Source organism: Buttiauxella sp. AC142 (genome assembly GCF_979253435.1).
Window position 1 is genome coordinate 3,625,126 of sequence record NZ_CEEDCH010000001.1, and the last position, 461,373, is coordinate 4,086,498.

At 50.3% G+C, this 461,373-nt stretch carries 409 protein-coding genes, 6 tRNA genes, 1 other RNA gene, 5 pseudogenes, 1 riboswitch and 1 other annotated feature (2 of these 423 cut by a window edge); of the genes and pseudogenes, 184 read left to right on the forward strand and 237 right to left on the reverse strand.

Annotated features, from left to right (window positions below):
• Window positions 1-29, forward strand: partial view of an oligogalacturonate lyase family protein gene (locus AC0IWZ_RS16865; RefSeq protein WP_034498122.1) — the 3' end only. 1,147 nt of this gene lie to the left of the window's left edge; 29 of the gene's 1,176 nt are visible here — the last part of the coding sequence; its start codon lies beyond the left edge, outside the window; the stop codon is at window positions 27-29.
• 168 nt (window positions 30-197) lie between these two features.
• Here AC0IWZ_RS16865 and AC0IWZ_RS16870 read toward each other — a convergent pair whose 3' ends face one another.
• The 12 genes from AC0IWZ_RS16870 to AC0IWZ_RS16925 form a co-directional block, all read right to left on the reverse strand.
• Entirely contained in the window at window positions 198-893 is a 696-nt protein-coding gene (locus AC0IWZ_RS16870) for an oligogalacturonate-specific porin KdgM family protein (RefSeq protein ID WP_034498124.1), read from the reverse strand.
• Between the two features lie 469 nt (window positions 894-1,362).
• Window positions 1,363-2,544, reverse strand: coding sequence for an acetyl-CoA C-acetyltransferase (locus AC0IWZ_RS16875; protein WP_034498126.1), 1,182 nt, complete (start codon window positions 2,542-2,544; stop codon window positions 1,363-1,365).
• Between the two features lie 38 nt (window positions 2,545-2,582).
• Entirely contained in the window at window positions 2,583-3,593 is a 1,011-nt protein-coding gene (locus AC0IWZ_RS16880) for a sensor domain-containing diguanylate cyclase (protein WP_471678875.1), read from the reverse strand.
• Between the two features lie 425 nt (window positions 3,594-4,018).
• Window positions 4,019-4,402: a hypothetical protein gene (locus AC0IWZ_RS16885; protein ID WP_471678873.1), complete on the reverse strand. Its 384-nt coding sequence runs from the start codon at window positions 4,400-4,402 to the stop codon at window positions 4,019-4,021.
• Window positions 4,386-4,907: a chemotaxis protein CheW gene (locus AC0IWZ_RS16890; RefSeq protein ID WP_034498131.1), complete on the reverse strand. Its 522-nt coding sequence runs from the start codon at window positions 4,905-4,907 to the stop codon at window positions 4,386-4,388. Before AC0IWZ_RS16890 ends, AC0IWZ_RS16885 begins: the two co-directional genes overlap by 17 nt.
• Window positions 4,904-6,592 carry a diguanylate cyclase gene (locus AC0IWZ_RS16895; protein WP_410374338.1) on the reverse strand — a complete coding sequence of 563 codons (1,689 nt, stop codon included), beginning with the start codon at window positions 6,590-6,592 and terminating at the stop codon, window positions 4,904-4,906. The genes AC0IWZ_RS16890 and AC0IWZ_RS16895 overlap by 4 nt, the downstream gene beginning before the upstream one ends.
• An 11-nt stretch (window positions 6,593-6,603) precedes the next feature.
• Window positions 6,604-6,966 carry a response regulator gene (locus AC0IWZ_RS16900; RefSeq protein ID WP_034498154.1) on the reverse strand — a complete coding sequence of 121 codons (363 nt, stop codon included), beginning with the start codon at window positions 6,964-6,966 and terminating at the stop codon, window positions 6,604-6,606.
• 20 nt (window positions 6,967-6,986) lie between these two features.
• Window positions 6,987-9,122 carry a hybrid sensor histidine kinase/response regulator gene (locus AC0IWZ_RS16905; protein WP_471678872.1) on the reverse strand — a complete coding sequence of 712 codons (2,136 nt, stop codon included), beginning with the start codon at window positions 9,120-9,122 and terminating at the stop codon, window positions 6,987-6,989.
• Between the two features lie 8 nt (window positions 9,123-9,130).
• Window positions 9,131-10,558: a CheR family methyltransferase gene (locus tag AC0IWZ_RS16910; protein ID WP_471678871.1), complete on the reverse strand. Its 1,428-nt coding sequence runs from the start codon at window positions 10,556-10,558 to the stop codon at window positions 9,131-9,133.
• The gene (locus AC0IWZ_RS16915) at window positions 10,555-11,622 is read right to left on the reverse strand and encodes a chemotaxis protein CheB (protein WP_410374336.1); all 1,068 of its coding nucleotides are present in this window, start codon (window positions 11,620-11,622) and stop codon (window positions 10,555-10,557) included. Before AC0IWZ_RS16915 ends, AC0IWZ_RS16910 begins: the two co-directional genes overlap by 4 nt.
• The gene (locus AC0IWZ_RS16920) at window positions 11,609-13,708 is read right to left on the reverse strand and encodes a methyl-accepting chemotaxis protein (RefSeq protein ID WP_034498138.1); all 2,100 of its coding nucleotides are present in this window, start codon (window positions 13,706-13,708) and stop codon (window positions 11,609-11,611) included. Before AC0IWZ_RS16920 ends, AC0IWZ_RS16915 begins: the two co-directional genes overlap by 14 nt.
• A 65-nt stretch (window positions 13,709-13,773) precedes the next feature.
• Window positions 13,774-15,966 carry a sensor domain-containing phosphodiesterase gene (locus AC0IWZ_RS16925; protein ID WP_471678870.1) on the reverse strand — a complete coding sequence of 731 codons (2,193 nt, stop codon included), beginning with the start codon at window positions 15,964-15,966 and terminating at the stop codon, window positions 13,774-13,776.
• 755 nt (window positions 15,967-16,721) lie between these two features.
• Here AC0IWZ_RS16925 and AC0IWZ_RS16930 point away from each other — a divergent pair.
• From AC0IWZ_RS16930 to lapD, 5 genes are all read left to right on the forward strand, one after another.
• The gene (locus AC0IWZ_RS16930) at window positions 16,722-18,917 is read left to right on the forward strand and encodes a putative bifunctional diguanylate cyclase/phosphodiesterase (RefSeq protein ID WP_471678868.1); all 2,196 of its coding nucleotides are present in this window, start codon (window positions 16,722-16,724) and stop codon (window positions 18,915-18,917) included.
• Entirely contained in the window at window positions 18,907-19,911 is a 1,005-nt protein-coding gene (locus AC0IWZ_RS16935) for a transporter substrate-binding domain-containing protein (protein ID WP_471678867.1), read from the forward strand. Before AC0IWZ_RS16930 ends, AC0IWZ_RS16935 begins: the two co-directional genes overlap by 11 nt.
• A gap of 1 nt (window position 19,912) precedes the next feature.
• Window positions 19,913-20,773 carry a transporter substrate-binding domain-containing protein gene (locus AC0IWZ_RS16940; protein ID WP_051873741.1) on the forward strand — a complete coding sequence of 287 codons (861 nt, stop codon included), beginning with the start codon at window positions 19,913-19,915 and terminating at the stop codon, window positions 20,771-20,773.
• 89 nt (window positions 20,774-20,862) lie between these two features.
• Window positions 20,863-21,501, forward strand: a complete 639-nt coding sequence (lapG, locus tag AC0IWZ_RS16945; protein ID WP_471678866.1) for a cysteine protease LapG — start codon at window positions 20,863-20,865, stop codon at window positions 21,499-21,501.
• Window positions 21,502-21,510: 9 nt separating this feature from the next.
• A complete protein-coding gene (lapD, locus tag AC0IWZ_RS16950) occupies window positions 21,511-23,451 on the forward strand; it encodes a cyclic di-GMP receptor LapD (RefSeq protein WP_471678865.1) in 1,941 nt (646 codons plus the stop codon).
• Window positions 23,452-23,534: 83 nt separating this feature from the next.
• Here the strand turns inward: lapD and AC0IWZ_RS16955 are convergent, their stop codons facing one another.
• The gene (locus tag AC0IWZ_RS16955) at window positions 23,535-23,885 is read right to left on the reverse strand and encodes a hypothetical protein (protein ID WP_034498144.1); all 351 of its coding nucleotides are present in this window, start codon (window positions 23,883-23,885) and stop codon (window positions 23,535-23,537) included.
• A 71-nt stretch (window positions 23,886-23,956) separates the two neighbouring features.
• Window positions 23,957-37,081: a retention module-containing protein gene (locus AC0IWZ_RS16960; RefSeq protein ID WP_471678864.1), complete on the reverse strand. Its 13,125-nt coding sequence runs from the start codon at window positions 37,079-37,081 to the stop codon at window positions 23,957-23,959.
• A gap of 401 nt (window positions 37,082-37,482) precedes the next feature.
• On the opposite strand from AC0IWZ_RS16960, the gene AC0IWZ_RS16965 reads away from it, so the two are divergent.
• From AC0IWZ_RS16965 to AC0IWZ_RS16975, 3 genes are all read left to right on the forward strand, one after another.
• Entirely contained in the window at window positions 37,483-38,826 is a 1,344-nt protein-coding gene (locus AC0IWZ_RS16965) for a TolC family outer membrane protein (protein WP_034498171.1), read from the forward strand.
• A gap of 150 nt (window positions 38,827-38,976) precedes the next feature.
• A complete protein-coding gene (locus tag AC0IWZ_RS16970; RefSeq protein WP_232062583.1) occupies window positions 38,977-41,148 on the forward strand; it encodes a type I secretion system permease/ATPase in 2,172 nt (723 codons plus the stop codon).
• Entirely contained in the window at window positions 41,135-42,508 is a 1,374-nt protein-coding gene (locus AC0IWZ_RS16975; protein WP_471678862.1) for an HlyD family type I secretion periplasmic adaptor subunit, read from the forward strand. The genes AC0IWZ_RS16970 and AC0IWZ_RS16975 overlap by 14 nt, the downstream gene beginning before the upstream one ends.
• Before the next feature lie 46 nt (window positions 42,509-42,554).
• On the opposite strand, the gene AC0IWZ_RS16980 is transcribed toward AC0IWZ_RS16975, so the two are convergent.
• Window positions 42,555-43,157, reverse strand: coding sequence for a helix-turn-helix domain-containing protein (locus AC0IWZ_RS16980; protein WP_034498177.1), 603 nt, complete (start codon window positions 43,155-43,157; stop codon window positions 42,555-42,557).
• 676 nt (window positions 43,158-43,833) lie between these two features.
• Between AC0IWZ_RS16980 and AC0IWZ_RS16985 the strand changes: the two genes are divergently transcribed.
• The 7 genes from AC0IWZ_RS16985 to AC0IWZ_RS17015 all read left to right on the forward strand — a co-directional run bounded on the left by AC0IWZ_RS16985 (window position 43,834) and on the right by AC0IWZ_RS17015 (window position 53,034).
• Entirely contained in the window at window positions 43,834-44,643 is an 810-nt protein-coding gene (locus tag AC0IWZ_RS16985; RefSeq protein WP_471678861.1) for a winged helix-turn-helix domain-containing protein, read from the forward strand.
• Complete coding sequence (locus AC0IWZ_RS16990) at window positions 44,640-45,158, forward strand: hypothetical protein (RefSeq protein WP_034498183.1); 519 nt, start codon at window positions 44,640-44,642, stop codon at window positions 45,156-45,158. The genes AC0IWZ_RS16985 and AC0IWZ_RS16990 overlap by 4 nt, the downstream gene beginning before the upstream one ends.
• Window positions 45,159-45,716: 558 nt before the next feature.
• A complete protein-coding gene (locus AC0IWZ_RS16995; protein WP_471678860.1) occupies window positions 45,717-47,822 on the forward strand; it encodes an EAL domain-containing protein in 2,106 nt (701 codons plus the stop codon).
• Between the two features lie 309 nt (window positions 47,823-48,131).
• Entirely contained in the window at window positions 48,132-49,292 is a 1,161-nt protein-coding gene (locus AC0IWZ_RS17000) for a sensor domain-containing diguanylate cyclase (protein ID WP_471680527.1), read from the forward strand.
• Window positions 49,293-49,396: 104 nt separating this feature from the next.
• Window positions 49,397-51,622 (forward strand): sensor domain-containing phosphodiesterase, encoded by a 2,226-nt coding sequence (locus AC0IWZ_RS17005; RefSeq protein WP_471678858.1) that lies wholly within the window; start codon window positions 49,397-49,399, stop codon window positions 51,620-51,622.
• Window positions 51,623-51,840: 218 nt separating this feature from the next.
• Complete coding sequence (locus AC0IWZ_RS17010; protein WP_471678857.1) at window positions 51,841-52,302, forward strand: tyrosine-type recombinase/integrase; 462 nt, start codon at window positions 51,841-51,843, stop codon at window positions 52,300-52,302.
• Between the two features lie 459 nt (window positions 52,303-52,761).
• On the forward strand, window positions 52,762-53,034 hold the full coding sequence (locus AC0IWZ_RS17015; RefSeq protein WP_425338985.1) for a hypothetical protein: 273 nt from the start codon (window positions 52,762-52,764) through the stop codon (window positions 53,032-53,034).
• 96 nt (window positions 53,035-53,130) lie between these two features.
• Here AC0IWZ_RS17015 and AC0IWZ_RS17020 read toward each other — a convergent pair whose 3' ends face one another.
• From AC0IWZ_RS17020 to xerD, 11 genes and pseudogenes are all read right to left on the reverse strand, one after another.
• Entirely contained in the window at window positions 53,131-53,628 is a 498-nt protein-coding gene (locus AC0IWZ_RS17020; RefSeq protein WP_471678856.1) for a hypothetical protein, read from the reverse strand.
• 20 nt (window positions 53,629-53,648) lie between these two features.
• Window positions 53,649-54,212, reverse strand: a complete 564-nt coding sequence (locus AC0IWZ_RS17025) for a hypothetical protein (protein WP_471680507.1) — start codon at window positions 54,210-54,212, stop codon at window positions 53,649-53,651.
• 544 nt (window positions 54,213-54,756) lie between these two features.
• Window positions 54,757-54,830, reverse strand: a tRNA-Gly gene (locus AC0IWZ_RS17030).
• A 134-nt stretch (window positions 54,831-54,964) separates the two neighbouring features.
• Window positions 54,965-55,132: a hypothetical protein gene (locus tag AC0IWZ_RS17035; protein WP_471678854.1), complete on the reverse strand. Its 168-nt coding sequence runs from the start codon at window positions 55,130-55,132 to the stop codon at window positions 54,965-54,967.
• 15 nt (window positions 55,133-55,147) lie between these two features.
• Window positions 55,148-55,375, reverse strand: a complete 228-nt coding sequence (locus AC0IWZ_RS17040) for a hypothetical protein (protein ID WP_471678853.1) — start codon at window positions 55,373-55,375, stop codon at window positions 55,148-55,150.
• A gap of 184 nt (window positions 55,376-55,559) precedes the next feature.
• A complete protein-coding gene (gene actS, locus AC0IWZ_RS17045) occupies window positions 55,560-56,321 on the reverse strand; it encodes an amidase activator ActS (protein ID WP_034498217.1) in 762 nt (253 codons plus the stop codon).
• Window positions 56,322-56,395: 74 nt separating this feature from the next.
• Entirely contained in the window at window positions 56,396-57,910 is a 1,515-nt protein-coding gene (gene lysS, locus AC0IWZ_RS17050; RefSeq protein ID WP_471678852.1) for a lysine--tRNA ligase, read from the reverse strand.
• A gap of 9 nt (window positions 57,911-57,919) precedes the next feature.
• A protein-coding gene (gene prfB / locus AC0IWZ_RS17055; protein ID WP_115627376.1) for a peptide chain release factor 2 occupies window positions 57,920-59,018 on the reverse strand; the annotation gives its coding sequence in 2 pieces (ribosomal slippage) (window positions 57,920-58,942 and window positions 58,944-59,018; 1,098 coding nt in all).
• Between the two features lie 96 nt (window positions 59,019-59,114).
• Complete coding sequence (gene recJ, locus AC0IWZ_RS17060; RefSeq protein ID WP_471678851.1) at window positions 59,115-60,848, reverse strand: single-stranded-DNA-specific exonuclease RecJ; 1,734 nt, start codon at window positions 60,846-60,848, stop codon at window positions 59,115-59,117.
• 7 nt (window positions 60,849-60,855) lie between these two features.
• Window positions 60,856-61,572 carry a bifunctional protein-disulfide isomerase/oxidoreductase DsbC gene (gene dsbC / locus AC0IWZ_RS17065; RefSeq protein ID WP_471678850.1) on the reverse strand — a complete coding sequence of 239 codons (717 nt, stop codon included), beginning with the start codon at window positions 61,570-61,572 and terminating at the stop codon, window positions 60,856-60,858.
• 24 nt (window positions 61,573-61,596) lie between these two features.
• Window positions 61,597-62,492, reverse strand: a pseudogene (xerD, locus tag AC0IWZ_RS17070) (site-specific tyrosine recombinase XerD).
• 113 nt (window positions 62,493-62,605) lie between these two features.
• Between xerD and fldB the strand changes: the two are divergent.
• Window positions 62,606-63,127 (forward strand): flavodoxin FldB, encoded by a 522-nt coding sequence (gene fldB / locus AC0IWZ_RS17075; RefSeq protein WP_115631760.1) that lies wholly within the window; start codon window positions 62,606-62,608, stop codon window positions 63,125-63,127.
• 7 nt (window positions 63,128-63,134) lie between these two features.
• Here the strand turns inward: fldB and AC0IWZ_RS17080 are convergent, their stop codons facing one another.
• Both AC0IWZ_RS17080 and sdhE read right to left on the reverse strand, forming a co-directional pair.
• Window positions 63,135-63,557, reverse strand: coding sequence for a protein YgfX (locus AC0IWZ_RS17080; protein WP_034498230.1), 423 nt, complete (start codon window positions 63,555-63,557; stop codon window positions 63,135-63,137).
• Window positions 63,538-63,804 carry an FAD assembly factor SdhE gene (sdhE, locus tag AC0IWZ_RS17085; protein WP_034498232.1) on the reverse strand — a complete coding sequence of 89 codons (267 nt, stop codon included), beginning with the start codon at window positions 63,802-63,804 and terminating at the stop codon, window positions 63,538-63,540. The genes AC0IWZ_RS17080 and sdhE overlap by 20 nt, the downstream gene beginning before the upstream one ends.
• A 246-nt stretch (window positions 63,805-64,050) precedes the next feature.
• Between sdhE and ygfZ the strand changes: the two genes are divergently transcribed.
• Window positions 64,051-65,037 (forward strand): tRNA-modifying protein YgfZ, encoded by a 987-nt coding sequence (gene ygfZ, locus AC0IWZ_RS17090; RefSeq protein ID WP_172893284.1) that lies wholly within the window; start codon window positions 64,051-64,053, stop codon window positions 65,035-65,037.
• A 40-nt stretch (window positions 65,038-65,077) separates the two neighbouring features.
• On the opposite strand, the gene trhA is transcribed toward ygfZ, so the two are convergent.
• Window positions 65,078-65,731: a PAQR family membrane homeostasis protein TrhA gene (gene trhA / locus AC0IWZ_RS17095; RefSeq protein ID WP_034498239.1), complete on the reverse strand. Its 654-nt coding sequence runs from the start codon at window positions 65,729-65,731 to the stop codon at window positions 65,078-65,080.
• A gap of 238 nt (window positions 65,732-65,969) precedes the next feature.
• Between trhA and AC0IWZ_RS17100 the strand changes: the two genes are divergently transcribed.
• Together AC0IWZ_RS17100 and AC0IWZ_RS17105 are read left to right on the forward strand one after the other, a co-directional pair.
• Complete coding sequence (locus tag AC0IWZ_RS17100) at window positions 65,970-66,698, forward strand: MurR/RpiR family transcriptional regulator (protein ID WP_034498249.1); 729 nt, start codon at window positions 65,970-65,972, stop codon at window positions 66,696-66,698.
• 165 nt (window positions 66,699-66,863) lie between these two features.
• Window positions 66,864-68,297 carry a 6-phospho-beta-glucosidase gene (locus AC0IWZ_RS17105; protein ID WP_471678849.1) on the forward strand — a complete coding sequence of 478 codons (1,434 nt, stop codon included), beginning with the start codon at window positions 66,864-66,866 and terminating at the stop codon, window positions 68,295-68,297.
• A gap of 42 nt (window positions 68,298-68,339) precedes the next feature.
• Here AC0IWZ_RS17105 and AC0IWZ_RS17110 read toward each other — a convergent pair whose 3' ends face one another.
• On the reverse strand, window positions 68,340-69,806 hold the full coding sequence (locus tag AC0IWZ_RS17110; RefSeq protein WP_034498260.1) for a sensor histidine kinase: 1,467 nt from the start codon (window positions 69,804-69,806) through the stop codon (window positions 68,340-68,342).
• A 3-nt stretch (window positions 69,807-69,809) separates the two neighbouring features.
• Window positions 69,810-70,520: a response regulator transcription factor gene (locus AC0IWZ_RS17115; RefSeq protein WP_034498272.1), complete on the reverse strand. Its 711-nt coding sequence runs from the start codon at window positions 70,518-70,520 to the stop codon at window positions 69,810-69,812.
• A gap of 143 nt (window positions 70,521-70,663) precedes the next feature.
• Between AC0IWZ_RS17115 and AC0IWZ_RS17120 the strand changes: the two genes are divergently transcribed.
• Genes AC0IWZ_RS17120 through AC0IWZ_RS17130 form a run of 3 tightly spaced genes read left to right on the forward strand, consistent with a single transcriptional unit; the run spans window position 70,664 to window position 72,405 of the window.
• Window positions 70,664-71,275 (forward strand): cytochrome b/b6 domain-containing protein, encoded by a 612-nt coding sequence (locus AC0IWZ_RS17120; RefSeq protein ID WP_471678848.1) that lies wholly within the window; start codon window positions 70,664-70,666, stop codon window positions 71,273-71,275.
• Between the two features lie 9 nt (window positions 71,276-71,284).
• Entirely contained in the window at window positions 71,285-72,073 is a 789-nt protein-coding gene (locus tag AC0IWZ_RS17125) for a molybdopterin-dependent oxidoreductase (RefSeq protein WP_471678847.1), read from the forward strand.
• Window positions 72,074-72,114: 41 nt separating this feature from the next.
• A complete protein-coding gene (locus tag AC0IWZ_RS17130) occupies window positions 72,115-72,405 on the forward strand; it encodes a pentapeptide MXKDX repeat protein (RefSeq protein WP_034498280.1) in 291 nt (96 codons plus the stop codon).
• Between the two features lie 62 nt (window positions 72,406-72,467).
• Here the strand turns inward: AC0IWZ_RS17130 and AC0IWZ_RS17135 are convergent, their stop codons facing one another.
• The 8 genes from AC0IWZ_RS17135 to AC0IWZ_RS17170 form a co-directional block, all read right to left on the reverse strand.
• Window positions 72,468-73,211, reverse strand: coding sequence for an SDR family oxidoreductase (locus AC0IWZ_RS17135; RefSeq protein WP_034498282.1), 744 nt, complete (start codon window positions 73,209-73,211; stop codon window positions 72,468-72,470).
• A 108-nt stretch (window positions 73,212-73,319) separates the two neighbouring features.
• On the reverse strand, window positions 73,320-76,193 hold the full coding sequence (gene gcvP / locus AC0IWZ_RS17140) for an aminomethyl-transferring glycine dehydrogenase (protein ID WP_471678846.1): 2,874 nt from the start codon (window positions 76,191-76,193) through the stop codon (window positions 73,320-73,322).
• Between the two features lie 64 nt (window positions 76,194-76,257).
• The gene (gene gcvH, locus AC0IWZ_RS17145; RefSeq protein ID WP_034498310.1) at window positions 76,258-76,647 is read right to left on the reverse strand and encodes a glycine cleavage system protein GcvH; all 390 of its coding nucleotides are present in this window, start codon (window positions 76,645-76,647) and stop codon (window positions 76,258-76,260) included.
• Between the two features lie 22 nt (window positions 76,648-76,669).
• Window positions 76,670-77,767, reverse strand: a complete 1,098-nt coding sequence (gene gcvT, locus AC0IWZ_RS17150; protein WP_471678845.1) for a glycine cleavage system aminomethyltransferase GcvT — start codon at window positions 77,765-77,767, stop codon at window positions 76,670-76,672.
• Window positions 77,768-78,188: 421 nt separating this feature from the next.
• A complete protein-coding gene (gene ubiI, locus AC0IWZ_RS17155) occupies window positions 78,189-79,391 on the reverse strand; it encodes an FAD-dependent 2-octaprenylphenol hydroxylase (protein ID WP_471678844.1) in 1,203 nt (400 codons plus the stop codon).
• Between the two features lie 24 nt (window positions 79,392-79,415).
• Window positions 79,416-80,594 carry a 2-octaprenyl-6-methoxyphenyl hydroxylase gene (gene ubiH / locus AC0IWZ_RS17160; RefSeq protein ID WP_471678842.1) on the reverse strand — a complete coding sequence of 393 codons (1,179 nt, stop codon included), beginning with the start codon at window positions 80,592-80,594 and terminating at the stop codon, window positions 79,416-79,418.
• On the reverse strand, window positions 80,591-81,907 hold the full coding sequence (gene pepP / locus AC0IWZ_RS17165; RefSeq protein WP_471678840.1) for a Xaa-Pro aminopeptidase: 1,317 nt from the start codon (window positions 81,905-81,907) through the stop codon (window positions 80,591-80,593). Before pepP ends, ubiH begins: the two co-directional genes overlap by 4 nt.
• Window positions 81,908-81,934: 27 nt before the next feature.
• Window positions 81,935-82,513, reverse strand: coding sequence for a YecA/YgfB family protein (locus AC0IWZ_RS17170; RefSeq protein ID WP_471678839.1), 579 nt, complete (start codon window positions 82,511-82,513; stop codon window positions 81,935-81,937).
• Between the two features lie 168 nt (window positions 82,514-82,681).
• On the opposite strand from AC0IWZ_RS17170, the gene zapA reads away from it, so the two are divergent.
• From zapA to AC0IWZ_RS17185, 3 genes are all read left to right on the forward strand, one after another.
• Window positions 82,682-83,011, forward strand: a complete 330-nt coding sequence (zapA, locus tag AC0IWZ_RS17175) for a cell division protein ZapA (protein WP_034498319.1) — start codon at window positions 82,682-82,684, stop codon at window positions 83,009-83,011.
• Between the two features lie 41 nt (window positions 83,012-83,052).
• Window positions 83,053-83,236: non-coding RNA, 6S RNA (gene ssrS / locus AC0IWZ_RS17180), on the forward strand.
• 26 nt (window positions 83,237-83,262) lie between these two features.
• Window positions 83,263-83,859, forward strand: coding sequence for a 5-formyltetrahydrofolate cyclo-ligase (locus AC0IWZ_RS17185; RefSeq protein WP_471678838.1), 597 nt, complete (start codon window positions 83,263-83,265; stop codon window positions 83,857-83,859).
• A 2-nt stretch (window positions 83,860-83,861) separates the two neighbouring features.
• Here AC0IWZ_RS17185 and AC0IWZ_RS17190 read toward each other — a convergent pair whose 3' ends face one another.
• The 3 genes from AC0IWZ_RS17190 to rpiA all read right to left on the reverse strand — a co-directional run bounded on the left by AC0IWZ_RS17190 (window position 83,862) and on the right by rpiA (window position 86,769).
• Window positions 83,862-84,473 (reverse strand): DUF2238 domain-containing protein, encoded by a 612-nt coding sequence (locus AC0IWZ_RS17190; protein WP_471678837.1) that lies wholly within the window; start codon window positions 84,471-84,473, stop codon window positions 83,862-83,864.
• 116 nt (window positions 84,474-84,589) lie between these two features.
• A complete protein-coding gene (serA, locus tag AC0IWZ_RS17195; protein ID WP_034498327.1) occupies window positions 84,590-85,828 on the reverse strand; it encodes a phosphoglycerate dehydrogenase in 1,239 nt (412 codons plus the stop codon).
• Window positions 85,829-86,109: 281 nt separating this feature from the next.
• Complete coding sequence (rpiA, locus tag AC0IWZ_RS17200) at window positions 86,110-86,769, reverse strand: ribose-5-phosphate isomerase RpiA (RefSeq protein WP_034498330.1); 660 nt, start codon at window positions 86,767-86,769, stop codon at window positions 86,110-86,112.
• A 165-nt stretch (window positions 86,770-86,934) separates the two neighbouring features.
• Between rpiA and argP the strand changes: the two genes are divergently transcribed.
• Entirely contained in the window at window positions 86,935-87,834 is a 900-nt protein-coding gene (gene argP, locus AC0IWZ_RS17205) for a DNA-binding transcriptional regulator ArgP (RefSeq protein ID WP_034498332.1), read from the forward strand.
• 87 nt (window positions 87,835-87,921) lie between these two features.
• Here argP and AC0IWZ_RS17210 read toward each other — a convergent pair whose 3' ends face one another.
• The 20 genes and pseudogenes from AC0IWZ_RS17210 to tkt all read right to left on the reverse strand — a co-directional run bounded on the left by AC0IWZ_RS17210 (window position 87,922) and on the right by tkt (window position 112,802).
• Window positions 87,922-88,656, reverse strand: a complete 735-nt coding sequence (locus tag AC0IWZ_RS17210) for an oxidative stress defense protein (protein ID WP_034498335.1) — start codon at window positions 88,654-88,656, stop codon at window positions 87,922-87,924.
• Window positions 88,657-88,760: 104 nt separating this feature from the next.
• Window positions 88,761-89,399 carry an arginine exporter ArgO gene (gene argO, locus AC0IWZ_RS17215; protein WP_034498337.1) on the reverse strand — a complete coding sequence of 213 codons (639 nt, stop codon included), beginning with the start codon at window positions 89,397-89,399 and terminating at the stop codon, window positions 88,761-88,763.
• Window positions 89,400-89,533: 134 nt separating this feature from the next.
• A pseudogene (mscS, locus tag AC0IWZ_RS17220) lies at window positions 89,534-90,393 on the reverse strand (small-conductance mechanosensitive channel MscS).
• Between the two features lie 159 nt (window positions 90,394-90,552).
• Entirely contained in the window at window positions 90,553-92,847 is a 2,295-nt protein-coding gene (pflB, locus tag AC0IWZ_RS17225; protein WP_471678836.1) for a formate C-acetyltransferase, read from the reverse strand.
• 30 nt (window positions 92,848-92,877) lie between these two features.
• Entirely contained in the window at window positions 92,878-94,086 is a 1,209-nt protein-coding gene (gene tdcD, locus AC0IWZ_RS17230) for a propionate kinase (RefSeq protein WP_471678835.1), read from the reverse strand.
• A gap of 41 nt (window positions 94,087-94,127) precedes the next feature.
• A complete protein-coding gene (tdcC, locus tag AC0IWZ_RS17235; protein WP_471678834.1) occupies window positions 94,128-95,459 on the reverse strand; it encodes a threonine/serine transporter TdcC in 1,332 nt (443 codons plus the stop codon).
• Window positions 95,460-95,483: 24 nt separating this feature from the next.
• Complete coding sequence (gene tdcB, locus AC0IWZ_RS17240; RefSeq protein WP_034498350.1) at window positions 95,484-96,473, reverse strand: bifunctional threonine ammonia-lyase/L-serine ammonia-lyase TdcB; 990 nt, start codon at window positions 96,471-96,473, stop codon at window positions 95,484-95,486.
• Window positions 96,474-96,568: 95 nt separating this feature from the next.
• Window positions 96,569-97,507, reverse strand: a complete 939-nt coding sequence (gene tdcA / locus AC0IWZ_RS17245; protein WP_034498353.1) for a transcriptional regulator TdcA — start codon at window positions 97,505-97,507, stop codon at window positions 96,569-96,571.
• A gap of 465 nt (window positions 97,508-97,972) precedes the next feature.
• A complete protein-coding gene (gene fbaA / locus AC0IWZ_RS17250) occupies window positions 97,973-99,052 on the reverse strand; it encodes a class II fructose-bisphosphate aldolase (protein WP_034498356.1) in 1,080 nt (359 codons plus the stop codon).
• A gap of 228 nt (window positions 99,053-99,280) precedes the next feature.
• A complete protein-coding gene (pgk, locus tag AC0IWZ_RS17255; RefSeq protein ID WP_034498359.1) occupies window positions 99,281-100,444 on the reverse strand; it encodes a phosphoglycerate kinase in 1,164 nt (387 codons plus the stop codon).
• 49 nt (window positions 100,445-100,493) lie between these two features.
• A complete protein-coding gene (epd, locus tag AC0IWZ_RS17260; RefSeq protein ID WP_115627344.1) occupies window positions 100,494-101,513 on the reverse strand; it encodes an erythrose-4-phosphate dehydrogenase in 1,020 nt (339 codons plus the stop codon).
• Window positions 101,514-101,829: 316 nt separating this feature from the next.
• Window positions 101,830-102,537, reverse strand: coding sequence for a nucleoside/nucleotide kinase family protein (locus tag AC0IWZ_RS17265; RefSeq protein WP_471678832.1), 708 nt, complete (start codon window positions 102,535-102,537; stop codon window positions 101,830-101,832).
• Entirely contained in the window at window positions 102,534-103,043 is a 510-nt protein-coding gene (locus AC0IWZ_RS17270) for an MltR family transcriptional regulator (protein ID WP_064513662.1), read from the reverse strand. The genes AC0IWZ_RS17265 and AC0IWZ_RS17270 overlap by 4 nt, the downstream gene beginning before the upstream one ends.
• 15 nt (window positions 103,044-103,058) lie before the next feature.
• Window positions 103,059-104,030 carry a class II fructose-bisphosphatase gene (gene glpX, locus AC0IWZ_RS17275; protein ID WP_471678831.1) on the reverse strand — a complete coding sequence of 324 codons (972 nt, stop codon included), beginning with the start codon at window positions 104,028-104,030 and terminating at the stop codon, window positions 103,059-103,061.
• 2 nt (window positions 104,031-104,032) lie between these two features.
• Window positions 104,033-105,307: a zinc-binding dehydrogenase gene (locus AC0IWZ_RS17280; RefSeq protein ID WP_471678830.1), complete on the reverse strand. Its 1,275-nt coding sequence runs from the start codon at window positions 105,305-105,307 to the stop codon at window positions 104,033-104,035.
• A gap of 14 nt (window positions 105,308-105,321) precedes the next feature.
• Entirely contained in the window at window positions 105,322-106,704 is a 1,383-nt protein-coding gene (locus AC0IWZ_RS17285; protein ID WP_471678829.1) for a PTS mannitol transporter subunit IIBC, read from the reverse strand.
• A gap of 22 nt (window positions 106,705-106,726) precedes the next feature.
• Window positions 106,727-107,170: a PTS mannitol transporter subunit IIA gene (cmtB, locus tag AC0IWZ_RS17290; protein ID WP_410373749.1), complete on the reverse strand. Its 444-nt coding sequence runs from the start codon at window positions 107,168-107,170 to the stop codon at window positions 106,727-106,729.
• A gap of 355 nt (window positions 107,171-107,525) precedes the next feature.
• Window positions 107,526-109,529, reverse strand: coding sequence for a TonB-dependent receptor domain-containing protein (locus tag AC0IWZ_RS17295; protein WP_471678828.1), 2,004 nt, complete (start codon window positions 109,527-109,529; stop codon window positions 107,526-107,528).
• Between the two features lie 92 nt (window positions 109,530-109,621).
• On the reverse strand, window positions 109,622-110,692 hold the full coding sequence (yncE, locus tag AC0IWZ_RS17300) for a 7-bladed beta-propeller protein YncE (RefSeq protein ID WP_471678827.1): 1,071 nt from the start codon (window positions 110,690-110,692) through the stop codon (window positions 109,622-109,624).
• A 118-nt stretch (window positions 110,693-110,810) separates the two neighbouring features.
• Complete coding sequence (gene tkt / locus AC0IWZ_RS17305) at window positions 110,811-112,802, reverse strand: transketolase (protein ID WP_034498368.1); 1,992 nt, start codon at window positions 112,800-112,802, stop codon at window positions 110,811-110,813.
• 265 nt (window positions 112,803-113,067) lie between these two features.
• On the opposite strand from tkt, the gene loiP reads away from it, so the two are divergent.
• Window positions 113,068-113,826, forward strand: coding sequence for a metalloprotease LoiP (gene loiP, locus AC0IWZ_RS17310; protein WP_034498370.1), 759 nt, complete (start codon window positions 113,068-113,070; stop codon window positions 113,824-113,826).
• 107 nt (window positions 113,827-113,933) lie between these two features.
• On the opposite strand, the gene speB is transcribed toward loiP, so the two are convergent.
• The 4 genes from speB to AC0IWZ_RS17330 form a co-directional block, all read right to left on the reverse strand.
• Window positions 113,934-114,854 (reverse strand): agmatinase, encoded by a 921-nt coding sequence (speB, locus tag AC0IWZ_RS17315; RefSeq protein ID WP_034457777.1) that lies wholly within the window; start codon window positions 114,852-114,854, stop codon window positions 113,934-113,936.
• A 165-nt stretch (window positions 114,855-115,019) separates the two neighbouring features.
• A complete protein-coding gene (gene speA, locus AC0IWZ_RS17320) occupies window positions 115,020-116,996 on the reverse strand; it encodes a biosynthetic arginine decarboxylase (RefSeq protein ID WP_471678826.1) in 1,977 nt (658 codons plus the stop codon).
• Window positions 116,989-117,135: an acid stress response protein YqgB gene (gene yqgB / locus AC0IWZ_RS17325; protein ID WP_147295624.1), complete on the reverse strand. Its 147-nt coding sequence runs from the start codon at window positions 117,133-117,135 to the stop codon at window positions 116,989-116,991. Before yqgB ends, speA begins: the two co-directional genes overlap by 8 nt.
• A 102-nt stretch (window positions 117,136-117,237) precedes the next feature.
• Window positions 117,238-117,408, reverse strand: coding sequence for a hypothetical protein (locus tag AC0IWZ_RS17330; RefSeq protein WP_425591311.1), 171 nt, complete (start codon window positions 117,406-117,408; stop codon window positions 117,238-117,240).
• Window positions 117,409-117,796: 388 nt separating this feature from the next.
• Here AC0IWZ_RS17330 and metK point away from each other — a divergent pair, with 388 nt between their 5' ends.
• The 8 genes from metK to ruvX all read left to right on the forward strand — a co-directional run bounded on the left by metK (window position 117,797) and on the right by ruvX (window position 124,946).
• A complete protein-coding gene (gene metK, locus AC0IWZ_RS17335) occupies window positions 117,797-118,951 on the forward strand; it encodes a methionine adenosyltransferase (RefSeq protein WP_034498374.1) in 1,155 nt (384 codons plus the stop codon).
• 405 nt (window positions 118,952-119,356) lie between these two features.
• Window positions 119,357-120,751 carry a sugar porter family MFS transporter gene (locus tag AC0IWZ_RS17340; RefSeq protein ID WP_034498377.1) on the forward strand — a complete coding sequence of 465 codons (1,395 nt, stop codon included), beginning with the start codon at window positions 119,357-119,359 and terminating at the stop codon, window positions 120,749-120,751.
• A gap of 71 nt (window positions 120,752-120,822) precedes the next feature.
• Window positions 120,823-121,338 (forward strand): SprT family zinc-dependent metalloprotease, encoded by a 516-nt coding sequence (locus tag AC0IWZ_RS17345; protein WP_072011209.1) that lies wholly within the window; start codon window positions 120,823-120,825, stop codon window positions 121,336-121,338.
• Between the two features lie 92 nt (window positions 121,339-121,430).
• A complete protein-coding gene (endA, locus tag AC0IWZ_RS17350) occupies window positions 121,431-122,138 on the forward strand; it encodes a deoxyribonuclease I (RefSeq protein WP_471678825.1) in 708 nt (235 codons plus the stop codon).
• A gap of 53 nt (window positions 122,139-122,191) precedes the next feature.
• Entirely contained in the window at window positions 122,192-122,923 is a 732-nt protein-coding gene (gene rsmE / locus AC0IWZ_RS17355) for a 16S rRNA (uracil(1498)-N(3))-methyltransferase (protein WP_471678824.1), read from the forward strand.
• 14 nt (window positions 122,924-122,937) lie between these two features.
• Window positions 122,938-123,885, forward strand: a complete 948-nt coding sequence (gene gshB, locus AC0IWZ_RS17360) for a glutathione synthase (protein WP_410373742.1) — start codon at window positions 122,938-122,940, stop codon at window positions 123,883-123,885.
• 78 nt (window positions 123,886-123,963) lie between these two features.
• Window positions 123,964-124,527, forward strand: a complete 564-nt coding sequence (locus AC0IWZ_RS17365) for a YqgE/AlgH family protein (RefSeq protein WP_034498384.1) — start codon at window positions 123,964-123,966, stop codon at window positions 124,525-124,527.
• A complete protein-coding gene (ruvX, locus tag AC0IWZ_RS17370) occupies window positions 124,527-124,946 on the forward strand; it encodes a Holliday junction resolvase RuvX (protein ID WP_410373741.1) in 420 nt (139 codons plus the stop codon). Before AC0IWZ_RS17365 ends, ruvX begins: the two co-directional genes overlap by 1 nt.
• Here the strand turns inward: ruvX and AC0IWZ_RS17375 are convergent.
• Both AC0IWZ_RS17375 and AC0IWZ_RS17380 read right to left on the reverse strand, forming a co-directional pair.
• Window positions 124,943-125,407 carry a type II toxin-antitoxin system HicB family antitoxin gene (locus tag AC0IWZ_RS17375; protein WP_410373740.1) on the reverse strand — a complete coding sequence of 155 codons (465 nt, stop codon included), beginning with the start codon at window positions 125,405-125,407 and terminating at the stop codon, window positions 124,943-124,945. The genes ruvX and AC0IWZ_RS17375 overlap by 4 nt on opposite strands.
• Window positions 125,408-125,513: 106 nt before the next feature.
• Window positions 125,514-126,512, reverse strand: a complete 999-nt coding sequence (locus AC0IWZ_RS17380) for a type IV pilus twitching motility protein PilT (RefSeq protein ID WP_471678823.1) — start codon at window positions 126,510-126,512, stop codon at window positions 125,514-125,516.
• A 15-nt stretch (window positions 126,513-126,527) separates the two neighbouring features.
• On the opposite strand from AC0IWZ_RS17380, the gene AC0IWZ_RS17385 reads away from it, so the two are divergent.
• Genes AC0IWZ_RS17385 through hemW form a run of 5 tightly spaced genes read left to right on the forward strand, consistent with a single transcriptional unit; the run spans window position 126,528 to window position 129,851 of the window.
• Window positions 126,528-127,232: a YggS family pyridoxal phosphate-dependent enzyme gene (locus AC0IWZ_RS17385; protein ID WP_471679116.1), complete on the forward strand. Its 705-nt coding sequence runs from the start codon at window positions 126,528-126,530 to the stop codon at window positions 127,230-127,232.
• Between the two features lie 26 nt (window positions 127,233-127,258).
• Window positions 127,259-127,813 carry a YggT family protein gene (locus AC0IWZ_RS17390; protein WP_034498393.1) on the forward strand — a complete coding sequence of 185 codons (555 nt, stop codon included), beginning with the start codon at window positions 127,259-127,261 and terminating at the stop codon, window positions 127,811-127,813.
• Window positions 127,810-128,100, forward strand: a complete 291-nt coding sequence (gene yggU, locus AC0IWZ_RS17395) for a DUF167 family protein YggU (RefSeq protein ID WP_034498396.1) — start codon at window positions 127,810-127,812, stop codon at window positions 128,098-128,100. Before AC0IWZ_RS17390 ends, yggU begins: the two co-directional genes overlap by 4 nt.
• A gap of 28 nt (window positions 128,101-128,128) precedes the next feature.
• A complete protein-coding gene (locus AC0IWZ_RS17400) occupies window positions 128,129-128,722 on the forward strand; it encodes an XTP/dITP diphosphatase (protein ID WP_034498398.1) in 594 nt (197 codons plus the stop codon).
• A complete protein-coding gene (gene hemW / locus AC0IWZ_RS17405; protein WP_034498400.1) occupies window positions 128,715-129,851 on the forward strand; it encodes a radical SAM family heme chaperone HemW in 1,137 nt (378 codons plus the stop codon). Before AC0IWZ_RS17400 ends, hemW begins: the two co-directional genes overlap by 8 nt.
• 96 nt (window positions 129,852-129,947) lie before the next feature.
• On the opposite strand, the gene AC0IWZ_RS17410 is transcribed toward hemW, so the two are convergent.
• Both AC0IWZ_RS17410 and sgrT read right to left on the reverse strand, forming a co-directional pair.
• Window positions 129,948-131,126, reverse strand: a complete 1,179-nt coding sequence (locus AC0IWZ_RS17410) for a sugar efflux transporter (protein ID WP_471678822.1) — start codon at window positions 131,124-131,126, stop codon at window positions 129,948-129,950.
• Window positions 131,127-131,373: 247 nt separating this feature from the next.
• The gene (gene sgrT, locus AC0IWZ_RS17415; RefSeq protein ID WP_072011208.1) at window positions 131,374-131,535 is read right to left on the reverse strand and encodes a glucose uptake inhibitor SgrT; all 162 of its coding nucleotides are present in this window, start codon (window positions 131,533-131,535) and stop codon (window positions 131,374-131,376) included.
• Between the two features lie 88 nt (window positions 131,536-131,623).
• On the opposite strand from sgrT, the gene sgrR reads away from it, so the two are divergent.
• From sgrR to thiQ, 4 genes are all read left to right on the forward strand, one after another.
• Window positions 131,624-133,282, forward strand: a complete 1,659-nt coding sequence (gene sgrR, locus AC0IWZ_RS17420) for an HTH-type transcriptional regulator SgrR (protein ID WP_471678821.1) — start codon at window positions 131,624-131,626, stop codon at window positions 133,280-133,282.
• A 36-nt stretch (window positions 133,283-133,318) separates the two neighbouring features.
• A riboswitch (TPP riboswitch) is annotated at window positions 133,319-133,418 on the forward strand.
• Window positions 133,419-133,454: 36 nt separating this feature from the next.
• The gene (thiB, locus tag AC0IWZ_RS17425) at window positions 133,455-134,438 is read left to right on the forward strand and encodes a thiamine ABC transporter substrate binding subunit (RefSeq protein WP_471678820.1); all 984 of its coding nucleotides are present in this window, start codon (window positions 133,455-133,457) and stop codon (window positions 134,436-134,438) included.
• On the forward strand, window positions 134,414-136,024 hold the full coding sequence (thiP, locus tag AC0IWZ_RS17430) for a thiamine/thiamine pyrophosphate ABC transporter permease ThiP (RefSeq protein ID WP_471678819.1): 1,611 nt from the start codon (window positions 134,414-134,416) through the stop codon (window positions 136,022-136,024). The genes thiB and thiP overlap by 25 nt, the downstream gene beginning before the upstream one ends.
• Window positions 136,008-136,712 (forward strand): thiamine ABC transporter ATP-binding protein ThiQ, encoded by a 705-nt coding sequence (gene thiQ, locus AC0IWZ_RS17435; protein WP_034498410.1) that lies wholly within the window; start codon window positions 136,008-136,010, stop codon window positions 136,710-136,712. The genes thiP and thiQ overlap by 17 nt, the downstream gene beginning before the upstream one ends.
• On the opposite strand, the gene AC0IWZ_RS17440 is transcribed toward thiQ, so the two are convergent.
• Together AC0IWZ_RS17440 and araC are read right to left on the reverse strand one after the other, a co-directional pair.
• Window positions 136,696-137,469: a DedA family protein gene (locus AC0IWZ_RS17440; RefSeq protein ID WP_034498412.1), complete on the reverse strand. Its 774-nt coding sequence runs from the start codon at window positions 137,467-137,469 to the stop codon at window positions 136,696-136,698. The genes thiQ and AC0IWZ_RS17440 overlap by 17 nt on opposite strands.
• A gap of 87 nt (window positions 137,470-137,556) precedes the next feature.
• Window positions 137,557-138,402 carry an arabinose operon transcriptional regulator AraC gene (araC, locus tag AC0IWZ_RS17445; protein WP_034498434.1) on the reverse strand — a complete coding sequence of 282 codons (846 nt, stop codon included), beginning with the start codon at window positions 138,400-138,402 and terminating at the stop codon, window positions 137,557-137,559.
• Between the two features lie 340 nt (window positions 138,403-138,742).
• On the opposite strand from araC, the gene araB reads away from it, so the two are divergent.
• The 7 genes from araB (at window position 138,743) to rluA (ending at window position 149,549) form a co-directional block, all read left to right on the forward strand.
• Window positions 138,743-140,449, forward strand: a complete 1,707-nt coding sequence (gene araB, locus AC0IWZ_RS17450) for a ribulokinase (RefSeq protein ID WP_471678818.1) — start codon at window positions 138,743-138,745, stop codon at window positions 140,447-140,449.
• Window positions 140,450-140,459: 10 nt separating this feature from the next.
• A complete protein-coding gene (gene araA / locus AC0IWZ_RS17455; protein WP_471678817.1) occupies window positions 140,460-141,962 on the forward strand; it encodes an L-arabinose isomerase in 1,503 nt (500 codons plus the stop codon).
• 114 nt (window positions 141,963-142,076) lie between these two features.
• Window positions 142,077-142,772, forward strand: a complete 696-nt coding sequence (araD, locus tag AC0IWZ_RS17460) for an L-ribulose-5-phosphate 4-epimerase (RefSeq protein WP_471678816.1) — start codon at window positions 142,077-142,079, stop codon at window positions 142,770-142,772.
• A gap of 53 nt (window positions 142,773-142,825) precedes the next feature.
• Complete coding sequence (locus AC0IWZ_RS17465; protein ID WP_471678815.1) at window positions 142,826-143,434, forward strand: YdcF family protein; 609 nt, start codon at window positions 142,826-142,828, stop codon at window positions 143,432-143,434.
• Window positions 143,435-143,478: 44 nt separating this feature from the next.
• Window positions 143,479-145,839: a DNA polymerase II gene (gene polB / locus AC0IWZ_RS17470; protein ID WP_471678814.1), complete on the forward strand. Its 2,361-nt coding sequence runs from the start codon at window positions 143,479-143,481 to the stop codon at window positions 145,837-145,839.
• Window positions 145,840-145,983: 144 nt separating this feature from the next.
• Window positions 145,984-148,890, forward strand: a complete 2,907-nt coding sequence (gene rapA, locus AC0IWZ_RS17475; RefSeq protein ID WP_034498427.1) for an RNA polymerase-associated protein RapA — start codon at window positions 145,984-145,986, stop codon at window positions 148,888-148,890.
• Window positions 148,890-149,549, forward strand: coding sequence for a bifunctional tRNA pseudouridine(32) synthase/23S rRNA pseudouridine(746) synthase RluA (rluA, locus tag AC0IWZ_RS17480; protein ID WP_471678813.1), 660 nt, complete (start codon window positions 148,890-148,892; stop codon window positions 149,547-149,549). Before rapA ends, rluA begins: the two co-directional genes overlap by 1 nt.
• Window positions 149,550-149,642: 93 nt before the next feature.
• Here the strand turns inward: rluA and djlA are convergent, their stop codons facing one another.
• Complete coding sequence (gene djlA / locus AC0IWZ_RS17485; protein WP_034498441.1) at window positions 149,643-150,449, reverse strand: co-chaperone DjlA; 807 nt, start codon at window positions 150,447-150,449, stop codon at window positions 149,643-149,645.
• A gap of 183 nt (window positions 150,450-150,632) precedes the next feature.
• On the opposite strand from djlA, the gene lptD reads away from it, so the two are divergent.
• The 10 genes from lptD to AC0IWZ_RS17535 all read left to right on the forward strand — a co-directional run bounded on the left by lptD (window position 150,633) and on the right by AC0IWZ_RS17535 (window position 161,886).
• Window positions 150,633-152,987, forward strand: coding sequence for an LPS assembly protein LptD (lptD, locus tag AC0IWZ_RS17490; protein WP_471678812.1), 2,355 nt, complete (start codon window positions 150,633-150,635; stop codon window positions 152,985-152,987).
• Window positions 152,988-153,041: 54 nt separating this feature from the next.
• Window positions 153,042-154,334, forward strand: a complete 1,293-nt coding sequence (gene surA, locus AC0IWZ_RS17495) for a peptidylprolyl isomerase SurA (protein WP_471678811.1) — start codon at window positions 153,042-153,044, stop codon at window positions 154,332-154,334.
• Window positions 154,327-155,316: a 4-hydroxythreonine-4-phosphate dehydrogenase PdxA gene (gene pdxA, locus AC0IWZ_RS17500; protein ID WP_471678810.1), complete on the forward strand. Its 990-nt coding sequence runs from the start codon at window positions 154,327-154,329 to the stop codon at window positions 155,314-155,316. Before surA ends, pdxA begins: the two co-directional genes overlap by 8 nt.
• Window positions 155,313-156,140 (forward strand): 16S rRNA (adenine(1518)-N(6)/adenine(1519)-N(6))-dimethyltransferase RsmA, encoded by an 828-nt coding sequence (gene rsmA, locus AC0IWZ_RS17505; protein ID WP_410373724.1) that lies wholly within the window; start codon window positions 155,313-155,315, stop codon window positions 156,138-156,140. The genes pdxA and rsmA overlap by 4 nt, the downstream gene beginning before the upstream one ends.
• 2 nt (window positions 156,141-156,142) lie before the next feature.
• Window positions 156,143-156,520, forward strand: coding sequence for a Co2+/Mg2+ efflux protein ApaG (apaG, locus tag AC0IWZ_RS17510; protein WP_034498452.1), 378 nt, complete (start codon window positions 156,143-156,145; stop codon window positions 156,518-156,520).
• A gap of 4 nt (window positions 156,521-156,524) precedes the next feature.
• Window positions 156,525-157,376 (forward strand): bis(5'-nucleosyl)-tetraphosphatase (symmetrical) ApaH, encoded by an 852-nt coding sequence (gene apaH / locus AC0IWZ_RS17515; protein WP_471678809.1) that lies wholly within the window; start codon window positions 156,525-156,527, stop codon window positions 157,374-157,376.
• A gap of 259 nt (window positions 157,377-157,635) precedes the next feature.
• Complete coding sequence (locus tag AC0IWZ_RS17520) at window positions 157,636-159,933, forward strand: type VI secretion system Vgr family protein (RefSeq protein ID WP_471678808.1); 2,298 nt, start codon at window positions 157,636-157,638, stop codon at window positions 159,931-159,933.
• A gap of 3 nt (window positions 159,934-159,936) precedes the next feature.
• Complete coding sequence (locus AC0IWZ_RS17525; RefSeq protein WP_471678807.1) at window positions 159,937-161,142, forward strand: hypothetical protein; 1,206 nt, start codon at window positions 159,937-159,939, stop codon at window positions 161,140-161,142.
• 63 nt (window positions 161,143-161,205) lie between these two features.
• Window positions 161,206-161,595: a hypothetical protein gene (locus tag AC0IWZ_RS17530; RefSeq protein ID WP_471678806.1), complete on the forward strand. Its 390-nt coding sequence runs from the start codon at window positions 161,206-161,208 to the stop codon at window positions 161,593-161,595.
• Between the two features lie 21 nt (window positions 161,596-161,616).
• Window positions 161,617-161,886 (forward strand): PAAR domain-containing protein, encoded by a 270-nt coding sequence (locus tag AC0IWZ_RS17535; RefSeq protein WP_471678805.1) that lies wholly within the window; start codon window positions 161,617-161,619, stop codon window positions 161,884-161,886.
• 82 nt (window positions 161,887-161,968) lie between these two features.
• On the opposite strand, the gene folA is transcribed toward AC0IWZ_RS17535, so the two are convergent.
• The gene (gene folA, locus AC0IWZ_RS17540; protein ID WP_034498456.1) at window positions 161,969-162,448 is read right to left on the reverse strand and encodes a type 3 dihydrofolate reductase; all 480 of its coding nucleotides are present in this window, start codon (window positions 162,446-162,448) and stop codon (window positions 161,969-161,971) included.
• Between the two features lie 283 nt (window positions 162,449-162,731).
• On the opposite strand from folA, the gene AC0IWZ_RS17545 reads away from it, so the two are divergent.
• On the forward strand, window positions 162,732-163,346 hold the full coding sequence (locus tag AC0IWZ_RS17545; protein ID WP_034498458.1) for a LysE family transporter: 615 nt from the start codon (window positions 162,732-162,734) through the stop codon (window positions 163,344-163,346).
• 96 nt (window positions 163,347-163,442) lie between these two features.
• Here AC0IWZ_RS17545 and kefC read toward each other — a convergent pair whose 3' ends face one another.
• The 7 genes from kefC to AC0IWZ_RS17580 form a co-directional block, all read right to left on the reverse strand.
• A complete protein-coding gene (kefC, locus tag AC0IWZ_RS17550) occupies window positions 163,443-165,299 on the reverse strand; it encodes a glutathione-regulated potassium-efflux system protein KefC (protein ID WP_172893228.1) in 1,857 nt (618 codons plus the stop codon).
• Window positions 165,292-165,822, reverse strand: a complete 531-nt coding sequence (gene kefF, locus AC0IWZ_RS17555) for a glutathione-regulated potassium-efflux system oxidoreductase KefF (protein ID WP_034498462.1) — start codon at window positions 165,820-165,822, stop codon at window positions 165,292-165,294. The genes kefC and kefF overlap by 8 nt, the downstream gene beginning before the upstream one ends.
• Window positions 165,823-165,926: 104 nt before the next feature.
• A complete protein-coding gene (locus tag AC0IWZ_RS17560) occupies window positions 165,927-166,160 on the reverse strand; it encodes a YgdI/YgdR family lipoprotein (RefSeq protein ID WP_034498465.1) in 234 nt (77 codons plus the stop codon).
• Window positions 166,161-166,323: 163 nt separating this feature from the next.
• Window positions 166,324-169,548 carry a carbamoyl-phosphate synthase large subunit gene (gene carB / locus AC0IWZ_RS17565; protein ID WP_034498467.1) on the reverse strand — a complete coding sequence of 1,075 codons (3,225 nt, stop codon included), beginning with the start codon at window positions 169,546-169,548 and terminating at the stop codon, window positions 166,324-166,326.
• Between the two features lie 19 nt (window positions 169,549-169,567).
• Window positions 169,568-170,728, reverse strand: coding sequence for a glutamine-hydrolyzing carbamoyl-phosphate synthase small subunit (gene carA / locus AC0IWZ_RS17570; RefSeq protein ID WP_034498469.1), 1,161 nt, complete (start codon window positions 170,726-170,728; stop codon window positions 169,568-169,570).
• A gap of 467 nt (window positions 170,729-171,195) precedes the next feature.
• Entirely contained in the window at window positions 171,196-172,017 is an 822-nt protein-coding gene (gene dapB / locus AC0IWZ_RS17575; protein ID WP_471678804.1) for a 4-hydroxy-tetrahydrodipicolinate reductase, read from the reverse strand.
• A gap of 150 nt (window positions 172,018-172,167) precedes the next feature.
• A complete protein-coding gene (locus AC0IWZ_RS17580) occupies window positions 172,168-173,235 on the reverse strand; it encodes a LacI family DNA-binding transcriptional regulator (protein ID WP_471678803.1) in 1,068 nt (355 codons plus the stop codon).
• A gap of 212 nt (window positions 173,236-173,447) precedes the next feature.
• Here AC0IWZ_RS17580 and AC0IWZ_RS17585 point away from each other — a divergent pair, with 212 nt between their 5' ends.
• The 5 genes from AC0IWZ_RS17585 to AC0IWZ_RS17605 are packed head-to-tail and all read left to right on the forward strand — an operon-like array spanning window position 173,448 to window position 179,389.
• Window positions 173,448-174,623 carry a Gfo/Idh/MocA family protein gene (locus AC0IWZ_RS17585; protein WP_471678802.1) on the forward strand — a complete coding sequence of 392 codons (1,176 nt, stop codon included), beginning with the start codon at window positions 173,448-173,450 and terminating at the stop codon, window positions 174,621-174,623.
• Between the two features lie 2 nt (window positions 174,624-174,625).
• Window positions 174,626-175,693 carry a Gfo/Idh/MocA family protein gene (locus AC0IWZ_RS17590; RefSeq protein WP_471678801.1) on the forward strand — a complete coding sequence of 356 codons (1,068 nt, stop codon included), beginning with the start codon at window positions 174,626-174,628 and terminating at the stop codon, window positions 175,691-175,693.
• Between the two features lie 2 nt (window positions 175,694-175,695).
• Window positions 175,696-176,712 (forward strand): Gfo/Idh/MocA family protein, encoded by a 1,017-nt coding sequence (locus AC0IWZ_RS17595; RefSeq protein ID WP_471678800.1) that lies wholly within the window; start codon window positions 175,696-175,698, stop codon window positions 176,710-176,712.
• A 48-nt stretch (window positions 176,713-176,760) separates the two neighbouring features.
• Window positions 176,761-178,302, forward strand: coding sequence for an MFS transporter (locus AC0IWZ_RS17600; RefSeq protein ID WP_471678799.1), 1,542 nt, complete (start codon window positions 176,761-176,763; stop codon window positions 178,300-178,302).
• A 10-nt stretch (window positions 178,303-178,312) separates the two neighbouring features.
• Window positions 178,313-179,389: a cellulase family glycosylhydrolase gene (locus AC0IWZ_RS17605; RefSeq protein ID WP_471678798.1), complete on the forward strand. Its 1,077-nt coding sequence runs from the start codon at window positions 178,313-178,315 to the stop codon at window positions 179,387-179,389.
• On the opposite strand, the gene AC0IWZ_RS17610 is transcribed toward AC0IWZ_RS17605, so the two are convergent.
• On the reverse strand, window positions 179,384-180,394 hold the full coding sequence (locus AC0IWZ_RS17610; protein ID WP_410373710.1) for a LacI family DNA-binding transcriptional regulator: 1,011 nt from the start codon (window positions 180,392-180,394) through the stop codon (window positions 179,384-179,386). The genes AC0IWZ_RS17605 and AC0IWZ_RS17610 overlap by 6 nt on opposite strands.
• A 199-nt stretch (window positions 180,395-180,593) precedes the next feature.
• Here AC0IWZ_RS17610 and AC0IWZ_RS17615 point away from each other — a divergent pair, with 199 nt between their 5' ends.
• Genes AC0IWZ_RS17615 through AC0IWZ_RS17635 form a run of 5 tightly spaced genes read left to right on the forward strand, consistent with a single transcriptional unit; the run spans window position 180,594 to window position 184,901 of the window.
• Window positions 180,594-182,342, forward strand: a complete 1,749-nt coding sequence (locus AC0IWZ_RS17615) for a class I mannose-6-phosphate isomerase (RefSeq protein ID WP_471678797.1) — start codon at window positions 180,594-180,596, stop codon at window positions 182,340-182,342.
• Between the two features lie 2 nt (window positions 182,343-182,344).
• Window positions 182,345-182,773 (forward strand): PTS sugar transporter subunit IIA, encoded by a 429-nt coding sequence (locus tag AC0IWZ_RS17620; protein ID WP_471678796.1) that lies wholly within the window; start codon window positions 182,345-182,347, stop codon window positions 182,771-182,773.
• A 9-nt stretch (window positions 182,774-182,782) separates the two neighbouring features.
• Complete coding sequence (locus AC0IWZ_RS17625) at window positions 182,783-183,277, forward strand: PTS sugar transporter subunit IIB (RefSeq protein WP_172893215.1); 495 nt, start codon at window positions 182,783-182,785, stop codon at window positions 183,275-183,277.
• An 11-nt stretch (window positions 183,278-183,288) separates the two neighbouring features.
• Window positions 183,289-184,086, forward strand: coding sequence for a PTS mannose/fructose/sorbose/N-acetylgalactosamine transporter subunit IIC (locus AC0IWZ_RS17630; RefSeq protein WP_034498512.1), 798 nt, complete (start codon window positions 183,289-183,291; stop codon window positions 184,084-184,086).
• The gene (locus AC0IWZ_RS17635) at window positions 184,086-184,901 is read left to right on the forward strand and encodes a PTS system mannose/fructose/sorbose family transporter subunit IID (RefSeq protein WP_034459364.1); all 816 of its coding nucleotides are present in this window, start codon (window positions 184,086-184,088) and stop codon (window positions 184,899-184,901) included. The genes AC0IWZ_RS17630 and AC0IWZ_RS17635 overlap by 1 nt, the downstream gene beginning before the upstream one ends.
• 94 nt (window positions 184,902-184,995) lie before the next feature.
• Here the strand turns inward: AC0IWZ_RS17635 and AC0IWZ_RS17640 are convergent, their stop codons facing one another.
• The 3 genes from AC0IWZ_RS17640 to rihC all read right to left on the reverse strand — a co-directional run bounded on the left by AC0IWZ_RS17640 (window position 184,996) and on the right by rihC (window position 187,355).
• Entirely contained in the window at window positions 184,996-185,778 is a 783-nt protein-coding gene (locus AC0IWZ_RS17640) for a glucose-6-phosphate isomerase family protein (RefSeq protein WP_034498515.1), read from the reverse strand.
• Window positions 185,771-186,334: a glucose-6-phosphate isomerase family protein gene (locus AC0IWZ_RS17645; protein ID WP_471678795.1), complete on the reverse strand. Its 564-nt coding sequence runs from the start codon at window positions 186,332-186,334 to the stop codon at window positions 185,771-185,773. The genes AC0IWZ_RS17640 and AC0IWZ_RS17645 overlap by 8 nt, the downstream gene beginning before the upstream one ends.
• A 103-nt stretch (window positions 186,335-186,437) precedes the next feature.
• Window positions 186,438-187,355 (reverse strand): ribonucleoside hydrolase RihC, encoded by a 918-nt coding sequence (gene rihC / locus AC0IWZ_RS17650; protein ID WP_471678794.1) that lies wholly within the window; start codon window positions 187,353-187,355, stop codon window positions 186,438-186,440.
• A 100-nt stretch (window positions 187,356-187,455) separates the two neighbouring features.
• On the opposite strand from rihC, the gene AC0IWZ_RS17655 reads away from it, so the two are divergent.
• The 8 genes from AC0IWZ_RS17655 to AC0IWZ_RS17690 all read left to right on the forward strand — a co-directional run bounded on the left by AC0IWZ_RS17655 (window position 187,456) and on the right by AC0IWZ_RS17690 (window position 196,190).
• On the forward strand, window positions 187,456-188,187 hold the full coding sequence (locus AC0IWZ_RS17655) for a FadR/GntR family transcriptional regulator (protein ID WP_471678793.1): 732 nt from the start codon (window positions 187,456-187,458) through the stop codon (window positions 188,185-188,187).
• A 97-nt stretch (window positions 188,188-188,284) separates the two neighbouring features.
• A complete protein-coding gene (locus tag AC0IWZ_RS17660) occupies window positions 188,285-189,187 on the forward strand; it encodes a 2-dehydro-3-deoxygalactonokinase (RefSeq protein WP_471678792.1) in 903 nt (300 codons plus the stop codon).
• Window positions 189,184-189,831, forward strand: coding sequence for a 2-dehydro-3-deoxy-6-phosphogalactonate aldolase (locus AC0IWZ_RS17665; protein WP_471678791.1), 648 nt, complete (start codon window positions 189,184-189,186; stop codon window positions 189,829-189,831). Before AC0IWZ_RS17660 ends, AC0IWZ_RS17665 begins: the two co-directional genes overlap by 4 nt.
• A gap of 104 nt (window positions 189,832-189,935) precedes the next feature.
• Window positions 189,936-191,351 carry a sugar porter family MFS transporter gene (locus AC0IWZ_RS17670; RefSeq protein ID WP_471678790.1) on the forward strand — a complete coding sequence of 472 codons (1,416 nt, stop codon included), beginning with the start codon at window positions 189,936-189,938 and terminating at the stop codon, window positions 191,349-191,351.
• A gap of 29 nt (window positions 191,352-191,380) precedes the next feature.
• Entirely contained in the window at window positions 191,381-192,781 is a 1,401-nt protein-coding gene (locus AC0IWZ_RS17675) for an MFS transporter (protein WP_471678789.1), read from the forward strand.
• Between the two features lie 21 nt (window positions 192,782-192,802).
• Entirely contained in the window at window positions 192,803-194,509 is a 1,707-nt protein-coding gene (gene ilvD, locus AC0IWZ_RS17680) for a dihydroxy-acid dehydratase (protein ID WP_471678788.1), read from the forward strand.
• Window positions 194,509-195,411 (forward strand): dihydrodipicolinate synthase family protein, encoded by a 903-nt coding sequence (locus AC0IWZ_RS17685; RefSeq protein ID WP_471678787.1) that lies wholly within the window; start codon window positions 194,509-194,511, stop codon window positions 195,409-195,411. Before ilvD ends, AC0IWZ_RS17685 begins: the two co-directional genes overlap by 1 nt.
• Window positions 195,408-196,190, forward strand: a complete 783-nt coding sequence (locus tag AC0IWZ_RS17690; RefSeq protein ID WP_410373698.1) for an SDR family NAD(P)-dependent oxidoreductase — start codon at window positions 195,408-195,410, stop codon at window positions 196,188-196,190. The genes AC0IWZ_RS17685 and AC0IWZ_RS17690 overlap by 4 nt, the downstream gene beginning before the upstream one ends.
• Before the next feature lie 70 nt (window positions 196,191-196,260).
• On the opposite strand, the gene ispH is transcribed toward AC0IWZ_RS17690, so the two are convergent.
• From ispH to ribF, 5 genes are read right to left on the reverse strand one after another with little or no spacing between them, the layout of a single operon-like run.
• A complete protein-coding gene (gene ispH / locus AC0IWZ_RS17695) occupies window positions 196,261-197,208 on the reverse strand; it encodes a 4-hydroxy-3-methylbut-2-enyl diphosphate reductase (protein ID WP_034498543.1) in 948 nt (315 codons plus the stop codon).
• Window positions 197,189-197,659 (reverse strand): FKBP-type peptidyl-prolyl cis-trans isomerase, encoded by a 471-nt coding sequence (gene fkpB, locus AC0IWZ_RS17700; RefSeq protein ID WP_034498546.1) that lies wholly within the window; start codon window positions 197,657-197,659, stop codon window positions 197,189-197,191. Before fkpB ends, ispH begins: the two co-directional genes overlap by 20 nt.
• A 3-nt stretch (window positions 197,660-197,662) precedes the next feature.
• Window positions 197,663-198,169: a signal peptidase II gene (gene lspA / locus AC0IWZ_RS17705; RefSeq protein WP_034498549.1), complete on the reverse strand. Its 507-nt coding sequence runs from the start codon at window positions 198,167-198,169 to the stop codon at window positions 197,663-197,665.
• Window positions 198,169-200,985 (reverse strand): isoleucine--tRNA ligase, encoded by a 2,817-nt coding sequence (gene ileS / locus AC0IWZ_RS17710; protein ID WP_471678786.1) that lies wholly within the window; start codon window positions 200,983-200,985, stop codon window positions 198,169-198,171. Before ileS ends, lspA begins: the two co-directional genes overlap by 1 nt.
• Before the next feature lie 28 nt (window positions 200,986-201,013).
• On the reverse strand, window positions 201,014-201,946 hold the full coding sequence (gene ribF / locus AC0IWZ_RS17715; protein WP_034498554.1) for a bifunctional riboflavin kinase/FAD synthetase: 933 nt from the start codon (window positions 201,944-201,946) through the stop codon (window positions 201,014-201,016).
• Window positions 201,947-202,272: 326 nt separating this feature from the next.
• Here ribF and rpsT point away from each other — a divergent pair, with 326 nt between their 5' ends.
• Window positions 202,273-202,536 carry a 30S ribosomal protein S20 gene (rpsT, locus tag AC0IWZ_RS17720; protein WP_034459390.1) on the forward strand — a complete coding sequence of 88 codons (264 nt, stop codon included), beginning with the start codon at window positions 202,273-202,275 and terminating at the stop codon, window positions 202,534-202,536.
• A 74-nt stretch (window positions 202,537-202,610) separates the two neighbouring features.
• Here rpsT and nhaR read toward each other — a convergent pair whose 3' ends face one another.
• The 5 genes from nhaR to AC0IWZ_RS17745 form a co-directional block, all read right to left on the reverse strand.
• Window positions 202,611-203,504 carry a transcriptional activator NhaR gene (gene nhaR / locus AC0IWZ_RS17725; protein ID WP_034498557.1) on the reverse strand — a complete coding sequence of 298 codons (894 nt, stop codon included), beginning with the start codon at window positions 203,502-203,504 and terminating at the stop codon, window positions 202,611-202,613.
• Between the two features lie 65 nt (window positions 203,505-203,569).
• On the reverse strand, window positions 203,570-204,748 hold the full coding sequence (gene nhaA, locus AC0IWZ_RS17730) for a Na+/H+ antiporter NhaA (RefSeq protein ID WP_034498560.1): 1,179 nt from the start codon (window positions 204,746-204,748) through the stop codon (window positions 203,570-203,572).
• A 220-nt stretch (window positions 204,749-204,968) separates the two neighbouring features.
• Window positions 204,969-206,108: a molecular chaperone DnaJ gene (gene dnaJ, locus AC0IWZ_RS17735; protein WP_034498562.1), complete on the reverse strand. Its 1,140-nt coding sequence runs from the start codon at window positions 206,106-206,108 to the stop codon at window positions 204,969-204,971.
• 85 nt (window positions 206,109-206,193) lie between these two features.
• On the reverse strand, window positions 206,194-208,113 hold the full coding sequence (gene dnaK / locus AC0IWZ_RS17740; RefSeq protein ID WP_115627268.1) for a molecular chaperone DnaK: 1,920 nt from the start codon (window positions 208,111-208,113) through the stop codon (window positions 206,194-206,196).
• Window positions 208,114-208,287, reverse strand: a complete 174-nt coding sequence (locus AC0IWZ_RS17745; RefSeq protein WP_156104907.1) for a hypothetical protein — start codon at window positions 208,285-208,287, stop codon at window positions 208,114-208,116. It lies immediately after the preceding gene.
• 123 nt (window positions 208,288-208,410) lie between these two features.
• Here AC0IWZ_RS17745 and satP point away from each other — a divergent pair, with 123 nt between their 5' ends.
• Window positions 208,411-208,980 (forward strand): acetate uptake transporter, encoded by a 570-nt coding sequence (gene satP / locus AC0IWZ_RS17750; RefSeq protein WP_034498568.1) that lies wholly within the window; start codon window positions 208,411-208,413, stop codon window positions 208,978-208,980.
• A 56-nt stretch (window positions 208,981-209,036) separates the two neighbouring features.
• On the opposite strand, the gene AC0IWZ_RS17755 is transcribed toward satP, so the two are convergent.
• The 3 genes from AC0IWZ_RS17755 to tal all read right to left on the reverse strand — a co-directional run bounded on the left by AC0IWZ_RS17755 (window position 209,037) and on the right by tal (window position 212,140).
• The gene (locus AC0IWZ_RS17755; protein WP_034498571.1) at window positions 209,037-210,362 is read right to left on the reverse strand and encodes an MFS transporter; all 1,326 of its coding nucleotides are present in this window, start codon (window positions 210,360-210,362) and stop codon (window positions 209,037-209,039) included.
• Between the two features lie 125 nt (window positions 210,363-210,487).
• The gene (gene mog, locus AC0IWZ_RS17760; protein WP_034498574.1) at window positions 210,488-211,075 is read right to left on the reverse strand and encodes a molybdopterin adenylyltransferase; all 588 of its coding nucleotides are present in this window, start codon (window positions 211,073-211,075) and stop codon (window positions 210,488-210,490) included.
• A gap of 111 nt (window positions 211,076-211,186) precedes the next feature.
• Entirely contained in the window at window positions 211,187-212,140 is a 954-nt protein-coding gene (gene tal, locus AC0IWZ_RS17765; protein ID WP_115627264.1) for a transaldolase, read from the reverse strand.
• Window positions 212,141-212,354: 214 nt separating this feature from the next.
• Here tal and AC0IWZ_RS17770 point away from each other — a divergent pair, with 214 nt between their 5' ends.
• Both AC0IWZ_RS17770 and yaaA read left to right on the forward strand, forming a co-directional pair.
• Window positions 212,355-213,800 (forward strand): alanine/glycine:cation symporter family protein, encoded by a 1,446-nt coding sequence (locus AC0IWZ_RS17770; protein ID WP_471678785.1) that lies wholly within the window; start codon window positions 212,355-212,357, stop codon window positions 213,798-213,800.
• Between the two features lie 69 nt (window positions 213,801-213,869).
• Complete coding sequence (yaaA, locus tag AC0IWZ_RS17775; RefSeq protein ID WP_471678784.1) at window positions 213,870-214,643, forward strand: peroxide stress protein YaaA; 774 nt, start codon at window positions 213,870-213,872, stop codon at window positions 214,641-214,643.
• 32 nt (window positions 214,644-214,675) lie between these two features.
• On the opposite strand, the gene AC0IWZ_RS17780 is transcribed toward yaaA, so the two are convergent.
• The 7 genes and pseudogenes from AC0IWZ_RS17780 to yjjY all read right to left on the reverse strand — a co-directional run bounded on the left by AC0IWZ_RS17780 (window position 214,676) and on the right by yjjY (window position 221,453).
• Entirely contained in the window at window positions 214,676-214,975 is a 300-nt protein-coding gene (locus AC0IWZ_RS17780; protein WP_034498583.1) for a DUF2502 domain-containing protein, read from the reverse strand.
• Between the two features lie 214 nt (window positions 214,976-215,189).
• On the reverse strand, window positions 215,190-216,476 hold the full coding sequence (gene thrC, locus AC0IWZ_RS17785) for a threonine synthase (RefSeq protein WP_034498587.1): 1,287 nt from the start codon (window positions 216,474-216,476) through the stop codon (window positions 215,190-215,192).
• Window positions 216,477-216,479: 3 nt separating this feature from the next.
• On the reverse strand, window positions 216,480-217,409 hold the full coding sequence (gene thrB, locus AC0IWZ_RS17790) for a homoserine kinase (RefSeq protein WP_471678783.1): 930 nt from the start codon (window positions 217,407-217,409) through the stop codon (window positions 216,480-216,482).
• A gap of 1 nt (window position 217,410) precedes the next feature.
• Complete coding sequence (thrA, locus tag AC0IWZ_RS17795; protein ID WP_471679452.1) at window positions 217,411-219,873, reverse strand: bifunctional aspartate kinase/homoserine dehydrogenase I; 2,463 nt, start codon at window positions 219,871-219,873, stop codon at window positions 217,411-217,413.
• Window positions 219,874-219,899: 26 nt separating this feature from the next.
• Window positions 219,900-220,017: a sequence feature (Thr leader region), on the reverse strand.
• Window positions 219,956-220,024 (reverse strand): thr operon leader peptide, encoded by a 69-nt coding sequence (gene thrL / locus AC0IWZ_RS17800; protein ID WP_072011210.1) that lies wholly within the window; start codon window positions 220,022-220,024, stop codon window positions 219,956-219,958. It overlaps the preceding feature by 62 nt.
• Before the next feature lie 184 nt (window positions 220,025-220,208).
• Window positions 220,209-220,910: a tRNA/rRNA methyltransferase gene (locus AC0IWZ_RS17805; RefSeq protein WP_115627256.1), complete on the reverse strand. Its 702-nt coding sequence runs from the start codon at window positions 220,908-220,910 to the stop codon at window positions 220,209-220,211.
• Window positions 220,911-221,310: 400 nt separating this feature from the next.
• Window positions 221,311-221,453: pseudogene (yjjY, locus tag AC0IWZ_RS17810) on the reverse strand (YjjY family protein).
• Window positions 221,454-221,549: 96 nt separating this feature from the next.
• On the opposite strand from yjjY, the gene arcA reads away from it, so the two are divergent.
• Window positions 221,550-222,266 (forward strand): two-component system response regulator ArcA, encoded by a 717-nt coding sequence (gene arcA, locus AC0IWZ_RS17815; protein ID WP_034459438.1) that lies wholly within the window; start codon window positions 221,550-221,552, stop codon window positions 222,264-222,266.
• A gap of 68 nt (window positions 222,267-222,334) precedes the next feature.
• Here the strand turns inward: arcA and creD are convergent, their stop codons facing one another.
• The 4 genes from creD to creA all read right to left on the reverse strand — a co-directional run bounded on the left by creD (window position 222,335) and on the right by creA (window position 226,388).
• A complete protein-coding gene (creD, locus tag AC0IWZ_RS17820; protein ID WP_471678781.1) occupies window positions 222,335-223,693 on the reverse strand; it encodes a cell envelope integrity protein CreD in 1,359 nt (452 codons plus the stop codon).
• Between the two features lie 88 nt (window positions 223,694-223,781).
• Window positions 223,782-225,209: a two-component system sensor histidine kinase CreC gene (gene creC, locus AC0IWZ_RS17825; protein ID WP_471678780.1), complete on the reverse strand. Its 1,428-nt coding sequence runs from the start codon at window positions 225,207-225,209 to the stop codon at window positions 223,782-223,784.
• Window positions 225,209-225,904, reverse strand: a complete 696-nt coding sequence (creB, locus tag AC0IWZ_RS17830) for a two-component system response regulator CreB (RefSeq protein WP_471678779.1) — start codon at window positions 225,902-225,904, stop codon at window positions 225,209-225,211. The genes creC and creB overlap by 1 nt, the downstream gene beginning before the upstream one ends.
• Before the next feature lie 13 nt (window positions 225,905-225,917).
• The gene (creA, locus tag AC0IWZ_RS17835; protein ID WP_034498604.1) at window positions 225,918-226,388 is read right to left on the reverse strand and encodes a protein CreA; all 471 of its coding nucleotides are present in this window, start codon (window positions 226,386-226,388) and stop codon (window positions 225,918-225,920) included.
• Between the two features lie 207 nt (window positions 226,389-226,595).
• Between creA and robA the strand changes: the two genes are divergently transcribed.
• On the forward strand, window positions 226,596-227,465 hold the full coding sequence (robA, locus tag AC0IWZ_RS17840; protein ID WP_034498607.1) for an MDR efflux pump AcrAB transcriptional activator RobA: 870 nt from the start codon (window positions 226,596-226,598) through the stop codon (window positions 227,463-227,465).
• On the opposite strand, the gene gpmB is transcribed toward robA, so the two are convergent.
• On the reverse strand, window positions 227,462-228,109 hold the full coding sequence (gene gpmB, locus AC0IWZ_RS17845; protein WP_034498609.1) for a 2,3-diphosphoglycerate-dependent phosphoglycerate mutase GpmB: 648 nt from the start codon (window positions 228,107-228,109) through the stop codon (window positions 227,462-227,464). The two genes, robA and gpmB, sit on opposite strands and share 4 nt — an antisense overlap.
• Window positions 228,110-228,160: 51 nt before the next feature.
• Here gpmB and yjjX point away from each other — a divergent pair, with 51 nt between their 5' ends.
• The gene (gene yjjX, locus AC0IWZ_RS17850; protein ID WP_034498703.1) at window positions 228,161-228,676 is read left to right on the forward strand and encodes an inosine/xanthosine triphosphatase; all 516 of its coding nucleotides are present in this window, start codon (window positions 228,161-228,163) and stop codon (window positions 228,674-228,676) included.
• Here yjjX and trpR read toward each other — a convergent pair.
• Window positions 228,673-229,002, reverse strand: a complete 330-nt coding sequence (trpR, locus tag AC0IWZ_RS17855; protein WP_115627251.1) for a trp operon repressor — start codon at window positions 229,000-229,002, stop codon at window positions 228,673-228,675. The genes yjjX and trpR overlap by 4 nt on opposite strands.
• Window positions 229,003-229,057: 55 nt before the next feature.
• A complete protein-coding gene (sltY, locus tag AC0IWZ_RS17860) occupies window positions 229,058-230,992 on the reverse strand; it encodes a murein transglycosylase (RefSeq protein ID WP_471678778.1) in 1,935 nt (644 codons plus the stop codon).
• 231 nt (window positions 230,993-231,223) lie between these two features.
• Between sltY and ettA the strand changes: the two genes are divergently transcribed.
• Window positions 231,224-232,891 (forward strand): energy-dependent translational throttle protein EttA, encoded by a 1,668-nt coding sequence (gene ettA, locus AC0IWZ_RS17865; RefSeq protein WP_410373689.1) that lies wholly within the window; start codon window positions 231,224-231,226, stop codon window positions 232,889-232,891.
• Window positions 232,892-232,985: 94 nt separating this feature from the next.
• On the opposite strand, the gene nadR is transcribed toward ettA, so the two are convergent.
• From nadR to serB, 3 genes are read right to left on the reverse strand one after another with little or no spacing between them, the layout of a single operon-like run.
• On the reverse strand, window positions 232,986-234,218 hold the full coding sequence (gene nadR, locus AC0IWZ_RS17870) for a multifunctional transcriptional regulator/nicotinamide-nucleotide adenylyltransferase/ribosylnicotinamide kinase NadR (RefSeq protein ID WP_410373688.1): 1,233 nt from the start codon (window positions 234,216-234,218) through the stop codon (window positions 232,986-232,988).
• A gap of 25 nt (window positions 234,219-234,243) precedes the next feature.
• The gene (radA, locus tag AC0IWZ_RS17875; protein ID WP_034498619.1) at window positions 234,244-235,626 is read right to left on the reverse strand and encodes a DNA repair protein RadA; all 1,383 of its coding nucleotides are present in this window, start codon (window positions 235,624-235,626) and stop codon (window positions 234,244-234,246) included.
• Complete coding sequence (gene serB / locus AC0IWZ_RS17880; RefSeq protein ID WP_034498620.1) at window positions 235,626-236,603, reverse strand: phosphoserine phosphatase; 978 nt, start codon at window positions 236,601-236,603, stop codon at window positions 235,626-235,628. Before serB ends, radA begins: the two co-directional genes overlap by 1 nt.
• A gap of 107 nt (window positions 236,604-236,710) precedes the next feature.
• Here serB and AC0IWZ_RS17885 point away from each other — a divergent pair, with 107 nt between their 5' ends.
• Window positions 236,711-237,379, forward strand: coding sequence for a YtjB family periplasmic protein (locus AC0IWZ_RS17885; RefSeq protein ID WP_471678777.1), 669 nt, complete (start codon window positions 236,711-236,713; stop codon window positions 237,377-237,379).
• Window positions 237,379-238,395, forward strand: coding sequence for a lipoate--protein ligase LplA (gene lplA, locus AC0IWZ_RS17890; RefSeq protein ID WP_034498623.1), 1,017 nt, complete (start codon window positions 237,379-237,381; stop codon window positions 238,393-238,395). The genes AC0IWZ_RS17885 and lplA overlap by 1 nt, the downstream gene beginning before the upstream one ends.
• Here the strand turns inward: lplA and yjjJ are convergent.
• The 14 genes and pseudogenes from yjjJ to AC0IWZ_RS17960 all read right to left on the reverse strand — a co-directional run bounded on the left by yjjJ (window position 238,392) and on the right by AC0IWZ_RS17960 (window position 252,252).
• Window positions 238,392-239,719, reverse strand: a pseudogene (gene yjjJ, locus AC0IWZ_RS17895) (type II toxin-antitoxin system HipA family toxin YjjJ). The gene lplA and the pseudogene yjjJ overlap by 4 nt on opposite strands.
• Window positions 239,720-239,869: 150 nt before the next feature.
• On the reverse strand, window positions 239,870-240,589 hold the full coding sequence (gene deoD, locus AC0IWZ_RS17900) for a purine-nucleoside phosphorylase (RefSeq protein ID WP_034459469.1): 720 nt from the start codon (window positions 240,587-240,589) through the stop codon (window positions 239,870-239,872).
• 59 nt (window positions 240,590-240,648) lie between these two features.
• Window positions 240,649-241,872 carry a phosphopentomutase gene (gene deoB, locus AC0IWZ_RS17905; protein WP_034498627.1) on the reverse strand — a complete coding sequence of 408 codons (1,224 nt, stop codon included), beginning with the start codon at window positions 241,870-241,872 and terminating at the stop codon, window positions 240,649-240,651.
• A gap of 73 nt (window positions 241,873-241,945) precedes the next feature.
• Window positions 241,946-243,265 (reverse strand): thymidine phosphorylase, encoded by a 1,320-nt coding sequence (gene deoA / locus AC0IWZ_RS17910; RefSeq protein ID WP_034498630.1) that lies wholly within the window; start codon window positions 243,263-243,265, stop codon window positions 241,946-241,948.
• Window positions 243,266-243,324: 59 nt separating this feature from the next.
• A complete protein-coding gene (gene deoC, locus AC0IWZ_RS17915; protein WP_471678775.1) occupies window positions 243,325-244,104 on the reverse strand; it encodes a deoxyribose-phosphate aldolase in 780 nt (259 codons plus the stop codon).
• A 237-nt stretch (window positions 244,105-244,341) separates the two neighbouring features.
• Entirely contained in the window at window positions 244,342-245,619 is a 1,278-nt protein-coding gene (locus AC0IWZ_RS17920) for a NupC/NupG family nucleoside CNT transporter (protein ID WP_034498634.1), read from the reverse strand.
• A 166-nt stretch (window positions 245,620-245,785) separates the two neighbouring features.
• Entirely contained in the window at window positions 245,786-246,565 is a 780-nt protein-coding gene (locus AC0IWZ_RS17925) for a TatD family hydrolase (protein ID WP_034498636.1), read from the reverse strand.
• Complete coding sequence (locus tag AC0IWZ_RS17930) at window positions 246,562-247,635, reverse strand: patatin-like phospholipase family protein (RefSeq protein ID WP_471678774.1); 1,074 nt, start codon at window positions 247,633-247,635, stop codon at window positions 246,562-246,564. Before AC0IWZ_RS17930 ends, AC0IWZ_RS17925 begins: the two co-directional genes overlap by 4 nt.
• Window positions 247,636-247,760: 125 nt before the next feature.
• Complete coding sequence (locus AC0IWZ_RS17935) at window positions 247,761-247,922, reverse strand: DUF1328 domain-containing protein (protein WP_064513877.1); 162 nt, start codon at window positions 247,920-247,922, stop codon at window positions 247,761-247,763.
• Between the two features lie 141 nt (window positions 247,923-248,063).
• The gene (gene osmY / locus AC0IWZ_RS17940) at window positions 248,064-248,681 is read right to left on the reverse strand and encodes a molecular chaperone OsmY (RefSeq protein WP_034498640.1); all 618 of its coding nucleotides are present in this window, start codon (window positions 248,679-248,681) and stop codon (window positions 248,064-248,066) included.
• Window positions 248,682-249,023: 342 nt separating this feature from the next.
• The gene (gene prfC / locus AC0IWZ_RS17945) at window positions 249,024-250,613 is read right to left on the reverse strand and encodes a peptide chain release factor 3 (RefSeq protein WP_034498707.1); all 1,590 of its coding nucleotides are present in this window, start codon (window positions 250,611-250,613) and stop codon (window positions 249,024-249,026) included.
• Between the two features lie 111 nt (window positions 250,614-250,724).
• Window positions 250,725-251,399 carry a pyrimidine 5'-nucleotidase gene (gene yjjG, locus AC0IWZ_RS17950; protein WP_034498642.1) on the reverse strand — a complete coding sequence of 225 codons (675 nt, stop codon included), beginning with the start codon at window positions 251,397-251,399 and terminating at the stop codon, window positions 250,725-250,727.
• 18 nt (window positions 251,400-251,417) lie between these two features.
• The gene (gene rimI / locus AC0IWZ_RS17955) at window positions 251,418-251,861 is read right to left on the reverse strand and encodes a ribosomal protein S18-alanine N-acetyltransferase (protein ID WP_034498644.1); all 444 of its coding nucleotides are present in this window, start codon (window positions 251,859-251,861) and stop codon (window positions 251,418-251,420) included.
• Window positions 251,830-252,252, reverse strand: coding sequence for a DNA polymerase III subunit psi (locus AC0IWZ_RS17960; RefSeq protein ID WP_471678773.1), 423 nt, complete (start codon window positions 252,250-252,252; stop codon window positions 251,830-251,832). The genes rimI and AC0IWZ_RS17960 overlap by 32 nt, the downstream gene beginning before the upstream one ends.
• A 107-nt stretch (window positions 252,253-252,359) precedes the next feature.
• On the opposite strand from AC0IWZ_RS17960, the gene rsmC reads away from it, so the two are divergent.
• The 4 genes from rsmC (at window position 252,360) to AC0IWZ_RS17980 (ending at window position 253,835) form a co-directional block, all read left to right on the forward strand.
• Entirely contained in the window at window positions 252,360-253,391 is a 1,032-nt protein-coding gene (gene rsmC, locus AC0IWZ_RS17965) for a 16S rRNA (guanine(1207)-N(2))-methyltransferase RsmC (RefSeq protein WP_034498648.1), read from the forward strand.
• Between the two features lie 120 nt (window positions 253,392-253,511).
• Window positions 253,512-253,598: transfer RNA gene (locus AC0IWZ_RS17970), tRNA-Leu, on the forward strand.
• A 29-nt stretch (window positions 253,599-253,627) separates the two neighbouring features.
• Window positions 253,628-253,714 (forward strand) — tRNA-Leu (locus tag AC0IWZ_RS17975).
• A gap of 34 nt (window positions 253,715-253,748) precedes the next feature.
• A tRNA-Leu gene (locus tag AC0IWZ_RS17980) sits at window positions 253,749-253,835 on the forward strand.
• 52 nt (window positions 253,836-253,887) lie between these two features.
• Here the strand turns inward: AC0IWZ_RS17980 and AC0IWZ_RS17985 are convergent.
• Window positions 253,888-254,127, reverse strand: coding sequence for a DUF1435 domain-containing protein (locus AC0IWZ_RS17985; protein ID WP_471679115.1), 240 nt, complete (start codon window positions 254,125-254,127; stop codon window positions 253,888-253,890).
• A 271-nt stretch (window positions 254,128-254,398) separates the two neighbouring features.
• On the opposite strand from AC0IWZ_RS17985, the gene AC0IWZ_RS17990 reads away from it, so the two are divergent.
• Window positions 254,399-255,463, forward strand: coding sequence for a GGDEF domain-containing protein (locus tag AC0IWZ_RS17990; RefSeq protein ID WP_034498652.1), 1,065 nt, complete (start codon window positions 254,399-254,401; stop codon window positions 255,461-255,463).
• A 117-nt stretch (window positions 255,464-255,580) separates the two neighbouring features.
• The gene (gene fhuF, locus AC0IWZ_RS17995; RefSeq protein WP_471678772.1) at window positions 255,581-256,372 is read left to right on the forward strand and encodes a siderophore-iron reductase FhuF; all 792 of its coding nucleotides are present in this window, start codon (window positions 255,581-255,583) and stop codon (window positions 256,370-256,372) included.
• Between the two features lie 50 nt (window positions 256,373-256,422).
• Here the strand turns inward: fhuF and AC0IWZ_RS18000 are convergent, their stop codons facing one another.
• A complete protein-coding gene (locus AC0IWZ_RS18000; RefSeq protein WP_034498658.1) occupies window positions 256,423-257,769 on the reverse strand; it encodes a PTS sugar transporter subunit IIC in 1,347 nt (448 codons plus the stop codon).
• Window positions 257,770-258,023: 254 nt separating this feature from the next.
• Here AC0IWZ_RS18000 and AC0IWZ_RS18005 point away from each other — a divergent pair, with 254 nt between their 5' ends.
• A complete protein-coding gene (locus AC0IWZ_RS18005) occupies window positions 258,024-258,482 on the forward strand; it encodes a YbaK/EbsC family protein (protein WP_034498661.1) in 459 nt (152 codons plus the stop codon).
• A gap of 49 nt (window positions 258,483-258,531) precedes the next feature.
• Here AC0IWZ_RS18005 and AC0IWZ_RS18010 read toward each other — a convergent pair whose 3' ends face one another.
• From AC0IWZ_RS18010 to pobA, 4 genes are all read right to left on the reverse strand, one after another.
• Window positions 258,532-259,137 carry a helix-turn-helix transcriptional regulator gene (locus AC0IWZ_RS18010; protein WP_471678771.1) on the reverse strand — a complete coding sequence of 202 codons (606 nt, stop codon included), beginning with the start codon at window positions 259,135-259,137 and terminating at the stop codon, window positions 258,532-258,534.
• Between the two features lie 120 nt (window positions 259,138-259,257).
• Window positions 259,258-259,908, reverse strand: a complete 651-nt coding sequence (locus tag AC0IWZ_RS18015) for a LuxR C-terminal-related transcriptional regulator (protein ID WP_471678770.1) — start codon at window positions 259,906-259,908, stop codon at window positions 259,258-259,260.
• Between the two features lie 183 nt (window positions 259,909-260,091).
• On the reverse strand, window positions 260,092-260,970 hold the full coding sequence (locus AC0IWZ_RS18020) for a helix-turn-helix domain-containing protein (RefSeq protein WP_034498666.1): 879 nt from the start codon (window positions 260,968-260,970) through the stop codon (window positions 260,092-260,094).
• Window positions 260,971-261,009: 39 nt separating this feature from the next.
• Window positions 261,010-262,194, reverse strand: a complete 1,185-nt coding sequence (pobA, locus tag AC0IWZ_RS18025; protein WP_034498669.1) for a 4-hydroxybenzoate 3-monooxygenase — start codon at window positions 262,192-262,194, stop codon at window positions 261,010-261,012.
• A 301-nt stretch (window positions 262,195-262,495) separates the two neighbouring features.
• Here pobA and AC0IWZ_RS18030 point away from each other — a divergent pair, with 301 nt between their 5' ends.
• The 4 genes from AC0IWZ_RS18030 to AC0IWZ_RS18045 all read left to right on the forward strand — a co-directional run bounded on the left by AC0IWZ_RS18030 (window position 262,496) and on the right by AC0IWZ_RS18045 (window position 265,102).
• Window positions 262,496-263,272, forward strand: a complete 777-nt coding sequence (locus tag AC0IWZ_RS18030) for a threonine/serine exporter family protein (RefSeq protein WP_034498672.1) — start codon at window positions 262,496-262,498, stop codon at window positions 263,270-263,272.
• Window positions 263,263-263,736 carry a threonine/serine exporter gene (locus AC0IWZ_RS18035; protein WP_034498674.1) on the forward strand — a complete coding sequence of 158 codons (474 nt, stop codon included), beginning with the start codon at window positions 263,263-263,265 and terminating at the stop codon, window positions 263,734-263,736. The genes AC0IWZ_RS18030 and AC0IWZ_RS18035 overlap by 10 nt, the downstream gene beginning before the upstream one ends.
• A 108-nt stretch (window positions 263,737-263,844) precedes the next feature.
• Window positions 263,845-264,486 (forward strand): TetR/AcrR family transcriptional regulator, encoded by a 642-nt coding sequence (locus AC0IWZ_RS18040; protein WP_471678769.1) that lies wholly within the window; start codon window positions 263,845-263,847, stop codon window positions 264,484-264,486.
• 115 nt (window positions 264,487-264,601) lie between these two features.
• Entirely contained in the window at window positions 264,602-265,102 is a 501-nt protein-coding gene (locus AC0IWZ_RS18045) for a YjjA family protein (RefSeq protein WP_410373679.1), read from the forward strand.
• A gap of 41 nt (window positions 265,103-265,143) precedes the next feature.
• On the opposite strand, the gene AC0IWZ_RS18050 is transcribed toward AC0IWZ_RS18045, so the two are convergent.
• From AC0IWZ_RS18050 to AC0IWZ_RS18060, 3 genes are all read right to left on the reverse strand, one after another.
• Window positions 265,144-266,115 (reverse strand): class I SAM-dependent methyltransferase, encoded by a 972-nt coding sequence (locus AC0IWZ_RS18050; RefSeq protein WP_345702279.1) that lies wholly within the window; start codon window positions 266,113-266,115, stop codon window positions 265,144-265,146.
• Window positions 266,116-266,233: 118 nt separating this feature from the next.
• Window positions 266,234-267,403 (reverse strand): M20 aminoacylase family protein, encoded by a 1,170-nt coding sequence (locus tag AC0IWZ_RS18055; RefSeq protein WP_471678768.1) that lies wholly within the window; start codon window positions 267,401-267,403, stop codon window positions 266,234-266,236.
• Between the two features lie 14 nt (window positions 267,404-267,417).
• Window positions 267,418-268,752 carry an MFS transporter gene (locus AC0IWZ_RS18060; protein ID WP_471678767.1) on the reverse strand — a complete coding sequence of 445 codons (1,335 nt, stop codon included), beginning with the start codon at window positions 268,750-268,752 and terminating at the stop codon, window positions 267,418-267,420.
• Between the two features lie 170 nt (window positions 268,753-268,922).
• Here AC0IWZ_RS18060 and AC0IWZ_RS18065 point away from each other — a divergent pair, with 170 nt between their 5' ends.
• Complete coding sequence (locus AC0IWZ_RS18065) at window positions 268,923-269,858, forward strand: LysR family transcriptional regulator (protein WP_115627222.1); 936 nt, start codon at window positions 268,923-268,925, stop codon at window positions 269,856-269,858.
• Window positions 269,859-269,905: 47 nt separating this feature from the next.
• On the opposite strand, the gene AC0IWZ_RS18070 is transcribed toward AC0IWZ_RS18065, so the two are convergent.
• Window positions 269,906-271,336 carry a 6-phospho-beta-glucosidase gene (locus AC0IWZ_RS18070; RefSeq protein ID WP_471678766.1) on the reverse strand — a complete coding sequence of 477 codons (1,431 nt, stop codon included), beginning with the start codon at window positions 271,334-271,336 and terminating at the stop codon, window positions 269,906-269,908.
• A 17-nt stretch (window positions 271,337-271,353) separates the two neighbouring features.
• A complete protein-coding gene (gene ascF / locus AC0IWZ_RS18075; protein ID WP_034498690.1) occupies window positions 271,354-272,811 on the reverse strand; it encodes a PTS cellobiose/arbutin/salicin transporter subunit IIBC in 1,458 nt (485 codons plus the stop codon).
• A gap of 357 nt (window positions 272,812-273,168) precedes the next feature.
• Between ascF and AC0IWZ_RS18080 the strand changes: the two genes are divergently transcribed.
• Entirely contained in the window at window positions 273,169-274,185 is a 1,017-nt protein-coding gene (locus AC0IWZ_RS18080; RefSeq protein ID WP_410373676.1) for a LacI family DNA-binding transcriptional regulator, read from the forward strand.
• Window positions 274,186-274,228: 43 nt separating this feature from the next.
• On the opposite strand, the gene AC0IWZ_RS18085 is transcribed toward AC0IWZ_RS18080, so the two are convergent.
• Both AC0IWZ_RS18085 and AC0IWZ_RS18090 read right to left on the reverse strand, forming a co-directional pair.
• A complete protein-coding gene (locus AC0IWZ_RS18085; protein ID WP_471678765.1) occupies window positions 274,229-275,260 on the reverse strand; it encodes an NADP-dependent oxidoreductase in 1,032 nt (343 codons plus the stop codon).
• Window positions 275,261-275,356: 96 nt separating this feature from the next.
• On the reverse strand, window positions 275,357-276,877 hold the full coding sequence (locus AC0IWZ_RS18090) for a methyl-accepting chemotaxis protein (protein ID WP_471678764.1): 1,521 nt from the start codon (window positions 276,875-276,877) through the stop codon (window positions 275,357-275,359).
• Window positions 276,878-277,170: 293 nt separating this feature from the next.
• On the opposite strand from AC0IWZ_RS18090, the gene proP reads away from it, so the two are divergent.
• The 8 genes from proP to AC0IWZ_RS18130 all read left to right on the forward strand — a co-directional run bounded on the left by proP (window position 277,171) and on the right by AC0IWZ_RS18130 (window position 287,590).
• Window positions 277,171-278,676: a glycine betaine/L-proline transporter ProP gene (gene proP, locus AC0IWZ_RS18095; RefSeq protein WP_034498723.1), complete on the forward strand. Its 1,506-nt coding sequence runs from the start codon at window positions 277,171-277,173 to the stop codon at window positions 278,674-278,676.
• A gap of 326 nt (window positions 278,677-279,002) precedes the next feature.
• Window positions 279,003-280,571 (forward strand): ABC transporter substrate-binding protein, encoded by a 1,569-nt coding sequence (locus AC0IWZ_RS18100; RefSeq protein ID WP_471680508.1) that lies wholly within the window; start codon window positions 279,003-279,005, stop codon window positions 280,569-280,571.
• A gap of 119 nt (window positions 280,572-280,690) precedes the next feature.
• On the forward strand, window positions 280,691-281,719 hold the full coding sequence (locus AC0IWZ_RS18105; protein WP_410373673.1) for an ABC transporter permease: 1,029 nt from the start codon (window positions 280,691-280,693) through the stop codon (window positions 281,717-281,719).
• Window positions 281,719-282,552, forward strand: coding sequence for an ABC transporter permease (locus AC0IWZ_RS18110; protein ID WP_034498731.1), 834 nt, complete (start codon window positions 281,719-281,721; stop codon window positions 282,550-282,552). Before AC0IWZ_RS18105 ends, AC0IWZ_RS18110 begins: the two co-directional genes overlap by 1 nt.
• Window positions 282,545-283,381: an ABC transporter ATP-binding protein gene (locus AC0IWZ_RS18115; protein WP_471678762.1), complete on the forward strand. Its 837-nt coding sequence runs from the start codon at window positions 282,545-282,547 to the stop codon at window positions 283,379-283,381. The genes AC0IWZ_RS18110 and AC0IWZ_RS18115 overlap by 8 nt, the downstream gene beginning before the upstream one ends.
• Complete coding sequence (locus tag AC0IWZ_RS18120) at window positions 283,368-284,090, forward strand: ABC transporter ATP-binding protein (protein ID WP_034498735.1); 723 nt, start codon at window positions 283,368-283,370, stop codon at window positions 284,088-284,090. The genes AC0IWZ_RS18115 and AC0IWZ_RS18120 overlap by 14 nt, the downstream gene beginning before the upstream one ends.
• A gap of 255 nt (window positions 284,091-284,345) precedes the next feature.
• The gene (gene ygjG / locus AC0IWZ_RS18125; protein ID WP_471678761.1) at window positions 284,346-285,743 is read left to right on the forward strand and encodes a putrescine aminotransferase; all 1,398 of its coding nucleotides are present in this window, start codon (window positions 284,346-284,348) and stop codon (window positions 285,741-285,743) included.
• A gap of 489 nt (window positions 285,744-286,232) precedes the next feature.
• A protein-coding gene (locus AC0IWZ_RS18130) for an IS3 family transposase (protein ID WP_471677313.1) occupies window positions 286,233-287,590 on the forward strand; the annotation gives its coding sequence in 2 pieces (ribosomal slippage) (window positions 286,233-286,683 and window positions 286,683-287,590; 1,359 coding nt in all).
• 144 nt (window positions 287,591-287,734) lie between these two features.
• Here the strand turns inward: AC0IWZ_RS18130 and lsrG are convergent.
• The 6 genes from lsrG to lsrA are packed head-to-tail and all read right to left on the reverse strand — an operon-like array spanning window position 287,735 to window position 293,459.
• On the reverse strand, window positions 287,735-288,025 hold the full coding sequence (gene lsrG, locus AC0IWZ_RS18135; RefSeq protein ID WP_034498737.1) for a (4S)-4-hydroxy-5-phosphonooxypentane-2,3-dione isomerase: 291 nt from the start codon (window positions 288,023-288,025) through the stop codon (window positions 287,735-287,737).
• Window positions 288,022-288,912 (reverse strand): 3-hydroxy-5-phosphonooxypentane-2,4-dione thiolase, encoded by an 891-nt coding sequence (gene lsrF, locus AC0IWZ_RS18140; protein WP_115627210.1) that lies wholly within the window; start codon window positions 288,910-288,912, stop codon window positions 288,022-288,024. The genes lsrG and lsrF overlap by 4 nt, the downstream gene beginning before the upstream one ends.
• A gap of 10 nt (window positions 288,913-288,922) precedes the next feature.
• Complete coding sequence (lsrB, locus tag AC0IWZ_RS18145) at window positions 288,923-289,942, reverse strand: autoinducer 2 ABC transporter substrate-binding protein LsrB (RefSeq protein WP_471678760.1); 1,020 nt, start codon at window positions 289,940-289,942, stop codon at window positions 288,923-288,925.
• Between the two features lie 2 nt (window positions 289,943-289,944).
• The gene (lsrD, locus tag AC0IWZ_RS18150) at window positions 289,945-290,949 is read right to left on the reverse strand and encodes an autoinducer 2 ABC transporter permease LsrD (protein WP_471678759.1); all 1,005 of its coding nucleotides are present in this window, start codon (window positions 290,947-290,949) and stop codon (window positions 289,945-289,947) included.
• Window positions 290,950-291,981 (reverse strand): autoinducer 2 ABC transporter permease LsrC, encoded by a 1,032-nt coding sequence (gene lsrC, locus AC0IWZ_RS18155; RefSeq protein ID WP_471678758.1) that lies wholly within the window; start codon window positions 291,979-291,981, stop codon window positions 290,950-290,952.
• The gene (gene lsrA / locus AC0IWZ_RS18160) at window positions 291,978-293,459 is read right to left on the reverse strand and encodes an autoinducer 2 ABC transporter ATP-binding protein LsrA (protein WP_471679114.1); all 1,482 of its coding nucleotides are present in this window, start codon (window positions 293,457-293,459) and stop codon (window positions 291,978-291,980) included. The genes lsrC and lsrA overlap by 4 nt, the downstream gene beginning before the upstream one ends.
• A 231-nt stretch (window positions 293,460-293,690) precedes the next feature.
• On the opposite strand from lsrA, the gene lsrR reads away from it, so the two are divergent.
• Together lsrR and lsrK are read left to right on the forward strand one after the other, a co-directional pair.
• On the forward strand, window positions 293,691-294,662 hold the full coding sequence (gene lsrR / locus AC0IWZ_RS18165; RefSeq protein ID WP_034498746.1) for a transcriptional regulator LsrR: 972 nt from the start codon (window positions 293,691-293,693) through the stop codon (window positions 294,660-294,662).
• 30 nt (window positions 294,663-294,692) lie between these two features.
• The gene (lsrK, locus tag AC0IWZ_RS18170; RefSeq protein WP_034498748.1) at window positions 294,693-296,282 is read left to right on the forward strand and encodes an autoinducer-2 kinase; all 1,590 of its coding nucleotides are present in this window, start codon (window positions 294,693-294,695) and stop codon (window positions 296,280-296,282) included.
• 74 nt (window positions 296,283-296,356) lie between these two features.
• Here the strand turns inward: lsrK and AC0IWZ_RS18175 are convergent, their stop codons facing one another.
• Window positions 296,357-297,742 carry a carbohydrate porin gene (locus tag AC0IWZ_RS18175; RefSeq protein ID WP_034498749.1) on the reverse strand — a complete coding sequence of 462 codons (1,386 nt, stop codon included), beginning with the start codon at window positions 297,740-297,742 and terminating at the stop codon, window positions 296,357-296,359.
• A gap of 449 nt (window positions 297,743-298,191) precedes the next feature.
• Here AC0IWZ_RS18175 and AC0IWZ_RS18180 point away from each other — a divergent pair, with 449 nt between their 5' ends.
• Window positions 298,192-300,210, forward strand: coding sequence for an oxidoreductase (locus AC0IWZ_RS18180; RefSeq protein WP_471678757.1), 2,019 nt, complete (start codon window positions 298,192-298,194; stop codon window positions 300,208-300,210).
• Window positions 300,211-300,317: 107 nt separating this feature from the next.
• Here AC0IWZ_RS18180 and rlmG read toward each other — a convergent pair whose 3' ends face one another.
• Window positions 300,318-301,454, reverse strand: a complete 1,137-nt coding sequence (gene rlmG / locus AC0IWZ_RS18185; protein WP_471678756.1) for a 23S rRNA (guanine(1835)-N(2))-methyltransferase RlmG — start codon at window positions 301,452-301,454, stop codon at window positions 300,318-300,320.
• A gap of 106 nt (window positions 301,455-301,560) precedes the next feature.
• On the opposite strand from rlmG, the gene AC0IWZ_RS18190 reads away from it, so the two are divergent.
• Window positions 301,561-302,061 (forward strand): M48 metallopeptidase family protein, encoded by a 501-nt coding sequence (locus tag AC0IWZ_RS18190; protein ID WP_471678755.1) that lies wholly within the window; start codon window positions 301,561-301,563, stop codon window positions 302,059-302,061.
• Window positions 302,062-302,116: 55 nt separating this feature from the next.
• On the opposite strand, the gene AC0IWZ_RS18195 is transcribed toward AC0IWZ_RS18190, so the two are convergent.
• Window positions 302,117-303,754 (reverse strand): glycerone kinase, encoded by a 1,638-nt coding sequence (locus AC0IWZ_RS18195; RefSeq protein ID WP_471678754.1) that lies wholly within the window; start codon window positions 303,752-303,754, stop codon window positions 302,117-302,119.
• A 135-nt stretch (window positions 303,755-303,889) separates the two neighbouring features.
• Here AC0IWZ_RS18195 and AC0IWZ_RS18200 point away from each other — a divergent pair, with 135 nt between their 5' ends.
• Complete coding sequence (locus AC0IWZ_RS18200) at window positions 303,890-305,392, forward strand: helicase HerA-like C-terminal domain-containing protein (RefSeq protein ID WP_034498756.1); 1,503 nt, start codon at window positions 303,890-303,892, stop codon at window positions 305,390-305,392.
• A 71-nt stretch (window positions 305,393-305,463) separates the two neighbouring features.
• Here the strand turns inward: AC0IWZ_RS18200 and lptG are convergent, their stop codons facing one another.
• Window positions 305,464-306,543: an LPS export ABC transporter permease LptG gene (lptG, locus tag AC0IWZ_RS18205; RefSeq protein ID WP_034498758.1), complete on the reverse strand. Its 1,080-nt coding sequence runs from the start codon at window positions 306,541-306,543 to the stop codon at window positions 305,464-305,466.
• Window positions 306,544-307,647, reverse strand: coding sequence for an LPS export ABC transporter permease LptF (gene lptF, locus AC0IWZ_RS18210; RefSeq protein ID WP_034498760.1), 1,104 nt, complete (start codon window positions 307,645-307,647; stop codon window positions 306,544-306,546).
• Between the two features lie 275 nt (window positions 307,648-307,922).
• On the opposite strand from lptF, the gene pepA reads away from it, so the two are divergent.
• The 3 genes from pepA (at window position 307,923) to AC0IWZ_RS18225 (ending at window position 312,819) form a co-directional block, all read left to right on the forward strand.
• Window positions 307,923-309,434, forward strand: a complete 1,512-nt coding sequence (gene pepA / locus AC0IWZ_RS18215) for a leucyl aminopeptidase (RefSeq protein ID WP_034498761.1) — start codon at window positions 307,923-307,925, stop codon at window positions 309,432-309,434.
• 64 nt (window positions 309,435-309,498) lie between these two features.
• Window positions 309,499-309,957: a DNA polymerase III subunit chi gene (locus AC0IWZ_RS18220; protein ID WP_034459595.1), complete on the forward strand. Its 459-nt coding sequence runs from the start codon at window positions 309,499-309,501 to the stop codon at window positions 309,955-309,957.
• A gap of 6 nt (window positions 309,958-309,963) precedes the next feature.
• Window positions 309,964-312,819, forward strand: a complete 2,856-nt coding sequence (locus tag AC0IWZ_RS18225) for a valine--tRNA ligase (RefSeq protein WP_471678753.1) — start codon at window positions 309,964-309,966, stop codon at window positions 312,817-312,819.
• A gap of 63 nt (window positions 312,820-312,882) precedes the next feature.
• Here the strand turns inward: AC0IWZ_RS18225 and AC0IWZ_RS18230 are convergent, their stop codons facing one another.
• Entirely contained in the window at window positions 312,883-314,076 is a 1,194-nt protein-coding gene (locus AC0IWZ_RS18230; RefSeq protein WP_410374010.1) for a YjgN family protein, read from the reverse strand.
• 198 nt (window positions 314,077-314,274) lie between these two features.
• Here AC0IWZ_RS18230 and AC0IWZ_RS18235 point away from each other — a divergent pair, with 198 nt between their 5' ends.
• The gene (locus AC0IWZ_RS18235) at window positions 314,275-314,778 is read left to right on the forward strand and encodes a GNAT family N-acetyltransferase (RefSeq protein WP_471678752.1); all 504 of its coding nucleotides are present in this window, start codon (window positions 314,275-314,277) and stop codon (window positions 314,776-314,778) included.
• Here the strand turns inward: AC0IWZ_RS18235 and miaE are convergent.
• Both miaE and rraB read right to left on the reverse strand, forming a co-directional pair.
• The gene (gene miaE / locus AC0IWZ_RS18240; protein ID WP_471678751.1) at window positions 314,775-315,533 is read right to left on the reverse strand and encodes a tRNA isopentenyl-2-thiomethyl-A-37 hydroxylase MiaE; all 759 of its coding nucleotides are present in this window, start codon (window positions 315,531-315,533) and stop codon (window positions 314,775-314,777) included. The two genes, AC0IWZ_RS18235 and miaE, sit on opposite strands and share 4 nt — an antisense overlap.
• Before the next feature lie 56 nt (window positions 315,534-315,589).
• Window positions 315,590-316,006 carry a ribonuclease E inhibitor RraB gene (gene rraB / locus AC0IWZ_RS18245; RefSeq protein WP_410374013.1) on the reverse strand — a complete coding sequence of 139 codons (417 nt, stop codon included), beginning with the start codon at window positions 316,004-316,006 and terminating at the stop codon, window positions 315,590-315,592.
• A 98-nt stretch (window positions 316,007-316,104) separates the two neighbouring features.
• Here rraB and argL point away from each other — a divergent pair, with 98 nt between their 5' ends.
• Window positions 316,105-316,173: a putative translational regulatory protein ArgL gene (argL, locus tag AC0IWZ_RS18250; RefSeq protein WP_410374052.1), complete on the forward strand. Its 69-nt coding sequence runs from the start codon at window positions 316,105-316,107 to the stop codon at window positions 316,171-316,173.
• The gene (gene argF / locus AC0IWZ_RS18255; RefSeq protein ID WP_471678750.1) at window positions 316,170-317,177 is read left to right on the forward strand and encodes an ornithine carbamoyltransferase; all 1,008 of its coding nucleotides are present in this window, start codon (window positions 316,170-316,172) and stop codon (window positions 317,175-317,177) included. The genes argL and argF overlap by 4 nt, the downstream gene beginning before the upstream one ends.
• Before the next feature lie 43 nt (window positions 317,178-317,220).
• Here the strand turns inward: argF and AC0IWZ_RS18260 are convergent, their stop codons facing one another.
• Window positions 317,221-317,673 (reverse strand): NanQ anomerase/TabA/YiaL family protein, encoded by a 453-nt coding sequence (locus AC0IWZ_RS18260; protein ID WP_064560959.1) that lies wholly within the window; start codon window positions 317,671-317,673, stop codon window positions 317,221-317,223.
• Between the two features lie 566 nt (window positions 317,674-318,239).
• On the opposite strand from AC0IWZ_RS18260, the gene speFL reads away from it, so the two are divergent.
• The 6 genes from speFL to ridA all read left to right on the forward strand — a co-directional run bounded on the left by speFL (window position 318,240) and on the right by ridA (window position 324,423).
• Window positions 318,240-318,344 carry a leader peptide SpeFL gene (gene speFL / locus AC0IWZ_RS18265; RefSeq protein WP_115627191.1) on the forward strand — a complete coding sequence of 35 codons (105 nt, stop codon included), beginning with the start codon at window positions 318,240-318,242 and terminating at the stop codon, window positions 318,342-318,344.
• A 326-nt stretch (window positions 318,345-318,670) separates the two neighbouring features.
• A complete protein-coding gene (gene speF, locus AC0IWZ_RS18270; protein WP_471678749.1) occupies window positions 318,671-320,833 on the forward strand; it encodes an ornithine decarboxylase SpeF in 2,163 nt (720 codons plus the stop codon).
• A gap of 121 nt (window positions 320,834-320,954) precedes the next feature.
• The gene (gene potE / locus AC0IWZ_RS18275; RefSeq protein ID WP_471678748.1) at window positions 320,955-322,271 is read left to right on the forward strand and encodes a putrescine-ornithine antiporter; all 1,317 of its coding nucleotides are present in this window, start codon (window positions 320,955-320,957) and stop codon (window positions 322,269-322,271) included.
• Window positions 322,272-322,554: 283 nt separating this feature from the next.
• The gene (pyrB, locus tag AC0IWZ_RS18280) at window positions 322,555-323,487 is read left to right on the forward strand and encodes an aspartate carbamoyltransferase (protein WP_471680510.1); all 933 of its coding nucleotides are present in this window, start codon (window positions 322,555-322,557) and stop codon (window positions 323,485-323,487) included.
• Window positions 323,488-323,504: 17 nt separating this feature from the next.
• Window positions 323,505-323,966 carry an aspartate carbamoyltransferase regulatory subunit gene (gene pyrI / locus AC0IWZ_RS18285; RefSeq protein WP_034498777.1) on the forward strand — a complete coding sequence of 154 codons (462 nt, stop codon included), beginning with the start codon at window positions 323,505-323,507 and terminating at the stop codon, window positions 323,964-323,966.
• Window positions 323,967-324,033: 67 nt separating this feature from the next.
• Window positions 324,034-324,423 (forward strand): 2-iminobutanoate/2-iminopropanoate deaminase, encoded by a 390-nt coding sequence (gene ridA / locus AC0IWZ_RS18290; RefSeq protein WP_034498778.1) that lies wholly within the window; start codon window positions 324,034-324,036, stop codon window positions 324,421-324,423.
• A gap of 54 nt (window positions 324,424-324,477) precedes the next feature.
• Here ridA and AC0IWZ_RS18295 read toward each other — a convergent pair.
• Window positions 324,478-326,854 (reverse strand): annotated as a pseudogene (locus tag AC0IWZ_RS18295) (beta-N-acetylhexosaminidase).
• Window positions 326,855-327,039: 185 nt separating this feature from the next.
• Window positions 327,040-329,754, reverse strand: a complete 2,715-nt coding sequence (gene mgtA, locus AC0IWZ_RS18300; RefSeq protein ID WP_471678747.1) for a magnesium-translocating P-type ATPase — start codon at window positions 329,752-329,754, stop codon at window positions 327,040-327,042.
• Window positions 329,755-330,137: 383 nt separating this feature from the next.
• Here mgtA and treR point away from each other — a divergent pair, with 383 nt between their 5' ends.
• From treR to treC, 3 genes are all read left to right on the forward strand, one after another.
• A complete protein-coding gene (gene treR, locus AC0IWZ_RS18305) occupies window positions 330,138-331,085 on the forward strand; it encodes a trehalose operon repressor TreR (protein ID WP_471678746.1) in 948 nt (315 codons plus the stop codon).
• 126 nt (window positions 331,086-331,211) lie between these two features.
• The gene (gene treB, locus AC0IWZ_RS18310) at window positions 331,212-332,630 is read left to right on the forward strand and encodes a PTS trehalose transporter subunit IIBC (RefSeq protein WP_410374017.1); all 1,419 of its coding nucleotides are present in this window, start codon (window positions 331,212-331,214) and stop codon (window positions 332,628-332,630) included.
• Window positions 332,631-332,728: 98 nt separating this feature from the next.
• Window positions 332,729-334,384 carry an alpha,alpha-phosphotrehalase gene (gene treC / locus AC0IWZ_RS18315; RefSeq protein ID WP_410374018.1) on the forward strand — a complete coding sequence of 552 codons (1,656 nt, stop codon included), beginning with the start codon at window positions 332,729-332,731 and terminating at the stop codon, window positions 334,382-334,384.
• Between the two features lie 55 nt (window positions 334,385-334,439).
• Here treC and AC0IWZ_RS18320 read toward each other — a convergent pair whose 3' ends face one another.
• Genes AC0IWZ_RS18320 through AC0IWZ_RS18330 form a run of 3 tightly spaced genes read right to left on the reverse strand, consistent with a single transcriptional unit; the run spans window position 334,440 to window position 338,052 of the window.
• On the reverse strand, window positions 334,440-335,099 hold the full coding sequence (locus tag AC0IWZ_RS18320; protein WP_410374019.1) for a hypothetical protein: 660 nt from the start codon (window positions 335,097-335,099) through the stop codon (window positions 334,440-334,442).
• A gap of 3 nt (window positions 335,100-335,102) precedes the next feature.
• Complete coding sequence (locus tag AC0IWZ_RS18325; protein WP_471678745.1) at window positions 335,103-335,663, reverse strand: M35 family metallo-endopeptidase; 561 nt, start codon at window positions 335,661-335,663, stop codon at window positions 335,103-335,105.
• A gap of 16 nt (window positions 335,664-335,679) precedes the next feature.
• Window positions 335,680-338,052 (reverse strand): type VI secretion system Vgr family protein, encoded by a 2,373-nt coding sequence (locus AC0IWZ_RS18330; RefSeq protein WP_471678744.1) that lies wholly within the window; start codon window positions 338,050-338,052, stop codon window positions 335,680-335,682.
• 525 nt (window positions 338,053-338,577) lie between these two features.
• On the opposite strand from AC0IWZ_RS18330, the gene nrdD reads away from it, so the two are divergent.
• The 3 genes from nrdD (at window position 338,578) to AC0IWZ_RS18345 (ending at window position 343,476) form a co-directional block, all read left to right on the forward strand.
• A complete protein-coding gene (gene nrdD, locus AC0IWZ_RS18335) occupies window positions 338,578-340,713 on the forward strand; it encodes an anaerobic ribonucleoside-triphosphate reductase (protein ID WP_034498791.1) in 2,136 nt (711 codons plus the stop codon).
• Complete coding sequence (nrdG, locus tag AC0IWZ_RS18340; protein WP_471678743.1) at window positions 340,713-341,177, forward strand: anaerobic ribonucleoside-triphosphate reductase-activating protein; 465 nt, start codon at window positions 340,713-340,715, stop codon at window positions 341,175-341,177. Before nrdD ends, nrdG begins: the two co-directional genes overlap by 1 nt.
• A 199-nt stretch (window positions 341,178-341,376) precedes the next feature.
• The gene (locus AC0IWZ_RS18345; RefSeq protein WP_471678742.1) at window positions 341,377-343,476 is read left to right on the forward strand and encodes a GmrSD restriction endonuclease domain-containing protein; all 2,100 of its coding nucleotides are present in this window, start codon (window positions 341,377-341,379) and stop codon (window positions 343,474-343,476) included.
• Between the two features lie 6 nt (window positions 343,477-343,482).
• On the opposite strand, the gene AC0IWZ_RS18350 is transcribed toward AC0IWZ_RS18345, so the two are convergent.
• Together AC0IWZ_RS18350 and AC0IWZ_RS18355 are read right to left on the reverse strand one after the other, a co-directional pair.
• Entirely contained in the window at window positions 343,483-344,118 is a 636-nt protein-coding gene (locus AC0IWZ_RS18350; protein ID WP_471678741.1) for an NAD(P)H-binding protein, read from the reverse strand.
• A 15-nt stretch (window positions 344,119-344,133) separates the two neighbouring features.
• On the reverse strand, window positions 344,134-344,577 hold the full coding sequence (locus tag AC0IWZ_RS18355) for a YhbP family protein (RefSeq protein WP_172893127.1): 444 nt from the start codon (window positions 344,575-344,577) through the stop codon (window positions 344,134-344,136).
• 53 nt (window positions 344,578-344,630) lie between these two features.
• Here AC0IWZ_RS18355 and AC0IWZ_RS18360 point away from each other — a divergent pair, with 53 nt between their 5' ends.
• Window positions 344,631-344,939 (forward strand): GIY-YIG nuclease family protein, encoded by a 309-nt coding sequence (locus AC0IWZ_RS18360; RefSeq protein WP_034498797.1) that lies wholly within the window; start codon window positions 344,631-344,633, stop codon window positions 344,937-344,939.
• On the opposite strand, the gene AC0IWZ_RS18365 is transcribed toward AC0IWZ_RS18360, so the two are convergent.
• Together AC0IWZ_RS18365 and ubiT are read right to left on the reverse strand one after the other, a co-directional pair.
• Window positions 344,923-345,429: a GNAT family N-acetyltransferase gene (locus AC0IWZ_RS18365; RefSeq protein WP_034498799.1), complete on the reverse strand. Its 507-nt coding sequence runs from the start codon at window positions 345,427-345,429 to the stop codon at window positions 344,923-344,925. The genes AC0IWZ_RS18360 and AC0IWZ_RS18365 overlap by 17 nt on opposite strands.
• Window positions 345,423-345,947 (reverse strand): ubiquinone anaerobic biosynthesis accessory factor UbiT, encoded by a 525-nt coding sequence (gene ubiT / locus AC0IWZ_RS18370; protein WP_034498800.1) that lies wholly within the window; start codon window positions 345,945-345,947, stop codon window positions 345,423-345,425. The genes AC0IWZ_RS18365 and ubiT overlap by 7 nt, the downstream gene beginning before the upstream one ends.
• A 248-nt stretch (window positions 345,948-346,195) precedes the next feature.
• On the opposite strand from ubiT, the gene ubiU reads away from it, so the two are divergent.
• The 3 genes from ubiU (at window position 346,196) to AC0IWZ_RS18385 (ending at window position 349,198) form a co-directional block, all read left to right on the forward strand.
• The gene (gene ubiU, locus AC0IWZ_RS18375; protein ID WP_410374024.1) at window positions 346,196-347,191 is read left to right on the forward strand and encodes a ubiquinone anaerobic biosynthesis protein UbiU; all 996 of its coding nucleotides are present in this window, start codon (window positions 346,196-346,198) and stop codon (window positions 347,189-347,191) included.
• An 8-nt stretch (window positions 347,192-347,199) separates the two neighbouring features.
• On the forward strand, window positions 347,200-348,084 hold the full coding sequence (locus AC0IWZ_RS18380) for a U32 family peptidase (protein ID WP_034498803.1): 885 nt from the start codon (window positions 347,200-347,202) through the stop codon (window positions 348,082-348,084).
• A gap of 103 nt (window positions 348,085-348,187) precedes the next feature.
• Window positions 348,188-349,198: a luciferase-like monooxygenase gene (locus AC0IWZ_RS18385; RefSeq protein WP_259267937.1), complete on the forward strand. Its 1,011-nt coding sequence runs from the start codon at window positions 348,188-348,190 to the stop codon at window positions 349,196-349,198.
• A gap of 32 nt (window positions 349,199-349,230) precedes the next feature.
• Here AC0IWZ_RS18385 and mtr read toward each other — a convergent pair whose 3' ends face one another.
• From mtr to rlmE, 18 genes are all read right to left on the reverse strand, one after another.
• The gene (mtr, locus tag AC0IWZ_RS18390) at window positions 349,231-350,475 is read right to left on the reverse strand and encodes a tryptophan permease (RefSeq protein ID WP_471678740.1); all 1,245 of its coding nucleotides are present in this window, start codon (window positions 350,473-350,475) and stop codon (window positions 349,231-349,233) included.
• A 159-nt stretch (window positions 350,476-350,634) separates the two neighbouring features.
• Window positions 350,635-352,626: a DEAD/DEAH family ATP-dependent RNA helicase gene (locus AC0IWZ_RS18395; protein ID WP_471678739.1), complete on the reverse strand. Its 1,992-nt coding sequence runs from the start codon at window positions 352,624-352,626 to the stop codon at window positions 350,635-350,637.
• The gene (gene yrbN, locus AC0IWZ_RS18400; RefSeq protein WP_110510645.1) at window positions 352,619-352,696 is read right to left on the reverse strand and encodes a protein YrbN; all 78 of its coding nucleotides are present in this window, start codon (window positions 352,694-352,696) and stop codon (window positions 352,619-352,621) included. The genes AC0IWZ_RS18395 and yrbN overlap by 8 nt, the downstream gene beginning before the upstream one ends.
• 110 nt (window positions 352,697-352,806) lie before the next feature.
• Window positions 352,807-353,691, reverse strand: coding sequence for a lipoprotein NlpI (gene nlpI / locus AC0IWZ_RS18405; protein ID WP_034498810.1), 885 nt, complete (start codon window positions 353,689-353,691; stop codon window positions 352,807-352,809).
• Window positions 353,692-353,808: 117 nt separating this feature from the next.
• Window positions 353,809-355,938, reverse strand: a complete 2,130-nt coding sequence (pnp, locus tag AC0IWZ_RS18410) for a polyribonucleotide nucleotidyltransferase (RefSeq protein WP_034498811.1) — start codon at window positions 355,936-355,938, stop codon at window positions 353,809-353,811.
• Between the two features lie 245 nt (window positions 355,939-356,183).
• Window positions 356,184-356,453, reverse strand: a complete 270-nt coding sequence (gene rpsO / locus AC0IWZ_RS18415) for a 30S ribosomal protein S15 (RefSeq protein WP_002434239.1) — start codon at window positions 356,451-356,453, stop codon at window positions 356,184-356,186.
• 153 nt (window positions 356,454-356,606) lie between these two features.
• The gene (truB, locus tag AC0IWZ_RS18420; protein WP_034498815.1) at window positions 356,607-357,551 is read right to left on the reverse strand and encodes a tRNA pseudouridine(55) synthase TruB; all 945 of its coding nucleotides are present in this window, start codon (window positions 357,549-357,551) and stop codon (window positions 356,607-356,609) included.
• A complete protein-coding gene (rbfA, locus tag AC0IWZ_RS18425) occupies window positions 357,551-357,955 on the reverse strand; it encodes a 30S ribosome-binding factor RbfA (RefSeq protein ID WP_034459684.1) in 405 nt (134 codons plus the stop codon). The genes truB and rbfA overlap by 1 nt, the downstream gene beginning before the upstream one ends.
• A gap of 68 nt (window positions 357,956-358,023) precedes the next feature.
• Complete coding sequence (gene infB, locus AC0IWZ_RS18430; protein WP_034498817.1) at window positions 358,024-360,708, reverse strand: translation initiation factor IF-2; 2,685 nt, start codon at window positions 360,706-360,708, stop codon at window positions 358,024-358,026.
• Between the two features lie 24 nt (window positions 360,709-360,732).
• Window positions 360,733-362,238: a transcription termination factor NusA gene (nusA, locus tag AC0IWZ_RS18435; protein ID WP_034498819.1), complete on the reverse strand. Its 1,506-nt coding sequence runs from the start codon at window positions 362,236-362,238 to the stop codon at window positions 360,733-360,735.
• A gap of 27 nt (window positions 362,239-362,265) precedes the next feature.
• Window positions 362,266-362,718, reverse strand: a complete 453-nt coding sequence (rimP, locus tag AC0IWZ_RS18440; RefSeq protein ID WP_034498954.1) for a ribosome maturation factor RimP — start codon at window positions 362,716-362,718, stop codon at window positions 362,266-362,268.
• A 210-nt stretch (window positions 362,719-362,928) separates the two neighbouring features.
• Window positions 362,929-363,005: transfer RNA gene (locus AC0IWZ_RS18445), tRNA-Met, on the reverse strand.
• A 60-nt stretch (window positions 363,006-363,065) separates the two neighbouring features.
• A tRNA-Leu gene (locus AC0IWZ_RS18450) sits at window positions 363,066-363,152 on the reverse strand.
• Window positions 363,153-363,197: 45 nt separating this feature from the next.
• Window positions 363,198-363,527: a preprotein translocase subunit SecG gene (gene secG / locus AC0IWZ_RS18455; protein ID WP_034498820.1), complete on the reverse strand. Its 330-nt coding sequence runs from the start codon at window positions 363,525-363,527 to the stop codon at window positions 363,198-363,200.
• Window positions 363,528-363,760: 233 nt separating this feature from the next.
• Entirely contained in the window at window positions 363,761-365,098 is a 1,338-nt protein-coding gene (gene glmM, locus AC0IWZ_RS18460; RefSeq protein ID WP_471678738.1) for a phosphoglucosamine mutase, read from the reverse strand.
• A complete protein-coding gene (gene folP, locus AC0IWZ_RS18465) occupies window positions 365,091-365,939 on the reverse strand; it encodes a dihydropteroate synthase (RefSeq protein ID WP_471678737.1) in 849 nt (282 codons plus the stop codon). The genes glmM and folP overlap by 8 nt, the downstream gene beginning before the upstream one ends.
• A 100-nt stretch (window positions 365,940-366,039) precedes the next feature.
• Window positions 366,040-367,977 carry an ATP-dependent zinc metalloprotease FtsH gene (gene ftsH, locus AC0IWZ_RS18470; RefSeq protein ID WP_034498824.1) on the reverse strand — a complete coding sequence of 646 codons (1,938 nt, stop codon included), beginning with the start codon at window positions 367,975-367,977 and terminating at the stop codon, window positions 366,040-366,042.
• Between the two features lie 56 nt (window positions 367,978-368,033).
• On the reverse strand, window positions 368,034-368,663 hold the full coding sequence (gene rlmE / locus AC0IWZ_RS18475) for a 23S rRNA (uridine(2552)-2'-O)-methyltransferase RlmE (RefSeq protein ID WP_034498825.1): 630 nt from the start codon (window positions 368,661-368,663) through the stop codon (window positions 368,034-368,036).
• Between the two features lie 126 nt (window positions 368,664-368,789).
• Between rlmE and yhbY the strand changes: the two genes are divergently transcribed.
• Complete coding sequence (gene yhbY, locus AC0IWZ_RS18480; RefSeq protein ID WP_034498826.1) at window positions 368,790-369,083, forward strand: ribosome assembly RNA-binding protein YhbY; 294 nt, start codon at window positions 368,790-368,792, stop codon at window positions 369,081-369,083.
• Window positions 369,084-369,189: 106 nt separating this feature from the next.
• Here the strand turns inward: yhbY and greA are convergent, their stop codons facing one another.
• Window positions 369,190-369,666, reverse strand: coding sequence for a transcription elongation factor GreA (greA, locus tag AC0IWZ_RS18485; RefSeq protein ID WP_034498827.1), 477 nt, complete (start codon window positions 369,664-369,666; stop codon window positions 369,190-369,192).
• 253 nt (window positions 369,667-369,919) lie between these two features.
• Between greA and dacB the strand changes: the two genes are divergently transcribed.
• Genes dacB through pmrB form a run of 3 tightly spaced genes read left to right on the forward strand, consistent with a single transcriptional unit; the run spans window position 369,920 to window position 373,074 of the window.
• Window positions 369,920-371,353, forward strand: coding sequence for a serine-type D-Ala-D-Ala carboxypeptidase (gene dacB / locus AC0IWZ_RS18490; RefSeq protein ID WP_471678736.1), 1,434 nt, complete (start codon window positions 369,920-369,922; stop codon window positions 371,351-371,353).
• 3 nt (window positions 371,354-371,356) lie between these two features.
• Entirely contained in the window at window positions 371,357-372,019 is a 663-nt protein-coding gene (pmrA, locus tag AC0IWZ_RS18495; RefSeq protein WP_034498830.1) for a two-component system response regulator PmrA, read from the forward strand.
• Entirely contained in the window at window positions 372,016-373,074 is a 1,059-nt protein-coding gene (gene pmrB, locus AC0IWZ_RS18500) for a two-component system sensor histidine kinase PmrB (protein ID WP_410374028.1), read from the forward strand. The genes pmrA and pmrB overlap by 4 nt, the downstream gene beginning before the upstream one ends.
• A 51-nt stretch (window positions 373,075-373,125) precedes the next feature.
• Here the strand turns inward: pmrB and cgtA are convergent, their stop codons facing one another.
• The 4 genes from cgtA to rplU form a co-directional block, all read right to left on the reverse strand.
• Window positions 373,126-374,298 carry an Obg family GTPase CgtA gene (cgtA, locus tag AC0IWZ_RS18505; RefSeq protein WP_034498833.1) on the reverse strand — a complete coding sequence of 391 codons (1,173 nt, stop codon included), beginning with the start codon at window positions 374,296-374,298 and terminating at the stop codon, window positions 373,126-373,128.
• Window positions 374,299-374,314: 16 nt separating this feature from the next.
• Window positions 374,315-375,280 (reverse strand): DMT family transporter, encoded by a 966-nt coding sequence (locus AC0IWZ_RS18510; RefSeq protein WP_034498835.1) that lies wholly within the window; start codon window positions 375,278-375,280, stop codon window positions 374,315-374,317.
• 118 nt (window positions 375,281-375,398) lie between these two features.
• Window positions 375,399-375,656 (reverse strand): 50S ribosomal protein L27, encoded by a 258-nt coding sequence (rpmA, locus tag AC0IWZ_RS18515; protein ID WP_024549632.1) that lies wholly within the window; start codon window positions 375,654-375,656, stop codon window positions 375,399-375,401.
• 18 nt (window positions 375,657-375,674) lie between these two features.
• Window positions 375,675-375,986 (reverse strand): 50S ribosomal protein L21, encoded by a 312-nt coding sequence (gene rplU / locus AC0IWZ_RS18520; protein WP_034498836.1) that lies wholly within the window; start codon window positions 375,984-375,986, stop codon window positions 375,675-375,677.
• 261 nt (window positions 375,987-376,247) lie between these two features.
• Between rplU and ispB the strand changes: the two genes are divergently transcribed.
• Complete coding sequence (gene ispB, locus AC0IWZ_RS18525) at window positions 376,248-377,219, forward strand: octaprenyl diphosphate synthase (RefSeq protein ID WP_034498838.1); 972 nt, start codon at window positions 376,248-376,250, stop codon at window positions 377,217-377,219.
• Window positions 377,220-377,443: 224 nt separating this feature from the next.
• Complete coding sequence (sfsB, locus tag AC0IWZ_RS18530; RefSeq protein ID WP_034498839.1) at window positions 377,444-377,707, forward strand: DNA-binding transcriptional regulator SfsB; 264 nt, start codon at window positions 377,444-377,446, stop codon at window positions 377,705-377,707.
• A gap of 48 nt (window positions 377,708-377,755) precedes the next feature.
• Here sfsB and murA read toward each other — a convergent pair whose 3' ends face one another.
• From murA to mlaF, 7 genes are all read right to left on the reverse strand, one after another.
• Window positions 377,756-379,027: a UDP-N-acetylglucosamine 1-carboxyvinyltransferase gene (murA, locus tag AC0IWZ_RS18535; RefSeq protein WP_471678735.1), complete on the reverse strand. Its 1,272-nt coding sequence runs from the start codon at window positions 379,025-379,027 to the stop codon at window positions 377,756-377,758.
• A gap of 53 nt (window positions 379,028-379,080) precedes the next feature.
• Entirely contained in the window at window positions 379,081-379,335 is a 255-nt protein-coding gene (gene ibaG, locus AC0IWZ_RS18540) for a BolA family iron metabolism protein IbaG (RefSeq protein WP_034459734.1), read from the reverse strand.
• 125 nt (window positions 379,336-379,460) lie between these two features.
• Complete coding sequence (gene mlaB, locus AC0IWZ_RS18545) at window positions 379,461-379,763, reverse strand: lipid asymmetry maintenance protein MlaB (RefSeq protein WP_034498843.1); 303 nt, start codon at window positions 379,761-379,763, stop codon at window positions 379,461-379,463.
• A complete protein-coding gene (mlaC, locus tag AC0IWZ_RS18550; protein ID WP_471678734.1) occupies window positions 379,763-380,392 on the reverse strand; it encodes a phospholipid-binding protein MlaC in 630 nt (209 codons plus the stop codon). The genes mlaB and mlaC overlap by 1 nt, the downstream gene beginning before the upstream one ends.
• An 18-nt stretch (window positions 380,393-380,410) precedes the next feature.
• A complete protein-coding gene (gene mlaD, locus AC0IWZ_RS18555; protein ID WP_034498847.1) occupies window positions 380,411-380,962 on the reverse strand; it encodes an outer membrane lipid asymmetry maintenance protein MlaD in 552 nt (183 codons plus the stop codon).
• A gap of 4 nt (window positions 380,963-380,966) precedes the next feature.
• On the reverse strand, window positions 380,967-381,749 hold the full coding sequence (mlaE, locus tag AC0IWZ_RS18560) for a lipid asymmetry maintenance ABC transporter permease subunit MlaE (RefSeq protein WP_034498957.1): 783 nt from the start codon (window positions 381,747-381,749) through the stop codon (window positions 380,967-380,969).
• 7 nt (window positions 381,750-381,756) lie between these two features.
• A complete protein-coding gene (gene mlaF / locus AC0IWZ_RS18565) occupies window positions 381,757-382,572 on the reverse strand; it encodes a phospholipid ABC transporter ATP-binding protein MlaF (RefSeq protein WP_034498848.1) in 816 nt (271 codons plus the stop codon).
• A gap of 230 nt (window positions 382,573-382,802) precedes the next feature.
• Here mlaF and AC0IWZ_RS18570 point away from each other — a divergent pair, with 230 nt between their 5' ends.
• From AC0IWZ_RS18570 to AC0IWZ_RS18650, 17 genes are all read left to right on the forward strand, one after another.
• Complete coding sequence (locus AC0IWZ_RS18570; RefSeq protein ID WP_471678733.1) at window positions 382,803-383,780, forward strand: calcium/sodium antiporter; 978 nt, start codon at window positions 382,803-382,805, stop codon at window positions 383,778-383,780.
• A gap of 15 nt (window positions 383,781-383,795) precedes the next feature.
• Window positions 383,796-384,782, forward strand: coding sequence for an arabinose-5-phosphate isomerase KdsD (gene kdsD, locus AC0IWZ_RS18575; RefSeq protein WP_259267941.1), 987 nt, complete (start codon window positions 383,796-383,798; stop codon window positions 384,780-384,782).
• A gap of 16 nt (window positions 384,783-384,798) precedes the next feature.
• Window positions 384,799-385,365, forward strand: a complete 567-nt coding sequence (kdsC, locus tag AC0IWZ_RS18580) for a 3-deoxy-manno-octulosonate-8-phosphatase KdsC (protein WP_115627150.1) — start codon at window positions 384,799-384,801, stop codon at window positions 385,363-385,365.
• The gene (gene lptC, locus AC0IWZ_RS18585; RefSeq protein ID WP_034498856.1) at window positions 385,362-385,937 is read left to right on the forward strand and encodes an LPS export ABC transporter periplasmic protein LptC; all 576 of its coding nucleotides are present in this window, start codon (window positions 385,362-385,364) and stop codon (window positions 385,935-385,937) included. Before kdsC ends, lptC begins: the two co-directional genes overlap by 4 nt.
• Window positions 385,906-386,469 (forward strand): lipopolysaccharide ABC transporter substrate-binding protein LptA, encoded by a 564-nt coding sequence (gene lptA, locus AC0IWZ_RS18590; RefSeq protein ID WP_034498858.1) that lies wholly within the window; start codon window positions 385,906-385,908, stop codon window positions 386,467-386,469. Before lptC ends, lptA begins: the two co-directional genes overlap by 32 nt.
• Window positions 386,470-386,475: 6 nt before the next feature.
• On the forward strand, window positions 386,476-387,201 hold the full coding sequence (lptB, locus tag AC0IWZ_RS18595; RefSeq protein ID WP_034498860.1) for an LPS export ABC transporter ATP-binding protein: 726 nt from the start codon (window positions 386,476-386,478) through the stop codon (window positions 387,199-387,201).
• Between the two features lie 48 nt (window positions 387,202-387,249).
• Window positions 387,250-388,683: an RNA polymerase factor sigma-54 gene (gene rpoN / locus AC0IWZ_RS18600; protein ID WP_471678732.1), complete on the forward strand. Its 1,434-nt coding sequence runs from the start codon at window positions 387,250-387,252 to the stop codon at window positions 388,681-388,683.
• Window positions 388,684-388,705: 22 nt separating this feature from the next.
• A complete protein-coding gene (gene hpf, locus AC0IWZ_RS18605; RefSeq protein ID WP_034498864.1) occupies window positions 388,706-388,993 on the forward strand; it encodes a ribosome hibernation promoting factor in 288 nt (95 codons plus the stop codon).
• Between the two features lie 82 nt (window positions 388,994-389,075).
• Window positions 389,076-389,567, forward strand: coding sequence for a PTS IIA-like nitrogen regulatory protein PtsN (gene ptsN / locus AC0IWZ_RS18610; protein ID WP_034498866.1), 492 nt, complete (start codon window positions 389,076-389,078; stop codon window positions 389,565-389,567).
• 53 nt (window positions 389,568-389,620) lie between these two features.
• Window positions 389,621-390,475 (forward strand): RNase adapter RapZ, encoded by an 855-nt coding sequence (rapZ, locus tag AC0IWZ_RS18615; protein WP_034498867.1) that lies wholly within the window; start codon window positions 389,621-389,623, stop codon window positions 390,473-390,475.
• Window positions 390,472-390,744: a PTS phosphocarrier protein NPr gene (npr, locus tag AC0IWZ_RS18620; protein WP_034498868.1), complete on the forward strand. Its 273-nt coding sequence runs from the start codon at window positions 390,472-390,474 to the stop codon at window positions 390,742-390,744. Before rapZ ends, npr begins: the two co-directional genes overlap by 4 nt.
• A gap of 314 nt (window positions 390,745-391,058) precedes the next feature.
• Window positions 391,059-393,080 carry a type VI secretion system tip protein TssI/VgrG gene (tssI, locus tag AC0IWZ_RS18625; RefSeq protein ID WP_471678731.1) on the forward strand — a complete coding sequence of 674 codons (2,022 nt, stop codon included), beginning with the start codon at window positions 391,059-391,061 and terminating at the stop codon, window positions 393,078-393,080.
• A 4-nt stretch (window positions 393,081-393,084) separates the two neighbouring features.
• A complete protein-coding gene (locus AC0IWZ_RS18630) occupies window positions 393,085-393,918 on the forward strand; it encodes a DUF4123 domain-containing protein (RefSeq protein WP_471678730.1) in 834 nt (277 codons plus the stop codon).
• 2 nt (window positions 393,919-393,920) lie between these two features.
• Window positions 393,921-394,424, forward strand: a complete 504-nt coding sequence (locus tag AC0IWZ_RS18635; protein ID WP_471678729.1) for a DUF3304 domain-containing protein — start codon at window positions 393,921-393,923, stop codon at window positions 394,422-394,424.
• A 35-nt stretch (window positions 394,425-394,459) separates the two neighbouring features.
• Window positions 394,460-394,975: a DUF3304 domain-containing protein gene (locus AC0IWZ_RS18640; RefSeq protein WP_471678728.1), complete on the forward strand. Its 516-nt coding sequence runs from the start codon at window positions 394,460-394,462 to the stop codon at window positions 394,973-394,975.
• Between the two features lie 10 nt (window positions 394,976-394,985).
• Window positions 394,986-396,824, forward strand: a complete 1,839-nt coding sequence (locus AC0IWZ_RS18645) for a DUF2235 domain-containing protein (protein ID WP_471678727.1) — start codon at window positions 394,986-394,988, stop codon at window positions 396,822-396,824.
• Between the two features lie 22 nt (window positions 396,825-396,846).
• Window positions 396,847-397,125: a PAAR domain-containing protein gene (locus AC0IWZ_RS18650; protein ID WP_471678726.1), complete on the forward strand. Its 279-nt coding sequence runs from the start codon at window positions 396,847-396,849 to the stop codon at window positions 397,123-397,125.
• A 9-nt stretch (window positions 397,126-397,134) separates the two neighbouring features.
• Here the strand turns inward: AC0IWZ_RS18650 and mtgA are convergent, their stop codons facing one another.
• From mtgA to mnmL, 4 genes are all read right to left on the reverse strand, one after another.
• Entirely contained in the window at window positions 397,135-397,863 is a 729-nt protein-coding gene (mtgA, locus tag AC0IWZ_RS18655) for a monofunctional biosynthetic peptidoglycan transglycosylase (RefSeq protein ID WP_410374036.1), read from the reverse strand.
• Entirely contained in the window at window positions 397,860-398,513 is a 654-nt protein-coding gene (gene elbB, locus AC0IWZ_RS18660; RefSeq protein ID WP_471678725.1) for an isoprenoid biosynthesis glyoxalase ElbB, read from the reverse strand. The genes mtgA and elbB overlap by 4 nt, the downstream gene beginning before the upstream one ends.
• Before the next feature lie 235 nt (window positions 398,514-398,748).
• Complete coding sequence (gene arcB / locus AC0IWZ_RS18665; RefSeq protein WP_471680512.1) at window positions 398,749-401,097, reverse strand: aerobic respiration two-component sensor histidine kinase ArcB; 2,349 nt, start codon at window positions 401,095-401,097, stop codon at window positions 398,749-398,751.
• 61 nt (window positions 401,098-401,158) lie between these two features.
• Window positions 401,159-402,091 carry a tRNA modification radical SAM protein MnmL/YtqA gene (gene mnmL / locus AC0IWZ_RS18670; RefSeq protein ID WP_034498876.1) on the reverse strand — a complete coding sequence of 311 codons (933 nt, stop codon included), beginning with the start codon at window positions 402,089-402,091 and terminating at the stop codon, window positions 401,159-401,161.
• Between the two features lie 680 nt (window positions 402,092-402,771).
• Between mnmL and gltB the strand changes: the two genes are divergently transcribed.
• Together gltB and AC0IWZ_RS18680 are read left to right on the forward strand one after the other, a co-directional pair.
• A complete protein-coding gene (gltB, locus tag AC0IWZ_RS18675; RefSeq protein ID WP_471678724.1) occupies window positions 402,772-407,229 on the forward strand; it encodes a glutamate synthase large subunit in 4,458 nt (1,485 codons plus the stop codon).
• Window positions 407,230-407,238: 9 nt separating this feature from the next.
• The gene (locus AC0IWZ_RS18680; RefSeq protein WP_034498877.1) at window positions 407,239-408,657 is read left to right on the forward strand and encodes a glutamate synthase small subunit; all 1,419 of its coding nucleotides are present in this window, start codon (window positions 407,239-407,241) and stop codon (window positions 408,655-408,657) included.
• 59 nt (window positions 408,658-408,716) lie between these two features.
• Here AC0IWZ_RS18680 and AC0IWZ_RS18685 read toward each other — a convergent pair whose 3' ends face one another.
• The 8 genes from AC0IWZ_RS18685 to zapE form a co-directional block, all read right to left on the reverse strand.
• The gene (locus AC0IWZ_RS18685) at window positions 408,717-410,210 is read right to left on the reverse strand and encodes a sialate:H+ symport family MFS transporter (RefSeq protein ID WP_471678723.1); all 1,494 of its coding nucleotides are present in this window, start codon (window positions 410,208-410,210) and stop codon (window positions 408,717-408,719) included.
• 90 nt (window positions 410,211-410,300) lie between these two features.
• Window positions 410,301-411,200, reverse strand: a complete 900-nt coding sequence (nanA, locus tag AC0IWZ_RS18690; protein ID WP_471678722.1) for an N-acetylneuraminate lyase — start codon at window positions 411,198-411,200, stop codon at window positions 410,301-410,303.
• Between the two features lie 180 nt (window positions 411,201-411,380).
• Complete coding sequence (locus tag AC0IWZ_RS18695; RefSeq protein ID WP_034498880.1) at window positions 411,381-412,163, reverse strand: transcriptional regulator NanR; 783 nt, start codon at window positions 412,161-412,163, stop codon at window positions 411,381-411,383.
• Window positions 412,164-412,348: 185 nt separating this feature from the next.
• Entirely contained in the window at window positions 412,349-412,846 is a 498-nt protein-coding gene (sspB, locus tag AC0IWZ_RS18700; RefSeq protein ID WP_034498881.1) for a ClpXP protease specificity-enhancing factor, read from the reverse strand.
• 3 nt (window positions 412,847-412,849) lie between these two features.
• Window positions 412,850-413,491: a stringent starvation protein SspA gene (gene sspA, locus AC0IWZ_RS18705; RefSeq protein WP_034498882.1), complete on the reverse strand. Its 642-nt coding sequence runs from the start codon at window positions 413,489-413,491 to the stop codon at window positions 412,850-412,852.
• A 334-nt stretch (window positions 413,492-413,825) separates the two neighbouring features.
• Entirely contained in the window at window positions 413,826-414,218 is a 393-nt protein-coding gene (gene rpsI / locus AC0IWZ_RS18710; protein ID WP_034459799.1) for a 30S ribosomal protein S9, read from the reverse strand.
• Window positions 414,219-414,232: 14 nt separating this feature from the next.
• On the reverse strand, window positions 414,233-414,661 hold the full coding sequence (gene rplM, locus AC0IWZ_RS18715) for a 50S ribosomal protein L13 (RefSeq protein WP_034459800.1): 429 nt from the start codon (window positions 414,659-414,661) through the stop codon (window positions 414,233-414,235).
• Window positions 414,662-414,909: 248 nt separating this feature from the next.
• The gene (gene zapE / locus AC0IWZ_RS18720; RefSeq protein WP_471678721.1) at window positions 414,910-416,028 is read right to left on the reverse strand and encodes a cell division protein ZapE; all 1,119 of its coding nucleotides are present in this window, start codon (window positions 416,026-416,028) and stop codon (window positions 414,910-414,912) included.
• 180 nt (window positions 416,029-416,208) lie between these two features.
• Here zapE and zapG point away from each other — a divergent pair, with 180 nt between their 5' ends.
• The 3 genes from zapG (at window position 416,209) to degS (ending at window position 419,318) form a co-directional block, all read left to right on the forward strand.
• Complete coding sequence (gene zapG, locus AC0IWZ_RS18725) at window positions 416,209-416,610, forward strand: Z-ring associated protein ZapG (protein ID WP_034498884.1); 402 nt, start codon at window positions 416,209-416,211, stop codon at window positions 416,608-416,610.
• A 183-nt stretch (window positions 416,611-416,793) separates the two neighbouring features.
• A complete protein-coding gene (gene degQ, locus AC0IWZ_RS18730; protein WP_034498885.1) occupies window positions 416,794-418,164 on the forward strand; it encodes a serine endoprotease DegQ in 1,371 nt (456 codons plus the stop codon).
• An 86-nt stretch (window positions 418,165-418,250) separates the two neighbouring features.
• Window positions 418,251-419,318, forward strand: a complete 1,068-nt coding sequence (degS, locus tag AC0IWZ_RS18735) for an outer membrane-stress sensor serine endopeptidase DegS (protein ID WP_034498886.1) — start codon at window positions 418,251-418,253, stop codon at window positions 419,316-419,318.
• A 70-nt stretch (window positions 419,319-419,388) separates the two neighbouring features.
• On the opposite strand, the gene mdh is transcribed toward degS, so the two are convergent.
• Window positions 419,389-420,327: a malate dehydrogenase gene (mdh, locus tag AC0IWZ_RS18740; protein WP_034498887.1), complete on the reverse strand. Its 939-nt coding sequence runs from the start codon at window positions 420,325-420,327 to the stop codon at window positions 419,389-419,391.
• 433 nt (window positions 420,328-420,760) lie between these two features.
• Here mdh and argR point away from each other — a divergent pair, with 433 nt between their 5' ends.
• From argR to yhcN (AC0IWZ_RS18755), 3 genes are all read left to right on the forward strand, one after another.
• Window positions 420,761-421,231 carry a transcriptional regulator ArgR gene (gene argR, locus AC0IWZ_RS18745; protein ID WP_034498888.1) on the forward strand — a complete coding sequence of 157 codons (471 nt, stop codon included), beginning with the start codon at window positions 420,761-420,763 and terminating at the stop codon, window positions 421,229-421,231.
• A 384-nt stretch (window positions 421,232-421,615) separates the two neighbouring features.
• On the forward strand, window positions 421,616-421,879 hold the full coding sequence (gene yhcN / locus AC0IWZ_RS18750; RefSeq protein WP_034498968.1) for a peroxide/acid stress response protein YhcN: 264 nt from the start codon (window positions 421,616-421,618) through the stop codon (window positions 421,877-421,879).
• A gap of 116 nt (window positions 421,880-421,995) precedes the next feature.
• A complete protein-coding gene (gene yhcN / locus AC0IWZ_RS18755) occupies window positions 421,996-422,262 on the forward strand; it encodes a peroxide/acid stress response protein YhcN (protein WP_034498889.1) in 267 nt (88 codons plus the stop codon).
• Window positions 422,263-422,330: 68 nt separating this feature from the next.
• Here the strand turns inward: yhcN (AC0IWZ_RS18755) and AC0IWZ_RS18760 are convergent, their stop codons facing one another.
• The 5 genes from AC0IWZ_RS18760 to aaeX form a co-directional block, all read right to left on the reverse strand.
• Window positions 422,331-422,603: a barstar family protein gene (locus AC0IWZ_RS18760; RefSeq protein ID WP_034498890.1), complete on the reverse strand. Its 273-nt coding sequence runs from the start codon at window positions 422,601-422,603 to the stop codon at window positions 422,331-422,333.
• A 33-nt stretch (window positions 422,604-422,636) separates the two neighbouring features.
• Entirely contained in the window at window positions 422,637-424,091 is a 1,455-nt protein-coding gene (locus AC0IWZ_RS18765) for an NAD-dependent succinate-semialdehyde dehydrogenase (protein ID WP_471678720.1), read from the reverse strand.
• Window positions 424,092-424,165: 74 nt separating this feature from the next.
• Window positions 424,166-426,127: a p-hydroxybenzoic acid efflux pump subunit AaeB gene (gene aaeB / locus AC0IWZ_RS18770; RefSeq protein WP_471678719.1), complete on the reverse strand. Its 1,962-nt coding sequence runs from the start codon at window positions 426,125-426,127 to the stop codon at window positions 424,166-424,168.
• A gap of 12 nt (window positions 426,128-426,139) precedes the next feature.
• Complete coding sequence (gene aaeA / locus AC0IWZ_RS18775; RefSeq protein ID WP_410374053.1) at window positions 426,140-427,051, reverse strand: p-hydroxybenzoic acid efflux pump subunit AaeA; 912 nt, start codon at window positions 427,049-427,051, stop codon at window positions 426,140-426,142.
• 28 nt (window positions 427,052-427,079) lie between these two features.
• On the reverse strand, window positions 427,080-427,283 hold the full coding sequence (aaeX, locus tag AC0IWZ_RS18780) for a p-hydroxybenzoic acid efflux pump operon protein AaeX (protein ID WP_034498893.1): 204 nt from the start codon (window positions 427,281-427,283) through the stop codon (window positions 427,080-427,082).
• A 159-nt stretch (window positions 427,284-427,442) separates the two neighbouring features.
• Between aaeX and aaeR the strand changes: the two genes are divergently transcribed.
• Window positions 427,443-428,384, forward strand: a complete 942-nt coding sequence (gene aaeR, locus AC0IWZ_RS18785) for an HTH-type transcriptional activator AaeR (protein WP_034498894.1) — start codon at window positions 427,443-427,445, stop codon at window positions 428,382-428,384.
• Window positions 428,385-428,452: 68 nt separating this feature from the next.
• On the opposite strand, the gene tldD is transcribed toward aaeR, so the two are convergent.
• The 8 genes from tldD to csrD all read right to left on the reverse strand — a co-directional run bounded on the left by tldD (window position 428,453) and on the right by csrD (window position 440,767).
• A complete protein-coding gene (gene tldD / locus AC0IWZ_RS18790; RefSeq protein ID WP_034498895.1) occupies window positions 428,453-429,898 on the reverse strand; it encodes a metalloprotease TldD in 1,446 nt (481 codons plus the stop codon).
• Between the two features lie 74 nt (window positions 429,899-429,972).
• Entirely contained in the window at window positions 429,973-433,773 is a 3,801-nt protein-coding gene (gene yhdP, locus AC0IWZ_RS18795) for an AsmA2 domain-containing protein YhdP (protein ID WP_471678718.1), read from the reverse strand.
• A gap of 59 nt (window positions 433,774-433,832) precedes the next feature.
• Complete coding sequence (gene rng, locus AC0IWZ_RS18800; protein ID WP_034498898.1) at window positions 433,833-435,302, reverse strand: ribonuclease G; 1,470 nt, start codon at window positions 435,300-435,302, stop codon at window positions 433,833-433,835.
• Window positions 435,292-435,885, reverse strand: a complete 594-nt coding sequence (locus tag AC0IWZ_RS18805) for a Maf family protein (RefSeq protein WP_410374045.1) — start codon at window positions 435,883-435,885, stop codon at window positions 435,292-435,294. The genes rng and AC0IWZ_RS18805 overlap by 11 nt, the downstream gene beginning before the upstream one ends.
• Before the next feature lie 8 nt (window positions 435,886-435,893).
• Window positions 435,894-436,382, reverse strand: a complete 489-nt coding sequence (gene mreD / locus AC0IWZ_RS18810) for a rod shape-determining protein MreD (RefSeq protein ID WP_034498903.1) — start codon at window positions 436,380-436,382, stop codon at window positions 435,894-435,896.
• Window positions 436,382-437,407: a rod shape-determining protein MreC gene (mreC, locus tag AC0IWZ_RS18815; protein WP_115627129.1), complete on the reverse strand. Its 1,026-nt coding sequence runs from the start codon at window positions 437,405-437,407 to the stop codon at window positions 436,382-436,384. Before mreC ends, mreD begins: the two co-directional genes overlap by 1 nt.
• Before the next feature lie 67 nt (window positions 437,408-437,474).
• Entirely contained in the window at window positions 437,475-438,518 is a 1,044-nt protein-coding gene (gene mreB, locus AC0IWZ_RS18820; RefSeq protein ID WP_034498906.1) for a rod shape-determining protein MreB, read from the reverse strand.
• A 308-nt stretch (window positions 438,519-438,826) separates the two neighbouring features.
• Window positions 438,827-440,767 carry an RNase E specificity factor CsrD gene (gene csrD, locus AC0IWZ_RS18825; RefSeq protein WP_410374046.1) on the reverse strand — a complete coding sequence of 647 codons (1,941 nt, stop codon included), beginning with the start codon at window positions 440,765-440,767 and terminating at the stop codon, window positions 438,827-438,829.
• Window positions 440,768-441,065: 298 nt separating this feature from the next.
• Between csrD and msrP the strand changes: the two genes are divergently transcribed.
• The 11 genes from msrP (at window position 441,066) to fis (ending at window position 450,475) form a co-directional block, all read left to right on the forward strand.
• Window positions 441,066-442,070, forward strand: a complete 1,005-nt coding sequence (gene msrP, locus AC0IWZ_RS18830; RefSeq protein WP_115627127.1) for a protein-methionine-sulfoxide reductase catalytic subunit MsrP — start codon at window positions 441,066-441,068, stop codon at window positions 442,068-442,070.
• 1 nt (window position 442,071) lies between these two features.
• Window positions 442,072-442,671, forward strand: a complete 600-nt coding sequence (gene msrQ, locus AC0IWZ_RS18835) for a protein-methionine-sulfoxide reductase heme-binding subunit MsrQ (protein WP_115627126.1) — start codon at window positions 442,072-442,074, stop codon at window positions 442,669-442,671.
• 232 nt (window positions 442,672-442,903) lie between these two features.
• Complete coding sequence (aroQ, locus tag AC0IWZ_RS18840; RefSeq protein ID WP_034498914.1) at window positions 442,904-443,356, forward strand: type II 3-dehydroquinate dehydratase; 453 nt, start codon at window positions 442,904-442,906, stop codon at window positions 443,354-443,356.
• A gap of 21 nt (window positions 443,357-443,377) precedes the next feature.
• Complete coding sequence (gene accB, locus AC0IWZ_RS18845; protein WP_034498916.1) at window positions 443,378-443,851, forward strand: acetyl-CoA carboxylase biotin carboxyl carrier protein; 474 nt, start codon at window positions 443,378-443,380, stop codon at window positions 443,849-443,851.
• A 10-nt stretch (window positions 443,852-443,861) separates the two neighbouring features.
• Window positions 443,862-445,208: an acetyl-CoA carboxylase biotin carboxylase subunit gene (gene accC / locus AC0IWZ_RS18850; RefSeq protein ID WP_034498918.1), complete on the forward strand. Its 1,347-nt coding sequence runs from the start codon at window positions 443,862-443,864 to the stop codon at window positions 445,206-445,208.
• Window positions 445,209-445,324: 116 nt separating this feature from the next.
• A complete protein-coding gene (locus AC0IWZ_RS18855) occupies window positions 445,325-445,567 on the forward strand; it encodes a YhdT family protein (protein WP_034498920.1) in 243 nt (80 codons plus the stop codon).
• Window positions 445,557-447,011, forward strand: coding sequence for a sodium/pantothenate symporter (panF, locus tag AC0IWZ_RS18860; RefSeq protein ID WP_471678717.1), 1,455 nt, complete (start codon window positions 445,557-445,559; stop codon window positions 447,009-447,011). The genes AC0IWZ_RS18855 and panF overlap by 11 nt, the downstream gene beginning before the upstream one ends.
• A gap of 11 nt (window positions 447,012-447,022) precedes the next feature.
• Window positions 447,023-447,904 (forward strand): 50S ribosomal protein L11 methyltransferase, encoded by an 882-nt coding sequence (prmA, locus tag AC0IWZ_RS18865; RefSeq protein WP_034498923.1) that lies wholly within the window; start codon window positions 447,023-447,025, stop codon window positions 447,902-447,904.
• Window positions 447,905-448,072: 168 nt separating this feature from the next.
• Complete coding sequence (locus tag AC0IWZ_RS18870; RefSeq protein ID WP_471678716.1) at window positions 448,073-448,813, forward strand: carbonic anhydrase; 741 nt, start codon at window positions 448,073-448,075, stop codon at window positions 448,811-448,813.
• 374 nt (window positions 448,814-449,187) lie between these two features.
• Window positions 449,188-450,153, forward strand: a complete 966-nt coding sequence (gene dusB / locus AC0IWZ_RS18875; RefSeq protein ID WP_034498926.1) for a tRNA dihydrouridine synthase DusB — start codon at window positions 449,188-449,190, stop codon at window positions 450,151-450,153.
• A gap of 25 nt (window positions 450,154-450,178) precedes the next feature.
• On the forward strand, window positions 450,179-450,475 hold the full coding sequence (gene fis / locus AC0IWZ_RS18880) for a DNA-binding transcriptional regulator Fis (RefSeq protein WP_003855228.1): 297 nt from the start codon (window positions 450,179-450,181) through the stop codon (window positions 450,473-450,475).
• Window positions 450,476-450,615: 140 nt separating this feature from the next.
• Here fis and AC0IWZ_RS18885 read toward each other — a convergent pair whose 3' ends face one another.
• The 6 genes from AC0IWZ_RS18885 to AC0IWZ_RS18910 all read right to left on the reverse strand — a co-directional run bounded on the left by AC0IWZ_RS18885 (window position 450,616) and on the right by AC0IWZ_RS18910 (window position 454,510).
• Window positions 450,616-451,188, reverse strand: coding sequence for a recombinase family protein (locus tag AC0IWZ_RS18885; RefSeq protein ID WP_471678715.1), 573 nt, complete (start codon window positions 451,186-451,188; stop codon window positions 450,616-450,618).
• Between the two features lie 159 nt (window positions 451,189-451,347).
• Window positions 451,348-451,755: a hypothetical protein gene (locus AC0IWZ_RS18890; RefSeq protein ID WP_471678714.1), complete on the reverse strand. Its 408-nt coding sequence runs from the start codon at window positions 451,753-451,755 to the stop codon at window positions 451,348-451,350.
• Window positions 451,755-452,363, reverse strand: a complete 609-nt coding sequence (locus tag AC0IWZ_RS18895) for a hypothetical protein (RefSeq protein ID WP_471678713.1) — start codon at window positions 452,361-452,363, stop codon at window positions 451,755-451,757. Before AC0IWZ_RS18895 ends, AC0IWZ_RS18890 begins: the two co-directional genes overlap by 1 nt.
• 17 nt (window positions 452,364-452,380) lie before the next feature.
• Entirely contained in the window at window positions 452,381-452,974 is a 594-nt protein-coding gene (locus AC0IWZ_RS18900; RefSeq protein WP_471678712.1) for a helix-turn-helix domain-containing protein, read from the reverse strand.
• 247 nt (window positions 452,975-453,221) lie between these two features.
• A complete protein-coding gene (locus AC0IWZ_RS18905) occupies window positions 453,222-454,238 on the reverse strand; it encodes a tyrosine-type recombinase/integrase (RefSeq protein WP_471680513.1) in 1,017 nt (338 codons plus the stop codon).
• 80 nt (window positions 454,239-454,318) lie between these two features.
• Window positions 454,319-454,510: a hypothetical protein gene (locus AC0IWZ_RS18910; RefSeq protein ID WP_471678710.1), complete on the reverse strand. Its 192-nt coding sequence runs from the start codon at window positions 454,508-454,510 to the stop codon at window positions 454,319-454,321.
• Between the two features lie 280 nt (window positions 454,511-454,790).
• Between AC0IWZ_RS18910 and AC0IWZ_RS18915 the strand changes: the two genes are divergently transcribed.
• A complete protein-coding gene (locus AC0IWZ_RS18915) occupies window positions 454,791-455,612 on the forward strand; it encodes a DUF4225 domain-containing protein (protein ID WP_471678709.1) in 822 nt (273 codons plus the stop codon).
• 12 nt (window positions 455,613-455,624) lie between these two features.
• Here AC0IWZ_RS18915 and AC0IWZ_RS18920 read toward each other — a convergent pair whose 3' ends face one another.
• From AC0IWZ_RS18920 to AC0IWZ_RS18945, 6 genes are all read right to left on the reverse strand, one after another.
• Complete coding sequence (locus tag AC0IWZ_RS18920; RefSeq protein ID WP_471678708.1) at window positions 455,625-455,942, reverse strand: hypothetical protein; 318 nt, start codon at window positions 455,940-455,942, stop codon at window positions 455,625-455,627.
• Between the two features lie 438 nt (window positions 455,943-456,380).
• A complete protein-coding gene (locus tag AC0IWZ_RS18925) occupies window positions 456,381-458,186 on the reverse strand; it encodes a DNA primase family protein (protein ID WP_471678707.1) in 1,806 nt (601 codons plus the stop codon).
• Entirely contained in the window at window positions 458,183-458,416 is a 234-nt protein-coding gene (locus AC0IWZ_RS18930) for a DUF4222 domain-containing protein (RefSeq protein WP_471678706.1), read from the reverse strand. The genes AC0IWZ_RS18925 and AC0IWZ_RS18930 overlap by 4 nt, the downstream gene beginning before the upstream one ends.
• Window positions 458,417-458,420: 4 nt before the next feature.
• Window positions 458,421-458,696, reverse strand: coding sequence for a hypothetical protein (locus AC0IWZ_RS18935; protein ID WP_471678705.1), 276 nt, complete (start codon window positions 458,694-458,696; stop codon window positions 458,421-458,423).
• A 97-nt stretch (window positions 458,697-458,793) separates the two neighbouring features.
• On the reverse strand, window positions 458,794-459,210 hold the full coding sequence (locus AC0IWZ_RS18940) for a hypothetical protein (protein WP_471680515.1): 417 nt from the start codon (window positions 459,208-459,210) through the stop codon (window positions 458,794-458,796).
• Window positions 459,203-459,406 (reverse strand): host cell division inhibitor Icd-like protein, encoded by a 204-nt coding sequence (locus AC0IWZ_RS18945; RefSeq protein WP_471678703.1) that lies wholly within the window; start codon window positions 459,404-459,406, stop codon window positions 459,203-459,205. Before AC0IWZ_RS18945 ends, AC0IWZ_RS18940 begins: the two co-directional genes overlap by 8 nt.
• A gap of 192 nt (window positions 459,407-459,598) precedes the next feature.
• Between AC0IWZ_RS18945 and AC0IWZ_RS18950 the strand changes: the two genes are divergently transcribed.
• The gene (locus tag AC0IWZ_RS18950; RefSeq protein ID WP_471678702.1) at window positions 459,599-459,787 is read left to right on the forward strand and encodes a YlcI/YnfO family protein; all 189 of its coding nucleotides are present in this window, start codon (window positions 459,599-459,601) and stop codon (window positions 459,785-459,787) included.
• Between the two features lie 297 nt (window positions 459,788-460,084).
• On the opposite strand, the gene AC0IWZ_RS18955 is transcribed toward AC0IWZ_RS18950, so the two are convergent.
• From AC0IWZ_RS18955 to AC0IWZ_RS18965, 3 genes are all read right to left on the reverse strand, one after another.
• The gene (locus AC0IWZ_RS18955) at window positions 460,085-460,996 is read right to left on the reverse strand and encodes an ORF6N domain-containing protein (RefSeq protein WP_471678701.1); all 912 of its coding nucleotides are present in this window, start codon (window positions 460,994-460,996) and stop codon (window positions 460,085-460,087) included.
• Between the two features lie 2 nt (window positions 460,997-460,998).
• Window positions 460,999-461,223, reverse strand: a complete 225-nt coding sequence (locus AC0IWZ_RS18960) for a helix-turn-helix transcriptional regulator (protein WP_471678700.1) — start codon at window positions 461,221-461,223, stop codon at window positions 460,999-461,001.
• 85 nt (window positions 461,224-461,308) lie between these two features.
• Window positions 461,309-461,373, reverse strand: partial view of a DUF6387 family protein gene (locus AC0IWZ_RS18965; protein ID WP_471678699.1) — the end only. Its footprint extends 694 nt past the window's final position; only the last 65 of its 759 coding nucleotides appear in the window; its start codon lies beyond the right edge, outside the window; it ends in the stop codon at window positions 461,309-461,311.

Sequence of the window (461,373 nt, forward strand, 5' to 3'; positions counted from 1 at the left end):
CTGCGAACCCAGAATTAATTCCCGCCTGATAGAAATATAGTGTGTCCTGTGTAGGCCTTGCCCTCTCATAAAGAGAGGGCTTTTTTTATATTATTTGTACTTCAATTAACACCCAACATAATTAAGATATAAAAAAGCCCCCGCAAAGGCGGAGGCTGTTTGAAAGGGTATTAATGAATGAAGTTATTAATGCACTATTAGAAGCTGTATGCCACACCGACACGTAAACGGGTCTGGCGATCGTCACGGTCATTCACACCGACGTTGCCGACTTCACCATATGGAGCCCAATTTTTATCCAGTTTGTAAGCTAACTTCACATTATATTCTTGAGAATAAGGTTTGTTATTATTACGTGCGTTACCTTCTTCACTACGCGCATAAACGTAGTTCAGCTCTGTACGCCAGTCACCCATCACAAAACCAGCCCACGCATCACCACGGTTCACTTTATCATCTTCTTTATTCGCGCTTGCCGGGTAACGGGTGTAGTCATAACGGTAGCGGACTGCGACATAGAAACCATTGTCGAAGCTATATTGTGCGCGCAAGTTTGGCTTATAAATAGTACGACTGTCGTTACTTTCAATATTAAAACCTGGTGTTAACGAGAAGTTTTTATTGGCTTTCCATTGCCAGCTAATCGCTTCTTCATGTCCATTACCGATGAAATCAGCAAATGGCTGATCGGTATTATCACCGCCTGATTTCCATTTCGCTTCAACAGAGAAACCAAAACCATTTGCAAAACGATGCGAAACTGAGACGCGGTCAGCGTTGGTTTTATCCGTCTTACCACCGTCAATGTATTCATGGCGTAAGTCGACGGTTACAGCCTGTGCTGCAAAAGAAGCACCAATCAACATTGCCAGACCCAGAGTTTTCTTCAACATGTTTCTAATCCCTCATTGAAATATCGTTTCATTATTATGAAACTGGATTTTATTTTTAAATGAACAATATTTTAGTGATCGGGATCGTAAATGTTTATGTCAAAATACACACATGGCAATATTCGTGACGACTATCAACAAAACAAACATCAAAGCCTGACATTTGACGACAGGCATCACATTAAAAGTGCCAAAAACACTTTTAAAAAAGCATTTCAACGATGTTTAAGTTTATTTACACAGCAATACAACCAGACTTAAATAAAATTAAATCGCCGGATTTCTTAATAATAAAATTAAGAAATGAATAAAAATATGTGACGCAGTTAAATAAAAATGGGTGAGAGTGTGATCTATATACAAGAAAAAAGCCTTCCGCTGGGAAGGCTTTAATTTACGCTGGTTAGTTTTGTCGGATGACGCTGCGCGTATCCAACCTACGCTTGCGCTTTAAGAATGATGGGTACTGTTAATCTCGTTCAATTGCCAGGGCAACACCCTGCCCGCCGCCAATACACAACGTCGCCAGTCCTTTTTTGGCGTCTCGCTTGATCATTTCATGCACCAGAGACACCAGGATTCGGCAGCCCGACGCACCGATTGGGTGCCCCAGGGCTAGCGCACCACCGTTAACATTCACTTTGCGCTCGTCCCATTCCAGCATTTTACCTACTGAAAGCGCCTGAGCCGCAAAGGCTTCGTTGGCTTCAATAAGATCAAGCTCTTCCAGCGTCCAGCCTGCTCGCTCAAGGCAACGCTGAGTCGCCGTCACTGGCGCAATCCCCATATAGGCGGGATCCACTCCAACGCTGGCGAAAGCCCGAATGCGTGCCAGAACCGGTAAATTCAGCTCTTCGGCTTTACTGGCACTCATCATTAACACCGCTGCGGCGCCGTCATTAATTGAAGAGGCATTTCCTGCTGTCACGCTTCCCTGAATATCGAAGGTTGGTCGTAATTGCGCCAGGGCTTCGGCACTGGCATCGGTACGTGGCTGTTCGTCAGTATCAACAATCACCAGTTTTCCGCTATTCGACTCAAACGCCACCGGGACGATTTCATCTTTAAAACGCCCGGCATCAATTGCCGCCCGCGCTTTGTGTTGTGATGCCAACGCGTAAGCATCCTGGCTTTCACGGCTAATACCGTATTCGCGAGCGAGGTTTTCAGCGGTGACGCCCATGTGGTAATCATTGAACGCGTCCCACAAGCCATCGTGAACCAGGCTGTCGATGAGTTGGGAATTGCCTAACCCCGCGCCGTTTCGGCTATCGGCCAAAACATGTGGCGCTCGGCTCATGTTTTCCTGCCCGCCCGCTATCACTACATCCGCCTCACCACATTGAATGGCCTGCGTCGCAAGATGCAGCGCTTTCAGGCCAGATCCGCACACGTCATTGATGGTGATGGCGGAAACAGACCAGGGTAAACCGCTGTTCAGTGCGGTCTGTCGCGCCGGATTTTGCCCGGCGCCTGCCGTCAAAACCTGCCCAAGAATAACTTCATCGACTTCCTGCTCGCTCACACCGCTGCGTTCAAGCAAGGCTTTCACTACTGCACTTCCCAGCTCCGAGGCGCTGCGCGGGGAAAGCGCCCCCTGAAAGCAGCCGATGGGCGTGCGTGCCGCTCCCACGATGACGACATCTTTCATTGTTTTCTCCGCAACGTTTGACTGCTAACCAGGAATGTTTAAAAGCCCCGACGATGCGCCTTTTCGACATACATCGCCGTATCGGCTTCACGCAAAGCCGTATCTTGGTCAGTCTCAGCCGGATTGACCGCGACGACACCGATACTCGGGCCTGCATAATTAATCACACTGGAATGTAGCTGAAACTCGCCGGTCAGCAAGTTCGAGAGGCGAATTTTGAATGCCTGCGCAGCATGTTGTGCTTCGTCAGTATTTGACGGCCCAAATCCCGCCACGATAAATTCATCACCGCCGACGCGTCCGATGATCTCGTCAGGGCGCGTTCCCTTTTGCAAACGCTGGCCTATCTCACACAAGAAGTCGTCCCCAGCTTCATGGCCATGGATATCGTTAATCTCTTTAAAATCATCCAGATCAGCAAATGCCAGCAGCACAAATCGGGCGTCGTCGCGGGCCTGTGAAAAGAGTTTGGGTAACTGTTCAAACACCGCGCGGCGGTTGGGCAAACCGGTCAGCTCATCCGTGTAACTGGCGGTCGTGAGCGCGGCATTGGCCTGCTGTAACTGCTGCAAAAGCTGTTCATTCTGAATCTGTTGCGCAATCAGCTGCGCAAAGAGTTGCAACACTTGCTCACTGCGGTCAGTCAAAATACGATGCTCAGAACTGGCCGCGCACAGCGTGCCATATAAAGATCCATCCGCGAGCGTCACCGGGGTGCTGACATACGTCGTGATCCCCAATGCTTTCGCCGCCTGCGAATCCCCCCAGACTTTTGCCACATCGCTGGTATAACGCTTGCCTTCATCCAATGCACGCTTGCAAAGCGTATCGCCCCACGGCACTGAAAGGCCTTCAGGAATCTGCATCTGGCGGGTATTTCGGGCAAAAAGAATGTGCTGAAAACTGCCATCCGGTTCAATACGAGTCAGGTAAGTGGACTCCATATTGGTCACCAATTCGAGCATCTCAAGCAACTGTCGGACAAGTCCTTCAAGCGTATATTCAGATTCTAACGCGGTGGAAATGCGCTCGATAAGATTGTCAGACATTTTTCGTTAACCCAGGGAGGCGATCTTAGATGTGCACTTTTAACATATTTTGGATGTGAGTTCCGCTGCCATTTATGGCATTTGAGGGGGCAACTATGGCGGTATGGTGATATTCCGTTCACCCGAAAGTTCTCAGATCCTATATAGATCAATGAACGGTGAACGACTTAGGGTGGCCACCGTCGCCACCCTAAGAACCCGGACTCCCGGCAAATCAATCGCCGCAAGCGGTAAACACCGTTTTTCACCCAACATTCGCGAACAACCCTGAACGTTGGGGGTAAGCTGGGGTTTACCGCGCAGCGGCAATTTAATCACCGGGCGATGGGGTCGCCAGGGGGATGTCGTTATCCACCTGGCACGTTCACCGTTCGCAGATTTATGTGGGATCGAATAACGTACAGGTGGACGGAAAACAACAAGACTTATAGATTCCCCAGGGACGCTCCCACAGGCCAACTCAATAACCCACTAAATCCCTCATCCCACACCAAAGCCCTGAGCGCCGGTAGCTGGCAGCACGGCTTTAATAATTCCGGCAAAGGATAAATATCTCCCGGCGATAACTGCACATTCTCCAGTTTCCCCCACAAATACCACCCCTGCTCCACATTGCTTGCTGGAACAATCAGATGCAGATGCATCCCTTCTTCGGGTTCGTCAGGCAACCCTAACCATTGGCTTAAGCGCGGAATGTCTTCGGCTTCATAAACAACCAATGAACAGCGCTGCACCTGAGTAGCAGGAATATAGAAGCGCTGGTTTCCCAGCGTGATGCGCACCGCCGCAAGACTAAGCCCTTGAGTCATAGCCGCTGGTTTCCAGGTAACGTGCGAAGACTAAATCCAGATCCAGTAACGCAAAATATTCGGAACCGACAGGCACAATGCCGACCACGATTTTCTGCATAGTGGCCGATAAGTTGTCCGCTGCCGGGTGAATCTGGCTCTCGGCAACTTCCAGCACATCAATTAACTTATCGACCAGAATACCGCTTTGCATTTTCTGGCCACGGCCAATCAGAATGGTGCGTTTACCCGCGTCCGTTGCAGGTGTGTCGAGCAGCTGATTAATATTAATCACAGATTCAACGCGTCCCCGGTAATTAATCACCCCTTCCAGAGAAGGCGGGCAACCAGGCACCCACGAAACCGGGCGTTCTGCCATAATTTCTTTGATTTGCGAGCCGTAAAACGCGAATTTCTTCTCCGCCAGTTTGAATAACACCAGGCTGCATTGCGGTTCATCAACGTTGGTGATTTCGCGGTTTTCGTCTTGATAGTGACTTAAAATGTGTTCCAGCTGCTCGCTCATGCGACGTCCTTATCATTGGCGAGGCAATAGCGATTGCGCCCATGCTGCTTCGCGCAATACAGAGCCTGGTCGGCACGCTCACGGATACTTTCTATTTTGTCGCCCGGCTGCCAGGAGGCAATGCCTGCGCTGAAGGTGTTGCTAAAGCGGGTCTGGTTCACCGAGAAGTGTATTTTTTCAAAGCCCTGACGCAGTCTTTCAACAACTGCCGCCGCTTGCTCTTTGGTGGTCGCAGGCATAATTATCGCGAACTCTTCCCCGCCGTAACGCCCGACAATATCCGTGCTGCGTAAGCGATGAGAAAACAGCTGCGAAATTCCCAAAATAACCTGATCGCCCGCCACGTGGCCGTAAGTGTCATTGATATTTTTGAAGTGATCCAAATCGACCATCACCAGGCTAAAGGGAATACCGCTGTAATTAGACTCGGTAATGGCGCTTTCAAGATAATGCGTGGTGGTCGAGTGGTTATACAGCCCGGTCAGGCTGTCCTGCGACATACGCGCCCGCAGGGTACGCATTCTTTCCGCACGAATCGACACCGCATTTATCAACTCCTGCGGGTCGGCCTGCTTGATAATAAAATCTTCAGCGCCAGTGCTCATCGCCCCGAACTGAGTCGTTTTATTGGTTTCGCTCGACAAATACGCAATCGGCAAACCGATATGCTGCGGGATTTGACGGATAAGTTTCGTCAACTCTTCGCCGCTGTAATCCGGCATGTGGAAATCCATCAGCACGATATCAATCGGATGGGTGTTCAGCACGTTCAGCAAATGAGGAATTTGTGTCAGAACATGCACTTCCATGCCAGCCATGCGCAGCATTTCAGCGTTGTATTGCGCGACTTCCGGCTCGTCATCAATCAACAAAACCTGATACGGCTTTTTCAGCGAAGGCTGCGTTAATCGATGCAGTTCCTGGACTAAATCGGTGGTGGAGGCGGGCTTAACATAATAGCCGTCGCACCCGGCTTTAATGGCATTGATGCGGGCATGGAAATGGCTGTGGCAGGAAAGATAAAGCACCGGGAACGGCGTGCCGACTTTCTTTTTTAAATCTGACATCGCCAGCGGGCCACCGTAGGCGTGTTCCGGGAAACTTACATCCATAATCACCACCGAAGGCGGCTGTGAGATAACGGCCTTGGTGAAATCAGCGGTGTTGGTAAACACATAACAAATAAAGCCAAAGCAGCGCAGTTGCGTCGCCAGCAGCTCGGCCTGTTCGCTTTCATCGTCACACAGGTAAACCGGCTTAATGGTGCGGTTAATCGCCACTTCGTCCTGGCTTGAAGCGGCTATCGGGAATTTCACAAGTGAATCCCCGCCGCGCCGTGCGCTTTCCGCCTGCTCTTCGGTTAAGGCGTAGAGCTGCTGAACCAGCTCTTTTAGCTTGTGGTAAAGCGAGTCGGGAAGCGTATTGCTCACCAACATATGCTCACCTTCCGCCGCAAGACTGGCTATTTTGGTGAAGCCAAACGAAGCGCTGGTGCCGTGGATGCTGTGCAGTAAAAGGTGTAATTGTTTATTGTCCGCATCCACAGGTGCAGCCGTCAACTTCGCCAGCAGAGCGTCCGCTTGTTTCAGCATTTCGGGAATGCGCTGCAAAAATCGCTGGCGTAAACGAGCGATTTTATCCTGCGCGGTGTTCATCGTATTTTGCGTCAATTGTTGATTCATCATGATTTTTTAATTTATTGAGCAGCTACGTCTGGGTTGAGAATTTCATTCACTACGGCCACTAATCTTTCTGCCATATTCTCGTCTTTCTTCACCCAGCAATCAGGGATGATAGTAATGTCGGTCATCTCGCTGGCGCTGAGTAAAATGAACGGTTTTTTCCAGCCGTTGGCACGCAGCATCTCTAACAAGTCCAGGCCGGTAATATCCGGCATATGGAAATCGCTTATGATCAGACTGATTTCGCTGTCTGAGTCCAGATTGGCTAACGCCGTCATCGCACTTTCGGCAATAATCACTTCATAACCGCTCATTTCCAGAAATACCGAAGCCAACTCCGCCGAAAACAAATCGTCATCTACTAATAAAACACGCATTTTTTTCTCACTTAGCGCCGTCAGCACAACAGCATCTTTAATGTTTCTATAAGACTATCTTGCTCAAAATCACCCTTGGCGATGTAAGCATCCGCGCCGACCTGAATGCCCCGGCGGCGGTCTTCTTCTTTTGCCCTGGAGGTGACGATAATTATCGGAATATGTTGATAATTTTCTTCAGCGCGAAGTGCTTTAGTCAGTGAGAATCCATCCATTACTGGCATTTCGACATCCGTCAGAACGGCGTCAAATTGCGTTAAGCGCGCTTTTTGTAAACCTGAGAATCCATCTTCAGCGAGCGTGACTTGATAACCGTGCGCTTCCAGCACGTTTTTCTCAATTTCACGGGTGTTCAGGGAGTCATCGACGATCAATACATGCCAGGAGTTTTGTCGTACTTCTGGTTTACGCGCAGCCGCCCTTGGCTGCCCCTGCTTTTGCGCCATTTCCATCAGCACCGGCACCTGCAAAACACTCACCAGTTGGTTATCCGCGGTGAGCACCATGCCGGAGACGAGAGCCTGGTGCTGCATATGTTTCGGCAGGGGTTTTATCATCATGTTGCGTTCGTCGAGCAGGTTATCCACCAGCATCGCCATCTTGCCGAACTGATTCTGAATAATGATCAGCAGCAAACTGGTCGCCACGGGCGTAGGGGTCTGGCTGCCGTGTCGGTCATTAATACGCAGGATCTCGGCGGCGGAAATCACCGGAATAAACTCGTTATGCAGAATGATGGCCGGGCGGTCAGCAATATCGCGAATCTCTTCGCGAGAACATTTCACCACTTCGACCACATATTGCGCCGCAAGGCCAAACAGGTGGTTTTGCTGTTCAAACTGCAAAATGCGCATCATCGCCAGTGAAATCGGCAGCCTGATAATAAAGGTGGTGCCCTGGCCTGGGCGGCTGTGAACCTGAAGCGTGCCTTGCAAATCGGTGACAATAGTTTTACGAACGATATCCAGCCCTACGCCGCGTCCCGAAAGCTCCGTGACAATTTTGCTGGTCGAAAAACCGGGGTGGAAAATCAGCTCGTTACATTCCAGCTCTGAAAGCTGGTCAACCACATCGGCGCTCACCAGGCCGCGAGCAACCGCCTTGGCACGAATCGCCGGGTAATCCAGGCCGCGCCCGTCATCTTCGACGCGCAACAAAATACCGCGTCCGTCTTGCTGCGTGGTCAATGTGATAGTGCCGCGCGCCGATTTCCCGGCAGCCAGCCGCTCTGGCGCTTCGCAAAGCCCGTGATCGACTGCGTTGCGCAGCAGATGCGTTAACGGCTCAGAAAGTCGGTCAATTAACTGCCGGTCAATTTCTACTTCGCCGCCCAGAATCCGGCAGTCCACCTGCTTATTGAGCGAAGCCGCAAGTTCGCGAACCTGCTGTGAAACAGGCTCGAACAGCATGGAAACCGGGAGCATGCGAATCGTGGTGGCGACGTCATACAGTTCGTACATCTGGAGATGCTGAACCTGGAAATCTTCTTTTAGCTGGCGGCTAAATTGCAGGATTTCCTGGCGGAGTTGGTCGGCATCCATATGTGCCAGGCGCGGCCCAATGTTCGACAGGCTTTGAACCTGCTGCTCCAGGCGGTCATGGCTGGCAACCACTTCGCCGAGAATATTAATCAGGTCATCGAGCTTTTCGAGTTTGACGCGCACCGAACCGGCTTGTTTGAGTCCGCTTTCTGCGATATCGAGCGCCACAACGGGTTTTTCCGCCGGTACGACTTTTGCCTGCACCGGTTCGTCGCCCATTTCGCCACGGCTGGCACGCGCCAGACGCTCGCATAATTGTGCGTCCGCCGGGGGCAAGTTGTTAGTGCCTTCGCTGGCGGTCAACTGGTCGAGTTGCCTGGAGATGTCATCCGTGGCCTGCAGAATCAGCGTGCCGAGGTTTTGGTCGGGTTCGAGTTTCTTATCGCGCAGCTCGCTTAAGATCTCTTCAAGCTGATGGGTGACATCGGCTATGCTTTGCAGTTTCAGCATACACGCGCCCCCTTTCAGGGTATGGGCTGCACGGAACATCTCACCGATTTGTGCATCAACATTTTCACCCGATGAGAGCGAAAACGCCCCTTCTTTCACGGTCTGCAAATGGCCGTTTGCTTCATCGATAAAGCGCAGCACAAATTTTTTAAGATCGATTGCCATACGGTTCTCTAAATCCCATCCTGACTGGTGAACTGCGCCAACTGATGTTCACAAAGAAAACGAAACGAATTACTCGGGAACGACAAGGGCAGCCGCAACGAACTGGCGTTGGCCGTCGTATTGTTCATTTCCGCGTTGAGTAATTGCAGTGTGATGCGGTAGGTTCGCTGCGCCGGGCGATGCAGTTCACTTTGCCGATACATTTCCGCCAGGTAGTAATGCGCGGGCCAATACCCTGGCTGTTGATAAACCACCTGTTTAAACCAGGCAATCGCCTGTTGTGTGTGGTGCTGCCACATCATGGCCAACCCCAGCAGCATCTTCGCTTCCGCTGACCATTCATCAAGTTCGAGGACGTGCTGCGCACTGAGCGCGGTTTGTTCGAACTCGCATTTTTCCAGCGCAATCGCGCCTTTAATCACCAACGCTTCCTGGTTATCAATATCGCTATCGAGCACCTGGCTAATCCACTCTTCTGCTTCGACAAAACGTTTGTCAGCCACACACGCGAGCGCCTTTTTAATCCAGCTATCGCACTGCTGCACGGAGGGAACCGGTGCGGCCACAAAAGGCGCCTGGGCCGGAATCACCGGAGTGATAATCCTGGGTGCGACGCTTGCCGCCGGAGGCTGGAGGCGCGATGTTTTCGGCTGGCAGAAATAGAAATGCCCGCTCTCTTGTTTGAGTTTTAAGATGCCAAAATTATTGGCTAGCGTTTCCGCATTACCAAAGAACAGCGCGCCATCGGGTTGCAGAATGTTCAGCAAATTAAAATGCAGCAGTCGCCGCGTTTCGACATCAAAGTAAATGGAGACGTTGCGCAGCAAGATAATGTCGAATTGGGGTTGGAGTTGTTCTTTGACAATATTCGAGCGATGGAACATCACTTTTTCGCGGATCACATCGTGTAACTGAAATTGATTCCCGTGGCGCGTGAAATACGTTTGCTGCAATAGCGGGTCAACGCCGCGAAACGAGTAGCTGGAATAACTCGCCGCGCGGGCTTTCTCGAGAATTTTAACGTCGATATCGCAGCCGTGAATTTCCACGCTTCTGGCAAATTTATCGTGATATTTCTGGTGGAGCTTTATTGCCAACGAGTAGGCTTCTTCGCCAGATGAACAGCCTGCACTCAGAATGCGTACCGGGCCGCCCTTCTGCTCAAGCATGCGCGGCACCAGCTTTTCACAGACGATATCCAACACTTCCGGCTCGCGGAAAAAGTAAGTTTCATTGATGGTGAGCAGACTTAACAGCTTGTCGAATTCGACGCTCGAGACGCAAAGTTTCTCGTAATATTCAGCGCTACTTTCTTTTCCCCGCTCGGAGATGCGCTGATGCAAAGCGGCATTCAGCAACCCTTCCATGCCGTTGTAAAAATGCAGGCCGACACGGTCTTTAATAAGATCTTTAAAGGCTGCAATATTGGGGATCATAAGCGTTTACCTTCAAAATACCGGGGATGGGTCATCGCCAGTAACGTCGCGGCGAGCTGCTCCAGCGGTAAGATTTTGTGGATAACGTTCTTATCAATGGCGAATTTATTCATACCAAACACCACCGACGTCACCTCGTCCTGAGCCAGCGTTTTACCGCCTTTGTGGAAAATCGCTTCGATTCCCCGGCAACCATCACTGCCCATGCCCGTCATAATGAGACCGACCGCTTTTTCACGATAAACCTCAGCCACGGACTCCAGCAGCAGGTTGCAGCTTGGGTGGTAAACATCGCTGGCCTGGCGTGCGACAGCCGCTAAACGATGGTTTTTTTTCACCACCAGATGCTGTTCAGGCGGCAGAATGTAGACCCGTCCTGCGGTTAAAACGTCATTCACTTGCGCCAGTTGCACTTGCAGCTCGGTAATGCCATCCAGCCATTGCACCATGCTGGTGGCGAAACCGTCGGCAATATGCTGCGCGATAATAATCGGGCATGGGAAAATGCCCGGTAGCGCCTGTAACAATTTGCTCAGTGCCTGCGGGCCGCCCGTGGAACAGGCAATCGCCAGCACAAACGGCCATTCGTGATGCTGCGGTTGAGCGATTTCAGGGATCGGCGCGGTTTTCACCGCCCCTTCTGCATGATGCCGTAGCCCCTGAATGTGGCGTATCACCTTCACTCCCACCAGCATTTCCACCTGACGATGTAACGCTTTCGTCGCCTGCACCGACTCGCCAGGGTTGCAGACCACCGCCAACGCGCCGCGGGTGATAAATTCCGCATCCCACTGCGCATCGGCGTAATAACGCATCACCATGATTGGAATGGCGCAAGTCGCCATAATCGTTTCCACGGTTTCGACATTTTCACGACCCGGCGCACCTAACGTCAGCACCAGAAGCTGCGGAGCCATCTTTTGCACCAGGCTCGCCGCTTGTTCGCGATGAACGGATTGCCCCACCACTTCGATGCTTTTATTAATCTCAAGCTGTCGAATCAAATCATTGCGCGACGAGCCGCCATGATCGACGATCAGCACGCGGATTTTAGGCCTGCACATCAGAGCCGTCCGTCAGTTTGAAAGACTGTGAGGCCTGATTTAGCTCATTGGAAAGCTGAGTCATATCCTGGCTGATAGACAGAATATCTTTAATCGATTGCGAGGTGTAATTACTGGCCACCACGATCTCACGCAGCGCCATAACCACCTGATTACTTGCCGTTTTCTGCTGCTGCGTAGAGAGTGAAATCTGCATGGCGGCGGTAGAAGTTTGCTCTGCGGTCGCAACGATATCATGCAGGCGATCGGCGCTGACTTTGCAGGCTTTAGTACCCGCTTTAATGCTGTTGCTGCCTTTCTCGGCATTGAGCACCAGGCGGTTAATCGAGTTCTGAATTTCGCTGATTTTGTTCTCAATCTCGAAAGTCGATTCCGTTACGGAGTCCGCCAGGCGACGGATTTCTGCGGCGACCACCGAGAAACGTTTACCCGATTCACCCGCACTTGCCGCTTCAAGGGCTGCGTTAAACGCGATGAGTTTGGTTTGGTCCGCAACGTTATTGATGATAATCATCACGCGGCTAATCTCTTTGGACTTGTTACCCAGCATCATGATTTCACGCATGCTTTGCTGGTTGTCACTGTCGATATCAGCCATACGAGTGAGCAGTTCGCCCATCGAATCAGAGCCTTTGTTGCAGTCATCAAGCGTGACATTGGCGATATCCACCACCGCACGAGAATGCTCGGCAATTTGCGTTGAGGAGGCCGAAAGTTCTTCCATCGTCGAGGTGATTTCTGCCACTGAAGATGAAGTTTCCACGCTGGTCGAGGCCTGGCCATCCACCGCTTCGGTGATATTTAAAGCCGCTTCATGAACGCGGCGGGCATGTGAAACCACTCCGCCCACCAACGCGTGCAACGACTGACGCATCTTTTCGTTCGCACTGAGCAAATCACCGATCTCATCGTTGTGATCGACCTGCACATTCACGGTCAGGTCGCCCTGAGCAATAGATTGCGAAATTCGCAGCACTTTATTTAAACGGCGTGAAATCAGAATACGGCTGGTGGCGGCAATCAAAATCAAAATCACCGGCATTAACAACACGCTGAACATCAGCAGGCTGTTGCGCACCAGATTGCTGCTGCGGGCAACATCGTCGACATAACTGGTGGTGGAAATAATCCAGTTAATGCCATCTATATATTCAAATACCGCAACACGTTTGCGCGGTGCCGCACCGTAACCGCTCACGGTTTCGTAATAAACCGTGCCATTTTTAAGCGCCATAATATCGGCATAACGCTTGTAGCCATGGGCGTCGGTAATGTTTTCTACATGCTGGTTAGCAAGGGTTGGGTGCGCCACCATCATGCCGGGGCTGAACCCCGCATCCAGCACGTACGCATAGCCGCCTTCGCCAATGTGAACCGCTAGTAACTCTTTAATAACCGGTTGCAGCGCCAGTTTAACGTCAAAGCCAATCGCAACAGCCCCCACCACCTGGCCGAATTTATCGGTAATAGGTTCGTAGTGGCTGATGAATTGTTTGCCATATATCGTCACCACACCTGAATAAGGTTTATTTTTAATCAGCCCCGCTAACGCCGGGTTGTCATGGCTCAGAACGGTGGATGTCGCTATTTTGCCTTCTTTGCCCTGGAGAGTGGTGGAGACACGAACAAATTGCTCGCCTTCACGAATAAAGGTCGAGGCAAATACGCTGGTTAATTCGGTAAAATGCGCATTAATACGCGTATCGCTTAATAAGGCTTTTAACTCTTCAGTCCCTAATGAACGCAGCGGCACCGGAGACATATTCTGGTAGTTATTAATATAAACGTTGCTGTAACGTTCAGCGTCTCGGGTAACTCGTTTATATTCAGTAATGATATTGTTATGGAAGATACGCGTATTTGAACGCAAAACTTCCAGGGCGTTATCCTGCAGCTGTTTAGCTAAATAAGATGACAACAGGAACGATGCGCCAATCAGCAGCACGGCGATGCAGGCAACCAGCATCAGCCCTAGCTTCATCGCCACCCCCACATGTAATTTATGCAGCCAGGATGTCAGAAAATTTTCGCTGCCCTTGGTTTCTTCCACATCTGAGGGGCGCTGTATTGTTAAAAATTTACGCATGGGTTTCCAGTTATCTAAATAATGTGAAATGAATGCTTAATTAAAGAATTTGTTTATGCGTGTCGTTATATCAACGTCAGCAACGGCACTGGCTTACCAATGTGATATCCCTGAAGCCAGTCAACATTCATATTTTCCAGGCAGCGTTGAATTTTTTCATTCTCAACATATTCAGCGACGACCTGCATATTTTTCATTTTTGCAACATGGCAAAATGACTCAACAATGTAATGACTGACTTCGTTATCGGTAATTTCACGAATAAACGAGCCGTCTATTTTCAGAATATCGGCGCTGACATCCATCAGGCGAGCATGGCTCGAAAAGCCCGTGCCGAAGTCATCAATCGCCACGCGGCAACCCAAGCTTTTGAGCGAGCGCACCGTATTTTGTGACTGTTCGGTATCTGACAGCGCATCCGCTTCTGTGATTTCAAAGATAATGCGATGCGGATCGACGCCGAACTCCGTCAGCAGTAACTGAACGTGATGAACGAAACTGGCGCGACACACAGTAACCGGAGCCAGATTGATAGAAAAACAGTGTTCCGGATGCAACTGCATGGTTTTCAGCGTATTTCTGATCACCCATAAGTCGATATCAGGCGCAAGCCCCGCTTCGGTTGCCACCGGTAAGAAACGATCCGGCGGAATAAACCGACCTTCTTCATCTAACATACGCAGCAGAATTTCGTGGTAACGCGGCTCGCCACAGGTGCTGACGATCGGCTGCGCCATTAATACAAATGCGTCGTTATCCAGCGTTTTCTGCAATACGGTACGAATATCAGTGCGCCCAACAATATAGCTTTCATGAATACGGCTGGACTGCGCCTCGAGGTTTTCCGGCTTACCGTTGACCAGCGAAAGCCCGGAAACAATGCCCAGTTTCCCGGTCAGGCTGTAGACATCGTTACAGAACTGCGTGGCCCGGCAATATCCCAGACCACTGCGAAACCCGAGCTGCTGATTGTTATGAGAATAGCGAAAGGTATTCGCCGATTTGTACAGAATGCTCAGTCTTCCCCAGCTAGGTTGCTCCAGCTTGAGCAGCAGACCATAGCCCGCGTGGTAATAGACTTTCTCATCAACATAGAGCTTAAGGCGCAGATGCTCGGCCAGTTTTTTCTGGTATCTGGCGCGAAAATGCAGCCCGTAGCGACGCGAAAAAAGCTCCATTTCCGGCACCTGAATCAGGCATACCGTAGAATCTGGGGACGCCTGAATATCCGCTTTCAATGCCCGCAAATTGGGCATATTGGTCATCGGGTCCGTCAGACCCATATTCAGCAATTGCTCAATGCGTAGGGTGTTGAAACGGGCAAGCACGCCCATGATCACGATGGTGAGCGTGAAGATAAAAATAGCCGTAGAGACCAGCACCTGATGCAACATGAAGTCATCATTGACTGCGATGTAATTCACATTATTCTTCGCCAGCACAATCATCATCACGGTCCAGACGGGAGCCGTGAAAATATAGCCAATGCGCACCGAGCTCCACAGCATCAGCGGGAATATCAGTACCAGGCTGTAGAAGGTGAAGAAGATATTGTCTTTGAAGGGAATATTCAGACAAACCATCAGGATGAGTAGCGATAAGGCCCATGCGGAAAAGCGAGTGTAACCGACGTTTTCTGATAGCTGGGCCAAAACTGACTTCTGGCAGACTGCGGCGTATTTCGGGCGGCAGATAATCCTTAATGCGGTGTAAAACAAAGGAATGCCCGTGATGCAGCCATTCATCACCCCCTGGATTCTGACCAGGGTTTCCGCGTTAAAAATGTAATCGCAGACCATTCCTGAACCCGTATGCGGCGTGGTCAGCAGGCAAATCACTTCACTAAAAAGCGTATTGAGCACCGCATTGCACAGACAGAGCCAGATAATTCGCTGGGTCGTGAGTGAAATCCGCCCAAAACTTGATGCACTGCGCCAGCCTGTATACCTGGTGTAGAAGAAGTAACTGATGAATGCGGCAATCAGGTAACCAAGCAGCTCGTAGGATTCGGTTGAAGAACGGAACAGCAGGGAAAATACAGAGAGAAGAATCAGGCCGGGTACGGCTCTGTAACCAAATAGCACCAATACCGCAGAGATAGCCGCCAGTTCCAGGTCATAAACCACCAGAACTCGTCCATCGACAATAAGGTGGCTACTGAGCAATTGGGCCAGTGAGTAAAGCAGGAACGGGAGAACCAGCGGGAAAACCCACCGTTTATTGGTATACGCTGTGCTGTTGCTGGCTGTAGAGTCCAAGTATTTAACCCGTTGCTTATGCTTAGTGTGCTATTTAGGTAGCATGGTGAGTATATTGATTAATGGAAAAATTCTTGCAGAAGACATAATGGAATAGAAAAAACGTTATAATTAATTAACATTTACAACGATATTAAGAAGATCCCGCACGTATTAAAATCAAAACAAATACGAACAATTAATTAACAAGCGCCATTGGTTATTTTAAATGATTTAAATTATTAACAAACAAGAAATCGCGCTGGCATTCTCAAATCCTTTTTAATTGTATTCATTTTGCACTCAAAAAAGAACTGCTACTTATAGGTAAAAATGGACATTAATTAATAATAAAAGCCTGTTCAACAACAAACAAAAAATACACATAACTTACTGATTACCATCGAAATAAAATCAATAAAGAATTGTATAATATTGCGTTAAAATGGTAATTGAAAGATAAAGTCGCTGTGTCACCAACGTCTTTATTTGATGAAAAGCTTAAAGAGAATCAATGAATCGCGAAATTAGCGTTTAATCACTATTTTTTGTGATTGACTTGGTTATCCAGGTTATCTATAGTCCCGCCGCGTGTTTTGCCTTTATTTATTTCCTCATCATTAATGTTACATAATAGTTTGTTATTGGTGACGCAACGTCTGACACTCTTCATAAAAAACTCACATAACAGCAACAGCCAGACAATATATTTCAATGCATTAATTTCAAATCATTAATGCATGAGCAATTCGTATTCATTAGGAAACCGACAATCTGTGGCTAAAAGTTTTTTCTCGCTTAAAAGCGTAAAAGGTTGGCACCATTCTATCGCCGGGAAAATAACCCAGTTTTTGCTGGCGGGTATCCTTATTGCTTTCGGGGCAGGTGCCTGCGCGGGTTGGGGTCTGATTGATAGCTTTTCGTACCAACAGTGGGTACATCAGGCTGAAGCGAATGCGCAAATCATTACCTATATTGTCCGCAATGTTTATACCAACGTCGCGGTGGGAACCAGTTCGACCGGCCAAATCACACGCATTGTGTCGGAGCACAAAATCGGCGACCCGGACTCAGTGATTCAAACCGGTTATAACCCTGTCGATGTATTAGCTCTGGCCGCGGTGCAAACCCGTAACCCGACGTGGCTTTTCCTTTATACGCCAGAAAAAGGCTTCCAGGGCATCAGCAATAATTCAGAATCAACAGAAGAAAAAATCAGCTTCAAAGGACAAAGAGCCACTGACGCCCTGGGGAATTACTACATTGGTTTTGCCTCGATTAACGGCCAGGATTGCTTTATCAGCGCCGTGCCTATTCTGACTCCATCAGGCGAAATTCTGGGTAGTTTAGTCAGCAGCATCGGCAATAAAAAACAGCTCTATGCCGCCTATGACGCGATGCTGAAGAAAACACTGATCATTCTGGCGCTAATTTTGTTAGGTACGCTGGCTCTGGTGACGCTGTTTATGCGCCGCCTGTTCCGCCCGGTACCGTTGCTCATCAACTCCCTGACCCGCATTGCCCACGAGCAAACCGACCTTATTACCCCTTATTTAGATCAGGATGACGAAATCGGCAAATTAGCAGCAGCGATTGAAAAACTCCGTATTGCGATGGTTGAACGCGATTACCTGCAAAGAATGCAGGATATGTCGCAAAAAATGGAGTACATGGCTCACCATGATTCGCTGACCGGCTTCCCGAACCGCGCTTCTTTTAGCCAGGCACTGGATAAATGCATTCGCGAAATGAATCAAAACGGGCAGTCTTTCAACTTGTTGCTGATCGATCTTGATAACTTTAAACCGGTCAACGACACCTTCGGCCACTCGGCGGGCGATGAAGTTCTGATCGGTGTCGCACAGCGCCTGTCATTGTTGCTCGGCCCGATGGACTTTGCTGCGCGGTTAGGCGGCGATGAATTTGCTATTTTGCAGAGTGTCCGGGAAGACAATTGCCAGGAAGCTGGAGCACTGTCGCAAAAAATCGTTCGTGCTTTGAGTATTCCGTTTACCTACGGCAGCCACTCTTTCGCCATCAGTTGTAGCGTGGGTATTGTCACCGCCCCTTCTCAGGGCAACAGCGCCACGACGCTGATGATCAATGCTGACCTGGCATTGTACGCATCAAAACATAGCGGGCGCGGTTGCTACCACTTCTTTGAAGACGGCATGATGATGAAGCACACCAACAGTGTGTTCGTGAATCAGGAAATCATTAACGGCATTGATAATAATGAGTTCGTGCTGCACTACCAGCCGATTATCGATCTGGAAAATGAAACGGTTTGTGGTTATGAATCGCTTATCCGTTGGAATCATCCTACTAAGGGACTGATATTCCCGGATTACTTCATTAATATTGCGGAAGAGTCCGGCCTGATTATTCGTTTGGGCGAATGGATTATCCGACAATCCTGTATGGCTGCGGCGAAGTGGCCTGAGTCCACTAAAGTCGCGGTGAATATTTCGGCCTATCAATTACATGGCCCTGGCCTGATAGACATTATTGTTGATGCGTTAAAACAAAGTGGCCTGGCGGCTAACCGCCTGGAAATTGAAGTCACTGAATCAGAAAAGCTGGATCAGTCTATTGCGTTGCCGGTATTCAGAAAAATTCGTGAAATGGGTATTTCTATTGCGATGGATGATTTGGGAACCGGATATGCGGCGTTGGATTACCTGCTTATTTATCCGTTCACTCGCATTAAAATCGCCCGTACCCTGATTATGAAACTGGAGCAAGAAAGTGCGAGCCAGTACCTGGTCGTGATGCTGATTCAATTTGCCCAGAAATATGGCATGAGCGTGACGGCAGAAGGGGTTGAAACGGAGCAGCAGCGGACTATTTTGCGCCGAATTTCTTGCCAGAATGTACAGGGTTACTATTACAGCCGCCCATTACCTGAGAAAGATCTGGAGCCAACGTTTGGCAATAAAGTCATCGCCGGGGAAATCTGCGATGTCTGTTAAAACCCTTTTTGCTGGGTTATTTCGTCGGTCGGATAAGTGTAACGCCATCCGACACTATTCACCGAAATGGTGGATGACGCGTACGCTTATCCACCCTACAAACCTGTCAGTCATCTGGTTTTTGGCACTATTTTTGCTCAGTAGTCCGGTATGCCACGCACATGGCGTACACAGTAAAAACACACTGGATAAGATAGCCGAGACAAAGACAATTACGCTGGGTTATCAGGATGATGCATTTCCCTTTTCATACATTGAGGGGCAGCGGCCGACGGGTTACTCCATTGATATATGCAATAAACTCGTTGATGCAATCAAAGTAAAACTGAAGCTGAAAGACCTTAAAGTTCGCTGGATAAAAAGCAGTACCGCGTCACAGTTCGTGCTCATTAAAAATCATGCTACTGATATCATGTGCATCCCTGGTTTTTATTCTGAATTGCGTCATCAAAAAGCCGAATTCTCATTCCCATTTTTCTTCTCCAGCACGCGTTTCATTACTCGCAAAAATAACCATACCGATACCATTGACGACTTAGCCGGGCACAGTGTCCTGGTTAAAAGCGGCACTATTTATGTCGAGCAAATCCACACCATCAATAGAGCGAACGATCTCAATTTAAATATTGAGCTTGATAACAATAACAAAGGTGCATTCCAGGAACTTCAAAGCGGTGAGTTACCGGCTTTGATTTCAAGTACGGCGATTCTGAAAGGTATGATCGCGATGTCCCCGACGCCTGATGAGTTTGAAATATCAGATCAGACGTTAAGCCCACCGATTCCCGCAGGCTTGTTGTTGCCGCTTGATGACAGTGAATTCAAAAATTTTCTCGATAACACGCTCAAAACACTTATTACCGGCAAAGATTTTCAGAAACTGTACCAACGATGGTTCCAGTCTCCTATTCCACCGAACGCTATTAATCTAAATATTCCAATGTCGGCGGAACTTAAAAAACTCACAACATCTACAACACTCTATGCGTACTAACATGAAAAAGTCATTTAACACCGGGCTCAAGGTTCTTCTGAGGGCGTTGGCATTGTTACCTCTGATAATGGCTCCCAATTATCTTAGGGCCGATGGCACTTCCGCCACGCTTGATCATATTAAAGAAAGTAATGCGTTAAACATTGGTTATCGTCAACTTGAGCCTTTCTCTTTTCGGGATGTGAGCGGCAAAGTGACCGGGTACACCATCTCCCTATGCAATATGATTGCTGATGAATTGCGTATTTCTCTGGGTAAAAAAAATCTCGCCGTTCATTACATTCCTACTCTATTTACCGAACGCGTGAACTCACTTAACTCTGGTAAAATAGATTTGGATTGCAGCGTTAACACCGATGCGCCAGAGCGGAAGAAAAGCGTCTCCTTCTCTGTTGATTATTTTGTCGCCCATATGCGTATTATTTCGCTGCGCCAGAATAATATCCATACGCTTGAAGACTTAAAAGGCCGTACCGTCAGCGTGCCACGCGGTTCTAAAGATTTGTTAGAGTTCAATCGAGTGAACCGTGAGAAACATCTGAGTATCTCGATAATCACTTCAGATACCGTGCAAGATGCGTTTGATATGATGGCGCAAAAACGTACTGCCGCGATCATTCTCGATGACATCCTGGCGTATCCTATTATCAATCAAAATGAGCATCCTGAAGATTTCTCTGTTTCCCAGGACGTTGTGGGTGAAAAAATGAAATATGCCATTATGATGAGGAAGGAAGACCCACAGTTTGTTGCTTTTGTAGATAAGACACTTGGGCGCATCTTTGAATCACCCGTCAATACTCAGTTGACTCACAAGTGGCTGACACAAAAAGTGATGCCGAAAAACCTACAGCGAAACTAAACAATTATTGGCTCTATTCGGATGTGTAATTGAACTCAGTCAGGTTATTTTTTCGCACCAGGTTATTAGCGCCTCTGATTTTTTCTGGTGTGCTGTTGTTACTATTGGCGGGAGGCTCTTTACGTGCAGCCTGGGATTTCACGACCATTCAACAACGTGCCGATCAACTCTATGGCCCGGCAACAAAGGATGGCGATCAGCGTATAAATGCATGGCAGCAACTGTTATTGAACCAACGGAGCCAAACTGAACTCGCGCAATTAAATGCGGTGAATCGTTTTTTTAACCAGCAATTGCATTACCGTGAAGATATTGAAATCTGGAATAGCACTGATTATTGGGCAACGCCCGTAGAATCGCTGCGCAAAGGCGAAGCAGATTGCGAAGATTATGCTATCGCTAAATATTTCACATTACGTCACTTAGGTGTTTCAGGAGAAAAGTTACGTATTACCTACGTTAAAGCATTACGTCTGAATCGGGCGCATATGGTATTAACCTGGTACTCGTCACCGGATGCGATTCCCATCGTTCTTGATAGTCTGACGGATAACATTTTACCTGCAACACAGCGCTCGGATTTATTGCCTGTTTATTCCTTTAATGATAGCGGGTTGTGGTTACCAGGAAGTCAGAATAATAAACGTGTCGGGGATAGTAAGCGTCTTTCTCGATGGCAGGATGTGTTGAAAAAAATGCGGGAAGAAGGATTCCCGATTGATGAATAGGATAAACCTGTGTCACTTTTCAAACAGCTTCTAATAGCTATCTTTCTATTTATGCTGATCATCTTCAGCGGTAGTTTTATTGTGAATCTCGAAAGTTCCCGGGAGCAATACAATAACCAGCTGCTTTCTCACGCGCAGGATGCCGCGACCGCATTGGGCCTTTCGCTCACCCCGCACGTTGACGATCCCGCGATGATCGAGTTAATGGTCAGTTCAATTTTCGATAGCGGCTACTACGATGCCATCCGTGTCATCGATCAGTCGAGCGGCAAAACGATTCTTGAGCGCAGCGCGTCGTTGTCTATTCCCGAAGTGCCGGGCTGGTTTGTCGCCCTGGTCAATGTGAAGCCGCAAGCCGGTGAAGCGACGATTATGCGGGGCTGGCAGCAGGCGGCGCGCGTCGAAGTCCTGAGTAACCCGGTGTTTGCTATCAAGCGCTTATGGGAAAGCACGCTGGCAAACCTGCTGTGGATGCTGGCCTGTTCCGTGGTTTGTATTCTGGCGGGTGCCGCACTTTTGCGCCGCCAGTTACGCCCGCTCAATTATATGGTCAAACAATCCCAGGCGATTACCCGCCGCGAATACCTCACTCAGCTCGACTTACCGAAAACGCCGGAGTTGCGCCGCGTTGTTGAGGCCATGAACCTGATGGTCGCTAAACTTAAATCACTGTTTGAAGATCAGGCCGAGCACAGCGAACGTCTGCACAATGAGGCCTATCTCGATAGCCAAACCGGTATCGCTAACCGTCGCGCTTTCGACTTGCAGATGCAGACCCGCTTAAGCGATGAAGAATCGGCATCTGGCTATTTGCTGTTATTGCGCATTCAGGATCTCGGTGGCCTGAACCAGCGTTTTGGCGGCCCGCATACCGATAACTTGCTGAAGCATGTTGCCGATATGATGAATGTCGTGAAGAACCAACATGCCAATGCCGACAGCATTCTTGCCCGTATTCGCGGTGGCGAATTTGCCCTGCTTTGCCCAGGCGTAACGCACAATGAAATGCTGACTTTGCAGAACTCGCTCAATCAGCAACTTGCCGCCTTCTACGCAACCGGCATGTCTGACATTAACCCGGTCGCGCATACGGGAATGGTGCCGTTTAGTTATGGGGATTCCCCGCAGTCGCTGATTGTTCAGGCCGACCGCGCATTGATGGAAGCCGAAACCCATACCACGCATCAGACCAACCTGTTCCCTGTGGTTCAAACTGATGCAGCCAATGAAGACCAGCATCTGTGGTTTACGCGTCTTGAGAATGCACTGAGCAAAGAGCAGTTCCAGTTATTCTTCCAGCCGGTTGTGGACTGCAAAAACATACAAAAAGTGATTCATTACAAAGTGCTGTCGCGCATCATTGATGAAAAAGGCAACAGTATTCCAGCCGGTCGTTTCCTGCCGTGGATCCACCGGTTTGGCTGGAGCCAACGCCTTGATCAGGTGATGTTGAATCTGACGTTGAAGCAGTTGAAAAACTATCCGGGTTATCTGGCGCTCAGCCTGTCAGGAAGTTCTCTGGCAAATGACGCCACTATCAAGCAGTTGCTTAACCCACTGAAGACGAACCCGCAGCTTGCCGGTCGTTTAATTCTGGAGCTGGATGAGAACCAACTGCCGGAACCTGAGCAAATGGAAGTGTTTATCAAGTCGCTGAATTACTTTGGCTGCCGCCTGGGTCTGCAACACTTCGGTAGCCGCTTCGATATGATTGGGCACCTGTCGCAATGGGGCCTGGCGTACCTGAAAATTGATTCCAGCTATATCCGCCACATTGATATTGAGAGCGATAAACGCTTGTTTATCGACGTGTTGCACAGTGCGACCCATAACATTGATTTGCCATTGATTGCCGAGCGTGTTGAAACCGAAGGGGAGCTGCGCGTGCTGCAAGAAGTGGGGATTTATGGCGCGATGGGGCAGTTGTTGGGTGAGCCAGCACCGTTCTGATTGATGAAAAATGGTGGATGACGCTGCCGCTTATCCACCCTACTCGTGTTTCGTAGATCGGATAAGCGGCAGCGTCATCCGACTCAGAAGATCCCTTGATCGTCGCTGTTCAATAAATCCTCTAACCCACCCAATCCCTGGCGCGCCTGCGCACGATTCATCAGCTTCACCTGCGCCATTGGCGGCAGGTCGGTGATCGTAATCACCCCTTTTTGAATCAGCAGGAAAATCAGGTCGTCCAGAACGCGGACCATTTCAAGGTCACTGCGTTGCAGTAATTCTTTATGTTGCAGGCTTTCATCCACCACGTTGCGGGCGTTATTCCAGGCGGTGATTTCAGGCGTCTGCGTGAAGACTTCACCTGTCATTCCGGTAAACGGCTCGTTCTCAACCCGTGTCAGTTGCCCTTCTTCATTACGTTGAACGTAATACATTTCCAGTACCTTTCTTTTATTGCCTGTGCGGCATGTGAAATCACCGCCCGGTGAAGGGCGGTGATTATCATTTAGTGTGAGTAATGTTCTGGCTTGGCGATTAAGTGATCCAGCGAGAAGTGCGATGAACCACCTGAGTCGTGCATCGTTCCAGCGTCACCCGCGTGCGGAGCACCCGGTAAGTGTGTCGCTGCAGACGCCAGGCCTTTGCCTTGGCCGTGATCATCACCACCTCTGATGTGGTGCGTAATGTCCGGGTTCTCGTGCAGTTCTTTCGCCAGGCTGCTGAGATCGTGTTTCGCTTCGTTGCTGTCATCTTTTCCGGTAAAGACTTTAGCGTCGTCACGGCCCGAATGAGCTTTGGCATCATGATTAAGATTGAAAGAAAGCGAATCATTGCTGTCATCGAACAGATTGCTTAAGCCGTGATCATGGCCGTGCGCTGCGTGATGCGCTTTGCCCGAAGTATCAACGTCATGCTTACCACGATGGGATAGATCATCCATTGTGAAATCTGACTGTTGATGGATAACGTTACTGTTGCCATGATCGTCGTGAGCAATCACTGAAACATTCACGCTATTTTTACCGACATTCAGTTCATGGGTATTAACCGGAACGTCATATGTCAGATGACCATTCTCTTCGTGCAGTACCACGTCATAATGCTTGTGGTTGATGGTGACATTGATATGTTCATTGTCATGCACATCGGCGCTGTCAATCTGGCCGGTAATATGAGTCAGATGGTGACGTGCTTCCTGCGAGTCGATGTGGTTATCGTCGGTGACATTATTGATAGTGATTTTGGCATCGGCATGGGTGTCCAACTGGATATGCTGGGTGGTCTCTTTAGTGATGACATTCCCTGCATGATCCTGAGTGGTCACCTTGGCTTTCAGGATATTGTCACCGTCGTTCAACCATTTTTTCTCAATATCAGTCTTATAAACTAACTGGCCATTGAGCAATTCAACATCAGCAGAGAAGGTGTGGTGATTGATTTCAAATTCCACATGATCCCCCTCTTTCACATCACCACCCACCAGGCCGGTGACAGAAATAGACTCAGGCGCGCTGGCATTGATCACGTGATTTGGTGTGACTGGATCGAGGGCGATCGTCGCATCAATTTTTGTATCAACGTAAACCGGATGGATGACTGGTGGAGTCGTTAAGTGATTACCTGCGTTATCAGTAACGCTGACGCTTACACTCAGATCGTTGTGGCCTTCCTGCACCCAATCCTTTTTAACATCAAACTCATAGCCAAGATGGTTCCCCATCATTTTTACTTCAGCCGTCGCGGTATGGCCATTAACTTCCAGTGTCACCGTATCGCCCGCTTTCGCATCGCCATCAACCTGGCCCGTCACAGAAATACGTTTCGATTCGAGCGCATTAATCGTGTTATCAGCTGTCAGCGAATTGACGGTAATCGTCGCATCAGCATGGGAGTCCAGCGTAACAACCTGGTTATAAGCAGGTATCAGTCTATTTCCAGCATCATCGGTTACCTGCACATTGACGGTGACGTTGTTATCACCTTCATGCAGCCAGGTTTTATCCATCCGAACGTCATAGCCAAGATGGTCGCCAACGGGAACAACTTTGGTCCGGATTTCATGGTTGTTAACGTTCAGCGTCACGATGTCACCATCACGAGCGTCCCCATCAACCATTCCTGTAACATGAATTTGCGCGGGTGCCTTGCCGTTAACCACATTTCCTACCGCCACTGGGTCGATATTAATCGACGCATCAATTGTGGTATCGAGCTTAATGTGATGAGTATCGGTGGAGGTTGCAGGGTTGCCAGCGTTGTCTTCCCCATTGATGGTGATAGTGACCGTGTTATCGCCTTCAATTAACGCATCGGTTGAAACCGGAATAGCAAAAGTCTTATGCACACCGTCATCAGCGACGACAACGTCTTTAATATCAACAGTGATATTCGTGCCGTTCAAATCGATGGTTATCTTGCCGTTGACAACATCACCCGTAATGACGCCATGCACAATAGTATTGGCATTGTGGGATTCATTAATATTCACTCGATTATCACCAGCAACAGTATCAATTTTCACCGTGTTTGCTGCATCGTGGTCGATGGTAATGGTGTTTGTTTCGGTGACGGTTAAGGTGTTGCCGACAGCATCGACGCCGGTCACTTTATAGGTAATCGTCTGATCGGCAAGCAGATCGGAAGTCGGGACCTCCAGTTTAAAGGTGTACCCATGTGTATCATCGCCATGGATGGTTACAGGGCGCTCATTACCATTAATGGTAAGAATAACAGTGCTACCGTCTTTCACATCGCCGGTTACTGTGCCGCTAATCTGCGTGGTTGAATGCTGACTTTCTTCGATGTTCAGGATGTTGTCTTTTGCCACCGGATCAAACGTCAGCTTCACATCGGCATGATCGTCAATGGTCACAACTCTGCTCTGACTTTGAGTAAAGTGGTTACCGGAGCTGTCTTCGCCATTTACCGTCACGACAATCGTTGGTTTATCGGTGTGCTGATATTGCGCTTCAGCTTTGAGATCGGCGGAGTCAACGTTCACCGTATAGACCAGCTTCCCGGTCACAGCATCCACTTCAACAAGCCCGCTCTTCACAACGCCATTGAGCATGATCGTAACTTTGTCACCGACCGCTGCATCGCCATCTACTGTGCCGGTGATCTTCGTGTGTTCTGCGCTGAGATCTTTCGCCGAAAGGATGTCATCACCGGACACGATATTCATTTTGATACCCGCATGGGCCTCGGTATCAACGGTAATATTCTGAGTCGCTTGGGCTACAAGGGTATTTTCATGCTCATCATGCCCAGTCACTGCTACGGTGATCGGTTTGCCGTCAACTAAATCACTGATTTGTACATCAACTTTGTAAGTCCCGTCTTGAGCCACTTCTACATCGCGATATTCATGGCCATTGGCGGTCAGCGTTACGTGATCGCCTGGCTGCACGTCACCCGATACCTTACCGGTGATTTGCGTGGTAGCCGCTGTGCTTTCATTCGAATTGATGATGTTATCGCCCGCGACAGTATTAATAGTGATACCAGCGCTAATGTCCGTATCAACAGTAATATTTTTACCGTCCGTTGCCGTAAATGTATTCCCCTGTTCGTCTTGCCCGGTCACGCTCACGGTGATGGTCGGGGTATGGCGCAGATCGTCAACGCTGACGTCTTTGCTAAAACGCATCACACCTTCGGAATCGGTAAACACCTGAGTGGTAACAGGATTTCCATTCACCATGATGGTGACGTTACTGCCGTCATGAATACCATCACCTTTGACAATGCCGCTGACGGTGGTCGTTCCCGCCCCCGCTTCGGCAATGTTGATCACATTATCGCCAGCAATATCATCGAGGTGAATTTCAGCCTTAGCCTCAGTATCTACGCTCAGTTCTTGAGATGCCGTAAACACTTGGTTGCCGTTGTGCGACGTGACGAGTGCTGTCACAGCCGGACTGTTCATCAGGCTTGCTGTATCAACCGGAATTTCATATCCGTACTCACCTGGGAGATTTGGCAATTCAACGACTTTACCGGTATAGGAATCTCTACCGATATGTAGCGTCACTTCATCACCAGGATGAACATCCCCTGAAACCGTACCGCGAATTAAGGTCTTGCCCGCTTCTGATTCGGCTTTATTGATCACATCATTACCCGCAACCGGGCTGATGGTGATTTCGGCATGTGGGGTTTGACCAGCGTTCGATGGATCTACATATGGCGGAAGCACAGAATGATCGTTTGAACCTGGTGCCAACATATGGTTCGTTGCAGTCTGAGTATTATCGTGGGAATCAGTCCCCGTAATTTTAACGACCACATATTCATTATTATCAGTACGATATATCTTCGTATCTTGCCCAGTCACTGCATCTTTCACATCATCAGCACGATAATACAGATAAGTAGAGCCATCATTATGGGTGCCGCTCAATACAGGAGTGGTATAGGTATGATGACCAAAAGTAATAGTAACCGTATCCCCTGCTTTCACATCCCCGCTAACCCCCCCTGTAACGAGCCAGTGATCGCCCAGGGTATCCATGGAAATGCCTATCTGCGCCTCAGCCCGTGTATCAATACCGACAGCATGATCCGTCGTTGCCAGCACGGTGTTCCCCGCCGCATCGTAGCCGGTTACTGATGCATGAAGAATCGGTTTATCGCCACCGGAAAGCAGATCTGTGGTACTCACATCAATGCTGTAACCCAGGCCGTGGCCCGTGCCTTCAGAAATGACTTTTCCGGTGTAATGCTGGTTGTTCACTTCCAGATCAACGGTGTCACCGATATGAACATCACCGGTGACTTTTCCAGTAATAGTGGTGTGTTCCTGATGAGCATCTACATTATTGATCCAGTCATCACCCGAAACAGAACCAATAGAAATCGTCGCGTTTGCGCTGTCATCCCTGGAGACATCGTGTGACGCGTAAACCGAAACGCTGTTGCCATGCGGATCGACAGCCGTAACGGTGGCATGAATATATGGATTGGCTAACAGCGCATCGGTTCTCACGTCTACGGAATAACCCAGGGCGTTATTGAGATGCGGCTGCGGTTCAACCGTCGCACGGTAATCAATTCCATTGACCCAAACATGGACGATATCGTCTTTCTGAACATCGCCACCGACGGTGCCGTTAATGTTGGTGGTTGGGTGCTTTTGATCAAGGTGATTAAGGATATCGTCGCCAGAAACCACGTTGATCGTCACTGATGCATTAGCATGATCATCAATAATGACGTCGTGATGGGCAGTAGCTACGGTGCTGTTTTGTGCCTGATCCGTGACGCTGATGCTGGCATGAATATGCGGATTGGCCTGAAGATCTGCCGTACTAACGGAAATATGGTACCCCATCTTTCCATTACCCTGATCTTCTACAAACCCTTGATAGTCATGACCATTGATGGTTAACGTCAGAGGATCGCCTGCATGCATTTCCCCTTTAACCGTGCCACTAACCAGAGTATGCCCCTGCTTGAGTTCATCGGCGTTCAGGGCGTTATCAGGCGTAACGGAATCAACCGTAATTTCAGCTTCAACTTTCAGATCAACAACAACAGTCCTGTCTGCTTCAGCGGTTGCCGTGTTGTTGGCATTATCGGTGGCGATCACGCTTGCCGTAAAGTGAGGGTCGACCATCAGGTCGTGGGTGCTCACCTGTTTGCTCCAGAGCAGGTGGCCCTGAGAATCTTTAGTGACTTTCGCCGTCAGCTCATTGCCATTAATCACCAGGTGAACAACGTCGCCTTCTTTCGCGTCGCCGCCGACGGTGCCTGAAACCGTGGTTAATTCATTTTCCGACTCTTTACCATTGATCATATCGTCCCCGGTGACAGGATCGATAGTGATGCTCGCCGTCGCTTCCAGATCAATATTGATAGGGTGGGTGATATCGATATGATCTGCGTTACCGGCGGCGTCGTGCGCCACAACATGGGCAATCGGGTCCGGGTCGGCCAGCAGATCTTTGGTCAACACATCCACGCTATAGCCTAAAGCGCCATGCTGATAAGGCAGCTTGATAACGGTAGTTTCATATGAGTGATGATTAACGGTAATGGTGACTCTATCGCCTTCATTAATCTCACCGCTCGTCGTGCCAGTCACCGTACCGGTGACTTTGGTGGTGTGCTCTTGTGATTCGTGGTGGTTAATAATGTTATCGCCGGTCACCTGCCCCACAGTGATAATGCCATCGGCGTGGTTATCAATATGAACAGTGTGTTCAGTGGTAACAGTAACAACGTTGTGAAGTTCGTCGTGAGAGGTGACGGAGGCGGTAAATTTCACATCGGCGTCGATTTTATTGCGGTCACTTAAATCGTCAGATTTATGATCAGCCTTTTGATGATTGTTGCCGAAAGCATAAGAATCAACATCGATCTTATAGCCTAAGTGACCGTTATCCAGAACAGTCACACTCCCTGGATAATCAGCCCCATTAATCGTAATCACTACGTGATCACCAACTTTAGCATCGCCACCCACGTCACCGGTGATCGTCACTTTAGGCTGTTCTAAGTCATTGTAGTTAAGCACGTCGTCAGCAGTGACTTTATCGATACTGATAGTGGCATCCGCATGGGTATCGACCGCAATATCATGCGTATGGGAAGTCGTGACGACGTTACCGATTTCATCCTGGCTGGTGATAGAAACTTCTACCGTGTCCAGTCCTTCATAAAGCCCGCCCGGTGGCACCGGCACTTCGTAATATAGATGACCATTTAAATCAGTGTGAACCACGCCTGGATAATCATGATGTGCAGGATTGCCGTGTTCATCAACGCCCGATACACGTACGGTTACTGGATCGCCATTTTTCGCATCATCACCCGTAACTGCACCACGAATAATGGTATTTTTCAGGGATTCAGCATGGCTGATCCAGTCTTCGCCCGACACCGTTTCGATGGTGAAATCGTTGACGGCAAAGTTATCAATATCAACCTTGTGATCGGTGGTGACGGTGACTTCGTTGCCCGCAGCATCATGCGAGGTGACGGAAGCGGTGAATGTCACCTCAGTGTCGATCTTATCGTGGTTATTGCCAAAGATTGAAGAATCCACAGGGATACGATAGCCAAGCTGCCCATGTCCGAGCTGCCCGTGGCCAAGATCGATAACTTCCCCATAGAAGTGTTGGTTATTAATCAGGATGTCTACAACATCATGAAGTTTGGCATCGCCGCCTACTGTGCCAGTGATAACCTGTTTCGCATGAACCAGTTCTGCATGGCTCAGAATATTGTCCGGAGTGACATTATAAATAGCGATGCTGGCATCAGCCTGGGTATCCATCGTGATGTTGGTGTTCGCAACCGATGTGACGTCATTCCCGGCTTTGTCAAAACTGGTCACCAGCACCTGCACGAAGTTATTACCTAAATGCAGTGTTCCGGCCGGTAAAGGGACTTCATAGCGCAGATGGCCATCAGCGTCCTTGACGACGTTACCTTCAAATTTCTGCTGGTTAACAAGAACTAAAACATGATCGCCTTCGCGCGCATCACCACCGACATCTCCGGTGATCATCGTAGGCGCAACGGATTCAACGGCGTTAACCGTGTTATCACCACCGGCAAGATTGTTATCAATGGATACGGTACTACTGGCAAAGTTATCAATATGAACAGTGTGTTCGGTCGTTTCCTTGACTTCGTTACCCAAGATGTCATGTGACGTCACGGACGCGTGGAAGGTGACAAATTTGTCGTCAAGCTCCACCTTAGGATCATGGAATTCCCAGGTCGGAACAGAGATTTTGTAGCCCAGAGAGCCATCACTCAGAACTTCGACCGTGCCCGAGTACGTGCGATTGTTGATCTCAATAACGACCTCATCATCTACACGAGCATCGCCGCCCACCTTGCCGGTGACGATTTGATCATGCGAAGCCAGTTCATCACGATTCAGTACATTGTCATCGGTCATTTGCTCAATTTTGATGGTCGCGTCTGCATGGGTATCCACCGCGACATAGTGAATGAGTGAATTTTCGACAACGTTCCCCGCTTTGTCGTGGCTGGTCACAGCCACTTTCACATCATTCTGACCTTCTTTCAGCGCCCCAACAGGAAGTGAAACTTCATAGTACAAATGCCCACTGGCATCAGCATGAACCTCCCCCGTGTAGTTATGATTATTCACATTAACCACTATCGGATCGTGCTCGCGCGCATCTTTGCCTGTGACATCGCCGCGAATAACGATCGGATTTTGGGATTCCGCATTACTGACCCAATCTTCGCCCGCAACGGTGTCGATAGTCAGGCCATTATTGGCGTGGTTATCGATATGCACAGTGTGGTCGGTGGTCACCGTCACCACGTTTCCGACATGGTCATGGGAAGTCACTGACGCGGTGAAGTCGACATTTTTGTCCACCTCGCCTTTGTTGTTGCTGAATGCGCGGGTATTAACATCAATGCGGTAACCCAGGTTACCGCCACCCAGATCAATCACTTCGCCAAGGAAATGCCGATCGTGAATGTTGATATCAACTTTATCGCCAATAGCGGCGTCACCGCCAACGGTGCCATGGATGGAAACGGTTGGATTAGCCAGTTCGCTGTGGTTCAGAACATTGTCTTTGGTGACACGATCAACTGTGATAGAGGCATCGGCGTGGTTATCAATATGAACTGAATGGTCAGCGCTCTGCACCACCACGTTGCCCGCGCCATCGTGGGATTTGATGGTAGCGCGGATGTTGACGTCACCGTCAATTTCGCCTTTGTTGCGGCTAAACGCCGCGGGGTCCACTTCGATGTTGTAGCCTAAATTACCGTTGCCGAAATCAACGACACTGCCGGTGAAATGATTGCCGCGAATTTCAAGATCAACCACATCACCCACGCGCGCGTCGCCGCCAACGTTACCGTGAACAAACTGCTTTTCGGCATTCAATTCGTCGTGATTGAGAATGTTATCTTTGGTGACTGCGTCAATGGTGAGAGTGGCATTGGCGTGGTTGTCGATTTTAACCAGGTGATCCTGAGTCGCGATCACTGCGTTGCCCGCATCATCATGAGAGGTAATGGTGGCGTGCACATTGACCGTACCGTCCACTTCACCTTTGTTGTTGCTGAAGACACGCGGATTGACCGGGATGTTATAGCCCAGTTTCCCGTTGCCAAGATCAATCACTTCACCTTTGAAATGATTGCCTTTAATTTCTATATCCACACGGTCGTGAAGTTTCGCATCGCCATCCACAACACCGTGAATAAACTGGGTTTTAGCCGCCAGCTCATCGTGATTCAGGATGTTATCTTTGGTGACCGGATCAATGGTGATCGTGGCGTTGGCGTGGTTGTCGATTTTTACCAGGCGATCCTGAGTCGCGATCACTTCGTTGCCCGCATCATCATGAGAGGTAATGGTAGCGTGCACATTGACCGAGCCGTCAACCTCACCTTTGTTGTTGCTGAAAACGCGCGGATCGACCGCAATGTTGTAACCCAGTTTCCCGTTGCCAAGATCAATCACTTCGCCGTTGAAATGATTGCCTTTAATTTCTATATCCACACGGTCGTGAAGTTTCGCATCGCCATCCACAACACCGTGAATAAACTGGGTTTTAGCCGCCAGCTCATCGTGATTCAGGACGTTATCTTTGGTGACTGCGTCAATGGAGATGTTGGCATCGGCATGGGTGTCGAGGACTACATTTTTATGCTCCACCGCAATCGCGGTGTTGCCCGCAGCATCGACGCCGGTGACCATCACCTGCACGTCATTGTTGCCTTCGTTGAGCGCCGCCGTCGGGACCGGGACTTCATAACGCAGCTGGCCGTTTTCATCAGTCACCACATCGCCACGGTATTCATGGCCGTTAACACTGACGACAACTTTATCGCCCGCCTGCGCATCGCCGCTCACCACACCGGAAATCAGGGTCGGCATCCGGGATTCAATGGCATTCACCACGTTGTCACCGGCCACGGTCTGGACGATCACATGGTTTTCGGCATGGGTGTCGAGCACCACATTTTTATGCTCAACCGCAATCGCGGTGTTGCCCGCAGCATCGACGCCGGTGACCATCACCTGCACGTCATTGTTGCCTTCGTTGAGCGCCGCCGTCGGGACCGGGACTTCATAACGCAACTGGCCGTTTTCATCGGTGACCACATCGCCACGGTATTCATGGCCGTTAACGCTGACGACGACTTTATCGCCCGCCTGCGCATCGCCGCTCACCACACCGGAAATCAGGGTCGGCATCCGGGATTCAATGGCATTCACCACGTTGTCGCCCGCCACGGTCTGGACGATCACATGGTTTTCGGCATGAGTGTCGAGCACCACATTTTTATGCTCCACCGCAATTGCGGTGTTACCCGAAGCATCGACGCCGGTGACCATCACCTGCACATCGTTGTTGCCTTCGTTCAGCGCCGCAGTCGGGACCGGGACTTCATAACGCAGCTGGCCGTTTTCGTCGATCACCACATCGCCACGGTATTCATGACCGTTAACGCTGACGACAACTTTATCGCCCGCCTGCGCATCGCCGCTCACCACACCGGAGATCAGGGTTGGCATGCGTGACTCGGCGGCATTCACCACGTTGTCGCCCGCCACGGTCTGGACGATCACATGGTTTTCGGCATGGGTGTCGAGGACTACATTTTTATGCTCCACCGCAATCGCCGTGTTACCAGCGGCATCCACGCCGGTGACCATCACCTGCACGTCGTTGTTGCCTTCATTCAGCGCCGCAGTCGGGACCGGGACTTCATAACGCAGCTGGCCGTTTTCATCGGTCACCACATCGCCACGGTATTCATGACCGTTGACGCTGACGACCACATGATCGCCCGCCTGCGCATCGCCGCTGACGACACCAGAAATCATGGTCGGCATGCGGGATTCGGCGCGGTTTATGGTGTTGTCGTCTGCCACGCTGTCGAGGGTCAGGGCGTTGTGCGCCTGGGTGTCGAGCACCACATTTTTATGCTCCACCGCAATGGCCGTGTTACCGGCAGCATCCACGCCGGTGACCATCACCTGCACATCGTTGTTGCCTTCGTTCAGCGCCGCCGTCGGGACCGGGACTTCATAACGCAACTGGCCGTTTTCATCGGTGACCACATCGCCACGGTATTCATGACCGTTGACGCTGACGACCACATGATCGCCCGCCTGCGCATCGCCGCTGACGACACCAGAAATCATGGTCGGCATCCGGGACTCGGCGGCATTCACCACGTTGTCACCCGCCACGGTCTGGACGATCACATGGTTTTCGGCATGAGTGTCGAGCACCACATTTTTATGCTCCACCGCAATTGCGGTGTTACCCGCAGCATCGACGCCGGTGACCATCACCTGCACATCGTTGTTGCCTTCGTTCAGCGCCGCAGTCGGCACTGGCACTTCATAACGCAGCTGGCCGTTTTCATCGGTGACCACATCGCCACGGTATTCATGGCCGTTGACGCTGACGACAACTTTATCGCCCGCCTGCGCATCCCCGCTCACCACACCAGAAATCAGGGTCGGCATCCGGGACTCGGCGGCATTCACCACGTTGTCACCCGCCACGGTCTGGACGATCACATGATTTTCGGCATGAGTGTCGAGCACCACATTTTTATGCTCCACCACAATGGCCGTGTTACCGGCAGCATCGACGCCGGTGACCATCACCTGCACATCGTTGTTGCCTTCGTTCAGCGCCGCAGTCGGCACTGGCACTTCATAACGCAGCTGGCCGTTTTCGTCGATCACCACATCGCCACGGTATTCATGACCGTTAACGCTGACGACAACTTTATCGCCCGCCTGCGCATCGCCGCTCACCACGCCGGAAATCAGGGGCGGCATCCGGGATTCAGCAGCATTCACCACGTTGTCACCCGCCACGGTCTGGACGATCACATGGTTTTCGGCATGGGTGTCGAGCACCACATTTTTATGCTCCACCGCAATCGCCGTGTTACCGGAAGCATCGACGCCGGTGACCATCACCTGCACGTCGTTGTTGCCTTCATTCAGCGCCGCAGTCGGGACCGGGACTTCATAACGCAACTGGCCGTTTTCATCGGTCACCACATCGCCACGGTATTCATGACCGTTAACGCTGACGACAACATGATCGCCCGCCTGCGCATCGCCGCTCACCACGCCGGAAATCAGGGTTGGCATGCGGGATTCATTGAGGTTCACGGTATCGTCACCGGCCACGGTTTCAATCGTCAGGACGTTATGCGCCTGCGTATCAAGCGTGACGTTGTGGTGCTCGACCGCAATCGCTTCGTTACCCGCCGCGTCGTGGCTGACCACCTCAACCTTAACGTCATTATTGCCTTCGTTAAGCTGGTTGGTCGGTACGGGGACGTTATAACGCAACTGGCCGTTTTCACTGACCACAACTCCGTGGTAATCACGGCCATTTACCGTCACCGTAATCGGGTCGCCTGCCTGCGCATCGCCACCCACTACGCCGGTAATCATCGTTGGCATACGGGATTCGATGGCATTCACCACGTCATCGCTAGCCACAGTCCCGATAGTGACCGAGTTATGAATATCCAAATCAATATCAACGTGGTGATCGGAAGAAGCCTGAGTGGTGTTCCCCGCTTCATCCGTTGAAGTCACCGTCGCGTGAATATTGGGGTCGGCCAGCAACCCTTGAGTAGAGACGTCAATCCGGTAACCCAGCGCGCCATTACCCAGGTCAATAACCTCACTGTTGTATTCATGCCCATTCACCGTCAGCGTAATTTTGTCGCCGAGTTTGGCATCGCCGCCGACAGAGCCGTGAACGGAGGTTTTCTCTTGATGAGATTCGGCGATGTTAATTACGTTATCAGCGGTGACGTCATCAATGGTGATAGTGTCGTGCAGATCGACAGTGTCAATCAGTGCATCGGCGGTGCTTTGCGCGGTGCGCCCGGAAACATCAGTGGCGGTGGCAACCACGGTAATTTCACCGTCTACAAGACCGCTTAAATCAGGCTGGATTGTCCAGTGTCCGTTAGAGACAGGAACATCGACGCTGATTGTGTTTTTTTGGCTATCTGTGAAGACCAGCGTGACGTGATTTTGGTTACTGGTGCCGCTGACGTTGGCGTGATTTATTTCTTCTTTGTTAATGAAGCCATCGTTACCGGCAAAATCTTCAATGTTAACCAGCGGGGGAAGTACAGGCGGGGAGCCGCCGTCGTTTAAACCATTCTCGGGGAGGTTTATTGCCCAGGTCGGTGCGCCGATACCTTGCGTGTTGAAACCGGCCGTTGGGTCGATGATTTGCCCGGTTAAATCCAGCTGCACGAGGGTGTGACCACCGCCACCGCCTTCAATCTGCACAGGGGGTTCATTGCCCGCTGCGGTCGCTTCTAAGGCTTGCGTCGGGTCGGTACCGTCGGCGATGGCCTGCTGTATGGATGCGACATCTTGCGTGTCATGCTCCACATTATTCACCGCGTTTAAGCCGTGTTCAGTCCAGTGGCTATTACGCCCGAGATCGAGTGTTTTACCGTCTGGCAGAGCCACACTTACCGCACCGCTGGCACCAGTGACAATTTCCTCGCCACTGTAGATTCGGTCACCTTCTTTCAAGAGACGCTGCGAGCCATCTGCTTCTACTACATAAACCTGGCCTATTACCGCCTTGATCACACCGAGTAAATTACTCACAGTACCCTCTCTTGAATATCATCTTTATTTTTATAAATGCCGCAATAAGTTAATTAACCAATAACATTATTCTTTCATTCGCAATACATTCACGGAATATAGAAAAATATCCATTAATGGACATCTCTAATTCAGAGATAATTTAAAATGTAGAAAAAAACACAGTTATTAGAACTCTATTACTGGAGGCTTGACTGAGCGTTAAATATAATCAAAAATGACGCAAAGTGAAACATCACATTACAAAACATTAAATTTCATTTCGAATGAAAGCCGCATTTATTGTGGACAGGCAAACACTTCAGCACTTGTTAATTAATATGATGTTTCGTGTTAAGAGATAATGGATATAAAGCGTGATATAGGGATATCATTACTATGCGTAATAAGGCATTCAGACAATGCAGAAGTTTTTCTTTTTTATAATTGGTTGTTTATCAATACAATCTGTTAACGCAGAAAGTTTACAAAATACTGTCAAACAAGCCTTATCAAATCATCCTGAAGTTAATGCCTCTGTTAATAGTCGTTATTCTGCTGAACAAGACTTACGCGCAGCTCGCGGCGGCTATCTGCCAACATTAAATCTGGATGCCGAAGCAGGCCAGAAGAATATTAATGATGCTACTACACGCGCAGGCGGCAGTAACAAAGGGATGAACCTTTCCCCGAACGATGCCACGATTAACCTTAATCAGAATGTCTTCGACGGGTTTGCGACGTCAAGCGAAGTAGATCGCCAGAAAGCCACGGTGGACTCTCGTGCTTTTAACGTCTTGAATGTTAGCGAAACAACCGCATTCGAAGTGGTTCAGTCCTATCTCGACGTATTGCAACGCCAGGAATATGTCCGTCTGGCAGAAGACGATTTGGCAAACCATGAACGCATCTATGACCAGATTCGTTTGCGTACCGATCAGGGTGTTGGCCGTTCTGGTGATTTAATGCAGGCAGAGGCCCGTCTTGCGCAGGCTCGCAACAATTTACTGACCGAGCAAACCAACCTCGAAGATGCAAATACGACGTTCTTGAGTGTCACCGGTGAAGCGCCAGAAAACCTCAGTCTGCCGGAAAACATTGATGCTTTGTTGCCAAAATCGCTTGAAGATGCGAAACGGATTATGGAATCCAACAGTCCGCTTCTGAAATCTGCAAATGCCGATATTGAAGCGGCTCGTCAGCAATATGAAGCATCTAAATCAACGTTTTACCCACGCGTTGACGTCGAACTTGCCCGTAGCGTCAGTAATGACACTGACACCACGCGTGCACATTCTGAAGAGTGGCAAGCGATGGTGAAAATGCATTACAACCTCTATCAGGGTGGCAGCGATAAAGCCGCAATGCAGTCTCGTGCCTATTTGCAAAAACAAGCGCAGGATGTTCGTAATAACACACTACGCCAGATGAATCAGGAAATTGGCCTGGCATGGTCGGCATTAAAAAGTGCCCGTGACCAATTACCCGCAGCCGCTGATTATGCCGACCGTAGTGTAAAAGTCCGTACCGCTTATCAGGATCAATTTAGTTTGGGTGAACGTACGCTGTTAGATTTATTAGACAGTGAAAATGAAGTTTTTTCATCCAAACGTCGTTTAGTGGAATTACGTTACCTGGAAATATCCAGCGGCTACCGTATTTTTGCCCGGACAGGTGAATTATTAAAATCGCTGAAAATTAACCCAACAGCCGCAGGCCAGCCAATAGATTCGGCAAGTAATAATACGCTGCCAGAACTTAATTAATCTCTCGGTGTAAATGGTGGATGACGCTACGCTTATCCACCCTACAAACACAAAACAGTTATTTCGTAGGTCGGATAAGCGCAGCGCCATCCGGCAGAAATTATTTCGTTCACCAGACATAACGCCTAAATGAATTCACAAGTTGAACAGATGAATACCCTGTCAGAAACGCCTCCTGTTGAGGAGTCGCATTATCATGACCCACGTAGCCGCCACGATGATCCTTTGCTCGACTGTCTGTTGGTGCTGTGCTCTTTGCATGGTAAATCTGCGAGCCGCTCAACATTAAGTAGTGGTTTGCCGCTGGAAAACGATCGTCTGACGTTAGCGATATTACCGCGCGCGGCAGCTCGCGCCGGTTTGAAAGCGCGGGTCATCAAACGCACGCTCGATAAAATTCCGGCAATGTCTCTGCCTGCGGTGGTTCTACTTCGTGATGGCGGCGCTGCCGTGTTACTGGGCTGGAATGCCGACGGCAAAGCACGCATTATGCCAAGCGAAAGTGAAGGTGGTGAAATCACTATTGACGCAAACGAGCTTGAGTCAATCTACGCAGGCCAGGTCATTTTCGCCCATCCGCGCCATGAGTTTGATTTGCAGTCGGAATCATTCCTGCCGCGTACCAAGTCCTGGTTTAAAGATACGCTCAAGCTGTCGCGCTATCTGTATATGGATGCGGTGCTGGCAAGTTTGCTGATTAACCTGATTGCGCTCGGAACGCCGCTGTTTACCATGAACGTGTATGACCGTGTGGTTCCTAACCACGCCACGGTGACGTTGTGGGTTCTGGCGGTTGGGATTTGCATGGCGTTCATTTTTGATTTGATATTAAAAATGCTGCGCGGTGTCTGTCTCGATATCGCAGGGAAAAAGAGTGACCTGATTATTTCCGCAACGCTTTTTGAGCGTATCACCGGCATGGAAATGAAAGCGCGCCCGGCACGCGTCGGCAGCTTTGCACAGAATATTCATGAGTTTCAGTCGCTGCGCGACTTCCTGTCTTCGCTGACGCTGACCACGCTTATCGACCTGCCGTTTACGCTGGTGCTGTTGCTGGTTATCGGGATTATCGGCGGCACTCTGGCGTGGATCCCACTGCTCACCTTCCCTATCGCATTGCTGATTAGCTGGGCATTACAAAAGCCAGTGAATGCGGCAGTGGCCAAAACCATGAGTCTGGCAAGCGAGCGCCAGGCATTGCTGATTGAAACCCTCAGCGGGCTGGATGCCATCAAAGTTAATAACGCCCAGAGCGAGCGCCAGTATCAGTGGGAACAAACGCTGGGTAGCCTGAGTCGCCTGGAATTGCGCGTGAAAACGCTGTCCAGTTTTGCCAGCAACCTGACCGGATGGTTCCAGCAAATGTCTGGCGTCATCATGATTATTGTCGGCGTGTATATGATTATCGGCGGCAAGCTAAGCATGGGTGGCCTGATTGCCTGCTACATGCTCAATAGCCGTGCGCTGATGCCGATGGGGCAATTGACCGGGTTGATTGCGCGTTATCAGCAAGCCCGTCTGACCATCAACAGTACCGAAAAAATGATGTCGATGCCGCAGGAACGTCGCGAGCACGAACATCCGCTCAAGCGTGAAAACTTCCGGGGCAGCATTGAGTTTAAAGACGTTGATTTTAGCTATCCCGAGCAGAAAAACCCTTCGCTGCAAAAAATTAATCTGACGATTAAGCCTGGCGAGCGCGTCGGGATTATTGGCCGTAGCGGCTCCGGTAAAAGCTCCATCAGCAAGCTAATTATCAATTTGTACCAGCCAACCGGCGGTAACATTTTGATCGACGACGTCGATGCGCGCCAGCTGGATGTGAATGATTTACGCCATAGCATTGGTTACGTTCCGCAGGATATTCAGCTATTTAACGGCACGCTGCGCGATAACCTGATTTCTGGCGCGCGTTATGTTGACGATGAAACCATGCTGCGTGCGGCGGAACTGGCGGGGGTTAACGAGTTCGCACGTATTCACCCGGACGGTTATAACCTGCAAGTGGGCGAGCGTGGAATGCAGTTGTCTGGCGGGCAACGCCAGGCCGTAGCGCTGGCTCGCGCGCTTCTGCTCGAACCTCCTGTTCTGCTGCTTGATGAACCAACCAGCGCTATGGACAACACCAGCGAAGACAGAATCAAACAGGGCCTGGTGCCGTTTGTTGCTGATAAAACCTTGCTACTGGTGACACATAAAGCGTCGATGCTGTCGTTGGTTGATCGCCTGATTATTGTTGATAAAGGACGCATTATTGCTGATGGCCCGAAAGCTATCGTGATGGATGCGCTGAAGAAGGGTCAAATCAATGCGTCTCGCTGAGTTATTTAAAGATTTCCGTCAGCAAGCCCGCCACTATTTTAAAGGTCGCGATGAGAACCAGGCGGAAAATATTAACGAGGTCAGTCATGCACTTATTGATGATTCACCGCGTGTTATCCGTCTGACGCTATGGACTATTTTGGCGTTGGTGGTGTTGGCGTTCATCTGGGCCGGATTTGCCCAGCTTGACGAGGTAACGCGTGGCGAAGGCAAGGCAATTCCCTCCTCCCGCCTGCAAAAAATTCAGAACCTGGAAGGCGGGATTGTCACTGAACTGTTTGTTCACGAAGGGCAAATTGTTGAAGCCGGAACCCCTCTGCTGCATCTGGACGACACGCGTTTTGCATCGAACGTCGGTGAAACGGAAGCAGACAAACTTGGCCTGCAGGCTAAAATTGACCGCCTGAGTGCTGAAGCGGAAGACAAAGATTTCATTATTTCGGATGAGATAATGAAAAAAGCGCCTGATGTCGCTCGTGGCGAACTCGACCTTTTCAACAGCCGCCGTCGACAGTTCCAGAATGAAATCGAAGGGCTTCAGGAACAGTTGGTGCAGAAGAGACAAGAGCTGCGCGATTTCCAGTCTAAGCAGTCGCAATACAAAAACAGCCTCAGCTTGTTACAGCAAGAGATCAAAATGTCTGAGCCACTGTTGGCGTCAGGTGCGATTTCTAAAGTCGAGATTTTGCGTTTACGCCGCACCGAAGTGGAAACCAAAGGTTTACTGGACTCTGTCGCGCTTTCCATTCCTAAATCTGCGTCCGAAACCAAAGAGATTGAGAATAAGATTGGTGAAAGCCGCAACCGCTTCCAGAGCGATGCACTTTCCCAGCTCAACGAAGCACGCACTAACCTGAGCAAAGCCGAAGCCACGGGCAAAGCCCTGGAAGACCGCGTTAATCGCACTATGGTGGTTTCACCTGTTCGCGGTATCGTTCAGCAAATAATGGTCAACACCATTGGCGGCGTGATTCAGCCGGGCAGTGATTTAGTCGAAATCGTTCCACTTGACGATAAGCTGCTGATTGAAGTGAAGATCCAACCACGTGATATTGCTTTCTTGCATCCAGGCCAGCATGCGATGGTGAAATTTACCGCTTACGATTACACCACTTACGGCGGACTGGACGGTGAACTGGTGCAGATTAGCCCTGATACCGTGACGGATAAAGAAGGCCACAGTTACTATATTGCCCGTCTGCGTACCGACAAGAACTACCTGGGAACAAAGGAGCAGCCAATGCTTATTATTCCAGGAATGGTCGCATCGGTAGATATATTGACGGGTAAGAAATCCATTCTGAGTTATCTGCTAAAACCGATTATCCGGGCAAAAGCAGAAGCCTTACGCGAAAGATAAAAAAAAGCCGCAACGAATAACGTTGCGGCTTTTTTCGTCGGTCAGATTAGCTACTGAACGAAGACAACTTCCCACGATTGAGCGTCAACTTACCTTCATTAACCAGTTCCTGTAGAACCTTATGAATAGCACTACGAGAAATATGGTTTCTGCTCAAAATGAAAGTATAAACTGACGTCTTTTCGCGGATCTCAGGCTCAAGAGACCATATATGTTTCACATGCTCAATCACGATTTCGCGAATGGTCTTGTGCGAACGCATATTTTCGCGCTGGAAATAACGTTGCAGATGATTGGTTAAAATATCAAATGCATGCATCCACAAACTTTTTCTGGTGAGCATTTCATTGGCATTAGCCGAACTCATTACCCACATCTCACAGTCGCTATCACAACGCAGATAATGAGACATGACATCATTACGCATCTGTGCCAGGCCGAGTATGGCGGGGGCCGTGAAACTCACCGTGACTAAATCGTTTTCAACCCGGTAAACAGAGACGGAACCTTTTTCAAGGTAAAATATGTTGCCATCCTTTCTCATTTCGATGCGCTGACGTTTCTTTCTCAATGAGAAATACGCGTTTTCAGATTTTTTTATCTCGTCTCCGATGAGCATTACAGATTCATCAAAATTAGGAGTGAACATCAGCTTCTCTTACTCGTGTTATGGGATTGAGATTATCTCCCGATGCAAGGCAAAAGGAGACAGCCCTAAGTGATGATACGTGCTACCAGCAACGTCTATCAATATAGGACATAACGACAAACATGTACTTATACGCCAGGCTTATCTAAATCGTAGGGTGGCAATTTGAAAAGAAACACACAATGAGTGCAATCGCGGTAAGTTAATACCGCAACAATATTATTATATTGAGAATGAATAAACCCGTAGCTCACTATTATTACCCACAGTCGAAATCACCTGTTGAGTAAAGGCGACAGAAATAGTCAGGTATTAAATAGAGCTGGAAAAACTTGCAGCACTGAGCAGCTGAACGCTGAAAATGACCGTTCGCTACCTCTCATGCCATTGCGTCAGCGAGTATATTTATTAATGGACATAAACGTAATTTTTTTAATCTTTCCACCGGGATCTTTCTCTTTGCAATTAAAAAAGAATCAGGGAAAACATATAAGATATTGATAATTATGGATTTAATGTGTTTAAGAAGAGTGATTAATTTGTTATACAATTTGTCTTTGCAGACTTCATTCGCAAGCAGAGGGTAAAGTCCCGAAAACACTGAGTTCTTCCATGCTTCATTATGCTTATAATGGCGTGTCAAAAAACTGCCTGAGTTAACGAGAGTACTGGCAACATGTCCGAAGCAGATAATTTATGTTATCTCATTGAAAATAAAATATTATTTAACCCTGAGAAGCAGAGCCTTGTGCATGCTGATAGCCATGAACAGATAAAACTCAAACCAACGGCATCTTTATGCCTGCTGTTGTTGCTCAGAAATCACGGCGAGATAGTCACGCAGAATGAACTGTTGGCCTTTGCGTGGGGAGAAAGTCACAGGCAAGTGAGCTTTAATGCTTTTTATCAAAGTATCCTTTCTTTGCGTAAGTCTTTCCTACAAATGAATGTGGATAAACAAATAATCACCACGATTCCACGTAAAGGATTGGTCATTCAGCAAGAAATAACCATAGAAAAAAAGTGTGTTCTCATTCCTGAAACAGTTACGGAACCTACGGCAGAGGTTGTTCCTCAGAGCACCCCTTTAGCAACTCAAGATGAAACGACCGCCATTTTAGTCGGCAAAACAAAACGTGCTTTGTTAACGCCGGTCGAAGGCATGATTATTATGTTAACCATGCTAATAATCGCGCTACTTATTTATCCACGGGTCATCGGCAAACAATATTTCTCTGGTTATGTTGTCTTAAACAAATATGCTGGCCAATGCCATTATTTCTTAAACGATGATGCCAGTGACCACACGCGGCATGAGGACTTTATCAAGCGACATCCCGAGATGTGTAATAATGATAAATACCTTTATATAACGGCTTACCCTGAGACGAAGAATATTTCTATCATCCTTTGTGCTACCCGCATGGAATTGTCACACGATAATGCCTGCCAGTCCGTCTATTATCCACGGTACGATAGCCAATGAAGATATTCGCAACGATTGCCTCTTTCAGAACTCAGACGCGCATCATTTTTTTAGCGTGTCTGGCTATTGCTACCAGCCTGGCGCTGTACCTCTATCATCCCCAGATAAACGAGAATCAGCACAGTCTGGTTTGCCGGGCAAACTTACAGATAGTCAGAGATAACGCAACATTTCGTGGAATCATCGATTTCAAAGCTGGCGAAGGGAAAGGCATTGCCCATATAAACGGTATTATTGATGCAGCCCCGCAAGAGTACACTGTTCAACGTACTATCCTTTTTACACACACTGATTATGGCCTAAGCCCGGTGTGGGTCTCCCGACAAATTGTCATTTCAAATCGGGAAACCGTACCCTCAGAATTGCTCATAAAATTCCTTCCTGACTTCTACCTGAAGAACTCCGGCGTGACCGATATTGATATTTTTACACTGAACAAGGACGCGGACCTGATCACCAGAGAGGGCATCCCTTACTTGTATTGCCAAAAATATCTGCTGCCTGAAGACGAATAATATTCGCTTAACAGCCTGATTGAGCTAAAGCTTAAGGAAAATTTACTTAAGCTTCATCTTTCCGATAAAAATGCTTCGAACTCCACTTCGCGCCGCATAACACCCTTTGTGCCAAAAAACACTTGTTTAATATACTGTTCAGACCAGATAACCACTACTAATGATATAAAATAAAATACACATAATGATAACTAAAAACATCATAAATATTAACAAGGCAATAGATAACACCGATCTGTATTTAATAAATTGATCACCAATACCTATCAATTACACCTATTAATTATTAGTTATTGATCGTCAATACCGATCTATGTTTGTATTTTATACATTAAGTATGGCGCTTACTCCGCTGACATCCAGGAATTCGACTCTGAAATTCGTTCATTTTTTTCGCTGACCTGATTTCCAGATAGTTATCTTTCTTATTATGAAGAAACATTAAAGTGTTTAGCCAATCATTCGATGAGATGTCTTTCAACAGCGCCTGAAAATAATCTTCCAGCAATCATTTACCCCAAAAAAAATAACCTGATGGTGGTTTTCACAATGGTACGTGTGTGGTTTCAGAACAATTTTATTTATCAGTTGAACACCAGCAAGGCATTATTTTTTAACAACAACATTGTTAAATCTATTGTCGCCAGTTCGTTAGCTATTGTTCCCTTTGCAATTATCCGTGCTTTACTCCTGGTATGCTCTGTTATATCGGGTTATGTCGGATGGCACAGTTTTGCTCTCTGGCTCGACCAATTACAACAAACGCTTATGGATTTCATGCCAATCCTGATGAATGCCTTTATGGCATTACACTGGGCAATTCGTAATCGGAGATCGGTCACTCACTTCCTGACTGTAAATATATGTAGCCTGCTATTTATAAGTCGCGCAATCAGTAACGACCGGCTATTTTTCCTTGATATCTCCATTCCTATTGCACTTTTCTCGGGTATTATTGTTAATTACTGTCTGGATAGATTTATAGGACAGGTCGATAAACAATTAGGTGCGCAGACTAAAAATATCAAAAACACAGTCCTGTTCTTCTTTTCCATATTCACCATTTCATTCTGCACTTTTGTGATGAGTTTTTTGGCACATCATCTGTTTTCACTGGTGCCAGGCTACATAGAAAATGCGCTGCAACACAGCTATCCGCAAACCTTCTCCACAGGGCTTCTGTATATCGTACTACGCTGTATTCCCTGGTTTTTTGGCTTGCACGGTTATTTTTTATTCTACGACATTGATGCCAACTTCCTGGCTGAAGCTCAGGCAAACATCGCGGCATGGCATGCCGGACACGCCGATCTCAATATATTAAGCCCGGAGTTTTACAATATCTGGTGCACCATCGGCGGAACGGGCAGCACCCTGAGCATGCTGCTATGCATCATCTTTACTAAGAATAGTTCACACCGCCATATCATCGGCCCGTCAGTCCCATTGGCAATCTTTAATATTAACGAGCCCCTGATTTTTGGCCTGCCCATCGTGATGAACCCAGTGCTGATTATCCCCTTCATTCTGGTGCCCGCGGTTTCATACATCATTGCTTATACAGCGACAGCATGGCATTTGGTACCGGCAATTTCAGTTGCCGTGAACTGGAGTGTGCCGCCAATTATTAGCACGTGGATAGGAACCAATGGTTCCATTGCCGCCATCATTCTGAACTTCATTATTATTGCCGTAGGCATGTTGATATATGCCCCGTTCTTGCAACGCTGGACTATCAGCAAGAAAAATAACCAACAGCAGCACTTATTCTTACCGCCGACAAATCTCGAGTTAATGCCTAACCATCGCAAACTCAAGGACGAAAAAGAGTATATGGAGGCGCTGGATCATGTGCATCAATTGCAATCTAGCGGGCACTTTATTCTCTATTTCCAGCCTCAGGTTCGGCTTTCAGACCGGCGGATCATTGGCATGGAAGCGCTTATTCGACATAAAGGTAACGACGGTAAAATATCTCCACCTGTCTTTTTACAATATTACGACCGCTTAAATGCCATGCCAGATATCGATTTTTGGGTAATGGAACAGGCCGTCAGCTATCTTCGTCAGCACTTGAGCCATTACACAGGGATGACACTATCGGTCAACGTATCGCCGCAAACCCTCGTCGATAAACGCCTGTTTAATGTTATTTCACGCATTTTGAACGAACCTTTGCCTGCTGGCTGGGAGCTTGAAATTGAGATCACCGAGTCGCAGGCCGTGAATGCACCTGAACAAGTTGCTGAGGTTCTCGCTCAACTGAAACTACGCGGGATAAAAATTGCTCTTGATGATTTTGGTGCCGGTTACTCAACGCTCAACTACCTGACTCGCTATCCACTCGACAAAATCAAGCTGGACCGCTCCCTGGTAATAGGATTAGGCAAAAAAGGCGGGCTGCAGTTTCTCAGACAAGTCACAAAATTGTGCCAGATTACCGAGTGTCATGTAGTGATTGAAGGTGTCGAAACAGAAGATGAACTACGTCAGATTCTGATTGAAGGTGTTGAAACAGAAGATGAAATGGCGCTGGTACGGTCTGCCGGAATTGAACTCGCTCAAGGATTTTTGTTCTGGCGCCCGTTGCCAATTGATGAAATATGCCAGGTGTTAGAGAAAAATAACGCATCGAAAGAAGCTCAGGACCAGGAACAACACTGATACGCATCAACCCTGTTCAAGGAGTGCAAAAAAGACAACTCGTAAACGGGTTGTCTTTTATTTCCTAAAATTAATAGAAATCTCTTGAAGATAATATGCACATCGTTATTATCCAACCGCAGCTCGATTATAATAAACACATGCCTACCAAGAGTAAATTTTAAGTTAAAGATGTTATTTAATTATGATATTTCATTAGTCCTACTCGCAGTAATTATTGCGTGCCTCACTTTTTATGTCTCTTTTTGGCTATGTAAAGCGGGTGCGCGCAAAAATCATTATTGCTGGCCTTTATGCAGTGGCCCAACGATGGGATGTGGCGTTTGGGTTTTGCATTACATGATAATGCAGGCTCATCATCATAGTCATGTTATCAATTATAACATTCATAAAACAATGGCTTCACTGTTAATAGCCATTATTGGATGCACACTGGGATTTGGTTGCTTTCTATTCAAAAAATTCCGTGGTAAACGCTATCTTCTTCCAGCGCTGTTATTTTCCTCAACAATTGCATCAATGCATTATCTGGGAGTGGCAGCAATCATCAATGCAGGCCACAGACATGCCAGCATCACGTATGTCACTCTATCGTTAGCCGTTATTTTTATTACCTCATTAATTATGTTGCGTTTAACTCACATGATGTTGGTAATGACGGGTAAAAATGATAGTTATGCCAATTTCTATCGACTCAGTGCAACGGTGACTCTTTGCCTCGGCGTCGCCATTATGCATTTTTTAGGCACCAGTGATTTAAATATGGCGCCTTCATTCAGAGCTTTAACAGCCATCAATCAGGAAGTTCACATAGAAAAAACCATTGCGATGATGTTAATCGTGCTTATTGTCATGATATTTATCATTTCTATATTTATTTGGTTTGTTAATTTCAAAGAACATTTAAGCAATGAGATTCTCAAGCGCGAGTTAATTGCTAAAAACTTGCAGCTGAAAAAAATGACGCAACACGATGCGCTGACTCAATTACCTAATCGCTTTTATCTGCAAAACCATTTGCACACTCTGTTTGAGCGTCAGGTAGAACCGCTGCACATTTTGTTTCTTGACCTGGATGGCTTTAAACGTGTGAATGATGTCTGGGGGCACGCCATTGGCGATGAGTTGCTGGTTAGCATTTCACAAACGCTCAGAATCGTTGTCAGTGATGAGGGTTTTGTTGCCAGAATTGGCGGTGATGAATTTATCATCGTGGTTTGCCAACGTGAGAAAGCAGCCGTTATTGAACTTGCTAAGAAAGTACTCGCCTCGGTTTCCGGTGTTTACACTCTCTCTGCAACCACCATTGATTTTTTGTCTGCCAGTATTGGCATTTCCATTTACCCCGAACACGGGCGCGATATTGCCACATTGTTGAAAAAGGCAGACACGGCAATGTATTACATAAAAAACAAGAGTAAAAACAATGTGATAATTTATGACGATACCGAGATGATATTACCAACATAAAGTATGAAATTAAAATAACCGAGTATAAATACTACTCACTCTTAAGCAATGGATGCTTGTTAATCATTCCAGAATCTGGAATTTGTGTATAAAAGCAGACATTGATGATGCAAATTTCTTCGTTGTACAACAAATACAAAGATAATTGGTGGGCACTTCCATTAATTCTCCCGTTCATACTCTATCCCATCACGCAGCGCCTGAGTACCTACGGTATTGTTGACGGGTTTGACATTCCTTTCATTTATTTCAATATGGCGCTGATGACGGTCCTTACCATGATGTATGGTGTAAAGGCCATTCCAGGAATCGCTCTTTGCATATTCTCCCGGGTGTATCCCGACAGGGGGTTTGAACCTGCACTGATGTCGATTTTGCATTATTTCACCTCGATCGTCATTAGCTGCGCCGGGTATTACTACTTCACCGGTAAGAAAGGTCTGGCAAGTTTCGGGCGTTATAACTTGACCTGGCAGCGTATATTTTGGTTAGTATTTATTAACACCACTCTCTTCTTAAATTATTTCCAGGCGGTGCTTTACCTGGGGTTATTTGGAGGGTATGACAAGATGATGTACGTAAACCCTTTCACTACACGTACATTAATTAATTATCACGCCATGCTGGTCGGAAATATGATCGGATTGCCAATGCTTTATCTGGTTATTCGCTCTATCCGAAATCCTTTCTATTTAATTAAGTATGGAAAAAAAGTTCGTCATCAGCTTGCAGAAGACTTGCGCGTTGTTGAGCTTATTTGTTTACTCGGTTCTCTAACGATGTTAACAGCGCTCATGATTTATGAAAGAAATCATACGCTAATGCTGATGAATTCAGTCTACACGCTGACATTATTGCTACCCGTAATGATATGGGCAACGTTGCGACTGGGACATGCCGCTGTTTCTATCGTATGGTGGGCGATCGTTATTGTTTTGTGCAAATATTATCAGAGCTACATACCCAGTGGTGGTGATTTCGATTTGCATCTAGCGATCGCGACCTCTTGCTTCTCTGCATTTTCAATAACCATCACATTAATGGCGATAAATATCTCTCGCCAGCGGGCTTTGAATGTAAAAACCAAAAGGTTAATGAGCATTGATCCTGTCGTTCACCTACCAAATTTGCTTGCCCTCGATGCCGATTTAAAACAGAACACTATCTCAATTTTGTGCCAACTCTATGCTCCGGATCTCGAGTTGCTAGGCCGCCATTATGGTCTGCTGATGCAGGTTCAATACAAACAGCAATTGGCTCAGTTTTTAAAACCCGTGCTAAAAGAAGATGAGCGAATTTATATTAGCTCAGGCCATGACTTAATCGTTCGTATGTCCCCATTGAATGCCGAAAAACGAATTGCCGAGCTTTATAACAAAGCCAAAAAATTCCGTTTCATTCGTGACGGCGTAAAACTGTACCCGCAAATCGGCTGTAGCTACTGCATCATTAATTACCCCGTCGGCCATCTGTATATGTTGATTGGCGAACTCCGCGCACTGGCAGAAATTTCGCTCACCACCAACCTGCCTGTCGATATGAGAAAACACAGCAGCCGCCAGGTGCAAAACCAGGTTAAAACCAAAGTTGATATGATGAATCAACTTCAGCACGCGCTCGAATTAGATCGATTCGTATTGATGGCTCAACCCATTGAGAGCAAAAATGGCGATCGATACCATGAGGTGCTGCTGCGGATGCGGGGTAACAATAACGAGATTATCTTCCCGGATACCTTCCTGCCGGTGGCACATGAATTTGGCATGTCTTCCAGCATTGATCTGTGGGTGTTAAACAACACGATGAAGTTTATGGATGAAAATCGTGACTCGCTGCCAAACCAACGCTTTGCCATAAACCTGACTCCTGCCTCTATCTGTCGCGCAGACATGGCAGCGCTGATTGAAAGACTGTTAATCCAGCATGGAATTGCTCCTGAGCAGATTGTCCTGGAAGTCACGGAAACAGATGAACTGACCAATAATGTGCAGGCAGAAAAAACGCTGGATGCGATGCACCGCCTGGGCTGCAAAATTGCCATTGATGATTTTGGCACCGGTTATGCCAGCTATGCTCGCCTGAAAAATATGCGTGCCGACATTCTCAAAATTGATGGCAGTTTTATACACAAAATCAATTCCAGCGAAATGGATTACAAGATTGTGCAGTCCATTTGCGAACTGGCGCGCATGAAGAATATGACCCTGGTGGCGGAGTTTGTTGAAACCGAAGAGATTCGCCATACGTTATTCCGCATGGGCGTAGATTATGTGCAGGGCTATTTGATTGGTAAACCCGCACCGATTGAGAGCATTCAGACAATAAATTGAGGTTTATTTAACAATTTAAAACAATACAGGGGAGCCTCAGCTCCCCAAAATCTATGACCGCTTATCCGGCGTTACTTTTTCATGTTGGTGGCCGTTGCACTTGCCACTACAATTCCAGGCATTGATGAATACCATTCATAATCCCTATCCTCCCCTCTGTGATTATCAATAAGCACAAACCCGTTAGCATACCCCTATTCGCAGATGTAGCGATCACTATGGCCTCTTTATGTTTACGTGTAGGGGATACGGTGAATTTGAAGTTCAGCCAATTTAAGGAAGGAAACACGCTGGAAGTGCTGGAGAGTAAGACGGGTAAAAAGAAGGAAATAATCATTCCTGCAAAGGTGTGGGAGATTGTTGAACGCCGCCGCCAGGCATTCCCGAAAGACGAATACGTTTTCACGTCACATAGCAACCGAGCATCAGGAAAAACCCCTGTAAGCCGTGAGCAAGTGAACCGTGAGATCAAACAGGCTGCGGAGAATGTGGGGATCAAAGGCACTGTAGGTTGTCATAGCTTCCGCAAGTTTTCTGCAACTGCGGTTTATGAGAAATCTAACGGGAATCTTGCCTTAACCATGAAGACGCTGAACCATTCCGATCCTAAAGTCACCATGAACTACCTGAAAATCGACGTTAAGAGCGTGGGCGCTGCCCTTGCAAACATTTGGGAGTGATGCACATCCCCCTTTAAACGTTTACTCTGCGGATTTCTGGCAACCTCAAGTTGCACAATTATCCATTAAGTTTAAGAAATCTGCACTCGATCATAAATTTCATTTTTTTTGCATCCCATTGACAATTGTCCCAGGCCTTATGTGACATGGGCTTAGCGAAATTCTACTTGTCAAAACCTTAAAACCTCCTCGAAATCAATACTTGTTCTCAAACAATTACTTATTAGAATACTCATCATATAGTGCAATGATTAGTCGTAACCACTATATGTAGTGCCTGACACTAAATTACAGGCATAAAAAAACCGGACTCACTTTATAAGTAAATCCGGCTTTAGAAGCATGACCACCATGAGTTTGCAGACTCATAACGACTGTTAGCCTCGCCTTCATTTTTGACGGTTTGATTGTGCCAGGCTTGGTTGGTCATGTAAACCCTTAGTATCAATCAATAGGTAAATGACCATGACCATTTGTTCTAAGCAGCACCGTTATGATTTTAAATTCAATAATTTACCGGATGATCAAGGCGGCGAAGGTCGTCATAAATGTTGTGGTTGTGCTTATGACCAAGGTTATCGAGCAGGATTCTCTCGCACCGGTCAGTTATGGGTAGATCTTTGCTCACTGCCAGAAAGCCAAGCAGGGACTGTGCGCCATAAAAGCCCACAGGCAGCTTTTGCTGATGGTTACCGCGATGGTGTGCGCGATTCTTATCGCAAAGCAGGTTAGTAAAATATTTAAAGAGGAGAGTTAGCTCTCCTCTTTTTCCTTATAATACATACCTTCAAAGAACCCTATATCGACACCCTCAAACGCGATTATAACTTAAAGATTAGAAGTATCGTTTGCTACCTTACTGTTTGGAATGTAGCGAACTACTGTTTGGGCCATAATCCCAGAAATGACCATCTGGCTTAACTCAACCGTGGTGTCAGGAAGTTTCCAGGTTGCTTTATTTGGATCCGAAAACTCAGGCTTACCATACTTCTGAGTTAATAGTTGATTTAAGGTTCCAAATTGACGAGCAACGATGCCTTCATTTTTCTTTTCGTGGCTGGATACATTCGTTTGGACAAGACGATCAGATGAATCGAAAAGGAAGGTGACTGAGTAAAGACCGCTACCGATTGATACGGTATCAATTCGTACCTTACCAACACTACCTTTAAATTTCTCTGGAGAGATGAGGTGCGCCCCATTGCCTTGAGCTGCAACCACTTCTGACGGATTCATATCCCATTTAGTATTTCCATAACCCACCCCCTTAGCAAAAGCGAGCACAGGTAAAGTTAGAATCACGAAAGCCATTAGTAATTTTTTCATTCCATCCCCACGAATTGAGTTTATTTATTGTGAACCAGTTTGCAACGATCCCATTGTTCAGTGCTTCTTGCGATGCGGTCACTAATTGCAAAGTTCATCAGCCACGAATCATAGGCGTACACTTTGCTTTTATCATCTGCCATCATCAACTTGCCGTTAGTTTTCAGCTTTGGCGAGAGCAGGTATGTACCGTTTAAACGGTTAGCTTTGAAGCTATCTACATACAACGTCACCTCGGCACTACCCAGCACACGTAAAGCGCCTGTTCTGCCATTCTGTATTGCTGCAATAGCATACTGACAGAGGTAAGTTTTCTCGGTTGAAGCCGTAGTTTTACCGTCAACCTTAGCTGATGGGGAATGTGAAGAGGATTTAGGGATTGAACTATGAAGAGAAGATGACGGGTAAGAGTAATTTTTAAAAGTAGAAGATGAACGCGAACTACCGCCACATGTTTTCCATGCTGCAATACATGAATTACCGCATGGTATACCTTTCTTGCAATTCTTCGCGTATGCAGAGAACGACAACCCAGCTAATAGAAATGTACCGATGGTTATCCTAACCAACGAAGACCAGCCCATAAACCACCCTTCTTTTAAGATTTTCCTTGGATGATACCATACTTAAATCAAGGCAATAGAAGCCAATAAGCCCCGTTGGTGGTAAGACAGCAAGCGGAGCGTAGCGACAGCATCAAGGTTATGTCAGACAACAAGCATTTATCAGGATAACCGTGTTCCCATAAAGGAGCGTGGCTGAGACGCTGGCAGAGCCTGCATTTCGTGTGCAGGTACGAACCACCATAGACCTGTTTATTCTCTGCAACGTCATCACGACGTATGGCATAAGAGATCATCGGGCTTAAATGCGCTTGCTGAAAGTTTATGAGAATCAATGCCCGGATCAGGCTTTTCCTTCACGTTGGATTATCGTGGTGTGAAGTTGGAACTGCCGCCGACGAATAGTTATACTCTCATTTCCATAGTAACTATCCGTGACAACTAACAGTGTACCCCCCGTTGGTACTTTGTCGTTCAATGGTAGAACGAACGAGGCAACTTATCTTTAGTAAGTTGTTGATAGCAAAACGAAATATAATGAAGTTTTGCCACAAGGGGAGAGATCTGGAGCGGGTGAAGGGAATCGAACCCTCGTATGCAGCTTGGGAAGCTGCCGTTCTACCATTGAACTACACCCGCTTTGAAGTGCGTAGGCATTATAGACGTTCAGCTTTTACTGGCAAGCGCCTTTTAAGTTATGTGATGGATTATTAAGCGATTGTTTTTATTAAGCAGGGGAAACTATTGGTTTCCCCTGTTTCATTAAGCCTGACTCAGCTCTTTTTCGGGAACACAAACAGCGCCACGATTGGAGAGACAACCATTAACGCAAATGCCCAAATGAAGCCCATGGTGAACCCTCCGGTTGCATCGATAGACCAGCCAATTAGCTGGCTATTTGCGGTAGCGATAACAAACGTGCATACCCAGAATGTCGACATGGTGTAGGTCACGGTTTACGTATTCGCGCCTTTTAACGTCTCTTTTGGAATCGAGAAGATAAAGGCAAACCAGTTCGCAAACACAAAACCGGTCAGGAACGAACAAACCAGAATCAGGATGTCATTGGTCGCGAACAGCATGATAAAAGTGGTAATCGCCATCACAATGCTGGTGCTAAATAGCCAGTTTTTATAATGATAGCCACGAGCTTTGCAGAACGGGTCCGCTATCGCTCCGAGCATAATCCCCACCTGGTTCACCGTCCCGCTCAGATGAGCGTGAGATTCAGGCGGCAGGTGCGCGTATTTCGCGTAGTACTAACGGCAGGAAGGTGAACCAAACCGCGCCGAGCACCAGGGTAATGCGTGACAGAGATCAAGCGCGAGGGGATTTATTAAAAGCCAGATTAATTCTGGCTTTTAATCATTAGCAGGAAGGTTTACTGCCCGCAGGAGGCAAATAACGCTGCGGATCAATAGCGGTCGCGCGATAGCGAATCTGGAAATGTAGATTCACAGAATCTGAACCGCTGCTGCCCATGGTGGCAATTTTCTGCCCGGCAGCCACTTTTTGGCTGGTGTTCACAAGCGTCGTTTCGTTGTGGGCGTAGGCGGTGATGTAATCTTCATTATGTTTAATCATCACCAGATTGCCGTAGCCACGAAGCTGGTTGCCGACATAAACCACGGTGCCAGCGGCAGAGGCGTAAATGGGTTGCCCGCGTTTGCCCGCGATATCAATGCCTTTGTTGCCGCCATCGCTATTGGAGAACGGCACGATCACTTTGCCCGTTGTCGGCCAGCGCCAGCATTTTGATCCCACAGGAGGTGCTGCCACTTTGGCAACGCTGCTGGTCGAAGATGAACGTGGTTTGGATGTTTTCGCCACCGCCGTTTTCTTCGAGGAAGAACCGGAGCTGCCTTTAACGCGAAGCTTTTGCCCGACTTCCAGGGTATAAGGCGCGGAAATGCCATTAAGACGCGCCAACTCGCCAACACTTGAGCCGGTCATGCGTGAAATTCGATAGAGTGTGTCGCCACGTTTAACGGTGTAAACCGGCCCACTATAGTTTCCTGCGGAGGCTTTAGAAGTGCTCGCTTTGTTTGATGAGCAAGCGACGAGAAACAGGCCCAGGAGCAGGACGATGGCGTTGAGTGACCATTTTCTGACTGTGCTTTCCTTGCGCAAACTAATCCTCGGAATACATTAACTGAAAAGAAGATGTTCCTCCCCGCAGTGACGCAGGGAGGAACGAGTACCACTTACTTAACCGGGCGCAGGGCCGGGAACAGGATAACGTCGCGGATGGTGTGGCTGTTTGTGAACAGCATAACCATACGGTCGATACCAATGCCCAGACCCGCTGTTGGCGGCAAGCCGTGCTCCAGAGCAGTCACGTAGTCTTCGTCGAAGAACATTGCTTCGTCGTCGCCTGCATCTTTTGCAGAAACCTGGTCTGCAAAGCGCTGAGCCTGATCTTCTGCATCGTTCAGCTCAGAGAAGCCGTTACCGATTTCACGGCCACCGATGAAGAACTCGAAGCGGTCAGTGATTTCTGGGTTTTCGTCGTTACGACGCGCCAGTGGAGAAACTTCTGCCGGGTATTCGGTGATGAAGGTCGGCTGAATCAGATGGCTTTCAGCCACTTCTTCAAAGATTTCTGTCACAACGCGGCCCAGGCCCCAGCTCTTCTCAACTTTGATGCCGATAGCCGCTGCGATTTCCAGAGCCTTAGCCATATCGTCCAGATCCGCAATATCGGTTTCCGGGCGGTATTTTTTAATAGCTTCGCGCATGGTCAGTTTTGCGAACGGCTGGTCGAAATCAAACACCTCTTCGCCATACTGAACTTGTGCTGTACCCAACACATCATGTGCCAGAGTACGGAACAGAGACTCGGTCAGCTCGATAAGGTCCTTGTAATCCGCATACGCCATATAGAGTTCCATCATGGTGAACTCTGGGTTATGACGCGGAGAAATGCCTTCGTTACGGAAGTTACGGTTGATTTCGAAGACGCGATCGAAGCCACCTACAACCAGACGTTTCAGATACAGTTCCGGCGCAATACGCAGGTACATATCGATGTCCAGCGCATTGTGGTGGGTGATGAACGGACGCGCAGAAGCACCACCAGGGATGACTTGCATCATTGGAGTTTCAACTTCCATAAAGCCACGGTTAACCATGAAGTTACGGACGCCAGCCATGATCTGAGAACGAATTTTAAAGGTCTTGCGGGATTCATCGTTGGAGATCAAATCCAAATAACGCTGTCGATAACGCGCTTCTTGATCCTGCAAACCGTGGAATTTGTCTGGCAGCGGACGCAATGCTTTGGTCAGCAGACGCAGCTCAGTACAGTGAATTGAAAGCTCACCGGTTTTGGTTTTGAACAGCTTGCCGCGAGCGCCCAGGATATCGCCAAGGTCCCATTTTTTGAACTGCTCGTTGTAGATGCCTTCTGGCAAATCATCACGGGCAACGTAAAGTTGAATGCGGCCACCGACATCTTGCAGAGTCACGAAAGACGCTTTACCCATAATACGGCGCGTCATCATACGGCCCGCAACGGCTACTTCGATGCCCAGCTCTTCCAGCTCTTCGTTCTCTTTCGCGTCGAAGTTAGAGTGCAGTTGGTCAGAGGTGTGATCGCGACGGAAATCATTTGGGAAAGCGATGCCCTGCTCACGCAGGCCAGCCAGCTTCTCGCGGCGTGCTTTCAGTTCATTGTTAAGATCAACCGCTTCGGTGCCCTGCTCTTGTTGTTCAGACATGTTGGTTCCTCATAACCCTGCTTTCAAACTTGCTTCGATAAATTTGTCCAGATCGCCATCCAGTACCGCCTGCGTGTTACGGGTTTCTACACCAGTACGCAAGTCTTTGATACGGGAGTCGTCCAGTACGTAAGAACGAATCTGGCTGCCCCAGCCGATATCCGATTTGTTGTCTTCCAGCGACTGCTTCTCAGCATTTTTCTTCTGCATTTCCAGCTCGTATAACTTCGCCTTCATCTGCTTCATCGCCTGATCTTTGTTCTTATGTTGCGAACGGTCGTTCTGGCACTGAGTCACGGTATTGGTCGGAAGGTGGGTAATACGTACCGCAGATTCTGTACGGTTAACGTGCTGACCACCAGCGCCCGATGCACGGTAAACGTCGATACGCAGATCCGCTGGATTGATTTCGATATCAATGTCGTCATCCACTTCTGGATACACGAAAGCGGAGCTAAAGGAGGTATGGCGACGGCCACCGGAATCGAATGGGCTTTTACGCACCAGGCGGTGCACGCCAGTTTCGGTACGCAACCAGCCAAAGGCATATTCACCCTGAATGCGAATAGTCACGGATTTAATCCCGGCGACTTCACCTTCAGACTCTTCAATGATTTCAGTTTTGAAGCCACGCGCTTCTGCCCAACGCAGATACATACGCATCAACATGCTGGCCCAGTCTTGCGCCTCGGTGCCGCCAGAACCTGCCTGAATGTCGATATAGCAATCCGCGCTGTCGTATTCGCCGGAGAACATGCGACGGAATTCCAGCTGCGCCAGTTTGGCTTCGAGTTGGTCTATCTCAACAATGGTTTCATTGAAGGTATCTTCGTCGTCGGCTTCGACGGCCAATTCCAGCAAGCCGTTAACATCTTCCAGCCCCTGAGTCATTTGGTCTAAGGTATCGACAATGGCTTCCAGTGCAGAACGCTCTTTACCTAACGCTTGCGCGCGCTCAGGTTCGTTCCACACATCAGGCTGTTCAAGCTCTGCGTTTACTTCTTCCAGGCGCTCTTTCTTGGCATCGTAGTCAAAGATACCCCCTAAGAACGTCGCTGCGCTCGGTGAGGTCCTGGATGCGGTTTTTTACCGGGTTAATTTCAAACATGGTCTGTATTATCTTATGTTGATGACAGAAGACGAAAATGCGGTCGTAAACCGGAAAGTTTACCGGAATTACGCCGCTTTTTATAGTTTTGGTTGGCTATATCGGCCAGATATGGTCGATTAAAAGCTGAACACTGCGGTTGCCGCGAAACTCGTTTACATCAAGCTTGAAAGCCAGTTCGACTTCGCGCACGCCGTTATCTGGCCAGTATGCGGTGTCGACGTTAAAGGCAATCCCGTCGATAAGCGGGCCGCCGCCGATAGGCTCCACCATGACTTTCAGATGGCGTTCACCCACCAGCCGTTGCTGCAATAAACGGAATTTACCGTCAAACAGCGGCTCGGGGAACATCTGCCCCCACGGCCCGGCATCACGCAATAGCTCGGCGGTTTCCAGCGTCATTTCTTGCGCAGTAATGGCACCATCAGACCAAACCACGCCTTGCAGCAGCGCGGGGTCAAGCCATTCGCCTACCAAATCGCCAAAGCGCTTACGGAACTCTTCAAATTTCGCTTCTTCCAGCGATAAACCCGCTGCCATCGCATGGCCGCCGAATTTCAGCATCAAGCCAGGATGCAGGGTATCAAGGCGCTCGAGTGCATCACGCATATGCAAACCTTGCACTGAACGCCCGGAGCCTTTCAGCGTGCCGTCACCCGCTGGCGCAAAGGCGATAACCGGGCGGTTAAAGCGCTCTTTAATACGAGATGCGAGGATACCGACTACGCCCTGATGCCATTCAGGGTGATACATTGCGAGGCCATACGGCAATTCATCGTTACTATGTTCAAGCTGCTGGCAGAGGGTCAGCGCTTCGGCCTGCATCCCCTGCTCTATTTCTTTGCGCGTCTGGTTTAGCGCGTCAAGTTCATTGGCAAGCATGCGCGCTTCGCCGATGTTTTCACTGAGCAGCAACGCAACGCCGATTGACATATCATCCAGCCGCCCCGCCGCATTCAGACGCGGCCCTAAAGCAAAACCTAAATCGCTGGCGGCCAGTTTTTGGGGTTCACGGTTCGCAACTTCAAGCAGCGCTTTGATGCCAGGACGGCATTTCCCCGCACGAATGCGGCTCAGCCCTTGCCAGGTCAAAATACGGTTATTGGTGTCGAGGGGAACCACATCCGCGACGGTGCCTAATGCAACCAAATCCAGCAATTCTGCCAGATTTGGAACCACCAAACCTTGCTGTTCAAACCAGCCGCATTCGCGTAAATGCGCTCGAAGCGCCAGCATCAGATAAAAAGCAACACCGACTCCTGCAAGGGATTTTGATGGAAACTCACAATCGACCAGATTCGGGTTGATGATGGCTTCTGCCGCTGGCAACTCTGGCCCCGGTAAGTGGTGGTCAGTCACCACCACAGGAATTCCCAGCGCATGAGCGCGTTCAACGCCGCTATGAGATGAGATGCCGTTATCGACGGTCAAAATCATTTGCGCGCCGCGCGCATGAGCTTGATCCACCACTTCAGGGCTTAAACCGTAACCATCTTCAAAACGGTTTGGAACGAGGTAACTGATATTTTGGCAACCAAGGCTGCGCAGCCCCAGCACGCTCAGCGCGGTGCTGGTTGCACCATCAGCATCAAAATCGCCGACCACGATAATGCGCAAACCCTCGCGGAATGCGTTGTGTAACAACTCAACGGCTTTATCCATGCCGTTGAGTTGCTGCCAGGGCAGCATGCCTTTCACACTACGTTCGAGGTCTTGCTCGCCCTGCACCCCGCGACTGGCATACAGGCGCTTTAAGAGTGGATGCAGTTGCTGAGGCAGCACGACAGATTCATCAACGGTACGACGGCGAAGTTGTGTTTGCTGTTTCACCCGTCAACTACCCGCCAATATTCGTAAGCTGCTGGTGGGCATCCAGCATTTGTTTCATCTCTTTCGGCCCTTGATAGCCAGGAATAACGGTGCCATTGCTCAGTACAATTGCCGGCGTTCCCTGGATACCAAACTGCACGCCGAGGTTGTAATGATTGGCGATGTTCATATCACACGTTCCACCTGTCACTGTTTCACCTTTCATCGCCGCATCGAAGGCTTTTTTAGGGTCTTTTGCGCACCAGATGCCTTTCATGTCGTTTTCTGTCTGGCTTTGCAGACCCTGACGTGGGAAGGCCAGATAACGCACGGTAATCCCCAACGCGTTGTAGTCTTTCATCTCTTCGTGCAACTTGTGGCAATAGCCGCAAGTGATGTCGGTAAACACAGTAATAACGTGTTTTTCCTGTGGCGCTTTATAGACGATCATCTCTTTTTCGAGCGCGTTCAGTTTACCCACCAGCAGTTTGTTGGTGACGTTAACAGGCTGCGCACCGCTGACATCGTACAGCGGCCCTTGAATGAAATGTTTACCGTCTTCAGTCACATACAGAACACCGCTATCGGTTAGTACCGTTTTCATGCCCGCAACAGGTGCTGGCTGAATGTCAGCGTTTTGCACACCTAACTTCGCAAGAGACAGCTTGATTGCTGCGTCGTCAGCATGAACAAAACCGGACACAGAGACCGCTAATAATGGGAGCAGCCACAAACGCTTTTTCATGATGATTCCTTTATCTTCTGCCACTCACGCACGTGGGTGGTGCTGTTGATGTAGCTTGCGTAACCGCTCAGTCGCTACATGCGTATAAATTTGTGTGGTGGACAAATCACTATGCCCAAGCAACATCTGTACGACTCGTAAATCTGCGCCATGGTTCAGTAAATGCGTCGCAAAAGCATGCCTGAGAACATGGGGGACAGCTTCTCGCTGTCGATTCCCGCCTGCACCGCGTAATGTTTGATGCGGTGCCAGAATGTCTGGCGCGTCATTTGTTGCGCGCGATTACTGGGGAAAACGGTATCAATCGACACGCCATTAAGCAGCCACGGCCGACCGTGTTCAAGGTAGTTTTCTACCCAATAAACTGCTTCCTCACCCATCGGCACCAGGCGCTCTTTGTTACCTTTACCAATAACTCGCACTACACCCTGACGCAGACTCATATCACTCATTGTCAGGCCGACTAATTCGGAAACACGCAGCCCGGTAGCATACAATAATTCGAGCATGGCTTTATCACGTAACTCGATAGGCTGGTCAATACAGGGTGCTTGTAGCAAGCGTTCGACCTGCGCTTCGCTTAAATCTTTCGGCAAACGCTGCGGTAATTTTGGCGATGACAGCATCACGCTGGGGTCGTCATCGCGAAGTTTTTCGCGGTAGAGATACTGAAACAACCGGCGCATCGCACTTAACATTCGTGCCGAGCTTGTTGCTTTATAGCCGCCTTCAAGACGCTCAGCAAATAGCGACTGCAAATCGCCCGTTTGGACATTCAGCAAATCTAAATCATGGCGTTCAAGCCACTCCGCCAGCATCTTCAGATCCCGGCGGTAGGAGTCTAATGTGTTCTGTGCCAGATTCCGCTCAAGCCAGAGCGCATCAAGAAATTGTTCGATTCGGGCCTGATCTTGTTCCACTGCTGCCTCACTTACTTGCCCCGCGTTTGGCGAATTGTGTCCATTATGCATGATGCACAATGGGATCTGATACAATTGCCAGTCTGCACGTTTTTAAAAGAGTTATTAACGCGATGAACATTGGCCTTTTTTATGGCTCCAGCACTTGTTACACCGAAATGGCTGCCGAAAAAATTCGTGACATCATTGGCCCGGAACTGGTGACACTTCACAATCTGAAAGATGATTCACCGGCCATGATGGAACAGTACGATGTGCTGATTCTCGGTATCCCAACCTGGGATTTCGGCGAATTACAGGAAGACTGGGAAGCCGTCTGGGATCAACTGGATAATCTGAATCTTGAAGGCAAACCGGTTGCGCTTTATGGCATGGGCGATCAACTTGGCTACGGCGAATGGTTCCTGGATGCGCTGGGTATGTTGCACGACAAACTTGCCCCACGCGGCGCTCAGTTTATTGGCTACTGGCCAACTGAAGGCTATGAATTTACTAGCCCAAAACCGGTGATTGCTGACGGACAGCTGTTTGTAGGCCTGGCACTTGATGAAACCAATCAATACGATTTAAGCGATGAGCGAATCGAAAACTGGTGTGATCAAATTCTTGTAGAAATGGCCGAGAAGTTTGCCTGAAAACCGCTCAGACTTGACCTCTGCCGCTGGCTTGCTGTTGCAGCATCAGGCGGCGCAAATCACGCCATTCACTTGTATCCATGCTGTCGGCAGACAACCATAGATGTTGACAGCGTTTACGCCCAACGCGGCGTAAGCGCAACATCATGCCGCTACGTAGCATCCAGGGTGAACCCACGATCTCCCATTCCTGATTTTGCCAACGCAGGTGGTAGTCGGTCAGGATTTTCATTTCCCCCTGGCAGGCATGTATACGGCGCTGGCTACGTACGCTGTCAAAAACCACCAGCGAAAGTAGTAGCATCCAGATTAGCGTGTAGCTCATCGGCCACGGCATCAGCAGCACAAACAGTGCGACCAGACCGTGGGCCAATAGAGAAAGCCATTGTGCACGCCAGGAGACGCGAAGATCAGATTGCCACAGGACCACGTTCTTTATTCCGTGTCTGAATCAGTGTCACCATCCGTTGCAGCTCTGTATCTGCCGGTTTGCCATGATTCATTAACCAATTGAACAGGTCTGGATCATCGCTTTCCAGCAAGCGAACAAACAATTGTTTATCCTCAGCGCTTAACGAGTCATATTCATATTCAAAGAATGGCATAATTGAAATATCCAGCTCGCGCATTCCCCGGCGGCACGCCCAATGAATTCGGGCTTTGTTATTGATATCCATGTGCTCTTTCCTGGTTATCTGATAAAGAAGGTACAAATCTTAGTGTAACGTGTTTTTATTGCACGCATTAACTGAATGTTACCGTTTGCGCACTTTCTCGAGAGAATAATTTGCAACGTGTTGTCGTTGCATTCACCTTGCGAGAATTCCCGTAAGCGCACAATTCGCATGATCAAACTGCTTGCATTGCCAAATGGCTCTTTTACCATTGAGCCATATCTCTGCTCAATAACCTGGGACATCTCTATGGCTTTCACTCCATTTCCTCCACGTCAGCCTACGGCCGCAGCCCGCCTGCCGCTAACTCTCATGACTCTTGATGATTGGGCTTTGGCAAACGTGACGGGCAAAGATGCAGAATCCTATCTGCAAGGCCAGGTCACTGCTGACGTTGCGCAGTTGACACCAAACCAGCACACACTTTGCGCCCACTGTGACGCGAAAGGGAAAATGTGGAGCAACCTGCGCCTGTTCCACCGCGGCGAAGGGTTTTCACTGATTGAGCGCCGTAATCTGCGCGACGCGCAGCTTGTTGAACTGAAAAAATACGCGGTGTTTTCCAAAGTCACTATCACACCTGATGACGAAAGCGTACTGCTGGGCGTGGCAGGTTTCCAGGCGCGCGCCGCTTTGGCAAATGTGTTCGCCGCACTGCCTGATGCAGAAAACCCGGTCGTTCAGGAAGATGCCACCACCCTTCTGTGGTTTAACCTCCCTGCCGAGCGTTTCATGCTGGTCACCGATGAGGCTACCGCGCAGGCGCTGGCTGAAAAGTTACACGGTGAAGCGCAGCGCAATGATAGCCAACAATGGCTGGCGCTAGAGATCGAAGCGGGTATTCCGGTCATTGATGCTCCAAATAGTGCGCAGTTCATTCCGCAGGCCACCAATATTCAGGCACTTGGCGGTATCAGCTTCAAAAAAGGCTGTTACACAGGCCAGGAAATGGTTGCCCGTGCGAAGTTCCGTGGCGCGAATAAACGTGCGCTGTGGTTCCTCGCAGGCAAAGCCAGCCGTCTGCCGGAAGCGGGGGAAGATCTCGAGCTGAAAATGGGCGAAAACTGGCGTCGTACTGGCACCGTGCTGGCTGCAAGTCAGCTTGATGATGGGCGCGTATTGGTGCAGGTGGTGATGAATAACGATCTGGAAGCCGACAGCGTGCTGCGTGTTCGTGATGATGTTGGCAGTGAGCTTGTTATTGAGCGACTGCCTTATTCATTAGAAGACGAGTAAAAGAACCCGCCGTCGCCCTGCTCAAGCGGGCGACGGTTGATTAATGGATGTATAAATAAATTGCAAGAAAGTGGCAAACGCTGCCGCCCAGTACAAATCCGTGCCAGATGGCGTGGTTGTACGGAATACGTTTGCAGACGTAGAAAATAACGCCTAACGAGTAAATTATACCGCCCGCAGCCAGCAACGTTACGCTGCCCGGCGCGAGTTTAATGATCATCTGGTAAATCACTACCAGCGATAGCCACCCCATCAGCAGATAAGTGACGAGCGACAAAACTTTGAAGCGATGCGCGATGGTTAATTTGAAGAGAATACCCGCCAGAGCCAGTCCCCAGATAACAATCATCAGCCCTCGGGCCAAAGGTGAATCAAGACCAACGAGTAAAAATGGGGTGTATGTCCCGGCAATCAGCAAATAGATTGCGCAGTGGTCAAATTTCTTCAGCCAGCGTTTGGCGCGTTGATGTGGAATGGCGTGATACAGCGTTGAAGCCAGAAACAGCAAAATCATGCTGCCGCCGTACAGACTATAACTGGTTATCGCCGTCACACTGGCGTTGCTATCCACCGCCTGGACCAGTAACAAAACCAACCCGACAATCCCGAACACCAGCCCGATACCGTGGCTAATACTGTTGGCAACTTCCTCTGCCAGTGAATATCCTTTCGCGATCAATGGTTTGTCAGCCATGTGGCAACTCCCGGTGAGACAAAAGAGTGAAAATACATCACAGCTAGCATAACTGAGAATAATTCCAGCTAACACCTGTACGCTAAAATAAATCTGTCAGAGTTGATAACCATACTCATACACCACAGACACATTTGCCTGGCTGATGAAGTCCCTGCGGGGGCGAAAGCTGAGGCGAAATATGGCACTATGTCGTTAGTTATCACTCTTGTGCGCACGAAAAAGGCTGGTTAATTTAATGTTCACTCATGCAGCAATTGCCAGGCTAAACGGCCTGGAAATGATGGTCTATAACTTTGTCATCAAAAACCGCGACAAAGTGATGTACATGACTATTCGCGAGTTAGCCGATGCGGCGGGCGTTTCCACCACCACGGTGCTGCGCTTTTGTCGCAAATTAAACTGTGAAGGTTATTCTGAATTTCGTGTGCGCTTTAAATTATATCTTGAGCAAAATGACGAGCAGTTAGTTAATTTTGGCCCAAGCGAAATCATCAGTTTTTTTAAAAGCACTAATAATGAAGAGTTTGATAATTTAATTGACCAGGCCGTTGATATTATTTGTTCATCAGAACGAATTATATTTGTTGGCGCAGGCACCTCTGGCGCATTAGCGAAATATGGCGCTCGCTTCTTCTCTAACGTCGGTAAATTTAGTAACCATATTGATGACCCTTATTTTCCTGTCACCAATGACATGGCGAAAAACGCGCTGGCGATTGTGCTTTCCGTTTCCGGTGAAACCGAAGAGATCCTGCGCTTCGCCAGCCAATTCAGCCTGCATAACTGCAAGGTGCTCTCCATCACCAGCCACGAAAACTCAGCTCTGGCAAGGCTCGCCGATTTTAATATTTCCTGGCATATTCCGCTTACTCGCGTCGGCGGGGTTTATGACATCACCACACAAATCCCTGTTATTTATATTTTAGAAACCATTGGCCGTAAACTGGCTAAAAAAATGGCATAAAAAAACAGGCTGTTTTTTCTATGTAACAAATCACATTACCGGTGATTTGTTATATCGTGACAATTAATTCTCGTTTGTTAGACTCCAGAACAGAGCTTATTAACGCACTGCCATTTTGTGATGTATCGCACATTATTTCTGGCCCTGACAGTGAGATTAAAAAATATGAAGAAACTGACTTTACCAAAAGACTTTTTATGGGGCGGCGCGGTTGCTGCGCACCAGGTTGAAGGTGGCTGGAACAAAGAAGGTAAAGGCCCAAGTATTTGTGATGTGTTGACCGGCGGCTCGCACGGTGTACCGCGTGAAATCACCCAGGAAGTTGTCCCTGGTAAATTTTATCCAAACCACGAAGCCATTGATTTCCATGGCCGTTATAAAGAAGACATCGCGCTGTTTGCCGAAATGGGCTTCAAATGCTTCCGCACCTCTATTGCCTGGACGCGTATCTTCCCAAAAGGGGATGAGCTGCAACCTAATGAAGAAGGTCTGAAGTTCTACGACGACATGTTCGACGAACTGCTGAAATACAACATCGAGCCGGTGATCACCCTTTCCCACTTCGAAATGCCGCACCACCTGGTGACCGAATACGGTGGCTGGGCTAACCGTAAAGTAGTCGATTTCTTTGTTCGTTTTGCCGAAGTAGTGTTTGAACGCTACAAGAGCAAAGTGAAGTACTGGATGACGTTTAACGAGATCAATAACCAGCGCAACTGGCGTGCGCCGCTGTTCGGTTACTGCTGCTCTGGCGTGGTTTACACCGAGCACGACAACCCAGAAGAAGTGATGTATCAGGTGCTGCATCATCAGTTTGTGGCAAGCGCCATGGCGGTGAAGATTGGTCATCGCATCAACCCTGAAATGCAAATCGGCTGCATGCTGGCGATGGTGCCGCTGTATCCGTTCTCCTGCAAACCAGAAGATCAAATGTACGCGCAGGAATCAATGCGTGAGCGTTATGTCTTTACCGACGTGCAACTGCGCGGCTACTACCCGTCTTATGTGTTAAACGAGTGGGAACGCCGCGAGTTCAACATCAAAATGGAAGCCGGCGACGAGCAAATCCTGCGTGAAGGCGTGTGTGATTATCTCGGTTTCAGCTACTACATGACCAATGCAGTGAAAGCAGAAGGCGGCACTGGCGATGCATTATCTGGCTTCCAGGGCAGCGTGCCGAACCCGTTTGTGAAAGCATCCGATTGGGGCTGGCAGATTGACCCGGTTGGCCTGCGTTACGCGCTGTGCGAACTGTATGAACGCTACCAGAAACCGCTGTTTATCGTCGAAAACGGCTTTGGTGCTTACGACACCGTCGAAGAAGACGGTTCAATCAATGATGATTACCGCATCGATTACCTGCGAGCGCACGTTTCAGAGATGATGAAAGCGGTCACGTACGACGGCGTGGATTTGATGGGTTACACCCCGTGGGGCTGCATTGACTGCGTTTCCTTCACCACCGGTCAGTACAACAAACGCTACGGTTTTATCTACGTGAACAAACACGACGATGGCACTGGCGATATGTCCCGTTCGCGCAAGAAGAGCTTTAACTGGTACAAAGAAGTGATTGCCAGCAACGGCGAAAAACTCTGATTGATTGGCTCACCAGAACGCCCCGTTTTCGGGGCGTTTTTTTCAGGTAGGTAATCCAAAACGGAAACACGCACCCGTTTCTGGCCTTTCCACCAGCGCAATATCGCTGCCATGAAGTTGCAACATCTGGCGCACAATCATCAGCCCTAAACCGCCGACTCTGACATGAGACTGGCTGACTATCGACGGGCGCACAAATAAACCTTCCTTGAGTTCCTGCGGAATTCCTGGGCCGTTATCGCTTATCTGCACCATTACTTTTTCGCCCTCTTTCCACAAGCGAACGGCAACGGTTCCCTGCTCCGGCGTATGACGAATCGCATTATCCAGCAGATTAGTCAGCACCCGCTCAATCATGCCTAAATCTGCATCGATCAGCGGCAAACCTGGCTGGATATCAGCGACCAGCTGTAATTGCCGTGTTTGGGTCATCAACTCAAATTTCTGGAAGACATCCTGCAATAATTCGCCGAGACAAAAGCGTTCTTTTTGTGGCTTTACAACGCCATATTCCAGACGCGCTAACTCAAACAATGATTGCGCAAGGGTGCGGACTTTCTGGCTTTGCGCTAAAGCGATTTCCAGATAACGTTTTTTCTCAGCTTCCGAAAGCGTCGCCGACATCACGGATAAGCTTTCAAGATAACCATGCATCGACGTCAGTGGCGTGCGTAAGTCATGGGAAATATTGGCAATGAATTCTCGACGCAGTTGGTCTTGCTGTGAAAGCCGATGCCACTGTTCTGAAATACGGCGCGCCATCGTGATAACACCCTGGCGCAGCAGGCTAATTTCATCGTTACTGTTCGATTTATCAAGCGGCAGTGCCGCCATGGCCTGCATCTCAGCCATGCCGCCCGTTTCCAGTGCGTTCACCTGGCGTGAAAGCGAACGCAGAGGCCGCGTTATCCAGCGAAATGCCAGGCCACCGACTATCAGACCTAATAATGCAATCAGGCTTATGGTCAGCAGTACTACTTTTGAAATGGTATTAAATCGCGCATCGTTTGCCAGGGCATTGTAATTTTCACCCAGCAAAATGATGTACAAGTAACCCTTAACCTCGCCGTTTTGCATCATTGGCGCGACGCTAAACACTTTTTTGCCGTCAGGGCTGCGCGGGTCGTCGCCGTAGAGTGGAAATTGCTGTTTATCGAGAGCGGCCTGAATCGGCTCCAAATCTACATGATGGCGTTTAATATGATTCGGTGGCGCCGCATCACCAATAATATTGCCTTTTTGATCAAGCAGATAAACCTCAACACTTGGGTTTACCGTCATCAGGTGGTCAAACAGACTGCGCACAGAATCATTGTTCAAGCCATCCTGACCAAGCAATGGATAGCTTTGGTTAATGTGCTCCGCGAGCGAACCAGAAAGTTGTTGTATTACCGCCTGGCTGTACTGTGTGCTGGTGCGAATTTGCAGCCACCCCAACAATGAACAAGAGGTGATAAGCAGCAACGCAAAAACCAGTGTCAGGCGCTGAGAAAGCGTGAGTTTTCGCATGGTTTACTCGTGTCGAGGTGCAATGAATTTATACCCTTTTCCCCACACCGTCAGAATGAATTCAGGCTCTGCGGGGTTATCTTCAATCTTGATACGTAAGCGGTTGATATGGGTGTTTACGGTGTGTTCGTAGCCTTCGTGCTGATAACCCCACACCTGGTTGAGCAGATTAAGGCGCGAAAAAACTTTGCCGGGGTGCTTGGCAAAAAACCACAGCAAATCAAACTCACGCGGTGTCAGCTCAACAGGCTGATTTCTCAGCCGCACATCACGGGCAAGGGGGTCGATAGTCAGCCGTTCAAAAGTGAGCGTTCCGGCATCCTGCATCAGGTTCTGGCTCATTGCTTCCTGGCGGCGAAATAGCGCTTTGACGCGTGCCACTAGCTCCAGCATTGAAAACGGTTTTGCCAGGTAGTCATCTGCGCCCAGTTCCAGCCCCAGAACCCGGTGCGTTTCGCTTGAACGCGCGCTGATCATCACAATCGGCGTGTAACGGGTCATGGTGCGGGCATAGCGACATATTTCCAGGCCATCAACACCGGGCAGCATCAGATCCAGAATCAGCGCATCCCATCCGCCCTGTTTTAGCAATTCCAGCCCTTGCGATCCATCTGCCGCATGGACAATTTCATAGCCTTCTTCCCGCAAATGCAGTTGCAGGAGTTCAGCAATATTTTCGTCATCCTCAACGATTAACAACTTTTTGGGCTTCATTGCTTCGCCTTATCTGCCTCTCTTAGAAGGAGTCTATACAACATTCGGCCGTGGAGTTATCACATTTAATTTAACTTTTCGTGAGACTTTGGCGAACAGATTTGAGCCACACTCATTTCAACGCAATAACCGGAAATAAAACGATGGATACGCCAACGTTTCAGGTTAAACCCACCATAGTGCATCCATTATGGCTAAGGCTTTGTCACTGGCTGAATGCCCTTGCCATGCTCATTATGGTGACCAGCGGCTGGCGAATTTATAACGCATCGCCACTGTTTAATTTCAGCTTTCCGAATGAGTTAACGCTCGGCGGTTGGTTAGGCGGCGCGTTGCAATGGCATTTTGCGGGGATGTGGTTATTTGGCATAAATGGCGTGATTTATTTGCTGATAAATATCTTCAGCGGACGCCTGAAACGCAAATTCTGGCCGCTTTCACCACGTGAATTAATCAGCGATTTTATTTCAGCATTGCGCGGGAAGCTCACTCATAACGATCTTAACCATTACAACACAGTGCAAAAAATGGCGTATTTATTCGTGATGATCGACGGGATCATTCTGGTGTGCTCCGGTTTTGTGGTGTGGAAATCTGTGCAGTTTCCATTGCTGCGTGAATTACTCGGAGGTTATGAAAGTGCGCGGTTGATTCATTTCTTTGCGATGTCCGGCATGGTGGGATTTATCGTCATCCATTTAATTATGGTCGCGCTGGTGCCGAAAACTTTACTCGCTATGTTGCGTGGGCGCTAAGGAAAAATAATGTCTAATAAAACGAAGCTTTTTTCGGATTCCGACAAAGCGGTCATTATTCAGGACGCCTCTGAACAAATTAATAAACAGCTATCATCTGAAGGCCGTCGCCGTTTTTTAAAGCAGGGTTTAACGCTTGGCGGTTTAATGATGCTGACCGGCTGCGATATCAGCAGTAATGAATCTGTCGAGTCTACATTAAGCGGTATTTCGCGCTTTAATGACAGGATCCAGGGCTGGCTATTTAATGCCAACGATCTGGCTCCGGTTTATCCCGAAAGCATGATGACGCATCCTTTCCCGTTTAACGCCTTTTATAGCGAGGATGAAGCGCCAACGATTAATGGCGATGATTATCGCCTGGAGCTTGCAGGCTTAGTGGCAGATAAGCGGCCATGGACGCTGGCACAATTGCACCAGATGGCGCAGGTCAGCCAGGTAACACGCCATATTTGCGTCGAAGGATGGAGCGCCATTGGCAAATGGGGAGGCGTGCCGTTTTCTCTATTTCTTAAAGGTATTGGTGCTGATTTAAATGCACGTTACGTGAGTTTTAAATGTGCCGACGATTACTACACCAGCATTGATATGGCGACGGCATTACATCCACAAACCATCATTGCATTGACTTATGACGGCGAAATATTACCACGTAAATATGGTTTCCCGATGAAATTAAGAATGCCAACCAAGTTGGGATATAAAAACCCAAAACACATTCAAGTTATAGAAGTCACGAATCGCTATCCCGGTGGATATTGGGAGGACCAGGGTTATAACTGGTTCGGCGGCAGCTAGTTTCTGACCATGTAGTTATTAAAACGACGAGGAAATACAAAATGAAAAAACTCTACACTGCTTTGATGTGCTCAGCATTATTCTTTGGCGTAACAGCAGCAAACGCGGCTGATAATATGGCTAAAGACAATATGTCTAAAGATAATATGGGAAAGATGTCCCATGATTGTTCTAAGGACAGCATGAAAAAAGACTGTATGAATAAAGATAATATGTCTAAGGACCACATGTCCAAAGACGGAATGAAGAAAGATGATATGTCTAAAGATGGAATGGCCAAGGATAGTATGTCCAAAGACAGCATGTCTAAAGGCGAAATGGACAAAAAATAAGACGTTAAGCTAACACCAGGATAATGGCAGTTCGCCTGTTACTTTAGGAGGCTGCCATTTTTTTATTTGCCACCCGCTAAATCGAGGAAACTGCCCGTCACATATGAGGCTTTTTCACTCAGTAACCAGACGATAGCTTCCGCCACTTCTTCCGGTTGCCCACCGCGTTTCATCGGCAAGAGATCTTTTACGCGGTCAACGCGTCCGGCTTCGCCGCCCGAAGCATGTATGTCGGTATAAATTAATCCAGGACGCACTCCATTAACGCGAATACCCTGGGCAGCAACTTCCAAAGAAAGCCCGATAGTTAGCGAATCCACAGCCCCTTTTGACGCTGCGTAATCAACATATTCCCCCGGCGCACCTAAACGTGATGCCGCCGACGAGACATTCACAATCGCCCCACCGTTTCCACCGTGACGCAATGCCATGCGTTTTACCGCTTCACGGCAGCAAAGAAAATAGCCCGTTACGTTGGTTGCCATCACGCGATTAATACGTTCAGCCGTGAGTTCTTCGACTGTAGATTGCTGGAACAAAATCCCGGCGTTGTTGACCAGTGCGGTCACAGGGCCGAACGCGTTGTCGATTTCCACAAACATTGCCATCACTTGCAGTTCATCGGCAATATCCGCTTTGATGGCGATCGCCTCGCCGCTATGGGCACGAATAATGCTCACCACTTCATCAGCGGCTTGTTTGTTTTGCAGATAATTAACCACGACTTTGTAGCCGGATTGCGCCAGCAGGATGGCGGTGGCTCGGCCGATTCCACGGCTGCCACCGGTGACTAATGCAACGGACATTTTACCTCCTGGAACCCCTCACCCCAACCCTCTCCCCCAGGAAAGGGAGAAAACCGGGCGATCCCCTCTCCCTCAGGGAGAGGGCCAGGGTGAGGGTTGTTTTAGAACTTACTGATATTCGCTCATCGGCACGCAAGAACAGAACAGATTGCGGTCGCCGAACACATCGTCCAGGCGTTTCACGGTTGGCCAGTATTTATTGCTATGGCCTGCCGGGAATACCGCCAGTTCGCGGGAGTACGGGTGCGTCCAGTCAGCAACGATTTCGTCCTGGGTGTGCGGGGCGTTAACCAGCGGGTTATCTTCCAGCGGCCATTCACCTCGTGCAACACGGTCGATTTCAGTGCGGATAGTCAGCATCGCGTCGATAAAGCGATCCAGTTCCAGTTTGCTTTCGGATTCTGTCGGCTCAACCATCAGCGTACCCGCCACCGGGAACGACATGGTCGGCGCATGGAAGCCGAAATCAATCAGGCGTTTAGCAATATCCAGCTCGCTAATTCCGGTCTCTTCTTTCAGAGGACGAATATCAAGAATACATTCGTGCGCCACATGCCCACTGCGCCCGGTATACAGAATCGGGAATGCAGATTTCAGTCGGGTCGCAATGTAGTTAGCATTCAGGATGGCTACCTGGCTGGCTTTTTTCAGCCCCTGTGCGCCCATCATGCGGATATACATCCAGCTGATTGGCAGAATCGATGCGCTGCCAAACGGTGCCGCAGAAACAGCGCCCTGCTGGGTCAGCATCTCTTCAATTTGCACTACGCTGTGGCCTGGAACAAACGGTGCCAGGTGAGCTTTCACACCGATTGGCCCCATGCCTGGGCCGCCACCGCCGTGAGGAATGCAGAAGGTTTTATGCAGGTTAAGGTGTGAAACATCGGCACCGATATAACCCGGTGAAGTGATTCCCACCTGTGCGTTCATGTTCGCGCCATCGAGGTAAACCTGGCCGCCGAACTGGTGAACAATCTGGCACACTTCGCGGATGGTTTCTTCGTATACGCCGTGGGTAGAAGGATAAGTCACCATGATACAAGACAGCGCATCGCCCGCTTGTTCGGCTTTAAGACGCAGATCGTGAAGATCGATGTTGCCTTGCTTATCGCACGCGACAACGACTACTTCCATGCCCGCCATTTGTGCTGACGCCGGGTTGGTACCGTGCGCAGAGCTTGGGATCAGGCACAGATTACGGCTGCCTTCGTTGCGGCTTTCATGGTAACGACGAATCGCCAGCAGGCCTGCGTATTCACCTTGCGCACCAGAGTTTGGCTGCATACAAAGCGCGTCGTAACCGGTCAGTTTCACCAGCCAGTCGGACAACTGGGAAATCATCTGATGATAACCTTCCGCCTGGTTTGCCGGGCAGAACGGGTGCAGTTCAGCGAATTCAGGCCAGGTGATTGGGATCATCTCAGCCGCAGCATTCAGCTTCATGGTGCAGGAGCCGAGCGGGATCATCGCCTGATTCAGCGCCAGATCTTTGCGTTCAAGCGAGTGCATGTAACGCATCATTTCGGTTTCGCTGTGGTAGCGATTAAACACTGGATGCGTCAGGATCGCGTCTTCACGCAGCATTCCTTTCGGAACAGACAGGCTATCGCCCGCCACGTTTTGGTCCAGTTTATCGATATCCAGACCGTGGTTATCGCCCAACAAGACATCGAACAGCGCCTGCACATCTTCACGCGTGGTTGATTCATCAAGCGTAATACCCACTGCGTTGAGAATGTCGCTGCGCAGATTTATTTCATTGGCTTCAGCACGCGACAGCACAGCGGCTTTATCAGCGACTTCAACGCACAGAGTATCGAACCAATGTTTGTGGCGCAGCACCAGCCCTTTTTGTTGCAGGCCAGCCGCCAGAATATCGGTCAGGCGATGAATGCGCCCTGCAATGCGTTTCAGGCCAGCCGGGCCGTGGAACACCGCATACAGGCTGGCGATGTTTGCCAGCAAAACCTGGGAAGTACAAATGTTGGAGTTCGCTTTTTCGCGGCGAATATGTTGCTCGCGAGTTTGCATCGCCATGCGCAGCGCGGTGCGGCCCGCGGCATCGCGGGAAACGCCGATAATACGGCCAGGCATAGAGCGTTTGAATTCGTCACGTGCGGCAAAGAATGCAGCATGCGGGCCACCGTAACCCATTGGCACGCCAAAACGCTGCGCGGAACCAAATACGATGTCAGCACCTTGTTTGCCAGGTGCAGTCAGTAGAACCAGCGTCATAAAGTCAGCGGCAACGCTCACGATGACTTTGCGGCTTTTCAGTTCGGTAATCAGAGCGCTGTAATCATGCACTTCACCCGTGGTGCCCACTTGTTGCAGCAGCACACCGAAGACATCCTGGTGATCGAGCACTTTCGCGGCATCATCGACAATCACGTCAAAACCGAAGGTTTCAGCGCGGGTACGCACCACGTCCAGCGTTTGCGGATGTACGTCGGCGGCAACAAAGAAACGGTTGGCGTTTTTCAGTTTGCTGACGCGCTTTGCCATAGCCATGGCTTCGGCTGCGGCAGTCGCTTCGTCCAGCAAGGATGCAGAAGCGATGTCCAGACCGGTCAGGTCCAGCGTCACTTGCTGGAAGTTCAGCAGTGCTTCAAGGCGGCCTTGTGAGACTTCCGGCTGATACGGCGTGTACGCGGTATACCAGCCTGGATTTTCCAGCATATTACGCAGGATCACCGGCGGAGTTTGCACCGCGGTATAACCCATGCCGATGTACGTTTTGAAACGCTTGTTACGGCTGGCGATGGTCTTTAATTCAGCCAGGGCCGCGAATTCAGTTGCAGCCTCACCCACCTGTGGTGGCTCGGCAAGCTGGATATCAGCCGGAACGATCGAAGCGATTAAGTCGTTTAACGAACGAGCGCCCACCGCCTCCAGCATTTCGTGTTGCTGCTGTGCGTCTGGTCCAATATGGCGGTCGATAAACGCTTCGTGATTTTCAAGCTGACGTAAAGACTGGGTCATGAGCGGTGATTCCTGAAACATACTAAACGGTTTCCCCTCTCCCCCAGGAGAGGGGACATAAAACTTATTCGTCTTCTAACAGAGCTTCGTACGCAGTCGCATCCAGCAAACCATCCAGTTCGGACTCGTCACTTGCTTTGATCTTAAAGATCCAACCCGCCGCGTACGGCTCGCTGTTGATAAGCTCTGGTGAGTCGCTCAGCTCGGTGTTGACTGCGATGATCTCACCGCTGATTGGCGCGTAAATATCAGAAGCGGCTTTTACAGATTCAGCAACGGCACAGTCATCGCCAGTGCTTACGGTTGTGCCCACTTCTGGAAGATCTACAAACACCATGTCACCCAGCAGTTCTTGCGCGTGCTCGGTAATACCCACGGTGTAAGTTCCGTCAGATTCTTTACGCAACCACTCGTGCTCTTTGCTGTATTTCAGTTCGTTTGGCACATTGCTCATTGTTTTTCTCCTGATTTCAAAATCACTGCGCGACAGCTTTACCGCCGCGAACAAAAATGGGTTTGGTTACTTTCACAGGCATTTCGCGGTTACGAATTTGCACAATCGCGGTTTCACCAATGCCTGCCGGCACGCGAGCCAGAGCGATGCTGTAACCGAGTGTTGGCGAGAAGGTTCCGCTGGTAATGACACCCTCGTGGATGTTGCCTGATTCGTCAGTAAAACGGACAGGCAGCTCATTACGTAATACGCCTTTTTCCGTCATGATCAAACCAACGAGTTGGTCGGTGCCTTTCTCACGCTGAGCTTCAAGCGCTTCGCGGCCAATAAAATCGCGTTCTTCAGGCTGCCAGGCGATAGTCCAACCCATATTGGCGGCAAGGGGTGAAACGCCTTCGTCCATTTCCTGGCTGTATAAGTTCATGCCTGATTCCAGACGCAGCGTATCGCGCGCGCCCAGCCCGCAAGGTTTGACGCCAATCTCGACCAGTTGCGCCCAAAACTCAGCGGCTTTTTCGTTGGGCATCGCGATTTCGTAACCTGCTTCACCGGTATAACCGGTTGTAGCAATAAACAAATCACCCGCCTGAACGCCAAAGAATGGCTTCATGCCAGCAACAGCAGCACGTTGTTCTGCGGTAAACAGCTGCGCGGCTTTGGCCTGTGCGTTTGGCCCCTGAACGGCAATCAGCGACAGATCATCACGCACGGTAACGGAAACGGAGAACGGCTCGGCATGTTGGTTAATCCAGGCCAGGTCTTTTTCGCGGGTCGCGGAATTCACCACCAGGCGGAAAAAGTCTTCGGTCTGGAAATAGATAATCAGGTCATCGATAACACCGCCGGAGGCGTTGAGCATTGCGGTGTAGAGGGCTTTACCCGGTTGGGTGAGTTTGGCAACGTCATTTGCCACTAAGTAACGCAGGAATTCGCGGGTACGGCTGCCTTTCAGGTCAACGATGGTCATGTGGGAAACATCAAACATCCCGGCATCGTTACGCACCGCGTGGTGCTCATCAATCTGCGAGCCATAGTGCAATGGCATCATCCAGCCATGGAAATCCACCATGCGCGCGCCGCAGAGATTGTGCTGTTCAAACAAAGGGGTCTTTTGAGTCATTTGTTCCTCTTTAACCATCTGGTTGAAAAGCGCTGTTCGCTTTTCTTTTCGTCAGACGAAACCCAGCATCGCCACCGATCCCGATAGCGACGCAAACGTTACCTTTTGCCTGAACTTACCATTGAATGAGGGAGTAAACCATAAGGTACAAACGGTCATTGCATTAGCTTATGACCAAAATGAGAGGCACATGATGCAGAGCATTCATCTGGAAAAATGCGAGGCACCGCGCATAAACAGGAAGTGTTTTAGTCAGAATTTAGCGTTAGCTAACATTTACCACCATTTCAGAAACAAATTCACTACATCGCTAAAAACGTGGGATGAGAAAAAGTAATCCGAAATTATGGGTGAGATTAGAATTTTTCAAATGAGAAGGGAATTTCCCTTTCCGATAAAAGGAAAGGGAAATGTGACGTAGTTATCTTAACCATTCTGGAAGATCGTGTAGGCCCATCGCCTGGCGAACCAATTGCGGTTTTACGCCCGGCAACGTATCAGCCAGTTTCAGGCCAATATCTCGTAGCAGTTTCTTCGCCGGATGAGTTCCGGCAAACAAGTCCCGGAAACCCTGCATGCTGGCGAGCATCATTGCGGCACTGTGTTTGCGGCTACGTTCGTAGCGGCGCAGATACAAATACTGCCCGATATCTTTGCCCTGGCTGTGCAAACGGCGCACTTCATCAATCAACTCAGCGGCGTCCATAAAGCCCAGGTTCACGCCCTGCCCGGCCAGCGGATGAATCGTATGTGCAGCATCGCCCACCAGCGCCAGACGGTGAGCGGCAAAATTACGCGCATAACGCCCCGTCAATGGGAACACCTGACGCTCGCTTTCAACATTGCACAAACCCAGGCGCATATCGAAGGCCACACTGAGCGCCTGGTTAAATTCTTCACTACTCGCCTGCTGCAAACGTTCGGCTTCCAGCGGTGGCAACGACCAGACAATGGAACATAAATGCGGGTCGCTTAACGGCAGAAATGCCAGAATACCCTCGCCATGAAACACCTGGCGGGCCACTGCCTGATGAGGTTCAGTCGTACGAATGGTGGCAACCAGAGCGTGGTGGCGATAATCCCAAAATGTCAGGGGGATATCAGCCTGTTTACGCACCCAGGAGTTTGCGCCATCCGCACCAATAACCAGGCGGGCAGTCAGCATTGCGCCATCTTTAAGGGTGATAAACGCTTCGTTTTCGCCCCATGCGACTTGTTGCAATTCGGCAGGAGCCATCAATGTGATGTCACTGCACTGTTCAGCCTGCTGCCATAAAGCATGGTGAATGACCGCATTTTCAATAATGTGGCCCAGGTGACTAAATCCAAAGGATTTATCATCAAAAGCGATATGCCCGAAGCTGTCTTGATCCCACACTTCCATGCCGTGATAGCAACTGGCACGTTGGGCGATAATTTTCGGCCACGCACCAAGATGAGTCAGCAGTTTTTCACTGGCGGCATTGATGGCTGAGACACGCAAAGCTGGCGCAGAATCCGCGGCCAGCGGCTGCGGGAGATGGTTCTCAAGCACTGCGACACGTAAGCCACTTCCTTGCAAACCACAGGCCACTGCCAGTCCGACCATGCCACCACCAACAATCGCCACATCAACGCTTTGCAATTTGACTCTCCTTAAAAACCTGTTTTAACGCGCAACCCAACCGAGAGTACGCTGTGCCAGCAAATCACGTGCCGGAGTTAAATGTTCCATTGCCATCAAACCAAGATTGCGCCCCACAACAAGCGGTGCCCAACGATTGGCGAACAACTGAACTAAACCATCGGTCACGCCAATGGTGGCATTTTTATCTTCCTGACGTCGCTGCTGATACTGGGCCAGCACCGCATAACTGCCAGGGTCCTGAGAGGCTTCGTGTGCTGCCGCTAAATCTTCAGCCAGTGACATCACATCGCGCAGGCCGAGGTTAAAGCCCTGCCCGGCAATCGGATGCAGAGTTTGCGCGGCATTGCCCACCAGCGCAACGCGGTGCGAAACCGGCTGCGAAGCGGTAGTCAACGCGAGGGGATATTGCGAACGCGCGCCAGCGTGAGTAATTCGCCCAAGCCGCCAGCCAAAGGCCCGTTGCAGCTCATTGCAGAATTTCTCGTCATTCCACTGTGCGATTTCAGCCTGAGCGTCTCGCGGCTGGCACCAAACCAGCGAACAGCGCCCATTCGACATCGGTAACATCGCCAACGGGCCATGCTCAGTGAAACGTTCGAACGCACGCCCGATATGCGGTTGCGATGTGGTGATGTTGGCGATAACCGCGACTTGCTGGTAATCCTGCTGCTGCCAGGTCATACCACATTGCGCAGCCAGTGGTGAGCGTGAACCATCAGCGGCTACCAGCAATTTGCCTTCGATCAGCTCGCCATTATCAAGCGTAACGCTGACGTTATCGGTTTCACGGGTAAACGAGGCCACGCGCTGCGGACAATGCAGCGTCACACCCGGCGCTTTGCGTAACAGCGCGAATAAACGCAAACCGATGTCATGCAGTTCGACGACTTGCCCTAACGCCGGGATTTGGTAATCCTGCGCTTCGAGAGTGACAAACCCCGCATGGCCGCGATCGCTGACATGAACAGTTGTAATCGGGGTCGCGCAGTCTTTAATGGCTGGCCACACGCCAATGCGTGTTAATTGCTGGCAAGTTCCCTGAGCAATCGCGATAGCGCGGGCATCAAAACCAGGATGCGCCGCCGATTCGGGCGCTGCCGCTTCAATCAAATGAACCGGCAGTTTTCCGTGGGTCAAATGCGATATCGCCAGCGCGAGAGTCGCGCCAGCCATACCGCCACCGACAATAATCACACTCATGACTGACGCGCCGCCGCCATTAATGCTTCGATATCATCTGCCGATTTCACCACACTTGCCGTCAGATTTTCGTTACCGTCGGCGGTGATCAGAATATCGTCTTCGATACGAATACCGATTCCACGGTATTGCGCAGGCACATCGGCATCAGGCGCAATATACAGACCCGGTTCAACGGTTATCACCATCCCCGGTTCAAGCACCCGTGAACGATCCTGCCCGTAAACGCCGACGTCATGCACATCCAGCCCCAGCCAATGGCTCAAACCATGCATAAAGAAGGGGCGATGGGCGTTCTCAGCAATCAGTTTATCTATTTCACCGTTGAGAATGCCGAGCTTCACAAGGCCAGTCACCATGATGCGTACGACTTGCGCGGTGACTTCCTGCATGGAAGTTCCTGGGCGATAAAGCTTAAGCGCGGTTTCGAGAGATTCGAGCACGATGTCGTAAATTTCACGCTGCGGTGCACTAAATTTGCCGTTGACCGGGAAGGTACGGGTGATATCGCCTGCATATCCTTTGTATTCGCAACCGGCGTCAATCAGCACCAAATCGCCGTCGCGCATTTGGCTCTCGTTTTCGGTGTAATGCAAAATGCAGGCGTTTTCGCCGCTGCCGACAATCGTGTTGTAAGACGGGAAGCGCGCACCGTGACGGTTAAATTCGTGAAGGATTTCGCCTTCAAGCTGATATTCAAACATATCCGGACGGCATTTTTCCATCGCACGGGTATGCGCCAGCGCGGTGATTTCCCCGGCGCGACGCAGCGCGATGATTTCTTCTTCTGATTTGAACAGGCGCTGCTCGTGAACCCATGGACGCCAGTCCGTCAGCGCGGCCGGAGCGGTGAGGTTCTGGCGAGAACCGCGGCGGAGTTTATCAAGTGCGGAAAAAACAATGCTATCGGCATAAGCGTATTCGCCCTGCGCGTGGTAAACCACATCCAGACCGTTCAACAATTGATGTAATTGTTCGCCGATTTCGGAGAACGCCAGCGCACGGTCAACGCCCAGTTTTTCTGGCGCGACTTCCTGCCCAAGACGGCGCCCGAACCAGATTTCTGCCGTCTTATCGCGTAAACGGTTAAACAGCACGCTGTGGTTGTGGGTTTCGTCGCTTTTAATCAGCACCAGCACGGCTTCAGGTTCGTTAAAACCGGTGAAATACCAGAAATCGCTGTTCTGGCGATACGGGTATTCGCTGTCTGCACTGCGTGTTACCTCGGGAGCGGCAAAGATGAGCGCGGCGCTCGCCGGTGCCATTTTGGCTAACAACGCCTGACGGCGCCGGAGAAATTCGTGCTGATTCATCACACCTCCTGAAGCTTAACTTTGTTATTAGTGTAGTGTTGGTTTCTGCACTTCCGGCGCAGTCGGAACCGGGCGAGTAAAGTTGTCGTGGCACAGTAGTGCAGCAACGCGCACGTACTCGATTATCTCTTCGAGAGACATTTCCAACTCTTCTTGATCTTCGTCTTCGTCGTAGCCCAGTTGCGCGATGTTACGCAAATCGTCGATTGCTTCACCGGTTTCGCCAGTGACTTTATCAAGCTTCGGTTGCGTCACACCGAGGCCCAGCAGGAAGTGGTTTACCCAACCCGCCAGCGCGTCGGCACGATGAAATACCGTCGCTTCATCGCCTTCAGGCAGATAAAGCTGGAACATAAAGCCGTCATCTTCCAGCGAATCACTGGTGGCGCCGTGCATCTGACGCAGGGTGTCGGCAAGATTTTGACCAAAGGCTAAGCCCTCGTTAGTCAAATCATGTAACAGCGGTTGCCAGGTGGTGTCTTTGTTGCCGCCGCACAGCATTCCGCTGATTAAGCCGTGCATTTCCGAGGCCGTGAGGCCTACGCCTTGCTCATTCAATAATTGGCCGACTAAGTCGTAGTCAGGCATAGTGTTCTGTATAGACATGCGCATTCGCCATCGTTGGCAGGGATAGTTCATGTTATGCTACCACCAGGGACCCCAAGGCACCAGAAAAGGGCTTGTATCTTCATTTCGGGATAGCTATAGTGACGCCCCTTTCGTAGCCTGGCATAGGTTAGCGAGAGGCAGGCGAGTTAACAGCAGGAAGGTGGCATGTCTGCACAACCAGTCGATATCCAAATTTTCGGTCGTTCATTGCGCGTGAATTGTCCGCCTGAACAACAGGATGCACTGAATCTTGCGGCTCAAGAGCTTGATCAGCGGTTGCAAGATTTAAAAGTTCGCACTAGAGTCACAAATACTGAGCAGTTAGTTTTTATCGCAGCACTGAATATTTGCTACGAGCTGGCTCAGGAAAAATCGAAAACCCGCGACTACGCTTCCAACATGGAAGAACGTATTCGGATGTTACAGCAGACCATCGAACAAGCGTTGCTTGAGCAAGGTCGCATAACTGAAAGACAGGGTCCAAATTTTGAATAACACTTCCCAGTTACCTATGGTAGAGTAACTTTGAAGACCAAATTTCTCTGAGATGTTTGCAAGCGGGCCAGTCCCCTGAGCCGATATTTCATACCACAAGAGTGTGGTGCTCCAGAGTCTGTGAGCATGCTCGGTCCGTCCGAGAAGCCTGATGATTCTGACGCTGCATTCACCTTGAACCAAGGGTTCAAGGGTTACAGCCTGCGGCGGCATCTCGGAGATTCCCTCTTCCTACCAAACCAGTCATCACCATGACAAAAATTCAGCTAATCCCATCGCTTCGGCAAGAAATCAGACAACACATTCGCCAACGTCGCCGACAACTCACGCCCATTGAACAACACCAATTCGCAGAACTTGCTGCCGAACGCATGCTCGCGTACGAACCTATTGTGAATGCTTCAACGGTTGCGGTGTTTTTGTCGTTTGATGGCGAGCTGGATACCACGCCGCTGATTCGCGCGTTGTGGAAAACGGGGAAAACCGTTTACCTGCCTGTTTTACATCCATTCAGTAAAGGCAATTTGTTGTTCCTGCGGTACGCGGAAAACAGCCATCTGGTGATGAATCGTCTGAAAATCCTTGAGCCTAAGCTTGATGTGCGCGATGTATTGCCACTGGATAAGCTCGATGTGTTGATAGCGCCATTAGTGGCGTTTGATGAGCAAGGGCAACGGCTGGGAATGGGCGGCGGTTTCTATGACCGCACGTTGCAAAACTGGCAGCGGCACGGTTTGTGGCCGGTTGGGCTGGCACATGATTGCCAGCACGTTCCGGCGTTACCCGCCGAAGAATGGGATATTCCCTTACCCGCCGTGGTCACGCCTTCGCGAATCTGGCAGTGGTAGCATCACGCTGCGCGCAGTTTAAGTAGCTGCTTTGTATGCCAATATTGCAGAATCAAAACCGTAGTCAACGCCCCAAGAAGCGCACAGAACATATCTGATTGCGTATCCCACACGTCTCCCTGCGTCCCTAAAAATTCATCCGCACCCTGCCCTAATGCCAGCGCGGCCGCCCATTCAATGAGTTCATACAGCGCACTAATGGCAAGCGCGACACAGCACACCAGGAATGCGACCATTTTGCGCCCACGCACATAACCGCCACGAATCAGGATTTCGCGCGCAGCCAGCGCCGGAACTAATCCCTGGAAAAAGTGGCCGAGTTTGTCATAGGGATTACGGCTTAAATTCAGCCATTCCTGAACCTCAAACCCAATCGGTACTTTGGCGTAGGTATACAAACCACCCACCATCAGAATGATGGCGTGCAGGAAAATCAAAAAATAGAGCAGCGGTGTCAGCGGGTAGCGCGAATAAGTCGCTAAAAGCAGAGGGACAATAATGATGACTGGAGTGACTTCCATCAGCCAGGTAACGCGGTCTGCGGTGCTGATGCCCGTGTAGATAAGAATCAACAGAAGTAAAAATGCGCCGGATTTTAATAACGTACTCGTCATGATGCTTCACCGTCTCGCTAAAAATGTCACTATCGGTGGAGTATAAGAAAAACACAACTGAGGGCGTGGAGTTTCAGATTAAAAGAGGAGTCCTGTTGGACTCCTCAAATTTGGAATTAGTACAACAGACGAGCGCGGATAGTACCTGGAATCGCCTTCATTGATTTCAACGCAGCTTCAGCCACATCTTCTTCTGCATCCACATCAATCACCACGTAACCCATATGCGGCGTAGTTTGCAGATACTGAGCGGCGATGTTGATACCTTGCTCGGCAAAAATCTGGTTCAGTGCGGTCAAGATACCTGGGCGGTTTTCGTGAATATGCAGCAAACGGCTGGTGCTACCACCGTGTAACGGCAGGGAAACTTCAGGGAAATTCACTGCTGACAGGGTAGAACCGTTGTCGGAATATTTCGCCAGTTTGCCAGCCACTTCCAGACCGATGTTTTCCTGCGCTTCCTGAGTTGAACCGCCGATGTGCGGCGTCAGGATCACGTTATCAAACTCACACAGCGGTGAAGTGAACGGATCGCTGTTGGTTGCAGGCTCGGTTGGGAACACGTCGATTGCCGCGCCTGCCAGATGTTTACGCGCCAGCGCATCGCACAATGCTGGGATATCCACGACCGTGCCACGCGCATCGTTGATCAGCAGCGCACCCGGTTTCATCAGCGCCAGCTCGTTGACACCAATCATATTTTTAGTTGAGGCATTTTCAGGAACATGCAGGCTGACCACGTCGCTCATGTTCAGCAAATCAGACAGATGCTGTACCTGAGTCGCGTTACCCAGCGGGAGCTTGTTTTCAATATCGTAGAAGAAGACATTCATGCCCAGCGCTTCAGCCAGAATCCCTAACTGAGTCCCGATATGGCCGTAACCAATGATGCCGAGCTTTTTGCCGCGCGCTTCGTAAGAACCGACCGCCAGCTTATTCCACACGCCACGGTGTGCTTTGGCGTTAGCTTCAGGCACGCCACGAATCAGTAATAACAGTTGGCCGATAACCAACTCAGCAACGGAACGCGTGTTAGAGAACGGGGCATTAAACACCGGCACACCGCGTTTAGCCGCAGCATCCAGATCGACCTGGTTAGTACCAATGCAGAAACAACCTACAGCAACCAGCTTCTCAGCCGCAGCCAAAATCTCTTCCGTTAAGTTAGTGCGGGAACGCAGACCAATGAAATGCGCATCACGGATCGACTCTTTCAGGGCATCGCTGTCCAGCGCACCTTTATGGTATTCGATGTTGGTATAGCCTGCCGCGCGGAGGTTATCCACGGCTTTCTGGTGTACACCTTCCACCAGCAGGAATTTAATCTTGTCTTTATCCAGTGATACTTTTGCCATTTCCCGACCCTATTTTTAGAACTGATGTTGTGCTGTGTGATAAGACACCCTTCTGCCAAAATATCAAAAAATACGGGCGGGGCAATATAAACGATTGCGCAGTCGTCAGTGCAAGAAAGGAATAAGCCACAGTGGGCAGCAGAAAATGCTGAGCTAAAGAAAGAACCAGGAATGAATCACAGGGAGTTGTTCAGAATGTGACATATGTCACCAAATTTGCCGTTAGATTATTTTGTCATTTTTTATTCAGTAATCGGGGCGCAAGAAGCGCCCCGGTCAGATCATTTCACTATGGTTTTCACGCCATCAGCCGTACCAATCAGTGCGACGTCCGCACCGCGGTTGGCAAACAGACCCACAGTCACCACGCCTGGCAAGCCGTTGATGGCATTTTCCAGCGCGACAGGGTCAACGATACTCAGGCCGTGAACATCCAGAATCAGGTTGCCGTTATCAGTCACTACACCCTGGCGATATTCCGGGCGGCCACCGAGTTTGACCAGCTCACGCGCCACACAGCTACGCGCCATAGGAATCACTTCAACCGGCAGCGGGAAGTTACCCAAAATACCCACTTGTTTGGACGCATCGGCGATACAGATAAACTTTTCCGCCACGGAAGCGATGATTTTTTCGCGGGTTAACGCAGCACCTCCGCCTTTGATCATTTGCATCTGGCCGTTGATCTCATCGGCGCCATCAACATAAATACCCAGAGAGTCAACTTCGTTGAGATCGTAAACAGTGATGCCAAGGCTTTTCAGTTTGGCGGTAGAAGCGTCGGAGCTAGAAACGGCACCATCAATTTGATGTTTGATCGTCCCGAGAGCATCAATAAAATGCGCGGCAGTGGAGCCAGTACCCACACCAACGATAGTGCCTGGTTGCACGTATTGTAATGCTGCCCAGCCGACTGCTTTTTTCAGTTCATCCTGCGTCATGGTTTTTGCCTGTGCTGTGAAAACTGACGCGCATTATAGTGCAAGCGCCTCGAGGTTGTCCCAGGGAATGGCAGAACTCGTCCGATCTTTGTGGATTTGGTCTGGATCGACTGCAAATTTATGTCATAGTGCTGAAATAACAAAAACAGGAGTTAGCAAACAACAATGAAACGCCCGGACTACAGAACGCTACAGGCGCTGGATGCAGTGATTCGTGAACGAGGATTTGAGCGCGCAGCACAAAAGCTCTGCATTACTCAATCAGCGGTTTCACAGCGTATCAAGCAACTGGAAAATATGTTCGGCCAGCCATTGTTAGTGCGCACGGTTCCACCGCGCCCAACCGAACAAGGGCAAAAGTTACTGGCATTATTACGCCAGGTTGAACTGCTGGAAGAAGAGTGGCTGGGGGATGAGCAAACCGGCTCCACGCCTCTGTTGTTGTCGCTTGCGGTGAACGCCGACAGTCTGGCAACCTGGTTGCTGCCAGCGCTCGCGCCTGTGCTTGCCGACTCCCCTATCCGCCTGAATCTTCAGGTTGAAGATGAAACCCGAACGCAAGAACGCCTGCGTCGCGGTGAAGTGGTCGGTGCGGTGTCCATTCAACCACAGCCGCTGCCAAGCTGCCTGGTCGACAGGCTCGGTGCGTTGGATTATCTGTTCGTCGGGTCGAAAGATTTTGCCGCTCGCTATTTCCCGAATGGCGTCACGCGTTCAGCACTGTTGAAAGCCCCGGCTGTCGCGTTTGACCATCTCGACGATATGCACCAGGCGTTTTTACAGCAGAATTTTGATTTGTCACCGGGCAGCGTGCCGTGCCATATCGTTAACTCGTCAGAAGCCTTCGTGCAACTCGCACGCCAGGGCACAACGTGCTGCATGATCCCGCATTTGCAAATTGAAAGAGAGATTAACAGCGGTGAGCTGATTGACCTGACGCCCGGCCTGATGCAACGCCGCATGTTGTACTGGCACCGCTTTGCACCGGAAAGCCGCATGATGCGCAATGTCACCGATGCGCTGCTGGAGTACGGGCATAGAGTTCTACGACAGGACGCTGAATAGAAAAAGGCCGCTAAATTTAGCGGCCTTTTTGTTTTGTCGGATGACGCTAACGCTTATCCAACCTACATTTTACGGTTTTGTTGCGACTTACTGGGCTGGCTGCTCGGTCTTAGCGCGTTCCAGCTCAAACACCACATCAACCTGGTCATCAAACTGAATAGTTTGCTGATCGTAGGTATCCTGGGCCGACACTGGCGCTGCGGCGTCTGCTTTCATCATCCGCACCATTGGCGCCGGCTGGTAATTAGAAACGTGGTAACGCACGCTATACACTGGCCCCAACTTGCTGTTAAAGCCTTCGGCTAACAGTTTCGCCTGGCGGGCAGCATCGTCGATGGCTGCTTTACGCGCTTTATCTTTATATTGCTCCGGGTTTGCAACACCCAGGGAAACAGAGCGAATTTCGTTAAGCCCCGCTTTCAATGCCCCATCAAGCAGCTCGTTCATTTTGTCGAGCTTGCGCAGAGTGACATCAACCTGACGCACGGCACGGTAGCCTTTCAGCTGCGTTTTGCCGTCTTTCAGGTATTCATATTCTGGTTGAGTGCGCAGGTTAGCGGCATTGATGTCTTTCTTCTCGACACCGCTTTGCTGCAGGAATGTCAGATATTGTGCCACACGGTCGTCAGCCTGTTTTTTTGCTGATGCCGCATCTTTGGCAGACACATTCACTTCGATAGCGAGTGTGGCAATGTCAGGAACCGCATCCACGCTTGCGGTGCCGGATGTCACGACATGTGGACCGTTGGGTAACTCATCGGCCAATGCCGGAACCGAACCAAATCCCACTAAAGCGGCTAATGCCAGGGTTTTAAACTTCACTGTAATTCCTCCATGCTACATTCCACTGTCATTACGTCCGTAAAATACACGGACGTCTGGCAGCAAGCTTAGCCTGGAATGGTAACTTGTCTATCGGATTAAGGCTAATTAGCCATAAGGGAAGCGATATGGCGAACCCCATCTGACGCAAGTTGCAGCGCGATAACCCACATCACCAAGCCGACGACGCCATTGATAATACGCTGGGCTTTCGCGGTGCGCAGGCGCGGTGCAAGCCATGCCGCCAGCAGTGCCAGGCCGTAAAACCAAAGGATAGACGCGCTCACGGTTCCTAATGCAAACCAGCGCTTCGGTTCGTCGGCGAGCTGCCCACCGAGACTCCCCAGCACCACAAAAGTATCCAGATACACATGCGGATTAAGCCAGGTCACCGCCAGCACGGTGGCGACAATTTTCCAGCGCCCTTGCTTCATCACTTCAGCGGAGGCCAACTCAACGCTGCTGCTCATCGCGGTGCGCAGCGCGCCCCAGCCGTACCACAGCAAAAACGCCACGCCGCCCCAGGTCACAATCGCCAGCAACCATGGCGACTGCATCAGAAGCGCGCTGCCACCAAAAATACCTCCGCAGATCAGTATCAAATCGCTAATCGCGCAAAGAGAAGCAATCATCAGATGGTATTGGCGGCGAATGCCCTGGTTCATCACAAAAGCATTTTGCGGTCCGAGTGGCAGGATTAACGCTGCACCCAATGTAAGGCCTTGAAAGAAATAAGATAACACGATGATTCACTCTTCAGTATTTAGCGACTGAGGAAGAGTGTAATAGGGAAAAATTATTAGCGGAAATGGATAATTTTAATGGTTTATAAGAATTACTAATAAAAAGAAGGCCAGCCGAAGCTGGCCCCGGACAATCATTCTTGTGCAGGTTCTTTCACACGTTTGAAGTTCACGTCCATTTGCGGATACGGGAAGCTGATCCCCTGCGCATCAAACTCGCGTTTAATGCGTTCCAGCACATCCCAATAAACGTTTTGCAGATCGCCACTGTTGCTCCAGGCGCGCACCACAAAGTTAATCGCGGAAGGCCCGAGTTCATTGAGCCGCACAGTAATATCGCGGTCTTTCAACACGCGTTCATCGCTAGTGATGATGTCGGTCAGGATTTGCTTAACTTTGTCGATGTCGGAGTCATATGCCACGCCAATAATAAACTCATTACGGCGCACCGGTTCACGGGAAAAGTTAATGATATTACCGGCGATAATTTTACCGTTTGGCACCACGACAATTTTGCCATCCAGCGTGCGCAGTGTGGTGGAGAAAATCTGCACATTAAGTACGGAACCTGCGATCCCCCCAGGTCAACGTATTCACCCGCGCGGAATGGGCGGAAAGTCACCAGCAACACGCCTGCGGCGAGGTTTGAAAGCGAACCTTGCAACGCGAGGCCAATGGCTAAACCTGCGGCACCGAGTACCGCGATAACGGACGCAGTTTGTACCCCCACGCGCCCCAGAGCGGCAATTAACGTAAAGGCGATGATGCCGTAACGCACCAGAGCGGAGAGAAAATCAGCGACGGTGGCATCAATATTTCGAGCGACCATCACACGGTTAATGGCGTTGGACACGATACGAGCCACGATCATCCCGACGATAATAATCGCAATCGCCGCCACAATGTTGACCGCATAGCTCAGCAGTAACGCCTGGTTGCGCACCAACCAGCCCCCGGCATTATTGATACTGTCTACTACGTTGAGATCTTCCATTCACGGTTCCTTGTCATTACTGAAATTGTGCACCCCGAAGGCACAACAGAACTTTAAAGGGTAAACAAAACAAGCGAATGTGCCAAGTTAGTCACAAGTTTGGTCAAAAAAAAACCCGCGCGCGGCGGGTTTAGGGGGAATGGCAAACCTACAGATTCATCAGATCGAGTGAATAAAGGTACGAGATATCACATCCTGTTGCTGCTCACGCGTCAGAGCATTAAAGCGCACCGCATAACCCGAAACGCGAATGGTGAGCGTCGGATAATTTTCCGGATGTTCGACGGCATCCAGTAACATTTCACGGTTCATCACGTTCACGTTCAAATGCTGCCCGCCCTCAGTTTTCACATCGTGATGGAAATAACCATCCAGCAAGCCCACCAGGTTTAACTGGCGTATCGCGTCATCACGTCCGAGCGCCGCAGGAACGATTGAGAAGGTGTATGAAATCCCGTCTTTCGCATAGCTGAACGGCAGTTTGGCAACCGAGGTTAATGAAGCAACAGCGCCTTTACGATCCCTTCCGTGCATCGGGTTAGCACCTGGCGCAAATGGCGTCCCCGCGCGGCGGCCATCCGGCGTGTTACCGGTTTTTTGTCCATAAACCACGTTTGAGGTGATCGTCAGGATCGACTGGGTCGGTACCGCGTTGCGATAAGTTGGCAGCGCCTGGATCTTCTTCATAAAGCGTTCAACAAGATCGCAGGCAATCGCGTCAACACGATCGTCATTATTGCCGTATTGCGGATACTCACCTTCAATCACGAAATCTACCGCCAGCCCGTTTTGGTCGCGCACCGGTTTCACCGTGGCGTACTTGATAGCGGAAAGTGAGTCCACCGCCACCGACAACCCGGCAATGCCACACGCCATCGTGCGATAAACATCTCTGTCGTGCAGCGCCATCAGCGAGGCTTCGTAGCTATATTTATCGTGCATATAATGGATGAGATTGAGCGCCGTAACATACTGCGCCGCCAGCCAATCCATAAAGTGATCGAGGCTGCTCATCACCTCTTCATAATCCAACACGTCATCGAGCAGCATCGGCATTTTCGGCCCGACCTGGATTTTGAGCTTTTCGTCCATCCCGCCATTGATGCAATACAGCAGCGTTTTTGCGAGGTTGGCTCGCGCACCAAAGAACTGCATCTGTTTGCCGATAACCATCGGACTGACGCAGCAGGCGATCGCATAGTCATCGCTGTCAAAATCACAGCGCATCAGGTCATCATTTTCATACTGCAACGATGATGTTTCGATGGACACTTTTGCCGCATAAACTTTGAAAGGTTTCGGCAACGCTTCCGACCAGAGAATAGTCAGATTCGGTTCTGGCGCTGGCCCCATGGTGTAAAGCGTGTTCAGGTAGCGATAGGCATTTTTGGTGACCAGCGTGCGCCCGTCTAAACCCATACCGCCGATAACTTCTGTCGCCCAGATTGGGTCACCGGAGAACAGCGAATCAAACTCTGGCGTGCGCAGGAAACGCACCATGCGGATCTTCATAATGAAGTGATCGACCAACTCTTGCGCCTGTAGCTCCGTCAACACACCGGCTTTAAGGTCGCGCTCGATATAAATATCAATAAACGAGGTGGTGCGCCCCAGGGACATCGCCCCACCATTTTGCGATTTCACTGCAGCCAGATAGGCAAAATAGAGCCACTGCAAGGCTTCTTGCGCATTGCGAGCCGGGCGAGAAATATCGAAGCCGTATTTTGCTGCCATCTCCTGAATTTGCAGCAGTGCGCGGCGATGCTCCGACAACTCTTCGCGCAGACGAATGACCGCTTCGAGGTTTTCACCGCGTTCAAGCTGGCCTTGTAAATCGGCAAACTGCAATTCACGTTCCCGCACCAGATAGGCGATGCCATACAGCGCGACACGGCGATAGTCGCCGATAATGCGTCCACGCCCGTAACCGTCCGGCAAACCGGTCAACACACCCGATTTACGGCAGCGCAGAATATCCGGTGAATAAACGTCAAACACGCCCTGATTATGGGTTTTACGCAAAGACGTAAACTGGTATTCAAAATCGGGATCCATTTCACGACCATAAGCTTCAAAAGAGCTTTTGATCATATTGATGCCGCCATAAGGATGCAGAGCACGTTTCAGCGGTTTATCCGTTTGCAAGCCGACAATCTTTTCGTGGTCTTTGAGAATATATCCCGGGGCATGTGCAGTGATGGTCGTCGCAATGTTAGTGTCGAAATCGACCGGTGCATGTGTGGCGTTTTCGATACGAATGCCATCCATGACCTTTTCCCACAGCGCCGTCGTCGCCGTGGTAGCTCCCGCTAAAAATGATTCATCACCTTCATACGGGGTGTAGTTATGTTGGATAAAATCCCGAACATTAATGTTGGTTTTCCATTCGTCGCCTGAAAATTGTTGCCAGGCATGGGAATAATTATCGTTGGTAATATCAACATCTACTTTCATTACATCATTCCTTTAAACCACATTATTAATTCAGGCATATTCCGCAAGATAACATTGTTTGCCTAATTGCAAAGCATCAAGCGCAATCATTTTCTCTTCGTTAGTGGGAATAACGGCACAAATTATTGATGAACTCTCACTGGAAATTATTCGCTGCCCTATTCGGTTAGGCTGGTTATTTTTATCAATATCCAGCTCAACACCAAATACGCGTAAACGTTCGGCAACCAGACGGCGAATAAGTATTGAGTTCTCGCCAATACCACCGGTAAAAATAACCCCGTCCAGACGATTTAATGCAGCAGCGTGCGCGCCAATCGTTCGGGCAATGCGATGAACAAACGTTCTGATAGCTAATTGCGCACGCATATCACCTTCATGCCAGGCTTTTTCCAGGGTACGTAAATCTGAAGACAAACCCGAAAGGCCTAACAGCCCAGACTCTTTATTCGCGACTTGCTCCAGGTCATCCATCGACTGCTCAGTCTGGCGGGCAAGCCAGGCCATGGCACCGAAATCAACATCGCCACAGCGCGTGCCCATAATCAGCCCTTCCAGCGGTGTCATACCCATCGAGGTATCAACACTTTCACCATTCTGGACCGCGCAGACCGAAGCGCCATTTCCTAAGTGAGCAATCACCAACCCCGAATTTACTGAGTTCAGGCCGGGTAACTCACCCGTTTGCTGAGAAACGTAGCGATGCGACGTGCCGTGGAATCCGTAACGGCGCACGCCGTACTCTTCAAAATAGCGATACGGTAAACCGTATAAATAGGCCTCTGGTTTCAGAGTTTGATGAAAGCTGGTATCGAATACCGCGACCTGCGGGACGTCCGGGAAGCGGGTTCGCGCAGATTCCACCCCGTGCAAATTGGCGTAATTATGCAGGGGGGCCAACGGTGAAACCTGGCGAATCTGTTCGATAACTTCATCGGTAATTAATACCGACTCGCTAAATAACGATCCGCCGTGAGCAATCCGGTGGCCTACAAATGCAACGCTATCAATTAAATCGCGCATTTCCAGTTCATGAGAGATTGCGGCGAGTGCTTCTTCATAATTCTGGCGAGCCAGAATAACTGGCTCCCCATCATTGACCGTAATAAAGGCTTTATCGGTATTAATACCTTCACAAATCCCGGACAACAGCACATCACATGTTTCTGCATCTAATACTGAAAACTTTACCGAAGAAGAACCACAATTAATCGTCAACACTACCGGGTAATCATTCATGTTTAAATCCCACTCATCCTGAGTCAATCTACCCAAAGTTATTAGATAAGTTTGTAGACAATATTAAGAATGGTCAGCAAACCAATGACGGTGACAAAAACATTCTCAGTTTTACCTTTATATTTCGCCAGAGCCGGAGTTTTACGAATGGCATACATCGGCAGTAGACAAAGTAAGGATGCAATAATCGGAGCACCCATCGCTTCAATTAAATCGAGGATGTTCGGGTTAGCGTAAGCCACAACCCAGGTTGATCCCATAATGAAGACCATGCTGATAAGGTTGAGTTTTCCGCCAGAAACTTTGGTTTTATCCCCTTTGTAGCCGAACTTCAGAACCAGACCGTTTAATCCTTCGAGGGTGCCAAGATAGTGGCCGAAGAAGGATTTGAAGATAGCTACCAGGGCAATAATGGATGCGCCGTATTCCAGTGTCGTGGCAAAGGTCGATTTGGTGCCAGACATCGAGGAAAAGTGGTTCGCCAGATACGAGAGCACTGGAATATTCTGTGCTTTAGCTTCAGCCATGTTCTGCGGGGAAAGCGTAAACAGGCAGCTAAAAGCGAAGAACATAACTACCGCAACCATCAACATGCTGGCGCGAGAAATGATTTTTGAACATTTGTCTTCGGTGTACTGCTTGCCAAAGTCCTGCTCGTACTCTTCGCGTTTGGAAACCACAAACGAGGAGACAATCGGCGAGAAGTTAAAGGAGAACACCATGATGGAAATACCCAGCCATACCGTGACCAGAATGCCATCACTGCCAGTGAACGAAATATCGCTGAGGCTCACTTGATCGATAACCGCCGAGTTCCAGTAAGGGATCAGCGAGACTGAAATCAGCACCAGGCAGGCAATGAACGGGAACACCAGATAGCTCATGACTTTGACCATCAGGTCTTTGCCAAAATAGATAACAAAAGCCATCAACAGCAGCAGGAACAGCGCCACTATTCCTCGGTTTAACGGCATGAGCTGGAGCTGGTTTTCCCAGAATGTCATGAAGGTATTGGTTATCGTGACACCGTAAATCCACAGCAGCGGGCAGATTGCGAAAAAGTACAGGAAGGTGATGACCACGCCGCCCGTTTTACCAAAATGCTCTTCAACCGTTTCTGTGATGTTTCCGGAAGGATTACTGCCGGAAAGGCACAGACGCGCCAGCGCACGGTGGCAGTAAAACGCAATCGGGAATGCCAGGAACAGCATAATCAGTATCGGAATTAAACCGCCATAACCTGCACGGATGGGGAAGAATAAAACTCCCGCACCGATAGCCGTTCCAAATAAACCAAGAGTCCAGGTAGTGTCAGATTTGCGCCATTGCGATTCCGCTTTTTGGCCAACAAGGGTTGCATCAGTATTACTCATAATAAAGTTCCTCGAGAGATTCTATCAAATATCTGCGGAGCCTGTAATTTGTGAGACGCGAGACAGGTCAATATTACCGCCGGAGATAATACTAACTGTTTTACGCCCTTTAATATAATGATCTAACTTACCGCTTAATAATGCAGCAGTCGCTAATGCACCTGCGCCTTCAGTGACAACTTTATTACGTTGAATAAGGGCTACCATACTGTTACGAATTTCGTCTTCACTGACTAATACAATATCAGTAACGAGCTTCTTCACAATTTCATAGGTTATTCTGCCAGGGCGAGAAACATCGCAACCGTCGGCTAATGTCCCGGTCGTACGATGGGCCATTAATTCGCCTTTATAAAACGAAGCAGCCATACCATGTACATTTTCTGCCTGCACGCCGATAATATTAATGGTCGGGTTTATGGATTTAATCGCCAGTGCAATACCCGCAATTAATCCGCCGCCGCCAATTGGCACAATGACGTTATCGACATCGTATAAATCTTCAAGGATTTCCAGGCCGATAGTTCCTTGCCCGGCAATCACTTTTTCATCGTCATAAGGTGGAATAAAGATGCGCCCTTCCATCTCAACAATTTCACTCACTTTAGCGATGGTGTCGTTGAAGTTATCGCCGTGCATCACGACTTGTGCAGAGTAGTCAGAGGTCGCCGCGACTTTGGACTTTGGCGCGCCATTAGGCATGACGACTTTACCATCAATGCCAAGAATGGCGCAGGAGAGTGAAACGCCCTGAGCGTGGTTGCCCGCAGAGCAAGCAACAACACCTTTTCTTTTTTCTTCTTCAGTTAAAGAACTGAGCTTATTAAATGCACCACGAATTTTAAATGAACCCGTGCGCTGCATATTTTCAAATTTTAGAAATATCTCACCTTTACAACATTCGCTGAGATAATTTGAGCGAGGCATTCCAGTTTTATAGATATATCCTGTGAGTCTTTTTTTCGCTTCAAGAACATCAATAATAGTAACGGGAAGTTCATAGTCGATATGCATGTTGACCTCAACATTTAAAAGCAAGAATGATTTATGGGGTGGCTTTATTAAGCCACCACTTTGAATGAGTAATTTTTATTGGTTACTTAATTAAACTAAGCAACTTCTGTTAATTTGTCAGATTGAAATTTAATTCGTAATGAATGTTTTTTGGCTAGCTCAACTAATGTGGCAGCAGATCTATTAATTCGATAATTCTTAGACCAAACAGCAGCGTATCGCGCGACAGGTAATTTATCCTCAACCGGGACTTTAATAAATTGGTTAGAGCCAAATGGGGAAATCATATCGCGCGGAATAACTGTCAGAAAACCTGCGTTGAGCACCAGATTATAAATGGTTACTACCGAGTCCGTTTTTACGATGTTTTCACTTTTGATATTGTTCTTTTGCAGTGTCGTCAGCAGTTCGCTGTAATATCCCATTTCCGTTTGTGGTAAAACCCATTGCTCATGACTTAATGCGCTGAGCGTGGTCGTCCCTTTAACTACCCGTGTTCGATTGGCAACCAGGACAAACTCTGACTCGAACAGTGGCTCAATGTGCAAATCTTGTAGCAACATTTCGTCGCTCAACGTGCCAATAGCAAAGTCCAGACGGCCATCGCGGATTGCAGGCAAGAAAGAAGAAAGTTGGGCTTCGAACATCGAAACCTGAGCCTGTGGGAAAAGCTCTTTAAACTCTTTCATCATGCCGGGTAAAAAAGTGAAGCCGATAAGCGATGGGTAGCCAAATGACACATCAACCACGCTATTTCCAACCATACGATTCATTTCACTACACATATTGCGCAATTCACGTGTGATGGATTCAGCGTGAGTCAGCAATACTTTGCCTGCTTCAGTTAATTTAACGCCGGTATTTTTTCTGATAATAAGCTCTAAACCAAAATACGATTCCATGTCGCTTATAATTTTACTGACAGCAGGCTGGGTCAGGCTCAGTTGTTTCGCCGCAGAACCAAATGATCCACTTCTCACCACTTCCTGAAAAACAAGCAGGTGTTGTGTTTTTGGTAAGATATTATTGTCCATTTAAATCTGCGCCTATTAACGTCCCATGCAGCAGATCATATCGAATTATGCATCAGTTGTAGTGTGCAGTGACTCACAATTACTAGACCGCTAATCGTATGCAAATCAAGCAAACAAATTTAACCCTTTTAAATCATAATGTTAAACATTGGTCATTTGCATTTTACATGACAGAGGTCAACCTTAGCAGGAGTAATAAAATAAAGTTATGGTGATAATAAAATCATATCTGTACAAATAACTCCCACTTTTATAGGCACTTATAATTAAATTAAAATAATCTTATAAAATTGCCGAAATAAATAGCGTTCAGAAAATACTCGCATCAGAAAATATCCTTTCTGCCATCAGTTTATTTAAAAGCAATATGCTGGCTTTTTAAGTCTGGGTTGCAGATAAAAATTTATTAAAGGTACAAAAAAGCCCGCACGAGGCGGGCTTGATTCAAGCATTTACTGCTTCAAATTACAGAACGTCTACTGCGTTCAGTTCTTTGAAAGCCTGCTCCAGACGGGTGATCATAGAAGTCTGTGCAGAACGCAGCCATACGCGTGGATCATAGTATTTCTTGTTCGGCTGGTCTTCGCCTTTAGGGTTGCCCAACTGGCCCTGCAGGTAAGCTTCGTTAGCTTTGTAGTAGCTCAGGATACCTTCCCAAGTTGCCCACTGGGTATCGGTATCGATGTTCATTTTGATAACACCGTAGCTCACGGAATCTTTGATTTCTTGAGCAGTTGAACCGGAACCGCCGTGGAACACGAAGTTCAGGGAGTTGTGCGGCAGGTTGTGTTTCTTAGAAACATAATCCTGAGAATCGCGCAGGATAGTCGGGGTAAGAACCACGTTACCTGGTTTGTAAACACCGTGCACGTTACCGAAGGAAGCCGCGATGGTGAAACGTGGGCTGATTTTGCTCAGTTCAGTGTACGCGTAATCAACGTCTTCTGGCTGAGTGTACAGAGCAGATGCGTCCATATGGCTGTTATCTACGCCATCTTCTTCGCCGCCGGTGCAACCCAGTTCGATTTCCAGAGTCATGCCCATTTTTGACATACGAGCCAGATATTTAGAGCTGATCTCGATGTTTTCTTCCAGAGACTCTTCAGACAGGTCGATCATGTGGGAAGAGAACAGTGGTTTGCCAGTTGCCGCGAAGTGTTTTTCGCCAGCGTCCAACAGGCCATCGATCCATGGCAGCAGTTTCTTAGCGCAATGGTCGGTGTGCAGGATAACTGGCACGCCGTAATGCTCAGCCATCTGGTGAACGTGGTGTGCGCCAGAGATTGCGCCCAGGATTGCAGCACCCTGAGGAACGTCAGTTTTCACGCCTTTACCCGCGATGAACGCAGCGCCGCCGTTAGAGAACTGAACGATGACTGGTGCTTTAACTTTCGCAGCAGTTTCCAGTACGGCGTTGATAGAGTCGGTGCCTACGCAGTTAACTGCTGGCAGAGCAAAGTTGTTTTCTTTTGCTACCTGGAAAACTTTCTGTACGTCATCACCAGTGATTACACCAGGTTTTACGAAATCAAAAATCTTAGACATGGTTGTTTGTCCTGTATCGTCGGCCGATTTGCCCGTCATCCTTCAAGCTGTAACTGCGTTGACTGCCTTCCCATCTCCCAGTCACTTAACGGAGTAAGCTCCTGGAAGCTGCTTAGTTGTCGCCTTGCTACAACTCGAATGATTTTGGGTAAATAAAGAAATATTAACCACCTACCATTCACTGTAAGCGGCAAAAATTCAACGGGCAGGAAACCCTGCCCGTAATCATTACTTCTTAGCGCGCTCTTCGAGCATCGCTACTGCTGGCAGAACTTTGCCTTCCACGAATTCGAGGAATGCGCCGCCACCAGTGGAGATGTAGGAGATCTTGTCAGCAATGCCGAACAGGTCGATTGCTGCCAGAGTGTCACCGCCGCCTGCGATAGAGAATGCTTCGCTGTCTGCGATTGCATTAGCAACGATTTCAGTCCCTTTGCGGAAGTTAGGGAATTCGAACACGCCAACCGGGCCGTTCCACAGAATGGTTTTTGCATTCTTCAGGATTTCAGCCAGTTGAGCTGCAGAAGCATCACCGATATCCAGAATCTGCTCGTCAGATTTAACGTCGTTTACAGATTTCAGAGTTGCAGTAGCAGTCTCAGAGAACTCAGTCGCTACGCGCACGTCTGCAGGAACCGGGATATCACAGATAGTCAGCAGGCGTTTAGCTTCGTCAACCAGGTCTGCTTCGTACAGGGATTTACCCACGTTGTGGCCTTGAGCAGCAACGAAGGTGTTCGCGATGCCACCGCCAACAATCAGCTGGTCAGCGATTTTAGACAGGGAATCAAGAACGGTCAGTTTGGTAGAAACTTTAGAACCGCCAACGATAGCAACCATTGGGCGAGCTGGTTCTTTCAGTGCTTTACCCAGTGCGCTCAGCTCTTCAGCCAGCAGCGGGCCAGCACAAGCGATGTCTGCAAATTTGCCAACGCCGTGAGTAGAAGCCTGTGCGCGGTGCGCGGTACCGAAAGCGTCCATTACGAATACGTCACACAGTGCAGCGTATTTTTTAGACAGGGTTTCGTCGTCTTTCTTTTCGCCTTTGTTGAAGCGAACGTTTTCCAGAACAACCAGTTCACCCGCTGCAACTTCAACGCCGTCGAGGTAATCTTTAGCCAGACGAACCGGAGCAGACAATTTGTCTTTCAGGTAGTTAACAACCGGCAGCAGAGAGAATTCTTCGTTGTACTCGCCTTCAGTCGGACGACCCAGGTGAGAAGTTACCATCACTTTAGCGCCTTGCTTCAGGGCCAGTTCGATAGTTGGCAAAGATGCACGGATACGTGCGTCAGATGTCACTTTCCCTTCTTTAACTGGTACGTTCAAATCTGCACGGATCAGAACACGCTTTCCAGCCAGATCCAGATCGGTCATCTTAATTACAGACATGGTGAATCCTCTCGTTGATTCTTAAAGTTTTGCGGACGCTTTATGCGCCTTACCTGAAACCACTTGCGGCCATGACTAACGTCGTGTCGAGCATTCGGTTAGCAAAGCCCCATTCGTTATCACACCAGACTAGAGTTTTAATCAGATGTTGCCCACTGACCCGGGTTTGCGTGCCGTCAACAATGGCACTGTGCGGATCGTGGTTAAAATCAGTCGAGACCAACGGTAATTCCGTATAGTCAACTATACCATGAAATGAATCCCGTGCTGCTTTTTGCAGCAACTTGTTGACTTCATTGGCATTAACTGCATTTTTCACCGTCACGCTTAAATCGATAGCCGTGACGTTAATGGTCGGAACACGTACCGCAATTGCTTCAAAACAGTCGTCAAATTGCGGGAAAATACGTGTGATACCAGCAGCAAGACGCGTATCAACAGGAATAATAGACTGGCTGGCTGCACGGGTGCGGCGCAAGTCCGGGTGATAGGCGTCGATAACTTGTTGATCATGCATGGCAGAATGAATCGTGGTGACGGTTCCCCACTCAATACCCCAGGCGTCATCAAGCAATTTGATAATGGGAATGATGCAGTTTGTGGTGCAGGAAGCATTGGAAACAATGCGATGTTCAGCAACCACACTTTCATGATTCACACCGTAAACAACGGTGGCGTCGAGGTCGTTACCGCCTGGATGGGAGAAGAGGACTTTTTTGGCACCGGCTGCCAGATGCGCTTCACCGTCTGCACGGGAGCCAAACACACCGGTACAATCCAGCACCACATCTACACCCAGTTCACGCCACGGTAAATTTTCGATTTCCGGTTCGTGCAAAATACGGATGGTGTCATCACCGACCCATAACTGGCTGCGTTCCTGACGCACGTCCCAGGCGAAGCGACCATGGCTGGTGTCGTATTTCAACAGATGCGCCATACCCGCAGCATCAGCCAGTTCATTGATTGCCACGACGGTAATTTCCGCACGGCGCCCGGATTCGTACAATGCACGTACCACGTTGCGCCCAATGCGACCGAAGCCATTAATTGCTATGCGTACGGTCATATCTCTCCTGCCAGAATCCCTGAGACTAAGTGGCTGACAGAGTAATCCAGCTATCGCCTGAGGGGAATCCTCGCACTATCGAAACTGCAATTGTTTGCTCAATTGTCGAACATTCATTCGACTGAAACGCTTCAGCCATGTTAAGCGATAAGCGGAATAAATGGAACGTTACCCCAGTACAGGCAACCGATCTTCTGACACAGGTCACATTTTTGATGGAATAACTGCAACGGCAAATGCGTAAAGGACGAATAATAACCAGACGGGATCAAGCATGATGTAAAAGGCCGGGCCGTTTTAAAGACCCGTGCCCCTATCAGCTTCGATGATAGCCGCCCTGATCGTCCATACGTAACGGCATGTCCGCGGGCTGGCTGTTTTCCAGCACACGCAATACATTCGGCCCGTCAGTCGCCTGGAAAAAGGCTTCGGCTTGTTCCCGAGTCAAACCCCCACGCACTTTTCTGCCAATCAAACGCTCTGAGAGCATGTCAGGCGCAGCTGAAATAAAGACTGAGTAATCGCAAAGTTCGCGTAGAGCTTGCCATTCTGGCTGATTGAGCAGCAACCAGTTTCCTTCGACCACCACAATCGGCGCTGTTACCGTAATCGCGTTTTCCACCGGATCGTGCAAATTACGATCGTACTGCGGCCAGTGGCTTTCGGGCTTATGCAAATCGCGCAACGCATCCGTCAGCTTCTGCACATTAAAGGTCTGCGGCGCACCTTTATGCTGTTTGAGGTTGGATGCCTGTAGATAATCGTTGTAGTGGTGGAATCCGTCCATCGGCAACGCCTGAATGGCAGTCAATCCAGAATCTTGCGCGCTCAAATATTCCCAAAATGCCACCAGCGTCGATTTTCCGGTTCCCGGCGGGGCCGCTAAAAACACCACCAGTCTGCGGCTTAACCGCTTTTGTTTTTCGGCTAACTGTTCAAGCAACGGCTTATGCAACGCATCGACTTCTTCGTCGTTAAAACGGGCATGCGTCTCTAATCCATTTATTATCAATGTGACATTCACCAGACTAGCTCCTTCAATAATGAAGTCACCGCCAGAGATAACGCCGTTTTCACCAGATTCCCATAACGCACTTCGGAATAAATAGAGAAGTCCGAATACTTCATGCTTTTAATTGCATTAAACAGCGTGGCGTTTTGGGTAATTGAATTAAGGTTCGCAATGAAATCGTAAGTAACATCATCATGAAACTGTATGGTTTCTTTGCTGTGCTGCACGAAATCACAAAACTGGCTAAAACAGGTAATATCGGCATACAGCCATTTATCCATTTTCCCCAGGGCGTAAATCAAGCGCAGCGCAACGTCGATATCATCAAGCGGCCCGCTTCTGGCAAGCAAAGGCTTAACGGCGTACTCGACTATCTCTTCATCATTATCAACAAATAACGAAGGCAGAAATTGCCTGATTCCTGAAAGCAAAATATCGTGAGCGACACTCATAAACGAGGCCAGTGAATTTTGCGCTTCCAGCCGCTCAAGCACATCATCTTCGTTCAACGTGGTCATCAATAGCTCAGTACATTAAAGGTGATGTAGGGAGTCTATAATATTACAGGTGCGCTCTATACCATTAATCAAGAGCGTTTGTGTGCGCACTACCTCACCTTCTTCACGCACACCTTGCAGAATATCGCCTCCCGTCACACCGGTTGCGGAAAATAAAACTTCATCACTTTGAACGATTTCATTCAGGCTATAAATACGGTTCACTTCGACGCCCATTTCAGCGCAGCGGCGGTGTTCAGAATCTGCAATCTGGCGATTCGCGGGAGACTCCCCTTTCGCCTGGCAAAAATCTAATAGCTCGATCTGCATTTCGCCCCCCAGCGCTTTCACTGCGCAGGCTGAAATAACGCCTTCCGGCGCACCGCCAATGCTGTACATCACGTCGTACTGGTTTTCCATCAAACACGTCATCACGCTGGCGGCAACATCGCCATCTGGCAGGGCAATCACTTTCACCCCAAGTCTTGTGGCTACCGCTATCGCATCCTGATGGCGCGGTTTATCAAGCGTGACCATTCGCAACCGTTCGAGCGGTTTACCCAGGGCTTTGGCAATATTGCACAGGTTATCTTCAAGCGTTGCCGCCAGGTTGATCACTCCTTTCGCCTTTTTGCCGACGACCAGCTTCTTCATATACATATCCGGTGCATGAAGCAGTGAACCTGCTGGCGCGCAGGCCATCACTGCTAGCGCGTTGTTTTGCCCCATCGCGACCATGCGTGTGCCTTCGATAGGGTCAACCGCAATGTCGATTTTAGGAGACTGGCCGTTGCCTAGCATTTCGCCGATATAGAGCATGGGCGCATGGTCGATTTCCCCTTCACCAATGACGATTTTCCCCTGCATCTCGATTTGATTCAGGGCATCGCGCATGGCCTGTACCGCGACACCATCAATACGATTCTTGTCGCCGCAACCAATCAGGGGCCAGGCAGCCAGCGCGGCCTGTTCTGTGGTGCGAAAAAAAGGATAAGCCAACGTTTTCATGCTTAAGCCTCCATGCCGGTATCGACGCCAAAATGCGCTAATAAATGTTTTTCAGCGGCTTCGTTCCACACGCCGTGAGTTTCGCTTACCAGCTCAGCCAGGCAGCGGAATAACGGATCTGTTTCACCCAGGCGTGCGAAATCAGTGATTGCAGTCAGTGGCATAGTCACGCCGTTGTAAATCAGCTTTTTACCGCCTGGGATGTCCGGCAGGTTCAACACGGTTTCAGGCACCGCATCTAAACCGCCAACATGCGTGACCATAAATGAAGGCTGCAACCGACCGCTGGCGGCAAGTTCGATGGCTTCCAGCATGTCGTCCGTGGAGCCGCCTGAAGTCCCAACGATATGCGTGCTACCGTAATGAACATTGTAGAAGTTGAACGGCACTTTAAAGTTTTTGTCAGTTGGCCCGGCAAAGAAGTTCAGGCAGCCATCATCAGCCAGCAGATCGTCGCCAAGCTCGATAACCGCGGGCACGGCGGCGTAGACAAAGACATCGTCGAAACCTGCGCCCCCAGTCATGTCGCGCAATGCAGCAGCAGGGTCATCCAGATTTTTGCTGTTCACATATACCAGTTCAATGCCCTTTTTTGCCGCCAACTCTACCGGCAATAGTTTTTGCGCCTGCTCCAGTCGGGCTTCATCAATATCGACTACGACGACTTTAGCAGGTTTAATATTTCCGTTAATCGCATAATCAATTGCGCCAATACCCATCGGCCCGGCACAGGCTAATAATGCCAGGTTACCGCCGGGTTTAATTCCCATACGATGTTCGTAAACATATTGCGTGGTGTGGTAGTTAGCTTTATAGGCACCAATAATGCAGCACATCGGTTCAGCTAAAGAGGCGGCGGCAAAATAGGAACCGCTATAAGGTAAAACACAGCCCATATCAATCGCCAGCTTAGGAATAATCATATAGGTGGCATTACCACCGAAATATTCATAGCTGTATCCTGCCGAATACCCGCTTGGCAAACCCATTGCCGGTTGCAGAACGTAACGCTGACCTTTCTTATATTTATCCCGTAGATTATTCCCGACTTCAACAATCACGCCAGCGCATTCATGCCCGGTAATAACCGGATGATTAATTAAATCATCCGGCACACGTTTGTGATCGCTTGCCAGTAACGCGGCTTTCCATGTTGATAAACAAACGCTGTCAGAAATAACACTCACTAATAATTCATCATCGGTAATCGCGGGTAATTCGAACTCACGGATACGCACATCCCGCTTACCATAAATGGCTGCAACTTTAGTTTTCATAAGAATCCTTATTATTAAGCCTTAGCGGTTAATTCAATAAATAACGCGTCAAGTTTAGGGTCGCCGATATAGTTATTAATCAGGATCAGCGGTTTGTTGGTTACCAGTTTTACGCGCCCTTCAAGACTTGCGTGAGTGACAATAATTTCTGCATTCTCAGGAACGTTTTCGATCGCGTAATGTTTCACTTCTGTTTCCATGCCATGCTTTTGCAGGCGCTTACGGAAGGTTGTCGCCCCCATAGCACTTGACCCCATTCCTGCGTCACAGACGAAAGCGACCAGTTTCACAGGTTTGGCACTCCACGCGCCTTCCTGTTTCATCGCCTTCATGGCGCTGGCTGTCTCATCAAAGTTGTCTTCTTTCTCGACTTCTTTGCTGCGGTCCATTTTCAGGATCAGCGAGGTGATAACAAATGACACGACAGTTGCAACGGTGACCCCAGCGATTGTGGCGAAGAAGGCTCCGCGCGGTGTCAGTGCCAGATAAGCAAAGATAGAACCCGGACTCGGCCCCGCGACCAGGCCACCACCCAGAAGGTTAAAGGTGTAGATCCCGGACATACCGCCTGCAATCATGGCAATCAGCGTCAATGGTTTCATCAACACATACGGGAAATAGAGTTCGTGAATGCCGCCGAGGAAGTGAATAATCATGGCGCCCGGTGCAGATTTTTTTGCCATTCCTTTGCCAAACACAGCAAATCCAAGCAGCAAGCCGAGTCCTGGTCCCGGGTTCGACGCCACCATAAAGAAGATAGATTTCCCGGTGTCCGACGCTTGTTGCATTCCTAACGGATAGTACACACCCTGATCGATAGCGTTATTCAGAAACAGAATTTTTGCCGGTTCATTAATCAATGATAAAAGCGGCAAATATCCCGTACTCACCAACGCTTCAATACATTCCTTCACGAAATTATTAGCCACCAGAACCGCCGGGCCGATAATTTCGAAAGCAAACAAGCACAACAACATCCCGGCAATACCCAATGAGAAGTTATTGATAACCATCTCAAAACCAGGTGGGATGCGCTTTTCCAGTTTGGTGTCGATGAATTTGATAATCCAACCGCCCAGCGGCCCCATGATCATCGCGCCAATAAACATCGGAATATCCGCGCCAACAATCACACCGATGGTGCCAATTCCGCCCATAACAGCGCCACGTTTGCCTCCCACTAAATGGCCGCCGGTTGAACCAATCATCACCGGAAGCAAATAGGTAATCATCGGGCCAACTATTTTGGCGAAATGCTCATTAGGCATCCAACCGGTTGGAATAAATAACGCAGTAATAAAACCCCACGCAATAAAAGCACCAATATTGGGGATAACCATAGCTGTAAGAAATCCGCCGAAAGCCTGGACTTTGGCACGAGCCGATTTATTTTTCATATTTATCCTGACGAGAGAATGATTACTCTTGAGTGATAATATCCATGAGTTGCTGTGCGGTATTCGCGTTTAGCAAAGCTTCAATTTTTTCTTCTTCGCAAAACATTTCACTTAATGCCTGAATCGCACCTATATGCTCATCAGAATCAGCTGCCGACAATCCTATTAGTAATTTTACGGGCTCTTTACTTTCGCCAAAATCCACACTGTTTTTTAATAGCGTGAGTGATAAACCCGTTTTTATTGCGCCACACTCCGGTCGGGCATGAGGCATTGCAACAAGCGGTGCCAGAATATAATACGGCCCCGTTTCTTCGGTGGTGGATTTTATTGCATCGATGTAAGAAGAGGTGACATATCCTTTCTGCAATAGTGCTTCCATTGAATAATCTATTGCCTGCTGCCAATCATTGGCAGAGTTTTTTATGGATATGGCAGCATCAGGGAAATAATCTATTAACCGCATACTGACTTCCTCGTTGTAGGGTGTTTTTATTTTCAATTAAAGTATGACGGTGGGAGAAATAAATCAAATGAGTGCTGGGATGGCGAGGATTTTTACGCGGAAATGATTTACTGAATTAATTCAAGTAATTAGATGAAAAGATTTCAATTAATTGATGTTGTCAATACGTATAATTTGATCTGATTCACATATGTATAACTCGAATTAATACAATATTTGTAATTGAGATCACATTAAAGGGCTTGATTGGGTTTGTTTTTGAGATATTACGCAGTGGGTTAAATCTGACAACCTCAAAAGAAAACAGCCAGTCGGTGGTATCGCCGACTGGCTGTTTTTAGTTAACGACCTTCAATTAAAACTCAATACGCGCCCCAAGATTATAGCGGCGACCTTCCACCAGGCCGTAATCACCCCATGGGCTGATACGCTGTGGATCAACATCAAACAGGTTGTAGACGCCCGCCATCAACTGAGTGTGTTTGTTCAACTGATAACGCGCTCCGAGATCAACCATCGTCCAGGCTTCGTAATCAATATGATCGCCCGTATCACGGTTGCTACTGCGGAAATTCGCTTTGCTCCAAAAATCCAACGCCTCAGTGGCCGACCAGGTCAGCGACACGTTTGCCATATGGCGCGGGTAATCATTGAGCGCGTAGCCTTTATTTACGCCTGTTTTCTGCTCGCTGTGGTTATAGGTGTAGTTGGCATTAGCTTTTACCGTTTCAGTCATCTGCCAGTCAGCATTCAACTCCAGTCCGTAGACATCCGCTTTGCCCACGTTGAAATACTTGCTGATGGAATCGGCCTGATAACCGTTCATCTGGCATTGATTCGTCGCCGTCGTTTCGCAAATTGTTTCTTCAGAGATTTTGTCTTTGAATTGGGTGTAGAAAATGGTGCCGTCTAACGCCAGTTTTTCTCCAGCCCAATACAGACCTAATTCGGAGTTAACGCTTTTCTCTGGTTTCAGGTCATCGTTACCCACGGTCAAATAAGGATATGGCGGCAATGAACCGCGTGGCGTCACGAAATTAGCAGACGTTTCGCGCAGCTCAGGTTTTTTATAGCCCGCCGATACGCCGCCTTTCAGCGCCCACGCATCGGTTATTGCCCAGTTACCGTAGAGTTTTGGCGTGATATGAGTGCCGAAATAATTATCGCGATCCAGACGCGCGGATGTGGTGAGCGTGAAGTCCCCAATATGCCAGCCGTCTTCAGCGAACAAAGCCCAACCATCACGGCTGATTTTTGTCACCGGCTCTACTCCCGGCGCTTCTTTACTCGAAACCGCAAACTGGTCGTTGAGTTCTTCACGCGTAAAGTTAGCCCCAACGGTGAGTTTGTGATTATCGAACGAGAAAGTGGTCTGGCTATTCGCAACATAGTTTTCGGTTTCGATGTACTGCGGTGCATCGCCGTCCAGATTGTATTTAGAGCGTCCCTTCTCATAGTTGAGGTAGTTACTCGTCGCGATCGTATCATCGGCATACCAACCGCTATGGCTGAGCGTGACCGCATCGCGATCAAAGGTCCACATCCAAGGCGCTTCATCACGATTTTTTTTCTGTTTACCCGTCACCACATTCAGGTCAAAAAGGTTGGTTTCGTTTGCCGCAAGACCGACGGTCATATCGAGAGATTTACGATCGTTTTTGCTGAAATAGTTATTCCGTTCGTCATCGCGGCGGTTTAACCAGTCGGCCGCGACGCTCACACCTAGCACGTCGGGCACAATTGGCCCCATGGCGAACAAATTCATTTGGTTGGTATTACCGAATGAGCTGTCTTCCTGGATGAAGGTATTGGCCGCCAGAGCCCCCGTCCAGTCTTGTAAACCATAAGGTTTTTTGGTGATAACGTTAACCACACCGCCAATCGCATCGGATCCATAAAGTGATGACATTGGCCCACGAATCACTTCGATGCGTTCGATAGCTTCCATCGGGGGCAAGAAGTTAACTTCAGAGCCGAGATCCTGGCCATACGGGCGCGCTTCACCGGTGTTTTGTTTCACACTGTTGACCATAAACGCGGTGTAACTTGAGTCCATACCGCGCATCATAATACTGCCGGATGACATATCGCTTGAACCTGAACCGACATTCACGCCGGGCAAATCCTGAATAGCCTCGGCGACATTACGGTTAGGCTTTTCATCAAGCTGTTTACGGTCAACAACTGAAATAGTCGCGGGGGCTTCTTTTTTCTGTTGAGAAAAACCCGATGCCGTCACGACCATTTGATCTTCAGACTCACTGAGCGTTGCGTTACTTTCTTCTGCGAGTGCCGGAAGCATTGTGCCTCCAGCGAGAACTACTATTCCTGCCAATGCCAAACGTTTATTGTTTCTCATTTTTTAATTACCTGAGATATTGAAAAATTGAAAATAGACTGCTGGCCCTGTGAATTCTCACCACAGGGCTGTATTGTTCTTTGTTATTAAAATTATATTTTGTTGAGATCGACTTTAATTATATAGTCCGGCTGCTTGCCCATCTCTTTTTCGCCTTGTTTCACACTGGCATACAGCGTGTTTCCATCCGCTGAAAGCGCAAGGCTATTGGGAAGCGCCGTTGTTGAAATGCTGGCTTTTACTTTATAGGTTTTGCTATCAACGATGCTGATCAGTTGTGCATTACGATGGGTAATGTAAATTTCATTACGTGCTGCGTTGTACATCACAGCGAGAGAGTTGATAACATCGATCTGATGAATGATTTTTCCATCTTTAAGCGAAACTACCAGTACATTCGGTAAATCTGGATCGGTAATAAAGGCACGTTCTTTATTCTCATCCACAGCAATATTTAAGAAGAAATGCTTTTTATGCGATTCGACTTGAGTGCGGGAAAGTATTTTATTATCGCTGGCATCAAGTGTAATTAACTCTCCGCTGCCGTTAACCGCATAAACTCTTCCCTTTTCTTCATCAATTGCCAACCCAGTTGGATATTCCCCCATATTTTCAATGGTGGTAATATGATGCTGTTTTTGTGTATCGATAACCCAAATAATTCCTTTTTGAGTCACACCCGATACATATAAACGCTGGCGTTTTTTATCAAGCACCATTTCGCGGGTGTGAATAATCTCTTTGGGATTGCTCAGGTCACTCAGTTGTACGGTCTTAATCTCTTTGCCGCTGCGGGTATCTATCAGCGTCACAGAGCCTTCGAGGGTGTTGCCAATATACAGAATGTGGTTTTCAGCATCGAGCACCGTAGCGAATGCGCGTCGCTCAGTGGTGATTTTTCCAGAGGCCTTAAGCGTATCCGGGTTAAGTTTGTAGATCAGACCATCAGTCTTATCTTTATCAAATGAAGGCGCAGAGGCGGCAAACAGAACGTTTTGAGAGGCGTCATATGCCAGCTCATACACACCATTTCCCATAGGGACGGTAAGAAAATCCTTTTCAGGTAGTGGTTTAGCGCTCACGCTCAGGGAGTTCATTAATAGTGCGACGGTTAAAGCAATGAAGCCCGATTTCTGGTATCCGTACAAAGTATGTCGATTCATTTACTTAGATTCACATTTATTTACGAATGTGAATGATAATAATTTTCAATTGCATTATCAACAACAGATAAAAAAAAGACCAGCAATCAACGTTTGCTGGCCTTAGTAGTATTACGTTTTACAGAACGGCTTTAGCCTGTTTCACAACGTTTTCAACAGTGAAGCCAAACTCTTCGAACAGCTGCTCAGCTGGAGCAGACTCACCGAAGGTGGTCATGCCCACTACCGCACCGTTCAGGCCAACGTATTTGTACCAGTAGTCAGCGATGCTGGCTTCGATAGCAACACGTGCAGCAACGGCTTTCGGCAGCACCGCTTCGCGGTAAGCTGGATCCTGCTTGTCGAACGCATCAGTAGACGGCATGGAAACCACACGCGCTTTGATGCCTTCAGCAGTCAGTTGATCCCATGCAGCCACAGCCAGTTCAACTTCAGAACCAGTTGCGATCAGAATCAGCTCAGGCGTGCCTGCGCAATCTTTCAGAACGTATGCGCCACGGGCAACGTCAGCCAGCTGCTGTTCAGTACGATCCTGCTGTGCCAGGTTCTGACGGGAGAAGATCAGCGCGGTCGGGCCGTCATGACGTTCTACAGCGTATTTCCACGCCACCGCAGATTCAACCTGGTCACATGGGCGCCATGTGCTCATGTTTGGCGTCACACGCAGGGCAGCAAGCTGCTCAACCGGCTGGTGAGTTGGGCCATCTTCGCCCAGACCGATTGAGTCGTGGGTGTAGACCATCACCTGGCGTTGCTTCATCAGCGCTGCCATACGCACCGCGTTACGGGCATATTCAACAAACATCAGGAAGGTAGAGGTGTACGGCAGGAAACCACCGTGCAGCGCGATACCGTTCGCAATCGCGGTCATACCGAATTCACGTACACCGTAATGGATGTAGTTACCGGCCAGATCTTCGTTGATGGCTTTAGAACCAGACCAGATAGTCAGGTTAGACGGTGCCAGGTCAGCAGAGCCGCCGAGGAATTCTGGCAGCAGATGGCCGAATGCTTCGATGGTGTTCTGAGATGCTTTACGGCTGGCAATTTTCGCCGGGTTAGCTTGCAGGTTCTTGATGAACTCCTGCGCTTTAGCAGCAAACTCAGCAGGCATGTCGCCTTTCATACGGCGGGTGAATTCAGCCGCTTCCTGTGGGAAGGCTTTAGCGTATGCCGCGAATTTCTCGTTCCATGCCGCTTCTTTCGCCTGGCCTGCTTCACGCGCGTCCCACTGAGCATAAATGTCAGACGGGATTTCGAATGGCGCGTGTTTCCAGCCCAGAGCTTCACGGGTCAGTGCGATTTCTGCGTCACCCAGCGGTGCACCGTGGGAATCGTGCGTACCGGCTTTGTTCGGAGAACCGAAACCGATGATGGTTTTGCACATCAGCAGTGAAGGTTTGTCGGTAACCGCTTTGGCTTCTTCAACAGCGCGTTTGATAGCGTCTGCATCATGGCCATCAACGCCGCGCACTACGTGCCAGCCGTAGGCTTCAAAGCGTTTCGCAGTATCGTCTGTGAACCAGCCTTCAACGTGGCCGTCGATGGAGATACCGTTGTCATCATAGAAGGCAACCAGTTTACCCAGACCCAGCGTACCCGCCAGCGAGCAAACTTCGTGGGAAATACCTTCCATCATGCAGCCATCACCCATAAAGGTGTAGGTGAAGTGGTCAACGATGTCATGACCAGGACGGTTGAACTGTGCTGCCATGGTACGTTCTGCAATTGCCATACCGACTGCGTTCGCAACACCCTGACCCAGCGGGCCAGTCGTGGTTTCAACACCAGCGGTGTAGCCCACTTCCGGGTGGCCCGGAGTTTTGGAATGCAGCTGACGGAAGTTTTTCAGCTCTTCGATTGGCAGGTCATAACCTGTGAGGTGCAACAGGCTGTAAATTAGCATTGAACCATGACCGTTAGACAGCACAAAACGGTCGCGGTCAGCCCACGCTGGGTTCTGCGGGTTATGGTTCAGGAAATCGCGCCACAGGACTTCGGCAATGTCGGCCATACCCATAGGGGCGCCCGGGTGACCGGATTTGGCTTTTTGTACTGCGTCCATGCTGAGTGCACGAATAGCATTGGCAAGCTCTTTACGAGAGGACATTTTGACTCCAGATCGGATGGTTGAAGGTCAGGCCTTGACTACTATACGTTATGGGCTACGCCCAAAAAATTGCCATCAATGTACCGCAAGCCGTGTGTCATGTACATGGAGCATCCTTTTGTCCGGTTAAGAAATCTCTGGAAGCTGCTCGCATGTTGCGCAAGTTGCTGCGCGAGTTTGGCTAACTTCTTTATACTGAAGCGACTAGCCAACGGTTTGTGGCTGAATGACCTCTGAGCAGTTATCACTAATAAAGGATATTGGCATGAAATTGCGCCCAATTTTACTGAGCCTGAGCGTTGCTGCCCTATTGAGCGGCTGCCAGAATATGGACTCTAACGGCCTGCTGGCTTCCGGTGCAGAAGCCTTTCAGGCGTACACATTAAGTGATGCGCAAGTTAAAGAGCTGAGTGACAAATCCTGTGCTGAACTCGACAGCAAAGCGAGCATCGCGCCCGCGAGCAGCGAGTATGCGCAACGCCTGAGCAAAATATCCGCCGCCCTGGGCGATAACATCAATGGCATGCCGGTGAACTATAAGGTTTATGTCACCAAAGACGTGAACGCCTTCGCGATGGCAAACGGCTGTATCCGCGTTTACAGCGGCCTGATGGATATGATGAACGATAACGAAGTCGAAGCGGTTATCGGCCACGAAATGGGCCACGTCGCGCTCGGTCATGTGAAGAAAGGGATGCAGGTCGCTCTGGGGACCAACGCAGCGCGTGTTGCAGCGGCCTCTGCGGGCGGCGTGATTGGCAGTTTGTCGCAGTCACAACTCGGCGATTTGGGCGAGAAACTGGTGAATGCGCAGTTCTCCCAGCGCCAGGAATCTGAAGCTGATGACTATTCATATGATTTGTTGAGAAAGCGCGGGATTAACCCAATCGGCCTGGCGACCAGTTTTGAGAAGCTGGCTAAAGAGGAAGAAGGCCGCCAAAGCTCAATGCTTGACGACCACCCTGCTTCCGCCGAACGTGCGCAACATATTCGCGACCGTATGGCTGCGGATGGATTGAAGTAAAATTACCCCTCATCCCGACCTTCTCCCCCAGGAGACGGAGAAAACCGTACAATCCCCTCTCCTTTGGGAGAGGGTTAGGGTGAGGGGGCAACACTCAATAAAGGCGATTATTCGCCTTTCTTCGCCGCCTGGATATACAACATCTCTAAAGCAAGTGTTGCTCCAGCCAAAGCAGTGATTTCGGACTGATCATACGCCGGAGACACTTCCACAACGTCCATGCCGACGATGTTCAAATCTTTCAAACCACGGACCAGTTTCAGTGCGCGGTCGGTCGTCAAACCACCGATAACCGGCGTACCGGTACCTGGCGCGAAAGCCGGGTCGATACAGTCGATATCAAAGGTCAGATAAACCGGCATATCGCCAACAATCTGCTTAACCTGTGCCAGCACGTCGTCAACAGTGCGGTCGTTAACCTGGCCTGCATCCAGCACGGTGAAACCGTTGTCTTTATCAAACTCGGTACGAATACCAATCTGCACAGAATGGTTTGGGTCAATCAAACCTTCTTTAGGTGCGGTGTAGAACATGGTGCCGTGGTCGAACTCGCAGCCATTTGCGTAGGTATCGGTGTGAGCATCGAAATGTACCAGCGCCATTTTACCGAAGTGCTTCGCATGGGCGCGCAACAGCGGCAGAGTCACGAAGTGGTCGCCACCGAAAGAGAGCATACGCTTACCCGCAGCCAGCAGTTTTTCTGCATGAGCTTGCAGACGTTCGCTCATGTCACGCGCATCACCGAAGGCGTAAACCAGGTCGCCGCAGTCAACAACGTTCAAACGTTCGCGCACGTCGAAGTTCCACGGGAAGCGGTTGCCTTCCCATGCCAGATTGGTAGACACCTGACGGATTGCCGCAGGGCCATGACGACCACCTGCACGGCCAGATGTTGCCGCATCAAAAGGAACGCCAGTGATAACCCAATCGGCATCGCTGTCGTATGGCATGAAATTCAGCGGAAAACGTAAAAAACCGAAGGCATTGGATACCAGGGAATTGTCGTACTGATGGCCTAAGGTGCTCATGGTTTGACCTCACGATGATGGTAATTATTAGCAAAAAAAAGTCCCCTCCGCGTCGTTAAACCCGACGAGGAAGGGACTGTATTCATTCAGACTGCTTGTTGGCGCGGATTATCGCCGAATGCAGCATTATTTGTACACTAATTACTCTAAATAAAGACGAGTAATTTACTCGTCTTCTAAATAAGTATAGCCATACAAACCCGCCTCGAACTCTTCGAGGAACTGCTGCTGTAAACCAGCATCCAGATCGGTCTGTTTCACCTGATCGCGGAAGTGCTTGAGCAGGGTTTTTGGATCAAGCTGAACGTATTCCAGCATGTCCGCAACGGTATCGCCTTCGTCAGACAACTCCACTTCTACGCTGCCGTCAGGGAAGACGAAAACGTCAACCGCTTCGGTATCGCCAAACAGGTTGTGCATATTGCCAAGGATTTCCTGGTATGCACCAACCATAAAGAAGCCCAGCAGCGGCGGGTTTTCCGCATCATATTCTGGCATCGGCATGGTGGTCGCAATACCGTCGCCGTCGATGTAGTGATCGATAGCACCGTCGGAATCACAGGTAATATCCAGCAGCACCGCACGGCGCTCAGGGATCTGATTCAACCCTTCAAGCGGCAGCACCGGGAACAACTGATCGATACCCCACGCATCCGGCATTGACTGGAACAGCGAGAAGTTGACGTAAATCTTATCCGCCATACGTTCTTGCAGTTCGTCGATGATCGGACGGTGCGCACGGTTGCTTGGATCAAGCAGGCGCTGAATTTCGTGGCACATGCTCAGGTAAAGCTGCTCAGCCCAGGCACGCTCTTGCAGCGAGAAACTGCCAGATGCATAACCGGTATGGATGTCGTGCAAGTCAATCTGGCTATCGTGCAGCCATTCACGCAGCGAGCGACGGTTGTTCGGCTCATGCATTTCGCCCCAGGTTTCCCACATGCTTTGCAGCGCACGGGAAGCATCTGCAGCCGGAGCCGTTGGCGTGGTGTATTCGTTGCGCTCAACACCGATGATGTTGGACACCAGCACGGTGTGGTGCGCGGTTACCGCACGGCCGGACTCGGTGATCACCGTTGGGTGTGGCAGGCCGTGTTCTTCACACGCATCACCAATCGCCCAGATAATATTGTTTGCGTATTCGTTCAGGCCATAGTTGACCGAACAATCTGACTGCGAACGCGTGCCTTCATAGTCCACGCCCAGACCGCCGCCAACATCGAAGCATTCGATGTTAACGCCCATCTTGTGCAGCTCAACGTAGAAACGCGCTGATTCACGCACGCCGGTGGCGATATCGCGAATGTTCGCCATTTGCGAACCGAGGTGGAAGTGCAGCAATTGCAGGCTGTCGATACGACCGGCTTCACGCAGCATATCAACCAGTTGTAGAACCTGTGTGGCTGCCAGGCCAAATTTCGATTTCTCGCCGCCAGAGGACTGCCATTTGCCAGAACCTTGCGATGCCAGACGCGCACGCACGCCAAGGCGCGGTACTACATTCAGGCGCTCAGCTTCTTCCAGCACAATGCGAATTTCAGACATCTTCTCGATGACCAGATAAACCTTGTGGCCCATCTTCTCGCCGATCAACGCCAGGCGGATGTATTCACGGTCTTTATAGCCATTACACACAATGACTGAACGCGTCATGCCCGCATGCGCCAGTACAGCCATCAGCTCTGCTTTGGAACCCGCTTCCAGGCCCAGCGGCTCACCGGAATGAATCAGCGATTCAATCACACGACGGTGCTGGTTTACCTTGATTGGGTAAACGAGGAAATAGTTGCCGTTATAACCATAGGATTCACGAGCACGTTTGAACGCAGCATTAATAGAACGCAGGCGGTGCTGCAAAATCTGCGGGAAGCAGAACAGTGCAGGCAAACGTTGCCCCTGTGCTTCACGGGCTTTTACGAGTTCAGCAAGATCAACACGCGCTTCCGGGACATCAGGGTCCGGGCAAACGGTGATATGACCGAGTTCATTGACGTCGTAATAGTTATTGCCCCACCAGGCAATATTGTAAGTACGCAGCATTTTGCTGGCTTCCTGGGAGCTCATGGCAACCTCCTGCATGGAGCGGTGTACATCCTGCTCGCCCACTGACGAACCCGAAACAGAAGAGATTTTGTCAGACATGGCGAACCTCAAATTTAAACGAATGTGCAAAACAGTTGACTACTATCGCAGGGGTATCCCGCAATAACAACCCATTAACAGCGCGTAGAAGCAGCATAAGACGCTGACAGACTAACTGTGCGACCGGTTTCTTTTTCATATCATTGTAAAACACGTAACCGAGCTTCGTAGAACGAGTCGGCGAAACCACGAGAATACTCTTATCGATGACAAGAGAGCCCTTGTTCAGAATCTCGCGGGTTTAAAAACCGGCCCGAGAATCCTGAGAAGCGCCGAGATGGGTATAACATCGGCAGGAATGAATACACGAAATGCAGTTTATGAGGGGCATATGTACGACCTGAGTGGCCGCCAGAGTTTGCGAATTACAACGGTTCATTAATCGAGTCACCTCCACGCATACCAGAAGCATGCGACAAGCCAAAGCTAAGAAATTTGCTCAACCCGGCTGGAAGTGGGCAACACAAAAATGTGTGCTTGTTGAATGAGCCGCGCGCGCCGCTTTATACCGACAACAGCCGGAAATTGCAAAACAAAAATCCCTGGTTTGCTGCGGGTGTCAGTAAAATTTGCCACTTAAGATTATCCGCACAAACTTGCGAGCGTAAAAATCACTGGTAATCTGATTAATGGATAACCTAGAATAGCCGTCCAGATGTTAATCCATCTATACCGATTAACTGTTAGACTGCCTGAAATGAAACCTGTGGTATAAGCTCGATTAACCAGTACATCGCACTGGGGTGAGCACCAATTAGCAGCAGTCTGCACTAACCTAATTCTCTTAGGGTGAATAAAACATGGCCAAACACCTCTTTACGTCCGAGTCTGTATCAGAAGGGCATCCCGATAAAATCGCTGACCAAATCTCCGATGCGGTCCTTGATGCGATCCTGGAGCAGGATCCAAAAGCACGCGTAGCTTGCGAGACTTACGTTAAAACCGGCATGGTTCTGGTTGGCGGTGAAATCACCACCAGCGCCTGGGTTGATATCGAAGAGATCACTCGTCAAACGATTCGTGAAATCGGCTACGTGCATTCTGATATGGGCTTTGATGCAAACTCTTGCGCAGTGCTGAGTGCTATCGGCAAACAATCCCCGGATATCAACCAGGGCGTTGACCGTACCGATCCACTGGAGCAAGGTGCTGGCGACCAGGGTCTGATGTTTGGTTATGCAACCAACGAAACAGAAGTGCTGATGCCAGCGCCAATCACTTACGCACACCGTCTGGTTCAACGCCAGGCAGAAGTTCGTAAGAATGGTTCACTGCCATGGCTGCGTCCGGATGCAAAAAGCCAAATCACGTTCCAGTACGACGACGGTAAAATCGTCGGTATTGATGCCGTGGTTCTGTCTACCCAGCACTCCGAAGATGTTCAGCTGAAAACGCTGCAAGAAGCGGTGATGGAAGAGATCATCAAGCCAGTTCTGCCAGCAGAATGGTTGAATGCGTCTACCAAATATCACATCAACCCAACAGGCCGTTTTGTTATCGGTGGCCCAATGGGTGACTGTGGTCTGACCGGTCGTAAAATTATCGTTGATACCTACGGCGGCATGGCTCGTCACGGTGGCGGCGCATTCTCCGGTAAAGATCCGTCTAAAGTTGACCGTTCTGCAGCGTATGCGGCACGTTATGTGGCGAAAAACATCGTTGCTGCTGGCCTTGCTGACCGCTGTGAAATCCAGGTTTCTTACGCCATCGGCGTGGCAGAACCGACTTCTATCATGGTTGAAACCTTCGGTACTGAGAAAATCTCTACCGAGCAACTGACCCTGCTGGTACGTGAGTTCTTCGACCTGCGTCCATACGGCCTGATTCAGATGCTGGATTTGCTGCACCCAATCTACAAAGAAACCGCGGCATACGGTCACTTTGGTCGTGAACATTTCCCTTGGGAAAAAACCGACAAAGCCGAATTGCTGCGTGATGCTGCTGGCCTGAAATAAAACCCGCCAGTTCATCATCAAACTTTAAAGGCCAGCGCTTAGCTGGCCTTTTTGTTTTTTACTCCCTGCACTCCTTAAATTCCTTTCCCGCAAAATCTCTCGTAACAAACAACACCTAGTGGAAACGGTTACACAGGCGTTAACAAGGCATTAATTAAGACAGTTCTGCATGACAACATTTTGTTGCTGCGCTAGTTACAAAACATTTCAGAATAGTCTTGCATGGAAAATTTCGGTTTTATTTTCTACACTCAATTCACTGTTTTGATTAAATAAATTACACATACAGTTCTTGACACTAGTGTAACCGATTACACTAACGTGAGTTGAATCACACAATTTCACGTCGCGTTAACCTAACCTTAATAGCGAGATATCCCGCAAATTATTCAACTGGAGAGCACTATGCCTGAAATAAAAAAACAAGGGCGCTCGAACAAAAGCATGACCTTTTTTGTCTGTTTTCTCGCAGCCCTGGCCGGTTTGTTATTTGGCCTTGATATTGGCGTGATTGCCGGTGCATTACCGTTTATCGCAAAAGACTTCCAGATAACTGCGCACCAGCAAGAGTGGGTCGTGAGTTCGATGATGTTTGGCGCTGCTGTCGGTGCCGTTGGCAGCGGTTGGCTCTCCTTCCGCATCGGGCGTAAATACAGCCTGATGATTGGTGCCGTGCTGTTCGTTGCGGGTTCTCTGTGTTCTGCTTTCGCGCCAAACACTGAGATCCTGATTCTCTCCCGCGTATTACTCGGCCTGGCAGTCGGTGTTGCGTCTTACACTGCGCCGCTTTACCTATCAGAAATTGCGCCAGAAAAAATCCGTGGCAGCATGATCTCGATGTACCAGCTGATGATTACCATCGGTATCCTCGGCGCTTACCTTTCTGATACAGCCTTCAGCTACAGCGGCTCATGGCGCTGGATGCTGGGCGTCATTACTATTCCAGCCCTGATTCTTCTGGTTGGTGTTTTCTTCCTGCCAGACAGCCCGCGCTGGTTCGCCGCTAAACGCCGTTTCCACGATGCCGAGCGCGTCCTGTTGCGTCTGCGTGATACCAGTGCCGAAGCAAAACGTGAACTTGAAGAAATTCGTGAAAGCCTGAAAGTAAAACAAAGCGGCTGGTCCCTGTTTAAAGACAACAGCAACTTCCGTCGCGCGGTGTTCCTCGGCATTCTGCTTCAGGTGATGCAACAATTCACCGGCATGAACGTCATCATGTACTACGCACCGAAAATCTTCGAAATTGCGGGCTTCACCAACACCACTCAGCAAATGTGGGGCACGGTTATCGTTGGGCTGATCAACGTGCTGGCGACCTTTATTGCTATCGGCCTGGTTGACCGTTGGGGCCGTAAACCAACGCTGGTTCTGGGCTTCATGGTGATGGCAGTTGGCATGGGGATTCTTGGCACAATGCTGCACGTGGGTATTCACTCCCAGGGCGCGCAATACTTTGCAATCGCCATGCTGCTGATGTTTATCGTTGGTTTTGCGATGAGCGCCGGTCCGCTGATTTGGGTGCTGTGCTCTGAAATCCAGCCGCTCAAAGGCCGCGATTTTGGTATCACTTGCTCCACCGCAACCAACTGGATTGCCAACATGATTGTGGGTGCAACCTTCCTGACCATGTTGAACACGCTGGGCAACGCGAATACCTTCTGGGTCTACGCCGCACTCAATCTGTTCTTCATCGTTCTCACACTGTGGCTGATTCCAGAAACCAAACACGTTTCCCTGGAACACATCGAGCGTAACCTGATGAAAGGTCGTCGCTTACGTGAGATTGGTGCTCAAAACTAAGCTTACCCCGCCCCTTTCCTGCATGGAGAGGGGCTTGCACCCTGCCCTTCCTCGCACTATTCTTGCCGGTTATGAAATCCCCGAGACTCCCAATCGCCATCCAACAGGCCGTTATGCGTTGCCTGCGGGAAAAGCTTCAGCAGGCAAATCTGCACTTAGCCCGTAACTACCCGGAACCGAAGCTGGTTTATCAGCAGCGCGGCACGGCTGCGGGTACTGCGTGGATGGACAGCTACGAAATCCGCCTCAACCCCGTATTGTTGATGGAAAACCAGCAAACCTTTATTGATGAAGTCGTACCGCACGAACTGGCTCATTTGTTGGTGTGGAAACACTTTGGCCGCGTCGCACCCCACGGCAAAGAGTGGAAGTGGATGATGGAAACGGTTCTGGGTGTGCCTGCCCGCCGGACACATAAGTTTGAAGTGCAATCCGTACGTAAAAATACCTTCCCCTATCGCTGCCGCTGCCAGCTCCATCAACTCACCGTCCGTCGCCATAATCGAGTGATGCGAGGCGAGGCAGAATACCGCTGCGTGCAATGCGGTGACCTGTTAAAAGCCGACGCTACAACTTCCTGTAATTAAAAGTATTAGCCGAATAATTTCCTGATTTAGCTTATTGAAACTGGATAAATCATCAGGTACGTTGCGAGCACGTTTTAGTAAGGATTCTGGAAATGTCTCGCAAAATTTCTTTGGCTGTTGCTGTTGTTGCAGCCTTCTGTACCTTTTCCGCTTTCAGCGCTGGTATCAATAATTTCTCTCAGGCCAAAGCTGCAGGCGTCAAAGTCAACGCCGATGCGCCAGGCGATTTCTATTGCGGATGCAAAATTAGCTGGGAAGGTAAAAAAGGGGTTCCTGACCTTGAGTCCTGCGGTTACAAAGTCCGTAAAAACGAAAATCGTGCGACACGCATCGAATGGGAACATGTTGTCCCTGCCTGGCAATTCGGCCACCAGCGCCAGTGCTGGCAAGATGGCGGACGTAAAAACTGCGCCAAAGATCCGGAATATCGCAAAATGGAAAGCGATATGCACAACCTGCAACCGGCTGTTGGGGAAGTGAATGCCGACCGTAATAACTTCATGTACAGCCAGTGGAATGGGGGTGAAGGTCAGTACGGGCAATGCGCCATGAAAGTCGATTTCAAAGATAAAATCGCCGAACCACCCGCCCGCGCCCGTGGTGCCATCGCCCGCACTTACTTCTATATGCGTGACCAATATCAGCTGAATCTTTCCCGCCAGCAAACCCAGTTATTTGAAGCCTGGAATAAACAATATCCGGTGACAGCCTGGGAATGTGAACGCGATGAACGTATTGCCAAAGTTCAGGGTAATCATAACCCTTATGTGCTGCGGGCTTGCCAGGCACAAAACAGCTAACCTACACTAGCGGGAATTGTTATCACTGTTCCCGCTTTTGGATATTAAAAACCATGCGTATACCCCGCATTCATCACCCTGAACTTCTCTCTGTCGGCCAGGACGTAGCACTTTGCGAAGATGCTGCCAACCATGTAGGCCGCGTCCTGCGCATGAGTGCCGGTCACGCGTTGCAATTATTCGATGGCAGTAATCAGACTTTTGAAGCTGAAATCGTGCAGGCAGATAAAAAAAGTGTGCGGGTGAAAGTCCTGAGCGCAAGCCTTGATAACCGTGAATCCCCTCTGCACTTACATCTTGGCCAGGTGATGTCGCGCGGCGAGAAGATGGAGTTCACCATTCAGAAAGCGGTGGAACTCGGAGTGAATGTGATTACACCTTTGTTTTCTGAACGCTGTGGCGTAAAACTGGATGCCGAGCGCCTGAATAAGAAGCTCGGACAATGGCAGAAAATTGCCATTGCGGCCTGCGAACAATGTGGCCGTAATAGCGTGCCAGAAGTTCGCCCGGCGATGGATCTGGAAAAGTGGTGTACCGAAGAAGATGACAGCCTGAAGCTGAATCTGCATCCTCGAGCCAGCGCCAGCATCAACACGTTGCCACAACCTGTAGAGCGCGTGCGCCTGTTGATTGGCCCGGAAGGCGGTTTAACGGCTGATGAAATTGCCATGACCGCACGTCATCAGTTTACTGATATTCTGTTGGGACCTCGCGTTCTGCGTACTGAGACTACCGCGCTCACCGCCATTACCGCGCTGCAAGTGCGCTTTGGCGATCTGGGCTAAAACGGAGAAAAACAATGATTAAGCTCGGCATCGTGATGGACCCCATCGCAAACATTAACATCAAGAAAGACTCAAGTTTTGCCATGCTGCTGGAAGCCCAGCGCCGTGGTTACGAACTGCATTACATGGAAATGGCCGATCTGTATTTGATCAACGGTGAAGCACACGCACGCACCCGCCTGGTCACGGTCGAGCAGAACTACGACAAATGGTACGAATTTGGCAGCGAGCAAGACATTCAGCTTGCCGATCTCGACGTCGTGTTGATGCGTAAAGATCCTCCGTTTGATACCGAATTTATTTACGCGACCTATATTCTTGAACGCGCCGAAGAACAAGGCACGTTGATCGTTAATAAGCCGCAGAGCCTGCGCGACTGTAACGAAAAACTGTTCACCGCCTGGTTTGCAGATTTAACTCCGGAAACGTTGGTCACGCGCAACAAAACGCAGCTTAAAGCGTTCTGGCAAAAACACGGCGACATCATCCTCAAGCCGTTAGATGGCATGGGTGGCGCTTCAATTTTCCGTGTTAAAGAAGGCGACCCTAACATTGGCGTTATCGCGGAAACGCTGACTGAACTGGGCAACCGCTACTGCATGGCGCAGAACTATCTGCCTGCGATTGTCGATGGTGACAAGCGCGTTCTGGTGGTGGATGGCGAACCTGTTCCGTATTGCCTGGCACGTATCCCACAAGGTGGCGAAACACGCGGTAATCTTGCCGCCGGTGGTCGCGGCGAACCGCGTCCGTTAACCGAAAGCGACTGGGAAATTGCCCGCCGCGTGGGTCCAACGCTAAAAGCTAAAGGGCTGATTTTCGTTGGCCTTGATATCATCGGCGATCGCCTGACTGAGATTAACGTCACCAGCCCAACGTGCATTCGTGAAATCGAAGCCGAATTCCCGGTTTCTATTACTGGCATGTTGTTCGATGCAATCGAGACACGTCTGGCAAAATAGTCCTGTGAGCGGGCTTAGCCCGCTCAGTAGTGATAAACTGACTGCTCGCTTTTTCAACCGGAACCAGAACCTCTGACAATGAATTTACAGCATCACTTTCTAATTGCCATGCCGGCGCTCCAGGACCCATTGTTTAAGCGTGCTGTCGTTTATATTTGCGAATACAACGAAGACGGCGCGATGGGAATAATCATTAATAAACCCCTCGAAAACCTCCAGGTTGACGGCGTTCTGGAAAAGCTGAAAATCGCACCAGAACCGCGTGACCCAGCCATTCGCCTTGATAAGCCCGTTTTTATTGGCGGCCCTTTGGCAGAAGACCGTGGCTTCATATTGCATTCGCCGCCAGACTGTTTTGCTTCCAGCATCCGTATATCTGATGAAACCGTGATCACCACTTCCCGCGATGTACTCGAAACCATCGGTACTGCGCAGCAACCCGCAGATGTCATTGTCGCGCTCGGTTACTCATCATGGGAAAAAGGGCAACTCGAACAAGAAATCCTGGATAACGACTGGCTGACAGCCCCCGCAGACGCATCCATTTTGTTCCATACGCCAATTTCAGAGCGTTGGCGCGAAGCGGCTAAATTAATCGGCATTGATATTCACAATATGCCAAGTGAAGCAGGACATGCTTAATGAGTAGCGGAACTTTATTAGCCTTTGATTTCGGTACTAAAAGCATCGGTGTTGCAGTGGGTCAGCGTATTACTGGCACCGCTCGCCCGCTCACAGCCATCAAAGCCCAGGACGGCACGCCAGACTGGAACGTGATCGAAAAAATCCTTAAAGAGTGGCAGCCGGATGAAGTCATTGTTGGCCTGCCGCTGAATATGGATGGCACCGAACAACCGCTCACCGCCCGCGCCCGGAAGTTTGCAAACCGCCTGCATGGCCGTTTTGGCGTTAAAGTCGCTTTGCAAGATGAACGCCTGAGCACCGTTGAAGCACGTGCCGGGCTGTTCGAACACGGTGGTTTCCGCGCGCTGAACAAAGGCAGCATTGACTCAGCCTCAGCGGTTATCATTCTTGAAAGCTGGTTTGACTATAATCCTTAGTCTTTTTTGCTGTCAGGCGTACCTGAGGACTCTTCAATCAGTTCATGCCTGGCTGCAACGGCCAGAAAATGGCTGCGATCCCGGTAACCCGAGGATGGCTGTTTTACGCGGTTATCAATACGCATAAGTAACGTATCCGGCAGCGTAATGTTGATCCTATGTTGTTTTCCTTCCAGAGCCGACAAATCCACATCCACCAGCAGCCACTGATTACAGTACACATATTCTGGATTTGCGGCATAAACAAATGGCCCGGCATCTTTAAGCTGGGTGATATCGACCCCGCGCTTGACCATTTCATCCGCAATTAACAATATGGCTTCTTTGACCATACCCGCGATTTCATCCTGGTTATCTGCCGCTGACACACAGCCGAAATCATCATTGCATAACGCCGGTACAACCAGACCGAACGCATCGTTCTCGTTTGCAGGCATCTCCACGCCAACTGAAAAAAACATAGGTAATCTCCGTGAATTGGGAATCAAATTCCCGCGTTAGTTCATCGCTTTCTCCTGACAAGAAAACAATACACACGAATACACACAGAAGCAATAATTTTAACCATCACTTTTCTTCCCCGTCAGCAATACGACCTTCTACACGCAGCATTGCCTCGCTGTGCGCGAAACTGCACATCCCATGTTGCTGCCCAGTTTGTATCTGGCCCGGTAGTTGATGCGTTTTCCCTTCACGGATAAGACTCGCCACAGCAGGCGTATTCACCAACAGCTCGTACACCGCAACCCTTCCCCCACGTCTGTCGGGCAATAATTTTTGTGCCAGCACCGCTTTTAAACTGCCCGCCAACTGGCTGCGTACCATGCTTTTTTCTTCCGCAGGAAAGACATCCACCAGACGCTCTACAGCTTGCGCAGCACCTCGGGTGTGGAGTGTTGCTAAAACTAAATGCCCTGTTTCGGCGGCTGTCAGCGCAAGACGTATGGTTTCGCTGTCACGCAATTCTCCCAGCAAAATGAAATCAGGATCTTCACGCAATGCCGCGCGCAAACCCGCTGCAAACGAATGACAATGCAACCCTGGTTCGCGCTGTTGAATCAAACAACGTTGTGAGTGATGGATAAATTCAATGGGATCTTCAAGGGTGAGAATATGTCCGTCTTTCTGAAGGTTGAGAAAATCGACCATGGCTGCAAGCGTGGTCGATTTCCCGCTCCCCGTTGCACCCGTCACCAGAATCAGTCCGTCGGGGGAATCGAGTAATTCAGGAATCAATGGCGGAACATTTAGCGCTTCCAGTTTTGGGGTTTGCGAAACCAGCAATCTTAAGGCAAGCGAATAACCCTGAAGCTGGCGAAAGGCATTAGCACGCAGCCGTGTGCCGTCTTTTAACGACACGGAAAAGTCCAGTTGCCCGGCTTCTTCAAGCTGTTCTCTTTGCGCGGGTGTGAGCCAAATATCCAACAACGTTTGCGGATCGGGTGCAATTTCTGGCAGAGGTTCAAGCCGCCCTTGCCTGCGCCAGCGAGCAGGAAGCTGCGTACACAGGTGTAGATCAGAGACATTATGCTTTACACTAAGGGCCACAATTTCTTCGATATCCATATCACTTTCCAACCTATGAACGAGATAGCGCACAATCTGGCACAGGTTCAGAACAAAATCTTCGCGGCAACTGAACGCTGCGGCCGTGCTCCAGAAGAAGTGACTTTGCTTGCAGTCAGCAAAACAAAGCCTGCGAGCGCCCTCGCAGAAGCGATTGCCGCAGGGCAACACGCGTTCGGCGAAAACTACGTGCAGGAAGGCGTGGATAAAATTCGTTACTTTGCCGATAACAGTGAAGCCACACTGGAATGGCACTTTATTGGCCCATTGCAGTCGAACAAAAGTCGCCAGGTTGCTGAACATTTTGACTGGTGCCACACCGTCGACCGTTTACGCATTGCAACCCGTTTAAGCGAGCAGCGTCCTGCCGAATTGCCGCCGCTTAACGTACTGATTCAAATCAATATCAGTGATGAACAAAGCAAGTCTGGTATTGCGCTCAGTGAGCTTGATGCGCTGGCAGCAGAAGTTGCTGCGCTGCCGGGTTTGGTGTTACGAGGTTTAATGGCAATTCCTGCCCCTGAACCTGATTACGAGCATCAGTTAGCGGTTTGCCAGAAAATGGCTGACGCTTTCGCATCGCTCAAAAGCCGTTTTTCAACGGTTGATACATTGTCCCTGGGCATGACCGATGACATGGACGCCGCGATTGCCGCAGGCAGCACCATGGTGCGCATTGGAACCGCTATTTTCGGCGCGCGGGATTATTCCGCTCGTTAATCACAAAATAATAATTGAGGAACGCCATGCTGACGTTGACTTTCCTGGTCAAGACGCTGATTGAACTGTATGTAATGGTGCTGCTAATTCGCATCTGGATGCAGTGGTCACGTTGTGATTTCTACAACCCTTTTGCACAATTTATCGTCAAGATTACCCAGCCGATTGTGGGGCCGCTGCGGCGTGTCATTCCGTCGATTGGGCCGATTGATACCTCTTCGTTGCTGGTGGCGTTTATTCTCACCACAATGAAGTATCCGATTCTGCTGCTTATTCAGGTGGGCGCGCTGTCGCTTGACCCAATGAATCTGTTGGTTGGCCTGTTATCACTGCTGAAATCCGCCGGTACGCTGGTGTTCTGGGTCATTATTATTCGCTCGCTGATGAGCTGGATTAGCCAGGGCCGTAGCCCGATTGAATACGTGTTGATGCAACTGACCGAGCCAATGATGGCGCCGATTCGCCGCGTAATCCCTGCTATGGGCGGTATCGACTTCTCAGCGATGGTCGTCATTTTGATTCTGTACGCGCTGAACTACCTCGGCATGGATTTGTTCCCGGGGCTTTGGTATTTGCTGTGAGTGCAGTGAGTCAAACTGAAGATGGGCTGGTTTTACGGCTATATATTCAGCCTAAAGCCAGCCGCGATAGCATTATCGGGCTGCATGGCGACGAGCTAAAAGTCGCCATCACCGCCCCACCGATAGACGGCAAAGCCAACGCCCATCTGGTAAAGTATCTGGCCAAGCAGTTCAAAGTCGCCAAAAGTCAGGTGCTTCTTGAGAAGGGCGAACTGGGTCGCCATAAGCAAATTAAAATTATTAACCCGCAACACATCCCGACGGAAGTCGCGGCATTGCTTGATTAATTACCTAATTTCACAGGATTTTCTCACTATGCAAAAAGTTGTCCTCGCGACCGGTAACGCCGGTAAAGTGCGTGAACTCGCCGATTTACTCGGTAATTTTGGTCTGGATGTGGTGGCTCAAACGGAATTAGGCGTGGAGTCGGCGGAAGAAACCGGGCTGACGTTTATCGAGAACGCCATTCTGAAAGCTCGCCATGCGGCGCACATTACGGGCCTGCCAGCGATTGCTGATGATTCCGGTCTGGCGGTTGACGTGCTGGGCGGCGCGCCTGGTATTTATTCTGCACGTTACGCAGGCCTTGAAGCATCCGACCAGCAAAACCTGGAAAAGCTACTGGCGACACTGAAAGATGTGCCTGATGAGCAACGCAAAGCGCGATTCCATTGCGTGCTGGTGTATATGCGCCACGCGGAAGACCCAACGCCGCTGGTTTGTCACGGGAGCTGGGAAGGCAAGATTACCCGCGAAGCCGCAGGCCAGGGTGGCTTTGGCTACGACCCTATTTTCTTTGTCCCGAGTGAAGGCAAAACTGCCGCTGAACTGACTCGCGACGAAAAACGCGCCATTTCCCACCGTGGGCAAGCGCTAAAACTGTTACTGGAAGCAATGAAAAATGGCTAATTTGCCACCTCTGAGTCTTTATATTCACATCCCGTGGTGCGTGCAGAAGTGCCCCTACTGTGACTTCAATTCCCACGCACTCAAAGGTGACGTGCCGCACGACGAGTACGTCGCTCACCTGTTGCGTGACCTGGATAACGACGCACCGCTGGCGCAAGGACGTGAAATAAAGACCATCTTTATTGGTGGCGGTACGCCGAGCCTGCTGTCAGGTGAGGCGATGCAAACGTTGCTGGATGGTGTGCGTGCGCGCCTGCCGCTGGCAGCTGATGCGGAAATTACCATGGAAGCGAATCCCGGAACGGTAGAAGCAGACCGCTTCGTGAGCTATCAACGTGCGGGTGTTAACCGCATTTCTATCGGCGTGCAGAGTTTTAGCGAGCCGAAGCTCAAGCGTCTGGGCCGTATCCATGATTCAGGCGAAGCGAAACGTGCTGCGAACCTGGCGAATGGATTAGGGCTGCGCAGCTTTAATCTGGACTTGATGCACGGCCTGCCGGATCAATCTCTGGAAGAAGCACTCGACGATTTACGCCAGGCGATTGAACTGAACCCGCCGCATCTCTCGTGGTATCAGCTGACGATTGAGCCGAATACTTTGTTCAGCTCCCGCCCGCCAAAACTGCCGGACGACGACGCGCTTTGGGATATCTTCGAGCAGGGCGACAAACTTCTGACCGCTGCGGGCTACCAGCAATATGAAACCTCGGCCTACGCGAAACCGGGTTATCAATGCCAGCACAACCTGAACTACTGGCGCTTTGGCGATTACCTTGGCATTGGCTGTGGCGCACATGGCAAGGTGACGTTTGAAGACGGACGTATTATGCGTACCGCGAAAACTCGCCACCCTCGCGGTTATATGGAAGGCAAATACCTCGACAAGCAGCACGATGTCGAACAAGCCGATAAGCCGTTCGAGTTCTTTATGAACCGTTTCCGTTTATTGGAAGCCGCACCGCGCAATGAATTCAGTCTGTATACCGGGCTTGATGAATCAGTGATTCGTGCGCAGCTAGACGAAGCGATTGCGAAGGATTATTTGGTTGAGACAGAAGATTTTTGGCAGATTACCGAGCACGGTAAACTGTTTTTGAATTCGCTGTTAGAGATTTTTCTGGCCGAATAATCAGGCATTGTCTGGCGGATGACGCTGCGCTTATCCGCCCTACGAAATGCAGTTGTAGGTCGGATAAGCGCAAGCGTCATCCGACATTATTTCAGCTTAAATGTTCTTCACCCGGCTGGTAAGAATCAACGCGAACACCGACAGCCCGGCAATTAACCAATATACCGAATAGTGCCCAAAACTTTCCGCCAGCGCGCCCTGTAAAACCCCTGCCAAAATCACGCCTGTCGAAATACTGTTGGTGAAAAGCGTGGTCGCCGAACCCGGCCTACCAGGCATTAAATCCTGGAACCACAACATGCCGATACCCGCGACAATCCCGATAAATATCGCGTTAAATAGCTGAAGCAGCAGTAAAGCAATACGGCTATGGAACAGAATCAGCCCGACGTAAAACATCACGCCAGCCGAGACAGCAATCACCATCATGCGACGTTTACCGAAGCGCTTCACGTAATAACCCGCCAGGATCATCGCCGGGATTTCCAGCCCTGCGGCAGTGCCCATCAAAAGCCCAGCCAACGATTCGGGCAGCCCTAAATCACTGCTGACCCACAACGGCATGTCGATGATATACATGGTGTTGCAGGTCCACATCAGCATTGAGGCAATAAATAACATGCGGACGTTTTTGTCTTTCCAGCCGCTGACCTGGGTAAGCGCCACATCTGCGGGCTGCTCAATCCTTGCGACCGAGGGAAGTGCGAAGAAGATTAGCGCCAGCGAAATAACAAAAATTCCCGCGGCAATAAGAAACATGGTGGTAAAGCCGTAATTTAACGCGAGCATAAACGACAGCGGCGGGCCAATAACCCAGGCAAGCGAGAGCTGCGCACGCATTATCGAGCTGAACATCACCACTTCACGCGCTGAGTTATCGGCATATTCACGGGCAAGGGCAAATATTTGTGGCATCGCGGTATTGGCAATAGACGCGAACATGACGCCAACGGTGATTAACGTCAGGTAATGACGGTTAAAAGCAAAAAGCACACAGTTTGCTACTGCCATCACGCAACAAACCATAATCAGTTTGCGACGGTCACCCTGATTATCTGAACGCTTCGCCAGCGCCAGGCTGACGAGGATCCCGGCTATCGCATTGACGGTATAAAACAGGCCGACCCAGAATGGGCGCACCTCGACTTCGCGACTTAAAAACAGGCTAAGAGTGGGCGCCTGGAGTGCCCCCGCAATCCCCATCATGAAAGCCACAATCATAAATGCGGCATATACCGGATTGAGGCGGCGTCCTTTGGTCAGAAACCAAATCATGCAGAAATTCCTTTTGTTCGAGCGCTCACTGGGTGTGCAAAACGTCAACTATACCCTAAATAATTCAAGTTGCAGGTAGGCGGCAAGGGAGCTTATCCCCAGGAGCTTACTTAAGTAAGTGACTGGGGTAAGTGAGTGCAGCCAACACCCCTGCAGCTTGAAGTATGACGGGTATAAAAAAGCCAGCAGTAACAATCTGCTGGCCAGGTGAACATCACCAATTCTCAGTCACACATGTATCAACGAGTCAGTACTTCACGGTCACGGAAGTTGTCACCTCCCACTGCATTAAGTCCTCAAGCATCCTAAGACGTTGCGATGCTGTCAGGCGAGCCAGCCATCCAGCAGAAACACTTTGGGTTGCGGTAAAATACTGTTGATAAAACTTAACCACTGGCGACCGTTTCATATGTACCTCCTCGCTTTCAACGTTGATGATTATTGGCGTAATATGAGGAAAGTTAAATTGATGAGTTTCTGACAGGAGTTCCTCTTTTATGAGTTCGAGTCGTCTGCAACAACAATTCATCCGCCTGTGGCAATATTTCGAAGGTAAACCGCAGGATACAACGTTGAATGACCTGGCCTCACTGCTGAATTGCTCCCGCCGCCATATGCGCACGCTACTCAGTGCGATGCAGGAAAAGGGCTGGCTGAGCTGGAAAGCGGAAGTCGGACGAGGCAAACGTTCGCAGCTCGAATTTCTCTACACGGGCCTCGCACTCCAGCAACAGCGGGCAGAGGATCTTCTCGAGCAGGACAGAATTGATCAACTGGTGCAGATCGTCGGGGATAAAGCCGCGGTGCGCCAGATGCTGATCTCCCACCTCGGACGCAGCTTCCGGCAGGGGCGACATATTCTGCGCGTTCTGTACTATCGCCCGCTGTTAAACCTGTTACCAGGCTCGGCTTTACGCCGTTCAGAAACGCATATTGCCCGGCAAATTTTCAGCGGCTTAATCCGCATAAATGAGGAAAATGGGGAACTGGAAGCGGATATAGCCCACCACTGGCAGCAAATATCCCCATTACACTGGCGTTTTTATTTGCGCCCTGGCATTCATTTCCACCATGGCCGCGAGCTGGATATGCTGGATGTCATGACCTCTTTGCAACGGATCAATGCGCTACCGCTCTATTCTCACATCACCCAGATTAGCTCCCCAACCGCCTGGACACTGGATATTACGCTCTCACAGCCAGATAACTGGCTGCCGTGGTTGCTTGGCAGTGTTAATGCGATGATTCTGCCGCGTGAGTGGCAAACGCTGGACAACTTTTCCCGCCAGCCAGTCGGCTCCGGCCCCTATTCGGTCGTGCGTAACAACACCAACCAACTGAAGATCCAGGCCTATGATGATTACTTTGGCTATCGCGCATTGATAGACGAAGTGAATTTCTGGGTGCTGCCGGAAATTGGCGAAGACGTCAGCTGTGCGGTGCAATTATCGGGAATGCCTGACAGCGAGAAAGCGGTTGAAAGTCGCCTGGAAGAAGGCTGTTACTACATTTTATTTGATAGACGCTCGCATTCCGGCAGCAATGAACAAGTGCGTCGCTGGTTGAGCCATGTGCTGGCACCTATTCACCTGCTTTATAGCGCGGGCGAACAAAACCAGCAGTATTGGTTCCCGGCATACGGCTTATTGCCACGCTGGCACCACACCCGACCGCAGCCGGTCGTCGAAAAACCCGCAGGGCTTGAGTCCGTAACACTGACGTTCTATCGCGACCACGTTGAGCACCGGGTTATCAGTAAAGTGATGGAACAATTGCTGGCACGCACAGGCGTAAAACTGGTGGTGCAAGAAGTCAGTTATGAAGAGTGGCATCAGGGCGATGCCGAAAGCGATATCTGGCTTAACAGCGCCAACTTCACCCTGCCGCTAGAATTTTCACTCTTTTCGCATCTTTATGAGGTGCCGCTCATTCAAAAATGTATTGCGATTGACTGGGAATCCGATACCCGTAAATGGCACAACAGTGAGCTTTCACTGCCCGAGTGGTGCCAGAAGCGCGTTGAGAATAATGACATTTTGCCGTTAATTCACCACTGGCTGCGCATCGAGGGGCAACGCAGCATGCGTGGCGTGAGGATGAACACGCTCGGCTGGTTTGACTTTAAATCGGCCTGGTTTGCACCCCCGGAACCTTAATACTTTCGATTCATTCACAGAATCATTACAATGCTCGCGTTCTCAACGGGGTGCTAAGACGAAAGTCTGGCTGAGATAATACCCGTCGAACCTGATCCGGATAATGCCGGCGAAGGGATTTGAGGCTCCATTCTCAAAGTCCTTTGCCACCCCTAATTCCAAGAGGTGCAAAGTGTTCAAAAAATTTCTGCCGTTGCTGGCACTCATCGCTGCCCCAGTTTTTGCCAAACCCCTGCTGACTGTTTACACCTACGACTCCTTTGCCGCCGATTGGGGTCCAGGTCCTGCGGTGAAAAAAGCCTTTGAAGCTGACTGCAATTGCGAGCTGAAATTTGTCGCACTCGAAGACGGCGTCTCTTTGCTAAATCGCCTGCGCATGGAAGGAAAGAACACCAAGGCTGATGTGGTGCTGGGCCTGGATAACAATTTGCTGGAAGCGGCTGCACAGACCAAACTGTTTGCCACCAGCAATGTTGATAGCAGCAAACTGAAAATCCCTGGCGGCTGGAACAACGACACGTTCGTGCCTTTCGACTACGGCTATTTCGCTTTCGTCTACGATAAAAACAAACTGAAAAACCCGCCAAAAAGCCTGAAAGAACTGGTCGAAAGCGACCAAAAATGGAAAGTGATTTACCAGGATCCGCGCACCAGCACGCCGGGTTTAGGCCTACTGTTATGGATGCAAAAAGTTTACGGCGACAAAACACCTGAAGCCTGGGCGAAACTGGCGAAGAAAACCGTCACCGTCACCAAAGGCTGGTCTGAAGCTTACGGTCTGTTCCTGAAAGGCGAAGGCGATTTGGTGATGAGTTACACCACCTCTCCGGCGTATCACATTATCGAAGAGAAAAAAGATAACTACGCAGCGGCGAATTTCAGCGAAGGTCATTATTTGCAGGTAGAAGTCGCTGGCCGTTTAGCTTCCAGCAAGCAGCCTGAACTGGCTGAGAAATTCATGAAATTTATTACCTCGCCAGGCTTCCAGAACACCATTCCAACCGGCAACTGGATGTACCCGGTAACGGACGTGAAATTGCCTGAAGGTTTTAACGGTCTGGTGAAACCGCAGACCACGCTGGAATTTAGCTCGCAAGACGTCTCTTCCCATCGCGCAAGTTGGATTAGTGAATGGCAACGCGCCGTCAGCCGCTGATCCCCGGCTGGCTGATTCCAGGGCTATGCGCCGCTACTCTCGTGGTAGCCGTAGCCCTCGCGGCTTTTCTGGCGCTGTGGTTTAACGCGCCGCAAACCGATATCCGTGCTCTGGTGCAGGATAGCTATTTGTGGCACGTGCTGCGTTTCTCGTTCTGGCAAGCATTCCTCTCCGCTGCCCTTTCGGTATTTCCGGCGATTTTCCTCGCCCGCGCACTTTACCGCCGCCATTTTCCGGGGCGGCTCGCGCTGTTACGTCTGTGTGCCATGACGCTCGTGTTGCCGGTGTTAGTGGCCGTGTTTGGTATTCTGACGGTGTATGGCCGCGAAGGTTGGCTGGCCTCATTGTGCGCCTGGCTGGGCATTGAATGGGTTTTCTCGCCGTATGGCCTTAAGGGCATTTTATTAGCTCACGTCTTTTTTAACCTGCCGATGGCGACGCGCCTGCTGCTTCAGGCGCTGGAAAATATCCCCAGCGAACAGCGCCAGGTCGCCGCGCAGTTGGGAATGCAGGGCTGGAACTTCTTCCGCTTTGTTGAATGGCCGTGGCTACGCCGCCAGATTCTTCCTGCCGCCGCACTCATTTTCATGCTTTGTTTCGCAAGTTTTGCCACCGTGCTTTCACTGGGCGGCGGGCCGCAGGCAACGACCATTGAGCTGGCTATCTTCCAGGCGCTGAGTTACGACTACGATCCTGCCCGTGCGGCGTTGCTCGCATTAGTACAAATGATTTGCTGCCTGGGTCTGGTGCTGATGAGCCAACGCCTCAGTAAAGCGATTCCGGTGGGTATCAGCCAGATGCAAGGCTGGCGCGACCCGCAGGATAACTTGCGCCGCAAACTGTGTGACGGGCTGCTTATCGTGCTCGCACTATTATTGTTATTACCGCCGCTGATAGCGGTCATCATTGATGGTATCAATAGCGGTTTTAACAGCGTACTTTCCCAGCCGATTCTCTGGCAGGCATTATTTACCTCGTTAAGAATTGCAGTCGGCGCGGGATTGATAAGCGTAGTCATCACGGTGATGCTGCTGTGGAGTTCGCGTGAATTGCGCCTGCGCAACCGCGCATTTGCCGGGCAGGCACTGGAACTGAGCGGCATGTTGATTTTAGCCATGCCGGGCATTGTGCTGGCAACCGGCTTTTTCCTGTTGCTCAATAACAGCGTGGGTTTGCCGCAAACCGCTGACGGCATCGTAATTTTTACCAATGCGCTGATGGCCATTCCTTACGCGTTGAAAGTGCTGGAAAACCCGATGCTTGATGTCGCAGAACGCTACGGCAAATTGTGCCAGTCACTCAATATCAGCGGCTTAAATCGTCTGCGCTACATCGAGTTGCGGGCGCTCAAACGCCCACTGGCGCAGGCGTTAGCATTTGCCTGCGTGCTCTCGATTGGTGATTTTGGCGTCGTGGCGCTATTCGGTAATGAAGATTTCCGCACGCTGCCTTTTTATCTCTATCAACAAATTGGTTCATATCGTAGCCAGGACGGTGCCGTTACCGCGCTAATCTTGCTGATACTGTGCTTTGCTTTATTCACATTGATTGAAAAACTTCCGGGACGCCATGCTAACGCTAACTGATGTAACCTGGCTCTATCACCATTTACCAATGCGTTTTTCGATGCAAATTAATGCCGGAGAACGCGTGGCGGTGCTGGGGCCGAGCGGCGCGGGAAAAAGTACGCTGCTGAGTTTGATTGCCGGTTTTCTGACGCCTGCCAGCGGACAGATTAGGCTCAACAATGAAGATCATACGCATAGCGCTCCTGCGCAGCGCCCGGTGTCGATGCTGTTCCAGGAGAACAATCTTTTTAGCCATTTGACGGTGCGTCAGAACATAGGGCTTGGGTTAAATCCCGGCCTGAAGCTGAATCCTGACCAGCAGCAGCGTCTGGCGACCATTGCCAGCCAAATGGCGATTAGTGATTTGCTCGACCGTTTGCCTTCACAGCTTTCTGGCGGCCAGCGCCAGCGTGTCGCCCTCGCCCGCTGTCTGGTGCGCGAGCAACCTATTTTGCTGCTCGATGAACCTTTCTCAGCACTCGATCCAGCGCTGCGCCAGGAAATGCTGCAATTGCTTGATGACCTGTGCCGCCAGCAGCAGCTGACGCTGTTGATGGTTTCGCACAGTATTGAAGATGCGGCACGCATTGCCGAAAGAAGTCTGGTGGTGGTCGATGGCCGTATCGCCTGGGATGGCGACACGGCAACCTTATTGAGCGGGGAAGCAAGCGCATCGGCGCTGCTGGGTATTAGTGGTGGCCAGTAAGCACTTTCCACAAAATTTCGCGGTAAATCGGCATCAGCGGATGCATTTGAATCGCCACAAAACTGCCTATCGCCAGCACCGCCATGGTGGGGGCTAACCAATGCAAACGCGCCCGAGGCAAATATTGCGTTAAACGGTCGGCACTGGCTTTACCGCTACGCCACCAGCGCCAGCACAACCAGCCCGCCAGCCAAAGGCCCAGCGCGACCAGCAGCAATAGCCATTTAAAGCTGCCGCTCTGCATATCCGCAGGAATATCAATGGCGGCTCCCGCCAGAATTCCGGGCAAGAAGTAGATTGGCGGCCAGAAAATGCAGCCGATAATATTAGGGACGATAAATTTAGAAACAGGGAGATCCAACATGCCTGCAACCATCGGCACCAGCGGGCGTGTCGGGCCAACAAAACGGCCAACCAGGATGGTAAACATGCTGTGTTGATGCAGCGCATGCTCGGTTTTATCCAGCAGCGCTTTGTTCTTTTTCATAAACGACCAGCGATGCAGCGGCCCTTTAAAGCGGCCTCCCAGCCAGAACGAAATCCAGTCGCCCAGCAGGCAACCGATAATCCCTGCAGCCCAGGCGTGATAAAACCCAACCTGACCGCCACCAATCAGCGCACCAAGTCCCGCCATCATTACCGTGCCAGGAAGGATAAGCCCCACCAGCGCCAGAGATTCCAGAAAGGCCACCAGCATCACCGCAAAAAGCGAGTACGCCACTGACTGAGTTATAAAGTGTTCCAGCAAAGCTTCCATAAAGCGTCCGTCGAGAAACGAGTGGGCGATTCTCCTGAGTGATGAGATAACCGTCAAGCCATCATTTGTATGTATAAATTATAGTGATCATTCACACCCTGCACGAAACTCACTCGGGCTGGCACCCGTACACTTCTTGAAAACTCGCGAAAAATAGAGCTGGTCTTCAAACCCGACATTGCGCCCGACGCTGGCGATCGGCATACGCGTGGTGCTGAGCAATAGTTTCGCCTGGAGAATACGTTGGTCTTCACGCCAGCTTAAAACGCTGACGCCAAGCTGTTGGCGGAACAAATGCGACAGGCGAGAAGGCGATAAACAGACATGTTGCGCGACACTGGCGATATCAAACTGGTTATCAGCCAGATGGTCGCTGATGTACTGGCACGCGTCACGAACGCGGTTATCGAGCGGGGGATTGAGCGAGGCGCTTAATACTTCCATGCGCCGCAGTAATAATTGCTCTAACAGATTGATAGCCAATAATTCCGCATAACGCCCTTCTGCCTGCCCGGCCTCAATAATCTGCCCAAAGAGCTGAGAAAAGTTTTGCTGGTGAGCATCATCCGGGCGGAAAAACCCGGTGTGCGCAAAGATTGGCTCCCAGTTCAGCCACTCCTGCCAGTAAGCGCGCGGGCGGAAATAAACCCACTGGTGATACCACTCCTTGCTGGCAGGTTCGCGGCCATAGTGGTGCACTTCACCCGGCGGGAACAACAGAATATCGCCTGGGCGGCAAATATAGTTCTTCCCCTGATTATTGATAACCCCTTCTCCGCGCACCGTTAAATTGAGGATGTATCCTTTCATGCCAAGCGGTCTGTCGATGAAAAAATCCAGTGGCCCTTCAGCTTCAATTGGCGTTAATCCAGCCACCAGGTGGGCGTTAAATGAGTACCCTGGTAACAGGGGGTCGTTTTGCATCTCAGGCATCATCAAGCTCGCTATTTAATTGGGCGATAGGAACAATTTGTCCATATCCATGCTATTCACTGGCGGCGTCATACTGCGCAAACAACAAACCGTCCTGATTTCATCATAAAGCCGCAATTTACCTGCACCTATGCTTTTCATTCGTCAATCACAAGGTTTTGTGACGATAACCGAAGTGTTTATAAAAGTAGCAGAAATGTCCACATCCATTATTTGCGGGGCGTCACACTTCTCAAAGGCACAGCAAATTTCTCCATAACTACAGCGAATACGACCTGACGGTTTTCCGGCATAAAAACTAATGTCATTTCCATAGATAACCAGGTCAGGGAGTAAAAAAATGTCGATTGCGCTGGGCCTCGATTTTGGCAGTGATTCCGTGCGCGCCTTAGCCGTTGATTGCGAAAACGGAGCGGAGCTTGCCACGAGTGTGGAATGGTATCCGCGCTGGCAGGAAGGCCAATATTGTGACGCCCCAAATAACCAGTTCCGCCATCATCCACGGGACTACATTGAGTCGATGGAGCGCGCGGTAAAAACCGTTCTCGCTGAGCTGACCGCTGAACAACGTGCCCGCGTTTGCGGCATTGGCGTCGACAGCACTGGTTCGACTCCCGCCCCGATAGATGCCAAGGGCAATGTGCTGGCACTCACGCCAGAATTCGCTGACAACCCGAACGCCATGTTTGTGTTGTGGAAAGATCACACTGCCGTAGAAGAAGCCGAAGCAATTACTCGCTTGTGCCATCAGCCGGGGAAAAATGACTACTCCCGTTATATTGGCGGTATTTATTCCAGCGAATGGTTCTGGGCAAAAATCCTGCACGTCACCCGCGCTGACCCAAAAGTGGCACAAGCGGCGGTATCGTGGATTGAATTATGTGACTGGGTTCCTGCGCTGCTTTCCGGCACCACTCGCCCGCAAGATATTCGCCGTGGCCGCTGTAGCGCCGGGCATAAATCCCTGTGGCATGAAAGCTGGGGCGGCCTGCCTCCGGCGAGTTTCTTTGATGAATTAGACCCGGTGATTAACCAGAATCTGGCTTACCCGATGTTTACCGAAACCTGGACTGCGGATATCCCGGTCGGCAACCTTTCCGCCGAATGGTCTGAGCGCCTTGGTTTACCGCAAAGCGTAGTGATTTCCGGTGGCGCATTTGACTGCCATATGGGTGCAGTTGGGGCTGGTGCTCAGCCGAACACCCTGGTGAAAGTTATCGGTACTTCTACTTGCGACATTCTGATTGCTGACAAACTCACCGTTGGCGACCGCGCAGTCAAAGGCATTTGCGGGCAAGTCGACGGCAGCGTGGTTCCGGACTTTATCGGCCTCGAAGCCGGGCAATCGGCATTCGGTGATATCTACGCCTGGTTTGGCCGAGTGCTGGGCTGGCCGCTTGAACAGCTGGCGCAGCAGCACCCGGAACTGCGTGAGCAAATCAACGCCAGTAAGAAGCAGTTGCTGCCCGCGCTGACGGAAGCCTGGGCGAAAAACCCTTCCCTCGAACATCTGCCGGTGGTGCTCGACTGGTTTAATGGCCGTCGCACCCCGAATGCCAACCAGCGCCTGAAAGGTGTGATTACCGATTTAAACCTGGCAACAGACGCACCTGCGCTGTTCGGTGGGCTGATTGCCGCTACTGCCTTTGGTGCTCGGGCCATTATGGAATGCTTCACCGAACAAGGAATTCCCGTCACGAACGTGATGGCACTGGGCGGTATTGCACGCAAATCCCCGGTCATCATGCAGGTCTGCGCTGACGTACTGAATCGCCCGCTGCAGATTGTCGCTTCTGACCAGTGCTGCGCATTAGGCGCGGCGATTTTTGCCGCCGTGGCCGCGGGCAAACACGCAGATATTTCCCGCGCCCAGCTCGCCATGGCCAGCCAGATTGAAAGCACCTTACAACCCGATTCCCAACGCGCCGAGCGCTTTGAGCAGCTTTATCGCCGTTACCAGCAATGGGCGGTTAGCGCGGAACAACATTATCTCCCTTCAGCCCCAGTTGCGGTTACTCATGCAGCTCAGGCCACTGTGACCCATTAAGGACATGACGATGAACATTTTTGAACAATATGAAGTGTGGTTTGTAATTGGCAGCCAGCATCTCTACGGTGCGGAAACGTTGCGTCAGGTGAATCAACACGCCGAGCAGGTTGTGAATGCGCTCAATAAAGAAGCCAAACTGCCGTGCAAGCTGGTGTTGAAACCTTTGGGAACCACACCGGATGAAATTACCGCTATCTGCCGCGATGCGAGTTACAGCGATAAATGCGCCGGTATGGTGGTGTGGCTGCACACCTTCTCGCCAGCCAAAATGTGGATCAACGGTCTGAGCATCCTGACCAAACCGCTGCTGCAATTCCACACTCAATTCAATGCGCAGATCCCATGGGGCAGCATTGATATGGACTTTATGAACCTGAACCAGACCGCGCATGGCGGCCGTGAGTTCGGTTTCATCGGCGCACGTATGCGCCAGCAACACACCGTCGTGACCGGGCACTGGCAAGATCCGCAAGCTCATCAGCGCATTGGTTCCTGGATGCGTCAGGCGGTTTCAAAACAAGATACTCGTCAGCTGAAAGTGGTTCGCTTCGGCGACAACATGCGTGAAGTCGCCGTGACTGATGGCGATAAAGTGGCCGCGCAGATGAAGTTTGGTTTTGCGGTCAACACTTACGCTGTGGGCGATTTAGTTCAGGTTGTAAACGCAGTGAGCGACGGGGATGTGAACGCATTAGTCGACGAATACGAAAGCAGTTATCGCCTGACCGCTGCTGCGCAAATCAACGGCGATAAACGCCAGAATGTGCTGGATGCCGCACGCATTGAGCTGGGGATGAAACAGTTCCTGGAACAAGGCGGTTTCAGTGCCTTTACCACCACATTTGAAGACCTGCACGGCCTGAAACAACTTCCGGGTCTGGCAGTGCAACGCCTGATGCAGCAAGGCTACGGCTTTGCGGGCGAAGGCGACTGGAAAACTGCCGCTTTGCTTCGCATCATGAAGGTGATGTCAACCGGTCTGCAAGGCGGCACCTCTTTCATGGAGGACTACACCTATCACTTCGAGAACGGCAACGATATGGTGCTCGGTTCCCACATGCTGGAAGTTTGCCCATCCATTGCTCTTGCTGAAAAACCAATCCTCGATGTGCAACACCTGGGGATCGGCGGCAAGGACGATCCTGCACGTTTGATCTTCTCCACCCAAACTGGCCCGGCGTTGAATGCGAGCCTTATTGATCTGGGCGATCGTTTCCGCCTGCTGGTGAACTGCGTTGATACCGTCGAAGCGCCGCATCAATTGCCGAAACTGCCTGTGGCGAATGCACTGTGGAAAGCGCAGCCGGATCTGCCTACCGCATCCGAAGCGTGGATTCTGGCAGGTGGTGCGCACCACACCGTGTTCAGCCAGTCTCTGACGCTCGACGATATGCGCCTGTTCAGCGAACTGCACGGTATCGAACTGGCGGTTATTGATAACGATACCCGCCTGCCTGCGTTTAAAGACTCTCTGCGCTGGAACGAGGTTTATTACAGCTATAAACGCTAAAGCGTTTTGCCCTCACCCTAACCCTCTCCCCCAGGAGAGGGGATTATTCGGTTTCCCCCTCGCCCTCAGGGAGAGGGCCGGGGTGAGGGTGGTTCAACAAGCTAAGGATCAAATATGTTAGAACAACTCAAACGTCAGGTACTGGAAGCCAATCTCGCGCTGCCGAAACATAATCTGGTCACCCTGACCTGGGGGAACGTCAGCGCGGTTGATCGGGAACGTGGCGTATTAATTATCAAACCTTCCGGTGTCGATTACAGCATGATGACTGCTGAGGATATGGTGGTTGTGAGCCTGGAAACGGGCGAAGTGTTGGAAGGCAATAAAAAACCTTCATCGGATACCCCCACTCACCGCTTGCTGTATCTGCAATTTCCGCACATTGGCGGGATTGTCCACACCCATTCACGCCACGCGACTATCTGGGCACAGGCTGGAAAATCCATTCCGGCCACTGGCACGACTCACGCGGATTATTTCTACGGCACCATACCTTGCACGCGCAAAATGACCGATGAAGAGATCAACGGTGATTACGAATGGCAAACCGGCGAAGTTATCGTGAAAACCTTTGCTGAACGTGGAATTGATGCCGCACAAATGCCCGGCGTGCTGGTACATTCCCATGGCCCATTTGCCTGGGGAAAAGATCCGGTTGATGCGGTGCATAACGCCATCGTGCTGGAAGAAGTGGCCTATATGGGCATATTCTGCCGCCAGCTCACGCCAGAATTACCGGATATGCAGCAAACATTACTCGATAAACATTATTTGCGTAAGCATGGTGCAAAGGCTTATTACGGGCAGTAAAATTCCCCTGAAGTTGTCGTGCTAGTTGCTGCAACTTCAGGTACAAATAGAAAATGAAGAAAAGAATATTTATTGCATTAGTGGGTTTTCTATTAAGCATCGCCTGCATAACAGCAAACTCCATTTATACTTTCAGTCAAAGAGATGAAACTCGCACAGCTGATTGCGCCATTGTTCTCGGGGCTGGCGTCAATAACCACGTCCCTTCAGCCGTTTTTCGAGAACGGCTCAACCATGCAACTTATATATACCAGCAAGGTTATGTAGGAACGATTATCTTAACCGGCGGCATAAGTCCCGGTAATACTATTTCCGATGCAGAAATTGCCAGGCGATATATTGTGTCGCAAGGCATTCCAGACGAAATAGTTTTGCTTGAAGAGAAATCCAGCGTCACGCGGGAAAATCTCAGCAATGCCAAACAGATTATGGATTCACATCATTTATATAATGCGTTAATTATCAGCGATCCATTGCATATGAAACGCGCCATCATCATGGCGAAAGACAGTAATATAGAGGCCTTTTCTTCACCCACACAAACATCCCAAATTAAGAGCACATATGCTCTTCTGCGTTTTATTAGCAGAGAGAGTTTTTACTATACGGGATACCTGGTTCGTCGCGTTTTCACTGTACATAAAATCAGTAATCCAGCTTAAAGTGGTCTATAATCAGACCACTTTTTCTTTTATGAGAATGCAGCGTGTCACAAGCTCGTCAGGGTTTCTTGCTTACGCGTCACTGGCGAGATACCCCGCTCGGTACCGAAGTTGAATTTTGGCTGGCAACGGATGATGGCCCGGTGAAGGTGCGTCTGCCGCGCCAGGAATCCGTGGCGTTTATCCCGCAATCACAACAAGCCGAAGCGACACGCCTGCTCGCAAACGAAAGCCAGTATCGCCTCACCCCACTGCCGCTTAAAGATTTCCATCGCCAGCCCGTCTGCGGTTTGTACTGCCGTCAGCATCGGCAGTTAATGCGTATCGAAAAGTTATTGCGTGATGGCGGCGTTAAGGTTTACGAAGCCGATATTCGCCCGCCCGAACGCTTTTTGATGGAGCGCTTTATTACCGCCCCCGTCTGGTTTAGTGGCGAACAAAAAAATAATCTGGTGGTTGAAACGAAGCTGAAACCCGCGCCGGATTATCGTCCGCCGTTGAAATGGGTGTCGTTGGATATTGAAACCACTCGCCATGGCGAACTGTATTGTATCGGTCTCGAAGGCTGCGGCCAGCGTATCGTTTATATGCTTGGCCCGGAAAATGGGGACGCGAGTGGTCTGGATTTCACACTGGAATATGTCGCCAGCCGTCCGCTAATGCTCGAAAAGCTGAATGCCTGGTTTGCTGAACATGACCCAGATGTTTTGATTGGCTGGAACGTGGTGCAGTTCGATTTGCGGGTACTGCAAAAAATGTCCGAACGTTACCAGGTCCCGCTGCGTCTTGGGCGTGAAAACAGCATTCTGGAGTGGCGCGAGCACGGCTTCAAAAAAGGGGTTTTCTTCGCGCAAGCCGCCGGACGGGTCATTATTGATGGCATCGAAGCATTGCGCTCTGCCTTCTGGAATTTCTCCTCTTTTTCTCTTGAGTCAGTTTCTCAGGAATTGCTTGGCGAAGGTAAATCTATTGATAATCCCTGGCAGCGCATGGACGAAATTGACCGCCGTTTTGCCGAAGATAAGCCCGCACTGGCGAAATATAATCTCAAAGACTGCGAACTGGTCACGCGGATTTTCCACAAAACCGAGCTGATGCCATTCTTGCTGGAGCGCGCCACAGTGAACGGTTTGCCGCTGGATAAACATGGCGGTTCCGTTGCAGCATTTGGCCACCTTTATATACCTCGCATGCATCGCGCCGGTTACGTTGCGCCCAATCTCGGCGAGGTACCGCCTCAGGCAAGCCCTGGCGGATATGTGATGGACTCGCGGCCTGGGCTTTATGACTCGGTGTTAGTGCTCGATTACAAAAGCCTTTATCCGTCGATCATCCGCACGTTTCTCATCGATCCAGTTGGGCTGGTTGAAGGAATGGCACAGCCTGACCCTGAACATTCTGTAGAGGGTTTTCTTGGTGCGCATTTCTCCAGGACCACACATTGCCTGCCAGAGATTGTCGGGCAAATCTGGTCGGGTCGCGATGAAGCAAAACGACACGGCAATAAGCCTCTGTCGCAGGCGTTGAAGATCATTATGAATGCATTTTATGGGGTATTGGGCACCAGCGCCTGCCGTTTCTTCGATCCTCGCCTTGCGTCGTCGATCACCATGCGCGGGCATCAGATCATGCTGCAAACTAAAGCGTTGATCGAATCTCAGGGTTATGACGTGATTTACGGGGACACGGATTCCACCTTCGTGTGGCTCAAAAAAGCCCATTCCGAGGAAGATGCCGCTCGCATCGGCCAGCAGTTGATGAACCATGTGAATGCGTGGTGGAAAGCGCATCTGCAAGAAACTCAGCAACTCGACAGCAAACTTGAGCTGGAGTTTGAATCGCACTTTTGCCGCTTCCTGATGCCGACTATTCGCGGCACGGTTGAAGGTTCCAAAAAGCGCTACGCCGGAATGATTCAGGAAAATGGCAAGCAGCGCATGGTGTTTAAAGGATTGGAAACCGTGCGCACGGACTGGACACCGCTGGCACAGGAGTTCCAGAAAACACTTTATTTACGGGTTTTCCGTAACGAGCCGTATCAGGATTACATCCGCGAAACCATTGCAAGCTTGATGGCGGGTGAGCTGGACGAGCAGCTGATTTATCGGAAACGACTGCGTCGTCCGCTCAGTGAATACCAGAAAAATGTGCCACCGCATGTGCGTGCTGCACGTCTGGCTGATGAGCATAATCAACGGCTTGGTCGCGCACCGCAATATCAGAACCGGGGGACAATCAAGTATGTGATCACAACCAACGGCCCTGAGTCGGTGGATTATCAAGAGTCCCCCCTGGACTACGATCACTACCTGACGCGCCAGCTCCAGCCAGTCGCCGAAGGAATTTTACCTTTCCTTGAGGATGACTTTGCTACACTAATGACAGGGCAATTAGGTCTATTTTGACGGTGACGAATCAGTCGGCTTCCAGTACCATAGCGCCCTCCTGAATCATCCTTAAATCTACTTTTGAACTACCGCCCCCCTCTGCGCGCGGTCGTTTTACCATTGCCTGCAAATCTTAGTAACTGATAATAGAGCCGAAATCTTATGCCTTTTACACTTGGTCAACGTTGGATCAGCGATACCGAAAGCGAACTGGGACTGGGAACCGTGGTCGCTTTAGACACGCGAATGGTAACCCTGCTCTACCCTGCCACCGGTGAAAATCGTCTGTATTCCAGAAGTGACTCGCCTATCACACGCGTGATGTTTAACCCGGGTGATACCGTCACCAGTCATGAAGGCTGGCAACTCAAAGTTGATGAAGTTAAAGAAGAAAACGGTTTGCTTGCCTATATTGGCACCCGTCTGGATACAGAAGAAGCTGGCACGATGCTGCGCGAAGTATTCCTCGACAGCAAACTGGTGTTCAGCAAGCCACAAGACCGTCTTTTTGCCGGGCAAATCGACCGTATGGATCGTTTTGCCTTGCGTTATCGCTCTCGTGTTTACCAAAGCGAACAGTATCGCCAACCGTGGAGCGGCCTGCGCGGCATGCGCACCAGCCTGATCCCGCACCAGTTGAACATCGCTCACGACGTGGGTCGTCGCCATGCGCCACGCGTGTTGCTGGCTGATGAAGTCGGTTTGGGTAAAACCATCGAAGCCGGGATGATTTTGCACCAGCAGTTGCTGGCTGGCAGCGCTGAACGCGTATTGATCGTCGTTCCGGAAACTCTGCAACACCAGTGGCTGGTTGAAATGCTGCGCCGCTTTAACTTGCGTTTCTCGCTGTTTGATGACGAGCGTTACGCAGAAGCCCAGCACGACAGTGATAACCCATTCGAAACAGAACAACTGGTTATCTGTTCTCTGGATTTCGTGCGTCGCAGCAAGCAACGTCTTGAACACCTGTGCGAAGCCGAATGGGATTTGATGGTTGTCGATGAAGCGCACCATTTAGTGTGGAGCGAGAATGCGCCTAGCCGTGAATATCAGGCGATCGAGCAACTCGCCGAGCATGTTCCGGGCATCCTGCTGTTAACCGCAACGCCTGAGCAGTTAGGTATGGAAAGCCACTTCGCACGCCTGCGTTTGCTGGACCCAAGCCGTTTCCACGATTTCGAGCAGTTTGTTGAAGAACAGCAACACTACCGCCCGGTAGCAGATGCCGTTGCATTATTGCTGGCAGGTAACCACCTGACCAACGATCAGCTCAATATGCTGAGTGAGTTGATTGGCGAGCAGGATATCGAGCCTCTGCTGCAAACTGCGAACAGTAACCGTGAAGGCAGCGATGCTGCGCGTCAGGAACTGATTTCCATGCTGATGGACCGCCACGGGACCAGTCGCGTGTTGTTCCGTAACACCCGTAATGGCGTCAAAGGTTTCCCGAAACGCGAACTGCATACCATCCGTTTGCCGCTGCCAATGCAGTATCAAACCGCGATTAAAGTGTCCGGCATTATGGCGGCACGCAAATCGGTAGAAGAACGCGCCCGCGATATGCTTTATCCGGAGCAGATTTATCAGGAATTTGAAGGCGATACTGGCACCTGGTGGAACTTCGACCCGCGTGTTGAATGGCTGATGGGCCACCTGACCAGCCACCGTTCGCAAAAAGTGTTGGTGATTTGTGCCAAAGCCACCACCGCCTTGCAGCTTGAGCAAGTGCTGCGTGAACGCGAAGGTATTCGTGCTGCCGTGTTCCATGAAGGAATGTCGATTATCGAGCGTGACCGGGCCGCAGCCTGGTTTGCCGAAGAAGATACCGGCGCACAGGTATTGCTGTGCTCTGAGATTGGTTCCGAAGGGCGTAACTTCCAGTTTGCAAGCAACCTGGTAATGTTCGATTTGCCATTTAACCCGGACTTGCTGGAGCAGCGTATTGGCCGTCTGGACCGTATCGGTCAGGCGCACGATATTCAGATTCACGTCCCTTATCTGGAAAAAACCGCGCAATCGGTACTGGTGAAGTGGTTCCATGAAGGGCTGGATGCTTTCGAGCACACTTGCCCGACTGGCCGTGCGATTTACGATAACGTTTATCCGCAACTGATTGAGTTCCTGGCCGCACCGGAAAATACCGATGGTTTCGATGCGCTTATCAAGCTGTGCCGCGAACAACACGATGCGTTGAAGCTGCAACTTGAGCAAGGCCGTGACCGCCTGCTGGAAATCCACTCCAACGGCGGTGAAAAATCACAGGCGTTGGCGCAGGCCATTTCTGAGCAGGATAACGACACTAATCTGGTCAGCTTCGCCCTGAACTTGTTCGATATTGTCGGCATTAATCAGGACGATCGCGGCGACAACATGGTGGTACTGACGCCTGGCGATCACATGCTGGTGCCGGATTTCCCTGGCCTGCCGGAAGACGGTTGCACGATTACGTTTGAACGTGAAGTGGCGTTGTCTCGTGAAGATGCGCAGTTTGTCACCTGGGAGCACCCAATCATTCGCAACGGCCTGGATTTGATTCTGTCCGGCGATACCGGTAGCTGCGCACTGTCTTTGTTGAAAAACAAAGCGCTGCCGGTGGGGACCTTACTGCTGGAACTGGTGTATGTCGTTGAAGCGAAAGCGCCTAAACAGCTGCAACTTAATCGCTTCCTGCCGCCGACTCCGGTGCGCATGCTGGTTGATAAAAACGGCACTAACCTTGCGGCTCAGGTCGAGTTTGAAAGCTTTAACCGCCAGTTAAGCACCGTGAATCGTCATACTGGCAGCAAATTGGTGAACGCCGTTCAGCAAGATGTTCACGCGATTTTGCAACTGGCAGAAGAGAAAGTGGAAGCGGCTGCGCAGGTGTTGATCAAAGCGGCACGCGAAGAAGCAGATGAGAAGCTGAGTTCTGAACTTTCCCGTCTGGAAGCGCTGAAAGCGGTTAACCCGAACATTCGTGATGACGAACTCGAAGCCATCGAAAGCAACCGTCTACAAGTGCTGGAAAGCCTTGCGCAGGCCAACTGGCGTCTGGATGCACTGCGTTTGATCGTGGTGACACACCAATAATGTTAATGGAACCCTATAACCCACCCACTGATCCCTGGCTGGTCATTCTGTATCAGGATGAGCACATCATGGTCGTCAATAAGCCTTCGGGCTTATTGTCGGTACCAGGCCGTCTGGATGAGCATAAAGACAGCGTGATGACGCGTATTCAGCGCGACTTCCCGCAGGCAGAATCAGTGCATCGTCTGGATATGGCTACCAGCGGCGTGATTGCCGTGGCGCTGACTAAAGCAGCAGAGCGCGAACTGAAACGCCAGTTCCGTGAACGTGAGCCGAAGAAACAGTATGTGGCGCGGGTTTGGGGTCATCCTCAGCCAGAAGAGGGGCTGGTAGATTTACCGCTTATTTGTGACTGGCCAAACAGGCCAAAACAGAAAGTGTGTTATGAAACCGGCAAAGCAGCACAGACGGAATATCAGGTGCTGGAGTACGCGGCGGATAACACCGCTCGTGTGCTGCTAAAACCGATTACCGGGCGCTCACATCAGTTGCGCGTGCATATGTTGGCAACGGGACACCCGATTCTGGGCGATCGTTTTTACGCGTCACCTGAGGCGTTAGCGATGGCGCCGCGTTTGCAGCTCCATGCGGAAATGCTGACTATCACTCACCCTGAGTATGGAACACCCATGACGTTCCGCGCTCCGGCTGATTTCTAAATCCCCTCACCCTAACCCTCTCCCACAGGAGAGGGTATTGTCCGGTTTTCCCCCTCTCCCTGAGGGAGAGGGCCGGGGTGAGGGTCTCTTCTCTTACTTAAATCCTTTCGCCGTCTTTATCAGATCGTACGCTTTCTGGATTTCCTGCGCTTTCTGCTTGGCCATTTCCATCATTTCTGGCGGAAGACCTTTAGCCACCAGTTTGTCCGGGTGATGCTCGCTCATCAACTTACGATACGCACGCTTAATGATTGTGGCGTCGTCGCTACTTTTGACGCCCAGCACATTGCAGGCATCTTCAAGCGTTGGCCCACGTTGCTGCTGGAAACCGCCTTGCGACTGGTTGTAACCGCCACCAAACTGCTGCCCACCTTCCATCATGCGTAAGAACTGATCGAACTGTATGCGTGAAATGCCGAGTTCTTCGGCAATGACGTACAACACTTCTCGTTCGTTCGGATGCAAAGATCCATCAGCAAACGCCGCCTGAATTTGAATTTCAAGAAACATCCGAATCAGGTCAAAACGTCCGAAGCAGACGCTGCGAAGCTGGCGCATTTTTTCACGCAACGGATAGCCATTTTCTTTACCGACGCGGAAAGCATGCTGTGCGGCACTTCGCGCATCACCATGTAACTGCATACGATCCATTAATAGCGAAGCTATCTGGATATCGGCTTCCGTTACGCGCCCTTTTGACTTGGTCAAATGGCCCATGACTTCAAATGTAGTGCTAAAAAACAGTGACTGGCGCTGTTGTTGGTTAGAAAACCAGGATTGACGACGGCTACGCACCTTATCGATGGCATGACCAATCAGTAACCCAAACACCACACCCCAGAAGCCACCGCCCATAATTAGTGCTATTGCGACACCGAGTACTTTTCCCCAATACTGCATATACTCCCCAAATTGTCATGCCGTCGGCTAGAATTTGCTTTATCATACCCGTCATTGATAGCGGTGCCTAACGGCAGACTGCTAAACGGACAGGATTAACACTAGCGCTGTGGTGATGAGTAAGTTAGTCTCTGACCGTTTGCCGACGCTAAGCCATTGATGATGGAACAACGAATAACACGTATGAAAAAACGTATTCCCACCTTGCTGGCCATCTTGATTGGCGCAGCGCTATATAGTCAACAAGGTATGGCTGCCGATCTTGCGTCGCAGTGTATGCTTGGTGTGCCAAGTTACAATCGCCCATTAATTCAAGGCGACACCAACAACCTGCCTGTCACTATAAATGCCGATCACGCAAAAGGAAATTATCCTGACGACGCAGTGTTCAGTGGCAATGTAGATATTCAACAAGGCAACAGCCGCCTGCAATCTGACGAAGTTCTCCTGCATCAGAAACAGGTTGAAGGTCAGCCCGAGCCTATTCGTACCGTCGATGCCGTTGGCAACGTCCATTACGACGATAATCAGGTGATTCTTAAAGGGCCAAAAGCCTGGTCGAATCTGAACACCAAAGATACTAACGTCTGGGATGGTGACTACCAAATGGTAGACCGCCAGGGTCGTGGTACCGCAGATTTGATGAAACAGCGCGGCAATAATCGCTATACCATTCTGGAAAATGGCACATTTACTTCCTGCTTACCGGGTTCTAATACCTGGAGCGTTGTGGGAAGTGAAGTTATTCAGGATAGAGAAGAAGAACTCGCTGAAATCTGGAATGCTCGTTTTAAAATCGGGCCAGTTCCTGTGTTCTACAGCCCTTATTTGCAATTACCGATTGGCGATAAACGTCGCTCCGGTTTCCTTATTCCCAATGCGAAATACAGTTCCAATAGCGGCCTTGAGTTCACGCTGCCGTATTACTGGAACATCGCGCCAAACTTTGATGCCACCATCACTCCGCATTACATGGAAGAGCGTGGCATGCAGTGGCAGAACGAATTCCGTTACCTGACCCAAGCGGGTGCAGGTTTAATGGAATTCGATTACCTGTTATCTGATGATGAATACAAAGACGATGTAGCTAAGAACCCAAGCGGTGATGAGCGACGCTGGTTGTTCTACTGGAACCACAGTGGCGTAATGGATCAGGTGTGGCGTTTTAACATCGACTACACCAAGGTCAGCGATCCAAGTTACTTCAACGACTTTGATTCGAAATACGGTTCCAGTACCGACGGCTACGCCACGCAAAAATTCAGCGTCGGCTACGCGAATGAAAACTTCGACGCCACGCTGTCTACTAAACAGTTCCAGATCTTTGAGTCTCAGCAGAACAATAATTCATACAGCGCGCAACCGCAGCTGGATATGAATTACTATCAAAACGATGTTGGGCCGTTTGATACTCGCATTTATGGCCAGGCGGTTCATTTCACCAACGTGAGTGATAATCAGCCAGAGGCCACCCGTCTTCATATTGAGCCGGTCATCAGCCTGCCCCTGTCTAACGGCTGGGCAAGTCTGAATACCGAAGCCAAATTGATGGCGACGCATTATCAGCAAGATAATCTTGAAAAATATCAGAAAAACGTCAACCCTAACAGCAAGTTAGAATCGTCGGTTAACCGCGTATTGCCTCAATTCAAAATGGACGGAAAGCTGATTTTCGACCGTGCAATGGATTCGGCTGCCGGTTGGGAACAAACGCTTGAACCGCGTGTGCAGTATTTGTACGTGCCGTATCGTGATCAGAGCAACATCAATAACTACGACTCCTCACTGTTGCAGTCTGATTACAGCGGTTTATTCCGTGACAAGACATACGGTGGTCTTGACCGTATTGCCTCAGCAAATCAGGTCACTACCGGTGTAACCTCTCGTATTTATGATGATGCCGCAGTTGAACGTTTTAACGTTTCTGTGGGTCAAATCTACTACTTCACTCAGTCCCGCACTGGCGATGACAATATTGAGTGGGAAAAAGACAAGAAAACGGGATCGATGGTCTGGGCTGGTGATACCTATTGGCGCATGACCGACCGTTGGGGTCTTCGCGGTGGTCTACAGTACGACACGCGTCTTGATAATGTCGCAACAGGTAATGGTGTTGTTGAATATCGCAAAGATAACGATCGTCTGCTGCAGTTGAACTACCGTTATGCCAGCCCGGAATACATTCAAGCGACGCTGCCAAGTTTTGCAACGGCGAGCCAGTACAAAGAAGGTATTTCACAAGTTGGGATGACGGCGAGCTGGCCTGTGGTTGACCGTTGGTCTGTCGTTGGTGCGTATTACTACGACACCAATGCGCAACAAACCGCTGACTCCATGCTGGCAGTGCAGTACAACTCTTGCTGTTATGCGATTCGTGTCGGTTACGAGCGTAAAATTAACGGCTGGGAAAACAACGAAAGCAAATACGATAACGTAATTGGCTTTAACATCGAGTTACGTGGCCTGAGTTCCAACTACGGCCTGGGCACTCAGCAGATGTTGCGTTCTAACATTCTGCCTTATCAGAGCTCGATGTAATTCACTTTGACTAGAAATCGCAGTCCGCTTTGCGGCTAAGTAAATGGAAAAAGTATGAAGAATTGGAGAACGCTGCTTCTCGGTTTCGTCCTGGCGGCGAATACCTCTTTCGCGGCCCCACAAGTGGTCGATAAAGTTGCAGCCGTAGTGAACAACGGTGTGGTACTGGAAAGTGACGTTGACGGCATGATGCAGTCAGTGAAACAAGGTGCTCAACAAGCCGGCCAACAACTTCCTGACGATGCCACTCTGCGTCATCAAATTTTGGAACGTCTCATCATGGATCAAATCATGTTGCAGATGGGTCAAAAAATGGGCGTTAAAGTGACCGATGAGCAGGTGGATAAAGCCATTGCTGATATCGCGGCACAGAACAAAATGAGTATGGACCAGATGCGCAGTCGTTTGGCGTATGACGGTGTTAATTACAACAGCTACCGTGCTCAAATCCGCAAAGAAATGACCATTTCGGAAGTGCGTAATAACGAAGTTCGTCGCCGCGTCTCGATTCTGCCACAAGAAGTTGATGCTCTGGCACAACAAGTGGGCAGCCAAAACGACAGCAGCACCGAGTTGAATTTAAGCCACATCCTGATTCCATTGCCTGAAAACCCAACATCTACTCAGGTCGATGATGCGGAAAAACAAGCGCGTGATATCGCTTCACAAGCCCAAAGCGGTGCGGATTTCGGCAAGCTGGCAATCACCTACTCTGCTGACCAACAGGCGCTGAAAGGCGGCCAAATGGGCTGGGGACGTATTCAAGAGTTGCCGTCTATTTTCGCTCAGGCTTTAAGCACGGCGAAAAAAGGTGATGTCATCGGTCCGATTCGTTCAGGCGTGGGTTTCCACATCCTGAAAGTTAACGATTTGCGTGGCCAGAGCCAGAGCATTTCTGTGACTGAAGTTCATGCTCGTCACATCTTGCTGAAATCCTCACCTATTATGAGTGACGATCAAGCTCGTGCGAAACTGAATCAGATTGCGGCTGATATCAAGAGCGGCAAAACCACCTTCGCAGAGGCAGCAAAATCCTTCTCTGAAGATCCAGGCTCTGCTAACCAGGGCGGGGATTTGGGCTGGGCGGCAACAGATATCTACGATCCGGCGTTCCGTGATGCACTGTCAAAAATGCATAAAGGCGAGTTGAGCGCACCGGTTCACTCTTCATTTGGCTGGCATTTGATTGAACTTATGGATACTCGCAACGTTGATAAGACCGATGCTGCACAGAAAGATCGTGCATATCGTATGCTGTTCAACCGTAAGTTCTCTGAAGAAGCGCAAACCTGGATGCAGGAACAACGTGCTTCTGCCTACGTGAAAGTTATCGGTAGCAATGGCTAATACCCATCGCGTGGTCATCACTCCCGGCGAACCCGCCGGGATTGGCCCCGACCTGGTCATCGCGCTGGCAAGCCGCGACTGGCCCATAGAAATGGTTGTCGCTGCTTCGCCTGAACTCCTCCAGGAACGTGCTGCCCTACTCGGCCTTCCTCTCAATATCAAAACTTACCAACCTGGCACTCCGGCAAGCCCACAAGTGGCTGGCTCGCTCACCGTTCTTCCCATCGAATTACGCGCTCCTGTCGTCCCTGGACAATTGGATGTCAGAAACAGTGCCTATGTCGTAGAGATGCTGGCGCGTGCTTGTGATGGTTGTATTAACGGCGAATTTGCCGCACTGATCACCGGGCCGGTGCACAAAGGCATTATTAACGATGCCGGGATCCCGTTTATCGGTCACACCGAATTTTTTGAAGAGCGATCGCACAGCGAAAAAGTCGTGATGATGCTGGCAACGGAAGAATTGCGTGTGGCACTTGCGACCACGCATCTGCCACTGAAAGCGATTTCTGATGCAATAACGCCAGATTTATTACGCCAGATAATCACCATCCTGTATCATGACCTGCAAACCAAGTTTGGTATCGCCGAGCCTCACGTGTTGGTTTGTGGCCTTAACCCCCATGCCGGGGAAGGCGGCCACATGGGTACGGAAGAAATTGATACCATCATTCCAGTACTGAATGAAATGCGCGCTAAAGGGATGAAACTCTCTGGGCCGCTTCCGGCAGATACGCTATTCCAGCCTAAATATCTCGATAATGCCGACGCAGTACTGGCGATGTACCACGATCAAGGTTTGCCGGTACTCAAATACCAGGGCTTTGGTCGCGCGGTGAATATCACGCTAGGCTTACCTTTTATCCGCACTTCGGTTGACCATGGAACCGCGCTAGAACTAGCCGGTCAGGGGAAAGCCGAGGTCGGCAGTTTTATTACGGCGCTTAATCTCGCCATCAAAATGATTGTTAATACTCAATGAATACTCGTGTCCACCAGGGCCATTTAGCCCGTAAACGTTTTGGACAAAACTTCCTTAATGACCAGTTCGTTATCGACAGTATTGTCTCTGCAATTAACCCGCAAAAAGGCCAGGCGATGGTTGAAATCGGCCCCGGCCTCGGCGCATTAACCGAGCCTGTGGGTGAACGCCTGGATGAAATGACCGTCATCGAACTGGACCGCGACCTTGCAGCACGCCTGCAAACGCATCCGTTCCTGGCTCCGAAGCTGACTATTTATCAGCAAGATGCCATGACCATGGATTTTGGAGAGCTGTCGCAAAAAATCGGTCAGCCGTTGCGCGTATTTGGCAACCTGCCGTATAACATCTCCACGCCATTGATGTTCCATCTCTTTAGCTATACTGATGCCATTGCAGACATGCACTTTATGCTGCAAAAAGAGGTGGTAAACCGTTTAGTTGCTGGCCCGAACTGTAAAGCGTATGGTCGCTTATCGGTTATGGCGCAATATTATTGCAACGTGATCCCAGTGCTTGAAGTGCCACCAACGGCCTTCACCCCTGCACCAAAGGTTGATTCAGCCGTTGTGCGCCTGGTTCCACATGCAGTAATACCAAACCCAGTGAAAGAGCTGCGCGTGTTAAGCCGCATCACCACTGAAGCATTTAATAAACGCCGCAAGACGATTCGTAATAGCCTTGGTCATCTATTCAGTCCTGAAGTGATGGCGGAGCTGGGAATCGATGCAACCCTGCGTGCTGAGAACATCTCAGTCGCACAGTATTGCCAACTGGCAAACTATTTGGCTGAGCACCCACAGCAGCAGCCGAAGGAGAGTTAACGATGTTGAATTCGCCCCGCGTATGCATTCAGGTACAAAGCGTTTATATCGAATCGCAGTCCTCACCTGAGAACGAACGTTTCGTCTTTGCTTATACCGTCACCATTCGTAACCTGGGGCGAACACCGGTTCAGTTGCTTGGCCGTTACTGGCTTATCACCAACGGCAACGGCCATGAAACTGAAGTTCAGGGCGAGGGCGTGATTGGCGTCCAACCGCATATTGAACCGGGCAACGAATACAGCTACACAAGCGGTGCCGTGCTTGAAACACCGCTTGGCACCATGCAAGGCCATTACGAAATGGTCGACTCTCAGGGCGATGCCTTCCGTGTCGCTATTCCCGTATTCCGTCTGGCTATTCCAGCCTTCATTCATTGATACGATGTCTACATACCTGATTGGCGACGTTCACGGCTGTTACGATGAACTGGTAGCCCTGCTGCAACAGGTCGAGTTTACGCCTGGCAAAGATATTTTATGGCTTACGGGCGATCTCGTCGCGCGTGGGCCTGGCTCGCTTGAAGTCCTGCGTTACGTGCGTGGACTGGGTGATAGCGTGCGAATTGTTCTCGGTAATCACGATCTCCATCTTCTGGCGGTTTATGCCGGTATCAGCCGTAATAAACCGAAAGATCGCGTTTCCCAATTGCTGGAAGCGCCAGATGCCGACGAACTGCTTAACTGGTTGCGCCGCCAGCCTCTGATTCAGGTTGATGAAGAGAAAAAACTGGTGATGGCTCACGCCGGAATTACGCCGCAGTGGGATTTAAATACCGCCATGGCCTGTGCGCGTGATGTCGAAGCCGTGCTATCCAGCGACAGCTATCCGCTTTTCCTCGACGCAATGTATGGCGATATGCCAAACAACTGGTCACCGGAACTTTCAGGATTAGCCCGTCTGCGTTTCATTACCAACTCGCTAACCCGCATGCGTTATTGCTTCCCGAATGGCCAGTTGGATATGTACTGCAAAGACACGCCAGAAAGCGCACCTGCACCACTGAAACCGTGGTTTGCCATCTCTGGTCCTGTCACTGCTGAGTATTCCGTTATCTTCGGGCACTGGGCATCGCTGGAAGGCAAAGGCACGCCAGAGGGTATATACGGGCTTGATACCGGCTGCTGCTGGGGTGGTGAGCTAACTTGCTTGCGCTGGGAAGACAAAACGACCTTCGTTCAGCCATCCAATCGCCGGAAAGATGTCGGTGATGGTGAAACGGCTATCGCTTCATAAAACTCTCTTAATTTCATATCTGGTTTTACTAACTGGTGTTTATTCGTCTCTCCAACTGAATAAATGCCAGTACTATTCCGCATAGAATCTGTCTGTTTTACTACTTCCTGCATGTGATATCGATCACTGTTACTTCCCTTCGTTCAGTTTATTTTCACTATTCTATCGCATTGATTTAATTATATTTATCTGACTTATGAATCGAAAAAATTTATCGATTCATATCAATGATTCATCAATTTGTTGAGGGAATAACATCATGGCCACTGACGGCACCCGCTTTACCTTCACCGCGGGGCGCACTCCGGCGGACACCTTTGCGGTGGTGGGCTTTAAATTAAAGCAGTCTCTCTCTTCGCTATTCACTCTGGATATCACCGTGGCCTGCAATGACCCGGCGATTGGCTTTAAAGCCATTCTCGACGAATACGCGTTGCTCACCATCTGGCAGGGTGACGTGATTAAGCGCCGGGTGCGGGGTATTGTCACCTTCTGCGAACAGGGTGACAGTGGCAAGCACCAGACGCTCTACCGCATGACGGTACGCCCGGAGTTCTGGCGCAGTTCACAGCGGCAGAACTGCCGCAGTTTTCAGAACTACGACATCCAGTACATCTTCGCAAAGTTGCTGAAAGAAATGCGTATCCGCACGCATGACGCGCTGTTTCGCCGCCCGCATCCGGCGCGCGAATTCTGCGTGCAGTTTATGGAGTCGGATTACGATTTCATCGCCCGTCTCGCCGCCGAAGAAGGCATTTTTTTCTTCGAGGATGAATATCTCGATGACAGCGACCAGAAACTGACTTTCACCGATGACCGCTGCAACCTGCGCGGCCTCGGGGCGTTCCCCTATAACCCGAATGCCGCCTCTGAATCGTCCACCTACTGCATCAACACCTTTTGCCGCAGCGCGCAAATCCGCCCGGCGAAAGTCACCATGAAGGATTACACCTTCACCGCGCCCGGCTGGCAGGCGCAGTACCAAGAAGAAGGCGCAGACCTGTCGTATCAACGCCCGGACTATGAAATTTTTGACTATCCGGGGCGTTTTAAGGATGAACAGCACGGGGCGGATTTTGCGAAATATCAGATGGACGGCTGGCGCAATAACGTCGATTTTGCCAGTGGCACCAGTAATTGCCCCCAGCTCCAGCCGGGGCGCTGGTTCACCCTCACTGACCATCCGCGCGAGGATTTAAACAGCCCGTGGCAGGTGGTGTCGAGCGAGATGACCGGCAGCCAGCCACAGGCGCATATCGGCAGCGCCGGCCAGGGCACCACGCTCACCAACCGCTTCCATGTTATCCCGGCCACGCAAACCTGGCGCCCGGCGCCGCTACCGAAACCGCTGGTGGACGGCCCGCAAATCGGCATTGTCACCGGTCCGGCCGGGGAAGAAATCTACTGCGACGAACACGGGCGCGTGACGGTGAAATTTGCCTGGGACCGCTATAACAAAAGCAACGAAGAAAGCTCGTGCTGGGTGCGCGTCTCCCAGGCGTGGGCAGGCACCGGCTTCGGCAACATCGCCATCCCGCGCGTCGGCCAGGAAGTGATTGTCGATTTCCTCAATGGCGACCCGGACCAGCCAATCATTACCGGGCGCACCTACCACGCCGCTAACCGCTCCCCGGGCGACCTGCCGGGAACCAAAACCCAGATGGCGATACGCTCGCAGACGTATAAGGGCAGTGGCTACAACGAATTAATGTTTGACGATCAGACCGGCCAGGAACTGCTGTCGATGCATGCCCAGAAGGACATGCAGACTGTGGTGCTGAACGATCAGTTTTACAATGTTCAGCATGACAGAGAAAAATGTATTGGTAACGATCAGCGACTATCTGTAGGGCGCGACGATACTATCGTCGTAGAAAGAGATCGGCATACAACGATCAAAGGTGGCTGGCATCTGGATGTAAAGACACATCGCGAGGAATATTCCCATGCCAACTTTCATAATGAAATTGCAGGCGACTACTCGCGGTTAACTGAAGGTAAAGAAACTATTTTAACCGGAAAGGAAAATACCACTCAGGCAAAAAAAATAATTCTGAAAGGTAATGAAAAAATTGATATTCAGGGGCCGATGGGGAGGATCAGCATAGATGGCTCGGGGATAACCATTGACGCCCCCGTTATTAATCTGCGTGGCATAGTCAAAATCACACCTCCAACTGCGAATGTTCTGGCTAAAATCAACAACGCAGGACAAAGTTTTGCAGATTCAGAGATAAATCAGTCTGCATTTTCAAAGAGTACTGAAGAGCCAGAATCCCAGCCACCAGAAAATAACAACCCGAACTCTGACATTCCTCCGCCCCAGGATAACGCTGACGACAAAGATGAAAATGAACCTTATCAGTTACGCTTCAAGCTTACTGATGATGAGCAAAAACCATTCATCACAAAAAAATATATCGCATTTCTTAAGGACGGCAGTACCACCAACGGCACCACAGACAAACAGGGATATACTGAAGTGTTTCAGGCTGAGGAAATGGAAAATATACATATTGATGTGGTACTTGATAACAACCAAAAGGACATTTTATAGTCTATGAATATATATGCTAAATTCTCCGTAAAAGCTGTCGGTATTGATGACTGCTCCGCTATCGATTTCAGTCGATACAGCTATATTATTAAACTTTGTCATACATCAGATCGCGATAACGTCATTTCCTCCGAACCTGAAACAAAATTTTCTCAATCAGGTGAATCCTCGCTACACTGTATGAACTATACAGGCTCCTCATCCGAACTCCCTGTTACCTATTGCGATATCTATTGTGCAGGTGTTTGTACGGATAAAATTTATATTAAATCTTTCTCCGACTCAGGAAGTAGTCACGACTGGACGGTGCTGAATAAAAAATTCAGCAAAGGTGAAACGACTCAGGGCAAAAACTACGATAAAATCTGTAATATTTCCAGTCATCGCATCTTTATTGATTCACAGTTTCCAGTGGGTGACCCCAATGATCCCTTTGAGAAAAGTAAAATAGAGCGGCAACTGGCGGCACGATTGAAGTTTCAACCATCACCAGTAGATTTTATGCACTATCAATTTCCTGACCAAGGAAATGCAAGTATTTGCGGTCCAGCAGCATTTTTTTATACCTTGCTAAAAGATCGTCCTGATCTATATAGCCAATATATAAAGGATCTGTGGAACAATGGTGAAGCAAGTTTAGGTAAACTAACAATCACTCCATCCAAAGGTGTATGCCATCCTACCAATTATACAGAAAGTATGGGGGATACCAGGGTCCCCGCCATTGATTGGATATCTATGGCGAGTTTAAGAGATGATGAAAATATTTTTTTAGATTATGACAATCCTGACAATGAATTGAGTGGATTAACCATGCCTGAGGGTATTATAAAATGGGTTAAAGCAGTTGGCTCAGATGTAATTTTTCATGACATGTCTCTTTTCCACTGGCCAAAAAATATGGTTGCAAAATTAAGTCACTACGTTGGCGAAACTAACCATGTGGCTGTGTTGATCCATCATGGCATGCTTAAAGGCATTGATAGCCAATATCCAACTCACTGGATAGTTTGGGATGGTAAAGTGACTGTTGTGAATACACAGCAACCAGCCGATGAACATACGTCAGATAATGAATTGGTTGATGTTAAACTTTTCTCTTGGGGACAATCTAAAAACATGAGTTCTTACTCTATAGCCAAAACACTACCATTCAAAAAATTCTGTTCTTACATATATGGAGGAGTGGTATTTAACAAAATACCATAAATCATGATGAATAAATTATATCTGCTCCCCTTAGTTTTAACCTTATATGGATGTTGCTCATTTGTGAGCGATAATGAATTAACATTCACTCCGGACAAACTATCTCATGCAATTGTGGGGCAACCATACACCGCAGAAATAAAAAATTCTGGTTCAAATATTTCTAGTTTATGGGTAAAGGGTTATAAACCACATTACCAGACCGCTGCCCTACGAAATGGTTTGGTGTTAAATACTTATAATCCAGAATCAAACTGGAACATTAAAATATCTGGTACGCCTAATAAAATCGGGACTGAGAGTTTTACAATTGAAGGTTTCACATCAGGCACTCAATGCCCGGGACTTCAGTTCAGCAAAACATTCACCATCACCACTGTATCAAACGAGCAAGAAGCAAAAACAGCAACTATAAAAGTCCAGGATAACAAACTCGCCACAGCATGCCGTTGATAATTACAGAGGAGTAATATTATGCCCGGAATACCGATAATTCTAAAAGGTGACAAAACTAGTCACGGTGGAACTGTATTAGAGGGATTTTCTGGAATTACCTGGCAGGGACTTCCTGTTGCAGGTGTCGGACATATGGTCACATGTCCTTTATGTGAAGGCAAATTCCCTATCGTGGCGGGTACACCACAAATGGCTTATTGCGGGGTTAGTGTCGCTGTACAAGATATGAAAACCGCCTGCGGAGCTAAGTTAATTCCTTCTCAGCAATTGTTTTGCATTTCCGTTTGATTCAACCAAATCGAATATCGGCTAAAAAAAAGCACTGGGGATTTTCATCAACCCAGTGCTTTTTTAAGCATTCCAGCACGTCTTATCGACGCTCCAGAACCTCAAAACAGTAACCGTGAGAGTTATTCTCGTCAGCGTCATGGAATTCGCTGAACGTTGACTGCCACTCGTCCGGGTCGTAATCCGGGAAGTGCGTGTCACCTTCCACTTCCGCGTCGATGTGCGTCAGATACAGGCGCTGGGCTTTAGGCAGGAACTGTTCGTACACACGCCCGCCGCCAATCACCATAATCTCTTCCGCATCGCCACAGGCTTTGATCGCATCTTCAACGGATGAAACCCACTCAACGCGATCGTCGGTACCCGGTTTGCTGCTAATCACGATGTTCTTGCGACCCGGCAGCGGACGACCGATAGATTCCCAGGTCAAACGCCCCATAACGACAGGTTTATTCAGCGTAGTACGTTTAAACCAGGCCAGATCGGCAGGAATATCCCAGGGCATGGCGTTTTCCATGCCAATTACACGATCTACCGCTAATGCAGCAATCAGACTGATCATTCTATTAACCCAAGGGTGGTGAAAAAATTGCCGCCACTATACGGAAAGCGCATTCTTTCGTCGACTGTCCGCATGCGTGTCCGCGAGAATATTTTTGTTCTGCGAGTGTAAACCCATTATGTATTGCTTTGTGATACAGCAGGAACAATGAGTTAGCGTAAAAGCGCCAGAAGTCATCTAAAAGCTGGCGTAAAAAATTATTCACTGCACTTCCGCGCCTACTATAAGTTTATGCAATAGCTGGGGTATAGTTCACGTTTCTTCGTCTGTACCGGATAAAACCATGTTAGAAACCACGCTGTTTGTCGCCACCATCGCCACGTTGGGGATGCTTTCTCCTGGGCCTGATTTCTTTCTGGTCATTAAGAATGCAGCCCGCTACCCGCGTATGGCGGCGATGATGACGTCGCTTGGCGTCATTAGCGGCGTTGCGACTCACATGGCTTATTGTGTTGCAGGGCTTGCGGTACTTATCACCACTACACCATGGCTGTTCGGTTTATTGAAATATGCGGGTGCGGCATATCTAATCTGGGTCGGCCTTAATGCTTTGTTGGCACGTGGCGGCAGTAAAATGGATGTCAGCCAGGTTGAACGCCAGCAAACCACGCTCAAGAAAGCCTTCTTACAAGGCTATTTGTGCAATCTGTTAAACCCGAAAGCCACACTCTTTTTCCTTTCCGTTTTCACTCAGGTTTTAAGCGTGAACTCAGGCACTATGGAAAAACTCTGGTACGCAGGTGTCATCCTGATGCTGTCGGTCGTCTGGTGGCCGCTATTAGTGGTGCTGATTCAAAGCGAGCCGGTGCGTCGCGGCCTGGCCAAAGCGCAGAAGATCGTCGATAAATTGCTGGGTGGGATGTTGATAGCGCTCGGGATTAAAGTGGCATTGAGCTGATTTTGTAGGGTGGATAAGCCGCAGGCGTCATCCACCATTTTCGCTATTTGTGTCGGATGACGCTCCCTGTACGACCTACGAAAGGGAGCTTTTTCGTTATTCCGGCTTCACCGGCGGTTCATCCGCGAGTTTCCCCGAATGAATCCCCTCTTCCGTTCCCTGCCAGCCGTGGCGTTGAATCACATTCAGATGCGAACGGTCTTCGTTGATCACCTCCGTCAGCATTGCGCTGGTGCGTTTAAGCACATCGGCACGTGCGGACCAGTCTGGCGCCGGAACCATCTCTTCGACCATTTGCATATTGAATCGGCGGAAATGATCGGCGCGTTCCCGAGCTTCATAACTCCCCACACCCAAACCTTCCAGCGCTCTGCGCCCTACTTTCAACGCCCCTTCAAACGTCTCACGTTCAGGTTGATCAACCCCAAGCTGGCGCAGACGAATAAAGTGGTCAAGGTCACGCGCCCGGGCAATGACTTTCAAATGTGGGAAATGCTCCTGCACCAGTTCGGCTAACTGCATATTGGCATCAGGGTCGTCGATGGCATTGATCAGCACTTCCGCTTTTGCAGCACCTGCAGACTCCAGCAAATCCACGCGCGTCGCGTCACCATAAAACACTTTGGTGCCGAATTTGCGCAGCGTTTCAATGTGGTCAGGGTCGTGATCAAGTACCACCATTTTCACCCCGCTGGTCAGCAATAAACGTCCGGCGATTTGCCCGAACCGCCCGAAACCGGCAATGATTACTCGCGGCTGCTCTTCGTCGATTTCGTCGGCTTCACGCGCCTGCTCTTTGCCTGATTTTTCCAGTCGATTGAGCAACACCAACAACAGTGGCGTGGCCGCCATAGAGAGCGCAACCGCCAGCGTCAGCGATTTCGCCCAGCTGTCGTCCAGCACCTGCGCCATGCGCGCGGTGCCAAAAATCACAAAGGCGAATTCACTGCCCTGCCCGAGCAGAACGGCAAACCAGCGCCGCTGTTTGCGCGGCACCTTGAGGGTTTTTGCCACAATCCATAGCGTGATGATTTTAATCGCCAGGAAACCCAACAATAGCGCGATAATTCGCAGCGGGTTTTCCAGCAGCGTGCCGAAGTCTATCGACATCCCCACGCCGATGAAAAACAGCCCCAGCAGCAAACCCTTAAAGGGTTCGATATCGCTTTCCAGCGCGTGACGATATTCAGAACTCGCCAGTAAAACGCCCGCCAGAAACGCCCCCATCGCCATCGAAAGTCCGGCTTCCTCGAGCAACAAACCAAACCCAAACACCATAAACAAAGCCATGGCGCTGAACACTTCACGCAGGCCAGACCGTGCAACAAATCGCAGCAGCGGGCGTGTTACATAGCGCCCAAGCAATACCACAATCGCCAAAGCCCCAACCACTTTCAGCGCCGAAATGGAGAACGCGGCAAAGGTGGTGGTCGCGCCACTCGTGGCAAGCAGGGGAATCATCGCCACTAATGGGATCGCCGCGATATCCTGGAATAACAGCACCGCAAAGGCACTGCGACCCATTTGCGAAAGTGTCAGGTTGCGCTCGTTCATCGCCTGCATGGCAATCGCGGTGGAAGAGAGCGCCAGCGTCAGGCCGATTAACGCGGCAACTTGCCAGCGCAAGCCTAAGAACATGCAGAACAAACCAAGCAACAGTCCACACGCGACCATTTGCAGTGCGCCGCCGCCAAACACCGATGCTCGTAGCGTCCATAAACGTCGCGGGTCAAGTTCGAGGCCAATGACGAACAGCATCAGCACCACGCCTATTTCCGCAAAATGCAAAATAGTCTCGGCATCTGTGACCAGTCGTAGACCCCACGGGCCAATAATGCAGCCGGCAATCAGGTAGCCCAGCACTGACCCCAAGCCAAGGCGCACCGCAATCGGTACGATTATCGCGGCAGAGCCGAGGTAAATCAGCGCCTGAATCATGCTGTGGCTATCCATGGTTTGCCTCCTGCCAGTCGAGCAAGCGTTGTTTATACATTTCGGCTTGTACCTCGAGGGTATTTTCGTCGCAGACAAACGTGAAATGGATGGTGAAGTGCGGTATCCAGTTCATGCCGCAGTAAAGTGCTGTCGCTTGTAACGGCTGCCCGAGCACATCAAAACCGGGATGGTCACCGAGGTCAAAGTGGTGATCGCCACCGCCGGTCGTCACCGCCCACATCACCTGTTTTCCGCGCAGCGCGGTTCCACCGTGACCATACGCCCAGCCGTGAGCCAGCACTTTGTCTATCCACAGTTTCATCAATGGCGGCATGCTGTACCACTGCATAGGATGCTGCCAGATAACCAAATCAGCGCGGTTTAAAGCCTGCTGTTCGGCGGCAATATCAATATTGAAATCGGGGTAAAGCTCATAGAGGGAGCGCACTTCTACATCGGGTAGAAGTGATGCTTGTTCGAGCATTTTCTTGTTGGCGTGAGAGTGTTGCGGATAGGGGTGCGCATAAATAATTAAGATCATCAATTAACCTGTTGTGTTACTGCTCTCTTTTCTCAAAGAGTGTAGTCAGTAATTCAACAGGCTAATAGTCATAATTCTTGATGGGCTAAGTGGGAAAACCTGAATTAGTTATCCAGTTCGCCCATAGATTTAACCTGGTCACGGTTGATCTGCTCGGTCTTGCCCGTTTCAGCATTTTTGTAAGAAACCAGGCCCGTGTCGTCATCTACCTGCGGCTTGCCGTCGGTCACAATCGTTTTGCCATCGCTAGTTTTTACCGCCTGATTAGACGAACAGCCTGTAACAGTCATCAGCGTTGCAGCAGCGAATATGGACGCCAGCAGAATTTTGTTTTGCATGTAGTTCTCCCTGTTTATAGTCATTTCTCATCTTCAGACTAAAAACTTTAGCAGGAATTTCCGGCCCCGCTGGCAAATACAGAACACTCTGAAGGTCGCCCACCATAATCATCAGACGAAAAAAAACCCGCGCGAAGCGGGTTTTAAAAGTATCGAGCAGCGATTACTTGGTGATTTGCGCGTGCATTTCCTGAACAGAAATCACTTTCTCAGTCGCATCAGCATTTAATGCCATCGCTGTCGCAAAACCACCATTCAGCGTGGTGTCGTAGTGCACTTTATATTGCAGTGCACTGCGGCGGATGAGCTTAGAATCCTCAATCGCCTGGCGACCCGCTGTGGTGTTGATGATGTAGGTGTATTCGCCATTCTTGATACGATCCTGAATGTGCGGACGACCTTCATGCACCTTGTTCACCAGACGTGGGTTAATGCCTGCTTCACCCAGCACAACCGCTGTACCGTGAGTCGCATCCAGGTCAAAACCCTGTTTCAGCAGTTTCGCTGCCAGATCAACCACACGCTTTTTGTCGCCTTCGCGAACAGACAGCAGCGCACGGCCCGGTTTACGCATGGTGGACTGGCTACCCAGCATTGCTTTGGAGAACGCTTCTGCGAAAGTGCGACCCACGCCCATCACTTCACCGGTAGAGCGCATTTCTGGCCCTAACAGTGGGTCAACGCCTGGGAACTTGTTGAACGGCAGAACCACTTCTTTCACCGAGTAATACGGTGGAATAATTTCTTTGGTCATACCTTGCTGAACCAGCGTCTGACCAACCATCACACGTGCCGCCACTTTCGCCAGCGCCATGCCGGTTGCTTTAGAGACAAACGGTACGGTACGCGCAGCACGCGGGTTCACTTCAATCAGGTAGACTTCGTTATCTTTCACTGCAAACTGCACGTTCATCAGGCCGCGAACTTGCAGCTCGAAAGCCAGTTTCTGCACCTGTTGGCGCATCACATCCTGGATTTCCTGGCTCAGCGTGTACGCTGGCAGAGAACATGCGGAGTCACCGGAGTGAACGCCTGCCTGTTCGATGTGCTCCATGATGCCGCCAATCAGCACGGTTTCACCGTCGCAAATGGCGTCAACATCCACTTCTACCGCATCGTCGAGGAAGCGGTCGAGCAGCACTGGCGCATCGTTAGAAACGCTGACCGCAGTCTGGAAGTAACGGCGCAAATCGACTTCGTCATAAACGATTTCCATCGCGCGGCCACCCAGAACGTAGGATGGACGAACCACCAGCGGGTAGCCAATCTGTGCCGCTTTCTCTACAGCCATTTCAATGGCGGTAACGGTGGCGTTAGCCGGTTGTTTCAGCTTCAGGCGGTCAACGGCGTGCTGGAAACGTTCGCGGTCTTCTGCACGGTCAATGGCATCCGGGCTGGTGCCGATAATCGGTACGCCAGCGGCTTCGAGTTCACGCGCCAGTTTCAGCGGAGTCTGGCCGCCGTACTGCACGATGACGCCTTTTGGCTTCTCAACACGGACGATTTCCAGCACGTCTTCCAGCGTAACCGGCTCGAAGTACAGGCGGTCGGAAGTGTCGTAGTCGGTAGAAACCGTTTCCGGGTTACAGTTAACCATGATGGTTTCGTAACCGTCTTCACGCAATGCCAGTGATGCATGTACGCAGCAGTAGTCAAATTCGATACCCTGGCCGATACGGTTCGGGCCACCGCCCAACACCATGATTTTGTCACGGTCGTTGTTCGGGTTGGCTTCACACTCATCTTCATAAGTGGAGTACATGTACGCGGTGTCGGTTGAGAACTCTGCCGCACAGGTATCAACACGCTTATAAACCGGATGCAGCTTATATTGTTCGCGCAGTTTGCGAATTTCTGACTCACGCACGCCAGCCAGTTTCGCCAGGCGCGCATCCGCAAAACCTTTACGCTTGAGCATGCGCAGGAAGTCGTAGTCCAGGCCGGTGATACCGACTTCTTCAACTTTCTCTTCCAGACGAACCAGCTCTTCAATCTGCACCAGGAACCAGCGGTCGATGTTGGTCAGGTTGAACACGCCATCAACAGACAGGCCAGCGCGGAAGGCATCAGCCACATACCAGATACGCTCGGCGCCTGCGTCTTTCAGTTCGCGACGAATTTTGGTCAGTGCTTCCGGGTCATCCAGGCTCACTTTCGGGTCAAAACCGGTCGCGCCCACTTCCAGGCCGCGCAATGCTTTTTGCAGCGATTCCTGCTGCGTGCGGCCAATCGCCATAACCTCACCGACAGATTTCATCTGCGTCGTCAGGCGGTCGTTGGCACCCACGAATTTCTCGAAGTTAAAGCGTGGAATTTTTGTCACAACGTAGTCGATGGACGGCTCGAACGACGCAGGCGTTTTGCCGCCGGTGATGTCGTTCATCAGCTCATCGAGGGTGTACCCGACCGCCAGTTTCGCCGCGACTTTCGCAATCGGGAAGCCGGTTGCTTTAGAAGCCAGTGCAGAAGAGCGCGATACACGCGGGTTCATCTCGATAACAATCAAACGGCCTGTTTTCGGGTTAACCGAGAACTGCACGTTAGAGCCGCCGGTTTCCACGCCGATTTCACGCAGCACCGCCATCGAGGCGTTACGCATGATTTGGTATTCTTTGTCGGTCAGCGTTTGCGCTGGCGCTACGGTGATGGAATCACCGGTATGAATACCCATCGGGTCAAGGTTTTCAATAGAGCAGACGATGATGCAGTTGTCGTTTTTATCACGCACAACTTCCATTTCGTACTCTTTCCAGCCAATCAGAGATTCGTCAATCAGCAGCTCTTTGGTTGGCGAAAGATCCAGACCACGCTCGCAGATTTCTTCGAATTCTTCACGGTTGTAAGCGATACCGCCGCCGGTGCCGCCCATAGTAAATGATGGGCGGATGATGCACGGATAACCGACGTCAGCGGCAACCGCCAGCGCTTCTTCCATATTGTGAGCAATGCCAGAACGCGCAGTATCAAGGCCGATTTTTTTCATCGCCACGTCGAAACGGCGGCGGTCTTCGGCTTTATCAATCGCGTCTGCCGTTGCACCAATCATGGTGACGCCAAACTCAGCCAGCACGCCCTGACGTTCCAGCTCCAGCGCACAGTTCAGCGCAGTCTGGCCGCCCATGGTTGGCAGCACCGCATCCGGACGCTCTTTCTCAATGATTTTGCGAACCACTTCCCAGTGAATCGGCTCAATGTAAGTCGCATCGGCCATTTCCGGGTCGGTCATGATGGTTGCCGGGTTGGAGTTCACCAGCACAACACGATAACCCTCTTCACGCAGCGCTTTACACGCCTGAGCACCAGAGTAGTCAAACTCGCACGCCTGGCCGATAACAATTGGGCCAGCGCCGAGGATCAGGATGCTTTTTATATCTGTACGTTTTGGCATTTTAATTAGCTCCTGATACTTACTTGCTGTTAAGAGTGGCGGTAGAACGGTAGTGCTTAATCAATTCGATAAAGTGGTCAAACAGTGGCGCCGCATCGTGCGGGCCTGGGCTTGCTTCCGGGTGCCCCTGGAAGCTGAATGCGGCTTTATCTGTGCGATGAATACCTTGCAGCGTGCCGTCGAATAGTGACTTGTGCGTGACGCGCAGGTTGGCAGGCATCGACGCTTCATCCACCGCAAAACCGTGGTTCTGTGCGGTAATCATCACGCAATCACGGTCTAAATCTTTAACCGGGTGGTTGCCACCGTGGTGACCGAACTTCATCTTCACAGTTTTCGCGCCGCTCGCCAGAGCCAGCAACTGGTGGCCTAAGCAGATACCAAATACCGGAACGTCGGTTTCCAGGAAGGATTTGATGGCGCTAATGGCGTAGTCACACGGCGCCGGGTCACCTGGGCCGTTAGATAAGAAGATGCCGTCTGGATTTAACTTCAACACATCTTCAGCAGATGTTTGTGCAGGAACCACCGTCAGGCGGCAGCCGCGGTCAACCAACATGCGCAGAATGTTGCGCTTCACGCCGTAATCGTAGGCCACGACATGGAAAGGTAAATCTTCTTCTTTGGCCGCTTCTGGCAATTCGCCTTCCAGCGTCCAGCTCCCCTGCTGCCAGGAGTACGCTTCCTGAGTGGTCACTTCTTTCGCCAGATCCATGCCGTTAAGGCCTGGGAAGGCTTTCGCTTTTTCCAGCGCCAGAGCGGCGTCAAGGTTATCACCGGCGATGATGCAGCCGTTCTGTGCACCTTTCTCGCGCAGAATACGTGTCAGCTTACGGGTATCAATATCGGCGATGGCCACAATGTTATGGCGCTTCAGGTAGGAAGAAAGGTCTTCGGTATTGCGGTAGTTGCTGGCAATCAGTGGTAGGTCACGGATAACGAGGCCTTGCGCATGTACCTGGGAGGATTCTTCGTCAGCAGCATTGGTGCCGACATTTCCGATATGAGGATAAGTAAGAGTGACAATCTGGCGGGAGTAGGAAGGATCAGTGAGGATTTCTTGATAACCGGTCAAAGAGGTGTTGAAAACGACTTCCCCAATGGCCGAACCCGATGCCCCAATGGCCCGACCGTGGAATTGGGTTCCGTCTTCCAGAACCAATATTGCTGACTTAATCAAAACGCCCTCCAGGGAATAAACAGTCAATTTATTTGCATATTAATTCAAAACGAATTCAGGAATCAATGCAAAACAGCCTGTCATTTGGATTTTTGACAAACGGCGGCATTCTAGTGAGAGGCCGGGGAAAAGTCTACCATAAGCGCAACTTTTTATGTGTTTTTTAGCACTCTGATGGGTAAAAGAGGAATTGACCGTTGAAATCAACAGCTAACTCAGGATGCGTAACCGATTGCGGACCAGGATGAATGGGATACTGTCTATCATAACCATGAAAAGTGGACCAAACGGTCAAAATTAACAACAAAGCAACGATTACAAGCAGGATAAGATGTGGTTATGGTAATTTCAAAGAAATGGAAAGGAAAAACCCTCAAAACAAAACAAATAAAAAAGGGCAATAAAATACTGCCCTGCCAATCAAACACTTATGATTGCAATAACCACATCACGATGGGTAATAACGCTTATAAATTGTTGAGATCAAGCACATCACGCATATCGTAAAGGCCATTTTTCTTAGACTTCAACCACAATGAAGAACGAACTGCCCCATTTGCAAAAGTCATACGACTGGAGGCTTTATGGCTGATTTCAATACGCTCGCCGATGTCCGCAAACATCGCCGTATGTTCACCAATAATGTCGCCCGCACGCACGGTGGCAAAGCCAATAGTGCCTGGAACGCGCTCGCCGGTGTACCCTTCACGAGAGTAAACGGCGCACTCTTTCAAATCTTTGTCCATCGCATTAGCGATGGCTTCGCCCATGGCTAATGCCGTGCCTGATGGCGCATCGACTTTATGACGGTGATGCGCTTCGATGATTTCGATGTCGGTATAATCCCCCATCACTTTGGCCGCTTTCTCCAGCAGCTTAAGCATCACATTCACGCCGACGCTAAAGTTGGCCGCAAAAACAATCGGTACTTCGCTCGACGCATCTGTAATCGCCTGCTTGCCCGCATCATCAAAACCCGTCGTACCAATAACCATGCCCTTGCCGTGCTGGCGGCAGAAAGCCAAATGATTGAGCGTACCTTCCGGGCGTGTGAAATCGATAAACACATCGAAATCGTTCACCACCGCGTCCAGGCTATCGCTAACGATCACGCCAGTTTTTCCCACGCCAGCGAGTTCGCCTGCATCGCTCCCCACTAAGGATGAACCCGTGCGCTCAAGCGCTGCACCCAGTTTTACGCCATCCAGTTGCAAAGCTGCCTGAATCAGTTGTCGCCCCATGCGACCACCCGCACCCGCGATTGCTACGCGGACTTGTGACTCATCCATATTCACTCTCTTTTCTTTATTCAATAACCAATGAAACTGTTCTCAGATTAACGAGGCCTTGGGAGGCTCGCCACTCGAAAACACCGATAATAAGAAATTTATGACAAAATGGCGGAATTATCAGTAAAAGCCATTAATCCCATAGCAGAATCAGGGAATTGAATGCGTTTGATACAATTCCCGGCGTCGCCAGTTCACATCTGCCACGGAATTCCCCAACTCAATGGAACCCTGGAGCAATAAATTAAACCGGGAGCTGATGTTGCGCGTTAAGCGACTTTGCAGGATACAAACCGCTTCACTGCCGAGTTCGCGGCAAGGCTGAAAAGCCGCGGTTAATCCCAACGATTTTATTTCGTCCATTTCATGTGAGTAAGCGCAACTCATGACTGAAATATCTTCAGGCACCTGTAGCTGATGGTTTTTCAGCTCGCCGAGCACCGCACGCGCAATGGCTCCCCCACCACATAATATGGCCGAAGGCAGCTGTTGCTTTGAACGTTGTTGGAGGTATTTTATAAAATTCGCCCGCGCTTCTGGTTCGCCATAACCTTTCGTAACCAGCAAATTTTCCGACTCATCAAATACAAGGTGGTGATCCTGGCAGGCTCGCTTGAACCCTTCGAGACGCTGGATCATGGTTTCACGTCGCAAATCGGTAAAGAGCAGTACCTGGCGGTGGCCTTTTTCTAGCAAGTGTTTTGCCGCGCTATAACCAATGGAAGAGTGATCTGGCGAGACGCAATCAAGGCGCATCTTTTTATCTCTGGCATTAATTGTCACTACAGGTTTATCGCTTTCTGCGGCCAGTCGATACAAAGATTCATCATCAATCCCAATGATTATTACACCATCGACATCGTCTTCGTTAACATGTTTCATAAATAAAGTCGTGTCTGCTTCGTTAATATCCAGCGAGCATTTTTTAACGTGAATATCGTAATGCGATATTTCTGAAATAACACCCTGAATCACTTCGTAATAATAACGATCGCCATTTGGCGTAAAAGCCGCCGCCGGAGCACACACTAATAATGAATTCATGAGTAAACGACTGGCGGGAATATCCCGCAAAATACCCATGTAACGAGCATGGTAAAAAACCTTTTCTTTTGCCTGCGGGCTAACATTATTTTTACCCGCCAGCACCCTTGATACCGTGCTCGGTGAAAGCCCTGTCAGCCCGGCTATCTCTTTGATTTTCAGCTTACCCGTCATTTTGTGATCGATGCCTCATTAGCATTTTGACATTATTTTCATGACTAACTCTTTCTCATCACAAGCATTTCTCTTCGATCACAACAGCACTATTTATGCCGTGCAATTCCTGTCATAAATAGCGGTTGTGTGCAAAAAAAACCATAACTATGCTCTCAAAAAATGATTCCTGATAAAAATAAACCCTATTTTTTTGTATAAGTGAGAGCACAATGCAAAGAATCGCTATTATTGGAACCGGTAATATTTCCCACAATCACATTCAGGGTTATCTCGAATTTCCTGACCGCTGTCAGATTGTCGCTCTGGTTGATATCTACCCAGAAAAAGCCGAAGAAAAGAAAAAACATTACGGGCTGACGGAAGCCAAAATCTACAGCAACCATCAAGATATTCTTAATGATCCTTCCATTGATGTATTTGATATCTGCACCCCACCGTATGTACACGCCGCTATTTCTATTGATGCGCTAAATGCAGGCAAACATGTGTTGTGCGAAAAGCCAATGGCCGCGTCACTCCAGGAATGTGATGCGATGATTGCCGCAGCCGAGGCCAGCGGAAAAACGCTGTCGATTATCGCCCAAAACCGCTTCACCGATGCTTTCTGGCGTTTGAAAAAAGTGCTCGAAAGCGACCAAATCGGCAAAATTTGCCACGCGCAGGTGGATTCCTTCTGGTGGCGCGGTCACTCCTATTACGACCTGTGGTGGCGTGGCACCTGGGAAAAAGAAGGCGGCGGCTGCACGCTAAACCATGCCGTGCATCACATCGACGCCATTCAGTGGATGTTGGGTTTCCCGACTGAAGTGGTCGCCATCACCACCAATGTTTCCCATGACAACGCCGAAGTCGAAGATCTCAGCGCTGCGATTTTCAAATACGACAGCGGCGCATTGACGCAACTTACCGCATCGGTTTTACACCACGGTGAAGACCAGAAAATCGTGATTCAGGGAGAAAAAGCGCGCATTTCTGCGCCGTGGGATAAATTCGCCAGCATCGCTGCCCCCAACGGTTTCCCCATAGACGCGCGCGATACCTCGCTTGAAAATCAGCTTGAAGATAGTTACCAGACTGTGCCGCGTCTGACCTGGACGCTGCATACCGGGCAAATCGAAAACTTCCTGCATGCGTTGCAAACAGGCACCGCTCCGCTAGTGGATGGCCCCCAAGGTAAGCGTTCGCTGGAACTCATCACTGCAATCTATAAATCAGCCATCACTCGCAGCATTGTTTCGCTGCCCATTAGCGCAAGCGACCCGTACTACCAGACGGGCGGCTTAGTGAAAATGGCACCACACTTCTTCGAGAAATCCGCCTCAGTGGAAAATTTCGCCAATGAAGAGGCGATTCCATTGGGTAAAGATATGGATAAAGGGGCATAAACATGAGCATTAAAGACGGTATGAATTACGCGCCAAAAGGCAAACCGCAGCCAGTCGTGCAGCCAGATGATTTTGTTTTTGCCGCCGCCGCGCTCGATCACGGCCATATCTACGGCATGTGCAATGGCCTGATTGAAGCGGGCGCGACGCTGAAATGGGTTTACGATCCTGATCCACAAAAAATCGAGCAGTTTGTTAAGCAATATCCGCAGGCGAAAATTGCGCCGTCTCTTGAAGCGATACTGGCCGATCCGGGCGTCAAACTGGTTGCCGGAGCGGCGATTCCTGATGAACGTTGCGCGCTTGGCCTGAAAGTGATGGATGCAGGAAAAGACTATTTCACCGATAAAGCACCGCTGACCACCCTCGAACAACTGGCTGCGGCTAAAGCGAAAGTCGCCGAAACCGGACGCAAATATGCGGTGTATTACAGCGAACGACTTCACGTCGAAAGTGCGGTATTTGCCGGGCAACTGGTGCGCGACGGTGCGATTGGTCGGGTGATTCAGACGCTGGGCATGGGGCCACACCGTGAAGGAACGGGCCGCCCGGACTGGTTCTACTTTAAGAAACGCTTCGGTGGCATTCTTTGTGATATTGGCAGCCATCAGATTGAACAATTCCTGTTTTATACGGGCAACAGCGAAGCACAGGTTGTTGCCGCGCAAACTAACAACTTCGCCCATCCGCAATACCCTGAATTTGAAGATTTCGGCGATGCCATGCTCAAAGGCGAGAACGGGGCTAGCGGCTATTTCCGCTGCGACTGGTTCACACCAGCAGGACTCAGCACCTGGGGCGACGGACGCCTGACGCTGCTCGGCACCGATGGCTATATCGAAATCCGCAAATACGTCGACATCACTCGCCAGGAAAAAGATGTGGTGTATCTGGTTAATAAAGAAGGTGAATTCCGCTATCCGGTTGCCGGAAATGTGGGCTTTCCGTTCTTCGGCGAACTGATTCTTGACTGCCTGAATCGCACCGAAAATGCGATGACTCAGGCGCATGCCTTCAAAGCCGCAGAACTGTGCGTGCGCGCGCAAATGCTGGCAAACGGAGTGCAATAGCAATGAAGACGACACAGGCCGCAGTCGTCGGGTGTGGAGCAATCCACACCTTACACGTCGAGGCAATTCAATCGAACCCGGCCTGCAGGCTTAGGGCAATTGTCGAAACAGACTCCGCAAAGGGTCACTTATTGGCCGAGCGTTACGCTTGCCGTTATTACGCCGATTACCGCGAAATGCTGTGTGATACCGAAATTGACGTGGTACACGTCTGCACGCCGCATGTCGCGCACAAAGAAGTGATTCTTGCCGCCCTTGCCGCCGGAAAACACGTCTTCACGGAAAAGCCGGTGGCGCTGAATCCAGGTGAAGTAAAAGACATTAAAACCGCGCTGAAGCACGCAACGAGCCAGCTTGGTGTCTGTTATCAGAACCGACTGAACCCGAGCAGCCAGAAGATCAAATCGTTGCTGGAGGCGAACATCTACGGAAAAGTGCTGAGTATCAAAGCGGTGCTGACATGGAATCGAACGCAAGATTACTATGCGCAAAGCCCGTGGCGCGGACGTTTCGCCACCGAAGGCGGCAGCCTGCTCATCAACCAGGCGATTCATACGCTGGATTTAATGCAGTGGTTTGCTGGCGGAGTCGAGTCGGTGAAAGGCGTGGTGGAGAGCAGTTTTCTCAGCAATGCCACCCAGGCCGAGGACACCGCGATGGCGAATATGCAATTAGCCAACGGGGCTCGAGGGATTTTTTACGCGACTAACTGTCACACCACCGACTCGCCGCTATTTCTTGAGATCCATTGCGAAGAAGGCCTGCTGCAACTTCATCACAATAATCTGTGGTTTATTACTGGTGAGGAGAAAAATCTATTGGCCTGCGACGAAATACCACGTGAAGTCCAAAAGTGTTATTGGGGGAGCAGCCACCAGCAGGCTATTAATAATTTTTATCATTCATTACATATACCCGAAAATCATAATTACGTTGATATATACCAGGCGGAAACATCTCTACGCATGGTCGAAGCAATTTACCAGTCTTCTATAACCAGAAACTGGATAAAAATTTAACAACAATAACGTTTTCCTTTTCACCCTACACAGAAATGGAATAATAATATGAAACCTACAGAACGCAGAGTTGGCTATGGAACAGCCATAGGATATGGTGTTACCGATTTATTTGGTGGTGGCGCATTTGCTATTATTGGCACCTGGCTTCTATTTTTCTACACCACTTATTGTGGATTATCGGTATTAGAAGCCGGTTCGATATTTGCTATTGCCCGCGTGATAGATGCGGTATTAAGTCCAATTATGGGTTACATCACCGATAACTTCGCTAATACCTGGCTGGGTAAACGCTTCGGTCGCCGCCGCTTCTTTTTATTACTCAGCGCCCCACTGATGTTTTTGTACGCCCTGCTTTGGGTGACGGATATGGGCTACTGGTATTATCTCGGCACTTATCTCTCCATTGAGCTGCTCTCCGCAATGGTGCTGGTGCCGTGGGAAACGCTGGCGGCAGAGATGACCAACCGTTACACCGAACGTGCCCGTTTATCAGGAGTGCGCATGATCTGCTCACAGCTTGGCGGTTTTCTGGCGGTGTCTGTGCCAGGTGTAATCATGCAGTTCACCGGCAAAGATAACTCGATAACCTACACTTACACAGGCCTGCTTTTCTCAGCGATTTTTTGCCTCGCGGTATTTACCACCTGGATGTGCACCTGGGAAGCCAAAGATGTGCGCGAAGAGTTTGAACCCGAACCCGAAGGAGCAAATAGCGGTAATCTTTGGCACCATTTAAAAAGCCTGGTGTTAGATTTACTCTCTTCATTTAAGATCCGCATGTTCCGCCAGCATATTATTATTTATATTGCTTCGTTTACCGCAATGGACGTTTTCGGCTCAGTATTTACTTATTATGTCGTTTACGGATTACATCAGGATGCCGCCGCCGTTTCAGGTTATTTAAGCGTGGCCGCATTTGTTTCTGTTCCGGGAACATTTGTCTTTATGCTGTTACTCAGCAAATTGAATTTCACGCCTTCCGGCGCACTGCGCTTATCTTATAGTTGTATTTTTGCAGTATTAGCCTTCCTGTTTTATGCCTATATCAATAACATCCATGTATCCGTGATCTTGTTCTCCGCTGTGTTTGTCATTTTGGGTATTTCACGTGCGGGTCTTTATTTTATCCCCTGGAATATTTACAGCTTTATTCCTGACGTCGATGAAATCGTGACTAAAAAACGCCGCGAAGGCATCTTTGCTGGTGTGATGGTCTTAACCCGGAAAAGTACCGTGGCGCTGGCCATCATGCTGATTGGTGTGGTGCTGGAAGAAAGCGGTTTTGTTAAAGGCCAGGGCGAGCAACCTATTGAAGCGTTACACGCGATTGTCGGGCTAATGGTCTTTGCCACCACAGCATTGCTGGCGATCAGTTTCTGGATGACCTTTAAATTCAAACTCACCCGTGAATCCCATAAAACGCTGATTAAAGAAGTCGCCCGTCTCAAGCTGGGCGGAAACCTCGCAGACTGCGATATGGAAACCCGTAAAGTCATCAAAGACCTGACCGGCTATGAATACGACAAAGTCTGGGGCAACACGCCAGGGCGTAAATCGGTATCCAGCTTAACGCCGGAATCACCGTAGGAGCCACGTCATGCGTACACAATGGAGCAAACAACAGGCCGCTCAGTGGCACAAAAATCAGGGTTGGATTTGCGGGTTTAATTACCTGCCCCGCAGCGCCGTAAACTGGACAGAGCTATGGCAGCGCGAAACCTTTGATCCCGAAACCATCGATCAGGAACTCGGTTGGGCGCAAGAGATCGGCTATAACCAACTGCGCATCAACCTGCCGTTTATCGTCTGGCAGCACGATCGCGATGGATTGCTGATGCGCATCGAGTGCTTCCTGCGTATCGCCGAAAGCCATCAAATAAAAGTCATGCTGACGCTGATGGACGACTGTGGTTTTTCTGGAGATGAGCCATTTTTAGGGCCGCAAAAAGCACCCGAACCCGGTAAACACAACAGCCAGGCGGCGGCGAGCCCTGGGCGTGAAACGGTATGTAACCGCGAGATGTGGCCGCAGCTTGAACGCTATGTGCGCGACATAGTGCGCCATTTCAAAGACGATTCACGCATCGCTATCTGGGATTTGTACAACGAGCCTGGCAACCGCGGCACGTTTGCCAGCGGGCTTGAGGAAATTCAGTTCGATGAAAAGCTGGAGCATTTTGCGCTGGAGCTGCTACAACAGGTTTTCGCCTGGGCGCGTGACGAAGATCCCCGGCAACCACTGACCGTAGGTGCCTGGCACATTTCGCAAGATCCCAACGAACCGGAAGCGGAGTTTTTTGCCCATCCTATCGATAAGGCGGCAGCCGATCTTTCGGATGTGATCAGCTTCCACGCCTACCTTGCCACACCGAAAATGCTGCAAGTATTGCGCTACTGGCAAACATTCGAGCGTCCGATGTTATGCACAGAATGGTTGGCGCGGCATGTCGGCTGCGTGATGGAAGAACAACTGCCGCTGTTTGCCGCCCTGAATGTCGGCTGTTTCCAGTGGGGGCTGGTGCGCGGCAAAACGCAAACCACCCTCCCCTGGCCGTCAGTGCGCAAACGTGGCGTCGATTACGCGCACCTGTGGTTTCACGATGTGCTGGATGAATATGGCATTCCCTTCCGCCACAGTGAAATGGAACTGATCAGGCGCTTAACCCATTCATAGCCCAAACCCGCAAGACTCCCGCACCACCAATGTAGGCGGGAGAATAATGCGTTTTGGCGGCTCATCGTTGCCCTGAATGCGGCTAAATAACAACTCCCCGGCTTTACGGCCAATCTCCTTGGCGGCCACCGAAACGGTGGTCAACGCAGGCTGAACCAAAGACGCCTCGGTAATATCGTCAAACCCCACCAGCGCAAAATCAACACCTGGCTGGCGGCCCATTTTGCGCAGAGTCTGCATCACGCCCAACGCCACGATATCCTGATAACAGACCGCTGCGGTGATTTCCGGGTATTGCCGGAACAACTCCTCGGCCACACGTGCACCGTCACTTTGGCTGGCAAGAGAAGACACCACCCACTCGCTTTTCGGCTGAATGCGATGCTCGAGCAATTTGCTGCTGTAGCCGCCAATACGTTGCGCGCGGCTGATGGAATTTTCACTCCCACCAATAAACGCAATATGACGATGCCCCAGACGCAGCAGATGTTGTGTTGCCAGTTGGGTGCCAAGGAAGTTATCGGTGCCGACAAAATCGAAGTCCACGTCGTCCATCGGGCGCACCACCATAATCGCCGGAATGTTGCGCCGCTTCAGCGTTTCAAAAAACAGCGGCGGCGTTTCTCGTGCCGCGCACAACACCATGCCGCAGGCGTTATTGCGCATCAGAGAATCGACAAATTTTTGCTGCCGCTCGCCGGATTCTTCGCTGTTTGCCAGAAAAAGCAGCAGATCGTGGCGCTCCATCTCCTGACTCAGACCGGCGGTCATTTCACCGTAAAACGGGTTGGTGATGTCATGGAGCAACAACCCAACCTGATTGCTGGTGCGGTTGCGCAAATTGGCCGCCGTTTGGTTATACACATAACCCAAATCATCCAGCGCTTTGAGCACGCGCTGGCGAGTGGCGTCAGAAATACGGCCCCGATTTCGCAACACCATTGAAACGGTAGCGGTTGAAACTTCAGCCTGTTTCGCGACCAGGGCAAGGGTGACAGTGCTCATTAGCACTCCTCAAAATTAAGCAATTCCACACAGATTAATCGAATAACCAAAAAAAATGCATATCTCCATGTGAATGCCGTCACAGATAACTCAACTTTAAGCAACACCTTGTTAAAAATGGCGGGTTAATCGCGTTTACCACGCTGTTCAAAATGGGTTAATCGATTAATCTTAGTTCATCAGAAACAGGGAGAAGATTATGCATCCGGCATCATACGATAAGTATCCCGAAGTCCGCGTTTCGGGGTTTGAGCATCAGGCCTGGCAGGGTTGGCCCGCCATTAAACAAGCCGTGAGCGAACGGCTTTCCGCTTCGGGCAAAACGGTACTGGTGATTGACTGTTATCCCGGCGTTCAACTCGACGAACTGCACACGCAGCTCATTGAACAACTTAACCCGCAACACATTATCAACGCTGAATCCGCGCGTCTGAGTGAACAGCATCTGCATGATTTGCTGGCCCGCAATTTGACGGACGACCGGGTGTTCGGCGTGCTTTCCTGCCACGAACTCAGCGAGTTTTTCTGCCCGGACAAACTGGCGCAAGCACAGCGTGAAGCCGCAGAAACGACGTCTGGCCTGGTGGTGATTTACGGCCCAGGTGCTGCCTTAGTTCATCCGGGTGATGTGCTGATTTATGCCGATCTCGCTCGCTGGGAAATTCAGCAGCGTTTTCGCCGTGGAGAATTGGGCAACTGGGGGGCAGATAACGTTAATGAAGATATTCTGCGCCGCTATAAACGTGCCTTTTTCATTGAGTGGCGCGTGTTCGACCGCCATAAAACCCCGCTTCTCAAGCGCGCGGATTTCCTGCTCGATACCAATAATGCGCAACAACCGGCGATGGTGAGCGGAGATGCGCTGCGTCATGGCCTACAACAAACCACGCAGCAACCGTTCCGCGTGGTGCCATTCTTCGACCCCGGTGTCTGGGGCGGGCAATGGATGAAAGACAAGTTTGATCTCGATCCCTCAAAGCCAAATTACGCTTGGTGTTTTGACTGCGTGCCCGAGGAGAACAGCCTGTTACTGCGTTTTGGTGATGTGCGGATCGAGATCCCCTCACAAGATCTGGTGTTGCTCTACCCGCGTCCGCTGCTTGGCGAGCGCGTCCACGCCCGATTTGGCGCAGAATTCCCGATCCGTTTCGACTTCCTCGATACCATCGGCGGGCAGAATTTGAGTTTCCAGGTTCACCCGATTACCGAATATATTCAGCAGCATTTCGGGATGCATTACACCCAGGATGAGAGCTATTACTTGCTGGAAGCCGAGCCGGGCGCAGAAGTTTATCTCGGCACAAAAACGGGGATCGACCCGCAGGAAATGCTCGACGATTTGGCCCGCGCCCAGCGTGGCGAAAAAGCGTTTGATGACGAGAAATTCGTTAACCGTTTCCAGGCGCGTAAACACGATCACTTCCTGATACCGGCAGGCACCGTGCACTGTTCCGGATCGGGAGCCATGGTGCTGGAGATCAGCGCCACACCGTATATTTTCACCTTCAAATTATGGGACTGGGGACGCCTGGGGCTGGACGGTCTGCCGCGCCCGGTGCATCTGGACCACGGCGCGCAAGTCATTGACTGGCAACGCGATACCCAATGGGTAAGCGAGCACCTGGTTAACCATTTTGAACCTATTGCCGAAGGCGATGGCTGGCGCGAGGAGCGCACCGGCCTGCATGAACGCGAGTTTATTGAAACGCGTCGCCACTGGTTTACGCAGCCCGTCACACACCACACGCACGGCGGCGTGAATGTCCTGAATCTGGTGGAAGGCGACGAGGCGCTGGTTGAAAGCCCGAGCGGCGCGTTCGAGCCGTTTGTGGTGCATTACGCCGAAACCTTCATCATTCCTGCTGCCGTCGGGGAATACCGAATTTCACCGTATGGTCGGGGTGCCAGTCAGCAACTCGCCACCATGAAAGCCTGGGTAAGGGGTTAATTATGATCAACGTCATTCTGGCAACACACGGCACGCTGGCGGAAGCCCTGCTGGCAAGTTCACGCATGGTCTACGGCGAATTGCCGCATGTATTCCCGGTCATGCTCACGGAAAACAAAGGCATTAATAGCTTTGGTGATGAGTTTGCGGCGGTGTTGAAACAGGCCAGCAAAGAGGCTGATGGCGTCGTGGTGCTGTGCGATTTGCAAAGCGGCACGCCGTGGAATATCGCCTGCCACTACGCCTTTAACCCTGATACGCAACCGCCGGTCACTGTACTCGCTGGCGTCAACTTCCCCATGTTGCTGCTAAGCGATGAGATAAAAGATCTCGCGGATATCGAACAGGCCACCGCACAACTGCTTGCCAACACCCAGGACACGCTGGTGCAGGCGACACTTGCTGAAACTACGCAGTCAGATGATTTTTAAGGGGCAACGATGAGCATTTCATTTGTACGAATCGACGACCGCGTGATCCACGGCCAGCTCGTCACTCGCTGGGCAAAAGAGCTGCCGTGCGATGGGATTATTGCCATCGACGATGCGGTCGCCGCCGATCCTTTACTTTCTTCGGTGATGAAAGGCGCGGTTCAGGACATCAAAGTCTGGCTGTTTGACACCGCCACGGCCATCGAAAAACTGCCAAAAATCATCGCCAGCGAGAAGCATTACTTCGTGATTGGCAAATCACCCGTCACGTTAAAGCGCATCGAAGAAGCAGGTATCAGCCTGCAAAACAGCAATAAAAAAATCAACGTCGGCCCGATGAGCGCACGAGCCACAACAACCACCATTGGCCCTAATCAATCTGTGAATCCGGAAGAGAGTGCTGCGTTCGACTACCTCTTGCAGCGCGGGCATCAGATTGAATTTCGTCTGGTGCCCGATGCCAGCAGTTATAGCTGGCAGGACGCTCGCCAAAAACTCAAATAAAGGAGTGCAATATGGCTTTTGAAGCGGCTTTGATCGGCATTCTCTGTTACCTCGGTGCGTTAAGTAGCCCATGGCTGCTGGGGCTAACCGGCGGCTGGTATTTGATTACCCGCCCATTGGTTTCAGGGATGCTGGTAGGTTTCATTCTCGGCGATGTGCAGACCGGGATTATCATCGGCGTGGCGGTTCAGGCCGTGTATATCGCGATGGTAACCCCCGGTGGCTCAATGCCTGCGGATCTCAACTTTGTAGCTTTCCCGGCTATCGCGCTGGGTATTCTTTCCAACAAAGGCCCGGAAGTGGCCGTGGCGCTGGCGGCCACTATCGGTATTGCAGGCACCGTGTTGTTTAACGCCATGATGGTGCTCAATTCCTGGTGGAACCACCGCGCAGATCTGGCGCTGGAAAAAGGCGACGAGCGTGGCGTGTATCTCAACAGCGCTATCTGGCCGCAGGCGACCAATTTCCTGATGCGTTTTATTCCGACGTTTATCGCGGTCTATTTCGGCGCGCAGTACATCAACGCCTTTATGGACAGCCTGCCGCACATCGTGCTTTCGACGATGAACGTGCTCGGCGGCATTCTGCCAGCGGTGGGCATCGCGATTCTGCTTAAACAAATCATCAAAAATTACAGCATGTTGATTTACTTCCTGGTGGGGTTTATCTGCATCGTTTTCCTGAAACTGAACATGGTGGCGCTGGTCATCGTCGGCGCATTGCTGGCCCTGATTCACTACAACTACAAACCTGAGCCGCAGGCTGAACGTGCAGCCTCCACGCCCGCTGATGATGAGGATGAATTCTGATGGAAGAACGTAAACTCACTCGCCAGGATCTGCGCCGCTGCTGGCGCAGTTGGATGATGTACAACCTTTCGTCCATGAGCTTTGAGCGTCTTGAATCATTCGGCTTTTGTTTGAGTATGTTGCCGGTGGCGAAAAAGCTGTACCCCGATGACGAACAGCGCAAAGAGATGCTTAAACGCCACGCCTCGTTCTATAACACCGAGCCACAGCTTGGGGCGATTGTGAACGGCATGGTGCTGGGGCTGGAAGAGAAACGCGCCAATGGTGAACCGATTGACGGCGAAACCATCAACACCCTGAAAGTCGGCCTGATGGGGCCAGTGGCGGGGATTGGCGATTCGATGATTCCGGGCATGCTGATCCCAATTTTGCTCAGTATCGGCATGGCGCTGGCTGCAGGCGGGAATATCCTCGGGCCACTGTTTTATTGCGTGGCGTGGCTGGCGATTATCATTCCCGGCTCGTGGTTCCTGTTCCTGAAAGGCTACCGCATGGGGTCGACGTCGGTTGAGATGCTGGTCAGCAGTAAATCGACGCGCCTGCGTGAAGCGCTATCGTTATTAGGCGTGTTCGTGATGGGCGGCGTGGCGGCAAGCTACGTGAAGCTCGGCACCGGGCTTGAATTTGTCACCAAAGATGGCGTGAATATTCATGTGCAGCAGATGCTGGACGGAATTTTCCCTAATCTGCTGCCGCTGCTGGTGGTGATTGGCACCTGGTATTTGATGGCGAAACGCGGCGTGTCACCGGTGAAAGCGATGCTGTTGCTACTGGTGCTGGCGGCAGTTGGCGTGGCGGTGGGGTTATTTTCTTAGTTGTATGCCCTCAACCCGACCCTCTCCCCCAGGAGAGGGAGAAAATCGAGTTAATTCCCTCTCCCTCAGGGAGAGGGCCAGGGTGAGGGTTGTTTTAAGGATGAAACCCCACCCACTTCTGCCCGACTATCCCCGGCTTCGAAATAAACTGAAACCGCGCGGGATCATCAATAAACTGCTGATACAACGGCTCCTCGGTTATCCCAAACTCGGTATACTGCCGCGGTGAAGTCACCTGCAAACGCCCCGGCATGTAGCTGCGGTTGTGCTGCCAGGCAATATGCTCGTCTTGCAATAGCGGATACCATGCCAGCCCTTTGTAGGCGCGAACTGCATCGTATTCAAAACCGTATTCGCGGTCGCACCAGGCACCAAACGTCAGCGGTTCATCCGGCGAAGCTGAAATCGTGGCGTGCGCCCAACCCGGCGGCACCAGCACTTTCTCGCCAGGCCCGGCGCAAACCGCAAAGCAACGCCCCGGATCGTCCGCCACATACTCCTGCATGTAGATAATCGCTTTGCCCTGCCAGATTTCATACAGCTCAGGCGGCGACCAACCGCTGTGACTGCTGATACGGTGAATGTGACCCTGGCTGCGAATCGGCTCGTCTCCCAGGCGGCCAGAAGCGTAAGTCACCACGCCAAATAACAGCATGCGTTTCTTCAGCTCTTCTCTGTCCTGCAAACGCGCCACATCCATCACAATCGCGTACACATCCTCCGGCCCGTTGCACGAGGGATCGCGCAACGAGGCGCGGATCTGATCGAGTTTACGGATCTCCGGCACCGGGCCGATCACCTCTTCGCCGTAGCTAAAACCCATCGGCTGGTGGTGGATCTTCATATCCAACCCAAAATTCAGGTGCTGATCAGCCATTTTGCACCTCTTTTGCCTGGATTTTGTCGTCCTGCAAAACCACTCGCAGCGCAAAGCCTTGCGCCAACGCCGCGTAATCATGCCCGGCAATGGTTGGCCAAACGGCGAGTGCAGAGAGAACTTCGCTGCCGGTGTTAATCAGGCGGTGCGCTGTAGCACCTGGAATGATATGCACTGACCCCGTAGAAACCTGCTCAAGCCGGGCTTTACCCTGCTCGTCTTGCAGCAGCAACAAGCCCGTTCCGCGCAAGCCAATATACACTTCGCCTTGTTCACGTCGTTGGTGGAAATGGCCACGCGTCATATAAAACTCATCGCCAACACGCCCCGGATTGAGGTGCGTGGTGCCGACAAAAAGCTCACCTTCCCCTTGCGCAGATTGCAGCATTTCAACCTGATAGATGGGTGTATTAGCAGGTAGCGCAAGCCATGCGGCTTCGTCGTGAAAGACGCCCACAAGATCGCCACTGTGTGTGGTTTTATTAATGATATTTTCAGCCGTGAAATGGCCGTTCTGGAATGCCACGCCCGGTGGCATGATGACAGGTATATTCATTTTGTTTCTCCGGCCCAAGGAGAACTGCTTAATCAGCATAGCAGGTTAATCGATTAACCCTATGGTCAGGCCGAAGAAACTCGATCTACGTCGCGTTATATATTTAAGGTGCTAGTGCCAGGACTTCTGCAACCCATGTCTGAAAACCGGCAACATCGAGATCCAACGCCACATGGGCGTTTGGCTCGCGCTGATAGCGCCCTTCAATATCCACAACTGTAGTGCCTGCAGTAAATTCACCGTGAGTTTCGACTGCCACAAAACACGGTTGAGTCTGGAATAATTCCGGTTTTACCAGCCAGGCGATGGCGCACAGATCGTGCATGCGTAAACCCGTCGCCATGCTGCCGCTGCGGTAATGGCTAAACAGCGCATGCAGCATTTTCCCGGTTTGGTTGAGTTCTGACAGCGTTGCCAGATATTCAGGACTCAGCAGCGCCTGGTTGGTGACGTCGAGGCCGCACATCACAATTTCCAGGCCACTTTCAAATACGCGCGCACCCGCCTCAGGATCGATAGCGATATTAAACTCGGCATTTGGCGTGAAGTTGCCGCGCCCTGCCGATCCGCCCATGATCACCAGGCGTTTGATCTTCGCTTTACAGCCTGGATATTGGGTGAGCAACAGCGCAATATTTGTCAGCGGGCCGATCGCCACCAGCGTGACGGGTTCAGGGCTGGCATTTAAACAATCATAAATCGCCTGAAAAGCGGGTTTATCCAGCGGCTGACGTTGATGCTCCACAAACGCATAACCTTCCATGCCAGACTCGCCGTGCACATAAGCCGCATCGCGTAATTTACGCACCAGTGGCGTAGCAGCCCCCTGCGCAACGGGAATATCCTTCTGCCAAAAGTGCATCAATTGCAAGGCGTTGCGGGTAGTTTTCTCGACGCTGACATTGCCTGCGACCGTCGTCAGCAACTTTAAATCAAGCTGTGGGGCAAAGAGTGCGGTGGCAATGGCTACGGCGTCGTCGATGCCTGGGTCGGTATCGAGAATAATGGGAGTTCTGCTCATACGTTGCTCTCTTATCTTTTAAGTACATACGGTGCGAATACGGCGCGATTAGCTTACTATGTAGCTCATTTCCATGTTCAGACTCGACCGAGAAAGTGTAATGAAAGTCCCACAGACAAATATTTCAGAATCTGTCACTCAGCATCTTGCACGCCGGATTATGCATGGCGATCTCGCGCCGGGGCTTTCTTTACCAGGTGAAAATGAGCTGGCCGTGGAATATGAAGTCTCCCGCACCTCAGTGCGCAATGCCCTGCAAGTGCTTGCGGCAAAAGGGCTTATCTCGATTCAGGCCAAAAAACGCAGCACCGTTAATAGCCGCGAGCAGTGGAGTCTGCTGGATATTGACGTGCTCGGCTGGCTGGCTGAAGGTGAGCTCGACCTGAAACTGGTTGAGCAACTGATTGTAACGCGCCTGATTTTCGAGCCAAACGTGGCAACGCTTGCGGCGCTAAACGCTAACGGACACGATCTGGCGGCGCTGGAGGATGCGTTACAGTTAATGCGCAAAGGCCAGCTCGAGGCGCAGCGTTCCCTGTTTGAAGAAGGCGACATGGCCTTTCACCATGCTTTGCTACGTGCCACGCATAATCCCTTTCTTTTAGCCCTTGGCAACGCACTTTCTGCGGCCATGGCGCTGTCGTTTAAACAAACCCTCGAAAAAGACGTGCGTCAAACCAAAGCCGCCGTCGATGAACACTACCAGTTATTCGATGCGATTCGCCTGAAACAGGTCGATAACGCTCGCCTTAAAATGCGCGATATTCTGCTCAATGCTGCCAAAAAACGTATCTGGCAGGATCGTCCGGAAATGTTCGACCATATTATTTGATCCTCATCTGACGTAATTTCGATCTCCCTCACACACTGTGGGTGTTTTTTGCTCTAGCATTCTTGTATTACAAGATTACATGGTTTGTATTACTTGAATGAAGGCTCACTGGATTGCCATTGATTGGGGAACGACCAACTTCCGTGCATTTTTGATGCAGGGTTCAAAGCCAGTTTCCAGAATTAGCCAGCCTTGCGGATTGTTATCCGTCGAGAAAGATCAATTTGCGCCGACGCTGCAAGCCTTGCTGCAAACGTGGTTAGAAGAGTACGGCAACCTGCCGATTGTGATGGCGGGAATGGTCGGTTCGCAGCAGGGCTGGCATGAAGTGTCTTATGCGCCGCTCCCCTGTATGGCAAAAAATCTGGCTGCCCGCACGCTGGCTTTCACCACCCCCTGGGGCAGCACGGCGTGGATTATCCCAGGCGCTAACGGCAACAGTCCGTTCTCTCAACCCGACGTGATGCGCGGCGAGGAAGTACAATTATTAGGCCTGGCATCACTGCACCCCGCCTACCAGCACACCGCATTACTGCCCGGTACGCACAGTAAACATGCGTATATGGTGAACGGTGAAATCACCTCGTTCGCCACGTTTATGACAGGCGAAATATTCTCGCTCCTCAGCCAGCATTCCATTCTTGGGCGGGCACTGCCTGAACAGCAGGAAGATGCAGATGCTTTCTTGTTGGGCGTGAAAACCGCTCAGCAAGGTGCGCCCTTCACCCACTTAATCTTCTCAGCCCGCACCCGCCGCCTGGCCGGTGAAATTGCTGAAACGAGCGTTCACAGTTATTTGTCCGGTTTAACTATTGGCTACGAATTGCAGGCACTTCCCACTGGGTTGCAGGCGTGGGTGGTTGGCAGCCCGGCTTTGACGGCTCGCTATCAGCTTGCGGCAGGCCCGTTGGATCTCAATCTCATCCCGGCGAATGGCGATGACTGCTTTATTCACGGCCTGTGGCATCTCTTTTGCCAACTTCAAGGAACCCCATCATGAACTCAGAAAATTTCATCGCCCAATGGCAAAAAGAGCCGTTACCACTGGTCGCTATTTTGCGCGGTATTACGCCGCAAGACGCCCTGGAAGCCGCGGAAATCCTACTCGACTGCGGATTTCGTTACCTTGAAGTACCGCTCAATAGCCCGAAACCGCTGGAGTCAATTTCCCTGATGCGAAAAGTGGTCGCCGAACGCGGCTACGTTGGCGCAGGAACCGTGCTGACAGTTGAGCAAGTTGATGCTGTCGCCGAATGCGGCGGGCAATTGATCATCTCCCCGAACTGCTGCCCGGAGGTGATCCGCTATACCCGCAAGCTCGGGCTTATCAGCATGCCGGGGATCATGACCCCAAGCGAGGCGTTCAGCGCCATGGCAGCCGGGGCCAGCGCATTGAAACTGTTCCCCGCCGAACATATCAGCCCGGTGATAACTAAAGCCTTTCGCGCGGTGATCCCCGCAGAGGTGGCGTTACTTCCCGTTGGCGGCATTCAGCCCGATGCCACGCAAATGCGTAGCTACATTCAGGCGGGTGCCAACGGTTTTGGCCTTGGCGGGGGTTTGTATCAGGCGGGAATGAGCATGAATTTGCTACGCATGCGTGCGCAGGCTTATCAACATGCCTGGCGCGAGTGTGCAGAATAAATCATGGCGGCATTTATCAGCGGCAGCCTGCAAATCATTGGCGATTACCGCGCCCAGAGCCATCGATTCCTATTTTAAAAATTATAATTATTAAGGTCTTAACTATGAACCCTACAAAAACAAACAGGCAAACAATACTTGTTTGCCTTCTTGCCGCCCTCGCTGGATTGCTGTTTGGTCTGGATATGGGCGTTATCGCGGGTGCACTGCCATTTATTGCTAAAGAATTTGGTTTAAGCAGCCACCATCAAGAAATTGTGGTCAGCGTGATGATGTTTGGTGCCGCGTTTGGTGCCTTGTGTAGCGGCCCGATGTCATCTTCTCTGGGCCGTAAAAAGAGCCTGCTACTGGGTGCGGTGCTGTTTGTGATTGGCTCGATTGGCTGCGCGTTTGCACACAATGTTGAGATCCTCACAATTTCTCGTTTTATCCTCGGCCTGGCGGTCGGCGTCGCCTCTTTTACTGCACCGCTGTATCTCTCAGAAATCGCTCCGGAACGTATTCGTGGCAGCATGATTTCGCTTTATCAGCTGATGATCACCATCGGGATTCTGGTGGCGTTTCTCTCCGACACCGCACTGAGTGAAGGTGGACACTGGCGCTGGATGTTGGGTGTGATCACCTTCCCGGCGATTGTTCTGTTTATCGGCGTTTTAACACTGCCGGAAAGCCCGCGCTGGCTGGCGATGAAAGACAGACATGAACTGGCAGGAAAAGTGCTGAAACTGCTACGTAATTCCGACAAAGAAGCGCAGAACGAACTCAATCAGATCCGCGACAGTCTGAAGATGAAACAGCGCGGATGGCAGCTTTTCCGCCATAACTCGCATTTTCGCCGTTCCACCTATCTTGGCGTATTACTCCAGTTCATGCAGCAGTTCACCGGCATGACCGTCATCATGTATTACGCGCCGAAAATCTTCGAAATTGCCGGTTTCTCTACCACGCGTGAACAAATGTGGGGAACGGTGATTGCCGGGTTAACGAACGTGCTGGCGACCTTTATCGCTATCGCCCTGGTGGATCGTTGGGGGCGCAAACCTATCCTGAAATTAGGTTTCTCCGGCATGGCCATCTGCATGGGTATTCTCGGTTATATGTTCCATAGCGGGATATCAAACCCGACGGAGCAGTACGCCGCCGTTATCGTCCTGCTTATTTTCATCGTTGGTTTTGCCATGAGTGCAGGCCCGCTGATTTGGGTGCTGTGTTCCGAAATCCAACCGCTGGCCGGGCGCGATTTTGGTGTGACCTGTTCAACAATGGCGAACTGGATTGCCAATATGATCATTGGCGCGACCTTCCTGACACTCATCGACACCATCGGCAGTCCGAATACCTTCTGGCTTTACGGCGTGATGAACATCGTCTGCATCGTGCTGACGATCCTCTTTGTGCCTGAAACCAAAAATATTTCCCTCGAAAACATTGAACGTAATTTGATGCGTGGCGAACCGCTGCGTCTTATCGGCCAGCAAATTTTCAAGGCAACACGCCCGGGTACCGCCGCGGCGAAATAACAATAAATCTCACCTCTGGAGCAGACAAAATGCAGAAAACTCTGGGCAACAATCCCACCGCTGCGGTGGAAGAATCAAAGGTCTACAGCAAGATAACGCGACGCCTGATCCCGTTTTTGATCTTGTGTTATTTCTTCGCTTATCTGGATCGCGTTAACGTCGGTTTCGCCAAACTCCACATGCAGGATGCGCTGAACTTTAGCGACACCGTATATGGGCTGGGAGCGGGCATCTTCTTTATCGGCTACTTCCTGTTTGAGATGCCGAGCAACCTGCTGATGCAACGCTTCGGGCCACGCTTCTGGATTGCGCGCATTATGGCAACCTGGGCGGTGCTTTCGGCTGGCATGATGTTTGTCACCACCCCGTCGCAATTTTACATCGTGCGTTTCTTGCTCGGTGTGGCGGAAGCCGGTTTCTTCCCTGGCATCGTGTTCTATCTCACGCTGTGGTTCCCGTCGTGGCGCTCCGCTCGCACACTGGGTCTGTTTATTCTGGTGACGCCGCTTTCGACCATTATCGGCAGCCCGCTTTCCGGCCTGATCCTTAAACTTTTTGAAGGCGTTGGCAGCCTGCACAACTGGCAGTGGCTGTTCCTGGTTGAAGCGATTCCCTCTTTCCTGCTCGCTTTTGTGGTGCTGCGTTATCTCGATAACGATGTGAAATCGGCCAAATGGTTAACTGATGCCGAAAAACAGGTCGTCATTAACGACCTGGCAAAAGATGCCGCCAACCGTGAGCGTGCCAATAAAGGCAAAGTAGACTCCAGCCTGAAAGGCATGTTGAAAAACGGCTATGTCTGGCTGCTGGCAGTCGTGTTCTTTAGTTTCAACATTGGCTACTACGGCATCAACTTCTGGCTGCCGTCGATCATCAAATCCTCCGGCGTCAGCGACGATTTCCATATCGGCCTGCTCGCGGCACTGCCGTACGTCTTCGGTGCCTGTTTTATGGTGTGGAACAGTCGCCATTCTGATTTGAAACAAGAACGCCGTTGGCACATCGCCATTCCCGCCATGATTGGCTGCGTGGGCCTGGCACTGAGTGCTTATTGCAGCGGGTCTACCTTCTGGATGATGGCGTGGATTTGCGTGGCAATGTCCGGCACCCTGGCATTGATTCCAACCTATATCAGCCTGCCTGGCGCTTTGCTTTCCGGCACAGCTGCTGCCGCAGGTATCGCGTTTGTTAACTCCATCGGCAACCTGGCCGGGTTCTTTGGCCCAACGGTTCTTGGCTGGCTGAAAGATACCACCGGACGCACCGACACGGGCTTATATATTCTCGCCGCCTTTTTGCTGCTGTGCGCCCCGCTCATTCTCACTTTGCCTGCCCGGCTGGCAAACCCGAAGAAAGTTATCGCTGTACCCGAACAGTCAACTGAGCGCTCTGACGCTGCTCAACATATCAACGCGACAATCGATCGCTAACGTTTAGAAGAGATAAAAACTATGAGTGGATGTGGCGGATGTGCCAGCTGTGGCACGCATTTCAACCCGATCCTCGAAGGTGACGATGGTGCACTGAAACGTGCGCTGTACAAATCAATGGGTCATACCGATGAACAATTGCGCAAACCTGTCATTGCAGTGGTTAACAGCTACACCAATGCAACGGCGGGCCATGCCAACCTCAATGAGCTGACCGCTAAAGTGCTCGAAGGCATTGAAGAGGCAGGCGGCGTGGGCATGGTGTTTGGCACTATCGCGCCGTGCGACGGCATTGCCGAAGGGCATTTGGGGATGCGCTATATCCTCGCCGCCCGTGAAGTGATTACCGCGTCGATTGAAGTGATGATGCGCGCCCACCGTTTTGACGGCATGGTGTTACTCGGCTCGTGCGACAAAATCGTTCCGGCGATGTTAATGGCCGCGGCACGCCTGGATATCCCGGCGATTATGGTTAACGGCGGGCCGATGTATCCGGCTGAATACAAAGGCAAACACTGGGACGGCAATATCGTTACCGAAGCCATCGGCTGGAAAAAACGCGGTGAAATCAGCGAAGAAGAGTTCGCGCATATTGAAAATATCGCCGAACCTGGCCCTGGCTCCTGCACCATGTATGGCACCGCGAACACCATGTGCTGTATTGGCGAAGTGCTGGGCATGAGTTTGCCGGGCAGCAGCACGCTACCTGCCGTGTCGCAAGAGCGCCGTGATTGTGCAGTAGAAACCGGCCGCCAGGCGGTGGAGCTGGTGCTTAATGGCGTGAACGCGCGCCAAATTATTACCCGGGAGTCCATCCATAATGCGATGGTTTATCTGCTGGCAACGGGCGGCTCAACCAACGCGATCCTTCACCTTCAGGCCATTTATTACGAAGCAGAATTGGGCCACCTGCCGCTATCAGCGTTTGATGAACTGAGCCATAAAGTCCCGTTAGTCGCGTCGCTGTATCCGGCTTCCGAGCATGACATGATTGATTTCTGGGAAGCGGGTGGCGTGCAGGCTGTAGAGGTTGAAATCAGCAAGCTGATGCATCTGGATGCGCTGACTGTAGCCGGCAAAACCAAAGCCGAACTGATTGCCGAAACAAAACCGAGTTGCCGCCCGGAAGTGATTCACACGCTGGCGATTCCTGTGCGAAATGAAGCGGGCGTTGCCGTGCTGCACGGTAATCTGTCGCCACTCGGATGCGTGGTGAAACCGGCTGCCGTACCGGAAAATCTGATGGTATTCCGTGGCCCTGCGGTGGTGTTCAACAGCGAGCTGGAATCCGTAGAAGCGATTATGTCCGGTCAAATTCAACCGGGCAGCGTGCTGGTGCTACGCTACGAAGGGCCGAAAGGCGGGCCTGGCATGCCGGAAATGTATAAGCCGATGAAATCGCTGGAAGGCATGGGGCTTTCTGATACTTGCGCCCTGATCACCGACGGGCGTTTTTCTGGCTCCAACCGTGGTTTGTTCGTGGGTCATATTTCGCCTGAGGCGGTAGACGGCGGCGAACTGGGGCTGGTGGAAAATGGCGATGAAATCTCGATTGATATTCCTTCACGCACCCTGACGCTGCACGTAGCCGAGGCCGAACTGGCTACGCGTCGTGAAAACTGGCAGCCGGTCGATAAAGAAGTCCCGCGCGGTTTCCTGCGTTTGTATCGCCGTTGGGCGCTACCTGCCGCCCAAGGTGCGGTGCTGGCCGACCGGGAGGAAGACTGATGACTAAGCACTATACGGCGCAAGACATTGGTGGTGTGAATCCGATTACCGCAATGCCGTTTACCGCTGGCGGCGAGATTGATGAAGTGAGTTTTGTGCGTCTGCTGGAGCATCTTTCCGCCAGCGGCGCGCAAGGCACCACGCTGTTTGGCATCGCCAGTGAATTCCCGAAATTGCATGACCAGGAACGCGATCGACTGGCGCAAATGTTTGTCAGCACTCTGGCAGGTAGCCCGCTTTATCGGGCGATGTCAGTGACCGATCACAGCACCGAGCTGGCAGTCAAACGCGCGCGTTGCTACGCCAGGTTGGGTGTGGATGCGCTAATGCTGTTGCCACCGTTCTTTCTCAGCCCTAATCCACAGGCGATTCAGGAGCATATTTTTGCCGTGCTGGAAGCGGTAGATATTCCGGTGATGGTGCAGTATGCGCCGGGCGAAACCGGCCTGGCGATTACGCCGGAACAACTGGCGGCTGTCGCGGCGCGATATCCGCATGCGGTGTTCAAAATCGAGTGTAACCCACCAGTCGACTACACCCGCGATTTCCTGAGACTGGCTCCGCAGGCCAGCGTGCTCAACGGCTATGCGGGTTTATATATGCTGCAAATGCTCGCGGCAGGCGGAAAAGGTGTGATGCCGGGCTGTTCGTTTACCGAGGTTTATGTGCGGATTTATCAGCACTGGCAGCGGGGCGAAACGGCCCAGGCCGAGGCGTTGCATCAGGCACTATTACCGTATATCCAGCGCTGGATGACGCATTGCGAATACATCATTCAGGTTGAGAAAACGATTCTGAAACGACGGGGAATTATCGCAACGGATTATTGCCGCAAGCCTGGCTGGCCGCTTTCCTCAGACGATAGTCAGCTTATCGATCATTTCATCAGGGACTTATTATGAAAACCCAACAATCTGCACGCGTTGTGATTGTTACCGGAACCAGTCAGGGGATCGGCCAGGCCATTGCACAGACTTTTTTGAATAATGGCGACATCGTTATCGGTTGTGCGTTTTCTGCATTAGAAAAAGCACCCAATGCCCGGAAGATGCTGGCTGAATATCCCGATCGTTATTTCTATTTTTCCGTCGACGTCACCAAAACGGAATCTATTAAGCAGTTTGTTATTGATGCCGAAAAGCTGTTTGGTCGCATTGATGTCGTGATTTCTAACGCGGGCAAAAACGTATTCAAAGGCATCGACTGTGAAGAGAGTGACTGGTCGCATAACTTCGATTTGAATTTACGATCCCACTGGTACCTGGCGAAATGCGCCCGCCCGGCGCTGCGCAAAAGCAACGGGGTGATTATTGTTATTACCTCGAATCACGCATTTTCGACTATGCCGGGCTGTGCGCCGTATAACATCAGTAAGCGGGCGCTATTGTCGCTGGTGCAAAGCCTGACTATCGAATGGGGACCAGAAATCCGAACCGTGGGTATCGCGCCTGGCTTTATTGATACAGATGGCAATCAGGTGTGGTTCGACTCGCATGCTGATGGAAAAATGGCACGCGAGAAAACCATCAAAAAGCACCCGGTTGGGCGCATTGGCCGTTCAGATGAAGTTGGCGATCTTTGCCTGTTTTTATCCAGTGATAAAGCCGGGTTTATTGCCGGGACAACGATTGTGATGGATGGTGGGCGAAGCGCGATTATGCAGGATGAGGAAGACGCCTGAGTTTCTGGCAAAGAAAAATGGGGAGCCTAAGCTCCCCATTTAAAACGGATGACGGTATTGCTTATGCGCCCTACACTTCTTTCACATCCATACGCAGTTCACGCGGCACTTCGAAGATAATATTTTCTTCGCGCCCGACCAACTCGCGGGTTTCGCTACCGCCTAACTCACGCAGGCGAGCCAGAACGTTTTGCACCAGGATATCTGGCGCGGACGCTCCTGCCGTAACACCAACACATGCCACATCTTTAACCCAGGATTCCTGGATATCCATCGCATCATCAATCAGATATGCGGCTTTGCCCATGCGTTGTGCAAGCTCTGCCAGACGGTTGGAGTTGGACGAGTTTTTCGAGCCTACCACCAGCACCACATCCGCTTCATCCGCCAGCGCACGCACGGCTTCCTGACGGTTAGTCGTTGCGTAGCAAATGTCGTCTTTACGTGGGCCGATGATTTTCGGGAAGCGTTTACGCAGCGCGTCAATCACGTCGGAAGTGTCATCAACAGAAAGCGTGGTTTGCGTCATAAACGAAAGTTTTCCTTCGTTTTTCACATCCAGCTTGCTGACATCTTCCGGTGATTCAACCAGGTACATGCCGCCTTTCGGGTTGCTATACTGGCCCATGGTGCCTTCCACTTCCGGATGACCGGCGTGGCCAATCAGAATGGATTCTTCACCACGGCGGCTGGCGCGAGCCACTTCCATATGCACTTTAGTCACCAACGGGCATGTCGCATCAAACACCGTTAAATCACGGCCTTTAGCTTCGTTACGCACCGCCTGGGAAACACCATGTGCCGAGAAAATCAGGATTGCGCCATCCGGCACTTCACTGATCTGCTCGATGAAAATCGCTCCACGTTCACGCAGGCTATCAACCACGTAGCGGTTATGCACCACTTCGTGACGGACATAAATCGGCGCGCCGTAAATAGCCAGCGCGTTTTCAACAATGCTGATAGCGCGGTCTACCCCGGCACAAAAGCCGCGTGGGTTAGCCAACAGGATCTGCATTCAACGCCTCCAGTACCGGGTCAATTTCCAGTACTTCGATATCAAAATGAATGGTTTGCCCGGCGAGTGGGTGGTTAAAATCAACGGTGATGGAATCGCCGTTAACTTCACGCACCACGCCTGGCATCTCGCTGCCATCCATTCCTGTGAACAGCATGATGGCACCCGGTACCGGCTCGCCCGCGTCAATAAATTCACGACGCGAGAAATACTGGATCATGTCCGGGCTTGGAATACCAAACGCGGATTCAGGTGCCAGAGAGAACGCTTTTTTGTCCCCTGCTTTCAAACCGACTAGCTGGTCTTCCATGCCTGGCGACAGTGTTTCATCGCCCAGCGTGAAGAGTGCCGGTTTGCCGTTGTTGCGGGTCGACTCGGCAGTGGAGCCATCTTCGAGTTTCAGCGTGAAATGCACGAAAACTCTGCTATTGGCCTGGATAGACTCAGCCATGGATTACCCTTTTTGCTTAGCGGGCTTGTCGGAGGAGACAAAGAACCCCTCCAGCACAATCAGCGCCGCGCCGATACAGATTGCCGTATCGGCCAGATTAAACGTGGCGAAGTGCCAGTCGCCGACATAGAAATCAATCATGTCGACCACAAAACCGTGCCATAAACGGTCAAACAAGTTGCCGAGTGCGCCGCCAATGATTAAAGCATAGGCGATATTATTCAGCTTCTGCGTCGCTTTAGCGCGATACATCAGCACCGCCAGAATCACGCAGATACCAATGGCGATACCCGCGAAGAACCAGCGCTGCCAGCCGCCTTTATCCGCAAGGAAACTAAACGCGGCACCGTAGTTACGGGCATAGTGCAGATTCAGCGACGGGAACAGCGATACGGTGTCCCCCAGCATGAAATGCTGGAGGATCAGGTATTTGCTGCCCAGATCGACAATCAGGACTACGACCACCAGCCACAGCCAGCGCAGACCAGTCGAACTAATCAATTTACTCATCAGGCAAATTTACGCTTTTCGCCGTCACCGGCAATGTTAGTTACACAGCGGCCACAGATTTCTGCGTGTTCCGCTACCTGGCCAACGTCAGTGGTGTAATGCCAGCAACGCGGGCACTTCTCACCGTCAGCTTTACGCAGTGCAACTTTCAACCCTTTAAGGATTTCGCTTTGCTGCGCGTCTTCCGTTGCCTGCGCATAATCGACAACTTCGCTACCTGAGGTCAACAGGACAAATCGCAATTCCTCGCCCAGGCTGTTGAGCTTCGCTGCCAGTTCGCTGTCAGCGTATAAAGTCACAGCTGCTTCCAGAGAACCGCCCACACGCTTGTCAGCACGCGCTTGTTCGATGACTTTGTTGACTTCGCCACGCACGATTAACAGGGTGTCCCAGTAATCGTTGTTCATGGTTTCGCTATCAGCCAGGCCGAACAAACCTTCGTACCATTCGCCGGTGAAGACATATTTCTCGCGCTCACCTGGCAGGTAAGCCCAGATTTCATCAGCAGTGAAGGACATGATCGGTGCCATCCAGCGAACCAGCGCTTCGGCAATGTGGTACAGAGCAGTCTGGCAGCTACGACGCGCCACGCTGTCTGACTTCGCGGTGTACTGGCGGTCTTTAATGATGTCGAGATAGAACGAGCCCATTTCGATGGAGCAGAAACGCATCAGGCGTTGCACCACTTCATGGAAGTCGTAGTTTTCGTAAGCTGCAAGGATATCGGCCTGTGCTTCTTGCGCACAACCTACCGCCCAGCGATCCAGTTTCACCATCTCTTCTGGTTTCACCATATCGGTTTCTGGATTGAAGCCGTTCAGGTTCGCCAGCAGGAAGCGTGCGGTGTTACGGATACGACGATAAGCGTCGGCAGCACGTTTCAGGATTTCGTCAGAAACCGCCATTTCGCCGGTGTAATCGGTCGATGCTACCCACAGACGCAGGATATCCGCGCCCAGTTTATTCATCACGTCTTGCGGAGAAACGGTGTTACCGATGGATTTAGACATTTTGCGGCCCTGACCATCAACGGTGAAACCGTGTGTCAGTACCTGGCGGTATGGCGCTTTGCCTTTCATCGCCGTCGAAATCATCAGGGAAGACATGAACCAGCCACGATGCTGATCCGAACCTTCCAGATACATGTCTGCCGCATGGCCGTTGAATTCAGGGCGCACATCAACAACAGATGAATGGGTTGAACCGGAGTCGAACCACACGTCCAGGGTGTCTGGCACTTTGGTGTAGTTGTCAGCGTCATCACCCATGATGTCGCGCGGATCGAGATCCCACCACGCCTGGATGCCGTCTTGCTCCACGCGTTTAGCGACTTCTTCCATCAGCTCCAGCGTGCGCGGGTGCAGCTCTTCAGTGTCTTTGTGTACGAACATGGACATTGGCACACCCCACGTACGCTGACGAGAGATACACCAGTCCGGGCGGTTCGCCACCATAGATTCGATACGCGCCTGGCCCCAGTCAGGGATCCATTGCACGTCTTTGATCTCTTTCAGAGACTGCGCGCGCAGGCCTTTTTGATCCATGCTGATGAACCACTGTGGCGTTGCACGGAAGATGATTGGCGTTTTGTGACGCCAGCAGTGCGGGTAGCTGTGCAGCAGTTTTTCAACGTGCAGCAGAACGCCTTTATCACGCAGGATATTAACGATCAGGTCATTCGCTTTGAACACCTGAACGCCGTCCAGACCTTCATAGGTGCCTGGCAGGTAGCAACCGTCCGGGCCAACCGGGTTGGCGATTTCCAGATTGTATTTCTGGCTGATCACATAGTCGTCAGGGCCGTGGCCGCCAGCGGTATGAACCGCACCGGTACCGGCTTCCAGCGTAACGTGGTCGCCAAGAATCGCCGGCACGTCGAAATCTAAGAATGGGTGTTTGTAACGAGTCAGCTCGAGGTCAGCACCTTTAGCTTCACCAAGCACTGTCCACTCGGTGATACCCGCGCTCTTCATTACGCCTTCGAGCAAGTCTTTAGCCACGATCAGCGCCTGACCGTCAACCTGAACCAGCACGTATTCGAATTCGGCATTCAGAGAAACCGCACGGTTAGCTGGCAGAGTCCACGGAGTGGTCGTCCAGATAACCATTGAAACTGGGCCGTTAACTTGTGTTACACCAAACTTCGCTTTGACCGCGTCGGCATCAACAGCCTTGAAGTTCACAAAGATGGATGGAGACGTTTTGTCGTAATACTCAACTTCCGCTTCAGCCAATGCTGAACGGCAGTCAACACACCAGTGCACAGGCTTAGCGCCTTTATGCAGGTGGCCGTTACCGACGATTTTACCCAGCGCACGGATGATGTTCGCTTCGGTTTTGAAATCCATGGTCAGGTACGGACGTGACCAGTCGCCCAGCACACCCAGACGGATGAAGTCTTCGCGCTGCCCATCAACCTGCTCAGCGGCGTATTTACGGCACGCGGCACGGAATTCAGCGGCAGACACTTTCTCACCAGGCTTACCGATAAGCTGCTCTACTTTCAGCTCGATTGGCAGGCCGTGGCAGTCCCAACCCGGAACGTATGGGGAGTCAAAACCGCTCAGTCCTTTGGACTTCACGATAATGTCTTTCAGAATCTTGTTAACTGAGTGACCAATGTGAATGCTGCCGTTCGCGTATGGAGGGCCATCATGCAGAATGAAGGATTTTTTGCCTTTCTTTGCATTACGGATGATGCCGTACAGGTCATCATCATTCCAGCGAGCCAGCATGCCCGGTTCGCGTTTGGCGAGATCGCCACGCATCGGGAACCCTGTTTCCGGTAAATTCAGGGTAGATTTAAAGTCACTCATTAGATTCTCGGTTCCGTAGTTAGCTTGCTCAGGTATTGGGCCCAAAAAATTCGCGGGCGGTTACCACATCTTTGGCGATTTGCGCTTTCAGTTCATCAAGCGAAGCAAACCGTTGTTCATTTCGTATTTTTTTACGCAGCACCACATCAATATGGTGCCCATATAAGTCCATTACAACGTCCAGCAAATGGACTTCCAGCTGTTGGCGCAGGCCCGCCACCGTTGGGCGCGTGCCGATATTGGCAACGCCTGGCAGCAGTTTGTCGCCAAGGCCTGCGACTTCTACCGCAAATACCCCTTTTACCGGGGAAACCTGACGACGAAGCGGTAAATTCGCCGTTGGGAAACCAATGGTTCTTCCGAGTTCATCACCATGGACAACGCGCCCGGAGATGATAAACGGATGACCCAGTAAACTTTCAGCCAGCGCTAAGTCGTCCTCGGCCAGAGCCTGACGCACCGCTGTGCTGCTAATTCGCACGCCGCCTTCACAGAAAGTTTGCGTACTGGTGACGTCAAAGCCGTATTCCAGGCCAGCCTTCTGTAATAACAAGAAATCCCCCTGGCGACCAGCACCAAAGCGGAAATCATCACCTACCGCGAGGAATTTTACCCCGAGGCGGTCGACCAGCAGATCGCTGACGAAGTTTTGCGCGGTGAATGCAGCAAAGCGACGGTCAAATCGCACGCACAACACGTAGTCCACTCCACACTCGGCCAGATAACGCAGCTTTTCGCGCAGCCTTGTCAGACGCGCTGGAGCTTTATCACCCGCAAAAAGCTCAAGCGGTTGCGGCTCAAAGATCATGACCATCACCGGCAGATTGCGCGCACGTCCTTCCGCACACAGCCCTTTTAACAGGGACTTGTGGCCTCGATGAACGCCGTCGAAATTCCCAATGGTGAGGACACACCCGTGGTGGTTCTGGCGTAAATTATGTATGCCGCGTATCAGCTTCATGGCTGGCTCAAGACAGTGGAAATCGGCGGATTATATCAATTACCACGGTGAAGGTTAACCGGCGATTGTACCCTTTGACATAAAGCATTAAGGATTTCATCGCGCTGGCGTCTGGTTTCTATATAGATGCGCATCACTGGACGATTTTTGTTGCTTAAAGCTGTATTCATGAGCATGAAGCTGGTAGAATCCGCGCCATCACAACGTAAGAGGCTCCGGAAATTTAACGGCGCTTATTTGCACAAATCCATTGACAAAAGAAGGCTAAGAGGGCATATTCCTCGGCCTTTGAATTGTCCACATAGATCATATTTGGGAGTTGGACCTTGGCTAATATCAAATCAGCTAAGAAACGTGCTGTACAGTCTGAAAAGGCTCGTAAGCACAACGCAAGCCGTCGCTCTATGATGCGTACTTTCATCAAGAAAGTATACGCAGCGATTGAAACTGGCGACAAAGCTGCTGCACAGAAAGCATTTAACGAAATGCAACCAATCGTGGATCGTCAGGCTAGCAAAGGTCTGATCCACAAAAACAAAGCTGCGCGTCATAAGGCTAACCTTGTAGCGCAAATCAACAAACTGGCTTAATCGCCAACTTGTTGTTAGCTTAAAAAAAACCGGCTTCTGCCGGTTTTTTTATATCTGAAATTTGAGCTTTTGAATCAAGCTTCTTTGAACAAAGCCGAATAATCCCGGTTACACACACGCTGTACCGCAGGGTGCTGAATCATTCGTTCAGCGAATATCGCGTGATATTCTTCCATCACATTCTCAACGCGCCCGATTTCGACAATGCTCTCATCTTTGTAAGTGTCTTCACCGTAAAGGGTTGGTGCGACAAATATCGCATTATGCGCCGCCCCAAAAGCCTTCATCAGTGCCGCATCATCAAACTCGCCGAGGATCTCAACATTCAGCCCCTGGCCATTAATCCAGTTGAGAATTTTGCGCCCTAGCATCGAACGACGCCCCGGAATCAGTAAGCGTCGGGTTTCCAGGCATGCAGGGAATGGCAAATCAGGCACCGGATTCTGGCTCCAGAAGCTAATTCCGCATTCGCCGATTTTCACCGAGAACAACCCTTCTTGCTGGGTCGAATCAATCGGGCAGTCAGAGATAATCATATCCAGCTTATGTTGGCTCAATTGTTCGAGCAGCATTTCGTGTGTCGATTCAAAGCAGCGCAGGTGAATTTGTTCATCCTCAACCACCGCGGCATCCAGCACGCCGCTGACCAGACGTTTTGATAACGCATCGGCAATACCCACATCAAAGAGCAGGCTCGACTCTTTGCGATAGTTGACGATATCCAGCATCTCCTGGCTTAGCGTAAACATGCGGTCTGCATAACGAAATACAAGCTGGCCCAGCTCAGAAGGAACTAAACCACGCCCCTGGCGACGGAACAGTTTACCTTGCAGGCGTTCTTCTAATGCTTTGATTTGGCCGGTAATGGTTTGTGGCGTCAGATATAGAGCTTCTGCTGCACCTACGACAGAACCTTCTTTGCAAACGTGCCAGAAATAATAGAGATGATTGTAATTTATGTGTGACATGCGTTGTTCGCTCCCTGATAAACCATCCATTTGCTAACGGCTCCCAAGGAGCCGTTAGTGGAATATTAATTATGTTTTAGTTGTGGGCTGAAACGACTTCTCAACATGCAGTAACCCACCACTGCTGAAAGCAGTGAGCCAAGCAGAATACCCAGTTTCGCCCAGGTAATGAGTGCCGGATCCGCGCCGTCGAATGCCAGCGACGCGATGAAAATCGACATCGTAAAGCCAATTCCGCACAGCACACCCACCGCCATAATCTCTTTGCAGGTTGTCCCTTCAGGCAAGGTTGCCAGTTTAAATTTCAGAGCAGCCCAGCAGAACAGGCTAATGCCCAGCGGCTTGCCGATAAACAGACCCGCCATAATCCCCATTGGCAACAGCGAGGTTAAGCCGGCAAAAGTTACACCGCTCAACGACACACCTGCATTGGCAAAAGCGAACAATGGGAGAATCAGGAACGCGACCCAAGGGTGAAGCACATGCTCCAGCTCTTTTGCCGGGGAACGCCCGTCTTTCTCTTTAAGCGGAATAAGGAAGCCAATGATGACCCCGGCAAGCGTTGCGTGTACACCTGATTTCAATACCGCAGTCCACAATACGACCCCCACCAGAATATACAAGCCGGTGCGACGAACGTTGCAGATGTTCAGTAATGCCAGGACCGCAATCGCCCCCGCAGCAACCGCCAGCGACAGAATTGAAAGGTCGCTGGTGTAGAACAAAGCGATGATAACAATCGCGCCCAGGTCATCGATAATCGCCAGCGCCATCAGGAACACTTTAAGTGCAACAGGTACACGGTTGCCCAGCAATGCCAGAATACCCAAAGCGAAAGCGATATCCGTCGCAGCCGGGATCGCCCAACCCTCACGGGTGATTGGGTCCTGGAAGTTAAACAGTAAATAAATTGCCGCCGGAACAACCATGCCGCCCAACGCCGCAATTACCGGGAACGACGCCTGACGCATGCTGGCAAGCGAGCCGCTCACCATTTCACGTTTCACTTCCAGACCAATCATCAGGAAGAAGATGGCCATCAGTGCATCATTCACCCATAACAACAGGTTTTTACTGATATCCAGAGAACCGATACGGACTTCTACCGGTGTGTTCAAAAACGATTGATATAACTCGCTGGTGGAACCCAGATTAGCAAGAACCATTGCCAGAACTGCGGCAAGGATCAAAAAGATGCCGCTTGAGGCATCGCTATGGAAAAAGCATTTTAGTTTTTTAGTCATTCTGTCATCCCGGTTTTTCAACTGCCTTAAATCATTTAGGGCTTTAATATGTATTAAGCATAGCCTGCCTAATACATCGAGAAAAGTAGATTATATAGCATCAAACAATCGGAAATAACGAACTATATTACTTATAGAATTAATACATTTTTAGCGCATAAAAAAGCCTGAATCAAAAACAAACGATTCAGGCTTTTGTACTGCTGAAAGGAAATGGGGTTTAGCGGGTCAAATCATCAAAGAACTTTTTCACGCCGTCAAAGAAGTTCTTTGAACGCGGACTGTTCTTTTCACCGCTTGGGCCACCAAAACTTTCAGCCAAATCACGCAGCAGTTGTTTCTGCTTTTCGTTCAGGCTGACAGGGGTTTCCACCACAACGCGGCACAGCAGATCGCCTTGAGCGCCGCCACGTACGGATTTCACACCTTTGCCACGCATTCTGAACAATTTGCCCGTTTGCGTTTCGCCCGGCACTTTCAGGTTCACACGGCCATCAAGCGTAGGGACTTCGATTTCGCCACCGAGCGCAGCCATCGCGAAGTTAATTGGCACTTCGCAATACAGGTTGTTGCCTTCACGTTCGAAGATCGGGTGCTGTTTAACCTGAACCTGAACGTACAAATCACCTGATGGAGCGCCATGCTCACCCGCTTCACCTTCGCCTGCAAGACGAATACGGTCACCGGTATCGACGCCAGCCGGGATTTTCACCGACAGGGTTTTCGTTTTCTCTACACGGCCATGACCATGACAGGTATTGCACGGATCTTTAATAATAGAGCCGCGACCCTGGCAGTGCGGACAACTCTGCTGCACGGTGAAGAAGCCCTGGCGCATTTGCACCTGACCTTGTCCATGACAAGTCGGGCAAGTCTGCGGCTTAGAGCCAGCTTTCGCGCCGCTACCGTGGCAAACACCGCACTCTTCAAGCGTTGGGATACGGATCTCTTTGGTGACGCCACGAACCGCTTCTTCCAGCGTTAAGTCCATGTTGTAACGCAAATCGGACCCGCGGGAAGCGCGCTGACGGCGGCCACCACCGAAGATGTCACCGAATACGTCGCCAAAGATATCGCCAAAGTCAGCACCGCCACCGCCAAATCCGCCGTGACCGCCGCCGCCCATCCCGCCTTGCTCAAACGCGGCATGACCATATTGGTCGTAAGCAGCACGTTTTTGATCATCGGTCAGGATTTCGTAGGCTTCTTTGATCTCTTTAAATTTGCCTTCGGACTCTTTGTCACCCTGATTACGATCCGGGTGGAACTTCATTGCCAGGCGTTTATAGGCTTTCTTGATTTCACGCTCTTCCGCGTTTTTCGGAACGCCTAAAACCTCGTAATAGTCTCTCTTCGCCATCTTTTTTGTCTGCCCCTAACATGCGGGCACGGGCGCAGAGGAAAACCTCGACGCCCGTGCCAGTTACCAACCGCTCAAAGGGCGATTATTTTTTGTCTTTAACTTCTTCGAACTCAGCATCAACAACATCGTCGTCTTTGCTTGTTGAGTTACCAGCATCAGTTGCGTTACCAGCTTGCTGCTCAGCATGTTGCGCCTGAGCCAGTTCCATCAGTTTCTGAGAAACTTGTGCCAGTGCCTGCATTTTCGCTTCGATGTCTGCTTTGTCTTCGCCTTTCAGAGAAGATTCCAGCGCTGTCAGTGCAGACTCAATAGCAGTTTTGTCATCAGCTGGCAGTTTGTCGCCTGCTTCTTCAACCTGCTTGCGAGTGCTGTGCAGCAAATGGTCGCCCTGGTTGCGAGTCTGAACCAGTTCTTCAAACTTACGGTCAGCTTCGGCGTTAGCTTCTGCATCGCGAACCATTTTCTGGATTTCTTCTTCGTTCAGACCAGAAGAAGCCTTGATGGTGATCTTCTGCTCTTTACCGCTGTTTTTGTCTTTCGCGGAAACGTGCAAGATACCATCAGCATCAATATCGAAAGTTACTTCGATCTGCGGCATGCCGCGTGGTGCTGGGCTGATACCATCCAGGTTGAATTGACCCAGAGATTTGTTATCCGCCGCACGCTTACGCTCACCCTGAATCACATGGATGGTCACCGCAGACTGGTTATCTTCAGCTGTAGAGAACACCTGGCTGTGCTTAGTCGGGATAGTGGTGTTTTTGTTGATCAGTGAAGTCATCACACCGCCCATGGTTTCGATACCCAAAGACAGCGGGGTAACGTCCAGCAGCAGTACGTCAGTCACATCACCAGCAAGCACCCCCCCCTGAACAGCTGCACCGATTGCAACAGCTTCGTCCGGGTTAACGTCTTTACGTGGTTCTTTACCGAAGAACTCAGTCACTTTCTTCTGCACCATTGGCATACGAGTCTGACCACCAACCAGGATAACGTCCTGGATATCAGATACAGACAGGCCAGCGTCTTGCAGAGCAACTTTCAGCGGCTCGATAGAACGGTTTACCAGGTCTTCGACCAGGGATTCCAGTTTTGCACGAGTCACTTTGATGTTCATGTGTTTTGGACCGGTCGCGTCTGCTGTGATGTACGGCAGGTTTACGTCGGTCTGTTGAGCAGAAGACAGCTCAATTTTCGCTTTTTCAGCAGCTTCTTTCAGACGCTGCATAGCCAGTGGATCGTTACGCAGATCGATACCTTGATCTTTCTTGAACTCTTCCACTAAGTAGTTGATCAGACGGCTATCGAAGTCTTCACCACCCAGGTGGGTATCACCGTTGGTTGCCAGAACTTCGAAGGTTTTTTCGCCATCAACTTCGTCGATTTCGATAATAGAGATATCGAAAGTACCACCACCCAAGTCGTAAACCGCGATAGTACGGTTGCCAACTTCTTTATCCAGACCGTAGGCCAGAGCCGCTGCGGTTGGTTCGTTGATGATACGTTTTACTTCCAGACCTGCGATACGGCCAGCATCTTTAGTTGCCTGACGCTGTGCATCGTTGAAGTATGCAGGAACGGTGATAACAGCTTCAGTTACTGGCTCGCCCAGATAATCTTCAGCGGTTTTCTTCATTTTCTTCAACACTTCAGCAGAGATCTGCGGAGGTGCCATTTTCTGACCTTTAACATCAATCCATGCGTCGCCGTTGTCGGCTGCAATGATTTTGTACGGCATGATGGCTTCATCACGCTGCACTTCTTCGTCCTGGAAGCGACGGCCAATCAGGCGTTTGATCGCGAACAGTGTGTTCTGCGGGTTAGTCACTGCCTGACGTTTAGCCGGCTGACCAACCAGAATCTCACCATCCTGCGTATAAGCAATGATTGAAGGAGTGGTGCGATCACCCTCAGCGTTTTCAAGAACGCGAGCGGTAGTACCATCCATAATTGCTATACAAGAGTTGGTTGTACCCAAGTCGATGCCAATAATTTTACCCATCTAAACGTCTCCACTTAAAATTTGTTCGTCATATGGTCGTGAACCTGTTATGCGGGCAAACAAGAGTCTTTCAACTGCCCAAACACGTTTTTTTGCAGGCTCATCAACTGCGGTTGCATACAAGATGGGGTCACTCGGCTCGCCATCAAGGGGCAAGGCAAAAAAAATTTTCATCTTCACACCTGTTTAGATCATGGACTCGAACCCCTCTCCTGATTATGATGCCGCGCCCCGCTGCCCTTTCGCAGTCGTGTGGCGACTACAACTATTCATTTTCAGACGAATTTTAGAGGAACTATGGGCAACACTAAGTTGGCTAATCCAGCTCCCCTGGGCTTGATGGGCTTCGGCATGACTACCATTCTGCTCAACCTGCATAACACCGGCATATTCCCTTTTGATGTCAACATCCTTGCAATGGGCATTTTCTACGGTGGTATCGCACAAATTTTTGCCGGCCTGTTGGAATTTAAGAAAGGTAATACTTTCGGCCTGACAGCATTCACTTCTTATGGCTCTTTCTGGCTGACTCTGGTCGCCATTCTGATCATGCCTAAGATGGGTCTTGCAGACGCTGCAAACGCACACTTCCTCGGCGCGTATCTCGGTCTGTGGGGCGTATTCACGTTGTTCATGTTCTTCGGCACCCTGGCTTCCGCGCCACGTATGCTGCAGTTCGTGTTTGCAAGCCTGACCGTTCTGTTTGCTCTGCTGGCTATCGGCCACCTGGCTGACAACGAAGGCATCGTACGCATCGCGGGCTGGATTGGTCTGGTGTGTGGCGCGAGCGCCATCTACCTGGCGATGGGCGAAGTGCTCAACGAGCAGTTTGGCCGTACCGTGCTGCCGATTGGTGAAAAACACTAATTCCGGCAAGCAACGAATCAGAAAACAAAAACGCGGAGGTTTTCCTCCGCGTTTTTTTATGAATGTTGCAGCGGCCTTTCAACCACTTTGCTTTCCGACGTTAAATCGTTGCGCAGCCAAATCCCCAGACCTAAACCCACCATCGCTAACGCCAGCACATACCACGCGGGTCCCATCGGTGATATTGCTGATAGCATCGTCACGAAGATTGGCGTCAGGCCACCGAAAATGGCATACGACATATTGTAAGAGAACGAGATTCCGGTAAAACGCACTTCCGCCGGGAACGCTCTGACCATCACATACGGAACCGCCCCAACAACGCCGACGCTTAAACCGACCAGACCATATAAGAAGAACAGGTATTCAGGGTGGCTCGCGGTCAGGTGGTAGAACATCCAGCTACAAACAGCCAGCATCAGACTGCCGACAATAAACGTTTTACTGGCACCAATACGATCGATAACCAACCCCGCCACAATACAACCGATACACAGCATCACGATGGCAATGCTGTTTGCCTGGAGCGTTAATGCAGGCGCAATCCCCAACTGTTTTTGCAACCAGGTGGGAGCCATCAAAATCACCACTACAATCCCTGCCGACAACAACCAGGTCAGGAGCATCGAAATCACGACCGCTTTTTTATGGTTTGCGATGACAGATTTCAACGGCAACTCTTCTGCCAGCGCTTTGCGTTGCTGCATCTCTATAAAGATGGGGGTCTCTTGCAGCCAGCGACGCAGATACATCGCTACCAGGCCGAAAATACCGCCCAAGAAGAACGGAATACGCCAGCCGCCATCGTGAATGGCTTCCTGCGTCATCGAGGTATTAATGATGGTAGCGACAACGGAACCCAGCAAAATCCCGGCTGTTAAGCCCGCCGTTAAAGTGCCACACGCAATGCCGATACGTTTATAAGGAACGTGTTCGGCAACAAAGACCCAGGCACCTGGGACTTCACCGCCAATTGCCGCGCCCTGAAGCACACGCATCAAAAGCAGCAAGACTGGAGCCGCGATGCCCAACGTTTCGTAGGTTGGCAGCATACCAATCGCCAGCGTCGGTAACGCCATCAGCAAAATGCTCAGGGTGAACATTTTCTTGCGGCCAACCAGATCGCCAAAGTGCGCCATGATGATGCCGCCTAAGGGACGCGCCAGATATCCCGCAGCAAAAATGCCGAAGGTTTGTAGCTGGCGTAGCCATTCGGGAATGTCCGCAGGGAAGAAAAGCGCCCCGACAACGGTGGCAAAGAAGACGAAGATGATGAAGTCGTAAAATTCGAGCGCACCACCAAGGGCGGCAAGAGTCAGAGTTTTATAATCCTGACGATTCAGAGGTCTTGTGCGTTGTATTGAATGCTGTTGTTGTGACATAAGAACCTGCGTATGCAATAGGGCGTGGTATTTAGTTTCCATTTTGCTGTAAAGCAAAACTTACTATAACGAACCCCGCCACACATACCACACTCACTACATCTTATGTCACAAACAATTAATTTTTAGGAGTTTATCTCGCGTATCGCGCTTTTAGGCCGAAAAGCTGCTACTACAACGCTATCCGTTTCGATATAAGGACCATCAAGCAACTGTATACAATACGGTACACTTGCAAAAATTCCCGGCACAACGACTTTCCCGTCCGCATCTTTGACGCCTTCCAGCGTTTCCTGAATTGATTTCGGCTGCCCCGGCAAGTTAAGGATTAATGCTTGTTTGCGGATAACACCGACCTGGCGAGAAAGAATGGCCGTCGGCACAAACTGCAGGCTTATCTGACGCATCTGCTCGCCAAAGCCAGGCATCACGCGGTCAGCAATCGCAAGCGTAGCATCAGGGGTTACATCACGACGCGCGGGGCCAGTGCCACCAGTGGTTAACACCAAATGACACGCCATTTCATCAACCAGCTCGCAAAGAGCCTGCTCAATCAACGGCTGCTCATCAGGGATTAAACGGGTTTCAATCTGGAAAGGGGTGGTTAAGGTTTTTTCAAGCCAGGCAACAAGCGACGGAATGCCTTTATCTTGATAGACACCGCTCGAAGCGCGGTCAGAGATGGAAACTAAGCCAATGCGTAAGGTATTCATATCATTCCCGGGGAAATCAGCAAACTTAACGGAATGATACACGGCGAAGAGAGTTGCAGACAGGGTGAAACACTAAAAAGCGTGACCGGAATGCTCCGGCCACGCCAATGATTACAGCAGGTCGCCGATCATTTTTTCCAGTTTTTCCTGGTCGATAGCAAACTTACGGATGCCATCAGCCAGTTTATCAACAGCCATTGGATCCTGGTTGTGGCTCCACAGGAACTCAGACTCGGTCATACGTTCTGGGCGCGCTTTAACTTCGCCGGTGTAAGACAGTTTACGCTCAACAGCGCCTTCGCTTTCTGCCAGCTCTTTGAGCAGCGCAGGAGCGATGGTCAGACGGTCACAACCAGCCAGTTCGATGATCTCGCCCAGGTTACGGAAGCTTGCGCCCATAACCACAGTCTCGTAACCATGTTCTTTGTAGTACTGGTAGATTTCAGTAACAGAAACCACACCTGGATCTTCGTTTGGTGCGTACTCTTTCTTATCGGTATTCGTTTTGTACCAGTCGAGGATACGACCTACGAATGGAGAAATCAGGAATACGCCCGCTTCTGCACAAGCACGTGCCTGAGCGAAGGAGAACAGCAGAGTCAGGTTACAGTTAATTCCTTCTTTTTCCAGCTGCTCAGCAGCACGGATGCCCTGCCAGGTAGAAGCCAGTTTAATCAGGATACGGTCATTGCTGATGCCCGCATCGTTGTACATTTTGATCAGGCGTTTTGCTTTAGTGATGCTGGCATCGGTGTCATAGGACAGACGCGCATCCACTTCAGTAGAGATGCGACCTGGGATCAGTTTCAGGATTTCCAGACCAATATTCACCGCCAGCTTGTCAGTGGCATCCACAACTTGTTGTGCATGGTCACTGCTCTGCTCACGCGCCCATGCAACCGCATCATCAATCAGTTTGCGGTATTCAGGAATTTGCGCAGCGTTCAGAATCAGAGAGGGGTTGGTGGTCGCATCTTGCGGTTGATACAGCTTCATTGCCGCAATATCCCCGGTGTCCGCAACAACTGTGGTTAGCTGACGCAGGGAGGTCAATTTATCCGTCATGATAGTTTCTCGTTTGGTAGAACTTGTTAGGGGGATGTAACCGGTCTGGCTTGATGATATCACGACGCAATTCAGGTGCAACCGCAGTGACACATCGGTAAGAACTGAACGCTAAACTGATATATTCTATGTATTATTCGCCTGCAATCTAATGGAGCATACGCGCAAGCTGCGCATTGGCTGTGCACGTATCGCATGCAAACGAGGGATGTTAATGGCAGATTTTTTTCTTTTTATCAATGAGATACTCTGGGGTTCAATCCTCATTTACTTATTAGTCGGCGCGGGTTTGTGGTTCACCTGGCGATGTGGATTTGTGCAATTCCGCTATCTGACTCATCTACGCAGTCTCCTCCTTGCGAATAAAAACGCAGATTCTTCCGGACTATCCTCATTCCAGGCATTGTGTACAAGCCTTGCTGCGCGTGTTGGAAGCGGTAATCTTTCCGGGGTCGCACTCGCTCTGACGCTCGGTGGCCCGGGCGCTATTTTCTGGATGTGGGTCGTCGCAATGCTGGGTATGGCGACTTCCTTTGCCGAATGTACCCTTGCCCAACTTTATAAAACCCGTGACAGCGAAGGCAATTATCGTGGCGGCCCGGCCTGGTACATGGAACGCGGGCTGGGAATGCGCTGGATGGGCGTCATGTTCTCCATCTTCCTGATGATAGCCTTTGGACTGATTTTCAATGCGGTCCAGGCAAACTCTATCGCCAATGCGGTAAACCATGCTTTTGGTATTCCTAAAACCTGGATTGGCATGGCTCTTGTTGTCATCACCGCATGCACAATTTGGGGCGGAATGCGAGGCACCGCGCGTGTTGCCCAATGGTTAGTGCCCTTCATGGCGTTAATCTGGGTGTTGATGAGCCTGGTGGTTATGGCAATGAACATTGAGCGTTTACCAGAAGTGGTTTCGCTGGTGTTCAAAAGCGCGTTTGGCTGGCAAGAAGCCGCCTCGGGCGCAATTGGATTCACCATCAGCCAGGCGATTACCACCGGTTTTCAGCGCGGAATGTTCTCTAACGAAGCGGGTATGGGCTCTTCGCCCAACGCAGCAGCGGCGGCGGCACCGTGGCCACCCCACCCCGCCTCGCAAGGGCTGGTGCAAATGTTCGGTGTGTTGATTGATACCATGATCATTTGTACTGCAACCGCAGGCATCATCCTGTTTTCCGGAATACTCGATACCGCCGATCCCAGCATGAATGGCATTACCCTGGTACAACAAGCGCTGAGCAGCATGGTTGGCTCCTGGGGAACCGGGTTTATCGCTTTTATCGTGATGCTTTTTGCCTTCACATCTATTGTCGCCAACTATGCCTATGCAGAAAACAACCTCTTCTTTTTGCAACAAAAAAGCCCGTTCGCGACGGTGTTATTCCGCTGTCTGGCGCTGGTGATGGTGATGTTTGGTACGCTTTCGCCACTGCCGCTGGTCTGGCAAATGGCGGATGTGGCAATGGCGTTTATGGCTGTCACCAACCTCACGGCAATCCTGCTGCTCTCACCGATTGCACGCGACCTGAGTGCTGATTACCTGCGCCAGTTGAAGCTCGGAGAAATACCGGTTTTCGATCCGAACCGTTTTCCTGAAATTAAAAGCCAACTGGCACCGGGTATTTGGGACAATCCAAAGCCTCCTGAAACCAAACGCTAATCGCAACCATTGGCTAATACTTCCAGTAAATTTGTTAGAGTAGGCGGTAAAAGTGAGCAAGGAACAAATATGCTAATTCTAATTTCACCTGCAAAAACCCTGGATTATCAAAGCGATCTGCCTACCGATCGTTATACACAACCCGAACTGTTGGACTATTCCCAGCAGTTGATTGCCGTGGCGCGCAAACTCAGTGCGCCGCAAATTTCTTCTCTGATGCATATTAGCGACAAACTGGCCTCACTAAACGAAACTCGTTTTCACGAATGGCAGCCGGATTTCACGCCGCAAAATGCGCGTCAGGCGATTCTGGCCTTTAAAGGCGACGTCTACACCGGATTACAGGCAGAAGAGTTTAGCGATGCGGATTTCGACTTTGCTCAGCAGCATTTACGCATGCTTTCCGGCTTATATGGCGTGTTGCGCCCGTTGGATTTAATGCAGCCGTATCGGCTAGAAATGGGTATCAAGCTTGAGAATCCGAAGGGTAAAGATCTGTACCACTTCTGGGGCGATACCATCACCGAGAAGTTGAATCAGGCGCTTGAGGCTCAGGGTGACAATATCGTGGTTAACCTGGCATCTGATGAGTATTACAAATCGGTGAAACCGAAAAAACTCAATGCAGAAATCATCAAGCCAGTGTTCCTCGATGAGAAGAACGGCAAGTTTAAAGTTATCAGCTTTTACGCCAAGAAAGCGCGTGGCTTGATGAGCCGTTACATCATTGAAAACCGCCTCACCCAACCTGAACAACTGACCGGTTTTAACACTGACGGCTACTTCTTTGATGAAGCCGCCTCCGGTGAACATGAGCTAGTGTTCAAGCGCCACGAGCAGTAAGCCAAAACGCCAGCGCAATGCTGGCGTTTTGTTTAGTGATGTTTGTTTTGGCCGTAGTGATTACCGTTGTCATGATGGTCTTTGCCATGATGATTATGGTCGTCGCGATGATCGTTGTGATGATCATGCGGATGCCATCTGTTATCACGCCATTCATAGTGATCATTCCACCAACCATGGTCGCGCCAGTTACCGCCATCCCAATAGTTTCCGTGATTATCCTGATCGCCAATTTGTAATTTCACTGCCGGAACTAATGTAATTTCTGAAGCTTGGGCAGCTAACGGTGCGATTACCAGCATCGATAACGCAAGAATAATTGATTTCAACATAAGTGACTCCTTACTGCATTCATGCCCCATATGGGTCGTTGAAGAGAGCATATGCCTTACAGCATGGGGTTGTTATTCTCCGCAATCCTAATCTCTAAGCGCCCGCATTTAATGGGAATTCCTACATTTTCCCTCCTTGTTTCCTGCACATTTCCTCCATGATTCAGAGATAAAAAAACCACTCCGAAGAGTGGTTTTTAAAGCAATGCGGTCATTACGCTTTGGCCATCATCAACTCACGCAGCGCAGCAAAATCCGCGGGTAGATTGTGGGAAAGCAGCGGTAAATCAGCACGTTCGGCAAGCTCTGCTGGCAGTGGCAGAGTTTCACCGAGGATCTCCTCCACGCTTTCTTTGAATTTCGCCGGATGCGCAGTGCCAAGGAACAAGCCGTATTCGCCTGGCTGGAGCTGGTCACGCAGCGCGCGATAAGCGATAGCCGCGTGCGGTTCAGAAACATAGCCCACTGCTTTCAGTTCTTTCATCGTGGCTTTGGTGGTTTCGTCGGTGACGGTCGCATAACCGAGGTCGGTCAGACGCCAAATCTTACGGCGGAACAACTCTTCTACACGCGGCCAGTTGTTTGGCTGGCTGACATCCATGGCGTTAGAAAGTGTCGCAACCGTGGTTTTCGGTGCCCATTCGCCGTTGGTCAGGAAACGTGGAACGGTGTCGTTGGCATTGGTCGCCGCAATAAAACGCTTGATTGGCAAGCCGAGTGATTTTGCCAGCAAGCCCGCGGTTAAATCACCAAAGTTGCCGCTTGGTACGGAAACCACCAGCTGATTGCGAGCTTCTTGTGGCAGTTGCGCCACCGCTTCAAAGTAATAGCAAATCTGCGCCAGCAAACGGCTGATGTTGATTGAGTTGGCGGAGTTTAACCCCAGCGCCAATTTCAACTCTTCATCATCAAACGCTTGTTTCACCAGCGCCTGGCAGGCATCGAAATCGCCGTCGATAGCGACAGTTTCAATATTACCGCCAAGGGTACAGAACAGTTTTTCCTGTAGCGGGCTAATTTTGCCACGCGGATAAAGAATAACGACGCGCACGTTTTTCAGGCCGTAGAAAGCATGCGCTACCGCAGCACCCGTATCGCCAGAAGTCGCGGTCAAAATAGTGACCGGTTTGTCGCCGCTAATATGCGTCAGCATTTGCGCCATAAAGCGCCCGCCGAAATCTTTAAACGCCAGCGTCGGGCCGTGGAACAGCTCAAGGCAGCCGATATCTGGCTCTACGCTTTTCACCGGTGCAGGGAAAGCAAACGCCGCACGCACACGTTCTTCGAGAATTTCTTGCGGGATTTCATCACCGATAAATGCAGACAGAATTTTGCTGCTGCGGGCGACAAAGTCCATCTTCAACATTTCGTCGACTTCGGTCAGTTCAAATTCCGGCAAGTCGTGAGGAAAAAACAGCCCCTGCTGTTTACCCAAACCCTGCACAATTGCCTGGGCAAAAGTGACCTGCTCATTATGATCTTTAAGGTTATACAGTTTCATGCGTTATCCCAGAACTCGTGCGCCCGCCGTGTCCAGACGGCAAATATGTACAAAACCTTCCTGGTTCTGCAAATAGTGTTGGCTGAGCCAGTCAGCCACGCGTTGTGCGGTGTCAGTGTTATCGCACAGCGCAAAAAGAGTTGGGCCGGAACCCGAAATACCACTCGCCAGCGCACCAATATCCGCGGCGGCCTGGCGTGCTTCGTTAAAGCGCGGCAGCAATTTTGCGCGGTACGGCTCGGCAATCACATCACGCATCAGTTTTGCCGCAAGATGTGGCTGACGGGTGTGACAGGCGTGAATAAAGCCTGCCAGATGGCGTCCGTGGCTGATGCAATCCTGGCGGCGATATTGCGCCGGCAGAATCGCACGGGCTTCGGCGGTCGAGACTTTAATTCCCGGATACGCCAGCACCCAAAGCCATTCATCAAAGCCCGGTACAGACTGGCTGATGATGCCATTTTCTTCAATCATCAATTGCATACCGCCAAGGAAGCACGGCGCAACGTTATCATAGTGAACGCTGCCCGAAATGCGCCCTTCCAGCTCACCCATCAGGCTCAGCAAACGGGTGTCGCTTAGCGGTTTACCGCAGTATTCGTTCATCGCCATTAAGCCTGCGACTACCGAACACGCGCTGGAACCCAAACCGGAACCAATCGGCATGCTTTTTTCCAGCGTCATGGCTACCGGAATGTTTTTGCCGATTTCCTGGCAGAAACGCTCCCAGCATTGGTAAACGATATTTTCGCGCGGCTCATCAGGTAACTTGCTGGCGAAACGCCCAATATTATTCAAACTGAAAGTGTCTGCCGCTTCGACCGTCACGTAATCGCCGAGCAGCGAACCGTCTATTGGCGAAACCGCCGCGCCCAGTACATCAAACCCGACGCTCATATTGGCACTGGAAGCCGGGGCGTATACTTTAACCATCTTAAACTCCTAACTTCCATGACAAAGTGCGCAATAAGTCGGCGAAAACACCGGCAGCAGTAACATCATTCCCTGCTCCGTAACCACGCAACACAAGCGGTAACGGCTGATAGTAATGGCTATAAAACGCCAGGGCGTTCTCGCCGTTTTTAACTTTATACAACGGGTCATTACCATCAACCGCATCAATTTTAACTTTGCAGCTGCCATCCGCTTCAATCACGCCAACATAACGCAACACTTTTCCTTCGTCGCGGGCTTGTGCCACACGCGCAGAAAACTCGTCATCCAGTTGCGGGATACGCGCCATAAACGATTCGACATCACCTGTAGAATCAAATGACTCAGGCAATACAGGCTCGATAACAATATCGGAAAGCTCAAGGTTGCTGCCGGTTTCACGCGCCAGAATTAACAGCTTACGCGCGACGTCCATGCCGGAAAGATCGTCACGCGGATCGGGTTCGGTGTAACCCATTTCTCGCGCCACTTTGGTGGCTTCTGACAAGCTCATACCTTCGTCGAGTTTGCCAAAGATAAACGACAGTGAACCAGAAAGAATGCCGGAGAAACGTTGTAATTCATCACCCGCGTTAAGCAGGTTTTGCAGGTTTTCGATAACCGGCAGGCCCGCGCCCACGTTGGTGTCGTAAAGGAATTTACGGCGTGATTTCGCCGCAGCGTTACGCATCTGGTGGTAGTAATTCATGGTGGAAGTGTTCGCCTTTTTGTTCGGCGTCACGACGTGGAAACCTTCCCCCAGGAAATCGGCGTATTGATCGGCCACCGCCTGGCTGGAAGTACAGTCAACAATGACCGGGTTCAGCAAATGGTACTCTTTCACCAGGCGAATCAGGCGGCCAAGGTTGAACGGCTCTTTTGCCTGCGCCAGCTCTTCCTGCCAGTTGTTCAGATTCAGGCCGTGGATATTGGTCAGCAGCGCTTTCGAGTTCGCAATGCCACACACACGCAAATCAATGTGTTTTTGCTTGAGCCACGCCTGCTGGCGTTTCACTTGCTCGACCAATGCCGCACCAACGCCGCCCACGCCAATCAGGAACACTTCGATAACCTGATCGGTATTGAATAGCATCTGATGGGTCACACGCACGCCAGTTGTCGCATTGTCATTGCTGACCACCACAGAAATCGAGCGCTCGGAAGAACCTTGTGCAATGGCCACGATATTGATGTTGGCGCGGGCAAGAGCGGCGAAGAACTTGGCAGAAATGCCACGCAGCGTGCGCATGCCGTCACCGACGACAGAGATAATTGCCAGATGCTCCATGATCGCCAACGGTTCAAGCAGACCTTCTTTCAACTCAAGATAAAACTCATCTTCCATCGCACGACGCGCACGGGCGCAATCTGCCTGCGGCACGCAATAGCTGATGCTGTATTCAGAAGATGACTGAGTAATCAGCACCACCGAAATCCCGGCGCCGCTCATCGCCGCAAAAACACGAGCCGCCATACCGACCATGCCTTTCATGCCAGGGCCTGAGACGTTAAACATTGCCATGTTGTTCAGATTGGTGATGCCTTTGACCGGCAGAGAGTCTTCGTCGCTATCCGCGCCAATTAACGTGCCAGGCGCTTGCGGGTTTCCGGTGTTTTTAATCAGACAAGGGATTTGGAACTGAGCGATAGGAGAAATGGTGCGTGGATGCAGAACTTTAGCGCCGAAGTAAGAAAGCTCCATCGCCTCCTGATACGACATAGATTTCAATAACCTGGCATCTGGAACCTGGCGCGGGTCGCAAGTGTAAACTCCGTCAACATCAGTCCAGATTTCACAGCAATCAGCACGTAAACAGGCGGCCAGCACGGCGGCGGAATAGTCAGAACCATTACGCCCTAACACCACCAGCTCACCTTTGTCGTTCCCGGCAGTAAAGCCCGCCATCAGGATCATATGGTCAGCCGGGATGCGGCTGGCGGCGATGCGCCGAGTGGACTCTGCGATATCAACAGTGGACTCAAGGTAATGCCCGACGGCGAGAAGTTTCTCAACCGGATTGATAACCGTCACGTTGTGGCCGCGCGCTTTGAGCAATTCAGCCATGATCGCGATAGAGAGTTTTTCTCCACGGCAGATCATTGCGGCGTTGATGCTGTCTGGACATTGCCCCAACAGGCTGATGCCGTGCAGGACATGCTTTAACTGAGCAAACTCCTGGTCAACAAACGATTTCAGCTGCGCATGAGGAAAACCGGGTTGTGCTTCTGCCAGGCCATTAAGAAGTTCGCTGAAGATGCGTTCTGCGTCACTGATATTCGGTAGGGCATCCTGGCCGCCAATGGTTTTTTCAATCATGGCAACGAGGTGATTGGTAATTTTCGCCGGGGCAGAAAGCACTGTTGCCACCTGCCCCTGTTTGGCATTGCTTTCCAGGATATCGGCAACACGGAGAAAACGCTCCGCATTTGCCACTGAAGTACCACCGAATTTCAACACTCGCATTTGTTATTACCCTTGAGTTTTTAGTCCAAAAAAAAGCCCGCACTATTTAGGTGCGGGCTTTTTTCGTTTTTCCTGGTATGCGTCAGCCCGCACCGTTACCTGTGGTAATGGTGGTTGTAATAATTGTGGTCATCAGGCTGCTGCGAATCATGGATGTTGTGTGCTCGTAATATGATTTACCTATATTGACTAAAGTATCCGACAGGCTAAGTCAATTTATTTTTAATTTTACCACTATCTGTGACATGACTATTGAACGCTGATAATTCATCACAAAATGCGCTCATTACGCTAAAAAAGAGGGGGGAGCACACCCCATCCTCACTACTATGCATTCAGTTGCCAGCATTTTTCTCTGGTAACTTTTTTTCAATATCATGGAGCAAACGGTGCAACATCGCCGTATCACGCTGCGCTAAAAGCCCCAACCGCTGCTGCAACCAGTCGACCATTTTTTGGTCTTCGCTGGCATCAACACGCTCAAGTAAAGAGGCGATACGCGCACGCAAAGCCACTAACTGTTTTGCGTCAACGACATCATGCTCAGGAGCGGGCTGTTGCATCAGCGCGGAGAGTTGGTAGCAATACACCATGACAGCCTGCCCAAGATTGAGAGACGGATAATCTGCCACCATCGGCACGCCGGTTAAGACATCAGCCAGCTCCAGCTCTTCGTTGGTCAGCCCCGAATCTTCACGCCCAAAAACCAGCGCCGCCGTGCCGACCCATTCCCGCTTTTCTTCAAGCAAGGGCACGAGTTGCTGCGGCGTGGCGTAATAATGGAATTTCGCACGGCTACGAGCGGTGGTGGCAATCGTGAAATCCACATCATGCAGCGCTTGCGCGAGTGTATCGAAATGCTGCGCGTTATCCAGCACGTCGCCGGAACCATGTGCCACCCATCGCGCTTCAGGCTGACGGTCCGCTTCGCTATCAACAACGCGTAGTTCAGCAAATCCCATGGTCTTCATTGCGCGGGCTGCGGCACCGACATTTTCAGCTCTGGCGGGAGCAACCAAAATAATTAAAAAACGCATCAAAGCTCTCTTAAAAAAGTGTCTGTTTTCGGACATTCACAAAATACAAATGATAATACGCATCAAAAATTTACATTAAAGTAACATTGATATATAAAATGCATGAATGCGAATCATAAGTACCACAAATGCTTTTCGGTGGTTTGACCAGCACCAATACAGATCACAAACAATACTATCAATTTGTTTTATATAACAAAAAGACCATAAAAACGCCATCGACAATCTGATTTACATTCTTAACTAATCAATTCGCGTAACTATCTATATTATTAAAATATTGTGACGAAAGGTGGCAAAACGCTACGATGATTTCATCAAACTGTTAACGTGCTACAATTGAATTTGATATATGTCAACGAAGCGTAGTTTTATCAGATGTCTAAAGCGGTCCTGCCTGTTATGTTGCTGTTAAAATGGTATAGGATAACAACCGTTTTTGACACCGTCGGGTCCAGAGGGAAAAGTGCCCACGACCAAGCTAATGATGTTGTTGACGTTGATGGAAAGTGCATCAAGAACGCAATTACGTACTTTAGTCATGTTACGCCCAGCATGTTAATTTATGGCATGTAATAGGCAGGTCAGGGACTTTTGTACTTCCTGTTTTGATTTAGTTGGCAATTTTAGGTAGCAAACATGCAGACCCCGCATATTCTTATCGTCGAAGACGAATTAGTAACACGCAACACGTTAAAGAGCATTTTTGAAGCTGAAGGCTATGATGTTTTTGAAGCGACCGATGGCGCTGAAATGCATCAGATCCTTTCTGATAATGACATCAACCTGGTCATTATGGATATCAATCTGCCAGGTAAAAATGGCCTGCTCCTGGCGCGTGAATTGCGTGAGCAAGCCAATGTGGCATTGATGTTCCTGACTGGCCGCGATAACGAAGTGGATAAAATCCTTGGCCTTGAAATCGGCGCAGATGATTACATCACTAAGCCATTCAACCCACGTGAATTAACCATTCGTGCGCGTAACTTGTTGTCTCGTACTATGAACCTGGGTGCAATCAGCGAAGAACGTCGTTCCGTTGAAAGCTACAAGTTCAATGGTTGGGAACTGGACATCAACAGCCGTTCACTGGTCAGCCCAAATGGCGAGCAGTACAAATTGCCGCGTAGCGAATTCCGCGCGATGCTGCACTTCTGCGAAAACCCTGGGAAAATTCAGTCTCGCGCTGAATTGCTAAAGAAAATGACAGGCCGTGAGCTTAAGCCGCACGACCGTACCGTTGACGTCACAATTCGTCGTATTCGTAAGCATTTCGAATCGACTCCAGATACACCTGAAATCATCGCCACCATCCATGGCGAAGGTTATCGCTTCTGCGGCGATTTACAGGAATAAACCTGTAATCAACTTGAACACGAAAGGGCGGATTAAATCCGCCCTTTTCTTTTGCTTTTAGAAAACCTCTATTTCCACAGGCGGAAGCGGTCAGGATCTTTCTGAGCGTCGCCAGTTTCCGGTATCTGCACTTTTTTACTCATACCGTACCAATCTGTATGACGGGTTAGCATCATAATGGCCGAAAGCGCCACAAAAAGGACTCCCGTACCAAGTAACAAAGCACTGTCCTCAGACTGAAGCAACTGCCAGAGCACAGCATCAAGCGTCAGCAAGCCGGTCGTAAACATCAAACTGGTTTTCCAGCTGTTCAAAATGGCCTTCAAATAGAACCCATTAATCCCCGCACAAATCAGACTCGCCAGCAGCCAGGCGCCGTTAAACCCGATATGTTCTGAGACCGCCAACAGAACGAGATAAAACATCACCAGCGATAGCCCAACCAACAAATACTGCATCGGGTGAACGCGCAAACCCGTCAGCGTCTCCAGCAGGAAGAAACTCATAAACGTCAAACCAATCAGTAAGATGGCATATTTAACAGCGCGATCGGTGAGTTGATATTGATCGACAGGATTTGCCACCGTCACGCTAAAGGCTGGCAGGCGATCGACATCCATAATTTGTCCGTCATAGAAGCTGGTATTCAGGTTGTTAGCAAACCAGGTGCTCTGCCAATTAGCGGTAAATCCGTTTTCCGTTACCGTGCGCTGTTGCGGCAGGAAATCGCCAATAAAGCTCGGATGCGGCCAGTTGCTGGTTAAAGTGAACTGGCTATTGCGCCCAAGCGGCACCACGGCAAGCTGTTTGGTGCCCATCAAGTCCAGACTAAAGCGAAGCGTGAGTTTCTCATCCTGGAGGTGCTCGGCAGGGAGAATGGCGTGCAGCCCCTGTTCGACGCCGGGTAAGTGACTCCCAGGTTCAATCGGATAAGATTTGCCGTTGATATCCAACTCGCCAACTTTACCGATACCGCGAGAATCGCCTACTGCCAACACGACATACGGTGTGCCAATTTGAGTGTTACCGCTGAAATCATTATTGAGCTGCTGGCGGCTAAACGTGGCATCAAGCGTGATAGCTGTGCGCCAAATTTGCCCCTCGTAAATGCCGATATGACGTGGCTCAACGATCTGCTTTCCCACAATACTCAAGTTTTCCGGCAGATAGTAGCGAATGAAGCGGTGCTCTTTTTTAACCTCTTTATTGTCTTCCATAACGGTTGTCAGTTCAGTTATGGGAATGGCAATGAGCGGGCCGGTAATGGTCTGTGGGCCGCTGGTACTCTGACGCAGCGACTGCTCAACATCATCCCGATAACTACTACGCTCATCAATTAGCGAACTCAGCATACTCAGTGGAATGAGCAACAGCAGCATGCAACCGAGTAAAGTCATCACTTTCCAGAACAACGCAGATTTCAACATAATCCCCTCCATATTTTGATGTGGCGAGGATAGCGAGCGTATGTGGGGGCTAAATGAAGTTATGTGAAGAGACGGTGAAGTGGCGAAATTATTTTCCGGGGAGGCTCAACCTGGCTTGCGCCCCACCCTCGGGGCGGTTCTCCAGCGTAATGGTGCCGCGATGCAGACGCGCGACTTCGCGCACAAAAGCCAGCCCTAAGCCGCTGCTCTTTTGCCCGTTGCTGCGGGGTAATGAATAGAAACGCTCAAAAACACGATCGCGAGCATAGTCCGGAATACCGCTTCCGGTATCCGTTACCAGGATAGCAATGCCGTCATCGGCATTTTCGATACTCAGCGTAATCTCACCGCCTGGCCGGGTGAAATCGAGCGCGTTATCCAGCAAATTCCCGATAGCCTGTTCTAGCAGCGCGAAGTCGCCTTCGACGATGGTGTCTTTCAGTGCGCTCTCATTGATGCTTAACGAAATCTTTTTGCTATGAGCGATCACTTCACGGCTGTCGCACAAGGCAGAAAACAGTGCGACCAGATGAATCGGCTGCGGTATGATTTCCGCCCGGCTTTCGAGTTTTGCCTGGCGTAATAAATTATCCACCAGTTGCTGCATACGCAGATTTTGCTGAAGAATATTCCCCGAAAATTTCTCAATCACCTCCGGTGGCGGGCCTTCACGCAAAATTTCAGCCGCCCCCCGAATTGCCGCCAGAGGGCTTTTCAGCTCATGCGTTAACGCATGAACATACTGCTCGATATAACTTTTCCCTTCGAGTTTCAGGCGCATAGTTTCCAGCGCTAAGGCGAGTTTTCGTAATTCGCTGCTGCCGGGTTTGGGTAGCGGGAGAGGATGTTCTTCTGTCACTGAATCGGCGTAACGCACAAGCTGACCAATCGAGCGATTAATCCATAACACCACCCCGAAGCCAATCATCAGCGCGATACCCAGCAACGCAACGCCCGCCCACAGAATTCGGCGCTCGCTACGATGAATCACGGGTTCCAGAGCGCTATTAGGTTTCCCAACACTGAGCACACCGACAATATTGACCCCGTCGCGCACGGGAGCGGCCACGTACATTACGGTGCTTTCAGGTTTATTGGCATTGACTGGCGTACTGCGCGCGCCATATTTCCCTTGCAGGGTCAGCCACACATCATTCCAGCGCGAGTAATCCTGGCCCGTTGCTTTGCCGCTGGAATCGAACAAAACAATGCCTTTCGCATCCGTCAGGTAGACACGATATTCATTTCGGGATTTGGTAATACCGCCGATATTGGCCTGAAAGTTATGTTGATTAAGGCGGGAAAATGCTTGCGCGAGTTGCCCGTTTTGCGCATTTCCAGCCAGCATGTCGGCACGCGCAAACTCGGCAAGTAACGTTGCGGTATCAATCAATGTTCCCTCGGTTGCTCGTCGAACACCGGGTTTCACTTCTTGTAAAAAAATCGACAGCACAAACCAGGCCGCAATCGCCACAATCAGAAAATAGCCCAGCAACAAGCGCATACCGATGCGCATTAGTTCACTCCCAGGCTGTAACCCAGGCCACGGTGCGTGTTAATGGGGGAAAGATCAGGATTAATAGCCCGGAGTTTGGCTCGCAGGGTTTTGATGTGAGTATCCACGGTGCGATCAAAACTTTCTTCCGCCGTGCTCCAGACTAATTCCATGAGTTGCTGGCGCGAAAATACACGCCCTGGCCACTGCAAAAAAATCTTCAGCATCAAATATTCATAGCGAGTCAGATGCAAAGGTTGCTGGCACCAGGTGATCAGCGCAGCCATTTCGTTAAGTTCAAACAATCCAATACGCTGAACGCTTGCCCCGGTATTTTGCCGCTGCTTGTGTAAACGGCGCAAAACGGTTCGCACCCTCGCACACACTTCCCGCGGGGAGAATGGTTTGGCGATATAGTCATCCGCGCCAATTTCGAGGCCAATCAACCGGTCGACCTCTTCGCTTCGCGCCGTCAGAAACAGTAACGGTAATTCTGGATAATCAGCCAACAAGCGACGACATAACTCAAAACCATTAATGTCTGGCAGGCCAACGTCCAGAATCGCCAGGTCCGGACGCGCAACACGCGCCGCATCCAGCACTGGCAAACCGCGATCAAACCCGCGCACCACAAAGCCTTCTTGTTGCAACGTGTAGATAAGCGTATCGGCGATACTGGCTTCATCCTCAACTAACCAGATTGTGGCCTGACTCATCATTCGCTCCTGGTTACTTCCACGGCATAATTGGCACGGCACTTAGCGCGTTTTTTGGCGAGCCGTCGACGACTTTGTCAGAATAAGCCAGGTATGCCAGCGTGTTACGTTTTGCATCGTAAAAACGAACCACTTGCAGCTTTTTAAAGACCAGCGATGTCCGTTTCTGGAACACCACATCTCCCTGAGTTTTACCCGCTTTAATTTTCTCGCTCAGTTCTACCGGCCCCACTTGCTGGCAGGAAATTGCCGCATCTGATGTGTCTTCGGCAAGACCTAAACCACCTTTAATGCCACCTGTTTTTGCGCGACTGATATAACAGGTCACGTTTTTGACATCAGGGTCGTCAAACGCCTCAACGACGATTTTATGGTCAGGGCCAAATATTTTGAAAACCGTGTCAACCGAGCCAATTTGCTCTGCCCGAACACCCAATGAAATCAACATTAATGAACCCAGTACAACTAAAACTTTATATTTCATATTGTTACCATTGGTTAAGATTGCATGTAGGGACTATTAACTTTTTCGACCAGAAAGTCGTTAAATATCACGTTATTAATAAAATTATCAGAATGAGTAGCTAATTTTGGCACGACTTGTTAAAAAAAACTCTGAATGTCATAACAACAAAAAGTGCTATCATCGCCCACATTAACGGCACTCACCGTGTCAGGATGAGGATATTATATGGATCAGGCAGGGATCATTCGCGATCTATTAACCTGGCTAGAAGGCCATCTGGATCAGCCTCTGTCACTGGATAATGTGGCGGCAAAAGCAGGCTATTCCAAGTGGCATCTACAACGGATGTTCAAAGATGTCACGGGTCATGCCATTGGTGCATACATTCGTGCGCGTCGTTTATCTAAATCCGCCGTAGCATTGCGATTGACCGCGCGTCCAATTCTGGATATTGCCTTACAATATCGTTTTGACTCGCAACAGACGTTTACTCGCGCCTTCAAAAAACAATTTACTCAAACGCCTGCATTGTACCGTCGTTCTCCTGACTGGAGCGCTTTCGGCATGCGTCCGCCGTTGCGTTTAGATGAGTATGCACTGCCGCAAGCGCAATTTGTCACGCTGCCAGAAACTCACCTGGTTGGCGTCACGCAAAGTTATAGCTGCACGCTTGAACAAATATCTGATTTCCGTAACGAAATGCGCATTCAGTTCTGGACGCAGTTCCTGGGGAACTCTCCAACTTTGCCACGTGTACTTTACGGTTTGCATGAGCCGCGCCCAAGCATTGAGCGTGATGACGAGCAGGAAGTGTTTTATACCACGGCACTCGCGCCAGAACTGGCGAACGGGTTCTTGCCCGATTCCCATCCAGTCAGGCTGGAAGGCGGCGACTACGTGCAGTTCGACTACGAAGGCCCAGGCACCGGTTTGCAGGAATTTATCCTGACGATATACGGTACCTGTATGCCATCGCTGAACCTAACGCGTCGCAAAGGTCAGGATATCGAACGCTTCTTCCCGCAAGAAGAAGCGCGTGTTCAGGACCGACCAATGCAAATCAGATGTGAATATCTGATTCCTGTACGTCGTTAACGCTGTAACTCATCCAACGCAGGGGCGTCTAAATGCGAGATGTCCCCTGCCGTTTCAACCACCCAGCCAGAAGCCAGCCACGGACTTTGTTGGTGATCCACCCGAGAAATCGAACAGTTTCTTAAACGTAAGCGACGTTCAGCCCAGGCGGGCAAACCCAGAATCGTACTCACCAGGCAACCCAGCGCCATACCATGACTCACCAGCAACGGACGACTCCCCGCAGGTAAATCCAGGCAAGCATTTAAAGCCGCGTGCATACGTTCGCTCATCTCCAACATGCTTTCACCGTCGGGAATTCGACCATCAGCCGTGCCATTGACGAGTTGACGACGCCAGCCCTCTTCTTCTTCGTTTAGCGTGTCCAGATTGCGGCGTTCCAGAACGCCCATATCCAGCTCGCGTAAACGGGCATCCAGCGTGACATCCACACCACACGCCATCGCAATGATCTCAGCGGTGCGGCGGGTACGCCCCAAATCACTGGCAATCACATGCGTAATGCCCAACGTTTTGACACGCTCAGCCACCTGCTCGGCCTGACGTTCTCCTTTTTCAGTCAGCGCACTGTCTGACTGGCCCTGAATGCGGCGCTGCGCATTCCACTGCGTTTCGCCGTGGCGAACAAGGTATACCTGTAACATGCGTTTTTTCCGTTATACTGCGGCAACAATTTCTTGAGAGTTTCAATGATTATGTACCATGTCGTCTGCGCAACAACCAATCCTGCCAAAATTCAGGCAATTCTCCAGGCATTCGACGATATCTATGGTGAGGGATGCTGCCATATTGAACCCGTCGCCGTCGATAGTGGCGTGCCCGAACAGCCATTCGGAAACCATGAAACGCGAACTGGCGCACGATGCCGAATTATGAATGCTCGCCAGGTTCGCCCTGAAGCAGATTTTTGGGTGGCGGTTGAAGCAGGAATTGACGACGACAGTACGTTTAGCTGGGTCGTTATTGAAAACCACAAGCAGCGCGGTGAAGCCCGTTCGGCAACCCTTCCGCTGCCTGCCATCATTCTTGAGAAAGTCCGGGCAGGCGAAGCGTTAGGGCCAGTGATGTCGGCCTATACCGGGATTGATAAGATTGGTAATAAAGAAGGGGCGATTGGTGTCTTTACCGCCGGGAAACTGACACGCAGTAGCGTTTATCACCAGGCCGTGATTCTGGCATTAAGCCCGTTCCACAACTCGATGTATCACTAGTTTTTACCGGCTAATAATTCCTGCTCCAGCCAGGCACGCAACGCAGGCGGGGCAGATTTCAGGCTATTGGAGCCACGAGTGATTGTCGCAATCCCCGCGCCAAGCTCGTTTTTAAGCTCACGCTGGCTCATCTCACCACGCAGTAACTCTTCAATGATTCTGACGCGCGTCCCCAGGGCTGTGCGTTCGTCTGGCGTCAGCAACAGCATAAGCAGCGGCATGTGCAGCTGCTTATCGAACGATTGCTGTAGCAGCTCCACAAAGCGGAGCCACTCTTGATTACTTTGCTCGGCGTGCTCTGCCGAATATTGAGAGTGCTGAGTCATGTTATGCCACCATACTATTCAACTAGTACAATACAATATCACAACCCCCACAAAATCAATAACGGCGTTGCCACTCTCCATCGGTCAGCAGCGGTTTAGATTTGCCCATGAAATAGCTGTAGTAGGCATCGTAAGCCAGCACGTTCTTCACATATCCGCGCGTTTCAGAGAAAGGAATACTTTCAACGAAGGCCACTGCGTCGATGCGCCCGGCGCTGTTACCCAGCCAGGTTCTGACACGTCCCGGACCTGCGTTATACGCCGCTGATGAGAAAATCCGGTTATTCTCAAATTGCTGAGAAACATACTGCAAATAGCTGGTGCCGATGTTGATGTTGGTATCCGGGTCCAGTAGCTGATTAGTGCTGGTGTAACCTGGAATATTAAACATATTCACGGTGTGCGTCGCAGTACCCGGCATAATTTGCATTAAACCACTCGCGCCAACAGGCGATCTTACTTTAGGGTTCCAGGCACTTTCCTGCCGCGCAATCGCCATTGCGTAGCTTTGCGAGATATCTTTTCCGCTCACGTAACGAGAGAAAATATCTTTGTACGCCAGCGGGAAGCGCTCTTCGAGATGATCCCAAAGTTTTCCGGCGATCGTTGCCTGCACACTCAGATCCCACCAGTTTTGCTCAAACGCGTAACGCGCTAACCCTTCCTGCTCGGGCTTACTGCGGCTGGTGATCAAATTCGCCCATTCGCTGCGGGCGGTATTATCCAGATTCCAGTACATCAGTTCGCGTACACGCGCCATTTCAGGCCCCTGAACCAACGCTGGGTTTACCGCAACCGCTTTATCAACGCGTAACGAATATTCTTCCCCTAAACGCTGCGCTGCCACCATCGGGTAGAAACCCCGTTGCTGCATCAGTGAATGGAGAATTTCTTTGGCTTCCGTTTCACGGCCACGCTCCATCAGCAGATCCGCTTGCCAGTAGCGCCATTCATCTTTCTCTTTGGCTTCCATCGGCAAACGCGCAAGCCAGGTATTCAGACCATTTCGATCGCCCGTACCCAGCGCCATTCGCACGCGTCGTTCAACTAAACTTGTGGACTCTGAACGCATAATCGCATCATCACGCCAGGCAGCCTGTTCGGCAGTGATATCGTTGCCCATCAAACGCCAGGCCACGGTGTCTCTTAGCTCCTGAGCCTGAGAGTCGTTAAGTTGCTGCGCCTGAATAAGCGATGGAATCATCATGCGCGCATTTTCTACGTCATCGCGTGCTACACGCGTGAATGCAATGGCGACAGCCTGACGAGTGAAGTCAGTGGCACCCACTGAACGGGCAAACGTCAGTACCGTATTAGGATCGTTTTGCAGGCTAATGAGCGCGCTGGATATGGTCTGGTAGTCGGCTGGCATTTGGCTCGCCAGATTGTTAACCAACGAAGTATTACCTTCTTTCATCGCCAGGCGGATACGTTCCAGATACGCCAGCGGATCCAGGCTACCGGACGAACGCCACGCCGAGAATAAACGGTCACAGCTCGACGGCTGGTTTTTACCTGTCAGCCACAAATCTTTAGCACCCGCCCATGCAGCATCTGCCTGCCCGGTGTTAAATTTCGCGTAGTAATAATTACATTTAGCTTCTGTTGTGCCCGGTTGATCTGGGCTGAATGCCAGCAAGCCACGCCAGTCTTCACGGCGCGCCAGTTCATTCACAAAACGTGATTTCAGCACCCGCGCTGGAGGAAGTGTTGGGTTGGCTGCAATAAATTGGCTGACGACGAGCGTTGGCTCATTCATTAAGTCGTCAGTAATCTGGCGATATTCGAGATAGGGATACAGCGGATAATCTTGCAAAGTGGGCATTATTCGCGCCACCACATCCATTTGCTTGCTATCCCATGCTTGTTTGATTTGCGCGTAGCGGCTGCGCTGCTCGTCCAGAGAATCCGCACGAACTGCATGAGTTATTGCCGCAAGAGTTACCATCGCCACTAGCAATTGCCCTACGACTTGTTTGGCTTTCCCCACAAGTTCTCCTCACATGTTCACGGGCAGCATCATGCCGCCATTAATTACTTCATGCTAACCCTGGTATTGCAGTTTCGCCACGCCAGAGGGTGTTATTTTGTCTTTAAAAGCGTTAAGGCTGTTCCGGGTAACACATCCCGCTTCCCCTGCTGGGATTACCTGCTGAAAACGGCTACACTTCGCCACTGATATGTACCATCTTACATCACGAAAAAGAGGCGAAGTCGCACTGTGGCTCAATTCGTTTATACCATGCATCGTGTCGGCAAAGTTGTTCCGCCGAAACGTCATATTCTGAAAAATATCTCGCTCAGTTTCTTCCCTGGCGCCAAGATTGGCGTACTGGGTCTGAATGGTTCCGGTAAATCCACGCTGCTGCGCATTATGGCCGGCATTGATACCGACATCGAAGGCGAAGCTCGTCCACAACCTGGACTGAAAATCGGCTATCTGCCGCAAGAACCGCAACTCAACCTTGAACATACCGTCCGTGAATCGGTTGAAGAAGCCGTGGCTGAAGTGGTTAATGCCCTGAAAGGCCTCGACGAAGTGTATGCCAAATATGCAGAGCCGGACGCTGACTTCGACAAACTGGCAGCCCAACAAGGCAAGTTTGAAGAAATCATTCAGGCGCACGACGGCCATAACCTGAACGTGCAACTCGAGCGTGCTGCTGATGCACTGCGTCTGCCAGACTGGGATGCGAAAATCGCTAACCTGTCCGGTGGTGAGCGTCGCCGCGTGGCACTTTGCCGCCTGTTGCTCGAAAAACCAGACATGCTGCTGCTCGACGAACCAACAAACCACCTGGATGCTGAATCCGTGGCATGGCTCGAGCGCTTCCTGCACGACTTCGAAGGCACCGTTGTGGCAATTACCCACGACCGTTACTTCCTCGACAACGTTGCGGGCTGGATTCTGGAACTTGACCGCGGTGAAGGTATCCCGTGGGAAGGTAACTATTCTTCCTGGCTTGAGCAGAAAGATGCTCGTCTGGCTCAGGAAGCCTCAACGGAAGCGGCTCGCCGTAAATCCATTGAGAAGGAACTGGAGTGGGTTCGTCAGGGCGCTAAAGGCCGCCAGTCTAAAGGCAAGGCCCGTCTGGCTCGCTTTGAAGAACTGAACAACACCGAATACCAGAAACGTAACGAAACCAACGAACTGTTTATTCCACCAGGTGCACGTCTGGGCGATAAAGTCGTTGAAGTGACCAACCTGCGTAAATCCTACGGCGACCGCCTGCTGATTGAAGACCTGACATTCTCTGTACCGAAAGGTGCAATTGTCGGGATCATCGGTCCGAACGGCGCGGGTAAATCTACCCTGTTCCGTATGATGTCTGGTCAGGAACAACCTGACAGCGGCACCATTGAACTGGGCGAAACCGTGAAACTGGCGTCTGTCGATCAGTTCCGTGACGCGATGGACAACAGCAAAACCGTGTGGGAAGAAGTTTCCGGCGGCCAGGACATTATGCGTGTCGGTAATACCGAGATGCCAAGCCGTGCATACGTTGGTCGCTTTAACTTTAAAGGCGTTGACCAGGGTAAACGTGTTGGCGAACTATCTGGTGGTGAGCGTGGTCGTCTGCATCTGGCGAAACTGCTGCAAGTTGGCGGTAACGTATTGCTGCTCGATGAACCAACAAACGACCTGGATATCGAAACCCTACGCGCGTTAGAAAACGCCCTGTTGGAATTCCCAGGCTGTGCAATGGTTATCTCGCACGACCGTTGGTTCCTTGACCGTATCGCCACGCACATTCTGGATTACCAGGATGAAGGCAAAGTGGAGTTCTTTGAAGGTAACTTTACTGAGTACGAAGAGTACAAGAAACGCACCCTGGGTGCGGATGCTCTGGAACCTAAGCGTATTAAGTACAAACGTGTAAGTAAGTAATTGCTGTAACGCCCTCACCCTCTCCCTCAGGAGAGGGAATTATCCGGTTTTCTCCCTCTCCCTGAGGGAGAAAACCGGGGTGAGGGTTATTTTTCTACCCGCGTTCGCCAATCAAACCTTTCACCAAATCCACACAGCGCAAGAAACGCGAATCGTAGTCCGACTCTTCCACGTGCACATAGCTGATGTTGTTCTCATCAAGCATCGATACCAACAAATTCTGGAAAGACTTCCGATCCGTATCACTGCCAAGGCTACGCAAGCCATCGGCTACCCACGGCGTGTTGTTTTCCAGCAAAATCACCAGATCAAAGCGGTACTCATCAATCAGCGCCTGCACAAACGGGTGTTCGCGGCCTTCGTACTTTTTACAGAATGCCTGCGTAGTCACAAAATCGGTATCAATAAACGCCACTTTATTCGCATACTTCACTGCAAAATCAACGTACTGCGCGTGACCGATAGCAATCTTGTCATAATCAGAATATTGCAGCGCCATCTCATCCCCACCCAGATGGGAAAAGACGTAATCACGCCCGTATTCCCAGGCACTGGTGGTATTGAAAATATTGGCGAGCTTATTCACCATCCACGACTTACCGCTCGACTCACCGCCCAGAATCGCCACGGTGCGCACAAAGAACGGTTTCACTTCCGTTGGAATATATTCCCAGTAGCGGAACGGGTTTTCGCGAATCTGCCCACCGCTGATATTCATGAACGTGCGCTTCGGGTCTATCAGCACCGTTTCAATGCCAAGCTGTTCGATAAACCGTGGCGCATCGCCCTCTTCTGAGGTGTAGATGCAATCGGGATTGATACCTTTGCTTTCCATAAAAGTTTTGATACCGCGGCTCCAGACATCCCAGCCGTGCGGATACGGCTCCATCCCCTCTTCGTTAAACGAATGAATGCGGATGTTTTTCTGATATTTGAAAGTCTGTAGCAGCCAGCGCAGACGGTCGCCCGTGGTGGGTTGTTGAGACATGGCGCTGTCTTCAAACAACAAACGGTCGCGAGTTTCGTCATAACCCATAATGATGTGCAGTTCATCAACCTGGCTTGCCGCGCGTTGAATCAAATAGATATGGCCGGTATGCAGTGGGTAAAACTTACCAAACACCACGCCGACTTTTTTCTCACGGCGGGGAAATTCAAGACCCAGAAAACGGTGTAATGCCTCCAGCTTCTGCGCGCTTGGACTTTTGATTTTGGCGTTCAATAGCTGACTAAGGTAGCCCTTAGTCATGCCGCAGGATTCCGCAACTTGTTGCAGCGTAACGCTCTGCTGACGAATAGCGGTCTTCAGATACTCAAAAGACGACATGCTGTGCCTCCTGCGAAATAGGTCATTATAAGTCGTCAAACACCGACAGCGCATCAGCAAGTTTTTTCACGCCGAAGACCTGCATCCCTTCCGGTAGTTTTTTCGGTACATTCGCCTGCGGCACAATGGCACGTTTAAAGCCGTGTTTTGCCGCTTCGGAAATTCGTTCCTGGCCGCTTGGCACCGGGCGAATTTCACCTGCCAGCCCGACCTCACCAAACACCACTAAATCTTGCGGTAAAGCGCGATTTCGCAGACTGGAAACCATCGCCAGCAGTAACGCCAGGTCAGCACTGGTTTCCGTGACTTTCACACCACCCACCACATTTACAAACACATCCTGATCAGCCATTTGCAAACCGCCATGGCGGTGTAAAACGGCCAGTAAAATTGCCAGGCGGTTTTGCTCAAGACCCACAGCCACACGACGTGGGTTGGACATCATGGATTGATCCACCAGCGCCTGGATTTCTACCAGCAATGGCCGCGTGCCTTCCCACACCACCATCACCGAGCTGCCGGGAGTCACTTCATCACCACGGCTCAGGAAGATGGCAGAAGGGTTGCTCACTTCACGCAGCCCTTGTTCCGTCATGGCGAACACGCCCAATTCATTCACCGCACCGAAGCGGTTTTTATGGCTACGCAACGTGCGGAAACGGGAATCGGCATCGCCATCCAGCATTACCGAGCAGTCGATACAGTGTTCGAGGACTTTTGGCCCGGCAAGTGAACCGTCTTTAGTCACATGACCGACCATGATTATTGCCACACCGCGCGTTTTGGCAAAGCGCGTCAGGTAAGCGGCGGACTCACGCACCTGCGCCACACTGCCCGGCGACGATTGCACGTCGGCCATATGCATTACCTGGATGGAGTCGATAACCATCAGCTTCGGCGCTTCTTCTTCGGCAATCATGCAGATTTGCTCGATGCCGGTTTCCGAAAGCATATTCAGGTTGTTAGTCGGTAAACCCAGGCGGTGGGCGCGCATGGCGACTTGTTGCAGCGATTCTTCACCCGTGACGTACAGGGTTTTCATCTGTTCGCTGAGCTTGCATAACGTTTGCAGCAGCAGCGTGGATTTACCCGCGCCCGGATTACCACCAATCAGAATGGCGCTGCCAGGCACCACACCGCCGCCTAACACACGGTCAAATTCTTTAAAGCCGGTGGAAAAACGCGGCAGTTCCTCGAGGCTAATATCTGAAAGTTTTTGGACTTTGCTTACGCCCGCACTGCCAGCATAACCCGACAAACGCTCGTTACGCGCAACGGTTGGAGACGCGGCAATCCGCACCTCAGTAATGGTGTTCCAGGCATGACAGGCGCTGCATTGCCCTTGCCAGCGAGGATAATCTGCACCACATTCGTTACAGACAAATGCGCGTTTCGGAGCTTTCGCCATTAGCGTTCTTCCTGGATAAGACTGCCTGAAAGAATACAGAACACACCCATCAAATCTGCGTGACGGATAGTTATTTCAGTTTTCTCATTCACCTTTGGTTTCGCGTGATAAGCGATGCCCAGGCCAGCAGATTGAATCATTGGTAAATCATTGGCTCCATCGCCAATCGCGACAGTTTGCGCGGCAGGAATTTCATATTTATCCGCCAGACGCTTGAGCGTTTCGGCTTTGAATTGCGCATCAACAATTTGACCGATCACTTCGCCGGTTAGCTTGCCGTCACAAATTTCCAGCTCGTTCGCTACTACCGCATCAAGATGCAGTTTATCGCGCAGGTATTCTGCAAAGAAGGTGAAACCGCCGGAAGCAATCGCGACTTTCCAGCCCAGCGATTCGAGTTTTAGCACCAGCGAAGTCAGCCCCGGCATTAACGGCAGTTCATCACGCACCTGACGCAGAATAGAAGCATTCGCTCCTTTAAGGGTGCCTACGCGCTGCTTCAGACTGGCCGTAAAATCTAACTCGCCACGCATGGCGCGTTCGGTCACTTCGGCGACCATTTCACCGGTTCCCGCCAGTTTGGCGATTTCATCAATGCACTCGATTTGAATAGCGGTTGAGTCCATATCCATCACCAGCAGGCCTGGCGTGCGCAAATGCGGAATCTTACCCAGCGGCGCGACATCCAGCCCGGCGTCGTGCGCAAGTTTGGTCGCTCGCGGTGTTAATGAACCTGCCAGGCGAATAACCTGATAATCTTCAACACACCACGCAGTTACGATAACCATGGCGGCGCCAAGTTTACGCTGGTAGCGGTTCAGGCATTCTTTATCCAGGTTCCGACCATACAGAAGCCAGCCGCTGCGGCCAGCACGGTAATCGAGTGGCATAACTTCATCACCACTTAGCGATAGCGGCAACCCAGGCCAAAGAGAAACATCGGTCGGTAGGTCGCACCAGGTCAGACTATTTGGCATCACAGCTCCAGAATAAAGATAAAGGCCAGAGTAAAACAACGCATGAGGCTACCCTGTCCACGCTGCTTCTGGCAACATTAAAGTAAGCAATTTATTGAAGGTGCATTATGGCTCGGGCAAAAATGAAATTCAGGCTGCATCGTGCAGTGATTGTGCTTATCTGCCTCGCACTTTTAGTCGCGCTGATGCAAGGCGCATCGTGGTTTAGCCAGGGGCATCAGCAAGCCCGAAATGTGCAACTCGAGGAGCTGGCAAGAACGCTGGCACGTCAGGTCAGCTACAACCTGACTCCGCTAATGAAATCTGAAAATCCTGATGAGAAAAAGATTTCAGCCGTGTTGAAGTTACTGACTCAGGACAGCCGCATTCTGGATGCAGGTGTTTATGACGATAACGGTGATCAAATCGCCCGTGCCGGCGAAGGGATCGGCGTGCGCGACAGACTCGCGCTGGATGGCAAAAAAGCGGGCAGCTATTTTAACCAGCAAATTGTGCAACCCATTGAAGATAAAGATGGGCCAGTCGGTTATCTGCGTATCACGCTCGATACGCATACTCTCGCCACCGAAGCCAAACAGGTGGATAACACCACAAACATTCTGCGCCTGATGATGTTGCTGGCGCTGGCGATTGGCATTGTACTGACACGCACGCTGTTGCAGGGCAAACGCACCCGCTGGCAGCAATCGCCTTTCCTTCTTACCGCGAATACCGAAGTGAAGGAAGATGAAGATGAACAGAGCGCGGATAACCCTGGAAAGAAAGGATCTCTTTGATGACGACACTACGACTGCTTATTTCTGACTCTTACGATCCGTGGTTCAACCTGGCGGTTGAGGAGTGCATTTTCCGCCAGATGCCGGCCACACAACGCGTACTCTTTTTGTGGCGCAACGCAGATACGGTGGTTATTGGCCGGGCGCAAAACCCGTGGAAAGAGTGCAATACCCGCCGCATGGAAGAAGATAACGTCCGGCTGGCAAGGCGCAGCAGCGGTGGTGGCGCGGTATTCCACGATTTAGGCAACACCTGTTTTACGTTTATGGCCGGAAAGCCCGAATACGATAAAAGCATTTCTACCGCCATTGTGGTGAATGCGCTTAATTCTCTCGGGATTAATGCAATGGCTTCCGGGCGCAACGATCTGGAAGTCGCTACCGCTGATGGGGTGCGTAAAGTTTCTGGCTCGGCATATAAAGAAACGCTCGATCGCGGCTTCCATCACGGCACTTTACTGCTCAACGCGGATTTAAGCCGTCTGGCAAATTACCTGAATCCTGATGAGAAGAAACTTCAGGCCAAAGGGATTACGTCGGTTCGGGGGCGAGTGACCAATCTGAGCGATATTCTGCCTGGTATCACGCACCAACAAATTTGCGATGCAGTTCGCGAATCATTCTTTGCTCACTACGGCGAACGCGTAGAAGCGGAACATATCTCTCCAGATGCCCTGCCCGATTTGCCAAACTTTGCCGAAACGTTTGCCCGTCAAAGCAGTTGGGAATGGAATTTCGGCCAGGCTCCGGCATTTAGCCACTTACTTGACCAGCGTTTTACCTGGGGCGGCGTTGAGCTGCACTTCGACGTTGAAAAAGGGCATATCACCCGCACGCAAATATTTACCGACAGCCTGAACCCCGCCCCGCTGGAAGCGCTAGCGGCACGCTTGCAGGGTTGTCTGTATCGTAGCGATATGTTGCAGCAGCAGTGTGAAACGTTGATTGCGGATTTCCCTGAACAGGAAATGGAGCTGCGTGAACTGAGCGCGTGGATTGCGCAGACGGTGCGTTAGGCAAGGCGTTTAACGTTGGCTTCAACCGCATCCAGCTCTGAAGCCATCGCACAACTCAATTCCCGGAAACTTTCGCTAATCCCTTGATTCTGGCTTGCCTCAAGCCAGAACTGGCGAGCATAGGGCAACATTTCCAACCACACCTCCCGCGGGATTACGGGATCAATCTGCGGTTTTACCGGCTCCCTGCGCATATTCCCGGCGCTGTTCGGGGCAAAAGCCATGGGTAGCATGTCGTAGACAGGAGCCAGGCGCAGTGGCATATCAGACAGATAGAACGAAAGATTCCCTGCATGCATATCGCTGTTGGCTATCAACCGGCCAAACGCCCAGATGCGCTGCGTCAGGCGTAGGGTTGCTGGTTCAACCGACTTTTGGGCGAGTAATTTTCCCATCGTGACGGGCCAATGCTGTGCCCCGCTGGCAAACTCACTCTGCACCGCCTCTAGTGAGACAATTCCTCTGCGACCCTGGGCACCCATGCAGTCAAAACGAATAACTTCAAGGAATGTTTGGCTTTGCGTATTGCTCAGAACTTTTGCCGTCGAGGCGGGGATACCGGCCTGAGCCAGAATGTTGAGCGCTAAGGCTTCGGCATAAAGCAAATCAGACCAGCGCTGACTATTCTCGTTTTGAAGCGGCGGGGTGAATTTAACGATGACATGCGCCGGCCCGGTCGTCGTCTGTGCATAACAGGTAAATTTAGGCTGCTCCCCCCCGCTGACGACCCCACGATATCGCCCGCGAGTGCGCTACTCGCCAGTTCGCTATAAACCGATAATTTATCAGCATCGGCAATCACCGGCGGCAAAGGCGTATCAAACCAGCGTCGATAACTTTCCTCGCCAACCAGCCAGCCACCAAGGTTTTCCGATACTTGCTGAGACAGCGCCAGGAGTACATCTTCTTCCTGCCACAAGCGGATATCTTCCGGTAGCCCCGCCTGCTGGGCTAATTTGCGACCCCACGTTCTTCCCAAAAATCCCTGCGGGCGGAGGTCGGTCAAATACCAAGGGATCCCGTCAAACCACTGCGCGGTACCATTATTCAAAATGACCAGGCAACTCCCCTGCGGCCAAATGGGATACAACTCACCGAAGCGCCATGCCTGCCCAACATTATCGATTTGCCACAACGGGAACTGCTGAATCTGACGAACAGGACGCCGCAGCGCGTAGCGAGTCGCTCTGGCGGCCCCCGCTTTAATCACATTGCTCTGAGCATTGACAATACGTGAAAACGTCGCCTGGCTGACACCCAAACGCTGCCGCAAGGAGTTTGCAGTTTGTGGCCCGTGGAGTAACAAATCAGTCAGCGCGCTCATATGAATAGATTCGTGAATAGATACTTGAATATATTTATAGCGCTATATATTTGAAAGGTAAAGCAGGTGTGAAGAATGAGGGGGTTTCAGTGAATAGATACTATGAACAATATATGAACGATAAAGGGTGCCGAAGCACCCTTTTGAATCTTACTCTTTGTCGCCCAGTAACACAGATTCAAGAGCAATCTTGATCATGTCGTTAAAGGTAGTCTGGCGCTCTTCAGCAGTCGTCTGCTCGTGAGTACGGATATGGTCAGATACGGTGCAGATGGTCAGTGCTTTCGCACCGAATTCTGCTGCCACGCCGTAGATACCAGCGGCTTCCATTTCCACGCCCAGGATGCCGTACTTTTCCATGACGTCAAACATAGTTGGGTCTGGCGTGTAGAACAGGTCAGCGGAGAAGATGTTACCTACGCGAGCGTCAACGCCCAGCGCTTTAGCTGCATCAACGGCGTTGCGAACCATATCGAAGTCAGCGATAGCCGCGAAATCGTGGTCTTTGAAACGCAGACGGTTCACTTTAGAGTCGGTGCAAGCACCCATGCCGATGACCACATCACGTAGTTTCACATCAGCACGAACCGCGCCGCATGAACCCACACGAATGATTTTCTTCACGCCGAAATCAGTGATCAGCTCTTTGGTGTAGATGGAGCAGGATGGGATGCCCATACCGTGACCCATTACAGAGATTTTGCGGCCTTTATAAGTCCCGGTGAAGCCCAACATGCCACGCACGTTGTTCACTTCACGGACATCTTCGAGGAAAGTTTCTGCAATGTGTTTTGCGCGCAGCGGGTCGCCAGGCATCAGTACGACGTCAGCGAAATCACCCATCTCAGCATTAATATGTGGCGTTGCCATATTTTTATTCCTTGTTAAAAGAGGTTCAACGCGGGCGGTGATTCCACCACCCGTCGAAATCACAGCATGTTCTTGCCGTAGTCCATCGGAGACGTACCGAAATAGCTAGCAACCGTCTGACCGATATCGGCAAACGTTTCACGGTGGCCCAGCGAGCCAGCTTTCACTTTCGGGCCGTAAATCAGGACCGGAATGTGTTCGCGAGTATGGTCTGTGCCTTGCCAGGTTGGGTCACAACCGTGGTCAGCCGTGAGGATAAGAATGTCATCCTCTTTCAGCAGTTCCATCAGTTCTGGCAGGCGGCGGTCAAACAGTTCTAGTGCGGCAGCATAGCCTGCAACATCACGACGGTGGCCGTAAGAAGAGTCGAAATCAACGAAGTTGGTGAACACGATGGTGTCGTCGCCCGCTTCTTTCATCTCTTTGATGGTGGCATCAAACAGCGCATCCAGACCGGTCGCTTTCACTTTTTTGGTGATACCCACTTCAGCATAGATATCCGCAATTTTGCCCACGGAAACAACCTGGCCATTTTTCTCATCAACCAGTTTTTTCAACACGGTCGGCGCTGGCGGTTCAACAGCCAGATCATGACGGTTGCCAGTACGCTGGAAGTTACCTGCTTTGTCGCCGATAAACGGACGCGCGATAACACGACCAATGTTGTAGCCGCCTTCGGTCAACTCTTCACGGGCGATTTCGCACAGCTCGTAGAGTTTATCCAGGCCGTAGGTTTCTTCGTGACAGGCAATCTGGAACACGGAGTCAGCAGAGGTATAGAAAATCGGCTTGCCGGTTTTCATATGCTCTTCGCCCAACTCATCCAAAATCACCGTACCGGAAGAGTGGCAGTTACCGAGGTAACCCGGCAGATTTGCACGCTTAACCAGTTTATCCAGCAGTTCTTGCGGGAAGCTGTTTTGAGTGTCCGAGAAGTAGCCCCAGTCAAACAGCACAGGAACACCGGCGATTTCCCAGTGACCAGACGGCGTATCTTTACCTGATGACAGTTCATGCGCCCAACCGTATGCCCCGATAACTTCTGCGTTACCGTCCATACCTGCCGGGATTTTACCGGTAGAACCTTCGGCGGCTTTCACCAGACCCAGACGGGTGAGGTTTGGCAAACTCAGCGGGCCTTTACGGCCTTTGTCTGCTTCGCCTTTGGCACACGCCTGCGCAATGTGCCCGAAAGTATCAGAGCCTACATCGCCAAATTTTGCTGCATCTTCTGTTGCGCCGATACCGAAAGAGTCCAGCACCATAATAAATGCACGTTTCATAATTTCTCCTGCGTCATTGCGCCTGAAACGCCCGTAAGCGTTTCAAAAAGTGATCAGATCAGTATGCCAGCATTTAGCTGATACGGCGATATACAACTGGCGTTTCTGCGGGCTGTGTATCGTTCACTTTGATTGCCGCTTTTACCGCTCGAGCGGCTTCCTGCCATTGGTTTTCGCTGGCGGCGTGAATAATGGCCAACGGGCGAGTGGTGTCAACGCTGTCGCCCAGACGAGCCATATCAGTGAAGCCCACGCTGTAATCAATGGTGTCAGATGCCTGACGACGACCACCGCCCATGGAAACCACCGCCATGCCTAAAGCACGGGTGTCCATTTCGCCCACGAAACCTGCACGATCGGCATAAACAGCTTTGCTCAGTACCGCAGTTGGCAGATATTTCGCATAGTTTTCGACGAAGTCGGCCGGGCCTTTTTGCGCCGCAACCATGCGACCAAAGACTTCAGCCGCTTTACCGTTATCAAGCACCGCTTGCAGTTTCTGACGTGCTTCGGCGTCATCTTTTGCCAGATTGCCGGAAAGCAGCATCTCCACGCACAGCGCCATGGTGACTTCATGCAGACGCGGGTTAACGTATTCACCGGTCAGGAACTGCACCGCTTCGCGAACTTCCACCGCATTACCCGCGCTGGAAGCCAGCACCTGGTTCATGTCAGTCAGCAGCGCTGTGGTTTTCACGCCTGCGCCGTTCGCCACGCCGACAATCGCTTCGGCGAGTAATTCAGAAAGCTCATACGTTGGCATAAATGCGCCGCTGCCGACTTTCACGTCCATAACCAAAGCATCCAGGCCTTCGGCAAGTTTCTTCGCCAGAATCGATGCAGTGATGAGAGGAATGGAATCTACGGTCGCGGTAATGTCACGCGTGGCGTAGAAACGTTTGTCAGCCGGTGCCAACGAATTTGTCTGGCCGATAATCGCCACACCGACATTTTTGATGATGTCGCGGAAACGGTTATCGTCCGGGAAAATATCAAAGCCTGGGATTGCTTCGAGTTTATCAAGCGTACCACCAGTGTGGCCTAAACCACGGCCAGAAATCATTGGGATGTAGCCGCCACATGCCGCCACCATTGGGCCAAGCATTAAGGACGTCACATCACCCACGCCGCCCGTTGAGTGTTTATCAACGATGGGGCCGTTCAGATTAAGGCTCTTCCAGTCCAGCACGGTTCCTGAATCTCGCATCGCCATGGTCAGTGATACGCGTTCTGGCATAGTCATGTCGTGGAAGAAAATGGTCATTGCAAGTGCTGCAATTTGCCCTTCGGAGATGGTGTTATCGCGAATACCATTAATGAAGAAACGAATTTCATCATCACTAAGCGCATGACCATCACGTTTTTTACGAATAATTTCTTGAGCGAGGAACAAGGTAACCCCCTGAGTTCATCAGGTGAAATGCGGCGGGGAAACCGCCGCAAAGGAAGAGATTAGTAGCCGCTAGCGCTTTTGCCGTCGCCGTGACCCAGAGCTTTTAACAGACTCGCGAGCAGGCTGGATGCACCAAAGCGGTAGTGACGGGAATCCGCCCAGTCAGCACCAAACAGATCGTCTGCAATTGACAGGAACAGTGCTGCATCTTCAGCAGTACGCACGCCGCCCGCAGGTTTGAAACCAACCGTTTTCGCGACGCCCATATCACGAATCACTTCCATCATGATGCGAGCGCTTTCTGGTGTAGCGTTGACAGGCACTTTACCAGTAGAAGTTTTGATGAAATCAGCACCTGCTTTGATAGAGATTTCAGATGCTTTGCGAATCAGTGCTTCTTCTTTCAGCTCACCGGTTTCGATGATCACTTTCAGCAGAACGTTCGCCGCTGCACAAGCTTCTTTGCAGGCTTTCACCAGCTCAAAACCGACTTGCTCGTTACCGGCGATCAACGCACGGTATGGGAACACAACGTCAACTTCATCCGCACCGTAAGCGATAGCCGCACGAGTTTCCGCCAGGGCGATTTCGATATCATCGTTGCCATGCGGGAAGTTGGTGACGGTCGCAATACGGATATCAGGCGTACCCTGTGCATTCAGAGTTTTACGCGCAATGGGAATGAAGCGCGGATAAATACAAATCGCCGCAGTATTACCCACCGCTGTTTTGGCCTGATGGCAAAGTGCGATCACTTTTTCATTGGTGTCATCGTCATTCAGGGTAGTCAGGTCCATCAATTTCAGGGCGCGTAAGCTGCTTGCAGTTAAATCGGTCATAACACTCTCCAACAAAAGATATAGAATCAGTTGCGATGTTATAATTATAACATTCACAATCCTGATGGTTTTGTGTATAGCATCACAAAAGCCAAAGATGTAATTACATGCTTTCTACAGTATATGTGATTTAACAACGTTGGATAACGTAAAAATGCCGTTCAAAAATAAAAAATGGCCGACGCAAGCGTCAGCCATTGATTTCACAGGGATGTTATAATTTTAACATCGCCGTTTTTATAGTGACAGGAAGACCCCGGCAATGGTTGCACTCATCAGGTTAGACAATGTACCTGCGGCGACCGCTTTCAGACCCAACTGCGCGATTTCATGACGACGGTTTGGCGCCATGCTTCCCAGGCCACCAATCAGAATGGCGATAGAAGAAAGGTTAGCAAAGCCACACAGTGCGAAGGAAATAATTGCTTTGGTGTGATCTGACAGAACTTGCAGGCCAGCTGCCGCAACGGTTGCATCATCTTTCAGGTATTCACCGAAGTTCAGATACGCAACAAATTCGTTGATGATAAGTTTCTGACCGATGAAGGAACCCGCGACATTCGCTTCACTCCATGGCACACCGATAACCCACGCCAGCGGTGAGAACACCCAGCCCAGAATCAATTCCATAGACAGTTGCGGGTAGTTGAACCAGCCGCCAATGCCAGAAAGCATACCGTTGAGCAGGGCAATCAACGCCACAAACGCCAACAACATTGCGCCCACGTTCAGGGCCAGTTGCATACCTGACGCCGCACCTGATGCCGCTGCATCCAGCACGTTTGCCGGGCGATCCGGATCGTTTTTCATTGATTCCAGTTCAGGCGCATCGTTTGGCGTTTCAGTTTCAGGCAGGATGATTTTAGCGAACAGCAAGCCGCCAGGTGCCGCCATGAAGGACGCGGCAATCAGGTATTCCAGTGGAACACCCATTTGCGCGTAACCTGCCAGAACGGAACCAGCAACAGATGCCAGACCACCACACATGACAGCGAACAATTCTGAACGCGTCATGGTCGCGATATAAGGACGAACCACCAGCGGAGCTTCAGTCTGGCCCACAAAGATGTTTGCAGTTGCGGACAGAGATTCGGTGCGAGAGGTTTTCAGAACCTTGCGCAGGCCGCCGCCCAGAATGCGAATAACTAACTGCATGATGCCCAGGTAATACAGCACAGCAATCAGTGAGGAGAAGAAGACGATAATTGGCAGAACGCGCAATGCGAAGACAAAGCCACCGCCGCCAAAGACTTCGAACATTTTGTCCGAAACCAGTCCACCAAACAGGAAAGAGATACCCGCGTTACCGTAACCGATAACGTTCGCCACCCCTTCGGACATGGCCAACAACACTTTACGACCAACCGGAACATAAAGAATTAAGGCACCGATACCGACTTGAATGATCCAGGCGCCAATAACAGTGCGAAGATTAATCGCTTTGCGATTACTGGAAAGTAAAACGGCGATCAGCAGCAGAACGATCATGCCGATCAAACCCATGAGTATTTGCATACAGAATCCCTGTGTATAAGTTGAAAAAGGAAAGTGATCTTAAAGCCCTTAGCGGGCGGGATTATAGCGGCAGGGAGACCAGGAAATGGAATGGCAATCACGTATTTATAGACATTCACAGAAACGTTTGTCTTATAAAGTGAGCTGCGTCACATTTTGTTACTGACTATTTCCATTTGAATAATTCATCGCAGTTATGAACTATCGCGTTCGCGATAACTTCGGGAGGTTCTGAACGCAATGTACAAAGCGTCTGAAAAACGTCGGCAATTCGTTCCGGTCGATTAGGTTGCCCCTGCCAGCCGTTAAGCGGCATATCGGGTGCATCCGTTTCCAGCACCAGAGCGCTAAGGGGTAAGCGTGCTATAACATCGCGCGTTTTACTGGCGCGTGGGTAAGTGATCGTTCCACCCACACCAATTTTGTAACCCATCGCCACAAAACGCTCGGCCTGTTGCAGGCTGCCCGAGAACCCATGTACCACACCGGTGCGCGGTAAATTATGGCGTTTTAAATGCGCGGCAAGTTTGTCGTGCGTGCGACGAGAGTGAAGAATGACCGGCAAATCATAGCGTTTTGCCAGTTTTAGCTGTGCATCCAGCATTGCTTCTTGTTTATCAAAAAGTGGATTTTCCATATACAGATCAAGCCCAATCTCACCGATAGCGACCAGTTTAGGTGGCCGTTGTTGCAGGTGATGTTCGAGTAAGGCCAGCGACGCATCCTGGTGCTTATGAATCACAATTGGATGCAAACCCACTGCGGCATAGAGCGCCGGGTAGTTGTCTGCCAGCGCCAGCACCGTACTAAACCGATCGGCTTCGATTGCCGGAACAATGATTTTTGTTACGCCCGCTTGCGCGGCAAGTGAGATGCTGTTGGCTTCATCATCGCTAAACGGCGGGAAATCGAAATGACAATGGGTATCGTAAAAGGTCATTGTCACGCCGTATCCTCGTTGTTGAAAGTGGCGTCGTTGGCTTCTGGCGTTTCAATCACCGCTTTAGACAATGGTTCCTGAGCGACCACGGTATGCGGAACGACCACCGGCCCTGGAACCACAATACGCGGAAGGTGGCGCTTAATTGGCGGCTTATCCGTGAGCAATTTCCCGACAGTTGCGAGGAAGTAACGTCCGCACAAACGCCCGATTTTATAGTCGGTATTCAGCGCCGGTAATCGGCTGCCCAATGCGGAGCTCATCAACGGTTTCGGCGGGTAAATTTCAAAAATGCGCAGCTTTCCCGGTGGCTTTTCGATGAAATTCTGTATTTCGCGATAGCTGGCTTCATGGTGATGCACCAGGTTGAGCAACGGTTGCAGGCTGCTGTCGCCAAGCCAGCGCTCCATACGTTTAAACCATTCTGGCGTGTAATACATTTGCGAAGGTACGGTACGAATCACCACCAGCGTATCAGCACCTAAACGCACCGCTTCTCTCACCGGGATCGCATCGCTGATTCCGCCATCCTGATAGCCAATGCCATCAATTTCTACGCCCGTGCGGTAAAAGCCAGGAATTGCGCTTGAGGCTTTCAGAAGATTCAGCCACGTGCCGCTGTCTGGCGAAAAATATCCCGGCGAGTAGTCATCGCTGCGGCAAGCACACATGTAGAACGCTTTGCCAGACTCAAACATTTTTTCCGCCGTGCCCATCGAGAGCGGAATTTTTGCTGCGGTCGATTCCACCAGCCAGTCGAGATCGATGAGATGCCCCCCACGCACAAAGCGCAGCGGATCAAAAAATTCGCGCGTGGTTGTAAAACGGGTGATCACTCTTCGGGCGTAACCCGGCTGGTGGCAAACGTAAGCAGAGAGATTTTGTGCACCCGCAGAGGTGCCTAAGAAGAGATCGAACGGGTTGAAGTTGGCGCGCATAAACTCATCCAGCACGCCGGCTGTAAATATCCCACGCTGCCCGCCGCCTTCACAAACAATGGCGAGTTTACCGGGACGAAACGCTTTTGACGCAAGCGGCGCAATGTTGCCGAGCGTTACGGGTATTCTTTGTCCCACCCTGCTTTCCTTAATCTAAAGGATCTTTATTATTGGTTATTTGTTAGTCGCTTAAAAACGCGAGAGCCAGTCTAAATAGACTGGCTCTCTGGTCTGTCTCTAATGGTTATAGCACGTAAATATTGCTATGGGCGTTTTCGACCCATAAACAGGCTAACCAGGAACAGAATAATACCTACCACGAAGACAATTTTTGCTGCACCTGCCGCAGTACCCGCGAGAGTACCAAAACCCAGTGCTGCTGCAATCAACGCAATGACCAGAAAAATAATGCCCCAACGAAACATAAGCTTCTCCTTAACCATATTGAACCCGAATCGCTTCTGGAAGAGTGCCAGATGCGCACTCATTGGCGATATTTGAGTAACGATGTTGCTGACCTACTTCCCCGGTGGTTATCACCGGAGAAGAAAGTTTCTCTCTTTCTATTACTTCACTTTCAGGTCGTTTTTGACGCTTTTCACGCCATCAACAGCTTTAGCGATACTCTCAGCACGTGCAGCCTGTGCATTCGATTCGACAGTACCGGATAGCTGAACAACACCTTCAGTAGTTTCCACTTTCACATGACGTGAAGGGACGATGTCGTCTGCTAAAAGTTTAGCTTTGATTTCACTGGTGGTTGCAGTATCGCCTGCATAACCGCTTACAGATTTGTCAGTGCCATTACGCACATGCAGTTTGTCGCTTACGGAAGACACGCCTTCCACACCTTTTGCAACGGTAACTGCCTGCTCAGCCTGAGCCTGGCTTTCTACAAATCCACTTAACGTCACCACTTTTTTCTCAGTTTTCACAGAGATGTCAGTGCTTTTGATATCTTCGTGATCGACAAGAGCGGCTTTCACTTTGGCAGTGATTGCGCTGTCATCCATGAAATTACCGACGTCTTTTACGGAGCTATCAATTTTTTCGCCTGCTGTGTCCGCTGTCGATTCGGTTTTGTTAAGCATCTTGTCTTCTGCTAAAGCGCTACCGCTTGCCAGCACAGAGCCAAGAACAACAGCTAACAGAGTTTTAGAAATCTTAGTCGTAGTCATAGTCATCGATTAATTCCTATAGTTTTGCTCACAATTCGAGCACAAGCCTTAACGTAACGGCTTTCCTTAAACATCAGGCCAAGTACTACGGCCCAAAAATTTTCCGTTCAGTTTTTAATAACGCCAATAAAAATTAGAGTGGAGGAACCCGCCAGAAAGCTTCGTTTACATGGCATATTCGACCAACCAATTTGTCACTGGTTTGTTAAATATAGACAACAATCACAGATTTGCATGGTGCGAATGGAGGAACGTAAGGAAAATGCCGGAAATTAAGAACAATCCGTAAGGGATTAATAAGACGGGAAAAGTAGCAGGACGCGACGGCTGCCGCGCCCTGAGAGACGATTAGTGCTCGCGAGTTTTACGGAACGTTACTTCTGGGTAACGATCTTGTGTCAGGTTCAGGTTGACCATGGTTGGGGCGATATAAGCAAGGTTATCGCCGCCATCAAGCGCCAACTGCATTTCGTTTTTCCGTTTGAATTCTTCAAACTTCTTCACGTCAGTGCTTTCAACCCAACGCGCCGTCGAAACGTTTACGGACTCGTAAATCGCTTCCACGTTGTATTCGCTTTTCAGGCGCGCCACAACGACGTCAAACTGCAGCACACCGACCGCACCAACAATCAGATCGTTGTTAGCGATTGGGCGGAACACCTGAACCGCGCCTTCTTCAGAAAGCTGCACCAGACCTTTGAGCAACTGTTTCTGTTTCAACGGATCACGCAGACGAATACGACGGAACAGTTCCGGCGCGAAGTTCGGAATACCGGTGAACTTCATCATCTCGCCCTGGGTGAAGGTGTCGCCGATCTGGATGGTGCCGTGGTTATGCAAGCCGATGATATCGCCAGGGAAGGCTTCTTCAACGTGCGAACGGTCACCGGCCATAAAGGTCAGCGCGTCAGAAATCACGACATCTTTGCCGGTACGAACCTGGCGCAGTTTCATGCCTTTTTCGTATTTACCGGAAACCACACGCATAAACGCAACGCGGTCACGGTGTTTCGGGTCCATGTTGGCCTGAATCTTAAACACAAAACCGGTGAATTTATCTTCCGCCGCTTCCACAACACGCGTATCAGTTTTACGTGGCATTGGCGCAGGCGCCCACTCAACCAGGCCATCGAGCATATGGTCAACACCAAAGTTACCCAATGCAGTACCGAAGAAGACCGGGGTCAGTTCGCCTTCCAGGAACAACTCGCGGTCAAATTCGTGAGAAGCACCCTGAACCAGTTCCAGTTCGTCACGCAATTGCGCCGCCAGGTCTTCACCTACAGCCGCGTCCAGCTCAGGGTTATCTAACCCTTTAACAATGCGCACTTCCTGGATGGTGTGGCCTTTACCGGTCTGGTAGAGATAGGTTTCATCTTTATAAAGGTGATAAACGCCTTTGAACAACTTGCCACAACCGATTGGCCATGTGATCGGTGAACAGGCGATTTTCAGCTCACGTTCAACTTCATCCATCACTTCCATCGGGTCGCGAATATCGCGGTCGAGTTTGTTCATAAAGGTGAGGATCGGCGTATCACGCAGACGGGTAACTTCCATCAGCTTACGGGTACGATCTTCTACACCTTTCGCGGCGTCGATAACCATCAAACAGCAGTCAACCGCAGTCAGAGTACGATAAGTATCTTCGGAGAAGTCTTCGTGCCCTGGGGTATCGAGCAGGTTAACCAGGCTATCGCGATACGGGAATTGCATTACCGAGGTGGTAATCGAAATACCACGCTGCTTTTCCATTTCCATCCAGTCAGATTTTGCATGCTGGCTGGAGCCACGGCCTTTTACCGTACCTGCGGTTTGAATGGCCTGTCCGAACAACAACACTTTTTCAGTGATAGTCGTTTTACCGGCATCGGGGTGAGAAATGATCGCAAAAGTGCGGCGTTTCCCCACTTCTTGTAAAAAAGGAGACAAAGTCATAATAGAATCTTCTGTGAATTGCGCACAGGCAAAGCTGCGCGGCAAATGAACATTACCTGGCGGCTATTTTACCCATCAGGTCAGGTTTAACAATCAGCGTCGATGCATTCATCAATTACACAACAATTGCTCCAGTTCATTTAATGAGGCAACTTCCCAGGTCGGTCGGATGCCTTCCGGCAAGCTTCTTGCGTGGGCATTGAGCCAGCAGGTCGCGATTCCCGCATTCATGCCGCCTAAAATATCGGACTCTGCGGTATCGCCAACCATCAATACGCGATCGCGCGGCGGATGGCCCATTTGCTCAAAGGTATAGTCAAAAATTTTACGATCGGGTTTTGCAACACCTACTTGTTCAGAAATCACCAACAAATCGAAGTAATCCCGCAGGCCGGTACGCTCAAGTCGAATTTGCTGCAACGCCGTAAAGCCGTTGGTGATAATGCCTATTTTTACTTTATCTTTTAGGGCATTAAGCAAAGACACCGCGCCAGGCAATGGCACGCAAATCTCAGCCATCGCGTTGAGGAAAGCGGCATTTAAATCGCCTGCAGGCACCGACAATCTTTCCGACCAACCCTGAAAACGCTGATGCTGCAAATGAAGGGCGCTAATGGCACCGTTCTGATAATCGACCCACAAAGGTTTGTTAACAGCCTGGTAATCCTGGAAATCTTCAGCGGTAAACGTCACGCTATAATCAAGAAACATCCGCTGTAGGCCGCCGAAAGCGTCGAAGGTAAATAACGTTTCGTCAGCATCAAATAAAATCCAGTCCCAGTTCATCAACACACCTTTTTCAAATTAGCCTAACGGTAATGCCATGATGATGGCATCTTCGCGACCCTCTTTTGTGGGGTAGTAGTTACGGCGAATCGTCGCCTCGTTAAACCCCAGGCTCTCATAGAGTGCAATCGCTGCCGTGTTCGACGCGCGCACTTCAAGCCAGAGGGTAAACACATCTCGCTTTTCCAGTTCGCTGATTAAATGCTCCAGCAACTGGCGGCCCAAACCCTGACGTTGAAAATCAGGATCGACCGCAATATTAAACAGCGTCGCTTCATCCAGTACGACTTGCGTCACTGCAAACGCCGCCATCTTGCCATCTACGTCGAGACGTAAATTTAAATAGCGCTCACCTTCGTTACTGGCGAAGGTCTTTTCACTCCATGGGAAAGCATGGCTGCGAAGTTCAATGGCGTATGCCTGGCTCAAGTCACTGGTGGTGAGGGAAGAAATCGTTTTCATGTTCGCAAATTTGCTGCCACAGCGCCTTTCGCGCCGCGCCATTGTGATAAAGCTCGTTTAACTCGGGAGTCGCTAACTGCGCACCTGGAATGGGGAGCGTTTCACTCACACCCAATCGCCAGCTATTACAGCGGCTGTCAGTTGGCAGCATTGCAGCTCGTTCAGGCGTCAGTTGCATAACCTGCTGTACGCTCAGATTTAAACTGCGTAAAACATCGTTTACCAACGGATCGCTGAGATCCGGAAGGTCTTCGGCAACCATCAGTAATTTGACGTTTTCATGCAGTGAGACGGCAATTTCGCCCTGTAACGCGGCCGGGCGTCGCAGCTCCCATTGGGTAATGCCCAGTTGTTGTAACAACCAGTCACGTCGCAAAGGTATATAAGGCATAGCGAAACCTGTTGAGAGTGCCAATTGGGGCGCAAATATAGCAAATTCATCGAATATGCGCCATTAAAGCTCTATAATCGCCGCTCTGCTTTAATAGGAGTGTCCTGATGTCTGCGTTAACCCCGGCAAGTGAAGTGCTGCTGCGCCATAGCGATGATTTTACCGAGAGCCGCGTGCTGTTTGCCGGTGATTTACAAGACGATCTGCCGGCCCGTTTTGAAACGGCTGCAAGTCGCGTCCATACACAACAATTTCACCACTGGCAGGTTTTAAGCGCACAGATGGGCGAAGACGCGCAATATGGCCTGGTGGCTGATGCCAGCACCCTTGGCGATTGCAATACCCTGATTTATTACTGGCCGAAGAACAAGCCAGAAGCTCAGTTCCAGTTGATGAACATTTTGTCGTTGATGCCGGTTGGCAGCGACATTTTTGTGGTCGGTGAAAACCGCAGCGGCGTTCGTAGTGCTGAGCAAATGCTCGCAGAATTCAGCCCGCTCAATAAAATCGACAGCGCGCGTCGTTGCGGCTTCTATCACGGTCGTCTGGAAAAACAACCGCAATTTGATGAACATTCCTGGTGGGATGAATATCAACACAATGATATGACGATCAAAACTCTGCCAGGCGTGTTTAGCCGTGATGGCCTGGATACCGGCAGTAAACTGCTGCTTTCCACGCTCACTGCGCATACTAAAGGTAAAGTGCTGGATGTCGGTTGTGGTGCGGGTGTGCTGGCAGTAACGCTTGCCAAACATTCCCCAAAAGTCCGTCTGACTTTATGTGATGTTTCTGCTCCGGCCGTTGCTGCGAGCCGTGCAACGCTTGCTGCCAATGAAATCGAAGGCGAAGTTATTGCCAGTAACGTCTATTCCGAAGTGAATGGTCGTTTTGATATGATTATCTCTAACCCACCATTCCATGATGGCCTGCAAACCAGCCTTGATGCAGCTCACCAGCTGATTCGTGGTGCGGTTCGTCATCTGAATATGGGCGGTGAATTGCGTATCGTGGCTAACGCCTTCCTGGCGTATCCAGACGTGCTGGATGAAACGTTTGGCAACCACGAAGTTATCGCCCAGACAGGTCGTTTCAAAGTTTACCGCTCAGTTGTTATGCGTGGCGTGAAGAAGCGCTAACACTTTGTTGTGCCGCTTTTTGCAGCGATTAGAAAAGCGGCGCTAAATTAACTGTTGACGACGCGCAGAAAACATCTAGAATGCGCCTCCGTGGTTACAATACTTCGGTGTTGTGGGTATGCGAAGGTGGCGGAATTGGTAGACGCGCTAGCTTCAGGTGTTAGTGTTCTTACGGACGTGAGGGTTCAAGTCCCTCTCTTCGCACCATTAACCACGCAAGATATCGTTCGCACTGCGCGAAGGTGGCGGAATTGGTAGACGCGCTAGCTTCAGGTGTTAGTGTTCTTACGGACGTGAGGGTTCAAGTCCCTCTCTTCGCACCAATGCGAAGGCGATATCTTAGATAAGACTTGATTTGCGAAGGTGGCGGAATTGGTAGACGCGCTAGCTTCAGGTGTTAGTGCTCTAACGGGCGTGAGGGTTCAAGTCCCTCTCTTCGCACCAACTCTTATCACCCTCTTCTCGCTTCACTCTTGTCATTCTCAGTTTTACTTCCCTATTTCATTGCTTCCAGATTCATCATCACAAGCGCAAGCCCACTGGCAAATGCAACGCATGATGGCAACAGCACAAAATGACGTAACCGTTTATGGTACAACATGCCCGTGGTCGCCAATAACCCCAATACAATCAGCACCCGCCACTCGCTAAACGTAAGATCAAGATACAGCAAAGCAGCAACAACCCCTCCAGGAATCAATACTCCCCACCCGCTTTCTAACCGCCGTTGTAAAATCATAGCTATTGCACCAAGTGGTAATGATAACCAATATCATATGATATAATTTCTCGTTTGTCAGCCTGGTGTATTCACCGTTTTACATTAGAAATGTTAAGCATTCCTCATCATCTGATGACATATTTTCCTTAAGGTGATAGATTGAGCAACGATGTTAAATCCATAAATAAAAAATATATAATCACATTGAATCATCACTTCGCCTATCTCTTTTTATAATATTATTCAACAACATAACGTTGAGCATGAGTGTAAGAACTATTCTGATATGACAGCAACAACCTGGCGCGCATTACTCAAAGGGAAGCATCAACTCTCGTTGCGTTTATTTTTATTACTGAACGCATTCTCTGCGGGATTTAGTATCGTGTCGCCGTCAGCCAACACTCAACATTTCACCGCGCCCATCATCATGGTGCTGGTGATCAGCCTGTCGTGTCTGCTTTGGCAGTTCATTAACAAAAAGAAACTAATTAATATTAATGTGGTTTCGTTAATTATTGGGCTGCTTTGGGCCTGGCATATCTATATAAAAGTAAGTGCGATGCCTGTCGTCGATCTTAATTTCCTCATTATCGCTTTATTGGCGATATTATTTATTGGCTCGATTTCTTTTATCAATAATATCCAGGCCTTTTTCGCATCATGCTTGCCCGCAACCGCCGTCATTTTATGGCTCGACCATGGCGAAAACTGGCCACGTGTATTGTATTCAGTCGTCCTCCCCGGAATTGGCATCACGATTCAACATATCATTCAGAAACGTAATGATAATTTCACCCGTCGATTGATGGATAAATTACTCGAAGAAAAAGAAACGCTTAATGATTTGAGTATGCTCGATCCACTCACGGGTTTGTATAACCGCCGTGGGTTCCGTAACCGTCTTGATACCATCCTGGCGTTAGGCTCAGGCCAGCATTTCGTTCTGCTGTTAGATATTGATCATTTCAAAGCCTACAACGACAACTACGGCCACAGCATGGGCGACCAGGCTCTGACGCATGTTTCAGCCGCGATTCGCGATGCAGTTCGCTCACGTGATGTCGTTACGCGCTATGGCGGCGAAGAATTTATGATATTGCTGACGGATATTGATGCCGAACGCGCCATTCAAACGGCAGAGCGAATTCGCCAACGCGTGTACGATTTGAAAATCCCTCACCTGTTTAATGACGACGTCGCCACTCATGTGACCGCCAGTATTGGTATCGCAGCACTTGAGCATTCCGATATTGAAGAAGCACTCCGCCAGGCAGATACCGCACTCTATCGGGCAAAACGTCAGGGTCGTAATAGCATCCTGATTAGCGATTCACTGCTACCGGCTTAAACCAATACCGCATAACTTCCTCCCTTTTTTATTGCGCATAAAATGGCCTTGCCAAAGGCATTATCTATAGATAGGATTGGCAATCATTATCATTTGTATTAGTGGTCTTGTTTGTCGATGGCGTTTCAATCTACACAGTTTGATGATTATCTGGCGTGGCAACCGCCTTTTGCGAGCGTACAACCCACGCTTGCGGATGAGCTACGGGCATCATTCACCGCGCACAGACCCTATTTCAACGACATCATCAAACTCAACGAATCTGCGCCCGCAAACAGCCTGACTCTCCGCCAATGGTCGCAACCAGCAACCCTTGCCTCCCTTCTTGCCAGCTACAGTGACCATATTTATCGTAATCAGCCACAGCTTGCCCGTGAGGGAAAACCACTAAAGTCACTGTGGGCGCAATGGTATCTGGGTTTACTGGTCCCACCGTTGGTGATGGCGCTCGTGACGCAGCCGCGGGCGTTGGATATCGATCATCAGCGCATCCAGGTGGAATTTCACGAAACGGGTAGAGCCGCCACTTTCTGGTTAGATATTCAGGAAGACAAAGTTGCCACCACGCAGCCGTTAGTTCAACGCCTGGAAAAGTTGCTTGTTACCGGGCTAATGCCGGTGGTTGATGCTCTGGAAAATAGCGGCGAAATTAACGGGAAACTTATCTGGAGTAATACTGGATATTTGCTGAACTGGTTTTTTGGTGAGCTTAGAGAACTGCTGGATGAATCCACAATTGCCGAGTTACGCCACGTCTGTTTCTTTGAAAAACAGCTGAAAAACGGCCAGGACAACCCGCTCTATCGCACCGTTATCCTTCGTGAGGGTTTGTTGGTACGTCGTACTTGCTGCCAGCGCTATAAACTGCCGGATGTTCAACGCTGCGGTGATTGCACTTTAAAGTCATAAAACAAAACGGCGGGTTTCCCCACCGTTTCATCTCATTTCTCACTATCCAATTAAGCCGCCTGTTGGCTCTCTTCGCCAGACGCTTTTTGTGCTTCTTCTGCTTCTTGTTCCAGCAATTGCTTCTCGTACACTTTGAAGAACGGGAAGTAGATGATGGCAGAAACAACGGCCAGCAGAATCACCAGAATTGCTGCGCGGAAATCCCAACCCAGTGCCCATGCAGCGCCGATAGGTGCTGGAGCTGTCCATGGTACAACTGAAATCACACGCCCGATTAAATCCATCTTCATTGCTCCCCAGGCCAGAACGGCGTTCACCATCGGTGCCAGCAGGAAGGGAATAAAGAACACTGGGTTCATAACGATTGGTGTACCGAAAATGACCGGCTCGTTAATGTTGAAACAGGTAGGAACGATACTCAGGCGGCCAATTGAGCGCAGGTGCGCTGACTTACTACGCAGGTAGCAAATCACCAGCCCCATCGTTGCACCCGAACCACCCACCACAATGAAGAACGTCCAGAACGCTTCCATAAAGATATGTGGCAGCGGTGCACCTTGTGCCAGTGCGCTCTGGTTCATACCCAGGTTGGTCAGCCAGAACATTTGCAGCATACCGGAAACGATAGCCGCACCGTGAATCCCGGCAAACCAAAGCAGGTGGCCAATCAGCACCGCCAGCAGAATCGCAGGCAATGAGTCAGCCGCAGACACCAGCGGTTTAAACACCGACATAATCGCTTGTGGAATCAGCATATCGAACTGCGACTGAATAAACAGACTCAGCGGATAAAGCGTCAGCACCACAACAAGAACCGGAATCAGGAGATCAAAAGAGTTTTTGATCATCGGTGGCACCTGGTCTGGGAGTTTGATCCCAATATTGTGCGCTTTAAGGAAACGCATCATCTCAACGCAATAAATCGCAACCAGGATCGCAGTGAAGATCCCCGTTCCGCCAAGGCTATCCATTGGCATGACGCCTTTGGTTTTCGGTGCCGCCACCAGCAAAAATGCCATCAGCGAAAGCATCGCGCACATGAACGGATCAAGGCCGTGCGACTTCACATAGTGTTTACCGAGGTTGTAAGCAATAGCCGCACAAATGTAGATAGACATAATGCCCATCGTCATATCAAACGGCGTCAGAATTTGCCCTTCAAACTGTTTTGCCATGTCCAGCCACGCACGCGCAAAACCCCAGGTGGTGGTTGGCGAGAATGGAGGATAAGCAAAGACCAGCAGGAACGAACCGACAATCATAAATGGCATCGCAGAGATAAACCCATCACGGATCGCCATCACGTGGCGTTGTGAGGAGATTCGCCCAGCGACAGGGCTAACGTAGTTTTCTACAAAGCGAAATATCAAATTAAAGGCTGCATGATTCGTAGACATAGGCTGCTCTTATTATTGGATACAGGAAGGTGACCGTTTCAGTATTCATCGCTATTTCATGCACTGCAACCGGTTACTGAAACCGGTTGCAGTGATTGTGAAGAAGATCGAGAAATCACTGAATCTTTGGCTTCTTTAGGCATTTCACATCACAACATCACCCTTTCACTCAGCATTCAGAGGGCGAATTTCACTGGTTTACATATAGCACAGACTTATGCCAAATTATTTGCTGGCTAAAATGGGAGAAAAGCATGAGCCTGCAGTCCGTCCGGCAATTTTTTGCCGAAAACGCCCCTGATATCGACATCATAGAACTGAACCAAAGCACGGCAACGGTGGCCCTGGCTGCAGCGGCTCATAATGTTGAACCGGGTCAAATTGCTAAAACATTGTCGTTGAAAATAAAAGATCAGGTCGTGCTGGTTGTCGCGAAAGGTGATGCACGTCTGGATAATAAGAAACTCAAAACCGTATTTGGTGCCAAAGCTCGCATGTTAAGCAGCGACGAAGTGGTTATCTGGACAGGCCACCCCGTAGGCGGCGTTTGCCCGTTTGGTCTGGAGAATCCTTTAACGGTTTATTGTGATATTTCACTGAAACAGTACGAAGAGGTTTTACCCGCGGCCGGGGCGACTCATAGCGCGGTACGGATTTCCCCGACTCGCATGGCAGAACTCACCGCCGCACATTGGGTCGATGTTTGCCAATAAACAGAAAACTGAGGATAGGCTAACTCTCCTCAGTCATATCTGACAAACTTCACATTACCGGGTTGCGCGGCGACAAATTCAGCTCTTGCATACCCTGTTCACTGATCATCCAGGCAAACATTTCAGCATCACTTTTCAATGACAGGCGACGCAGCGCACTGCTTTTTTGCGCACTGATGGTTTTATAATTTTTTTCGAGCAGAGTCGCAATTTGCGTCAATTGCCAACCTTTGCTGATTAGCCGTAACACACGACGCTCAGAAAAAGTAAGATTCGTACTGACCACTTCCGCACATGTTGATTGCGCCGCTTTCTCTTGCAATAACAGCCTGCTAATTCTTTCGACTTCGCCGCCGCTATTAAAGACATGCTCAATAAAACTGCTCATCGGCTCATGCAAAGAAAGTAATGACGTTCTGGAAGTCAGCAGGCGTTCAATGGCGATATTTGTCAAATGGGCGGGCAAGGTGATAATCCAGTGAACCTGCCGATACTGATTTTTCAGTGAATTAAGGAGTTCACATTCATTGAAAACTTCTTGCAGCGAACTGTCCAACTCTAGTACCACGACATCAATCTGAAGCAATACTTCGGGTGTAAGCTGTGAGTAGTCAGACAGTAAAACCAGCGATGACTTCGGCGCCTTCTCTGCCATAATCACCTGTAAACCCTCACACATTAATGGCCGCTTACTTACAATAGCCGCGCGACAGAATGGATTACGCAAAAAAATCCTTGTTTTGCTTTCCTGCATTTTTATCTCCTTATAAAACCGCTATTTTCCTGACAACGCACAACCTAAAACGTGAAGATCTTTCTCGCAGTTTAGTCCCAGTTTTTCCATGGCATGCCTTTTGTGCGCACTCACCGTTCTGATATCGCGCCCTAAGTTATGCGCCACCTGGCTAACATTATGTCCAAGGAATAATTGCCCGATAACCTGAACTTCGCACACCGTTAACTCAGTGGTAATTCTTTCTTCCAGGATACTTTTAACGATCGGGCTACACAGCATTGATTTTGAATTAAAAGATTTACTGACCAGATCGGAGAAAGTCGCGGTTGGCTCATATTGGGAAATAATGACTTTCACCCCCAAAGCGGCAATATAATTCAGTACACTGACTTTATGATTACGAGTGTAAGCAATGATATTCGCTGAAGGTTGTACCGTTCGGCACCAGTTAATAAACTTTATCTCTTCGGCAAGTTGGCTGGTTGATTCACTGATATTTAAAAGGACCATGACGTCAGGTATTTTTAAAATCCCCGAGTAAGCTTCATCCAGTCGTTTGATAACCTTAACTAATCCATTTATTTTTAACTGAGTCTGTAGCGTATTGACGATTCCTGCTGCGGTTAATACACAAGGCATCACAACGATTATGGGGCTGGAAATATTATTTACAGTGATATTATTTTGCATATCATTCCTTTGATCAATATATAATAAACTATAAAAAAGGAAGGATAAGACTTCTCAGTCAACATTTAAAACAGAAAGAAATATTTATGATGAAATATTATTTCCGTTAGTGACATTATTTACAAATTGCTTTTTATTTTAAATTAGCCATAGTTAATAGCGTATTAATTTTCATTAAATATATTACATTTCATGAATGGGATGATTGCGAAAATCTTTTGGTGTCGTCCCGGTATAGCGGCGGAAAAAACGAGAAAAATAAGTCGCATCACTGAATCCAAGATATTCCGAGATCTGGCTTATCGTCATGCTGGTATAAAGCAAACTACGCCTGGCTTCAAGCAACACGCGCTGATGCAGAACGTTAAGGGCGCTACAGCCATAAAACTCATGGCACAAGTTGTTCAGATGAACGCTCGATAAACCCACCACCGTTGCATAATGCGTTACCGATAATTGCTCTCGATAGTGGCGTTCCACTAATTGATTAAACTGATGAATAACAGAACGCTTTCGTTCAACACGCGAACTACCACTCGGCGCAGGAGCGCACTGCCGATTAAGCCAGACCAACAGCGCACCGATCAGCGAATGAAGCATCATATCTCGTGCCTCGCCCTGTCCTTGATACTCGTTCTGTAACGTGCTGAACAACGTATTAATTTGCCTGCGCGAATCCTTCACCGGGACGCAAGCGGCTTGCGCTAATACTTGCAATGGTCGGCCGAATTGCTGTTCAAACTGGGCGATCAAAGGCGCTGAAAACGAAAGAATATAACCCTGAGCACCGGGTGAAAATTTAAAACCATGTACGCACAATGCAGGCACCACTTGCAGACAGGCATGAGCTACATGATGCTTTTCGCCTTCAATATCTATCTCTACCTGCCCTTTATGCAGATATAGCAACTGAACCAAATCGGCATGCTGATGAATACGAATATGCCATTCATAAAGACTGCTGCGACTGTGAATAGACTCACAATGCAGCAAATCCGCCGCAGGCCAAATGCGGCTTTCACCATAAAGTTTAAAGACCGGAATACCGGTGTTCAGACTCATACCATCCTCTTGTCCAATGTTGCGTCGAACAAGTGTAGTTTATTCAACGGATTCGAAAGCAAGCCCAACATAGTTTTCTGCAATCGTCGTCAGCCCGGCGCGTGATTTCAGGTAATACTCCCGGTCTGCCTGCTGCATCTTGCGATCAAACGCGTTCATGCCTGCAAAATCATGCAGCAGATTGGTCATAAACCAGCTAAAACGTTCGCCTTTCCAGACCCGGCGGAGCGCCATCGGTGAGTAAGTTTCCAGCAGGTCAGTTCGCCCTTCGTGATAAACCTTTTTCAAAATCCGGTACAGATAATTAACATCAGACGCCGCCAGATTCAGCCCTTTTGCACCAGTTGGCGGTACGATATGCGCAGCATCTCCCACCAGGAACAGGTTGCCATACTGCATCGGCTCGACCACATAACTGCGCAGCGGCGCAATACTCTTCTCAAGTGAGTGACCAGTCACTAACTTTTCTGCCAACTCTTGTGGCAAACGCTGTTTTAGCTCGTCCCAGAAGCGCTCATCGGGCCACGCTTCCACGTTATCGCTCAGCGGAACCTGCAAATAGTAGCGGCTTCTGGTTAGTGAGCGCTGACTACACAAAACAAACCCGCGCTCATGGTGAGCGTAAATCAACTCATGATTCACAGGAGGTGTGTCAGATAACAGGCCTAACCAGCCAAAGGGATAAACACGCTCGTACTCTTGCGTGACTTGTGCAGGAATGGCTTTGCGTGAAACGCCGTGAAACCCATCGCAACCCGCAATATAGTCACAATCAATACGGTAAGTTTCGCCCTGCTTTTCAAAAGTGACGTATGGGGAATCACTTTTAACATCAAACAATTGTACATTGCTGACGCCATACATTGAGACGGCATCCGTTGCCCGCCGCGCATCCATTAAATCTTGCGTGACTTCAGTCTGGCCGTACACCATAACCGTCTTTCCGCCCGTCAATTCTTTGAGCGGAACAGGGATTCGCTGACCATCAACCAAAAATTCAACGCCTTCATGAACTAACCCTTCAGCATCCATTCGCTCACTGACGCCCGCCTCCCGCAATAAATCCACAGTCCCGCTTTCCAGAACTCCCGCCCGGATACGCCCTAAAACATGTTCGGGGGTTTGTCTTTCGAGCACGATATTGCTGATTCCTGCATTGTGCAGCAATTGCCCTAACAACAAACCCGACGGGCCAGCACCAATAATGACGACTTGAGTTTTCATAGAATACGCTCTCTGCCCTACGGTTATATGAATGTTTCTTTTATGTTTCATAAATGCGCATTCATGCATTTTTATCGTCATCAGAGGGAAAAAGAAGGCCAAAATCGGACTGAAACGTGCACTTTTCGAAACTCACACTAAGAGTGTGGGCGAGTTCATATTTCGCCGAAATAGTGTGCGAAATAGGTTATCTGGATAAATGTTGATCTGGCCCGCCTGAGTACGGGGGGTGGCCTATGTTAATAATGGGAGATGTTAAAATTTGAGCGGCGTCACCGCTTTCATCTATTAAAGGACAGGCATGTCGACAGAAGTAAACTTACAGCGCGATGTCACCCGGCTCTGTATTCAGTGCGGGCTTTTCTTGCTGCAACACGGTGCGGAAAGCGCACTGGTTGAAGAACTTTCCAGCCGTCTGGGCATCGCTTTGGGGATGGATAGCGTTGAAAGCTCCATTTCAGCAAACGCCATTGTTCTGAGTACTATCAAAGATAATCAGTGCCTCACGACCACGCGCAAAAACATCGACCGCGGCATCAACATGCACGTGGTGACGGAGGTGCAGCACATTGTGATCATGGCCGAACACAAGCTATTAGATTGCAAAGATGTTTTAAAACGCTTCGAGCACATTAAACCACTGCGTTACCCACGTTGGTTGGTGGTGTTGATGGTCGGCCTTTCCTGCGGCTGTTTCTGCAAGCTCAATAAGGGCGGTTGGGATGGCGCGTTTATCGCGTTTCTGGCAGGTTCAGTGGCGATGTATGTCCGGCTGATACTCACCGCACGCCATTTACATCCACAGATTAACTTCTGTATTACGGCTTTTGTCGCCACGTCGATTTCAGGCTTGCTGATTGCCAAAGGGCCATTTGCCACCACGTCTAATATTGCGATGGCGGCAAGCGTGTTGCTGCTGGTGCCGGGTTTCCCGCTGATAAACTCTGTCGCCGATATGTTTAAGGGCCACGTCAATACCGGACTTGCCAGGTGGGCAATGGCCAGTTTACTCACGCTTGCCACCTGCATTGGTGTCGTAATGGCAATGTCGTTATGGGGGCTGAAAGGATGGGAATAATCGACTTTTTGCTGGCGCTATTACAAGACATGGCGCTGGCGGCCATCCCGGCCGTGGGTTTTGCGTTAGTGTTTAATGTTCCGCAACGCGCACTGCCGTATTGCGCTCTGCTCGGGGCGATTGGTCACGGCTCCAGAATGGCGATGATGACCGCTGGTCTGAACATTGAGTGGAGCACATTTATTGCTTCGCTGCTGGTCGGGAGCATCGGCATTCAGTGGTCGCGCTGGTACCTGGCGCACCCCAAAGTCTTTACCGTAGCCGCCGTGATCCCGATGTTTCCGGGAATTTCAGCCTACACCGCCATGATTTCAGCCGTGAAACTCAGCCACTTTGGTTACACCGAAGACCTCATGATTCAGCTGCTTACCAACTTCCTGAAAGCGTCATTTATTGTGGGGGCGTTATCGATTGGCTTATCTATTCCGGGGCTTTGGCTTTACCGTAAACGCCCGCGAGTGTGATGTGTTTCAGGGCTTCGCTAACTCATCAGTGCTTTGCCCGCGCAAACTTGTTTTAATGTCATCTGGCCTGGGCGGTACCAGCGGCCTGATGACATTAAGGAGCCTTGCGTGGAAACCCACGAAATTTATCTTCCTGAGCGTTTTGATGACGCCAGTTTGAAAGAAAAGATTTTCTTCAGCGCCATTAGTTTGTTCGCTGAATTTGGCCTTAACGGCGCACGCATGGAGCAAATAGCAGAAAAGGCCAACACCACAAAACGCATGGTGGTTTATCACTTCAAGAGCAAAGAACTGCTTTATGTTCAGGTGCTTGAATATGTCTACACCCAAATCCGTAGCTGTGAGCGCCAGCTAAATCTTTCCCATCAACCGCCGGTTGAAGCCATGGTGGAACTGGTGGAATGGACATTTGATTTCCACGCCACTCATCCGGATTTCATTCGTATTATTTGCATGGAAAACATGCAGCGCGGGCGCTTTGTGAAAGAGTCAGCCTACCTACGTGAAATAAACCGCAGCGCCCTGGAATTACTCGAAGATGTGTTAACCCGCGGCCAGGAAAAACAACTGTTTAATAAACTCGTGACGGCCAAAGACGTACACCGCCTGATCAGTAGTTTTAGCTTCTACCATGTCGCGAACAGCTACACATTCTCGAACTTCTTTGAAGATGGTTCAGAGCCGGTTGTTAGCACCGCGCATTACCGTGAAATGGCGGTAAAAGTCGTCTTGCGCTACATCGGGCCATAAAACCCATGCAATCTGGAAGCTTTAAGAACTCTCCTGGCTCTGATGAGCTTAGAGAAAGCGCTATACTCGACGAAAATTCTCCTGCAATGCAGGTTATCGAAAAGAGTATAAACAGATGAAAGCAAGCAATAAGGTTTTATGCGCTCTGGCGCTGGCAACATCCGTATTTGCCGGTCAGGCGATGGCAGCAAGCTGGCAGGATCAGCTCTCCAGCGCGGCAAATGAGTTAAGCAAATCCACCAGCACCAGCAATACTGGCACCACGGGCAACTCTGTCGCCTCACTGACCAGCCTGCTCGGCGGCGGGACTAACGCCCTGAGTGCTGACACCATGACCAACGCCGCCGGTATCTTGCAGTACTGCATGAAGAACAAGCTGGTTTCCGCCACCAATACCGACAACGTGAAGAACCAGCTTCTCGATAAGCTGGGCTTAGACAGCGGCACCAAAGAAAGCCAGCCACAAGATTACACTCAAGGTTTGATGGGGCTGCTCAATACCGGTAAAGACCAGCAGGTGAATCTGAATACCATCGGCAATTCATCCCTGGCTGAAAAAGTGAAAACTCAGGCGTGTGATTTTGTGCTGAAACAAGGCATGAATTACCTGTCTTAATAAGATGGCCTGCTCATTCCTGAATAAAAGTCTGAGCAGGTTTATTGCTTCACATTGATTTCCAGCACCGCATAAACCCCATCGCTCGGTAATGTCACCGTGACATTTTGCAGACTGATTCCCGCCGCCAGAACAATATCCCTTAGCTCGAAAAGCGTTCGCGGATATATCGTCGTCCAGCCCACACAACGCAGCGCGAAATCAATTTGCGGACTAGTTTTAAGCATATTTGAAACGATCAATACGCCGCCTGGTTTGACCAAACGTAGCGCGTGGCGAATAAAATGCACCGCTTCGGATTCCGAGAAATATTCAAATATCCCCAGGCCATCAACCAGCTCCGCAGACTGTTCACCCAACTCCTGAACCAGTTTGTCGCTGACCACCATCCGGTCAAATAAATTGCGCATCAGTAACTGAAAATGATGCCCTTCCACCAGCCCATATTGTGTCGCAAGGCCTCGGGCAAATTTCAGCGATTGCCGGTCGTGATCAATCAGCAACAAAGTGAATTTTTGCGCCCTGAGTTTTGCCCCGCGCAGCGTCTTTAAAACCGGTACCGCCGCGCCACAGGCCAGGCTCACCCAATTTCCTGAGACACTATTATTAAGATGAATATCCGCAATACTCGCCATCACTTTAGCGCGTGAGCGAATCCCTCGCGCATCATTGGCATGGATAAACCAGGGTCGGCTGTGGATATCCATTTCCCCGCCGCTTATCAGGCGCTCCGCCAGCGGATGCTGTACAGCCCAAAGTGCCAGCGCGGTAGGAACCAACTGGCAACGCCATTCTTCGAGGGCAGGACGATGATGGAAAGCGAGTTCCGAGAGTTTATTGCGACAGCGTATGCGCCGTTTCCCCTCGCTATCTAAGAAGATCTCCGGTGCCTCAAGCGTCGGATCGTTGACTAACTGCAGGTTAATATCATCGATCTGTTCTGAAACCTGATCCTTCATCGGCCAGTCATCACTTATGTCGCTGTAAGTGATATTTTTTACGGCGAGATCCACAGGCACAGCTCCTGGGATCACTGAGAGAAAAGGTTGCCAGGACATGTATAACCTCTGCTGACGTTTTCTTTCAGTCTAGAAAACCCAGGGTTATTCACCGTCAGCAGAAAGTTGTAATTTACGAGCGTAAGAATGACTCAGTCAGCTTGACCCAGTAGGTCGCGCCGCTGGAAATACAGGCATCGTTAAACTGATATAAAGGATGGTGAACCGAGTAATCATTGTTGCCGGTCGCCGTACCCAACCACAAGTAGCAGCCAGGAACTTCTTCGAGCATGAACGAGAAATCTTCGCTGCCCATCGCACTTTTCACCGTCGCAGGATCCGCGACTTTATCAGCACCAAAAACGTCGCGGGCAATCTGCATAGCAAACTCAGTTTGCTGGGGATCATTCACCGTCACCGGGTAACCGAAATCCACCCCAATCGACGCCTTCACGCCAAAACTTTCCGCCTGAGCATGAACCAGCTGCTGAATGCGCAGTTTCACTGCATCACGCACCTCAGACTTAAAGGTACGCATATTGAGCTTCAGCACCGCGCTGTGCGGGATAATGTTGTGCGTGGTGCCGCTTTGCAGGCTCCCGACCGTCACCACCGCTGAATCTTGCGGATCGACATTGCGCGAGACAATAGTTTGGAGCGCCATCACGATCGACGCCCCCGCCACCGTTGGATCAATACAGTGCTCCGGCATCGATCCGTGCCCGCCTTTGCCTTCAAGCGTAATCGTCATGCTGTCTGACGAGGCCATCAACGCGCCAGGTTTAGTGGCAATTTCACCCGCGGGTAACAGTGGGAAGTTGTGCAAGCCAAACACCGCATCGCACGGGAACAGCTTGAATAAGCCGTCATCAATCATGCGTTTTGCGCCGCCAATCGACTCTTCCGACGGCTGGAAAATCAAATGCAGCGTCCCGCTGAATGGGCGATGTTCTGCCAGATAACGTGCCGCCGACAATAAAATCGCGCAGTGTCCGTCATGGCCGCAGGCATGCATTTTCCCCTCATTCACACTCGCCCATGGCAGCCCGGTTTGCTCCTGCATCGGCAGCGCATCCATATCGGCACGGATCCCCAGACGCTTACCACCACTGCCGACTTTTAATGTCCCTACCACGCCTGTTCCGCCCAGGCCACGATGCACTTCGTAACCCCAGTCCGTCAGCAATTGGGCGATGCGATCGCTGGTGCGGAACTCTTCAAAACCTAATTCCGGGTGTTGGTGAAAATCGCGGCGAATCGCGATCATTTCTGCTTCGTTATCAAGAATTTCTTTAATAAGCATAGGGTTATTCCTTTTTATTCATCACAGAAAGTTTTGCGTTCATGCCAGCCAAGCAATGCCGCGAAAGTCACAACGGCGCAGAACATCAAATACCAGGCGGGAGCCATCGGTTGACCGGTGACTTTTAGCAACCAGGTCACGATTAACTGAGCGAAGCCGCCAAACAACGTAACGCCGATGGCATAAACCAACGCCATACCGGAGGCGCGAACCGCTTTTGGGAAGGCTTCGAGGATCAACAAGAAAAAGGCGGCCGAACTGATATTGGCGAGGATCTGATCGAGTGCTATCAGCGCCAGCGTCACGCCCAGTGGTGCGCCGTGCAAAATCGTAGCGAAGATTGGCCAAATCAGGATGAACGATCCCAGCGCACATCCAATCAGGATCGGTTTACGTTTAGGGAGTTTATCCGCCAGTTTGCCGCCAAAAAACGGCACTAATAATGTCAGTGCCGCTGCCGTCAAACTCACCCACCATGAGGTGCTGGCGGGCATATGCAGCGTGTTAACCATGTAAGCAGGCATGTAATAAATGATGATGTAAAACGTGGTGGTACCTTTCATTACCAGCAAAATGCCAAGCAACAAGGCGCGGCGATGCTCACGCCATAACGTCAACGCCGGATTTTCTGTCACGACATTGGCTGTCACCGAGTGGGTTTCAGCAAGCTGGCGGCGGATATACAAACCAATCGGCATAATCGCCAGGCCGACAATAAACGGGATACGCCAACCCCAGTCGTAAAGCTGTTGTTCGCTCAGGACGTGGCTTAAGCCCGCGCCCATTGCGGCACCAAACAGTGCCGCTCCCCCCTGGCTAGTCATCTGCCAACTCACCCGCGAGCCACGGCTGGACTTATGCCCCGCTTCCATTAGCCAGGAAGTTGCCGCCCCCACTTCACCGCCCGCTGAAAAGCCCTGCAACATGCGCCCCGCGACCAACACAACCGGGGCGAGAATCCCAACCTGGTGATAGGTCGGCGCAAACGCCACCATCATCACGCCTAAAGACATCAGGCCGAGGATTAGCGTCATCGCGGCTTTGCGTCCGTGCTTGTCTGCGTAGTTACCGAGCACCAGGCTACCCAGCGGGCGCATGACAAACCCGACACCAAATGTCGCCACCGCCAGTAGCAAAGAGGTGTAATCGTCGGAGCTTGGGAAAAACAGATGACCAATGATCACCGAGAAAAAGCTGTAAACCGCAAAGTCGTAAATCTCGAGGCCATTGCCAAGAGTGACGGCCACCAACGACTTAAAGTTGGCGCGCTCCGGGACCAACGGCGCATCATACGGAAGCGAGGATGAGACTCCTCCATCCACCTGGGCATAGCTGACACGCTGTTTCATGCTCACGTCCTTTTTTGTTACTCAGATGTAAACAAACTGGGGTTGATTTAACTATCTGCATAAAAAAAGAACATTACAATCATAAAAATTAGTTATGCCTTTGGTTATCTTATTTGTATTGTGAGAGAGCAAAATTTGCACCACGGCGATGATTCAGGCGGGACGGAAAATTGAAAATCAAACTAAATCAGTTAGATATTTTGTTGGAAGTTGCAGCGCAAGGCAGCATTGGTAAAGCGGCGAAGGCGTTACACCTCACACAACCCGCCATTTCTAAAACCATTCAGGAAATGGAAGCGGAAATCGGCATGCCGATTCTGCAACGCTCATCACGCGGCGTAACGTTAAATGAGTATGGGCAGGTTTTGCTGCGCCATGCCCGAGACATTGACCGCTCTTTGCACCAGGCACGTGATGAAATCGACAATCTGCTCGGCAAAGCGATGCGCCAGTTACGGGTGGGATTCACCTCTGCCGCCTCTTACGGGCCATTCACCAACACGCTGATTCAATTCCAGGCTCGTTACCCGGGAGTGAAACTCATCGTGATGGAAGGCCGCCCGCAGCAAATTCACGATGCGCTGGAAAACCAACGGCTGGATATCGCGGTGATTACGACGGCCAATCACACCTCGCAAAACAGTATGTATTACGAGTCGCTGTACGCCCTGAGCAACACGGTGATCGCCGGAAATCAGCATCCCGTCACGCACACGACGTCGCTGAAAAAATTGATGGATTATCCGTGGCTGGATTGGGATGAACCGGGTGAACATTCCATTCTTGGGCAAGTATTTCGCCGCTACAACCTGCCGCTGCCGCAAAATATCATCCACTGCTCATCGCCATGGATAATGGCACGCATGATGGAACAAACCCACGCGGTGAGCATGTGGACGTCAGTGCGACTGCGTTTTCCAGGCTACAGCCCAAACCTGCGCCCGCTGGTCTTGCGCGAAGTTTTACCGGCCAGCAGTATCGGCATTTTATGCCCGAATATTGCGCGGCTTTCCACGGCTGGAAATACCTTTATGGAGATGCTGCGAATTAACACACGTGACTGGTTACAAGATAGCGATGCGCTGGAGATGGTGGTGCGGGTTTAAACATTTTATTGCGGCCAGGCTTCAAAGCCAGGCCGCATGACTCACAATCAGCTTAAATCAGCGCCATTGCTGGCAATCACTTTCTTATACCAGTAAAACGATTTTTTGCGTGTGCGGGCCAGAGTACCGTTGCCCTGATCGTCGCGATCGACGTAGACGAAGCCATAACGCTTGCTCATTTCACCGGTGGATGCCGCGACTAAATCTATGCAGCCCCACGAGGTGTAACCCATAACTGGAATGCCGTCGTCGATGGCGTCGGCCATGGCTTTGATGTGCTCGCGCAAGTAGCTAATACGATAGTCATCGTTGATTTCGCCCTGCTCGTTAACCACATCTTTCGCACCGAGGCCGTTTTCCACCAGGAACAGCGGTTTCTGGTAGCGGTCGTACATCATGTTCATGGTGATTCGCAGACCCAGCGGGTCGATTCCCCAACCCCATTCGCTCGCCTGAATGTGCGGGTTTTTCAGGGATTTCACGATATTTGCCGCATTACTGTTGTTATCGTTCATATCAGCCGATGCACAACGCGAGGCGTAATAGCTGAACGAAACAAAATCGACGGTATTCTTGAGAATTTCATCATCGCCCGGCTCGATTTCTAGCGTAATGCCTTTCTCGCGGAACACGCGTTTGGTGTAAGACGGGTATGCGCCGCGCGCCTGCACATCAATAAAGAACAGATTCTCACGGTCTTTTTCCAGCGCCGCCCAGACATCTTCAGGCTTGCAGGAGTATGGGTAGAAATTCCCGCCCGCCAGCATGCAACCCACCTGATTGTCCGGATTCACTTCGTGGGCAATTTTCGTCGCCAGCGCACTCGCCAGCAGTTCGTGGTGCGTTGCCTGGTATTTAACTTGTTCTTTATTATCACCTTCTTCGAACACCAGACCTGCGCCAGAATACGGGCTATGCAGCAGAATGTTGATTTCGTTGAAGGTCAGCCAGTATTTCACCAGCCCGTCGAACGCTTCAAAACAGGTGCGCGCATAGCGGGTGAAAAACTCCACCATTTTGCGGTTACGCCAGGAGCCGTACTCTTTCACCAGATGCATCGGCACATCAAAATGGCACAACGTCACCAGCGGTTCGATACCGTACTTTTTGCATTCAGCAAACATGTCGCGGTAAAACGCGATGCCTTCCGCGTTTGGCGTTAATTCATCGCCATTAGGGTAAATACGGCTCCAGGCAATCGAGGTGCGAAATACGGTAAAGCCCATTTCCGCCATCAGCGCGATGTCTTCTTTGTAGCGATGATAGAAATCAATGCCGACGTGGCTCGGGTAATATTCGTCATCGCGCAAACTAAAGCGCTTCTCGATACCCAGTTTTACCGATAAACGGTCTTTGCCATGCGGGATCGTATCGACGGTGGTCAGCCCTTTGCCGCCGTCAAGATAAGCACCTTCAGCCTGGTTCGCCGCAATCGCACCGCCCCATAAAAAATCCTTCGGAAATAGAGATTCGCTCATGAGATTCCTCTTCTTAATTAGTTAGCGCTTGCAGATGCAACAACGGCGTTTGGCTGTACCTGTTCTTTCTCGTTACTTTGCTCTTGTTCAACCGGGATATCTTCAAAGCCCAGCAACAACGTCAGGAAGAAAGAGAGCACCACAGCCAGAATCATCACGCCAAACACCCATACAATGCTCATCGGATTTGCCGGGTCAAAGAACTGCACACTAGTGAATAAGCCTGGGGATGCCATCGAATGACTCGCCAGCCCGCCGATTCCGGCCACCGCACCACAGACAAAGCCGCTGATTAATGCCGCAATTAATGGGCGTTTCAGACGCACCGCCACACCGTAAAGTGCTGGTTCGGAAATACCCGCCACAATCGCCGAAGCCGCAGCGGCCAGCGCAGTCTGGCGCAGTTCAGGGTTTTTCGTTTTCCACGCCACTGCCAAAGATGAACCGCCAAGTGACAGGTTGGCACCAATTTCAGAAGGCATAACCATCCCTTCTTTGCCCGTTTCAGCAATGGTTTGAATAATAGATGGTGTGAATACACGGTGCATGCCCGTCATCACCAGCAGTGGCCACAGCGCACCCATAATCGCCACCGACAACCAACCTAAATAGTGGTGAATGGTATAAACCAGGGAAGAAATACCGGTACCAATCCAGATACCCAGCGGGCCAATCAGCATGATGGCTATCGGGGCGGAGATCAGCACAATCAGCATCGGTTTGAGGAAGTTTTTCGTCACCGCAGGCGTAATGCGGTCAACCCAACGTTCGATGTACGACAGAATCCAGGTCATGCACAACGCAGGAATAACGGTGTAGGTGTATTTTACCGCCGTGACCGTCATGCCCATAAATTCAACATGTTGGCCCTGGGCCGCTTTCGCCATCAGGTCAACAAAGTTCGGGTGAACCAGCACGCCAGCAATGGCAATCGCCAGTGACATATTGGTTTTGAATTTTATCGCGGCAGAGGCCGCAACCATGATTGGCAGGAAGAAGAACGCGCCATCGCCAATCACGTTCAGAATAATCAGCGTGGACGAGCCTTTGTCGAATACGCCGGTCATATCCAGAATCATGGCCAGCAGTTTTACCATCGAGCCGCCGATAATCGCCGGAATCAACGGCGACATGGTGCCAATCAGCGCATCCAGAATCCCGGCACCAATCCGTTTCAGGGTGATTTTATTTTTGCCATTTGCCGGAACCGCTGGCTGCATACCTTCTGGCAACAGTTTCAGCACTTCAGCATAGGCCTGAGAAACGGTATTACCGATGATCACCTGGCACTGGTTTTCGCTGCGAACAACACCCAGCACGCCATTGATAGCTTTCAGTTTCGCGGTATCCACGATGCTGTCGTCATTTAAAACAAACCGCAAACGCGTCATGCAGTGTGTGACTGCGCCAACGTTTCCTGCGCCACCAATTGCGTCCACTATCGACTGAGAGACTGCCGCGTAATTCTTAGCCATGAGTTACCACTCTTTCTTATTTAAATTCATGCAGTTGCAAATGTCATTACCGGTAATATCACGCCAGGCTGTAGGGTTCTGAGAAATAGGTAACCGGTTCCACATTAGATTGACCAGGCAAAACAAACAGATCAAACACTAATTTTTCATATTGTTAATTTTGTGATTACGATCGCCATAATCGGCCTTTTAAGGCCACTAACACCGCTTTCATACCCTAAATAATTCGAGTTGCTTCGAGGGGGCGAGGTCACTCAGCCAACAAAGAAGCGGCTTGAAGTATGACGGGTATAGGGCAGTATTTTGTCGCTGCGGAATGTGTAAAATGGGCGCAATCATCAAAGCCAGGAAGCTCCCATGTCGACAATGCTAGAAGTGGCAAAAAAAGCCGGTGTCTCAAAAGCCACCGTTTCACGCGTTTTATCCGGCAAGGGATACGTGAGCGACGCCACCAAAGAGCAGGTTTATAAAGCCATTGAGGAAGCAGGATATCGGCCAAATTTACTGGCACGTAATCTGGCGTCTAATAAATCGGAATGTATCGGGCTGGTCGTGACAAACACGTTATATAACGGCAGCTATTTCAGCGAAATACTTTCTCAGGCCGCCAAGAAATTAGAAGACAATGGTCGCCAGCTTATTCTGGTGGACGGTAAACACAGTGCGCAGGAAGAACGCGAAGCCATTCAATTTTTGCTCGATTTACGTTGTGATGCGGTGATTATTTATCCGCGCTTTTTATCCATTGATGAAATGGATGAAATTATCGATCAATATAAACAGCCCATCATGGTAGTGAATCGAAAATTAAGAAAACACCAAAGCCACTGTATTTGTTGTGACCATAAAGGTTCCAGCTATCTGGCCACCAAACATCTTATTGAGCGCGGTCATCGTGATATTGCTTTTATTACCGGATCGATGGATTCCCCTACCGCGATCGAGCGTTTAGCCGGATATAAAGAAGCGTTAAATCAATATGATATTGGCATTAACGACAACTTAATTGTGCAAGGGAAATGGACGCCTGGCAGCGGAGTCTCAGCGGTAGAATCGCTGTATCAACGGCAAGATAAGATCAGCGCGATCGTCGCCAGTAATGATGAAATGGCGATCGGTGCCATGAAGAAATTAAACGATCTGGGAATTTCGGTTCCCGGTGAAATATCAATTATCGGCTTCGATAATATCCCTACCGCACCTTATCTCTCCCCGGCGTTATCCAGTGTTAAAGATCCCGTCAGCGAAATGATCAGCGAAGTGATCAACCGTTTAATTTCAATGCTGGATGGCGGGTATTTGTCCAAAGAGAATATATTTACATCGGATTTATTAGTGCGGAATTCGGTAATAGATGGGCCATATAAAAAGTAAAAAAATGGGTGGATAAGCATTAGCCTCATCCACCCTTTTCACCTTATTCGGCGACTTTCACAATCACCTTGCCAAAGTTCTTGCCGCTTAACAAGCCGCGGAATGCTTCAACGCTATTCTCCAGACCGTCGACAATATCTTCACGGAACTGAATTTTACCTTCCGCCAGCCATTGGCTCATCTGCTTAAAGAATTGCGGGTAACTGTCGCTGTAATCCTGAGAAATAATAAAACCTTGAACACGCAAACGTTTTTTCAGAATGGTGCCCATCAACAGCGGCAAACGATCCTGCTCAAAAGCGCTGTTAGCGCCGTTGTACTGGCTGATGACGCCACATACCGGAACCCGCGCTTTGGTGTTCAACAGCGGCAGAACGGCATCAAACACGGCCCCGCCGACGTTTTCAAAATAGACATCAATGCCTTTGTTACAGGCTTTTTCCAGCTGTTCGGCAAAATCTGGCGCTTTGTGGTCAATACAGGCGTCAAACTTCAGCGTTTCTGTGACGTAACGGCACTTCTCAGCACCACCTGCAATCCCGACGACTTTTGCACCGAGCAATTTCGCCACTTGCCCCACCACTGACCCGACCGCACCGCTGGCCGCCGCAACAACCACGGTTTCTCCGGCTTTCGGTTGCCCGATATCGGTCAGCCCCATGTATCCGGTAAAACCAGGCATGCCGAGCAAACCGAGCGCATACGACGGGTGTTGCATATTCGGGTCTAGTTTCTGCACGTCGCTGCCATCAGACAACGCGTAATCCTGCCAACCGGTGTAGGCCAACACCAGCTCACCCGCTTTATAGTCCGCGTGTTCAGATTTTTCGACACGGCAGACGGTGCCTGCACCAATGACATCGCCAATGGCCAACGGCGCGGAATAAGACTCGGCATCATCCATACGCCCGCGCATATACGGGTCGAGGGATAAATAGAGTGTGCGCAGCAGCAACTGGCCTGCCGCAGGCTGTGGAACGGGCTCTTCTTCCAGGCGAAGATCCTGATCGGTTGGCATACCTTGCGGGCGCTGCGCCAGGACAAAGCGGCGGTTAATTTGGGACGACTGCGTCATAACGCTCTCCATTGATAGGGTCGTGAGTAAAAATTCAATTAGTCCCAGACTAGCTAATAATCCTCCGACATGGGGTGAAAAATGTGCCATTTAACATCAGTGCAAAACCGTCACCGCATCTTCGAGGCGCGTCGCCCGGTGCTTCACCATCGCCGACACTTCCGCACTTTCTTCGACCAGCGCCGCATTTTTCTGTGTGATAGCGTCCAGTTCTGCGACCGCTCGCGTTAAATCAGACAATCCTTCGGCTTGCTCAGAAGTGGCAAGGCTGATCTGCCCCAAAAGCTGCGTCACATTGCGCACCTGCTCGACAATATCATTCATGGTGCGCCCCGCTTCGTGAACCTGAATGGTGCCGGACTGCACTTTGCTGGCGCTGGCATCAATCAGTTTGCGGATATCGTTGGCCGCCGTCGCGCTGCGTTGTGCCAGGTTTCGCACTTCACCGGCAACCACGGCAAAACCTTTACCCTGCTCTCCGGCACGCGCGGCTTCCACCGCCGCGTTCAGCGCCAGAATATTTGTCTGGAACGCAATATCATTGATAAGACTGGTAATGGAGCCAATACGCTGGGTGCTGTCGGCAATGTCATCCATGGTCGTCACCACGGTTTCCATCGCTTTCCCGCCGTGCGCTGCGGCCTGGCTCGCAGAACTGGAAAGTTTATCGGCGGCGGCGGCAGTTTCTGAATTGTTCTGCACCGATACCGCCATCTGGCTCATGGTGGTGACGGTTTGCTGCACATTCTCCACGGACTGGCGCGTGCGTTCATTCAATTCCACGTTCCCCTGCGCCAGCGTTTCACTCCCGCTACGCACGTTTTCAACCTGGTGGCTGACATCATGAATCAGCCAGCGGCACATCAACCCAAGCTGGCCGATAGCGCGTAACGTCATGCCGATTTCATCGGTCCGCGCCAGATGCTGCACGGTCTGTTGGTTTCCGGTTGCTACTTCAAGCGCCTGGCGAGCGACATTTTCCAGCGGATGCGCAATTTGCCACTCAAGTAGCAAACAACCCAGCACGCTCGCCAGAGCGCTAATCAGCACCGGCAATGCGCCCAGACCCAGCGAAACAGAAGCCGCCATCATCAGCAAAAACACGCCGCTCATAATCAAACGAATACGGCCACGCAGTGGCAAGGCCGGGATTTTCCCCAGCCAGGTTTTGCCAATAACCAGCCCCTTAAACAGACGGCGCTGGCAACGCCCTTCCTTAAGCGCCTTGTAGAGCGGCTGGACGGCGGCAATTTCTTCCGGTTTCGCTTTAGTGCGAATCGACATATATCCGGTTGTTTTCCCGTTTCGCACCACCGGGATGACATTCGCTCGCACCCAGTAGTGATCGCCATTTTTGCGCTGGTTTTTGACGATACCGGTCCACGGCTCGCCTTTTTGGAGGGTGAACCACATGTCAGCAAAGGCAGCTTTGGGCATATCTGGGTGGCGCACCAGGTTGTGCGGCTGGCCTGTGAGTTCGTGAAGTTCGTAACCACTCACTTTCACAAACGCATCGTTCGCATGGGTAATGATGCTTTTCAAATCGGTAGTCGACATCAATGTCGTGTCGTCGTCGAGCAGGTATTCATGCTGTGTAGCAGCCGTGCGCGCAGTCATAGCAACTCCCTTGGCAGGTTATCCAATTGTTAATATTTTTAGTGGCATTGTTATTTCGGCGCTGCAAAAATTTCCTTTAGCGGTTAAACTTGACGACGATCACACTTTTTTAACTAAGCCATATTTTTTATAATGATTTTGGATGGGGAACACATTTCCCATTAATTTCATGAAGTTATTAATGAAAATGTCATAGTGACGCTAAGTGCTGGAGTTTTGACCTTCAATTTGCAATCGGCACACTACACTTAGTATGGGACCGTTTAGCTCCCGCAAGGAAAAAGAGGATAATAATGTTAAAAAGGAAAAAGAAAGTCAGACCTATTAAGGTCAGTGACGTCACCATCATCGACGATAGCCGTCTTAAAAAGGCGATTACCGCCGCATCGCTTGGCAATGCGATGGAATGGTTTGATTTCGGCGTGTACGGCTTTGTTGCTTACGCGCTCGGTAAGGTCTTCTTCCCGGATGCCAGCCCAAGTGTGCAGATGATCGCCGCACTGGGTACGTTTTCCGTTCCCTTCCTGATTCGCCCGTTGGGTGGCCTGTTCTTCGGTATGCTCGGCGATAAATACGGGCGTCAGAAGATCCTGTCCATCACCATTATCATTATGTCATTGAGTACCTTCTGTATTGGCCTGATTCCGTCGTACGCGACAATTGGTATCTGGGCGCCAATCCTGTTGTTGCTTGCGAAGATGGCGCAAGGGTTCTCAGTGGGTGGTGAATACACCGGTGCTTCAATCTTTGTTGCGGAATACTCACCAGATCGTAAACGCGGCTTTATGGGCAGCTGGCTGGACTTCGGTTCGATAGCCGGTTTTGTCTGTGGTGCGGGCGTGGTGGTGCTGATTACAGCGATTGTCGGTGAAGCCAACTTCCTCGAATGGGGCTGGCGTCTGCCGTTCTTCCTGGCGTTGCCATTAGGGATTATCGGCCTGTATTTGCGCCATGCGCTTGAAGAGACTCCTGCGTTCCAGCAGCACATCGAAAAGCTTGAACAAGGCGATAAAGAAGGCCTGGCTGAAGGCCCTAAAGTCTCCTTCAAAGAGATTGCGACGAAACACTGGCGCAGCCTGCTGACCTGTGTCGGCATCGTGATTTCAACCAACGTCACCTACTATATGTTGCTGACGTATATGCCAAGTTACCTGTCGCACAACCTGCATTATTCCGAAGAACATGGCGTGCTGATTATTATCGCCATCATGATTGGGATGCTGTTTGTGCAGCCGATGATTGGCCTGCTGAGTGACCGTTATGGCCGCCGTCCGTTTATCGTCTTCGGTAGCGTGGCATTGCTTGTTCTGGCGATTCCGGCCTTTATTCTGATTAACAGTAATGTGCTGGGGCTGATATTTGCTGGGTTGCTGATTCTGGCGGTCGTGCTGAACTGCTTCACCGGGGTGATGGCTTCGACTCTGCCCGCCATGTTCCCGACGCATATTCGTTACAGTGCGTTAGCCAGTGCCTTTAATATTTCGGTGCTGGTTGCGGGTGTGACCCCAACGGTTGCGGCGTGGTTAGTGGAATCCACCGAAAACCTGATGATGCCCGCTTATTATCTGATGGTGGTTGCGGCTATCGGTCTGATTACCGGTCTGACGATGAAAGAGACGGCGAATAAGCCGCTGAAAGGCGCAACGCCTGCGGCGTCTGATATTGCCGAAGCGCGTGAAATTGTTCAGGAACACCACGATAACATCGAGCAAAAAATCGAAGATATCGACCGTGAAATTGAAGAATTACAGGCGAAGCGTACCAACCTGGTGGATCAGCACCCGCGCATCAACGAGTAATCTTTAGCAGCATCACAAACGCCGGGTTAATGCCCGGCGTTTTCATTTCAGGCTTTAACCCTCATTCCTGGCAGGAATTGGTTATGTCTAAAATTTATAAGCAAAGTATTTTTTGGACTTTGTGAATATCCATAACTCACCTAACGTAACCGGCTCAAAGAATAACAATTCATACATACCCAAAATAATTCGAGTTGTAGCTTTGTAGGGTGGATAAGCGCGAGCGTCATCCACCATTTACGCCCGTGGTGTCGGATGACGCTGTGCTTATCCGACCTACGAAGAGTCATCAGTCTCATATTCTTCCTTCTTAAGCAGGGTGCCACATGCAAAGAAAAGCACTGCCGTTACTGCTATTGGCTGCAATCTCCGCCAGCAGCTATGCCGCTACACCGCCAAATACCTTGATTGTCGCCCAGGGGCTGGACAATATCGTCAGCCTTGACCCTGCTGAAGCGAACGAGCTTTCGAGCATTCAAACCGTACCAAGTTTGTATCAACGCCTGGTTCAGGCCGACCGTGATGACCCGGCAAAAGTGGTCGCAGTGCTGGCCGAAAGTTGGGAGGGCGATGCGGCGAATAAAAAACTGACGATTAAACTGCGCCCGGATGCCAAATTCTCCTCGGGTAATCCGCTGCGCCCGGAAGACGTTATCTTCTCGTATACCCGCGCGGTGACGCTCAACAAGTCCCCGGCGTTTATTCTCAACGTGTTGGGCTGGCAGCCAGACAACATCGCCAGCCAGTTGAAAAAGGTCGATGACCACACGCTGGAATTACACTGGACGGCAGACGTTAGCCCGGCGGTGGCGCTGAATATTCTCTCCACGCCGATTGCCTCTATCGTGGATGAAAAAGCGGTTTCCCCAAATGCTAAAGCCGGTGACTTCGGCAACGAATGGCTGAAGATGCACTCGGCGGGCAGTGGCCCGTTCAAAATGCGCGTTTACCAGCCGCATCAGGCGATTGTATTAGACGCCAACCCAACATCACCGGGCGATGCGCCTAAAGTTAAAAACATCATCATTAAAAACGTGCCAGACCCGGCCGCTCGCCGCCTGCTGATTCAGCAAGGTGACGCAGATATCGCCCGCGATTTAGGTGCGGATCAGACCAGCGCGCTGGAAGGCAAACCGGGCGTTAAAGTGTTGAGCATCCCTTCTGCCGAGCAGAATTACATGGTGTTCAACGCCGGTAACAATGCTAACCCGCTGCTGAAAAACCCGGCCCTGTGGGAAGCGGCTCGCTACCTGGTCGACTACGAAGGCATCACCAAAGACTTGCTGAAAGGCCAGTATTTTATCCACCAGAGCTTCCTGCCGGTGGGCTTTGCTGGGGCGTTGGATAACAATCCATTCAAATTTGACCCGGCAAAAGCGAAAGAAATTCTCGCGAAAGCAGGCATCAAAGATGCGCACTTCACGCTGGACGTGGAAAACAAACCGCCGTTTATCACCATCGCGCAGTCTATGCAGGCAAGCTTTGCCCAGGGCGGCGTGAAGATTGATCTTCTGCCAGCCGCAGGTAGCCAGGTTTACGCTCGCGTTCGTGCTAAACAGCACCAGGCGGCGATTCGTTTGTGGATCCCGGATTATTTTGACGCTCACTCCAACGCCAGCGCTTTTGCCTACAACGACGGCAAAGCGAGCACCGTGGCAGGCTTAAACGGTTGGCAAATTCCTGAGTTGAATAAGCAAACTCTGGCGGCTGTCGCCGAAGCAGACCCGGCAAAACGCCTGGATCTGTATAAGAAAATACAGGAAGAAGTGCAGCATAACTCGCCATATGTGTTTGTTGATCAGGGCAAAACCCAAATCGTGGTACGTGAAAACGTGAAGGGTTATCAGCAAGGTTTGAATGCGGATATGGTGTATTACGATCGCGTCAGTAAATAAGATTGCCCCTCACCCTAACCCTCTCCCCCAGGAGAGGGGATTGACCGGTTTCTCCCTCTCCCTCAGGGAGAGGGTCGGGGTGAGGGTTGCTTTATCCAACACCATCAAAAGAGTTACCCATGTCTGAAGTCTCATTTCGCCGCCCGTTGCTCACCCTGGCCCAGGGATTGTTTACCCTGGCGCTCACGCTTGTCGGCCTGCTGCTTATCACCTTTGCCCTTTCGGCACTTTCGCCTGTCGATCGCGTGCTGCAAATCGTCGGCGACCACGCAAGCCAGGCCACTTACGACCAGGTCCACCACCAGCTTGGCCTGGATAAACCGCTCCCGGTTCAGTTCTGGCATTACCTGACCCAACTCGCTCATGGCGATTTAGGCACCGCCAGCGCCACCGGCCAGCCCGTACTACAAGATTTGTTCGCCGCCTTTCCGGCAACACTTGAGCTTGCCACCCTCGCGCTGATTATTGGCAGCGTGCTGGGCGTGTTTTTTGGTGTGCTGTGTGCCCGTTTTGCAGGCTCACCTTGGGATTTAGCGGTACGCACCTTCACCCTGCTGGGCAACTCCGTGCCCATCTTCTGGCTCGGTTTGCTGATGCTGGCGCTGTTTTACGCACGCCTGCAATGGAGCGCGGGGCCTGGGCGTCTGGATGATATTTACCAGTACAGCGTCGAAGCCAAAACCGGTTTTGTGCTGATAGACACTTGGCTTTCTGGCGACCGTGATGCCTTCATGAATGCCATCAACCACCTGACTTTGCCGGTTTTGCTGCTGGCCTATTACTCGCTGGCAAGCATTACGCGCCTCACGCGCACCGCCTGTTTAAGCGAAATGAACAAAGAGTACATTACGCTTGCCCGCGCCAAAGGTGCTGGCGACATGACGATTCTGGTGCGCCACGTGCTGCCCAACATTCGCGGCACGCTGTTTACCGTTATCGCGCTGGCTTATACCGGCATGCTGGAAGGGGCGGTGCTCACTGAAACCGTCTTTTCCTGGCCGGGAATCGGGCGTTACCTGACAACCGCGCTCTTCGCCGGAGATACCACCGCGATCATGGGCGGCACACTGCTGATTGGCGTGTCGTTTGTCATTATCAACAACCTGACTGACGTGCTGGTGCGTGTCACCGATCCGAGGGTGCATTGATGCCGTCTTACCTGTTTTTACGCCGTACATTGCGCTCACCCGCCGCCCTTTGCGGCCTGGTGATTATCACCCTGCTGGTGCTGATTGCGGTTTTCGCCCCGCTTATCGCCCCCTTCGACCCGAACTGGCAAGACGCCGCCGCACGCCTGCAAGCGCCCAACGCTCACCACTGGCTGGGTACCGATAGCTACGGTCGTGACCTGCTTTCACGCCTGGTTTATGGCGCGCGTCCAGCAATCGGGCTGGTGCTGCTGGTGACGGTAATTACCCTGCCCGTCGGCTTGCTGATTGGCATTCTGTCTGGCTATTACGGCGGCTGGCTTGAGCGCGTGTTAATGCGTTTTACCGATGTGGTGATGTCGATGCCGCGCCTGATTCTGGCCTTCGCTTTTGTGGCGATGCTTGGCCCAGGGCTTGTGAATGGCGCTCTGGCGTTGGCACTCACCACCTGGCCTGCGTATGCCCGCCAGGCGCGCAGTGAAATCCAACGCCTGCGCCACAGTGACTATCTCGCTGCCGCCGAAATGATGGGCATTCGCGGGCTGCGGTTATTGGTGGGGCATATTCTACCGCTCTGTTTGCCGTCGGCGATTGTGCGCCTGGCGCTTGATTTAGCAGGCATTATTCTCGCCGCCGCCGGGTTGGGTTTCTTAGGTTTGGGCGCAAGACCGCCGATGTCCGAATGGGGTTCAATGATTGCCGACGGTATGCAGGTCATTTTTGACCAGTGGTGGATTGCCGCCATTCCTGGCACCGCTATTTTAATTAGCAGCCTGGCATTTAACTTATTGGGCGATGGTTTACGCGACGTGCTGGAGCCGGGTCATGAGTGAGAATCGTATTGAAGTTCGTGAGCTAAACATTGATTACCCCGGCGCACGCGTGGTGAATAATCTTTCGTTTACGCTGGGCAATGAACGCCTGGCGCTGGTCGGGGAATCAGGCTCTGGTAAATCCATGACGGCGCGGGCGCTGATGGGGCTGGTGCGCAAACCGGGCAAAGTCAGCGCCACTCAGCTCAATGTGTTGGATAACGACCTGCTGACGATGCACAACCGTGGCTGGCAAAACCTGCGCGGGAATGACATCGCGATGGTGTTACAAGACCCGCGCTACGCGCTCAATCCGGTCAAAAATGTCGCCCAGCAGATTGACGAAGCCCTGCGACTGCATCAGAAACTCTCAGCGGCACAGCGCCGTGAACGGATTCGCGAAGTGATCAATTCAGTCGGGTTGCCGGAAAACGTGCTGCCACGCTATCCGGCTGAACTTTCCGGCGGCATGGGGCAACGCGTGATGATTGCTATCGCGCTGGTCAACAACCCGAAAGTGTTGATCGCCGATGAACCCACTTCCGCGCTGGATGCGCGTCTGCGTAACCAGATTCTGGAACTGTTGGTTGAACAATGCGAGCAACGCCAAATGGCGATGTTGCTGATAAGCCATGATTTACCGCTGGTTGCCCAACATTGCCAACGCGTCCTGGTGATGTATCAGGGTCAAAAAGTCGATGAAATGGCCGCCGACCAACTTGCCAACGCCACCCATCCGTACACCCGCACACTCTGGACATGCCGCCCCAATGCAACCACCTACGGCATGATGCTACCCACGTTAGACCGCAACCAGAATCTGCAAGGAGATAGCCATGGCTCTCGTTGAAGTCAATAATTTACGCGTGCAATTTCTGGCAAAAGGCCAGCTTAAAACCGCCGTACGCGATGCCAGTTTTACCCTTAATCAGGGTGAAACGTTTAGTTTGATTGGCGCTTCAGGCTGTGGGAAATCCACCATTTTGCGCGTGCTGGCGGGATTACAACGCGAGTGGCAAGGCCATGTGAAATTACTGGATGGCGCAATTAAACCCGGCGTGCGGTTTCAGGGCGATTTGCGTCGCAACGTGCAAATGGTGTTTCAGGATCCCTACGCCTCTTTGCACCCAAACCATACTATTTACCGGACGCTGGCCGAACCGCTGAAAATTCATGGCGAGTCGCAAATTGTACTACGCGTAGAAGAAGCATTGCAGCAGGTCGGTTTGCCCGCAGACGCTTTGCAGCGCTATCCGCATCAGCTTTCCGGCGGGCAACGCCAGCGTGTGGCTATTGCGCGTGCGCTGTTATTGCGCCCTAAAATTCTGCTGCTCGATGAACCCACTTCCGCGCTGGATATGTCGGTACAGGCGGAAATTCTCAATTTGCTCAACCGCCTGAAACAACAGTTTGGCATGACTTATTTGCTAGTCAGCCACGACGCGGACGTGATTGCGCATATGTCAGACCGTGCGGCGTATATGGCGGACGGCGCGATACAGCATGAGTTCGACCGCGCCGCTCTGGTTCGCGGAGAACACCGCATGGACGCCGCGTAAGCGGCAACATGGCGTAATCGCACCAATAAGCAGCATGACGCATGGTTATGGTGCATAAAAACCAGATATCCCATAGCAAAGCCGCTCCTGACCAGGATATTTGACCGCAAAACGTGACTCTTTGTGATTAATTATTACGCAATCGCAATTCCCCCAGATCGTTTATCCCGATTTTGTTTAGGGGAAGCGAAGTGGCGTATTCCCTGCAATACTTATTTTGTGTATCGCGTGATACGTCATTCCCAGGAGCACATTTTGAACAGGTTACCTACTAGCGCTTCGGCTCTTGCCTGCACAGCGCACGCTCTGAACATCATCGAAAAGAAGACACTCAGCCATGAGGAGATGAAAGCGCTAAATCGAGAGGTTATCGAAAACTTCCAACAACATGTGAATCCGGGTTTTCTTGAGTATCGCAAATCAGTGACCGCCGGCGGGGATTACGGAGCCGTAGAGTGGCAAGCGAGCAGTCTGAATACGCTTGTCGACACCCAGGGTAAGGAATATTTAGATTGTCTGGGTGGGTTCGGCATTTTTAACGTGGGGCACCGTAATCCAACAGTGGTATCCGCCGTACAGCATCAGCTAGAAAAACAACCCCTGCACAGTCAGGAGCTGCTCGACCCTTTACGGGCGATGCTTGCCAAAACGCTTGCGACACTCACTCCGGGCAAACTCAAATACAGCTTCTTTAGCAACAGCGGGACAGAATCGGTTGAAGCGGCGATTAAACTCGCCAAAGCGTATCAATCTCCGCGTGGGAAATTTACCTTTATCGCAGCCTCAGGCGCGTTTCATGGCAAATCTCTCGGGGCATTGTCCGCAACAGCAAAAGCCGCTTTCCGTAAACCGTTTATGCCGCTGCTTCCGGGCTTCCGGCATGTGCCGTTTGGTAATATCGACGCGTTACGCACTATGCTCAGCGAATGCCGTAAAACCGGTGATGATGTCGCAGCCGTGATCCTTGAGCCTATTCAGGGTGAAGGCGGCGTGATTATCCCGCCAGTCGGATATTTGCCAGCGGTTCGCAAACTGTGCGATGAATTCGGCGCACTGCTGATTTTTGATGAAGTGCAAACCGGTATGGGACGTACGGGCAAAATGTTCGCCTGCGAGCACGAAAACGTACAGCCTGATATTTTATGCCTCGCCAAAGCACTCGGCGGCGGCGTAATGCCGATTGGCGCAACGGTTGCGACAGAAGAAGTGTTCTCTGTGCTGTTTGATAATCCTTTCCTGCACACCACCACCTTTGGCGGCAACCCGTTGGCCTGTGCGGCAGCGCTTGCGACAATTCATGTTCTGCTTGAGCAAAATCTTCCCGCTCAGGCGCAGCAGAAAGGGCAACTTTTGGTGGATGGCTTCCAGGCTCTGAAACGTGAGTTCCCGGAACTGGTTGTCGATGCGCGTGGACAAGGTTTGTTGATTGCCATCGAGTTTAGCGACAACGAAATTGGCTATAACTTTGCAAGTGTTATGTTCCGCCAGCAGGTGCTGGTCGCCGGGACGCTCAACAATGCGAAAACTATTCGTATTGAGCCACCGCTGACTATCACGATTGAGCAGTGTGAACATGTGTTGGGCTGTGCGAGGAAGGCTCTCACGAGTTTGAGAGTGACTCAGCCAGATGCGGTTGTGACAGAAGAACATTAATCCGATTCTTCATCCTTAAACTTTCTCTTATACAGATCTCAGTCTGGCAATTTGCCAGGGTGAGATCTGTCATCCTCGTTAATTTCCGCTCACCCGAACGTCTGGTTATCTCTGCAACCACTGTTAACGGTGACCGTATCAAGGAGAGAACGCCCTCTCCTTGATAATCCTGGCTCCGGGAAATTTTTACCGGGAACAAGGTCAAAACCGGTTCGGCTTTTGACTTTGACCTTAGCTTTTGACTTTGACCTTTGAGTCCGGCATAAATCGCCTCCGTTTTGACTGGAAGGCCGGGTCGAGCCGTCGGGAACGGCGAGAGGTTGTGATCGCCTGGAGCGAGTCACAACCGACCCAGGGACTGAAAGGAAAAACGGAGGTTTACCGCGCAGCGGCGATTTAAACGCCGGGAGCCGGGATTGCAAAGGGTGCTGCGGTTGTACTGAACCCCAGATCCTGGATCTTTGTATCCAGTATCTTGAGGTTCAAACCATGAAATATCCTGTCTCAGTCCGGCTGTCTGCCGTTCAGTATTATCTTTCCCGAAAAGGGACACTCAATGAAACAGCCCTTTTGTTTGGTGTCGGAAAATCGCCCCTGGGTCGATGGATCCGTGCATTCAGGCAGCAAGGCGAAGCCGGGCTGGAGCACCGACTTTCCCGCACTTATACTCAGGACTTCAGGCTCGGGGTTATTCGCTACATGATGAAACACAAATGCAGCAGTGCCGAAGCTTCTGCGCACTTCGCCATTCCTAATGAAACGCTCATCCAGCAATGGTTGAAGCGTTACCGTGAAGGAGGGGCGGAGGCGCTTCATCCTGTTAAAAAAGGAGTCTCTGTGCCCAAAGCAAAATCCCCTCCTGGCTCAAAACCCTTCTGTGAGATGACCCACGCTGAACTGCAGGAAGAGCTCGAATATCTGCGTGCGGAAAACGCTTATCTAAAAAAGCTGAAAGCCCTGAGAGAGGAAAATGCCCTCAGGGAGCAGCAGAAAAAACAAAAATAGTGCAGTCACTGTTACCCGCGCACCGGCTTGTTTTTCTGCTCCGTGCAGCCCGACTGGCGCGGAGTTCGTACTATTACAATGCCACGAAGCCTGCAGCGGAAACCGACAGATATGCTGGTATTGTGCGGGCTATCATGGCCATTAATGTGCGTCATATGGGGCGCTACGGTTACCGGCGTATGACGCTGGCGTTGAGAAAAGAAGGTTTTACGCTGAACCATAAGACAGTCCGCAAACTCATGAAGCAGCACGGCCTGACCTGCCACATTCGCCGCAAAAAGTATCGCTCGTACATGCCCGGTGGCGGACCAGCTTCAGATAATCTGCTGGCCCGTAACTTCAAAGCGGAAAGCAGCGGCATGAAATGGTGTACAGATGTCACGGAGTTCCGGGCCGGAGAGCATAAGCTTTATCTGTCGGTTGTCCAGGATCTGTATAGCCATGAAATCGTGGCCTGGCATACGTCGCGCAGCCCGTCTCAGCGTCTGGTATGCAAAATGCTGGATGATGCACTGAAGGTGAACTACCGGAAAAAAGGACTCATACTTCACAGTGATCAGGGCTGGCATTATAAAACGCTGATGTGGCGGGCGATGCTGGCAGATGGCGGGGTAACGCAAAGCATGTCAAGGAAGGGTAATTGCCTGGATAATGCCGTAATGGAAAACTTTTTCAGTCATCTGAAAGCGGAGATGTACCACAGGAAACGATATGACTCTGTGGAAGTGCTCAAACGAGATGTTATTGATTATATTAATTATTATAACAATGAGCGTATTAGTCTGAAAACGGGTGGAGTGAGTCCGGTAGAGTACCGGACTCAGATGGAAATACAGCAATAAACTACGTGTCCAGGTTTTGGGGTTCAGTACAGCGGTAGCACCCTTTGCACGTTCACCGTTTCGGTTGCTTCATAAGCCACTGAAAATTAAGTGAACGGAACTTTCACCTGGCTCATATAGATCTGACTAAGAGACAGCCATCTCCTATGGCAATAACCCCACAAAACTCCGTTTCTTACGCGGTTCCGACATCATCCCATCCAGCTTCTCAACGCACGCTAAGTAATGCGGCGTCTGCTTATGCGCCAGCACCGCCTCGTCGTTTTGATAGGCCTCGTAGATATAAAACCGTGTCGCCACATCCGGATCCTGCAACACATCAAAACGCAGATTCCCCGGCTCGTTGATTGACCCTTCGTGATTGGCGCGGAACACATCCATAAATTCATCGACCCGTTCCGGTTTGATATTAATCTCCACCAGCGTCACATTCATGCCTTGCCTCCATGATGTTTTTCATCGAGCCAGAACTGATACGCATCCCGGGCCGAAACATTCTCATGCACCACTTTTTTCACCGCTTTTAACATCGCAAGCGGTGCATCTGACTGGAAGATATTGCGCCCCATATCCACGCCCGATGCACCCTGGTCAATCGCCCTGAAACACATATCCAGTGCTTCTTGTTCCGGCAATTTTTTACCTCCGGCGATAACAATCGGCACCGGACAACTGGCCGTCACTTTCTCGAACCCTTCTTCAACAAAATAGGTTTTCACAAACTGCGCCCCGATTTCTGCGGCAATTCGGCTGGCGAGGGAGAAATAGCGCGCATCTCGCGCCATCTCTTTACCCACACCGGTGACGGCCAGAGTCGGGATCCCGTACCGCGTGCCTTCGTCCACCAGCTTAATAATGTTGTTGATCGACTGATGCTCGTATTCGCTGCCGATATAAATTTGCGCTGCCACCGCGCAGGCATTGAGGCGCAGCGCATCTTCCATCGTCACCGCTACACTTTCGCGCGACAGTTCGCTGAGAATTGAATTCCCGCCCGAGGCCCGCAACACCACAGGTTTGTTCGTGGCTGGCGGCACCACGCTGCGTAAAATACCGCGCGTACACATCAGCACATCGGTTTCCGGGAATAGCGGCGCAATAGATAAATCGATACGTTCAAGGCCGGTGGTCGGCCCCTGGAAATAGCCGTGATCGAAGGCCAACATGACGGTGCGCCCGGAGTCGGGGTTAAATATCCGCGCCAGGCGCGATTGCATCCCCCAATCCAGCGCCCCGCTGCCTTTCAGGTAGAACGCTTTGTTCTCCTGAGGGCGGCCAATGCCGTAATCTTTACCTTCTCTGATATCGTCAAGATCTGCCATTTTTCCTCCCTCAGAAATCGTATTTGCCGATGTTGTCTTTGGTGAACACCACGCGCTCCGGCAGCAGCACAATGCCGTTGCCTTTGGCTTCATATTGATAACCCTGCACGCTATTTGGCTCGACTTTCAGACTGCCGATTTTCGCCACTTCCACGCTATCGCCCACGTTAAGATCGCCCTTTTTCAGCATGGTATTTGCGACGTTCACCGCAATTTCACCCTGCTGTACCACGTCCCAAAGGCCGAAAGCTTTCACCGTTCCGCGCTCAACATACGGGCGCATCACGTTTGGCGTACTAAAGCCGACGATCGCCACATTAGTGCGTTTCAGGTTTTCAGCAGCCTGCGCGGCGGCAGGCAGTGCGTTCGCATCCGGGGCAATGATCGCATCCAGATCCGGGTACGCTTTCAGAATACCTTCGGCGGTTTGCAGCGATTTAGTCGCATCGTTATAGCCAAACTGAGTGGTGACGATTTCCCATTCTGGATGATCCTTCGCAATTTTGGCTTTCGCCTCTTTCACCCACTGGTTTTGATCCGTCACCGTCGGGCTTGAGTAGAAGAACGCCACTTTGGCGGCAGGTTTTGTTACCTGTTTAGCAGCCATATCCACCAGCATTCCGCCAAGCTGTTGCGGCGTGCCCTGGTTGATGTAAATACTGCGGCACTCAGGTTTGGTGTCAGAATCCCAGGTCAGCACTTTTACCCCGCGCTGCATGGCGCGTTTCAGCGCCGGGCATAAACCATCTGGCGATACCGCCGAGACAATAATCGCGTTGTAGCCCTGGTTGACGAAGTTGTTGATAAGCTGCACCTGGCCGGAGACGCTCGGTTCAGTTGGGCCGTCATACGTCACCGGCACGCCGAGATCTTTACCCGCCTGCATCGCGCCATTACCCCCGCTGGTAAAGAAACCTACGCCGACCAGTTTTGGGATAAAGGCGATTCGGTCGGCGGCCTGCGCGCCCACCACACCAAAGGCTAAGACCCATGCACTGAGTTGCAGGGCGCGTTTTGTTGTCTGCTTCATAATCAAACTCCCGTTAGTTTTCTGTTACCGCGCAAACGACGCCACGCCGCCTGTAAATATTCGCGGTGCAAACTCACCGAACGACCAATGACCACCACAATCAACAGCGCACCGGACAACGCACTCGATACCTGATTAGGCACGCCAGCCATCTGTAAACCTTGTTGCAAATACCCCACTAATAACGCCGCCAGCGCGGTGCCTAAAATCGAACCGGAACCGCCATAAATATTCGCCCCGCCCAACACCGCCGCCGTTAAAGCAGGCATCAACAGGTCACGCCCTAAATCAGAGCGCGCCGAGCCGAAATATGACACCAGCACGATGGCGGCAATCGCCGACGCCAACCCCACCATGCCGTACACGCCGTACAGCGAGCCGTTGACTGGCAACGCGGCATAACGCGCCGCACGCGGGTTTTGACCAATCAAGAAAATATGGCGACCAAAGCGGGCGCGGTGTGTCAGCAGCCAGAACAGCAGCGTGATCACCGCGAACATCACCAGCGGAATCGGCAGGCCGAAAAGTGTCAGGTTGGCGAAGTTGGTAAACGCATCCGGGAAGCTACCGATGCCTTCATAACCCGTCGCCCCCGCCATGCCCGAAAGCAAAAGTGCCGCGCCGCCGTACAGATAAAGCGTGCCGAGCGTGATTACCAGCGGGCTGATACCGGTGTAGTGAATGAGTGCGGCGTTAAACACTCCGCACAACAGGCCGACGGCGAGCGTGAGAATAATCGCCAGCGAGATTGGCAAGCCCGCCTGGAGCATCACGCCCAACGCAATGGCGCACAGGCCGATAGTGGAGCCAAGCGAAATATCAATGCCGCCGCTAATGATCACAAGTGTTAGCGGCAGCGCCACAATGCCTATGCAGATAAAATCGCTGGTGCTAAACAGCAGCATATTGACATCCAGCATGCGTGGGTTAATGGCCCCGAACAGCAGAATTTCTGCCACCAGAATCAGCAATAGCGCCACTTCCCAGTTAAGTTTCAGCTTGCTCATTTACGCCACATCCTTCTTCTTGCGGGGAAAAGGCCGCACGTTTTTAGCTCCCGGCAGCGGCGGCACAAAGCGGCTGTATTTCTGCGCCCGCTGATGACGCGCCAGGGCCTGGCGTAAGCGCCCGTCCAGCACCAAAACGCCGAGCAAAACCAGCCCAGCGATAAAGTCATTCCACCAGGCCGGGAGTTTGAACAGCACTAACACGGTGTCGATTTGCGTGAGGAAAAATGCGCCAAGAAACGCCCCAATCACGGTGCCAGTGCCGCCGAGTAATGAAATCCCGCCCAATACGCAGGCAGCGATGGCTTTCATTTCCAGCCCGCTGCCGGTTTGGTTGGGGACAAAACCAATTTGCGCAGCAAAAATAATCCCGGCGATGGCCGCCAGCATGCCGTTGAAAGTGAAGGCTAAAAGACGGGTGCGATTCACCGCGACCCCAAGCTGACGGGCAGCGGCAAGATTATCGCCCACCGCGTAGAAATCGCGCCCGAAGGCCGTACGGGCGAACATCCAGGCGGCGACAGCGACCAAAAACAACACCATAAAACCGAGCGGCGAAATCCCGATAGCGATGGGTTCGGATAGCGATTTCAGGCTGGCGGGTAAACCTTCAATCCATTTGCCGCCGCTCCACAACAGCATGCCGCCGCGATACAGCCCGAGCGTCCCTAGTGTGGCTACGATCGCCGGAATGCGCAGCCAGACAACTAACACCCCGTTGAAGAAGCCCGCCACCGCGCCAATCCCCAGCGCAAAGAGCATCGACACCGGCAAGCTGTAACCACTGTTGAGCGCCACCCCAACGGCGATCGCACACAGGCCAACGGTCGATCCTACCGAGACGTCAATATTGCGCGTCAGCATCACCATCGACGCGCCCACCGCCAGCAGGATCAGGATCTGTGCGCTGGTGAAGATCATGCTTAAGGTTTGCAGACTGAAATAGCTGTGGTTGAGCGCCACCAGCACGCCAAACAAAATCACGATCGCCAGTAGCGCGCTCAGTTCGCGGTTACGCAGCAAGGTTTTCATGCTTTACCTCCGCCAAACGCCATGCTCATCATTCTCTCGACGGTGATCGACGGTTTGCGTAACTCGCCATTCATCGCGCCCTGATGCATCACCAGCACTCTGTCCGCCAGCCCGCTGAACTCATCGAGATCGGAGGAGATCATCAACACCGCCACGTTTTGTGCCGCCACACTTTTGATCAGTTGATAGATATCTGCCCGGGCGGCGACATCAACGCCACGGGTTGGCTCATCAATGATCAGCAGCAGCGGGTTGGCTTCGAGACAGCGTGCCAGCAGGATTTTTTGCTGGTTGCCACCGGACAGCGTGCGCACGGTTTGCTCAGCGTTATTGAGTTTGATCCCCAACGCCCGGTGATAACGTTCCACCACCGCCGCTTCGCGTTTGCTTTGTTGCCAAACGCTCGGTTCGTTTAATGCGACGGTGTTCCAGCTGATCGGCGCATCGAGAAATAATCCGGAAACCTGTCGGTCTTCGGGGAGATAAATTAGCCCGCGATCGAGCCGTGATTTGGTGCGATCGCCGCTGATTTCACGATTTTCTAAATAGATGCGGCCACCGCGCACCGGGCGCAAACCGTAAAGCGTTTCCGCCAGTTCGGTGCGCCCCGATCCTACCAGGCCCGCCAGGCCGACGATCTCGCCTGCATACAACTCAAAACTAAGATCGATAAATCCTTCGCCGGTGAGTTCTTCTACGCGCAGCACCGGGAAATCCTGCGCTTCGGTGCGGCGGTTTCCCGGCAGCGCCAGCCACAGTTTTTGCGTATCACTGAGCTTGTGCTGTTTATCGCCAGGGGTCATGGCGTTGATCAACTGCTCATCAAGCAGCTCCGCCGTTTTACCCTGTAGCACCACGGCACCGTCGCGCATCACGGAAATGTGGCTGGCGATCTGGCGAATTTCAGGCAGCTTGTGGGAGATAAAAACGATGCCGACGCCCAGATTTTGCAGCGCGCGGATCTGGCGGAACAAGCGATCGGTTTCACCGGGAGTCAGGGATGCGGTAGGTTCATCGAGGATCAGGATCTTCGCTTCGTGCATCAAACCGCGCAGGATCTCGACCATTTGTTGATCGGCAACTTCCAGCGTGCTGGCGGCGGCATGAAGCGGGATCTGGCATTCCAGTTGCGTCATTTTTTCTTGCAGGCGTTTTTCTACATCGCGCGCCTTGGGCAGACGAAACAGAATGTTTTCGCGTACGGTGAGGTTAGGAAACAGCATCGGCTCTTGCGGCACCAGATAAATTCCCAGTTCGTGCGCCTGGCCGGGTTTCAGTCGCCCAAATGCTTTGCCGTGGATATTCAGTTCACCGCTATCCGGCGTTTCGACGCCAGCGAAAATCTTCATCAGGGTCGATTTCCCTGCCCCATTACCGCCCAACAATGCGTGGACTTGCCCGGCATACAGAGCAAAATCAATACCTTTCAGAACATTCACGCCTGAAAACTGTTTGCTAATTTTGCGGGCTGCAAGCATTGCGGTGGTGTCGGGCATTTTCACTCCACAATTGAACAAAAGAGATTTTGAATTAATAATGTTCAAAAGCGTAGACGCCGGATAATTTTTACAACAGGGCAGAGATCACAAAATTTTTAAATAGATCAGCTAAACCATTTGCATCTGAAAATGATCTTTTTGCCGTGCGCTTCACATTTTCTTATCCCGCACTCTCGAACATATGATCTAAATTTTAATAAGAGTTCACTTATGAGCGATAAACGAGCAGCAGAAGAAGGGAAGTTAGCCGCCTTGCCGATGGCAGAAGAAGAGTTGCTGGCGCGTGTGGCCTGGTCTTATTACCACGATGGCCTGACGCAGAACGATATTGGTGAAAGGCTTGGGCTGCCTCGTTTGAAGATTTCCCGCCTGCTGGAAAAGGGACGTCAGTCCGGCGTCATTCGGGTGCAGATTAACTCGCGTTTTGAGGGCTGTCTGGCGCTGGAAACGCAGTTGCAGCAGCGTTTTGGCCTCAAGATTGCGCGAGTGCTGCCGGCGCATAACACGCCACCGATGAATACGCGTTTAGGCATTGGCGCTGCGCAATCGCTGATGGGGATTCTGGAACCGGGGCAATTACTGGCAGTGGGCTTTGGCGAAGCGACCATGAATTGCCTCCAGCATTTGAGCGGGTTTATCGGCTCGCAGCAGATTCGCCTGGTGACGCTTTCCGGCGGTGTTGGCCCGTACATGACCGGCATCGGCCAGTTAGATGCGGCGTGTAGCGTGAGCATGATCCCTGCCCCGCTGCGGGTTTCATCGCCACAGGTGGCAGAGATTTTACGTATGGAATCGAGCGTGCGTGACGTGATCCTCGCGGCGACCGCCGCAGATGTTGCGGTTGTCGGCATTGGCGCTATCAACCAAAAACGCGATGCCACCATTTTGCGCTCGGGTTATATCAGCGAGGGCGAACAACTGATGTACGCCCGCAAAGGTGCGGTGGGCGATATTCTGGGTTATTTCCTGCAAGCGGATGGCGAACTGGTGGAAGGTCTGGAAATCCATCGTGAATTGCTTGGCGTAACGCTCGACGACCTGGCGCATCTCCCGACGATTGTCGGTGTCGCGGGGGGCGTGGATAAAGCGGACGCTATTTATGCCGCACTTCGTGGCCTACGTATTAACGGCCTGGTGACGGAAGAAGAGACTGCGCGGGCGGTGTTAGCGTTAGCTGATTAACCCCGCGCCATAAGCTGCGGGGACGTGTTCATGAGTTATTTATTAGCGCTGGACGCCGGAACGGGGAGTATTCGCGCCGTTATCTTTGATACTTCAGGCCATCAGATTGCCGTCGGCCAGGCTGAATGGAAGCACTTAAGTGTTGCCGATGTTCCCGGCTCGATGGAGTTTGATCTCACCACCAACTGGCAGCTCGCCTGCCAGTGCATTCGCGATGCGCTGCAAAAAGCGCATCTTCCACCTGGTGCTATCAGCGCTGTTTCCTGCTGTTCAATGCGTGAAGGGATCGTGCTCTACGATCGTAACGGCGATCCTATATGGGCATGTGCCAACGTGGATGCCCGCGCCAGCCGCGAAGTAAGCGAACTTAAAGAGATCCACGATTTCCAGTTTGAATCTGAGGTTTATCATGTTTCCGGCCAGACGCTGGCGTTAAGCGCTATGCCTCGCCTGCTGTGGCTTGCGCACCATCGGCCTGATATTTATCGCCAGGCGGCAACCGTCACGATGATCAGCGACTGGCTGGCTGCGAAACTGAGCGGCGAGCTGGCGGTAGATCCTTCTAACGCGGGTACGACTGGCATGTTGGATCTGGCGACGCGTGACTGGCAGCCTGCCTTAATGGATATGGCCGGATTGCGCGCCGATATTCTCTCTCCGGTAAAAGAAACCGGCACCGTGCTCGGTGGCGTGACGCAGGAAGCTGCACAACAAAGTGGTTTGCTGGCAGGTACGCCGGTGGTGATGGGCGGCGGCGATGTGCAGCTCGGTTGTGTGGGACTGGGCGTGGTTCGCGCCGGGCAAGCGGCAGTTTTAGGCGGCACATTCTGGCAGCAGGTGGTGAATCTGCCCGCGATAAAAACCGATCCGGATATGAATATTCGCATTAATCCACACGTTATCAGCAACATGGTGCAAGCGGAGTCCATTAGCTTCTTTACCGGTCTGACAATGCGCTGGTTCCGGGATGCCTTTTGTGCCGAAGAAAAGCTGCTGGCAGAAAGGCTTGGCGTGGATACTTATGCCTTGCTCGAAGAGATGGCGGCACGGGTGCCTGCGGGCTCTCACGGCGTGATGCCGATTTTCTCCGACGCGATGCATTTCAAACAGTGGTATCACGCTGCACCGTCGTTTATTAACCTCTCCATCGACCCGGAAAAATGCAATAAATCGACGCTGTTCAGGGCGCTGGAAGAGAATGCAGCAATTGTTTCGGCCTGCAACCTCGAGCAAATTTCTGGGTTTTCAGGCATTAAATTTGAATCACTGGTGTTTGCTGGCGGCGGATCTAAAGGTGCTTTGTGGAGCCAGATTCTGAGCGATGTGACCGGTTTGCCGGTGCGCGTGCCGGTAGTGAAAGAAGCGACAGCGCTGGGTTGTGCGATTGCGGCGGGTGTCGGTGCCGGGATATTCAATAATCTGGCAGATGCTGGCGAACGGCTGGTGCAATGGCAGCGCGAGTTTACGCCGAATCTGGCGCATCGTGAGTTGTATGACGAGATGAAACGCAAGTGGATGAAGGTATATGCCGATCAGCTCACGCTGGTTGATAGCGGTTTGACGACGTCAATGTGGCAAGCGCCGGGGTTGGTGATGCCCTCCCCCCGACCCTCTCCCTGAGGGAGAGGGTAAGTTTTGTCGGATGACGCGGCTGCTTATCCGACCTACGAAGAGCGTTGTGCTTAACATTCAAATTAGAAGTAATATTTGAATCTCACACGCCCGCCATAGCGGGTGTTATCACTGTCATCGCTGGAGTCCTGATCCGCACTGACCCACGACACATAAGTCCCCAGATAAATATTAAAGTTCTTCATGCCCATCACGTTCGGGAAGAGATACGAAGAGTGAATAGTATGGATGTCATAAGTCCCGGCGTTGGTTATCCAGCAATCGCTGTCGCAGTTTTCCAGCGCATTGGTCACATCAAACTTATCAATATCGTTGTGCGCATAGATATAACCCAACTCAAAGCGTTGCCATAAAGCGTTCACACCTGCGGTGAAGTCGGTTTCATCTTCAGCATCCAGGTAAGCCGTATTGAAGTTGGCGACAATGCCGTTGTCCGGATCGCTTTTCTGCCCGTTCCAGGTCATCGTCAGGCCGTAACCGGTACGGTTGGATTGATCGACCATCTGACCGTTAGCATCTTTATAACCATATGCGTTATCAACCACTTGTGCTTCCATGGCCGCTGCGGCAGAGAACGCGCCTTCAGACCAGGATATAACCGGGCGGATATAAGCCACGTTTTTGTCTTTTTGCATTTCGTTGCCGTGATAGGACTTGTCCTGATACAACGAGGTGCCATCTTCAAGCAGAGTGTTTAATTCGAAATACCAGTTGTCGATATTTTTGCTCAGCATGAAATTGCCGCCCGTATCACTGCGCCCACGCCCTTCTTTCATCATGTAGATGTAGCCGTAGCCATCGCCGTAGAGATCGTTCGCCGTATTACCGGAATATTCAACAAAGGTATCCTGATTTAACGGGAACATATCGTAGGCTTCAAAACGGCCCACTTTAATTTTCCAGTCGTTTTCATGGCCAAAGAAGAATGCTGCATCATCCAGATTCATATGGCCTGTTAGATCGGCTAATGGTTGTGCGGTAAATCCAGCAAAATGACCATCATCCATGCGGCGATAACCATCAAAGCCAAGCAGAATACGGCCATTAATATCCCAGCGCTCGTTAGTGCCATCGGCCCAATTAGTATTGGCACTGCGGCGAACAGATGTCAGGCCATTACTGTGGCTGGCGGCATCCATATTAAATTCCACATCACCATATATTTTAACGTCGCCATAGCCGCTTAAGCTTAATTTAGGCGATTGATTATCGGCTTTACTATTAACAGATTGTTCGCTCACGACAGCAACCGGTGCAGTTGCAGCAACTGGCGACGGCGCTTTCATTTTCTGGATTTCAGCCTCTGCACTGGCGGCGCGGTTTTCGGCTGCTATTAGGCGTTTCTCTAATTGGTTCAAACGTTGTTCTAAAGCAGATTCATTTGTTGAGGCGATTGTACTATTTGAAAAAAATGCGGCTATAAACAGTGCTAATGTTGTTATTTTCATTACATATCCTTATCAGTTTTATATAATCCATGCGAATGCCTGAGCACTCATTAATAAATTAATTAAAATAATAAAAAGCGCATTAATGATTTTGACGAAAAATAACATAGCAATGTTACCAGGCTATCTCAAAACTGTAATTGGTCATAATTGTAGCTTTATCACACTCAATTAAATAAAAAATAAAAGAGTCTGATAATTCATAACTGGTGGAAATGAAAAACCGAGATACATAATAAATATCCCCTTTAAAAAGGTTATTTATGAATAGAGAAACGCAAATTCATAACTTTGACGGAACCAGGCAGGAAAAGTCATCAGTCAAAAAACATCTGCATTTTTTGATTCCCATCACAATCATTCGACAACTTTCCCCCATTTTCTCTGCTTCCCGCTAAATTACTAACTCATCCGACCACATAATAATAATGACCCTGCAGGAAGAGAATATGAGCTATCCGTCGCTGTTTGCCCCGCTGGACCTGGGTTTTACCCAGCTTAAAAACCGAGTGCTGATGGGTTCGATGCACACCGGGCTTGAAGAGCACCCGAACGGTGCCGAACGTTTAGCAGCCTTTTATGCCGAGCGCGCGCGCCATGGTGTGGCGTTGATTGTCACGGGCGGCGTAGCCCCTTCACCTTCGGGCGTTGGCGTGGAAAGCGGCGCGGTGCTCAATGACGCAAGCCAACTTGCCCATCATCAAGTTGTGACCGAAGCCGTACACCGTGAAGGTGGCAAGATTGCGCTGCAAATCCTGCATACCGGGCGATATAGCTACCAACCCAACCCGGTTGCCCCATCTGCCATTCAGGCACCGATTAACCGCTTTAAGCCTCACGCGCTGAGCCACGAAGAAATCCTGACCCTCATTGAAGAGTTCGCTCAATGCGCGAGCCTGGCGCAACAGGCTGGATACGATGGCGTCGAAATCATGGGTTCCGAAGGCTATCTGATTAACCAGTTTCTGGCAGCCAGAACCAACCAGCGCGACGACGAATGGGGCGGCGATTACTCGCGGCGTATGCGTTTTGCCATCGAAGTCGTGCGTGCGGTTCGCGAAAAAGTCGGTGCGAATTTCATTATTATTTATCGCCTGTCGATGCTGGATTTGGTCGATGGCGGCGGCACCTTTGACGAAGCCGTAGAGCTTGCGAAAGCTATCGAAAAAGCAGGCGCGACGTTGATCAACACCGGTATCGGCTGGCATGAAGCTCGCATTCCAACCATTGCCACGCCGGTTCCGCGCGGGGCATTTAGCTGGGTGACGCGCAAACTGAAAGGGCTTGTTTCGATCCCGCTCGTCACTACCAACCGAATTAACGATCCACAAACAGCCGAGAAGATCCTTGCTGATGGCGATGCCGATATGGTGTCGATGGCGCGGCCATTCCTCGCCGATGCCGAGTTTGTTTCTAAATCGCAGCAAGGTCGCGAAGATGAAATAAATACCTGTATTGGCTGCAACCAGGCATGTCTGGATCAGATATTCCTCGGCAAAGTCACCTCCTGCCTGGTGAATCCTCGTGCCTGCCACGAAACCAAAATGCCCGTTGTTCCGGCATCAGTTCGTAAAAATCTGGCCGTGGTTGGCGCAGGCCCAGCAGGATTAGCTTTTGCCGTCAACGCCGCAGCACGCGGCCACAAAGTGACGCTATTTGATGCCGCTTCGGAAATTGGCGGGCAATTTAACATCGCCAAGCAAATTCCCGGCAAAGAGGAGTTTTACGAAACGCTGCGCTATTACCGTCGTATGTTAGGGATTACGGGCGTGGAAGTTCGCCTGAATCAGTACGTCACCGCCCCGCTGCTTAAAGAGTTCGACGAGATTATTCTCGCCTGCGGTATCGAGCCGCGTCTGCCGCTTATTGACGGGATCATGCATCCTAAAGTTCTGAATTATGTCGATGTACTGCGTGAGAAAGCTCCGGTGGGTGACCGCGTGGCGATTATTGGTGCCGGAGGTATTGGCTTTGATACGGCGATGTATCTGAGCCAGGAAGGAGAGTCCACCAGCCAGAATATTGCTGAGTTTTGCGTGGAATGGGGTATCGACACCAGCCTGCAACATGCGGGTGGGTTACGCCCGGAAGGTGCTCAACTGCATAAAAGCCCGCGCAAGATTGTCATGTTGCAACGCAAAACCAGTAAACCGGGTGAAGGATTAGGCAAAACAACAGGTTGGATCCACCGCACAACGCTGCTGGCGCGTGGCGTAAAAATGCTGGCAGGAGTCACTTATGAACGCATAGACGACGAAGGTTTGCACATTACGGTAGGCGGAGAGCCGCAGACATTAGCCGTGGATAACGTGATTATTTGTGCCGGGCAAGATTCGCGTCGTGAGCTGGCGCAACCGTTGCGCGAACTGGGGAAAACGCTGCATTTGATTGGTGGTGCGGATGTGGCGATGGAACTGGATGCCCGACGTGCAATCGCGCAAGGCACCCGTTTAGCGCTAGAAATTTAGCGCTAAACGTCGGATGACACTGCGCTTATCCGACCTACAGGCCAGGTTTTGTAGGGTGGATAAGCAATAAGCGTCATCCACCACTTTTAGCAGAAGTGACCAAACGTTTAGCGGAGACGGCCTAGTTTCACGGCTTTAAGCACCACAAATTTCTTATTGGTCGCAACAGTGTCGCAGTTACCGAAGATCTTTTTCAGTTTGTGGTAGTAATCCAGATGGCGGTTAGCAACGATGTACAGCTCGCCGCCATTTTGCAGACAACGACGCGCATGGTGGAACATTTCCCACGCCACCTGATCGGTCAAAGAGTGCTGCTGATGGAACGGCGGGTTACACAGAATCGTGTTAAAGCGGTACGGCTCCACACCTGACAATGCGTTGTTAATCATAAACTCGCAGCGTTCCAGGTTTTCCGGCATGTTGAATTCGACATTCTTCTGGCTAGATGCAACGGCCATCGGTGATTCATCAACAAATACCACTTTCGCTTCTGGGTTTTGCTCAAGCAAGTGCAGGCCAATCACGCCATTACCACAACCTAAATCGACAATTTCACCTTCCAGATTGGTTGGCAGATTCTCGATAAAGAAGCGTGCGCCGATATCCAGACCGGTGCGGGAAAAGACGTTTGCGTGGTTGTGAATCGTCCACGGCGTGCCTTCCAGCTTCCAGCTCAGGGTTTCCGCAGTGTCTTTCAGAACCGGTGCGCTGAACGTTGCGTTGATCAAACGCGCTTTTTTCCACGCCAGAGTGGTGGTGGTCGGCCCGATGATTTTCTCAAACAACTCGATGGTGGAGTTGTGAATATCACGCGTTTTAGCACCCGCAATAATACGAGTTTCAGGCGTCACGACTTCATGCAGGGCGCGCAATTGCTGCTCGAGCAAAGCTAAGGTTTTAGGGATCTTAATCAGAACCACGGCTGGAGCTTGTGGATATTTCGCGGTGCTATCGAGGAACGTGACGCTGGACTCAACGATGCCGTTCTCGCGCAGGTTCTCACGGATAGCCAGTTCGCTAAGATACGAGTCGCTGATGCTATACGGCTGGTGTTCAGCCAGCACGCAAGACAGCGCCCCGAAATTGTCATTAAAAATCAGGACCGGGCCACTGATTTCGATTTCGTCCAGTTGCTGCAAAAGATAATCATCGGCAGCTTCCCACGCCTGTAGTGGGTTAACGTCGTCCGTTTCTGGAAAACGTTTTAGTGTCAGTGAACGGAAACCGTTGTCTAATTGGCTCATCGGCCCTCCTGGATGGTAAAATTTCGGCTAATCCCCGAATGGGGGCGTGAGTATACCCTTTTTTTTCCAAACTGCCTTTTGAAAGACGTCAAGCAAGAGAGAACTCATGAGCAATTTAACTTATCTGCAGGGATATCCGGAACATTTGCTCTCGCAGGTTCGTACCCTGATTGCGGAACAACGTCTGGGCGAAGTGCTGCAAAAACGCTACCCGGATACGCACAACATCACCACCGACAAAGCGCTGTATGCCTGGACGCAAGATTTGAAGAACCAGTATCTGCGCAATGCGCCGCCGATCAATAAAGTGGCGTATGACAGCAAAATTCATGTGCTGAATAATGCGTTGGGTTTGCACACGGCAGTATCGCGCGTTCAGGGAAATAAGCTGAAAGCTAAAGCGGAGATTCGCGTGGCAACGGTGTTTAAAAATGGGCCAGAAGCCTTTTTACGCATGATTGTGGTTCACGAACTCGCGCACCTGAAAGAGAAGGATCACAACAAGGCATTTTACTCGCTGTGCTGCCATATGGAGCCGCAATATCATCAGCTTGAGTTTGATACGCGGCTTTGGTTGACGCAAATGGCGTTAAGCGGCCAGGCTTAACCGGGGAAAATGGTGGATGACGCTAGCGCTTATCCACCCTACAAAATCGACACAATCACTTCATTCCTGCAAACACCGCCGCAATCGCCACCGCTCCAGGGTCTTTCACCCCGTTCAGGTTTTCGCTGTTCACATATGATGAGCGCCCGGCGTTGGCTTTTTGCATCTGTGCGGTAGCTTCAGCCCCTTTATTCGCAGCCGTCACCGCAGCGCTCAGGTCGCTGTTTTTCAAGGCTTCGAGCGCAGGCTGCAACGCGTCGATTAAGGTACGATCGCCTAAATCAGCGCCGCCGTAGCGTTTCATCTGCTCAAGCCCAAACAGCAAGGCGTCTGCAAGAGGCTGCTTTTTAGCGACTTCCTGCCCGCTGGCGGTAAAGAAAATCGACATCAACACGCCGCTCGAACCGCCCATTACCGTTGCTAAACGCTCGCCTATTAATTCCAGCAGTGCCGCCGTGTCGTTTAATGGCAGCTTGCCGTCATCGTTAAGCTGCGCGATTTCCCTCGCCCCCAACGCGAACGTCGAGCCAGTATCGCCATCGCCCACTTTGGCATCCAGCGCATTCAATGCATCTTCCTGCTCGATAAGCGTGCGGGTAATGGTGGCGACCAGCGCTTTAACGGCGTCGTTTTCTGACGGTTTCGCATGGGTTCCGCCGTGGATCACTCGGTGCTTTTGCAGCGGCATTGGGTCGAGTTTCACCAGCGGTTGCCAGCCCGCAGTTTCAACATCGGCCTGCAACGCTTCGATAAATGTCTCATTGAGCGCGATGGCAGAAAGCGAGAACCCTTTCATATCTAAAGCGGTCACCAGTGCGGCAGGGCCAATCAAATAGTCGATTTGCTCTTTGAGTTCTGAATGCACCAGCTCTTTCGTCAGCAGGGCCATTTCCAGCGCAGACGTTCCACCAAGGTTATTGATGAGCACCGCAAGCCGGGCTTCCGGCCCCGTAGCCTTGCGCAGGTGTGTAACCAACGCGGCAATCGTCTTCTGGCTGTTTTGGCTATCAATTGTGCTGGCTCCAGGCTCGCCGTGAATCCCGAGGCCCAACTCGACATGACCTTTTTTGATGCGCCCTTCTTCATCATTCTGACCCGGAAGATTACAAGTTTGCATGGCGACCCCCATGCTGGCAATGCTGTCGCAAGCAAGTTGCGCGATGTCTCGAACATCGCTTAATGACTTGCCCTGCTCTGCGGCATAGCCCGCAATTTTGTGCACTAAAATCGTTCCGGCAATGCCTCGCGGCTGTTTATTGTCGGGCAGCGAAACATCATCGCCGACGATAACCATCTCGACTTTCAGCCCATGCTTTTTAGCGCGTTCAGCGGCGAGGCCGAAATTAAGACGATCGCCGGTGTAGTTTTTGACGATGAGTAGACAACCCCGGTCGCCAGTCACTGCCACAATCGCGTTCAACACAGCGTCTACACTCGGCGAGGCAAATAAATCGCCACACACTGCCGCAGTTAGCATCCCTGTACCGACAAATCCTGCATGTGCCGGTTCATGGCCAGAACCACCACCAGAAATTATCGCGACTTTGCTTTTGTTCCAGTCTTTGCGCACGACGACGCGGATGGCGGGGTCAGTATCTAAGCGGGTCAGATTGCGAAAACGAGAACTGATAATGACGCCTTCAATGGCGTCGTCGACCATGTGCTTACGGTCGTTAAAGAAGAATCTGGACATAGTTTCCCAATAATAAGTAATACATATGCAAAGCATAGCCTTTGCTGCGAGAGCTGCCGCAATCCTGGATTTTGGCTAATGACGAACGTCTGCCGCTTGCTATGCTTATGGAAATGTCGCCACAGGGAATTCATCATGATTGCGCCGCTCCTGATTGCCAGAACCACCGAACAAGAACTGCATTTGCTGCCCAGTATGGCGAACCGTCATGGGCTGATAACCGGCGCTACGGGTACGGGTAAAACTGTCACACTGCAAAAGTTGGCCGAATCGTTTTCCGAAATTGGTGTGCCGGTATTTATGGCGGATGTTAAGGGCGATCTCACCGGCGTTGCACAAGCTGGCGTCGAGTCTGAAAAGCTGCTCGCAAGGCTTGCAAAAATCGGTGTGAATGACTGGTCGCCACATGGTAATCCAGTGGTGCTGTGGGATATCTTCGGCGAGAAAGGCCACCCGGTGCGGGCAACGGTTTCTGACCTCGGGCCACTCCTGCTTTCACGGTTACTCAACCTCAACGACATTCAGGCCGGGGTGCTGCAAATCATCTTCCGTATTGCTGACGATCAGGGCCTGTTACTCCTCGATTTCAAAGATCTACGCGCGGCGACTCAGTATATCGGCGATAACGCCAAATCGTTCCAGAACCAGTACGGTAATATCAGCAGTGCGTCTGTCGGAGCCATTCAGCGTGGGTTGTTGCAGCTTGAACAACAAGGCGCCGAGTTTTTCTTTGGCGAGCCGATGCTGGATATCAAAGACTGGATGCGCACCGATGCAAACGGCAAAGGCATTATCAATATCTTATCCGCCGAAAAGCTCTATCAAATGCCAAAGCTATATGCTGCCAGTTTGCTCTGGATGTTGTCAGAAATCTATGAGCAATTGCCCGAAGCGGGGGATCTGGAGAAACCGAAGTTGGTGTTCTTCTTTGATGAAGCGCATCTGCTGTTTAACGATGCACCGCAAGTGCTGCTCGATAAAATCGAGCAGGTGATTCGCCTGATTCGTTCTAAAGGCGTTGGCGTTTACTTTGTTTCCCAAAATCCATCAGATATTCCGGATACGGTGCTGGGGCAGCTTGGTAACCGCATTCAGCATGCGCTGCGCGCCTTTACTCCCAAAGATCAGAAAGCGGTGAAAGCAGCAGCGCAAACCATGCGTGCTAACCCTAAATTTGATACTGAAAAAGCGATTCAGGAGTTGGGTACCGGCGAAGCTCTCATCTCTTTGCTGGATGAAAAAGGCAGCCCGACGGTGGTCGAACGTGCGATGGTTATCGCCCCTTGTTCACGTATGGGGCCCGTGACTGATGATGAAAGAAATGGGCTGCTAAACCACTCGCCATTGTACGGGAAATACGACGAAACCGTTGACCGTGAATCGGCTTATGAGCGCCTGCAACAAGGTGTTCAGGCCGCAGGTGAGCAACAAAATGCACCACCCGCGAAAGGCGAATCAGTAGCCGTTGATAACGGTATTCTTGGTGGGCTGAAGGATATTCTGTTTGGCACCACCGGGCCACGCGGCGGCAAGAAAGATGGCGTCGTGCAAACCATGGCGAAGAGCGCTGCGCGCCAGGTGACGAATCAAATAATACGCGGTGTGTTGGGGAGCATTATGGGCGGGCGTAAACGGTAATCTTCCTGATAAATAAGAAAGAAGTGGTGGATGTCGCTGACGCTAATCCACCCTACAAAACCAATCAGTTATTAGCCTGAGCGCTTCATCATCAACCACAAACTGATTAAGAAGAACGTCGCACTTGGCAACAACGCACCGAGAATCGGCGGAATGTTATACACCAGGCTCAGTGGGCCAAAGATTTGGTCGAGCACGTAGAACACGAAACCGAAGCTGATACCGGTGACGACACGCACACCCATTGGCACGCTACGCAGCGGCCCGAAGATGAACGACAAGGCCATTAACATCATCACCGCAACAGAAAGTGGTGCAAAGATTTTGCTCCACATGTTGAGCTGATAACGCCCGGCGTCTTGCCCGCTGGACTTCAGGTACTTCACGTAATTATGCAGGCCGCTTATCGAGAGCGCATCCGGGTCAAGAGCAACGACACCGAGCTTGTCCGGCGTGAGCTTGGTTTTCCACTCACCGCTCACAGTCTGAGCACCGGTAATTTGCTTCTCATTGCTCAGGTTAGATTCATCAACCTGAGACAACCGCCATACTTTGTGTTCCGCGTCGTACTGTGCGGAGGCGGCATAGCGAACCGATTGCAACCGACGATCCTGGTTAAAGCTGTAGATACTTATTCCCGCGAGGTCGTTGTCGCTTTTCACGCGTTCGATATAGACGAAGTTCTGGCCATCTTTCGCCCACAAACCTTGCTGCGTGGTTAACAACGAACCGCCGTACATTTGTTGTGCACGGTAGTTACGCGCCATTTGTTCGCCTTGCGGGGCAACCCATTCACCAATCGCCATCGTCAGCAATACTAGCGGAATCGCCGTTTTCATTACTGACAATGCAATTTGCAGACGCGTAAAACCCGATGCCTGCATGACAACCAGTTCACTACGTTGCGCCAGCATCCCCAACCCCAGCAATGCACCAAGCAGTGCAGCCATTGGGAAGAAGATTTGAATGTCTTTTGGCACACTCAGAACGGTATACACACCCGCGCCTAAAGCGGAATAACTGCCCTGCCCGGCTTTTTTGAGCTGGTCGACAAACTTAATAATGCCCGACAGCGACACCAGCATGAACAATGTCATCATGATGGTGGTGAAGATGGTTTTACCGATATAACGGTCGAGAACACCAAACATTTATGCCGCTCCTCGTGTTTTGCTAAAGCGTGCACGTAGCTGGCGCATCGGCACCGTGTCCCACACGTTGAGCACCACTGCGATGGCAAAATAAACCAGGTTAACCAACCACATCCAAATCATCGGGTCGATTTTCCCCTTCGCTGCGTTAGATTTCAGCGAGGTCTGAAGCAGGAAGAAGACCAGATAGAGCAACATGGCAGGCAACATAGAAAGCACGCGACCCTGGCGCGGGTTGACCACGCTTAACGGAACCACCATCAATGCCATAATAAATACGGTCACAATCAGCGTTAAACGCCAGTGCAGTTCGGCTCGCGCATTTGGCGCATCGCTTGCCCATAAAGTACGTAGGTACATCTGACTGGAATCATCAGGGTCAAGCGCTACGGTCTGGTGCCCCACAATTGCCTGGTAATCCTGGAAGTCGGTAATGCGGAAATCGCGCAATAATGCGGTCCCTTCAAAGCGTGTGCCGGTGTTTAGCGTGACAACCTGCGAGCCGTCCGGGCGTTGAGATAGCTGGCCGGAATCTGCCACCACCACGGAAGGGCGCGCATTGCCTTTCGGGCGTAATTGCGCAAGGAACACATCTTTGAAGCTGGCGCCGTCTACGCTTTCAATAAACAGCACAGAGTTACCGTCAGTCGCTTGCTGGAACTGCCCCTGAGCGAGTGCCGCCATTCCAGGGTTAGCCTTGGCTTCCGCCAACACTTCGTCCTGGTGACGAGAGGACCATGGTCCTGCCCACATCACGTTGACGGTTGCGACCACGCCGGTAAAGAGTGCGAGAATCATTGCAGCTTTGATAAGCACCGCTTTACTCAAGCCACAGGCATGCATTACCGTGATTTCACTCTCGGTATACAAACGGCCAAGCGTCATGAGTAGCCCAAGGAAAAGGCTAAGAGGCAGGATGAGCTGCGCCATTTCAGGCACACCTAGTCCTAAAAGGGAAAATACGAGATTTGTCGGAATTTCGCCGTCAACCGCCGCACCCAGTATCCTGACCAGCTTCTGACAAAAAAAGATCAGCAGCAGGATGAAAAGGATCGCAAGTTGGCTTTTGAGCGTCTCCCGAACCAGATATCTTATGATAATCACATTAAATACGCCTGTGAAAACGAGTCTTTTTGCAGGAAAATCGCTTGTTTCATCGCTTATACGTCATTTATTCTCTTGAGTCGTCGAAAACATCGCTAAGATTAAAAAGCCCGGCATGATTCTGGCGCAGGGTGATTTAAATGACGTCGCCGAAACTGTAAAAACATACTCGTAAGATTAACACGAAGTCATCGCAACCGCGGAGATGAGTTACGAAAGCTTGCAATTCTAGCCGTAGCCACCGCCGTTGTCTTTAAGATTCAGGAGCGTAGTGCATGGAGTTCAGTGTAAAAAGCGGTAGCCCCGAGAAACAGCGTAGTGCCTGCATCGTTGTGGGAGTCTTTGAACCGCGTCGCCTGTCCCCGGTCGCCGAACAACTCGATAAAATCAGCGATGGCTACATCAGCGCACTTTTGCGCCGTGGTGAGCTTGAGGGAAAACCCGGTCAAACTTTATTGCTTCACCACGTTCCGAACGTGCTCTCCGAGCGCATTCTGCTGATTGGGTGTGGCAAAGAGCGTGAGCTGGATGAACGTCAGTATAAGCAAGTTATCCAGAAAACAATTAATACTCTAAATGATACTGGCTCGATGGAAGCCGTTTGCTTCCTGACCGAACTGCACGTTAAAGGCCGCAACACTTACTGGAAAGTACGCCAGGCAGTGGAAACGGCAAAAGAGTCTTTGTATAGCTTCGATCAGCTGAAGACCAATAAAAGCGAGCCACGTCGCCCGCTGCGTAAAATGGTCTTCAATGTGCCAACTCGCCGCGAACTGACCAGCGGTGAACGTGCGATTCAGCACGGCCTGGCGATTGCTGCGGGCATTAAAGCCGCGAAAGATTTGGGCAATATGCCACCAAACATCTGTAATCCTGCGTACCTGGCTTCTCAGGCGCGCCAGTTAGCGGATGCTTTCAGCAAAAACGTAGTGACTCGCGTGATTGGCGAACAGCAGATGAAAGAGCTGGGCATGCACTCTTACCTCGCGGTAGGGGATGGTTCCCAGAACGAATCGCTGATGTCCGTCATCGAGTACAAAGGCAGCACCGATCCTGAAGTGCGCCCAATCGTGCTGGTGGGTAAAGGCCTGACGTTCGACTCCGGCGGTATTTCCATCAAACCTGCCGAAGGCATGGACGAGATGAAATACGACATGTGCGGTGCCGCTTCTGTTTACGGCGTGATGCGCATGGTGGCCGAACTGAATCTGCCGATTAACGTGATTGGCGTGCTGGCAGGCTGTGAGAACATGCCTGGCGGGCGTGCTTATCGCCCAGGTGATGTGCTGACTACCATGTCTGGCCAGACGGTAGAAGTGCTGAACACCGATGCCGAAGGCCGCCTGGTGCTGTGTGATGTGCTGACCTATGTTGAGCGCTTCGAGCCTGATGTGGTTATCGACGTGGCAACGTTAACCGGCGCGTGTGTGATTGCCCTTGGCCATCACATTACCGGTTTGATGTCTAACCACAATCCGCTGGCGCACGAGCTTATCGGCGCGTCCGAACAAGCGGGTGACCGGGCATGGCGTCTGCCAATCAGTGATGAGTATCAGGATCAACTGGAATCTAACTTTGCTGATATGGCAAACATTGGTGGCCGTCCTGGTGGCGCAATTACCGCAGCCTGCTTCCTGTCGCGCTTTACCCGTAAGTACAATTGGGCGCACCTGGATATCGCAGGTACGGCATGGCGTTCTGGTAAAGCCAAAGGTGCGACTGGCCGCCCGGTTGCGCTGCTGTCACAATTCTTGTTGAACCGCTCAGGGTTTAACGGCGAAGAGTGATTTAGCGCCCTCACCCTCTCCTCCGGGAGAGGGTAAAACCCATTACCTGGAAAAAGCTGGCTCAATGAAAAACGCGACGTTCTACCTGCTCGACAACGACACGCCTTCCGGTGAGTTGAGTGCCGTTGAAGCGTTGGTTTGTGAACTGGCGGCAGAAAGCTTTCGCGCAGGCAAGCGCCTGCTGATTGCTTGTGTTGATGAACAACAGGCTATCCGTCTGGATGAAGCACTCTGGCAGCGCGATGCGCATGCATTTGTCCCTCATAATCTTGCCGGTGAAGGGCCACGCTACGGCGCCCCGGTGGAACTGGCCTGGCCGCAACGTCGTGGAAGTTCACCACGCGATGTGCTGATTAGCCTGTTGCCGCAGTTCGCAGATTTTGCCACCGCTTTCCATGAAGTGATAGACTTCGTACCTTACGAAGACACTCAAAAACAACTGGCCCGCGATCGCTACAAAGCCTATCGCGTTGCTGGTTTCCACTTGACTACGGCGACTCATACCCCGCCGGGAACGACATAGCAGACAATGGAAAAGACATATAACCCGCAAGATATCGAACAGCCGCTTTACGAGCATTGGGAACAGCAGGGCTACTTTAAGCCAAATGGCGATACCAGCCAGGAAAGCTTCTGCATCATGATCCCGCCGCCGAACGTTACCGGCAGCTTGCATATGGGTCACGCCTTCCAGCAAACGATCATGGACACCATGATTCGTTACCAGCGCATGCAGGGTAAAAATACTCTGTGGCAGGCGGGGACTGACCACGCCGGCATCGCGACGCAAATGGTCGTTGAGCGCAAAATTGCCGCCGAAGAAGGCAAAACACGCCATGATTATGGCCGTGACGCCTTTATCGACAAAATCTGGCAATGGAAGGCTGAGTCTGGTGGCACTATCACCCGTCAGATGCGTCGTCTCGGCAACTCCGTAGACTGGGAGCGCGAACGCTTCACCATGGATGAAGGCCTGTCCAACGCGGTGAAAGAAGTGTTCGTCCGCCTGTACAAAGAAGATCTGATTTATCGTGGCAAACGCCTGGTAAACTGGGACCCGAAACTGCGCACCGCAATTTCCGATCTGGAAGTTGAAAACCGCGAATCTAAAGGTTCTATGTGGCACCTGCGTTATCCGCTGGCTGACGGCGCAAAAACCGCTGACGGCAAAGATTACCTGGTTGTCGCAACTACCCGTCCGGAAACCGTGCTCGGTGATACCGGCGTGGCAGTGAACCCAGAAGATCCGCGTTATAAAGATCTGATCGGTAAATTTGTTGTGCTGCCGCTGGTTAACCGTCTTATTCCGATCGTGGGCGATGAACACGCCGATATGGAAAAAGGCACCGGCTGCGTGAAGATCACGCCTGCTCACGACTTTAACGACTACGAAGTTGGCCGTCGTCACGCCCTGCCAATGATCAACATTCTGACCTTTGACGGTGATATCCGTGAGAGCGCAGAAGTGTTTGATACCAACGGCGAAGAAGCCGATGTGTATAGCAATGAGATCCCAGCTCAGTTCCAGAAATTAGAACGTTTCGCGGCGCGTAAAGCTGTGGTTGCTGCGTTCGATGAAATGGGTCTGCTTGAAGAGATCAAACCACACGATCTGACCGTTCCATACGGCGACCGTGGCGGCGTAGTTATCGAGCCAATGCTGACCGACCAATGGTACGTGCGCACTGCACCGCTGGCGAAAGTCGCGGTAGAAGCGGTTGAGCAAGGCGACATTCAGTTCGTGCCGAAGCAGTACGAAAACATGTACTTCTCCTGGATGCGTGATATTCAGGACTGGTGTATTTCTCGTCAACTGTGGTGGGGTCACCGCATCCCAGCCTGGTACGATGCCGAAGGCAACGTGTACGTTGGCCGTAACGAAGCGGAAGTTCGTGCTGAAAACAACCTCGGCGACGACGTTGCACTGAACCAGGACGAAGACGTTCTGGACACATGGTTCTCTTCCGGTCTGTGGACATTCTCCACGCTGGGCTGGCCTGAGAACACCGAAGCGCTGCGCACCTTCCACCCAACCAGCGTGATGGTCAGCGGCTTCGACATTATCTTCTTCTGGATTGCGCGCATGATCATGCTGACCATGCACTTCATCAAAGATGAAGACGGCAAACCACAGGTTCCGTTTAAAACTGTCTATATGACCGGTCTTATCCGCGATGACGAAGGGCAGAAAATGTCCAAGTCCAAGGGTAACGTCATCGATCCACTGGATATGGTTGACGGTATCTCCCTGGAAGACCTGCTTGAGAAGCGTACCGGTAACATGATGCAGCCACAGCTGGCTGAGAAAATCCGTAAGCGCACCGAGAAGCAATTCCCGAACGGTATTGAACCACACGGCACCGATGCGCTGCGATTTACGCTGGCAGCGCTGGCGTCAACCGGTCGCGACATCAACTGGGACATGAAGCGCCTGGAAGGTTATCGCAACTTCTGTAACAAGCTGTGGAACGCCAGCCGTTTCGTGATGATGAATACCGAAGACCAGGATTGCGGCTTTAACGGTGGCGAAATGGTTCTGTCTCTGGCAGACCGCTGGATTCTGGCGGAATTCAACCGCACGGTGAAAGCATATCGTGAAGCGCTTGACAGCTATCGCTTTGATATCGCTGCCAACATTCTGTATGAATTCACCTGGAACCAGTTCTGCGACTGGTATCTGGAGCTGACCAAACCGGTAATGAACAGCGGCACTGAAGCGGAACTGCGCGGTACGCGTAATACGCTGATTAACGTGCTGGAAGGTCTGCTGCGTCTTGCGCATCCGATCATTCCATTCATCACCGAAACCATCTGGCAGCGCGTGAAAACCTTCAAAGGCATCACCGAAGATACCATCATGTTGCAACCGTTCCCGTCATATAACAGCGCACAGGACGATGAAGCTGCGTTTGCAGATACCGAGTGGCTGAAGCTGGCAATCACCGCAGTACGTAACGTTCGTGCTGAGATGAATATCTCTCCGGGCAAACCACTACCAGTATTGCTGCGCAACGTCAGTGCAGAGGCGGAACGTCGCGTTAACGCGAACCGTACCTTCCTGCAAAATCTGGCGCGTCTGGAAAGCATCACCCTGCTGCCTGCTGATGATAAAGGCCCGGTTTCCGTGACCAAAATCATCGAAGGTGCAGAGCTGCTGATTCCAATGGCAGGCCTGGTCGACAAAGCCGCTGAGCTTGCGCGTCTGGATAAAGAGATGGCGAAGCTGGATGTTGAAATTACATCCATCGAAAACAAGCTGTCCAACGAAGGTTTCGTGGCGCGCGCGCCAGAAGCTGTTGTCGCAAAAGAGCGCGAACGTCTGGCTGCCTGTGGCGAAGCTAAAGTAAAACTGGCTGAGCAAAAAGAAACTATCGCTGCGCTGTAATTGAGTGCTTTAATGTGAAAAGGCCGGGAGATTCCCGGCCTTTTTTATGAGTATAAATATTGGTTAAAAACTAATGTTTGGAGTCAGGCCTCGAGAAAGACGGCTCACAATATCGTTGGCAATTTTTTCGTTATGATCCTGCAAATCTAATTCGTCCAGATCACCATCAACCCAGGTATTTCGTGCCAAATATTTACAATAGCGTACTCGCGCCCATGGGTAGCCCACGCCTAAAGTACAACCTGTTATCAATGCATTGATTATTAACTGGCTTAAAAAACCGGCTACCGTCAGCGTCGAGCGAAAGGTAAAATGCTCGCTAAGCGAGATGGTTTTATAATAATAATTACGCATTGTGACATAGAGATAGCTTGCCCAAAGTAATATGCCAAACATATAAATCAAATAGCCAATAAACATTGCTGTTCCTGATGACTGAAGTTCATTGGCAATAGCCTCGGGATCGCCCTGACTGGATAATATTTTTATATAAGCAGGGACTTCCAACTTCAAGACTATCAAAAGAACAGGAATCAACATCAACATACTCATAAGGCTAATGCTGACGATTTTTTTGATACTAATTTTGGCAGTGAAATTGTTTTTACCAAAACTTAAATGGTTGAATAATAAATTTAACCAAAGTGCCGAGGAAACACCCTGCACAACGGCCATCCCCAAAACTCCCACAACTAAAGCGACAACACTGGTAATGATGATCCGATCAAATTCAAAAATCGAAGCCGACCGGCAAGTCAGCATGATAAGAGTACAAACCAGAAGCACACCCAGCATCATTATTAACGGACAACCCAGCATCACCCACCATGCTTTAAAGCCTGAACACCGAAAATTAAAACGCACATTATTGAGGGTAGTAGACTGCAACTGATAACGTAAACTTTGCACCAATAAATATGGCACAAATAGTATTAATGCGGCCCCCAAACACACGGCAACGAAAGTGTGTCTACCAATAACAGCGCCTTCTAAAGCGAAAATATAAATCAACATACACAGCCAACTGGCAAATAGAGAACGACCTGTTGCATGGTAAGTAAAGCATGAGCCAGATAATTCTGTATGGCTATAAAGATATTGCTTAGAACGCACCAGTGCCCATGCACCAAAAATGCCAAATGTAATTATTATTAATAATAAATTGACTATGCACACTCTAAAATAGCCACTACCTGTCCCATTAAAAACCAGATTTCTGGTTTGTTTTTCTTTTATTACAACTTGCTGATCTGTCATATATCTCCCTCAGGATTGCATCCCTGTCTCTTCGTGAACGATTTCTTTTCATACTCTTGCCGACTGTTATCTAACCACACCTCTTCGTGTTTAAATAATCCGAAACGGGAGTAACAAAACAGCTTAGAAACTTGCTTGTTAAGTTTCACAGTGGTATTAAAATGAGCTGTCTTTACCCCATCATTAATGAGTCACGCTATGAATCTTGCTGCTCCGGTTGAAATCGCTCTGCGCCGGATAACCGCCCACGACAATGCGGCTATCGCGGGTGTCATCCGCGAAGTCTCTGCTGAATATGGTTTAACTGCCGATAAAGGCTATACCGTTGCAGACCCTAATCTGGATGAACTGTTTCAGGTTTACAGCCAGGCAGGGCACGCATTCTGGATTGTGGAACTGGACGGCAAAGTGGTTGGTGGCGGAGGCGTCGCGCCGTTAACCTGTAGCGAGCCGGATATTTGTGAATTGCAGAAGATGTATTTCCTGCCGGTCGTGCGTGGCAAAGGGCTGGCAAAAAGGCTGGCATTGCAGGCGATGGATTTCGCCCGCGAAGAAGGTTTCAAGCGCTGCTACCTCGAAACGACGGCATTCCTGACAGAAGCCATCGCGCTGTATGAACGCTTAGGGTTTGAACATATTACTGAGCCGCTGGGCTGCACCGGGCATGTTGATTGCGAAGTGAGAATGCTGAGAACGCTTTAAGTCGGCACGCCACTATGAAAACGGAATTCGCTATCAGGGCTGCTAATTAAAGCGGCCTCGACTTCCCCAAAGAAACGCACCCGATCGCTGATATCTCTCCCGGCAATTTGTTCGGCTAATGCTAAATAATCCTGATAATGCCGGGCTTCTGAACGCAATAGCGACAAATAGAATTTCTGTAGATCTTCATCCAGATGCGGTGCCAGTGCGGCAAACCGCTCACAGGAACGCGCTTCGATATACGCCCCGCAAATCAGTTTATCCACCAGCATGACAGGCTCGTGCGTTCGTGTTTCGCTCAGCAAACTTTTGGCATAACGGCTGGCGGTCATTTTCACGTAGGGAATGTGGCGAGCGAGCATAATCTCGCGTACCTGCCAGAAGTGATGCAGCTCTTCTTTAATCAACAAAACCATACTGTCGATAAGCTGCTGGCCCCAGGCGCTGTCCGTTTTGGGCATCACGCTTTTGCTCAGGGTTTTATGCAGTGCAATAAAATCAGGTTCTGCCCCCTCACGGAAAGCGAAGTCCTCGTAGGGTTTTAGCCAATCAAGTAAAAACTGCGCACTGCTTTTATCGGCAACGTATTTGCGAATCAAAAACATCGCGGTTTGTGCAGCTTTGAGTTCACACACCAGATGGTCTGTCAGCAATAACGGTAAATGCTCCGGCTGGCGGGCTTTTTCAATCCAGGCTTCTGGCGTTGGACAATGCAGGAAATTCAATACCGGGGAGAGGAGTTGCGGGTAGTTCATAAGGGTTGTTATTGATCCTTGATGTGCAGCGGCATCACACCGCTGCACGGAAGATATTAGTGGCGCACGCCGTCGTCGTCTTCGTCGACTTCATCCTCGTCATCGCCTTCTTCACCGTTCGGGTCTTCGAAGTAAGTGCCCCAACCGTCATATTCCACACCGAATTTCTCAGCGAGGTTCAGCAGTTGTTCGACTTGCTCGTCCAGTAATTCAGCCTTCAGCGCAGATTCGCTCAGCACGTCACAGCAGATTACCGTTTCACCCTCTTCGACTTCCAACTCTTCCGGGTCAGTGACTTCGTAACCCATTTTGAATGCTTCAACCGCGGCTTTCTCAAGAGTTTCGAAATCATCTGCGGAAAGGTGATGCTCGATAGTGTACAGCGCATCAGGATCGCTGCCGTCTTCCAGTAATTCTTCAATAATCAAACGCGTTTCTTCGCGTTGCTCTTCCAGCAGTTCTGGATTTGCCATGGCCCTTTCCTCAATTTGTAGGCAGATACTTCTATTTTCACACACGGCTGAGTTTGCCTCCACCTTTCCCGCTAAAGTTTTTACGCGAGGGGTTGCAAATGAATAACCATACATATAAATTGAATTTATATTCAATAAATGGCGTGCGCCATGTGAGGAAAATATGAGTCACTTTTATCAAAAGCATTTTCTGAAATTACTGGATTTCACCCCTGCCCAACTTCACGAACTACTCGCCCTTTCAGCCAGCCTGAAAAAAGACAAGAAAAAAGGCACTGAAGTTCAGCATCTTACTGGTAAAAACATCGCGCTCATCTTCGAAAAAGACTCGACTCGTACGAGGTGCTCTTTCGAAGTTGCCGCATTTGACCAGGGTGCACAAGTGACTTATCTCGGCCCAAGCGGCAGCCAGATTGGGCATAAAGAATCAATTAAAGATACCGCGCGCGTTTTGGGCCGCATGTACGACGGCATTCAGTATCGTGGCTTTGGCCAGGAAATCGTCGAGACGCTGGCACAATACGCGGGTGTACCGGTGTGGAACGGACTGACCAATGAGTTTCATCCAACGCAGTTACTGGCCGATTTACTGACGATGCAAGAGCAATTGCCGGGCACAACATTCCAGCAGATGACGCTGGTTTACGCCGGTGATGCACGTAATAACATGGGAAATTCAATGCTGGAGGCTGCCGCACTCACCGGGCTTAACCTACGCCTGGTGGCCCCACAAGCCTGCTGGCCGGATGAAAAACTGGTAACGGAATGCCAGGCTCTGGCAGCTCACAATGGCGGGAACATTACGCTGACAGAAGATATTGCGGCGGGCGTAAAAGGTGCCGACTTCATTTATACCGATGTGTGGGTGTCGATGGGTGAAGCCAAAGAAAAATGGGCTGAGCGTATCGATCTGTTAAGGGCATATCAGGTAAACAGCAAGATGTTGGCACTGACCGGTAATCCTGATGTGAAATTCATGCACTGTCTGCCTGCTTTCCACGATGACCAAACGACGCTGGGCAAGCAAATGGCGGAGCAGTACGGTATGCATGGCGGAATGGAAGTGACAGATGAAGTGTTTGAGTCGGCTAATAGCGTGGTATTTGACCAGGCTGAAAACCGGATGCACACCATTAAAGCGGTGATGGTCGCGACGCTGGCTGACCTTTAATAGTTAATGGCGGAGGGCGCTAGCCATCCGCCACCATCATTGATTACGCCATCAACATCTTCACTACGACTTTACGCACGGTCGCAGGTTTCCCCACCGCACACAACGGTTTGTGCACCTCACCTGGATAGAACACCACAAAATCCCCTTCATTCAGGATGACGGTTTTTTCCTGCTCACCTTCTGGCAAGAATGCGATGTCTTTATCAGCCAGCCAATCAGTTTCAGGCGTGCCCGCAGGCAGGCAGCTAAAGGTCATGCCTTCCTGGCCGCGCATCACAATCTGAATGTCCAGGTAGCGCTGGTGAAATTCAGCCGGGCGCTCTGCGATAGGCTGTGTGCTGTCTTCTGAAACCAGCATAAACAGGCGATTGCCGTCGATATCATGCTTGCCCAACGGAGTTTCTGGGGTTATGTGCTGTTTAACGTGCTCAATCGCCTGACGCAGTTCTTCCGGAAGCCAGGATTGCAAAGCATGAATGTTGCCGATAATCATAATCAATACCTTTTTGAAACGATGTTTTATTACGGTATTTATACGAGCATTCATCTTTTGCCGCCACGAGTTTTTTTAGAAAACCGGTGTTGTCTCCAAAAAATGCACAAACAGATGATTAAAACCTCCGAGGGATGACAGCGCAGAGAGATGATTCAAAAAATGGTGAGCAAATAGCATTTATTGCTAACATCATTCTCGTGAATAAAAATGCACCAACTAATACAAAATAAGCATTTTGATGAATATCACCGCCTGCCTGACATGAAGGGAATTCATTAACAATAGAGCTTCATTTTGTTAGCAAATTTAAAGCTCAACCGCTGCAGGCTAAACATTGATGCGATTAATCCCGCTCCAGAGAAGTTTATTTTTCAAGTATCGTCTATTTTGCAATTAATAACTTCACATATTAATAACCCAGGCTATTGATAACTTATTCAGTCGTTTTCAAATAAAACGATGTTTTGTTATTTACACAAAAATCAAAAGTGACCGACATCACAGTTTTATAAACTAGCCTGATTACAATAGCCCCGATTTCCAAAAATGAAGGGAAATAGAAAATGGAAAATAATAATAAGGCCATGCCACACATTCGACGTATTACGCATATTATGATGCTGATACATCGTAGCTGCTTTGACTTCCACCTTTTCAACTCTAAGTAATCTCCCCCCTAACGGCATCTGCTTTTGCGGATACTCGTTCCTGCTTGTCACCAAACACTGATAAACCCAGTAAACCATTGAACAGGGTTGCTATTATCCATTGTTTTGCGTGCGGCATTTGACTATCCAAATTAACAGACAAGCCTGACTGGTGAATCAATCACCTGGCATTTATCGACTCTTATCAATAATTCCATATTAAGAATTATTGCGGGTAGCTATTGCCTTTAAAAAATAATAAAGCATCGGAATCCCATCAGGGAATATCTGACGGCTATGCCATATCTAAATTTTACGCATTACAAACATTAGAGAACATAAGCAAAATGGAAAAATTAAAAATAGCGGTTAATACCAGCACAACTGAATGCTTTAGTACCGATCGCGAAATCGTCGATATTACTCATACTAATTTCACTGATGTGTCTGCTGCTGTTATTTCCGTGAAAGATGCTATCTCAGGGATGTTGAATACTATTGAACAAACGGGCTTCGGCATTCCAATTTTTGTCGCGGTTTGTTGTGAAGAAGAGTTGCCTGCTGAAGTGCTTCCACGCGTCACCGGGGTGTTTGAACTGTGCGATGGAAATGTGGATTTCTACGGTAAACAACTGGAAGCCGCAGCGGTTAAATATGAAAAAGAAGTGCTGCCGCCGTTCTTTGGCAGCCTGGTGGAATATGTGCAGCAAGGCAATGCCGCTTTTGACTGCCCAGGGCACCAGGGCGGCCAGTTCTTCCGCCGTCACCCAGCCGGACGCCAATTCTTTGATTACTTTGGCGAAACGCTCTTCCGTTCTGACCTATGTAACGCTGACGTCTCGATGGGTGATTTACTGATTCACGAAGGCGCACCATGCACCGCACAAATGCATGCGGCGAAAGTGTTTAACGCCGATAAAACCTACTTCGTTTTAAACGGGACGTCTTCCTCAAACAAAGTGGTGCTCAATGCGCTGCTGGCACCGGGAGATTTGGTGCTGTTTGACCGTAACAACCATAAATCAAACCACCACGGCGCATTGATTCAGGCGGGTGCCACACCTGTTTATCAGGAAACAGCTCGCAACCCGTTTGGTTTTATTGGCGGTATTGATGCCCATTGTTTTGAAGAAAAATATTTGCGTGATTTAGTGCGCGAAGTGGCTCCAAATCGTGGCGCTGAAAAACGCCCGTTCCGCCTTGCGGTTATTCAGTTAGGCACCTACGACGGCACCATTTATAACGCGCGTCAGGTTGTCGATAAGATTGGTCATCTGTGCGACTACATCTTGTTTGATTCTGCCTGGGTAGGTTACGAGCAATTCATTCCGATGATGAATGACTGCTCACCGCTGTTGCTCGAACTGAATGAAAACGATCCAGGGATTCTGGTGACGCAGTCTGTGCATAAGCAACAAGCGGGCTTCTCCCAAACCTCACAAATTCATAAAAAAGATAAACATATCAAAGGCCAGGATCGTTACGTGAATCATAAGCGGATGAACAACGCGTTTATGATGCACGCCTCCACCAGCCCGTTCTATCCGTTGTTCGCAGCCCTGGACGTCAACGCCAAAATGCATGAAGGCGAAAGCGGTAAACGCATGTGGATGGATTGCGTAAAAGTGGGGATTGAGACGCGTAAGTTGCTGTTAAAACTCTGTAAACACATTCGTCCGTTTGTGCCAGAAACAGTCGAAGGCCGCAAATGGGAAGATTTTGATACTGAGGTGATGGCGAACGATCTGCGTTTCTTTAATTTCATCCCCGGCGATCGCTGGCACTCATTTGAAGGCTACGCAGAGCATCAATATTTCGTTGATCCTTGCAAACTGATGCTAACCACGCCAGGTATCAACGTTCAAACCGGTGAGTACGACAAGTTCGGTGTCCCTGCAACTATCCTCGCCAACTTCCTGCGTGAGAACGGCATCGTGCCGGAAAAATGCGACCTGAACTCCATTCTATTCCTGATGACGCCTGCGGAAGATATGGCAAAGATGCAGCATCTTGTTGCCCAAATTGCGCGTTTTGAACGCCTGATTGAAGAAGATGCGCCACTCTGCGACGTTCTGCCTTCCATCTACAAAACCTACGAAGAACGTTACCACGGCTACACCATCCGCCAGCTGTGCCAGGAAATGCACGATTTGTATGTCAGTCACGACGTGAAGCAGCTGCAAAAAGAGATGTTCCGTAAAGCTCACTTCCCGAAAGTCGTCATGAATCCTCAACAGGCAAATATTGAGTTTGTGCGCGGAAACGTTGAATTAGTGGCGTTATCGCAAGTTGAAGGTCGCATCGCCGCTGAAGGTGCTCTGCCCTATCCTCCAGGCGTTTTATGCGTGGTTCCAGGGGAAATCTGGGGCGGCTCTGTGCAGCGTTATTTCCTGGCGCTGGAAGAAGGGATCAATTTGTTACCTGGCTTCGCGCCGGAGTTACAAGGGGTTTATATCAAGCTGGATGAGGACCGCAAAAAACGCGCGTATGGCTATGTTATTAAACAATAAATCTGAAATCAAAAAGCGTCAGGGTTACTGGCAAAAATTGATTCTTCCATAAAAAAAGAAACAGCGAAGAAGCGTGACGTTACCGGTTCTTCGCTACTCAAAATTATTAAAGGAACAGATTATGAGTAAAACTAACAACAAAATGGGCGTCGTTCAGCTCACGATTTTAACCGCGGTAAATATGATGGGTTCAGGGATCATCATGCTGCCGACTAAATTAGCGGAAGTGGGCACGCTGTCGATAATTTCATGGTTAGTGACCGCTCTGGGTTCGATGGCCCTGGCTTACGCGTTCGCGAAATGCGGGATGTTTAGTCGTAAATCAGGCGGGATGGGCGGCTACGCAGAGTATGCCTTTGGCAAATCTGGCAACTTTATGGCGAACTACACCTACGGGGTTTCGCTGCTGATTGCCAACGTCGCGATTGCTATCTCAGCCGTGGGTTACGGCACCGAATTACTCGATGCGACCTTATCCCCAATCGGGATTTGTGTCGCCACAATCGGGGTGTTGTGGCTCGCCACGGCGGCAAACTTTGGCGGCGCACGCATTACCGGACGTATCAGCGGCGTCACCGTCTGGGGCGTCATTATTCCGGTGCTGGGGATTTCAGTCATCGGCTGGTTCTGGTTTAGCCCGACTTTGTATATGGAGTCCTGGAACCCGCACCACCTTCCTGTTTTTGAAGCGGTCGGTTCTTCCATCGCCATGACGCTGTGGGCATTCTTAGGTTTGGAATCTGCCTGCGCAAATACTGATGTGGTGGAAAATCCTGAGCGTAATGTGCCTATCGCGGTACTCGGCGGCACGTTGGGCGCAGCTGTTGTTTACATCATTTCTACCAACGTGATTGCCGGTATCGTGCCAAACATGGACCTGGCCAATTCAACCGCACCGTTTGGTTTAGCCTTTGCGCAGATGTTCACGCCTGGCGTAGGTAAAATCATCATGGCGTTGATGATTATGTCTTGCGTCGGTTCGCTGTTGGGCTGGCAGTTCACCATCGCTCAAGTGTTTAAATCCTCTGCTGACGAGGGATATTTCCCTAAAGTTTTCTCCAAACTGACCAAAGCCGATGCGCCTGTAAAAGGCATGATTGTTATCGTGCTTATCCAGACCGGGCTGTCGTTAATGACCATCAGCCCATCGCTGAATAAACAGTTCAACGTGCTGGTTAACCTGGCGGTCGTCACCAATATTATCCCTTATATCCTGTCGATGGCGGCGTTGGTGATTATCCAGAAAGTGGCGAATGTGGCGCCGAACAAAGCGAGCATTGCCAATATCTTCGCGTTCATTGGTGCGATGTATAGCTTCTACGCCCTGTATTCATCTGGTGAAGAAGCTATGATGTACGGTGCCATCGTGACGTTCCTGGGCTGGACGCTGTATGGCCTGATTTCACCGCGCTTTGAACTGCGCAATAAGAATGCCTGAGAGCAACGCCTTCGGCGGGATTGAATGCGGATAAGTATTCACAGCAACCGATTGCTAACAGGCAAAATATGTGAATTATTCGCTTGAAGTGTCCTCTTACATGCGTATAATGCGCCACAATTTGCCGGAGGAAACATGGCCCAGTGTGTTCAAAAAAATGCCACACAACGTCGTCTGAAAGACGGCGCTAACCTGTTTTTCTTTCCGTTGCTTCAATCAATTCCAAAGGCCCCTCATTGAGGGGCCTTTTTTTTTGCCCGACGCCCGAGAGCAGGAGATAAACATGGCTAACCCCCTATATCAGAAACATATCATTTCCATAAACGATCTCAGTCGTGAAGAACTTGAACTGGTGTTGTCTACTGCGGCAAAACTGAAAGCGAATCCGCAACCTGAATTACTCAAACACATCGTTGTTGCCAGCTGTTTCTTTGAAGCATCAACGCGCACGCGCCTCTCTTTTGAAACCGCCATTCATCGCCTGGGTGCGTCGGTGGTCGGGTTCTCGGACAGCAGCAATACTTCGCTGGGCAAAAAAGGCGAAACCCTGGCCGATACCATTTCGGTTATCAGCACGTATGTTGATGCCATTGTGATGCGCCATCCGCAAGAAGGTGCCGCCCGTCTGGCGACGGAATTCTCTGGCAATGTGCCGGTGCTCAATGCAGGTGATGGAGCGAACCAGCACCCAACACAAACGCTGCTGGATTTGTTCACCATTCAGGAAACTCAGGGCCGCCTGGAAAACCTGAATATCGCCATGGTCGGTGACCTGAAATATGGCCGCACCGTGCATTCACTGGCGCAGGCGCTGGCGAAATTCGAAGGCAACCGCTTCTACTTTATCGCACCAAATGCGCTGGCGATGCCGAAGTACATTCTCGATATGCTGGACGAAAAAGGCATCGAGTGGAGCTGCCACGAAGCCATCGACAATGTAGTCGGTGAACTGGATATTCTGTATATGACTCGCGTGCAGAAAGAGCGCCTGGACCCGTCGGAATATGCCAACGTAAAAGCTCAGTTTGTGCTGCGCGCCGCAGATTTGGTGGATGCCCGCACCAACATGAAAGTGCTGCACCCGCTGCCACGCGTTGATGAAATCACCACCGACGTTGATAAAACCCCACACGCCTGGTATTTCCAGCAGGCAGGCAACGGTATTTATGCCCGCCAGGCTCTGCTGGCGTTAGTTTTGCAACCTGAACTGGTTTGAGTGAGAGGAAGATTAAGATGACACACGACAACAAATTACAAGTTGAAGCGATTAAACGCGGCACCGTTATCGACCATATTCCTGCGCAGGTTGGTTTTAAATTGCTGACGCTGTTCCAGTTAACGGAAACCGACCAGCGCATCACCATCGGCCTGAACCTGCCCTCACGCGAACAGGGCCGTAAAGACCTGATTAAAATAGAAAATACCTTCCTGACAGACGAACAAGTCAACCAGTTGGCGCTGTATGCACCGCACGCCACGGTAAACCGTATTGATGAATATGAAGTGGTAGGTAAAAGCAAACCCAGTCTACCTTCGCGCATTGATAAAGTTCTGGTTTGCCCAAATACCAACTGCATCAGCAGAAGTGAACCGGTTCATTCTTCATTTGCAGTGAAAAAGCGCGACGAGAACATTAGCCTCAAATGTAAATATTGTGAGAAGGAGTTCTCACATTACGTTGTGCTGGCAGATTAATCATTGCTGCTTAAGCTCTCGGCCCTATAATGGGCGCGAGCTTTATCACTTCTCATAAGGAATGAAAATGTCTTCTCGTACCATTAGCACCGAAAACGCACCTGCAGCAATCGGCCCATATGTTCAGGGCGTTGATCTTGGCAGCATGATTATCACTTCCGGTCAGATTCCTGTTGACCCGAAAACGGGCAGCGTGCCGGAAGATGTGGCAGCACAAGCGCGCCAGTCTCTGGAAAACGTGCAGGCGATTGTTGAAGCGGCTGGCCTGAAAGTAGGCGATATCGTTAAAACGACCGTTTTCGTGAAAGATCTGAACGACTTCGCGACCGTGAATGCGACCTACGAAGCTTTCTTTAACGAGCATAAAGCAACCTTCCCTGCGCGTTCTTGCGTGGAAGTTGCCCGCCTGCCAAAAGATGTGAAGATTGAAATCGAAGCGATTGCCATCCGCCGCTAACGAGCCAATCAAAAGGCCGCATTTGCGGCCTTAAATTTTTATCACCGTTAAAAATTACTTCACACTCGCCCGTAATAATTTTTGCAACGGATACACTGCCGCAATCACCACTTCATCTTGCGTTTGTGCCGCATCGTCGAGCTGTTTTTGAATTCCCTGAACTTCGTCAGCGCTCAAATTACCCTGTTTAGCCACCAAATCCGTCAGACGCAGCCCAATTCCCGCCAGCTTATCGACGTTTTCCGCCACCGGTTTTAGCGCTTTGAGCTGATAATTACCGTTGATTAACTCCAGCACATCCGGCGTATTGCTCTGCCAGCGCGCAAAGGTGTGGCGCAGCGAATCCGCGCTGTTGCCATCTTCCGGGTCAGCAATCAGTTTATCGACCCACGCATCCAGTGCGCGCACCTGGTTGCTTTCGGCACCCAGCGCATCGGCAAATCGGTTGAGTGGCTCGAAGTGATGGTAGTTTCCAGCCTGGAATTTCAAGTGCTGGCGCGTGTAATACTGCGCCGGTTCGACCGCCTGGGCGAGTATTTGCAACGGCATAATTTCCGTCGAACCCGCAAGACGCGTCATTTGTTGCGCTGCCGCAGCATGTTGTTCCAGGCCGACGGAAACCGTCGACCAGGCGTCTATCGCCTGCAAGCGCTGGTACATGTTGTCGATGTCTTTGACATCTTCTGCCGACCACAAACGCTCGGCAACCGCAAACGTACGCGGCCACAGTTTGATATCCAGCAGCGGCGATGCAACGTTTTCAGCCCACAGAGCCGCTTCGCCGCCGATAATATTATTCATTTGCTCAGGCGTCGGTACCACCGGCTGGATACCATCCGGCACAGCATCAAGCTTCTGCCCGGTAGCCGGGTAGCGGACGTTGCCCACCAGCAAATAACCGCTCAGTTTGTCCTTATCCAGTGTTAAAACGGGGCGCGTTTCCCCCATCCATGTGTCGACGGTAAACGTCACCTGCGTTGGGCTTAACCACTCAATATCACGCACCGCACGGCGGGATTTTCCTTTGAAATCGATAAATCCGCGCCAGGTTGTTTTACCATTCACCAGCGTAAAACTTCCTTCCACGGCACTGCCTTTCAGGCGCGGCATACTGAAGAACCAGCTTTGTGCGCTGTCAGCTTCCGCAATTTCATCGACGCCATTCAGCCCTTGCGGCAGGACTTCGTTGCGATAGTGGTAAGCGGTAGATTGCGGTTGATCCAGATAGAAACCTGTCGAGAGGATGCCTTTGTAACCGTTCGCTGCAACGGCACCCAGCGCATCCTGACCCTGCCATGATTGGATCAAAATGCTTTTTGGCAGGTCGGGATGGTAGATCTCATCCCAGCCCATCATTTGACGATGATGTTTTTCGAGGATCTTTGAAGTAGGTCTGTAAGGCGTGGGTATCCGCCAGATTATGCTGCTTCATAAATGCCTGGATTTCTGCCGATTTTTGCCAGTGCTCATCGTCCACTTCATCGCCCCCGATGTGCAAATAGCTGTCCGGGAAAATCGCGGTGAGTTCACCAATCAAGGTATCGACAAATTTATAGGACGCATCGTTGGTCGGGTTGAGTAACGGTTTTAACACGCCCCAATGGCGCTCCATTTGGTATGGCCCCGGCGCACTCATCAACTCGGGATAGGCAACCGCAATCGCCGAGGCATGTCCCGGCAAGTCCATTTCCGGTACTACGCGGATGCCGAGCGAAGCCGCATAGCGCACCACTTCTTTCATCTGCGCCTGCGTGTAAAAGTCGCCGTCGCTGGCCAGTTGCTGCAATTTTGGGTACGCAGTGGAAGCAAAACGCCAGCCCTGGTCATCCGTTAAATGCCAGTGCAGCACGTTCATTTTGGCCGCCGCCATTCCATCTAACTGGCGCAAAATATCTTTAATCGGCATGAAATGGCGGGCAGAGTCGATAAGCAAACCGCGCCACGGGAAACGGGGCTGGTCTTTAATTGCGACAAACGGAATGGCTGTATTATCAGGCCCGTTCTGAATGAGTTGTAAGAGGGTTTCCATGCCGCGCATCGCGCCAAAGCGCGTGTTTGCCGTGAGCTTTACGCCGTCGGCGGTGACGCTTAATTCGTAACTTTCATCACTGTCGAGTTTAGGTAAGGGAGCAACGGCTTTTTTGATTTGGATATCAATGGTGGGTTTTGCAGAATTGGCCTGCGCGGGTTGTAGCTGCCAGCCCGTTTGCTGGGAGATTCTCTGCCGCCAACGATCGATAGCACCTGGCAGCTTGTCGCCGCTGATTTTTATGGAAATGGCGTTGTCAATTTGCAGCGTGCCTTCCGCAGCCGGGCGATTAACTTCTTGCGGCCAGGGCATTAACGGTAAGTCGCCAGCCGGTGCAGCCCAAGCCTGACACGTTGCCGCAATGCAAGCTGCCAGCAGGCTCAAACGAATGGATTTAAACATGAATATTCCTTTAACAGTGACGGGCCAGAAAAAAGCAAAAACAATCTGGTAACACGTGTAGAAATATTCATCAAGATTATGGGACGGAAACGCGGGATGTAGATCACATCCCGCTGATTTTTACTCTACCCATTAGCATTCGAGTTGCAGCCAACGCCGCTGCAGCTTGAAGGATGATGGGTATATTACTGCCAGCCGTAACGGCGGCTGTAGAACCCTTTCACACACTGAGTCAGCGTCATGTATCCGGCAAGGATCGCAATCAGCCATGGGAAGTAGCTCAGCGGCAGCGCCTGAAGTTGCAGGTAACTTGCCAGCGGCGAGAACGGCAGGCCAATCCCAACCACCATCACGACCAGGGTCATGATCATCAACGGCCACGCAGCGCGGCTTTGAATGAACGGGATACGACGGGTGCGAATCATATGCACAATTAATGTCTGCGACAGTAACCCCACCACGAACCAGCCAGACTGGAACAGGGTTTGCGCTTCTGGCACGTTGGCCTTGAACACCCACCACATCACGCAGAATGTCAGAATATCGAAGATGGAGCTTATCGGCCCGAAGAACACCATAAAGCGGCCTAAATCCGCCGGGTTCCAGCGCTGCGGTTTTTTGATTTGCTCGTCATCGACGTTATCGAACGGAATCGCCACCTGGGAGACATCGTACAGCAGGTTCTGAATCAGTAAATGTAATGGCAGCATCGGCAAGAACGGCAGGAAGGCGCTGGCCACCAGCACGCTGAACACATTACCGAAGTTAGAACTGGCGGTCATTTTGATGTATTTGAGCATGTTGGCGAAGGTTCTGCGCCCTTCAATCACGCCCTGTTCCAGCACCATCAGGCTTTTTTCCAGCAGGATGATATCTGCGGCCTCACGCGCAATATCCACCGCGCCATCCACGGAAATCCCAATGTCTGCGGCACGCAATGCCGGGGCGTCGTTAATGCCATCACCCATGAATCCAACTACATGGCCTTCGCCACGCAGCAGGCGCACGATGCGCTCTTTGTGCATTGGCGTCAGGCGGGCAAACAGCGTGGTGCGCAAAGCCAGTTCCGCAAGCTGGTCGTCAGGCATGTTTTCGATTTCGCTGCCTGTCACCAACTCGCCCACCTCCAGACCCACTTCGCGGCACACTTTCGCGGCCACCAGCTCGCTGTCTCCGGTGAGAATTTTCACCGTGATACCACTTTCTTTCAGCGCTTTAAGAGCCGGAGCGGTGGTTTCTTTTGGTGGATCGAGGAACGCAATATAGCCTTCAAGGATCAGATCCGATTCATCCACGCGGCCATAATCTTCGCAACGCGCGGGTAAGAATTTGGTCGCAACGGCCACCACACGCAAACCCTGGCGATTCAGATCGTCAGTCACACGGCGAATACGCGCCAGCAAGGATTCGCTGAGCGGCACGATCTCGTCACCGTAACGAACCTGGGAGCAGACGTTCAGGATCTCCTGCAATGCGCCTTTGCAGATCAACTGATGCACTTCCGGCTGTTCGGAGACTACTACCGACATGCGGCGACGTTCAAAGTCGAACGGGATCTCATCCACTTTCTGCCAGCGGGCGGCAGCGTTACGCGCATGATCCTCGTCAACACCTTCCAGCACCGCGACATCCAGCAGGTTTTTCAGGCCCGTCTGGTAATGGCTGTTCAGCCAGGCGGTATGCAGAACATGGTTGCTGACCGCACCGAGAATATCGGTGTGAGTTTCCAGAACAATACGATCCTGGGTCAGCGTGCCGGTTTTGTCGGTGCAAAGGATATCCATCGCCCCGAAGTTTTGGATCGCGTCGAGGTGCTTGACGATCACTTTTTGCTTCGAAAGTTTTACCGCACCGCGAGCCAGCGTCGAAGTAACGATCATCGGCAGCATTTCAGGTGTTAAACCCACCGCTACAGAGAGCGAGAACAGCGCCGCTTCCCACCAGTCGCCTTTAGTGAAGCCGTTAATCAGCAGCACGACAGGCGTCATCACCAGCATGAAGCGGATGAGTACCCAGCTCACACGGCTGATGCCTTTCTGGAATGCATTCGGTTCGCTTTCTTGCTGGGTTACGCGCCCGGCCAGTTGCCCAAACCAGGTATTGCCGCCTGTTGAGATGATCATTGCCAGCGCCGTGCCGCTCACCACGTTGGTGCCCATAAAGCACAGCGTGTCGCATTCCAGCGGGTTGTTGTGCGACAGATCGCGGCTGACCGCGACTTTTTCTACCGGTAAGGATTCGCCAGTGAGCGAAGCCTGGCCGACGAAAAGATCGCGTGCCTGGATGACGCGCAAATCCGCCGGGATCATGTCGCCTGCCGCCAGTTTGACAATGTCGCCCGGCACCAGTTGGTCGAGCGGGATTTCGATAAACTCGTTTTCACCACTTTCATGGACGACACGCAGCACGGTCGCGGTGTTGCTGACCATCGCTTTTAGCGTATCCGCCGCTTTGGTGGAACGCGCTTCCTGAACGAAATTCAGCAAGGTGGCGATGACGACCATCAACGCAATGACGCCTGCGGCAAACAAGTCTTCAGTGGAATACGAAACAATCCCGAGGATTGTCAGCAAGATATTGAAAGGGTTGCGATAGCACAACCACAGATGGACCCACCATGGCGACGCTTTTTGCGCCGGGATTTGGTTCAGGCCATGTTGCTCTAGCGCACGTTCAACTTCACGCGCATTCAGCCCTTCCGGGTGGCTCTGGAAATCGCGGTACAGTTGCTCTTCTGAGGCTCGCGCATATTTCAGGCAGGCTTCGCTTAATGAAGCCGGGACGTCCTGAGCATGAGCAACGGTATTGTCATCCGGCATCAGGTCGCGTTGGATCAAGCGACGTGGCAGGTGGCGGCTCAGTTGTGCAAACAACTGCCGGGTCAGATTTTTTAACAGCATAATAGTCCCTCGGCCCCACGTAATGCGGAGCCTGGTGACATGCAGGCGCGGCTAATCCTTGCCTTGCAGGCCAAATAATTTTTTCAGCAGGGATATCATTGATTGATACAAGATAGATCTCTGCCTTACGCAATCCGGTAAGGCAGTCACTTCAAAGGCAGTTGCTTCAAAGAAGGGAGTCTTACCGGATTATTCCTGTCATTACAGGGCTTGGACTGGGATCAGGTTCCATGTCGCCTCCGGTTAAAAGTAAAAGTCATTACACTAGTCGCGGGCATTCTACGCCCGCAAACCTAAACCTGGCGTAAACCAGATTTTTTCCATTGTGGTATTGTTGGCTTGCCTTGATTCTAATGAGCAATTGACTGCCGGGAACCTACACGATGCAAAGCCGCCTCACTATTAAAGACATCGCCCGTTTAAGCGGTGTCGGTAAATCGACTGTTTCTCGCGTGTTGAATAACGAAAGCGGCGTCAGCGCCCGCACGCGAGAACGCGTGGAAGCGGTGATGCAGCAAGAGGGTTTTTCCCCTTCCCGCTCGGCGCGGGCGATGCGTGGGCAAAGTGACAAAGTCGTCGCCATTATCGTGACGCGTCTGGACTCGTTATCAGAAAACCTGGCGGTACAAACCATGCTGCCGTCGCTCTATGAGCAGGGTTACGACCCGATCATGATGGAAAGCCAGTTCGATCCGGAACTGGTTGAAGAGCATCTGGGTATGCTCAAGCGGCGTAATATCGACGGCGTGATTCTGTTTGGTTTTACCGGCATCAATGAAAAAATGCTCGCCCCCTGGCAATCGACGCTGGTACTCATGGCGCGGGATGCCAAAGGGTTTGCCTCGGTTTGTTATGACGACGAAGGGGCAATTAATATTTTGATGTCACGCCTTTATGAGCAGGGCCATCGCCACATCAGTTTCCTCGGCGTGCCCCATAGCGATGTGACAACCGGCTTGCGCCGCCATGAAGCCTATCTCGCGTTTTGCAAACAACACCAACTGACGCCAAACGTGGCGCTACCGGGGTTGGCGATGAAACAAGGTTACGAACACGTCGCTGAAGTTTTGTTACCAGAAACCACCGCCCTGCTTTGCGCGACCGATACCCTCGCTCTGGGCGCCAGCAAATATCTCCAGGAACACCAACGCACCACGCTGCAACTGGCGAGCGTCGGGAATACGCCGCTGATGAAGTTCCTGCACCCGGAAATCATCACGGTCGATCCAGGTTATGCTGAGGCAGGACGCCAGGCGGTTTTGCAGTTGATTGGGCAAGTCACGCAGGATCGTGAACTGCGCCAGATCGTTATCCCCAGTACTCTCCAGTAACACCCCTCACTTCAGGTTTATTGTGATCGTCGATTGATTTCGGGAACGTTCCCATTTTAGAAGTGAAGATTAAAAGATAACCTTGCGGCAGATAAAAAACCTCACTCCTTACTCTGGGACCTCATCATGGCCAAAGTGAAACAACAGGATATAGATAAGCTGATCGACCTGGTCGGCGGGCGCGAGAATATTGCCACCGTCAGTCACTGCATCACTCGCTTACGGTTCGTATTAAACAATACTGCGATTGCGAAGCCGAAAGAGATTGAAGAGCTGCCGATGGTTAAGGGCTGCTTTACAAACGCCGGGCAGTTCCAGGTGGTAATTGGCCCGGAAGTGGGCGATTACTACAAGGCATTGATCGCCGCGACAGGCCATAGCACTGCAGATAAAGAACAAGCGAAACTCGCTGCGCGCCAGAATATGAAATGGCACGAGCAATTAATTTCCCACTTCGCCGAGATCTTCTTCCCACTTCTACCTGCATTAATCAGCGGAGGTTTAATCCTCGGCTTCCGTAATGTGATTGGCGATTTGCCGATGAGCAACGGGCAGACTCTGGCGCAAATGCACCCGTCCCTACAATCGATTTACGATTTCTTGTGGCTGATTGGCGAAGCTATTTTCTTCTATTTACCGGTCGGTATTTGCTGGTCAGCAGTGCGAAAAATGGGTGGGACACCTATCCTTGGTATTGTGCTTGGCGTCACGCTCGTGTCACCGCAGTTGATGAATGCCTATGAATTGGGTAGCAAAATTCCGGAAGTCTGGAACTTCGGCTGGTTCACCATCGAAAAAGTGGGCTACCAGGCGCAGGTGATTCCAGCATTGCTGGCGGGGCTGGCTCTGGGCTTTATTGAGACGCGTCTGAAACGCATCGTGCCAGATTACCTCTATCTTGTAATAGTGCCTGTGTGTTCGCTGATTCTGGCGGTGTTCCTGGCGCATGCGTTTATCGGCCCGTTTGGTCGCTGGATTGGTGATGGCGTGGCCTTTGCGGTTCGCCATTTGATGACGGGAAGTTTTGCCCCTGTCGGTGCCGCGTTGTTTGGCTTCCTGTACGCACCGCTGGTGATTACCGGTGTGCATCAGACAACACTCGCTATCGACATGCAGATGATTCAGAGCATGGGCGGAACGCCGGTTTGGCCACTGATTGCGCTGTCTAACATTGCGCAGGCATCTGCGGTTGTCGGCATCATTATTTGCAGCCGTAAACATAACGAACGTGAGATTTCAGTTCCGGCGGCGATTTCTGCCTACCTGGGTGTGACTGAACCGGCGATGTACGGCATCAACCTGAAATACCGCTTCCCGATGCTGTGCGCAATGGTTGGCTCAGGGCTTGCAGGCTTGTTGTGTGGCCTGAGCGGAGTGATGGCAAACGGGATTGGCGTGGGTGGCTTGCCGGGAATTTTGTCCATTCAGCCGCGCTATTGGGAAGTTTATTCCCTCGCCATTCTGATTGCAGTCGTGATTCCAATCGTGCTGACCAGTGTGATGTATAAGCGCAAATACCGTCAGGGCACGTTGTTAGTGGTTTAGTTTTTTGGTGGTTCAATTTTTAACTTATGCCCTAAAGATTTCGAGTTGCAGCCAACCCAGCGGCGGCTCGAAATATGACGGGCGTTTAGGAATGATTTATGAATACAACTCCTCCCTGGTGGCAACATGGTGTCATCTACCAAATCTACCCGAAGAGTTTTCAGGACACGACTGGCAGTGGCACGGGCGACCTGATTGGCGTCATTAAGCGTCTGGACTACCTTAAGCTGCTGGGTGTTGATGCCATTTGGCTGACACCGTTTTATGTCTCACCGCAGGTGGATAACGGTTACGACGTGGCGAACTACTGCGCCATCGACCACACCTACGGCACGCTGGATGATTTCGATTTGTTAGTCGCCGGCGCCCACGAGCGCGGCATCCGCGTCATTCTGGATATGGTTTTTAACCATACGTCCACCCAGCACGCCTGGTTCCACGAAGCGCTGAACAAAGAAAGCCCATTCCGCGAGTTTTATATCTGGCGCGACGGTACGCCTGATGTTCTGCCTAACAACTGGCGCTCTAAATTCGGTGGTAACGCCTGGCGTTGGCATGCAGAAAGTGGCCAGTATTACCTGCATTTATTTGCCCCAGAGCAGGCGGATCTCAACTGGGAAAACCCGCAGGTTCGCGCTGAATTGAAGAAGGTTTGCGAGTTCTGGGCCGATCGCGGCGTAGATGGATTGCGCCTTGATGTGATTAACCTGGTTTCGAAAGATCAAGATTTCCCAAGCGATATTGAAGGCGGTGACGGACGACGTTTCTACACCGACGGGCCGCGTATTCACGAATATCTGCAAGAGCTAAGCCGCGATGTGTTTGTGCCACGCGAGCTGATGACGGTGGGGGAAATGTCGTCAACGACGCTCGATAACTGCCAGCAATATGCCGCGCTTAACAGCAATGAACTGTCGATGACGTTTAACTTCCATCACCTGAAAGTGGATTATCCCAACGGGCAAAAATGGGCGCTGGCTGCTCCGGATTACGTGGCGCTTAAAGCTATCTTCAGCCACTGGCAGCAAGGCATGCATAATGTGGCGTGGAATGCATTGTTTTGGTGTAACCACGACCAGCCGCGCATCGTGTCGCGTTTTGGTGATGAAGGCGAACTGCGTGTTCCGGCGGCAAAAATGCTGGCGATGGTGCTGCACGGTATGCAGGGCACGCCGTACATTTATCAGGGCGAAGAGTTGGGGATGACCAATCCGCACTTCAAACGCATCATTGATTACCGTGATGTGGAAAGTCACAACATGTACGCAGAGCTACGCGCGCAAGGCCGTGACAGTGAAAACCTGTTGGCTATCCTTGCCAGTAAATCGCGTGATAACAGCCGCACGCCGATGCAGTGGAATGACGGCGAACACGCTGGATTCACTGACGGCACACCGTGGATAAACCTGTGCGATAACTATCAATCTATCAATGCCAAAGCGGCTGTTGATGACCCGGACTCAGTTTTTTATGCCTATCAGAAACTGATTACGCTGCGTAAAGCGAATCCTGTTTTCACCTGGGGTAGCTATCAGGATTTGCTGCCTGAGCATCCGTATTTATGGTGCTATCGCCGCGAATGGCAAGGCCAGACGTTGGTGGTTGCGGCAAACCTCAGCCGTGAAAACCAATGGTGGGTGCCTGAAGCCTTCGAGGGTGACTGGGATGTGCTAATGAGTAATTACGCTGATGCGGCGGGCAAACCGGGTGAAATGAGTTTACGACCATTTGAAGCGGTTTATTGGTTGCAGTAAAGATACTGAATTAATAAATAAAAAGCCCAAATGGGCTTTTTATTTATTCCAGAAACTAATTAATTTTTACTGGCGCTGTAATTGTTATGTGTATTTTATTGGACTCAACAAATAACTCGTCACTGCCAATCTTGTCTTTAAAATAAAATGGAGTTTCCGGAATAAAGATTTCATAGGCATGTACGCCAGGAAGGAAGTGATAATACCTCCCAAGTTTTACGATCGTTTCATATTTATGGTCAGATTCAATGGTGACATAATCATCAGGATATTGATATACACTTCCAAAATTAACTAGCTCCCCTACATAATCCAAATAAATACATCCGGAAGTTATAGAAAAGATTGGGTTGGATAAGCGCCCCTCAACCGCAGTATTTTTCTTAGGGATAACTATCGATTTATCACTTTTATTCTCTACTGAAACATTAATATTACCTTCCAATTCCTCTGCCTTAATGACAATTTTGAGCGCATGGGATTGCAAAGAATTTTCTTTATATATCCTGTTGTCATTTATGGGATCTGGTGCATTGTATGCTTGTTGCATTCTTAATGGATAAATTGCCTCATTTGTATGCGCAACTCCGTTATAAAAAAGCTTTCCATAACCATATTGCTGTCCATCACTACAATCATTTGGAACTGCTAATGTGTAAAATGAACACAAAAGAGTTATACAAAAAAGTAGTAATTGATAATTTATTGTTTTCATGATTTACACAAAATACATTTCAAAATTGTATGAGCTTTGCATAGTTCTTTCATCACATTTCCTTGCCAGTGAAACTGCATAACTTCTTGGGGAACCCTCACCTAAATCTTTAGTACCTAGAATATCATCGAAGTGTGACATTTCATGACATAAGGTTACCACTTGTGAATTCTCACCAGTCAAAGGCGCCTTCGAGAATTTCTCTCCAATATTAATATTATGTTCTAAATCAGAGGAATTTACGGATGCATAAACATTTTCTTTGGTCTTCTTAAAGTTAGATATTGGAATTTCATTATTTAATAAAATCTCTTTATTTATACCTTCCAGTATCCATTGCCGTGCCTTTTCATTAGTTAAACCAAACGCTTTTTTGAACCTTTGCTGAGCACACCCATCCCATATTTCAAGTTCATTTTTTCTTTCCAATAAAATTATGCGCTGCTCTTTCAAGGCATTTCTAATCATTTTTTTAAAGGGATCTGTTATTTTTTGGTGCACAACAACTCCCTTTTCTAAAGATGTAGTTCCTATTGTTATTTTTTCATCTTCACTGCTAAACATATTTCCTCCTAAAATCTCACCAAATATCGAACAAAACCTTAATTTTTATATCTTCTTTTTGTATCGAATTAAATGTCTCTGTAAATCCATTTTTATCGATCACTCCTTCTTTTTGTGTTCCATCAGAAAAACAAGCAACATATTTCATATCTGTATAGGGTGTATCGTCATCATCCGAAAAATGGAATTGGATATTGTACTGGTCAGATTCATCCTCGCTACCATGTTCGTCCCCTTCCTCAGAATTACCTCCATCGCCAGAACTATCTGCATTCTCATCCTGCGGCGACTCAGTTGCTGCATCATCCACTTTATCACCCAACGCACTCAGCACCGTCGGTTGCAGGGTCTGAACTGGTGTCCCCGCACTACCGCCACCATTGAAGTTGATTTTCAGCCCGGTGATGTCCACGCCGCCGGGATGAATGACAATGAATGAGCTGCCCATTTTCAGCGTGATTTTGCTGTTGCTCTGCAGCACAATATCACCCTGCGCATCCACACCCAGCGCACCCGCAACTTTCTGCGCCTGGTCGCCTTTCACTTCCAGGCTGTGACTGCCCTTCACCAGGCTGATATGGTCTTTTGTGGTGTTGTATTCCTGATTGCCTTTCACCGTGACTTTACGGTCGCGCTCGACGTACAGATTGTCATCGCGCCCGCTGTTTACCGCCCGGTCGCGGGTGACTTTCAGCGTCTGGTCATTGCGGACGGTGATGCTGCGGTCGTGCGCCACGGTGATGTTCTGGTCGTGCCCGGCGGCGTTCTCCTTGCCGACTTTTACCGTCTGCCCCAGCCCGACCGTGACCTGCTGGTTATTGCCGATGGTTTCGCAGTGGTCGACTTTCACATTGGTGTCGCGGTTGTTCAAAACCACCGTCTTCATGTCCTTCTGGGCATGCATCGACAGTAGTTCCTGTCCGGTCTGGTCCTCAAACATCAGTTCGTTGTATCCATTACCCTTATACGTCTGCGAACGTATCGCCATCTGGGTTTTCGTCCCCGGCAGGTCGCCCGGTGCACGATTGGCGGCATGATACGTGCGCCCGGTGATAATCGGCTGGTCGGGGTCGCCGTTCAGAAAATCGACAATCACTTCCTGGCCGACGCGCGGAATGGCGATGTTGCCGAATCCGGTGCCCGCCCACGCCTGCGAGACGCGCACCCAGCACGAGCTTTCCTCATTAGTTTTGTTGTAGCGGTCCCAGGCAAATTTCACTGTCACGCGCCCGTGCTCGTCGCAGTAGATTTCTTCCCCGGCAGGGCCGGTGACAATGCCGATTTGCGGGCCGTCCACCCGCGGTTTCGGTAGCGGTGCCGGTCGCCAGGTCTGGGTGGCAGGGATAACATGAAAACTGTTGGTGAGCGTGGTGCCCTGGCCGGAGCTGCCGATATGCGCCTGCGGCTGGCTGCCGGTCATCTCGCTCGACACCACCTGCCACGGGCTGTTTAAATCCTCTCGCGGATGGTCGGTGAGGGTGAACCAGCGTCCCGGCTGTAACTGCGGGCAATTACTGGTACCGCTGGCAAAATCGACGTTATTGCGCCAGCCGTCCATCTGATATTTCGCAAAATCGGCACCGTGCTGTTCATCCTTGAAGCGCCCCGGATAGTCAAAAATTTCATAGTCCGGGCGCTGATAAGACAGGTCTGCGCCTTCTTCCTGGTACTGCGCCTGCCAGCCGGGGGCGGTGAAGGTGTAGTCCTGGGTAGTGACTTTTGCCGGGCGGATTTGCGCGCTGCGGCAGAAAGTGTTGATGCAGTAAGTGGACGATTCAGAGGCGGCATTCGGGTTATACGGAAACGCCCCGAGGCCGCGCAGGTTGCAGCGGTCATCGGTGAAAGTCAGTTTCTGGTCGCTGTCATCGAGATATTCATCCTCGAAGAAAAAAATGCCTTCTTCGGCGGCGAGGCGGGCGATGAAATCGTAATCCGATTCCATAAACTGCACGCAGAATTCCCGCGCCGGATGCGGACGACGGAACAGGGCGTCATGCGTGCGGATACGCATTTCTTTCAGCAACTTTGCAAAGATGTACTGGATGTCGTAGTTCTGAAAACTGCGGCAGTTCTGCCGCTGGGAGCTGCGCCAGAACTCGGGGCGTAGCGTCATGCGGTAAAGCGTCTGGTGTTTACCGGAATCGCCCTGCTCGCAGAAGGTGACGATACCGCGTACCCGGCGCTTAATCACGTCGCCCTGCCAGATGGTGAGCAGCGCGAATTCATCGAGAATGGCTTTAAAGCCAATCGCCGGGTCATTGCAGGCGACGGTGATCTCCAGGCTGAACAGGGAAGAGAGGGACTGTTTAAGCTTAAAGCCCGCCACCGCGAAGGTGTCCGCCGGAGTGCGCCCGGCGGTGAAGGTAAAGCGGGTGCCGTCTGAGGCCATGAGGGAAGTCCTTTCCTGTCCGTGGAATTATTGACCAGAGCCTATAGTTGAAACTTAACTATTAGCCTGATAAATATAATTAAATCAATAATATATATGACAAGCACAATAAGACTGACTCTGAAGAGTGACTGTGATTTTCATCACATAAAAAGAAATTAGAAACCATACAAAGTAATGAGGGAAAGGATTCTGGTTAACAAAATGCACGAACTGCATACTTTAAAAATTTTAAGATTTCTTCTTGTTGCCCATCCTTCCTACTACGCCCGATTTACCTTGTCCTGCATCAATAAAATCGCAAACTTGTTTGATGCAAATCACTACATATAGACCTTAAAATACACCCTGCCCCTACATCTTGTATTAATCGACTATTATAGCAACAAGAGCCACAGCCACTTCTGGGGATTATCTGTGGATAAAGCCAGGGGCAAAAACAGAAAGCCTATGGCAATGCGAGCAAAACCCGGCTTGCAGACAATGACATCCCTTTGTGGATAACCTTTTTTAAATGGAGAGATCATGACACCGCATGTGATGAAAAGAGACGGGTGCAAAGTACCTTTCACTTCAGAGCGCATTAAAGAAGCTATTCTTCGTGCAGCTAAAGCAGCGGGAGTCGATGACGCAGACTATTGCGGCCGCGTCGCAGATATTGTCCGTGCACAGATGGAAGGCCGCAGTCAGGTTGATATTGGTGAAATCCAGACTGCTGTAGAAAACCAGCTGATGGCTGGCGACTATAAGCAACTTGCGCGTGCTTACATCGAATATCGCCATGACCGTGATATCGAGCGCGAAAAACGTGGCCGCCTGAATCAGGAAATCCGGGGTCTGGTAGAACAAACCAACTCCGCTTTGCTCAACGAAAACGCCAATAAAGACAGCAAAGTTATCCCGACTCAGCGTGACCTGTTAGCCGGTATCGTGGCAAAACACTACGCTTCTCAACATCTGTTACCGCGTGATGTGGTGCTGGCGCACGAGCGCGGTGATATTCACTATCACGACCTCGATTACTCGCCATTCTTCCCGATGTTTAACTGCATGCTGATTGATCTGAAAGGTATGCTGACGCACGGTTTTAAGATGGGTAATGCGGAGATTGAACCGCCGAAATCCATCTCTACGGCGACCGCCGTCACGGCACAAATTATTGCCCAGGTTGCTAGCCACATTTACGGCGGCACCACCATTAACCGTATTGATGAAGTGCTGGCACCGTTCGTCACTGAAAGCTTTGAAAAACATCGCCAGACTGCTGAAAAGTGGCAGATCCCGGATGCCGAAGGCTATGCACTTTCTCGCACCGAGAAAGAGTGTTATGACGCTTTCCAGTCGCTGGAATATGAAGTGAATACGCTGCACACCGCTAACGGTCAGACACCGTTCGTGACCTTCGGTTTTGGTCTGGGGACCAGTTGGGAATCTCGCCTGATTCAGACTTCTATTCTGCGTAATCGCATCGCGGGTCTGGGCAAAAACCGTAAAACAGCGGTGTTCCCGAAACTGGTCTTTGCGATTAAAGACGGCCTGAACCATAAAGCGGGCGACGCAAACTACGACATTAAACAGCTCGCGCTGGAGTGCGCCAGCAAGCGCATGTACCCGGACATTCTGAACTACGACCAGGTTGTGAAAGTGACCGGTTCGTTCAAAACGCCAATGGGCTGCCGTAGTTTCCTCGGCGTGTATGAAGAAAATGGCGAGCAGATCCACGATGGCCGTAACAATATCGGCGTTATCAGCCTGAACCTGCCGCGTATTGCGCTGGAAGCAAAAGGTGATGAATCTGCCTTCTGGAAACTGCTCGATGAGCGCCTGGAACTGGCATACAAGGCCCTGATGACGCGCATTGCACGTCTGGATGGCGTTAAAGCTCGCGTGGCACCTATCCTGTATATGGAAGGAGCTTGCGGCGTGCGTCTGAAAGCAGACGACGACGTTTCTGAGATTTTCAAAAATGGCCGCGCGTCGATTTCCCTGGGTTACATCGGTATCCATGAAACGGTGAATGCGCTGTTTGGCAATCAACACGTTTACGATAGCGAAGAGCTGCGTGCCAAAGCCGTCGCAATTGTTGAGCGCCTGCGCCTGGCGACCGACACCTGGAAAGATGAAACCGGCTACGGTTTCAGCCTTTACAGCACGCCAAGTGAAAACCTGTGTGACCGTTTCTGCCGTCTTGATACCGCCGAATTTGGCGTAGTTCCTGGCGTGACCGACAAAGGTTACTACACCAACAGCTTCCACTTAGACGTTGAGAAGAAAGTTAACCCATACGACAAAATCGACTTTGAAGCGCCATATCCACCAGTGGCTAACGGCGGTTTCATCTGTTACGGCGAATATCCAAATATTCAGCACAATCTGCAAGCGCTGGAAGATGTCTGGGATTATAGCTACAAACACGTTCCGTATTACGGCACCAACACGCCAATTGACGAATGCTACGAGTGCGGTTTTACCGGTGAATTTGAGTGCACTAGCAAAGGTTTCACCTGCCCTAAATGTGGCAACCACGATGCCGCTCGAGTATCCGTAACGCGCCGCGTCTGCGGTTATCTGGGCAGTCCGGATGCACGTCCATTTAACGCCGGTAAGCAGGAAGAAGTTAAGCGCCGCGTGAAGCATTTGGGTAACGGGCAGATTGGTTAATGCGTTGTCATCAATACTACCCGGTAGATATCGTTAACGGGCCTGGGACACGCTGCACGCTGTTTGTTTCTGGCTGCGTGCATGAATGCCCCGGGTGTTACAACAAAAGCACCTGGCGGTTAAATTCAGGCACGGCGTTCACGCAGGAAATGGAAGATCGGATAATCAACGATCTGAATGACACGCGTATTCGCCGCCAGGGGTTGTCGCTTTCGGGCGGCGATCCGCTTCACCCGCAAAACATCGCGGATGTGCTGAAACTGGTGCAGCGAGTGCGGGCGGAATGCCCTGGCAAAGATATCTGGCTGTGGACGGGTTACAAGCTTGATGAATTAACCGAAGCTCAGCGCGAAGTTGTTGAATTAATCAATGTGCTGATCGACGGTAAATTTGTTCAGGATCTCAAAGATCCGGCGCTTATCTGGCGTGGTAGCAGCAACCAGGTTGTGCATCATTTACGGTAAAGAATATCATTACGGCCATTGAAGCTAATCCGCCCAATGGCCTTAAAACGCACTAAACGTTCATCACTTCGAATCAAATTCTTGATATCACCGCCCGTTTTAGAATGCCCTTACAGCTAAACTCGCAGCAGTTTTTATTATCAATAAAGCTGCTGCTGGCGATTACACATGCCTTTTGTGGCTAAGCTAAGGATGCGCTATGAAAGCGACGGAAGCTCGCCTGTTTGATTTTCTGAAGAAATCTCCGCAGTTTGTTATTCCTATTTACCAACGCAATTATTCCTGGACGATTACTCAGTGCCAACAACTCTGGGATGACATTATTCGCGCGGGTCAGCGAGAAGATATTCAGGCCCATTTTATTGGCTCCGTGGTATATATCGAGCAAGGGCTGTATCAGGTAAGCAGCCAATCGGCATTGCTTGTTATTGACGGCCAACAGCGCCTGACTACCGCAACATTGATTATTGAGGCATTATGCCGACACCTCGGCGATAGCGAACCTTTAGAAGGATTTTCTGCTCGCAAGTTACGCCATTATTATTTACTTAATGATCTGGAAGAGGGAGAGCGAGGCTTTAAACTTCTTCTGACTCAAACAGATAAAGAGTCTTTATTGGCATTGCTCAGGCAAAAACAATGGCCTGAAAACCACTCTCTGCGTCTGAAAGAAAATTTTGATTTCTTTGATGAAAAGCTCAGTAAGATTCCAGAAGATTTACTGCTTGTCTGTAAAGGGTTAGCGAAACTATTAATCGTGGATGTAGCGCTGAGCCGTGGGCAGGATAATCCGCAACTGATATTTGAGAGCATGAACTCCACAGGCAAAGCCCTGAGTCAGGCCGACCTTATTCGTAATTTTATCTTGATGGGGCTTGAGCCAGGCCATCAAACAAAGTTGTACGAAGACTACTGGCGCCCCATGGAAATGGCATTCGGACAGGAAGGCTATAACGCACAGTTTGACGGTTTTATGCGCCATTATCTGACGGTAAAAACTGGCAATATTCCTCGAATTGATGATGTTTACGAAGCGTTTAAAGCCTATGCTCGTGAGCCGCAAAATCATGCTGATGGCGTTGATAAGCTTCTCAAAGATATCCAGACGTATGCATGTTATTACTGCGCAATGGCGCTGGATAAAGAATCAGACAAGCAGCTTTCATTAGGTTTTAGAGACTTGCGAGAGCTAAAAGTGGATGTAGCCTATCCATTTTTATTAGAGCTTTATCATGATTATCACCACGATGATTTGTCAGTAGCCGATTTTTTGGCTGCGATAAGGTTGATTGAATCTTACGTTTTTCGCCGTGCGGTCTGCGCAATCCCGACCAACTCCCTGAACAAAACCTTCGCGACGATTAAGAAATCGATCAATAAAAATACTTACCTGGAAAGCATTCAGGCTTATTTGCAAGCATTGCCCTCCTATCGCCGCTTCCCGGATGATGAAGAATTTAAACGTGAAATTAAAAAGCGCGATCTTTATAACTTCCGCAATCGAAGTTATTGGCTGCGCCGCCTGGAAAATGAGGGCCGTAAAGAGCGTATATCGGTGGATGAATATACGATTGAACATATTATGCCGCAGCAGCGACCTCTATCCTCCGCCTGGCAGAAAGACTTAGGGCCAGCGTGGAAACAAACTCATGATTCGTACCTGCATACGCTCGGAAATCTGACTTTAACGGGCTATAACTCCGAATACAGTAACCGTGTGTTTAGTGATAAGCGTGACATGAAAGGTGGATTTAAAGAGAGCCCGTTACGGCTGAATCAATGCCTGGGAAGTTTGAACCACTGGGACGAACAAGGAATTGTGGGCCGTGCACAAATGTTGGCGCAAAAAGCGGTCGAAGTGTGGCAGGCCCCTAATCTACCGAGCGGTATTCTTGTGGGCTATACGGAAAAACGCCCTGAAAATGCTACCTGGAGTCTCGCAGATCACCCACATTTATCAAACAATTCCCCAATGCGGGAAATTTTCGATGTGTTCCGCCAGCAGGTGCTGGAGATCGATGAAGGAGTCACTGAAGAGTTCACCAAACTCTATGTGGCTTACAAGGCAGAAACCAATTTCGTCGATGTTGTTCCACAAAAAAGTCGGCTCAGGTTGTCCCTGAATATGCCTTTTTATGAGCTTTCAGACCCGAAAGGTTTGGCTAAAGATGTCACGAATGTTGGCCGCTGGGGAAATGGGGATGTAGAAATTGGGCTTTCCGCTCTCGACCAACTGCCTTACGTGATGGGATTAGTGCGTCAGGCTTTCGAAAGACAGATGGGTGAGGAAAACACATAACGGCACCTAGGTCGCTATTTCCCGCAACTGGCGTGAATCCAGAATATTCACGCCTTCACGCGATGGTAGCAGCGCTTCATGAAGCATCGCTTTTGCCACATCCCTCGCTTCAATTGACTTCCATTTCCCTGGCATGATTTTAAACAGCGGCGCAAACAGCGATTCATTAAAGCGTTGCGATTCACGGTGCCCAAGCAACATGGACGGGCGAGCAATGGTTAAACGTGGCCAGTCTTGCGCGATCAGCGCCTCTTCCATTTCGCCTTTCACACGATTGTAGAAAAACGGTGATTTACTATTAGCGCCAATCGCGCTCACCACCAGCATATGCTTCGCGCCAAGGCGTTGAGCGGTTATGGCGGTATCCACCACCAGCGTGTAATCCGCCAGCACAAAAGCTTCTTTGCTGCCCGCTTCTTTCATCGTGGTGCCGAGACAACAAAACACAGTATCAAGCGGCTCGGTTAATTGTGTGAGTGCATCACTCAATTGAGGATCGTGGGGATTGGTGACTTTATTCATTGCAGGCAACGGACGCCGTGTCGCCGCAGTGATATGGCTGACTTGCGGCGCCTCGATCAACATGCGTAATAGATGTCCGCCAATGAGGCCCGTGGCCCCTGTTAACAAAACCCGGCTCATAAGTTCTCCTGTCGCTTATTCACCAAGCTTAGTGTCATCTCGCAGCCAGTGCAGTTTTTTCCCAAAACCGAGTGTGTTATCTGTCATTTTCAGCTCATCGAGCCGAATTTCCCAGACCGGAGCAGACATCACTCTCGCTACAGGGAAGCGTTTGCAGTAAAGGTTACGAATATTTGCCGCTTCAGCTTCTTCAATCAGCGTAATCTCCCCACGGAACTGCACGCCACGAATAAGTGCGACGGTTTTCGGCTGCCCGTTAACGGTTCCGGCCACCCTGGCTTGTTTACCAATCAACTCGCCATGGCGGGTGTGGGATTCGCTTAACAGATAAAAAGCCACGCGCTGCGCATCGTATAAATAGAACGCATTAGCGCACCATAAATCACTATGACCGCCAGCGCAGTAAGTCAGTACATGCTGTTTGTTCAGCCAGCGACTGATGGCATTGAGAGTTTCCATGGACAACCTGAAGAGTGATATTCTGCGTAAAACGTTAATTATGCGCCTGACCTATGTCTCCCTGGTATCTCTATTTAGTTCGCACCCTTGATAACCGTTTATATACCGGTATAACCACCGATGTGGAACGCCGCTTCTCGCAGCATCAGGCTGGAAAAGGCGCTAAAGCATTGCGCGGGAGAGGTGAATTGACGCTGGCATTCAGCCATCTGGTTGGCGATCGTTCAAGCGCCTTGCGCCTGGAATATCGCATCAAGCAGCTAACTAAAGCGCAGAAAGAGATGCTGGTAAAAGGAGCTTTGTCGTTTGAAGACCTGCTGGCAAGCCTTCAAACGTCATCAGAGATCAAAACTCTCGGTTAAAATGCTCGTGATATTCCACTAATCCACTTACGCCATTAAGCGCGTCATCGGCCAGCGGGTGAATCAGGAAATAGGCTTCGGTATCAGGCCACGCACAACGCAAATCGAATTGTGCAGCAGGAACAAAACCAAAACGCCCGTACAATGCCGGTTCGCCTAACGTGACAACCGCCGCGTAGCCAAACTCATTGAGTGAATCCAGCCCTTCATAGACCAGTTGTTTTGCCAGCCCCTGACCACGATAAGCTTCATCAACTGCCAGCGGCGCTAAACCAACCCACTGAAGCTCTTCACCTTCTACCGCAACCGGGCTAAAGGCGGCATAACCGACAACCTGACCTTCGTCATCGGTCGCCACAACGCCAAGTGTTAACAGGCCGTCTTCTCGTAAATCCTTCACTAAATCTGCCTCACCATTGCCCTTAAAGGAACGGCGAAGTAAAGCGTCGATGCCGGGAGCATCAATAGGTATTTCTACACGAATTAGCATGGCTCACCTACCGAGTTACTTTCTGGAACAGGTTTGTGTTTCATACCTGCTTCGACAAAATCAGCCAGTTGCAGCAGCAGTATGCGTAAAGGTTTCGGCATCGCATCCAGCTCAATGGCATCCATTAAATTTTTGACGTACAGACCCAATTCGGTGTCCCCTTCAATAACCAGGCGACGTTGGAAAAACAGGGTATCGGGATCTTGTTTGCGTGCAGCGATCATCAACAAATCATTCGCCGTTGCGCTAAAGCTGACATCAGCAGGAGCGTCTTCACGAACCACCAGTTTATTATCTTGTACCGAAGTAAACCACTTCAGGCCGAGATCGCGGACTTCAATGCTTAACCAACGATCCTCAAGAAATTCGAGCTCACCCTCTTCCATTGCCTGACGAAACTGCCAGCCCAGAACCTGTTCAAGTACCTGGCGCTTCAGAGTAAAGGGCGTCAGTTTAACCGGTGTTCTTAACAATGACGGGCCTAAATGGACCAGGCGTGAACGCAATTTATCCAACACGAGCTTTACTCCTTGAGAAATTTGAACGCTATTTTGCCACACCAGCCATTCTCCGTAGCGGTGCAAATCAACAATTACGCGGGTTATCGATACCTCTATATTGATGTCATCAATACGCCATTAACTGCCTTAAATCAAAATTTGTCGTGGACGGGTTAACTAAAATCCCAGTTCGTTAACAATTTTGTGGCCCTTGCCCTGGGCTGCATGGGGTGCCTCAAAGGTTACCCGATGATTCAGGATAAATTATGGAGTTGCTTTGCCCAGCCGGAAACTTACCGGCGTTGAAAGCGGCCATCGATAATGGTGCCGATGCGGTTTACATTGGTCTTAAAGATGACACCAACGCCCGCCATTTTGCTGGACTGAATTTCACGGAGAAGAAACTGCAAGAAGCGGTGAGTTACGTGCATCAACATGGCCGTAAATTGCATATCGCTATCAATACGTTTGCGCACCCTGACGGCTATGTGCGCTGGCAACGAGCAGTGGATATGGCAGCGCAACTCGGAGCCGATGCTTTAATTCTCGCCGATCTGGCGATGCTTGAGTACGCAGCAGAACGTTATCCGCAGATTGAGCGCCATGTTTCGGTACAGGCCTCCGCCACCAATGAAGAAGCGATTCGCTTTTATCATCGCCATTTCGATGTCGCGCGAGTGGTTCTGCCGCGCGTGTTATCCATTCATCAGGTAAAACAGTTAGCCAGGGTAACTCCAGTGCCGCTGGAAGTCTTTGCTTTTGGCAGCCTGTGCATTATGGCTGAAGGCCGTTGCTACCTTTCTTCTTATCTGACTGGTGAATCGCCAAATACAGTTGGAGCCTGTTCTCCTGCACGGTTTGTGCGCTGGCAGCAAACGCCGCAAGGGCTTGAGTCTCGTCTCAACGATGTACTAATTGACCGTTATCAGGATGGCGAAAACGCAGGTTATCCGACGCTGTGTAAAGGCCGCTATCTGGTAGATGACCAGAAATATCACGCGCTTGAAGAGCCAACCAGCCTGAATACGCTTGAACTGCTGCCTGAATTACTCGCGGCAAATATTGCTTCGGTGAAAATTGAAGGCCGCCAGCGCAGCCCGGCGTATGTCACCCAGGTCGCCAAAGTCTGGCGTCAGGCTATCGACCGCTGCATGGCCGATCCGGAAAACTATCGCGCTCAACCCGCATGGATGGAAGCGCTAGGCGAGATGGCCGAAGGCACGCAAACCACACTCGGTGCCTATCACCGTAAATGGCAGTAGGAAAACCCATGAAATATTCATTAGGGCCGGTGCTTTATTACTGGCCAAAAGAGACGCTGGAAAAATTTTATCAGGCTGCCGCAAACAGCAGCGCTGAGACTATTTATCTTGGCGAGTCAGTGTGTAGTAAGCGTCGTGCGACAAAAACTGGCGACTGGTTAGATATGGCGAAAAACCTCGCAGACCAGGGCAAACAAGTGGTGCTTTCGACCCTCGCCCTGGTTCAGGCTCCGTCTGAACTCAACGAACTAAAACGTTACGTTGAGAATGGCGATTTCCTGATTGAAGCCAATGACCTGGGTGCCGTGAATATGGCGGCAGAGCGCAAGCTGCCGTTTGTCGCCGGTCATGCGCTTAACTGCTATAACGCGGTGACTCTGCGTCTGTTACTCAAACAAGGCATGATTCGTTGGTGCATGCCTGTGGAGCTGTCACGCGACTGGCTGGCAAACATGCTGACTCAGTGTGATGAGCTGGGTATTCGCAACAAGTTTGAAGTGGAAGTCCTGAGCTACGGTCATTTACCGCTGGCCTATTCTGCGCGCTGCTTTACCGCTCGTTCTGAAGATAAGCCAAAAGATGAATGCGAGACCTGCTGCATTAAATATCCTGTAGGGCGCAATATGCTTTCGCAGGAAAACCAGCAAGTGTTTGTGCTCAACGGCATTCAGACCATGAGCGGCTATGTGTACAACCTCGGTAATGAACTGGCATCGATGAAAGGCCTGGTCGATATGGTACGTTTATCGCCGATGGGGATGGAGACATTGCGCGTACTGGAAGCCTTCCGCAAAAATGAGAATGGCAATGCGCCTTTGACGCTAGCGCAGCAAAGTGATTGCAATGGTTACTGGCGACGCGTCGCTGGATTAGAACTGGTGACTCAGAGCTGAGAAAAGGCTCACTTTGTTACTTAATTGTTGATGGTTCTGCGCAATACTAAGGCTAATTATCAGCAAACGAAGTTACCCACTTCGTCTAACAAAGTGAGCCGTTATGTCTGACATCACCCAAGTTCCTTTCTCTCTACTCGATTTAGCCCCGATTCCACAAGGCTCCCAGCCTCGTGATGCGTTCCATCGTTCTCTTGATTTAGCCCGCCTTGCCGAAAAGCGCGGCTACCATCGCTATTGGCTGGCTGAACACCACAATATGACCGGTATCGCCAGTGCGGCGACATCCGTGCTGATTGGCTATCTTGCGGCGAATACCGAAACTTTGCGCCTGGGTTCAGGCGGCGTGATGTTGCCAAACCATTCGCCGTTAGTGATTGCTGAGCAGTTTGGCACGCTTGAGACGCTCTATCCGGGCCGTATCGATCTAGGTCTGGGCCGCGCACCGGGAAGCGACCAGCGCACAATGATGGCGTTGCGCCGCCATATGAGCGGCGATATCGACAACTTCCCACGCGATGTCAGTGAGTTGGTTTCGTGGTTTGACGCAACCGACCCCAACCCGGCGGTGCGCCCGGTTCCGGGTTACAACGCGAAAATCCCCGTCTGGCTGTTAGGTTCCAGCTTGTATAGCGCGCAACTTGCCGCACAACTTGGGCTGCCGTTTGCCTTTGCTTCGCACTTTGCTCCAGATATGTTGTTCCAGGCGCTGCAACTTTACCGCGCTCAATTCAAACCATCTGCACGTCTGGAAAAACCGTATGCGATGGTGTGTATAAATATCGTTGCCGCCGACAGCAACCGCGATGCCGAATTCCTGTTTACCTCTATGCAGCAGGCTTTCGTTAAACTGCGTCGCGGTGAGACTGGCCAACTACCGCCACCAATTGAAAATATGGATAATTTCTGGAGTCCCGCCGAGAAGTATGGCGTTCAGCAAGCGTTGAGCATGTCGCTGGTTGGCGATAAAGCGAAAGTGCGCCACGGGCTGATTTCACTCCTGCGGGAAACCCAGGCCGATGAAATCATGGTGAACGGGCAGATTTTTGATACCGAAGCCCGACTACATTCATTTGATTTGGCAATGGATGTGCATGAAAGTTTGACGAGTTAATGATGTCGCCCCTCAATGGAGGGGCGACAAATTTAATGATAAACCGGTAATAGATCGAAGCTTGAAAGGATATGAATTGCTGCGTTGGTCACGCCAAAGATCAGAATCAGCGCAATCATTTTATTGCCGCCCCACACCCGATAAATTGGGCTGCCAAACTTTTTACGGGAGGCTTTTGCCAACAGCGCGGGAACGATTGCCGCCCAGATAGTCGCCGCCAGCCCGGCAAAACCAATCGCGTAGATAAACCCATCAGGCCAGATTACACCACCTAACATTGGCGGGATAAATGTCACCAACGCGGTTTTCAGGCGCCCGGTCGGTGAGTCATCGAACTTAAATAAATCAGCAAGGTAATCGAATAATCCTAACGTCACGCCCAGGAAGGAACTCGCAACGGCAAAGTTAGAGAACACGATCAACAGCAAGTCCAGCGCGCGGCTATTCAACACACCGCTCAACGCCCCTACCAGCACATCAATATTTCCGCCTTTGTCGGCAATAGCAATAAAATCACTGCGCGGAATATTACCCATACTGCCAATCAACCAAATGACATACAGCCCCAGCGCCATCAGCGTTCCCCAGACAATGCAACGCTTAATGGTTTGGGGATCTTTGCCGTAATACTTCATCAGACTAGGCACATTACCGTGATAGCCAAATGAGGCGAGACAAAATGGCAGTGTCATAAAGAGATACGGCAAATAGCTCGGATTAATCGCTTTGCTATCCAGTAATGTTGCCGGTTCGACGTGCCACATCAAGCCGCCAAACGTCATAAAGAAAGTGAGTATTTTTGCACCGAGAACGATAGTGGTCATGCGGCTAACGGCGCGCGTGCTCATCCAGACAATAAACGCCACCACCAGGGCAAAGATCAATCCGGCAAATCTTGCGGGGAAATCGACAGACATTTTGCCAAGCGTGTGATGGATAACTGAACCGCTCGCCGAAATATAGGCGTAGGTCAGGATATACAGCACAAACGCGATGGACAGGCCGTTAATCAGATTCCAGCCTTTGCCCAATAAGTCTTTAGTCACGGTATCGAAACTCGAGCCGACTCGATAATTAAGATTGGCTTCGAGAATCATCAAACCAGAGTGCAGCATACAAAACCACGTCACCAGCAGCGCAGCTAGTGACCAGAAAAACCACGCACCAGACATAACCACTGGCAGAGAAAACATCCCCGCACCAATAATTGTGCCGCCAATAATCATGACCCCGCCGAAAATAGACGGCGATGCGTGAGTGGTAGATAAGGTTGCCATACGAATTCCTGAAACAATGAACGACTGTCGAAGCGACAGGTTTGCTGTGAAACATTGTACCAGTACATGAGTACAATTTGGATAAAAAAAATCCCGGTTACAATAACCAGGATTTTTATCACTGCCTGCTGATTAACAGCAGGCATAAAGTTCTGTCAATTAGGCTTCAGTTGTACGACGACGAGTTGGAGCTGCGCCATCTTCACGACGTGGGCCACGACCGCCTTCACGACGTTCGCCGCTGAAGCTACGTGGAGCACCAGCACCTGCAGGGCCATCACGACGTGGACCGCGACCGCCTTCACGACGCTCACCACCACCGAAGCTACGGCCAGCACCTGCACCAGCACCGCCGCCACGACGTTCGCCGCCACGATCGGTACGAGGTTGTGCATCACCCATCAACTGCATATTCATTGGTTTGTTCAGAATACGAGTACGGGTAAAGTGCTGCAGGATTTCGCCCGGCATGCCTTTTGGCAGTTCGATAGTAGAGTGAGTACCGAACAGCTTGATGTTACCGATGTAACGGCTGCTGATATCACCTTCGTTAGCGATAGCGCCAACGATATGACGAACTTCAACACCATCATCACGGCCAACTTCAATACGGTACAGTTCCATATCGCCAACATCGCGACGTTCGCGACGCGGGGCATCGCCATCACGCTGTGGACGATCTGAACGCTCTGGACGGTCACCGCGTGGTGCACGATCTGGACGATCGCCACGTGGTGCACGGTCTGAACGTTCGAAACGCTCATCACGTTCACGGAATTCACGACGTGGACGCATCGGTGCATCTGGTGGCAGGATCAGAGGACGTTCGCCCTGTGCCATTTTCAGCAGTGCTGCAGCCAGTGTTTCCATATCCAGCGCTTCTTCTGATTCAGCAGAAGGTTGGATTTTTGCCAGCAGACCACGGTACAGATCCAGATCGCTGCTTTCCAGTTGCTGCTGAACTTTAGCTGCAAACTTAGCCAGACGACGCTCACTCAGCAGATCGCGGTTTGGCAGTTCAACTTCAGGAATAGTCAGCTTCATGGTGCGTTCGATGTTGCGCAGCAGACGACGCTCGCGGTTCTCAACGAACAGCAGCGCACGGCCAGCACGACCTGCACGACCAGTACGGCCGATACGGTGAACGTAAGACTCTGAGTCCATCGGGATGTCATAGTTAACAACCAGGCTGATACGCTCAACGTCCAGGCCACGAGCCGCAACGTCGGTTGCAATCAGGATGTCCAGACGACCGTCTTTCAGACGCTCCAGGGTTTGCTCACGCAGTGCCTGGTTCATGTCACCGTTCAGTGCTGCGCTGTTATAGCCGCTTTGTTCCAGTGCTTCAGCCACTTCCAGAGTCGCGTTTTTGGTACGTACGAAAATGATCGCCGCATCAAAATCTTCAGATTCCAGGAAGCGAACCAGCGCTTCATTTTTACGCATACCGTGGACAGTCCAGTAGCTCTGGCTGATGTCCGGGCGAGTCGTTACGCTAGATTGAATGCGAACTTCCTGCGGATCTTTCATGAAGCGACGAGTAATACGACGAATCGCTTCTGGCATAGTTGCAGAGAACAGAGCGGTCTGATGACCTTCTGGGATCTGCGCCATGATGGTTTCAACGTCTTCGATGAAGCCCATACGCAACATTTCATCAGCTTCGTCCAGTACCAGACCTTTCAGGTTGGACAGATTCAGCGTACCGCGTTTTAAGTGGTCAAGCAGACGACCTGGGGTACCAACAACAATTTGTGGTCCCTGACGCAGGGCGCGCAGCTGCACGTCATAACGCTGGCCACCGTAAAGGGCTACAACGTTTACGCCGTGCATATGTTTAGAGAAATCCGTCATGGCTTCTGCAACCTGAACCGCCAGTTCGCGGGTCGGTGCCAGCACCAGGATTTGTGGTGCTTTCAGCTCTGGATCAAGGTTGTGCAGCAGTGGTAAAGAGAACGCTGCAGTTTTGCCGCTACCCGTCTGGGCCATACCCAGTACATCGCGGCCAGCCAGCAGTTGTGGAATACACTCTGCCTGGATTGGAGAAGGTTTTTCATAACCCAGATCGTTCAGGGCTTTAAGGATGGAGTCGTTAAGACCCAGATCAGAAAAAGTAGTTTCGATAGTAGTAGTCTCGATGATATCAGTCATGTAGTACACGTGCCTCGTAGATGGCGGCCAGTCTACATAACTCATCGTGAAATTGACCTGCAATTTTCATTGAAAAGTGTGAACCGGCTCAAATTTGGTTGATTAACGAACAAAAACGCCCTCACCCGTTAAGGTGATGACTTTAATAAAAAAGTTTATGGGCTGATCGATGTTCGTCAGCTATTGCTGGTCCGATTCTGCCAGGTCATCTTGCTCCTGGCCCAAGAGCGCTAATTCCAACAATGCATAACGATGCTCAACGTAGTTGTGTACGTTGTTAGCGACCGCTAACTTGAACAGTGCCGTGGCGCTGTCCTTTTCCCCCAGACTTAGGTAGTACTTACCTAAATAGAAGTTGGTTTCACTGAGATGCTCAGCGAGCGAGGTGTTATCCGTTGCGTCCGCCTCGAGGCGTTCCATTAACGTTTTTTCGTTAATGTTCCCCAGGTAGAACTCGACAATGTTCCATCCCCATTGCTCTTTATCCGATTTATCGAGGCGTTGTTGTAACGCCACCTTAGCCTGCTTTGCATCTAAATTGCTTTCAGCAATGTAGAGCCACAGACTACGGAAAGGATCATTGGGATCGTCTTGATAAAACGCTAGCAGATCATCTTGCGCTAAACGATAACGACCACCGTAGTAGAGGGCGATACCGCGATTTAAATGCGCGTAGTTGTAAGTTGGATCAAGCTCAAGTACAGAATCAAACGCTTCATAGGCAGCATCAAAATTGCCTGCCTGCGTTAAATATATACCTAAGTAATTGAATACTTCAGGCATATCGGGGCGGATTGCCAACGCTTGTGAAAAATCATTTCGCGCCAGAGCCCGCAAGCCGAGACTATCATACAACACTCCGCGCTCATATAAAAGCTGTGCGCGTTCATCATCGGTTAAAGCCCTGCTGGCAAGTATCTGTTCCATGCGTGCAAGAATGACTTCTTGCTGCAAAGTCGGCTGCAAAGGCACCGCCAGGACTTCACTTTTACGCCAGGCAGAGTTGCTGCATCCTGCCAGCGTGAGAGCTGTCGCAACGAAACACCAGCGCAAAAAAGGCTTCATTTCCCACTCCCGAAGACAACAATTGGATGACGTCCTGTCCGCCGGCCCTAAAACGAGACTCCCTGCCCCGTAATAAACAGCTCCCCATGTTGCCACGGGGAGCTTAATCGGTATCGCTTACTCAGCTTCTGGTGCAGCAGGAGCTGCGCTTTCTGCTGGAGACTGCTCAGTTGCTTCTTTGATGCTCAGACGTACACGGCCCTGGCGGTCAACTTCCAGAACTTTAACTGGAACTTCTTGACCCATTTGCAGGTAGTCAGTCACTTTCTCTACACGCTTGTCAGCGATTTGAGAAATGTGCACCAGACCTTCTTTGCCGCCGCCGATAGCAACGAATGCACCGAAATCTACGATACGAGTAACTTTACCCTGATAGATACGGCCGACTTCGATCTCAGCAGTGATCTCTTCGATACGACGAATTGCGAATTTCGCTTTGTCGCCGTCGGTCGCAGCAATCTTAACTGTGCCGTCATCTTCGATTTCAATGGTAGTACCGGTTTCTTCGGTCAGCGCACGAATCACAGAACCACCCTTACCGATCACGTCTTTGATCTTGTCTGGGTTGATTTTGATAGTGTGAATACGTGGAGCGAATTCAGAGATGTCACCACGTGGTGCATTGATAGCTTGTTCCATCACGCCAAGGATATGCAGACGCGCACCTTTAGCCTGGTTCAGAGCCACCTGCATGATTTCGCGGGTGATACCTTCGATTTTGATATCCATCTGCAGTGCAGAGATACCTTCACGGCTACCAGCAACTTTAAAGTCCATGTCGCCCAGGTGATCTTCGTCACCCAGAATGTCAGACAGAACAACAAAGTTTTCGCCTTCTTTGACCAGACCCATCGCAATACCGGCTACAGCGGCTTTGATTGGCACGCCTGCATCCATCAGTGCCAGAGAAGCACCACATACGGAAGCCATAGAAGAAGAACCGTTAGATTCAGTGATTTCAGACACTACACGTACGGTATATGGGAAGCGGTCAGCTTCTGGCATAACAGCCAGTACGCCACGCTTAGCCAGACGACCATGACCAATCTCACGACGCTTCGGTGAACCGACCATGCCGGTTTCGCCTACGGAGTACGGAGGGAAGTTGTAGTGGAACAGGAAGTTGTCGGTACGTTCGCCCATCAACTCGTCCAGGTTCTGTGCGTCACGTGCGGTACCCAGAGTTGCTGTAACCAGCGCCTGAGTTTCACCACGGGTGAACAGTGCAGAACCGTGAGTACGTGGCAGAACGCCAGTACGCACATCCAGACCACGGATCATGTCTTTTTCACGGCCATCGATACGCAGCTCGCCAGCCAGAATACGGCTACGAACAACATTTTTCTCGATAGCGTGCAGGATGTCGCTGACTTCGCCAGCATCAATTGAATCGTCTTCAGCTGACAGTGCAGCGATAACGTCAGATTTGATGATGTCGACTTGTGCGTAACGCTCTTGCTTATCAGTGATACGGTAAGCATCGCTCAGGCGGGATTCAGCAAGTGCAGCAACGCGCGCATTCAGCGCTTCGTTAGCGGCTTCAGGCTTCCAGTCCCAACGTGGTTTGCCAGCTTCAGCAACCAGGGAGTTGATGTTCTGGATAACAACTTGTTGTTGTTCGTGGCCAAATACTACCGCGCCCAGCATCTGGTCTTCGCTCAGCAGTTCAGCTTCGGATTCAACCATCAGCACAGCACCTTCGGTACCGGCAACAACCAGATCCAGCTTGCTGGTTTTCAGTTCGTCAGCAGTTGGGTTCAGCACGTACTGGTCATTGATGTAGCCCACGCGAGCAGAACCAATTGGACCATTGAATGGAATACCAGACAGGCTAAGAGCTGCAGAAGCACCGATCATGGCAACGATGTCTGGGTGAACTTGTGGGTTCACAGAAACAACGGTCGCGATAACCTGAACTTCGTTCACGAAACCTTCCGGGAACAGCGGACGCACTGGGCGGTCAATCAGACGCGCAATCAGTGTTTCGCCTTCGCTTGGACGGCCTTCACGACGGAAGAAGCTGCCAGGGATACGACCAGCAGCATAAGTACGCTCCTGATAGTTAACAGTCAGTGGGAAGAAGTCTTGACCTGCTTTCGCTTTTTTCTGACCGACTACGGTCACGAATACAGCTGTGTCGTCCATGCTTACCATTACTGCTGCGGTAGCCTGGCGAGCCATCATACCGGTCTCTATTGTGACCGTATGCTGACCGTATTGAAATTTACGGACAATCGGAGTTAGCAAAATAATATCCTTAATAATCTTTGGTAGCAGGTGATTGCACTTGCTCCGTTTAACCCGACCTTCATCGCATCCTCGCGACTAATGACAACCCTGACCCGCCCATGCGGATAAAGCCTCTCATTAGCCGCGCGAACCTCTGCAACAAAGATCACACCCTGCAACAATACATTAGTTTCCATAGAATTGCTGCCATATGGTTGAAAAAAGGGGCCTTAAAAGGCCCCTTTTTCTGAAACTCGCAAGACTTAGCGACGCAGACCCAGACGCTCGATCAGGCTGGTGTAACGTGCTACATCTTTACGCTTCAGGTAGTCGAGCAGTTTACGACGCTGAGAAACCATACGCAGCAGACCACGACGGCTGTGGTGATCTTTTTTGTGCTCTGCAAAGTGACCTTGCAGGTGGTTAATCTGTGCAGTCAGCAGTGCAACCTGAACTTCGGTAGAACCGCTGTCGTTAGTACCACGACCAAACTCAGAAACGATCTTAGCTTTAGCTTCAACGCTTAGAGACATTTTAAACTCCAAAATTATAGATAAAAAGATAGAGTGCCGATCTCTAATTCAGCAACTCCAGTGCACTTTCACAACAATGTTAAACAAAGGTATGAAAGTTAAGCCGCGCCATTTTACCTGTAGCCACCGCTTATCGCAAGGCAACTCCAGGTGTCAGAGCGGATACTCAACGACCAGACGACGAGGCGCAACGCGTCCATCATCGTCTATTTCGGCCATGCCGATAAATTTGCCTTCATCACCTTCGGTGACGCGGACTAGCCCTTCTGCTGGGCTACCCGAGACTTGCACCGGCTGCCCATTCTTGAAGTAACCCGCAACAGCAGGTAATAAATTCACGATTGGGAAATCCGACGCAGGGCTATCCATTGGCATCAATAACGGATCTAACAGCACGGATGACTCAATTTCTTGCGCTTGTGCTTGCTCAACCAATGCATGCAATTGCTCAAGCGTTACCATGCGTTCGACTGGATACTTGCTTACTGCAAGGCGACGCAGGAAAGTCACATGGGCACCACAACCGAGTTTCTCACCTAAATCATCAGTGATGGTCCGGATGTACGTTCCCTTAGAACAGTGAATTTCCAACTCAAGTTCATTGCCTTCATGGCGAATAAACAGAAGTTCGTAAACCGTGATAGACCGCGCTTCACGCGGCACTTCGATACCCTGACGCGCATACTCATAAAGTGGCTTGCCTTGATATTTCAGTGCGGAGTACATCGATGGAACTTGCTGTGTTTCACCACGAAAGCTTTCTAACGCTTGCGCCAGCTGTTGCTCGGTAAAGGCTACCGGACGCTCCTGAACGACTGTGCCATCAGCATCAGAAGTATCAGTGCGCTGCCCAAGACGGGCAATAACACGGTAACGCTTATCGGAGTCCAGCAGATAGCGCGAGAATTTTGTCGCTTCACCGAGGCAAATCGGCAGCATTCCAGTTGCAAGCGGGTCAAGCGCTCCGGTATGACCGGCACGGTTAGCGTTATAAATACGCTTAACTTTCTGCAACGCATCGTTTGAAGATAAGCCCTGAGGTTTATCTAACAACAGTACTCCGTGGATATCACGACCACGACGACGAGGACGACTCATTAATCCTCCTTGCTGTCATCCGTATCGTTTACACGGCGCTCATCATCGTTTCTGATGACGTTAGAAACCAGATTCGACATGCGCATACCTTCAACTAACGAGTTATCGTAGAAGAAGGTCAATTCAGGCACGATGCGCAGGCGCATTGCTTTGCCCAGCAAAGAACGAATGTAACCAGAAGCATCTTGCAGAACTTTGATGCCTTCTTTAACAGCCTGTTCGTCTTTATCGTTCAGGAAGGTTACAAACACTTTGGCATAGGCCAGGTCACGTGACACTTCGACACCAGAAACGGTGGTCATCATGCCCAGACGCGGGTCTTTAATTTCGCGTTGCAGGATGATTGCGATTTCTTTCTGCAATTCCTGAGAAACACGCTGCGGGCGACCAAATTCTTTCGCCATAATAAATTCTCCATAAAATCAGGGGGCGCTCGGCCCCCTAAAGATATTAGCTATGTACTCGGCTGATATCAGGCGATAGTACGCTGGATTTCGATGATTTCGAATACTTCGATCACGTCACCAACACGCACATCGTTGTAGTTCTTCACGCCGATACCACATTCCATACCGTTACGAACTTCGTTCGCGTCATCTTTGAAGCGGCGCAGAGATTCCAGCTCGCCTTCATAGATAACAACGTTGTCGCGCAGTACACGGATTGGGTTGTGACGTTTGACCACACCTTCGGTAACCATACAACCTGCGATTGCGCCAAATTTAGGTGATTTGAACACGTCGCGAACTTCGGCCAGGCCGAGGATCTGTTGTTTGAGCTCCGGAGACAGCATACCGCTCATTGCTGCTTTAACTTCGTCAATCAGATGATAGATGACGGAGTAGTAACGCAGATCCAGGCTTTCAGATTCAATTACGCGGCGAGCAGATGCATCAGCACGTACGTTGAAGCCAACCAGAATAGCGTTAGAAGCTGCAGCAAGCGTTGCGTCAGTCTCAGTGATACCGCCCACGCCTGAACCGATGATTTTAACTTTAACTTCATCAGTTGACAGTTTCAGCAGGGAATCGCTGATCGCTTCAACAGAACCCTGAACGTCTGCTTTGAGCACAACGTTCACTTCTGACACTTCGCCTTCGGTCATGTTGGCGAACATGTTTTCCAGTTTAGATTTCTGCTGGCGAGCCAGTTTAACTTCGCGGAATTTACCCTGACGATACAGAGCAACTTCACGAGCTTTTTTCTCGTCACGAACAACTGTTACTTCATCACCCGCTGCCGGAACACCGGACAGACCCAGGATTTCAACAGGAATAGACGGACCTGCTTCAGTCACTTCACGACCCATTTCGTCACGCATTGCACGAACACGGCCATATTCGAAACCACAAAGAACGATGTCGCCTTTGTTTAGGGAGCCTTCACGAACCAGTACCGTTGCTACCGGACCACGACCTTTATCAAGGAAGGATTCGATAACCACACCGCTCGCCATACCGTCACGCATTGCTTTCAGTTCAAGAACTTCAGCTTGCAGCAGGATTGCGTCCAGCAGTTCGTCAATACCTGTACCTGCTTTAGCAGACACGTGGATGAACTGGCTTTCGCCGCCCCACTCTTCTGGCATGATGCCGTACTGAGACAGTTCCTGCTTAACGCGGTCTGGATCAGCTTCTGGCTTATCGATTTTGTTCACCGCAACAACTACCGGCACCTGCGCCGCTTTCGCGTGCTGGATAGCTTCGATAGTTTGTGGCATTACGCCATCGTCTGCAGCAACAACCAGAACAACGATATCCGTCGCCTGAGCACCACGAGCACGCATAGAAGTAAACGCTGCGTGGCCCGGGGTATCCAGGAAGGTAACCATACCGTTGTCAGTTTCTACGTGGTATGCACCGATGTGCTGGGTAATACCACCCGCTTCGCCAGACGCTACTTTAGTAGAGCGAATGTAGTCGAGCAGTGAAGTTTTACCGTGGTCAACGTGACCCATGATGGTAACAACCGGCGCACGTGACTCAGCAACTGCGTCAGTGTCACGGTCGCTCATCAGCGCTTCTTCCAGTTCGTTTTCACGACGCAGGATGACTTTGTGGCCCATCTCTTCGGCAACCAGCTGTGCGGTTTCCTGGTCGATGACCTGGTTGATGGTTGCCATTGCACCCAGTTTCATCATTGCTTTGATGACCTGAGAGCCTTTAACAGCCATTTTGTTAGCCAGTTCTGCAACAGTAACGGTTTCGCCGATTACGACGTCACGGTTAACTGCTTGTGCAGGCTTGTTGAAGCCTTGCTGCAGTGAACTTGGTTTACGCTTGCCTTTACCACCACGAACTGCAGCACGAGCTTCTTCACGGTCAGCTTTAGACTCGCCGTGTTTGCCGCCTTTTTTCTGGCGTGGTGCTTTAGTTGTCGCAGTACGAGCGCGAGTACGACCTGCTTCAACTTCACGGTCGTTTTCGTCTTCAGCCTGGCGAGCATGCTGAGAGGTGGTGACATGGTAATCAGATTTGTCGTCTTCCACTTTCTCTTCTTCCGTCCATACACCTGCGTTAGCTTCAGCCATTTTACGGGCCTCTTCAGCTACACGGCGGGCGTCTTCTTCTAATTTGCGACGGGCTTCTTCTTCAGCAGCGCGCTTCAGCTCGGCAGCTTCTGCTTCGCGGCGGGCTTTGTCGGCCTGGGCGCTTTTCGTCATATCGTCTTGTTGATTGCTCACTTTGTCTTTTTCCGCAGCTTCACGTTTCGCTTTATCAGCGGCTTCACGCTTAGCTTTATCTTCAGCTTCACGTTTAGCTTTTTCTTGCGCCTGACGATTGGCAGCTTCCTGCGCCTCACGTTGGGCTTGCTCTTCCGCTTCACGCTGCGCCTGTTCTTCCGCGGCAAGACGTTCAGTCTCTTGCGGATCACGTTTCACAAAGGTGCGCTTCTTGCGGACTTCGATTTGTACCGATTTACTTTTCCCACCGGTACCTGGAATGTTTAAAGTACTGCGCGTTTTGCGCTGTAATGTCAACTTATCTGGCGCAGAACCATGTTCACGGTTCAGGTGGGCCAGTAATGTTTGTTTCTCCTGGGCCGAGACAGAATCATCAGCAGCCTTAGGGATCCCTGCATCAGCAAATTGCTGTACCAGGCGGTCCACGGAGGTCTGAATCTCTGCGGCCAGCGCTTTTACGGTTACATCTGTCATGCTGTTCCTTCCTGCTACAGTTTATTACGCTTCGCCGCCAAACCAGCAGATATTGCGAGCAGCCATAATCAATTCACCGGCCTTCTCGTTAGTTAAACCTTCAATATCTGACAGATCGTCGACACCTTGCTCAGCCAAGTCTTCCAGCGAGCTCACACCGCGCGAAGCGAGTTTAAAGGCCAGATTGCGATCCATACCTTCGAGGTTCAGCAGATCCTCTTTAGGTTTGTTATCGCCCAGGCTTTCTTCCTGCGCCAATGCCAGCGTGGTGAGGGCGTTTTTGGCGCGATCACGTAATGCTTCCACTGTATCTTCATCAAGGCCATCAATTTCCAGCAGCTCTTTCATTGGCACGTAGGCCAGTTCTTCGAGAGTGGAGAAACCTTCTTCTACCAATACAGTGGCGAAGTCCTCGTCGATTTCGAGGTATTTAGTAAAGGTATCAATGGCCGCATGTGCTTCAGCCTGATGCTTAGCTTGCAGGTCATCAACAGTCATAACGTTGAGTTCCCAGCCGCTCAGTTGAGCAGCCAGACGCACGTTCTGACCATTACGACCGATAGCTTGTGCCAGATTGCCTGCCTCTACCGCGATGTCCATTGTATGTTTGTCTTCATCAACAACAATGGAAGCTACGTCTGCTGGAGCCATAGCATTGATAACAAATTGTGCTGGGTTATCGTCCCACAACACGATATCAATACGCTCGCCACCCAGTTCAGTAGAAACAGCCTGGACACGCGCACCACGCATGCCAACACAAGCCCCTACTGGGTCGATACGCTTATCGTTGGTTTTCACAGCGATTTTCGCACGAGAACCAGGATCACGCGCCGCAGCTTTAATTTCAATAACTTCTTCGCCGATTTCCGGCACTTCAATGCGGAACAGTTCGATCAGCATTTCAGGCTTAGATCGACTAACAAACAGTTGAGCGCCACGAGCTTCCGGACGCACAGCATAAAGCACACCGCGGATACGGTCACCTGGGCGGAAGTTTTCACGCGGCAACATATCTTCGCGAGGAATTACTGCTTCAGCACTCGTGTTAGAACCATCGATCGGGCGAACTTCTAGCGAAATATTATCACGGTTAACTTTCTTAACCACGCCTGTGATGATCTCACCTTCTAGCTCGCGGAACTGATCAACTACCATTGCGCGTTCAGCTTCACGTACTTTTTGTACGATAACCTGTTTTGCGGTCTGAGTAGTGATACGGTCGAAAGTCACAGATTCGATCTGGTCTTCAACGTATCCGCCAACATTCAGCTCTGGATCTTCGAATTGAGCTGCATCAAGGGTAATTTCACGCGTAGGTTGGGTCACTTCTTCAACAATAACCCAGCGGCGGAAAGTATCGAAGTCACCACTTTTACGATCGATGCTGACACGCACATCAATCTCTTGTTCGTATTTTTTCTTGGTCGCTGTTGCAAGTGCACTTTCCAGCGCTTCGAAAATCTTCTCGCGCGGCAGTGATTTTTCATTGGAAACTGCTTCTACAACAGCCAAAATTTCTTTGTTCATCCTGGGTTTTCACCTCAATCCAAACTATTAAAAGTGGGGTACCAGGTTCGCTTTCTGGATGTTGCTCAGCGCGAACACTTCATCTTTACCTTCCACCGTGACCGTGATCATCTCACCTTCTACGGCTTTAATTATACCCTGCCATTTACGACGGTTTTGCACAGCCATTCGCAACACAATGCTCACTTCTTCGCCGGTAAAGCGAACGTAATGCTCCGCGGTGAACATTGGGCGATCAAGGCCTGGTGAGGAAACTTCCAGGTTGTAAGCTACAGTGATAGGGTCTTCGACATCCAGAACTGCACTTACCTGGTGACTGACATCAGCACAATCATCAACATTGATGCCAGCTTCACTATCAATATAGATGCGCAGCGTAGATTGGCGACCTCGAACGAATTCGATACCGACTAATTCATAGCCCAGCGCCTCGACCGGTGCTGAAATCATCTCTGTTAATTTTTGCTCTAATGTGGACAAGCCCACCCCCGAGAAATAAAAAAAGGGCATATAGCCCAGTTATTCTGAAGTCAGATAACAAAAAACCCCGATAAATCGAGGCTTTATATAACTGAACCCTGTACACCGCGATTGCGGCCCGGACACCATCCAGGAGAATTTTTTTCTAAATTCTTCGCGAGGCACCAACTGGTGTTCACAGTATATTTGAAAAAGAACTCTCAGGGAAAGTGGTTGCGGGGGCCGGATTTGAACCGACGACCTTCGGGTTATGAGCCCGACGAGCTACCAGGCTGCTCCACCCCGCGTCCGAAAACGTGGCAAATATTACGCCGATATTGCATAAAATGCAAGAAATGCAGATATTTTGGTACCGAGGACGGGACTTGAACCCGTAAGCCCAATCGGGCACTACCACCTCAAGGTAGCGTGTCTACCAATTCCACCACCTCGGCACTTTGCGTACGGCAATCATTTCTTACCGTACAGAAGCTTACTACTTACTGCGGGATATCGCTGCTCGGCTTGGTAGGTGCCGCTGGCTGTGACTCAGTTTTTGTTGGCTGAGTTAAGTTATCCCACACACTTCCTTTATCGGTTTTGTTGGTATTGAGGTTACCCAGTACCAGGCTGATGATAAAGAACAGCGTTGCTAACACAGCGGTCATACGGGTCATGAAGTTACCAGAACCGTTAGAACCAAACAGCGTAGCGGAAGCGCCTGCTCCGAAGGAGGCTCCCATATCAGCGCCTTTACCTTGTTGCAGCATAATAAGACCTACAAGGCCCAGAGCTACAATAAGGAAAACAACTAAAAGAGCTTCGTACATATTATCAACCTGTTCCTTGCGGTATTACCGCATACCAAAGCTTCAAACCAGTCAAGCGGATACGTTTAAGTTTACCCACTGAAGCGGGTGAGAATACTAACCAAAGCCTTCGACCTGCGCAAGGGCAATTTATTCACATTTCGCTGACTGCGGAAAAAAACAGCAACACACCCACTTTCGCCTGGAAAACAGGCGGCAAGTGCCGCCTTTTCACACAATAACCAAGAGTGACTTTACACTGCTTTTACAGCATCAGCGATACGGTTGGCATATTCAATGACCAACGCTTCATCTTCGCCTTCCACCATTACGCGGATGAGAGGCTCTGTGCCGGATTTACGTAGTAACACACGGCCACGATTGCCTAGCGCCTCTTCAACTTCAGCAGTCACTTTTTTCACTGAGTGGTGTTCAAGTGGATCACCGCTGCCTGCGGTAAAGCGTACATTAACCAAAATTTGCGGGAACAACTTCATTCCGCTGCATAAGTCATGCAAGCTCATATGGTTACGCACCATTGCTGTGAGTACTTGCAAACCTGCAACGATACCGTCGCCAGTAGTGGTTTTATCCAGAAGAATTACGTGACCTGAATTTTCAGCGCCAATTCTCCAGCCTTTTTCCTGAAGTTTTTCCAGAACATAACGGTCGCCCACTTTTGCGCGAGCAAACGGAATACCCAGCTGTTTGAGAGCCAGTTCCAGTCCCATATTGCTCATCAGCGTACCGACAGCGCCACCGCGTAATTGGCCCTGACGCAAACCTTCACGAGCAATGATGTAAAGAATTTGGTCGCCATCAACTTTATGGCCCAGGTTATCCACCATGATGACACGGTCGCCATCCCCATCAAGCGCGATACCAATATCAGCTTTTTCGGCCAGCACACGCTCCTGAAGCATACGCACGTCAGTCGCACCGCATTTTTCGTTGATGTTGACGCCGTTAGGCTCACAGCCCACGGTAATAACCGTTGCACCCAGCTCGCGCAGCACATTCGGTGCAATGTGGTACGTTGCACCGTTAGCACAATCGACAACAATTTTCAGGCTGTTGAGGCTTAATTCGTTCGGGAATGTGCCTTTACAGAATTCAATGTAGCGACCTGCAGCGTCAACGATACGGCTGGCTTTGCCCAGCTCCGCTGAATCCACGCAGGTAATTTCTTTTTCCATTTCCGCTTCGATAGCTTCTTCCACCTCGTCCGGCAATTTAGTACCGTCGATGGAGAAGAATTTAATCCCGTTATCATAGAACGGGTTATGGGAGGCAGAGATAACTATCCCTGCTTCAGCACGGAATGCACGGGTCAGATAAGCAACGGCAGGCGTTGGCATCGGGCCAGTGAATGAGGCAGACAGCCCTGCTGCCGCCAGACCAGCTTCCAGAGCAGATTCCAGCATATAACCAGAGATACGGGTGTCTTTACCGATAATAATTTTACGCGAGCCGTGGCGCGCTAATACCTTACCTGCGGCCCAGCCGAGTTTGAGCACGAAGTCAGGAGTAATTGGAGAATCGCCTACACGACCGCGGATGCCATCTGTGCCAAAATATTTACGGTTACTCATAGCGTTTTTTTTCCTTCGCTGAAAGTGTGGCTTCCACCACGCGCATCGCTTCGACTGACTCTTTTACATCGTGAACTCTAATGATATTAGCCCCTTGCATTGCAGATATTACCGCGCAAGCAAGACTGCCGCTCAGACGTTGATCCGGTCCGACGTTCAGCAATTGGCCAACCATTGATTTACGCGACATCCCCACCAGCAGCGGTAAGCCAAAGTGGTGGAATTCGGAGAGTCGGGCTAAAAGTTGATAATTATGGGTTAGATTTTTACCGAAACCAAAGCCCGGGTCGAGCAACAATTTTTCTTTTGAGATTCCGGCCGCTTCGCAGCGAGCTATTTGGTCGATAAAAAAGCGGTTCACATCGGCAAAGACATCATCGTAATGAGGTGCTTGCTGCATATTTTTAGGCTCGCCCTGCATATGCATCAGGCAAACAGGTAACCCTGTTTCGGCAGCGGCTTCGAGCGCCCCTGGCTCTTGTAATGAACGAATATCATTGATGATATGCGCACCGACTCTTGCAGCTTCGCGAATCACTTCCGGTTTCGACGTATCAACAGAAATCCACACTTCGAAGCGCTGTGCAATGGCTTCTACAACTGGGATCACACGAGACAACTCTTCCTCGACACTCACTTCAGCCGCGCCCGGGCGCGTTGACTCACCACCAATATCAATAATCGTCGCACCCGCGTTGATCATCGCATTAGCGTATTTTACGGCCTCAACTAACGAATTGTGCTGCCCACCGTCAGAAAACGAATCAGGTGTGACATTTAAGATCCCCATAATATGAGGGTGCGAGAGATCGAGCGTAGTGCCCTGTGCGGTGAGTTTCATCAAAATTCCCTGCATAGACTTTGGTTAAAACAAAAAACAAAAACCCCGGGACAAGCCCAGGGTTTTATAGATTACTGCATTAACATCTGGCAGTGACGACTTATTTATCGCCCAACTGCTCTGACATAGTATTTCCAGGATTCGGCGTGCGCGGTTCATCGACCGGACGCGGTGCACGTGGTGTACCGTTATTATCAGAATTGTTGTTGCCGTTGTTTGAATCTTCCCAACCTGCTGGCGGACGCACATCGCGACGATTCATCAGGTCATCAATCTGAGGCGCATCGATGGTTTCATACTTCATCAATGCGTCTTTCATGGTGTGGAGAATATCCATATTTTCATTCAGGAGCTGGCGTGCGCGAGCATAGTTACGCTCAATCAACAGCTTCACTTCCTGATCGATGATACGCGCAGTTTCATCGGACATATGTTTTGCTTTCGCCACGGAACGACCCAGGAATACTTCGCCTTCCTCTTCCGCATACAGCAACGGACCGAGTTTCTCAGAGAAGCCCCATTGGGTGACCATGTTACGGGCAATAGATGTCGCTACTTTGATGTCGTTAGACGCACCGGTAGAAACATGCTCAGCACCGTAAATAATCTCTTCAGCAAGACGGCCACCGTACAAAGTAGAAATCTGGCTTTCCAGTTTCTGGCGGCTTGCGCTGATTGCATCACCTTCCGGCAAGAAGAACGTTACACCCAGCGCACGACCACGCGGAATAATCGTTACTTTATGCACAGGATCGTGTTCTGGAACCAGACGGCCAATAATCGCATGCCCTGCTTCATGATATGCAGTGGATTCTTTTTGCGCTTCTGTCATCACCATGGAGCGACGTTCCGCACCCATCATGATTTTGTCTTTCGCTTTTTCGAATTCAACCATCGAAACTACGCGCTTGTTGCCACGGGCAGCAAACAGAGCAGCTTCGTTGACCAGGTTTGCAAGGTCAGCACCGGAGAAGCCTGGCGTACCACGAGCAATAATAGCTGCGTCGATGTCCGGAGACAACGGTACACGGCGCATATGCACTTTCAGGATTTGCTCACGGCCACGTACATCTGGCAGACCAACCACAACCTGACGGTCGAAACGGCCCGGACGCAGCAATGCTGGGTCAAGTACGTCTGGACGGTTAGTCGCAGCGATAACGATGATACCTTCGTTACCTTCGAAACCATCCATTTCAACCAGCATCTGGTTCAGTGTTTGTTCACGTTCATCGTGACCACCACCCAGACCCGCGCCACGCTGACGGCCTACGGCGTCGATTTCATCGATAAAGATGATGCATGGTGCCGCTTTCTTGGCTTGCTCGAACATGTCGCGAACACGGGATGCACCCACACCGACGAACATTTCTACGAAGTCAGAACCGGAAATAGTAAAGAACGGCACTTTCGCTTCACCTGCAATAGCTTTCGCCAGCAAGGTTTTACCGGTACCAGGAGGGCCAACCATCAGCACGCCTTTCGGAATTTTACCGCCCAGTTTCTGGAAACGGCTTGGCTCACGAAGGTACTCAACCAGTTCAGCAACCTCTTCTTTTGCTTCGTCACAACCAGCAACATCAGCAAAAGTGGTCTTAATTTGGTCTTCGGTGAGCATACGCGCCTTGCTCTTGCCGAACGACATGGCACCTTTGCCACCCCCGCCCTGCATCTGACGCATAAAGAAGATCCAGACCCCAATTAGCAATAGCATTGGGAACCAGGAGATGAAAATAGAAGCCAGCAAGCTTGGCTCTTCAGGCGGTTCGCCTACTACTTTCACATTTTTGGTCAGCAGGTTATCAAGCAGTTTAGGATCGTTAACGGGGATGTAAGTCGTGTATCGGTTACTATCTTTCTTGGTAACTTTGATTTCACGTCCATTGATACTCGCTTCACGAACCTGATCCTGATTCACTTCAGACAGGAAAGTGGAGTAATCCACCCTACGGCCGTTTGACTCGCTGGGCCCAAAGCTCTGGAACACAGACATCAGCACAACCGCGATGACCAGCCAGAGTATTAGGTTTTTCGCCATGTCACTCAAGGGATTAACCTCATATTACAACTGTGTTAACAAACAGCGTCAGGGGACTATAGTTTTCGCCCAGTCGCTACAATGTACACTTCACGTGAGCGGGCACGAGAAGAGTCCGGTTTACGAACTTTAACTGTCGTAAACAGGGAGCGAATTTCTCGTAGATACTCATCGAAACCTTCGCCCTGAAACACTTTCACTAAAAAACTACCGCCCGGTGCCAGAACATCACGACACATTTCCAGTGCCAGTTCTACTAAATACATAGACCGAGGAATATCAACTGCCGGTGTCCCGCTCATATTTGGAGCCATATCTGACATGACAACCTGAACTTTACTGTCACCAACACGATCCAGCAGAGCTTTCACGACTAGTTCATCACGAAAATCGCCCTGAAGGAAATCAACACCAACGATAGGATCCATTGGTAAAAGATCGCAAGCAATGATTCGCCCCTGGTTCCCGATTTGAGTCACAACATATTGTGACCAGCCTCCGGGAGCCGCGCCAAGATCAACAATAGTCATTCCTGGCTTAAAAAGTTTGTCACTTTGCTGTATTTCATCAAGTTTAAACCAGGCACGGGAACGCAACCCTTTTTTATGCGCCTGAATTACATATTTATCGCTAAAGTGTTCCTGCAGCCAGCGACCAGAGCTGGCAGAACGCTTTTTACCTGTCATCTCATTTTCCAACTTTGTTCATCGTGAGTAGCAGGCTGTAGACTTATCAGCACAGCCGATTTGGCGATACAGTAGAGATGGCGGTAGAATGAACCGTTTTCAATCCCAACGTAAGCAAAAAATACGATGAATCTGAGTACTAAACAAAAACAGCACCTGAAAGGTCTTGCACATCCGCTCAAGCCTGTAGTCATGCTTGGCAATAACGGTTTGACCGAAGGGGTACTGGCCGAGATTGAACAAGCGATCGAACATCATGAGTTAATCAAGGTGAAAATCGCAACTGAAGATCGCGAAACTAAAACCTTAATCGTGGATGCCATCGTGCGTGAAACCGGCGCCTGTAATGTACAGGTTATCGGTAAAACGCTGGTGCTCTATCGCCCGTCTAAAGAGCGCAAGATTTCTCTGCCGAAATAAGCAGAGAGTGTGCAAAATGCCACGCTCTGTTAGTTGATAAAAGGCCGCGGTGCGGCCTTTTTCCTTTCTTTACAATACTCCACGCCATAAAAAAGCGTAGCAGAAATTATAAATATTCCACTTTCACTATCTCAAACTCTACATCGCCACCCGGGGTACGGATAACAACAACATCATCCTGCTCTTTACCCACAAGGCCACGAGCAATCGGTGAGTTCACCGAAATAAGATTCTGTTTAAAATCAGCTTCATCGTCGCCAACAATGCGATAAGTCTGCTCTTCGTCGTTGTCCAGGTTCAAAACAGTCACACTCGCACCGAAAATAACGCGGCCATTATTTGGCATTTTTGAGATGTCTATAACCTGAGCGTTGGAGAGCTTAGCTTCGATGTCCTGGATACGGCCTTCACAAAAACCCTGTTGCTCACGCGCGGCATGATATTCAGCGTTTTCTTTCAAATCGCCGTGTTCGCGGGCGTCAGCAATCGCGGCAATAATTTGCGGGCGGCGTACGGACTTCAGGAAATCCAGCTCTTCACGTAATCTTTCTGCGCCACGTAGGGTCATCGGAATAGGTTGCATTGTTATACCTCTTCAAAACTTTCCTGTTCAGAACTGCCCTGCGGCACTCCTGAATCCAGAGCCGAGTCTGCATTAATAAGGCAAACCCCTGGCACTAAGCAAAATAAAACTGACCCGGCGCAAAGCGCCAGGTCAGGAACGGTTTCCAAATTGACCTGTATTTTACCCTGGAGTTCCCTGAGGGTCATCGTTTACTTTGCACTGCGATGCACCGTAGTATGACGGCACGTTTCCAGGTTGTTACCGCGAGATTATGCGATTTTTTAGATTTGTCATTGGATTGACCAGTGCTGTGGTGTTTACCGTCCAGGCTGCCAACATTGAAGAATATACTTCCCAGTTGCCTGCTGGTGCGAATTTGGCTTTGATGGTGCAAAAAGTGGGTGCTCCCGCTCCGTCGATTGACTATCACAGTCAACAGATGGCGCTGCCTGCCAGTACCCAGAAAGTCATTACTGCGCTAGCCGCACTGCTGCAACTCGGTCCAGACTTCAGGTTTACTACCACCCTTGAAAGCCGGGATCAAGTGAGCAACGGTGTTTTACAAGGCGACCTTATTGCACGATTTGGCGGCGATCCGACGCTAAAACGCCAGGATGTTCGCAATATGGTTGCGGTTCTGAAGAAATCGGGCGTCCAGCAAATTCAGGGCAATGTGCTCATCGATACTTCCATTTTTGCCAGTCATGACAAAGCGCCTGGCTGGCCGTGGAATGACATGACGCAATGCTTTAGCGCCCCACCGGCGGCGGCCATTGTTGACCGAAATTGTTTTTCTGTTTCGCTCTACAGCGCGCCTAAAGCGGACGATTTAGCCTTTATCCGCATTGCCTCTTACTACCCTGTCGTGATGAATAGCCAGGTTCGTACCCTCGCCAAAGGCTCTCCAGACGCACAATATTGCGAGCTGGATGTCGTTCCAGGCGATCTGAATCGTTTTACGCTCACCGGGTGTATGACTCAACGCGCCGACCCACTGCCACTCGCATTTGCGATTCAGGATGGCGCAAGTTACGCAGGCGCGATTTTAAAAGCAGAGCTTAAAGAGGCGGGAATCAGCTATAGCGGAACTCTATTACGTCAGACGCTATCTAATACCCCAGGAACGGTGATCGCCAGCAAACAATCGGCACCCTTGCACGATTTGCTAAAGGTCATGCTGAAGAAATCAGACAACATGATTGCCGATACCGTTTTTCGTACCATCGGCCATAACCGCTTTGGGGTGCCGGGAACCTGGCGTGCCGGCGCGGACGCTGTGCGGCAAATTCTGCGGCAGAAAGCAGGTGTCGATTTAGGTAACAGTATTGTTGTGGATGGTTCAGGCTTATCTCGCCACAATCTCATTTCTCCAGCCACGATGATGCAAGTGTTGCAATACATCGCGCAGAATGACACTGAGCTTAACTTTATCTCAATGTTACCGTTAGCGGGTTATGACGGGTCATTGCAGTACCGCGCAGGTCTTCATCAGGCGGGTGTTGATGGAAAAGTTTCGGCGAAAACAGGTTCACTGCAAGGGGTCTATAACCTTGCTGGATTTATTACCACTGCCAGCGGCCAGCGCATGGCCTTTGTGCAATATTTGTCAGGTTATGCTGTAGAGCCTGCCGATCAACGTAACCGTCGTATCCCGTTAGTGCGCTTTGAAAGTCGCCTCTATAAGGATATCTACCAGAATAATTAAGTTATGAAACTGCTGATTGTTGAAGACGATTTACTGTTACGGGAAGGCCTGGTGCTGGCACTGAACAGCGAGGGTTATGCTCTGGATTGCGCAACAACAGCTGCTGAAGCAGATGCGCTGATTGAAAGCGGTGAATACGGCATGGTAATCCTTGATCTTGGCCTGCCGGACAAAGATGGCGCTACGCTGCTCAGGCAGTGGCGCCGTCGCAGTATTAGCACGCCAGTGCTAATACTTACAGCACGTGATGCGCTGGAAGACCGTGTTAATGGCCTGGACTCAGGCGCTGATGATTATCTGGTTAAACCCTTTGCTTTAGCCGAGTTACAAGCCCGCACCCGGGCGCTAATTCGCCGTTATCAAGGCCACAGCGATAACCTTCTCCAGCATGATGACCTGACGCTCAACCTGCAAACTCAGCAGGTATTATTGCAAGATAACCCCGTCGAGATCACACCTAAAGAATTCGCATTACTGACACGCTTGATGATGCGTATCGGGCAGACGGTACACCGCGAGACATTACAGCAAGATATCTACAGCTGGCAGGACGATCCTGGCTCCAATACGCTTGAGGTACATATTCACAATCTCAGGCGTAAATTAGGCAAGGACAGAATCAAAACCGTACGTGGCGTGGGCTATCGGCTGGAGAGTCGAAAATGAACAGTATGCGCCAGAGGCTAATGATTCTCCTCGCGCTTATCTTGCTGTTTTTCCAGTTAATCAGCGTTATTTGGTTGTGGCATGAAAGCCGTGAGCAAATCAGTTTCCTGGTCAGTGAAACGCTATCAGCCAAAGCTCGAAACCAGCATGTAGAGAAGGAAATCCGGGAGGCGATTGCATCTTTGTTGGTTCCTTCTCTGGTGATGATTGGATTCACGCTATTCTTCTCATTCTGGGCAATCACCTGGATTACACGTCCGTTGAATCGCCTGCGCACCAGCCTTGCTAATCGATCGGCCGACAACCTGTCACCTCTGCCTATGTATTCAGACATGGATGAGATGGTGGCTGTAACTAATTCGTTAAACCAGTTGCTGGCACGTCTGGACAATACTATCCAGCAGGAACGTTTATTTACTGCTGATGCCGCCCACGAATTACGCACGCCACTGGCTGGCCTGCGTTTGCACCTGGAGTTAATGGCTAACTCAGGCGTTCAGCAAGCCCCTATGCTGCTGGAGCGCATCGATCAGCTCATGCATACCATTGAACAGTTGTTGATGCTCTCGCGTGCCGGGCAAGCGCTGGCAAGCGGTCATTACGATACATTGAACTGGAATCGCGACATCATCGCCCCGCTCAAAATGGAAATGGAGGAGATGGTTGCCCTGCGTGGGCAAAACATTATCTGGCCAAACGAAAGTGCTGATATGGTGCAAGGAGATGCAGTGCTGCTTCGCCTGATGTTGCGGAACTTGATGGAAAATGCATCCCGCTATAGCCCAACAGAAAGCACCATCACGGTGTCATTAGTGACTCAGGGAAATGGCGCAGTGCTGGGGGTTTCCGACCAGGGACCAGGTATTGAGGAAGAACATCGCCAGACGATAACCGATCCCTTCCGCCGTATGGATCAACGCTATGGTGGCAGCGGGCTGGGACTGAATATTGTCCAGCGTATTGTTCATCTTCATAACGGGAAATTGACGTTAGATAGCGGAGCGGATGGCATTGGCCTGCAAGCCAACTGCTGGATCCCAGCGCAAAACCAATAATTGAGACATAAAAAAGCCGGGAAATTTCCCGGCTTTTTATTAGATAACGTTTTATTTCTGATAGATGATTTCGACGCCTTCGTCGTCATCTTCATCCCAGTCGTCATCCCAGTCTTCGTCTTCCTCTGCTTCCACCGCATCGAGTTGCTGCTGATGATAATCATCCCACATAAACTCGACTTTCTCTGGCGCGACAGGTTGAAGCTCGGCAACTTTCGGGTTAGCAATGATAAAGTCCATCACATCCCAGCAAAGTGCATTAACGCCTTCGCGATTAACCGCTGAAATCAGGTAGTACTTCTCTTCCCAACCCATCGCAGTAGCAATTTCTTTCGCACGCGCTTCTGCGTCTTCTTTGCTCATCAAATCGCATTTGTTGAAGACCAACCAGCGTGGCTTCTCAGCAAGTTTCTCGCTGTATTTTTCCAGTTCACCAATGATGACACGGCCATTTTCAACCGGATCAGATTCATCAATTGGCGCGATATCGATGAGGTGCAATAACACACGGCAACGCTCAAGGTGTTTCAGGAAGCGAATACCAAGGCCTGCACCGTCAGCGGCACCTTCAATCAACCCTGGAATATCGGCAACCACAAAGCTCTTCTCGTTATCCATACGAACAACGCCAAGGCTTGGGATTAATGTGGTGAACGGATAGTCCGCTACTTTTGGTTTAGCCGCAGAGACAGAACGGATAAAAGTGGATTTACCCGCATTCGGCAAGCCAAGCATGCCGACGTCAGCCAGCAGCAACAGCTCAAGCTGAATATCACGCTTCTCACCCGGCGTACCCATGGTTTTCTGACGTGGGGTACGGTTTACAGAGGATTTGAAACGGGTGTTACCCAGACCGTGCCAACCGCCCTTAGCTACCATCAGCTTCTGACCATGCTGGGTCATATCACCCATGGTTTCGCCAGTGCCCTGGTCAATTACACGCGTACCTACTGGGACTTTTACGGTGATGTCTTTACCACGTTTACCGGTGCAATCACGGCTCTGGCCATTTTGACCACGTTCAGCGCGGAAAGATTTTTCAAAGCGATAGTCGATTAGGGTATTGAGGTTTTCATCCGCCTCAAGCCACACATCGCCGCCATCGCCGCCATCACCACCGTCCGGGCCGCCCCTGGGAATATATTTTTCACGACGGAAGCTAACGCAGCCGTTACCGCCATCACCTGCTACGACCAGGATCGTTGCTTCATCAACAAACTTCATTTTACTTCTCCGTAAATCATTCGCCCGAACGTTGTACTGGAAGAACAGCTTCGGTTTTGCGCCAACGTCCCCAAAGACGGTGACCAATGGCTGAATACATTGCACCTGCAACCACGACGAACGCGCCGAAATAACCCACGAGGTTAAGTATCGGCATGGCGAAGAAATCGGGCCAGGCTAACGCTAATAAATCTGAAAATAGCAAAGTAAACAGCGGGGTTAGCGTAATAATGGCGCTAACCTGTGCCGCCTGCCACCGTGCCATGGCTTCTGCCAGTGCCCCATACCCAACCAGTGTATTCAGGCCACAGAAAACTAAACATGCCAGTTGCCATTGACTGAGTTGGAAGACTTTATCCAACTGAGCCAGCGGCAAAAGCGCAAGAGTACATAAAGTGTACAGCAAAAAGAGGATCTGTTGCGAGGCCAGGCGGCGTAATAATACCTTCTGCGCCACACCATAGGTGACCCACACTGTCGCCGCCAGAACACCAAAAATCACCCCAAGGGTGTAATCTGTCAGGCGGGTAAAAATTTCTATCAGGCTAGTGTTAAAGAACATCACCAAGCCACAAAGCAGCATTATGGCGCCGATGACCTGTGTGCCGCGCATTTTCTCTTTAAGCACAACCACACTTGCCACCATCATTCCCACTGGGGAAAGCTGGCCAATAACCTGAGATGCCGTTGGACTCAAGTACTGCAAAGACGAACTAAACAGCAAGAAGTTACCGAACAATCCCCCCGTTGCGATGGCAAGTAATACCAACCAACGTGGTTTTCGGAACAGGCGCAAGGGCGGTAATTTCCCGCGTATAGCGAGAATGGTACCTAAACCCAAACTTGCCATCAGGAAGCGATAAAAAACGACTGTCGGCGGTTCCATTACCGTCAGGACTTGTTTCATCGCGATTGGCAAAGCACCCCAGCATATTGCTGTAGTCAGTGCCAACAGAATGCCAATGCCTGCCTGCTGTTTCATTATCTATTCCTGCAACCCGAAATCTGAAGAATATACTTCATTGATTTACCGGTCGCAGAATGTAAAAAGCCCCGCAACGTGTTGCGGGGCTTTTATCCGTTACCGGGACGCGAAAAACTTATTCAGCAACGATGCTGATGAATTTACGGTTTTTCGGACCTTTAACTTCGAACTTAACTTTACCGTCAGTCAAAGCGAACAGAGTATGATCTTTGCCGCAACCTACGTTGGTGCCAGCGTGGAATTTAGTACCACGTTGACGAACGATAATGCTGCCTGCCAGAACTGCTTCACCGCCGAAACGTTTTACGCCCAGACGTTTAGCTTCGGAATCGCGACCGTTACGAGTAGAGCCGCCAGCCTTTTTATGTGCCATTTAATATGCTCCCCTGTATTAAGCGCTGATGCCGGTGATTTTCACATCAGTGAACCACTGACGATGACCCTGCTGCTTACGGTAGTGTTTACGACGACGAAACTTAACAATCTTAATTTTCTCGCCACGACCATGAGCAACAATTTCAGCTTTAACTACGCCGCCATCGACGAAAGGAACGCCGATTTTGATTTCTTCACCATTAGCGATCATCAGAACTTCTGCGAACTCAACTGCTTCGCCAGTTGCGATGTCCAGCTTTTCCAGGCGAATGGTTTGACCTTCGCTTACTCGGTGTTGTTTACCACCACTTTGGAAAACCGCGTACATATAAAACTCCGCTTTCCGCACGCACCTTACGTATGTTTCAGGTGGCGCTATAAATATTCACAATAGGGCGCGAATATTACGCAAAACGAGAGCCTTTGACAAGCCCTGTCATGAAACATGGTAGAAAAAAAACGCAACATCACACCAGCCGTTTATCTGCCTCGTTTTTTCAGTACAATCTGTACTACATTATTACTCCTCTACCCTCACGTGATTCCGTAAAGACATGTGGTAAACAGGACTTTAAGCCAGACTTTTGCGATGAATTTAGAAAAAATTAATGAGTTAACCGCGCAAGATATGGCGGGAGTCAATGCGGTCATCCTTGAGCAGTTGAACTCAGATGTCCAATTGATCAATCAGTTAGGGTATTACATCGTCAGTGGCGGTGGTAAACGTATCCGTCCAATGATCGCCGTTCTTGCTGCTCGCGCGCTGGGTTATCAGGGCAACGCGCATGTTAATATTGCTGCGCTCATTGAGTTTATCCATACCGCAACGCTGCTGCATGATGATGTGGTGGATGAATCAGACATGCGCCGCGGAAAGGCTACAGCCAATGCCGCATTTGGCAACGCTGCCAGCGTATTGGTAGGTGATTTTATTTATACCCGAGCCTTCCAGATGATGACGCAACTCGGCTCGCTCAAGGTACTTGAGGTCATGTCCGAAGCGGTAAACGTGATTGCCGAAGGTGAAGTTCTGCAATTGATGAACTGCAATGACCCCGATATTACAGAAGAAAGTTACATGCGGGTGATTTACAGCAAAACGGCACGTTTGTTTGAAGCAGCCGCGCAATGTTCCGGTATTTTGGCCGATGCCACTGAAGAGCAAGAGAAAGCATTGCAAGACTATGGTCGTTATCTGGGAACCGCTTTCCAGCTGATTGATGACCTGCTTGACTACAGTGCAGACGGGCAAACGCTGGGCAAGAATGTTGGTGATGACCTGAATGAAGGCAAACCGACTCTTCCGTTGCTGCATGCAATGCGTAACGGTAATGCAGAGCAAGAAAAAATGATTCGTGAAGCCATTGAGCAAGGCAACGGGCGTCATTTACTTCAACCCGTACTGGATGCGATGGCGGCCTGTGGTTCTCTCGAGTGGACTCAATTACGCGCAGAGCAAGAAGCGGATAAAGCGATTGCGGCTTTAGCCGTTCTTCCAGAAAGTGAGCATAAAGAGGCTTTAATTGCTCTTGCTCATATGGCTGTTCAACGCGACCGTTAAACTTCCTGGCGCGCCATTTTAATGGCGCGTTAAGTTTCCAATAAATTTATCCACCACCTCGCTCGCTCGCCTCATAGCAATCTGTTTTCATTGATTTTCATTCACTTTGTGTGGGCTCACGCAGATTTAATTTTTTACGTTATTTATTGGAATCTTTTGGATGATTGTCATGTTATAAATGCTCTTGAGTAAACCGGTAAAACGAAGCGGTTTCAGGGAGAAACATGGAAAGTAAAAATTCTGACTGGCACCCAGCAGACATCATCGCAGGGTTACGTAAACGGGGAACATCTCTGGCAGCTGAATCAAGGAAAGCAGGCCTGAGTTCATCGACGCTGGCTAACGCGTTGACGCGCCCCTGGCCCAAAGGTGAGTTAATCATCGCACAAGCGTTAGATATTTCGCCGTGGGTAATTTGGCCCTCTCGTTATTACGATCCGCAAACCGATCAGTTTATTGATCGAGCTTGTTTGATGCGTAAACGATAAAAAAACCGGGCAAGCCCGGTTTTCTCTTTTGAGTATCAGCAGAAAAATTTATTCGCCGCTGCCACTACCTTTCACGCGTTCAATCTGCGCACCTAACGCTTGAAGTTTATCTTCAATGCGCTCGTAGCCACGATCGATGTGGTAAATACGGTCAACAACTGTCGTTCCTTCGGCGATACAACCCGCCAGAACCAGGCTTGCCGAAGCACGCAGATCTGTTGCCATCACTTGCGCACCAGACAGTTTTTCAACGCCGTGGCAAATCACGGTATTGCTCTCGATTTCTGCATGAGCGCCCATACGGATAAGCTCAGGAACATGCATGAAACGATTTTCAAAGATGGTTTCAGTGATAACGCCCGTACCTTCAGCCACCAGGTTCAACAGGGTAAACTGAGCCTGCATATCGGTTGGGAAACCAGGGTGTGGCGCAGTACGGATTGTCACGCCTTTTGGACGTTTGCCGTGCATATCCAGGCTCACCCAGTCTTCGCCAACTTCTACATCAGCGCCAGATTCGCGTAGTTTCGCCAGCACGGCATCAAGCGTGTCTGGTTGAGCATTACGGCAAACAATTTTGCCACCAGAAATGGCCGCAGCAACCAGGAAAGTCCCGGTTTCAATACGGTCAGGCACGACGCGATAAACACCGCCACCGAGGCGTTCAACGCCCTGGATAGTAATGCGGTCAGTACCTGCACCGGTGATTTTCGCACCCAGAGTATTCAGGAAGTTCGCCGTATCAACGATTTCCGGTTCGCGGGCAGCGTTTTCGATGATGGTGGTGCCTTCAGCAAGCGTTGCAGCACTCATGATGGTAACAGTAGCGCCAACGCTTACTTTATCCATCACGATATGCGCGCCTTTCAGACGGCCATTAACGGAAGCTTTAACGTAGCCTTCTTCCAGTTTGATTTCCGCACCAAGCTGTTCAAGACCTGTAATGTGCAAATCGACTGGACGTGCGCCGATTGCACAGCCACCAGGTAAAGAAACCTGACCCTGGCCAAAACGTGCAACCAACGGCCCAAGCGCCCAGATAGAAGCACGCATGGTTTTCACCAGGTCGTACGGCGCACAGAAAATATTAACTTCACTGGCGTCGATCCACACTGAACCGTTACGTTCAACTTTGGTACCCAACTGGCTTAACAGCTTCATTGTGGTATCAATGTCTTTCAGTTTTGGAACGTTTTGAATCTCAACTGGCTCTTCGGCCAATAGAGCGGCAAAGAGGATCGGCAGAGCGGCATTCTTCGCCCCGGAGATCGTCACTTCACCACTCAGTCGGGTTGGCCCGTGAACTCGAAATTTATCCATTGAAACTGCTCTCTATTAAATTCAAATCGTTACAACCCGCCGTGGCGAATTGCTCAAAAACCATTAAGTTTACGATCGCGATCCCACTCTTGCGGAGTATAGGTCTTGATGGAAACCGCATGAATACGGTTATCTGCAATCAGTTCCATCAATGGCGCATAAACTGTTTGTTGCTTCTTCACGCGACTTAACTCGGCGAATAACTCACCCACCGCAATCACCTGAAAATGGCTGCCATCGCCTGAGACGTGGACTTCCTGTAGGGGCAGTGCGTTCATCAGCACTGTCTGAATTTCATGATTTTCCATGGGATATAATTCGTCGATTAATGAAACAAGCCACACATCTTAGAGGAAAGTGGCGCTGGCTTAAATAAGCAAAAAGCCCCTGATCTAATTAGATCAGGGGCAATGATAGTAACGCTATGAAAACACTAGCCTGCAAAAGCAGGAAGGATGTCTTCAGGTAGGTTATAAAGTTTGGTCAAAGTCTGAAGGTTATCGCTTGCACCCTGAAGCTCAACCTCCACATTTTGGCGTCGAGCAAAGGCCACAAGATGAATCAGCAGCGCTAAACCTGAGGTATCTACGCGCGAAAGGCCTGAAAGATTCAAAACCTTGATACCCGCCATGATTTGCTCACGCTGACGCCATAACGGCCCCACGGTATCGCTGTCCAACTCACCTGTCAGATGCAAGGTTTCAGATTCACACTGCCAGCTAAGCTCGTCGGCCATTACTTTTTATTTTCCAGAGTGATTGGCAGTTTAGAGATTGATTGCAGTTGAGCCGTCAAACCTTCAATCCCTTTGGTGCGTAGGATATCGCTCCACTCATTTTGCTTGGTGGTGATCATGCTTACACCTTCAGCAATCATATCGTAAGCCTGCCAGTTGCCTGTCTGGCTGTTCTTACGCCACTGGAAATCAAGACGCACCGGTGGACGCCCATTCGGGTCAATGATAGTGACGCGAATAGCAATAATGGTGGCATTACCCAGCGGTTGCTCTGGGGCGATTTGATAAGATTGCCCGTTATACATAGCAAGTGCCTGACCGTAAGCCTGTTTCAGATACTCTTCAAATGCTTTGAAATAGGCCTCACGCTGCGCAGGCGTTGCATCTTTATAGTAACGACCTAATACCAGCGCACCTGCGTATTTAACCTGCACATACGGCAGAAGCTCCTGACCCACGATCTCGCGCAGATAGTCAGGATTTTGACGGATTTTAGGTTGTTCGTTTTTGAGACGATCAAACGTTTTTTGCGCCGCTTCGCCCATCAGCTTGTAAGGATTGCTCTGATCCACGGCATGCGCCAGTGGTGCGACAACCAACATAGCAATCATAATAAGTCGTTTAAACATAACACTCGTCCTCTTAGATTAGTGCGTCGTGCCAGGCTGTGGCTCTGCGCTATTATTCTCTGAATTCTGCGAAGGGGTATCCCCTGAATTCTTATTATCACCATTGCCGCTCTTATACAGGAACTGACCAATCAGGTCCTCCAGTACCAGCGCTGATTTAGTGTCCTGAATCGTGCCACCTTCTTTAAGGATAGATGACCCAAGCTCAGGGTCATCAAAACCGAGGTTTAGGGCAAGATATTGCTCACCCAGTAAACCCGAGGTGCGGATCGCCAGCGAGCTGGTGTCCGGGATGCGGTCATAGCGTGTTTCGATATCCATGGTGACGCGAGGTAAGTACGTTTTCGGATCAAGTGTAATATCGTCAACGCGGCCAATCACCACACCGCCCAGGCGCAGCGGAGAACCCGTTTTCAGGCTACCGATATTATCGAAAGTCGCATAGACCCGGTATGTTGGCTCACTGCGTAGCGAAGTGACATTTGCCACTTTCAGGCACAAGAAGACGATGGCAGCCAATGCGATAATTAAAAATGCGCCAACCCCAGTTTCAAATTTCTTAGTTTGCATGAACTTAATTCCCAAACATCAGTGCTGTGAGCACAAAATCCAGACCTAAAACGGCCAGTGAGGCATGCACAACGGTACGTGTTGTTGCCCGGCTAATCCCTGCGGACGTAGGAATGGCATCGTAGCCATTGAATAATGCAATCCAGGTCACTGTTATCGCGAACACCACACTCTTGATGACACAGTTAACCAGATCGGTACGCCAGTTGACGGCATTTTGCATCGCAGACCAGAAGAACCCTGCATCAATTCCCTTCCAGTTAACGCCAACCAATGCGCCACCCCAGATACCCACAGCGACAAAGATAAGCGTCAGCAGTGGCAACGAAATGACACCGGCCCAAAATCGAGGTGAAACGACGCGACGCACCGGGTCAACCGCCATCATCTCCATACTCGAGAGTTGCTCTGTCGCTTTCATCAGGCCAATTTCCGCAGTCAACGCTGAACCTGCGCGCCCGGCAAATAAAAGAGCTGCAACAACAGGCCCAAGTTCACGCAGTAGCGACAATGCGACCAACATGCCGAGACTTGATTCCGCACTATAAGTTGTCAGAACTAAATAACCTTGCAGACCAAGAACCATGCCGATGAATAGGCCTGACACAATGATGATTAGCAGCGACAAAACGCCTACATTGTAAATCTGGCGAATGAGTAATGGCGCATGTTTGCGGAATTCCGGTTTCCCCACCACCGCATTAACAAGCATTATCCCGGCCCGACCAAATGACGCGCAGGTTTTCAATCCCCGCCGCCCGAACGATGCCAGTGCATTAAAGAGCATGAGCAACTTAACTCCCTGTTTCTGATAATAAGTCATCCCGATAATCCGCTGCCGGATAACGGAACGGTACAGGTCCATCGGCAATACCATCGAGGAATTGACGTACACGTGGATCGCTATTTTCACGCAAAGCTGTTGGAGTCCCTTCGGCTACTATGTGCTGATCCGCCGCAATATAGGCATAATCGGCAATGCTAAGCACTTCAGGCACGTCGTGGGAAACTACAATACAGGTCACACCCAACGCACTGTTTAATTCTGAAATCAGTTTTACCAATACCCCCATAGTAATAGGGTCCTGGCCAACGAATGGCTCATCAAACATAATCAAATCGGGTTCGAGTGCGATGGCACGGGCAAGTGCTGCCCGTCGGGCCATACCGCCAGACAGCTCGTTAGGCATCAGTTTAGCGGCTCCACGTAATCCAACCGCTTCAAGCTTCATCATCACGGTGCTACGCAGCAACTCTTCCGGTAAGCGGCGGTGCTCCCGAAGAGGATATGCAACATTTTCAAAGACATTGAGATCGGTAAACAGCGCGCCGGATTGAAACAGCATACTCATGCGTTTGCGAACAGTGTATAAACGTGAGCGCGACATCGCGGGTACATTTTCACCGTCAAACAGGATTTCACCGCTGTCGGGCTGAATTTGTCCACCGATCAACCGTAGTAGTGTTGTTTTACCAATACCTGAAGGCCCCATTATGGCGGTAATCTTGCCACGCGGCACGTTCAGTGAAATATTGTCAAAGATGCGCCGACTGCCGCGGGTAAAACTAACACCGCGAATTTCGACCAGATTCGTCTGCGCCTGGCTCATCATCTTTCCTTTTATCAAGTTCACGGACGAGGCATTGAACGGAAACTCAGTTCCAACCCATCATTTTTACAGAATATTACCCGTCCCGATTAGCGAAAACTGGCATTTGTTTTACTTTTCTGCCGCATAAAGTCAGAATTAAGAATTATGCTCAACCCTACAGATCTGTACGCTCTGCCGGTACTTTCACAGCACAAGACCGGCGATTATACCTGAATAAAGGATTTTGAATGCTGTTAGCTACAGCTCTGTTAATCATTGGTTTGCTTTTGGTCGTCTATGGCGCCGACCGGCTGGTGTTTGCCGCGTCCATTCTTTGCCGTAGTTTTGGGGTTCCACCACTGCTTATCGGTTTAACAGTCGTCAGCATCGGGACTTCGTTGCCTGAACTTCTCGTCGCAAGCTCTGCCGCCCTTCATGGTCAATTGAATCTGGCGGTGGGGACAGCACTGGGTTCGAATATCACCAATATTCTGCTGATTCTCGGCTTAGCGGCGCTTTTACACCCATTTACCGTGAATTCCGATATTCTTCGTCGCGAATTGCCCCTAATGTTAATCGTCAGTGCAATTATTGGCTGGCTGCTTTTTGATAATCAGTTAAGCCGCGTCGATGGCTTAATTTTGATTGCTGTAGCGATAGCGTATCTGCTGTTTACCATTAAAATAGCACGCCTCGCCGGGCATGAAGGCTCTGACAATTTAACGCGCGAGCAACTGGCAGAACTTCCCAGAGAAGGTAATCGCCCTGTTGCGTTTTTATGGCTGGCCGTCGCCCTAATCATTATGCCGATGGCGACACGCATGGTTATCGATAACGCCAGCGTGCTGGCTCATTACTTTGGTGTGAGCGAATTAGTGATTGGCCTGACGATTATTTCGGTCGGCACGAGCCTGCCAGAGTTAGCCACGACGATCGCAGGAGCCCGTAAAGGTGAAGATGATATTGCGATTGGTAATATCATTGGCTCGAATATTTTCAATATTGTTCTGGTGCTGGGCATTCCGGCGTTAATCGCGCCAGGCGAAATAGACCCGCTCGCTTTTGCTCGGGACTATTGGGTCATGTTGATTGTTAGTGCCATTTTCGCCGTACTTTGCTGGCGTAAGCGTCGCTCTATCGGCAAGACTGCTGGTGCTCTGTTAACATGTAGCTTCTTCGTATGGATTGCGGTGCTGTGGTTACTTGCATCACCGGTCGTTGGGTAAAACGGAACGGAAATTATGTCACAGATTAATTTACAACCGGGTTTTGACTTTCAACAAGCAGGCAGAGATGTCCTGAAGATCGAACGTGAAGGCCTGGATCAGCTCGAGCAATACATCAATTCAGATTTCACGCAAGCCTGTGAAAGAATGTTCTATTGCCAGGGCAAAGTGGTCGTTATGGGCATGGGCAAGTCAGGGCACATCGGTAAAAAGATGGCCGCGACGTTTGCCAGTACCGGCACACCTTCGTTCTTCGTCCATCCTGGTGAAGCCAGTCACGGCGATCTCGGCATGGTGAGCGCGCAAGATATTGTCATCGCTATTTCAAACTCTGGCGAGTCGAACGAAATTCTGGCGCTGATCCCCGTTCTCAAACGCTTGCAGGTGCCACTCATTTGCATCACCAGCCGTCCCGAAAGTTCGATGGGCAAAGCGGCGGATATCCATCTGTGCGTGAAAGTGCCACAAGAAGCCTGCCCGCTGGGCCTGGCTCCGACATCAAGCACCACTGCCACATTGGTCATGGGTGACGCACTTGCTGTTGCGATGCTCAAAGCCCGCGGCTTTACCGCAGAAGATTTTGCACTTTCTCACCCAGGCGGCGCATTGGGTCGTAAACTGTTATTACGTGTCAGCGACATCATGCACAGCGGCGATGAAATACCGCATGTCAGTAAAGATGCTTCATTGCGTGATGCACTGCTGGAAATAACGCGTAAAAATATGGGGATGACCGTAATCTGTGATGACCTGATGAAAATCGAAGGGATCTTCACGGATGGTGACTTACGTCGTGTCTTTGATATGGGCGTAGATCTCCACACCCTGAATATCGCAGATGTCATGACCGTCGGCGGAATTCGCGTTCGCCCAACAGTCCTGGCGGTTGATGCATTGAATTTGATGCAGTCTCGCCATATTACCTCGGTATTGGTTGCAGATGGCGACCAACTACTCGGTGTGGTACATATGCATGACATGCTACGCGCAGGCGTGGTTTAACAAAGGATTAGCCTTAATGAGTAACCATGAAGCGTCTCTTGCCACTTGTTATGGGCCGGTAAGTGCGCGCGTTATGGAGCGGGCCGCTAATGTGCGCCTGCTCATTTTAGACGTTGACGGTGTGATGTCTGATGGCCTGATTTATATGGGCAACAGTGGCGAAGAGCTGAAAGCATTCAATGTGCGTGATGGCTATGGTATTCGCTGTGCACTGACATCAGATATAAACGTCGCGATTATTACCGGTCGTAAAGCAAAATTGCTTGAAGACCGCTGTGAAACGCTGGGTATCAAGCATCTCTATCAAGGTCAGTCCGATAAGCTTGTGGCTTTTCAGGATCTTTTAGATAAGCTCGCAATCCCAGCTGAACACGTGGCTTATGTGGGTGATGATTTAATCGACTGGCCTGTGATGGCAAAAGTCGGTTTGAGCGTTGCGGTATCGGATGCACATCCTTTACTCATTCCTCGTGCCGACTACGTGACGCGTATTGCTGGCGGCCGTGGAGCAGTGCGCGAAGTCTGCGACTTGCTGTTACTGGCACAAGGTAAGCTTGATGAGGCCAAAGGGCTATCTATATGAGTAAGACCAGACGTTGGGTTATCATCCTGCTTTCATTGCTGGTGCTGATTTTGATCGGTGTGAATCTGGTAGACAAAGATGCCGTTGCGCCTCCAACAGTGAACACGAATGAACCAACCTATAAAAGTGAACATTCCACGACTCTCGCCTACAGTCCTGAAGGGGCTTTAAATTACCGACTGGTTGCTGAGCACGTTGAATATTTTTCCGAAACCGCCGTTTCGTGGTTCACCAATCCGGTGATGACGCAATACGACGAAAACAAAGTCGCCACCTGGTCATTACGAGCAGATCGCGCCAAACTTACTAACGATCGGATGCTGTATCTGTATGGGAATGTGGTGCTTACAGCTCTGACGCCAGATTCGCAGCTACGCAAAATTACCACGGATAATGCGCAGGTTAATTTAGTCACTCAGGATGTTGCCTCTGATGACCAGGTAACCTTGTACGGAACCAGCTTTAACTCCACCGGCCTCAAAATGCGTGGTAATTTACGCAGCAAAAATGCCGAGCTGATTGAAAAGGTTAGAACATCTTATGAAATCCAGAATAAACAAACTCAGCCGTAATTTAGTACTGACCAGTACGCTTTTAGCCGCCAGTTTTTCGGCATTTGCGCTGACCGGTGATACCGATCAGCCGATTCACATTGAATCTGACCAACAGTCGCTGGATATGCAAGGCAACGTCGTCACCTTCACCGGCAATGTGGTTGTGACGCAAGGTAGTATCAAGATTAATGCCGATAAAGTCGTTGTCACACGCCCCGGCGGCGAGCAAGGTAAAGAAGTGATTGATGGCTACGGTAATCCAGCCACTTTCTATCAGATGCAAGATAGCGGCAAACCCGTTAGCGGCCACTCATCGACTATGCACTATGAGCTGCAAAACGATTTTGTCGTGCTGACCGGCAATGCCTATCTGGAGCAGGTCGATAGCAATATTAAAGGCGACAAAATTACTTACCTCGTTAAAGAGCAGAAAATGCAGGCCTTTAGCGAAAAAGGTAAACGTGTTACGACCGTTCTGGTTCCTTCTCAGTTGCAGAAAAAAGACGGCAAGGCTCCGGCACCCGCCCCTGCGCAGAAAAAGAGTAACTAATTCGTTATGGCTACTTTAATTGCAAAAAATCTCGCTAAAGCCTACAAAGGCCGCCGCGTTGTAGAAGACGTTAGTCTGACCGTTAAATCAGGTGAGATTGTCGGTTTGCTCGGCCCTAACGGTGCAGGGAAAACCACCACTTTTTATATGGTGGTCGGTATTGTTCCGCGTGATGCGGGCAACATTATTATTGATGATGAAGACATCAGCCTGCTGCCGCTTCATGCACGTGCACGACGTGGTATTGGGTACTTGCCTCAAGAAGCGTCTATTTTCCGCCGTTTAAGCGTGTTCGATAACTTAATGGCCGTGCTGCAAATCCGTGATGATCTTTCTACCGAGCAGCGTGAAGACCGCGCCAATGAGCTAATGGAAGAGTTCCACATTGAGCATTTGCGTAATAGCCTCGGGCAATCTTTGTCCGGTGGTGAGCGTCGCCGTGTTGAAATTGCTCGCGCATTGGCTGCAAATCCAAAATTTATTCTTTTGGATGAACCTTTTGCAGGTGTTGACCCAATTTCCGTTATCGACATCAAGCGAATCATCGAGCATTTACGCGACAGCGGGCTTGGGGTGCTGATAACTGACCATAACGTACGCGAAACGTTAGCCGTATGTGAACGCGCTTACATCGTAAGCCAGGGCCATTTAATCGCCCACGGCACGCCAGCTGAGATCCTGGAAGACGAGCATGTTAAACGCGTGTATCTGGGCGAAGAGTTCAGACTCTGATAGGGTAGGAATAATTAACGATTACACCTGAGGAAGTTCGCTCTGAATATGAAGCAAGGTTTGCAATTACGGCTCAGCCAACAACTTGCTATGACGCCACAGTTACAGCAGGCAATTCGTCTGTTGCAGCTGTCGACGTTAGAATTACAGCAGGAACTTCAGCAAGCACTGGAAAGTAACCCGCTGCTTGAGCAAACCGATCTGCATGAAGAAATTGAAACTCAGGAAGTTCGTGAAAATGAAGCGTTAGATACTCGTGAGGCACTCGAACAAAAAGAGATGCCCGACGAGTTACCGTTGGATACCAGCTGGGACGAAATTTACACCGCAGGTACGCCATCGGGAACCGGAACTGACTATATAGACGACGAGTTACCGGTTTATCAGGGAGAAACTACCCAGTCACTCCAGGATTACCTGATGTGGCAGGTCGATCTCACCCCGTTTTCTGATACCGACACCGCGATTGCAACGTCTATTGTTGATGCCGTTGACGAAATGGGCTATCTGACCGTTTCGCTGGATGAAATTCTCGAAAGCATGGGCGATGAAGAAATCACCCTCGACGAAGTGGAAGCGGTGCTCAAACGCGTGCAACGCTTCGATCCTGTCGGCGTCGCCGCACGCGACCTTCGTGATTGCCTCCTGATACAGCTTTCACAATTCGCGCGAGAAACACCCTGGCTAACCGAAGCTCGCCTGATTGTCAGCGAACATCTCGACTTGCTCGCCAACCATGATTTCCGCAGCCTGATGCGCGTCACGCGTCTGAAAGAAGAAGTGCTGAAAGAGGCGATGTGCCTGATTCAGTCGCTTGATCCGCGTCCGGGCCAGTCCATTCAGACCAGCGAACCAGAGTATGTAATCCCTGATGTGTTGGTCAAAAAAACTCAGGGCCGCTGGACGGTAGAACTCAACGCCGACAGCATCCCACGTCTAAAAATAAATCAACAGTACGCTGCTATGGGCACCAATGCCCGCAATGACAGCGACTCACAATTTATTCGCAGTAACCTGCAAGAAGCGAAGTGGCTGATCAAAAGCCTTGAAAGCCGCAATGATACCTTGCTGCGGGTTAGCCGCTGCATCGTTGAACAGCAGCAAGGCTTTTTTGAGTTCGGTGCAGAGCATATGAAACCGATGGTTCTTGCTGATATCGCCCAAGTGGTCGAAATGCACGAATCCACCATTTCCCGCGTGACCACGCAAAAGTATTTGCACAGTCCGCGAGGCATTTTTGAATTGAAGTATTTCTTCTCAAGTCATGTCAATACCGAGGGCGGTGGTGAAGCCTCGTCCACGGCTATTCGGGCTTTGGTGAAGAAGTTAATTGCTGCGGAAAACCCTGCGAAACCGCTGAGTGATAGCAAGTTAACGACTATGCTATCGGATCAGGGGATCATGGTGGCACGCCGCACTGTTGCGAAGTACCGAGAGTCTTTATCCATACCACCGTCAAACCAGCGTAAACAACTGGTGTGACTTAACCGATAAGGAAGACACTATGCAGCTCAACATTACAGGACAAAACGTCGAAATCACTGACGCACTGCGCGATTTTGTGAGCACGAAGTTTGCCAAACTGGAGCAGTACTTCGATAGGATTAACCAAGTCTATATTGTGTTAAAAGTGGAAAAAGTCACGCATATTGCCGACGCAACACTTCATATCAATGGTGGTGAAATACATGCCAGCGCTGAAGGGCAGGATATGTATGCGGCGATTGACGGTCTGATTGATAAACTGGCGCGCCAGCTAACCAAACATAAAGATAAACTAAAACAACACTGATAATCCAGGCAACGGTTTTGGCATTCACGGCTCGTTACGGAAGTAACGGGCCGTTGCCACAACAGAGTGCTTAGGTGAACTTATGATGAACAACGATTCTGCTCTACAACTTAGTAATGTCCTGAACAAAGAATGTACCCGTAGCAATGTACATTGCCAAAGTAAGAAGCGTGCGCTGGAAATTATCAGTGAACTCGCGGCGAAACAGCTCGGTCTGCCACCTCAAGTCGTTTTTGAGGCGGTACTGACGCGTGAGCGAATGGGTAGTACCGGTATCGGCAATGGTATCGCCATTCCTCACGGAAAACTGGAAGAAGATACCACCCGCGCCGTAGGGGTGTTTATTAAACTGGAAACCCCTATCGCGTTTGATGCTATTGATAATCAGCCGGTCGACCTGATGTTTGCGCTACTTGTTCCGGCCGATCAGACAAAAACACATTTGCACACTTTGTCTTTGGTAGCAAAACGTCTCGCGGACAAAACGATTTGCCGACGCCTGCGTTCAGCGCAGAGCGATGAAGAGCTTTATCAGATCATTACCGAAACCGAACATGGTAGTGAAAGTGAATAATCTGGCTGCGGTCATGTGCGTGCCACAGCAAGAGAAGTTGGGGGAGTGATAAAATGGTGCTGATGATTGTCAGCGGCCGCTCTGGTTCAGGGAAGTCTGTAGCCTTGCGTGCACTAGAAGATATGGGATTCTACTGTGTAGATAACCTGCCAGTGGTGCTGTTGCCTGATCTTGCCAAAACTCTCGCAGAGCGACAGATTTCTGCGGCAGTCAGCATCGACGTGCGTAACATGCCGGAAAACCCGGAAATTTTTGAACAGGCGATGACCAATCTACCTGATTCATTTTCTCCACAATTGCTGTTCCTCGATGCCGATCGCAACACGCTGATTCGTCGTTATAGCGACACACGTCGTTTACACCCGCTTTCCAGTAAAAACTTGTCGCTGGAGAGTGCGATTGATGAAGAAAGCGATCTGCTGGAACCGTTGAAATCCAGAGCCGATTTAATCATCGACACCTCTGAAATGTCGGTGCATGAACTCGCGGAAATGCTGCGGACTCGTCTGCTCGGCAAACGTGAACGTGAATTGACGATGGTCTTCGAATCCTTCGGCTTTAAACACGGCATTCCGATTGATGCAGATTACGTGTTTGACGTGCGCTTCCTGCCAAACCCGCACTGGGATCCAAAACTGCGTCCAATGACGGGTCTCGACAGGCCTGTTGCAGCGTTCCTTGATCGTCATACCGAAGTACACAACTTTATCTACCAGACGCGTAGCTATCTTGAGCTTTGGTTACCGATGCTGGAAACCAACAACCGCAGCTATTTGACTGTAGCGATTGGTTGTACTGGCGGTAAACACCGTTCGGTTTATATTGCAGAGCAGTTGGCAGACTATTTCCGCTCACGTGGGAAAAACGTGCAGTCCCGTCACCGTACGCTGGAAAAACGCAAACCATGACCGTAAAACAAACCGTTGAGATCACCAATAAGCTGGGCATGCATGCGCGCCCGGCTATGAAACTATTCGAACTTGTGCAAAGTTTTGATGCCGAAGTGATATTGCGTAACGAGGCTGGCACCGAAGCCGAAGCTAATAGTGTGATTGCACTACTGATGCTGGATTCAGCCAAAGGTGGCCACATTGAAATTGAAGTCACCGGGCCTGAAGAAGAACAAGCATTGAACGCTGTTATCGCGCTGTTCAATGCAGGTTTTGACGAAGATTAACTTATTACGTATTTTGATATTTATCCTTAGAAATACTTAAATGTTTATACAGCCACGCTAATTAACACAATCAACTTATTATATTTAATAGGTTGATTGTCAGCCTCCTCTTTTAATTTTACATATAAAAACTATCAATCCTATAGTTTATATTCACCTCCCAAATACCCCGCGAATTAATCTTATTACAAACATATCTTATCGTTGCTTAAATTTAAAAGCCTATCAATACTCAGCACACCAATATACTTGCATCTATTTTTATTCAGATAAAAACGATGTATCAATGGTGTGATGATAAAAGGATTTATATTATGGCCTCAGACGGCACCCGCTTTACCTTCATCGCGGGGCGCACTCCTGCGGACACCTTCGCGGTGGTGAACTTTAAGCTTAAACAATCCCTTTCTTCTCTGTTCAGCCTGGAGATCACCGTCGCCTGTAATGACCCGGCGATTGGCTTTCAAAAAATCCTCGATGAATACGGGGTTCTCACCATCTGGCAGGGCGACGTGATTAAGCGTCGGGTGCGTGGCCTGGTCACCTTCTGCGAGCAGGGCGACAGCGGCAAACATCAGACACTCTACCGCATGACGGTACGCCCCGAGTTCTGGCGCAGCTCCCAGCGTCAGAACTGCCGCAGTTTTCAGAATTACGACATCCAGTACATCTTCGCAAAGTTGCTCAAAGAAATGCGTATCCGCACGCATGACGCGCTGTTTCGCCGCCCGCATCCGGCGCGGGAATTCTGCGTGCAGTTTATGGAGTCGGATTACGATTTCATCGCCCGCCTCGCCGCCGAAGAGGGGATTTTTTTCTTCGAGGATGAATATCTCGACGACCGTGACCAGAAACTGACTTTCACCGATGACCGCTGCAACCTGCGCGGCCTCGGGGCGTTTCCGTATAACCCGAATGCCGCCTCTGAATCGTCCACTTACTGCATCAACACTTTCTGCCGCAGCGCGCAAATCCGCCCGGCAAAAGTCACTACCCAGGACTACACCTTCACCGCCCCCGGCTGGCAGGCGCAGTACCAGGAAGAAGGCGCAGACCTGTCTTATCAGCGCCCGGACTATGAAATTTTTGACTATCCGGGGCGCTTCAAGGATGAACAGCACGGTGCCGATTTTGCGAAATATCAGATGGACGGCTGGCGCAATAACGTCGATTTTGCCAGCGGTACCAGTAATTGCCCGCAGTTACAGCCGGGACGCTGGTTCACCCTCACCGACCATCCGCGAGAGGATTTAAACAGCCCGTGGCAGGTGGTGTCGAGCGAGATGACCGGCAGCCAGCCGCAGGCGCAAATCGGCAGCGCCGGCCAGGGCACCACGCTCACCAACCGCTTTTATGTTATTCCGGCCACCCAGACCTGGCGCCCGGCGCCGCTACCGAAACCGCTGGTGGACGGCCCGCAAATCGGCATTGTCACCGGTCCTGCCGGGGAAGAAATCTACTGCGACGAGCACGGGCGGGTGACGGTGAAATTTGCCTGGGACCGCTACAACAAAAGCAACGAAGAAAGCTCGTGCTGGGTTCGCGTCTCGCAGGCGTGGGCGGGCACCGGCTTCGGCAACATCGCCATTCCACGCGTCGACCAGGAAGTGATTGTCGATTTCCTGAACGGCGACCCCGACCAGCCGATTATCACCGGGCGGACGTATCACGCCGCCAATCGTGCACCGGGCGACCTGCCGGGCACCAAAACCCGGATGGCGATACGCTCGCAGACGTATAAGGGTAATGGATACAACGAACTGATGTTCGAAGACCAGACCGGGCAGGAGCTGCTGTCGATGCATGCCCAGAAGGACATGAGTCGGATAGTCAATAATCGAGATGCTTTCTGGGTAGGTGAAAATCAGCTGATGCATATCAAAGGCGAAAATCATTTACGAGTTGAAAGCGAAAAACGTGATTTAGTTAAAGAAGATTACTCACTCACTGTTTCACAGACTCTTCATATTAAAACTGAAGAAAATATGCTGATCGTAAATGGCAGTGAATATCACGTCAAAGCAGGCAGTAAAGTCACACTTGATGCAGGATGTGAGTTAACACTACAAGCCGGTGGTAACTTTATAAAAATTGACGCCAGCGGCATCCAAACCAGTGCAATTGTAAATATGGGGATGGGTTCTCCGGGTAAGGGTACTGAATGGAATGGGCAACTCCCGGATGAACTCACGCCTTCTCAGGGAAAATTAACATTGGGAAAAAATAAGGCCGAATCGTCTGATATGACGGTTCGGCCTGAACTCGAAGAAGATATATGCCTGGAATGCATGATGAATTCAATGCGTGAAGATTCGGCAATAGTGGGTGGAAACTAACATAATGATACTGTCTGAATTACTCATTGTCAGCCATATGGCTAAAGAGGCTACAGCTTCATCGTATGCATTATTTGAAGCTGGATTAGTTGAAAATAAAGTGCTGCGAGAAATATGCGCATCTGCGAGTGACCGAATGAGATCTCTCTTTATTCACCCACAACTTGAATCATTAGTATCCGTTGGTCCATGGCTTATAAAGATTACTGACCTGAATGACACTATTCCAGACGTTCTGGATAAACAAGGTGCGCTGAGAGGGATCATCATTTCCAGCCTTGCGTTACCACAACTGGCAGAGCAATTATCCTGGGGATGTATCGTAAAATCTCCTGATGATAAAGGTCTGTTGTTGCGATTCTATACGCCTTATGTATTACAGCATTTATCGCAACGTAACGATTTAAATGGATATTCGACTCTTTTTAACGGGATCGATAAATGGTTTGTTCCCAATATGGATCAACAATGGTGGCCATTATCTTTAACACCAGCTTTAAACACCGAATATGATAAGACCCACAAAACCATTGAACTCGATCAAGCTCTTTGGGAATTATTAAACGGTGACACCGACGTCAGCGCCTTGTTAAGAATCTGGATACAACAACCACAGAGTAAACATTTCCCAGCATGTATTCAGCGTGCAATGGTTCATAAGGCGCTCAACAAAGCTCAACAAGCGGGGTTATCACGACCCATTGATAAAAAAATATACGCCCTGCATTACTTGAGCGGCGGAAATAAAGAAATTCAATCATCTGATATGACTCGAGCACTCGAAAAAGTTACAGCGGGAAATATCACTCTCACCGAAGCACTGCTTCAGGAGACTTAACTATGAGTCTACTTTTTCGACTGGAAAAAATAGATGCTTCATTAAATCGTTTCTGGGCTCGCTGGAGTCGCTGGTTACGCAGAGGGTTAATTCTTCTGGTTGTCATCTGGGGGGGTAATCTTGCCTGGTCGGTATTTTTTGGTCCACCGACTGGAGGTGTTGCACTGATCATTCATAGTGAGATAGATCGTCCTATTCTTGGTTTTAGCGTTAATGGTGTCGCGGGGGGAAACGCTTTTGCACATGGAGGTGGAAAATTAACGTGCTGCGGAACAATTGAAGGTGATACTGCTGAAGTTATATGGACACTGGATATAACTCATTCTCAATATTTACAAGGAATGCGACTGGAAAAACGCCTTAAAACTCTGCCATTGCCGGAAAGAAAATGGGGAGAAGACAATTTGCATGTTCATTTCCTGCCAAATGATCAGGTCAAACTGGGGTGGAGTCGTGATGCATGGTCACCCTTTGAAATACGGCCCGAAATAAAGACTAAGAAATAAATAAAGGACAGAGTGATATTAAGGATATCAAAAATATGAATTTACTTTCCCGACTAGAAAAAATAGATGCTGCGCTACATCGCTTTTGGGCGCGCTGGAGCCGTTGGATGTGCAGAGGGTTAATTCTACTGATAATAATCTGGGGTCTGAACCTTGCCTGGGATGTCTTTTTTGGGCCACCGACTGGAGGTGTTCAACTGGTAATTCATAATGATTTGGACAGACCAATATTGGGTTTTAGCGTCAATGGTGTTGCGGGTGGGAATGCTTTTGCTCATGGTGGCGGTGCCGTAACCTGTTGTGGCAATATCAGCGGTGATACAGCTGATGTTATCTGGACTCTCGATATGACTCACTCCCAGTATCTACAAGGAATGCGCCTTGAGCGGCGCCATAAAACCCTTACTTTGCCTGAACGAAAATGGGATGAAAATTATCTGCATGTTTATTTTTTGCCTGGCGATAATCTTCGCTTATGGTGGGGAGAAGGGTTAAGCCATCCATGGCGGAAAATACCCAATTATTTAGACAATAAAAATCAAGTAAAATAGAGATGTGTAAATGAATAAGGAACAAATAATCGGTACTGCTAACCAAGCGCAACAGAATGAAGATAGCCAAATGAATGCATGTGGCCGAACATTGCATATTGGTTTCTTCTTTGATGGTGTAGGTCGAAATATAGAGCAAGATGCTGTAGATCATAGGCTCAGCAATATTTGTCGACTTTACAGAGCCTTTCCTGAAGAAAAGGTAAATACTAACATAAGTAGCCACATTAAATTTTATTTATCCGGATTGGGTACGCCTTTTAAAGATGAATTATCTACGAAGATTCATACAGTAATGGATACAAGTATGTCTAAAGCATTAGATGAAGCTAAAAGCATCCCGAAAGACGCCGTAGAAGATGCAGCAAAAGATATTTTCACCTTTGACTGGTATGAGGTTTTAGATAAACAATGGAAAAAACTCTGGAATCCTGCTGAATGGCGGAAAACGCTCTTAAGTGCAGGAGGCAAAATTTTTGCTAGCGCCTCTATAGAAGCCATGCCATGGTTAAGAGATAATAAATACATATCTGAAATATTATTCACTGGAGTAGATACACGAGTAAACACAGCAAAAAATAACTTTGAAAAAGCTTACAAAGATAGTATTGATCTGTCCCCACTTCCTATTAAACATATCGCCATCTCCATTTTTGGTTTTGATCTTGGTGCTACCCTCGCGCGAAAATTCATCGATGATCTTCTTAAAGATATTTGCCAAAAAGAAGTGACAAAAGATGTACCAGTAAAATATTTATATAACAAAGTTCCAGTAGATATAATATTTGCTGGTTTTTTTGATTGCTCACGCCATAGCCCTGCTAGTAGCAATAATGGGTTGGATTATTATGTCGCTTTGCTGGGTACTCCAGGAAAAAGCGTAAGTCTTTTTATGGGAGATAAATCTATCGACCAGGATACTCCCTTACCTTCGATGGTGCGCAATGCTCTACATTTGGTTGCTGCGCATGAGCGTCGCCCATGGCGTGGAATCTATTCTTTGGGTAAGGGGAACTGGCAAGAAATATTGCTACCCGGAAGTAGTGAAGATATTGGTGGCGGATTACTGCCTGATGAACAAAAACCCAGTGCTGAATTATGCAGGGTGGCCCTGCATCAAATGTACCGTACCGCATATATGGCTGGCGTACCTTTCCCTGATTATCAAACTTTGCCCGAGCTATCAGCGACGGTTGCAAATTATTTTTATATGAACGACACCATTGAAGGCCGTTCGGCACAATACTGGGCAAAACGCTATCAGTCTATCATCGGCTACCAAACACTCAGTACTCATGCCCAAAATGCTCATCTTGACAGCTATTTTAACTGGCTTAGTCAACAGTACTATTTGTATTGCACAGAGCTGCAAAGAATAGATGCGGAAAAAGCAGACATTATGAGCACCATAACATTATCGACAGAAGACCCCGAATTACGGAAAAAAATAGCAGACAATCATCTTGCCAGAGAAACGCTGAAAAACAATTGGGGTTGGCTGGATGATGTTAAAGATCAGGCGCGCTGGTTTATTAATAGTGTGATGACAAACCCTAATGAGACACGAATGCGAGTGGCCCCAAAGATTTATATTCCTGCATTCAGGCGGGCAAAAAAATTTCTGGAATACAGCGTTTGTGCTTATCAGCAAAAACCTATGCCTGCCTCAACAGATAACGCCCCAGAGGAAATTTTTACTTGGCTGGTTCACGATATTCAAAAAGTTGATCCGGCCTCCTCAATTAGTGTGGATTTCCTGGCTATTCGCTCATTTGAAGTACCTGAAGCAGAAGAAGACGAACCAGAAGCCGAGTCTCCAGCTGAAAACTCAACACCCGCCAATGCCTAAGAAAATAATTCAGGAATAAACAATGAGAGCAATGATGACTCAAACTTGCCCAACAACAACGGGCGGGAAAATACTTGAAGGTGTTCCTACGATCACCATAGCAGGATTACCGGTTGCACTGATCGGAATGAAAGCTTCCTGCCAGGTTTGTAAAGGAGTCGGGGCAATCACCCCCTTGGGTCCGCATCTACAAACATTCAACGATATCCCCGTAGCTCTTCAGGGGGATATCGTTGCTTGTGCTTGTCCTAAAGGGAGTAATACTCTTTTGCCACTGGTGCCAACGGTAACGGTTTTATAGTTGTCTAACTCACTTCAACTCATGCTGCGCCATAAACGATTCGCCACCCAGCTGGCGCATCTGGCGCAAAATCCATTGCTGGCGCTGCCGAACATAACCTGAAGGTGCATTCGCTTTAAAGCGAATGGGATTAGGTAATACTGCGGCAAGCAAAGCAGCTTCCGAGGCCGTCAGGCGACTTGCTGGTTTATGGAAGTAACGCTGCGAAGCTTCTTCCACGCCAAAAATTCCGTCACCAAATTCTGCGATATTCAGATACACCGTGAGAATGCGGCGTTTCGTCCACACCACTTCCATACCGAGCGTTATTCCCGCCTCCAGGCCTTTGCGAACATAGCTCCGTCCATCCCATAAAAACAAGTTTTTCGCCGTTTGCTGGGAAAGCGTTGACGCACCGCGAACGCGATTTTCATTGCGTTCATTGTGTGCAATGGCTTTTTCAATCGCGGAAACATCAAACCCCCAATGGTCCGGGAATTTCTGATCTTCTGCCGCAATAACTGCAAGCCCCATCCACGGTGAGATTTCGTCCATGCTGACCCAATCTGAATGCGCCACGTAACCAAAATCACCTGAGAACCAGGCGCTGAATTGCCGTTCGACCATGACTGCCGAAAACGGTACCGGCATAAAGCTGAACAGGATTATCCCTGCCAACCAAACTCCTACCAGCGCCAGCGCACAGCGTAGTACCCAACGCTTGAGGGTGGATAAGAGCGCAACACGCCCTTTCTTCATGCAATCATACTCACAACGCGAGCCACCAGTTTTTCTATACCTAATGCCGCTTCATCAATGCGTGTGGCCAACATATAAGCAGGCGTCGTCACCACTTTGTGTTCTTCATCAACCACGATGTCGTCAACCGGACATGGAACATGTTCAGCCCCCATCTCTTCAACAATTTCTGCCGTATCAATATCAGTGCCGATGGTCAAACGCACCGGAACATCGAGAATTTTTGGCAGCATCACCGGGGCAATACAGATAAAGCCGAGCGGCTTGCCCTGTGCATGGCAATCGCGAGCCAGACGACGTAAATCAATATCCACCACGCACTCGCTGCCGAGACTTGCAAAATTGCACAGGTTTTTCGCTGCCCCAAAACCACCAGGAACGATCAGCGCATCCAATTCGCTGGCATCGGCCTGCGCCAATGGCGTCACCACTCCACGGGTGATTCGAGCCGCCTCAACAAGCACATTTCGATGCTCTAAAGACTCATTATTAGCGAGGTGATTAATAACATCTGCTTGAGGTTTGTCGGGTGCAAAGCAAACAGCTTCAGCGCCAGAGCGAGCGATTGCTAACAGGGTAATAACAGCTTCCTGAATTTCGCTTCCGTCGTAGACCCCGCAACCACTGAGCACCACACCAATCTTCTTCATTCAGCTATTCCTTTTCATCACGCGACTTCCATCATTAGTTATGACGATTTGATCGCTATGCTTCACACATTTTACTGTTTCATGTAACAAACTATTTAAGATTTGCTATCTTAATGCCTGAGCAGCACACGAGATTATCGGCTGCGCCATTTGGATAAAGACTTATAACTCAACGGCGCAGCCTACTTTTTCCCTGGTGTTGGCGCAGAATTCGCGCACCCCGGTTTATCCGGGGTCATTTTTTGGGAGCGTTTGCAACCCAAGCTTTCAGAACGTCAACATCGTGCTGCCATTCTTGTTTCAACTCTTCAATCCATTCGCCCACGTTTTCCGACCAGGCTGGTAGATCCGGTGACTGAATTTGCTGGGCAACTTGCTGCAAATGGCGCAACCCTACAGAACCCGCAGCGCCTTTAATCTTATGCCCCTCTTCCACAACCCCTTTCTGGTCGCGAGCCGTCATGTTGGAGTCCAGCACACTCAGGTAGCCCGGCATCATTTTTTCAAACATCGCCAGCCCATCAGTAATCAGTTTTGGCCCGACAAGCTCCATATACTGCTCAAGCATCGGGATATCGAGCAATGCTTGCTGTTTTTCGCTATTAACTTGAGGCACTTGAGACTCCTTCTTAGACTCTGACTGTTGGTTGTCCCAGAATTTTTGGATCATCGCCATTAACGCCGGAACCGAGAGGGGTTTGCTCAGCACATTGTCCATGCCGGCATCCAGATACTCTTTTTTATCTTTCAATACGTTAGCAGTCAATGCCACCAGCGGTGGTAAATCTTCACGCGCATAACGCGTGGTCAGTTGCCGGGAAATATCCAGCCCAGTCATATCAGGTAACTGAATGTCTAAAAGCACCAGGTCATACTCACCTGGGGTGAATTTTTCCAGCGCCTCTTTACCTGTCATCGCAACATCTACGCTGTTGCCAAGTTTCTCCAGCACCGAACGCGCAACAATCACGTTGAGTTCAATATCTTCCACCAGCAGAACGTGCAATGCAGGCAGAGGCATTTCGTCATTGTCGAGCGTGTCTTCGATTTCATCCGCCACGCGAGGAGCCTGAATGGTCAAGGTAAATAGCGAGCCTTCGCCCGGCTTACTGCTGACGGTAATATCACCGCCCATACTCTTCGCCAGGCGGCGCGACACCGCCAAACCAATCCCGGTACCCGTTGCCGGTTTACCACCGTGGCTATCTTTCACCTGATAGTACATGGCGAAGATTTTGTCCTGCTCATCCTGCGGGATGCCAATGCCAGAATCCTGGACTTCAAAGCGTAAGGTATTTTCTTCTTCATAACGCACGCGCACCGAAACCAGGCCGCCTTTTGGCGTAAATTTCACGGCGTTGCTGATGAGATTCCAGAGGATCTGGCGCAGGCGCGTACCGTCCGTCACCACTTTATGTGGCAGCGGCAATGTCGGGTTCATTTCCAGCTTCAGTCCTTTTTGCTGCGCCTGCAAACCAGAAAGGTTTTCCAGGTCAGCAAGGAAACTGGTGAAATCAATCGGCTGGTTATCAAGCTGAACTTTACGGCGCTCAAGCTTATCCATATCAATGATATCGTTGAAAATATTACCCAGAGTTATCGCTGAAACATGAATCGTTTTGAGGTAATTGGTCTGTTCCGGGTTAAGCTCAGTATCAAGCAGTATGCGGCTTAAGCCGACGATACCGTTTAGCGGCGTACGCAGTTCATGGCTGATCGTCGAAATGAATGTGGTTTTATCACGGCTGGCGCGTTCAAGCGCATCCTGGTAACGCTTACGCTCGGTAATGTCGCGGCCAAAGCCCATTAAACCATGGCGTTTGCCGACCCGGTCGTAGTAGGGAACTTTACGGATTTCAAAACACGCCTTACGGCCATCCGGGTAATCCAGCCATTGTTCGTAAGTCAGCGACACATTATGACGGAACACTTTCTCGTCGGTTTCGATAACCTTCTGCGCCGCTTCTGGCGAATAGACATCTTCCGGTTTCAGGCTTATCAGCTGCTTCTCACTCTTACCGGTCAACAGTTCCATCGCACGGTTACAGCCTGAGAACTCTTTGTCTTCGTTACGATAGAAAACCAAATCTGGAGAGGCATCGAGGAATGAACGTAAAAATGAAGATTGTTGCTCAAGCTGGATTTGCGTCTCTTCGCGTTCCTGCATCTCAACTTTGAGCTGCTCAAGCATCGTCTGACGTTCGTCTTCCGCTTTCACACGGTCAGCAATTTCCTGGTTCAATTGCGCGATATTGTCTTTGAGCTGCACATTGAGTTTCAGATCTCGCTCGCGCATCTCTTCGAGTTTTTGCACCAGTTTTGACAGTCGCTGCCTCGACTCTTCAAGTTGTTCAACGACCACAGAAAGGAAATAGACGGCCCATGGCGTAATTAACAGGCCAAAAAAGATGGAGCGCACAACATCAATGCTTTCAACCTGGCCGCGCAACAGCATCGTCACGGCCATTTGCACCACAATAGCCAGCACCACCAGAGCAGAGGCCAGCAACAAAGAGAAGCGCACTAATCCGAGCTTCACCATCAAATCAACGTAATATTGTGCCAGTAACCGGATTTGCTTCATGGAACGTTTCCCTCGCCTTCAATCTGCTAAATATACCGCAAAAAGATCTCACGCTCAGGATTTACAACAGAATTGTCGGGTTCCACGGGGTACCGAGTGCCGAGCCTTGCGTACCGTGCTCATTCAGATAGCTGTCAATCGCCCCCATTCCGCTCCAGCGGTTCTCGCACCACAGCGGTGCCAGCAACGTGGGTCGGCGGGCATTCGCCGAAATACGATGGAAGACGACATCAAGCGGAGTATGGCGAATCATCTCACCGGCAGTTGTCGCATACTCTTCTAATTCAATCGCCTGTAAGCGCCCTACCTGCCAGCTTTTAGCCATCGTGCTGCCACTCACTATGTGCAGAGGGTGGAGCTTGATGCCATCAACGCCGGTTTCGACCACTTTCTCCAGCGTTTCCATGCAGTGCTCCTGCCCTTCACCCGGCAGGCCGACAATCAGATGGCTACAGACTTTCAGGCCACGTGCGCGAGCGCGGCGAGTGGTTTCCTGGTAACAGGCAAAATCATGCCCGCGATTGATACGATGCAGCGTTTTATCATGTGCCGTTTGCAGTCCCAGTTCTAACCAAACCTCATAGCCTTTTTCATGATATTCACTGAGCAAATCCAGCACGCTATCCGGTACGCAATCCGGGCGCGTCCCGACGCATAACCCCACAATGCTCGCCTGGCTGACAGCCTGTTGATACATCGAGCGCAGCACCTGCACTTCGGCCCATGTGCTGGTGTATGCCTGGAAATAGGCAAGGTAGTGTTGAGCGCGATTGACGAGTTGCGACTGGCGCTCGAGTTGGTCGGCGATAGAGTGATTTTGTTGGGCTTCATCCGCAAATGACGCAACATTGCAGAAAGTACAACCGCCACGACCAATTGTGCCATCACGATTTGGGCAGCTAAAACCGCCGTGCAGCGTGAGTTTATGGACTTTATGACCATACCGACGCTGAAGATCGCCACCAAACATATTGACTAATTTTTGTAACTGCATAATCTGATGGGCCGCCCTGTAAAAGGGACGTAGCCTGCCATTATCTGCCCAATTTAGCGATGACCTGGATCAATCGCTCTGGCGCAGCTTTATCCATTGAATATAAATTCACAATTAGTGCAATTTTACGCATCTAAAAGATGATTACTTTTCCTTATGTTGACCCGCTATTTTTAAAGAATATGTGCCCTTGCGAAAAACAGTGTCATACAACACGCGAAACCGCGTTGTTAGCATAAGATCCTGCCAATAACATCATTGCCAGCATGGTCTGGAATTTTGCAGCCTCTCATACAGTGAGAGAGATCACATAACCCAAGCGATTCCCCTGCCGTTTAAATACGATAAAAATGATAATAAAATGTTTAATTTCATAACGTTAAATGTCATTTAGCACATATTTGTATAAATAAGAATGCCATTTGACCTGTGTGCGCTTTCCCGATAACTTGGAAATCCGCTGGAAGCTTTCTGGATGGGTTCTGTGCCCATCATATTTATGCAGTAATTAAGATTCCCTCTAAAGCAAGTCCTCAATACTTGTGCAACCGGATGCGTTAGACATAAAGAGGGCGACACGCGAGGTAAGCGTAGATGCGCAAACCCCGTCGCCATGCCCTTGCTGCGTCTGGACGCAATCGGTATCGGGAATCACGTAGAGCCTGGGGAGGTTCACTGATATGTTGTACGATAAATCCCTTGAGAAGGATAACTGTGGTTTCGGCCTGATCGCCCACATAGAAGGCGAACCTAGCCACAAGGTAGTGCGTACTGCTATTCACGCACTGGCCCGAATGCAACACCGTGGAGCAATCCTCGCCGATGGAAAAACCGGTGATGGTTGTGGCCTGCTGTTGCAAAAGCCTGACCGTTTCTTCCGAATCGTTGCGGAAGAGCGTGGCTGGCGTTTGGCAAAAAATTATGCCGTCGGCATGATTTTCTTAAATAAAGACGACGCTCTGGCGAGCGCAAGCCGCCGCATCGTTGAAGAAGAGTTGCAAAACGAGACCCTGTCGATTGTTGGCTGGCGCGAAGTGCCAACCAATGAAGACGTACTCGGTGAAATCGCCCTCTCCTCAAAGCCTCGCATCGAACAAATTTTTGTTAATGCCCCGGCTGGCTGGCGTCCACGTGATATGGAACGTCGCCTGTTCATTGCTCGCCGTCGCATTGAGAAACGTATTCAGGACAAAGACTTCTACGTATGTAGTCTTTCAAACCTGGTCAATATCTATAAAGGTCTGTGTATGCCGGCAGATTTGCCGCGCTTTTACCTGGACCTGGCGGACTTACGTCTGGAATCAGCAATTTGCCTGTTCCACCAGCGTTTCTCCACCAACACCGTGCCACGCTGGCCGCTGGCTCAACCGTTCCGCTATCTGGCACACAACGGTGAAATCAACACCATCACCGGTAACCGCCAGTGGGCGCGTGCGCGTACCTATAAATTCCAGACTCCGTTGATCCCAGACCTGCATGATGCCGCGCCATTCGTTAACGAAACGGGTTCCGACTCAAGCTCAATGGATAACATGCTGGAACTGCTGCTGGCAGGCGGTATGGATATCGTTCGTGCGATGCGTTTGCTGGTGCCACCAGCCTGGCAGAACAACCCGAACATGGACCCAGAGCTGCGTGCGTTCTTTGACTTTAACTCCATGCACATGGAGCCATGGGATGGTCCGGCCGGTATCGTTATGTCCGATGGGCGCTACGCCGCCTGTAACCTGGACCGTAACGGCCTGCGTCCGGCGCGCTACGTCATCACTAAAGACAAGCTGATTACTTGTGCTTCTGAAGTTGGGATCTGGGATTACCAGCCTGATGAAGTGGTGGAAAAAGGCCGCGTCGGCCCTGGCGAGTTGATGGTTATCGACACGCGTATTGGTCGCATCCTGCATTCCGCTGAAACTGATGCCGATTTAAAAAGCCGCCACCCGTATAAAGAGTGGATGGAGAACAACGTTCGCCGCCTGGTGCCGTTTGAAGATTTGCCAGACGAAGAAGTTGGCTCGCGCGAAATGGATGACGATACGCTCGCAAGCTACCAAAAACAGTTTAACTACAGCAGCGAAGAGCTGGATTCTGTCATTCGCGTGTTGGGTGAAAATGGCCAGGAAGCGGTCGGTTCAATGGGTGACGATACCCCATTTGCCGTACTCTCCAGCCAGCCACGTATTATTTACGACTACTTCCGCCAGCAGTTTGCACAGGTGACAAACCCGCCAATCGATCCGCTACGTGAAGCACACGTAATGTCTCTGGCGACCAGCATTGGCCGTGAAATGAACGTCTTCTGTGAAGCAGAAGGCCAGGCCCACCGCCTGAGCTTCAAATCGCCAATTCTACTGTGGTCTGATTTCCAACAGCTGACCTCGCTTGAAGAACAGCACTATCGCGCAGACACGCTGGACATCACTTACGATGCTTCTGCTCAATCACTGCACGAAACAGTTTCCGCACTGTGCGATGAAGCTGAGCGTATGGTACGCAACGGCACGGTTCTGTTGGTGCTGTCTGACCGTAATATCGCGAAAGATCGCCTGCCGGTTCCAGCGCCAATGGCGGTAGGTGCGATTCAGACTCGCCTGGTCGAGAAGAATCTGCGTTGCGATGCCAACATCATCGTTGAAACCGCAAGTGCACGTGACCCGCACCACTTCGCTGTTCTGCTTGGCTTTGGCGCGACGGCAATCTACCCGTACCTCGCCTACGAAACGCTGGCGAAACTGGTTGATAACGGCGCGATTGAAAAATCTTACCGCGCAGTGATGCAGAACTACCGCAACGGCATCAACAAAGGGCTGTACAAGATCATGTCCAAAATGGGCATCTCGACTATCGCCTCTTATCGTTGCTCGAAGCTGTTTGAAGCGGTTGGCCTGCATAAAGAAGTTTCTGAGCTGTGCTTCCAGGGCGTTGTTAGCCGTATTGGTGGTGCAGGCTTCAACGACTTCCAACAAGATTTGCTGAACCTGTCTAAACGCGCATGGCTCGCACGCAAGCCGTTGGATCAGGGTGGTCAGCTGAAATACGTTCACGGTGGCGAATATCACGCTTACAACCCTGACGTGGTTCAGACGCTGCAAAAAGCAGTGAACAGCGGCGAGTACAAAGATTATCAGGAGTACGCGAAGCTGGTGAACGAGCGCCCGGTGGCAACACTGCGCGATATGCTCGCACTCGATCCGCAAGGTGAAACAGTCAGAATCGAAGACGTGGAGCCAGCCACTGAGCTGTACAAGCGCTTTGACACTGCGGCGATGTCTATCGGCGCATTAAGCCCGGAAGCACACGAATCCCTGGCAGAAGCAATGAACAGCATCGGCGGGAATTCTAACTCCGGCGAAGGCGGTGAAGATCCTGCGCGTTACGGCACCAATAAAGTGTCCCGTATCAAACAGGTCGCGTCTGGTCGTTTCGGCGTCACCCCGGCTTACCTGGTGAATGCTGATGTCATCCAGATTAAAGTCGCGCAAGGTGCAAAACCAGGCGAAGGCGGCCAGCTACCGGGTGATAAAGTCACGCCGTATATCGCGAAACTGCGTTATTCCGTGCCTGGCGTTACGCTGATTTCACCACCGCCGCATCACGATATTTACTCTATCGAGGATTTGGCGCAGCTGATTTTCGACCTTAAGCAGGTCAACCCGAAAGCGATGATTTCCGTCAAACTGGTTTCCGAACCAGGCGTTGGCACCATCGCGACCGGCGTGGCTAAAGCTTATGCCGACCTGATTACTATCGCCGGGTACGACGGTGGTACAGGTGCAAGCCCGCTGTCATCCGTGAAATATGCCGGCTGCCCGTGGGAACTGGGTCTGGTGGAAACACAGCAGGCACTGGTGGCGAATGGCCTGCGTCACAAGATTCGTCTGCAAGTTGATGGCGGTCTGAAAACGGGCTTAGACATCATCAAAGCCGCGATTCTTGGTGCAGAAAGCTTCGGTTTTGGTACCGGACCAATGGTCGCATTAGGTTGTAAATATCTGCGTATTTGCCACCTGAACAACTGCGCAACCGGTGTTGCAACTCAGGACGAAAAACTGCGTAAAAACCACTATCACGGCCTGCCGTTCAAAGTGACTAACTACTTTGAATTCATTGCTCGTGAAACCCGTGAGTTGATGGCGCAGTTAGGCGTGAAGCGCCTGGTCGACCTGATTGGCCGTACCGACCTTCTCAAAGAGTTGGATGGTTTCACTGCGAAACAGCAAAACCTTGATCTGTCGAACCTGTTAAAAACAGCCGAACCTATGCCGGGCAAAGCGGTGTTCTGCACCGAGAATAACCCGCCATTTGATAAAGGCGACCTGAACGCGCAACTGCTCGCTCAAGCGAAACAGTATGTCGACGACAAACAGAGCAAAACGTTCTGGTTTGATATCCGCAACACTGACCGTTCAGTGGGTGCCACGCTGTCAGGTTATATCGCGACGCATAATGGCGATCAGGGTCTGGCAGCCGATCCGATTAAAGCGCATTTCAGCGGCACCGCCGGGCAAAGCTTCGGTGTGTGGAACGCAGGTGGTGTTGAATTGCATCTGACTGGCGATGCTAACGACTATGTTGGCAAAGGTATGGCTGGCGGTCTGATTTCCTTGCGTCCTCCGGTTGGCTCGGCCTTCCGTAGCCATGAAGCGACCATCATCGGTAACACCTGTTTGTACGGTGCAACCGGCGGCAAACTTTATGCTGCTGGCCGCGCGGGTGAGCGTTTCGCCGTGCGTAACTCCGGAGCCATTACCGTGGTTGAAGGCATTGGCGATAACGGTTGTGAATACATGACTGGCGGTATTGTCTGCATCATCGGCAAAACAGGCGTGAACTTCGGTGCAGGTATGACCGGTGGTTTCGCTTATGTGCTCGATGAAGACGGCGATTTCCGTAAGCGTGTTAACCCTGAGCTGGTAGAACTGATCAATGTAGATGAGTTGGCCATCCACGAAGAACATCTGCGCGGTATGATTACCGAGCATGTGCAACTGACGGGTTCCCAGCGCGGTGAAGAAATTCTGGCAAACTGGCCGGCATTTGCCTCTAAATTCACGTTGGTTAAACCGAAGTCCAGTGATGTCAAAGCATTGTTGGGTCACCGTAGTCGTTCCGCAGCTGAGCTGCGGGTGCAGGCGCAGTAAGGGGATAAGATGAGTCAAAACGTTTATCAATTTATCGACTTACAGCGAGTTGATCCGCCAAAGAAGCCGCTTAAGATCCGTAAAATTGAATTTGTAGAAATTTACGAGCCGTTCTCAGAAGGCCAGGCTAAAGCGCAGGCAGATCGCTGTCTGTCCTGCGGCAACCCGTACTGCGAATGGAAATGCCCGGTACATAACTACATTCCCAACTGGCTGAAACTGGCCAATGAAGGGCGCATTATCGAAGCGGCTGAACTGTCTCACCAGACAAACAGCCTGCCGGAAGTATGTGGTCGCGTTTGCCCGCAAGACCGTCTGTGCGAAGGTTCTTGTACGCTCAATGATGAGTTTGGAGCCGTGACCATCGGTAACATCGAGCGCTATATCAACGATAAAGCGATTGAGATGGGCTGGAAACCAGATCTGACCGGCGTGAAACAAACCGGTAAACGTGTCGCTATCATCGGTGCTGGTCCTGCTGGCCTGGCATGTGCCGACGTGTTAGCGCGTAATGGTGTGAAAGCGGTAGTTTATGACCGCCACCCGGAAATTGGTGGCCTGCTGACCTTCGGTATTCCAGCATTCAAACTGGAAAAAGAAGTGATGACTAAACGCCGTGAGATCTTCAGCGGCATGGGTATCGAATTCAAACTGAATACTGAAGTTGGCCGCGATGTTCACATTGACGACCTGCTGAAAGAGTTTGATTCGGTATTCCTGGGCGTGGGGACTTACCAGTCCATGCGTGGTGGTTTAGAAAATGAAGATGCGACAGGCGTATTTGATGCCCTGCCGTTCCTCATCGCTAACACCAAGAAAATTATGGGCTTCGGTGATTCACCAGAAGAGCCATATGTGGATATGTCAGGCAAACGTGTTGTGGTACTTGGCGGTGGTGATACCGCGATGGACTGCGTGCGTAGTTCGGTTCGCCAGGGCGCAACGCATGTTATCTGTGCTTATCGCCGTGATGAAGAGAACATGCCAGGTTCTAAACGCGAAGTGAAAAATGCGCGTGAAGAGGGTGTTGAGTTCCAGTTCAACGTGCAGCCGCTTGGTGTGGAAGTGAATGCCAATGGGCGCGTGTCAGGCGTGAAAGTTGCGCGTACTGAGCTGGGCGCGCCGGATGCCAATGGCCGCCGCCGTCCAGAGATCGTTGCCGGTTCTGAGCATGTTGTCCCTGCCGATGCCGTCATTATGGCGTTTGGTTTCCGTCCTCACGCCATGCAGTGGTTAGAAAAACATAGCGTTGAGTTGGATAGCCAGGGACGTATTCTGGCACCGGAAGGCAGCGATAATCCATTCCAGACCAGCAACCCGAAAATCTTTGCCGGTGGTGACGCCGTTCGTGGTTCTGACCTGGTGGTTACAGCTATTGCCGAAGGCCGTAAAGCCGCTGATGGGATCCTGAACTTCCTCGAAGTCTAACGAAGTGAAATGCAAAAAAGCCCGGCGATAGTAAAGTCACCGGGCTTTTTTATGCTCTGTTATTTGACCGCTTTTTGCATGACCCGACTTTTAGCCGCGCCCATCTTTACGGCCCCACTAAATGGTTTACCATCAATGGCATCGTGCGTTCGCACCGCCTGCGGATGGATCCAGCGCTGAACTCGCGATGGCATATCCAGACCAATCAACAAAATAACCACGAATGTCAGGCTAAACGAAAGCGATGCCAGTGCAGTCCCTAAATCAAGACGTTGCGCAATAGTGGCCCCAATAATCGGAGCGAGTGCCCCGCCTAATGCACCAACGTTATAGGTAAAACCAAGTCCCGCAGCACGCTGTTCAGTATCAAAGTAACCGCCAATCAACTTAGGCAAAATCCCTGAAATTCCCTGGCCTAACATCTGTTGGAAGAACAGCAGTAAACCCAGAACCCAGATATTTCCGCCGCCGATGGCGAAAACAGGAATGATCAGTAGTTGAGACACCAGCAGGCTACAGACATAGGCTTTACGTGTGCCTAACCAATCCCCCAGGAATCCTCCCACGCAACAGCCGACAGCGGCACCAAATCCGCTAAAGAACAGAACATGCGCCACGGTTGTTGGGTTGTAGGCCAGTTCCGTTTTCAGATAGGTGGGTAGCAACGCCTGAATCGGCCAGGAGTAGAGGAAGGCAAAGAATACGACGACCATTAACGTCACACCGGTCGGCCAGCGTTTGCCGCTGCTTTGCACCATGAAGCTAATGAATATGGCGGCGCAGATTAAACCCAATACTGCGACAAGTACCGCATTGCCCAGATTACCGGCAAAGCAGAAATACAGCGCTGTTGCGACGACAATCGTCAGGCCAATGTTAATAAACCGATGCTCGCCACGGTACAGAATGTCCACCATGGTTTTGGTCGGTTTTGTATCAGCAAACTTCTCTTTCCAGTCTTCAGCCTCAGGGATGTTTTTACGTAGCCACAACGCGAAAATAATGGGCAAAATACCGATGAAAAACAGCGCGCGCCAACCCCATGCTGGAACCACAACGCTATAGACCTGAGCGGCAATCACTGCGCCGACAGAAAAGCCAGATATCAAAAAACCACTCGCTTTATTACGCAGGTGTTTCGGCCAGCTTTCAATTACATAGGTCGCGCTGGAGCCGTATTCACCCGCCATCCCCATGCCAATCAGTAGCCGAGCCAGGAACATAGTGGTAAAACCAGGTGCAAAACCACACGCTAACGTCCCGAAAGAAAACAACACGATACTGGTTATCATGGCGAGTTTGCGGCCATAACGATCGCCCATCGCGCCTAATACCAGCCCACCAAACCAGCGCGAAATAAACGCCGCTGAGATAAGACTCGCCGCCTGAACAGTCGTCAGGCCAAATTCACTTTGAATTTCAGTCAGTACTAACGCTATCAAGACAAAATCAAAACCATCCAATAAGTAGCCAATCCATGCTGCTGAAAATGCTTTCCATTGCGGCTTAGTTAAATGGCGGTACCACGGGATCTGTTGGGCAGTGTTATTCATAAAGCACTCCCGGTGCGAGTTCGCAAAAACCCGCCCTCTGGTTAGGTCTGATTAGGTATGGTCTACGGCACCACGGTTTGCATATGCCATTCAGAGCGCGGCGCGTTCTTTCTGAAGCTGCGCCGCGAGTGCTTTAAGTTCAGGCAGATATTGCTCCTCAACCGGTGCAAAAGGTTTGCGACAAAGCGGCACTGCCAGCACATCCATATAATGCAGAATTGTTTTCAGCCCGCGGAAAACACCGACTTTAATCAGCAAATCAATGACCTTGTTGCATTCACTTTGAAGCTGTCTGGCTCGTTGAACATCTCCTTCCTGTACGGCATTTTTAATTGCCATATATCGCCAGCCCATTACGTTGTAAGTGCTGCCAATACCGCCGTCAGCCCCTGCCAACAGACCAGAAGCGAAGATCTCGTCATAACCGTTATAGAGCACAAGATCCGGATGAGCACGACGGATCTGCTCCATCTGATAGAGCTCACCCGAGGTTTGCTTTAACGCCCCGACGCCCGGCAAGCTGATTAAGGTATCAATCTGTTCAAGCGAGAGCTTCACACCGCTAAGAGCCGGAATGTTGTAAACCACCATCGGCAACCCACCAGACGAATCAATAACTGCGCGATAGTGGTCACAGTGTTCGTTGAAGCTGAACGGATAGTAAAACGGCGTGACCGCTGAAACGGCATCGAATCCATAACGGTGTGCTGCACTCGCCAGAGTCTGACTCTCATGGGTGCTGATACCACCCACATGTGCAATTAACGTCACCTTGCCTTTCGCTTCTTCGGCGACAATTTCCAGCACTTGCTCACGTTCTTGCGTGGTCTGCAAAAATGCTTCGCCAGTGGAACCACCGACATAAAGGCCATCAATGCCCTGCTCAATATTGAAACGAACCAGACGGCGCAAACTGTCGGTGTCGATCTGTTGTTGCGGGTTAAACGGAGTAAGCAATGCGGGTATCACACCGCGAAGATTCTGTGCCATAAACGCCTCTTTGTTGTCTGATATTCAAATGATAAGGGATACCTTTATACCTGTTATACCAGATCAAAAAGTAAACACCACATATCGAAGAGGTCAGGATGAGATCTGGCTCATATGAAATAATGATGGGTGATCAGAAATTACTTACGTAGAAGTGGGGAGGATCTCAAATTAGCGCAGCTATTTTTTTGCGGTGCGTTTACGGGGCGTGGGGTAATAGGAGGCGAAAACGCTTTTCAGATGAGCCTTTAATGCGCTGTCAGCAGCATCGGGATCGCGTGCAAGGATCGCATTATAAATTTCAATATGCTGCTGATAACTCACATTATTGTGGGCATGCAAAATATCCTGAGCAACCGTTGGCCGCGCGGCAATCAACCAGTCGAGCAAGGCAACGTGCACGGCCATGAAGATCGGATTATCAGGGATCTCTGCCAGTTCACGGTGGAATTCGATGTCGGATCGAATAAAGAGTTCGTTATCATCCAGAGCCTGATTATTCAGCTCAAGAGCTTTTGCAAGGCGGGCTATTTGTTCATCTGTCGCGAATTCAGCGGCATAGCGGACCAGGCTGGATTCAAAAAACATACGTAACTGTTCGAAATGAGCAATGCCACCTGGCCGCGAAAGGAAATCTTTTGCCACGCCAGATAACTCACCAATAATGGTATCTGCCGAAGGACGAGATACGCGAGCGCGTTCGCCATTACTGATTTGCACCAAACCTTTTCGTTTTAGTGCTGCCAGGGCTTCACGCACTGAAGGGCGTCCAACATTAAAAAATGCCATCAGCTCACGTTCAGACGGTAATTGCTCACCCTCTGCAAACTCACGTCTGCGAATCATCTGCTCAAGTTCTTCTTCCACCATTTCCGAGAGTTTTTTACGCGCAAGAGGACGACGGCGCATCGTATGCCCGATGGTTTCTGTCATCTCAGATGGTTGCTCGTCAAATGTGCTCATAGCGTCGGGATTTGGCCGTTTTAGAGAAGAAGCATGGCAAATAGTATTGTCGAATCATAACACAGCAAATCTTGGCTTACGTAAAGATGCAGTTGCCAGGTTTATTTAAGGCAATAAAAAGCCAGTCCTGAGACTGGCTTCGATTTGCATTTTTACTGGCAAGCTACGCGGATAATATCTTTGAATTACTTCACTACGCGCAACGCCGGACGACCACCACGCGGAGGTGGCTCGTTATCCGGGTCGTTGTCATCTTCATCGTGATCGGGGCGTGAGCCATCAATCACTTGCATGACCATTTCTGAATCAGACGACAACTGCTCGTTATCATTATGACTTTCAACATCTTCGTCATAACTGGCTTCTGGTTCGAACATTGTACCAGCGCCGTTTTCACGAGCATAAATAGCCAGAACCGCGGCCATAGGAACAAATACCTGGCGTGGCACACCACCGAAGCGCGCGTTAAAACGCACATCACCGTTGGCCAATTCCAGGTTTCCTACTGCACGTGGTGCAATATTCAGGACAATTTGCCCGTCGCGAGCATATTCCATAGGAACATGTACGCCAGGCAATGTCACATCCACCACCAGATGCGGTGTGAGCTGGTTATCCAGCAGCCACTCGTAAAAAGCACGAAGTAGATACGGACGACGTGGTGACAATTGTGACATATCCATCAATTAGCCCCGGGTTTGCAGACGCATTTCGCGCTCAGGCTCGGTCAGAGAAGCGAGGAATGAATCACGCTCAAATACGCGAGTCATATAACCTTTCATCTCTTTAGAACCTGCGCCTGTCAGCTCAATACCCATCTGCGGCAAACGCCACAGCAGTGGTGCCAGGTAGCAATCTACCAGACTGAACTCATCACTCAGGAAGAAAGGTTTCTGAGTAAATACAGGTGCGATTGCCAGCAATTCTTCACGTAATTGCTTGCGTGCAGCATCAGCTTCTTGAGCAGAACCGTTCATCACGATGTGCATCAGGGAATACCAGTCTTTCTGGATACGATGCATGTACAGGCGACTTTCACCACGTGCAACCGGGTAAACCGGCATTAATGGTGGGTGCGGGAAACGCTCATCAAGATATTCCATGATGATGCGGGATTCCCACAGAGTAAGTTCGCGGTCAACCAGGGTCGGTACGCTGTGATTTGGGTTGAGGTCAATCAGATCCTGAGGCAGGTTATCCGTTTCCACATGCTCAATTTCAACGCTAACACCTTTTTCAGCCAGGACGATACGTACCTGGTGGCTATAGATGTCAGTAGGACCGGAAAACAGCGTCATCACCGAACGTTTGTTGGCAGCGACAGCCATGAAAACCTCCAAGTTTATTCAGAAAATTACTGCTAATGGCCGCAGTAAGCGGCAACTAACCTGACCGTTTGATACCCAGATACGCCGGAAAACCACCAGTCGCCAGAAAACAAGGCGAAAACAAGGCGAAAACAACCGGATGCCGACCTTTGGGCAGAAAATTGGTTGATAGTTTACCAGATTTTACGGGTTTTGTGGGGAATGGATCTGGAATTCGTCTAAAACATATTCAACATCAAATAGTTAGCAACGCTAAATATAATTTTCAGGCATAAAAAAACCCGGTACAAGACCGGGCTTTTCGCGAATTGTATTCTGCAAAAGCAGAGGACAATTAACGTTTGGAGAACTGAGGACGACGACGTGCTTTACGCAGACCGACTTTCTTACGTTCAACTTCACGAGCATCACGAGTAACGAAACCAGCTTTACGCAGTTCGCCACGCAGGGACTCGTCGTACTCCATCAGAGCGCGGGTGATACCGTGACGGATCGCACCAGCCTGACCAGAAGTACCACCACCTTTAACAGTGATGTACAGATCGAATTTCTCAACCATATCAACCAATTCCAGCGGCTGACGAACTACCATGCGGGCAGTTTCACGACCGAAGTACTGTTCCAGAGAACGTTGGTTGATGATGATTTTGCCGCTGCCCGGTTTGATAAACACGCGAGCTGCGGAACTTTTGCGGCGACCAGTGCCGTAGTATTGATTTTCAGCCATTGCCATAATCCCGATTAAATGTCCAGAACTTGCGGTTGCTGTGCCGCGTGGTTGTGCTCGGTGCCCGCGTAAACTTTCAGTTTACGGAACATAGCACGGCCCAGCGGGCCCTTTGGCAGCATGCCTTTAACCGCGATTTCAATCACACGCTCAGGACGGCGGGCAATCATCTCTTCAAAGGTCGCTTGTTTGATACCACCGATGTGGCCGGTGTGATGGTAATACACTTTGTCAGTACGCTTGTTGCCGGTTACAGCAACTTTTTCTGCGTTCAGAACGATGATGTAATCACCAGTATCAACGTGCGGAGTGTATTCCGCTTTGTGCTTACCGCGCAGACGGCGAGCCAATTCAGTAGCCAGGCGACCTAAGGTCTTACCGTCAGCGTCAACAACGAACCAGTCGCGCTGTACGGTTTCTGGTTTAGCTGTAAAAGTTTTCATTAAAAGCTTACCCAATATATAGTTACACGTAGGTGTTCACCCAAACGTTTAAAATCAGTTCAAGGTTCACACGACAAAGTCCGGCAAACCTACCCCTTCGAATAGCCAATGCCAGCACGACCAAGTTTTGGGAAAAAAACTTTGGTTGTAACGTGGGGTCGCAAGATTATAGGGAAGTCGCCCCTAAAGGTCGAACCTTTTTGTAGTTTTTGTCACACTTTATGGTCACTCTACGTTCAAACTGCGGTTCACGGCATGTGCGACAAGCGTAAATACTCTTCACTTTGCATTTCTTGCAGACGCGACAGACAGCGCTGGAATTCAAAGCGCAATCTCTCCCCCTGGTAAATCTCGAACAGCGGAACCTGCGCTGAAACCACCAATTTAACGTGGCGCTCGTAAAACTCATCCACCAACGCAATGAACCGCCGCGCTTCATTTTCGTTACGGGTGTTCATCACGGGCACATTAAATAGCATCACAGTATGGAAGAGGCGTGAGAGCGCGATGTAGTCATGCTGACTCCGGGCGTCAACGCATAGCGTGTTGAAATCTACCGCCAGTGTCTGATTCGCCAACCCAAGCGTGGCTAACGGACGGTGGTTGATTTCGAGCACCGGTTCCCCTTCCCTCGCCGTACCTGCTAACGCGGCATAGAGTTTTTCCATCTGCTGCGCGGTTTCGTCGTTCAACGGGGAAAGCCAGAGATGGGCCTGAGTCAGCGTTCGCAGTCGGTAATCAATACCGGCATCGACATTCATCACTTCACAGTGCCGTTTAATCGCATCAATCGCAGGGATGAAGCGCGGGCGCTGCAAGCCGTTACGGTACAATTCATCAGGTGGAATATTAGATGTAGCCACCAGCGTGATCCCACGCGCGAACAAAGCTTGCATCAGCGTGCCAAGCAGCATGGCATCTGTAATGTCAGAGACAAAAAATTCATCGAAGCATAGAACGTCTGTTTCTGCTTTAAAGCGGTCAGCAATCACTTCCAGGGGATCGGTTTGCCCCTGAAGCGCCGCCAACTCTTCATGGACACGCAGCATAAAACGGTGGAAATGCAGCCGTAACTTGCGTTCGCCAGGTAGACTCTGAAAAAACATATCCATGAGCCAGGTTTTCCCGCGCCCTACTCCGCCCCACATATACAACCCGCGAACCGCTTCCTGACTCACCGCGACATTACGTTTGCCAAAGAGTTTGCCAAAGAAACCACCATTCACAGGCTCAGTCGGCTTTTGCTGGCTCAAAGCCTGCCAGATAGCGTCCAACCGGGTTACGGCCTCACGCTGAACATCATCAGGTTGGTAGCTGCCCTCATTCAGGGCTTGTTGGTAGCGCGATGCTGGGGAGAGATTTTGCATGGTATTATGGTATTTCCTTAAAAATCGGATTGCCGTTTACTTAATGCTCAAAAAGGGACGGTTGTCGAAAAAAAGGCCGTTCTACCCTAAGCGATGCTGCGTCAGGATTCCACTTCTCTTAGGTTAACGGTTATAGTGGCTACATTACCCTACGGAAACACAAGACAACGGGAGAAGTTCATGACCTGGGAATATGCGCTAATTGGGTTAGTTGTTGGCATCATCGTTGGTGCAGTTGCTATGCGTTTTGGCAACCGCAAGCTGCGTCAGCAGCAGGCAATGCAGTACGAGATTGAGAAAAACAAAGCAGAACTTGAAGAGTATCGCGAAGAGTTAGTCAGCCACTTTGCCCGCAGCGCCGAGTTGCTGGACAACATGGCACATGATTATCGCCAGCTTTATCAACACATGGCAAAAAGCTCCAGCAGCCTGCTGCCTGAAATGTCAGCCGAAGAGAATCCATTCCGCAATCGCCTTGCTGAGTCTGAAGCCAGCAACGATCAGGCACCGGTGCAGATGCCGCGTGACTACTCTGATGGCGCATCCGGTTTGCTGCGTACCGAACGCGCAAAACGCGATTAATCACAAATCCAGAATATTTTCTTGGGGTACCGCTTTCGTACCCCAATCTCTCTCCAGCACAGCTATCATTTACTTGTGTTACTTCACTCTATAACAGCATTGTTACCCGGCTGATATTTCAATAACATCGGAGTGTTATCGGGTTTTCCTTTTCCAGGTTCAGGTCACGAGAGCAAGCCATCAATGAAGAAACAAACACTGTTGTTGAGTGCCTTAGCGTTAAGCGTCGGACTGACGTTCGGTGTGACATCTCAGGTGAATGCGGCGTTGCCAGCACAAATTCCGGGTCAACCGGCTTTGCCAAGCCTTGCACCAATGCTGGAAAAAGTTTTACCTGCCGTGGTGAGTGTTCAGGTAGAAGGGACAGCGGCAGCGCCTGCCCAGAAAGTCCCGGAAGAGTTTAAGAAATTCTTTGGCGATGATATGCCTCCTTCGGAAGCCCAGCCTTTTGAGGGTTTGGGTTCAGGCGTGATTATTAATGCCGAAAAAGGTTATGTGCTGACTAACAATCACGTCATCAATCATGCCGAAAAAATCAGCGTGCAGCTCAATGATGGGCGTGAATTTGATGCCAAACTGATTGGTGGCGATGACCAAAGTGATATCGCGCTGATTCAAATTCAGAACGCAAGTGGCCTGACTCAAATCGCCGTTGCCGACTCCGATAAGCTGCGCGTCGGTGATTTTGCCGTTGCGGTCGGCAACCCATTCGGCCTGGGGCAAACGGCAACGTCAGGGATTGTTTCGGCTTTAGGTCGTAGCGGTCTGAACCTGGAAGGGCTGGAAAACTTTATCCAGACCGATGCCTCAATTAACCGTGGTAATTCCGGCGGCGCATTGCTGAACCTGAATGGCGAACTTATTGGTATTAACACCGCTATCCTCGCGCCAAGCGGCGGCAGCGTCGGTATCGGCTTTGCTATCCCAAGCAATATGGCGCAGACCCTGGCCAAACAGCTGATGCAATTTGGCGAGATCAAACGTGGCTTGCTTGGTATTAAAGGCACAGAGATGAGTGCTGATATTGCCAAAGCATTCAACCTGACCACCCAACGTGGCGCATTTGTCAGCGAAGTCTTACCGCAATCGGGTTCGGCAAAAGCGGGTGTGAAAGCGGGTGATGTGATTACCAGCCTGAATGGTAAAACCATCAGCAGTTTTGCCGAATTGCGCGCAAAAATTGCCACTACTGAGCCTGGAACCGTAGTGAAACTAGGCTTGCTGCGCGACGGCAAACCGCTGGAAGTGAGCGTTACGCTTGATAAGAGCACCGCCTCATCTGCGAACGCCGAGCTAATTATGCCAGCCTTGCAGGGCGCGACATTAAGCGATGGTCAGCTCAAAGATGGTACAAAAGGTGTCAAACTCGACAGCGTTGAGAAAGGCACGCCAGCGGCACAAGCGGGCCTGCACAAAGACGATTTCATCATTGGTGTAAACCGCGAACGAGTTTCAAGCATTGCGGAGATGCGTAAGGTTCTGGAAACTAAACCCGACGTTATTGCTTTGCATGTGGCTCGCGGCGAAGAAAGTATCTATCTCTTAGTACGCTAATCTGCTCAGTAATCGGACATCTCTATACGATGTCCGATTAACTCATGCTATTCTGCTCCCGGCTTATTATTAACTAATACAAATCCATGTTTCTGAAGATATTACGCTCGGTGGTGATTGGCCTGATTGTGGCTGGCATATTGTTGGTATCGTTACCTTCACTGCGCCAAAAAATCATCCCCTTAGCACCCTCGAAGTTTGACAGTGCCGATGAAACTCCGCTGAGCTACAACACTGCGGTGCGACGCGCTGCGCCTGCTGTGGTCAACGTTTACAACCGCAGTGTCGGCAACAACTCACAAAATCAGTTAGAAATTAAAACCCTCGGCTCTGGCGTCATCATGGATGAACGCGGCTACATCATTACTAACAAACACGTCATTAATGATGCCGAGCAAATCATCGTTGCTCTGCAAGATGGCCGAGTGTTTGAAGCTTTATTGGTTGGCTCAGATAGCCTGACTGATTTAGCGGTGCTGAAAATTAACGCCACCAATCTCCCTGTCATCCCTATCAATAATAAGCGCATGCCGCATATTGGCGATGTTGTGATGGCGATTGGTAACCCGTATAACCTCGGGCAAACCATTACGCAGGGGATTATTAGTGCAACCGGCCGTATTGGCCTTAGCCCTTCTGGCCGCCAGTCCTTCCTGCAAACGGACGCTTCAATTAACCATGGTAACTCCGGTGGTGCGCTGGTCAATTCCCTCGGCGAGCTAATGGGCATCAATACATTGTCGTTTGATAAAAGCAACGATGGCGAAACCCCTGAAGGTATCGGCTTTGCGATCCCGACTCAGCTTTCGACAAAAATCATGGATAAGCTGATCCGCGATGGACGCGTAATTCGTGGCTATATTGGTATTGGCGGTCGTGAGATTACGCCATTGCATGGCCCGGCAACGGGTATCGATCAAATTCAAGGGATCATCGTTAATGAAGTTACCCCTGATGGCCCGGCAGCAAAAGCAGGTCTTTTGGTTAATGACGTGATTATCTCCGTGAACCATAAACCGGCCATATCCGCATTGGGGACAATGGACCAGGTAGCGGAGATTCGCCCAGGCTCAGTCATTCCTGTTGAAGTGATGCGTGAAGATAAAAAGCTGACGTTGCAGGTAACGATTCAGGAATATCCCGCCACTAACTAATAAGCAGTGAACTCCAGGCAATAAAAAACCGGAATCAGTGTTCCGGTTTTTTTTCGCTTAAGCGCAGGGTTTATTTGTTAACAAACTCTTCGCCAAGGGTAATGTCTTTCTGCAGAGTATCCAGCATGCCTTCCAGCGCCTGGTGCTCAAACGCACTCAGTTTTCCGTAAGACTTGTGCTCCGCGATTCCATTTTTGCCCAGCAGCAATGGCTGAGAGAAGAAACGAGCGTGCTCGCCGTTACCTTCTACATACGCACATTCAACCACGTTGCTTTCGCCTTGCAGCGCACGCACCAAAGACAGACCAAAACGTGCAGCAGCCTGACCCATTGACAGAGTTGCAGATCCGCCACCCGCTTTCGCTTCCACAACTTCAGTACCCGCATTCTGGATACGTTTAGTCAGGTCAGCAACTTCTTGCTCGGTGAAGCTTACGCCTGGGATCTGAGACAGCAATGGCAGAATAGTCACGCCAGAGTGGCCACCGATGACAGGGACTTCGATCTCGGTCGGCTGTTTGCCTTTCAGTTCCGCAACAAAGGTGTTGGAGCGGATGATGTCTAGCGTAGTCACGCCAAACAGTTTGTTCTTATCGTACACACCTGCTTTTTTCAGCACTTCAGCTGCGATAGCAACAGTGGTATTCACCGGGTTCGTGATGATACCGATACAGGCTTTCGGGCAAGTTTTAGCAATCTGTTGAACCAGATTTTTAACGATTCCCGCGTTGACGTTAAACAGATCCGAGCGATCCATACCTGGCTTACGAGCGACACCGGCGGAGATAAGCACGACATCAGCACCCACCAGCGCTGGTGTAGCATCTTCACCGCAGAAACCTTTAATTTTCACATCAGTAGGGATATGACTCAGATCGACTGCAACACCTGGGGTTACCGGTGCAATATCATACAGAGAGAGTTCTGAACCTGAAGGCAGTTGGGTCTTGAGTAGAAGGGCAAGCGCCTGGCCGATTCCGCCTGCTGCGCCGAGGACTGCAACTTTCATCCTAAACTCCTTATTATGGTTAGCAAATAGGTGCCGTAACTCCATGCGGTGGCGACCATAATCCAGAGAAGGGGTAATTACAATCTTCCCGCTTAAGGTTTGCGAAGTTACGCATCCCTGAAGCGTTACTGCTGCATTTACTCACCGGGTGGAAACGACGCCTGAGCGCCCGGTCACAACCTGATGTTGTCACATCAACGGCGGTTACATTACCCCTCCCTACGCAGCAAAACAACATCATTTTGATAACATTTGATTTACTTACCTACATATTTTCGAGTCGTGACGAAGGCATGTTCCTCGATAACAAAATTTGATAAAATCCGCCTCTTTCATAACATTATTTCAGGCTGACAACCTGCCATTCATTTGCATAATAATTCATTTAAATGCATAATAATGTTATCTTTGTTGACCTTTAAATGGGTAACCTATGCGTATTTCCTCAAAACAAGAAGAATTAGTCAAAGCATTCAAAGCACTATTAAAAGAAGAGAAATTCAGTTCTCAGGGCGAGATCGTCCATGCATTGCAAAACGATGGTTTTGAAAATATTAATCAGTCCAAAGTTTCTCGCATGCTGACAAAGTTCGGCGCCGTGCGTACCCGCAACGCAAAAATGGAAATGGTGTATTGCTTACCGGCAGAGCTTGGCGTGCCAACCACTTCCAGCCCGCTAAAAAATCTGGTGTTGGATATTGATTACAACGATGCCGTTGTGGTCATTCATACCAGTCCTGGTGCTGCGCAGCTTATTGCGCGCCTGCTGGATTCTTTAGGTAAAGCGGAAGGCATTCTGGGAACCATTGCCGGGGATGACACTATCTTCACCACTCCCGCGAAAAACTTTACCGTGAAAGAATTGTATGAAGCGATTCTGGTGCTGTTTGAACAAGAACTGTAAGCGTTAATACTCCATTCCCGTTGTGAATGAACAACGGGAACAACACCTCCGTAACAATCCCCCTGCTCACATCCATTGTCAGTAAATCCCGGTTTTACCTTCTTTCTAAGCCTAAATCTCGCTTGCATCAGCCAGTTATGTGATAAACCGCACAAAAAATCAAAGTCTGACATCCCATTGTTTTTACTTATATTTAACACAAAAATAGCAATATACATCCATTTTTAATAACTTTACGTAATAACCAAAGCCTCTATTATTGTAAAGTTTCATAGAGAATAATTAGCAGGGTATTAATTTTGTGAGTTATTAGTGTATACTTGATTTTGTGATGAGGGTCACGAAATGAAGACCCCAATAAAAGAATACGACGAGGTAAAAACCATGAACATGAAATCAACAGTAGTAGCCGCTAGCCTGCTTTCAATGCTGTCATTTGGTGCATTCGCAGCCACTTCTATCAACGCTGAACAAGCGCAGAACCTTCAGTCAATGGGTTCCGTTTCTGTAAGCCAGGTAGGTAGCGCACCAATGGATATGCACCAGATGTTGAATAAAAAAGCTGAAGAGCAAGGTGCTTCTTCTTACCGTATCACCGAAGCACGTTCTGGCGATGCATGGCACGCAACTGCTGAGCTGTACAAATAACAGTCGTTAGCCATAAATAATAGTGATTTACCGTTTAAACAAAATGACGACCCCAAGAACAATAAATGCACTTAAGCCCTTCCGGTCGTTGAAAAACTTATTCAGGAGTAGACATCATGAAAACCAAATTAACCATCGCAGCACTTAGCCTTTTCTCCGTGATCTCTTTCGGCGCTAATGCAGCCGCACATCAGGTCACTAACGAACAAGCTCAAAACATGCAGTCCATGGGCAGTATTTCAGTAAGCCAGGTGGGTAGCGCGCCGATGGATATGCGTCATGAATTATCACAGAAAGCGACTCAGGAAGGTGCCTCTGCTTATCGCATTACCGAAGCACGTTCAGGCGATACCTGGCACGCCACCGCTGAACTGTATAAATAAACCCTCGTCGTCAAATCTGGCGACTTTGCCCCCGCTCGCGGGGGCTTTTTTATGGGTTTAAATCAGCGTTAGCCACGCACGTTAAACCGCAATTGCCCTTCCAGCTCCTCTTCCGCTTCGTCAAAAAGCAAAATCAAAGCGCCATACCGCCGCCTTTGCATTTCTGGTAGATGAACAAATTCAATCTCTACCGGGAGCGGCAAAATATCCCCAACGACGACATCCCACAAACTATCGAGATCGTGAACCTGTTTTTTCTCAAGTTGAAAAACCTGGATAAAGTGGCGATAGAATCCCGGCTGATCTTCTATCTGACTAAAATCAAAGGTGTATTTTTTCATAGATTGCCACCTAACCCATTCGCATTGTGGTGACTATAGCCCGCCAATATGCAAGGTTTTGACTTCCAGAAACTCATCCAGACCTAACACGGAACCTTCCCGACCCAGTCCGGATTCTTTCACACCACCAAACGGCCCCAGCTCGGTCGAAACGGCGCATTCGTTGATACCAATCATCCCGCTTTCAATCGCTTGCGAGACACGGAATACGCGGGCCAGATTCTGAGTATAGAAGTAGGCCGCTAAACCAAATGGTGTGTTATTCGCTCGCTCAATCACTTCCTCTTCCGTTTTGAAACTGAAGCAGGCGGCCAACGGGCCAAAGGTTTCTTCCTGCGCGAGTTTCATATCATCGGTGGCATCCACTATCACCGTTGGTTGCCAGAAGTTGCCACCCAATTCATGACTCTTCCCGCCTACCAGCACTTTTCCGCCCTTCGCCTGCGCATCTTCAACATGTTCACGGACTTTATCGACCGCAGATTTTTCAATTAATGGCCCTACAACAACGCCTTCTTCAAGACCATTACCCACTTTCAGGGCTTTAACGGCATCCGCGAGTTTGTTGACGAACTGGTCGTAGACCTTTTCCTGAATAAAGAAACGGTTAACGCTAACGCAGACCTGGCCTGCATTACGGAATTTATTCGCGACAGCCCCCTTCACGGCTTCGTCAATATCAGCATCTTCAAAGACGATATACGGCGCATTGCCGCCAAGTTCCATCGACACCTTTTTCATTGTTTCAGCCGCATTACGCACCAGGGTTTTACCCACTGCAGTGGAACCGGTGAATGATATTTTGCGAACGTCGCGGCTGGCCATAATTGCATCGCTAATTTCTTGCGTATTCCCCGCCACGGCGTTGAGTACACCATCTGGGACACCGGCTTTCTTCGCCAGAGCCAGCAATGCAAATGCAGACAGCGGAGTGTTATTAGCAGGTTTAATCACGCCGGTACAACCCGCGGCAAGCGCCGGGCCTAGTTTGCGAGTCAGCATTGCCATTGGGAAGTTCCACGGCGTGATAGCCGCAACTACGCCGATAGGCTCCCGGGTGGCTAAAATTCGTGAACCGGGTTTCGCCGGAGGAATAATTTCACCATTTGCACGCTTGGCTTGCTCGGCAAACCACTGGATAAAACTTGCGGCATACTCGACTTCGCCTTCCGCCTCTTTCAACGGTTTGCCTTGTTCTGTGGTCATTAAGCGCCCGAGCCAGGCTTTGTTCTCGATAATTAACTGGAACCACTTATAGAGAATCGTGGAACGTTCTTTGGCGGTTTTTGCACGCCATGCAGGGAAAGCTTTAGCCGCAGCGGCAATCGCTTCTTCCACCTCTTTTTTACCGGCTTTTGCCACTTTCGCGACAACTTCGCCGGTAGCCGGGTTGAGAACATCGAAGGTTGCGCTGAGTTTGCGCCATTCACCATTGACCAGATAACCGGTGTTAAATAATTCACTGTCCTGGAGTGCCTGATTTGTCATAGTTTTCTCCTGTTATGAATTGGGCATCTGGTAAGTATAGATACAAAAAAGCCGACGCATGGCGTCGGCTCGGGTCAGGCAGCGATGAATGCGTGCTGGTATTTATGCAGCACCTCGGCTAATCGCCGTACCGGCTCGGTGACCTGTAATGGCGCCTCCCAGATACGCAATTTTTCCTGGTAGATGTCCAGTTCCTCCAGCAATTGCTTGAAGTAACGCTGCTTTTTGTCATCGCTGGAGGCCGAAGTCACTTTGTCTGCTGTCTTGCGCAGTTGGCGATGGAATGCCGAAAGATCGTCGTTCATCGGTATCGGCGCATCACGTAGACGCTGGTGCGCAATGATTAATGTCAGCGCCAGGCGATAACGCGGGATATCACCCGGGAACATATTCAGCAGTAAGAAAAGCTGCTGATACAGCGCGGGCAGATGGTTTTCTTTGCGGCGAGCCTTGTTGGTTGTTAATGCGGAAACTGCCGCAGAGACAAACTGGTTCAACAGCGTGCGACCCGTTCGGGCTTTCGAATTATCACGGATGATGAGTATCACCATCAATGCCACGAAACAGCCAATAATTTGCCCCAACGCGCCATCCAAAAATGTATTGAAGTGAAACGTCATGGGGTTATCTAACACGATAACGTTAATTGTCCCGGCCAGCGCCCCCATCGAACCCAACCGCCGTTTCTGTACTTCGATACCAATAAAGAACGCCAACAACGCAAGGCTAATAGAAAGCAGCACCATACTTTGCTGTGTCGCGGGAATGATGACCAGAAAATAGAGTCCCCCCAGCGGCAACGCCACCAGCATTCCGTAGAGAAAATCTAACGCCACCATGCGAGGGTTCGGCAAACGCATAGCGAGCGATGTGACCACCGCGATCATGACCATGGCACCGCTACCGGATGTCCAACCGGTCGCAAGCCAGAACAAGCAGCCCAACAGGCAAGAAATGGCGGTACGCCAGAAATTGATCATCGCGTGGTGGCCTTCAGCTGATTGCACTTTTACCACCACTTCCTGGGTTAAAATCTCTTCTTCAATCGCATTGATACGAGTATTGCTGATAACACCCCGTTTCAGCACTAAATAGCGCGTCGCCTCGTTAACCCAACTACGGATGGTGACAGGGGTATATTTCTCACCAGCGAAAGATACGACTTTGCGGATAACTTTCAACTGCTGATGCACATCCGCAGCTGTTTCTACCGGCGTTTCAAATAACTCGCGAAATTCAGGGGTGACAAATTCAGGGCGCGTATTTTGAATCAGGAAGGTTTCACACGCCTGAGTAATCAATGCCAGAGAAACCGCATTCAGTGCTTTCAGGCGGCGGTTCGCACGTCCCCAACGAGCAGATTCAATCTTCAGGTTATCGCGCATTCCTTCAATCACAGTGGTGCGCTGAACCAGGCTTGCCCAGGCCCTATCGACCTCTTCTTTATCGCCATGCGCAATACACAACTGCATCAGGCGGTAATGATCCACCAGCAAGCTATCAAGTTGACGATCGATTTCTTTTTTAATCGAACGCGGGGAGAAAATTAAGTCGGCAATAATGGCGCAAACAATACCAATGACAATTTCACTGCATCGCTCAACGGCAAACTGCGGTGCCACCAGAGGATTGGCTTGAATGGTGACAATAATAATCAGCGTGGTGTAGCCCGCAAGACCCCAGGCATAAGAGTTTTCGACTTTAACTAGCGACGAAATCCAGGTGCAAAATCCGGCCCAGATACAGCATACCAGCAACATAACGACCGGGGCACGAATCAGTGTGGTGATGATGAATAACGCGGCGAAACAACCAATAAATGTGCCTACAATACGCAGCATTCCGCGATAGCGAATCGCTCCAGAATAGGGTTCACCGCCCGCCGCAAAAGCAGGCCCCGCGGCGACCAACACGGACGTCAGCACCGCCCAGCGCGGGGTTTCCAGTTCAAAATGAAACCCTACCCATAGCGCCAGCACGATGGCAAAAGCCAATTTGAAGGCGAAGCGCAAATGTAACCGCGAAATATAATACATATCGACCTACGCTTAACCGAACTCACGCAAACGATGCATGAGTTTAATGAATACCGATTCGTGGTCAGTATTTCTGTCTTTATCCCCTGTTACCACGACGGTTGCCGTTGTCCCGGCGGGATAGAGATTTGCCTGTTGCTCATCAAGGTGAATGCGTACCGGCACACGTTGCGCCAGGCGCACCCATTCGAGATTGGAATCAACAGTCGCCATACCTTTACTGTCTCTGGTGCTACTGGCATTCGTCACCCCGGCCGAAAGGCTATCGACCGTTCCACGTAATATACGATTACTGCCAAGCGGTGTAATTTGCACCCGGTATCCTGGGCGAATACCGTCAAGCTTGGTTTCTTCCATGTAGGCAAGAATGTAGAAAGAGCCACGTTTGACCAGCGCCACAGCGGTTGAGCCACGGGTAATAAACTCACCGGTATACACATTCAGGTTAGTTACCCAACCTTCTGCTGGTGCGCGAATGATGGTACGTTGCAAGTCCAGTTCGGCTAAATCACGGGTTGCTTCAGCTTTGGCTAACTGATGCAAAACCGTCTGAAGCACATTGTTGGACTGTTCGATTTCTTCACGCGACATTGCCTGCGTGCCTAATGAATTACGACGCCCGGCTTCACGGCGTTTCTCGCCAGCTAAAACCTGGTAGTAGGAAACATCGGCTTGGGCTTGTTCTAAAGCTTTCTGATAACGAGGCTGATCGATAGTGAAGAGAATCTGATCTTTCTTCACCAATTGGTTGTCGTGGACCTTCACATCGGTAATTAAGCCGGAGACATCGGGTGCAATCGCGACAACGTCTGCGGTAAAGCGGGCGTCACGCGTCCACGGTGATTCGGTATAAAACACCCAGGCGCGGTAGATAGCGATGAAAGCCAGCAGCACCAGAATTAGTGTGATGGCAGTGCGGATCATTTTTGTTGTAAGTGCTTTCACATCAACCTCAAACAAACAGGCGCGAGATCAGATAAAACAGGCAGCAATAAAGCGCTGTGTTAAATAATGCCGGGTGCCAGACAAAATCATAAATTCCCGTCGGAGTCAGCAGACGGCGAACCAACCAGAACAACGCCAGCGATAAAATCAGCTCGAAGAATATCGGCGGAAAAGAAAGACCGAATATCACGATAACGGGAAATAGACTCATGTTAACCTTGCAGAAAATACAGAAGACACAAACCCTGGGACAGCCAGGAATGCTGAGCAAACGAATGATACGGGTCGTGTTGTTAATAATATATTACCGCAATAGTTAGCCCGTTATCTATAATCTGTGATCTAAATCACTTTTCACTCAGAGTGAACAATGGAAAGACTTAAGCGCATGTCGGTTTTCGCCAAAGTTGTCGAACTTGGCTCTTTTACCGCCGCGGCCAGACAGCTTGAAATGAGCGTGTCGTCCATCAGCCAAACGGTTTCAAAACTCGAAGACGAGTTGCAAGTTAAGTTGCTAAACCGCAGCACACGCAGCATTGGGCTAACCGAGGCCGGTAAAATATACTTTCTTGGCTGCCGTAAAATGCTGCATGAAGCGCAAGCAGTACATGAGCAGCTTTATGCTTTCAACAACACGCCCATCGGAACGCTACGTATCGGCAGTTCTTCAACTATGGCACAAAATGTCCTCGCGTCCATGACCGCAGACATGCTCAAAGAATACCCGGAATTGACGGTAAACCTGGTGACGGGAATCCCAGCGCCGGACCTGATTGCCGATGGCCTGGACGTGGTTATTCGTGTCGGTGCTTTGCAGGATTCAAGCCTGTTCTCCACACGCCTCGGATCGATGCCGATGGTAATTTGTGCCGCTAAAAGTTATCTGCAACAAAACGGCACGCCAGAAAAGCCCGCCGATCTTGCCAGTCATTCCTGGCTTGAATACAGCATTCGCCCGCACAATGAATTCGAGTTGATCGCGCCCGAAGGGCTTACCACGAAGATGATCCCGCAAGGGCGATTCGTCACCAACGATCCCATGACGTTAAGCCGTTGGTTAAAAATAGGTGCCGGGATCGCTTACGTTCCGCTGATGTGGGTGATCGATGAGATCAATGAAGGGACGCTTGAGATCTTAATGCCGAGCTATCAATCCGATCCTCGTCCGGTGTACGCACTGTATACCGAAAAAGATAAGCTGCCTCTGAAAGTACAAGTTTGTATTAACTACCTGACCGAGTATTTCGTGAAGGTTTCGCATCTTTATCAAGGGGTACGCGACAACAAAGGACGCGGTAAAGACGTGGGGTAAAATGGGCAGTATTGAAAATAAAACTGCCGGGATTAACCCGGCAGTTTATGACTATCGAAAGTAGAGTATTACGCTGTGCCGCCAACCGTCAGGTTATCGACTTTAAGCGTTGGCTGGCCGACACCGACAGGCAAACTCTGCCCTTCTTTGCCGCACACACCGACGCCGTTATCCAGTGCCAGGTCATTACCGACCATCGAAATCTGCTGCATGGTTTCGATGCCGGAGCCAATCAGCGTTGCACCTTTAACTGGCGTTGTGACTTTGCCATTCTCGATGAGATACGCTTCGGATGTTGAGAACACAAATTTACCGGATGTGATATCAACCTGCCCGCCACCAAAGTTCGGGGCATAAATACCGTATTCCACGGATTCAATGATCTCTTGCGGCGTCGACTTACCTGCCAGCATGTAGGTGTTAGTCATGCGCGGCATTGGCAAGTGTGCATAAGATTCGCGACGGCCATTCCCCGTTGGCGCAACACCCATCAGGCGAGCATTGAGTTTGTCCTGCATGTAGCCTTTCAGCACGCCGTTTTCAATCAACACATTGTATTGACCCGGAACACCTTCGTCGTCAATGGCGACTGAACCCCGGCGGTTTGCCATGGTGCCATCATCAACAACGGTACACAGTTCAGAAGCAACCAACTGGCCCATCTGACCGCTGAATACGGAAGTCCCACGACGGTTAAAATCACCTTCTAAACCGTGGCCTACCGCCTCATGCAGCAGAACGCCTGGCCAGCCTGCGCCAAGCACCACCGGGAACATGCCCGCTGGAGCTGCGACGGCAGAAAGAGTCACCAGCGCCATGCGCACAGCTTCTTTCGCCCAGGCATCAGCGCGAACTTCGCCATCAATGGTTTCAAGGAAAAATTCATAACCGAAACGACCGCCGCCGCCGCTAGAACCGCGCTCGCGTTTGCCGTTATCTTCAACCTGAACACTGACAGAAAGTCGTACCAAGGGGCGAACATCTGCCGCCAGAGTGCCGTCAGTTGCCGCCACCAGAATCAATTCATAGACGCCAGTCAGGCTGGCCGTGACTTCCTGAACGCGTTTATCTGCCGCACGAGCCACGCTATCAACACGTTTCAGGATGTCGAGCTTCTCTTCACGCGTCATGCTTTGCAGCGGATCTGCACTGGTATAAAGCGCGCTATGTTGCACCGCACCTAAAGTCTGGACACGACCATTCCCTTTTTCCTGCACAATGCTTCGCGCAGCATGGGCACTTTGTTCCAGCGCTAAAAGACTGACCTGGTCGGCATAAGCAAAACCGGTTTTCTCGCCGCTAACGGCACGCACGCCAACACCTTGATCGATGTTATAAGAGCCATCTTTAATGATGCGGTCTTCCAGCACCCAGGATTCGTGATAACTGGACTGGAAATAGAGATCGCCATAGTCGAGACGACGCTCGGACAATTGTCCCAAAATGGAAAAAAGATCTTGATGGGTTAAGCCATTCGCAGACAGCAACTGCTCACTTACCAGGTTCAGACTCATCGTTTCGCTACTCTTATTTGTCTATCAATTGGAGATATCTATTGAGCTTGCGGCAATTAATGTTCCGCGTCAAATCACTTAGCGTCATTAACCCTTGGCTGGCGAAGCACTTCATTGATTTGCGGTTGGTCTACTGGACCGGTGATGTGGTAGCGCAGCACGGAGATTTTGCTCCACAGCGGCCCCAACACTTTACTGGCAGCAAACACAGCAGCCCCGATAATTGGGTTAACCACAAAGGCAGTCGCAACGCCGACAGTCGCGGAAATTTCAGGTGCCACAACCGCTTCGACATCAAGACGTCGTCGAACCAAATCCACGGAACCTTTCAAGCCGATATCCGCTTCCAGGCCATCCACCAGCGTATCGTCGCTGTGTAACTGACCGTCTTTAATCCACGCCGTGCTGCGAATCGAGTCGAAGTAGAAGCCATCTCCGAAAGTATCGCTGAAGTCAAAACGCAGCTTGCGCATCAACGCATCGACACTGACCAGACGCAATAATTGCCCGGCATGCCCCGTGCCGAGATCTGCAATCTGACCCTTGCCTAATTTGGCGTGCAGGATACCGTTTAATGTCGCCACATCTGGCTGCCAGGGTTTATCGCGCCAGTGCAAATCATAATCGACGTCGAACGACGAACCTTGAATCGGTGTTTTAACGCCGAAGAAGTTAGTCGCTGCATCCAGTTTGCCGCCATGAAGTTTACCTTTTATAGAGGTACGTTCTTCAGCCGGGCTATTAACCCATTGCCCGGAGCCGGTTAGCCTCGCAAATCCCGTATCCACTAAACCATTATCTAATTCCAGGGTGTTTCCTTTGAACGCAAAGTCAGCTTCCATGCGTCCAAATTTTTGCCCCATTAACCAGCATTCAGCGCAACGCAGTTGCACATCAGGCCAGGACCGGAAATCAATTGAACCACGTTCATCAAGGAGTGGATGGCTGGCTGATTTGGTGGAGCCGCTATTCCAGTCAGGGTTGAAATAGAGATACTTGATAGCTGCGCGCCACGGTGCATTATCTTGCATCGTCAGAGAGCCATTCACTTCGCGGCCTTGCGCTTCAACACGCGTGCCGCCCGGTATTGCATGGGAAACCAGACTCAGGTTGTTCCACTGCTGGCCGCCAAGCGTCAAAGACGGGGTTCGCAAGGTGACATTCGTCGGGAATGACGCTGAATTACCGACGCTATCAGCGGCTCCCTGGCTAAACAGCGCCAGCCACTGCGCACCGTTCATTGCAGGGAGATCGAGTTCCAACCCTGAATTCTCAGGCAAAGGCGGGATAGTCTGGCTATTTGAAGCCCAAATAGCCCGATCAAGCGTGAGCTTTTTATTGAGCAACCAACGGCTGGAAAAATGATTTTTCGCACCAGCACTACCGGTCAGATTAAAGCTATTCAGGTCACCTTTTACTGCGACTTTCAACGGCTGAGCCTGACCTGCTGCTTTATCGACAGGTGCAGGTAAGTGACTACTTACATTTTTCAGATCCGCATCGACATTGACCTGATAAGTTGCCTGACCACGGTAAGGGAGTTTTATCGCAACATCACCTTTCCATGGAATGTTACCGCTCAACTCTTTATTGATAGGCTCAGGCAAAATGCCCATTTTTGTTGGCTGCCAGTCGCCCAGCAAATTAACCCCAATCTGGTAATCCTTGTCACCGGTTTTGGTATTAAAATCAATGGTTACAGGCTGATTAAACCACGTTGCTTTCAGCGGTTCACTGTTCAGGTCGCCATTCACAAAGCTGAACTTGCCCGTCAGATTGCTCAAGGTGCTGGATAGCGGTTTTATCAACAAAGTATTGTTGTTGAGCTGAACATCGCCTTTTGCCGTTGTCATGGTGCCATCAAGCGGAATATCCAGATGTAAGCGAGCATTCACATCGCCTCCAATCTGGAGTTCATCAAGAGCGGCTGATAACGAATCTTTAAGAGGCGTGTCTTTGAAGTACGGGCCAACCGCACTCCCTGGGCCGCTGATATCAGAATCAATCAACAGCTTTTCTTTAGAGTAATCCGGAATAATCGCCGTAAGGTTACGCCCAGTCACGCCGCCCAGTTTCACTTTATCAGATTTCATCCACAGACCGTCGTTAATGAAATCGAGAGTAATATTCAGGTTTTCTAATGCAGGCCAGTCCGGCTGGAAGGCAAACTTTGCATTACGCAGTGGAACGTAGACTTCAAACTGGCCTTCGTTGTGCAGGTAAGGGAAAAGATGCGGGTTGCCGCCGTAGACCAGCGTCGCATTATCCGCCTCGCCACCCTGAATCGCGCCGCTGAGGTAATCCACCAGCTCTTTGCCCATCAGGTTTTCAGGGAAATAACGCCAGGCATCTGCGCCATTATGCGTGCTAATTCCAGCCAGAATGCCTAACCAAGGATCGCCATCCTTCGGCTGGTAATAACGGAAATCACCCGCAGCCCAAACCGAGCGTGCTTTAACATCAAGGTTTTTACCATCAAGCTGAAAACCTTCGGCATTTTTCTGCCATTCAAGGGTTGCGACACCGCGTTCAATTTCCAGCGGTGCACGGAACACACCTTCATAAGGCATTTTGGCATCCAGAACCTGCGCATTCAGTTGCCCATGACCAACACTTCCTGTAATCGAGCCAGAGAAATGCTCAACGCCCGGTAACATCTTCCATTGGTTCCAGCTGACCTCTTTCCAGCGCCCTTGCATACGCGTGTTTTCGGTTTGCTGGAGAGGAATATCAACCGCCAGCACGTCTATATGTCCGCGCGGTTTCAGAGTGGTCCAAATCTCGCCCAGGTCTGGTGAAATTTTCTCAGCGATAGGCAGCAAGCCGGTGAAACTTTCCAGCTCCATGTTTGTTGCACGAATGCGCAATTCATCACTGCGGGTGCTTTCTTTCCCGCCGACATTTTGTGGAGCAATCCACGCCAGGGCGAGCGAGCCTTTTGGCCAGGTTTTGCCATCAAGCGTGATATTGGTGGAAGGAACAGCAAGGTTCCAGCCCGCGTCAGAACGATTAACGTGGGCCATTAAATTATCAACAGACAACTGATGCGAAGTGCTTTTCCCCGCCCAACTTGCGCCGCCTTGTTTCAGCCAGACGTTGCCCCCGGAAATGTCACCATCTTTGATATCCATCCAGGCTTCAAGAGTGAATTCAGCGGTTTGCAAATCGACATTATCTTTCATCCAGCGGCCAAGCCACGGTTTCACATCGACGTTATCAGCCTGCAACCAGACCTTGCCAATATTCAGCAAACCGTTTTCGTCACGCAAATCCATGCGCACTTTTGCCAGGCCATGTTGACCGGTAAAGCTCGACAAGCTCACAAGCCCTTCTGCGCGGTGGCGATTTTTTGTGTTGAGCCAGGTGAGTTGTGGGATTGCGAGTTCGGCGCGTTGGCCGGAAAGGGTCAAGAAACTCAGCGAGCTGTCACGCAGATCAAAGTGATCGAACTGGCGTAAAAAGAGATCGCTGATTTGGCCTGGTTCGAATTTACTGTCGCTTTTGTTTTGGCTCAGCGGCGTGTTGGTGCGCAGCTGCAATTGATAAAAAGTGAGATCGCGAAATTGCCAACGCGCATGTAGCAGGCTTTGCCAGAGATCGAGCGCTAACGTGACGCGTTTTACGCTCATTTCGCCGCCGTCTTTCAGGCCCGCTTTGATATCGCGCACATCGAGCGTCGGGCCGTAATTCTCCCAGCTTGCTTTTATCTGGCTGGCATCGACAGGCGTGCCTGTCATGGCTTCGATTTTATCGAGTAGCGCTGGCCGCCAGGCATCGAGATGCGGCAAAACCAGCCGCAGACCACTCACCAGCAGTGCGACGATAACGATAAGCGTAGCGCCAGTGAATAGCAAAATGCCGGGCAGTCGCCTCACGTATATCTCCTTATCTACCGCCGGGGCGGAACTCAAAACTGCACTATCCGTGCAGCGAGTTACATCATAACAACGTCGAACTGCTCCTGATTATAGAGCGGCTCGATCTGCACTTTGACTTGTTTACCGACAAAAATTTCCACTTCTGCCAGCGAATGGGACTCTTCGCTTTTCAGCGCTTCCCCTACGGCAGGTGATGCATAAACCAGGAAACGATCGGAATCATAAGCATGATGCACACGCACGATTTCACGCATAATTTCATAGCAGACTGTCTCGACCGTTTTCACGGTGCCGCGCCCATGACAGGTTGGACAGTCATTGCAAAGCACATGTTCAACGCTTTCACGAGTACGTTTGCGCGTCATTTCAACCAGACCAAGCTGTGAGAAACCATTGATACTGGTTTTGACCCGGTCTTTACTCAGCGCCTGTTCGAGCGAATGCAGCACACGTCGGCGATGGTCTTCATTACTCATATCAATGAAATCAATAATGATAATGCCGCCCAGATTACGCAAACGTAACTGGCGGGCAATCGCCTGAGTCGCTTCGATGTTGGTGTTGAAAATAGTATCGTCAAGATTGCGATGGCCGACAAAAGCGCCGGTGTTGATATCAACGGTGGTCATCGCTTCCGTTTGATCAATCACTAAATAGCCGCCAGATTTCAGCTCGACCTTACGTTCCAGCGCGCGCTGAATTTCGTTCTCAACGTCAAACAAGTCAAAAATAGGCTGACGACCGCTGTAGTGTTCAATTTTTTCGTGCATTTCCGGCATGTATTCTGCGGTGAATTCCAGCAGCATGTCGTAAGTCAGGCGGGAGTCGACGCGAATACGGTCGAGTGCCGCATCGGCAAAATCACGCAGCACACGCTGTGCCAGCGCCAATTCACCGTAAAGCTGGCAGCGGGTTTTGTTACGCTTTTTGCGCTCGCTGACTTTCGTCCAGACACGCTTTAAATATGCCGCATCTGACGCTAAATCGTCTTCACAGACGCCTTCAGCCGCGGTACGAATAATGAACCCGCCTTGTTCGTCACAATAGGCATTAACGACGCGCTTCAGGCGCTCACGTTCGGCTTCGCTTTCAATACGCTGAGAAACACCCACGTGCGAAGCGCCCGGCATAAAGACCAAATAACGCGATGGCAGCGTGATATCAGTTGTCAGACGTGCACCTTTGGTGCCCAGCGGGTCTTTCACCACTTGCACCATTAAATCCTGGCCCTGACGAACTAATTCTGAGATGTCACGTACTGTGAAGTTTTTTCGCTCTTCACCTGCCACACATTCGGTATGCGGCATGATGTCAGAAGCGTGGAGAAACGCTGCCTTATCAAGGCCAATATCTACAAATGCCGCCTGCATACCCGGAAGCACCCGGCTAACACGACCTTTGTAGATATTCCCTACGATCCCGCGACGTGCTTCGCGTTCAATATGAATCTCTTGCAGTATTCCACCATCAATGTAAGCCACCCGAGTTTCCGATGGGGTCACGTTGACTAATAATTCAGCCGTCATGTTTTCCTCGTCCATCACGCAATGCGTGAAAATTACTCAGCAATTCATAGGTTTCAACTAGCGGTAAGCCGACTACTGCATGATAGCTGCCATTAATCTTCCTGACAAAACAGCCACCAAGCCCTTGAATACCGTATGCACCTGCTTTATCCATAGGTTCACCGCTGGCAACGTAACCGGCGATATCTTGTTCTGATAATGCACGAAATGTCACTTCAGTCGTCACCAGACAATCCAGCAACGATTCACTATCTGCCAGCGCTACCGCCGTCATGACTTGATGCTGGTTGCCGGACAACATTCGCAGCATTGCAACTGCATGTTGTTCATCTTTAGGCTTTTCCAGCACGTTGCCGTTGTAGATAACAATAGTATCTGCACCCAAAACCGGTAAATCACGGGATGCAAGCGCCACGCCCGCACGCGCTTTATCACGCGCCAGGCGTACAACATATTGTTGCGCGCTTTCATGATTAAGTCGTTGTTCTTCAACATCGGTAATAATGCGCTCAAATGAGACGCCCAACTGCGTCAGAAGCTCCTGACGACGTGGGGAACCCGATGCAAGATACAAAGATGTCATGTTAAATCCTATTGCACAGCAAATTGTTGGCGAATTTTACGCATCAGCAAGAAAATCCATGGCCAGAGCACGCCATTCACGACGCTACTCCAGAAGATTTCCGGACGGAAAGAGACGTTGATGACTAAAAACTCAGACCAGAAAACAATGACATCCGTCATCAGCGACAACAGCATAACGACCAGAGCCTGTTGCCAAAGCGCCAGATTACGGAATAGCTGATATTTCAACGCCACCAGATAAGCAACGATGCTCAGAGACAACGCCCGCACGCCAAGGGTGGAACCACTGATCAGATCCAGTATGGCACCCACCACAAAACCTGTGCCCACATTTACGCGGTGCGGCAATGCCAATATCCAGTACAGCAGGATCAGTAAAACCCAGTCCGGACGATAGACTTTCAAATCGTCAGGCCAGGGCATTACTTGTAATAGCAAGGCGATAAGGAAAGAGAGCCAGATTACCCAACGCCCCTGGCTACGATAACTTCCCACTACTGCCCTCCCTGGGTCGCAGGAGCAGGAGAACCGGAGTTCACCGCAGGAGTCTGTACCACTCCCGTTGCCGGAGGTGGTACAGGAGCCGGAGCTGGCGGGCCAACAGAATCAGCCGGAGGTAAAACCTGCGGCATCATTTGCATCAAACGCTCATTGGCAACACGATGCACTTCATCCGGTGGCATCGGGGTTTTCCCTTCGCGATCCGCGCCCCATAACAGCAACAGATAACGCAGACGTTGCAAGCCAGCGGTTGGGCGTGCCTGAATCACGGTGTAAGCACGTTGAGTATCCAGTTTCACCGAAGAAACGACACCCACAGGGTAACCTTCCGGGAAACGACCACCCAAGCCCGACGTCACCAACACATCGCCTACGCGGATGTCAGTGTTAGCCGGCAAATGTTCCAGTTGCAGATCGTCAGTGCAGCCATTACCCGCCGCAATAATACGAATATCATTACGCAGAACCTGAATAGGCAGCGCATGGGTCGCATCGCAGATCAGCAAAACGCGGCTAGTGAGTTTCGCTACCGCGACAACCTGCCCAACAACCCCTTTATCACTAATGACAGGCTGGCCTTCATAAACTCCGTTGACGCTGCCTTTATCAATAACCACCTGGTCACTGTAAGGATCGTTAACGGTTGAAATAACCTGTGTCACCATTTTTTGCTCGTCTTGACGCAACGGTGAGCCAAGCAGTTCGCGCAGGCGTGCGTTTTCCTGACGATATTGACCCATCATCAGTAATTCGCTGTTTTTCAGGATCAACTCCTGACGCAGTGCACGATTTTCGAGTTCTAGCTGGTCGCGTGATGCCAGTGTTTGCGAGACGCTGTCGAGCAATTCACGGGGACCATTTGAGACAAAATAGAAAGGGCTGACGGCAGTATCCATATACGTTCGAATCTGACTGAACGTACCCAGGCGACTATCGGCAATCATTACACCAATCGCCACCAGCACCGCCAAAATCAGGCGAAACTGTAACGAAGGGCCACGGCTAAAAATTGGCTTCATAGGCTATGCGTATTCCAGGGCCAGCAAGAAAGGGCAGTCTTAATGACTGCCCCTTACGTGCGGCTGATTACTCTTCGCTGAACAAGTCGCCGCCGTGCATGTCGATCATCTCCAGTGCCTTGCCGCCGCCACGGGCTACGCAAGTCAATGGATCTTCTGCAACTACTACCGGAATGCCTGTTTCTTCCATCAGCAGACGGTCAAGGTTACGCAGCAATGCGCCGCCACCGGTCAGAACCATACCGCGCTCAGAGATATCGGACGCCAGTTCTGGCGGACACTGCTCCAGTGCAACCATCACCGCACTCACGATCCCCGTCAATGGCTCTTGCAGGGCTTCGAGGATTTCATTGGAATTCAGGGTAAAGCCGCGTGGAACACCCTCAGCCAGGTTACGACCACGAACTTCGATTTCAAGCACTTCATCGCCTGGGTAAGCAGAACCGATTTCGTGTTTGATACGTTCAGCGGTTGCTTCACCAATCAGTGAACCGTAGTTACGGCGCACATAATTAATGATGGCTTCATCAAAGCGGTCACCACCAATACGAACGGAAGAGGAGTAAACCACACCGTTCAGAGAGATAACGGCAACTTCAGTTGTACCACCACCGATATCCACAACCATAGAACCGGTTGCTTCAGAAACTGGCAGGCCAGCACCGATAGCCGCAGCCATTGGCTCTTCAATCAGGAAGACTTCACGAGCACCAGCGCCTTGAGCGGATTCACGGATTGCACGACGCTCAACCTGAGTTGCACCGACTGGCACACACACCAAAACGCGCGGGCTTGGGCGCATAAAGCTATTGCTATGCACTTGCTTAATGAAGTGTTGCAGCATTTTTTCGGTCACGAAGAAATCGGCGATAACGCCATCTTTCATCGGACGGATAGCTGCGATATTGCCAGGGGTACGACCCAGCATCTGTTTAGCATCATGGCCTACGGCCGCAACACTTTTAGGTGAACCGGCACGATCCTGGCGAATGGCCACGACCGATGGCTCATTCAGTACGATGCCTTGTCCTTTTACATAAATCAGGGTATTCGCGGTACCCAGGTCAATGGACAGGTCATTGGAAAACATGCCACGAAATTTTTTCAACATACTAAGGGATAATCCTGAAAGCTGGGGCGGAAACAAAATCCGCTTACTTTACCAACCACTCATTGCAGCGACAAGGCGCAAAAATGTTCTGCAATGGTGAAAAATTGTGCAGTTTACTACGACTGTTACACCTTCGACACGTTTATCCCCAAAATGCAGAGGAAATAAACAAACGCTGTAGGTTAAACGAACAGTGCAAGGAAGCAAACTGGGTTCATTTCGTGCTTCAACAATCTGGTCAGCAGGCGTATTCGCCCCCTTGAGATGCAGCGCGCGTTATTCTACGTGAAATATTTATAAACGGCAGGTTAAACCGAATATCTTTGCGAATATTTTTTCACGTTGCTATCGAGGGGTTGTGAGGCGGCAAAAAAATCGCCCTGAGCACCCGTCACGCCTTTCTCCACCAGTGTCTGCCATTCACTTCGAGTTCTTACTCCCACCGCAAAAACTTGCGTCTGAGTCCCGTTACATGCTTCAACCAGGCTTTGAACAAACAGCTGATTTTCGGCTCGTTTCTCAATGTTTCGCACAAGCCCTGGGTGCAGTTTTATCAACTCAACATCCAACTCTTTAATATAAGACGTACCGACTACGGTCAAACCGGCCTGAGACACAGCAATTCTGGCTCCCAGCGCTTTGATTAAACGAACCACAGGTTGTAAACGGCTGATGTGTTGACAAACATCTGCCTCTGCAAGTTCAAAAAGAATACGTCGGCGTAAAGATTTTTCTGACTGCATCAGTGCATCACGCAGCCACCGCTGGAAGGGTACGCGAATTAATGATTCGACAGAGACCTGAATTGCCAGCGTTTCCTCTGGCCAGAAACCGACTAACGGTAACAAACGTGCAATGGTTTGTCGGTCATATTGCTCCGATAAACCAAACTGTTTCACCATCGGCAAATATTCCGCCGCCAGCACTTCTTGCTCGCCGTCGAAAATTCGACACATGATTTCACGGTGGTGCACATAGCCATCGCGCTTAACCGACGGCTTTTGATAAAATCGTGGGCCACCACGCTGCAAGACTTGCTCAATGAGCGTACGCCATTTAACGTTGCCGCGCCCTTTTTCAGGCAAAGTATCGTCATACACCGACCAACCGTTGGTTCCCTGCAAGGAAGCGTTTCGCGTCGCCACCTCTGCATTCTCCATCACTTGTTCTTTGGTTTGCCCACTACGCCAGGCGCAAATACCGATGTGCATCATGTCATTACGGTCGAGCATCCGTGTCGGCGGTAACGAATCAACGGCTTTTAATAGCTGACTGGCGATGCTATCGGCTTCTTTTAATGTGCGATGCGGTAACAGAACGGCAAAATCGCTGCGGAAGTAGCGTGCCAGCAAAGCACCCGGATAGCGCATCACAAATGTCGATAGCATATTAATAATGGTAAACAAATATTCTTCTACTGCACTTCGCCCCCACGTTTCATGCAAGGTATCAAAGTCCGGCAAACGAATGATCATCACCACCCCGTGCGCACCAACTTGTTCTTGCTCATCAAGTAAAGTGGCCAGTTGGTTATCAAAAAACAGACGATTGTTCAGGCCAGTTTTCGCATCCTGGGCGGCGAAAGCACGAATTAACGTATCCATTCTGCTCCGTTGATCGCTGGCATTCTGTAGATCGGATAGCAGCAAATCGAGTGCGCTGCTGGCTTGAGGCGGCCATTCCAGCACCGAACCACGCGCCCCAACGCCGCGCTCACCGTTGAGGATACGGCGTGCCCTATCCTCCAGTAACTCTTGCCCGGCGAGTTGCTTTTTCATCCAGCGAATAGCAAAGAACAGCACGATTAGCATGAAGCCGACCGTGATAGAAAGGGGGACTGTCGTGAATAAAGAGTTGTAGTAATTCGCCACCGGATCGCGATATGTCAGGCTCAGAAACGTCCCTGGATGCTTCATTAGCTCAACGGTCACGGTGCGAAAACTGTAGCTGTTTCCCAACAAGCTATAGGTTTGGGCCAGTTGATGTTGATAAACGGTGTTATCGCCTATTTTGAAATCGACCTCGGTGATATCAATGGGGACCATCACTTCGTTGAGGCGTTTGATCAAATCTTGCGGGGAACTTGAAACCAGTTCGTTATCAATAATGGTGGCAACCGCAACCACGCGTTGATGAACTTTAAAGTGCATCGCATTGAAGAAGCTTAATGAACAACCGACGAGCGTCACAAAAATCGCGAGGCCGGTCAATAGTGTCATAAAAGCAGAAAGTTTCGTCGTTAATCGCATCCTTGTGTTAACTCCGTTTGGTGAAGATATACTGCCAAAACACCCTAAGGCCTCATCTGATGCGGCATTACATAGCAAAAGCGCTGGCCTGGCAAACGCAGTGAACAGATTTTCACCCTTTGTTGCACCCGGCATTCTTTACACACCAGATTTCAAGTATAGCCTTCAGCCATTTTTTTCCCATGAACGTGATTCCAGCGTTGCCTGAGAGCGTCTAATTTTCAATTTTTTGTGACATATTCGCAGGGTTGTTCGTTCTCCGTCATGCTTAACGTATTAAGCAACGCAGGAGTTTAAGATGAAGAAGGTCACGCGCTTTACCGAAGCAGATGTCACAGCCGAATCCGTTTTTATGATGAAACGCCGTCAGGTACTGAAAGCGCTGGGGATCAGTGCCGCCGCTCTCTCCATTCCTCAAACGACACATGCCGATATTCTTTCCTGGTTTAAAGGCAATGACAGGCCACCGGCACCGTCGGGCAAACCGCTGCAATTTAGCCAGCCCGAGCAGTGGCAATCAAAACTTGCCATGACACCAGAAGACAAAGTCACCGGATACAATAACTTTTATGAGTTCGGGTTAGATAAAGCCGACCCCGCCGCTAACGCCGGTAGCCTCAAAACCGATCCGTGGAAAATCACTATCAGCGGCGAAGTGGCAAAACCCCAAACTCTCGATCTGGACGATCTGTATAAGAAATTCCCGCTGGAGCAGCGAATCTATCGCATGCGTTGTGTTGAAGCCTGGTCGATGGTGGTGCCGTGGATTGGTTTCCCACTGAGCAAGTTGCTGGCGATGGTTGAACCCACTAGCAAGGCGAAATATGTCGCCTTTGAAACCCTTTATGATCCGGAACAAATGCCGGGGCAAAAAGACCGCTTTATTGGCGGCGGGTTAAAATATCCCTACGTGGAGGGTCTGCGTCTTGATGAGGCCATGAATCCTTTAACGTTGCTCACGGTCGGTGTTTATGGCAAAGCCCTCCCGCCACAAAACGGGGCTCCAATTCGACTCACCGTGCCGTGGAAATATGGTTTCAAAGGAATTAAGTCGATTGTCAGCATTAAATTAGTCAGCGAATTACCGCCCACGACCTGGAATATGGCCGCTCCCAACGAATACGGATTTTATGCCAACGTTAACCCGAACGTAGACCACCCGCGCTGGTCGCAAGCAAGCGAAAGATTCATTGGTTCTGGTGGTGTGCTCGATGTGAAACGTCAGCCGACGCTGCTGTTTAATGGCTATGCCGATCAGGTAGCTTCGTTGTATCGCGGCTTAAATCTGAAGGAGAACTTCTAACGTGAGACTCACGGCGAAGCAAATTACCTGGCTTAAAGTGGTGCTGCATCTCGCCGCCTTCTTGCCGTTCTTGTGGCTATTTTATGCGGCAAGCCAGGGGCTTTTAAGCGCCGATCCGGCAAAAGATATCCAACATTTTACTGGCAGAATGGCACTAAAATTGTTGCTGGCAACGCTCCTGGTCACACCGCTGGCCCGCTACGGAAAACAACCGCTACTGATTCGCACCCGTCGCCTGTTGGGATTATGGTGCTTTGCCTGGGCGACGCTTCATTTAACCAGTTACGCGATGCTGGAGTTGGGCATTAGCAATTTGTCGCTGCTTGGAAGAGAACTGGTCACGCGCCCGTATTTAACTTTAGGAATAATCAGTTGGTTGGTGCTGTTATCATTGGCGGCAACGTCGACCCAATCATTGCAACGAAAGTTAGGTCCGCGCTGGCAAAAACTGCACAACCTCGTCTATCTTGTCGCTATCCTCGCACCTGTTCATTATCTTTGGTCGGTGAAGGTTATTTCCCCGCAACCACTGCTGTATGCTCTGGGCGCATTCATTCTGCTGGCCTTGCGCTACAAGAAATTCAGACAGTGGCGGCGATAACTCCAGATATGTGCTCATCCGTGCAAAAAAGTGATCAACCCGTCCATGAAAAAGGATATGAGTTGATCATCTTCCCTGATAAGACCAGTATTTAGCTGCCAATTGCTACGAAATCGTTATAATGTGCGACTTTGGTTTTTCTGACAGGCCATTTTCTGGCTCTGAAGGTGACAACCGAGCAACTTAGGTATATTTTGTAAAATACCTACAAATTGCAGGAGATGGCAGCACGATGTCGGCTAATTTTCACATTTTGCTTTTGAACGGTCCGAATCTTAACATGCTGGGTACACGTGAGCCTGAGAAGTACGGCACGCTGACTTTAGCTCAAATTGTTAACTCGCTCGAAGACGAAGCGAAAACGTTAAATGTCTCGTTCAGCCACCTGCAATCTAATGCGGAATATGAGTTGATCGACCGAATTCATCAGGCTAAAGACACTGTCGATTTTATTCTGATTAATCCGGCCGCGTTTACGCATACGAGCGTTGCGCTGCGTGATGCCTTGCTGGCCGTGGATATCCCGTTTATCGAGATCCACCTCAGTAATGTTCATGCACGCGAGCCGTTCCGCCATCATTCGTATCTTTCTGATAAAGCGGTTGGTGTCATCTGCGGATTAGGCGCTGACGGCTATTCATATGCACTACAGACGGCGGTAAAACGCTTGTCAAAATCCATCTAAACAAGAGTACGGAACCCACTCATGGATATTCGTAAGATTAAAAAACTGATCGAGCTGGTTGAAGAATCAGGCATCTCCGAACTGGAAATTTCTGAAGGCGAAGAGTCTGTTCGCATCAGTCGCGCACCGGCAAACGCTGGTTTCCCGATGATGCAACAGGCTTATGCAGCTCCAATGTACCAGCCGCAGCCAACTCTGGCTGGCGCTGTTGCTCCTGCCGCAACACCGGTAATGGAAGCGCCAGCGGCTGCTGAAGTCAGTGGTCACATCGTGCGTTCCCCAATGGTCGGTACTTTCTACCGCACCCCAAGCCCGGATGCTAAATCATTTGTTGAAGTTGGCCAGAAAGTTAACGTTGGCGACACGCTTTGCATCGTTGAAGCGATGAAAATGATGAACCAGATCGAAGCTGATAAAGCCGGTGTGGTGAAAGCCATCCTGGTTGAAAATGGTCAACCGGTTGAATTTGACGAGCCGCTGGTCGTCATCGAGTAACGAGGCGAACATGCTGGATAAAATTGTCATCGCAAACCGTGGCGAGATTGCCCTGCGTATTCTTCGTGCCTGCAAAGAGCTGGGCATCAAGACTGTCGCTGTGCATTCCACTGCGGATCGCGATTTAAAACACGTTTTGCTGGCGGATGAAACCGTTTGTATCGGTCCTGCTCCGTCCGTAAAAAGCTATCTGAATATCCCGGCAATCATCTCTGCGGCAGAAATTACTGGCGCGGTGGCGATTCACCCGGGTTACGGCTTCCTGTCTGAAAACGCCAACTTTGCTGAACAAGTTGAGCGCTCAGGCTTTATCTTCATTGGCCCGCGTGCTGATACTATCCGCCTGATGGGCGATAAAGTTTCTGCAATCAATGCAATGAAGAAAGCTGGCGTACCTTGCGTACCAGGATCTGACGGCCCACTGGACGGCGATATGGATAAAAACCGTGCCCATGCGAAACGCATCGGCTACCCGGTTATTATCAAAGCGTCTGGCGGCGGCGGCGGTCGTGGTATGCGCGTTGTACGTGGCGATGCAGACCTGGAACAATCCATTAATATGACCCGTGCGGAAGCAAAAGCTGCTTTCAACAACGATATGGTCTATATGGAGAAGTACCTCGAAAACCCACGCCACATCGAGATTCAAGTTCTCGCTGATGGTCAGGGTAACGCGATTTATCTGGCTGAACGTGACTGCTCTATGCAGCGTCGTCACCAGAAAGTTGTTGAAGAAGCGCCAGCACCAGGCATCACGCCTGAGCTGCGTAAATTCATCGGTGAGCGCTGCTCTAAAGCGTGTATCGATATCAACTATCGCGGCGCGGGTACTTTCGAGTTCCTGTTCGAAAACGGTGAGTTCTACTTTATCGAGATGAACACCCGTATTCAGGTTGAGCACCCGGTAACAGAAATGATCACCGGCGTTGACTTGATTAAAGAACAGCTTCGCATTGCAGCTGGGCAGCCATTGTCTATCAAGCAAGAAGATGTTCAGGTTCGTGGCCATGCGGTTGAATGCCGTATCAACGCCGAAGACCCGAATACCTTCCTGCCAAGCCCTGGTAAAATTACTCGTTGCCACGTGCCGGGTGGTTTTGGTGTACGTTGGGAATCGCATATCTATTCCGGCTACACCGTTCCTCCATACTACGATTCAATGATCGCGAAGCTCATCTGTTACGGTGAAACTCGTGAAGTGGCGATTGCGCGTATGAAGAACGCCCTGGCGGAACTGATCATAGATGGCATTAAAACCAACGTTGATTTGCAGACCCGCATCATGAACGATGAAAACTTCCAGCACGGTGGGACGAACATCCACTATCTGGAGAAAAAACTGGGTCTTCAGGACTAAGTTTTCTTAAGTAGTTACATCGTTAAAAGGCCGGTTATCCGGCCTTTTTCTTTTTTGATCCTCAATTTGACGCTATGCGTTACAATCGCCGCTTTCCGCCAACTCAAGGGACAATAATGGACGCGCGTTTTGTTCAGGCCCATAAAGAAGCCCGCTGGGCGCTTTGGCTCACCCTTCTCTACCTTGCAGCATGGTTAGTGGCTGCTTACTTACCTGATAACGAAATCGGCCCAACCGGTCTCCCGCACTGGTTTGAAATGGCATGCTTGCTGGTACCGCTGCTGTTTATTTTGCTGTGCTGGGCGATGGTGAAGTTTATCTTCCGTGATATTCCATTGGAGGATGATCATGCAGCTTGAAGTCATTTTGCCGCTAGTGGCGTATTTACTGGTGGTTTTTGGCATTTCTCTGTACGCCATGAAACGCCGCACTACGGGTAATTTCCTCAACGAATATTTCCTCGGCAGCCGTTCGATGGGTGGGTTCGTATTAGCGATGACGCTCACCGCAACCTATATCAGCGCCAGCTCCTTTATTGGCGGCCCAGGAGCGGCTTATAAGTACGGCCTTGGTTGGGTACTACTTGCGATGATTCAGCTCCCGGCGGTGTGGTTATCATTGGGGATTCTGGGTAAAAAGTTTGCCATTCTTGCGCGTCGCTATAACGCCGTAACCCTGAACGACATGCTGTACGCTCGCTACCAAAGCCGCCTTTTAGTCTGGCTGGCAAGTATTAGCCTGCTGGTGGCTTTTGTCGGTGCCATGACCGTTCAATTCATCGGCGGTGCGCGTTTACTGGAAACCGCTGCGGGGATTCCTTACGAAACGGGATTGCTGATTTTTGGCATCAGTATCGCCCTTTACACCGCTTTTGGTGGCTTCCGCGCCAGCGTTCTCAACGATGCGATGCAAGGTATGGTGATGCTGATTGGAACGATTTTGCTGTTGGTTGGCATCGTTCACGCGGCAGGTGGCTTGCATAACGCGGTTGATACGCTCCAGCGTATCGATCCGAAACTTGTTTCACCGCAGGGGGCTGATGACATCCTGTCTCCAACGTTTATGACATCGTTCTGGGTACTGGTTTGTTTCGGGGTGATAGGCTTGCCGCACACGGCAGTACGTTGCATCTCTTATAAAGACAGCAAAGCCGTACACCGCGGCATTATTCTCGGCACGATTGTTGTGGCGATTTTGATGTTTGGTATGCATTTGGCGGGTGCGTTAGGCCGTGCAGTGATACCGGATTTGAAAGTACCGGATTTAGTTATCCCAACGTTAATGGTCACAGTTCTACCGCCCTTCGCCGCGGGGATCTTCCTTGCAGCACCGATGGCGGCAATCATGTCGACAATTAATGCCCAATTGCTGCAATCATCCGCTACGATCGTTAAAGATCTTTATCTCAATATGCGCCCGGAGCAAATCCACAACGAGACGCGCCTGAAGAGAATGTCTTCGGTGATCACGCTGATCCTCGGTGTGCTGTTGTTGCTTGCGGCGTGGCGTCCGCCAGAGATGATCATCTGGCTGAATTTACTGGCGTTTGGTGGGCTCGAAGCTGTGTTCCTGTGGCCGCTGGTTTTGGGCCTCTATTGGGAGCGTGCTAATGCAGCCGGCGCACTGAGCGCGATGATTATTGGCGGTGGGCTTTATGCCGCGCTGGCGAGTTTCAAAATCCAGCTATTTGGCTTCCACCCAATTGTGCCATCCTTATTACTAAGTTTGCTGGCGTTCCTGGTAGGCAACCGTTTCGGTCAGCCACTGCCCGCCCCAGCACTCGTTCCAACTACTGATAAATAAAGAGTTTCGCTATGCCATGGATTCAACTGAAAATTAATACCACCGGCGCAACCGCTGAAGAGCTCGGCGATGCACTGATCGAAAGCGGCGCAGTATCCGTGACCTTTCAGGATACCCATGACACACCGGTATTCGAGCCATTACCTGGCGAAACCCGTTTATGGGGCGATACCGATGTGATCGGTTTGTACGACGCTGAAGCTGACATGAACGAAGTGGTCGCCATTCTCGAAAGCTGCCCACTGCTGAGCGTTGGTTTCCACCATAAAATCGAGCAAATCGAAGACAAAGACTGGGAACGTGAATGGATGGATAACTTCCACCCAATGCGTTTTGGCCAACGCCTGTGGATTTGCCCAAGCTGGCGTGATGTGCCCGACGCCAACGCTGTAAATGTCATGCTCGACCCAGGTCTGGCGTTCGGTACAGGCACGCACCCAACAACGTCGTTGTGCCTTGAGTGGCTTGATAGCTTAGATTTAGCAGGCAAAACCGTGATTGATTTCGGTTGTGGCTCCGGCATTCTTGCCATCGCAGCACTGAAATTGGGTGCAGCGCATGCGATTGGTATCGACATCGATCCACAAGCGATTCAAGCCAGCCGTGACAATGCGGAACGCAACGGTGTTTCTGAGCGTCTGGAACTGTATCTGCCGAAGGACCAACCAGAAGCCATGAGCGCCGACGTAGTGGTCGCTAACATCCTGGCAGGGCCATTACGTGAGTTAGCACCATTAATCAGCGTGCTCCCGGTTCAGGGCGGTTTCCTTGGGCTTTCTGGAGTTCTGGCAAGCCAGGCTGAAAGTGTCTGCGAAGCGTATCAGGATAAATTCACTCTCGACCCTGTTGCTGAAAAAGAAGAATGGTGCCGAATTACCGGCTTCAAACGCTAACTCCCCTTAAAAGTGGCCAATTGGCCACTTTTGCTGCTGACTTATTCCTAAATGTAACGCCCCCGCCATTTTTGCCCCTGCCTTCTGAAAGCCGAGTTTTATAATGCGCCGTTTCAAATGTGTCAGTTAAACGACGTTATTTAGTAAAATTTATCAGGGAATGAATTAATGAAAACCACTTTGCGCACTCTGGCAGTTCTCACAATGGGAATGCTGCCCGCTTTAGCAATGGCCTCTCACTGGAGTTATGAAGGTGAAGGTTCGCCAGAGCACTGGAGCGAAATCAGCCCAGAGAACCAAATGTGCAAGCAGGGTATGAATCAATCACCAATTGATATCGACAATACGCTTAAAGCGCACGTTAACCCGCTTAAAACCCGCTACGTTGACTCTCCGGCCACCATCATTAACAACGGTCATACGGTGCAGGCAGGTTTTACAGCCAATGCGAAAGATAGCGTGATGATTGATGGCGTCTCTTTCCAGCTCCAGCAGCTCCATTTCCATGCGCCAAGCGAGAACACGCTTCATGGCAAACATTACGATATGGAAATGCATCTGGTGCACAAGAATGCCGACGGGGAACTCGCTGTGGTTGCAGTCATGTTCGAAACCGGAGCGGCAAACAGCGAATTGAGTAAGCTTTGGCAGGCGATGCCAGCGAAGGCAGAAGAGTCTAGCCAACTCACCCAGAAAATCGATATCAACAAACTGTTACCCTCTGACTTGAGCCACTATCGTTTCAGTGGATCGCTGACAACGCCACCGTGTTCAGAAGGTGTCCGTTGGCTGGTGATGAAACACCCTGTGACGCTGTCTGAGCAACAATTGAAACAATTCACCTCAGTGATGCATCATCATAATAACCGCCCTGTACAGCCTTTACATGGCCGCGTAGTTGTTGAATAGATAGTCTATTAACGGGGTTTTTTACCCCGTTTTCATTTACTTTTCTCCCGCCTGACGTTAGCGTTTTCGTGCAAAAAAACGAGATTTCACTCACATAAAAATGCATAAATTGGTGAACAAAGCAGCAGTTTATAGGGTGATAGCGGTCAAAATTGGTGAAGATTGCCTCCCGGTTTCACAAAAATCAAAAAGAGCATAAATAAACCAAATCAAATTAACTTACTGATAATTATAATTAATTTGTTTTGTCTGTTATTCCATATGCGGATTCATTGATCTACGACAGCTGATTGTTCAAAGTTTGGCCTTTCATCTCAGGCTAAAAATGCGTAATATACGCCGCCTTGCAGGCAAGTATGGTCATTTCTTAACTCATGCGCATTGGACACCACCAGCTCAGGAATCGACTGATTGCAGCACCGATGGCTGGCATTACCGACAGACCATTCAGGACGCTGTGTTACGAGATGGGGGCGGGGCTTACTGTTTCGGAGATGATGTCATCTAACCCAGAAGTTTGGGCGAGCGACAAATCACGTTTACGGATGGTGCACGTGAATGAACCAGGTATTCGCACCGTGCAAATTGCCGGTAGTGATCCTGATGAGATGGCAGAGGCCGCACGCATTAACGTGGCTAATGGCGCCCAGATTATTGATATCAATATGGGATGCCCAGCGAAAAAAGTGAATCGCAAGCTCGCGGGTTCCGCTCTGCTGCAATACCCAAGTCTGGTGAAGTCTATCCTGACGACGGTAATTAACGCAGTTGATGTACCTGTGACGTTGAAGATTCGCACTGGCTGGGATACGGCGCACCGTAACTGTGAAGAGATTGCCCAACTGGCTGAAGACTGTGGCATTCAGGCTCTGACAATTCATGGACGCACCCGCGCCTGTTTATTTCAGGGAGATGCTGAATACGACAGCATTCGGGCAGTTAAGCAGAAAGTTTCCATTCCGGTAATCGCGAATGGTGACATTACTGACCCGCTTAAAGCCAGAGCTGTGCTCGACTACACAGGGGCTGATGCTCTTATGATAGGACGTGCAGCTCAGGGAAGACCCTGGATCTTTCGGGAAATCCAGTATTATCTGGACACTGGAGAGCTGCTTCCTCCCCTGCCTCTGGCAGAGGTGAAGCGCTTACTTTGCGGGCATATTCGCGAACTTCATGACTTTTATGGTCATGCAAAGGGATACCGGATTGCTCGCAAACACGTTTCCTGGTACCTACAGGAACACGCTCCAAATGACCAGTTTCGGCGCACATTCAACGCCATTGAGGATGCAAGCGAACAGCTTGAGGCGTTGGAGGCATACTTCGAAAATCTTGCGTAATTAGAAATAAAGAGCTGACAGAACTATGTTCGAACAACGCGTAAATTCTGACGTACTAACCGTTTCAACCGTTAACTCACAGGATCAGGTTACCCAAAAACCTCTGCGTGACTCCGTGAAACAGGCACTGAAGAACTATTTTGCTCAACTGAATGGTCAAGATGTTAGTGATCTGTATGAGCTGGTATTGGCTGAAGTAGAGCAGCCATTGTTGGACATGGTGATGCAATACACCCGTGGCAACCAAACCCGCGCTGCCCTGATGATGGGCATCAACCGTGGCACGCTGCGTAAGAAATTGAAAAAATACGGCATGAACTGATATTAATCAGTTAAGTTGTTGTTTAAAAAGGCGCTACTCGGCATGGGGAAGCGCCTTTTTTAACGAATGGACTACACCATAGACTACACATAGATGTGAACGAACCGGGACAATGGGAGTATTTAGCCGTGTTGCTCCTGTTATCTCTTATAGCTGTATACCGTTGTTTTGCCCGCCTTAATACCACGGCCCACCAGCTCCGCTGATATCTGCGGGTAACTCATCCCCTGCGCCCAAAGACCGGCGATCAGTTCACCATGTTCAAACGGTGGACGGCCACAGTGCACACCCTCAGATTTTGCGCGGGCAATTCCTGCTTCGCGGCGTTCGGCAATAATGCTTTTTTCCATCTCAGCGAAACCCGCCATCATGTGAAGCATCATTTGCCCTGCCGGTGTGCTCAGGTCGAAACCTTCACGCAGGCTGATTAACTTCACGCCCTTAGCCTTGATGGTTTCCACGGTGCTTAATACGTCGATAGCGTTACGGCCTAAACGGTCGATAGCCACAACCACGAAAATATCCCCACGGCGGGCGGTGCGGATAGCCTCCATCAGTGCCGGGCGTTGCTCTGCCGGAACCGCGCCGCTAATCCCTTCATCAGCGAAAACAAAATCATTATCCAGTGAGTACCCGGCAGCCTCGATTTGCTGGCGCTGATTTTCTACAGTCTGATCGTTTGTTGAAACGCGAAGGTAAGAGATAACAGCCATGTTGAATTGCTCCGGGTGTTTTTGTTCGTAAAGTCAGTTCGCAAATAATAGCAGTTCATAAATTAATAAACAAACTTTACGAACACATAAAACACCCTTGTTTTAACTGTTCGTAAAGGAACTCCTTTATGAACACTTCCATGACCAACGCCCCAACAATCACCCCATCATTGTTTTATATATTTCTGCGGCCCCCTCCGGAGTGACACCCTCAGGAAATAATTTCCCTTGTAACTCCGCTATTCTTGCCTGTCGTTGTCCTGGGGTCATTGACTCCACAGGGTCAACCACCTCACCTTTGGCATTGATAAAAGCAATCTCGAACCTATCCGCCTGCTCCTCATCACTCAAGTTAGCGAAAGGATTTGCCAGCGCCGCTTTCAAACCATGCTGAATTTCAAGCAAGAGTGTTTTAGGAATGGCTAGTCCTTTGATTTCAAGTTCAGTGGCCGCAGCCAAGGCGCTAATTTTCCCTTCCATCTTGCTTTTGAGTACATCTCTTAAAAATTTGCGCTGCGCTTTCCTTTCCAGCGCTTCCAGTTCAGCTATCATCTGATCGCGTGTCATTACCACTCCTCCTGCTCACCTGCCTGTTGTCTGGCATCGCGCAGCGCTTCAGCCAGTTCTTCATTCGTCATTAACCTATAACGACCAGGTTCACCACCTACACCTTCAAGAATTTTCCTGGCTTCAAGCATTAGCGTGTCAGGTATAGCGATCCCCTCGATTTCAATTTCCTGCACTGCCGTTAGTGCGCTAATCTCCCCGGATGATTTGCGGCGTATAACATCACGCAAAAAATCCCGGCGCTGACCAATGGACAAATCAGCCACGCTAGGGCCGCCCCGCATCTTACTTGCTGCCAGTACATCACTATGGCTAGGAATAACCTCCTCAGTAACCGTTTTTACATCACTCCCCTGCTTGGTAGTTATCTTGCGCTTACGCGTTTCAAGATTGCCCTGCATCACTTTATTTATTTTTTCATCCAATATTTGCCTGGCTTCACTGAACGCCCGGTCAAATTCATGATCGCTTTTACGCCATTTTCTTATTGTCGTTTCAGAAACGCCAAGCCGCTTGGCTACGTAATTATTGCTTGTCTTTTCGCGTGAAAGACAGATATCAACCACCAGCGCGATAAACCGTTTATTGAATTTCTTTTCGGTCGCCATGCCAGCCCCTCCGGCACTTAGTTTGGTTGCGCATTTGCACGCACCATGGCTTCGATCTTTTCGTCATTAATGCCGGAAAGGTAATAAGCCTCAAGAAACAATGACAACGGCGGGCGTATCCCTCTCACATCTAGCGCGTTACACGCCTCGAAGGCTGTATATTCCCCTTTAGACTTCTTTTCCAGAACACAGAGAAGGACTTCAATCTCCAAATACAGCGTATGAGTAACACTCGAACCCATAGACACCAAATCATGAGCCGCCACAATCGCCGAGCACTCCCCGTTTATTTTTTTCCAAATTACGGAACGTGACACCTCACGCCTTCTACGCTGTTCAACCAATTTGCGCAGCTCTACGGCCTCATGGGCATAATATGGGCTGTTCGGGTTAATATCAGTGCGCTCAAGCTCCACCCCCTGACTAATAAAACTTTCAGCATCAGCAAACGCCGCGTTGAAGTTTTTATGTATTCTCCGCCAGTCCCTGATTGTCTTTTCACTAACTCCTATCAACCTGGCAATATAGCGATTACTCGCCACCTTCTGGTTAAGTAATGAATGATTGATCACCATCTGAATAAATGCCGGTCTGAACCTTTTTTTAGTCATCACTTCTCCCCCTAAAAAGCCACTTGCTCAATATTTGAACGATTATTTTTATCCACAGAAAACATGATTTTTCTTCCGCGCGTGTTTAGGGCAAAACACCCACTCAACGCCTTGCCAGTGCTGGAAAAAATAAGCCTGAAAAAAACTCGAACTTGTGCATTTTTTGTACATCCGCGATTTTCTCCCCGCAAAGCCGCATGAAATAAGGCATGTAACCATTTACACCTATTTACGATACATGCACGATTTAGAACCCTTTTAGACTCCCCGTCAGCGGCCACTCCTGCTCCAGAAAATGGGCATAGACTGCTGCTGTTATTGAGGCATCTTTATGTCCTGCAAACTTCGCCGCATCCGCCATTGTTGCCCCGCGGCGCAACAGATTTGTGATGGCAAAATGACGCAAATCGTAATAACGCCCGATCCCGTACTCATTCAGTAACTGCCGCATAATCCCGCGCTTACTGTAATTCAGGCTCAGGCGCTGCCTGCGCTTACCCATGATTACCGGAAACTGTGTTCCTAACAGGCTCTTATCCAGCAGCTGCCACACTTCCTCTGGCATGTTCACCTTTCGCCCTTCTTTACAGCGTTTAGTGCCTTCTTTCTCACCCTGCGGAGTAAGATGCCTGCGAAGGATAATTTTTTCCCGGCTCACGTCGCAGTAACGCAACGCCATTAGCTCGCTAGGACGAAGACCACACACCGCCCCCAGCAAAATAGCTAACTTCTCCCTAAGTCCTGCCGCATCAAGCATTGCCACAATTGTTTTTTTTTCGGGTAATTCTATTTTGTGGGATGTTCTACCGGATAACCGCCCTACCGGGTTAGCGGTCAGCCAGTGACCCGCCACCAGCAAACCAAATGCAAAGCGTAAGTATTTTTGCGTCATTGTCGCCAACTCACCCAGGCGGTGCGGTGTCAGCTTGCTTATTGTCACTTTCAGCAGCTCCGGTGAAAGCACGCCAAGCTGTTTCCGGTACTGCTCATAAGTGCCAAGCGAAATACTATGATTTTCAACCCGTCCGTACTGATATCCCAGCCAGAACCACACCGCCTTTTGTACGGGCCAGCGCCTCACCGCCGCTACACTATCCGCCAGCGGCATAAGCTGGTGTTCTGATAACTCTGCCTGCCAGAAAAACCTCATAGCCTCATCAAGAGTGCGAGGACGGGCAACAGCATTTTGCCTTGATATTTCATTACGATATCTGACAGTGAACCGCCGCCGCGTGCCGGTTCCGCTTTCACTTATGCTTGCCATTAATCCCGCTCCCCGCCTGCAATCCTTCGCGCCCAGCCTTCAGGCGCAATCACGTCCAACCAATGAGCAATACTGGTGAATCAGCACTCATTATTTTTTCCTTCTTGCTTACGCAGTTCCAGCGCTGAATCAATCAGGCTGCGCGCTACGGTATGAATGGACGGGCAAGCACCGATCCCCGAACGCTGGCGCTCCTGTTCCTGAATCTGGCGGATTTGCTCAAGCTGGTCACGGTTAATCAGTACGGCGGTTGAATTACGGGGAGCTGGCATACTTCACCTCATTGTGATGAGCGAAATAAACATAATTTCATAAAATGAAATGATAGACTTAATTGTTGCGTTTTGTGCAATTATTTTGACAGTTTTTAGCTACAATTTGCGGTATGAGGCATAAAAGTAAAAATTAGAGTGTTCAAGGCAAAAATTTATTTAACGGCAGATATTAATAATCACGATTCTGTATGAAATCATACAAATGATTTCCCATCATTTTAGTTCATGGATATTTGGCGTATTTTTTCTTGTGTCATTAATCAACAAGGAAAACCAAATGGATGATTATTTAGGTTCAAATGCCAGGAGGGATGAGCGGTATTATCGGGCAATGGGGAGCATTGAATGTGAGAGCTTAATAGCTCAGGCCCACTCACTGGCAGAACGCTATATTCAGGACATCATGTTACGCATTCAGTTTGTATCGTCAGTTGAATCATTTGCCAGACACAATCTGGATGTCTTTGCTACATCCAGAAACCGGGAAGATCGAAAACAGGCAATGCAATTTATCAAGGAAGAAATGGAAAACCTTTCAAAGCAAGATTTTATGCTGTCTATGGGGCAGGCAAAAATTTATGCCACGGCTACCTTTGAAAGACATGAAAAAACAATTAGCTATATCATTGACGGGATCGCTATTGTTCTTGGTGGGGTTCAGGTCATAAGCGGAGTCACTGTGGCTGCTGCTTCTCTGGCATCAGGTAATGTGATTGGTGTTCTTGCAGGAGCGACTCTTGTTTTAACTGGCATCAATACTGTCCAAGAGAATGTACAAAAAATACAAGGAGATAAAAAACCCACCGGATGGATCCGAGAAAAAACGATGCAAACGGCAGAGTTCATGGGGTTTGATCGTAAGACGGGTGATCTGGCTTACCTTGTTTTAGACCTTAGTTCTTCACTTTACGTTATAGGTGGTCTTTTTCTGAAACCAGAGGCATGGCGACTTTTTCATTATTTACCAACTGATTTCCAGAGGAAAATAACCACAATGGGGAAGACAGCATTAAGTCTCAAGGTTATTTCTACTGCTAATAAAATTAGAGTGATTGATAAAACCTATACTAGTGAAGATGATATTTACAATAGCAAATAATATACCTACTGGCTATGCTGATCGCTTAATATACTGACGAGCTTTGATAGCCAGTTTCATTGGGATAACGAAGTAGATAACGATTATCCCAAAAATAATTATTCCAGCATTAGCGTAAACAACTCTCATATCCAACGGGTTAGACTGAAGGATACTTGATAAAGTTGGAAGCAATATCAAAAATAAGCATATTACGCCGCCCCAAAATCTCTTAGATAAATCTCTCAGAAGCGATTCGTAAGTTACTCCATTCACCGCTTCAATATTTTGATTAAGTATTTTCAGTTCTTTAACGGTAAAACCTGCATCCAGTAAATCTTGCTCTGTCATTTCCCTATGCCTCTCTTCTTGTCCTGAACGCCATCATACGCCCGACAACTGATTTAGATTGATAAATAATGCCAGTGTCGATGCTGAATCTGGATGCTTCGAATAAAAGATAGAAATTACTTTTTATAAAAAAGTGTTCACCCTGTTCACCCCTTGTGATTTCATCATAAATATCATGTCGTTATAGGGTGTACACTATCACCTTAAAGTATTCACTAGTGTTCACCCTTACTATTCACCATTGAACATAAAAGCATGTATTGATGAATACTGGTGAACACTTGGTGAACACTTTGAGTTAAAGTATTCACCATCTTACTTAATGATTTTCATGGTATTTTTTACAAGGTGAATACTGATGAACACTTTTATCATTAAGATAATTTTTCATGCAAACACCAGATATAAAAAAGGACAGCTATAAGCCGCCCGTAAGGTTTACTCCTGCTCGCCACCCGTTGCCCTGGGTAACCATTCTTCGGCGTCCCCGTCTAACTCAACATTGGAGCGAATGCCCTGTTTAACCTTCTGCTTTGCATATTCTTTGCCATATTCAGCCATCGCGCCGGGCATATCAGCTCCGAACCGGCTTAACGACACGGGCCGTGTTAATCCATTGCCCTGCATAAACGCCATATAAGCATGATAGAGATAGCGGTGCGGATTAAACGGCATAATGTTAGCACTGCCTATAAACATGCCGTTACACTCAGCCCCGGCCAGCAGATAGCCACAAAAATCCACCAGCGAATCACCCTCGCGCTTAATCTCCAGCGCCTCTTCTGATTTGCGCTGTTCGGCCAGCAACTCCCGCGCTTCGTCCTGGCGAGCAAAACGGGTAAGCAGGAAACGAATAATGACCGCCAGTTCGCTTTCTATTTTCTCCACCAGCAAGGGATCGCGTTTATTCTCCCCGACCACTTCCGAGAAGTTAAAAATTACCCGGCGGCGCGATATCCCCCCGCTGCGGTCACTGAATGTCATAGCGTTATTGTTGACTGCCAGTACCACGGCGGGAATACGACAGGAATACGGTGCTTTATGTTTTGGATCGATGGAAACCTTATCCCCGCCTGTGATGGCCTTAATTCCAGCCCCATCACCTGCGTATCGCGTCATGTCAGGCATGATGATAAGAGAATACCCAACAATAAGCGCACGTTCGCGCGGGTTCTCCAGTGCTGCCATGCTCGCAGAAACAGCATTACCCTTACCCGCTAACATGGTGCAGATTTCCGCCATGACGCTTTTACCGCTTCCACCAGGGCCGGTAACCTCAAGAAATAACTGCCAGTCGTAGCGGTTCGCCATCACCATATACAACGCCGCCAGCAGGCGATCAGCTTTGCGGGCTTTTCCTGCCGTTGAGTGCTGCAACCACTGCCAGAAGTTCGGCGCATGGCTTGCCAGCTCCTCACCTTTCACCGCTTTGGAAAAATCCACATCACTGGCAATCAATAGCCAATCACCTTTTTGATGCTCACGAAAAATGCCCTTCCGGGTATCAAAAACACCATTACGAAAGCCAATAAGATTGCGGGCAGTATTACCCATTTGAGGCAAACTTAATTTCATGGTATCCACAGCATTTTTTACGCTGGCCTGCGAATAGGCGATTTCAGAATCAATAAAAATTCGCGCCATTTCCCGTTGCAACTCTTTATCAACCACGGGCACCCAGATAACCCCGGTGTAATGGTGCACGGTGTCCGAGTCACCATCTATCGCTAAATCATTATCATAATGCGCCGCCAGAACCTCGCCACGCTGGCTGGCCCCCATCTGGTTTAATGCTGGTGTGGTGCGCGGTTCGCCTGCGTTCTGGCCTGCTGCGGCTTGCTCTTTCGCTAGTAGGTTAAGAGCAATACTTTCCCCACGTTCGGCTTCCTCTTTCAGCCCGGCAAGGCGAGGCGTCCAGTCCTCCACCAGCTCGAGCGACGCAGAATAAAAACGGGCTTCCTGTGCACCAGCCAACGCCAGCATGGTGGCAATAGTGCTGGCCTGAACTTCACTCAGTGCGCCAGCCTGGTACACACGAACATAACGCCGACCAGGATTAATGATGCGCAGATTTGCCAGATTGTTTAATTCCTTTGCACCCAGCGTTATAGGGGGAACCGTGTCGCCTGCCTTGTTATTTTCCTGCCAGTCTTTGGCGTGAATCCAGGCATCTGCACCCGCGAATATAATCGCCTCGGTCATAGGGTCTTTTGGTAAGTGCTTTAGATTAGGTGCGGCTTTCATGCTGATTGCTCCATGCTTCCTGGCGCGGCGGCGGGTTTAAATTCACGACTCAGGCGACCAGGTGAGCACACGCAAGGTGAGCTAAAGCCGTAGCGCACATAACTAATGCGGTATTCCGTCACCTCAGTGACCATGACCAGGGAACCGGCGTTATCTGCGAACCACGCGCCCTGGCGAATTTCAGGTTGAGCGCGGCCCTCAGAATGAATCTGATTAATTTTCTTTTTCATCGTTTTATATTCCTGAAATGTTTTCGGGCTTCGTTACCAGGTAACCTGCGCAGGCCAGCAATTCGAGTAACGTTTCCAGTGAAGCTATATGCTGCTCATCACGTAAAGGCATATATGAAGTTATATGGCCGCGCTCCACATCAACCAGCACGCGCCCGTTGAATCCCTTTTCAATGGGTAAGGTTTCCATATTTAAAGTGTTAAACAATTCCCCCTCAGGGAGCCGCTGGCATTCACTGGCCTTCTTATCCAGCGACAAAGAAATAAATTGATTAGCCATGATTCACCGCCTGCAATATCAGAATGAAAAGAGCTGCTCCGGGAATTACTGCCCCGTCATAGGGGCAGAATGACCGCTTTGTTTTTACGCCAGGCGTCTATGCATACTCACCACCACGCGCAAAGCGCGGCGCTTTCAGGTCTTCAACCAGCATGGTTATCTGGTCGAAAAGAAGTCCGCAAAGCTGGCGGGTCACTGTAGGGGTGAGTGCGCAGGTTAAAAGCGCCTGTGTCAGCGCGTGGCTGTTCTCACATATCAGGTCGGAATCTGGTGTAGTTTCTTGCCGTTCGGCTGGCAGGGTATCTACGGTGAGACGCTCGATAAGGTGAGAAGGTAATGGGTTATCCAGTTCGCAAGCCAGCACATCAAGGCAGCAAGCCAGGCGACCACATAAGGCGACACGGTAAGCATTGTCGTAACATTCCACCAACTCGGCGGCGTAGCTTTCGCAAAGGTCGGCAATCTGGAATAAATCAAGGGCGGTGGTTAATGGCGAAGTGATTGAATTACGCATGGTCACCCTCGCACACTGGCAGGCAACCAGCAAACGAAAGCACATACTGACCAGCAAGTTTACGGCGGGCGTCCTGTTCGGTATCGGCCTCGATAGTAAGGCGGCAGGGTTTGGCGTGAACATCAGCGCGGGAAAGGGCGAAAAAACGGTACTCAAATTTAGGGCGAGCGAGTGTGGTACTATTTGCGATAGCCATAGCGTTAGTCCTTCTAACGTGGTGGTTAGAGGCCCGGTTTGTGTTGACGCACTACCGGGCTTCACTATTTTACACCCAAACAACCTAAGGTGTCGGACACAATGTAATTCCACAGTGTCGGACACGTCAATTATTTTCTTCTCACAAATTACGTGTATCATTGTCGGACACCAAATCAGAGGAGTCACAGAAATGGCAACAAAAGCTGTTAATGCCAAATCAAAAAGATTTGATGTTCGCGTTCCGCATGATGTAGCCGATTCCGTAGATGAACTTAAAGCAGATGGCGAAAGCATCGGGCAATTTGTAGTAACTGCATTACAAGGCGAAATAAAGCGCCGCCAGCGCCGCAAAGCAAAAGAAGACGCGCCAGAAGAGTGATTATTACTGGTGAATGACCAAAGGGCGTGGCCGCAATCCGCGCCCTTTTTATTTTGTCCTGCGCAATCTCCACGCAGTGTGGCTGGTGGCTTTATGTGGATTTCAATATGGGGATTCCCATAACGGAAACTATTCAAGAGCACACGCTGTGCCTGCTTAAATATATTCCTCACCGTGTTTTGGGCGTAGCGCTGCCCGTTCCGGCTGTTGCCAGTTTTTTTCATGTTCATTTTTTTCGCTATTGCCTGTGAGTTAAAGATTTCGCCGCCTGGTGTTAGCGTGGCGCGTTCTTAATACTTAATCCTGTTTGGGTGGCGTTTGGCCCACCAGCGCCGATAATTCCTTATCGTGGGTAAACTCGCTATTCCAATCAGTTTTCATTGGTAGCTCGCCTTTCAGGTACCGGCGGTAAATCCAGATAGCCCCCTTTTTGAGTAGCACCGGGCTAAATGCTTCAAAACTCTTTTGGCCTTTCGTGATGGGCTGCGATGTTTCTGTGAGATAACGATCCCGCGCATATGAAGCCACGCGCCAGCTTGCGTTACTGCTGTTGGGCTTGTCGTCATACAGCCAGCCCACTACCGAAAGCCCGTGATTAACCTTGTTGGTGTTTACCCCATTCAAACGGCGGCAAAACTGAACCGGCGTAAGACCCTCGGAAAATAATTCCTCCAGGTGGTCTATGTATCTGGCCTGGCGCTGCACATAACCAAGCGCCTTATTTTTTTCCTCGTACTCATCAGCCCATGCGCGAGCGGCAGCGGCGGGATCTGAAAAATCCGGTACCACCAGCGCGGTAGACTTCTCCCGGATAAAATAGCTTTCTTCCATCCTTTCGAAAAAAGACCAAGCCTCGTCTGTATCCACAATCTTTGACATGCGGGCCGCGCCGCGCTGTGTCCATAGGGTTAGTGAGGTAGTGTGTTTATTAACCGAGTAAATATTATTGATGTGGTTGCGAAATGCTCTTAGGGCTGTTCCCTTCACGGTGTGGATATGGACTCCTTCAACAAAGCGATCCCGATTGTTGAAAAGATTCATACGAATATTGTTTTCAGTGGTGCCGTAACCGGTCGCCAGGCTTTCAGTAGTGACGACACGAACACCACACCATTCAATAACAGGTAACAGGGCTTTAGGGTTGCGTGGGCTGCTGGTGGGCGACCCACCAGCGCCGATGGTAGGGATTTCGTAGGAAAGGCGCTTCATGATTAAGCCGCCTTATCGTTCGTGGTGATTTTGGTGCGGCTGTTCAGCCATTCCAAAACCTCGGAAAGCATCCACCCCATAGAGCGGCCACCGAGCTGGCGGCGCGTTGGGAAGTTACCGGCCTTTTCCATCATATAGCGGGTTGTGCGTGCCAGTCCTGTAAGTTGCTTACATTCCCGCTCACGCACAATGCGATCCGGGGAAAGTGATTGTTCTTTGATGTTCATAAATACCTCTGCCGTGTTTCCGTTTCGTTCAGTGGTATTCTGGTATGGGTTTTAAATGTAAGTAACCGCAAAACAAATAATTATTTTATCGTCGAGTTTTTTTATGATTTTTTTTCGACTTAATTTCTAGATGAAACTTCTCGATAACTT

Bases quoted from the DNA above. Each gene is read 5' to 3' on its own strand.
- AC0IWZ_RS16870 (WP_034498124.1), bottom strand. From the start codon at position 893: ATGTTGAAGAAAACTCTGGGTCTGGCAATGTTGATTGGTGCTTCTTTT.
- AC0IWZ_RS16875 (WP_034498126.1), bottom strand. From the start codon at position 2,544: ATGAAAGATGTCGTCATCGTGGGAGCGGCACGCACGCCCATCGGCTGC.
- AC0IWZ_RS16880 (WP_471678875.1), bottom strand. From the start codon at position 3,593: ATGTCTGACAATCTTATCGAGCGCATTTCCACCGCGTTAGAATCTGAA.
- AC0IWZ_RS16885 (WP_471678873.1), bottom strand. From the start codon at position 4,402: ATGACTCAAGGGCTTAGTCTTGCGGCGGTGCGCATCACGCTGGGAAAC.
- AC0IWZ_RS16890 (WP_034498131.1), bottom strand. From the start codon at position 4,907: ATGAGCGAGCAGCTGGAACACATTTTAAGTCACTATCAAGACGAAAAC.
- AC0IWZ_RS16895 (WP_410374338.1), bottom strand. From the start codon at position 6,592: ATGATGAATCAACAATTGACGCAAAATACGATGAACACCGCGCAGGAT.
- AC0IWZ_RS16900 (WP_034498154.1), bottom strand. From the start codon at position 6,966: ATGCGTGTTTTATTAGTAGATGACGATTTGTTTTCGGCGGAGTTGGCT.
- AC0IWZ_RS16905 (WP_471678872.1), bottom strand. From the start codon at position 9,122: ATGGCAATCGATCTTAAAAAATTTGTGCTGCGCTTTATCGATGAAGCA.
- AC0IWZ_RS16910 (WP_471678871.1), bottom strand. From the start codon at position 10,558: ATGATCCCCAATATTGCAGCCTTTAAAGATCTTATTAAAGACCGTGTC.
- AC0IWZ_RS16915 (WP_410374336.1), bottom strand. From the start codon at position 11,622: ATGTGCAGGCCTAAAATCCGCGTGCTGATCGTCGATCATGGCGGCTCG.
- AC0IWZ_RS16920 (WP_034498138.1), bottom strand. From the start codon at position 13,708: ATGCGTAAATTTTTAACAATACAGCGCCCCTCAGATGTGGAAGAAACC.
- AC0IWZ_RS16935 (WP_471678867.1), top strand. From the start codon at position 18,907: ATGTCTGTTAAAACCCTTTTTGCTGGGTTATTTCGTCGGTCGGATAAG.
- AC0IWZ_RS16940 (WP_051873741.1), top strand. From the start codon at position 19,913: ATGAAAAAGTCATTTAACACCGGGCTCAAGGTTCTTCTGAGGGCGTTG.
- AC0IWZ_RS16955 (WP_034498144.1), bottom strand. From the start codon at position 23,885: ATGTATTACGTTCAACGTAATGAAGAAGGGCAACTGACACGGGTTGAG.
- AC0IWZ_RS16965 (WP_034498171.1), top strand. From the start codon at position 37,483: ATGCAGAAGTTTTTCTTTTTTATAATTGGTTGTTTATCAATACAATCT.
- AC0IWZ_RS16970 (WP_232062583.1), top strand. From the start codon at position 38,977: ATGAATACCCTGTCAGAAACGCCTCCTGTTGAGGAGTCGCATTATCAT.
- AC0IWZ_RS16975 (WP_471678862.1), top strand. From the start codon at position 41,135: ATGCGTCTCGCTGAGTTATTTAAAGATTTCCGTCAGCAAGCCCGCCAC.
- AC0IWZ_RS16980 (WP_034498177.1), bottom strand. From the start codon at position 43,157: ATGTTCACTCCTAATTTTGATGAATCTGTAATGCTCATCGGAGACGAG.
- AC0IWZ_RS16985 (WP_471678861.1), top strand. From the start codon at position 43,834: ATGTCCGAAGCAGATAATTTATGTTATCTCATTGAAAATAAAATATTA.
- AC0IWZ_RS16990 (WP_034498183.1), top strand. From the start codon at position 44,640: ATGAAGATATTCGCAACGATTGCCTCTTTCAGAACTCAGACGCGCATC.
- AC0IWZ_RS17000 (WP_471680527.1), top strand. From the start codon at position 48,132: ATGGGATGTGGCGTTTGGGTTTTGCATTACATGATAATGCAGGCTCAT.
- AC0IWZ_RS17005 (WP_471678858.1), top strand. From the start codon at position 49,397: ATGATGCAAATTTCTTCGTTGTACAACAAATACAAAGATAATTGGTGG.
- AC0IWZ_RS17010 (WP_471678857.1), top strand. From the start codon at position 51,841: ATGGCCTCTTTATGTTTACGTGTAGGGGATACGGTGAATTTGAAGTTC.
- AC0IWZ_RS17015 (WP_425338985.1), top strand. From the start codon at position 52,762: ATGACCATGACCATTTGTTCTAAGCAGCACCGTTATGATTTTAAATTC.
- AC0IWZ_RS17020 (WP_471678856.1), bottom strand. From the start codon at position 53,628: ATGAAAAAATTACTAATGGCTTTCGTGATTCTAACTTTACCTGTGCTC.
- AC0IWZ_RS17025 (WP_471680507.1), bottom strand. From the start codon at position 54,212: ATGGGCTGGTCTTCGTTGGTTAGGATAACCATCGGTACATTTCTATTA.
- AC0IWZ_RS17035 (WP_471678854.1), bottom strand. From the start codon at position 55,132: ATGTCGACATTCTGGGTATGCACGTTTGTTATCGCTACCGCAAATAGC.
- AC0IWZ_RS17040 (WP_471678853.1), bottom strand. From the start codon at position 55,375: ATGCTCGGAGCGATAGCGGACCCGTTCTGCAAAGCTCGTGGCTATCAT.
- lysS (WP_471678852.1), bottom strand. From the start codon at position 57,910: ATGTCTGAACAACAAGAGCAGGGCACCGAAGCGGTTGATCTTAACAAT.
- dsbC (WP_471678850.1), bottom strand. From the start codon at position 61,572: ATGAAAAAGCGTTTGTGGCTGCTCCCATTATTAGCGGTCTCTGTGTCC.
- fldB (WP_115631760.1), top strand. From the start codon at position 62,606: ATGAACATTGGCCTTTTTTATGGCTCCAGCACTTGTTACACCGAAATG.
- sdhE (WP_034498232.1), bottom strand. From the start codon at position 63,804: ATGGATATCAATAACAAAGCCCGAATTCATTGGGCGTGCCGCCGGGGA.
- ygfZ (WP_172893284.1), top strand. From the start codon at position 64,051: ATGGCTTTCACTCCATTTCCTCCACGTCAGCCTACGGCCGCAGCCCGC.
- trhA (WP_034498239.1), bottom strand. From the start codon at position 65,731: ATGGCTGACAAACCATTGATCGCGAAAGGATATTCACTGGCAGAGGAA.
- AC0IWZ_RS17100 (WP_034498249.1), top strand. From the start codon at position 65,970: ATGTTCACTCATGCAGCAATTGCCAGGCTAAACGGCCTGGAAATGATG.
- AC0IWZ_RS17105 (WP_471678849.1), top strand. From the start codon at position 66,864: ATGAAGAAACTGACTTTACCAAAAGACTTTTTATGGGGCGGCGCGGTT.
- AC0IWZ_RS17110 (WP_034498260.1), bottom strand. From the start codon at position 69,806: ATGCGAAAACTCACGCTTTCTCAGCGCCTGACACTGGTTTTTGCGTTG.
- AC0IWZ_RS17115 (WP_034498272.1), bottom strand. From the start codon at position 70,520: ATGAAGCCCAAAAAGTTGTTAATCGTTGAGGATGACGAAAATATTGCT.
- AC0IWZ_RS17120 (WP_471678848.1), top strand. From the start codon at position 70,664: ATGGATACGCCAACGTTTCAGGTTAAACCCACCATAGTGCATCCATTA.
- AC0IWZ_RS17125 (WP_471678847.1), top strand. From the start codon at position 71,285: ATGTCTAATAAAACGAAGCTTTTTTCGGATTCCGACAAAGCGGTCATT.
- AC0IWZ_RS17130 (WP_034498280.1), top strand. From the start codon at position 72,115: ATGAAAAAACTCTACACTGCTTTGATGTGCTCAGCATTATTCTTTGGC.
- AC0IWZ_RS17135 (WP_034498282.1), bottom strand. From the start codon at position 73,211: ATGTCCGTTGCATTAGTCACCGGTGGCAGCCGTGGAATCGGCCGAGCC.
- gcvP (WP_471678846.1), bottom strand. From the start codon at position 76,193: ATGACCCAGTCTTTACGTCAGCTTGAAAATCACGAAGCGTTTATCGAC.
- gcvH (WP_034498310.1), bottom strand. From the start codon at position 76,647: ATGAGCAATGTGCCAAACGAACTGAAATACAGCAAAGAGCACGAGTGG.
- gcvT (WP_471678845.1), bottom strand. From the start codon at position 77,767: ATGACTCAAAAGACCCCTTTGTTTGAACAGCACAATCTCTGCGGCGCG.
- ubiH (WP_471678842.1), bottom strand. From the start codon at position 80,594: ATGAGTGTGATTATTGTCGGTGGCGGTATGGCTGGCGCGACTCTCGCG.
- pepP (WP_471678840.1), bottom strand. From the start codon at position 81,907: ATGAATCAGCACGAATTTCTCCGGCGCCGTCAGGCGTTGTTAGCCAAA.
- AC0IWZ_RS17170 (WP_471678839.1), bottom strand. From the start codon at position 82,513: ATGTCTATACAGAACACTATGCCTGACTACGACTTAGTCGGCCAATTA.
- zapA (WP_034498319.1), top strand. From the start codon at position 82,682: ATGTCTGCACAACCAGTCGATATCCAAATTTTCGGTCGTTCATTGCGC.
- AC0IWZ_RS17185 (WP_471678838.1), top strand. From the start codon at position 83,263: ATGACAAAAATTCAGCTAATCCCATCGCTTCGGCAAGAAATCAGACAA.
- AC0IWZ_RS17190 (WP_471678837.1), bottom strand. From the start codon at position 84,473: ATGACGAGTACGTTATTAAAATCCGGCGCATTTTTACTTCTGTTGATT.
- serA (WP_034498327.1), bottom strand. From the start codon at position 85,828: ATGGCAAAAGTATCACTGGATAAAGACAAGATTAAATTCCTGCTGGTG.
- rpiA (WP_034498330.1), bottom strand. From the start codon at position 86,769: ATGACGCAGGATGAACTGAAAAAAGCAGTCGGCTGGGCAGCATTACAA.
- argP (WP_034498332.1), top strand. From the start codon at position 86,935: ATGAAACGCCCGGACTACAGAACGCTACAGGCGCTGGATGCAGTGATT.
- pflB (WP_471678836.1), bottom strand. From the start codon at position 92,847: ATGAAAGTAGATGTTGATATTACCAACGATAATTATTCCCATGCCTGG.
- tdcD (WP_471678835.1), bottom strand. From the start codon at position 94,086: ATGAATGATTACCCGGTAGTGTTGACGATTAATTGTGGTTCTTCTTCG.
- tdcC (WP_471678834.1), bottom strand. From the start codon at position 95,459: ATGAGTAATACTGATGCAACCCTTGTTGGCCAAAAAGCGGAATCGCAA.
- tdcB (WP_034498350.1), bottom strand. From the start codon at position 96,473: ATGCATATCGACTATGAACTTCCCGTTACTATTATTGATGTTCTTGAA.
- tdcA (WP_034498353.1), bottom strand. From the start codon at position 97,507: ATGGACAATAATATCTTACCAAAAACACAACACCTGCTTGTTTTTCAG.
- fbaA (WP_034498356.1), bottom strand. From the start codon at position 99,052: ATGTCTAAGATTTTTGATTTCGTAAAACCTGGTGTAATCACTGGTGAT.
- pgk (WP_034498359.1), bottom strand. From the start codon at position 100,444: ATGTCTGTAATTAAGATGACCGATCTGGATCTGGCTGGAAAGCGTGTT.
- epd (WP_115627344.1), bottom strand. From the start codon at position 101,513: ATGACCGTACGCATAGCAATTAATGGCTTCGGTCGCATTGGGCGCAAC.
- AC0IWZ_RS17270 (WP_064513662.1), bottom strand. From the start codon at position 103,043: ATGACCACGTTGAACGAAGATGATGTGCTTGAGCGGCTGGAAGCGCAA.
- glpX (WP_471678831.1), bottom strand. From the start codon at position 104,030: ATGAAAACGTTGGCTTATCCTTTTTTTCGCACCACAGAACAGGCCGCG.
- AC0IWZ_RS17280 (WP_471678830.1), bottom strand. From the start codon at position 105,307: ATGAAAACTAAAGTTGCAGCCATTTATGGTAAGCGGGATGTGCGTATC.
- AC0IWZ_RS17285 (WP_471678829.1), bottom strand. From the start codon at position 106,704: ATGAAAAATAAATCGGCTCGTGCCAAAGTCCAGGCTTTCGGCGGATTT.
- cmtB (WP_410373749.1), bottom strand. From the start codon at position 107,170: ATGCGGTTAATAGATTATTTCCCTGATGCTGCCATATCCATAAAAAAC.
- AC0IWZ_RS17295 (WP_471678828.1), bottom strand. From the start codon at position 109,529: ATGAGAAACAATAAACGTTTGGCATTGGCAGGAATAGTAGTTCTCGCT.
- yncE (WP_471678827.1), bottom strand. From the start codon at position 110,692: ATGAATCGACATACTTTGTACGGATACCAGAAATCGGGCTTCATTGCT.
- tkt (WP_034498368.1), bottom strand. From the start codon at position 112,802: ATGTCCTCTCGTAAAGAGCTTGCCAATGCTATTCGTGCACTCAGCATG.
- loiP (WP_034498370.1), top strand. From the start codon at position 113,068: ATGAAATTGCGCCCAATTTTACTGAGCCTGAGCGTTGCTGCCCTATTG.
- speB (WP_034457777.1), bottom strand. From the start codon at position 114,854: ATGAGCACCTTAGGCCATCAGTACGACAATTCCCTGGTATCCAATGCC.
- speA (WP_471678826.1), bottom strand. From the start codon at position 116,996: ATGTCTGACAAAATCTCTTCTGTTTCGGGTTCGTCAGTGGGCGAGCAG.
- yqgB (WP_147295624.1), bottom strand. From the start codon at position 117,135: ATGAAAAAGAAACCGGTCGCACAGTTAGTCTGTCAGCGTCTTATGCTG.
- AC0IWZ_RS17330 (WP_425591311.1), bottom strand. From the start codon at position 117,408: ATGCTTCTGGTATGCGTGGAGGTGACTCGATTAATGAACCGTTGTAAT.
- metK (WP_034498374.1), top strand. From the start codon at position 117,797: ATGGCCAAACACCTCTTTACGTCCGAGTCTGTATCAGAAGGGCATCCC.
- AC0IWZ_RS17340 (WP_034498377.1), top strand. From the start codon at position 119,357: ATGCCTGAAATAAAAAAACAAGGGCGCTCGAACAAAAGCATGACCTTT.
- AC0IWZ_RS17345 (WP_072011209.1), top strand. From the start codon at position 120,823: ATGAAATCCCCGAGACTCCCAATCGCCATCCAACAGGCCGTTATGCGT.
- endA (WP_471678825.1), top strand. From the start codon at position 121,431: ATGTCTCGCAAAATTTCTTTGGCTGTTGCTGTTGTTGCAGCCTTCTGT.
- rsmE (WP_471678824.1), top strand. From the start codon at position 122,192: ATGCGTATACCCCGCATTCATCACCCTGAACTTCTCTCTGTCGGCCAG.
- gshB (WP_410373742.1), top strand. From the start codon at position 122,938: ATGATTAAGCTCGGCATCGTGATGGACCCCATCGCAAACATTAACATC.
- AC0IWZ_RS17365 (WP_034498384.1), top strand. From the start codon at position 123,964: ATGAATTTACAGCATCACTTTCTAATTGCCATGCCGGCGCTCCAGGAC.
- ruvX (WP_410373741.1), top strand. From the start codon at position 124,527: ATGAGTAGCGGAACTTTATTAGCCTTTGATTTCGGTACTAAAAGCATC.
- AC0IWZ_RS17375 (WP_410373740.1), bottom strand. From the start codon at position 125,407: ATGTTTTTTTCAGTTGGCGTGGAGATGCCTGCAAACGAGAACGATGCG.
- AC0IWZ_RS17380 (WP_471678823.1), bottom strand. From the start codon at position 126,512: ATGGATATCGAAGAAATTGTGGCCCTTAGTGTAAAGCATAATGTCTCT.
- AC0IWZ_RS17385 (WP_471679116.1), top strand. From the start codon at position 126,528: ATGAACGAGATAGCGCACAATCTGGCACAGGTTCAGAACAAAATCTTC.
- AC0IWZ_RS17390 (WP_034498393.1), top strand. From the start codon at position 127,259: ATGCTGACGTTGACTTTCCTGGTCAAGACGCTGATTGAACTGTATGTA.
- AC0IWZ_RS17400 (WP_034498398.1), top strand. From the start codon at position 128,129: ATGCAAAAAGTTGTCCTCGCGACCGGTAACGCCGGTAAAGTGCGTGAA.
- hemW (WP_034498400.1), top strand. From the start codon at position 128,715: ATGGCTAATTTGCCACCTCTGAGTCTTTATATTCACATCCCGTGGTGC.
- AC0IWZ_RS17410 (WP_471678822.1), bottom strand. From the start codon at position 131,126: ATGATTTGGTTTCTGACCAAAGGACGCCGCCTCAATCCGGTATATGCC.
- sgrT (WP_072011208.1), bottom strand. From the start codon at position 131,535: ATGAAACGGTCGCCAGTGGTTAAGTTTTATCAACAGTATTTTACCGCA.
- sgrR (WP_471678821.1), top strand. From the start codon at position 131,624: ATGAGTTCGAGTCGTCTGCAACAACAATTCATCCGCCTGTGGCAATAT.
- thiP (WP_471678819.1), top strand. From the start codon at position 134,414: ATGGCAACGCGCCGTCAGCCGCTGATCCCCGGCTGGCTGATTCCAGGG.
- thiQ (WP_034498410.1), top strand. From the start codon at position 136,008: ATGCTAACGCTAACTGATGTAACCTGGCTCTATCACCATTTACCAATG.
- AC0IWZ_RS17440 (WP_034498412.1), bottom strand. From the start codon at position 137,469: ATGGAAGCTTTGCTGGAACACTTTATAACTCAGTCAGTGGCGTACTCG.
- araC (WP_034498434.1), bottom strand. From the start codon at position 138,402: ATGCCTGAGATGCAAAACGACCCCCTGTTACCAGGGTACTCATTTAAC.
- araB (WP_471678818.1), top strand. From the start codon at position 138,743: ATGTCGATTGCGCTGGGCCTCGATTTTGGCAGTGATTCCGTGCGCGCC.
- araA (WP_471678817.1), top strand. From the start codon at position 140,460: ATGAACATTTTTGAACAATATGAAGTGTGGTTTGTAATTGGCAGCCAG.
- araD (WP_471678816.1), top strand. From the start codon at position 142,077: ATGTTAGAACAACTCAAACGTCAGGTACTGGAAGCCAATCTCGCGCTG.
- AC0IWZ_RS17465 (WP_471678815.1), top strand. From the start codon at position 142,826: ATGAAGAAAAGAATATTTATTGCATTAGTGGGTTTTCTATTAAGCATC.
- rapA (WP_034498427.1), top strand. From the start codon at position 145,984: ATGCCTTTTACACTTGGTCAACGTTGGATCAGCGATACCGAAAGCGAA.
- rluA (WP_471678813.1), top strand. From the start codon at position 148,890: ATGTTAATGGAACCCTATAACCCACCCACTGATCCCTGGCTGGTCATT.
- djlA (WP_034498441.1), bottom strand. From the start codon at position 150,449: ATGCAGTATTGGGGAAAAGTACTCGGTGTCGCAATAGCACTAATTATG.
- lptD (WP_471678812.1), top strand. From the start codon at position 150,633: ATGAAAAAACGTATTCCCACCTTGCTGGCCATCTTGATTGGCGCAGCG.
- surA (WP_471678811.1), top strand. From the start codon at position 153,042: ATGAAGAATTGGAGAACGCTGCTTCTCGGTTTCGTCCTGGCGGCGAAT.
- pdxA (WP_471678810.1), top strand. From the start codon at position 154,327: ATGGCTAATACCCATCGCGTGGTCATCACTCCCGGCGAACCCGCCGGG.
- rsmA (WP_410373724.1), top strand. From the start codon at position 155,313: ATGAATACTCGTGTCCACCAGGGCCATTTAGCCCGTAAACGTTTTGGA.
- apaG (WP_034498452.1), top strand. From the start codon at position 156,143: ATGTTGAATTCGCCCCGCGTATGCATTCAGGTACAAAGCGTTTATATC.
- apaH (WP_471678809.1), top strand. From the start codon at position 156,525: ATGTCTACATACCTGATTGGCGACGTTCACGGCTGTTACGATGAACTG.
- AC0IWZ_RS17520 (WP_471678808.1), top strand. From the start codon at position 157,636: ATGGCCACTGACGGCACCCGCTTTACCTTCACCGCGGGGCGCACTCCG.
- AC0IWZ_RS17525 (WP_471678807.1), top strand. From the start codon at position 159,937: ATGAATATATATGCTAAATTCTCCGTAAAAGCTGTCGGTATTGATGAC.
- AC0IWZ_RS17535 (WP_471678805.1), top strand. From the start codon at position 161,617: ATGCCCGGAATACCGATAATTCTAAAAGGTGACAAAACTAGTCACGGT.
- folA (WP_034498456.1), bottom strand. From the start codon at position 162,448: ATGATCAGTCTGATTGCTGCATTAGCGGTAGATCGTGTAATTGGCATG.
- AC0IWZ_RS17545 (WP_034498458.1), top strand. From the start codon at position 162,732: ATGTTAGAAACCACGCTGTTTGTCGCCACCATCGCCACGTTGGGGATG.
- kefC (WP_172893228.1), bottom strand. From the start codon at position 165,299: ATGGATAGCCACAGCATGATTCAGGCGCTGATTTACCTCGGCTCTGCC.
- kefF (WP_034498462.1), bottom strand. From the start codon at position 165,822: ATGATCTTAATTATTTATGCGCACCCCTATCCGCAACACTCTCACGCC.
- AC0IWZ_RS17560 (WP_034498465.1), bottom strand. From the start codon at position 166,160: ATGCAAAACAAAATTCTGCTGGCGTCCATATTCGCTGCTGCAACGCTG.
- carB (WP_034498467.1), bottom strand. From the start codon at position 169,548: ATGCCAAAACGTACAGATATAAAAAGCATCCTGATCCTCGGCGCTGGC.
- dapB (WP_471678804.1), bottom strand. From the start codon at position 172,017: ATGGATGAGTCACAAGTCCGCGTAGCAATCGCGGGTGCGGGTGGTCGC.
- AC0IWZ_RS17580 (WP_471678803.1), bottom strand. From the start codon at position 173,235: ATGACGGGTAAGCTGAAAATCAAAGAGATAGCCGGGCTGACAGGGCTT.
- AC0IWZ_RS17585 (WP_471678802.1), top strand. From the start codon at position 173,448: ATGCAAAGAATCGCTATTATTGGAACCGGTAATATTTCCCACAATCAC.
- AC0IWZ_RS17590 (WP_471678801.1), top strand. From the start codon at position 174,626: ATGAGCATTAAAGACGGTATGAATTACGCGCCAAAAGGCAAACCGCAG.
- AC0IWZ_RS17595 (WP_471678800.1), top strand. From the start codon at position 175,696: ATGAAGACGACACAGGCCGCAGTCGTCGGGTGTGGAGCAATCCACACC.
- AC0IWZ_RS17600 (WP_471678799.1), top strand. From the start codon at position 176,761: ATGAAACCTACAGAACGCAGAGTTGGCTATGGAACAGCCATAGGATAT.
- AC0IWZ_RS17605 (WP_471678798.1), top strand. From the start codon at position 178,313: ATGCGTACACAATGGAGCAAACAACAGGCCGCTCAGTGGCACAAAAAT.
- AC0IWZ_RS17610 (WP_410373710.1), bottom strand. From the start codon at position 180,394: ATGAGCACTGTCACCCTTGCCCTGGTCGCGAAACAGGCTGAAGTTTCA.
- AC0IWZ_RS17615 (WP_471678797.1), top strand. From the start codon at position 180,594: ATGCATCCGGCATCATACGATAAGTATCCCGAAGTCCGCGTTTCGGGG.
- AC0IWZ_RS17620 (WP_471678796.1), top strand. From the start codon at position 182,345: ATGATCAACGTCATTCTGGCAACACACGGCACGCTGGCGGAAGCCCTG.
- AC0IWZ_RS17625 (WP_172893215.1), top strand. From the start codon at position 182,783: ATGAGCATTTCATTTGTACGAATCGACGACCGCGTGATCCACGGCCAG.
- AC0IWZ_RS17630 (WP_034498512.1), top strand. From the start codon at position 183,289: ATGGCTTTTGAAGCGGCTTTGATCGGCATTCTCTGTTACCTCGGTGCG.
- AC0IWZ_RS17635 (WP_034459364.1), top strand. From the start codon at position 184,086: ATGGAAGAACGTAAACTCACTCGCCAGGATCTGCGCCGCTGCTGGCGC.
- AC0IWZ_RS17640 (WP_034498515.1), bottom strand. From the start codon at position 185,778: ATGGCTGATCAGCACCTGAATTTTGGGTTGGATATGAAGATCCACCAC.
- AC0IWZ_RS17645 (WP_471678795.1), bottom strand. From the start codon at position 186,334: ATGAATATACCTGTCATCATGCCACCGGGCGTGGCATTCCAGAACGGC.
- rihC (WP_471678794.1), bottom strand. From the start codon at position 187,355: ATGAGCAGAACTCCCATTATTCTCGATACCGACCCAGGCATCGACGAC.
- AC0IWZ_RS17655 (WP_471678793.1), top strand. From the start codon at position 187,456: ATGAAAGTCCCACAGACAAATATTTCAGAATCTGTCACTCAGCATCTT.
- AC0IWZ_RS17660 (WP_471678792.1), top strand. From the start codon at position 188,285: ATGAAGGCTCACTGGATTGCCATTGATTGGGGAACGACCAACTTCCGT.
- AC0IWZ_RS17665 (WP_471678791.1), top strand. From the start codon at position 189,184: ATGAACTCAGAAAATTTCATCGCCCAATGGCAAAAAGAGCCGTTACCA.
- AC0IWZ_RS17670 (WP_471678790.1), top strand. From the start codon at position 189,936: ATGAACCCTACAAAAACAAACAGGCAAACAATACTTGTTTGCCTTCTT.
- AC0IWZ_RS17675 (WP_471678789.1), top strand. From the start codon at position 191,381: ATGCAGAAAACTCTGGGCAACAATCCCACCGCTGCGGTGGAAGAATCA.
- ilvD (WP_471678788.1), top strand. From the start codon at position 192,803: ATGAGTGGATGTGGCGGATGTGCCAGCTGTGGCACGCATTTCAACCCG.
- AC0IWZ_RS17685 (WP_471678787.1), top strand. From the start codon at position 194,509: ATGACTAAGCACTATACGGCGCAAGACATTGGTGGTGTGAATCCGATT.
- AC0IWZ_RS17690 (WP_410373698.1), top strand. From the start codon at position 195,408: ATGAAAACCCAACAATCTGCACGCGTTGTGATTGTTACCGGAACCAGT.
- ispH (WP_034498543.1), bottom strand. From the start codon at position 197,208: ATGCAGATCCTGTTGGCTAACCCACGCGGCTTTTGTGCCGGGGTAGAC.
- fkpB (WP_034498546.1), bottom strand. From the start codon at position 197,659: ATGGCTGAGTCTATCCAGGCCAATAGCAGAGTTTTCGTGCATTTCACG.
- lspA (WP_034498549.1), bottom strand. From the start codon at position 198,169: ATGAGTAAATTGATTAGTTCGACTGGTCTGCGCTGGCTGTGGCTGGTG.
- ileS (WP_471678786.1), bottom strand. From the start codon at position 200,985: ATGAGTGACTTTAAATCTACCCTGAATTTACCGGAAACAGGGTTCCCG.
- ribF (WP_034498554.1), bottom strand. From the start codon at position 201,946: ATGAAGCTGATACGCGGCATACATAATTTACGCCAGAACCACCACGGG.
- nhaR (WP_034498557.1), bottom strand. From the start codon at position 203,504: ATGTCACACATAAATTACAATCATCTCTATTATTTCTGGCACGTTTGC.
- nhaA (WP_034498560.1), bottom strand. From the start codon at position 204,748: ATGACTAAAAAACTAAAATGCTTTTTCCATAGCGATGCCTCAAGCGGC.
- dnaJ (WP_034498562.1), bottom strand. From the start codon at position 206,108: ATGGCGAAGAGAGACTATTACGAGGTTTTAGGCGTTCCGAAAAACGCG.
- dnaK (WP_115627268.1), bottom strand. From the start codon at position 208,113: ATGGGTAAAATTATTGGCATCGACTTGGGTACAACCAACTCTTGTATA.
- AC0IWZ_RS17745 (WP_156104907.1), bottom strand. From the start codon at position 208,287: ATGAAAATTTTTTTTGCCTTGCCCCTTGATGGCGAGCCGAGTGACCCC.
- satP (WP_034498568.1), top strand. From the start codon at position 208,411: ATGGGCAACACTAAGTTGGCTAATCCAGCTCCCCTGGGCTTGATGGGC.
- AC0IWZ_RS17755 (WP_034498571.1), bottom strand. From the start codon at position 210,362: ATGTCACAACAACAGCATTCAATACAACGCACAAGACCTCTGAATCGT.
- mog (WP_034498574.1), bottom strand. From the start codon at position 211,075: ATGAATACCTTACGCATTGGCTTAGTTTCCATCTCTGACCGCGCTTCG.
- tal (WP_115627264.1), bottom strand. From the start codon at position 212,140: ATGACGGATAAATTGACCTCCCTGCGTCAGCTAACCACAGTTGTTGCG.
- AC0IWZ_RS17770 (WP_471678785.1), top strand. From the start codon at position 212,355: ATGGCAGATTTTTTTCTTTTTATCAATGAGATACTCTGGGGTTCAATC.
- yaaA (WP_471678784.1), top strand. From the start codon at position 213,870: ATGCTAATTCTAATTTCACCTGCAAAAACCCTGGATTATCAAAGCGAT.
- AC0IWZ_RS17780 (WP_034498583.1), bottom strand. From the start codon at position 214,975: ATGTTGAAATCAATTATTCTTGCGTTATCGATGCTGGTAATCGCACCG.
- thrC (WP_034498587.1), bottom strand. From the start codon at position 216,476: ATGAAACTGTATAACCTTAAAGATCATAATGAGCAGGTCACTTTTGCC.
- thrB (WP_471678783.1), bottom strand. From the start codon at position 217,409: ATGGTTAAAGTATACGCCCCGGCTTCCAGTGCCAATATGAGCGTCGGG.
- thrA (WP_471679452.1), bottom strand. From the start codon at position 219,873: ATGCGAGTGTTGAAATTCGGTGGTACTTCAGTGGCAAATGCGGAGCGT.
- AC0IWZ_RS17805 (WP_115627256.1), bottom strand. From the start codon at position 220,910: ATGCGTTTTTTAATTATTTTGGTTGCTCCCGCCAGAGCTGAAAATGTC.
- arcA (WP_034459438.1), top strand. From the start codon at position 221,550: ATGCAGACCCCGCATATTCTTATCGTCGAAGACGAATTAGTAACACGC.
- creD (WP_471678781.1), bottom strand. From the start codon at position 223,693: ATGTTGAAATCTGCGTTGTTCTGGAAAGTGATGACTTTACTCGGTTGC.
- creC (WP_471678780.1), bottom strand. From the start codon at position 225,209: ATGCGCATCGGTATGCGCTTGTTGCTGGGCTATTTTCTGATTGTGGCG.
- creB (WP_471678779.1), bottom strand. From the start codon at position 225,904: ATGAGTCAGGCCACAATCTGGTTAGTTGAGGATGAAGCCAGTATCGCC.
- creA (WP_034498604.1), bottom strand. From the start codon at position 226,388: ATGAAATATAAAGTTTTAGTTGTACTGGGTTCATTAATGTTGATTTCA.
- robA (WP_034498607.1), top strand. From the start codon at position 226,596: ATGGATCAGGCAGGGATCATTCGCGATCTATTAACCTGGCTAGAAGGC.
- gpmB (WP_034498609.1), bottom strand. From the start codon at position 228,109: ATGTTACAGGTATACCTTGTTCGCCACGGCGAAACGCAGTGGAATGCG.
- yjjX (WP_034498703.1), top strand. From the start codon at position 228,161: ATGTACCATGTCGTCTGCGCAACAACCAATCCTGCCAAAATTCAGGCA.
- trpR (WP_115627251.1), bottom strand. From the start codon at position 229,002: ATGACTCAGCACTCTCAATATTCGGCAGAGCACGCCGAGCAAAGTAAT.
- nadR (WP_410373688.1), bottom strand. From the start codon at position 234,218: ATGTCGTCTTTTGAGTATCTGAAGACCGCTATTCGTCAGCAGAGCGTT.
- radA (WP_034498619.1), bottom strand. From the start codon at position 235,626: ATGGCGAAAGCTCCGAAACGCGCATTTGTCTGTAACGAATGTGGTGCA.
- serB (WP_034498620.1), bottom strand. From the start codon at position 236,603: ATGCCAAATAGTCTGACCTGGTGCGACCTACCGACCGATGTTTCTCTT.
- AC0IWZ_RS17885 (WP_471678777.1), top strand. From the start codon at position 236,711: ATGGCTCGGGCAAAAATGAAATTCAGGCTGCATCGTGCAGTGATTGTG.
- lplA (WP_034498623.1), top strand. From the start codon at position 237,379: ATGACGACACTACGACTGCTTATTTCTGACTCTTACGATCCGTGGTTC.
- deoD (WP_034459469.1), bottom strand. From the start codon at position 240,589: ATGGCAACGCCACATATTAATGCTGAGATGGGTGATTTCGCTGACGTC.
- deoB (WP_034498627.1), bottom strand. From the start codon at position 241,872: ATGAAACGTGCATTTATTATGGTGCTGGACTCTTTCGGTATCGGCGCA.
- deoC (WP_471678775.1), bottom strand. From the start codon at position 244,104: ATGACCGATTTAACTGCAAGCAGCTTACGCGCCCTGAAATTGATGGAC.
- AC0IWZ_RS17920 (WP_034498634.1), bottom strand. From the start codon at position 245,619: ATGCAAATACTCATGGGTTTGATCGGCATGATCGTTCTGCTGCTGATC.
- AC0IWZ_RS17935 (WP_064513877.1), bottom strand. From the start codon at position 247,922: ATGTTTCGTTGGGGCATTATTTTTCTGGTCATTGCGTTGATTGCAGCA.
- osmY (WP_034498640.1), bottom strand. From the start codon at position 248,681: ATGACTATGACTACGACTAAGATTTCTAAAACTCTGTTAGCTGTTGTT.
- prfC (WP_034498707.1), bottom strand. From the start codon at position 250,613: ATGACTTTGTCTCCTTTTTTACAAGAAGTGGGGAAACGCCGCACTTTT.
- yjjG (WP_034498642.1), bottom strand. From the start codon at position 251,399: ATGAACTGGGACTGGATTTTATTTGATGCTGACGAAACGTTATTTACC.
- rimI (WP_034498644.1), bottom strand. From the start codon at position 251,861: ATGAAAACGATTTCTTCCCTCACCACCAGTGACTTGAGCCAGGCATAC.
- AC0IWZ_RS17960 (WP_471678773.1), bottom strand. From the start codon at position 252,252: ATGCCTTATATACCTTTGCGACGTGACTGGTTGTTACAACAACTGGGC.
- rsmC (WP_034498648.1), top strand. From the start codon at position 252,360: ATGTCTGCGTTAACCCCGGCAAGTGAAGTGCTGCTGCGCCATAGCGAT.
- AC0IWZ_RS17990 (WP_034498652.1), top strand. From the start codon at position 254,399: ATGACAGCAACAACCTGGCGCGCATTACTCAAAGGGAAGCATCAACTC.
- fhuF (WP_471678772.1), top strand. From the start codon at position 255,581: ATGGCGTTTCAATCTACACAGTTTGATGATTATCTGGCGTGGCAACCG.
- AC0IWZ_RS18000 (WP_034498658.1), bottom strand. From the start codon at position 257,769: ATGTCTACGAATCATGCAGCCTTTAATTTGATATTTCGCTTTGTAGAA.
- AC0IWZ_RS18005 (WP_034498661.1), top strand. From the start codon at position 258,024: ATGAGCCTGCAGTCCGTCCGGCAATTTTTTGCCGAAAACGCCCCTGAT.
- AC0IWZ_RS18010 (WP_471678771.1), bottom strand. From the start codon at position 259,137: ATGGCAGAGAAGGCGCCGAAGTCATCGCTGGTTTTACTGTCTGACTAC.
- AC0IWZ_RS18015 (WP_471678770.1), bottom strand. From the start codon at position 259,908: ATGCAAAATAATATCACTGTAAATAATATTTCCAGCCCCATAATCGTT.
- AC0IWZ_RS18020 (WP_034498666.1), bottom strand. From the start codon at position 260,970: ATGAGTCTGAACACCGGTATTCCGGTCTTTAAACTTTATGGTGAAAGC.
- pobA (WP_034498669.1), bottom strand. From the start codon at position 262,194: ATGAAAACTCAAGTCGTCATTATTGGTGCTGGCCCGTCGGGTTTGTTG.
- AC0IWZ_RS18030 (WP_034498672.1), top strand. From the start codon at position 262,496: ATGTCGACAGAAGTAAACTTACAGCGCGATGTCACCCGGCTCTGTATT.
- AC0IWZ_RS18035 (WP_034498674.1), top strand. From the start codon at position 263,263: ATGGGAATAATCGACTTTTTGCTGGCGCTATTACAAGACATGGCGCTG.
- AC0IWZ_RS18045 (WP_410373679.1), top strand. From the start codon at position 264,602: ATGAAAGCAAGCAATAAGGTTTTATGCGCTCTGGCGCTGGCAACATCC.
- AC0IWZ_RS18055 (WP_471678768.1), bottom strand. From the start codon at position 267,403: ATGCTTATTAAAGAAATTCTTGATAACGAAGCAGAAATGATCGCGATT.
- AC0IWZ_RS18060 (WP_471678767.1), bottom strand. From the start codon at position 268,752: ATGAAACAGCGTGTCAGCTATGCCCAGGTGGATGGAGGAGTCTCATCC.
- AC0IWZ_RS18070 (WP_471678766.1), bottom strand. From the start codon at position 271,336: ATGAGCGAATCTCTATTTCCGAAGGATTTTTTATGGGGCGGTGCGATT.
- ascF (WP_034498690.1), bottom strand. From the start codon at position 272,811: ATGGCTAAGAATTACGCGGCAGTCTCTCAGTCGATAGTGGACGCAATT.
- AC0IWZ_RS18080 (WP_410373676.1), top strand. From the start codon at position 273,169: ATGTCGACAATGCTAGAAGTGGCAAAAAAAGCCGGTGTCTCAAAAGCC.
- AC0IWZ_RS18085 (WP_471678765.1), bottom strand. From the start codon at position 275,260: ATGACGCAGTCGTCCCAAATTAACCGCCGCTTTGTCCTGGCGCAGCGC.
- AC0IWZ_RS18090 (WP_471678764.1), bottom strand. From the start codon at position 276,877: ATGACTGCGCGCACGGCTGCTACACAGCATGAATACCTGCTCGACGAC.
- proP (WP_034498723.1), top strand. From the start codon at position 277,171: ATGTTAAAAAGGAAAAAGAAAGTCAGACCTATTAAGGTCAGTGACGTC.
- AC0IWZ_RS18100 (WP_471680508.1), top strand. From the start codon at position 279,003: ATGCAAAGAAAAGCACTGCCGTTACTGCTATTGGCTGCAATCTCCGCC.
- AC0IWZ_RS18105 (WP_410373673.1), top strand. From the start codon at position 280,691: ATGTCTGAAGTCTCATTTCGCCGCCCGTTGCTCACCCTGGCCCAGGGA.
- AC0IWZ_RS18110 (WP_034498731.1), top strand. From the start codon at position 281,719: ATGCCGTCTTACCTGTTTTTACGCCGTACATTGCGCTCACCCGCCGCC.
- AC0IWZ_RS18115 (WP_471678762.1), top strand. From the start codon at position 282,545: ATGAGTGAGAATCGTATTGAAGTTCGTGAGCTAAACATTGATTACCCC.
- AC0IWZ_RS18120 (WP_034498735.1), top strand. From the start codon at position 283,368: ATGGCTCTCGTTGAAGTCAATAATTTACGCGTGCAATTTCTGGCAAAA.
- lsrG (WP_034498737.1), bottom strand. From the start codon at position 288,025: ATGAATGTGACGCTGGTGGAGATTAATATCAAACCGGAACGGGTCGAT.
- lsrF (WP_115627210.1), bottom strand. From the start codon at position 288,912: ATGGCAGATCTTGACGATATCAGAGAAGGTAAAGATTACGGCATTGGC.
- lsrB (WP_471678760.1), bottom strand. From the start codon at position 289,942: ATGAAGCAGACAACAAAACGCGCCCTGCAACTCAGTGCATGGGTCTTA.
- lsrD (WP_471678759.1), bottom strand. From the start codon at position 290,949: ATGAGCAAGCTGAAACTTAACTGGGAAGTGGCGCTATTGCTGATTCTG.
- lsrC (WP_471678758.1), bottom strand. From the start codon at position 291,981: ATGAAAACCTTGCTGCGTAACCGCGAACTGAGCGCGCTACTGGCGATC.
- lsrA (WP_471679114.1), bottom strand. From the start codon at position 293,459: ATGCTTGCAGCCCGCAAAATTAGCAAACAGTTTTCAGGCGTGAATGTT.
- lsrR (WP_034498746.1), top strand. From the start codon at position 293,691: ATGAGCGATAAACGAGCAGCAGAAGAAGGGAAGTTAGCCGCCTTGCCG.
- lsrK (WP_034498748.1), top strand. From the start codon at position 294,693: ATGAGTTATTTATTAGCGCTGGACGCCGGAACGGGGAGTATTCGCGCC.
- AC0IWZ_RS18175 (WP_034498749.1), bottom strand. From the start codon at position 297,742: ATGAAAATAACAACATTAGCACTGTTTATAGCCGCATTTTTTTCAAAT.
- AC0IWZ_RS18180 (WP_471678757.1), top strand. From the start codon at position 298,192: ATGAGCTATCCGTCGCTGTTTGCCCCGCTGGACCTGGGTTTTACCCAG.
- rlmG (WP_471678756.1), bottom strand. From the start codon at position 301,454: ATGAGCCAATTAGACAACGGTTTCCGTTCACTGACACTAAAACGTTTT.
- AC0IWZ_RS18190 (WP_471678755.1), top strand. From the start codon at position 301,561: ATGAGCAATTTAACTTATCTGCAGGGATATCCGGAACATTTGCTCTCG.
- AC0IWZ_RS18195 (WP_471678754.1), bottom strand. From the start codon at position 303,754: ATGTCCAGATTCTTCTTTAACGACCGTAAGCACATGGTCGACGACGCC.
- AC0IWZ_RS18200 (WP_034498756.1), top strand. From the start codon at position 303,890: ATGATTGCGCCGCTCCTGATTGCCAGAACCACCGAACAAGAACTGCAT.
- lptG (WP_034498758.1), bottom strand. From the start codon at position 306,543: ATGTTTGGTGTTCTCGACCGTTATATCGGTAAAACCATCTTCACCACC.
- pepA (WP_034498761.1), top strand. From the start codon at position 307,923: ATGGAGTTCAGTGTAAAAAGCGGTAGCCCCGAGAAACAGCGTAGTGCC.
- AC0IWZ_RS18220 (WP_034459595.1), top strand. From the start codon at position 309,499: ATGAAAAACGCGACGTTCTACCTGCTCGACAACGACACGCCTTCCGGT.
- AC0IWZ_RS18225 (WP_471678753.1), top strand. From the start codon at position 309,964: ATGGAAAAGACATATAACCCGCAAGATATCGAACAGCCGCTTTACGAG.
- AC0IWZ_RS18230 (WP_410374010.1), bottom strand. From the start codon at position 314,076: ATGACAGATCAGCAAGTTGTAATAAAAGAAAAACAAACCAGAAATCTG.
- AC0IWZ_RS18235 (WP_471678752.1), top strand. From the start codon at position 314,275: ATGAATCTTGCTGCTCCGGTTGAAATCGCTCTGCGCCGGATAACCGCC.
- miaE (WP_471678751.1), bottom strand. From the start codon at position 315,533: ATGAACTACCCGCAACTCCTCTCCCCGGTATTGAATTTCCTGCATTGT.
- rraB (WP_410374013.1), bottom strand. From the start codon at position 316,006: ATGGCAAATCCAGAACTGCTGGAAGAGCAACGCGAAGAAACGCGTTTG.
- argF (WP_471678750.1), top strand. From the start codon at position 316,170: ATGAGTCACTTTTATCAAAAGCATTTTCTGAAATTACTGGATTTCACC.
- AC0IWZ_RS18260 (WP_064560959.1), bottom strand. From the start codon at position 317,673: ATGATTATCGGCAACATTCATGCTTTGCAATCCTGGCTTCCGGAAGAA.
- speFL (WP_115627191.1), top strand. From the start codon at position 318,240: ATGGAAAATAATAATAAGGCCATGCCACACATTCGACGTATTACGCAT.
- speF (WP_471678749.1), top strand. From the start codon at position 318,671: ATGGAAAAATTAAAAATAGCGGTTAATACCAGCACAACTGAATGCTTT.
- potE (WP_471678748.1), top strand. From the start codon at position 320,955: ATGAGTAAAACTAACAACAAAATGGGCGTCGTTCAGCTCACGATTTTA.
- pyrB (WP_471680510.1), top strand. From the start codon at position 322,555: ATGGCTAACCCCCTATATCAGAAACATATCATTTCCATAAACGATCTC.
- pyrI (WP_034498777.1), top strand. From the start codon at position 323,505: ATGACACACGACAACAAATTACAAGTTGAAGCGATTAAACGCGGCACC.
- ridA (WP_034498778.1), top strand. From the start codon at position 324,034: ATGTCTTCTCGTACCATTAGCACCGAAAACGCACCTGCAGCAATCGGC.
- mgtA (WP_471678747.1), bottom strand. From the start codon at position 329,754: ATGCTGTTAAAAAATCTGACCCGGCAGTTGTTTGCACAACTGAGCCGC.
- treR (WP_471678746.1), top strand. From the start codon at position 330,138: ATGCAAAGCCGCCTCACTATTAAAGACATCGCCCGTTTAAGCGGTGTC.
- treB (WP_410374017.1), top strand. From the start codon at position 331,212: ATGGCCAAAGTGAAACAACAGGATATAGATAAGCTGATCGACCTGGTC.
- treC (WP_410374018.1), top strand. From the start codon at position 332,729: ATGAATACAACTCCTCCCTGGTGGCAACATGGTGTCATCTACCAAATC.
- AC0IWZ_RS18320 (WP_410374019.1), bottom strand. From the start codon at position 335,099: ATGAAAACAATAAATTATCAATTACTACTTTTTTGTATAACTCTTTTG.
- AC0IWZ_RS18325 (WP_471678745.1), bottom strand. From the start codon at position 335,663: ATGTTTAGCAGTGAAGATGAAAAAATAACAATAGGAACTACATCTTTA.
- AC0IWZ_RS18330 (WP_471678744.1), bottom strand. From the start codon at position 338,052: ATGGCCTCAGACGGCACCCGCTTTACCTTCACCGCCGGGCGCACTCCG.
- nrdD (WP_034498791.1), top strand. From the start codon at position 338,578: ATGACACCGCATGTGATGAAAAGAGACGGGTGCAAAGTACCTTTCACT.
- nrdG (WP_471678743.1), top strand. From the start codon at position 340,713: ATGCGTTGTCATCAATACTACCCGGTAGATATCGTTAACGGGCCTGGG.
- AC0IWZ_RS18345 (WP_471678742.1), top strand. From the start codon at position 341,377: ATGAAAGCGACGGAAGCTCGCCTGTTTGATTTTCTGAAGAAATCTCCG.
- AC0IWZ_RS18350 (WP_471678741.1), bottom strand. From the start codon at position 344,118: ATGAGCCGGGTTTTGTTAACAGGGGCCACGGGCCTCATTGGCGGACAT.
- AC0IWZ_RS18355 (WP_172893127.1), bottom strand. From the start codon at position 344,577: ATGGAAACTCTCAATGCCATCAGTCGCTGGCTGAACAAACAGCATGTA.
- AC0IWZ_RS18360 (WP_034498797.1), top strand. From the start codon at position 344,631: ATGTCTCCCTGGTATCTCTATTTAGTTCGCACCCTTGATAACCGTTTA.
- AC0IWZ_RS18365 (WP_034498799.1), bottom strand. From the start codon at position 345,429: ATGCTAATTCGTGTAGAAATACCTATTGATGCTCCCGGCATCGACGCT.
- ubiU (WP_410374024.1), top strand. From the start codon at position 346,196: ATGGAGTTGCTTTGCCCAGCCGGAAACTTACCGGCGTTGAAAGCGGCC.
- AC0IWZ_RS18380 (WP_034498803.1), top strand. From the start codon at position 347,200: ATGAAATATTCATTAGGGCCGGTGCTTTATTACTGGCCAAAAGAGACG.
- AC0IWZ_RS18385 (WP_259267937.1), top strand. From the start codon at position 348,188: ATGTCTGACATCACCCAAGTTCCTTTCTCTCTACTCGATTTAGCCCCG.
- mtr (WP_471678740.1), bottom strand. From the start codon at position 350,475: ATGGCAACCTTATCTACCACTCACGCATCGCCGTCTATTTTCGGCGGG.
- AC0IWZ_RS18395 (WP_471678739.1), bottom strand. From the start codon at position 352,626: ATGACTGATATCATCGAGACTACTACTATCGAAACTACTTTTTCTGAT.
- yrbN (WP_110510645.1), bottom strand. From the start codon at position 352,696: ATGAAAATTGCAGGTCAATTTCACGATGAGTTATGTAGACTGGCCGCC.
- nlpI (WP_034498810.1), bottom strand. From the start codon at position 353,691: ATGAAGCCTTTTTTGCGCTGGTGTTTCGTTGCGACAGCTCTCACGCTG.
- rpsO (WP_002434239.1), bottom strand. From the start codon at position 356,453: ATGTCTCTAAGCGTTGAAGCTAAAGCTAAGATCGTTTCTGAGTTTGGT.
- truB (WP_034498815.1), bottom strand. From the start codon at position 357,551: ATGAGTCGTCCTCGTCGTCGTGGTCGTGATATCCACGGAGTACTGTTG.
- rbfA (WP_034459684.1), bottom strand. From the start codon at position 357,955: ATGGCGAAAGAATTTGGTCGCCCGCAGCGTGTTTCTCAGGAATTGCAG.
- infB (WP_034498817.1), bottom strand. From the start codon at position 360,708: ATGACAGATGTAACCGTAAAAGCGCTGGCCGCAGAGATTCAGACCTCC.
- nusA (WP_034498819.1), bottom strand. From the start codon at position 362,238: ATGAACAAAGAAATTTTGGCTGTTGTAGAAGCAGTTTCCAATGAAAAA.
- secG (WP_034498820.1), bottom strand. From the start codon at position 363,527: ATGTACGAAGCTCTTTTAGTTGTTTTCCTTATTGTAGCTCTGGGCCTT.
- glmM (WP_471678738.1), bottom strand. From the start codon at position 365,098: ATGAGTAACCGTAAATATTTTGGCACAGATGGCATCCGCGGTCGTGTA.
- folP (WP_471678737.1), bottom strand. From the start codon at position 365,939: ATGAAACTCACCGCACAGGGCACTACGCTCGATCTCTCGCACCCTCAT.
- ftsH (WP_034498824.1), bottom strand. From the start codon at position 367,977: ATGGCGAAAAACCTAATACTCTGGCTGGTCATCGCGGTTGTGCTGATG.
- rlmE (WP_034498825.1), bottom strand. From the start codon at position 368,663: ATGACAGGTAAAAAGCGTTCTGCCAGCTCTGGTCGCTGGCTGCAGGAA.
- yhbY (WP_034498826.1), top strand. From the start codon at position 368,790: ATGAATCTGAGTACTAAACAAAAACAGCACCTGAAAGGTCTTGCACAT.
- greA (WP_034498827.1), bottom strand. From the start codon at position 369,666: ATGCAACCTATTCCGATGACCCTACGTGGCGCAGAAAGATTACGTGAA.
- dacB (WP_471678736.1), top strand. From the start codon at position 369,920: ATGCGATTTTTTAGATTTGTCATTGGATTGACCAGTGCTGTGGTGTTT.
- pmrA (WP_034498830.1), top strand. From the start codon at position 371,357: ATGAAACTGCTGATTGTTGAAGACGATTTACTGTTACGGGAAGGCCTG.
- pmrB (WP_410374028.1), top strand. From the start codon at position 372,016: ATGAACAGTATGCGCCAGAGGCTAATGATTCTCCTCGCGCTTATCTTG.
- cgtA (WP_034498833.1), bottom strand. From the start codon at position 374,298: ATGAAGTTTGTTGATGAAGCAACGATCCTGGTCGTAGCAGGTGATGGC.
- AC0IWZ_RS18510 (WP_034498835.1), bottom strand. From the start codon at position 375,280: ATGAAACAGCAGGCAGGCATTGGCATTCTGTTGGCACTGACTACAGCA.
- rpmA (WP_024549632.1), bottom strand. From the start codon at position 375,656: ATGGCACATAAAAAGGCTGGCGGCTCTACTCGTAACGGTCGCGATTCC.
- rplU (WP_034498836.1), bottom strand. From the start codon at position 375,986: ATGTACGCGGTTTTCCAAAGTGGTGGTAAACAACACCGAGTAAGCGAA.
- ispB (WP_034498838.1), top strand. From the start codon at position 376,248: ATGAATTTAGAAAAAATTAATGAGTTAACCGCGCAAGATATGGCGGGA.
- sfsB (WP_034498839.1), top strand. From the start codon at position 377,444: ATGGAAAGTAAAAATTCTGACTGGCACCCAGCAGACATCATCGCAGGG.
- murA (WP_471678735.1), bottom strand. From the start codon at position 379,027: ATGGATAAATTTCGAGTTCACGGGCCAACCCGACTGAGTGGTGAAGTG.
- ibaG (WP_034459734.1), bottom strand. From the start codon at position 379,335: ATGGAAAATCATGAAATTCAGACAGTGCTGATGAACGCACTGCCCCTA.
- mlaB (WP_034498843.1), bottom strand. From the start codon at position 379,763: ATGGCCGACGAGCTTAGCTGGCAGTGTGAATCTGAAACCTTGCATCTG.
- mlaC (WP_471678734.1), bottom strand. From the start codon at position 380,392: ATGTTTAAACGACTTATTATGATTGCTATGTTGGTTGTCGCACCACTG.
- mlaD (WP_034498847.1), bottom strand. From the start codon at position 380,962: ATGCAAACTAAGAAATTTGAAACTGGGGTTGGCGCATTTTTAATTATC.
- mlaE (WP_034498957.1), bottom strand. From the start codon at position 381,749: ATGCTCTTTAATGCACTGGCATCGTTCGGGCGGCGGGGATTGAAAACC.
- mlaF (WP_034498848.1), bottom strand. From the start codon at position 382,572: ATGAGCCAGGCGCAGACGAATCTGGTCGAAATTCGCGGTGTTAGTTTT.
- AC0IWZ_RS18570 (WP_471678733.1), top strand. From the start codon at position 382,803: ATGCTGTTAGCTACAGCTCTGTTAATCATTGGTTTGCTTTTGGTCGTC.
- kdsD (WP_259267941.1), top strand. From the start codon at position 383,796: ATGTCACAGATTAATTTACAACCGGGTTTTGACTTTCAACAAGCAGGC.
- kdsC (WP_115627150.1), top strand. From the start codon at position 384,799: ATGAGTAACCATGAAGCGTCTCTTGCCACTTGTTATGGGCCGGTAAGT.
- lptC (WP_034498856.1), top strand. From the start codon at position 385,362: ATGAGTAAGACCAGACGTTGGGTTATCATCCTGCTTTCATTGCTGGTG.
- lptA (WP_034498858.1), top strand. From the start codon at position 385,906: ATGAAATCCAGAATAAACAAACTCAGCCGTAATTTAGTACTGACCAGT.
- lptB (WP_034498860.1), top strand. From the start codon at position 386,476: ATGGCTACTTTAATTGCAAAAAATCTCGCTAAAGCCTACAAAGGCCGC.
- rpoN (WP_471678732.1), top strand. From the start codon at position 387,250: ATGAAGCAAGGTTTGCAATTACGGCTCAGCCAACAACTTGCTATGACG.
- hpf (WP_034498864.1), top strand. From the start codon at position 388,706: ATGCAGCTCAACATTACAGGACAAAACGTCGAAATCACTGACGCACTG.
- ptsN (WP_034498866.1), top strand. From the start codon at position 389,076: ATGATGAACAACGATTCTGCTCTACAACTTAGTAATGTCCTGAACAAA.
- rapZ (WP_034498867.1), top strand. From the start codon at position 389,621: ATGGTGCTGATGATTGTCAGCGGCCGCTCTGGTTCAGGGAAGTCTGTA.
- npr (WP_034498868.1), top strand. From the start codon at position 390,472: ATGACCGTAAAACAAACCGTTGAGATCACCAATAAGCTGGGCATGCAT.
- tssI (WP_471678731.1), top strand. From the start codon at position 391,059: ATGGCCTCAGACGGCACCCGCTTTACCTTCATCGCGGGGCGCACTCCT.
- AC0IWZ_RS18630 (WP_471678730.1), top strand. From the start codon at position 393,085: ATGATACTGTCTGAATTACTCATTGTCAGCCATATGGCTAAAGAGGCT.
- AC0IWZ_RS18635 (WP_471678729.1), top strand. From the start codon at position 393,921: ATGAGTCTACTTTTTCGACTGGAAAAAATAGATGCTTCATTAAATCGT.
- AC0IWZ_RS18640 (WP_471678728.1), top strand. From the start codon at position 394,460: ATGAATTTACTTTCCCGACTAGAAAAAATAGATGCTGCGCTACATCGC.
- AC0IWZ_RS18645 (WP_471678727.1), top strand. From the start codon at position 394,986: ATGAATAAGGAACAAATAATCGGTACTGCTAACCAAGCGCAACAGAAT.
- AC0IWZ_RS18650 (WP_471678726.1), top strand. From the start codon at position 396,847: ATGAGAGCAATGATGACTCAAACTTGCCCAACAACAACGGGCGGGAAA.
- mtgA (WP_410374036.1), bottom strand. From the start codon at position 397,863: ATGAAGAAAGGGCGTGTTGCGCTCTTATCCACCCTCAAGCGTTGGGTA.
- elbB (WP_471678725.1), bottom strand. From the start codon at position 398,513: ATGAAGAAGATTGGTGTGGTGCTCAGTGGTTGCGGGGTCTACGACGGA.
- arcB (WP_471680512.1), bottom strand. From the start codon at position 401,097: ATGAAGCAAATCCGGTTACTGGCACAATATTACGTTGATTTGATGGTG.
- mnmL (WP_034498876.1), bottom strand. From the start codon at position 402,091: ATGCAGTTACAAAAATTAGTCAATATGTTTGGTGGCGATCTTCAGCGT.
- gltB (WP_471678724.1), top strand. From the start codon at position 402,772: ATGTTGTACGATAAATCCCTTGAGAAGGATAACTGTGGTTTCGGCCTG.
- AC0IWZ_RS18680 (WP_034498877.1), top strand. From the start codon at position 407,239: ATGAGTCAAAACGTTTATCAATTTATCGACTTACAGCGAGTTGATCCG.
- AC0IWZ_RS18685 (WP_471678723.1), bottom strand. From the start codon at position 410,210: ATGAATAACACTGCCCAACAGATCCCGTGGTACCGCCATTTAACTAAG.
- nanA (WP_471678722.1), bottom strand. From the start codon at position 411,200: ATGGCACAGAATCTTCGCGGTGTGATACCCGCATTGCTTACTCCGTTT.
- AC0IWZ_RS18695 (WP_034498880.1), bottom strand. From the start codon at position 412,163: ATGAGCACATTTGACGAGCAACCATCTGAGATGACAGAAACCATCGGG.
- sspB (WP_034498881.1), bottom strand. From the start codon at position 412,846: ATGGATATGTCACAATTGTCACCACGTCGTCCGTATCTACTTCGTGCT.
- sspA (WP_034498882.1), bottom strand. From the start codon at position 413,491: ATGGCTGTCGCTGCCAACAAACGTTCGGTGATGACGCTGTTTTCCGGT.
- rpsI (WP_034459799.1), bottom strand. From the start codon at position 414,218: ATGGCTGAAAATCAATACTACGGCACTGGTCGCCGCAAAAGTTCCGCA.
- rplM (WP_034459800.1), bottom strand. From the start codon at position 414,661: ATGAAAACTTTTACAGCTAAACCAGAAACCGTACAGCGCGACTGGTTC.
- zapE (WP_471678721.1), bottom strand. From the start codon at position 416,028: ATGCAAAATCTCTCCCCAGCATCGCGCTACCAACAAGCCCTGAATGAG.
- zapG (WP_034498884.1), top strand. From the start codon at position 416,209: ATGACCTGGGAATATGCGCTAATTGGGTTAGTTGTTGGCATCATCGTT.
- degQ (WP_034498885.1), top strand. From the start codon at position 416,794: ATGAAGAAACAAACACTGTTGTTGAGTGCCTTAGCGTTAAGCGTCGGA.
- degS (WP_034498886.1), top strand. From the start codon at position 418,251: ATGTTTCTGAAGATATTACGCTCGGTGGTGATTGGCCTGATTGTGGCT.
- mdh (WP_034498887.1), bottom strand. From the start codon at position 420,327: ATGAAAGTTGCAGTCCTCGGCGCAGCAGGCGGAATCGGCCAGGCGCTT.
- argR (WP_034498888.1), top strand. From the start codon at position 420,761: ATGCGTATTTCCTCAAAACAAGAAGAATTAGTCAAAGCATTCAAAGCA.
- yhcN (WP_034498968.1), top strand. From the start codon at position 421,616: ATGAACATGAAATCAACAGTAGTAGCCGCTAGCCTGCTTTCAATGCTG.
- yhcN (WP_034498889.1), top strand. From the start codon at position 421,996: ATGAAAACCAAATTAACCATCGCAGCACTTAGCCTTTTCTCCGTGATC.
- AC0IWZ_RS18760 (WP_034498890.1), bottom strand. From the start codon at position 422,603: ATGAAAAAATACACCTTTGATTTTAGTCAGATAGAAGATCAGCCGGGA.
- AC0IWZ_RS18765 (WP_471678720.1), bottom strand. From the start codon at position 424,091: ATGACAAATCAGGCACTCCAGGACAGTGAATTATTTAACACCGGTTAT.
- aaeB (WP_471678719.1), bottom strand. From the start codon at position 426,127: ATGTATTATATTTCGCGGTTACATTTGCGCTTCGCCTTCAAATTGGCT.
- aaeA (WP_410374053.1), bottom strand. From the start codon at position 427,051: ATGATCCGCACTGCCATCACACTAATTCTGGTGCTGCTGGCTTTCATC.
- aaeX (WP_034498893.1), bottom strand. From the start codon at position 427,283: ATGAGTCTATTTCCCGTTATCGTGATATTCGGTCTTTCTTTTCCGCCG.
- aaeR (WP_034498894.1), top strand. From the start codon at position 427,443: ATGGAAAGACTTAAGCGCATGTCGGTTTTCGCCAAAGTTGTCGAACTT.
- tldD (WP_034498895.1), bottom strand. From the start codon at position 429,898: ATGAGTCTGAACCTGGTAAGTGAGCAGTTGCTGTCTGCGAATGGCTTA.
- rng (WP_034498898.1), bottom strand. From the start codon at position 435,302: ATGACGGCTGAATTATTAGTCAACGTGACCCCATCGGAAACTCGGGTG.
- AC0IWZ_RS18805 (WP_410374045.1), bottom strand. From the start codon at position 435,885: ATGACATCTTTGTATCTTGCATCGGGTTCCCCACGTCGTCAGGAGCTT.
- mreC (WP_115627129.1), bottom strand. From the start codon at position 437,407: ATGAAGCCAATTTTTAGCCGTGGCCCTTCGTTACAGTTTCGCCTGATT.
- mreB (WP_034498906.1), bottom strand. From the start codon at position 438,518: ATGTTGAAAAAATTTCGTGGCATGTTTTCCAATGACCTGTCCATTGAC.
- csrD (WP_410374046.1), bottom strand. From the start codon at position 440,767: ATGCGATTAACGACGAAACTTTCTGCTTTTATGACACTATTGACCGGC.
- msrP (WP_115627127.1), top strand. From the start codon at position 441,066: ATGAAGAAGGTCACGCGCTTTACCGAAGCAGATGTCACAGCCGAATCC.
- aroQ (WP_034498914.1), top strand. From the start codon at position 442,904: ATGTCGGCTAATTTTCACATTTTGCTTTTGAACGGTCCGAATCTTAAC.
- accB (WP_034498916.1), top strand. From the start codon at position 443,378: ATGGATATTCGTAAGATTAAAAAACTGATCGAGCTGGTTGAAGAATCA.
- accC (WP_034498918.1), top strand. From the start codon at position 443,862: ATGCTGGATAAAATTGTCATCGCAAACCGTGGCGAGATTGCCCTGCGT.
- AC0IWZ_RS18855 (WP_034498920.1), top strand. From the start codon at position 445,325: ATGGACGCGCGTTTTGTTCAGGCCCATAAAGAAGCCCGCTGGGCGCTT.
- panF (WP_471678717.1), top strand. From the start codon at position 445,557: ATGCAGCTTGAAGTCATTTTGCCGCTAGTGGCGTATTTACTGGTGGTT.
- prmA (WP_034498923.1), top strand. From the start codon at position 447,023: ATGCCATGGATTCAACTGAAAATTAATACCACCGGCGCAACCGCTGAA.
- AC0IWZ_RS18870 (WP_471678716.1), top strand. From the start codon at position 448,073: ATGAAAACCACTTTGCGCACTCTGGCAGTTCTCACAATGGGAATGCTG.
- dusB (WP_034498926.1), top strand. From the start codon at position 449,188: ATGCGCATTGGACACCACCAGCTCAGGAATCGACTGATTGCAGCACCG.
- fis (WP_003855228.1), top strand. From the start codon at position 450,179: ATGTTCGAACAACGCGTAAATTCTGACGTACTAACCGTTTCAACCGTT.
- AC0IWZ_RS18885 (WP_471678715.1), bottom strand. From the start codon at position 451,188: ATGGCTGTTATCTCTTACCTTCGCGTTTCAACAAACGATCAGACTGTA.
- AC0IWZ_RS18890 (WP_471678714.1), bottom strand. From the start codon at position 451,755: ATGACACGCGATCAGATGATAGCTGAACTGGAAGCGCTGGAAAGGAAA.
- AC0IWZ_RS18895 (WP_471678713.1), bottom strand. From the start codon at position 452,363: ATGGCGACCGAAAAGAAATTCAATAAACGGTTTATCGCGCTGGTGGTT.
- AC0IWZ_RS18900 (WP_471678712.1), bottom strand. From the start codon at position 452,974: ATGACTAAAAAAAGGTTCAGACCGGCATTTATTCAGATGGTGATCAAT.
- AC0IWZ_RS18905 (WP_471680513.1), bottom strand. From the start codon at position 454,238: ATGGCAAGCATAAGTGAAAGCGGAACCGGCACGCGGCGGCGGTTCACT.
- AC0IWZ_RS18910 (WP_471678710.1), bottom strand. From the start codon at position 454,510: ATGCCAGCTCCCCGTAATTCAACCGCCGTACTGATTAACCGTGACCAG.
- AC0IWZ_RS18915 (WP_471678709.1), top strand. From the start codon at position 454,791: ATGGATGATTATTTAGGTTCAAATGCCAGGAGGGATGAGCGGTATTAT.
- AC0IWZ_RS18920 (WP_471678708.1), bottom strand. From the start codon at position 455,942: ATGACAGAGCAAGATTTACTGGATGCAGGTTTTACCGTTAAAGAACTG.
- AC0IWZ_RS18925 (WP_471678707.1), bottom strand. From the start codon at position 458,186: ATGAAAGCCGCACCTAATCTAAAGCACTTACCAAAAGACCCTATGACC.
- AC0IWZ_RS18930 (WP_471678706.1), bottom strand. From the start codon at position 458,416: ATGAAAAAGAAAATTAATCAGATTCATTCTGAGGGCCGCGCTCAACCT.
- AC0IWZ_RS18935 (WP_471678705.1), bottom strand. From the start codon at position 458,696: ATGGCTAATCAATTTATTTCTTTGTCGCTGGATAAGAAGGCCAGTGAA.
- AC0IWZ_RS18940 (WP_471680515.1), bottom strand. From the start codon at position 459,210: ATGCGTAATTCAATCACTTCGCCATTAACCACCGCCCTTGATTTATTC.
- AC0IWZ_RS18945 (WP_471678703.1), bottom strand. From the start codon at position 459,406: ATGGCTATCGCAAATAGTACCACACTCGCTCGCCCTAAATTTGAGTAC.
- AC0IWZ_RS18950 (WP_471678702.1), top strand. From the start codon at position 459,599: ATGGCAACAAAAGCTGTTAATGCCAAATCAAAAAGATTTGATGTTCGC.
- AC0IWZ_RS18955 (WP_471678701.1), bottom strand. From the start codon at position 460,996: ATGAAGCGCCTTTCCTACGAAATCCCTACCATCGGCGCTGGTGGGTCG.
- AC0IWZ_RS18960 (WP_471678700.1), bottom strand. From the start codon at position 461,223: ATGAACATCAAAGAACAATCACTTTCCCCGGATCGCATTGTGCGTGAG.